The organism is Bordetella genomosp. 2 (genome assembly GCF_002261345.1).
In the GTDB taxonomy this organism is placed as follows: domain Bacteria; phylum Pseudomonadota; class Gammaproteobacteria; order Burkholderiales; family Burkholderiaceae_B; genus Bordetella_A.
Genome location: NZ_NEVT01000006.1, coordinates 1,007,880 through 1,378,715 on the forward strand (window position 1 = coordinate 1,007,880; position 370,836 = coordinate 1,378,715).

General features: G+C 68.5%; 343 protein-coding genes, 8 tRNA genes, 3 rRNA genes and 6 pseudogenes (1 of these 360 cut by a window edge). 148 read left to right on the forward strand and 212 right to left on the reverse strand.

The annotated features are described in order from the left end of the window. Nucleotides 1–598, reverse strand: the 5' portion of a protein-coding gene (locus CAL24_RS14930) for a Bug family tripartite tricarboxylate transporter substrate binding protein (RefSeq protein WP_051439378.1). It extends 443 nt beyond the left edge of the window; the window shows 598 of its 1,041 coding nt (coding positions 1–598); its start codon is at nt 596–598; its stop codon lies beyond the left edge, outside the window. A gap of 141 nt (nt 599–739) precedes the next feature. On the opposite strand from CAL24_RS14930, the gene CAL24_RS14935 reads away from it, so the two are divergent. After that, entirely contained in the window at nt 740–1,633 is an 894-nt protein-coding gene (locus tag CAL24_RS14935) for a LysR substrate-binding domain-containing protein (RefSeq protein ID WP_094807084.1), read from the forward strand. 150 nt (nt 1,634–1,783) lie between these two features. Here CAL24_RS14935 and CAL24_RS14940 read toward each other — a convergent pair whose 3' ends face one another. The 3 genes from CAL24_RS14940 to CAL24_RS14950 all read right to left on the reverse strand — a co-directional run bounded on the left by CAL24_RS14940 (nt 1,784) and on the right by CAL24_RS14950 (nt 4,176). Beyond that, nucleotides 1,784–2,938 carry a thiolase family protein gene (locus CAL24_RS14940; protein WP_212591737.1) on the reverse strand — a complete coding sequence of 385 codons (1,155 nt, stop codon included), beginning with the start codon at nt 2,936–2,938 and terminating at the stop codon, nt 1,784–1,786. Then, entirely contained in the window at nt 2,938–3,369 is a 432-nt protein-coding gene (locus CAL24_RS14945) for a Zn-ribbon domain-containing OB-fold protein (protein ID WP_170947088.1), read from the reverse strand. Before CAL24_RS14945 ends, CAL24_RS14940 begins: the two co-directional genes overlap by 1 nt. Before the next feature lie 63 nt (nt 3,370–3,432). Then, the gene (locus CAL24_RS14950; RefSeq protein WP_094807086.1) at nt 3,433–4,176 is read right to left on the reverse strand and encodes a GntR family transcriptional regulator; all 744 of its coding nucleotides are present in this window, start codon (nt 4,174–4,176) and stop codon (nt 3,433–3,435) included. A 521-nt stretch (nt 4,177–4,697) separates the two neighbouring features. Here CAL24_RS14950 and CAL24_RS14955 point away from each other — a divergent pair. From CAL24_RS14955 to CAL24_RS14970, 4 genes are all read left to right on the forward strand, one after another. After that, a complete protein-coding gene (locus CAL24_RS14955; RefSeq protein WP_094807287.1) occupies nt 4,698–5,855 on the forward strand; it encodes a CaiB/BaiF CoA transferase family protein in 1,158 nt (385 codons plus the stop codon). A 75-nt stretch (nt 5,856–5,930) separates the two neighbouring features. Continuing rightward, nucleotides 5,931–6,956: a Bug family tripartite tricarboxylate transporter substrate binding protein gene (locus CAL24_RS14960; protein ID WP_094807087.1), complete on the forward strand. Its 1,026-nt coding sequence runs from the start codon at nt 5,931–5,933 to the stop codon at nt 6,954–6,956. 88 nt (nt 6,957–7,044) lie between these two features. After that, on the forward strand, nt 7,045–8,019 hold the full coding sequence (locus CAL24_RS14965) for a Bug family tripartite tricarboxylate transporter substrate binding protein (RefSeq protein WP_094807088.1): 975 nt from the start codon (nt 7,045–7,047) through the stop codon (nt 8,017–8,019). A 1-nt stretch (nt 8,020) separates the two neighbouring features. Next, a complete protein-coding gene (locus CAL24_RS14970; protein WP_094807089.1) occupies nt 8,021–9,415 on the forward strand; it encodes an MmgE/PrpD family protein in 1,395 nt (464 codons plus the stop codon). Between the two features lie 185 nt (nt 9,416–9,600). Here the strand turns inward: CAL24_RS14970 and iaaH are convergent. The 3 genes and pseudogenes from iaaH to CAL24_RS14985 form a co-directional block, all read right to left on the reverse strand. After that, nucleotides 9,601–11,046: pseudogene (iaaH, locus tag CAL24_RS14975) on the reverse strand (indoleacetamide hydrolase); the annotation flags it as partial. Nucleotides 11,047–11,128: 82 nt separating this feature from the next. Then, nucleotides 11,129–11,881, reverse strand: coding sequence for a helix-turn-helix transcriptional regulator (locus CAL24_RS14980; protein WP_094807090.1), 753 nt, complete (start codon nt 11,879–11,881; stop codon nt 11,129–11,131). Nucleotides 11,882–11,942: 61 nt separating this feature from the next. Next, nucleotides 11,943–12,926, reverse strand: a complete 984-nt coding sequence (locus CAL24_RS14985) for a GlxA family transcriptional regulator (protein WP_249278544.1) — start codon at nt 12,924–12,926, stop codon at nt 11,943–11,945. A gap of 109 nt (nt 12,927–13,035) precedes the next feature. Here CAL24_RS14985 and CAL24_RS14990 point away from each other — a divergent pair, with 109 nt between their 5' ends. From CAL24_RS14990 to trhA, 4 genes are all read left to right on the forward strand, one after another. Next, entirely contained in the window at nt 13,036–13,395 is a 360-nt protein-coding gene (locus CAL24_RS14990) for a DUF1428 domain-containing protein (protein WP_028354055.1), read from the forward strand. A 104-nt stretch (nt 13,396–13,499) separates the two neighbouring features. Next, nucleotides 13,500–13,991 carry a VOC family protein gene (locus CAL24_RS14995; RefSeq protein WP_028354056.1) on the forward strand — a complete coding sequence of 164 codons (492 nt, stop codon included), beginning with the start codon at nt 13,500–13,502 and terminating at the stop codon, nt 13,989–13,991. After that, a complete protein-coding gene (locus CAL24_RS15000; RefSeq protein ID WP_094807091.1) occupies nt 13,988–14,470 on the forward strand; it encodes a VOC family protein in 483 nt (160 codons plus the stop codon). The genes CAL24_RS14995 and CAL24_RS15000 overlap by 4 nt, the downstream gene beginning before the upstream one ends. A gap of 128 nt (nt 14,471–14,598) precedes the next feature. Beyond that, nucleotides 14,599–15,252, forward strand: a complete 654-nt coding sequence (trhA, locus tag CAL24_RS15005) for a PAQR family membrane homeostasis protein TrhA (RefSeq protein ID WP_094807289.1) — start codon at nt 14,599–14,601, stop codon at nt 15,250–15,252. 4 nt (nt 15,253–15,256) lie between these two features. Here the strand turns inward: trhA and CAL24_RS15010 are convergent, their stop codons facing one another. After that, a complete protein-coding gene (locus tag CAL24_RS15010) occupies nt 15,257–16,093 on the reverse strand; it encodes a class II glutamine amidotransferase (protein ID WP_028354058.1) in 837 nt (278 codons plus the stop codon). A gap of 207 nt (nt 16,094–16,300) precedes the next feature. On the opposite strand from CAL24_RS15010, the gene CAL24_RS15015 reads away from it, so the two are divergent. Together CAL24_RS15015 and CAL24_RS15020 are read left to right on the forward strand one after the other, a co-directional pair. Continuing rightward, nucleotides 16,301–17,530, forward strand: coding sequence for a sulfite oxidase (locus tag CAL24_RS15015; RefSeq protein ID WP_028354059.1), 1,230 nt, complete (start codon nt 16,301–16,303; stop codon nt 17,528–17,530). Between the two features lie 14 nt (nt 17,531–17,544). Then, on the forward strand, nt 17,545–17,913 hold the full coding sequence (locus CAL24_RS15020; protein ID WP_051439380.1) for a c-type cytochrome: 369 nt from the start codon (nt 17,545–17,547) through the stop codon (nt 17,911–17,913). A gap of 15 nt (nt 17,914–17,928) precedes the next feature. Here the strand turns inward: CAL24_RS15020 and CAL24_RS15025 are convergent, their stop codons facing one another. Both CAL24_RS15025 and CAL24_RS15030 read right to left on the reverse strand, forming a co-directional pair. Beyond that, complete coding sequence (locus CAL24_RS15025; RefSeq protein WP_028354061.1) at nt 17,929–18,351, reverse strand: VOC family protein; 423 nt, start codon at nt 18,349–18,351, stop codon at nt 17,929–17,931. Nucleotides 18,352–18,370: 19 nt separating this feature from the next. After that, nucleotides 18,371–19,174: an aminoglycoside phosphotransferase family protein gene (locus CAL24_RS15030; RefSeq protein WP_349290567.1), complete on the reverse strand. Its 804-nt coding sequence runs from the start codon at nt 19,172–19,174 to the stop codon at nt 18,371–18,373. 96 nt (nt 19,175–19,270) lie between these two features. Between CAL24_RS15030 and CAL24_RS15035 the strand changes: the two genes are divergently transcribed. Beyond that, the gene (locus tag CAL24_RS15035) at nt 19,271–20,317 is read left to right on the forward strand and encodes an NADP(H)-dependent aldo-keto reductase (RefSeq protein WP_094807092.1); all 1,047 of its coding nucleotides are present in this window, start codon (nt 19,271–19,273) and stop codon (nt 20,315–20,317) included. Between the two features lie 21 nt (nt 20,318–20,338). On the opposite strand, the gene CAL24_RS15040 is transcribed toward CAL24_RS15035, so the two are convergent. Then, on the reverse strand, nt 20,339–21,217 hold the full coding sequence (locus CAL24_RS15040) for a LysR substrate-binding domain-containing protein (RefSeq protein WP_028354064.1): 879 nt from the start codon (nt 21,215–21,217) through the stop codon (nt 20,339–20,341). A 141-nt stretch (nt 21,218–21,358) separates the two neighbouring features. Between CAL24_RS15040 and CAL24_RS15045 the strand changes: the two genes are divergently transcribed. From CAL24_RS15045 to CAL24_RS15055, 3 genes are read left to right on the forward strand one after another with little or no spacing between them, the layout of a single operon-like run. Continuing rightward, on the forward strand, nt 21,359–22,147 hold the full coding sequence (locus CAL24_RS15045; RefSeq protein ID WP_028354065.1) for a 3-hydroxybutyrate dehydrogenase: 789 nt from the start codon (nt 21,359–21,361) through the stop codon (nt 22,145–22,147). Between the two features lie 14 nt (nt 22,148–22,161). Then, nucleotides 22,162–23,475: a fumarylacetoacetase gene (gene fahA, locus CAL24_RS15050; RefSeq protein WP_028354066.1), complete on the forward strand. Its 1,314-nt coding sequence runs from the start codon at nt 22,162–22,164 to the stop codon at nt 23,473–23,475. A 35-nt stretch (nt 23,476–23,510) separates the two neighbouring features. After that, a complete protein-coding gene (locus CAL24_RS15055) occupies nt 23,511–24,473 on the forward strand; it encodes a tripartite tricarboxylate transporter substrate binding protein (protein ID WP_028354067.1) in 963 nt (320 codons plus the stop codon). A gap of 13 nt (nt 24,474–24,486) precedes the next feature. Here CAL24_RS15055 and CAL24_RS15060 read toward each other — a convergent pair whose 3' ends face one another. The 13 genes and pseudogenes from CAL24_RS15060 to aceA form a co-directional block, all read right to left on the reverse strand. After that, nucleotides 24,487–25,209 carry a haloacid dehalogenase type II gene (locus tag CAL24_RS15060; RefSeq protein ID WP_028354068.1) on the reverse strand — a complete coding sequence of 241 codons (723 nt, stop codon included), beginning with the start codon at nt 25,207–25,209 and terminating at the stop codon, nt 24,487–24,489. Nucleotides 25,210–25,227: 18 nt separating this feature from the next. After that, nucleotides 25,228–25,989, reverse strand: coding sequence for an ABC transporter permease (locus CAL24_RS15065; protein ID WP_028354069.1), 762 nt, complete (start codon nt 25,987–25,989; stop codon nt 25,228–25,230). Further along, nucleotides 25,986–26,912, reverse strand: a complete 927-nt coding sequence (locus CAL24_RS15070; RefSeq protein ID WP_028354070.1) for an ABC transporter ATP-binding protein — start codon at nt 26,910–26,912, stop codon at nt 25,986–25,988. The genes CAL24_RS15065 and CAL24_RS15070 overlap by 4 nt, the downstream gene beginning before the upstream one ends. 143 nt (nt 26,913–27,055) lie before the next feature. After that, the gene (locus CAL24_RS15075) at nt 27,056–27,304 is read right to left on the reverse strand and encodes a hypothetical protein (protein ID WP_094807093.1); all 249 of its coding nucleotides are present in this window, start codon (nt 27,302–27,304) and stop codon (nt 27,056–27,058) included. A 12-nt stretch (nt 27,305–27,316) separates the two neighbouring features. Further along, nucleotides 27,317–27,568 carry a FixH family protein gene (locus CAL24_RS15080; protein ID WP_170947089.1) on the reverse strand — a complete coding sequence of 84 codons (252 nt, stop codon included), beginning with the start codon at nt 27,566–27,568 and terminating at the stop codon, nt 27,317–27,319. A gap of 14 nt (nt 27,569–27,582) precedes the next feature. Then, nucleotides 27,583–28,983: pseudogene (gene ccoG / locus CAL24_RS15085) on the reverse strand (cytochrome c oxidase accessory protein CcoG); the annotation flags it as partial. 22 nt (nt 28,984–29,005) lie between these two features. Further along, nucleotides 29,006–29,968, reverse strand: coding sequence for a cytochrome-c oxidase, cbb3-type subunit III (gene ccoP, locus CAL24_RS15090; RefSeq protein WP_094807095.1), 963 nt, complete (start codon nt 29,966–29,968; stop codon nt 29,006–29,008). Continuing rightward, nucleotides 29,965–30,132: a cbb3-type cytochrome oxidase subunit 3 gene (locus CAL24_RS15095; protein WP_038853365.1), complete on the reverse strand. Its 168-nt coding sequence runs from the start codon at nt 30,130–30,132 to the stop codon at nt 29,965–29,967. The genes ccoP and CAL24_RS15095 overlap by 4 nt, the downstream gene beginning before the upstream one ends. 4 nt (nt 30,133–30,136) lie before the next feature. Beyond that, nucleotides 30,137–30,829, reverse strand: a complete 693-nt coding sequence (ccoO, locus tag CAL24_RS15100; RefSeq protein ID WP_094807096.1) for a cytochrome-c oxidase, cbb3-type subunit II — start codon at nt 30,827–30,829, stop codon at nt 30,137–30,139. A gap of 10 nt (nt 30,830–30,839) precedes the next feature. Further along, complete coding sequence (gene ccoN, locus CAL24_RS15105) at nt 30,840–32,315, reverse strand: cytochrome-c oxidase, cbb3-type subunit I (protein WP_028354076.1); 1,476 nt, start codon at nt 32,313–32,315, stop codon at nt 30,840–30,842. Nucleotides 32,316–32,432: 117 nt separating this feature from the next. Continuing rightward, nucleotides 32,433–32,585 (reverse strand): cbb3-type cytochrome oxidase assembly protein CcoS, encoded by a 153-nt coding sequence (gene ccoS / locus CAL24_RS15110; protein WP_028354077.1) that lies wholly within the window; start codon nt 32,583–32,585, stop codon nt 32,433–32,435. Then, the gene (locus CAL24_RS15115; protein WP_094807097.1) at nt 32,582–33,574 is read right to left on the reverse strand and encodes a hypothetical protein; all 993 of its coding nucleotides are present in this window, start codon (nt 33,572–33,574) and stop codon (nt 32,582–32,584) included. The genes ccoS and CAL24_RS15115 overlap by 4 nt, the downstream gene beginning before the upstream one ends. A 229-nt stretch (nt 33,575–33,803) precedes the next feature. Continuing rightward, the gene (gene aceA / locus CAL24_RS15120) at nt 33,804–35,126 is read right to left on the reverse strand and encodes an isocitrate lyase (protein ID WP_094807098.1); all 1,323 of its coding nucleotides are present in this window, start codon (nt 35,124–35,126) and stop codon (nt 33,804–33,806) included. Between the two features lie 312 nt (nt 35,127–35,438). Between aceA and queF the strand changes: the two genes are divergently transcribed. Further along, nucleotides 35,439–36,260, forward strand: a complete 822-nt coding sequence (gene queF / locus CAL24_RS15125) for an NADPH-dependent 7-cyano-7-deazaguanine reductase QueF (RefSeq protein ID WP_094807099.1) — start codon at nt 35,439–35,441, stop codon at nt 36,258–36,260. 6 nt (nt 36,261–36,266) lie between these two features. Here queF and CAL24_RS15130 read toward each other — a convergent pair whose 3' ends face one another. From CAL24_RS15130 to CAL24_RS15195, 14 genes are all read right to left on the reverse strand, one after another. Then, nucleotides 36,267–37,268, reverse strand: a complete 1,002-nt coding sequence (locus CAL24_RS15130) for a cytochrome-c peroxidase (protein ID WP_028354081.1) — start codon at nt 37,266–37,268, stop codon at nt 36,267–36,269. A gap of 126 nt (nt 37,269–37,394) precedes the next feature. Continuing rightward, nucleotides 37,395–38,606, reverse strand: coding sequence for a zinc-dependent alcohol dehydrogenase (locus CAL24_RS15135; protein WP_028354082.1), 1,212 nt, complete (start codon nt 38,604–38,606; stop codon nt 37,395–37,397). Nucleotides 38,607–38,764: 158 nt separating this feature from the next. Continuing rightward, nucleotides 38,765–40,069, reverse strand: coding sequence for an MFS transporter (locus tag CAL24_RS15140; protein ID WP_094807101.1), 1,305 nt, complete (start codon nt 40,067–40,069; stop codon nt 38,765–38,767). A 78-nt stretch (nt 40,070–40,147) separates the two neighbouring features. Next, complete coding sequence (pgsA, locus tag CAL24_RS15145; RefSeq protein ID WP_028354084.1) at nt 40,148–40,720, reverse strand: CDP-diacylglycerol--glycerol-3-phosphate 3-phosphatidyltransferase; 573 nt, start codon at nt 40,718–40,720, stop codon at nt 40,148–40,150. 38 nt (nt 40,721–40,758) lie between these two features. Beyond that, nucleotides 40,759–42,588, reverse strand: coding sequence for an excinuclease ABC subunit UvrC (gene uvrC, locus CAL24_RS15150; protein ID WP_094807102.1), 1,830 nt, complete (start codon nt 42,586–42,588; stop codon nt 40,759–40,761). Then, nucleotides 42,551–43,606 carry a beta-N-acetylhexosaminidase gene (gene nagZ, locus CAL24_RS15155; protein ID WP_094807103.1) on the reverse strand — a complete coding sequence of 352 codons (1,056 nt, stop codon included), beginning with the start codon at nt 43,604–43,606 and terminating at the stop codon, nt 42,551–42,553. The genes uvrC and nagZ overlap by 38 nt, the downstream gene beginning before the upstream one ends. A gap of 42 nt (nt 43,607–43,648) precedes the next feature. After that, a complete protein-coding gene (acpS, locus tag CAL24_RS15160; RefSeq protein WP_028354087.1) occupies nt 43,649–44,086 on the reverse strand; it encodes a holo-ACP synthase in 438 nt (145 codons plus the stop codon). An 85-nt stretch (nt 44,087–44,171) separates the two neighbouring features. Further along, nucleotides 44,172–44,912: a pyridoxine 5'-phosphate synthase gene (locus CAL24_RS15165; protein WP_028354088.1), complete on the reverse strand. Its 741-nt coding sequence runs from the start codon at nt 44,910–44,912 to the stop codon at nt 44,172–44,174. Then, the gene (locus tag CAL24_RS15170) at nt 44,909–46,411 is read right to left on the reverse strand and encodes an efflux transporter outer membrane subunit (RefSeq protein ID WP_094807104.1); all 1,503 of its coding nucleotides are present in this window, start codon (nt 46,409–46,411) and stop codon (nt 44,909–44,911) included. The genes CAL24_RS15165 and CAL24_RS15170 overlap by 4 nt, the downstream gene beginning before the upstream one ends. Continuing rightward, a complete protein-coding gene (locus CAL24_RS15175) occupies nt 46,408–49,647 on the reverse strand; it encodes an efflux RND transporter permease subunit (protein ID WP_094807105.1) in 3,240 nt (1,079 codons plus the stop codon). Before CAL24_RS15175 ends, CAL24_RS15170 begins: the two co-directional genes overlap by 4 nt. A gap of 61 nt (nt 49,648–49,708) precedes the next feature. Then, nucleotides 49,709–50,950, reverse strand: coding sequence for an efflux RND transporter periplasmic adaptor subunit (locus CAL24_RS15180; protein ID WP_094807106.1), 1,242 nt, complete (start codon nt 50,948–50,950; stop codon nt 49,709–49,711). Between the two features lie 157 nt (nt 50,951–51,107). Beyond that, nucleotides 51,108–51,488 carry a helix-turn-helix domain-containing protein gene (locus CAL24_RS15185; protein WP_038853367.1) on the reverse strand — a complete coding sequence of 127 codons (381 nt, stop codon included), beginning with the start codon at nt 51,486–51,488 and terminating at the stop codon, nt 51,108–51,110. A gap of 181 nt (nt 51,489–51,669) precedes the next feature. Beyond that, nucleotides 51,670–52,854: a DUF3734 domain-containing protein gene (locus CAL24_RS15190; RefSeq protein WP_094807107.1), complete on the reverse strand. Its 1,185-nt coding sequence runs from the start codon at nt 52,852–52,854 to the stop codon at nt 51,670–51,672. Then, a complete protein-coding gene (locus tag CAL24_RS15195; protein WP_094807108.1) occupies nt 52,851–53,438 on the reverse strand; it encodes a DUF4136 domain-containing protein in 588 nt (195 codons plus the stop codon). Before CAL24_RS15195 ends, CAL24_RS15190 begins: the two co-directional genes overlap by 4 nt. Nucleotides 53,439–53,574: 136 nt before the next feature. Here CAL24_RS15195 and CAL24_RS15200 point away from each other — a divergent pair, with 136 nt between their 5' ends. Next, nucleotides 53,575–54,381, forward strand: coding sequence for a TOBE domain-containing protein (locus CAL24_RS15200; RefSeq protein WP_094807109.1), 807 nt, complete (start codon nt 53,575–53,577; stop codon nt 54,379–54,381). Between the two features lie 30 nt (nt 54,382–54,411). Here CAL24_RS15200 and CAL24_RS15205 read toward each other — a convergent pair whose 3' ends face one another. From CAL24_RS15205 to CAL24_RS15270, 14 genes are all read right to left on the reverse strand, one after another. After that, nucleotides 54,412–55,206 carry an ABC transporter ATP-binding protein gene (locus CAL24_RS15205; RefSeq protein WP_028354096.1) on the reverse strand — a complete coding sequence of 265 codons (795 nt, stop codon included), beginning with the start codon at nt 55,204–55,206 and terminating at the stop codon, nt 54,412–54,414. Nucleotides 55,207–55,208: 2 nt separating this feature from the next. Next, nucleotides 55,209–56,099: an ABC transporter permease gene (locus CAL24_RS15210; RefSeq protein ID WP_094807110.1), complete on the reverse strand. Its 891-nt coding sequence runs from the start codon at nt 56,097–56,099 to the stop codon at nt 55,209–55,211. Between the two features lie 111 nt (nt 56,100–56,210). Further along, entirely contained in the window at nt 56,211–57,185 is a 975-nt protein-coding gene (locus tag CAL24_RS15215; protein ID WP_028354098.1) for an ABC transporter substrate-binding protein, read from the reverse strand. Between the two features lie 189 nt (nt 57,186–57,374). Next, nucleotides 57,375–58,358: a Bug family tripartite tricarboxylate transporter substrate binding protein gene (locus CAL24_RS15220; protein ID WP_094807111.1), complete on the reverse strand. Its 984-nt coding sequence runs from the start codon at nt 58,356–58,358 to the stop codon at nt 57,375–57,377. Nucleotides 58,359–58,533: 175 nt separating this feature from the next. Next, nucleotides 58,534–60,075 carry a malonate--CoA ligase gene (locus CAL24_RS15225; protein WP_094807112.1) on the reverse strand — a complete coding sequence of 514 codons (1,542 nt, stop codon included), beginning with the start codon at nt 60,073–60,075 and terminating at the stop codon, nt 58,534–58,536. Nucleotides 60,076–60,080: 5 nt separating this feature from the next. Further along, complete coding sequence (locus CAL24_RS15230; protein ID WP_028354103.1) at nt 60,081–60,875, reverse strand: enoyl-CoA hydratase/isomerase family protein; 795 nt, start codon at nt 60,873–60,875, stop codon at nt 60,081–60,083. A gap of 7 nt (nt 60,876–60,882) precedes the next feature. Next, complete coding sequence (locus CAL24_RS15235; protein ID WP_170947090.1) at nt 60,883–62,184, reverse strand: malonyl-CoA decarboxylase domain-containing protein; 1,302 nt, start codon at nt 62,182–62,184, stop codon at nt 60,883–60,885. After that, entirely contained in the window at nt 62,132–62,914 is a 783-nt protein-coding gene (locus CAL24_RS15240; protein WP_028354105.1) for a GntR family transcriptional regulator, read from the reverse strand. The genes CAL24_RS15235 and CAL24_RS15240 overlap by 53 nt, the downstream gene beginning before the upstream one ends. A gap of 113 nt (nt 62,915–63,027) precedes the next feature. Continuing rightward, nucleotides 63,028–63,804 carry a spermidine synthase gene (locus CAL24_RS15245; RefSeq protein ID WP_094807113.1) on the reverse strand — a complete coding sequence of 259 codons (777 nt, stop codon included), beginning with the start codon at nt 63,802–63,804 and terminating at the stop codon, nt 63,028–63,030. 44 nt (nt 63,805–63,848) lie between these two features. Next, nucleotides 63,849–64,913, reverse strand: a complete 1,065-nt coding sequence (locus tag CAL24_RS15250) for an acyl-CoA dehydrogenase (protein WP_094807114.1) — start codon at nt 64,911–64,913, stop codon at nt 63,849–63,851. Between the two features lie 5 nt (nt 64,914–64,918). Further along, nucleotides 64,919–66,100: an acyl-CoA dehydrogenase family protein gene (locus tag CAL24_RS15255; RefSeq protein ID WP_094807115.1), complete on the reverse strand. Its 1,182-nt coding sequence runs from the start codon at nt 66,098–66,100 to the stop codon at nt 64,919–64,921. 11 nt (nt 66,101–66,111) lie between these two features. After that, the gene (locus CAL24_RS15260; RefSeq protein WP_094807116.1) at nt 66,112–67,080 is read right to left on the reverse strand and encodes a tripartite tricarboxylate transporter substrate binding protein; all 969 of its coding nucleotides are present in this window, start codon (nt 67,078–67,080) and stop codon (nt 66,112–66,114) included. 27 nt (nt 67,081–67,107) lie between these two features. Then, entirely contained in the window at nt 67,108–69,186 is a 2,079-nt protein-coding gene (locus CAL24_RS15265; protein ID WP_094807117.1) for an acetate--CoA ligase family protein, read from the reverse strand. Further along, a complete protein-coding gene (locus CAL24_RS15270) occupies nt 69,183–69,986 on the reverse strand; it encodes an enoyl-CoA hydratase (RefSeq protein WP_094807118.1) in 804 nt (267 codons plus the stop codon). Before CAL24_RS15270 ends, CAL24_RS15265 begins: the two co-directional genes overlap by 4 nt. A gap of 93 nt (nt 69,987–70,079) precedes the next feature. Between CAL24_RS15270 and CAL24_RS15275 the strand changes: the two genes are divergently transcribed. Then, nucleotides 70,080–70,850, forward strand: a complete 771-nt coding sequence (locus CAL24_RS15275) for an IclR family transcriptional regulator (RefSeq protein WP_094807119.1) — start codon at nt 70,080–70,082, stop codon at nt 70,848–70,850. A gap of 66 nt (nt 70,851–70,916) precedes the next feature. On the opposite strand, the gene CAL24_RS15280 is transcribed toward CAL24_RS15275, so the two are convergent. From CAL24_RS15280 to CAL24_RS24490, 4 genes and pseudogenes are all read right to left on the reverse strand, one after another. Beyond that, nucleotides 70,917–72,098, reverse strand: coding sequence for an acetyl-CoA C-acyltransferase family protein (locus CAL24_RS15280; protein ID WP_028354113.1), 1,182 nt, complete (start codon nt 72,096–72,098; stop codon nt 70,917–70,919). Nucleotides 72,099–72,186: 88 nt separating this feature from the next. Further along, nucleotides 72,187–73,146: a Bug family tripartite tricarboxylate transporter substrate binding protein gene (locus tag CAL24_RS15285; protein ID WP_094807120.1), complete on the reverse strand. Its 960-nt coding sequence runs from the start codon at nt 73,144–73,146 to the stop codon at nt 72,187–72,189. A gap of 75 nt (nt 73,147–73,221) precedes the next feature. After that, a complete protein-coding gene (locus tag CAL24_RS15290; protein WP_249278545.1) occupies nt 73,222–74,007 on the reverse strand; it encodes a LysR family transcriptional regulator in 786 nt (261 codons plus the stop codon). Nucleotides 74,008–74,074: 67 nt separating this feature from the next. Further along, nucleotides 74,075–74,185, reverse strand: a pseudogene (locus CAL24_RS24490) (hypothetical protein); the annotation flags it as partial. Between the two features lie 37 nt (nt 74,186–74,222). Here CAL24_RS24490 and CAL24_RS15295 point away from each other — a divergent pair. The 3 genes from CAL24_RS15295 (at nt 74,223) to CAL24_RS15305 (ending at nt 76,989) form a co-directional block, all read left to right on the forward strand. Further along, nucleotides 74,223–75,470 (forward strand): CaiB/BaiF CoA transferase family protein, encoded by a 1,248-nt coding sequence (locus CAL24_RS15295; RefSeq protein WP_028354115.1) that lies wholly within the window; start codon nt 74,223–74,225, stop codon nt 75,468–75,470. Further along, nucleotides 75,467–75,937: a MaoC family dehydratase gene (locus tag CAL24_RS15300; protein WP_028354116.1), complete on the forward strand. Its 471-nt coding sequence runs from the start codon at nt 75,467–75,469 to the stop codon at nt 75,935–75,937. Before CAL24_RS15295 ends, CAL24_RS15300 begins: the two co-directional genes overlap by 4 nt. A gap of 80 nt (nt 75,938–76,017) precedes the next feature. Then, nucleotides 76,018–76,989 carry a Bug family tripartite tricarboxylate transporter substrate binding protein gene (locus CAL24_RS15305; protein ID WP_094807121.1) on the forward strand — a complete coding sequence of 324 codons (972 nt, stop codon included), beginning with the start codon at nt 76,018–76,020 and terminating at the stop codon, nt 76,987–76,989. 40 nt (nt 76,990–77,029) lie between these two features. On the opposite strand, the gene CAL24_RS15310 is transcribed toward CAL24_RS15305, so the two are convergent. From CAL24_RS15310 to CAL24_RS15330, 5 genes are all read right to left on the reverse strand, one after another. Continuing rightward, a complete protein-coding gene (locus tag CAL24_RS15310) occupies nt 77,030–77,404 on the reverse strand; it encodes a tautomerase family protein (RefSeq protein WP_028354118.1) in 375 nt (124 codons plus the stop codon). An 80-nt stretch (nt 77,405–77,484) separates the two neighbouring features. After that, complete coding sequence (locus CAL24_RS15315) at nt 77,485–78,720, reverse strand: quaternary amine ABC transporter ATP-binding protein (protein WP_094807122.1); 1,236 nt, start codon at nt 78,718–78,720, stop codon at nt 77,485–77,487. Then, nucleotides 78,717–79,574 carry an ABC transporter permease gene (locus CAL24_RS15320; protein WP_028354119.1) on the reverse strand — a complete coding sequence of 286 codons (858 nt, stop codon included), beginning with the start codon at nt 79,572–79,574 and terminating at the stop codon, nt 78,717–78,719. The genes CAL24_RS15315 and CAL24_RS15320 overlap by 4 nt, the downstream gene beginning before the upstream one ends. 165 nt (nt 79,575–79,739) lie before the next feature. Further along, on the reverse strand, nt 79,740–80,741 hold the full coding sequence (locus CAL24_RS15325; RefSeq protein ID WP_028354120.1) for an ABC transporter substrate-binding protein: 1,002 nt from the start codon (nt 80,739–80,741) through the stop codon (nt 79,740–79,742). A 479-nt stretch (nt 80,742–81,220) separates the two neighbouring features. After that, on the reverse strand, nt 81,221–82,480 hold the full coding sequence (locus tag CAL24_RS15330) for a class I SAM-dependent methyltransferase (protein ID WP_028354121.1): 1,260 nt from the start codon (nt 82,478–82,480) through the stop codon (nt 81,221–81,223). Nucleotides 82,481–82,618: 138 nt separating this feature from the next. Between CAL24_RS15330 and CAL24_RS15335 the strand changes: the two genes are divergently transcribed. The 6 genes from CAL24_RS15335 to CAL24_RS15360 all read left to right on the forward strand — a co-directional run bounded on the left by CAL24_RS15335 (nt 82,619) and on the right by CAL24_RS15360 (nt 88,406). Further along, on the forward strand, nt 82,619–83,824 hold the full coding sequence (locus CAL24_RS15335; protein WP_094807123.1) for a Bcr/CflA family multidrug efflux MFS transporter: 1,206 nt from the start codon (nt 82,619–82,621) through the stop codon (nt 83,822–83,824). A 202-nt stretch (nt 83,825–84,026) separates the two neighbouring features. Then, nucleotides 84,027–84,263, forward strand: a complete 237-nt coding sequence (rpmB, locus tag CAL24_RS15340) for a 50S ribosomal protein L28 (protein WP_028354123.1) — start codon at nt 84,027–84,029, stop codon at nt 84,261–84,263. 38 nt (nt 84,264–84,301) lie between these two features. Further along, complete coding sequence (gene rpmG, locus CAL24_RS15345; protein ID WP_003810296.1) at nt 84,302–84,469, forward strand: 50S ribosomal protein L33; 168 nt, start codon at nt 84,302–84,304, stop codon at nt 84,467–84,469. Between the two features lie 87 nt (nt 84,470–84,556). Beyond that, nucleotides 84,557–85,771, forward strand: a complete 1,215-nt coding sequence (locus CAL24_RS15350) for an ABC transporter substrate-binding protein (protein WP_094807124.1) — start codon at nt 84,557–84,559, stop codon at nt 85,769–85,771. After that, nucleotides 85,771–87,651 (forward strand): ABC transporter permease, encoded by a 1,881-nt coding sequence (locus CAL24_RS15355; protein WP_094807125.1) that lies wholly within the window; start codon nt 85,771–85,773, stop codon nt 87,649–87,651. The genes CAL24_RS15350 and CAL24_RS15355 overlap by 1 nt, the downstream gene beginning before the upstream one ends. Then, nucleotides 87,648–88,406, forward strand: coding sequence for an ABC transporter ATP-binding protein (locus tag CAL24_RS15360; RefSeq protein WP_094807126.1), 759 nt, complete (start codon nt 87,648–87,650; stop codon nt 88,404–88,406). Before CAL24_RS15355 ends, CAL24_RS15360 begins: the two co-directional genes overlap by 4 nt. Before the next feature lie 8 nt (nt 88,407–88,414). Here CAL24_RS15360 and CAL24_RS15365 read toward each other — a convergent pair whose 3' ends face one another. The 4 genes from CAL24_RS15365 to CAL24_RS15380 form a co-directional block, all read right to left on the reverse strand. After that, complete coding sequence (locus tag CAL24_RS15365) at nt 88,415–90,238, reverse strand: SulP family inorganic anion transporter (RefSeq protein ID WP_283162973.1); 1,824 nt, start codon at nt 90,236–90,238, stop codon at nt 88,415–88,417. Between the two features lie 93 nt (nt 90,239–90,331). Then, nucleotides 90,332–90,880: a hemerythrin domain-containing protein gene (locus CAL24_RS15370; RefSeq protein ID WP_094807127.1), complete on the reverse strand. Its 549-nt coding sequence runs from the start codon at nt 90,878–90,880 to the stop codon at nt 90,332–90,334. Nucleotides 90,881–90,906: 26 nt separating this feature from the next. Next, nucleotides 90,907–92,025: a D-alanyl-D-alanine carboxypeptidase family protein gene (locus CAL24_RS15375; RefSeq protein ID WP_170947109.1), complete on the reverse strand. Its 1,119-nt coding sequence runs from the start codon at nt 92,023–92,025 to the stop codon at nt 90,907–90,909. 44 nt (nt 92,026–92,069) lie between these two features. Beyond that, nucleotides 92,070–93,851, reverse strand: a complete 1,782-nt coding sequence (locus CAL24_RS15380) for a chloride channel protein (protein WP_249278546.1) — start codon at nt 93,849–93,851, stop codon at nt 92,070–92,072. A gap of 366 nt (nt 93,852–94,217) precedes the next feature. Between CAL24_RS15380 and CAL24_RS15385 the strand changes: the two genes are divergently transcribed. From CAL24_RS15385 to CAL24_RS15420, 8 genes are all read left to right on the forward strand, one after another. Beyond that, nucleotides 94,218–94,649, forward strand: coding sequence for an HU family DNA-binding protein (locus CAL24_RS15385; protein WP_028354130.1), 432 nt, complete (start codon nt 94,218–94,220; stop codon nt 94,647–94,649). Nucleotides 94,650–94,781: 132 nt separating this feature from the next. Then, nucleotides 94,782–95,309 (forward strand): MarR family winged helix-turn-helix transcriptional regulator, encoded by a 528-nt coding sequence (locus CAL24_RS15390; RefSeq protein WP_094807129.1) that lies wholly within the window; start codon nt 94,782–94,784, stop codon nt 95,307–95,309. Nucleotides 95,310–95,341: 32 nt separating this feature from the next. After that, complete coding sequence (locus tag CAL24_RS15395) at nt 95,342–96,556, forward strand: MFS transporter (protein WP_028354132.1); 1,215 nt, start codon at nt 95,342–95,344, stop codon at nt 96,554–96,556. Between the two features lie 93 nt (nt 96,557–96,649). Next, nucleotides 96,650–99,307: a leucine--tRNA ligase gene (leuS, locus tag CAL24_RS15400; RefSeq protein WP_094807130.1), complete on the forward strand. Its 2,658-nt coding sequence runs from the start codon at nt 96,650–96,652 to the stop codon at nt 99,305–99,307. A gap of 11 nt (nt 99,308–99,318) precedes the next feature. Beyond that, nucleotides 99,319–99,978, forward strand: coding sequence for an LPS assembly lipoprotein LptE (lptE, locus tag CAL24_RS15405; protein WP_094807131.1), 660 nt, complete (start codon nt 99,319–99,321; stop codon nt 99,976–99,978). A 3-nt stretch (nt 99,979–99,981) separates the two neighbouring features. Beyond that, on the forward strand, nt 99,982–101,034 hold the full coding sequence (gene holA / locus CAL24_RS15410; protein WP_094807132.1) for a DNA polymerase III subunit delta: 1,053 nt from the start codon (nt 99,982–99,984) through the stop codon (nt 101,032–101,034). 95 nt (nt 101,035–101,129) lie between these two features. Then, nucleotides 101,130–102,395, forward strand: a complete 1,266-nt coding sequence (locus tag CAL24_RS15415) for a glutamate-5-semialdehyde dehydrogenase (protein ID WP_249278547.1) — start codon at nt 101,130–101,132, stop codon at nt 102,393–102,395. Between the two features lie 32 nt (nt 102,396–102,427). Further along, nucleotides 102,428–102,805 (forward strand): hypothetical protein, encoded by a 378-nt coding sequence (locus CAL24_RS15420; RefSeq protein WP_028354137.1) that lies wholly within the window; start codon nt 102,428–102,430, stop codon nt 102,803–102,805. Nucleotides 102,806–102,811: 6 nt separating this feature from the next. Here CAL24_RS15420 and CAL24_RS15425 read toward each other — a convergent pair whose 3' ends face one another. Beyond that, nucleotides 102,812–103,681: a LysR family transcriptional regulator gene (locus CAL24_RS15425; protein WP_028354138.1), complete on the reverse strand. Its 870-nt coding sequence runs from the start codon at nt 103,679–103,681 to the stop codon at nt 102,812–102,814. A 156-nt stretch (nt 103,682–103,837) separates the two neighbouring features. Here CAL24_RS15425 and CAL24_RS15430 point away from each other — a divergent pair, with 156 nt between their 5' ends. Genes CAL24_RS15430 through CAL24_RS15440 form a run of 3 tightly spaced genes read left to right on the forward strand, consistent with a single transcriptional unit; the run spans nt 103,838 to nt 105,989 of the window. Further along, complete coding sequence (locus CAL24_RS15430) at nt 103,838–105,262, forward strand: MFS transporter (protein ID WP_094807134.1); 1,425 nt, start codon at nt 103,838–103,840, stop codon at nt 105,260–105,262. A 53-nt stretch (nt 105,263–105,315) separates the two neighbouring features. Beyond that, nucleotides 105,316–105,591: a GNAT family N-acetyltransferase gene (locus CAL24_RS15435; protein ID WP_094807135.1), complete on the forward strand. Its 276-nt coding sequence runs from the start codon at nt 105,316–105,318 to the stop codon at nt 105,589–105,591. Then, nucleotides 105,588–105,989 (forward strand): YchJ family protein, encoded by a 402-nt coding sequence (locus CAL24_RS15440; protein ID WP_094807136.1) that lies wholly within the window; start codon nt 105,588–105,590, stop codon nt 105,987–105,989. The genes CAL24_RS15435 and CAL24_RS15440 overlap by 4 nt, the downstream gene beginning before the upstream one ends. A gap of 138 nt (nt 105,990–106,127) precedes the next feature. On the opposite strand, the gene CAL24_RS15445 is transcribed toward CAL24_RS15440, so the two are convergent. Continuing rightward, entirely contained in the window at nt 106,128–107,012 is an 885-nt protein-coding gene (locus CAL24_RS15445; protein ID WP_170947091.1) for a LysR family transcriptional regulator, read from the reverse strand. Nucleotides 107,013–107,230: 218 nt separating this feature from the next. On the opposite strand from CAL24_RS15445, the gene CAL24_RS15450 reads away from it, so the two are divergent. The 3 genes and pseudogenes from CAL24_RS15450 (at nt 107,231) to CAL24_RS15460 (ending at nt 109,591) form a co-directional block, all read left to right on the forward strand. Next, nucleotides 107,231–108,199, forward strand: a complete 969-nt coding sequence (locus CAL24_RS15450; protein WP_094807138.1) for a Bug family tripartite tricarboxylate transporter substrate binding protein — start codon at nt 107,231–107,233, stop codon at nt 108,197–108,199. Nucleotides 108,200–108,203: 4 nt separating this feature from the next. Continuing rightward, nucleotides 108,204–108,590: pseudogene (locus tag CAL24_RS24525) on the forward strand (amidase family protein); the annotation flags it as partial. After that, complete coding sequence (locus CAL24_RS15460) at nt 108,536–109,591, forward strand: amidase family protein (RefSeq protein WP_094807294.1); 1,056 nt, start codon at nt 108,536–108,538, stop codon at nt 109,589–109,591. The pseudogene CAL24_RS24525 and the gene CAL24_RS15460, both read left to right, overlap by 55 nt. Nucleotides 109,592–109,733: 142 nt before the next feature. Here CAL24_RS15460 and rrf read toward each other — a convergent pair. The 6 genes from rrf to CAL24_RS15490 form a co-directional block, all read right to left on the reverse strand. Continuing rightward, nucleotides 109,734–109,846: ribosomal RNA gene (gene rrf, locus CAL24_RS15465) — 5S ribosomal RNA — on the reverse strand. Nucleotides 109,847–109,997: 151 nt separating this feature from the next. Further along, nucleotides 109,998–112,880 (reverse strand): 23S ribosomal RNA (locus CAL24_RS15470). Nucleotides 112,881–113,161: 281 nt separating this feature from the next. After that, nucleotides 113,162–113,237: transfer RNA gene (locus CAL24_RS15475), tRNA-Ala, on the reverse strand. A gap of 47 nt (nt 113,238–113,284) precedes the next feature. Further along, a tRNA-Ile gene (locus tag CAL24_RS15480) sits at nt 113,285–113,361 on the reverse strand. 138 nt (nt 113,362–113,499) lie between these two features. Further along, nucleotides 113,500–115,030: ribosomal RNA gene (locus CAL24_RS15485) — 16S ribosomal RNA — on the reverse strand. The 16S, 23S and 5S rRNA genes sit together here with 2 tRNA genes alongside, the layout of an rRNA operon. 427 nt (nt 115,031–115,457) lie before the next feature. Beyond that, nucleotides 115,458–115,715: a hypothetical protein gene (locus CAL24_RS15490; RefSeq protein ID WP_094807140.1), complete on the reverse strand. Its 258-nt coding sequence runs from the start codon at nt 115,713–115,715 to the stop codon at nt 115,458–115,460. A gap of 105 nt (nt 115,716–115,820) precedes the next feature. Here CAL24_RS15490 and CAL24_RS15495 point away from each other — a divergent pair, with 105 nt between their 5' ends. Continuing rightward, the gene (locus CAL24_RS15495) at nt 115,821–116,765 is read left to right on the forward strand and encodes a LysR substrate-binding domain-containing protein (RefSeq protein WP_094807141.1); all 945 of its coding nucleotides are present in this window, start codon (nt 115,821–115,823) and stop codon (nt 116,763–116,765) included. A gap of 112 nt (nt 116,766–116,877) precedes the next feature. Further along, nucleotides 116,878–119,319 carry a DUF3772 domain-containing protein gene (locus CAL24_RS15500; RefSeq protein WP_432759292.1) on the forward strand — a complete coding sequence of 814 codons (2,442 nt, stop codon included), beginning with the start codon at nt 116,878–116,880 and terminating at the stop codon, nt 119,317–119,319. Here CAL24_RS15500 and CAL24_RS15505 read toward each other — a convergent pair. Further along, nucleotides 119,294–120,664 (reverse strand): PLP-dependent aminotransferase family protein, encoded by a 1,371-nt coding sequence (locus CAL24_RS15505; protein WP_028354662.1) that lies wholly within the window; start codon nt 120,662–120,664, stop codon nt 119,294–119,296. The genes CAL24_RS15500 and CAL24_RS15505 overlap by 26 nt on opposite strands. Before the next feature lie 196 nt (nt 120,665–120,860). On the opposite strand from CAL24_RS15505, the gene dctP reads away from it, so the two are divergent. The 4 genes from dctP to CAL24_RS15525 all read left to right on the forward strand — a co-directional run bounded on the left by dctP (nt 120,861) and on the right by CAL24_RS15525 (nt 125,109). Beyond that, nucleotides 120,861–121,904 carry a TRAP transporter substrate-binding protein DctP gene (gene dctP, locus CAL24_RS15510; RefSeq protein WP_094807142.1) on the forward strand — a complete coding sequence of 348 codons (1,044 nt, stop codon included), beginning with the start codon at nt 120,861–120,863 and terminating at the stop codon, nt 121,902–121,904. Between the two features lie 61 nt (nt 121,905–121,965). Further along, nucleotides 121,966–122,484, forward strand: a complete 519-nt coding sequence (locus tag CAL24_RS15515) for a TRAP transporter small permease subunit (RefSeq protein ID WP_094807143.1) — start codon at nt 121,966–121,968, stop codon at nt 122,482–122,484. Further along, entirely contained in the window at nt 122,481–123,791 is a 1,311-nt protein-coding gene (locus tag CAL24_RS15520) for a TRAP transporter large permease (protein WP_028354665.1), read from the forward strand. The genes CAL24_RS15515 and CAL24_RS15520 overlap by 4 nt, the downstream gene beginning before the upstream one ends. A 31-nt stretch (nt 123,792–123,822) precedes the next feature. Continuing rightward, complete coding sequence (locus tag CAL24_RS15525) at nt 123,823–125,109, forward strand: hydroxymethylglutaryl-CoA reductase, degradative (RefSeq protein WP_028354666.1); 1,287 nt, start codon at nt 123,823–123,825, stop codon at nt 125,107–125,109. A gap of 140 nt (nt 125,110–125,249) precedes the next feature. Here the strand turns inward: CAL24_RS15525 and CAL24_RS15530 are convergent, their stop codons facing one another. From CAL24_RS15530 to CAL24_RS15540, 3 genes are all read right to left on the reverse strand, one after another. After that, complete coding sequence (locus tag CAL24_RS15530; protein ID WP_028354667.1) at nt 125,250–126,011, reverse strand: TSUP family transporter; 762 nt, start codon at nt 126,009–126,011, stop codon at nt 125,250–125,252. Nucleotides 126,012–126,061: 50 nt separating this feature from the next. Beyond that, a complete protein-coding gene (locus CAL24_RS15535; protein WP_028354668.1) occupies nt 126,062–126,943 on the reverse strand; it encodes an EamA family transporter in 882 nt (293 codons plus the stop codon). An 81-nt stretch (nt 126,944–127,024) separates the two neighbouring features. Next, nucleotides 127,025–127,324, reverse strand: coding sequence for a YciI-like protein (locus tag CAL24_RS15540; RefSeq protein WP_094807144.1), 300 nt, complete (start codon nt 127,322–127,324; stop codon nt 127,025–127,027). A 79-nt stretch (nt 127,325–127,403) separates the two neighbouring features. On the opposite strand from CAL24_RS15540, the gene CAL24_RS15545 reads away from it, so the two are divergent. Beyond that, nucleotides 127,404–127,694, forward strand: a complete 291-nt coding sequence (locus tag CAL24_RS15545) for an antibiotic biosynthesis monooxygenase family protein (protein ID WP_028354670.1) — start codon at nt 127,404–127,406, stop codon at nt 127,692–127,694. A 15-nt stretch (nt 127,695–127,709) separates the two neighbouring features. On the opposite strand, the gene CAL24_RS15550 is transcribed toward CAL24_RS15545, so the two are convergent. Beyond that, on the reverse strand, nt 127,710–128,342 hold the full coding sequence (locus CAL24_RS15550) for a homoserine/threonine efflux transporter (RefSeq protein ID WP_028354671.1): 633 nt from the start codon (nt 128,340–128,342) through the stop codon (nt 127,710–127,712). Between the two features lie 86 nt (nt 128,343–128,428). Continuing rightward, nucleotides 128,429–129,322, reverse strand: a complete 894-nt coding sequence (locus CAL24_RS15555; protein WP_028354672.1) for a LysR family transcriptional regulator — start codon at nt 129,320–129,322, stop codon at nt 128,429–128,431. Nucleotides 129,323–129,429: 107 nt separating this feature from the next. Between CAL24_RS15555 and CAL24_RS15560 the strand changes: the two genes are divergently transcribed. Together CAL24_RS15560 and CAL24_RS15565 are read left to right on the forward strand one after the other, a co-directional pair. Then, a complete protein-coding gene (locus tag CAL24_RS15560) occupies nt 129,430–130,566 on the forward strand; it encodes a muconate/chloromuconate family cycloisomerase (RefSeq protein WP_028354673.1) in 1,137 nt (378 codons plus the stop codon). Between the two features lie 53 nt (nt 130,567–130,619). Next, complete coding sequence (locus tag CAL24_RS15565) at nt 130,620–131,600, forward strand: tripartite tricarboxylate transporter substrate binding protein (protein ID WP_028354674.1); 981 nt, start codon at nt 130,620–130,622, stop codon at nt 131,598–131,600. A gap of 17 nt (nt 131,601–131,617) precedes the next feature. Here CAL24_RS15565 and CAL24_RS15570 read toward each other — a convergent pair whose 3' ends face one another. From CAL24_RS15570 to CAL24_RS15580, 3 genes are all read right to left on the reverse strand, one after another. Beyond that, nucleotides 131,618–132,985: a methyl-accepting chemotaxis protein gene (locus CAL24_RS15570; RefSeq protein WP_051439455.1), complete on the reverse strand. Its 1,368-nt coding sequence runs from the start codon at nt 132,983–132,985 to the stop codon at nt 131,618–131,620. A 195-nt stretch (nt 132,986–133,180) separates the two neighbouring features. Next, a complete protein-coding gene (locus CAL24_RS15575) occupies nt 133,181–133,891 on the reverse strand; it encodes a glutathione S-transferase (RefSeq protein ID WP_094807145.1) in 711 nt (236 codons plus the stop codon). An 88-nt stretch (nt 133,892–133,979) separates the two neighbouring features. Beyond that, nucleotides 133,980–134,645, reverse strand: a complete 666-nt coding sequence (locus tag CAL24_RS15580; RefSeq protein ID WP_028354676.1) for a 3'-5' exonuclease — start codon at nt 134,643–134,645, stop codon at nt 133,980–133,982. Between the two features lie 187 nt (nt 134,646–134,832). Between CAL24_RS15580 and acnB the strand changes: the two genes are divergently transcribed. Next, nucleotides 134,833–137,424, forward strand: coding sequence for a bifunctional aconitate hydratase 2/2-methylisocitrate dehydratase (gene acnB, locus CAL24_RS15585; RefSeq protein WP_028354677.1), 2,592 nt, complete (start codon nt 134,833–134,835; stop codon nt 137,422–137,424). Between the two features lie 123 nt (nt 137,425–137,547). Here the strand turns inward: acnB and CAL24_RS15590 are convergent, their stop codons facing one another. From CAL24_RS15590 to CAL24_RS15600, 3 genes are all read right to left on the reverse strand, one after another. Then, nucleotides 137,548–138,822 carry a M28 family peptidase gene (locus tag CAL24_RS15590; RefSeq protein ID WP_094807146.1) on the reverse strand — a complete coding sequence of 425 codons (1,275 nt, stop codon included), beginning with the start codon at nt 138,820–138,822 and terminating at the stop codon, nt 137,548–137,550. Nucleotides 138,823–138,867: 45 nt separating this feature from the next. Next, nucleotides 138,868–139,845, reverse strand: a complete 978-nt coding sequence (locus CAL24_RS15595) for a tripartite tricarboxylate transporter substrate binding protein (RefSeq protein ID WP_141218092.1) — start codon at nt 139,843–139,845, stop codon at nt 138,868–138,870. A gap of 108 nt (nt 139,846–139,953) precedes the next feature. After that, complete coding sequence (locus CAL24_RS15600; protein ID WP_051439456.1) at nt 139,954–140,874, reverse strand: LysR substrate-binding domain-containing protein; 921 nt, start codon at nt 140,872–140,874, stop codon at nt 139,954–139,956. 165 nt (nt 140,875–141,039) lie between these two features. On the opposite strand from CAL24_RS15600, the gene CAL24_RS15605 reads away from it, so the two are divergent. The 5 genes from CAL24_RS15605 to CAL24_RS15625 all read left to right on the forward strand — a co-directional run bounded on the left by CAL24_RS15605 (nt 141,040) and on the right by CAL24_RS15625 (nt 147,085). Further along, nucleotides 141,040–141,906 carry a LysR family transcriptional regulator gene (locus CAL24_RS15605; RefSeq protein ID WP_028354680.1) on the forward strand — a complete coding sequence of 289 codons (867 nt, stop codon included), beginning with the start codon at nt 141,040–141,042 and terminating at the stop codon, nt 141,904–141,906. Between the two features lie 142 nt (nt 141,907–142,048). Next, nucleotides 142,049–142,723, forward strand: coding sequence for an RraA family protein (locus CAL24_RS15610; RefSeq protein WP_094807148.1), 675 nt, complete (start codon nt 142,049–142,051; stop codon nt 142,721–142,723). A gap of 19 nt (nt 142,724–142,742) precedes the next feature. Next, nucleotides 142,743–143,768: a hydroxyacid dehydrogenase gene (locus tag CAL24_RS15615; RefSeq protein WP_094807149.1), complete on the forward strand. Its 1,026-nt coding sequence runs from the start codon at nt 142,743–142,745 to the stop codon at nt 143,766–143,768. Nucleotides 143,769–143,798: 30 nt separating this feature from the next. After that, nucleotides 143,799–144,791 carry a tripartite tricarboxylate transporter substrate binding protein gene (locus tag CAL24_RS15620; protein ID WP_170947093.1) on the forward strand — a complete coding sequence of 331 codons (993 nt, stop codon included), beginning with the start codon at nt 143,799–143,801 and terminating at the stop codon, nt 144,789–144,791. 98 nt (nt 144,792–144,889) lie between these two features. After that, a complete protein-coding gene (locus CAL24_RS15625; protein ID WP_094807150.1) occupies nt 144,890–147,085 on the forward strand; it encodes a TonB-dependent receptor in 2,196 nt (731 codons plus the stop codon). A 22-nt stretch (nt 147,086–147,107) separates the two neighbouring features. Here CAL24_RS15625 and CAL24_RS15630 read toward each other — a convergent pair whose 3' ends face one another. Genes CAL24_RS15630 through CAL24_RS15640 form a run of 3 tightly spaced genes read right to left on the reverse strand, consistent with a single transcriptional unit; the run spans nt 147,108 to nt 149,816 of the window. Then, nucleotides 147,108–148,037 (reverse strand): 3-keto-5-aminohexanoate cleavage protein, encoded by a 930-nt coding sequence (locus CAL24_RS15630; protein WP_038853605.1) that lies wholly within the window; start codon nt 148,035–148,037, stop codon nt 147,108–147,110. A 38-nt stretch (nt 148,038–148,075) separates the two neighbouring features. Next, on the reverse strand, nt 148,076–149,023 hold the full coding sequence (locus CAL24_RS15635; RefSeq protein WP_028354685.1) for a 3-hydroxyacyl-CoA dehydrogenase: 948 nt from the start codon (nt 149,021–149,023) through the stop codon (nt 148,076–148,078). A 10-nt stretch (nt 149,024–149,033) separates the two neighbouring features. After that, a complete protein-coding gene (locus CAL24_RS15640) occupies nt 149,034–149,816 on the reverse strand; it encodes an SDR family oxidoreductase (protein ID WP_028354686.1) in 783 nt (260 codons plus the stop codon). Nucleotides 149,817–149,954: 138 nt separating this feature from the next. Between CAL24_RS15640 and CAL24_RS15645 the strand changes: the two genes are divergently transcribed. The 3 genes from CAL24_RS15645 to CAL24_RS15655 all read left to right on the forward strand — a co-directional run bounded on the left by CAL24_RS15645 (nt 149,955) and on the right by CAL24_RS15655 (nt 155,007). Next, nucleotides 149,955–150,695, forward strand: coding sequence for a GntR family transcriptional regulator (locus CAL24_RS15645; RefSeq protein ID WP_081760426.1), 741 nt, complete (start codon nt 149,955–149,957; stop codon nt 150,693–150,695). A gap of 84 nt (nt 150,696–150,779) precedes the next feature. Next, complete coding sequence (locus tag CAL24_RS15650) at nt 150,780–151,385, forward strand: hypothetical protein (protein ID WP_028354688.1); 606 nt, start codon at nt 150,780–150,782, stop codon at nt 151,383–151,385. Between the two features lie 46 nt (nt 151,386–151,431). Further along, on the forward strand, nt 151,432–155,007 hold the full coding sequence (locus tag CAL24_RS15655; RefSeq protein ID WP_094807151.1) for an ABC transporter ATP-binding protein/permease: 3,576 nt from the start codon (nt 151,432–151,434) through the stop codon (nt 155,005–155,007). Nucleotides 155,008–155,041: 34 nt separating this feature from the next. Here the strand turns inward: CAL24_RS15655 and CAL24_RS15660 are convergent, their stop codons facing one another. After that, complete coding sequence (locus CAL24_RS15660; RefSeq protein WP_094807152.1) at nt 155,042–156,610, reverse strand: sulfatase-like hydrolase/transferase; 1,569 nt, start codon at nt 156,608–156,610, stop codon at nt 155,042–155,044. Between the two features lie 16 nt (nt 156,611–156,626). Then, a complete protein-coding gene (locus CAL24_RS15665) occupies nt 156,627–157,589 on the reverse strand; it encodes a Bug family tripartite tricarboxylate transporter substrate binding protein (RefSeq protein WP_094807153.1) in 963 nt (320 codons plus the stop codon). Between the two features lie 107 nt (nt 157,590–157,696). Between CAL24_RS15665 and CAL24_RS15670 the strand changes: the two genes are divergently transcribed. Both CAL24_RS15670 and CAL24_RS15675 read left to right on the forward strand, forming a co-directional pair. Next, nucleotides 157,697–158,239 carry a MarR family winged helix-turn-helix transcriptional regulator gene (locus CAL24_RS15670; RefSeq protein WP_038853607.1) on the forward strand — a complete coding sequence of 181 codons (543 nt, stop codon included), beginning with the start codon at nt 157,697–157,699 and terminating at the stop codon, nt 158,237–158,239. 214 nt (nt 158,240–158,453) lie between these two features. Next, the gene (locus tag CAL24_RS15675; RefSeq protein WP_094807297.1) at nt 158,454–160,508 is read left to right on the forward strand and encodes a TonB-dependent siderophore receptor; all 2,055 of its coding nucleotides are present in this window, start codon (nt 158,454–158,456) and stop codon (nt 160,506–160,508) included. A gap of 113 nt (nt 160,509–160,621) precedes the next feature. Here the strand turns inward: CAL24_RS15675 and CAL24_RS15680 are convergent, their stop codons facing one another. The 4 genes from CAL24_RS15680 to CAL24_RS15695 form a co-directional block, all read right to left on the reverse strand. Beyond that, nucleotides 160,622–161,941 carry an MFS transporter gene (locus CAL24_RS15680; RefSeq protein WP_028354693.1) on the reverse strand — a complete coding sequence of 440 codons (1,320 nt, stop codon included), beginning with the start codon at nt 161,939–161,941 and terminating at the stop codon, nt 160,622–160,624. 12 nt (nt 161,942–161,953) lie between these two features. After that, the gene (locus CAL24_RS15685; protein WP_170947110.1) at nt 161,954–163,435 is read right to left on the reverse strand and encodes an amidase; all 1,482 of its coding nucleotides are present in this window, start codon (nt 163,433–163,435) and stop codon (nt 161,954–161,956) included. A gap of 311 nt (nt 163,436–163,746) precedes the next feature. Next, a tRNA-Arg gene (locus tag CAL24_RS15690) sits at nt 163,747–163,823 on the reverse strand. 32 nt (nt 163,824–163,855) lie between these two features. Beyond that, nucleotides 163,856–165,127, reverse strand: a complete 1,272-nt coding sequence (locus CAL24_RS15695; RefSeq protein ID WP_094807155.1) for an MFS transporter — start codon at nt 165,125–165,127, stop codon at nt 163,856–163,858. 126 nt (nt 165,128–165,253) lie between these two features. Between CAL24_RS15695 and CAL24_RS15700 the strand changes: the two genes are divergently transcribed. The 4 genes from CAL24_RS15700 (at nt 165,254) to CAL24_RS15715 (ending at nt 168,740) form a co-directional block, all read left to right on the forward strand. After that, nucleotides 165,254–166,057 carry an AraC family transcriptional regulator gene (locus CAL24_RS15700; RefSeq protein WP_028354696.1) on the forward strand — a complete coding sequence of 268 codons (804 nt, stop codon included), beginning with the start codon at nt 165,254–165,256 and terminating at the stop codon, nt 166,055–166,057. 144 nt (nt 166,058–166,201) lie between these two features. After that, nucleotides 166,202–166,495, forward strand: coding sequence for an ArsR/SmtB family transcription factor (locus CAL24_RS15705; RefSeq protein WP_028354697.1), 294 nt, complete (start codon nt 166,202–166,204; stop codon nt 166,493–166,495). A 45-nt stretch (nt 166,496–166,540) separates the two neighbouring features. After that, nucleotides 166,541–167,653, forward strand: coding sequence for an alkene reductase (locus CAL24_RS15710; RefSeq protein ID WP_094807156.1), 1,113 nt, complete (start codon nt 166,541–166,543; stop codon nt 167,651–167,653). Between the two features lie 130 nt (nt 167,654–167,783). Next, nucleotides 167,784–168,740 carry an NAD(P)H-dependent flavin oxidoreductase gene (locus CAL24_RS15715; RefSeq protein WP_094807157.1) on the forward strand — a complete coding sequence of 319 codons (957 nt, stop codon included), beginning with the start codon at nt 167,784–167,786 and terminating at the stop codon, nt 168,738–168,740. A 44-nt stretch (nt 168,741–168,784) separates the two neighbouring features. On the opposite strand, the gene CAL24_RS15720 is transcribed toward CAL24_RS15715, so the two are convergent. The 7 genes from CAL24_RS15720 to CAL24_RS15750 all read right to left on the reverse strand — a co-directional run bounded on the left by CAL24_RS15720 (nt 168,785) and on the right by CAL24_RS15750 (nt 175,773). Continuing rightward, nucleotides 168,785–169,753, reverse strand: coding sequence for a tripartite tricarboxylate transporter substrate binding protein (locus tag CAL24_RS15720; RefSeq protein ID WP_094807158.1), 969 nt, complete (start codon nt 169,751–169,753; stop codon nt 168,785–168,787). Between the two features lie 42 nt (nt 169,754–169,795). Then, the gene (locus tag CAL24_RS15725) at nt 169,796–170,992 is read right to left on the reverse strand and encodes a CaiB/BaiF CoA transferase family protein (protein ID WP_094807159.1); all 1,197 of its coding nucleotides are present in this window, start codon (nt 170,990–170,992) and stop codon (nt 169,796–169,798) included. After that, complete coding sequence (locus tag CAL24_RS15730; RefSeq protein ID WP_028354702.1) at nt 170,989–171,723, reverse strand: enoyl-CoA hydratase/isomerase family protein; 735 nt, start codon at nt 171,721–171,723, stop codon at nt 170,989–170,991. Before CAL24_RS15730 ends, CAL24_RS15725 begins: the two co-directional genes overlap by 4 nt. Nucleotides 171,724–171,816: 93 nt before the next feature. Next, nucleotides 171,817–172,353: a MarR family winged helix-turn-helix transcriptional regulator gene (locus CAL24_RS15735; RefSeq protein WP_028354703.1), complete on the reverse strand. Its 537-nt coding sequence runs from the start codon at nt 172,351–172,353 to the stop codon at nt 171,817–171,819. An 84-nt stretch (nt 172,354–172,437) separates the two neighbouring features. Further along, nucleotides 172,438–173,394, reverse strand: a complete 957-nt coding sequence (locus CAL24_RS15740; protein ID WP_028354704.1) for a hydroxymethylglutaryl-CoA lyase — start codon at nt 173,392–173,394, stop codon at nt 172,438–172,440. After that, nucleotides 173,391–175,013 carry an AMP-binding protein gene (locus tag CAL24_RS15745; protein ID WP_028354705.1) on the reverse strand — a complete coding sequence of 541 codons (1,623 nt, stop codon included), beginning with the start codon at nt 175,011–175,013 and terminating at the stop codon, nt 173,391–173,393. Before CAL24_RS15745 ends, CAL24_RS15740 begins: the two co-directional genes overlap by 4 nt. Further along, a complete protein-coding gene (locus CAL24_RS15750; RefSeq protein ID WP_028354706.1) occupies nt 175,003–175,773 on the reverse strand; it encodes an enoyl-CoA hydratase/isomerase family protein in 771 nt (256 codons plus the stop codon). Before CAL24_RS15750 ends, CAL24_RS15745 begins: the two co-directional genes overlap by 11 nt. 167 nt (nt 175,774–175,940) lie before the next feature. On the opposite strand from CAL24_RS15750, the gene CAL24_RS15755 reads away from it, so the two are divergent. The 4 genes from CAL24_RS15755 (at nt 175,941) to CAL24_RS15770 (ending at nt 179,104) form a co-directional block, all read left to right on the forward strand. After that, nucleotides 175,941–176,912 carry a Bug family tripartite tricarboxylate transporter substrate binding protein gene (locus CAL24_RS15755; RefSeq protein WP_094807160.1) on the forward strand — a complete coding sequence of 324 codons (972 nt, stop codon included), beginning with the start codon at nt 175,941–175,943 and terminating at the stop codon, nt 176,910–176,912. Nucleotides 176,913–176,921: 9 nt separating this feature from the next. Then, nucleotides 176,922–178,145, forward strand: a complete 1,224-nt coding sequence (locus CAL24_RS15760; RefSeq protein WP_028354708.1) for a CaiB/BaiF CoA transferase family protein — start codon at nt 176,922–176,924, stop codon at nt 178,143–178,145. A gap of 110 nt (nt 178,146–178,255) precedes the next feature. Further along, nucleotides 178,256–178,630 (forward strand): DUF6152 family protein, encoded by a 375-nt coding sequence (locus CAL24_RS15765; protein ID WP_028354709.1) that lies wholly within the window; start codon nt 178,256–178,258, stop codon nt 178,628–178,630. A 6-nt stretch (nt 178,631–178,636) separates the two neighbouring features. Next, on the forward strand, nt 178,637–179,104 hold the full coding sequence (locus CAL24_RS15770; RefSeq protein ID WP_094807161.1) for a DUF2214 domain-containing protein: 468 nt from the start codon (nt 178,637–178,639) through the stop codon (nt 179,102–179,104). A 5-nt stretch (nt 179,105–179,109) separates the two neighbouring features. On the opposite strand, the gene CAL24_RS15775 is transcribed toward CAL24_RS15770, so the two are convergent. After that, nucleotides 179,110–179,550, reverse strand: coding sequence for a MarR family winged helix-turn-helix transcriptional regulator (locus CAL24_RS15775; RefSeq protein ID WP_094807162.1), 441 nt, complete (start codon nt 179,548–179,550; stop codon nt 179,110–179,112). Nucleotides 179,551–179,647: 97 nt separating this feature from the next. Here CAL24_RS15775 and CAL24_RS15780 point away from each other — a divergent pair, with 97 nt between their 5' ends. The 9 genes from CAL24_RS15780 (at nt 179,648) to CAL24_RS15820 (ending at nt 188,130) form a co-directional block, all read left to right on the forward strand. Next, on the forward strand, nt 179,648–180,001 hold the full coding sequence (locus CAL24_RS15780; RefSeq protein ID WP_028354712.1) for a DUF1428 domain-containing protein: 354 nt from the start codon (nt 179,648–179,650) through the stop codon (nt 179,999–180,001). Between the two features lie 14 nt (nt 180,002–180,015). Then, nucleotides 180,016–180,501 carry a GFA family protein gene (locus tag CAL24_RS15785; RefSeq protein WP_094807163.1) on the forward strand — a complete coding sequence of 162 codons (486 nt, stop codon included), beginning with the start codon at nt 180,016–180,018 and terminating at the stop codon, nt 180,499–180,501. 283 nt (nt 180,502–180,784) lie between these two features. Beyond that, nucleotides 180,785–181,669, forward strand: coding sequence for a nitrilase family protein (locus CAL24_RS15790; protein ID WP_028354714.1), 885 nt, complete (start codon nt 180,785–180,787; stop codon nt 181,667–181,669). A 34-nt stretch (nt 181,670–181,703) separates the two neighbouring features. Beyond that, nucleotides 181,704–182,870 (forward strand): substrate-binding protein, encoded by a 1,167-nt coding sequence (locus CAL24_RS15795; RefSeq protein WP_094807164.1) that lies wholly within the window; start codon nt 181,704–181,706, stop codon nt 182,868–182,870. Between the two features lie 46 nt (nt 182,871–182,916). After that, entirely contained in the window at nt 182,917–183,750 is an 834-nt protein-coding gene (locus CAL24_RS15800) for a branched-chain amino acid ABC transporter permease (protein WP_028354716.1), read from the forward strand. Beyond that, nucleotides 183,743–185,557, forward strand: a complete 1,815-nt coding sequence (locus CAL24_RS15805) for a branched-chain amino acid ABC transporter ATP-binding protein/permease (RefSeq protein WP_094807165.1) — start codon at nt 183,743–183,745, stop codon at nt 185,555–185,557. The genes CAL24_RS15800 and CAL24_RS15805 overlap by 8 nt, the downstream gene beginning before the upstream one ends. Continuing rightward, entirely contained in the window at nt 185,554–186,288 is a 735-nt protein-coding gene (locus CAL24_RS15810) for an ABC transporter ATP-binding protein (protein ID WP_249278548.1), read from the forward strand. The genes CAL24_RS15805 and CAL24_RS15810 overlap by 4 nt, the downstream gene beginning before the upstream one ends. Nucleotides 186,289–186,304: 16 nt before the next feature. Then, nucleotides 186,305–187,495: a transporter substrate-binding domain-containing protein gene (locus CAL24_RS15815; protein WP_028354719.1), complete on the forward strand. Its 1,191-nt coding sequence runs from the start codon at nt 186,305–186,307 to the stop codon at nt 187,493–187,495. Between the two features lie 8 nt (nt 187,496–187,503). Beyond that, nucleotides 187,504–188,130 (forward strand): ANTAR domain-containing response regulator, encoded by a 627-nt coding sequence (locus CAL24_RS15820; RefSeq protein ID WP_028354720.1) that lies wholly within the window; start codon nt 187,504–187,506, stop codon nt 188,128–188,130. Between the two features lie 4 nt (nt 188,131–188,134). Here CAL24_RS15820 and CAL24_RS15825 read toward each other — a convergent pair whose 3' ends face one another. Further along, entirely contained in the window at nt 188,135–188,752 is a 618-nt protein-coding gene (locus CAL24_RS15825) for a LysE family transporter (RefSeq protein ID WP_094807167.1), read from the reverse strand. Between the two features lie 66 nt (nt 188,753–188,818). Between CAL24_RS15825 and CAL24_RS15830 the strand changes: the two genes are divergently transcribed. Continuing rightward, nucleotides 188,819–189,742: a LysR family transcriptional regulator gene (locus tag CAL24_RS15830; protein ID WP_094807168.1), complete on the forward strand. Its 924-nt coding sequence runs from the start codon at nt 188,819–188,821 to the stop codon at nt 189,740–189,742. Between the two features lie 208 nt (nt 189,743–189,950). Here the strand turns inward: CAL24_RS15830 and CAL24_RS15835 are convergent, their stop codons facing one another. Next, nucleotides 189,951–191,132: an MFS transporter gene (locus CAL24_RS15835; protein WP_212591738.1), complete on the reverse strand. Its 1,182-nt coding sequence runs from the start codon at nt 191,130–191,132 to the stop codon at nt 189,951–189,953. Between the two features lie 141 nt (nt 191,133–191,273). Between CAL24_RS15835 and CAL24_RS15840 the strand changes: the two genes are divergently transcribed. Further along, a complete protein-coding gene (locus CAL24_RS15840; protein WP_081760428.1) occupies nt 191,274–192,161 on the forward strand; it encodes a LysR family transcriptional regulator in 888 nt (295 codons plus the stop codon). Nucleotides 192,162–192,215: 54 nt separating this feature from the next. Here CAL24_RS15840 and CAL24_RS15845 read toward each other — a convergent pair. The 4 genes and pseudogenes from CAL24_RS15845 to CAL24_RS15860 all read right to left on the reverse strand — a co-directional run. Further along, a pseudogene (locus CAL24_RS15845) lies at nt 192,216–192,488 on the reverse strand (integrase); the annotation flags it as partial. A 130-nt stretch (nt 192,489–192,618) separates the two neighbouring features. Beyond that, a tRNA-Arg gene (locus CAL24_RS15850) sits at nt 192,619–192,695 on the reverse strand. A gap of 14 nt (nt 192,696–192,709) precedes the next feature. Then, entirely contained in the window at nt 192,710–194,089 is a 1,380-nt protein-coding gene (locus tag CAL24_RS15855; protein WP_432759297.1) for an amidohydrolase, read from the reverse strand. Between the two features lie 194 nt (nt 194,090–194,283). Continuing rightward, on the reverse strand, nt 194,284–195,159 hold the full coding sequence (locus tag CAL24_RS15860; protein ID WP_051439458.1) for a LysR substrate-binding domain-containing protein: 876 nt from the start codon (nt 195,157–195,159) through the stop codon (nt 194,284–194,286). Nucleotides 195,160–195,272: 113 nt separating this feature from the next. On the opposite strand from CAL24_RS15860, the gene CAL24_RS15865 reads away from it, so the two are divergent. Next, nucleotides 195,273–195,944 carry an O-methyltransferase gene (locus CAL24_RS15865; RefSeq protein WP_094807170.1) on the forward strand — a complete coding sequence of 224 codons (672 nt, stop codon included), beginning with the start codon at nt 195,273–195,275 and terminating at the stop codon, nt 195,942–195,944. 17 nt (nt 195,945–195,961) lie between these two features. Here the strand turns inward: CAL24_RS15865 and CAL24_RS15870 are convergent, their stop codons facing one another. From CAL24_RS15870 to CAL24_RS15885, 4 genes are all read right to left on the reverse strand, one after another. Then, on the reverse strand, nt 195,962–196,534 hold the full coding sequence (locus tag CAL24_RS15870) for a GNAT family N-acetyltransferase (protein WP_094807171.1): 573 nt from the start codon (nt 196,532–196,534) through the stop codon (nt 195,962–195,964). 137 nt (nt 196,535–196,671) lie between these two features. Beyond that, a complete protein-coding gene (locus tag CAL24_RS15875) occupies nt 196,672–198,918 on the reverse strand; it encodes a phosphocholine-specific phospholipase C (RefSeq protein ID WP_094807299.1) in 2,247 nt (748 codons plus the stop codon). A gap of 147 nt (nt 198,919–199,065) precedes the next feature. Beyond that, on the reverse strand, nt 199,066–200,151 hold the full coding sequence (locus CAL24_RS15880) for a sensor histidine kinase (RefSeq protein WP_038853614.1): 1,086 nt from the start codon (nt 200,149–200,151) through the stop codon (nt 199,066–199,068). A gap of 175 nt (nt 200,152–200,326) precedes the next feature. Further along, complete coding sequence (locus tag CAL24_RS15885) at nt 200,327–200,887, reverse strand: TetR/AcrR family transcriptional regulator (protein ID WP_028354729.1); 561 nt, start codon at nt 200,885–200,887, stop codon at nt 200,327–200,329. 146 nt (nt 200,888–201,033) lie between these two features. On the opposite strand from CAL24_RS15885, the gene CAL24_RS15890 reads away from it, so the two are divergent. Beyond that, the gene (locus tag CAL24_RS15890; protein WP_094807172.1) at nt 201,034–202,251 is read left to right on the forward strand and encodes an MFS transporter; all 1,218 of its coding nucleotides are present in this window, start codon (nt 201,034–201,036) and stop codon (nt 202,249–202,251) included. A gap of 89 nt (nt 202,252–202,340) precedes the next feature. On the opposite strand, the gene CAL24_RS15895 is transcribed toward CAL24_RS15890, so the two are convergent. From CAL24_RS15895 to cysS, 6 genes are all read right to left on the reverse strand, one after another. After that, nucleotides 202,341–202,433, reverse strand: a tRNA-Ser gene (locus CAL24_RS15895). A 68-nt stretch (nt 202,434–202,501) separates the two neighbouring features. After that, on the reverse strand, nt 202,502–203,767 hold the full coding sequence (locus tag CAL24_RS15900; protein ID WP_028354730.1) for an aspartate kinase: 1,266 nt from the start codon (nt 203,765–203,767) through the stop codon (nt 202,502–202,504). Nucleotides 203,768–203,877: 110 nt separating this feature from the next. Next, nucleotides 203,878–204,864, reverse strand: a complete 987-nt coding sequence (tilS, locus tag CAL24_RS15905; protein WP_249278562.1) for a tRNA lysidine(34) synthetase TilS — start codon at nt 204,862–204,864, stop codon at nt 203,878–203,880. 133 nt (nt 204,865–204,997) lie between these two features. Beyond that, nucleotides 204,998–205,963 carry an acetyl-CoA carboxylase carboxyltransferase subunit alpha gene (locus tag CAL24_RS15910; RefSeq protein WP_028354732.1) on the reverse strand — a complete coding sequence of 322 codons (966 nt, stop codon included), beginning with the start codon at nt 205,961–205,963 and terminating at the stop codon, nt 204,998–205,000. A gap of 32 nt (nt 205,964–205,995) precedes the next feature. After that, the gene (locus CAL24_RS15915) at nt 205,996–206,640 is read right to left on the reverse strand and encodes a DNA-3-methyladenine glycosylase family protein (protein ID WP_028354733.1); all 645 of its coding nucleotides are present in this window, start codon (nt 206,638–206,640) and stop codon (nt 205,996–205,998) included. 13 nt (nt 206,641–206,653) lie between these two features. Continuing rightward, nucleotides 206,654–208,114 carry a cysteine--tRNA ligase gene (gene cysS / locus CAL24_RS15920; protein WP_028354734.1) on the reverse strand — a complete coding sequence of 487 codons (1,461 nt, stop codon included), beginning with the start codon at nt 208,112–208,114 and terminating at the stop codon, nt 206,654–206,656. Between the two features lie 271 nt (nt 208,115–208,385). Between cysS and CAL24_RS15925 the strand changes: the two genes are divergently transcribed. From CAL24_RS15925 to CAL24_RS15935, 3 genes are read left to right on the forward strand one after another with little or no spacing between them, the layout of a single operon-like run. Beyond that, nucleotides 208,386–209,072, forward strand: coding sequence for a tetratricopeptide repeat protein (locus CAL24_RS15925; RefSeq protein ID WP_028354735.1), 687 nt, complete (start codon nt 208,386–208,388; stop codon nt 209,070–209,072). Continuing rightward, on the forward strand, nt 209,069–209,716 hold the full coding sequence (locus tag CAL24_RS15930; RefSeq protein WP_170947094.1) for a peptidylprolyl isomerase: 648 nt from the start codon (nt 209,069–209,071) through the stop codon (nt 209,714–209,716). The genes CAL24_RS15925 and CAL24_RS15930 overlap by 4 nt, the downstream gene beginning before the upstream one ends. Beyond that, complete coding sequence (locus CAL24_RS15935; RefSeq protein WP_028354737.1) at nt 209,709–210,479, forward strand: UDP-2,3-diacylglucosamine diphosphatase; 771 nt, start codon at nt 209,709–209,711, stop codon at nt 210,477–210,479. Before CAL24_RS15930 ends, CAL24_RS15935 begins: the two co-directional genes overlap by 8 nt. Before the next feature lie 63 nt (nt 210,480–210,542). On the opposite strand, the gene CAL24_RS15940 is transcribed toward CAL24_RS15935, so the two are convergent. The 3 genes from CAL24_RS15940 to CAL24_RS15950 form a co-directional block, all read right to left on the reverse strand. Further along, complete coding sequence (locus CAL24_RS15940) at nt 210,543–211,406, reverse strand: undecaprenyl-diphosphate phosphatase (RefSeq protein WP_028354738.1); 864 nt, start codon at nt 211,404–211,406, stop codon at nt 210,543–210,545. Between the two features lie 21 nt (nt 211,407–211,427). Then, nucleotides 211,428–213,014: a TerC family protein gene (locus CAL24_RS15945; RefSeq protein WP_094807174.1), complete on the reverse strand. Its 1,587-nt coding sequence runs from the start codon at nt 213,012–213,014 to the stop codon at nt 211,428–211,430. 215 nt (nt 213,015–213,229) lie between these two features. Next, nucleotides 213,230–214,012, reverse strand: coding sequence for an inositol monophosphatase family protein (locus CAL24_RS15950; protein WP_028354740.1), 783 nt, complete (start codon nt 214,010–214,012; stop codon nt 213,230–213,232). A gap of 109 nt (nt 214,013–214,121) precedes the next feature. Between CAL24_RS15950 and CAL24_RS15955 the strand changes: the two genes are divergently transcribed. Continuing rightward, the gene (locus CAL24_RS15955; RefSeq protein ID WP_094807175.1) at nt 214,122–214,889 is read left to right on the forward strand and encodes an RNA methyltransferase; all 768 of its coding nucleotides are present in this window, start codon (nt 214,122–214,124) and stop codon (nt 214,887–214,889) included. Nucleotides 214,890–214,951: 62 nt separating this feature from the next. Here CAL24_RS15955 and CAL24_RS15960 read toward each other — a convergent pair whose 3' ends face one another. Further along, nucleotides 214,952–215,944 (reverse strand): Bug family tripartite tricarboxylate transporter substrate binding protein, encoded by a 993-nt coding sequence (locus CAL24_RS15960; protein WP_094807176.1) that lies wholly within the window; start codon nt 215,942–215,944, stop codon nt 214,952–214,954. Nucleotides 215,945–216,112: 168 nt separating this feature from the next. Between CAL24_RS15960 and CAL24_RS15965 the strand changes: the two genes are divergently transcribed. Then, nucleotides 216,113–216,871 carry an IclR family transcriptional regulator gene (locus tag CAL24_RS15965; RefSeq protein ID WP_028354743.1) on the forward strand — a complete coding sequence of 253 codons (759 nt, stop codon included), beginning with the start codon at nt 216,113–216,115 and terminating at the stop codon, nt 216,869–216,871. Here CAL24_RS15965 and CAL24_RS15970 read toward each other — a convergent pair whose 3' ends face one another. The 6 genes from CAL24_RS15970 to CAL24_RS15995 form a co-directional block, all read right to left on the reverse strand. Further along, nucleotides 216,872–217,711 carry a mechanosensitive ion channel family protein gene (locus tag CAL24_RS15970; RefSeq protein ID WP_028354744.1) on the reverse strand — a complete coding sequence of 280 codons (840 nt, stop codon included), beginning with the start codon at nt 217,709–217,711 and terminating at the stop codon, nt 216,872–216,874. A gap of 97 nt (nt 217,712–217,808) precedes the next feature. Further along, complete coding sequence (locus tag CAL24_RS15975) at nt 217,809–218,906, reverse strand: DUF1513 domain-containing protein (RefSeq protein ID WP_170947095.1); 1,098 nt, start codon at nt 218,904–218,906, stop codon at nt 217,809–217,811. Then, on the reverse strand, nt 218,896–219,969 hold the full coding sequence (locus CAL24_RS15980; protein WP_094807178.1) for an imelysin family protein: 1,074 nt from the start codon (nt 219,967–219,969) through the stop codon (nt 218,896–218,898). Before CAL24_RS15980 ends, CAL24_RS15975 begins: the two co-directional genes overlap by 11 nt. A gap of 20 nt (nt 219,970–219,989) precedes the next feature. Further along, the gene (locus CAL24_RS15985; RefSeq protein WP_094807300.1) at nt 219,990–221,489 is read right to left on the reverse strand and encodes a di-heme oxidoredictase family protein; all 1,500 of its coding nucleotides are present in this window, start codon (nt 221,487–221,489) and stop codon (nt 219,990–219,992) included. A gap of 5 nt (nt 221,490–221,494) precedes the next feature. Continuing rightward, nucleotides 221,495–222,793 carry an imelysin family protein gene (locus CAL24_RS15990; RefSeq protein WP_028354748.1) on the reverse strand — a complete coding sequence of 433 codons (1,299 nt, stop codon included), beginning with the start codon at nt 222,791–222,793 and terminating at the stop codon, nt 221,495–221,497. Between the two features lie 117 nt (nt 222,794–222,910). Beyond that, on the reverse strand, nt 222,911–223,456 hold the full coding sequence (locus CAL24_RS15995) for an antibiotic biosynthesis monooxygenase (protein WP_028354749.1): 546 nt from the start codon (nt 223,454–223,456) through the stop codon (nt 222,911–222,913). Between the two features lie 264 nt (nt 223,457–223,720). On the opposite strand from CAL24_RS15995, the gene CAL24_RS16000 reads away from it, so the two are divergent. Beyond that, nucleotides 223,721–224,275, forward strand: coding sequence for an NADPH-dependent FMN reductase (locus CAL24_RS16000; RefSeq protein WP_094807179.1), 555 nt, complete (start codon nt 223,721–223,723; stop codon nt 224,273–224,275). 275 nt (nt 224,276–224,550) lie between these two features. On the opposite strand, the gene CAL24_RS16005 is transcribed toward CAL24_RS16000, so the two are convergent. Continuing rightward, nucleotides 224,551–224,760: a dodecin gene (locus CAL24_RS16005; protein WP_028354751.1), complete on the reverse strand. Its 210-nt coding sequence runs from the start codon at nt 224,758–224,760 to the stop codon at nt 224,551–224,553. A 272-nt stretch (nt 224,761–225,032) separates the two neighbouring features. On the opposite strand from CAL24_RS16005, the gene CAL24_RS16010 reads away from it, so the two are divergent. Further along, complete coding sequence (locus CAL24_RS16010) at nt 225,033–226,886, forward strand: PhoX family protein (protein WP_094807180.1); 1,854 nt, start codon at nt 225,033–225,035, stop codon at nt 226,884–226,886. 102 nt (nt 226,887–226,988) lie between these two features. On the opposite strand, the gene CAL24_RS16015 is transcribed toward CAL24_RS16010, so the two are convergent. The 5 genes from CAL24_RS16015 to CAL24_RS16035 all read right to left on the reverse strand — a co-directional run bounded on the left by CAL24_RS16015 (nt 226,989) and on the right by CAL24_RS16035 (nt 231,779). Next, nucleotides 226,989–227,660, reverse strand: a complete 672-nt coding sequence (locus CAL24_RS16015) for a GntR family transcriptional regulator (RefSeq protein ID WP_028354753.1) — start codon at nt 227,658–227,660, stop codon at nt 226,989–226,991. Nucleotides 227,661–227,716: 56 nt separating this feature from the next. Then, nucleotides 227,717–228,715, reverse strand: coding sequence for a TRAP transporter substrate-binding protein (locus CAL24_RS16020; RefSeq protein WP_094807181.1), 999 nt, complete (start codon nt 228,713–228,715; stop codon nt 227,717–227,719). A gap of 61 nt (nt 228,716–228,776) precedes the next feature. Next, on the reverse strand, nt 228,777–230,042 hold the full coding sequence (locus CAL24_RS16025; protein WP_094807182.1) for a TRAP transporter large permease: 1,266 nt from the start codon (nt 230,040–230,042) through the stop codon (nt 228,777–228,779). A gap of 1 nt (nt 230,043) precedes the next feature. Further along, nucleotides 230,044–230,673: a TRAP transporter small permease gene (locus CAL24_RS16030; protein WP_094807183.1), complete on the reverse strand. Its 630-nt coding sequence runs from the start codon at nt 230,671–230,673 to the stop codon at nt 230,044–230,046. A gap of 191 nt (nt 230,674–230,864) precedes the next feature. Then, entirely contained in the window at nt 230,865–231,779 is a 915-nt protein-coding gene (locus CAL24_RS16035) for a dihydrodipicolinate synthase family protein (protein WP_028354757.1), read from the reverse strand. Between the two features lie 350 nt (nt 231,780–232,129). Here CAL24_RS16035 and mutS point away from each other — a divergent pair, with 350 nt between their 5' ends. The 3 genes from mutS (at nt 232,130) to CAL24_RS16050 (ending at nt 236,506) form a co-directional block, all read left to right on the forward strand. Then, nucleotides 232,130–234,787 carry a DNA mismatch repair protein MutS gene (gene mutS, locus CAL24_RS16040; RefSeq protein WP_249278549.1) on the forward strand — a complete coding sequence of 886 codons (2,658 nt, stop codon included), beginning with the start codon at nt 232,130–232,132 and terminating at the stop codon, nt 234,785–234,787. After that, nucleotides 234,784–235,983 (forward strand): cupin domain-containing protein, encoded by a 1,200-nt coding sequence (locus CAL24_RS16045; RefSeq protein WP_094807184.1) that lies wholly within the window; start codon nt 234,784–234,786, stop codon nt 235,981–235,983. Before mutS ends, CAL24_RS16045 begins: the two co-directional genes overlap by 4 nt. 292 nt (nt 235,984–236,275) lie before the next feature. Further along, complete coding sequence (locus tag CAL24_RS16050; protein ID WP_081760436.1) at nt 236,276–236,506, forward strand: endopeptidase; 231 nt, start codon at nt 236,276–236,278, stop codon at nt 236,504–236,506. 87 nt (nt 236,507–236,593) lie between these two features. On the opposite strand, the gene bamC is transcribed toward CAL24_RS16050, so the two are convergent. The 4 genes from bamC to CAL24_RS16070 form a co-directional block, all read right to left on the reverse strand. Next, the gene (gene bamC, locus CAL24_RS16055) at nt 236,594–237,724 is read right to left on the reverse strand and encodes an outer membrane protein assembly factor BamC (protein ID WP_094807185.1); all 1,131 of its coding nucleotides are present in this window, start codon (nt 237,722–237,724) and stop codon (nt 236,594–236,596) included. Nucleotides 237,725–237,735: 11 nt separating this feature from the next. Then, the gene (gene dapA, locus CAL24_RS16060; protein WP_028354805.1) at nt 237,736–238,641 is read right to left on the reverse strand and encodes a 4-hydroxy-tetrahydrodipicolinate synthase; all 906 of its coding nucleotides are present in this window, start codon (nt 238,639–238,641) and stop codon (nt 237,736–237,738) included. Nucleotides 238,642–238,730: 89 nt separating this feature from the next. Beyond that, complete coding sequence (locus CAL24_RS16065) at nt 238,731–239,378, reverse strand: site-2 protease family protein (protein ID WP_028354806.1); 648 nt, start codon at nt 239,376–239,378, stop codon at nt 238,731–238,733. Nucleotides 239,379–239,434: 56 nt separating this feature from the next. Continuing rightward, complete coding sequence (locus tag CAL24_RS16070; protein WP_028354807.1) at nt 239,435–240,061, reverse strand: L-threonylcarbamoyladenylate synthase; 627 nt, start codon at nt 240,059–240,061, stop codon at nt 239,435–239,437. 43 nt (nt 240,062–240,104) lie between these two features. On the opposite strand from CAL24_RS16070, the gene ypfJ reads away from it, so the two are divergent. The 3 genes from ypfJ (at nt 240,105) to CAL24_RS16085 (ending at nt 242,358) form a co-directional block, all read left to right on the forward strand. Beyond that, the gene (gene ypfJ / locus CAL24_RS16075; RefSeq protein ID WP_028354808.1) at nt 240,105–240,956 is read left to right on the forward strand and encodes a KPN_02809 family neutral zinc metallopeptidase; all 852 of its coding nucleotides are present in this window, start codon (nt 240,105–240,107) and stop codon (nt 240,954–240,956) included. A gap of 104 nt (nt 240,957–241,060) precedes the next feature. After that, nucleotides 241,061–241,597: a hypothetical protein gene (locus tag CAL24_RS16080; protein ID WP_028354809.1), complete on the forward strand. Its 537-nt coding sequence runs from the start codon at nt 241,061–241,063 to the stop codon at nt 241,595–241,597. Then, entirely contained in the window at nt 241,594–242,358 is a 765-nt protein-coding gene (locus tag CAL24_RS16085) for a DUF1828 domain-containing protein (RefSeq protein ID WP_028354810.1), read from the forward strand. The genes CAL24_RS16080 and CAL24_RS16085 overlap by 4 nt, the downstream gene beginning before the upstream one ends. Before the next feature lie 18 nt (nt 242,359–242,376). On the opposite strand, the gene CAL24_RS16090 is transcribed toward CAL24_RS16085, so the two are convergent. The 3 genes from CAL24_RS16090 to CAL24_RS16100 all read right to left on the reverse strand — a co-directional run bounded on the left by CAL24_RS16090 (nt 242,377) and on the right by CAL24_RS16100 (nt 243,657). After that, the gene (locus CAL24_RS16090) at nt 242,377–242,649 is read right to left on the reverse strand and encodes a hypothetical protein (RefSeq protein WP_028354811.1); all 273 of its coding nucleotides are present in this window, start codon (nt 242,647–242,649) and stop codon (nt 242,377–242,379) included. 139 nt (nt 242,650–242,788) lie between these two features. Then, entirely contained in the window at nt 242,789–242,950 is a 162-nt protein-coding gene (locus CAL24_RS16095; protein ID WP_038853631.1) for a hypothetical protein, read from the reverse strand. A gap of 32 nt (nt 242,951–242,982) precedes the next feature. Beyond that, nucleotides 242,983–243,657: an N-acetyltransferase gene (locus CAL24_RS16100; protein WP_249278550.1), complete on the reverse strand. Its 675-nt coding sequence runs from the start codon at nt 243,655–243,657 to the stop codon at nt 242,983–242,985. Nucleotides 243,658–244,047: 390 nt separating this feature from the next. Here CAL24_RS16100 and CAL24_RS16105 point away from each other — a divergent pair, with 390 nt between their 5' ends. The 10 genes from CAL24_RS16105 (at nt 244,048) to CAL24_RS16150 (ending at nt 256,789) form a co-directional block, all read left to right on the forward strand. Beyond that, nucleotides 244,048–245,313: a mechanosensitive ion channel gene (locus CAL24_RS16105; RefSeq protein ID WP_051439465.1), complete on the forward strand. Its 1,266-nt coding sequence runs from the start codon at nt 244,048–244,050 to the stop codon at nt 245,311–245,313. 165 nt (nt 245,314–245,478) lie between these two features. Beyond that, the gene (locus CAL24_RS16110; RefSeq protein ID WP_094807186.1) at nt 245,479–246,000 is read left to right on the forward strand and encodes a sigma-70 family RNA polymerase sigma factor; all 522 of its coding nucleotides are present in this window, start codon (nt 245,479–245,481) and stop codon (nt 245,998–246,000) included. Next, a complete protein-coding gene (locus CAL24_RS16115; protein WP_094807187.1) occupies nt 245,993–247,012 on the forward strand; it encodes a FecR domain-containing protein in 1,020 nt (339 codons plus the stop codon). The genes CAL24_RS16110 and CAL24_RS16115 overlap by 8 nt, the downstream gene beginning before the upstream one ends. A gap of 113 nt (nt 247,013–247,125) precedes the next feature. Next, complete coding sequence (locus CAL24_RS16120) at nt 247,126–249,609, forward strand: TonB-dependent siderophore receptor (RefSeq protein WP_094807188.1); 2,484 nt, start codon at nt 247,126–247,128, stop codon at nt 249,607–249,609. A gap of 74 nt (nt 249,610–249,683) precedes the next feature. Beyond that, on the forward strand, nt 249,684–251,012 hold the full coding sequence (locus CAL24_RS16125; protein ID WP_249278551.1) for a lysine N(6)-hydroxylase/L-ornithine N(5)-oxygenase family protein: 1,329 nt from the start codon (nt 249,684–249,686) through the stop codon (nt 251,010–251,012). Further along, complete coding sequence (locus tag CAL24_RS16130; protein WP_094807190.1) at nt 251,009–252,253, forward strand: MFS transporter; 1,245 nt, start codon at nt 251,009–251,011, stop codon at nt 252,251–252,253. Before CAL24_RS16125 ends, CAL24_RS16130 begins: the two co-directional genes overlap by 4 nt. Then, on the forward strand, nt 252,243–252,857 hold the full coding sequence (locus CAL24_RS16135; protein ID WP_094807191.1) for a GNAT family N-acetyltransferase: 615 nt from the start codon (nt 252,243–252,245) through the stop codon (nt 252,855–252,857). Before CAL24_RS16130 ends, CAL24_RS16135 begins: the two co-directional genes overlap by 11 nt. Beyond that, nucleotides 252,854–254,743, forward strand: a complete 1,890-nt coding sequence (locus CAL24_RS16140) for an IucA/IucC family protein (protein ID WP_283162974.1) — start codon at nt 252,854–252,856, stop codon at nt 254,741–254,743. Before CAL24_RS16135 ends, CAL24_RS16140 begins: the two co-directional genes overlap by 4 nt. Further along, nucleotides 254,743–255,537 carry a (2Fe-2S)-binding protein gene (locus CAL24_RS16145; protein WP_094807192.1) on the forward strand — a complete coding sequence of 265 codons (795 nt, stop codon included), beginning with the start codon at nt 254,743–254,745 and terminating at the stop codon, nt 255,535–255,537. Before CAL24_RS16140 ends, CAL24_RS16145 begins: the two co-directional genes overlap by 1 nt. A gap of 43 nt (nt 255,538–255,580) precedes the next feature. Further along, entirely contained in the window at nt 255,581–256,789 is a 1,209-nt protein-coding gene (locus CAL24_RS16150) for an aromatic ring-hydroxylating oxygenase subunit alpha (RefSeq protein WP_249278552.1), read from the forward strand. An 11-nt stretch (nt 256,790–256,800) separates the two neighbouring features. Here CAL24_RS16150 and CAL24_RS16155 read toward each other — a convergent pair whose 3' ends face one another. Both CAL24_RS16155 and CAL24_RS16160 read right to left on the reverse strand, forming a co-directional pair. Continuing rightward, on the reverse strand, nt 256,801–257,784 hold the full coding sequence (locus CAL24_RS16155) for a Bug family tripartite tricarboxylate transporter substrate binding protein (RefSeq protein ID WP_028353307.1): 984 nt from the start codon (nt 257,782–257,784) through the stop codon (nt 256,801–256,803). Between the two features lie 236 nt (nt 257,785–258,020). Continuing rightward, on the reverse strand, nt 258,021–258,866 hold the full coding sequence (locus CAL24_RS16160; protein WP_051439300.1) for an IclR family transcriptional regulator: 846 nt from the start codon (nt 258,864–258,866) through the stop codon (nt 258,021–258,023). Between the two features lie 214 nt (nt 258,867–259,080). Between CAL24_RS16160 and CAL24_RS16165 the strand changes: the two genes are divergently transcribed. The 9 genes from CAL24_RS16165 (at nt 259,081) to CAL24_RS16205 (ending at nt 266,344) form a co-directional block, all read left to right on the forward strand. Next, nucleotides 259,081–259,902 (forward strand): enoyl-CoA hydratase, encoded by an 822-nt coding sequence (locus CAL24_RS16165; protein WP_094807193.1) that lies wholly within the window; start codon nt 259,081–259,083, stop codon nt 259,900–259,902. Nucleotides 259,903–259,928: 26 nt separating this feature from the next. Beyond that, a complete protein-coding gene (locus tag CAL24_RS16170; protein ID WP_028353305.1) occupies nt 259,929–260,828 on the forward strand; it encodes an SDR family oxidoreductase in 900 nt (299 codons plus the stop codon). Nucleotides 260,829–260,842: 14 nt separating this feature from the next. Then, nucleotides 260,843–261,523, forward strand: a complete 681-nt coding sequence (locus tag CAL24_RS16175) for a 3-oxoacid CoA-transferase subunit A (protein WP_028353304.1) — start codon at nt 260,843–260,845, stop codon at nt 261,521–261,523. Then, nucleotides 261,507–262,178 carry a 3-oxoacid CoA-transferase subunit B gene (locus CAL24_RS16180; protein WP_094807194.1) on the forward strand — a complete coding sequence of 224 codons (672 nt, stop codon included), beginning with the start codon at nt 261,507–261,509 and terminating at the stop codon, nt 262,176–262,178. The genes CAL24_RS16175 and CAL24_RS16180 overlap by 17 nt, the downstream gene beginning before the upstream one ends. Before the next feature lie 9 nt (nt 262,179–262,187). Beyond that, nucleotides 262,188–263,153 carry an NAD(P)H-dependent flavin oxidoreductase gene (locus tag CAL24_RS16185; RefSeq protein WP_094807195.1) on the forward strand — a complete coding sequence of 322 codons (966 nt, stop codon included), beginning with the start codon at nt 262,188–262,190 and terminating at the stop codon, nt 263,151–263,153. Nucleotides 263,154–263,200: 47 nt separating this feature from the next. After that, the gene (locus CAL24_RS16190; RefSeq protein WP_028353301.1) at nt 263,201–263,665 is read left to right on the forward strand and encodes a MaoC family dehydratase; all 465 of its coding nucleotides are present in this window, start codon (nt 263,201–263,203) and stop codon (nt 263,663–263,665) included. Then, a complete protein-coding gene (locus CAL24_RS16195) occupies nt 263,665–264,069 on the forward strand; it encodes a Zn-ribbon domain-containing OB-fold protein (protein WP_094807196.1) in 405 nt (134 codons plus the stop codon). The genes CAL24_RS16190 and CAL24_RS16195 overlap by 1 nt, the downstream gene beginning before the upstream one ends. Beyond that, entirely contained in the window at nt 264,066–265,223 is a 1,158-nt protein-coding gene (locus tag CAL24_RS16200) for a thiolase (protein ID WP_094807197.1), read from the forward strand. Before CAL24_RS16195 ends, CAL24_RS16200 begins: the two co-directional genes overlap by 4 nt. A 92-nt stretch (nt 265,224–265,315) precedes the next feature. Then, nucleotides 265,316–266,344, forward strand: coding sequence for a MerR family transcriptional regulator (locus tag CAL24_RS16205; protein ID WP_094807305.1), 1,029 nt, complete (start codon nt 265,316–265,318; stop codon nt 266,342–266,344). 45 nt (nt 266,345–266,389) lie between these two features. Here CAL24_RS16205 and CAL24_RS16210 read toward each other — a convergent pair whose 3' ends face one another. The 10 genes from CAL24_RS16210 to CAL24_RS16255 all read right to left on the reverse strand — a co-directional run bounded on the left by CAL24_RS16210 (nt 266,390) and on the right by CAL24_RS16255 (nt 276,556). Then, nucleotides 266,390–266,983 carry a hypothetical protein gene (locus CAL24_RS16210; protein WP_094807198.1) on the reverse strand — a complete coding sequence of 198 codons (594 nt, stop codon included), beginning with the start codon at nt 266,981–266,983 and terminating at the stop codon, nt 266,390–266,392. Between the two features lie 47 nt (nt 266,984–267,030). Next, nucleotides 267,031–267,267 carry a putative hemolysin gene (locus CAL24_RS16215; RefSeq protein WP_028353297.1) on the reverse strand — a complete coding sequence of 79 codons (237 nt, stop codon included), beginning with the start codon at nt 267,265–267,267 and terminating at the stop codon, nt 267,031–267,033. 52 nt (nt 267,268–267,319) lie between these two features. Continuing rightward, complete coding sequence (locus CAL24_RS16220; RefSeq protein ID WP_094807199.1) at nt 267,320–268,039, reverse strand: EthD domain-containing protein; 720 nt, start codon at nt 268,037–268,039, stop codon at nt 267,320–267,322. A gap of 22 nt (nt 268,040–268,061) precedes the next feature. Further along, nucleotides 268,062–269,216 (reverse strand): NADH:flavin oxidoreductase/NADH oxidase, encoded by a 1,155-nt coding sequence (locus CAL24_RS16225; protein ID WP_094807200.1) that lies wholly within the window; start codon nt 269,214–269,216, stop codon nt 268,062–268,064. A gap of 12 nt (nt 269,217–269,228) precedes the next feature. Continuing rightward, on the reverse strand, nt 269,229–269,939 hold the full coding sequence (locus CAL24_RS16230) for an ABC transporter ATP-binding protein (RefSeq protein WP_028353295.1): 711 nt from the start codon (nt 269,937–269,939) through the stop codon (nt 269,229–269,231). Between the two features lie 11 nt (nt 269,940–269,950). Then, a complete protein-coding gene (locus CAL24_RS16235) occupies nt 269,951–271,750 on the reverse strand; it encodes a branched-chain amino acid ABC transporter ATP-binding protein/permease (protein WP_094807201.1) in 1,800 nt (599 codons plus the stop codon). After that, on the reverse strand, nt 271,747–272,670 hold the full coding sequence (locus tag CAL24_RS16240) for a branched-chain amino acid ABC transporter permease (protein ID WP_094807202.1): 924 nt from the start codon (nt 272,668–272,670) through the stop codon (nt 271,747–271,749). The genes CAL24_RS16235 and CAL24_RS16240 overlap by 4 nt, the downstream gene beginning before the upstream one ends. A 73-nt stretch (nt 272,671–272,743) precedes the next feature. Then, nucleotides 272,744–273,937, reverse strand: a complete 1,194-nt coding sequence (locus CAL24_RS16245) for an ABC transporter substrate-binding protein (RefSeq protein WP_094807203.1) — start codon at nt 273,935–273,937, stop codon at nt 272,744–272,746. Nucleotides 273,938–273,986: 49 nt separating this feature from the next. Further along, entirely contained in the window at nt 273,987–274,763 is a 777-nt protein-coding gene (locus CAL24_RS16250) for an SDR family NAD(P)-dependent oxidoreductase (protein WP_094807204.1), read from the reverse strand. 38 nt (nt 274,764–274,801) lie between these two features. After that, nucleotides 274,802–276,556: an FAD-dependent oxidoreductase gene (locus tag CAL24_RS16255; protein ID WP_094807205.1), complete on the reverse strand. Its 1,755-nt coding sequence runs from the start codon at nt 276,554–276,556 to the stop codon at nt 274,802–274,804. A 167-nt stretch (nt 276,557–276,723) separates the two neighbouring features. On the opposite strand from CAL24_RS16255, the gene CAL24_RS16260 reads away from it, so the two are divergent. Further along, nucleotides 276,724–277,503, forward strand: a complete 780-nt coding sequence (locus tag CAL24_RS16260; protein ID WP_028353290.1) for an IclR family transcriptional regulator — start codon at nt 276,724–276,726, stop codon at nt 277,501–277,503. A 24-nt stretch (nt 277,504–277,527) separates the two neighbouring features. Here the strand turns inward: CAL24_RS16260 and CAL24_RS16265 are convergent, their stop codons facing one another. Both CAL24_RS16265 and CAL24_RS16270 read right to left on the reverse strand, forming a co-directional pair. Then, on the reverse strand, nt 277,528–277,962 hold the full coding sequence (locus CAL24_RS16265; protein ID WP_094807306.1) for a bleomycin resistance protein: 435 nt from the start codon (nt 277,960–277,962) through the stop codon (nt 277,528–277,530). 81 nt (nt 277,963–278,043) lie between these two features. After that, nucleotides 278,044–279,516: an MFS transporter gene (locus tag CAL24_RS16270; RefSeq protein WP_094807307.1), complete on the reverse strand. Its 1,473-nt coding sequence runs from the start codon at nt 279,514–279,516 to the stop codon at nt 278,044–278,046. A 99-nt stretch (nt 279,517–279,615) separates the two neighbouring features. Here CAL24_RS16270 and CAL24_RS16275 point away from each other — a divergent pair, with 99 nt between their 5' ends. After that, nucleotides 279,616–280,464 (forward strand): helix-turn-helix transcriptional regulator, encoded by an 849-nt coding sequence (locus CAL24_RS16275; protein WP_094807206.1) that lies wholly within the window; start codon nt 279,616–279,618, stop codon nt 280,462–280,464. A 16-nt stretch (nt 280,465–280,480) separates the two neighbouring features. Here CAL24_RS16275 and CAL24_RS16280 read toward each other — a convergent pair. After that, nucleotides 280,481–280,556, reverse strand: a tRNA-His gene (locus CAL24_RS16280). 171 nt (nt 280,557–280,727) lie between these two features. On the opposite strand from CAL24_RS16280, the gene CAL24_RS16285 reads away from it, so the two are divergent. Next, nucleotides 280,728–282,182 carry a phospholipase D-like domain-containing protein gene (locus tag CAL24_RS16285; RefSeq protein WP_028353285.1) on the forward strand — a complete coding sequence of 485 codons (1,455 nt, stop codon included), beginning with the start codon at nt 280,728–280,730 and terminating at the stop codon, nt 282,180–282,182. Nucleotides 282,183–282,242: 60 nt separating this feature from the next. Here CAL24_RS16285 and CAL24_RS16290 read toward each other — a convergent pair whose 3' ends face one another. From CAL24_RS16290 to CAL24_RS16325, 8 genes are all read right to left on the reverse strand, one after another. After that, complete coding sequence (locus tag CAL24_RS16290) at nt 282,243–282,620, reverse strand: hypothetical protein (RefSeq protein WP_051439298.1); 378 nt, start codon at nt 282,618–282,620, stop codon at nt 282,243–282,245. 36 nt (nt 282,621–282,656) lie between these two features. Further along, nucleotides 282,657–282,733 (reverse strand) — tRNA-Arg (locus CAL24_RS16295). Between the two features lie 62 nt (nt 282,734–282,795). After that, entirely contained in the window at nt 282,796–283,380 is a 585-nt protein-coding gene (locus CAL24_RS16300) for a helix-turn-helix domain-containing protein (protein ID WP_028353283.1), read from the reverse strand. Between the two features lie 13 nt (nt 283,381–283,393). Beyond that, nucleotides 283,394–284,683 (reverse strand): NAD(P)/FAD-dependent oxidoreductase, encoded by a 1,290-nt coding sequence (locus CAL24_RS16305; protein WP_094807207.1) that lies wholly within the window; start codon nt 284,681–284,683, stop codon nt 283,394–283,396. Nucleotides 284,684–284,732: 49 nt separating this feature from the next. Beyond that, a complete protein-coding gene (locus CAL24_RS16310; protein WP_094807208.1) occupies nt 284,733–285,422 on the reverse strand; it encodes an amino acid ABC transporter permease in 690 nt (229 codons plus the stop codon). A gap of 3 nt (nt 285,423–285,425) precedes the next feature. Further along, complete coding sequence (locus CAL24_RS16315) at nt 285,426–286,118, reverse strand: amino acid ABC transporter permease (RefSeq protein WP_028353280.1); 693 nt, start codon at nt 286,116–286,118, stop codon at nt 285,426–285,428. A 47-nt stretch (nt 286,119–286,165) separates the two neighbouring features. After that, on the reverse strand, nt 286,166–286,957 hold the full coding sequence (locus tag CAL24_RS16320; protein WP_028353279.1) for an ABC transporter substrate-binding protein: 792 nt from the start codon (nt 286,955–286,957) through the stop codon (nt 286,166–286,168). 106 nt (nt 286,958–287,063) lie between these two features. Then, nucleotides 287,064–287,843 (reverse strand): amino acid ABC transporter ATP-binding protein, encoded by a 780-nt coding sequence (locus tag CAL24_RS16325; RefSeq protein WP_432759293.1) that lies wholly within the window; start codon nt 287,841–287,843, stop codon nt 287,064–287,066. An 87-nt stretch (nt 287,844–287,930) separates the two neighbouring features. Between CAL24_RS16325 and amaB the strand changes: the two genes are divergently transcribed. From amaB to CAL24_RS16345, 4 genes are all read left to right on the forward strand, one after another. Next, complete coding sequence (gene amaB / locus CAL24_RS16330) at nt 287,931–289,433, forward strand: L-piperidine-6-carboxylate dehydrogenase (protein ID WP_028353277.1); 1,503 nt, start codon at nt 287,931–287,933, stop codon at nt 289,431–289,433. 103 nt (nt 289,434–289,536) lie between these two features. After that, the gene (locus tag CAL24_RS16335) at nt 289,537–290,826 is read left to right on the forward strand and encodes a phospholipase A (RefSeq protein WP_038853047.1); all 1,290 of its coding nucleotides are present in this window, start codon (nt 289,537–289,539) and stop codon (nt 290,824–290,826) included. Nucleotides 290,827–290,839: 13 nt separating this feature from the next. Beyond that, nucleotides 290,840–291,481 (forward strand): flavin reductase family protein, encoded by a 642-nt coding sequence (locus tag CAL24_RS16340; RefSeq protein WP_028353275.1) that lies wholly within the window; start codon nt 290,840–290,842, stop codon nt 291,479–291,481. 17 nt (nt 291,482–291,498) lie between these two features. Beyond that, nucleotides 291,499–292,530, forward strand: a complete 1,032-nt coding sequence (locus tag CAL24_RS16345; RefSeq protein ID WP_094807209.1) for an asparaginase — start codon at nt 291,499–291,501, stop codon at nt 292,528–292,530. Nucleotides 292,531–292,537: 7 nt separating this feature from the next. On the opposite strand, the gene CAL24_RS16350 is transcribed toward CAL24_RS16345, so the two are convergent. After that, complete coding sequence (locus CAL24_RS16350; RefSeq protein WP_094807210.1) at nt 292,538–294,079, reverse strand: hypothetical protein; 1,542 nt, start codon at nt 294,077–294,079, stop codon at nt 292,538–292,540. A gap of 381 nt (nt 294,080–294,460) precedes the next feature. Between CAL24_RS16350 and CAL24_RS16355 the strand changes: the two genes are divergently transcribed. Both CAL24_RS16355 and CAL24_RS16360 read left to right on the forward strand, forming a co-directional pair. After that, nucleotides 294,461–294,706 (forward strand): hypothetical protein, encoded by a 246-nt coding sequence (locus CAL24_RS16355; protein WP_028353272.1) that lies wholly within the window; start codon nt 294,461–294,463, stop codon nt 294,704–294,706. 143 nt (nt 294,707–294,849) lie between these two features. Beyond that, nucleotides 294,850–295,521 carry a GntR family transcriptional regulator gene (locus CAL24_RS16360; RefSeq protein WP_038853044.1) on the forward strand — a complete coding sequence of 224 codons (672 nt, stop codon included), beginning with the start codon at nt 294,850–294,852 and terminating at the stop codon, nt 295,519–295,521. A 12-nt stretch (nt 295,522–295,533) separates the two neighbouring features. Here CAL24_RS16360 and CAL24_RS16365 read toward each other — a convergent pair whose 3' ends face one another. The 5 genes from CAL24_RS16365 to CAL24_RS16385 are packed head-to-tail and all read right to left on the reverse strand — an operon-like array spanning nt 295,534 to nt 298,184. Beyond that, entirely contained in the window at nt 295,534–296,460 is a 927-nt protein-coding gene (locus tag CAL24_RS16365) for an ornithine cyclodeaminase family protein (protein ID WP_094807211.1), read from the reverse strand. A 29-nt stretch (nt 296,461–296,489) separates the two neighbouring features. After that, nucleotides 296,490–297,251 (reverse strand): sulfite exporter TauE/SafE family protein, encoded by a 762-nt coding sequence (locus tag CAL24_RS16370; protein WP_028353269.1) that lies wholly within the window; start codon nt 297,249–297,251, stop codon nt 296,490–296,492. Nucleotides 297,252–297,257: 6 nt separating this feature from the next. After that, nucleotides 297,258–297,536 carry a 2Fe-2S iron-sulfur cluster-binding protein gene (locus CAL24_RS16375; protein WP_028353268.1) on the reverse strand — a complete coding sequence of 93 codons (279 nt, stop codon included), beginning with the start codon at nt 297,534–297,536 and terminating at the stop codon, nt 297,258–297,260. Between the two features lie 4 nt (nt 297,537–297,540). After that, nucleotides 297,541–297,870 (reverse strand): hypothetical protein, encoded by a 330-nt coding sequence (locus CAL24_RS16380; RefSeq protein ID WP_028353267.1) that lies wholly within the window; start codon nt 297,868–297,870, stop codon nt 297,541–297,543. A gap of 14 nt (nt 297,871–297,884) precedes the next feature. Then, complete coding sequence (locus CAL24_RS16385) at nt 297,885–298,184, reverse strand: 2Fe-2S iron-sulfur cluster-binding protein (RefSeq protein ID WP_028353266.1); 300 nt, start codon at nt 298,182–298,184, stop codon at nt 297,885–297,887. Nucleotides 298,185–298,459: 275 nt separating this feature from the next. Here CAL24_RS16385 and CAL24_RS16390 point away from each other — a divergent pair, with 275 nt between their 5' ends. From CAL24_RS16390 to CAL24_RS16415, 6 genes are all read left to right on the forward strand, one after another. Further along, nucleotides 298,460–299,188, forward strand: a complete 729-nt coding sequence (locus CAL24_RS16390) for a TenA family transcriptional regulator (RefSeq protein WP_028353265.1) — start codon at nt 298,460–298,462, stop codon at nt 299,186–299,188. Between the two features lie 61 nt (nt 299,189–299,249). Continuing rightward, nucleotides 299,250–300,707, forward strand: a complete 1,458-nt coding sequence (locus CAL24_RS16395) for an aldehyde dehydrogenase family protein (protein WP_094807212.1) — start codon at nt 299,250–299,252, stop codon at nt 300,705–300,707. 38 nt (nt 300,708–300,745) lie between these two features. Further along, entirely contained in the window at nt 300,746–301,222 is a 477-nt protein-coding gene (locus CAL24_RS16400) for a GlcG/HbpS family heme-binding protein (RefSeq protein WP_028353263.1), read from the forward strand. Between the two features lie 25 nt (nt 301,223–301,247). After that, nucleotides 301,248–302,243 (forward strand): 2Fe-2S iron-sulfur cluster-binding protein, encoded by a 996-nt coding sequence (locus tag CAL24_RS16405; protein WP_094807213.1) that lies wholly within the window; start codon nt 301,248–301,250, stop codon nt 302,241–302,243. 31 nt (nt 302,244–302,274) lie between these two features. Continuing rightward, nucleotides 302,275–303,054, forward strand: a complete 780-nt coding sequence (locus tag CAL24_RS16410; protein ID WP_094807214.1) for an SDR family oxidoreductase — start codon at nt 302,275–302,277, stop codon at nt 303,052–303,054. Nucleotides 303,055–303,202: 148 nt separating this feature from the next. Next, entirely contained in the window at nt 303,203–304,465 is a 1,263-nt protein-coding gene (locus tag CAL24_RS16415; protein ID WP_028353260.1) for an MFS transporter, read from the forward strand. Between the two features lie 18 nt (nt 304,466–304,483). Here the strand turns inward: CAL24_RS16415 and CAL24_RS16420 are convergent, their stop codons facing one another. The 3 genes from CAL24_RS16420 to CAL24_RS16430 form a co-directional block, all read right to left on the reverse strand. Further along, nucleotides 304,484–305,125, reverse strand: a complete 642-nt coding sequence (locus CAL24_RS16420) for a VOC family protein (protein WP_094807215.1) — start codon at nt 305,123–305,125, stop codon at nt 304,484–304,486. Between the two features lie 45 nt (nt 305,126–305,170). Beyond that, nucleotides 305,171–305,707 carry a cysteine hydrolase family protein gene (locus CAL24_RS16425; RefSeq protein WP_028353258.1) on the reverse strand — a complete coding sequence of 179 codons (537 nt, stop codon included), beginning with the start codon at nt 305,705–305,707 and terminating at the stop codon, nt 305,171–305,173. A gap of 80 nt (nt 305,708–305,787) precedes the next feature. Continuing rightward, nucleotides 305,788–307,344 carry an AMP-binding protein gene (locus tag CAL24_RS16430; RefSeq protein ID WP_028353257.1) on the reverse strand — a complete coding sequence of 519 codons (1,557 nt, stop codon included), beginning with the start codon at nt 307,342–307,344 and terminating at the stop codon, nt 305,788–305,790. Between the two features lie 218 nt (nt 307,345–307,562). Here CAL24_RS16430 and CAL24_RS16435 point away from each other — a divergent pair, with 218 nt between their 5' ends. Next, nucleotides 307,563–308,549, forward strand: coding sequence for a Bug family tripartite tricarboxylate transporter substrate binding protein (locus tag CAL24_RS16435; protein ID WP_170947096.1), 987 nt, complete (start codon nt 307,563–307,565; stop codon nt 308,547–308,549). 13 nt (nt 308,550–308,562) lie between these two features. Here the strand turns inward: CAL24_RS16435 and CAL24_RS16440 are convergent, their stop codons facing one another. Continuing rightward, a complete protein-coding gene (locus tag CAL24_RS16440) occupies nt 308,563–309,474 on the reverse strand; it encodes a LysR family transcriptional regulator (protein WP_094807217.1) in 912 nt (303 codons plus the stop codon). 92 nt (nt 309,475–309,566) lie between these two features. On the opposite strand from CAL24_RS16440, the gene CAL24_RS16445 reads away from it, so the two are divergent. After that, the gene (locus CAL24_RS16445; RefSeq protein ID WP_094807218.1) at nt 309,567–310,745 is read left to right on the forward strand and encodes an acyl-CoA dehydrogenase family protein; all 1,179 of its coding nucleotides are present in this window, start codon (nt 309,567–309,569) and stop codon (nt 310,743–310,745) included. Between the two features lie 14 nt (nt 310,746–310,759). Here the strand turns inward: CAL24_RS16445 and lpdA are convergent, their stop codons facing one another. From lpdA to CAL24_RS16465, 4 genes are read right to left on the reverse strand one after another with little or no spacing between them, the layout of a single operon-like run. After that, the gene (gene lpdA / locus CAL24_RS16450) at nt 310,760–312,157 is read right to left on the reverse strand and encodes a dihydrolipoyl dehydrogenase (protein ID WP_094807219.1); all 1,398 of its coding nucleotides are present in this window, start codon (nt 312,155–312,157) and stop codon (nt 310,760–310,762) included. Then, nucleotides 312,154–313,545: a dihydrolipoamide acetyltransferase family protein gene (locus CAL24_RS16455; protein ID WP_028353252.1), complete on the reverse strand. Its 1,392-nt coding sequence runs from the start codon at nt 313,543–313,545 to the stop codon at nt 312,154–312,156. The genes lpdA and CAL24_RS16455 overlap by 4 nt, the downstream gene beginning before the upstream one ends. 1 nt (nt 313,546) lies before the next feature. Next, complete coding sequence (locus CAL24_RS16460) at nt 313,547–314,590, reverse strand: alpha-ketoacid dehydrogenase subunit beta (RefSeq protein WP_028353251.1); 1,044 nt, start codon at nt 314,588–314,590, stop codon at nt 313,547–313,549. A gap of 2 nt (nt 314,591–314,592) precedes the next feature. Next, the gene (locus CAL24_RS16465) at nt 314,593–315,825 is read right to left on the reverse strand and encodes a 3-methyl-2-oxobutanoate dehydrogenase (2-methylpropanoyl-transferring) subunit alpha (RefSeq protein ID WP_028353250.1); all 1,233 of its coding nucleotides are present in this window, start codon (nt 315,823–315,825) and stop codon (nt 314,593–314,595) included. Between the two features lie 247 nt (nt 315,826–316,072). On the opposite strand from CAL24_RS16465, the gene CAL24_RS16470 reads away from it, so the two are divergent. Together CAL24_RS16470 and CAL24_RS16475 are read left to right on the forward strand one after the other, a co-directional pair. Further along, nucleotides 316,073–316,732, forward strand: coding sequence for a glutathione S-transferase family protein (locus CAL24_RS16470; RefSeq protein WP_028353249.1), 660 nt, complete (start codon nt 316,073–316,075; stop codon nt 316,730–316,732). 28 nt (nt 316,733–316,760) lie between these two features. Further along, nucleotides 316,761–317,144, forward strand: coding sequence for an RNA-binding S4 domain-containing protein (locus tag CAL24_RS16475; protein WP_028353248.1), 384 nt, complete (start codon nt 316,761–316,763; stop codon nt 317,142–317,144). A gap of 51 nt (nt 317,145–317,195) precedes the next feature. Here CAL24_RS16475 and CAL24_RS16480 read toward each other — a convergent pair whose 3' ends face one another. From CAL24_RS16480 to CAL24_RS16490, 3 genes are read right to left on the reverse strand one after another with little or no spacing between them, the layout of a single operon-like run. Beyond that, nucleotides 317,196–318,113 (reverse strand): pyridoxal-phosphate dependent enzyme, encoded by a 918-nt coding sequence (locus tag CAL24_RS16480; protein ID WP_028353247.1) that lies wholly within the window; start codon nt 318,111–318,113, stop codon nt 317,196–317,198. Between the two features lie 8 nt (nt 318,114–318,121). Then, the gene (locus tag CAL24_RS16485; protein WP_249278553.1) at nt 318,122–319,465 is read right to left on the reverse strand and encodes an MFS transporter; all 1,344 of its coding nucleotides are present in this window, start codon (nt 319,463–319,465) and stop codon (nt 318,122–318,124) included. Nucleotides 319,466–319,482: 17 nt separating this feature from the next. Beyond that, nucleotides 319,483–320,529 carry a succinylglutamate desuccinylase/aspartoacylase family protein gene (locus CAL24_RS16490; protein ID WP_231501676.1) on the reverse strand — a complete coding sequence of 349 codons (1,047 nt, stop codon included), beginning with the start codon at nt 320,527–320,529 and terminating at the stop codon, nt 319,483–319,485. Nucleotides 320,530–320,690: 161 nt separating this feature from the next. On the opposite strand from CAL24_RS16490, the gene CAL24_RS16495 reads away from it, so the two are divergent. After that, entirely contained in the window at nt 320,691–321,596 is a 906-nt protein-coding gene (locus CAL24_RS16495) for a LysR family transcriptional regulator (protein ID WP_170947097.1), read from the forward strand. Nucleotides 321,597–321,602: 6 nt separating this feature from the next. On the opposite strand, the gene CAL24_RS16500 is transcribed toward CAL24_RS16495, so the two are convergent. The 4 genes from CAL24_RS16500 to CAL24_RS16515 form a co-directional block, all read right to left on the reverse strand. After that, nucleotides 321,603–322,682 carry a permease gene (locus tag CAL24_RS16500; RefSeq protein ID WP_094807221.1) on the reverse strand — a complete coding sequence of 360 codons (1,080 nt, stop codon included), beginning with the start codon at nt 322,680–322,682 and terminating at the stop codon, nt 321,603–321,605. Nucleotides 322,683–322,746: 64 nt separating this feature from the next. Continuing rightward, the gene (locus tag CAL24_RS16505; RefSeq protein ID WP_094807222.1) at nt 322,747–324,039 is read right to left on the reverse strand and encodes an acyl-CoA thioesterase/bile acid-CoA:amino acid N-acyltransferase family protein; all 1,293 of its coding nucleotides are present in this window, start codon (nt 324,037–324,039) and stop codon (nt 322,747–322,749) included. A 13-nt stretch (nt 324,040–324,052) separates the two neighbouring features. Next, complete coding sequence (locus CAL24_RS16510) at nt 324,053–325,039, reverse strand: Bug family tripartite tricarboxylate transporter substrate binding protein (protein WP_028353241.1); 987 nt, start codon at nt 325,037–325,039, stop codon at nt 324,053–324,055. 241 nt (nt 325,040–325,280) lie between these two features. Continuing rightward, the gene (locus tag CAL24_RS16515; RefSeq protein WP_011805345.1) at nt 325,281–325,772 is read right to left on the reverse strand and encodes an MgtC/SapB family protein; all 492 of its coding nucleotides are present in this window, start codon (nt 325,770–325,772) and stop codon (nt 325,281–325,283) included. A gap of 166 nt (nt 325,773–325,938) precedes the next feature. Here CAL24_RS16515 and CAL24_RS16520 point away from each other — a divergent pair, with 166 nt between their 5' ends. Then, nucleotides 325,939–326,538: a nitroreductase family protein gene (locus tag CAL24_RS16520; protein ID WP_028353231.1), complete on the forward strand. Its 600-nt coding sequence runs from the start codon at nt 325,939–325,941 to the stop codon at nt 326,536–326,538. Nucleotides 326,539–326,592: 54 nt separating this feature from the next. Here CAL24_RS16520 and CAL24_RS16525 read toward each other — a convergent pair whose 3' ends face one another. Then, nucleotides 326,593–327,897 (reverse strand): MFS transporter, encoded by a 1,305-nt coding sequence (locus tag CAL24_RS16525; protein WP_094807223.1) that lies wholly within the window; start codon nt 327,895–327,897, stop codon nt 326,593–326,595. A 165-nt stretch (nt 327,898–328,062) separates the two neighbouring features. On the opposite strand from CAL24_RS16525, the gene cyoA reads away from it, so the two are divergent. The 7 genes from cyoA to CAL24_RS16560 all read left to right on the forward strand — a co-directional run bounded on the left by cyoA (nt 328,063) and on the right by CAL24_RS16560 (nt 333,909). Next, nucleotides 328,063–329,034: a ubiquinol oxidase subunit II gene (gene cyoA / locus CAL24_RS16530; protein WP_094807224.1), complete on the forward strand. Its 972-nt coding sequence runs from the start codon at nt 328,063–328,065 to the stop codon at nt 329,032–329,034. A 58-nt stretch (nt 329,035–329,092) separates the two neighbouring features. Beyond that, complete coding sequence (gene cyoB / locus CAL24_RS16535) at nt 329,093–331,096, forward strand: cytochrome o ubiquinol oxidase subunit I (RefSeq protein ID WP_028353228.1); 2,004 nt, start codon at nt 329,093–329,095, stop codon at nt 331,094–331,096. Beyond that, a complete protein-coding gene (gene cyoC, locus CAL24_RS16540) occupies nt 331,089–331,715 on the forward strand; it encodes a cytochrome o ubiquinol oxidase subunit III (protein ID WP_094807225.1) in 627 nt (208 codons plus the stop codon). The genes cyoB and cyoC overlap by 8 nt, the downstream gene beginning before the upstream one ends. Next, nucleotides 331,712–332,098, forward strand: a complete 387-nt coding sequence (cyoD, locus tag CAL24_RS16545) for a cytochrome o ubiquinol oxidase subunit IV (RefSeq protein ID WP_028353226.1) — start codon at nt 331,712–331,714, stop codon at nt 332,096–332,098. The genes cyoC and cyoD overlap by 4 nt, the downstream gene beginning before the upstream one ends. Continuing rightward, entirely contained in the window at nt 332,095–332,862 is a 768-nt protein-coding gene (locus tag CAL24_RS16550) for an SURF1 family protein (protein WP_249278554.1), read from the forward strand. Before cyoD ends, CAL24_RS16550 begins: the two co-directional genes overlap by 4 nt. An 88-nt stretch (nt 332,863–332,950) precedes the next feature. Next, nucleotides 332,951–333,027, forward strand: a tRNA-Pro gene (locus CAL24_RS16555). Between the two features lie 162 nt (nt 333,028–333,189). Beyond that, nucleotides 333,190–333,909 (forward strand): lipopolysaccharide kinase InaA family protein, encoded by a 720-nt coding sequence (locus CAL24_RS16560; RefSeq protein ID WP_170947098.1) that lies wholly within the window; start codon nt 333,190–333,192, stop codon nt 333,907–333,909. Nucleotides 333,910–333,931: 22 nt separating this feature from the next. Here CAL24_RS16560 and CAL24_RS16565 read toward each other — a convergent pair whose 3' ends face one another. After that, entirely contained in the window at nt 333,932–334,936 is a 1,005-nt protein-coding gene (locus CAL24_RS16565; protein WP_094807227.1) for a helix-turn-helix transcriptional regulator, read from the reverse strand. 174 nt (nt 334,937–335,110) lie between these two features. Between CAL24_RS16565 and CAL24_RS16570 the strand changes: the two genes are divergently transcribed. Both CAL24_RS16570 and CAL24_RS16575 read left to right on the forward strand, forming a co-directional pair. Next, nucleotides 335,111–337,330 (forward strand): TonB-dependent siderophore receptor, encoded by a 2,220-nt coding sequence (locus CAL24_RS16570; protein ID WP_028353223.1) that lies wholly within the window; start codon nt 335,111–335,113, stop codon nt 337,328–337,330. Then, nucleotides 337,330–338,250, forward strand: a complete 921-nt coding sequence (locus CAL24_RS16575) for an alpha/beta hydrolase (RefSeq protein WP_094807228.1) — start codon at nt 337,330–337,332, stop codon at nt 338,248–338,250. The genes CAL24_RS16570 and CAL24_RS16575 overlap by 1 nt, the downstream gene beginning before the upstream one ends. Nucleotides 338,251–338,586: 336 nt before the next feature. On the opposite strand, the gene pstB is transcribed toward CAL24_RS16575, so the two are convergent. The 5 genes from pstB to ppk1 form a co-directional block, all read right to left on the reverse strand. Further along, nucleotides 338,587–339,360: a phosphate ABC transporter ATP-binding protein PstB gene (gene pstB / locus CAL24_RS16580; protein WP_028353221.1), complete on the reverse strand. Its 774-nt coding sequence runs from the start codon at nt 339,358–339,360 to the stop codon at nt 338,587–338,589. Nucleotides 339,361–339,399: 39 nt separating this feature from the next. Then, a complete protein-coding gene (gene pstA / locus CAL24_RS16585; protein WP_094807229.1) occupies nt 339,400–340,257 on the reverse strand; it encodes a phosphate ABC transporter permease PstA in 858 nt (285 codons plus the stop codon). Nucleotides 340,258–340,276: 19 nt separating this feature from the next. Next, a complete protein-coding gene (pstC, locus tag CAL24_RS16590; RefSeq protein ID WP_028353219.1) occupies nt 340,277–341,293 on the reverse strand; it encodes a phosphate ABC transporter permease subunit PstC in 1,017 nt (338 codons plus the stop codon). Between the two features lie 102 nt (nt 341,294–341,395). Continuing rightward, nucleotides 341,396–342,436, reverse strand: a complete 1,041-nt coding sequence (gene pstS / locus CAL24_RS16595; protein ID WP_028353218.1) for a phosphate ABC transporter substrate-binding protein PstS — start codon at nt 342,434–342,436, stop codon at nt 341,396–341,398. Nucleotides 342,437–342,574: 138 nt separating this feature from the next. Next, on the reverse strand, nt 342,575–344,650 hold the full coding sequence (ppk1, locus tag CAL24_RS16600; protein WP_094807230.1) for a polyphosphate kinase 1: 2,076 nt from the start codon (nt 344,648–344,650) through the stop codon (nt 342,575–342,577). 185 nt (nt 344,651–344,835) lie between these two features. Here ppk1 and ppx point away from each other — a divergent pair, with 185 nt between their 5' ends. Next, nucleotides 344,836–346,323 carry an exopolyphosphatase gene (gene ppx / locus CAL24_RS16605; RefSeq protein WP_094807231.1) on the forward strand — a complete coding sequence of 496 codons (1,488 nt, stop codon included), beginning with the start codon at nt 344,836–344,838 and terminating at the stop codon, nt 346,321–346,323. 65 nt (nt 346,324–346,388) lie between these two features. Here ppx and CAL24_RS16610 read toward each other — a convergent pair whose 3' ends face one another. The 5 genes from CAL24_RS16610 to CAL24_RS16630 all read right to left on the reverse strand — a co-directional run bounded on the left by CAL24_RS16610 (nt 346,389) and on the right by CAL24_RS16630 (nt 352,352). Continuing rightward, entirely contained in the window at nt 346,389–347,189 is an 801-nt protein-coding gene (locus CAL24_RS16610; protein ID WP_094807232.1) for a GNAT family N-acetyltransferase, read from the reverse strand. Between the two features lie 211 nt (nt 347,190–347,400). Continuing rightward, nucleotides 347,401–348,744, reverse strand: coding sequence for a phosphoglucosamine mutase (glmM, locus tag CAL24_RS16615; RefSeq protein WP_028353214.1), 1,344 nt, complete (start codon nt 348,742–348,744; stop codon nt 347,401–347,403). After that, on the reverse strand, nt 348,741–349,583 hold the full coding sequence (gene folP / locus CAL24_RS16620; protein WP_094807233.1) for a dihydropteroate synthase: 843 nt from the start codon (nt 349,581–349,583) through the stop codon (nt 348,741–348,743). Before folP ends, glmM begins: the two co-directional genes overlap by 4 nt. A 19-nt stretch (nt 349,584–349,602) precedes the next feature. Then, a complete protein-coding gene (gene ftsH, locus CAL24_RS16625; RefSeq protein ID WP_028353212.1) occupies nt 349,603–351,492 on the reverse strand; it encodes an ATP-dependent zinc metalloprotease FtsH in 1,890 nt (629 codons plus the stop codon). A gap of 191 nt (nt 351,493–351,683) precedes the next feature. Next, nucleotides 351,684–352,352, reverse strand: coding sequence for an RlmE family RNA methyltransferase (locus tag CAL24_RS16630; RefSeq protein ID WP_028353211.1), 669 nt, complete (start codon nt 352,350–352,352; stop codon nt 351,684–351,686). Nucleotides 352,353–352,370: 18 nt separating this feature from the next. Here CAL24_RS16630 and CAL24_RS16635 point away from each other — a divergent pair, with 18 nt between their 5' ends. Then, a complete protein-coding gene (locus CAL24_RS16635) occupies nt 352,371–352,994 on the forward strand; it encodes a YhbY family RNA-binding protein (RefSeq protein WP_028353210.1) in 624 nt (207 codons plus the stop codon). Here the strand turns inward: CAL24_RS16635 and CAL24_RS16640 are convergent. The 3 genes from CAL24_RS16640 to CAL24_RS16650 all read right to left on the reverse strand — a co-directional run bounded on the left by CAL24_RS16640 (nt 352,943) and on the right by CAL24_RS16650 (nt 355,617). Then, complete coding sequence (locus CAL24_RS16640; RefSeq protein ID WP_028353209.1) at nt 352,943–353,380, reverse strand: DUF4149 domain-containing protein; 438 nt, start codon at nt 353,378–353,380, stop codon at nt 352,943–352,945. The genes CAL24_RS16635 and CAL24_RS16640 overlap by 52 nt on opposite strands. 31 nt (nt 353,381–353,411) lie before the next feature. Further along, entirely contained in the window at nt 353,412–353,888 is a 477-nt protein-coding gene (gene greA, locus CAL24_RS16645) for a transcription elongation factor GreA (protein WP_028353208.1), read from the reverse strand. 406 nt (nt 353,889–354,294) lie between these two features. Beyond that, entirely contained in the window at nt 354,295–355,617 is a 1,323-nt protein-coding gene (locus CAL24_RS16650; RefSeq protein WP_094807234.1) for a solute carrier family 23 protein, read from the reverse strand. A 134-nt stretch (nt 355,618–355,751) separates the two neighbouring features. On the opposite strand from CAL24_RS16650, the gene CAL24_RS16655 reads away from it, so the two are divergent. Further along, entirely contained in the window at nt 355,752–356,405 is a 654-nt protein-coding gene (locus tag CAL24_RS16655) for a histidine phosphatase family protein (protein WP_094807235.1), read from the forward strand. Between the two features lie 16 nt (nt 356,406–356,421). On the opposite strand, the gene CAL24_RS16660 is transcribed toward CAL24_RS16655, so the two are convergent. The 4 genes from CAL24_RS16660 to carA form a co-directional block, all read right to left on the reverse strand. Continuing rightward, the gene (locus CAL24_RS16660) at nt 356,422–357,756 is read right to left on the reverse strand and encodes a ferredoxin reductase family protein (RefSeq protein ID WP_094807236.1); all 1,335 of its coding nucleotides are present in this window, start codon (nt 357,754–357,756) and stop codon (nt 356,422–356,424) included. Between the two features lie 174 nt (nt 357,757–357,930). Then, nucleotides 357,931–358,689: an SDR family oxidoreductase gene (locus CAL24_RS16665; protein ID WP_028353204.1), complete on the reverse strand. Its 759-nt coding sequence runs from the start codon at nt 358,687–358,689 to the stop codon at nt 357,931–357,933. Between the two features lie 56 nt (nt 358,690–358,745). Continuing rightward, on the reverse strand, nt 358,746–361,991 hold the full coding sequence (carB, locus tag CAL24_RS16670) for a carbamoyl-phosphate synthase large subunit (RefSeq protein ID WP_094807237.1): 3,246 nt from the start codon (nt 361,989–361,991) through the stop codon (nt 358,746–358,748). A 10-nt stretch (nt 361,992–362,001) separates the two neighbouring features. Next, nucleotides 362,002–363,156: a glutamine-hydrolyzing carbamoyl-phosphate synthase small subunit gene (gene carA, locus CAL24_RS16675; RefSeq protein ID WP_038853035.1), complete on the reverse strand. Its 1,155-nt coding sequence runs from the start codon at nt 363,154–363,156 to the stop codon at nt 362,002–362,004. A gap of 177 nt (nt 363,157–363,333) precedes the next feature. Between carA and tal the strand changes: the two genes are divergently transcribed. Further along, on the forward strand, nt 363,334–364,287 hold the full coding sequence (gene tal / locus CAL24_RS16680) for a transaldolase (protein ID WP_094807238.1): 954 nt from the start codon (nt 363,334–363,336) through the stop codon (nt 364,285–364,287). A 106-nt stretch (nt 364,288–364,393) separates the two neighbouring features. On the opposite strand, the gene CAL24_RS16685 is transcribed toward tal, so the two are convergent. From CAL24_RS16685 to CAL24_RS16720, 8 genes and pseudogenes are all read right to left on the reverse strand, one after another. Then, on the reverse strand, nt 364,394–364,921 hold the full coding sequence (locus tag CAL24_RS16685; RefSeq protein ID WP_028353200.1) for a carboxymuconolactone decarboxylase family protein: 528 nt from the start codon (nt 364,919–364,921) through the stop codon (nt 364,394–364,396). A gap of 47 nt (nt 364,922–364,968) precedes the next feature. Further along, nucleotides 364,969–365,763, reverse strand: a complete 795-nt coding sequence (locus tag CAL24_RS16690) for an ABC transporter permease (RefSeq protein ID WP_028353199.1) — start codon at nt 365,761–365,763, stop codon at nt 364,969–364,971. Between the two features lies 1 nt (nt 365,764). Next, the gene (locus tag CAL24_RS16695; protein ID WP_094807239.1) at nt 365,765–366,574 is read right to left on the reverse strand and encodes an ABC transporter ATP-binding protein; all 810 of its coding nucleotides are present in this window, start codon (nt 366,572–366,574) and stop codon (nt 365,765–365,767) included. Further along, complete coding sequence (locus CAL24_RS16700; RefSeq protein WP_028353197.1) at nt 366,567–367,607, reverse strand: ABC transporter substrate-binding protein; 1,041 nt, start codon at nt 367,605–367,607, stop codon at nt 366,567–366,569. Before CAL24_RS16700 ends, CAL24_RS16695 begins: the two co-directional genes overlap by 8 nt. Nucleotides 367,608–367,697: 90 nt before the next feature. Continuing rightward, nucleotides 367,698–368,963 carry a CaiB/BaiF CoA transferase family protein gene (locus CAL24_RS16705; RefSeq protein WP_094807240.1) on the reverse strand — a complete coding sequence of 422 codons (1,266 nt, stop codon included), beginning with the start codon at nt 368,961–368,963 and terminating at the stop codon, nt 367,698–367,700. A gap of 51 nt (nt 368,964–369,014) precedes the next feature. Continuing rightward, nucleotides 369,015–369,623 carry a recombination mediator RecR gene (gene recR / locus CAL24_RS16710; RefSeq protein ID WP_028353195.1) on the reverse strand — a complete coding sequence of 203 codons (609 nt, stop codon included), beginning with the start codon at nt 369,621–369,623 and terminating at the stop codon, nt 369,015–369,017. Nucleotides 369,624–369,642: 19 nt separating this feature from the next. After that, the gene (locus tag CAL24_RS16715) at nt 369,643–369,969 is read right to left on the reverse strand and encodes a YbaB/EbfC family nucleoid-associated protein (RefSeq protein WP_028353194.1); all 327 of its coding nucleotides are present in this window, start codon (nt 369,967–369,969) and stop codon (nt 369,643–369,645) included. Between the two features lie 59 nt (nt 369,970–370,028). After that, nucleotides 370,029–370,836, reverse strand: a pseudogene (locus CAL24_RS16720) (DNA polymerase III subunit gamma/tau); the annotation flags it as partial.

Here is a 370,836-nt window from a genome sequence, read left to right on the forward strand (position 1 = left end):
TGGCCTCGCTCTTGAGCAGTTCGGTGGCCAGGTGGCTGGAACTGCCGTTGGCCGTGATGCCGTAGAAGTACTTGCCGGGATTGGCGCGCACAAGCGCGATCAGGTCCTGGAAGGTCTGTGCCTCGAAGTCGGGCCGCACCACCAGCACGTTGTTGTACTTGCACACCAGCGAGACCGGCGCGAAGTCCTTCTCGGGGTTGTACGGCAAGTCCGGATACAGGAACTGGTTGACGGTGTGCGTGCCAGTGATCGCGAACAGCAGCGTGTGGCCATCCGGATCGGCCCGGGCAACCGCCTGCGCGCCGATGATGCCGGCCGCCCCGGGCATGTTCTTGACCACGACGTTGTGGGCCAGGTGCTCGGCCAGCCCCTTGGCGGCCACCCGCGCCACCACGTCGGTGCCGGCGCCCGGCCCGCCTGGCACCACCAGCTCGATCGGCTTGGAGCCCGGATAGGCCGCGCCCTGGGCCTGCGCGCGCCCGGCGCCCAGGCCCGGCAGCAACAGCGCCGAACCGGCCGCCATGCCGCCCGCCAGCAGGCGGCGGCGCCTGGATGAAAAACCGGCCGCGGCCGTGTGCCTGTCGTACTGCGTCGACATTGTCTCCCCCTTGCCGCGCCAGCGCGGCGTCGATTTGTGGTCAGGAGACTTTGCAGGACTTCACTAGGAAAGTAAATCTAGAATAAATTTCTGCTGTATAAAGTATTTCTTTATAAAACACCGTGCGGCAAAGATCCGGCCATGAGCAGTATTCGCGTCCTGCGCAGCTTCATTGAAGTGGCCCGCTGCGGCTCGTTCGCGGCGGCGTCGGAACACGTGTCCCTGACGCCGGCCGCGGTCGGGCTGCAGATCCAGAGCCTGGAAAACGACCTGGGCTACCCCTTGTTCGATCGCGTCGGCAAGAGCATCACGCTGAACCAGCGCGGCCACCGGCTGGTGCCGCGCGTGCAGCAGCTGCTGATGCAGTACGACGCGCTGCGCCTGCAGGAGCCCGACCCCAAGGACCTGGCCGGCTCGATCAAGGTCGCGTCCATCGCCACGTCCATGAGCATGGTGGTCAAGGCCGTGTTGCGCATCCGCAAGCAGTATCCGCGCCTGGCGGTCGAACCCGGCATCAGCTATTCGGGCGACCTGGTCTCGCGCGTGAAGGAAGGCGAGCTGGACGCCGCCGTGTCGGTGAAGAACGCGCACAAGGTGCCGGCCGGCGTGCTGTGGACGCACTTGTACCGCGAGCCGCTGGTCTTCATCGCCAGCAAGCAGGCCGCCGCCCGCCCCGCCATCGAGGCCCTGCTGGCCAAACGTCTGTTCCTGCGCGTGTCGCGCAGCTCGAACACCGGCACGCTGATCGACGAATTCATGCGGCGCCGCCACCTGAAGGCCGGCGAGTTCCTGGAAATGAACGCCATGCGCACCATCGTCGACATGGTCAAGGAAGACATGGGCGTCACCATCCTGCCGCTGCCGCGCGGCACCGACTGGGACCGCGACCCGGACCTGCACGTGGTCCGCTTCGACGACCCCAGCGCGCATCGCAGCATCGGCCTGTTCGAGAACGAAAGCCGCAGTTTCCTGAGCAGCGTGCTGCGCCAATACCTGCTCGACGAGCTGGCCCGCGACGACGCGGGCCCGCCGTGAAGATCCAGATCGCCCACATCTCGGTGTCAGACACCCATGGGTGTCTGACACCTCCCGCCCCTCTCTAGGTGTCGGACACCCGTCGGGGGTCTGGCACCTGGCAATACCCGGCCCTCCGGAGAGCCTGTCGTCCGCGGCTGTCCAGTGGCGTCAACGCGCAAGAATCACCGTGGTGACCGAGCCGCCGTCGGTGCCCGCCACGGTGCCGCCCTTGCAGTACGCCAGGCCGGCTCGCGCGTCATCGACCTGTCGCGCGCCGGCTTGGCCGGTCAGTTGCCAGTAGAGCTCGCAGACTTGCGCCACACCCGTGGCGCCCACCGGGTGGCCGCGCGACAGCAACCCGCCGCTGGGATTGACCGGCAGCTTGCCGCCCACCGAGGTATGCCCGGCTTGCGTCCACTGCCCGCCCTCTCCCCTGGGAATCAGGCCGATGCCTTCCAGGCGTACGATCTCCGCGATGGTGAAGCAGTCATGCATCTCGACCAGGTCGATATCGCCCGGGCCTATGCCTGCCGCCTCGTACGCCTGGACGGCCGCGCGGCGCGATATGTCTTCTTCATTCAGATCGTATAGCCCTGTGCGTGCACGGCCGCTGGCCAGGCCGATCGCGCGGATATGCGGGCGGCCGTCGCGGTTCAACCGCAGCCGTTGCAAGCCGGTCGCGCTGCACAGGACGACTGCGGCCGCACCGTCGCTGATCGGGCTGCAGTCCAGCTTGCCCAGCGGGTCGGCGATCGCGCGCGCGCTCAGCACTTCCTCCAGGCTGATGGCGTGCTGATACTGGGCATAGGGGTTGTGCATGGAATGCCTGTGGTTCTTGACGGCGACCATTGCGATCTGTTCGCGCGTGGCGCCGTGGTCTGCCATATAGCGTTGGGCGCTCAACGCATGCCCGGCCGCCATGACATAGCCCTGCATGGCGTCCAGGTCGGACGGGTCGGGCGTCACGCCGCCCTTGATCCGGTCCGTCATTTTCTCCACCCCCACCACGAGGATGACGTCATGGGCCCCCGCCCGGATCGCCATCCAGGCTTCGCGCAATGCGGTCGCGCCGCTGGCGCAATAGTTCTCGTGGTTGCTGATCGGCAGCCCGTCCAGGCCCAATTCGACGGCCATGCGCTGGCCGGCCACCGGCCCGCCGAACACGTGCCCCACGTATACCGCCTCGATGTCCGAGCGGCGCGCGCCGGCGTCGTGCATGGCCGCGCGGGCGGCGGCGGCGCCGAGCTGTTCAAGACCGGTTTCCGGACCATACTTGCCAAAGCGCACCATGCCCGCGCCCGCGAAATAACTTGCCTGCATCATCACGCCCCCCGCGATTGGTCGACCAGTACGAAGGCATATCCGATCACCGGCTTGCCGTCCTCCGTGCCGGCCGCGCACAGCGCCAGCGCGACACGCTGCCCGATCCGGATATCGGTGTGCGGGGCATGGATCTGTGCCAGCACGCGCACTTCGTCATCCAGGTCCACGTAAGCCAGCACGTAAGGCGTCTTGCGTCCCGCCGGAGCCTGGTGAATGACGGTGTAGGCAAACACGACGCCCTCGGGGGACAAGGGCACCACGTGCGGCCGTTCGGCGCCGTCGCCGTCACATTGCGGGCAAAACCCCTTGGCGGGATAGACCTTGGTGCGGCAAGCCGGGCATTGCGAACCCAGCAGTCTGGGCGGGTCGATCTGGAACAACCCTTCCCGTATGGGTTTATATGGCTGGTCTGCTTCAATGGCGTTCAACATGAAATGCCTCCAGTGGGCTGGAATGTGTGGCGACGGCATGAAGCAGAACGGCCTGCGACTGGCTCAGCCGCCTCTGCCCTTGCGCTTGAGGTCCACCCGATAAGCGTACCGTCTGGGGTTGAAAAACGATTCCGTCAACTCAATAAAAGCGCCCGACGTGTCGTAGTAAAGACGCTCGATGAAAATCACCGCATCGCCCGGCGCGCAGCCGATATGCCGCGCGATGTCGGCATCGCAGTTCAGCGCCGTGATGTTCTGCTGCACCCCTGCGACGGGACGCTGCAAGTACGCTTCCGCCGCGCCGATAACCGTGCCGGGGCCGTTGGACGGGATGTCCTGCTCCTTCAGGATGCGGCCCAGCGCCGGCGACACATGGTGCCGCGTATACACAAAGGGCTGCCCATTGAACAAGCGCCTGACCTGCGCGGTCGCGACCTCGACATAATCCAGCTGCAGCCGCGATGCCACCGACGCATCCACGCGCACCGCGAACGGCTGCACCACGTCCATATCCGTGCCCGGCCACATCGTCAGGTCGTCCATCGAACCGATGGACCGCACATAGCGTTCATCGGTTTGCGGCCGGCCCCTGACGTACGTGCCGCTGCCTTGAATCTGGTCGATCAGCCCCTCGGCAACGAGTTGCTTGAGCGCCAGGCGGATCGTGTGCCGGCTCACCTCGTACTGGCGGCACAGTTCGACCTCTGTAGGCAGCCGTGTGCCGGGCGCAAAACTGCCCCCGTAGATCTGTTGCCGCAGTTGCTCAGTCAACGTGCGATATGCCGGTACTTCTACTGCTCGTTTCATACCTATCCACCCGTGCTTGGTTCGCTCGCGTTATTGCCGAAAGGTCGCGACATCGTATCAACAACCATGGCCGGCGGCCCGCAGACTCCAGGGCACGCAGCGTTGCGAAACAACCGGGGTGGATGCTCCTTGTCCGTTTGGGCATGCGGTGACGACGTTTGCCATGCCACCCACATGCGTTGGGTTGTCAGGATCATAATCATACGTACCAATTTGGTCAACAACTTCAGACTGAAACCAACAATTCCCAAAGACATTTAGCTGGCATGCCGCGACCCCCGGCGCTTTGACAGGCAGAATAAACCGTTGAAATTTCTCACTTTTTCATCCTTCAATCCGATTCCACCACGGAACCCTCTTCACGGATACGGGTTTTCGCTAAGTTTCAAATCAAATTGGTACGGATGTATTATGCAGACCAATTCGACATCGACCGCCACCGCCGCACCGGCCGGGCCCGCGCGGATCGATGGCAGCGCATCCAATGCGCGGCATACGCGCAGGTCACTCAGGAACCCGTCATGAAGCCATTGCAGGGCATTCGAATCGTTGAACTGGGGCAGTACATCTCTGCGCCCTATTGCGCCATGATGCTTGCCGATCAGGGCGCCGAAGTCATCAAGGTGGAACGCCCCCAGGGCGGCGATCCGCGGCGTGATTACGATCCCCTCGTGCGCGCGGGCTCGGGGCAGCTCAGCGGGGGCTTTCTCTCCTACAACCGCAACAAATCGTCCGTGACGCTGGATATGTCCCAGGCGCAGGACCGCCAGCGCTACGTCGCGCTGGTCCATACCGCGGATGTCGTGGTCGAGAACCTGCGTCCCGGCGCGGTCGACAAGCTGGGGGTGGGATACGAGGCCCTGGCGCCCCGTCATCCACGCCTGGTGTATGCGGCCATCAGCGGCTATGGCCGCTCGCCCCGGCGGCGCGGCCCGTACTCGGACCGGCCCGCCTTCGACACGGCCGTGCAGGCCATGGCGGGCATCATGGATGTGACCGGCGAGGTGGACGGCCCGCCCATCCCCACCGTTACCGGCTTCTGCGACATCTTCGCCGGCATTCACGCGGCGTTCGGCGTGCTCACGGCGCTGCGCGCGCGGGACGAGACGGGGCGCGGAACCTTTGTCGATATCAGCATGTACGACGCAGCCGCCTCGCTGATGGAGCGCGAGCTGATGCTGGCGGAATTCACGGGCGAGCAACGGCAGCGGGGCCTGGACGCCTACGCGCCGGTTGGCACCTTCAAGGCGGCGGACGGTTATGTCGCGTTGATTCTGCCCACCGATGAAATCTGGCGCCGCCTGTGCGTGGCCGTGTCCCGCGAAGACCTGTTGACCCGCGGCGAGCTGCTCACCGTGAAATCGCGATCCCTGCATTTCGGCGCCATCATCCGCCCGGAAATCAACCGCTGGACCGGCAGCAGGACCCGCCGGGAAATTGTCGAGCATTTCAGCGCGGCGGGCGTGCCGGCGGGCGAAGTGCAAAGCGTGCGCGAGGTGTACGACTGCCCGCACTTGCGCGCGCGCGGCATGTACGTGGAAATCGACGATCCCGTCGTCGGCAAGCGGCGCATGATCCGCACGCCGCTATGGCTCGACAACCACGATGACCTGACCTTCGACACGGCGCCCCGGCTGGGCGCGGACAATGATCTTGTACAGGCCCTGCAGTTGCCCTGAAAACCACCCCGCCAGGCATCTCTCGGAAGCCTGAATAATAGGCGGCTCGTCCGCCGCCACCACGAGGAGACAATCATGTGCCGGACACGATCAGGCCTGGGCAGTGCGCTGAAGGCGGCCATCGGCTGCATGGCGCTGTCCCTGCTGCCGCTGGGCAGCGCGGCGCACGCCGCCAACGGACAGGACTACCCCAATCGCGCGGTACAACTCATCGTGCCGTTCGGGCCCGGATCCACGGCGGACGTTGTCGCCCGCCTGTTCGGCCGATATGCGTCCGAACGCTTGGGCCAGCCCGTCATTGTGCAGAACCGTTCCGGCGCCGGCGGCACCATAGGCGTCGAGGCGGTGACCACCGCGGCTCCCGACGGCTACACCCTGCTGCTGACCACATCCTCGACGATCGTGATCAATCCCTCGCTCTACAAGAACCTGCGGTACGACGTCGAGCGCGACCTGCAGCCCATCGCCGAGCTAGGTGTGCTGCCCGCCTTGTTGATTGCCGCGCCCAGCCTGCCCGCGAACAACGTCAAGGAACTGGTGAACTATGTTCGCCAGAATCCCGGCAAACTGTCCTATGCCTCTAACGGCCTGGGCAGCTATGCGCACGTGCTGATGGAACTGCTGAAGACCTCGACCGGCATCGAGATGGTGCATATCCCCTATCGTGGCGGGAACCAGGCCGACGCCGACCTCATCGCCGGCAATGTGCACCTGATGTTCAACAGCCTCGCCGCCGCCGCGCCGCAGGTCGCCGCCGGCCGGCTCAAGGCCTTGGCCGTCAGCTCCGGCCAGCCGTCGCCGCTCATGCCCGGCGTGCCTGGCATGGGCAACTCGGGGGTACCCGAGCTGGATGACTACGACGTGAGCTATTGGGTCGGGCTGTTCGCGCCGGCGGGCACTCAACCAGCCATCGTGGAAAAGCTGGTCGCGCTCGCCAACGACTGGGTCGCCCAGCCCCAGACCCGGCAGGCGCTGTCCGGGCAGAAGATCCTCGCCTCGCCGCCCAAGACGCCCCAGGCCGTGCGCGCAACGATTCAATCCGAAACCAGGCAATGGGCCGAAGTGCTGAAAAACGCCAAAGTGGAGCCCCAGGCTTACTGAACGCGGCGGGCCAACACGCGCGAGCGCTGCAGATCGATACCCCGCGCCTCATTCCACGCCAATACTCGAAAAATCACAGGAGACACCGATGAAACCTGGCCTGCGCAGCCTATTGTGTACCGCGGCCCTGGCGCTGCTCGCTTCGGCCAGCCCCGCCCATGCCGTTTATCCGGCCAAGCCGATTCGACTGGTGGTCGGTTTCCCGCCCGGCCAGGCCACTGATATTGTCGCGCGGGTATTGGCCAGGCAATTGCAGGGCGCCCTGGGCCAACCGGCCATCGTCGACAACAAGGCAGGGGCGGCGGGCATCATCGGCGCCGAGGCAGTAGCCAAGGCCCCAGCCGATGGCTACACCTTGCTCGTCAGCTCGGGAGGCCCCATGGCGATCAATCCGAGCCTCTATTCGAATTTATCCTACGACCCGCTGCGGGATTTCGAGCCGGTCAGCCTCCTGGCGATCGTGCCGCAGTTCCTGGCAGTGAACGTGGATGTGCCGGCGCAGAATGCCGCGGACCTGGTCAAGCTGGCCAAGGCGGCTCCGGACACATTGAACTATGCTTCTACAGGCAACGGCGTCACCGGCCATTTGAGCATGGAGCTGTTCAAGCAGGCTCAGGGTATCCGCATGACCCATGTTCCCTACAAGGGAAGCGCGGCGGCAGTGACCGACCTGATGGCTGGCCGGGTCAGCGCGATGTTCGATACCGGCCCGGCGCTGCTGCCGCATATGCGTTCGGGAAAGCTGCGCATTCTGGCCGTGGCGACCACGCGTCGCAGCTCGGCGGCGCCCGATGTGCCGACCATCGCCGAAGCCGGCCTTGGCAACCTGGACACCCCTTCCTGGGTCGGTGTTCTCGCGCCGAAGGGCACTCCCAGGGAAGTTATCGATACGCTGCACAAGGCGCTCGCGACGTGGCTCGATACGCCCGAGGTCAAGAATCAGCTCACGGCCATCGGCGCCGAACCGGCGGTCATGAACGACGCCGAGTTCTCGACTTACCTGCGCGCTGAAATCGATAAGTGGGCTGTCGCGGTCAAGCTCTCCGGCGCCAGGGTCGATTGAAATGGCAACGCTTTCATCCGATCTGGCTGGCTTCGCCACTGACTTTCGCCTGGAAGACGTGCCGACAGAGGTCCGCGTCCGTGCGAAGCACTTGATCCTCGACGCGCTGGGCATCGCCATCGCCTGCACCCAATGGGATTTTGCCCGCGTGACCATGGCCGGCCTGCGTGAGTTGGCGGGCCCGGGCGGCGACATACCGGTGATCGGCTACGGGCAGTCGCTGCCCTTGCGCGATGCCGTGGTCATGAACGCGCTGTTGATACACGGCCTCGATTACGACGATACGCATCCGGCGGGAGTCCTGCACGCCACTACGTCGGTACTTCCCGCGATGCTTGGCCTCGCCACGCGCCTGAAGGGTGGCGGACACGACTTGCTGGCCGCCTATATCCTGGGCGTGGAAGCCACCACACGCCTCGGCGCGGCGGCCAAGGGCGGCTTCCACCAGGTCGGATTTCATCCCACCGGGCTCATCGGCGCCTTCGGGTGCGCCTTGGCTGCCGCGCGCTTGCTCGGGCTGGACGCTGAGCGGACCGTGCAGGCGCAAGGCATTGCGCTGTCCTTCGCGTCCGGCAGCCTGGAATTTCTCAGCGATGGGGCATGGAACAAGCGTTTGCATCCGGGGTGGGCTGGCACGGCCGGCATCACCGCGGCCACGTTGGCCAAGCATGGCTTCGTCGGCACCCGGGCGGTGTACGAGGGGCGTTTCGGCTTGTACAACAGCCACCTCGGACCATTGGCACACCAATGTGACCTGGCGCTCGCCACGAACGGCCTCGGGACAATCTGGGAAACCAGCCATGTGGCCGTCAAGCCAGTCCCGGCCTGCCATTTCGTTCATGCCTGCGCGGATGCGGCAAGCCAGTTACATCGCGCGTGGGACGGCGCCGCTGTCCGGCGCATTGTCGCCCGCGTGCCGGCCGGGGTGATGAAAACCGTGTGCGAGCCGATTCAAGGCAAGCGACGTCCGACAAATGTCTACGAGGCGCAGTTCAGCATTCCTTACGCGGTCGCCATTGGGTTGCGCTTTGGCCGCTTCACCCTGGACGCCCTTGATCCGGCCGCCTATCAGGACGCGGATACGCTTGCGCTCGCTTCGCTGGTGGAATGCGAGGCTGACCCCGCTGCGGATTTTCCGACTTACTACGGCGGCGAGGTCATCGTGATTCTGGCCGATGGCCGTGTCCTGAAGCACAGCGAACCGATCAACCGCGGTGCCGCGTCGCGCCCGATCAGCAACGCCGACGTCGTTGCCAAGTTTCATGACAACGCGGCTCGCGCGGTCGATCCGGTCCACGCCGGCCGTATCGTCGACGCCGTGCTGTCGCTGGAGCAGCGTAGCGCTTCGGACCTGATGCACCTGATAGGGGTTGGCGCTCGCACGCAGCGCCTGTAAGGTGTCAGACACCCGGTGGGTGTCTGACACCTCCCGTGACCTCCCGCGCTCTCCTCTTCTTCCATCGCGCCAGGTGTCAGACACCCTGCGGGTGACCTTCCGCGCTCTCCTCCTCTTCCATCGCCAGGTGTCAGACACCCTGCGGGTGTCTGACACCTTCCGGCCTCCGCCGCTAGACGGCCCCCCGGCGCGGGCAGCCGGCCCAGTACGCGCTCCAGCGTCATGCCGATGGCCAGCACGCGGCGGTCCGCGCCCGGCAGGCCATCGATTTCCAGCCCCACCGGCAGGCCGCCCGCGGACAGCCCGGCCGGCAGCGCCAGCCCCGGCAGTCCGGCATTGCTGCCGGGGTCGGTATTGCGGATCAGCCGCTCGAAATTGGCCGGGCTGCTGGCCTCGGGATTCGCCAGCATGGGCAGGATCGGCACCACCGGGAACAACAGCCCGTCCAGGTAATGCCGCTCGAAGGTCTCGCGATACGTATCGAGCAGCGCCGCGCGGCCGCCGGCCATGGCGGCGCGATACGCCGGCAGGACGTCGACCAGCGTGCCGTCCGGCGCCGGCAGCTTGCCCGGCGCCACCATCGTGCGGAAGATCGCCTGCACGTCCGGGCTGGAAATCTGCGCCAGCACGTCGTCGAACGACACGCCGGTGCCATGCTCGCGCAAGTAGCGGACCAGGTCGGTCCGCTGCTCGTGGATGGCCACCGGCATGCTCACCGCCGCATTGCGCCCGGCCAGCTCCGGCATCTGCACGTCGATCAGCTGCACCCCGGCATGGGCCAGCCGCGCCAGCGCCCGGCCCGCCACGGCGCCGACCTCCGCGTCCAGGTCGCGCCAGAAATAATCGGGCAGCCCCAGGCGGATCCGTGCCGCGGGCGGCGCTTCGCCGACCGGCGGCTCGCCGCTCAGCAGCGCGTCCAGCAGCACCAGGTCGGCCATGTCGTTGGCCATGGGGCCGGGGGTGTCGCGGGTATGGGAAATGGGCGTGATGCCGTCGCGCGGATAGCGGCCGATGGTGGGCCGCAAGCCCGTGCCGCCGTTGAAGGAGGCCGGCACCCGCACCGATGCCCCGGTGTCGGTGCCCAGCGCCGCCGGCACCAGGCGCGCGCCCACGGCCGCCCCGCTGCCGGCCGACGAGCCGCCTGCCACGCGGGCCGGGTCATAGGCATTGCGCACGCCCACTATGCCGGGCACATGGAACGCGGTGTTGTAGCCGGACGAGCCGAACGCCAGTTCGTGCATATTGGCTTTGCCGACGATGACCGCGCCGGCGTCGCGCAGGCGGCGCACCACCGGAGCGTCGGCGGCGGGCCGGAAATCGCGCAGCGCGGGCGTCCCGGCGGTGCTGGGCAGGCCCGCGACGTGGATGTTGTCCTTGATGGCAATGGGCACGCCGTCCAGCGGCGCACCGGCCTGGCCGGCGCGCCGGCGGCTGTCGCTGGCGCGCGCCTGGGCCAGCGCGCCCGCCTCGTCCACCGTGATGAAGGCGTTCAACGCCGCGTGCGCGCGTATCCGCTCTAGGTAGACGCGCGTCAGCGCCTCGCTGCTGGCGTCGCCCTGGCTGACCAGGCGCGCCGCCGCAACGGCGGTCAGAGTGTTCAGGTCGGGCAATGGACGATCGGCGTGGCGCATGGCGGTCTCCTGGCGGGCCGGCGCATGCGGGCCGCGCGCCGGCCCGGCCCATTCTAGGCACGCGGCGCGCCGGCCGGTATCCTCAATCCTGAGGAGGCCGGTGGCCCGCCAGCCAGCGCGCCGCCAGCGCCGTGCGGTTGGCGCACTCGAGTTTTTCCATGGCGTGCTTCAGGTGCGTGCGCACGGTGGTGAACGCCATGCCCAGTTCCCGGGCGATCTCGCGGTCGCCGCGGCCCTGCGCCACCAGGCGCGCCACCTGCTGTTCGCGCGGGCTCAGGCGGGCCGCCGCGCCGGCGCGCGCGGGCTCGTCGGCGGCCAGGGCCCGCGCGAAGTACGGCGCCAGCAAGTCCAGCAGCCGCAGGTCGCGCTCGCCGAAATCCGCCGCGCCCGCCGCGCGCCATAGCCGCAGGTCGCCGACGTCGCGTCCGCGCGCGTCGGCGAAATAGATGTTGACGCCATGGTGCAGGCCGTCGCGCGCCAGGAAATCGTTGTAAAACTCGGAATGCTCCAGTTCGCGCCGGCCCAGCGCCTCGTCGACCAGCGCGGCGCGGCGCAGCGGCCGCAGGCGGTGCGAGATCGGGTCGCGGAACTGGTGGCGCTCGTCGTAGGCACGCAGGTTGACGGGATTCATGTTGTAGCCGGCGCCGTCGACGAACCGCCGCGCCGCGGCGTCCCAGCGGTACGAGGCGCCGAACTGGCAACGCAGCAGGCGGGCCATGCCCGGCAGCACCTGGGCCCGCAGGCCGGCGCGCGCGTCGCCGCCGGCCAGGGTGTGGACAATGTCGGCCAATTGCGCCAGTTCGCTGGCGCTCATGTCGTAGATGGCGGAAGGCATGGCGGCTCCTGGCCGCGACAGCGCGCGGCCGCGCCAGTGTCACATGGCCGCGCCGGCGGCGCTATAAGTAGCGTTCCCGATACCCGACCGGCGACATCCCGCAGTATTTGTTGAATACATCGCGAAACGCCTTGGTATCGCTGTAGCCGACCTCGTACATGACCTCGGCCACACTCTTGCGGGAATTCTCCAACTGCTTCTTGGCGGCCTCGATGCGGATGCGCTGCAGGTATTCGACGATGCTGTTGCCGGTGGCCTGGCGAAAGCGCCGTTCCAGCGTGCGGCGGCCCAGCGCGAAGCGGCCGGCCAGGCCTTCGACGGTCAGGCGCTCGGCATAGCGGGCCTCGATATATTGCTGCACCGCCCGCACCACCTCGTCGGCATGCGCCTTGTGGCCGACGAACACCGAAAACGGCAGCTGGCTTTGGCGGCTCCAGTCCAGCTGGAAGAACTTGGCGCACCAGATGGCGGTCTCGCGGTCGGTGTATTTCTCGATCAGGTGCAGCACCAGGTGGGCGGCCGAGAACGCCCCGCCGCTGGTGTACAGGCCCTGCTCGGCCATGACGACCCGGTCGCTGACCCACTGCACCGCCGGGAACCATTGCGCGTACAGGCCCTGCGCCACCCAGTGCACCACCGCGCGGCGGCCGTCCAGCAGGCCGCCGGCCGCCGCCAGGGCCGCGCCCACGCACAGGCAGGCGACTTCGCCGCCGTTCTTGTAATGGCGCGTCAGCCAGTCGATCAGTTGCGGGTTGGCGGCCACCGCCTCGGGGCCCGGCGCCAGCAGCGGCGGCACCACGCAGATGTCCACCGGCCCGGCCTCGTCCAGCACCGCGTCGGCCTGCACGCTGATGCGGCCGTGGTCCAGCTGCACCCGCGGCGTGGCGGCCAGCAGCCGCACGTCGAAACAGGGCGGGCGGCCCTGCTCCTGCAGATACTGGTTGGCCACCAGGAAGCCGTGCCGGGCGGTCTCCAGCGAGGCGATATTGGCCCCCACGGGCAGCAGGAAGGCGACATTCTTCATGGCGCCAGCATAGCGCCACATGGCTGTCGCAATCCACCCGCAAGATTGTCGCAATTCCCCATCGGCAGCGAGGGGAATTCCCGATACAGTAGTCGTCCGGCCACCCGCCGGCCAACCCAGGAGCATCGCCATGGAACAGTACGTAGACGGCTTCCTGCTTGCCGTCCCCAAAGACAAGCTGGACGCCTACAAGGCGATGGCCACCCTCGCCGGCCAGGTCTGGAAAGAACACGGCGCGCTGGACTACCGCGAATGCGTCGGCGACGACCTGAACATGGACGCGGGCTGCGCCAGCTTCACCGCCGCCGCGGGCGCGCGCGACGACGAGGTGGTGATCTTCGCCTGGATTCTCTACCCCAGCAAGGCCGACCGCGACCGCATCAACGCCGCCGTCATGGCCGACCAGCGCCTGCACGAAGGGGCCGTGGAAGGCGTCTTCGAAATGCGGCGCATGGCCTGGGGCGGGTTCCGCACCCTGGTCGCGGCGTAGCGCCGCGGCAAAAAAAATCGCCGCCGCTGTCGATCCAGCGCCCGGCCGATCGTCGTACCCATACAGCGGCCTGCCATCCCGGCGCCGCCCTACTGGAGCCCATCATGGCCACCGTCAAACCCATTCCCGACGACATGCACTCGCTGACCCCGCACCTGACCTGCGACGGCGCGGCCGAGGCCATCAAGTTCTACGTCAAGGCATTCAACGCCGTCGAGCTGGCGTCCCTGCCGACCCCCGACGGCAAGATCGCGCACGCCGCGGTGCGCATCGGCGATTCCACCCTGATGCTGTGCGACGCCTTCCCCGAATGGGGCGCCTGCGATCCCAAGGCGCTGAAGGGCTCGCCGGTGGTCATCCACCTGTACGTCGAAGACGTGGACGCGGCCATGGCCCAGGCCCAGGCCGCCGGCGCCACCGTGACCATGCCCGCCACCGACATGTTCTGGGGCGACCGCTACGGCCAGCTGACCGACCCGTTCGGGCACCGCTGGTCGATCGCCACGCACAAGCAGGACCTCACGCCCGAGCAGATCCAGGAAGCCATGCGCAACGCGCCGCCGTGCCCCGACATGGCCGGCAAGGGCCAGTCATGAGCGGCGGCCAGGCGATCACCACGTTCCTGTGGTTCGACCACCAGGCCGAGGAGGCCGCCCGGTTCTATACCTCGGTCTTCAAGAACTCGCGGCTGGGCGATATCGTCCGCTACCCGGCGGGCACGCCCGGCCCCGAAGGCTCGGTCATGACGGTCACGTTCACCCTGAACGGCCAGGAATTCGTGGCGCTCAACGGCGGCCCGCACTTCAGCTTCACGCCGGCCATCTCGCTGGTGATCAACTGCCAGGACCAGGTCGAAGTCGATTACTACTGGGAACGCCTGTCCACCGGCGGGCCAGGCGAGCAATGCGGCTGGGTGCAGGACAAGTACGGCCTGTCGTGGCAGATCGTGCCGGTGGAGCTGACCAGCATGCTCAAGCGCGCCGATTCGGCCGCCGCGGCGCGCATCATGAAGGCCGTGCTGGGTATGCGCAAGCTGGACCTGGCGGCGATCCGGCGCGCCGGCCAGGCGGCGTAGCCGTCCGCTCGGCAGCCCGCATACGGGCCGGCTTGCGCGCGGGCAAGCCCGGCCCGGATGCGCGGCTTGAACCGGCGCCCATAAACACCTAAGGTGTGCTATTGCGCCACCACGACTCGACCGCCGCCATGTCCGCCTCCGACCGCCCCCAGACCCTCGGCGAAGAAATCGCCAACAGCATCAGCCATGGCCTGGGCGCGCTGGGCGCCGTGGCCGCGGCGCCGCTGCTGATCGTCGGCGCCACGCGCCGGGGCGATGCGGCCCTGATCGCCGGCGCGGCCGTCTTCGCGGCCAGCATGTGTTTGCTGTACCTGGCGTCCACCCTGTACCACGCCCTGCCGCGCGGGCGCGCCAAGCAAGTCTTCAACGTGCTGGACCACTCCGCCATCTATTTGCTCATCGCCGGCACCTATACGCCGTTCGCGCTCGGGCCGCTGCGCGGCCCATGGGGCTGGACCCTGCTCGGCCTGGTGTGGGGCCTGGCGGCGCTGGGCGTGGCGCTCAAGGCCATGCGGCGGCTCGACCGCCCGGCGGTCTCGCTGGCGCTGTACCTGGCCATGGGCTGGCTGGTGGCCATTGCCGTCGATCCGGTCGTCGAGCACGTGCCCGCCGGGGGGCTTTGGCTGCTGCTGGCCGGCGGCCTGGCCTATACCGGCGGCGTGCTGTTCTTCGTGTTCGACTCGCGCTGGCGCTACAGCCACTTCGTCTGGCACCTGTTCGTGCTGGCCGGCACGGCCTGCCACTTCTTCGCGGCCCTGTGGTACGCCGTGCCGCCCGCCTGACGCGTCAGCCGCCCGCAGGCGCGAAATCGTAGCGCCGCACCTGCCCCCCGCCCGCGATGATGGCGCAGGCCTCCGGCACTTCCTCCCAGGCGCCCGGCAGTTCGGTCAAGGGCTCCGACAGCAGCATGTAGGTGTCGTCGTCCAGCGCCGCAATGCGCGGCTCGTCGGGATACAACTGTTTCAGGTGGCGCACATCGGTATTGTGGAACAGCGAACGCGAATTCGCCTCGCTGGAATAGCGCACCGCGATCAGGCGCTGGCCGTCCAGCGCGCACACGGTCATGTTCAACGGGTGCGCCACGCCGTGGCGGTGGCCCACCTCCTCCACCAGTCCCGCCATGCGCTGCAGCGCCGGCAGCGGGTCCTTCTCCAGGCCGAAGCTCAGCGCCAGCAGGAACATCACCTCCGAATCGGTGGAGCCTTCCAGTGACGGAAAGTAGGACGGCGCGATGTGCAGCATCAGCTCGCGCCGCAACAGCGGGTATTCGCGGATCAGGCCGTTGTGCACGAACAGCCAGCGGCCATGCCGGAACGGATGGCAATTGGTCTCCTGGGCCGGCGTGTCGGTGGCCGCCCGGATATGGGCCACGAACAGCGACGCCTTGATGGCGCGCGCCGCCTCGCGCAGGTTGCGGTCGTTCCAGGCCGGGTGAATGCTGCGGTAGCGGAACGGCGCCTCGTCCGGATCGCGCCCATACCAGCCCACCCCGAAGCCGTCGCCGTTGGTGGTGGTGGCGCCCAGGCGCGCATGCAGGCTCTGGTCTATCAGGGAATGCCGGGCCTTGAAAATCACGGTCTCCAGCTTCAGCGGACTGCCGGTATAAGCCATCCAGCGGCACATGGTGTCTCTCCCGCTTATTGTTTACTTTGCGTTTATATATGGATTTCAATAATTGAACTTTGCGTCTTACAACCAATTGACATAAAGAACGGCATTGCCCATGATGACGGCAGCCGCCCCGACGGGCGACGGCCGCCGCACGGCGGCCCACCATAACCACAATACCGCGCCAGCCCGCACTGTGCGCGGCGATCACGGAGGCATGCCATGAACACCACTCCCCTCGACCCCGCGCGGCGGCGCTTGCTGGCCGGCGGTGCCGGCGCCCTGGCCGCCGCCGGGCTGGGCGCCGCCCCGGGCCTGGCGCGCGCCAGCGAAGCGGCCGCCAAGGAAGCCGCGCCGGCGGCCAAGCCGCTGCCGGCCTATGCCGCCTGGAAGGACGCCGACAGCGTCATCGTACACAGCGCCAACACCATCGAGACCCGGCGCGGCGCGTTCGGCGACGGGGTGATCACGCCGTCGCGGGAACTGTACGTGCGCAACAACCTGCCGCCGCCGGACGCCTCCATTCTCGACGACCGCGACGCCTGGACGGTCGAGATCCAGGGCGTGAAGAACCCGCGCAGCTTCACCCTGGCCGAACTCAAGACACTGGGCGTGGAGACGATGGCCACCGTGCTGCAATGCTCGGGCAACGGGCGCGGCTTCTTCCCGCACAAGCCCAGCGGCACGCAATGGCAGGTGGGCGCGGCCGGCTGCGTGCTGTGGACCGGCATCCCGGTGCGCGCGCTGGTCGAGCAACTGGGCGGCGTGGACGGCGACCTGAAGTACATGACCGGCACCGGCGGCGAGAAGCTGCCCGAAGGGCTGGATCCCAAGACCCTGATGGTGGAGCGCTCGGTGCCGCGCGAGGCCATGCAGGACGCGATGCTGGCGTGGGAGATGAACAACGAGCCGCTCAGCCTCGCGCACGGCGGGCCGCTGCGCCTGATCGTGCCGGGCTATACCGGCGTGAACAACGTCAAGTACATCAAGCGCCTGGCGTTCACCGCCGACCAGAGCCCGGTCAAGATCCAGCAGACCAGCTACCGGATCGCGCCGCTGGACGCCAAGCCCGGCCCCGAACACCCGTCGGCCTGGGCCATGACGCCCAAGTCGTGGATCACCGCGCCCGGCGCGGACGGCGAGCCGGTCAAGGCCGGCCGCGCGCTGGTGCGCGGCGTGGCGTTCGGCGGCATGCACGCCGTCAAGCGCGTGGATGTGTCGGTCGACGGCGGCAAGACCTGGAAGCAGGCCGCGCTGGTCGGCCCCGACCTGGGCAAGTACGCCTGGCGCCAGTTCGCGCTGGCCGTCGAGCTGCCCGCCGGCCAGCATACGCTAGCCAGCCGGGTCGAGGACAGCGAAGGCAACGTGCAGGTCGAGAACCGCGAAGAAAACGCGCGCGGCTACCTCAACAGCAGCTGGCGCGACCACGCGCTGCAGATCACGGTTTCATAGGAACGGCGGCATCGATGCACAATTCCCAGCAGCACTCCACCCGCCGCCGCGCCGCCGGCTGGCGGCGCATCCTGCCGGCCCTGGCGGCCGGCCTGTGCGCGGCAGCCGCCGCCGGCGCGGCCCACGCGGCCGACGCCGAGGCGGGCCGCGCGCTGTTCACCAAGGGCGCCACGCCGGCCTGTGCCGTCTGCCATACGCTGGCCGACGCCGGCGCGGCCGGCACCATCGGACCGGACCTGGACGAACTCAAGCCCGATGCCAAGCGCGTCGCCCTGGCGGTGCGCAACGGCATCGGCGTCATGCCGGCGTTCGAGGCGCTCAGCGATGCCGACGTGCAGGTCCTGGCCGACTACGTGGCCGCCGCCACCGGCGCGGCCCAGTAGCGGCGCCGCGCGGCGTCAGTCGCGCGGCAGCAGTTGCGGGTTCCAGGCCACTTCCCACAAGTGCCCTTCCGGGTCCTGGAAGTAGCCGGCATAGCCGCCCCAGAAGGTGTCGGCGGCCGGCTTGACCTCCGTCGCGCCGGCCGCGCGCGCCTGCCGCATGACGCTGTCGACCTCGGCGCGGTCCGACACATTGTGGGCCAGCGCGCAGTGCGTGGCGCTGGCCGGCCCCACCGGCAAGCCGCTGTCGTGCGCCAGGCTGGCGCGCGGCCACAGGGCCAGCTTCAAGCCGGGCTGCAGGTCGAAAAACGCCACGGCGCCGTGCTCGAACTCGGTGCCGACGATACCTTGCGTGGGCCAGCCCAGGCCGTCGCGGTAAAAGCGCACGGCCCGTTCCAGGTCGTCCACGCCCAGGGTGATCAGGGTGATGCGGGGTTTCATATCGGTCTCCTGAATGCGTTCAAACCGCCAGCGCCGCCGCGGCGCGCGCGGCGACCTGCAGCGTGCCGGCCGGGTCGGCGTCGTCCTGCAGCATCCACACGGCCGACAGCCCGGCCCAGGCCAGCACCCACTGCAGCAGGCGGCGAGGCTCGATGCCCGACGCGGCCGCGACGATGTCCAGACGCCGCTCGAAACGCCCGCGCGCCAGCGCCGTGCGGCGGCTGGGGTTGCAGAACAGGTTGGCATAGTCGAAGCCGCGTTCGCCGTGCAGGCCTTTCGGGTCGATCGCCAGCCAGCCGCGCGCGCCGAAATCCAGCACATTGCCGTGGTGGATATCGCCGTGCAATACGCCTGGCTGGCGCGGCTCGGCCAGCAAGGCGCGGGCGTGGCGCGCGCTGTCGCGCAACACCCCGCCATGCCGCTCGGCAGCCAGCCACAGGTCGCGGAACCAGTCGTCGAGCGGCACCAGGCCGGGCGGCGGCCGGCCGCGCCGCGCGTGCAGGCGCGCCACGGCGCCGCACAGGATGCGGGTCGCCTCCGGGTCGTCGGCGCCGCGGCGCGCCATGGCGGCCAGCGAGCCGGGGCCTTGCGCCCGCTCCATCAACAGCGCGTCGCCATCTTGGGCCAGCACGCGCGCGGCGCCCTCGCCCGCCCACCACGCCAGCACCCGCGCGCCCCGGCGCTCTTCCTCGACGCGGGCGATCTTCAGCATGGCCGCGGCGGCGCCCTGGCGCACCGGCAGCAGGCGGCTGGTGGCGGTGCGGATCGGCGCGCCGTCCGGCTCCAGGCCCCACTGCCGCAAATAGCGGTCGAATATCCTCAAGGCTAACCTCCACGGTATGGCCCAGCCATTAAATCATCCTCCAACCCGAGGGTAGTAACATCGGACGGCGTTTCCCACCCTATCCGGAGTTCAGCCTTGAAATACCGAAAACTCGGCCGTACCGATCTCGATGTCAGCCTGATCGGCCTGGGCACCATGACCTGGGGCGAGCAGAACAGCGAAGCCGAGGCCCACGAACAGCTCGACTACGCCCTGTCGCGCGGCATCAACCTGGTCGACACCGCCGAGATGTATCCGGTGCCGCCGAAGCCCGAGACACAGGGTCGCACCGAAACCTACATCGGCACCTGGCTGGCCAAGACGCGCCGCCGCCATGACATCGTGCTGGCCAGCAAGGCGGCCGGGCCGGTGCGCGACCCGAAGCGGCCTGGCCACATCCGCGACGGCAAGACCTTCCTCGACCGCAACAACCTCACCGCCGCGCTGGACGCCAGCCTCAAGCGCCTGCAGACCGACTACCTGGACCTGTACCAGCTGCACTGGCCCGACCGCAGCACCGCCACCTTCGGGCGCGCCTACCCGTGGATCGACGACGACTACACCGTGCCCATCCAGGAAACGCTCGAGGTGCTGCGGGACTTCGTGCGCGCCGGCAAGGTGCGGCACATCGGCGTGTCCAACGAAACGCCCTGGGGCGTGGCGCAATTCCTCAAGCACGCCGAAACCCAGGGGCTGCCCCGCATCGCCTCGATCCAGAATCCATACAGCCTGCTCAACCGCACCTACGAACAAGGCCTGGCGGAATTCAGCCATCTGGAACAGGTAAGCCTGCTGGCCTATTCACCGCTGGCCATGGGCGTGCTGTCCGGCAAATACCTGGATGGCGCCCGCCCCGAAGGCGCGCGCCTGACGCTGTACACGCGCTTCACGCGCTACAGCAACGCGCAGTCGGAGGCCGCCACGCGCGAATATGTGCAGCTGGCGCGCGCCCACGGCCTGTCGCCGACGCACCTGGCGCTGGCCTGGGTCAACCAGCGGCCGTTCGTGGCCAGCAACCTGATCGGCGCCACCACGCTGGAACAGCTGCGGGAGAACATCGACAGCGCAGAAGTAACGTTGTCGCCCGCCCTGCTGGAAGAAATCGAGCGCATCCACGCCCAGCAGCCCAACCCCGCGCCGTAGCGCAACGTCGCCCCGGCGCGGCTAGCCCTGGCCAAACAAGTCCAGCAGCCGGCCCAGCGCCGGATTGTGGTTGTCCTGCCGCCATGCCAGGCCGTGCTGGATGCGCCGGGCATGGCGCGGCAGAGGCCGGAACACCACCCCCTCGATATTCAGGGCCTCGATCTCGCGCGGGATCAGGCCTACCCCCACGCCGGCGGCAATCAGGCATAACAGCGTCTGTGACGCCTCCGACTCGCGCACCACGCGCGGCGCGAAGCCGGCATCGCGGCAGATGGCTTCCATGGCCTGCCGCAAATGAAAGCCCTGCCCCGCCGGGTACGCCACGAAGGGCTCGCCCTGCAATTGGCGCAACGCCAGCCTGCGAGGCCGGGCCATCGGATGCGATGCCGGCAGCGCCATGGCGAATTCGCTTTCCAGCGACACGCGCGCCTGCAGCCCCGGCCCTTCGATCGGCAAGAAGCACAACGCCGCGTCCAGTTCGTCTTGCAACAGCTTCAGCCGCAAGGCGCCGGTCGGCAGCGGCCCCTGGATATCCAGCATCACGTCGGGATAGGCTTGCCGCAACCTGCCCAGCAGACGCGGCAGTTGCGCCTGGCTGGCCCGGCCGGTGTAGCCCAGCCGGAGCTTGCCGGTCTCGCCGCGCTGGGCGCGCCGGCACGCCTGCACCGCTTCGTCGATCTGGCGCGGCAAGGCGCGCACGTGATCCAGGAACACCCGGCCGGCGCTGGTCAACGCGACCTTGCGCGTGCTGCGCTCGAACAGGCGCGCGCCCAGTTCGTCTTCCAACTCGCGGATGCGCTGGCTGAGCGGCGGCTGCGCAATGTGCAGGCGCAGCGCGGCGCGCGTAAAGCTCTGTTCTTCGGCGACGACGATGAAGCTGGTCAAGTGGCGTAATTCCATGGCGTTCCTGTAGCGCGGGCGCGCGGTGCGGAGCGTTTAATAATACTCATGGCATATAAATCGACCGGTAAATATGTATTAGACATCATAATCGCCCCGGCATACGCTGTGCCCGATACGTCGATTGATAGGGAGACTTGCATGGCATTGTTGAAGGGACGGGTAGCGCTCGTGACCGGGTCCACCAGCGGCATCGGGCTGGCGTTGGCGCGGCGCCTGGCGGATGCCGGCGCCCACCTGGTGCTCAATGGCCTGGCCAGCGCTGCCGAGGCCGAGGCGCTGTGCGACCATTTCGCGCAGCAGCACGGCGACCGCCCTGAATTCGCGCCTTGCGATTTGCGCGACTACCGGCAGATCGAGCAGATGATCGCCGGCCTGAATCGCCGCCACGGCGCACTGGACATATTGGTCAACAATGCCGGCATCCAGCACGTCAGCCCCATCGCCGAGTTCTCGCCGCAGATCTGGCAGGACATGCTGGCGGTGAACCTGTCGGCCAGCTTCCACACCATCCGCACCGCCCTGCCCGCGATGCGCGAACGCGGCTGGGGCCGCATCATCAACATGGCGTCGATCAGCGGCCTGCGTGGCCGCGCCGGCAAGGCAGGCTACAACGCCACCAAGCACGGCCTGATCGGCCTGACCAAGTCGGTGGCTCTGGAAACGGCGCCCACGGCCATCACCTGCAATGCCATCTGCCCCGGCTGGGTACACACCCCCCTGGTGCAAAAACAGATCGATGCCCTGGCCACCCGCGAAGGACTGGACAACGACGCCGCCACGCAGCGGCTGATCGGCCTGCGCCAGCCTTCCGGCCGCTTCGTGACGGTCGAGCAGATCGCCGAGCTGGCAGTCTTCTTCTGCTCGCCGGCGGCTGCCGAAGTGCGCGGCGTGGCCTGGGCCATGGACGGCGGCACCACCGCACAGTAGGTAGGGACGAGCCAATGATCGACCATACACACGACGCATCGCGCGCCAGCTGGGTGGCCAGCGCCAACGGCCATCCGCAGTTCCCGCTGCAGAACCTGCCCATGGGCGTGCTCGACGGCGCCGACGGGCGCATCGTGGTGGCCATCGGCGACTGCGTGCTGGACGCGCGGGCCGCCCTGGACGCGGGATTGCTCGACACCCTGGCCCCGCCCGCGCGGCAGGCGTTGCGCGCGCCCAGCCTGAATGCATGGATGGGCCTGCCGCCGCGCGAACGACGCGCCATCCGCCATGCCCTGTTCGAGCTGCTGGCCGACGGCCATCCTGCGGCCGTACAGGCCGACCGCCTGCTGCATGCCATGGCCGATTGCCGCCTGGCCTTGCCCGCGATCGTCGGCGGCTACACGGACTTCTATTGCGGCATCCACCATGCCGTGAAGGCCGGCACGCTGTTCCGTCCCGACAATCCCCTGCTGCCGAACTACAAGCACCTGCCCATCGCCTATCACGGCCGCCATTCGTCCATTACCGTATCGGGGGAAGCCGTGCGCCGCCCCTGGGGCCAGGTCGCCGGCGACGACGGGCCGCGCCTGCAGCCCAGCGCGCGGGTCGATTTCGAACTGGAGCTGGCCATCTGGGCCGGCCCCGGCAACGCGCTGGGCGAGCCCGTGCCCATCGCCGACGCCCCGGGGCACATCGCCGGCTATGGGCTGTTCAACGACTGGTCCGCGCGCGACATCCAGGCCTGGGAATACAAACCGCTGGGCCCGTTCCAGGGCAAGAACTTTGCGTCGACCGTCTCGCCGTGGGTCGTCACCTCCGAGGCGCTGGCGCCGTTCCGCCGTGCCGCCATGCCGCGCGACGCGTCCGACCCGCCCCTGCTCGATTATCTGCACGACACGCAAGACCAGCGGCTGGGCGGTCTCGACATCGAGCTGGAAGTCTGGATCTCCACCCCGGCCATGCGCACCCAGGGCCTGCCGCCGCATCGCCTGGCGCTGTCGCATGCGCAGCACCTGTACTGGACGCCAGCGCAGATGCTGGCCCAGCACACGCTGGGGGGCTGCAACCTGCGTCCCGGCGACCTGCTGGCCTCGGGCACCATCTCCACGCCCGACCATTCCGGAGACGGCAGCCTGCTGGAACGGACCTCCGGGGGCCGCAAGCCGGTCACGCTGCCGTCGGGCGAGCAACGCACCTTTCTGTGCGACGGCGATGAAATCACCCTGCGCGCGCACTGCGGCGGCGCGCAGGGCTACCGGATCGGGTTCGGAGATTGCCGGGCGCGCCTGGCGCCGGCGCACCCGTCGCCCTACAGCCGCGACCACTGATGCCTCATGCCTATAACCCACAGGAGACCACACCAATGAGAACGACCTTGATCGCCACGCTGTCCGCCGCTCTCGGGCTGGCATCGGCCGGCGCATACGCGCAGAGCGGCTATCCGAGCCAGCCCATCCGCCTGATCGTGCCCTACTCGGCCGGCGGCGTCACCGACCAGGTCGGCCGCGCGCTGGCCGAGCAAATGGGCCAGCGCCTCGGACAATCGGTGGTGGTCGAGAACAAGACCGGCGCCAACGGCACCATGGGCGCCATCCAGATGCTGCAGGCCAAGCCCGACGGCTACACCATCACCATGGTGCCTATCGGCATCTACCGCATGCCTCACATCACCGGCGCGCCGTACGATCCCGCCCGCGACTTCACCTACATTTCGCAAGTCGCCGGCTACGACTACTACCTGGCCGTCAAGGGCAATTCGCAGTGGCGAACGCTGGACGACCTGGCGTCCTACGCCAAGAGCCACGCCGACTCGATCTCATACGGCACGCCTGGCGCATACAGCAGCCAGCACATTGCCATGGTGCAGCTCAGCGAGGCGCTGCAGGTGCAGTGGACGCACATCCCGTTCAAGGGCGAATCGGACGCGCTGGCCGCGCTGATGGGCGGACATATCCAGACGCTGGTAGGCGCCAGCGGCATCCTGCCCTACATCCAGAACGGCGACGTGCGCGCGCTGGCCACGCTGGGCGAAAAACGTTCGGCCTCGCTGCCGGACGTGCCCACGCTGAAGGAAGCGGGCTACGACGTGGTGCACACTTCCGCCTTCGGCATCGCGGGCCCGAAGGGCATGCCCGCCGACGTCGTGGCCAAGATCGACGGCGCCATCGGCGCCGCCATGAAAGACCCGGCCTTCCAGCAGAAGCTGATCCAGCTTGGCGTGTCGCCGCTGTATCTGGACCACCAGGCCTATACCCGGGCGGCGCTGAAAAGCGTGGAAACCGAGAAGGAAACGATCCGCAAGCTGGGCAATATCACGGGCAAGTAGCGTGCGGGCAGGGTCAGCCCAACAGCTGATCCGCCAACTGGCCGAAATCGTCGGCCACCGCATCCCAATCCTGCGCGGGCTGCAGGTCGGAGGTCTGGCCGGGCCCGTGTTCGGTGGGCCGGCGCACGAAGGCGGTTTTCAGGCCGCACTGGCGCGCCGCCGCCAGGTCGCCATTGTGCGCGGCCACCATGCCGACCTCGGCCGGCGCCAGGCCCAGCACCTCGGCGGTGCGCAGGTAGGCTTCCGGCATCGGCTTGTAGGCCTGCGCCACCTCGGCGCCCAGGATGGCGTCCCACGGCAGGCCGGCGCGCTTGGCCATGTCCAGCATCAGGCGGATGTTGCCGTTGGACAGCGGCGCGATGATGTAGCGCGCCTTCAGCCGCGCCAGCCCTTCCAGCGCGTCGGGCCACGGGTCGAGCCGGTGCCAGGCCAGGTTCAACGCGTCCAGCTCGGCGGGCGGCAGCGCGGCCGGGTCCATGTCCACATCGCGCAGCGCGGCCTCCAGGTTCTCGCGGTGCAGCACGTCCAGCCGCACGAACGGCCGCAGCCCGCTGCGCACCGCCTCCATGGACGGCGAGTAATGGCTGCGCCACGCGTCGGCGAAGGCCGCCGGATCGATGTCGCGCCGGCCGTGCCGCGCCAGGAACGGCGCCGCCTCGCGCGCCACGCCGCTGCGCCAGTCGACCACCGTGCCGAACACGTCGAATACCAGCGCCTGTACCTTGTCCCACGCCATGTGTATGCTCCCTCGAAGCTAGGTCTTGAGGCGGTAGCCCGTCTTGAATATCCAGCGCACGCCCACCAGGCAGGCCGCCAAGAAGGCCAGCGTCATGCCCAGGCTGATGCCCACGCTGACGTCCGACACGCCGTAGAAGCTCCAGCGGAAGCCGCTGACCAGGTACACCACCGGGTTGAACAGCGTCACGGTCTGCCAGAACGGCGGCAGCATGTTGATGGAATAGAAAGTGCCGCCCAGGAACGTCAGCGGCGTGATGATCATCAGCGGAATGATCTGCAGCTTCTCGAAGCCGTCGGCCCACACCCCGATGATGAACCCGAACAGGCTGAAGGTCAGCGAGGTCAGCACCAGGAAGGCCACCATCCAGAACGGATGCGCGATGCCGAAGTCGACGAACAGGCGCGCGGTGGCCAGCGTGATCAGGCCCAGGATGATGGATTTGCTGGCGGCCGCGCCCACATAGCCGGTGACGATCTCCACGTACGAAATGGGCGCGGAATGGATCTCGTAGATGGTGCCGGTGAAGCGCGGCATGTAGATGCCGAACGAGGCGTTGGCCACGCTCTGTGTCAGCAGCGACAGCATGATCATGCCCGGCACGATGAAGGCGCCGTAGCTGACGCCCTCGATCTGCACCATGTGCGAACCGATGGCCGAGCCGAACACCACGAAGTACAGCGCCGTGGACACCACCGGCGAGGCCACGCTCTGCATCAGCGTGCGCCAGGCGCGGGCCATTTCGAACAGGTAGATGGCGCGGATGGCGTAGAAATTCATGATTGAGTACTCACCAGGCTGACGAAGATCTCCTCGAGCGAGCTCTCGGAGGAACTGAGGTCCGTGAACTCGATGCCCGCCTCGTCCAGTTGCCGCAGCAGGCGGGCGATCTCCGCGCCGCCCTGCTGGTTGTCGTAGGTGTACACCAGCTGGTGGCCCGCATCCGACAGCTCCAGCCCGTAGGCCGCCAGCACGGCCGGCACCTCGGCCAGCGGCTCTTTCAGGGTCAGCGCCACCTGCCGCTTGCCCAGCTTTTTCATCAGCGCGTGCTTCTCTTCGACCAGGATGATCTCGCCCTGACGGATCACCCCGATGCGGTCGGCCATTTCCTGGGCCTCTTCGATGTAGTGGGTCGTCAGGATGATGGTGACGCCGTTGTCGCGCAGGCGCCGCACCATGTCCCACATGCCGCGGCGCAGTTCGACGTCGACGCCGGCGGTCGGCTCGTCCAGGAACAGAATCTGCGGTTCGTGCGACAGCGCCTTGGCGATCATGACGCGGCGCTTCATGCCGCCGGACAGCGCCATGATGCGGGAATCCTTCTTGTCCCACAGCGACAGGTCGCGCAGCACCTTCTCGATATACGCGGGGTTGGCCGGCTTGCCGAACAACCCGCGGCTGAAGGTCACGGTGCTCCACACGCTCTCGAACGCGTCGGTGGAGATTTCCTGCGGCACCAGGCCGATGCGCGAGCGCGCCGCCCGGTAGTCGGCCACGATGTCATGGCCGTCGGCCAGCACCTTGCCCTCGCCGGGCGTGACGATGCCGCAGATGATGCTGATCAGGGTGGTCTTGCCGGCGCCGTTGGGGCCCAGCAGGGCGAAGATCTCGCCGCGATGGATGTCCAGATTGACGTTCTTCAAGGCCTGATGCCCGGACGCGTACGTCTTGGACAGGCCTTGCACGGAAATGACGGGCTGCACACGGACCTCGATATGTCGATGAACGCAATGATTCTACTTGCTCGACATCGACGCATCGTTCCACCAGCGCCACAACTCTATTCCGGCACGTAACCGGTTGTTTTTCCGGGCGTTTCCCGCCCCGCCCCGGCGCGCCCGGGCGGCTAGAAGGTGTCCGGGTCCGGCGCGCCGCGCCACACGCCCGGCGCCAGCCAGGCCGTCAGGGCGCTCGACATCCCGGCCATCAGCCACAGCACGAAGAACGACACGGTGTAGAACGCCATCCGGCCGGGCTGCCATTGGCCGAGCACGGCCACGTCCATGGGATCGATCAGCGCGAAAATCAGCGCGCTGCCCGCCACGGCCGCCAGGAAGGACGGCCAGAGTATCCAGATCAGCAGGCGCCAGCGCATGGCCTGCTCCGCTCAGGGACGGGTGGACGCCGGGCCGACGGCGGGCTCGCCCGCCGGCGCGCCGGCGGGCGGCGCGCCGCCTTCGACGCGCTCGACCACCAGGCCGCGCTTGACCGCCCCCGCGGTGATGGGCTGGTCGTCGAAGCGCGTCACGGCCAGGTAAATGGTGATGATGCACCCCAGCATGGCCAGCAGCGGCCCGGTCATCAGGAACCAGGGCCACGGCTCGCGATACCAGGCGTTGGATTGTTCGGGCGTATTCATGTGGGGCTCCGGACTCAATCGGGCATGTAGAAACTGGAAGGCTCGCTGCGTTCGACCAGGCGGCCGTCGGGCGTCTGCGCCCGCGCCTGGACCTGGATGGGGTGCGGGCCCGGCGCCGCGGCGCCGGCCGGCGCGCGGATCACCACTGGCACCAGCCGGTTGGCGTAGGGTTCCAGCAGGATGTCCGGGCCGGCCTGCCGCTCGGCGTGCACGGCCAGCCCGGGCAGCCCGCCGGCCGCCAAGTGCAGCCGCATGGGCGCGTCGGAGGTATTGATGAGCTGCAGGCGGTACACGTTCTCGACCATGCCGCCCGGCACTTCGCGCGCCAGCACGCCGCGGTCGCGGATCACATCGACCCGCAGCGGGCTGCGCAGCGCCAGCGACGCCACGAAAGCGGCCGACAACGCCAGGATGATCGCGGCGTAGATCAGCACGCGCGGCCGCAGCAGGCGGGCCCGCGCCTGGCGCGCCGACCAGCCTTCCTGCACGGCGCGCTGCGAGGTGTAGCGGATCAGGCCGGCCGGATACTGCATCTTGCCCATGACCTGGTCGCAGGCGTCCACGCAGGCGCCACAGCCGATGCACAGGTACTGCAGCCCGTCGCGGATGTCGATGCCAGTCGGGCAGACCTGCACGCACAGACTGCAATCCACGCAGTCGCCCAGGCCGGCGGCCCGGTGGTCGGCCTTGCGCGAGCGGCCGCCGCGCGGCTCGCCGCGCCCCTGGTCGTAAGTGACCACGAAGGTGTCCGGGTCGACCATCACGCTCTGGAAACGCGCGTAGGGACACATGTACTTGCACACCGCCTCGCGCATGAAGCCGGCGTTGCCCCAGGTGGCGAACCCGTAGAACAGCATCCAGAACCATTGCCACGGCCCCAGCTGCAGCGCCAGCAGCGCCGCGCCCAGGTCGCGGATCGGCGTGAAATAGCCGATGAAGGTGTAGCCCGTCCACCAGGCCACGACGATCCAGAGCGCGTGCTTGGCCAGCTTCAGGCGCAACTTGCGCAGGCTCCAGGGCGCGGCGTCCAGGCGGATGCGGGCCAGACGGTCGCCCTCGACCCTGCGCTCGATCCACATGAAGATCTCGGTGTAGACCGTCTGCGGGCAGGCATAACCGCAGAACAGCCGGCCGGCCACCGCCGTGAACAGGAACAGCGACAGCGCCGAAATGACCAGCAGCACCGCCAGGTAGACCACGTCCTGCGGCCACAGCACCAGGCCGAACAGGTAGAACTTGCGCGCGCCCAGGTCGAACAGCACGGCCTGGCGGCCGTTCCATTGCAGCCACGGCATGCCGTAGAACACCAGCTGCGTCAGGAAGACGAACACCACCCGCCAGCGCGCGAACACGCCGCTGACCGAGCGCGGGTGGATCTTGCCGCGCACCTCGTCGATCGTGTGTTCAAGCGTATCGGACTGCACCTCGCCTCCGCCGCTACTGCGATGCCGCCGGGCCCGCTTCCGGTGCGCCCGCGCCGCCGGACCCGTCGGACATGTTCGACAGCCCCCATACCCAGGCCGTCAGGATCTTGATCTGTTCGGGCGTCAGCACCGCGTCGTGCGCCGGCATGCGGTTGTCGCGCCCTTCCAGGATGGTCTGCACGATGGTGGCTTCCGAGCTGCCGTACAGCCAGGTGTCGTCGGTCAGGTTGGGCGCGCCCAGGGCCTGGTTGCCCTTGCCGTCCACGCCATGGCAGGCCACGCAGACATTGCCGAACTCGCGCTGACCGCGGAATACCTTGATCGGGTCGGCGGCCAGCCCCGACAGCGAGCGCACATAATGGGCGATGTCGCTGGCGGTGGCGGCGTCGATGCTGGCCTTCCAGGGTGGCATGATGCCGTGCCGGCCGTGGGTGATGGTCTGCTGGATGACTTCGGGCGTGCCGCCGTACAGCCAGTCGGCGTCCGTCAGGTTGGGGAAGCTGCGCCCGCCGCGCGCGTCGGAGCCATGGCATTGCGCGCAGGTGTTCAGGAACAGCCGCTCGCCGATCTGGCGCGCGGCCGGGTCGGCGGCGATCTGCGGCACCGTCATGGTTTCGAAGCGCGCGTACACCGGCTTGACCTGCTCGGCCAGCTGCGCCTGGTGGCGCCGCACCTCGTCGGCGGTGGTATAGCCCAGCATGCCCTGGAACGCGCCCAGGCCCGGCATCAGCAGCAGGTAGCCGAGCGCGAACAGGCACAACAGCAGGTACATCCAGGTCCACCAGCGCGGCACGGGGTTGTTCAGCTCGGTGAGGTCGCCGTCCCAGACATGGCCGGTGTCGTCGACCGGCCCCGCGGTCGGGCGCTTGCCCAGCCAGCGCCGCTGCGTGTACAGCAGCCACAGACACCAGGCGATGCCGCCCAGCGCGATGCAGGCAATGAAATAGCTCCAGAAGCCGTTGATGAAATCGCTCATGGCCGCTTTGCTCCTAGTTCGGGTCGGTCTTCATCGGGCAAGGCGAACGGCAGCAAGGCCGACTCGCGGTTGGCGCGCTGCCGGCCGCACGAGTACGCCCACCAGACGATCCCGGCAAAGGTCGCCATGGATACGACGGTCATGATTCCCACGATGTACACCATGATGTCAGTCCCCCTGCCCCGCGGCCGGCTGGGCCGCCTGCTGCCGGGCCTGTTCGGCCTCGGTCTGGCGCGCCTTGCGCAGCCCCACGCCCAGGCCCTGCAGGTAGGCCACCAGCGCGTCTTCCTCGGTCTTGCCGGCGATGGCCTGCGGCGCCGCCTCGATCTCGGCGTCGCTGTAGGGCACGCCCAGCTTGCGCAACGCCCGCATGCGGTCCTGGACATTCTGGCCGGTCAGCAGCGCGTGCTGCAGCCACGGATACGAGGGCATGTTGGACTCGGGCACCACCAGGCGCGGGTCGCGCAGGTGGATGCGGTGCCATTCGTCGGAATAGCGTTCGCCCACGCGCGCCAGGTCCGGGCCGGTGCGCTTGGAGCCCCACAGGAACGGATGGTCGAACACCGACTCGGCCGCTTCGGAATAGGCGCCGTAGCGCTGCACCTCGGCCTGCAGCATGCGCACCTGCTGCGAATGGCAGCCCACGCAGCCTTCGCGGATATATACGTCGCGCCCCATCAGGCGCAGGGCGTCGTAGGGCTCGACGCCGGCCACGGCCTGGGTGGTGGAATGCTGGAAGAACAGCGGGACGATCTGCACCAGCCCGGCGAACGACACCACCAGGATGCTGGCGACGATCATCAGGCCGATGTTCTTCTCGAGCGTCTGGTGCGAGAAAAAACCGTGTTGCTTGTTTGCCATGGGAACCTCGTCAGGCGGTGGCGGCAGCGGCGGCGGCGATGCGCTCGCGCGGCTCGGCGGGCGGAATGGCCGGGTTGGCGGCGCGCTGGCCGCGCACCGTCATCCAGACGTTCCAGGCCATGATGAACACGCCGGACAGATACATGGCGCCGCCCACGAACCGGATCAGGTAGTACGGCAGGCGCGTCTTGAGTTCCTCCACGAAGCTGTACACCAGCGTGCCGTCGGCGGCGGTGTTGCGCCACATCAGGCCCTGCTGCACGCCGGCGATCCACATGGAGGCGATGTACAGCACCACGCCCACGGTGGCCACCCAGAAGTGCAACTCGACGGCCTTGATGCTGTGCATGGCCGTGCGGCCGTACAGGCGCGGGATCAGGTAGTAGAGCGACCCGAAGGTGATCATGGCGACCCAGCCGAGCGCGCCCGAGTGCACGTGGCCGACCGTCCAGTCGGTGTAGTGCGACAGCGCATTGACCGTGCGGATCGACATCATCGAGCCTTCGAAGGTGGACATGCCGTAGAACGACAGCGCGGTGACCAGGAACTTCAGGATGGGGTCGGTGCGCAGGCGGTGCCAGGCGCCCTGCAGGGTCATGATGCCGTTGATCATGCCGCCCCACGACGGCGCCAGCAGGATCAGCGAGAACGTCATGCCGAGCGACTGGGTCCAGTCGGGCAGCGAGGTATACAGAAGGTGGTGGGGGCCGGCCCACATGTAGGTGAAGGCCAGCGCCCAGAAGTGCACGATGGACAGCCGGTACGAATAGATGGGCCGGCCGGCCTGCTTGGGCACGAAGTAGTACATCATGCCCAGGAAGCTGGTGGTGAGGAAGAAGCCGACCGCGTTGTGGCCGTACCACCACTGCACCATGGCGTCCTGCACGCCGCTGTAGGCCGAGTACGACTTCCACAGCGAGACGGGCAGCTCGATGTTGTTGAAGATGTGCAGGATGGCGATGGTCAGGATGTACGAGCCGAAGAACCAGTTGGCCACGTAGATGTGCTTGACCCGCCGCTTGGCGATGGTGCCGAAGAAGACGACGGCGTAGGCCACCCACACCAGCGTGATGAGGATGTCGATGGGCCATTCGAGTTCGGCGTATTCCTTGCTGCTGGTGTAGCCCAGCGGCAGCGTGATGGCGGCCGCGACGATCACCGCCTGCCAGCCCCAGAACGTGAAGGCCGCCAGCTTGTCGCTGAACAGGCGCGCCTGACAGGTGCGCTGCACCACGTAGTACGAGGTCGCGAACAGGCCGCTGCCGCCGAAGGCGAAGATGACCGCATTGGTGTGCAGCGGCCGCAACCGGCCATACGTGAGCCAGGGAATATCGAAGTTGAGTTGCGGCCAGATGAGCTGGGCCGCGATGAGGACGCCGACGGCCATGCCGACGATGCCCCACACCACCGTCATGATGGCGAATTGCCTGACGACCTTGTAGTTGAACGTTTCTGGTCGGCCGTCGCCTGTGCTGCGATCATTCATTCCTTATCCCCGACTGCTGCGGAGATGAAATGATGCGTCCCCCTGGAATTGTGCGTCTTGACCAAAGTCAAGACTAAGTTGAGCCGCGGGTAGGGGCTTTAGAAATAATCGGAGCATTTATGTTTCGCTGGCATCGCGATCGGACAGGATGGACGCCGCCGCGTCGTCGGGTTCGTCGAATTGCCCATTGAACACGGCCCAGCCGAGCGCCAGCCCGATGACCAGCACGAACAGCAGCGACAGCGGCAGCAACAGGTAGAGGATGGTCATGGCATGACCGGGGCGTCGGCGCCCGCCCGCGCGGCGGCCGGCGACGCCGGCGCCCGGTAGCGGCGATACAGGCGCCACGCGTGCCCCGCCACCGCCAGCGACGACAGCAGCATGGTGATGGCCGCCAGCCAGGGCGCCACCCACCCGGCCAGCGCCAGCGGGGTCATCAGCAGATGCCAGGCCAGCGAGCCGTAGAGGCTCTGGCGGGCAGTGCGGCGCGCCGCCGCGACCAGTTGACGGAACTGGCGGGCATCCAGCTCGGCGCGCCCGGCCGCGGCGTGGGCGGCGGCCAGCGCGGTGGGCACCGCCATGGCCATCGCGCATGGGCAGCTGATGACCAGCAGCGCCACCATGACCGGCACGGCATGCGGCGCGTCGAGCGCCGCCCAGGCCGCGCCGGCGGCCAGCGCCAGCGCGAGCTGGGCCGCCACGAAGCGGGCCGCCACGCGGTCCGCCGCGCGGCCCAATGCGCGGCGCCAGCGCTCCAGCCGGGCATGGCGGCGCGCCCGCGCGCCGCCTTCGCGCGGCGCGATGGACTGCCGCGCGCACAGCGCCAGGTAGCGGGCCGTGAGCAGGAAGGCCACGAACATGGTGACCGAATCGAAATAGACTTCGCCGTGGCGCAGCCAGGTGGCGTGCACGCTCGGCAGGAAGGCGGCGACGATGCCCAGGGCCACGGGCACGTCCATGCCGGCGCGGCCCTGCCGCAGGCTGCGCGCGGCGCCCTGCCAGATGGGCCAGGCCGAGTACAGCACCACGGGCACCGTCAGGACCAGGCTGGCCCAGTTCATCAGCACGATGGCCCAGTCCAGCGTGGCCAGGGCGTCGGGCGGGATGCCGGGATGGCGGACGTAGCCCGGCCAGGCGAACATCATTACCTGCATCATGGCCAGCCAGGCCCACCCCAGGCGCAGCAAGGCATGGCGCCGCGCCCGCCGGTCGCCGGCGGGCAGATCCGGCGGCACGGAGAAAATGGAACGTCCAGACATGTGCCCGATCGTAGCCACGGAGCCCGGCAGCCAATTTGATTGAAATCAAACTAGCTGCAAGAGCAGACTTTCTTACCACGCCGACCGCGCCGCGCGAGACATCCGCAACGCCCCGGGCTGCCCAGGATCAATACGGGCGCCCATCGGCGCCGCGATTCACCGCCGAAAAAAAGGGGTGCCCGAAGACACCCCGAATCCACCCTACAACAGCAACTGAAAATTCAAGGCCTTACGCCGCGGCCGTCTCCTGGTGGCCGTGCTCGAACTGGGCCTCCTCGGTCGAGCCGGTGAGCGCGGTGGTGGACGACTGGCCGCCCTCGATGGTCTGCGTGACGGCGTCGAAGTAGCCGGTGCCGACCTCGCGCTGGTGCTTGACGGCGGTGAAGCCCAGTTCGGCGGCGGCGAATTCCTTCTGCTGCAGCTCGACGAAAGCGCTCATCTGGCGGCGCGCATAGCCGTGCGCCAGTTCGAACATGCCGTAGTTCAGGGCATGGAAGCCGGCCAGCGTGATGAACTGGAACTTGTAGCCCATGGCGCCCAGCTCGCGCTGGAACTTGGCGACCGTGGCGTCGTCCAGGTTCTTTTTCCAGTTGAAGGACGGCGAGCAGTTGTAGGCCAGCAGCTTGCCGGGGAACTGGCGATGGATGGCCTCGGCGAACTTGCGGGCGTAGTCCAGGTTGGGCGTGGAGGTTTCGCACCAGATCAGGTCGGCGTACGGCGCATAGGCCAGGCCGCGCGAGATGGCCTGCTCGATGCCGGCCTTGGTGCGGAAGAAGCCTTCGACGGTGCGTTCGCCGGTGATGAAGGGACGGTCGTTCTCGTCGATGTCGCTGGTGACTAGGTCGGCGGCGTCGGCGTCGGTGCGCGCCAGCAGCACGGTGGGCGTGCCCATGACGTCGGCCGCCAGGCGCGCCGAGACCAGCTTGGAGACGGCCTCGCGGGTCGGCACCAGCACCTTGCCCCCCATGTGGCCGCACTTCTTCACCGAGGCGAGCTGGTCTTCGAAGTGCACGCCGGCGGCGCCGGCCTCGATCATGGCCTTCATGAGTTCGAACGCATTGAGCACGCCGCCGAAGCCGGCCTCGGCGTCGGCCACGATGGGCGCGTAGTAGTCGATGTAGCCTTCGTCGCCCGGGTTCTTGCCTTCCATCCACTGGATCTGGTCGCAGCGCGCCAGCGCGTTGTTGATGCGGCGGACCACCTGCGGCACGGAGTTGGCGGGGTACAGCGACTGGTCGGGGTACATCTCGCCGGCCAGGTTGGCGTCGCCCGCCACCTGCCAGCCCGACAGGTAGATGGCCTTCAGGCCGGCCTTGACCTGCTGCATGGCCTGGTTGCCGGTCAGCGCGCCGAGCGAATTGACGAACGGTTCGCTGTGCATCAGTTCCCACAGGCGGGTCGCGCCGCGACGGGCCAGGGTGTGCTCCGCGGCCACCGAACCGCGCAGCCGGATGACATCCTCGGCGCTATAGGCGCGCTTGATGCCCTGCCAGCGGGTGTTTTCGGCCCAGTCCTTCTGCAGGTTGCGGATTTCGGTTTCGCGATTGCTCATGAAGATGCTCCTCAGGTAAGGGAAAGACAGAGAATCCGGTGCCGCGCCAATAGCGCCGCGTTGGATAAAAGTCTATTCCTGTGCTGCAGGGCAATGTGGCCTTGTCTCTTATATAAGACCAAATTCTTTTTCTTTAAAAATCAATCAATTAGAAGATTGATTTCTTATTATGAAAACAAATTGTCCGCTGTGAAATGCGGTCGCGCTGCTTTGCAGCAGTCGCTTTCATATGGCGGCACGCTGATTTCACAATCCGGAAGCAACGCCCCCGGTGCCCTACAATGAGGGCTGTGTTTTTGTCCCGCCTTTCCCATGTCGCTGTCCAATGCCCCGCTGGGCCACAATGTCGCGTATCCCTCGCACTATGATCCCAGCCTGCTGTTTCCCATCGCGCGGGCGCACAACCGCGCCAGCCTGCAACTGACAGGCCGCCTGCCGTTTGCCGGCGCAGATATCTGGAATGCCTATGAACTGTCCTGGCTCGACGCCCGGGGCAAGCCGCGGGTCGCCATGGCGCGCTTCACGGTGCCGGCCGACAGCCCCAATATCATCGAATCCAAGTCGTTCAAGCTGTACTTGAATTCGTACAACCAGACGCGCCTGGACGGCGCCCGGGCGCTGCGCGACCGGCTGGCGGCCGATCTATCGGCGGCCGCCGGCAGCACGGTGGGGGTGGAACTGATCCTGCCGGAACGCTTCGGCGCACTGGCCATGGGGGAACTCGACGGGGACTATATCGACGACCTGGACGTGGAGATCGACACCTATACCCCCGACCCCGCCCTGCTGCGCTGCGCCGATGGCGCTGCCGTCGACGAGACGCTCGCCTCGCGCCTGCTGAAGTCGAACTGCCCGGTAACCGGCCAGCCGGACTGGGCCAGCGTGCAGATCCGCTACCGGGGCCGGCCGCTCGACCGGCCCGCGCTGCTGCGCTACCTGGTGTCGTTCCGCGACCATGCGGAATTCCACGAGCACTGCGTGGAGCGCATCTATATGGACATCATGGCGGCATGCCGGCCCGAACGGTTGACCGTGTATGCCCGCTATACGCGGCGCGGCGGGCTCGACATCAACCCATGGCGCAGCAATGCCGAGGCCGCGCCGCCCGCGGACATGCGCACGGCGCGGCAGTGAACCCCGCTAGGGCGTGAACGGCTGGGGCCGCGGGGTATCGTCCGCCGAGGGCGGCAGCGCCGGCAGCTGGATGACCGGCTGTTCCCCCGTGAGCGTCTTCAGGAACGCGACGATCTGGCTGTTTTCCTCGGGCGTGAAGGTGCGCCCCAGTTGCAGCCGGCCCATGACGTCGACGGCATCGGCCAGGGTGGCGGCCTCGCCGTCGTGGAAATACGGGTAGGTCAGCGCCACGTTGCGCAGCGTCGGCACCTTGAACATGAAGCGGTCGGCGTCCTGGCCGGTGACGCCCGCCCGGCCTTCGGCCGGATTGGCGGTCTGGTAGGGAGTGACCAGGCCCATCTTCTGGAACGAATTGCCGCCGGCCGCCGGGCCGTTGTGGCAGGCCACGCAGCCGCTGTTCTTGAACAGGTTGTAGCCGGCCAGCTCTTGCACGGTCAGGGCTTTTGCGTCGCCGCGCAGCCATTGGTCGAAGCGCGCGTTGGGCGTGACCAGCGTTTCCTCGAACGCGGCCAGCGCCTGGGTGACTGCGTCGATGGTGATGGCGTCGCTGCCGAAGGCCTGCTTGAATTCGGCGCGATAGCCCGGGATGGAGCTCAACACCTGGATGGCCAGTTCGTGCGACGAGGCCATTTCGGCCGGGTTGGCGATGGGCCCGCCGGCCTGCTCGCGCAGGTCCTTGGCGCGGCCGTCCCAGAACTGGGCGATATTGAGGCTGGCATTGAGCACCGTGGGCGAGTTGATGCCGCCCTGCTGCCAGTTGTGGCCGATGGAGGCTTTCAGGTTGTCCGAGCCGCCCATGCTGAGGTTGTGGCACGAATTGCACGAAATGGCGCCGGACTTGGACAGGCGGGGGTCGAAGAACAGCTTCTTGCCCAGTTCGACCTTGGCCGGCTCGGTGACGACGGCAGGCTCGATGGGCTGGATGGGCTCTTGTTGCTGCGCCGGCGCCGGGTGCGCCCATAATCCCGCGATGGCCGCGACGGCCCATAGCATGCGTGGTTTGCTCATATTGCTTTCCTGACAAATAACCATTTATTTGGCATGGTTATTACAGCGTAGCGCCGCGCAACCGACCTTGCGCGGCGTCAACGGCGACCCGCCGTCATGCAGAAAAGCGGCGCCCTGGCCGGCTGCTCAATGGCCGGCTGGCGCGAGTTCGACCTTGATCCAGCCGGGCTGCCGCGTGTCGAAGGCGCGGTAGGCGTCGATGGCGGACACCAGCGGCTCGCGCCGCGTCAGGATCGCCGCCGGGTCGATGGCCCCGGCCCGCACCAGGTCCACCAGCGCGGGAATGTACTTGCGGTGGTTGCAGTTGCCCATGCGGACCGTCAGGTTCTTGTTCATGGCCATGCCGATCGGGAAGATGCGGTCGGTGGGCGGATAGACCCCGATGATGGACAGCGTGCCCGCCTTGGCCAGCGCGCGCACCGACCAGTCCAGCGCCTGCGCCGGCGCGTCGCCGGGCTGCCACTGGCCCTTGCGGGGCTGGGCATGCGGCGCCAGTTCGCCGGCATCGCGCTCGTGGCCGGCGATGGCCGGGTCCGCCGCGGCCGGGCCGGCATGGGCATGCACGGCGTCCACCCCCACCGCGTCGATGGCGCAGTCCACACCGATGCCGCCGGTCAGCCGCTTGATGGTCTCGACCGGGTCTTCCGCATTGAAATCGACCGTTTCCGCGCCCTGGGCGCGCGCCATCTCCAGCCGGTCCGGCACCGCATCGACGGCAAAGATGCGGCCGGCCCGCAGCAGCTTGGCCGAGGCGATGGCGAACTGCCCGACCGGCCCGCAGCCGAACACGGCCACGGTGTGGCCAGGCTTGATATCCGCGAGGTCGGCGCCGAAGTAGCCGGTGGGGAAGATATCCGACAGCATGATGGCCTGCTCGTCGCTGACCTCGTCGGGGATGCGCACCAGGTTGACGTTGGCGTACGGCACGCGGGCTTTCTCCGCCTGCAGGCCGTCGAACGGGCCGGTCTGCCGGGGCCCGCCGTAGAAGGCCGTGCCGGCGTCCTTGCCGTTCGGATTGACAGTGTCGCACTGGGCGTAATAGCCGGCGCGGCAGTACGAGCAGAAGCCGCAGGCGATGGTCGACGGAATGATGACCCGGTCGCCGATATTGAAGTTGCGCACGCCCGCGCCCAGCCGCTCGATCACCCCGACCCCTTCGTGGCCCAGGATGGTGCCCGGCTTGACGCCCTCCATGGTGCCGCGGATGAAGTGCAGGTCGGTGCCGCAGATGGCGCTGGAAGTCAGGCGGACGATGGCATCGGTCTCGTCCTGCAGGGACGGCTCCGGCACGTCGTCCAGCCGGATATCGCCGATGCCGTGGAATACAACCGCTTTCATGACGCTCTCTCCTGTGGGAGTCCGGCCGGCGCGATCGCCTGGCGGCAATCGCGCAGTACGGCTGGACAGGCAATGGGAGCGTCGGTGGGCAGCAAGGTGCATGCCCGCCGGGATGGCGGCCGGGCCGCCGTGGCGGCTGGCGCGCGGCGCGCCGGCGATTATTTCTGGGGGCTGTAATGCTTGCCGGCCGGCGCGGCCGGGGCGGCGCGGCGCGCCTGCACCGCGATCCATTGCGCCAGCAGCGCCGCGGCCGCGAAGGCCAGCCCGGCGCCCACCCACGGGCCCTGGCTGAGCCCGGCGTCGAGCAGCAGGCCGAAGGCCAGCGGCCCCAGGGCCGAACCGACGTCCATGCCCGAATACACCAGCCCATAGACCGACCCGGTGGCGCCCTTGGGCGTGACGCGCCGCACCAGCATGTCGCGCGAGGGCGCGGCCACGCCGGAGCAGAAGCCGGCCACGCCCACCACGATGGCCGCCAGGCCGGCGGGCACCAGGCCGAGCGCCAGCACGACCAGTGTCAGGCCGGCCAGGATCAGCGCCACTGTCATGGTAAGTTCCGTGCGAGGGTTGGCCGACACCAGGAAGCCGCCGGCCGCCATGCCCAGCGCCGAAGCCACCATATAGCCCGACAACGCCGAGCTGGCGACCACCTTGGAGAGGTCGTACAGCTGGCCCAGCAGCGGGATGGTGTAGTTCTGCACCGAGGACAGCGCGATCGACGTGCAGGCGAAGAACAGGAAGGCTCCCCACAGCGCCGGCTTGGACAGCAAGGCGGCCAGCGTGGCCAGCACGCTTTCCTGGGACGCGGGGGCCGCCGGCGCCTTGGCCTGGGCGGCCCCGGGCGCCGCGGCCTCGGGCGCCGGGCCGCCCAACAGGTCGCGGCCCAGCACGGTCAGCAGCAGCACCAGCGCCACCAGCCCGGCGGCGCTGAAGGCCGCCACGCGCCAGTCGGCCAGCAGCGTGATGGATGTGATGAACACCGGCGTCAGGGCCCAGCCGAGATTGCCGGTCAGGCCATGCGTGCTGAAGGCATGGCCCAGGCGCGGCGCGCTGACGCGATGGTTCATGATGGAATAGTCGGCCGGATGGAACACCGAATTGCCGATGCCGCCGACCACGGCGGCGGCCATCAGCATCGCGTAGCCGTTGGCCGAGCCGATCAGCACGCCGGACAGGACGAAGCAGGCCAGGCCGAACCACAGCACCGGGCGCGCGCCGACGCGGTCGACCACGAAGCCCGAAGACGCCTGGCCGATGCCCGACACCACGTAGAACGCCGACACCAGCAGGCCCAGCCGGGCAAAGTCGAGATCGAACGCCGTGCCCAGCGACACATACAGGGACGGCAGCACCAATTGAAAGAAGTGCGACGAGGCGTGGGCAATGCCGATCAGCAGAATGGTGAGCCAGTCGCGGCGGCGCAGTTCGGGGGAATCGAGCGCGGCGGAATCTGCGGAATACATGTCTGCGACGGCCGACGGGCCGTGAAAGCGCGGGCGCCACCGGCCCGCTCGGTTGGACGGAAGGTCGGGACAGCCGGGTTACCGGGACTTCTCGCGGATGGCCGGCCAGGCGCGCTGCAGGTAATACAGCATCGACCAGACGGTCAGCACGGCCGCGATCAGGATCAGCACATCGCCCACCATCTTGCTGGACACGCCGAACAGCGGCTGGTTGTACAGCAGGCACGGAATGGCGACCATTTGCGCGGCGGTCTTGAACTTGCCGAGCCGGTGCACGGCCACGCTGGCGCTGGCGCCGATCTTGGCCATCCATTCGCGCAGGGCCGAAATGGTGATCTCGCGGCCGATGATGATCAGCGAGATGAAGGCGTCGACCCGCCCCAGGTCGAGCAGCACGATCAGGGCGGCGCACACCATGAGCTTGTCGGCCACCGGATCGAGGAAGGCGCCGAAGGCCGAGGTCTGGTTCCAGCGGCGCGCCAGCCAGCCGTCGAACCAGTCGGTCAGGGCCGCGATGATGAAGGCCCAGGCGGCCAGGGTATCCCGGGCGGGCTCGGCCATCCAGGTGTCGGGGATGTAGAACAACCCGACCACCAGGGGGATCATGGCGATACGCAGCCACGTCAGGATGATAGGCACGTTGATTGGCATAATGAGCGTATGCTACATCACTGGCGGAAAAATCTCCGTCATCCGCGCAGGGCCTCGTAGATGCGCTCGGCCAGCTCGTGGGAAATGCCGTCCACCGAGGCCAGGTCCTCGATGCTGGCCGAAGCCACTCCCGAGAACCCGCCGAAGCGCGCCAGCAGCCTCTGGCGCCGGCGCGCCCCGACCCCTTCGATTTCCTCCAGGCGCGACACATTGCGCGTCTTGGCGCGGCGCGCCCGCATGCCGGTGATGGCGAAGCGGTGCGCTTCGTCGCGCACCTGGGCGATCAGCATCAGCGCGGCCGACTCGCCGCCCAGCGCCACCGGCGGCCGCCCGTCGGCGAAGACCAGCGTTTCCAGGCCGACCTTGCGCCCTTCCCCCTTGGCCACGCCCACCAGGGTCTGGATGTCCAGGCCCAGTTCGGCGAACACTTGCCGCGCCACTTCCACCTGCCCCTTGCCGCCGTCGATCAGCACCAGCCCGGGCATGGGCGCCTCGCCGTCGGCCACCTTGCCGAAGCGGCGGGTCAGCACCTGGCGCATGGCGGCGTAATCGTCGCCCGGCGTGATACCGGCGATGTTGTAGCGCCGGTACAGCGAAGGCTGCATGTCGTGGTGCTGGAACACCACGCACGACGCCTGGGTGGCTTCGCCGGCCGTGTGGCTGATGTCGAAGCATTCGATGCGCAGCGCATCCAGCGCGGCCTCGTCGGTGTCCAGGTCGAGCGTCTCGGCCAGCGCCAGCGTGCGGGCCGCGCGCGCGCCGGATTCGGTCAGCGCCCGGGCCAGCGCCAGCTCGGCGTTCTTGGCCGCCTGCTCGAGCCAGGCGCGCCGCGCGCCCTGCGGCCGGGTCAGCACGCGCGCGGGACGCGTGCCGGACTGCTCGGCCAGCAGGCCCATCAGCCCGGCATCGGGCAACGCATGGGTACAGACCAGCACCGGCGGCAGGAGGTTGTCGGTGTAGTGCTGGGCGACGAAGGCCTCGAGCACCTGCGGCGCCTCCTGGCCGTCGACGTGCACCGGGAAGAACGGCTTGTCGCCCAGGTGGCGGCCGCCGCGCACCATGGCCAGGTTCACGCACACCTTGCCGCCGGCCGACGCCACCGCGATGACGTCGGTGTCCTCGCCGCTGGCTTCCTCCATGGTTTGCTGGTGCAGCACGCGCGCCAGCGACCCCATCTGGTCGCGCAATGCGGCGGCCTCTTCGAAGCGCAGCTCGCTGGAAGCCTGCAGCATGCGCTGCTCGATCTCGCCCATGACCTCGCGCGCCTCGCCGTTCAGGAAACGCGCCGCGCGCCCGACGTCGCTGGCATAGTCGGCGGCGCCGATGGCGCCCACGCAGGGGGCCGAACAGCGGCCGATCTGGTGCAGCAGGCAGGGCCGCGACCGGTTGGCGAACACCGTGTCCTCGCAAGTGCGCAGGCGGAATACTTTCTGCAGGATCTGGATCGTCTCGCGCACCGCCCATGCGTTGGGAAACGGGCCGAAGAACTGGCCGCGCTTGTTGGTGCTGCCGCGGTAGTAGGCGATGCGCGGCCATTCATGCCCGGTGATCAGCAGGTACGGATATGACTTGTCGTCGCGGAACAGGATGTTGTAGCGCGGCCGCAGGCTCTTGATGAGGTTGTTCTCGAGCAGCAGCGCCTCGGCCTCGGAGCGCGTCACCGTGACCTCGACGCGCGCCACCTTCGCCACCATCTGGGCGATGCGCGGGCTGGCGAGGTTCTTCTGGAAATACGACGAGACGCGCTTTTTGAGGTCGCGCGCCTTGCCTACATACATGACCTCGCCGTCGGCATCCAGGTGGCGATATACCCCCGGCAGGTGCGGCAGGTCAGCCAGGAACGATTTGAGATTGAATTCGTCGGGCATGCTGGTAGCGGCTCTCGGCCTGCAGGGTGTCCCAGTCGGGCGCGGCGAAGCGCGGCATCAGGCGGCGGATGCGCGCCACCGACTCGGCCGGATGGTCGACCTCCAGGCGGGACAGCAGGTCGTCGGCCAGGTCGGGCCGGTTGCACACCAGCACCATGTCGCAGCCCGCCCCCAGCGCGGCCTGGGCGCGCGCCAGGATGTCGCCGGCCACGGCGGCTCCTTCCATGGTGAGGTCGTCGGAGAACACCACGCCATCGTAGCCGAGGCGGCCGCGCAGGATCTCCTGGACCCAGCGCCGCGAGAACCCGGCGGGCTGCTTGTCGACCTTGGGATAAATGACATGCGCCGGCATCACCGCCGGCAGCACCGCGTCGCCCAGCCAGGCATAGGGCGCGGCGTCGTCCTTCAGGATGCGTTCGAGCGAGCGCGGATCGACCGGGATCTCGTGGTGCGAATCGGCGCCCACGAAACCGTGGCCGGGGAAATGCTTGCCGCAGGCGGCCATGCCGGCTTGCGCCAGGCCCTGCGCCAGGGCACGCGCCAGCATCGCCACCACGCGCGGATCACGGTGGAAGGCGCGGCTGCCGATCACCTGGCTGACGCCGTAGTCCAGGTCGAGCACCGGCGTGAAGCTGAGGTCGACGCCGCAGGCGCGCAGTTCGGCGGCCAGCACATAGCCGGCCTCGGTAGCCATGCGCATGGCGGCCAGCGGGTCGCGGTCCCAGACCTTGCCCAGCGCCTGCATGGCCGGCAGCGGGGTGAAGCCGTCGTCGCGGAAGCGCTGCACGCGGCCGCCCTCGTGGTCGACCGCGATCAGCAGCGGCTCGCCGCGGGCGCGGTGGATCTTGCGCGTGAGCTCGCACAGCTGGCGGCGGTTCTCGAAGTTGCGCGCGAACAGGATCACGCCGCCCACCAGCGGATGCCGCAGGCGCTGCTTTTCTTCCTTGGTGAGCCGGGTGCCGGCCACGTCGACCATGACCGGGCCCGGCGGCAGCGACGCTTTGTGTTTCTTGGCCATACGGATTTGTCCTTTGATGTCCGGAAAGACGCCCGGCCCGCTTCAGGGCTTGCGCTCGACCACCACATAGGCGGCCGCGAGGTCGGATTCGTCGGTGATGGAAACATGGGCGGCGCCGAAGCGCGGCGCATACCATTCGAGCAGGCTGGGCGCGATCACCAGCACCGGGCGCCCGCCCGGGGCATTGAGCGTCTGCACCCGGGTCCAGGTCATGGGCATGCGCATGCCCAGCCCGATGGCCTTGGAGAAGGCTTCCTTGGCGGCGAAGCGGGTGGCCAGGAAGCGCACCCCGCGCGCCGCGTCGCGCGCGCGCCGGGCGTGGAATTTCTGCAGTTCCTCGGGGCCGAGGATCTTCTCGGCGAAGCGGTCGCCGTGGCGCGCCAGGGCGCGCTCGACCCGGTCGATGCGCAGCAGGTCCATGCCGATGCCGGCGATGCCGCCGGCAGGCGTCGGGATCGGAGGGACGGAGGTATCGGACATCGGCAGTGGAGCGGGCGCGGCGTGGGGGTCGCGGGGCAACGGCGCCCCGTACCCGGAATGATACGCGACCGCGCGGACGGGCGTGTCAGCGGCCGCGCAGCGCCTGGCCGCGCGCCTGCACCATCAGCGCCTTCATGTCGCGCACGGCCTTTTCCCAGCCGTCGAACACGGCCTGGGCGACGATGGCATGGCCGATGTTGAGCTCGGCGATGCCGTCCAGCGCGGCGATCGGCGCCACGTTGCCGTAATGCAGGCCGTGGCCCGCATTGACGCGCATGCCGTGGCGCAGCCCTTCGGCCAGCGCCGCGCGCAGCCGGTCGAGCTCGCGCGCGACCTGCTCGCCTTCAGCCTCGGCATACGCCCCGGTGTGCAATTCGATGACGGGCGCGCCGGCCTGGGCGGCCGCCTGGATCTGGGCCGGCTCCGGGTCGATGAACAGCGACACCCGGATGCCGGCGTCGCGCAGCCGGGCCACCGCCGCGCTGACGTCCGGCAAGGCGCCGACCACGTCCAGCCCCCCTTCGGTGGTGAGCTCGGTGCGCTTCTCGGGCACCAGGCAGACATCGCTGGGCCGCACCGCGCAGGCAATGTCGAGCATTTCCGGGGTGATGGCGCATTCCAGGTTCATGCGGGTGCGCAGCACCGGGCGAATGGCATGCACGTCGGCATCCTGGATGTGCCGGCGATCCTCGCGCAGGTGCAGCGTGATCAGGTCCGCCCCGGCGTCTTCGGCGCGCAGCGCGGCGGCCACCGGATCGGGATAACTCGTGTGACGCTGCTGGCGCAGCGTCGCCACGTGGTCGATATTGACGCCCAGCTCAATCATGGTGCTTTTGCGGATGATACCTGCGTGACTTCGTTCCAGCCGCCGCCCAGGGCCTTGTACAGCTCCACGCGGTTGTTCAGTGCCTCCAGGCCCGCCTGCACCAGCGACAGCTGGGCGCTGAAGAAATCGACCTGCGCCGTCTGCACTTGCAGGAAGCTGTCGACGCCGCCCTGATAGCGCAGGGTGGACAGCTCCAGCGTGCGGGCGGTGGAGGTCTGCAGCGAACGCAGCGCATCGAGCTGCGCGCCGTAGGTGGCCTCGCCCGCCAGCGCGTCCGAGACTTCGCGGAAGGCCTGCTGGATAGTCTGCTCGTACTGCGCCACCGCGATGTTGTCGCGCGCCCTGGCCAGGTTCAGCCCCTCGCGGATGCTGCCGCCGGCGAAGATCGGCGTGGTGATCGACGGCGTGAAATTCCAGGCGCGCTGGCTGCCTTCGAACAGCGAGCCCAGCGAGGTGCTCGCCACGCCCAGCATGCCGGTCAGCGAGATGGTCGGGAAGAACGCCGCGCGCGCGGCGCCGATATTGGCATTGGCCGACTTGAGCTGGTTCTCGGCGGCCATGATGTCCGGACGGCGCTCGAGCAGGTCCGACGGCAGGCCGGCCGGCACCGAGGCCAGCAGCTGGTCGCGGCCGAACTCGGCGGGCGGCGGCAAGTCCGCCGGCAACGGCGCGCCCACCAGCACGGTCAGCGCATTGATGGACTGGGCGCGCACCCGCGCCAGTTGCGCCAGGTCGGCCGAGGCCGAGTCGAGCAGGCCCTTGGCCTGGTTCAGGTCGAGTTCCGACGCCACGCCGCCGTCGAAGCGGCGCTTGACCAGGTCGTAGGACTCCTGGCGCGAAGCCAGCGTCTTGCGGGTCAGGTCGAGCTGGACCTCGGCGGCGCGCTGCGTGAAGTAGGCCTGCGCCACCGCGCCCACCAGGGTGATGTGCACGCTGCGCTGCGATTGCTCGGTGGCCAGGTACTGCTGGTAGGCCGCCTCGGACAGGCTGCGCAGCCGGCCAAACAGGTCGATCTCGAAGGTGGTCAGGCCGATGCCGGCCTGGAACGTGTTGCCGACCGTATCCGAGCCTGTGGGGCTCATGTTAGCCGGCGTGCGCTGCCGCGTGCCGTCGATGCCCGCGCCGATGCTGGGCCACTGCGCGCCGCGCTGCACGCCGTACTGGGCGCGCGCCTCTTCGACGCGCTGCACGGCGATGCGCAGGTCGCGGTTGTTGACCAGCGCCAGTTCGATCAGCTTCTGCAGGCGCGGATCGCGGAAGAACTCGCGCCAGCCGATATCGGCCGCCGGCACCGCAGCCGCCGGCGCCACCGCGGCGGCAGGCTGTTCGGACAGCGAGGCCGGCGTGTCGTAGGCGCCGTACTGGACCTTCGGCTGGGCCGGCCAGTCGGCCGACACCGGCGCCTCGGGACGGTGGTAGTCCGGCGCCAGCGAGCAACCGGCCAGGGCCGTGGCCACGCACAGCGACAGCGCGGTTCGTTTGTACATCAGGGCGGTCATTCCTTGCCCTCCTGCCCAGGGGCGGATTGATCGGAAGCCTTGCCGGAGCCGTCGGCGGCATCGTCGGAGGCCGATTCGCGGGCGCGCTTGGCGGCCTGTTCGGCCTCGAACTGCTTCAGCTCGTTGCCGAGCAGGCGCGGCTTGGTCTTGAAGAGGCTCAGCACCACGACGAAGAAGGTCGGCACGAAGATGACCGCGAACGGCGTGGCCGCCAACATGCCGCCCAGCACCCCGATACCGACGGCGCGCTGGCTGGCGGCGCCGGCGCCCGTGGCGATGGCCAGCGGGATGACGCCCAGGATGAAGGCCAGCGAGGTCATCAGGATGGGACGGAAGCGCAGGCGCGCCGCCTCGACGGTGGCCTCGTACAGCCCCATGCCGCGCGCGTACTGGTCCTTGGCGAACTCGACGATCAGGATGGCGTTCTTGGCCGCCAGGCCGATCACGGTCACCATACCCACCTGGAAGTACACGTCGTTGGACATGCCCAGCACGGACACCAGCGCGACCGCGCCCAGCATGCCCAGCGGCACCACCAGCATCACCGACAGCGGGATGGCCCAGCTTTCATACAGCGCGGCCAGCACCAGGAACACGACCAGCAGCGACAGGCCCATCAGGATGGGCGCCTGGTTGCCCGCCTGACGTTCCTGGTAGGACAGGCCGTTCCATTCGTAGCCGAAGCCGGCCGGCAACTGCCCGACCAGGCGCTCCATCTCGGCCATGGCCTCGCCGGTACTGTAGCCGGGCGCGGCGTCGCCGCCGATCCGCATGGACTCGTAGCTGTTGTAGCGCACGACCTGCACCGGGCCTTCCGTCCATTTGGCCGTCACGAAGCTCGACAGGGGCACCATGCCGCCTTCGTTGTTGCGGACGTTCATCTTGAGGATGTCGTCGACCTGCATGCGATGGCGGGCCTCGGCCTGCACCCAGATGTTCTGCATGCGGCCCATGTTCGGGAACTTGTCGATGTAGGCCGAACCGAGCGCCGTGGAGATCAGCGTGGCGGCCGCGTCGAAGTCCACGCTCAGGGCGGCGGCCTTGTCGCGATCGATGGTCAGGTTCAGCTGCGGCCCGGCTCCCAGGCCGGTGATGCGCACCTGCGACAGCACCGGGCTCTTCATGGCTTCGCCCATCAGCTGGGCGGTGGCCTGCGCGAGCGCCTCGGTGCCCGCGTTGGCGCGGTCCTGCAGCCGGAAGTCGAAGCCGCTGGCATTGCCCAGCGAGGAAATCGCGGGCGGCACCAGCGTGAACACCTGGGCGTCATGGATGCCCATCAGCTGCTTCTGGAAGGCCGCGAAGGCGATCGCGCCGGCCGAGTCGCCAGGCCCCTTGCGTTCGGAGAAGTCCTTCAGCGTGGAGAAGGCGATGGCGGCGTTCAGGCCGTTGCCGTTGAAGCTGAAGCCCTGCACCGTGATGATGTTCTCGACCTGCGGCAGCCCCATGAAGTACTGCTCGACCTGCTCGATCACGTCGATGGTCCGGTTGGCGCTCGCGCCGGCCGGCAGCTCGATGTTGCTGACCACGTAGCCCTGGTCTTCCTCGGGCAGGAACGACGAGGGCAGGCGGAAATACAGCCAGCCCAGCAGCACCACCAGCAGCAGGAAGAACAGCATCATGCGCCCGCCCTTGTGCAGGATGCGCGAGACCCAGTTCTGGTAGCCGTGCGTGGTGGCGTCGAACTTGCGGTTGAACCAGCCGAAGAAGCCTTTCTTGTCGACGTGGTGGCCCTTGGGGATGGGCTTGAGAATGGTCGCGCACAGCGCCGGCGTGAAGGTCAGCGCCAGGAAGGCCGAGAAGAAGATCGACACGGCCATGGCCACCGAGAACTGGCGATAGATGACGCCCACCGAGCCGCTCATGAAGGCCAGCGGCAGGAACACCGTGACCAGCACCAGCGTGATGCCGACGATGGCGCCGCTGATCTGCGGCATGGCCTTCTTGGTGGCCTCCTTGGGCGGCAGGCCTTCGGTCGCCATGATGCGCTCGACGTTCTCGACCACCACGATGGCGTCGTCCACCAGGATGCCGATGGCCAGCACCATGGCGAACATGGTCAGCACGTTGATGGAGAAGCCCAGCGCCAGCATCACCGCGAACGCGCCCAGCATGGCCACCGGCACCACCAGGGCCGGGATGAGGGTGTAGCGGACGTTCTGCAGGAACAGGAACATCACCAGGAACACCAGCACCATGGCCTCGGCCAGCGTGTGCAGCACCTGCTCGATCGACACCTTCACGTACGGCGCCGTGTCGTACGGGATGTCGTACGTGATGTTGCCGGGGAAATACCGCGACAGCGATTCCATCTCGGCCCGCACGCCCTCGGCGGTGGCCAGCGCGTTGGCGTCGGGCGACAGCACGATGGCGAACGCGGCCGTGGGCTTGCCGTTCAGGCGCGCGCCGAACTGGTAGTTGTCCGCGCCCACCTCGATGCGCGCCACGTCGCGCAGCCGCACCGACGAGCCGTCGGTGTTGGCGCGCAGCACGATGTTGCCGAACGCCTCGACCGTGGAAAGCTGGCCGTTGACGATGACCGTGGCGGTGGAGCGCTGGCTGTCCGGGTTGGGCGGCGCGCCCATGCTGCCGGCCGAGATCAGCACGTTCTGCCGGCTGATGGCGGCGTTCACGTCGCTGGCGCTGAGGTTGTAGCCCACCAGCTTGTCCGGGTCGATCCAGATGCGCATGGCGCGCGGCGCCGCGAACAGCTGGAACTGCCCCACCCCCGGCACGCGCGAGACCGGGTTCTTGATATTGCGCGTGATGTAGTCGGCCAGCGCGGTCTGGTCGAGCGAGCCGTCGGTGGACGACAGGGTGACGATCAGCAGGAAGCCGGCGCTGGTCTGCTCGTACTGGATGCCCTGCTGCGTCACGGCGCCGGGCAACTGCGCCGACACGTTGGAGACGCGGTTCTGCACGTCCACCTGGGCCAGGCCCGGGTCGGTGCCCGGGGCGAAGGTGGCGGTGATCTGGGCCTGGCCGTACGAGTCACTGACGGACTCGTAGTACAGCAGGCCCTTGGCGCCGTTGAGCTCGTCCTCGATGATACTGGTGACCGACTCGGCCACTTCCTTGGCCGACGCGCCGGGATAGGTCGCGGTGATGGTGATCGCCGGCGGGGCCACGTCCGGGTACTGCGCCACCGGCATGTTGGGGATGGCCAACAGCCCGGCCAGCAGGATGAACAGGGAGACTACCCAGGCGAAAATCGGTCGATCGATAAAGAATTGCGGCATGTGGGCTGACTCTGAAAGTGCTCACGAAAACAGGCACGCGGCGCTGCGCGCCGCGTGCCGTTCAGGATTTCTGCCCCGCGGCCGGCTGCTGAGGCGCCGCCCCTTCGCCTGGGGGCTTGCCTGCGTCGGGGGGTTGGCCGCCGGCCGGCGGCGCGGCCTTGCCCGCCGCGCCGGGGTTCCATGGCGAAGCCTGCACCGGCGCGCCGGGCCGGATCTTCTGGAAGCCCTCGACCACGACCACATCGCCGGCCTTGAGGCCGCTGGTGATGAGCCACTGGTTGTCGATGACCGCGCCGGTCGTGACGGCAACCTGCTCGATCTTGTTGTCCTTGACCAGCATCAGGCTCTGCATGCCGTCGGCGGTACGCTGCAGCGCCTGCTGGGGCACCAGCAGGGCCTGCTTGTTGATGCCTTCGTCCACCCGCACGCGCACGTACATGCCCGGCAGCAGGATGTGGTCGGGGTTGGGCACCTCGGCGCGCAGGTTGACCTGGCCCGTGGTGGGATCGACCGTGATGCCGGTGAACAGCAGCTTGCCGTCATGCGGGTAGACCGAGCCGTCCTCGAGCAGCACGCTGACCTTGGCGGCATCCGGCCCCACGCGCTCCATCTGGCCGCTGGCGAAAGCCTGGCGCAGCTTGGCCAGGTCGCCGGTGCTTTGCGTGAAATCGACGTAGACCGGGTCGAGCTGCTGCACCAGCGCCATCTGCGTGGCCGAGGCGGCCTCGACCAGCGCGCCCTCGGTGACCAGCGGCTTGCCGATGCGCCCGTCGATGGGCGACGTGACGTCGGTATAGCCCAGGTTGATCGAGGCGTTGTCCAGGTTGGCCTTGGCCGCCGCCACGGCAGCCTCGGCCTGCCGGTAGCCCGCCACCGCGTTGTCGTATTCCTGCTTGCTCACCGCGTTGGCCTTGACCAGCGGCGCGTAGCGATCGGCCAGGGCCTTGGCGCTGTACAGGTCGGCCTGGGCCTGCTTGAGCTGGGCCGCGGCCTGATCGCGCGCGGCCTTGTAAGGCGCCGGATCGATCTTGAACAGCAGCTGGCCGTCCTTGACGTCGCCGCCCTGCTCGAATTCGATCTTCTGGACGATGCCGGTAACCCGCGCGCGGATCTGCGCGTCGCGCACGGCGTCGACGCGGCCGGGCAGTTCGGAAATGATCGACGCGGGCTTGGGCTCAACGGTAACGACGCTGACTTGCGGCATGCCGGGATTCATCTGCGGTTGTTCTTTGCAACCTGCCAGGACCAGGACGGCGAGCGCGACGGCGCCGAATCCCGAGACACGATGAGGCGAAAAACGCATGAAGTCCTCACGGAGTAGAACCGCGCCGCGAGAGTCCGCGCACACGGGGCCGAACGCGCCGGATAGGCGTTCGGGAAGCCCGTTACTGTACCGTATTTTTGTCTTAAAACGACAGCTTTTCGCGCATACTTACTGTATTGCGCACTGTATTCCTGCCTTACGACGAGCTCGACTCGGCCACCAGGTTGCCAAGGAATACGTACCCCATGCCGTGGACGGTGTGCAGCGGCAGCCGGGCGCCGGCGGCGCGCACCTTCTTGCGCAGGCGGCTGATCGAGACATTGATGGTGCGCAGGCTGGCCTGCGGCACCGCCTGCATCAGGGCCTGGCGGGTGAGCTCGCGCTGCGGGTTGGCCAGCAGGCAGAGGAAGCAGGCGCGTTCGGTGCTGGTGAGGCTGACGCGCTGGCCCGACGGCGTGACCAGCACCCAGCCCTGGTACAGCAGGCTCCACCAGCCATCACTGCCGCTGCGATGCGCGAACACCACGCGGGCAAGGGAATGATCGGAGGCGGGAGCGGGAGGCGGGGAAACGACCATGGTGGCATCAGGGGAATGACAGCGCGTTGCTGCGGCGCGACAGTGCGCCTACAGGACGGCACACCGGGTTGCCCGTCCATACGAAAGATTACCCGCGGGGCATCGGCCCGTCGCACGGACGGGTACAAAATAGGACTGTTCCGATACGCGGCGCCGCGACCGGCCGCCGGGGTGCCGCGCTTCAGCCGTGCGCGGGCCGGTGGACGTCGTGCGCGACGAAGCTCTGGTCGGCCGGCGGCCGTTCGAGCACGCGCGGGTCGGACAGGGTGCGCTGGATGTCGGACAGCCCGCTGTGCCAGTGCTCGCGCATGGCTTCGGTGCCGAACTCGTAGTCTTTCGAGTTGCGCTCGTAGTGCTTGGCCTCGTAGACGAGGTTGATCACGTTGACCGCCGGCGTGCAGGCCTGCTCGCGGATGTCGGCCAGCGCGGCGCTGTTGCGTTCGTGTTCGGGCAGGCGCTCGAGCAGGCGCTGCAGGCTGCGGCGCAGCTTGAGCACCCGCTGGAAATTGTTGGTCACCGTGCGGGTGCGGCTGGAATACTGGATGTCTTTCTGGCGCTCGGCCACTTCTTCGAGGTTGGTGGGCAGCGGCCCGCGCGCCGGCCAGAGGTCGACCTGGAAAGCCAGCGTGTCGGCCATGGGATGGACCGACAGCACGTGCGCCAGCGGCGTGTTCGAGACCACGCCGCCGTCCCAGTAGTAGTCGCCATCGATCTCCACGGCCGGAAAGCCCGGCGGCAGGGCCCCCGAGGCCATGATGTGCTCGACCCGCAGTTCGGTGCGCGTGCTGTCGAAATAGGCGAAGTTGCCGGTGCGCACGTTGACCGCCCCGAAGCTGGCGCGCACCCCGCCCTTGTTGAGGAGATCGAAATCGACGTAGCGGCGCAGGGTATCGGCCAGCGGCGTCGTGTCGTAGAAGCTGGTGGCGGCCGGCCCGCCTCCGTGCAGCCAGTATGGCGGCGGATAGCGCGGCTTGAAGAAGCCCGGCTGGCCCGACATGAGCGCATGGAAGGCGGCGAGCTGGCCATTCATGGCCGGCGAGCCGAAGCCGAACGGGATGCCCTGGAACATGCCGGCCAGCGCATCGCCCCAGGGCAGCGCCGAAAACCCGGTGGGCCGGCAGATGCTTTCCCAGAAGCCGCGCAGGCGCTCGACCCGTTCGTCGGGCGGCGAGCCGGCGATGATGGCGGCGTTGATGGCGCCGATGGAGATGCCGGCGAGCCAGTTGGGGCGGATGCCGGCCTCGTGCAGCCCCTGGTAGACCCCCGCCTGGTACGAACCCAGCGCCCCGCCGCCCTGCAGCACCAGCGCCACGGTATCGTAGGCCGGCGCCGCCGGGCGGCGCCGGGAGGTGGCCTTGCCGGTCATTTGGCCGGCAAGGGCTGCTGCGGCGCGGCGCTGCCGGCGCGGAACGGATAGCGGGCGAACACCTGCGCCACGCTGGCGTCGACGTTCTGCGCGGACGAGGCCTGGGTCGGGTCGTCGATGACGCCCACGCTCACGCCTTCCCAGACGAGCTGCTTGCGCCGGGCATCGACCAGGTCGATGTTGAGGGTGCCCTCGGTGTACTGGTAGACGTCGCTGCCCCAGCCGTAGCCGGGCCAGCCGCCGTAGAAGCCGGCCCGGTAGCCGTAGTACGGGCCGGGCGGCGCCGGCGTGACTTCGGTCTTCTGCTGCAATTTGGCGTTGAAATTGACCAGCAGGTCGGGCGACTGTTCCGCGTAGGTGTAGCCGCGCATTTCCATCTGCGCGCGGGTGGCGGACTTCAGGCGTTCGGTGAGCAGCGTGCTGTAGCCGGCCTTGTCGGTGCCCAGCGGCGACATGAAGCCAAAACTGCGGTAGCGACCGAAGTCGGCGCCGTGGTCGTAGTCGCTGCGCACGGTGGGACCGGAGGCGCAGGCCGACAGCAGGCCGGCGACGGCCAGGGCGGGAAATAACGCGGTGCTTTTCATGGTGGTCTCCGCAGGATGGGGGCTGATCGCGCAGGCATCATGCCACGAAGGCTACGAACTTGCAATACGATCTCATTTGCATCTTGCAGGCCCGCGCCCGGCCGCTACACTATGCCCTGCTTTCCTTTCCGGCGCCATGACCTATCCTCCCCTGGAACTCGACGGCTCGATCTGGCTGCGCGCGGGCGCCCAGACCTGGGGCGGCAAGAACCGCATCGACCTGCTGCTGCAGATCGACGCCACCGGCTCGATCAGCGCGGCGGCGCGCGCGGTGGGCATGAGCTACAAGGGCGCCTGGGACGCCATCGACACCATGAACAACCTGGCGGGCGAGCCGCTGGTGCTGCGCGCCACCGGCGGCAAGGGCGGCGGCGGCGCGCGGCTGACCGAGCGCGCCCGCAGGCTGGTGGCCACCTTCCAGGCGCTGGAAACCGAGCACCGGCGCGTCATGGCCCACCTGGCCCAGGCCGGCCTGGACGCCGCCGGCGATCTGAACCTGATGAGACGCATCATGCTCAAGACCAGCGCCCGCAACAAGCTGCTGGGCACCGTCAGCGCCATCCGCCCCGGCGCGGTCAACGATGAAATCGCGCTGCGCATTGCCGGCGGCCACGAAATCGTCGCGACCATCACCCACGAAAGCACCGCCGAACTGGCGCTGGCGGTCGGCGCCGAGGTGATCGCGCTGATCAAGGCGCCGTCGGTGATGATCGCCCTGCCCGGCGACGGCCTGAAGCTGTCGGCCCGCAACCAGTTGCGCGCGACCGTCGCCGCCGTACGCCCGGGCGCGGTCAACAGCGAGGTCATCCTCGACCTGCCGGGCGGCGGCACCCTCGTTGCCATCATCACCCAGGACAGCGCCGAAACCTTGAAACTGGCGCCGGGCGCGGCGGCGCTGGCGGTGTTCAATGCCTCCAGCGTGATCCTGGGCGTGGTGGCCTGAACCGGGCGCGCCGGGGCGGCGCCCGGCCGGTCATCCCAGCAGCAAGGCGTCGTCGGACAATTTCTCGCCCCGCACGCGCTCGAACATGGCGAGCAGGTCCGGCACGTCCATGCCCTTGCGCTCGTCGCCGGACACGTCCAGCACCACCTGGCCCTGGTGCAGCATCACGGTGCGGTCGCCCACGTCGAGCGCCTGGCGCATGCTGTGCGTGACCATCATGGTGGTCAGCTTGCTTTCGGCCACGATGCGCGCGGTCAGCTGCAGGACGAAATCGGCGGTGCGCGGGTCCAGCGCCGCGGTGTGTTCGTCGAGCAGCAGGATGCGCGACGGCTGCAGCGCGGCCATCAACAGGCTGACCGCCTGCCGCTGGCCGCCGGACAGTAGGCCGATGCGGTCGGTCAGGCGGTTCTCGAGGCCCAGGCCCAGCGTGGCCAGGCGCTCGCGGAAGCCTTCCCGCATGGACGCCTTGACGGCGCGGCCGAAGCCGCGCCGCGTGCCGCGCAGCTGGGCCAGGGCCATGTTTTCCTCGATGGTGAGGTCTTCGCAGGTGCCGGCCATCGGGTCCTGGAAGACGCGCGCCACCCGGCCGGAGCGTTCCCAGACCGGCTTGCGGGTGACGTCGGCGCCGTCGATCTCGATACGCCCCTCGTCAACCGGCAGGTCGCCCGAGACGGCATTGAGGAAGGTCGACTTGCCGGCCCCGTTGGAGCCGATGACGGTGACGAACTGGCCGCTGGGGATCTCCAGCGACAGCCCGCGCAACGCCCGCGTCTCGATGGGCGTGCCGGCGTTGAAGGTGATTTTCAGGTCTTGTGCGCGCAGCATGCTCAGGCTCCTTTCTTGCCGACCAGGCGGCGCTTGGCCATGGGAATGACCAGGGCGATGGTGACCAGCACCGCGGTGACCAGGTTCAGGTCCTGGGCCTTCAGGCCGATGAATTCGCTGTTGAGCGCCAGCGCGATGAAGAAGCGGTAGACGATGGCGCCCAGGATCACCGCCAGCGTGGCCAGCACCAGCTTGCGCGACGGCAGGATGCTTTCGCCGACGATGACGGCGGCCAGGCCGATGACGATGGTGCCGATGCCCATGGAGATGTCGGAGCCGCCCTGCGTCTGCGCGAACAGCGCGCCCGCCAGGCCGACCAGCGCATTCGACAGCGCCATGCCGGCCAGGATCATGCCGCCGGTATTGACGCCCTGCGAGCGCGCCATGCGGCCGTTGGAGCCGGTGGCGCGCATGGCCAGGCCGGTCTGGGTGGCCAGGAACCAGTCCAGCAGCAGCTTGACCGCCACCACCACGCCCACCAGGATGAGCGGGCGCGCGACGTAGTCGCTCAGCCATGCGGGCTGCAGGATGGTGAACACGGTGGGCTCGGTGATCAGCGGCACATTCGGCTTGCCCATGATGCGCAGGTTGACCGAGTACAGCGCGATCATCATCAGGATGCTGGCCAGCAGGTCCATGATGCGCAGCCGCACGTTGAGCCAGCCGGTGATCAGGCCCGCCACCGCGCCGGCCGCCGTGGCCGCGATGGTGGCCAAAAACGGGTCGACGCCGCCGGCGATGAGGGTGGCCGCCACGGCGCCGCCCAGCGGGAAACTGCCGTCGACGGTCAGGTCGGGAAAGCGCAGCAGGCGGAAGGATATGAATACGCCCAGCGCCACCAGGCTGAAAATCAAGCCGATTTCCAGGGCGCCGAGCAAGGAGAACAGGGACATGAATCGAGTCTGGCTGACCGGGTCTCGTGAACCCGGCCGGCACTGCCTTGGGTGTGTTCGGTGGGACAACCGGCGCCGCCGGCCCCAATGAGGGGGCCGGCCCGCGCCGCGTTACTTGATGACTTCGGCGGCCGACTTCAGCAGCGCGTCGGACAGGGTCACGCCCTGCTTGGCAGCGGCGCCCGGGTTGACGAACAGCTGCAGGTTGGAGCTGGTCTCGGACGGGATGGCGCCGGGCTTCTCGCCCTTCAGGATGCGCACCACGATCTTGCCGGTCTGCACGCCCAGGTCGCGATAGTCGATGCCCAGGGCGGCGATGGCGCCGCGCTTGACGCTGTCGGTGTCGGAGGCCACCAGCGGGATCTTGGCGTCGTTGCCGACCTTGACCAGCGATTCATACGCCGACACCACGTTGTTGTCGGTGTTGGTGTAGATGACGTCCACCTTGCCGATCAGGCTGCGCGCGGCCGAGGCCACGTCGACCGTGCGCGGCGCGGCGGCCTCGACCAGGGTCATGCCGGCCTTGGGCAGCAATTCCTGCAACTGCTTGACCACCACGACCGAGTTGGCTTCGCCGGGGTTGTACACCATGCCGACGCGCTTGGCGCCGGGCACGACCTTCTTGATGAGCTCGATCTGCTTGTCGAGCGCCAGCAGGTCGGACACACCGGTGACGTTGGTGCCGGAGGCTGCCATGCTGGGCACCAGTTGCGCCGCGACCGGATCGGTGACGGCGGAATACACCACCGGCACGTCCTTGGTGGCCGCCACGACCGACTGCGCGGACGGGGTGGCGATGGCGACGATGGCGTCGGGGCGGTCGCCCACGAACTTGCGGGCGATCTGGGCGGCCGTGCCGGTGTTGCCCTGGGCGCTCTGGTATTGCCATTTGAGGTTCTTGCCGGGCTCGTAGCCGGCCTGCTTCAGGGCGTCCTGCACGCCGTCGCGCACGGCGTCGAGCGCCGGGTGTTCCACGATGGCGGTCACGGCCACCGATTTTTGCTGCGCCGCAACAGGAGCGGCCTGGATAGCCAGCGCCGCCGCCACTGCGCCCACCGTCAGAAAATGTTTTTTTCCGATCAGCATAGGGTCAACTCCTTGCACCTTCTGGTGTTTGATTATTATCACGCCGGTACCGGCGGCTTCCCGCCGGCCTGCCCGGTCCGTGAAACCGCTAAGTCTAACGTGTCGCGGGGGGCTTTGCGGCGCGGGAAATCCCTAAAATGGTGCACGAACAAGCGCCCGGCCCGTCGCGGCGGGCCGGGCGGCACGGGGTCAATCCAGCGAAACGCCGGAGTCCTTGACCACCTTGGCCCAGCGGCCAATTTCACTGTCGACGAAAGCGCCGAAGCGCTCCCCCGTCAGGTCCGGAATGCCCGAACCGTTGCCCGCCCAGACCTCCTTAATCTTGGGCGTGTTCAGTGCCTTGGTGACTTCGGCGATCATCTTGTCGACCACCGGCTTGGGCGTGCCCGCGGGCGCCCACAGCGCATACCAGGTCGAGACCTCGTAGTTGGGAACGCCGGCCTGGGCCACTGTGGGCACGTCGGGGAACGACGGCGAGCGCTCGGCCGAGGCCACGGCCAGCGGCTTGATGCTGCCGGCGCGGATATGGCCCGCCGACGAACCCAGCCCGTCGAACGCCATGTCGACCTGCCCGCCGATCAGGGCCGACAGCATTGGCCCCGCCCCCTGGTACGGGACGTCCACCAGATCGATGCCGGTCTGCATGGCGAACAGCTCGCCGGCCAGGTGGTGCGTGCTGCCCTTGCCGGCCGTGCCGAAATTGATTTCGCCGGGGTGCTTGCGGGCATACTCGATGAACTCCTGCAGCGTGTTGACCGGCAACTTCGACGTGTTGATCACGACCACCTGCGGCGGCTGCGCCAGCAACGCGACGGGCACGAAATCCTTCTGGATGTCGTAGCTCAGGTTCTTGTAGAGCGACGGTGCCACGGCATGGTGGGCGCCGCCCATGAAGAATGTATAGCCGTCCGGCTTGGCCTTGGCCGCCACGCCGGCCCCCACCGTGCCGCCCGCCCCGCCCTTGTTGTCCACCACCACGGTCTGGCCGAGCTGGCCGCTGAGCTGCTGGGCCAGGGGCCGGGCGAAGGTGTCGGTGCCGCCGCCGGCGGGAAACGGCACGATCAGCGTGATGGAACGGTCCGGCCAGTCGGCGGCGGCCGCCGCCGGGGTCAAGGCAGTCGTGGCGCCCAGCAAGGCCGTGGCGGCCAGGGCGCGCAAAAGGGAATGATTCATTTCGTCTCCTCGATTGATACAGCTCGTCGGGCTGCTTGCTTGTCTTGTAGTTGTCGTCAGGGTGTTGCCTGGTATGCCTGTGCGGAAGTTCCTCCTCGCGGATCGGGTTGTCGAGGAGCGGCCGGCCTGCCGGCCGCTCTGTCTGCTATCTATATGTATATGGGCGGGGTGGGCGCTACGCCGCCTGGTACGACGCGCGCAGCACGTTCTTCTGCACCTTGCCCATGGTGTTGCGCGGCAGCTGGTCGACCAGGTGGATTTGCTTTGGCACCTTGAAATTGGCGATGCGCGCCTTCAGCTCGGCCTGCATGGCCGCCGTGTCGACGGCGGCGCCGGGGCGCGGCACGACCACGGCCACGACCGCCTCGCCGAAATCCGGGTGCGGCACGCCGATCACGGCCGACTCCGACACGCCCGGCATCTCGTCGATGATCAGTTCGATCTCCTTCGGGTAGACGTTGTAGCCGCCCGAGATGATCAGGTCCTTGCTGCGCCCCACGATGGACAGGTAGTCGTCCGGCACCGCGCGCCCGCCGGATTCGCCGCCCCAGCGGCCGACATCGCCGGTGCGGAACCAGCCATCCGCGGTGAATTCCTCGCGGGTCTTTTCCGGCATGCGCCAGTAGCCGGCGAACACATTGGGCCCGCGCACCTGCACGTTGCCGATCTCGCCAGCGCCGAGGGCGGCGCCGCCGTCGTCCACCACGCGCACCTGCACGCCGGGCAGCGCCTTGCCCACCGTGCCGCCCAGGCGCTCGCCGTCGGCGGGATCGTACGGGTTCGAGGTGAGCATGACGGTCTCGCTCATGCCGTAGCGTTCGAGAATGGTGTGGCCGGTGCGCTCGCGGAACTCGTTGAAGGTTTCCATCAGGAGCGGCGCCGAACCGGAAATGAACAGCCTCATGCCGGCGCAGGCCGCGCGCGTGAAGCGCGGATCGGCCAGCAGCCGCACGTAATAGGTCGGCACGCCCATCATGACAGTGCATCGCGGCAGGTAGCGCAGCGCCTGGTCCACGTCCAGCCTGGGCAACCAGATCATGCGCGCGCCGGCCAGCAGCGCGCCATGCGAGGCCACGAACAGGCCATGCACGTGGAAGATCGGCAGCATGTGCAGCAGCACGTCGTCGGCGCGCCAGCCCCAGTAGCGGTGCAGCACGCGGGCGTTGGAGGCCAGGTTGCCGTGCGACAGCATGGCGCCCTTGCTGCGGCCGGTGGTACCCGAGGTATACAGGATGGCGGCCAGGTCGTCCGCGCGGCGCGGCACCGTGGCGAACGACTGGCTCAGCCCGCCGGCCGCTTCCAGCAGGCTGCCGCTGCGGTCCTCATTCAGCGTATACAGGTGCGCGGTGCCGGCCTTGTCGGCCGCGCGCCGCATCCAATCCAGGTTCTTGCCGGCGCACACCACCACGGCCGGCTCGGCATCGCCCAGGAAGTACTCGACCTCGGCCTCGCGGTAGGCGGTGTTCAGCGGCAGATAGACATAGCCGGCGCGCAACGTGGCCAGGTACAGCAGCAGCGCCTCGGGCGACTTCTCGACCTGCACGGCCACGCGCGCGCCCTCGGGCAGGCCGAGCGAGGCCAGCAGATTGGCCAGGCAGGCGCTGGCATGGTCGATGTCGTCCCACGTGTAGCACAGCTCGGGCGTTTCCAGGGCAACCTGGCTGCGGTCGGCCGGGAAGCCGCTTTCCAGCACGGTGTACAGATTGGCGTTGCTCACCTTTTTTAGTCTCCAGTAAATACCGGCGGGCGGCCCGCCAGGAAGGCGTCGACGCCTTCGCTGTGGTCGCGGCTGCCGGCATAGGCAAAAAAATCCTGATAGTCGGCTTCGTCGAGCGGCGCGTCCTGCAGCAGGCGGCGCGCCTGGCGCTTGTTGATGCGCGCGGCCAGCGGTGCGCCGCGCATGATGCGGTCGGCGCTGGCGCGCGCCTGACCGGCCACGTCCGCATCGGGCACCACGCGCGTCAGCAGGCCCAGCGCCAGCGCTTCGTCGGCGCCGAACACGCGGCCCTCGAGCAGGATCGCCAGCGTCGCGGCCCGGCCGGCCAGCGCCAGCAGCCCGCGCATTTCATCGGGCGCCATGGGAAAGCCGAGCCGGTTGATCGGCACGCCGAAGCGCGCCGAGGCGCCCGCGATGCGCAGGTCGCACTGGCAGGCGATCTCCAGCCCGCCGCCGACGCATACGCCGTCGATCTGCGCCACCACCGGGTGCGGGCACTCGGCCACGGCGGCCAGCGCCGGCGCCAGGATGTGCTGGTGATAATGCCGCACCTGTGCCGGCGTGCCGCGCACGGCCGGGAACTCGCGGATGTCCGCGCCGGCGGCGAACTGGCCGTCGGCGCCGCGCACGATCACGCAGCGCACGCCATCGTCCGCCGCGAGCGTGCCGAACACCTCGCGCAGTTCGCCCCACATGGCCACCGTGATGGCGTTCAGGCGGCCCGGATGCGACAGCGTGACCCAGGCCAGCGGGCCTTCGCGCGCCAGCAGGACCCGCCCGGAAGTCGGCGTGGCAGACATGGCCGCCCTACCCGATGCGGGCAATGCCGCGGCTGATGCGCGGCTTGCCCTCGCCCAGCCGCACCAGGTTGTCGTCCAGGTCGTCCAGGTCGTAGAGATAGTTGACCATCATGCCGCAGGACTGGCCCAGGCCCTTGGCCGAGGTATCGGCGGCCCAGTTCAGCCGTTCGACGCGCGCGCCGTTGCCCAGGTGGAAGCGCGCCACCGGGTCCAGCGGCTGGCCGTTCTTCATGGCGAGCAGGTAGTGCGCGGCCAGCCGCAGGCCGGCGCGCTGCACCACTTCGGATGACTTGCCGGCGGCCGCCCGGGCCAGCCGCGCCACCCAGCGGGCGCCGTCGGGCGCGCCGGCGCGGGCGCGGTCCTTGTCGCGCACGATGGCTTCTACTTCCTGCGCGCTCTGGCGCGACAGCCAATCGACAAAACCCGGGATCGGCGACAAGGTGGCGAACGAGCGCAGCTTGGGCAGCTCTTCGAGCAGGCGTTCGATGACGCGCTTGAGCAGGAAGTTGCCGAAGCTGATGCCGCGCAGCCCGGGCTGGGTATTGGAGATGGAATAGAAAATGGCCCAGCGCGCCTTGTCCAGGTCTTGCGGCGGCGCGGCGGTATCCAGGAGGGACTGCACGTTGTCCGCCATCTGCGTGGCAAAAGCCACTTCGACGAAGATCAGCGGCACGTCGGGCATTTGCGGATGGAAATACGCATAGCAGCGACGGTCGGGCGCCACCCGGTGGCGCAGGTCGTCCCATGAGCGAATTTCATGCACGGCCTCGTAGATGATCAGCTTTTCCAGCAGCGAGGCGGGCGAGTCCCAGGTCAGGGGCCGCAGTTCCAGCAGGCCGACGTCGAACCAGGCCGCCAGCAGGCTTTCGAGGTCCTTGTCGAGCGCCTGCAGGCCGGCCACCTGCTTGCGCCAGCGCAGCATGTCGGCGCGCAGCGCCACCAGGAAGCGCAGGCCGTCCGGCAAGGCATTGAAGCGCTTGAACAGCTTGGTGCCGTGGTCGCCGCGCGGCTCCAGGTCGGCGCCCACCTGGGCCAGCCCGCCCAGCAGTTCGCGCCGCCGCTTGCCGTCGGCGGCGCTATAGGCCGCGCACCAGCTGCGCGCCAGCTTGTTGGCGGCCACGTCGGTCAGGCGCGCCTGGAACAGCGGCGCGATCTCGGCGGCGCCAGGCAGCCGTCCGCGGTCCCACAGGCGGCCCAGGCGGGCCATCAGGCCATTGCTTTCCGTGCCGCCGGCGTCTTCCGGGGCGGCGGAATCGCTATCCTGCGGCCGTGCGCCGCGAGCGAGCGGACTGGGATCTAGGGCGGGCATGGGCAGCCTCCTGTGGTGCGGATGAGGGATGCAAGGCCGGCGCGGCAGCGGCGTCGGCCTGGGGGATGGGGTCGGCGTCCTGGCGCGCCAACAGGCGCAGCGCGTCGAGCTGGCGCAGCAGGTGCTTGCGCGCCAGCGCTTCGGCCGCCTCCGGGTCGCGCGCCTTGAGCGCGGCGAAGATGGCCAGGTGCTCGGCGCATGACTCATTGATGCGCCCGGGCACGGACAGGCTCTTGTGGCGGAACAGGCTCAGCACCTTGCGCAGGTTGCCCACCATGTCGGACAACCAGCGATTGTTGGCCAGGCCTTGCACGGCCTCGTGGATGAGGAAGTTGGTGTCGTAGTAGGCGTCGACGCGGCCGGCGGCGGCATGCTCGCGCAGCGCCTGGTGCAGCGGCTCGAGCGCGGCCAGGTCGGCGTCGCTGGCCTTGAGCGCGGCCTCGTGGGCGCAGCGCCCTTCCAGCATGGCCATCAACGGGAAGATATCTTCCAGGTCCTGCAGCGACAGCTCATTGACGAAGCAGCCGCGGCGCGGCTCCAGCCGCACCAGCCCTTCGGTGGCCAGCACCTTCAACGCCTCGCGCAGCGGCGTGCGGGAAATGCCCAGCAGGCCGGTCAGGCGGGTTTCGTCGATCCATTCGCCGCTGGCCAGGGTGCGCGCGCGGATCATGCCCCGCAGCCGGTCGGCGACCTCCAGGTACAGCGCTTGCCGGACGATAGGAGCGGTCATGAGGGGCCCGCGCGGGCATCCTGTAATTCATAATTATGGAAAACCCATCATACCCGGTCCCGGGCTTGCGCGAAACCCCCGCCCCCATCGGGACAATCCCTTGGGCCCGAAAATCAGAAGTGCAGTACGCCCGCCACGGCGTGGCGCGCCAGGGAGCGGGCCCAGCGGCGCGCGGGCAGGCCGTAGCGGCTCTCCACCGTCTCGGCGCGCGCCAGCAACTGTGCCGGCGTGATGGCCAGCGGCGGGCCGGTAAACGCCAGCACGATCTGGTTGCCGGCGTCGATCTCGGGCAGCAGCACGATGCGATCGTCGAACGCCGCGCGCAAGTTGTCGATATTGCGGCCGAAGCTCTCGTGCCGGCCGAACAGGTTGACCGACAGCACCCCGACTTCGCCCAGCACCCGCCGGCAATCGCGGTAGAACGCCACCGAGTCGCGCACCGGCCCGCGCGCCGAGGCATCGTACAGGTCGACCATCAGCACCGGGCAGCGCCCGGCATTGCGCGCATCGGCGACCCAGGCCGCCGCGTCCTGGTGCTGTACCGCCAGGCGCGCGGTGGCCGGCAGCCGGAAGAACATCTGGCACACCGCCGTCACCTGGGGGTTCCATTCCACCGCCACCAGGGGGCTGCGGGTGTGCTTCAGGCAAAAGCGCGCCAACGACCCCGCGCCCAGGCCCAGCAGGCCGATCGACGCGTCGTCCTCCTGGGGCGGCTCGAGGAACAGCAGCCACGCCATCATCTGCGCGGTGTATTCCAGCACCAGCTCGGCCGGCGCCTTGATGCGCATGGCGCCCTGGATCCATTCGGTGCCGAAGTGCAAATAGCGGATGCCGTCGGCTTCGGAAAGCGTGGGCTGGTCGGACGGTGCGGGAGCGGTACGGGCGGGCATCGCGCGATTGTAGCGAGCGCGCGCCGTCTCCGCCCGCGCCGCGCTCACGCCGCCAGGGACGCGCGCGCGGCCGGATCCTCGCCGTCGGCGCGCCAGAGCAGGTCCAGCAGTTCGCCGCGCCGGCGGCCGCTGTCGAGCATGCCGGCGATATGCAGCACGCGCTTGAGGAACAGGTGCATATCGCATTCCCACGCAATGCCCAGCGCGCCATGCACCTGGATGGCGTTCTCGGCCGCGCGCCGGCCGGCCTCGACCGCCAGCAGTTCGGCCACGGCACAGGCGTGCGCCGCCTCCCCGGCCGGCGCGTCCCGGTCGAGCGCCTGCGCCGCCGCCCGGCCGGCCAGGCCGGCATCGTCCAGCGCCATCCAGTCGTCGGCCAGTTTGTGCTTGATCGCCTGATTGGCGCCGATCGGCCGGCCGAACTGCTGACGCTCGCGCGCGTGCGCGGCCGCCGCGTCCAGCGCGGCGCCGGCCGCGCCCAGCAGTTCGGCGCTACGCAGCAGGCGGTAGCCCTGGCACAGCCGGCTCCAGCCGGCCTCGTCGAGCGCCAGGGCGGCGCGGCGCACCGGCGCGCCACCCGGGATGCGGGCCGTGCCGATGGCGGGATCCAGGCCCGTGCCAATGACTGCGTCGGCCACCGTGTGGCATTCGATCTCGATGCGGTCGGGCGCCGGGCGGCGCAGCGCCAGCGCCAGCGTTCCCGGCGCGGCATACTCCACCAGCAGCGTCCCGTCCGCCTGCGCGGCGGCCGGCGCATAGTAAGCCTGGCCAGCCAACACCGGGGCCAGCCAGGCATCCAGCAGCGCCGCCTCGGGCCGGGCGGCGCGCAATCCGGGCAGCCATGCCAGGTTGGCGGCCAGCGGCACGCCCAGGAGATGACGCCCGGCCTCGCCGGCCAGCGTCCATGCCGCGGCCAGGCCCAGCCCCATGCCGCCGGCGGCTTCGGGCAACAGCAGCGCCGGCCATCCCATGGCCGCCAGTTCGCCCCACAGAGCCGCGCGGAATCCGGCGTCGGCGTCGCGCGCCCGCGCGGGCGGATGGCGCTCGTCCAGGAGCCGGCGGGCGGCATCCGCCAGCATGCTTTCGATCTCGTGCGCGTCGGTCGTCATGCGCGTCAGCCTTTGGGCAGGCCCAGCACCTGCTCCGCGATGATGTTGCGTTGAATCTCGGAAGTGCCCGCCAGAATGGTTTCGGCGCGCGACCAGAGATAGGTCCGCACCAGCCCCGCGTCTTGCGCGTCGCCGCCGGCCTGCGCCAGGCCGGCGCGCGGTCCCAGGATATCCATGGCCAGGCCGAGCAGGCGCTGATGCGCCTCGCTCCAATGGACCTTGGTCGACGACCCTTCCGGGCCGGGTGGGTCGCCGCGCAGCGCGGCCTGCAGGGCGCGTTGCGATTTCAGCGCCAGCACATGGCTGTCGGCCGACAGGCGCGCCCAGCGCCGCCGCAGCGCCACGTCGTCGGCCGGGCGATTGCCGGCCGCGTCGGTGCGCAGCGCCAAGGCGCGGACCTGCTGCAGCTCCTGGGCGAACCGCACCAGCCGCGGGATGAAGTAAGTGCCGCGCTCGAAGCTGGCCGCCGCCATGGCGATTCGCCAGCCCTGGTTCTCCTCGCCCAGCCGGCATTCGGCCGGCACGCGCACCTGCTCGAAGAACACTTCGCAGAATTCGGCCTCGCCGGTCAGCTGGCGGATGGGCTCGACCCGCACGCCCGGGTCGCGCATGTCCACCAGCAGGAAACTCAGGCCGCGATGGCGCGGCGCCTGCGGGTCGGTGCGCGCCAGCACGAAGCACCAGTGGGCGCGGTCGGCGAACGAGGTCCAGATTTTGTGGCCATTGAGCACATAGCCGCCGGCGCCGGGTTCGGCGCGCGTGCGCACGGCCGCCAGATCGGACCCGGCGCCCGGCTCGGAATAGCCCTGGCACCATACCTCGCGGTTGGACAGGATGCCGGGCAGGAACCGGCGCTTCTGCTCCTCCGTGCCGAAATGCAGCAAGGTCGGCGCCAGGATGCCATGGCCGATCAGGTTGACGCCCAGCGGCGCGCCGCAGCGCGCATGCTCTTCGTGAAAGATGGCCTGCCGGCGCAGCGGCAGCGCGCGGCCGCCATACTCGCGCGGCCAGCCGAGCCCGGCCCAGCCGGCCGCACACAGGGCGTCTTCCCAGGCCTGGCGGAAATCCAGGCTGGCCGGGTCGGCCCGGCCGGGCCAGCCGGCCACGAAACCGGCGTACGCGGCCGCCAGCCATTCGCGCAGGCCCAGGCGGAAAGCTTCATCGTCCTGCAGCGCGTCCAGTTCCATGCCGGCGCGCCTCATTGCAGGCGGATGCTGGAATCGCGCGCGACCTTGCCCCAGGTGGCGATGTCCTGCTGGATGAACGCCGCAAAGGCCTTGGGGTCGCTGCCGATGATATCCAGTCCCAGGTCGGCGAACTTGCGCTTGACATCGTCGCGCCGCAGCACCCGGGACACCGCCTGGTACAGCCTGTCGATCGCGGGGGCGGGCGTTCCCGCCGGCGCGACCAGCCCCAGCCACGGCATGGCCGAATACCCCGGCAGGCCGGACGCCGCCACGGTGGGCAGCTCGGGCACCGAGGCCGAGGGCTGCGCGGTGGTCACGGCCAGCGCGCGCAGCTTGCCTTCCTTGACGAACGGCCCGGACGACGCCCAGGCGTCGAACATGACTTGCAGGCGGCCGGCGACCAGGTCGGTCAGGGCCGGCGAACTGCCCTTGTAGGGGATGTGCTCCATCTCCACGCCGGCCATGTGCTTGAAGAGTTCCGCTTCCAGGTGCGTCGAGCTGCCCGTGCCCACCGACCCGTAGCTGAGCTTGCCGGGATTCGCCTTCAGGTAGGCGATCAGCTCGCTCACCGTCTTGGCCGGCACCGAGGGATGCACTTCGAGCACGTGCACCACCGAAGCGACCTGGCTGACCGGCGCGAAATCCTTCACGGGGTCGTAGTTGACCTTGGCATAAATGCTGGGTGCGATGCCCAGCGACGAGGCCGCCATCAACAAGGTGTAGCCGTCGGGCTTGGCGCGCGCCACATAGTCGGACGCGATCAGCGTGCCGCCCCCGGGCTTGTTCTCGACGATCACGGGCTGGCCCAGTTCGGCGCCGAGATGGTCGGCGACCAGGCGCGTCATGATGTCGGTCGCCCCGCCCGGCGAGAACGGCACGACGATGCGCACCGGCTGGGACGGGTAATTGTCCTGCGCCCAGGCCGCGTTGCCCGCGGCCGCCATGGCCAGTGCGATGCCGGCCAGCATTTTTTTCAACATGGGGTCTCCTCCTTGTGAAACGATGGATTACTGCGAATGCGGCAGGATCAGCGCGTCCAGCATCGCGACGCCCTGTCCCGCCTCCTTGACGAGCAGCGGATTCACTTCGATCTCCGCCGCGCCCGGCGATGCCAGCAGCGCATCGCCCACTGCCACGATCGCCCGGCAGGCCGCGGCCACATCGGCCCTGGGCTTGCCGCGATAACCGTCCAGCAACGGGAACACCTTCAGCTCGCGCAGCATGCGGCCGGCCTCCTCCAGGCCGATGGGCAGCACGCGATGGCTGGTGTCGCCATACAGCTCGGTCAGCACGCCGCCCAGGCCCACGGTCAGGACCGGGCCGAATACCGGGTCGCGCGTGGCGCCGACGATGAGCTCGGCCACGCCGCGCTCCATGCGCTGGACCAGCATCCCGTCCAGGCGCGCGCCCGGCGCATGGCGGGCGGCGGCGGCATGCAGGCGCGCGTGGGCGGCGCGCACCGCGGCCGCGTCGGCCAGGCCGAGGGCGACGCCGCCGGCTTCGGTCTTGTGCGCGATGTCGGCGCTGAGGATTTTCAACGCCACCGGGTAGCCCAGCTCGCCGGCCAGCGCCACCGCCTGGTCGGCGTCGCGCGCGACGCGGGCCGCATCGGCCAGGCCGAAGCGGCCCAGGTAAGCGCGCGCGGCCGCCTCGTTACAGGGCAGCGGCGGCAGGTCCGGCGCGATAGGCGCGGGCGCGCCGGCATCATGCGGGCGCTTGCGCGCCTCGCACCACGCCAGGAACGGCGCCAGCGCCGACACGGCCAGGCCCAGGTCGTCGAATACCGCCACGCCGGCCTCGCGCAACGCCTGCCGACACTGCGCCGCGCCGGTGTCGATGGCGGCGAACAGGCGCGGATGCGCGCGCGCCACGTCGGCCAGCGCCTCGGCCATGCGGTCCAGCATGTAGCCGGGCGCATACACCACCACGGCGTCGATCGCGTCGGAGGTGGCCAGGGCCTGCAGCGCGGCGCGCACGAAACCCGGGTTGTTGACCACATTGCCCGTGACGTCCACCGGGTTGCCCACCATGCCGTAATCGGGAATGCCGCCGCGCAGGGTAGCCTGCAGGTCCTGCGGCAGCTCCGGCAGGTCGAGGCCGGCCGCCACGAAACGATCCGCCAGGATCGCGCCGAGCGCGCCCGACATGGTCAGCACCGCGACCCGCCGGCCGGCGCTGCGATGCCGCAGCATGGCCAGCCCGGCCAGCTGCGCCATTTGCGCGAAGTCGCCGGCCTCGATCACGCCCAATTGCCGGAACGCCGCGCTATAGACACGCTGGTCCCCGGCCAGCGCCGAGGTGTGCGAGCGCACGGCCTGCGCGCCTTTGTCGGTGGCGCCCGCCTTCAACGCGATCAGGACCTTGCCGCGCCGCTCGAGCTCGCGGCAGGCGCGCACGAACCCGGGCCCGTCGCGCAACTGCTCCAGGTAGCCCAGCACGATCTCGGTATGCGGGTCTTGCGCCAGGTAGTCCAGGTAGGCCGAAAAATCGACGCAGGCCTCGTTGCCGGTGTTGATGAACTGCGAGAACGGCAGGTCCAGGCGGCGCGCGATCGCATACACCGCGGCGCAGACATTGCCGCTTTGCGTCAGCAGGCTGACCTTGCCCGGCTCCCGCTGCATGGGCGCGGTCTTGAAGACCGAGGCGAATGCCGTATGGGCTTGCGTATTCAGGTTGGCGAACCCCATGCAGTTGGGCCCGGCCACCACCATGCCGGACGCGGCCGCGAATTGTTCCAGCTCCTGCTGCAGGCGCGCGCCCGCGCCGCCGGCCTCGGCGAAGCCCGCCGCGTAGACGATGGCGGCGCGCACGCCGCGGGCGTGGCAGCGCTCGAGCATGGGCGTCACCTCGGCCGCGCCGATCGCCAGCACGGCCAGGTCCACCGGCTGCGGCACCGATTCGATGTCGGGCCAGCAGCGCAGGCCGAAGACTTCCTGGTACTTCGGATTGACGGGGAAGATCCGTCCGCCATAGCCGAAGCGGGTCAGCAGGTCCAGCGGCATGCCGCCGATACGGCCCGCGTCGCCGCTGGCGCCGATCAGCGCGATCGAGGCGGGGTTCAGCAAGGGTTCCAGGCGATGCGTCATGCGGCACCGCCCGATTTGTTGCGTTGGATGGCCTGCGCCAGGCCGCGCTCGCGCACCACGCGGTATTCCTCGGTCAGGTGCGACAGCTGGTGGGTGTCGAAATGCGCGGCCAGCGCGGTGCGGAAGCCCTGCGCGTCGGCGGTGCGGTTCAGCGAGCGCTTCACCAGCTTCAGGCCGAACGGCGGCGCCTGGGCGATGCGCTGCGCCAGGGCCAGCGTGGCCGCCTCGAGCTCGGCCAGCGGCACCACGCGATTGACCATGCCGATGCGCAACGCCTCTTCGGCGCCGACCTTCTCGCCGGTGTAGAGCATTTCCTTGGCCTTGCGCAGGCCCATCACCCACGGATGGATCAGCACCTCGGTGGCGGCCGCCGCCAGCGTATGGCCGACCGGGTCGGAAAAATAGGCGTCGTCGGCGCAGACCACCAGGTCGCACATGTTGGCGATCATGAAGCCGCCCGCCACGCAGGCGCCCTGCACCTCGGAGATGGTGGGCTTGGGGAAATCCCAGATGCGCAGGCAATAGCCGTAATAGCGCTGCGATTCATAGGCCCAGCGTTCCTCGACGGTGAAGTCGGCGCGCTTGGCCTGCGCTTCTTTCAGGTCGTGGCCCGCCGAGAAATGCGCGCCCTGCCCGGCCAGCACCACCACGCGTACGGCCGGGTCGTCGGCGGCGCGCGCCAGCGCCTGGTCCAGTTCATCCAGCATCTGCTGGCTTTGCGCATTGCGCGCAGCGGGGCGCGCCAGGCTGATGCGGCAGACCGCGCCGTGCTGTTGCACAGCGAGAGTGGCGTATTCCATGAAGTCTCCTCGTCCGTTGTCATGCTCGGCCGAATTGAATTTACGCCCTGCCATTCCTAGAATACAAAATATTCGTTTAATTTATCCCACAATATGAACACCTCTAAATCGACCGGCGGCACCCAGAGCATGCGGCGCGCGCTGGCCCTGCTGCGGGTGCTGGCCCAGCACCAGGAAGACGGCATCGACCTGCAAGGCGTCATGGCGCGCACCGGGCTGGAACGTTCCACCGCGCACCGCCTGCTGAGCTGCCTGCTGGAAGAACGTTTCGCCGAGCGCGATCCGGCCAGCCGCAAGTACCGGCTGGGGGTCGACTCGATGCAACTGGGCTTCGCCTCGCTGCGCCATACGCCGCTGCTGGACGCCTTGCGCCCGTTCGCGCAGAAGCTGGCGCGCCTGTCGGGCGACACGGTGTTCCTGGTGATCCGCCAGGGCGACTACGCGCTATGCCTGCTGCGCGAGGCCGGCAGCTTTCCGGTGAAGGTGTTCACCATCGACCAGGGCGAGCGCCGCCTGCTGGGCATCGGCGCGGGCGGACTGGCGCTGCTGGCCAGCCTGGACGACGACGAGATCGCGCTGCTGTACGAGCGGCACGCGCCGCTCTATGCGCAGGCGGGCTTTACGCGCACGGGGCTGGCCAAGATGGTGCGCCAGGCGCGCCAGGCGGGCTACGCCACGATCGTGGACACGATCACGCCGGGGGTGTCCGGCGTGGGCGTGGCCTTTCCGGTGTCGGCGCTGACCTGGGTGGCGGTGAGCTTCGGCGCGATCAGCAGCCGGCTGGACGCCAGCCGCCGGGTCGAGATGGGAGAACTGCTGCGCGCCGAGTGCCGCGCATGGAGCCGGGAATACGCCGGGCTGTAGCGACAGCGCCGGCGCCCGGGGGGGACAGGCGCCAGGCCCCAGGGGGGCGCGGCGCCTCGCGAGGCGCTAGACGCGCTCGAACACCGCCGCGATGCCCTGCCCGCCGCCGATGCACATGGTGACCAGGGCATAGCGGCCCTGCACGCGCTGCAGTTCGTAGAGCGCCTTCACGGTGATGATGGCGCCGGTCGCGCCGATGGGATGGCCCAGGCTGATGCCGCTGCCATTGGGGTTGACCTTGGCCGGGTCCAGGCCCAGTTCGCGCGACACCGCGCAAGCCTGCGCCGCGAAGGCTTCGTTGGCTTCGATCACGTCGAGCTGGTCCACGGTCAGGCCGGCGCGCTTGAGCACCGCCTGGGTGGCCGGCACCGGGCCGATGCCCATGATGGTGGGATCGACCCCCGCATGCGCGTAGGCGACCAGGCGCGCCAACGGCTTGACGCCGCGCCGCTCCGCCGCCGCGGCGCTCATCAGCACCACGGCGCCGGCGCCGTCGTTCAGGCCCGAGGCGTTGCCGGCGGTGACGGTGCCGTTCTCTTTCTGGAACACCGGCTTCAACGCCGCCAGGCCTTCCGCCGTGACGTCGCGCCGCACATGCTCGTCGGTGTCGAACGTGACCTCGCCCTTGCGCGTCTTGATGACGAACGGCACGATCTGCTCGCGGAACCGGCCGGCCTCGATGGCGGCCGCCGCGCGGCGGTGCGATTCGGCCGCCAGCGCGTCCTGGTCGGCGCGGCTGATGCCGAACTTGGCGGCCACGTTCTCGGCGGTGACGCCCATGTGCATGCGGCCGAACGGATCGGACAACGCGCCGGTCATCATGTCCAGCAGCGCCGCGTCGCCCATGCGCGCGCCCCAGCGCTGCGCCGGCGCGATGTACGGCGCGCGGCTCATGCTTTCGGCGCCGGCGCCCACGGCGATCTCGGCGTCGCCCAGCATGATGGTCTGCGCGGCCGACACGATGGCCTGCAGGCCCGACCCGCACAGGCGATTGACGTTGAACGCGGGCGTCTCCTTGCCGATGCCGGCGTTCATGGCGGCCACGCGCGACAAGTACATGTCGCGCGGCTCGGTGTTGATGACGTGGCCCACGGCGACGTGGCCGACCTCGTCGCCCCCGACCGCCGCGCGCGCCAGCGCTTCCTTGATGACGGCGGCGCCCAGGTCGATGGGCGGGACGTCCTTCAATGCGCCGCCGAAATCGCCGATGGCGGTGCGGGCGGCTGCGGCGACGATGACTTCATTCATGGTGTTCCTCCTGTGCGATCCCAAACGTGGATAGCCCCATCATACTGTGCGGTGCAACATGGCGTCCAAGCCCGTCCCCCAGGCGGCGCTATTGCTTGGGAATGCCGGCGCGCTCGGCCGCGTCGGCCCACTTGCGGATCTCCGCAAGCTGGAACTCGCCCAGCTCCGCGGCCCCGGCGGGGAAGGCTTCCCAGCTGGTGCGCGCCAGGAACGCTTCGGCGTCGGCGGTGCGGTAGATGTCCACCAGGGTGCGCGACAGTTTGTCGATCACGGCCGCCGGCGTGCCGGCCGGCGCGAAGGCGGCGGTCCAGTTCACCATGTAGTAGCCGTCGAAGCCGGACTCCTGCAGCGTCGGCACATCGGGCGCGCTGCGCAGGCGCTGGTGGCCCGTCACGGCCAGCAGCCGCATCTTGCCGGCCTGCACGAACGGGATCACCGCGCCGTAGTCGGCGAACACCAGGTCCACCTGCCCGCCGGCCAGGTCGGTCAGCGCCGGCGCGGCGCCTTTGTAAGGCACGTGCGTGGCCTCGATGCCGGCCATCGACAGGAACAGCTCGGTGGCGATCTGGTACGAGGCGCTGCCGCTGCCGTAATTCAGCTTGCCCGGCGCGCGGCGCGCCGCCTCGACCAGCTCGGCCACGCTCCGGTAAGGCGCGCCGGCCTGCACCGCCAGCGCCATCGCGCCGAAGCCCAGGCGAGCGACCGGCGCGAAGTCCTTGACGGGGTCGTACGGCAGTTGCTTGAACATGGCGGCGTTGGTGGCCACCGGCGAGTTGCTGGCCAGCAGCAGCGTGTAGCCGTCGGGCCGGGCCGTGGCGACCGCCTGCGCGGCAATGAAGCTGTTGCCGCCCGGCCGGTTCTCCACCGATACCGGCACGCCCAGCCGGACCTCCATCTGCTGCGCCACATAGCGGGCGTTGCTGTCGGTGCCGCTGCCCGGCGGAAACGACACGACCAGGCGGATGGGCTGCTCGGGGTATGCGGCACGCGCGGCCGGCGGCAGCAAGGCCGCGCACAACAGCGCGGCCAGCCGGAAAAAGCGGTTCATGGGTTGTCTCCTGGATTATCGGCGCGCACGGCCATGCGCGCGGACCCAAGGGTAGGCAACCGGCGGCGGACCCGTCTAATACTGATTCATTAGCTCGCCATAGCGATTCGGTATCGCCTGGGTGGCCAGCATCACGTCGCGCAGCTTCAGCACCGGCACGCACGACGTATCGCGATGCGCCACCAGCGACAGGGCCAGCGCGCCCTGCGCCTCGGCATCGACCAGGTCGACGAACGCCACGTGCGGCGTGGAATAGGCGCGCGTCACGCCCGGCACCAGCGCCACGCCCAGCCCGCTCGCCACCAGGCTGACCAGGGTCTGCACCTGGATGGCTTCCTGGCTGATGCGCGGCGAGAACCCCGCCTTGCGGCACAAGGCCTGCGCCACGCCGTGCAGGCCCGGCACCTTGGCCGGCGAATACATCACGAAGGGCTCCGACCGCACGTCCTGCAGCACCACCGGGCCGCTCGCCAGCGGATGGGCGGCCGGCAGCGCCAGGATCAGGCTGTCGCGCTCGACCACCCAGCTCGACAAGGACGGGTCTTCGGCCAGCGGGCCGCGCACCAGGCCGGCGTCGATCTCGTTGGCGCGCAGCATGCCGGCCAGCCGCACCGTGCTGTCCTCGCGCAGTTCGAGCTCGACGTCCGGATAGCGGCGCCGGAATACCGGCAGGCAGCGCGGCAGCAACATGTAGGTGGCCGAGCCCACGAAGCCCAGCCGCAGGCGGCCTTGTTCGCCCAGCGCCACGCGCCGCGCCGACTGCCGCGCCTGGTCGGCATGGAACAGGGCGCGCCGCGCATCGGCCATCAGGGCCGCGCCGGCCGGCGTCAGCGACACGCCCTTGGCGCCGCGCTCCAGCAACTGCGCCCCCCACGCCGTGCTCGAGCTTCTGGATCGACACCGACAGGGCCGGCTGGGCGATATGCAGGACTTCGGCGGCGCGACGGTAGCTGCCGAGTTCGGCGATGGTGACGAATTGGCGTAGTTGACGGAGGTCCATGGCCATAACGAATTCGATATCACGCAATACAAACACCATATTAGACGCTTATGCACTGCCTGGTTAGGATGCGCCCATGACGCTTCCCTCCGACCCCGAACGCAGCGCCCTGGCCGGCGTGCGCGTGCTGGACCTGACCTCGGTCGTGTTCGGCCCCTACGCCTCGCAGATCCTGGCCGACTATGGCGCCGACGTGATCAAGATCGAGTCCCCCGAGGGCGACTCCACCCGCCGCACCGGACCGCAGCAGGAAGACGGGCTGGCGGCGATTTTCCTCGGCATCAACCGCAACAAGCGCAGCGTGGTGCTGGACCTGAAACAGGCCGCCGCGCGCGAGGCCCTGCTGGCCCTGGTGGACGGCGCCGACGTGCTGATGCACAGCATGCGGCCGGCCAAGATGGCGCGGCTGGGCCTGGACCCCGACACCCTGTGCGCGCGCAACCCGCGCCTGGTCTACGCGGGCCTCTATGGTTTCGGCGAGGGCGGCGCCTACGCGGGCCTGCCCGCCTACGACGACATCGTGCAGGGGCTGTCCGGCGTGGCCGACATCACCCAGCGGCAAGGCGGCACGCCGCGCTACCTGCCCACCATCGCGGCCGACAAGACCTGCGGGCTGGTCGCCGCGCATGCGATCCTGGCGGCGCTGTTCCAGCGCGAACGCACCGGCCTGGGCCAGCGCCTGGAAGTGCCGATGTTCGAGTCGATGGCGTCCTACCTGCTGGTGGAACATCTGTACGGCCGGCACCTGCAGGATACGCCCGGCGCGGCCGGCTACCCGCGCGTGCTGGCGCCCTGGCGGCGCCCCTACCAGACCGCCGACGGCCATCTGTGCATGATGCCGTACACCGACGCCCACTGGCGGCGCTTCTTCACCGAGACCGGCCATGCGGACCTGGCCGGCGACGCCCGCTTCGCCGACATCTCGGCGCGCACCCGCCATATCGAGACGCTCTATGAACTGGTGGGCGGCATCGTCGCCGGCCGCGACACGGCGCACTGGCTGGCGCTGTGCCAGCGCCTGGAGATTCCCGCCGCGCCGGTCAACCGGCTGGAGGACCTGGAACACGACCCGCACCTGCGCAGCGTGGACTTCTTCGTGCCGCTGCAGAGCGCGGCGGGCAAGCGCTATCGCTTCGCCCGCAATCCGGTGCGGCTGCAGCGCTCGCAGGTCGCGCCAGCCATGCCGCCGCGCCTGGGCGAACACACGCGCCAGGTGCTGCGCCAGGCCGGGCTCGAGCCCGAGCGGGTCGAAGCGCTGCTGGCCAGCGGCGCGGCGCGCGAGCCGGCCGCCCCATCCCTTTCCACACAGGAGGACACGCCATGACCGATTCCCGCCCGGCTCCGCTGCTGGGGCACGGCTACTACTGGCAAGACCTGCAGGTCGGCCAGCGCTTCCGCACGTTCCGCCGGACCGTCACCGAAACCGACATCGTCAACTTCATCAGCGTCACTGGCATGCTGGAGACGATCTTCATCGACGCCACCTACGAGCATGGCGCGATCCGCGGCCGGCCGGCGCCGGGCGCGCTCACGTACGGGCTGATCGAAGGCCTGATCATGCAGGGCATGGTGCAGGGCACCGGGCTGGCGCTGCTGGAGGTGCACAAGAAAATGCTTGCGCCGGTCGTGGCCGGCGACACCGTCTGGGCCGAAATCGAAGTCACCGGCATCCGGCCCACCTCGCAGCACAACCGCGCCGTGGTCAGTTCGGCAATCGAAGTGCGCAACCAGCACGACCAAGCCGTGATGGCCTACACCGCCACGCGCATGCTGGCCGGCAGGCCGGCCTGAGTGTCGCGCGGCCGGACGGCCGCGTCCCCGGGCGGCGTGCGGCGCCGTCCCTACAAAACAAGCACAAGGAGACAAGCACGATGAGAACCCTCACCCAGACCGCCGCGGCCGCCCTGGCCATCCTCGTCCTGGCGGGGCCGGCCCCGGCGCGGGCCGCCTGGCCCGAGCGCCCGGTCACCATGGTGGTGCCCTTCCCGCCCGGCGGGCCCACCGACCTGGTGGCGCGCGTACTGGCCAAGCAACTGGCCGACCAGACCGGCCAGACCTTCGTCGTCGAGAACAAGGGCGGCGCCAATGGCAACATCGGCATGCAATATGCCGCGGCCGCCAAGCCGGACGGCTACACCGTGCTGTACAACACCTCGTCGATCGCCCTCAGTCCGAACTTGTACCGCAACCTGCCTTTCGATCCGGTCAAGGATTTCACCGCGGTGTCCTCGACCGCGGTGATCCCGCTGGTGCTGCTCACGCACCCGTCGGTGCCCGTCAATGACGTGCGGGAGTTCGTCGACTATGCCCGCGCCAATCCGGGCAAGCTGTCCTACGGCTCGGCGGGCGCCGGCAACGTGACCCACCTGGGCGCCCTGCTGTTCCTGCGTTCGGTCGGCATACAGGCGGTGCATGTGCCGTACCGTGGCAGCGCGCCGGCGATGACGGACCTGGTCGGCGGCCAGGTGCAGTTCATGACCAACACGCTGAACGATTCCCTGGGATTCGTGCGCGAAGGCAAACTGAAGGCGCTGGCGGTCAGCAGCAAGGCGCGCAGCCCCCAGCTGCCCGACACGCCGACGCTGGGCGAAACCGTGGTGCCCGATTTCGAAATGGGCGCCTGGCAAGGCATGGTGGTGCCGGCGGGCACGCCGCAGGCCGTGGTGGACGCGCTCAACGCGCAGATCCGCAAGGCGCTGCAGGCGCCGCCGGTGCTCAAGCAATTGGCCGCGCAGGGCGCGCAGCCGCTGGGATCGTCGCCCGCCGAGTACGGCGAATATATCCGGGCCGAGATCGACCGCTGGCACGAAGTCGTGCAGGCGGCCGATGTCCGGCTGGACTAGGGCCTGTCCACGCTAAAAGGAGGCCCGGCGGGCGCGGGACTCAGCGCCCCGCGGCCTTGGCACTGATGCCGCCGGCCACGCCCATGTCGGTCTTGGGCACGTCGGTGATGATGATGCGCACGTCCTCTTCCGAAATGCCGATGCTGTCGTGCACGGCCCGGCTCACGGCCGCCAGCATGGCGGCCTTTTTTTCCTCCGTGCGGCCCTCGATCAGCATGACGCGCAGCAAGGCCATGTCCTTGCCGAGCTCGCCGGCCACGATGACGTGCTCGGGGGGCACTTCCTGCAGCACGATGCGCACGCTGGCCAGCGGCGCCGCCAGGCTGTCGACGACAGCCTGCGACACGCGGGTCAGCAGTTCGGACTTCTGCTGGGCCGAGTGGCCCTGCATGATCTGGACATTCAGGATAGGCATGGGAGGGTTCCGCTGTAATGAGCCGTGGGAGAAGCGCTCATCATAGCGAAAGCCGCGGCGGGCCGCCCTCCCCGCCCCGCTCAATGCGGGGACTCGGCCTGCTGGGACGGGGCGGGCGCCGGGTCGGCCGGCGCGGGCTCCACGGATGCGGGCGTGACCAGGTCCACGACCTTCTTGCGCGACAACATGCCGATGAACTCGTCGTCCTCGCCGGTCACGGCCACCGGCTGGTCGCTGTGCACCAGGCGTGCCAGCACCTCGTCCAGTCCGGCGGTGGCCGGCACCGAGGCCAGGTCCTCGACGAATGCGGACACGTCGCGCGCGCCGGACTCGACCGCGCGCTGCGCCACCTCGGCCGTCAGCACGCCGGCCAGCCGCTTGCCGTCGAGCACCGGGGCATACTCGAAGTTGAGCGCCCGCATGCGGTCCAGCGCATGCGCCGGCCGCGACCGCATGGTCAGCGTCAGGCGCGGCGGGTTGACGGCATGGGCGGCGTTGAGCACCTTGGTGCGGTTGACGTCCTGCAAGAAGGCCTGCACATAGTCGTTGGCCGGGTTCAGCAGAATGTCCTCGGGCGTGCCCTCCTGCACCAGCTCGCCGTCCTTCAGGATGGCGATCCGGTTGCCCAGCCGCAGGGCCTCGTCGAGGTCGTGGGTAATGAACACGATGGTCTTGTTCAGGCGCGCCTGCAACTGCAGCAGGTGATCCTGCATCTCGCGGCGGATCAGCGGATCCAGCGCCGAGAACGCCTCGTCCATCAGCAGGATCTCGGCATCGGTCGCCAGCGCCCGCGCCAGCCCCACGCGCTGTTGCATGCCGCCGGACAGCTGGTGCGGATACTGCGCCTCGAAACCGTTCAGCCCCACCTGGTCGAGCCAGTGGCGCGCGCGCTGCTCGCGTTCGGCCTTGGGCATGCCCTGCACGGTCAGGCCGTAGGCCGCGTTCTCCAGCACCGTGCGGTGCGGGAACAGGCCGAAGCGCTGGAACACCATGCTCATCTTCTTCTGGCGGAAGGTCTCCAGTTCGCGCTTGCCGAGGCTGACGACGTCCACGCCATCGACCAGGATGTGGCCGGCGCTGGGCTCGATCAGCCGGTTGAAATGCCGGATCAGCGTCGACTTGCCCGAGCCGGACAAGCCCATGATGACGTAGATGCTGCCCTCCTCGATGGAGAGGCTGATGTCGCGCAGACCCAGCGTGTGGCCGCTCCTGGCCAGCAAGTCTTCCTTGCTCATGCCGTCCTGGGCGGCCTGCAGCCACTTGCCGGGGTGCGGACCGAAAATCTTGTAGATGTTCTTGACTTCGATCTTGCTCATCGATGGCCTCCTTTGCGTACACGCTGCCCGTAGGACTGCGTGATGCGATCGAACAGCACCGCCAGCACCACGATGCCCAGGCCGGCCAACAGGCCGCGCCCCACTTCCAGGCGGTTGATGCCCAGCAACACTTCATAGCCCAGCCCGCGCGCGCCGATCATCGAGGCGATGACCACCATCGACAGCGCCATCATCGTGGTCTGGTTGATGCCGGCCATGATGTTCGGCAGGGCCAGCGGCAGCTGCACGCCGAACAACTGCTGGCGCGGCGTGGCGCCGAACGCGCGCGAGGCTTCCAGCACCTCGCGGTCGACCAGGCGGATGCCCAGGTCGGTCAGGCGGATCAGCGGCGGCACCGCATAGATGACCGTGGCAATGATGGCCGGGATCTTGCCCAGGCCGAACAGCATCACCACCGGGATCAGGTAGACGAAGCTCGGCATGGTCTGCATGACGTCCAGCACCGGCAGCATGATCGAGCGCAGCCAGTTGGCGCGCGCCATCAGCACGCCCACCGGAATGCCGATGATGACCGACAGGCCGGCGGCCATGATCATCAGCGCCAGGGTCTGCATGCCGGCGTCCCACAGGCCCAGCAGGCCAATGACGCACAACAGCGCGCCCATGGCGACGCTCAGGCCGATACGGCGGCTCACGCCCCAGGCGATGGCGATGGTGGCCAGCACCACCACCCACCAGGGCGTGCTGCGCAGCAGGTGCTCGAGCCAGACCAGCACGTCCAGGAAGGGCCGCGACATTGCCTCGAGCGTGTCGGCATAGCGCGTGACCAGGTGATCGACGAAAGTGTCGATGGCGCCGCGCACGGCGCGCGGCGGGATGATTTCAGGAAACATAGGCAACTCCATACGGGCGTGCCGCAGGGTGATGCGGCCGGGCGCGAACGGCCAGCCGCATGGCCCTCGGCACGCGTTCCCGGCGCGGCGCGGCGGCCGCGCGCGGGGACAGGGCCGGGCAAGGCGGCGCCGCACCGCGCGGGGCGGCGCGACGCCAGGGCCGGATTACAGCGCGGCCTGGACGCGCGTCGCGACCTCGGCGGGCACCCATTTGGTCCAGACATCGGACTTGTTCTTCAGGAACCATTGGGCAACGGCGGCGGAATCATCGCCGGACTCTTCCATGTGCGCCAGGGTCTGGTCAACCTCGGGCAGCGGGATGGAAACCTTGGACAGGAACTCGGTCAGCTTCGGCGCCTTCTGCGAAAACTCGGTATTGACGGCGGTGAACACCGGGTTCTCGGGGTAGGCGCTGGGCTGCGGGTTGGCGCACTTGGGCGCGGTCAGGCACTTGTGCTTCTCGGCGTCATACGGGGGCAGCTCGAGCTTGACCAGGTCCAGCGCGCCCACCAGCGGCGTCGGATACCAGTAGTAGAACACCACGTTCTGCTTGCGCTTGTAGGCCGACATCAGGGCCGCCTTCTGCGCGGCGCCGGTGCCGGGCGAATACAGGGTGTAGGTGTCGTCGAGCTTCAGGGCGTGGAACAGATTGGTGCTGGTGACTTCGCAGCCCCACCCCGCCGGGCAGCCGTAGAAACGGCCCTTGGAGGGCTCTTCCGGATCCTGGAACTCATCCTTGAACTTCGGCAGGTCGGCCGCCGACTTCAGTTCGGGCAGGCGCTCGGCGGTGTACTTGGGAATGAACCAGGCCTCGCCGCCCATGTAGACGTCGCCGATGCGCTTGACCTTGCCGGTCTTCTGGGCCTTGTCCCAGGGGTCGGCCACACTGTTCAGCCAGATCTCGGTGTTGATGTCCAGGTCGCCGCGCTCCAGGGCAGCCAGGGCGGGCAGGGTTTCCGTGGGCAGGGTCTCGGTCTTGCAACCGTAGCCCTTTTCCATGATGAAACGCTCGATGTCGACCAGCACCAGGTTGGATTCCCAGTTCATGCCGCCGAACTTGACCGGGCGGTCCAGTTCGCACTGCGGCGCGTCAGCCGCATGGGCGGCGCCGGTAAACGCGAAAACCACCGCCGCGGCGGCCAGGGTCTTGACAGGGGTGAAACGCATTGGCTTTTGCCTCCATAGGTTCAGGGACACAACGCATGCCGGAGGGCTGCGGTATGCCGTGGAGCTAAGGGGGTTGTGCGGAAGACGGGCAGACCGTCAATACAAACCGACACTAGCAGCGAGGCGCGGCGCCGGGGTGGCGAACGGCCTCATCAGACAGCAGGTCCGGGACACGCCGCAATGGGCCGACACGGACTGCCAGTAAATTGAAAGAAACTAAATGAAGAAGGCAGCATCTTAGCCGATTTTGTTCCAGCGACCAACCGCGGTACAGAATCGTTTTGATACAAACAGCCAAAAAACGGCTAGGGAAAGCCCCAGGTAACGGGCCCGCAGCCCCCGGTATTGCTGATGCTGCGCCGCAGCATTCGCTTGAATAATTTAGTTTCTTTTTGTTGCTAACAGACCACTTCCACGCCCTGCCGGCAGCGGCGCCAGGCGCCCTCAGCGCCCGGCGCCGCCCCCGCGGCGATTAGCTATCAGCGATCCTCATACATATAGGTGCGCCGCCACGGGTAGGCCAGGTCCGCCGGGTTGTCGAGCTCGTCGGGCCGCCCGGTTGCCGGCGAAGTGGCCAGCACCTGGTGCAGGGCGATCCAGCCGTGCTGGAAGGCCATGGCGCAGCCGGCCAGGTACAGCCGGTACGCGCGCAACGAGCGCGCGCCCTGCTCGCCCTGCAGCACTTGCGTCGCCTCTTCCAGGCGCGCTTCCAGCGCGTCGCTCCAGGCCCACAGGGTCCGGGCATAGTGCGGGCGCAAGTTCTCGACATCCACGGCCTCGAGACCGCCGTTGGTCATGGCCTCCAGCACGCTGCTAATGTGGGTCAGTTCGCCGCCGGGGAAAATGTACTTTTCGATGAACTCGCCCATGCCGCTGCCCAGCTCGGCGTTATAGAGGCCGGCCGCGGTGATGCCGTGGTTCATGATGAGGCCGCCCGGCTTGACCAGCCGGCGCAGCTTGGCGAAATACCCGGGCAGCTGGGCGCGGCCCACGTGCTCGAACATGCCCACCGACGCGAGCTTGTCGTAGGGTTGCGACTCGTCCAGCTTGCGGTAGTCCAGCAGCTCCATGCGCACGCGCCCGGCCAGGCCTTTCTCCTGGATGAGCTTGTTGACGTACGCATGCTGGTTGCGCGACAGCGTGATGCCCGTGGCGTCCACGCCGTAGTGCTCGGCGGCCCACAGCAGCAGCCCGCCCCAGCCGGCGCCCACGTCCAGGAAGCGCTCGCCCTCGTGCAGGCGCAGCTTGCGGCAGATGTGGTCCAGCTTGGCTTCCTGCGCCTGCGCCAGATTCATGTCCGGCGTACGGTAGTACGCGCAGGAATAGACCCGGCGCGGGTCCAGCCACAAGGCATAGAAGTCGTCGGACAGGTCGTAATGGAACTCGATCTGCCGGGCGTCGCGCTCGACCGAGTGGCGCCACACCGAAATGACCTTGCGCACCAGCTCGGTCAGCCAGCCGCCCCGGGCGGCATCGACCGGCGAGCCCGGCAGCAGCGCCGAGGCGGCCGCCATGACGTCGCGCATATTGCCCTGGATGTCGATGCGGCCCTCGACGTAGTCCTGGCCCAGGACGCCGACGGCGCCTTCGGCCAGGTGGGCCAGGGCGGCCTTGTCGCGCGCCACGAAGCGGACTTGAGGATCGGCGGCGCCGATCACGGCGCCGTCGGGCAGTTGCATCTGCACGGTGACCGGCAGGCCCTGCAATTTGCGTTCTACAGCAGACAGCAAAGGATTCACAGCTTCTCCCCGTCATGAAAGAACCCGGCAACTTTATCGGAAAACGGTTGCAAGCTGTAAGCCAGGCAACCCGTGATACAGTCGTCGGCTTGCCCCCGATTGCATGGCAACCGGGAGCACGGACCATCCCCCAGATCGATGCTACCTCAATCCCTGTCCCGCACCCTGCCCGGCTGGCTCATCCTCATGGGCGTGCTGACCGCCATCGGTCCCTTTTCCATCGACATGTACCTGCCGGCCTTCCCGGCCATCGCCGACGGCCTGCGCGTGCCGCGCGGCGACGTCGAGCGCACGCTGGCCGCCTACCTGGTCGGCCTGGCCATGGCGCAGGTCGTCTACGGGCCGGTGGCCGATCGCTACGGGCGCAAGCTGCCGATGCTGACCGGGCTGGCGCTGTACGTGGCGGCCTCGCTGGGCTGCGCGCTGTCCGCCAACATCGAGATGCTGACCATCTGCCGGGTGCTGCAGGCGCTGGGCGGCGCGGCGGGCGTGGTGATCCCGCGCGCGGTCATCCGCGACCACTATGAAACGCAGGACGCGGCCCGCGCCATGTCGCTGCTCATGCTGATCATGGGCCTCGCCCCCATCCTGGCGCCGCTGGTCGGCGGCCAGTTGCTGGCCTTCATGGGCTGGCGCAGCCTGTTCTGGCTGATGGCCGCGGGCGCCCTGGCCATGCTGGGCGCCACCGCGCTGATCATGAAGGAGTCCCTGGCGCCGGAGCGGATGCAGCCGCTGAATGCGCGCTCCATCGCCGGCAATTACGCGGCGCTGGTGCGCCACCGGGGCTTCATGGCCCACAGCCTGGCCGGCGGGCTGGGCCAGGCCGGCATGTTCGCCTACATCATCAGCTCGCCGCGGCTTTTCATCGAGCTGTACGGGGTCGATCCCCAGCATTACGGGCTGTTGTTCGGCGCCAACGCCGCCGGCCTGATCATCGGCTCGCAGATCAGCGCCCGGCTGCTGCGCCGCCATACCCCGCTGCAGCTGCAGCGGCGCGCCCTGAATGCGCTGGCCGCGGCCAGCCTGGCGGCCCTGGCCCTGACGCTGGCGGGGCAGATGTCGCTGCCGCTGCTGATGGCGTGCCTGGTCGGCTACATGTTCAGCCAAGGCTTCGTCAACCCCAATTCAGCCGCGCTGGCGCTGGCCGAACAGGGCCGGCGCCTGGGCGCCGCCTCGGCCCTGCTGGGCACCCTGCAACTGTCATGCGGCGCCGTGGCCGGACTGGTGGTCAGCGTCTGGCAGGCCACCGGCCCCCTGCCCCTGGCCACGGTACTGGCCTGCTGCGCCTGCCTGTCGTGGCTGTCCGGATACATCGCACGCGGCGCGGGCGCCCGGACTGCTTGATTTTCCTGGCATTTTCGTATTAGAATGGCGAGCTTCACATGAAGTTTTCGTGAATCCCTGAGCTACCACTATGCTTTGTGGCAGCCACTTTTCATCCTCCACCCGTGTATAGGGCGGCGGCAAGCGGGTATAAGCACTGGGCCCAGCCCAACCACCTGTCTTTCCTTCCCCATGCGCGGCCAGAATACTTAGAGGTAAAACCATGGCACGCGTATGCCAAGTAACTGGCAAAGGCCCGATGACGGGCAACAACGTTTCGCACGCTAACAACAAGACCAAGCGTCGCTTCCTGCCCAACCTGCAATCGCGCCGGTTCTGGGTCGAAAGCGAAAACCGCTGGGTCCGCCTGCGTGTTTCCGCCAAGGCCATCCGCATCATCGACAAGAACGGCATCGACGCCGTGCTGGCCGATCTGCGCGCCCGCGGCGAAGTGGCCTGATCCCAGGCTCGCCCCCATAGGCCTCCCAGGAGCACGACATGGCCAAAGGTATCCGCGAAAAAATCAAGCTCGAGTCGACCGCCGGCACGGGCCACTTCTACACGACCACCAAGAACAAGCGCAACATGCCCGAGAAGATGCTGATCAAGAAATTCGATCCGGTCGCTCGCAAGCATGTCGACTACAAAGAAACCAAGCTGAAGTAATCCAGCTGGTTTTGGGTATAGTTATACGGCCCTGCGCATCGCGGGGCCGTTTTTTTTCGTCCATTGCCGCGTCACGCACCCATCGCCATGCTCCGAACCCTGACCTTGCTGCGCGCCGCCGCGTTCGCGGCAGTCCTGACCGCCCTGCCCACGGCCCACGCCAAGAACGATGCGCCCCCGATCCGCATCGGCGAGATCAACAGCTACAAGGCGATCCCGGCCTTTCTCGACCCCTACAAGAAGGGCTGGCAGCTGGCGCTGGAACAGGTCAACGCGCGGGGCGGCGTGCTGGGCCGCCCGCTGCAAGTGATCTGGCGCGACGACAACGGCAACCCGGGCGATTCCGTGCGCGCCGCCCAGGAACTGCTCACCCGCGAGAAAGTCGAGCTGCTGTTCGGCGGCTTCCTGTCGCACACCGGGCTGGCGCTGACCGACTTCGCCAAGCAGCGCAAGGTGTTCTTCCTGGCGGCCGAGCCGCTGACCGACAAGATCACCTGGCAGGACGGCAACCGCTACACCTACCGGCTGCGCCCCTCCACCTGGATGCACGTGGCGGCCCTGGCGCCCAAGGCCCTGGCGCTGCGCAAGAAGCGCTGGGCGCTGGTGTACCCCAACTATGAATACGGCCAGTCCGCCGTGGCCACCTTCAAGGCCATGATGACCTCGTTCCAGCCCGACATCGAATTCGTGGCGGAGCAGGCGGTGCCCCTCGGCAAGGTCGATGCCGGCGCGGTCGTGCAGGCGCTGGCCGATGCCCGGCCGGACGCCATCTTCAACGTGTTGTTCGCCGCCGACCTGACCCGCTTCGTGCGCGAGGGCAACACGCGCGGCCTGTTCGAAAATCGCTCGGTGGTGTCCGTCCTGACCGGCGAACCGGAATACCTCGAGCCGCTGGGCGCCGACGCCCCGGCCGGCTGGATCGTCACCGGCTACCCCTGGTACGCGATCGACACCCCCGCCCACCAGGCGTTTCTCGAAGCCTATCGCAAGCGCTACGACGAGACGCCCAAGGTCGGCTCGATCGTGGGCTACGCCTCGCTGATGTCGCTGGCGGCCGGCATCGAGCGCGCCGGCGGCGCCGACACGGAAAAGCTGGTCGAGGCATTCTCCGGCCTGGCGGTCGACACGCCGTTCGGCCCCATCACCTACCGCCCGCTCGATCACCAGTCGACCATGGGCGTGTACGTCGGCACTACCGCCGTGCAGGACGGCCGCGGCGTCATGACGGACTTCTCCTATATCGACGGCAGCCGCCTGCAGCCGCCCGACCAGACTGTCCGGCAGCTGCGCCCCGCACACTGATGAACCTGACCGGACTGCTGCTGCAGCTGCTGAACGGCCTGGCCGAGGCCAGCGCGCTGTTCCTGGTGGCGGCCGGGCTGTCGCTGATCTTCGGCGTGACCCGCATCGTGAATTTCGCGCACGGGTCGTTCTACATGCTGGGCGTCTACCTGGCCTGGACGCTCACCAACTGGCTGGGCGGCTCGGCGCTGGGCTATTGGGCGGCGCTGCCGCTGGCCGCGCTGGCGGTCGGGGCGCTGGGCGCGGCCATCGAAATGCTGGTGCTGCGCCGCATATACCAGGCGCCGGAACTGTTCCAGTTGCTGGCCACCTTCGCGCTGGTGCTGATCATCGGCGACGCGGCGCTGGCGGCCTGGGGGCCGACCGACCTGTTCGCCGCGCGCGCGCCCGGGCTGGACGGCGCGGTCGAGATCCTGGGCCGGCGCTTTCCCGCCTACGACTTGCTGCTGATCGCGCTGGGCCCGGTGGTGCTGGGCCTGTTGTGGCTATTGCTGATGCGCACCCGCTGGGGCAGGCTGCTGCGCGCCGCGGCCGAGAACCGCACCATGCTGGCCGCGCTGGGCGTCAACCAGGCCTGGCTGTTCACCTCGGCGTTCGCGCTGGGCGCCTTCCTGGCCGGGCTGGGCGGCGCCATGGCCGCGCCGCGCACGCCCGCCACCCTCGGGCTCGACCTGGAAATCATCGCCAGCGCCTTCGTGGTGGTCGTGGTCGGCGGGCTGGGATCGGTGCCGGGCGCCTTCCTGGCCGCGCTGATCATCTGCCTGGCCAAGGCGGTCTTCGTATTCGCGGGCCAGACGCAGATCGGCCCCTGGGGCTTCAACCTGTCCAAGCTGACCCTGGTCGCCGAATTCGCCGTCATGGCCATCGTGCTGGTGCTGCGGCCGTGGGGCCTGCTGGGCAAGCCGCCCGAGCCCGCCGGCGCGGCGGCCGCCGCCGCCCGGCCGGTGGCGCCGGCCTCGCGGCGCGTGCGCGCGGCCTATGCGGCGCTACTGGCGGCGCTGCTCGCCCTGCCGCTGGCCGATGCAATGTGGCCCTACCTCACGGTGCTGTTCACCGAGATCCTCATCGCCGCCCTGTTCGCCGCCAGCCTGCATTTCCTCATCGGACCGGCCGGCATGACGTCGTTCGGCCATGCCGCGTGGTTCGGGCTGGGCGCGTATGGGGCCGCCCTGCTGCTGAAGCTGGCGGCGCTGCCCATGGAGGCCGCCCTGCTGCTGGGGCCCCTCGCCGCGCTGCTGGGCGCCCTGCTGTTCGGCTGGTTCTGCGTGCGGCTGTCGGGCGTCTACCTGGCCATGCTGACGCTGGCTTGCGCGCAGATCCTCTGGGCGCTCGTCTACCAATGGGACGGCGTGACGGGCGGCAGCAACGGGCTGATCGGCCTGTGGCCGTCGGACTGGCTGGCCACCGGCCCCGCCTACTACTACGCCAGCCTGGCGCTGTGCGTGGCCGGCGTCGCCTGGCTGCGGCGCCTGGTGTTCGCGCCGCTGGGCTATGCGCTGCGCGGCGCGCGCGACTCGACCCTGCGTGCGCAGGCCATCGGCATGAACGTGCAGCGCGTCCAGTGGGCCGGCTTCATCGCCGCCTCGCTGGTCGCCGGCCTGGCCGGCTCGCTGTACGCCTTTTCCAAGGGCAGCATCGCGCCCGACGTGCTGGGCGTGGGCCGCTCGGTCGACGGACTGGTGATGGTGCTGCTGGGCGGCGTGCAGGCGCTGGCCGGCCCGCTGGTGGGCGCGGCCGCATACACCTGGCTGCAGGACAGCGCGGCGCGGTTGACGGAATATTGGCACGCGGTGCTGGGCGTGGCGGTATTGGCGCTGGTAATGGCGTTCCCGGGCGGCCTGGCCAGCCTGGCCGCCCGCGGCGCGGGAGCCCGTCCATGAACGCGCCGCTACTGCAAGTGCGCGGCCTGCGCAAATCCTTCGGCGGCATCCGCGCGCTCGACGACGTGTCGTTCGCGCTGGCCGCCGGCCAGATGCTGGCCCTCATCGGCCCCAACGGCGCGGGCAAGTCGACCTGCTTCAATGCGGTCAACGGCCAGGTGCGGCCGGATGCCGGGTCGGTGCAACTGGCCGGGCGCGAACTGGTCGGCCTGCCGCCCGAGCGGATCTGGCGCCAGGGCGTAGGCCGCACCTTCCAGACGGCGGCCACCTTCCGGTCGATGAGCGCGCTGGAAAATGTCCAGACCACTCTGCTGTCGCGCGACCGCCGCCTGTTCGACGGCTGGCGCCGCGCCGATCGCCATGGCCGGGACGAGGCGCTGGAACTGTTGTCGCAGGTCGGCATGGCCGACCAGGCGCAGCGCCCGTGCGGCGAATTGGCCTATGGCGACATCAAGCGGGTCGAACTGGCCATGGCGCTGGCGCACGGGCCGCGCCTGCTGCTGATGGACGAGCCGACCGCCGGCATGGCGGCCAGCGAGCGCCACGCGCTGATGCGCCTGGTCCGCGAACTGGCCGACACGCGCGACCTGGCCGTGCTGTTCACCGAGCACAGCCTGGATGTGGTCTTCCAGCACGCCGACCACATCGTGGTGCTGGTGCGCGGCCAGGTGCTGGCCCAAGGCAAACCGGCCGCCATCGCGGCCGACGCGCGCGTCAAGGCCGCCTACCTGGGCACGGACGACCCGCTGGCGTAGCAGCGCCTTCAGCCCGCCCGTGCGGCGTCGCCGCCGCTGTCCGCGGCACTGCCGCAGCGCGGCGATGGCTGCCCGGCAGTGCCGAGCGGGCCGCATTCGCGGAAGATGCGCGCCGTGCAGCCGGCGCAGATGCCCGGGTCCAGCCGCGCATAGATCTGCGCGATCGCCGTGTTCTTGTCGGGAAAGATGTGGTCCTCGCCCAGCCGCTCGACGAAGCCGGTGCGCCGCCACATCTGCGTGACGCCGGGCCGCGGCCGGTGAAAATACAAATCGCCGCCCATCTCGCGGCGCTTGCGCAGCTCGTCCTCCCAGAGCAGCGCGCCGGCCTGGTCGATGAAGTTCATGCTCTTGGCCATGATCAGCAGGTGCCTGGGCGCGTCCGGCCGGGCCCGCAGGGCTTGCAGCTGGTCCGCCACATGGGCCACCGCGCCGAAGTACACCGACCCCTCCATACGCAGCAGCTTGAGCTGCGGACATTCCGGCAGCGGACGCTGCGCCATCTCCAGCACCGCGAAATGGCGCTCGGGGTCGTCGGCGTCGAAGCCCATCGTGCGCATCGCCGGGTGCGAGGTGCGGTGCAGGTACACCATCAGCGACAGCAGGGTCCCCAGCAGGATGGCGATTTCCATGCGGATGGTGACCGTCGCCACCAGCGTGGCCAGGGCGATCAGGAACTCGCTGCGCTGGATGCGGGCCGCCTGGCGCCAGCGCGGCAGCTCCAGCAGGTTCCAGGCCACCAGCAGCAGCAGGCCGGCGATGGCGGCGTGCGGAATCATCGCCAGCAACGGCGCGCTGAGCATGACCAGCAGCACCAGCAGCACAGCCGCGAACACGGCCGCCAGCGGCGTGCGCGCGCCCGACTCGTAGTTCGGGATGGAGCGGTTCAGCGAACCGCACGACAAGTACGACGAGAAAAACCCGCCGACGATATTCGACAGCCCCTGGCCGATGAATTCGCGGTTCGCGTCGATGATCTGCCCCGAGCGCGAAGCGACCGCCTTGGCGATGGAAATCGACTGCGCCAGCGCGACGATGGACAGCGCGAAAGCCAGGCCGACCAGGTCCGGCAGCGTGGCCCAGTCAATGTCCGGCACGTGGAACGGCGGCCAGGGCTGCGCCAGTGCGCCCAGCACCGACACGGGCCGGCCGGCGGCGTCGAAGACCCAGGCATTCAGGCCCGCCGCCATGGCGGTGCCGGCCGCCAGGCCGATCAACATGTGCGGCTTGCGGCGGTCCCAGCGGCGCGCCAGCAGCGAGACGGCGACGGTCGTCGCGGCCACCAGCAGCGCGCCCCAATGCAGGTCGCCCAGGCCGCGCGCCACCCCGGCCAGCACCGCGCCGGCGCCATGCGCGCCGATTTCCAGCCCCAGCGCGTCGTTCAGCGCGTGGACCGCGATCAGCACGGCCGCCCCGCTGGTGAAGCCGAACAGCGCCGAAGGCGAAATGAAATTGGCCAGCGATCCCAGCCGCAGCACGCCCACCAGCCACTGCAGGATGCCGACCAGTATCGTCACGGCCAGCGCCATCTGTATATAGGCCGGGCTGCCCGCCGCCGCCAGCGGCGCCAGCACGGCATAGAGCGCCAGCGAATTCGCGTTGGTGGGGCCGGACATGACATGGCGGCTGGACCCGAACAGCGCCGCCACCACACAGGGCACGATGGCCGAATACAGCCCGAATTCGGGCGGCAATCCGGCCAGCGTGGCGAACGCCACCCCCTGCGGCAGCACCAGCAAGGCCCCCAGCAGGCCCGCCATGGCATCGGCGCGCAACGTGCCGGGCCCGATCTCGTCGACCCAGTTCCCGAATAGTCTGCGTGCCGCCTTGCCCACGTGCTGCGTCGTCCTCTTGTTGTCGGTATGCCCGCCAACCGGCGGCGGGGGTCTAGCGTAATCCCTCGTCACCCCGCGCGCAAACGCGCCGGCTCAGCTGGCGCCTCCGCCGCGCCGGGCGCGCATGGCGCGGCCGATGTCGGCCAGCGCCCGGTCATCGAGCAGGCGCGCCGCCATGGGCAGCAGTTCGTCTTCCTCGCGCTGGATGTGAGCGGCATAGAGGGCGCAGAACGCCTCGACCTCGGCGGCCTGCAGCAGGGCGGCGCGGCCGGCGGCCAGGTCCTCGAGCGCGCCGTGCAGGCGCCGCCAGGCAGCCTCGAGCTGGCGATGCTCCTGGGTCAGGCCATCGACCAGCGCGTGCAGGCAGACCGCGTCCGATCCCGCCATCGATTCCAGCAGCGCGGGGAACAAGTCTTCCTCTTCGTCGCGGTGATGCTGCACCGCCGCCGTGTCGAAATAGCGCAGCACGCTGGCCGCCGCGGTCCGGGCGGCGTCATCGGCGCCGTGCGCCGCCGCATGCGCGGCCAGGCGCCGCAGGGTGGCGCACTGCCGGCCCATGCGGTCATGACAGGCCGACAGCAGGTCGAGCGGCGCGTCCGGCCCGGCCGCCGGCGACGAAAAACCAGGAATCTCGACTGCCATGCCCGCCTCGCTGTCCGTTGTCTAATTCATCCCATCTGCTGTTGCCACCACAGGCGCAGCGTATCCCAGGCCCGGCCGGCCAGGCCGGCCTCGGGCACCGCGTCCAGCGTGACCAGCGGCCACTGCCGGCCCGGCTTGCCGTCGACCAGCACCTGCAGCGAGCCGACCTGGTCGGCCGCCGCGAGCGGCGCCACCAGCGGCTGGCGCTTGGCGATCACCGGCTCTACCTTGGCGCCCACCGGCACGGTGATGTATGCGTCGCTGGCCAGGCCGATGCGCACCGAATCGCGCGCGCCCTTCCAGACCTGGGGGGTGCCCAGCGCTTCGCCCTTAGCATACAGCCTGACCGTCTTGAAGCCCTGGAAGCCCCAGTTCAGCAGGACGCGGCTTTCCTCGGTGCGCAGTTTGTCCGAGGCCGTGCCCATCACCACCGAGATCAGGCGGCGGCGGTCCGGCCCGCTGGGCCGTTCGGCCGAGGCGATCAGGCAATAGCCCGCCGCCTCGGTATGGCCGGTCTTGAGCCCGTCGACGCTGGGGTCGACCCACAGCAGGCGGTTGCGGTTGGACTGCGTGATGTTGTTGTAGGTGAACGTGCGCGCCGAGTCGTAGGTCTTGTACAGCTCGGGATAATCGCGCACCAGGCGCGCCGCCAGGATGGAGAGATCGCGCGCGGTGGAATAGGTGCCGGGGTCGGGCAGGCCGTGCGGGCTGGCGAAATGGGTGCCGCGCAGGCCCATCTCGCCGGCCTTCTGATTCATGCGCAGCACAAACGCCTCGACCGAACCCGATACCGCCTCGGCCAGCGCAATCGCGGCGTCATTGCCGGACTGCACCAGCAAGCCGTACAGCAGGTCGTGCACCGAGACGCGCGTGCCGGGCTCGAGGAACATCTTCGAGCTGCCCGGCGCCACTTTCCAGGCCCGCGTCGACACGGCGACCTGCTGCGACGGCGCCAGGCGGCCCTGGCCCAGCGCCTCGAACACCAGGTACGCCGTCATGACCTTGGTCAGCGAGGCCGGCTCGATCCGGGCGTCGGCATTGTGCGAGGCGATCTCCTGCCCGCTGGTGGCATCGAGCAACAGCCAGGCGCGGGCGGTGAGCGGCGGCGCCGCCACCTGGGCATGCGCGCCCGCCAGGCAAGCCATGGCGGCCAGCAGGCCGGCACAGAATTTCTTGATCAAGGGAACTCCTACTTCGGTTGGGCCGGATGCTGGCGATGCGTCCGCCAGCGGAAATACGCGGTGCGCTCGCGCTCGTCGCGCAGCCGGCCGGCCCGCACGCGCAGCAGGTCTTTGCGGCCCACCAGCCCCGCCAGGCGGCCCGTATCGCGCTCGACGATGGGCACCCGCCCCACGCCGGTCAGCGCCATGCGGTCGGCCACCTGGCTGGCCAGTTCGTCCGGATAGCCGACGAAAAGTTCGCGGCCGGCCAGCATTTCGCCCAGCGAGCGCGCATTATCCTCGTCTTGCAGCGTCCACGCCAGGCTGTCGGCGCGCGTCATCTCGCCCACCACCACGCCGCACTGGTCGACCACCGGATAGGTGGTGTGGCGCCGCTCGGCGGTAGTGAAATGGGCCACCGCGTCGGCCACGCGCATGGTGGCCGGCAGGGTCTCGACCTGCGTGGTCATCACGGCCGACACCCGCACCAGGTCGAACGGGTCGACATGGTATTCGCGCGTCACATGGTGGCCGCGGCGGGCGATTTTCTCGGTCAGGATCGAGCGCTTGAGCAGCAGTACCGTCAGTCCGTAGGCAAACGCGCAGGCCGTCAGCACGGGCAGCAGCACGCTGAAGTTGCCGGTCAGCTCCACCGCGAACAGCGTCGCGGTCAGCGGCGCGCGCATGGTGCCGCCCATCATGGCCGCCATGCCCAGCAGCGCCCAGAAGCCCGGGGCGGCCGGCGGCAGCAGCGGCGTCGCCAGCGCGCCGAGCGCGCCGCCGAAGATCAGCAACGGGGCCAGCACGCCGCCGGAGGTGCCGGACCCCAGCGCGACCGACCAGATCACGACCTTCACCAGCAGCAACAGCAGCACGGCCTGCAGGGCGAGCCGGCCCGCCAGCAAGTCGGTGATGTTGTCGTAGCCCACGCCCAGCGCCGCCGGCTCGACCAGGCCGCCCAGGCCGATGACCAGGCCGCCGATGGCCGGCCACCACATCCAGTGCAGCGGCAGCTTCTCGAACAGGTCCTCGAACGCATACACCAGCGCCGTCAGCACGCCCGACCCCAACCCCGCCAGCACCCCGACGGCGGCCCAGGCGATCACATGCAGGAGCGACGGCTGGCCCATGCCCGCATACGGGAAGATCGGCGCGGCATCGAGCACCAGCCCGCGGGCGGCGGCGGCCACCACCGCCGCCACCGCGACCGGCAGGAAGCTGCGCGGTTTCCATTCGAACAGCAGCAGCTCCACCGCCAGCAGGATGGCGGCGACCGGGGTTCCGAACACGGCCGTCATGCCGGCCGCCGCGCCGGCCACCAGCAGCGTCTTGCGCTCGCTGGAACTCATGTGCACCATCTGCGCCAGCAGGGAGCCGATGGCCCCGCCGGTCATGATGATCGGGCCTTCGGCGCCGAACGGCCCGCCCGTGCCGATCGACACGGCCGACGACAGCGGCTTGAGCACGGCCACCCTCGGCTGGATGCGGCTCTTGCCGATCAGGATCGCTTCCATGGCTTCCGGAATGCCGTGGCCGCGGATTTTCTCGGAGCCGTAGCGCGCCATGAAACCGATGATGATGCAGCCCGCCACCGGCACCAGGACCACCGCCGCGCCCAGCGTATTGCCGGCGATCGGCAGGTCCTCGAGCGAGAAGCGGCCGTAATAGGCCAGGTTGGTGCACAGGGTGATCAGGCGCAGCAGCAGCCAGGCGGCGCCGACGCCGGCCAGGCCGACCAGCACGGCCATCGCCATCAGCAGCAGCACGCGGCGGTCGGTCGTGAAATCGCCCAGACGGGATGTGCCGGGCATGCGCACCGGAGCAAAAGGTGAAGGGGAAGCCATACGAAATCAGCGGACGAAAAGAAGCAGGACCGGCGCCATGCCGGTCCTGCGGAAAAAATATCGTAGCACGATATAAATTACATCCCGCTGACTGTCCATGCCGCGCGGCCATCATGCCGGCCGCGCCGGCATGAACGCTGCGGGCGCGCGCGCTTCGTTGCGCGGCAAGCCGCGTAAATCATGATGCTTTGTCCGGAAAACAACGCTTTGCGGCCGCCAGGGCCCTAAAAATGCGCGCGCCGGCGCGAAGTTCCGCTATCATCGGGCGCGAGGTGCCGAGTGCCGATGTTCGGTGCCGCGTTATCTCTATCCTCAAACATACGGATTTTGACCATGGCTACCAAAGCAAAAGCTCCTGCCAAGAAAGTCAGCAAGACCGCCGCCAAGGCTCCGGCCAAGAAGGCAACCGCCGCCAAGCCCGCCGTGAAGAAAACGGCTGCCGCCGCTCCCCGCGCCATCAAGCAGGCGCTGAACAAGTCGCAACTGGTTGCCCACCTGGTCGAACAGACCGGCGTGGAAGCCAAGTCGGTCAAGGCCGTGCTCGCCGGCCTGGAAAGCGCCGTGCTGGGCTCGATCGACAAGAAGGGCGCCGGCGAATTCACGCTGCCCGGCCTGTTCAAGGCGACCGTGCAGAAGGTCCCCGCCAAGCCCAAGCGCTTCGGCAAGGATCCGTTCACCGGCCAAGAGCGCTGGTTCCCGGCCAAGCCCGCTTCGGTCAAGGTCAAGGTCCGCGCGCTCAAGAAACTGAAAGACGCCGCGCAATAACCCGCGCCCGTCCGACAGTCTCATCGGCAAGGCCCGTCTCGCAAGAGGCGGGCCTTGCCGTTTCTGGCGGCGGGTTTGACACGGCGGGCCAGCGCATTTATCTTTACCTCAAAATATTTGATGTAAAGATAAATGCGCGACCATGTCGATTTCGTGCTGACGCAGTGGCACTACCAATGCCCTGGCCTGGACGTCTCGGCCATGGCGGTGTTCAGCCGCCTGTTCCGGCTGCACACGCTCGCCGCCCGCGAAGTCGACGCCGCCTTCCGCCGGCACGGCCTGCACCAGGGCGAATTCGATGTGCTGGCCACGCTCTACCGCGCCGGGCCGCCGCACACGCTCAACCCCCAGGCGCTGGTATCGGCGCTGCTGCTGTCGTCGGGCGCCATGACCAACCGGCTGGACCGCCTCGAGCAGGCCGGCCTGCTGGCGCGCCACCCCAACCCGGACGACCGCCGCGGCGTCATGGTGTCGCTGACGCCGCGCGGGCTGCGCGTCACCAAAGCGGTGCTCGGCGACTATCTGGATGAGCTCGAACGCCTGCTGGCGCCGCTGGCCGCGGCGGACCGCAAGCAGCTTGCAACCCTGCTGCGCCGGCTGCTGGCCGGGCACGACAGCCATGCCCCGGGCGCCATCGCTGCCGCCTCGCCCAAGTCCTGACCGCCCACCTCACTGGTTCCCCGCAGTTTTCCATGTCCAGCCCTTCGTCCAGCCCGCCCGCCCTCACCACCCCCATCATCCTGCTGATGTCGGCCGCCACCGGCCTGATCGTCGCCAGCAACTACTACATGCAGCCGCTGCTGCACACCATCAGCGAGCACTTCCGGCTGTCCGAGACCGCCGCCGGCGGCATCGTCACGACCGCGCAGCTCTCTTATGCGGCCGGCCTCATCCTGCTGGTGCCGCTGGGCGACATGATCGAACGCCGCGCCCTGATCACCGGCATGACGGCCCTGGCCGCGGCGGGCCTGCTGATCTCGGCCTGGGCGGGCAGCTTCGCGATGCTGCTGGCCGGCACCGCGCTGACGGGCTTCCTGTCGGTCGTCGCCCAGGTGCTGGTGCCGTTCGCCGCCACGCTCGCCTCGCCCCAGCAGCGCGGCAAGGCGGTCGGCACGGTCATGAGCGGCCTGCTCCTAGGCATCCTGCTGGCGCGCACCTTCGCCGGCGTGCTGGCCGGCCTGGGCAGCTGGCGCACGGTCTATTGGGTCGCGGCGCTGCTGATGCTGGCCATGGCGGGCGCGCTGTGGCGGGTGCTGCCGCGCTACAAGAGCCCGCTCGACCTGAGCTACGCAGGCCTGCTGGCCTCGATCTTCCACCTGTACGCGCGCGAACCGCTGTTCCGCGCCCGCTCGCTGCTGGGCGCGCTGATCTTCGCCTCGTTCAGCATGCTGTGGACGCCGCTCACCTTCCTGCTGGCCAACCCGCCCTACTCGTACGCCGACAGCACCATCGGCCTGTTCGGGCTGGCCGGGGCGGCTGGCGCCATCGCCGCCAACCGCTACGGCCGCCTCAGCGACCAAGGCCGCGGCAACCTGGCCACCCTGGGCGGGCTGGCGCTGCTGCTCGGCTCGTGGGGCCTGATCGCGCTCGGCGCGCATTCGCTGGCGGCCCTGCTGGCCGGCGTGCTGATCCTGGACATGGCCATCCAGGGCGTGCACGTCACCAACCAGAGCACCATCTACCGGCTGCGCCCGGACGCGCGCAGCCGGCTCACGGCCGGTTACATGACCTCCTATTTCATCGGCGGGGCGCTCGGCTCGCTGGCGTCGGCGGCGCTCTACGCCCACGCCGGCTGGCCCGGCGTGGCGGCCGGAGGGGCCGCGGTGAGCGCGGCGGCGCTGGCCTACGGCGCCTGGGCGCGCTCGGCGCGCATCCCGGAAAACCCGCCGGCGCCGGCCCGGACCTAGATCCCGTCTGGGTACTCCTATAATCAGGGGTTCGACCGCCGCCATGCCGCGCATGGCGGCGGCCCCATCCTTTTTTGAATCGCGCACGAGTCCATGCAGGAACGCTACAGCCCCACCGCCGTCGAAGCGGCCGCCCACCAGGATTGGCAGGCCCGCGACGCCTACCGTGTCACCGAACACGCCAAGAACGCCGACGGCAGCGAAAAGCCGAAGTTCTACGCGTGTTCCATGCTGCCGTATCCCAGCGGCAAGCTGCACATGGGCCACGTGCGCAACTACACCATCAACGACATGATGGCGCGGCAGTTGCGCATGCGCGGCTACAACGTGCTCATGCCCATGGGCTGGGACGCCTTCGGCATGCCGGCCGAGAACGCCGCCATCAAGTCCAAGGTGCCGCCGGCCAAATGGACCTACGACAACATCGCCTACATGAAGAAGCAGATGAAGGCGATGGGCCTGGCGATCGACTGGTCGCGCGAGATGTGCGCCTGCGATCCGCAGTACTACAAATGGAACCAGTGGCTGTTCCTGAAGATGCTCGAAAAGGGCATTGCCTACCGCAAGACCCAGGTAGTCAACTGGGACCCGGTCGACCAGACGGTGCTGGCCAACGAACAGGTCATCGACGGGCGCGGCTGGCGTTCCGGCGCGCTGGTCGAGAAGCGCGAGATCCCCGGCTACTACCTGCGCATCACCGATTACGCCGATGAGCTGCTCGACCAGGTCCGCGACGGCCTGCCCGGCTGGCCCGAGCGCGTGCGCGTCATGCAGGAAAACTGGATCGGCAAGTCCGAGGGCCTGCGCTTCGCCTTCACGCACGAGATCGCCGGCGCCGACGGCAAGCTCATCCAGGACGGCCGGCTCTACGTGTTCACCACGCGCGCCGACACCATCATGGGGGTCACGTTCTGCGCCGTGGCGCCCGAGCACCCGCTGGCCACGCATGCGGCGCAATCCGACCCCGCGCTGGCGGCGTTCATCGAACAATGCAAGCTGGGCGGCACCACCGAAGCCGAAATCGCCACGCGCGAGAAGGCCGGCATGCGCACCGGCCTGACCGTCACGCATCCGCTGACCGGCGCGCAGGTCGACGTCTGGGTCGGCAACTACGTGCTGATGAGCTACGGCGACGGCGCCGTCATGGGCGTGCCCGCCCACGACGAACGCGACTTCGCCTTCGCCGTCAAGTACGGCCTGCCCATCCGCCAGGTGGTGGCGGTCGAAGGCAAGGCCTACTCCACCGACGCCTGGCAGGAATGGTACGGCGACAAGCAAAGCGGCCGCACCGTCAACTCGGGCAAGTACGATGGCCTGTCCTACGGCGAAGCCGTCGACGCCATCGCCGCCGACCTGGCGGCGCGCGGCCTGGGCGAAAAACAGACCACCTGGCGCCTGCGCGACTGGGGTATCTCGCGCCAGCGCTACTGGGGCACGCCCATCCCCATCATCCACTGCCCCGACTGCGGCCCCGTTCCGGTCCCCGAACAGGACCTGCCGGTCGTGCTGCCCGAGAACCTGATCCCCGACGGCAGCGGCAACCCGCTGGCCAAGGACGAATCCTTCCTGTCCTGCACCTGCCCCAGCTGCGGCAAGCCGGCCCGCCGTGAAACCGACACCATGGACACCTTCGTCGACTCGTCCTGGTATTTCATGCGCTATACCTCGCCGGGCAACGACCAGGCCATGGTCGACGCGCGCAACGACTACTGGATGCCGATGGACCAGTACATCGGCGGCATCGAGCACGCCGTACTGCACCTGCTGTACGCGCGCTTCTGGACCCGCGTCATGCGCGACCTCGGCCTGCTGAAGTTCGACGAACCCTTCACCAAGCTGCTGTGCCAGGGCATGGTGCTCAACCATATCTATTCGCGCAAGAACGCCCAGGGCGGGGTCGAATATTTCTGGCCCGAGGAAGTCGAGAACATCTATGACGCCAAGGGCGCCATCAGCGGCGCCCGGCTGAAATCCGACGGCTCCGAAGTGAACTACGGCGGCGTGGGCACCATGTCCAAGTCGAAGAACAACGGCGTCGACCCGCAGGCCCTCATCGACACCCTCGGCGCCGATACCGCGCGCCTGTTCGTCATGTTCGCCAGCCCGCCCGAGCAGACCCTCGAATGGTCCGACTCCGGGGTGGAAGGCGCCAACCGCTTCTTGCGCCGCCTGTGGTCGCATTGCCATGCCCAGCGCGAGGCCGTGCAGCGCGGGCTGGCCGCCGGCGCCGACTGGAGCCAGGCCCCCGCCCCGGTGAAAGACCTGCGCCGCGAAGTCTACGGCCTGCTCAAGCAGGCTGACTACGATTACCAGCGCATCCAGTACAACACCGTGGTGTCGGCCTGCATGAAAATGCTCAATGCCATCGACGACGCCAAGCTGCCCGAGGGCGCGCACGCCGACGCCGCGCGCGCCGAAACCCTGGGCGTGCTGCTGCGCGTGCTGTACCCGGTGGTGCCGCACATCACCTGGCACTTGTGGCGCGACCTGGGCTACGCCGATTCCCTGGGCGACCTGCTCGACGCGCCCTGGCCGCACATCGACGAGGCCGCCCTGGTGGCCGACGAGATCGAACTCGTGCTGCAGGTCAACGGCAAGCTGCGCGGTGCGATCCGCGTCTCGGCGCAAGCCTCCAAGACGGACATCGAGCAGATCGCCGCCGCCCAGGAAGAAGTCGCGCGCTTCCTCGAAGGGCGTCCCCCCAAGCGCGTCATCGTCGTACCGGGCAAACTGGTCAACGTCGTAGGCTGAAGAGGTTCCGCATGCATTTCGCCTGGCATCGTCCGCAATTCCTCCGCCCGCGCTGGCTGCTGCGCGGCGCCAGCCTGGCGGCCGTCCTGCTGTTGGCGGCATGCGGCTTCGCGCTGCGCGGCGTCACGCCGCTGCCGTTCGACACCCTGTACATCGGCATCCCCGACAACACTCGCTTCGGCGCCGACGTGCGGCGCGCGCTGCGCGCAGCGTCGCCCAATACGCGGCTGGTCGACGAGGCCGGCGAGGCGCAGGCCGCCCTGCAAATGGTGCGCAACGAGCGCACCCTGCGCGAGGTGTCGCTCAACGCCCAGGGACGCGTCGAGGAATACGAGCTCGGCATCATCTTCACGTTCCGCCTGATCAGCAACCAGGGGGCGGCGATCCTGCCCGACACCACGCTGTCGGTCTATCGCGAAATGCCCTACGACGACCAGGTCGTGCAGGCCAAGCAGGGCCAGATCGAAAGCCTGTACCAGTCGATGCAGCAGTCGCTGGTCAGCCGGCTGGTGCGCCGCCTGACAGCCCCCGACGTGCGCGATGCCGCCGCGGCGGCGCAGCGCGGCGAGAGCAATCCCGACGCGCCGGTCTACGACCCCGCCCCGCCCGCCGCGCCGCGGCAACCCGAGGTATGGCAGACGCCCTCCTCGCCCGGCACCGGCAACTGGTAGACCATGGCCCAGGCGCTCGACGGAGACCGGCTGGCAGATCACCTGCAACGCGCGGGACAGCGCCTGGCGCCGTTGTACACGGTGTCCGGCGACGAGCCCCTGCTGGTCACCGAAGCCGTCGACGCCTTGCGCGCGGCGGCGCGCGCGGCCGGCTACACCGACCGCACCGCGATGGTCATGGATGCCCGCAGCGACTGGAGCGCCGTGACGGCCGCCACGCAGAGCGTGTCGCTGTTCGGCGACCGGCGCGTGCTCGAGATCAAGCTGCCGACCGGCAAGCCGGGCAAGACGGGCGCCGACACCCTGGCGCGCCTGGCCGCCCAGGCCGCGACGCAACCCGATCCCGACACGCTGGTCGTAGTGGCCCTGCCGCGGCTCGACAAGGCCACCCGCGACGCCAAGTGGGCGCAGGCCCTGGCGCAGGGCGGCGTGATGGTCGAACTGCCGTCCATCGAGCGCGGCCGCCTGCCGGCCTGGATCGGCGCGCGCCTGGCGCGCCAGAACCAGCGCGCCGACAGCGCCACGCTGCAATGGATGGCCGACAAGGTCGAAGGCAATCTGCTGGCTGCCCACCAGGAGATCCAGAAGCTGGCGCTGCTCTACCCCGAAGGCCAGTTGGCGGCCGAGGACGTCGAGCGCGCCGTCCTCAACGTGGCGCGCTACGACGTATTCGGGCTGCGCGACGCCATGCTGGCCGGCGACGCCCCGCGCACCGTGCGGATGATCGCCGGCCTGCGCGCCGAGGGCGAGGCCCTGCCGCTGGTGCTGTGGGCGGTGGGCGACGAAATCCGCCTGCTGGCCCGCGTCGCCGAGGCTCGCGCCAGCGGCCAGGACGCAGGCGCGCTGATGCGCCGGCTGCGCATCTTCGGCGCCCACGAACGGCTGGCGCTGCAGGCGCTCGGACGCGTGCCATCCCATGCCTGGCCGGCCGCCCTGCAACACGCCCACGACGTGGACCGTCTCATCAAGGGGTTGGCGGTATCCGGCCGCCTGTCCGACCCCTGGGAAGAAATGACCCGCCTGGCCTTGCGCGTGGCCGCTGCCGGGCGACCGTGACCCGCGCGCCGGGCGTCCACCCGCGCGCGCAGGATACACTTAGACTCTCAGCAGGCGCATGCCGCGCCGCGACCGGAATCATGCAAGACGCACTCATGTCCACTTCCGATATCGACACCGCCATGCTCGCCCTCGGCGAGAACGCCCGCCGCGCTTCGCGCGCCATGATGCGCGCCTCCGGCGCGGCCAAGAACCAGGCGCTGCTGGCCATGGCCGACGCTTTGCTGGCCAGCCGCGCGGAGCTCAAGGCCGCCAACGCGCAGGATCTCGACGCCGCGCGCGCCAATGGCCTGGAGCCAGCGCTGCTGGACCGCCTGACGCTGTCGGACAAGACCATCGAGCACATGGCCGAAGGCCTGCGCCAGGTGGCCGCCCTGCCCGACCCGATCGGCAGCACCACCGCCAGCGCGCTGCGCCCCAATGGCATGCGGGTGGCCCAGATGCGCGTGCCGCTGGGCGTCATCGGCATCATCTACGAGTCGCGCCCCAACGTGACCATCGACGCGGCCGCGCTCTGCCTGAAATCCGGCAACGCCACCATCCTGCGCGGCGGCAGCGAGGCCCTCCATTCCAACGTGGCGCTCGGCCGGATAGTGCAGGCCGGCCTGCAGGCGGCCGCCCTGCCCGCCGAGGCCGTGCAAGTCGTCGACACCACCGACCGCGCCGCCGTCGGCAAGCTCATCACCATGACGGAGCACATCGACGTCATCGTGCCGCGCGGCGGCAAGGGCCTCATTGCACGCCTGGCCCGCGAGGCCCGCGTGCCACTGATCAAGCACCTGGACGGCAACTGCCACGTCTACATCGACGCGGCGGCCGATCCGGAAAAAGCCCACACCATTGCCTTCAACGCCAAGACCTACCGCTACGGCATCTGCGGCGCCATGGAAACCCTGTTGATCGACGCCGGCGCCGCCGTGTCGATCCTGCCCCGCCTCGCGGCCGCCCTGGTCGCCCATGGCGTCGAACTGCGCGGCTGCCCGCGCACGCGCGAGATCGTGCCGGCCGCCAAGCCGGCCACCGACGAAGACTGGGCCACCGAATACCTCGGCCCCATCCTGGCCGTGCGCATCGTCGATTCGCTCGACCAGGCCATGGAGCACATTGCGCGCTGGGGCTCCGGCCACACCGATGCGATCGTCACCGAAGACCTGTCGGCGGCGCAGCGCTTCCAGCGCGAAGTCGACTCCAGCTCGGTCTACGTCAACCTGCCCACCTGCTTCGCCGACGGTTTCGAATATGGCCTGGGCGCCGAGATCGGCATTTCCACCAACCGGCTGCATGCGCGCGGCCCGGTCGGCCTGGAAGGCCTCACCACCCTGAAATGGGTCCTCTCCGGCGAGGGCCAGACCCGCGGCTGAACAGCCGCGCATTCCGCTATTCCCAAGTCTCCATGCCCACGCAAGTCCTCGCCTACGCCTTCAGCCTCGTCACCCTCTGCTTCATCGTCTGCTCGTTGTGCGGCATCCTGCTGTTCTTCGTGCGCACCGAGCATATCAACGCCACGCTCAAGCATCCATTGCTGAAGCATGGGCCATTTCGCCGCTTCCCGCTGGTGGTGAAGACCACGATCTTCCAGGACTACTTCTTCCGCCTGGCCTTTCCCGGCTTCAATTTCGGCCTGTTCGCGCACGCCAACAAGCAGCTCAGCCACGTCGACCCGCGCCGCGTCCCGCTGAGCGTCAAGATTCCCATCGTCGGGTTCTGGGCTTCATGCTGGGTCGGGCTGGCGGCCATGATCGCCGTGTGGATCATCCTGCTGCTGCACTGAGCCGCCTCAGTCCGTCTCCTCGAACACCTGCACGATGGCGTCGGCCAGCGCACGCACGCGCGCGCTGCGATTGAGGTCGCCGTGCATGACCAGCCACAAGTCGTAGAACTCCGAGCGCCGCGGCCATAGCCGCACCAGGCCGGGATACGCCCGGGCCATGGCAACCGGCAACTCGCCAATGCCCAGCCCGGCCGCCACCGCTTCCATCATCATCAGGCCCGAGTTCACTTCCAGCGCCACCTGGCCATTGTGCGTCGGCTCGCCGCAGAACGCGTCGAGCCGGCTGGGAATGGCGCTGCGCGCATAGCCGACCAGCCGATGACCGGCGAACGCCGTGCCGGGGCGCGGCTCGCCATTGGCCTGCACATAGGAAGTGGAGGCGTACAGGCCCATTTCGCGGCGCGCCAGGTGGCGATGGATCAGGTCGGGGTTGTCGGGCCGCACGTTGCGCACCGCCAGGTCGGCTTCGCGCCGCGTCAGGTTGGTGACCCGGGTCGAGGTGCTCAACAGCACGCGTATGCCGGGATGCGCGGCCTGCACGCGCCGCACCGCCTCCAGCAGGTAGTGGCGCGCCAGCGTATCGGATGTCGCCACCCGCACCATGCCGGACAGGCGCGTATCGAGCCCCTGCATCTGGCGCTCGAGCTGGTCGGCGGCCTGCTCCATGCGCTCGGCCGCCGCGAAGGCCAGCTCGCCCGCGGCCGTGGGCACATAGCCGCCCGGCGTGCGCAGGAACAGCCGCGCCTGCAACGAGGCTTCCATGGCCGCCAGGCGGCGGCCGGCCGTGGCCTGGTCCACCTGCAGCACCGCGGCCGCGCCGCGCAGCGTGCCGACCCGGTAGATAGCCAGGAAGATCCGCGCGTCGTCCCAATTCATTCGTCTGCCCTCGCCGCGTCGGCCTCGGCGTCTCGATGCGGCCGAAGCAAGCCCGGTGATGCAAATTTGCATCACAGAGAGGCAATTCTACTGGTTTTTTGCATTACTCGAAGCGCCTACGATGCGGTTCTCCACGATGCTTCGAGACCTTCCGTCATGTCCAGTCTCTGCCCCGCACCACATTCGCCGGCCATGCAGGCCACCCCGGCGCGCGCCGCCACGGCAGGCCTGCCGCCCCTGTTCGCCCTGGCCATCGGCTTCATCATGGCCATGCTCGATGTCACCATCGTCAACGTCGCGCTGCCCAGCATCGCGGCACAGTTCGGCACGCCGCTCAGCGGCCTGGTCTGGATCGTCGACGGCTACACCTTGACCTTCGCGGCCTTCCTGCTGGCGGCGGGCGCGCTGTCCGACCGCTACGGCGCCAAGGCCGTTTACCTGGCCGGACTGGCCCTTTTCACGGTGGCCTCGCTGTTGTGCGGCGCCGCGCCCGACACCGGGATGCTGGTCGCCGCGCGCCTGCTGCAAGGGGTGGGCGCCGCCCTGTTCATGCCCAGCTCGCTCAGCCTGCTCGCCCATGCCTACCAGGACGAGCACGAGCGCGGCCGCATGCTGGCGGCCTGGGCGGCCATCATCACCACGGCCGCCAGCGCGGGCCCGCTGGTGGGCGGCCTGCTGATCAGCCTGCTGGGCTGGCGCAGCATCTTCCTGCTCAACCTGCCGCTGGGGCTGCTGGGGCTATGGCTGGCGCACACACGCCTGGCCTCGCCCGCGCCGCGGCCGCGCCCGATCGACCCGGTGAGCCACCTGCTGGGCATCGCCACGCTGGGCAGCGCCTGTTTCGCGCTGGTCCAGGGCAATGTGTACGGCTGGGTTTCCGCCCGCATCCTGGCGGCCGCGGCGCTGGCGGTCCTGCTGGGCGCCGCGCTGGTCGTGCGCGAACGCCGGCATCCGCACCCCATCGTGCCGCGCGCCCTGCTTGCCACGCCCGGCTACCTGCCCGCCAACGCCTACGGGTTTCTCGCCAGCTTCACGGCATATGGCCTGATCTTCCTGCTGAGCCTGTACATGCAGCAGGCGCTGGGGGCCACGCCCCTGCAGGCCGGCCTGCGGTTGCTGCCCATGCTCGCCGCCCTGACGCTGGGCAACCTGGCCTCGGGCCGGCTGGCCGCCCGCTGGGGCGCGCCGGCCGTCATGATGGGCGGCGCGGCCCTCGGGGCGCTGTCGAGCATCGCGCTGTGCCTGGCCTACACGCCCGAGTCGCCGTACCTGCTGCTGCTGGCGCTGGTGGGTCTCGGCAACCTGGCCGCCGGCGCCGCCATTCCCGCCATGACCGGCCTGGCCATGCGGCTCGGCGGCCATGCGGGCGCCAACAGCGCCTCGGCGCTGCTCAATACCAACCGGCAGGCCGGCACGCTGGTGGGCGTGGCCGTCGTCGGCACTACCTTGCACGCGCTGCCCGACTGGCACGCCAGCCTGCCGGTCGCCCTGGGCCTGATGGGCATCGCCTATGTGGTCAACATGGCCATCGTGCTGCGCTACCTGCTGCTACGCGCCGGCCAGGCCGCCGCAACACCGTAAAATGGCTGGAATCGCGTCGCCTGTCCTGGGCGGCGCCGCCTCTCGACACTGCCATGCACCCTATCCAGCACCACGAACAACAAGGCCGCTTCGACACCCGGGTCGACGGCCAGCACTGCGTGCTCGACTACCAGTTGCGCGACGGCACCATGATCATCCAGCACACCGGCGTGCCCGCCGCCGTCGGCGGCCGCGGCATCGCCGCCGAGCTCACGCGCGCGGCGCTCGACACCGCGCGCCAGCGCGGCTGGCGCGTGCGGCCGGTCTGCTCGTACGCCGTGGCGTATTTCGAGCGCCACCCGGAATACCAGGATCTGCTCGGCCAGTGACTACGCCAACCGCCGTGCCGGCGGCCTGCCCTTGTGGCAGCGGCCAGGCCTACAGCCGCTGCTGCGAACCCTGGCATCGCGGCCCGCGCCGCCTGCAGGCGCCCTCCGCGGTCGCCTTGATGCGCTCGCGCTACAGCGCCTTCGTGCTCGACGAACTGCAGTACCTGCTCGACACCTGGCATCCCCATACGCGCCCGGCCCGGCTGGATCCGAACCCGCCCGACTTGAAATGGCTGGGCCTGCAGGTCAAGCAGCACGCTCAGCAAGACGCCGCTCACGCCACAGTCGAATTCGTTGCCCGCTATCGCCAGGGCGGGCGGGCGACCCGGTTGCATGAAACCAGCCGCTTCGTGCGCCACGATGGCCGCTGGCTCTATCTAGACGGCGTGCATCAGTAGCACCGGCCGGCCCGAGGCCTAGCTCGGCGCTCGAACGCACAGCACGTCGATGGCGGTGCAGACAAGCGATCGGCTCCCACGCCCATATTCCTTGCACATCGGCGAGGCAAAAACTGACGTTCTGCCGTGAATGCGCCGTTAACCCAGCAGCTCCTCTGCCAGTTGAGCTGCTTTCTGCTGCAGTGGCGTCAGATGTCTGAGCGTCGGCGTCACCAACGCCAGGTCCATGCTGGTGTCGGGAGAGGCGATACGCTGAACAGACAGCCCGTCTACCAAGTTAATACCGACAATCGCAGTATCTGTAGCAATGGTGCGCCCCACACCTTCAGAGACTAACTCGAAGATTGCATCCAATACGTCCACCTCAGAGCGGATATTCAAAGCGACACCGCAGCTCGCCGCTGCAACCTCTACAATCCGGCGGACTGCGTAAGCACGGGATGGCAGTATCAATGGGACATTGTTCAATTCTTCAAGGCGGCAGGTCGCCTTCCTGCTTTTTCCCAATGGCATCGGCCCTACTACATAGAGCTTCTGCCGACGTAGTAACCGAATATGCAGTCCAGACCTCGCACTCGAATCGTGGGTAACTACAAAGTCGAGCTTCCCGGCACTGATCTGATTGAGTAGGCTAATAGAAGCCTGGCTGGATACAGAAAGAGTCGCATGGGGGAGTTCTCTCCGGAAACGCCGGACATACTCAGCCACCACTTTGCGACCCACGCTAGGCGTCATGCCGCAAGCGACGTGACCGATAAAGCGTCTGTCCTCTTCTTGCAAGGCAAGCATGGCGGTATCCGCCGCGCGGATGACGCCATGGGCCTGTTCAAGAAAGCGTACCCCCATAGGGGTAAGTTCCACACCCCTGCCATTTCGATGCAGGAGGCTCGCACGTAACGATAGTTCCAACGCTTTCACCTGACGACTGAGCGTCGGTTGGGGCACATCGAGAACATCCGAAGCTTTGGCAAAGCTGCCAAGTTCGGCTACCTGCACAAAGTACTTCAGTTGCTTCAGGTCCATGGCTTCCTTTGCCACTTTTGACATTCGTTTTTTGCAAATCAGAAGCGGCAGATTTGTAATTGATGGCGGTATCTGGGATCCATACTATAGAGTAAATCGTCCAGGCAAGGGCGGCCTCATTTGAGGCTCGCCGGCCTGAGGACACCCAGAAAAAGTGATGGCCATACGCCAAGGCGGGACGCGCTATTGCCACGCACAACAACTGAAGGAGGAGACCGATGAAACAACTAGCGGCCGCAACCTTGGCAGTAATTGTTCTCTGCATCGGACTAACCGCGCGAGCGGCAAAATTTCCCGAGCGGCCGGTAACCATCGTAGTACCCACCACTCCGGGCGGCATAGCGGATACCACTGCGCGAATCCTGAGCGAGAAATTGACAGCGATCTGGGATGTTCCGGTGATAGTGGAGAACCGACCAGGAGTGGGCACGCTGCTCGGGGCTCAGCATGTACTGAAACAAGATCGCGAAGGGTACACATTACTTCTTGGCTTCACTGAGCTGACAACGTTACCCCTGCTGCAACCTCAATCCGGAATCGACGTACTGCGTGAATTTCAACCGGTCGTTGGCTTGATTTCGATGCCCGTCATTCTGCTGACACGGCCCGGCATTCAAGCTTCCGATCATCAGTCGCTCGTTAAACTGATGCAGTCGTCTCCGGGGAAGTACACATATGGATCCAACGGCCACGCGTCAATTGGACAGCTCCATACAGAGATGTACGCGCAATCCGTCGGCGTGAAGATGTTGCATGTGCCATATAGAGGCGCGTCAGAGTCTATCACTGCCCTGGTCGGCGGCGAAGTCGACGTCGTTCTGACTGTAGCAAGCCCGAACATAGTCAGGTACATCGAGGCCGGGCGCCTCAAGGTGTATGCAACGCTGGCTGAAAACAGGATACCGAAGCTCCCAGACGTGCCCACCATGGCGGAATTGGGTTATCCCGGCCTAAACGCCAGCGTCTGGTATGGGTTGCTAGCGCCGGCCGGGGTTCCTTCAGGAATCATCAACGAGATCAACGAAGGCGTCAGAGCGGCACTGGACCGGCCGGAAACCAAGCACAAATTGACAGCGATGGGGGCAAAGGTCACCGCGGATTCTGTCGCAAGCTTCCAGCTTTTTTTTAAAAAAGAGCATGACCAGTGGAATGCGCTGGCTGCCGATCTAGATTTGGTACGGAATTAATCAAATGACATACCACCCAGCCAGCTTCGCGGCGCTTTCCTTTCATGATGCCCGCGCCAGATTTTTCGTCGGAACAACTTCGCCAGCGGAGTATTTGGACGAGTGCCTCGGCAGAATTAGAGCCGACAAACAATCCGTACGCGCCTGGACGTCACTTCGGGCTGAACAGGCGAAGCGGGAAGCCCGCGAGTCGGAAGCCCGGTACAAAGCTGGCAAACCACTGTCTAGGATCGACGGGATGCCGGTTGGAGTCAAAGATCTTATTTCGACGTGGGATCTTCCCACAACGGAAGGAATAAGAGGAAATGAAGACAACTTCATTGACTTGGACGCCCCATGTATTCAAGCGTTGCGAGCAGCAGGTGCAATCATCGTCGGCAAGGTAACCACTACGGAACTGGGGGAGGCGACCCTTCTCCCACCCGAAATCCCTTCGACTTGGCCCGTACGCCTGGTGGATCATCGAGTGGCTCTGCCGCGGCGGTTGGCGCCAGAATGGTCCCGGTGGCCATAGGAACTCAGGTGGCCGGTTCGATACTTAGGCCCTCCGGGTATTGCGCAAACTATGCCATCAAGCCGTCCTTTGGAGCCATACATCGGGGCGATCGAGCAAGTTATAGCCAGAGCTGCATTGGAATACACGCAGGCGATCTTCACGATATGTGGAACACCTTATACGAAATCGCAATCAGAACAGGCGGCGACCCTGGCGCCCTCGGCCTCGTAGGCGAAGCTGAACTTACCGCATCCATTTATCCTTCGACCATCATCCGCATTGAAGGCTTGGGATGGAGAGCCACAGAGGGGTCAACGAAAGCGGCATTTCTTCAGGTTATCGAGCGGTTGAAACGACAGGGGGTGCGTATCCTGGATCGAACCGATTTTCCGGAAATCGAAGAGTTCGAGCAGAGTCTGACTGATGCCGCCGATACCATCACCACCTTGCTTGCCTACGAAAACAAGTGGTATCTCGAAAATCTGGCGCGTCGTGGATTGCCATTGTCCCAATACACGATGGGCACACTGAACAAAGGCCGCCAGCTTGGCATTGACGACTATCGGACAGCCCTTGCAAAGCGGCAGCGTATGGAAGCGGCTTTTATGCGGCTGAGGTCTCTTTCTGAGTTCTTCATTACCCCTACGAATACATCGCCCGCTCCTTTACTTGAGCACCCCCGTGCTACGAACGGAATCGCGAACGTAGGTACCGGTAACCCCGCATATAACCTGATACCGTCCTTGCTTCGCTGTCCGGCCATATCGCTTCCCCTGCTCGGAGTTCGGGATTTGCCAGTGGGCATACAGGTCTTCGCTCAGCGCGACAATGATTTTCGACTCTGCAAGGCGGGCAAGTGGATAAAGGAGAACATCACGCCCGTAGTTGTCGAATGAGCTGATATCAAGGTTGACGTACGCCTGAGGGCGAGCCGTAGAGATTCGAACTGAGCGCCGATCAGCCTTGGGGTGGCATTTTCCGTTTGTCCCAAAAGCAAAACCCCAGTGAGGGGAGCTCACTGGGGTTTTGGGGATAAGAGCCTGACGATGACCTACTTTCACACACGGATGTGCACTATCATCGGCGCGAAGGCGTTTCACTGTCCTGTTCGGGATGGGAAGGAGTGGGACCACCTTGCTATGGTCGTCAGGCGTAGCGGGTTGGGCGCAGGCCGAGTGTGGCCGGCGCCGCAATTCGGAAGAAGCACATCGCGCCCGGGATGGGGCGAGGGTTATGAAGTTTGTTTGAACGGCACTTGACTGCTACGCGCTCATACCAGGTCTATAAAACCCGCAGAGTTATAGGATCAAGCCGCACGGGCAATTAGTATCGGTTAGCTCAACGCATTACTGCGCTTCCACACCCGACCTATCAACGTTCTGGTCTCGAACGACCCTTCAGGGGGGTCAAGCCCCCGGGATACCTAATCTTCAGACGAGTTTCCCGCTTAGATGCCTTCAGCGGTTATCTCTTCCGTACTTAGCTACCCGGCAATGCCATTGGCATGACAACCGGTACACCAGAGGTACGTCCACTCCGGTCCTCTCGTACTAGGAGCAGGCTCCGTCAAGTATCCAACGCCCACGGCAGATAGGGACCAAACTGTCTCACGACGTTTTAAACCCAGCTCACGTACCTCTTTAAATGGCGAACAGCCATACCCTTGGGACCGGCTACAGCCCCAGGATGAGATGAGCCGACATCGAGGTGCCAAACACCGCCGTCGATATGAACTCTTGGGCGGTATCAGCCTGTTATCCCCAGAGTACCTTTTATCCGTTGAGCGATGGCCCTTCCATTCAGAACCACCGGATCACTATGTCCTGCTTTCGCACCTGTTCGACTTGTCAGTCTCACAGTCAAGCACGCTTATGCCATTGCACTATCAGCACGATTTCCGACCGTACCTAGCGTACCTTCGAACTCCTCCGTTACGCTTTGGGAGGAGACCGCCCCAGTCAAACTGCCTACCATGCACTGTCCCCGATCCGGATAACGGACCAAGGTTAGAACCGCAAACAAACCAGGGTGGTATTTCAAGGACGGCTCCACCGAATCTGGCGACTCGGTTTCTGCGCCTCCCACCTATCCTACACAGGCCGGTTCACAGTCCAATGCAAAGCTACAGTAAAGGTTCATGGGGTCTTCCCGTCTAGCCGCGGGTAGATTGCATCATCACAAACACTTCAACTTCGCTGAGTCTCAGGAGGAGACAGTGTGGCCATCGTTACGCCATTCGTGCAGGTCGGAACTTACCCGACAAGGAATTTCGCTACCTTAGGACCGTTATAGTTACGGCCGCCGTTTACCGGGGCTTCGATCAAGAGCTTGCACCCCATCACTTAACCTTCCGGCACCGGGCAGGCGTCACACCCTATACGTCGACTTTCGTCTTGGCAGAGTGCTGTGTTTTTAATAAACAGTCGCAGCCACCGATTCTCTGCGGCCCCATCGAGCTTGGCGCGCGGGCGCCTCACCCTACCGGGGCATACCTTCTCCCGAAGTTACGGTATCAATTTGCCGAGTTCCTTCTCCTGAGTTCTCTCAAGCGCCTTGGAATATTCATCCCGTCCACCTGTGTCGGTTTGCGGTACGGTCTCGTACAGCTGAAGCTTAGAGGCTTTTCTTGGAACCACTTCCAATCACTTCGCGAGACTTGCTCGCTCGTGCCACACCCTTGAATTACGCGCCCGGATTTGCCTAAAGCGCCTTCTCCAATGCAGCAACAGGGACATCCAACACCCTGATGACCTTCCGCGATCCGTCCCCCCATCGCACTGTACGACGGTGCGGGAATATTAACCCGCTTCCCATCAGCTACGCATCTCTGCCTCGCCTTAGGGGCCGACTCACCCTGCGCCGATGAACGTTGCGCAGGAAACCTTGGACTTACGGCGAGGGGGCTTTTCACCCCCTTTATCGCTACTCATGTCAGCATTCGCACTTCTGATACCTCCAGCAACCCTTACGAGTCACCTTCACAGGCTTACAGAACGCTCTCCTACCGCGTGTACAAAGTACACACCCGCAGCTTCGGTTTATCGCTTGAGCCCCGTTACATCTTCCGCGCAGGACGACTCGATCAGTGAGCTATTACGCTTTCTTTAAAGGATGGCTGCTTCTAAGCCAACCTCCTGACTGTCTATGCCTTCCCACTTCGTTTCCCACTTAGCGATAATTTGGGACCTTAGCTGGCGGTCTGGGTTGTTTCCCTCTTGAGTCCGGACGTTAGCACCCGGTGCTCTGTCTCCCAAGCTGGACTTGCGGGTATTCGGAGTTTGCCATGGTTTGGTAAGTCGCCATGACCCCCTAGCCATAACAGTGCTCTACCCCCCGCAGTCATACTTGAGGCACTACCTAAATAGTTTTCGGAGAGAACCAGCTATTTCCAGATTTGTTTAGCCTTTCACCCCTATCCACAGCTCATCCCCTAGTTTTTCAACACTAGTGGGTTCGGTCCTCCAGCACGTGTTACCGTGCCTTCAACCTGGCCATGGGTAGATCATCTGGTTTCGGGTCTACACCCAGCGACTGAATCGCCCTATTCGGACTCGCTTTCGCTACGCCTTCCCTATCCGGTTAAGCTCGCCACTGAATGTAAGTCGCTGACCCATTATACAAAAGGTACGCCGTCACCCCATTAAGAGGCTCCGACTGTTTGTATGCATACGGTTTCAGGATCTATTTCACTCCCCTTCCGGGGTTCTTTTCGCCTTTCCCTCACGGTACTGGTTCACTATCGGTCGATCACGAGTATTTAGCCTTGGAGGATGGTCCCCCCATCTTCAGACAGGATTTCACGTGTCCCGCCCTACTTCTCTTACGCCTAGTTCCACCAGCCAGATTTCGTCTACAGGGCTATCACCTGCTACGGCCGGGCTTTCCATCCCGTTCGACTATCTGATTGGCTAAATCGTAAAGGCTGCTCCGATTTCGCTCGCCACTACTTTCGGAATCTCGGTTGATGTCTGTTCCTCGAGCTACTGAGATGTTTCAGTTCACCCGGTTCGCCTCCACTGGCCTATGTATTCAGCCAGGGATACTGCTTGCGCAGTGGGTTTCCCCATTCGGACATCTGCGGATCAAAGCTTGTTTGCCAGCTCCCCGCAGCTTTTCGCAGGCTACCACGTCCTTCTTCGCCTGTGATCGCCAAGGCATCCACCATATGCACTTAGTCGCTTGATCCTATAACACTACCGTCTTATAGGACGCTGATATGTTTCGCGTTTGTGCCGTTCATAAGTTTCAAAGCCATCCCGATCCAACTGCGATCGGAATCTTGAGACTTGGAACTAAATCTATGCAATCACAACCCGTGCTCATTTTCATCGGCTCGCGCCGACTACTACATGAACACACTTTCGTTGTGCTTCTTCCTGATTGTTAAAGAACGATGTATAGCTCGCATTGGGCAAAACCCAACGCACAGGGCTGACTCGCAACCCTGGGCGTTGAACTCTGGCGCATGGTGGAGGTGAACGGGATCGAACCGATGACATCCTGCTTGCAAAGCAGGCGCTCTCCCAGCTGAGCTACACCCCCGTATCCCCTCATCCGCGGCCACTACCGGCCGCCGCCTCGGAAATACCTGGTGGGTCTGGTTGGATTCGAACCAACGACCCCCGCCTTATCAAGACGGTGCTCTAACCGACTGAGCTACAGACCCAAAAACCCTCTTCGGATCAGCAGTCAGGGTCGCGGCCCAGGGAGGACTCCCCCTCACCCAACGCCCGCAACCGATCCCGGCTACACATATAAACAACCGATAAGCGTGGACGCTTAATAGTCCGCACTTCAAGCTCTTAAAGGAGGTGATCCAGCCGCACCTTCCGATACGGCTACCTTGTTACGACTTCACCCCAGTCATGAATCCTACCGTGGTAATCGCCCCCCTTGCGGTTAGGCTAACTACTTCTGGTAAAACCCACTCCCATGGTGTGTCGGGCGGTGTGTACAAGACCCGGGAACGTATTCACCGCGACATGCTGATCCGCGATTACTAGCGATTCCGACTTCACGCAGTCGAGTTGCAGACTGCGATCCGGACTACGATCGGGTTTCTGGGATTGGCTCCCCCTCGCGGGTTGGCTGCCCTCTGTCCCGACCATTGTATGACGTGTGAAGCCCTACCCATAAGGGCCATGAGGACTTGACGTCATCCCCACCTTCCTCCGGTTTGTCACCGGCAGTCTCATTAGAGTGCCCTTTCGTAGCAACTAATGACAAGGGTTGCGCTCGTTGCGGGACTTAACCCAACATCTCACGACACGAGCTGACGACAGCCATGCAGCACCTGTGTTCCGGTTCTCTTGCGAGCACTGCCAAATCTCTTCGGCATTCCAGACATGTCAAGGGTAGGTAAGGTTTTTCGCGTTGCATCGAATTAATCCACATCATCCACCGCTTGTGCGGGTCCCCGTCAATTCCTTTGAGTTTTAATCTTGCGACCGTACTCCCCAGGCGGTCAACTTCACGCGTTAGCTGCGCTACCAAGGGCCGAAGCCCCCAACAGCTAGTTGACATCGTTTAGGGCGTGGACTACCAGGGTATCTAATCCTGTTTGCTCCCCACGCTTTCGTGCATGAGCGTCAGTGTTATCCCAGGAGGCTGCCTTCGCCATCGGTGTTCCTCCGCATCTCTACGCATTTCACTGCTACACGCGGAATTCCACCTCCCTCTGACACACTCTAGCCCGGTAGTTAAAAATGCAGTTCCAAGGTTAAGCCCTGGGATTTCACATCTTTCTTTCCGAACCGCCTGCGCACGCTTTACGCCCAGTAATTCCGATTAACGCTTGCACCCTACGTATTACCGCGGCTGCTGGCACGTAGTTAGCCGGTGCTTATTCTGCAGGTACCGTCAGTTGCCCCAGGTATTAACCAGGGCCGTTTCTTTCCTGCCAAAAGTGCTTTACAACCCGAAGGCCTTCATCGCACACGCGGGATGGCTGGATCAGGGTTGCCCCCATTGTCCAAAATTCCCCACTGCTGCCTCCCGTAGGAGTCTGGGCCGTGTCTCAGTCCCAGTGTGGCTGGTCGTCCTCTCAAACCAGCTACGGATCGTCGCCTTGGTAGGCCTTTACCCCACCAACTAGCTAATCCGATATCGGCCGCTCCAATAGTGCGAGGCCCGAAGGTCCCCCGCTTTCCCCCAAAGGGCGTATGCGGTATTAGCTACGCTTTCGCGTAGTTATCCCCCGCTACTGGGCACGTTCCGATACATTACTCACCCGTTCGCCACTCGCCGCCAGACCGAAGTCCGCGCTGCCGTTCGACTTGCATGTGTAAAGCATCCCGCTAGCGTTCAATCTGAGCCAGGATCAAACTCTTCAGTTCAATCTCTGTAGTTCGCGCACCGCTACCGAAGTAGCAGCACTTTGCTCAAAGGAAGTGAGGTTCGATGAATATCTTTGACATATTCAAGGTTCTTCACTTCGATGTGAGCACTTGGTTCTCTTTGGCCTGGCAAGCCCGGCTAAACCGGACCCGCCTCGCGCGGCCCACCAAGCGCCCACACTTATCGGTTGTTTCGTTGTTAAAGAACAGGTACCGCTTACTGCCCGCCAGCTGCTTCGCAACCGGCTTGCTGTCTCAGCAGCACAGAAACGAGATTATGAGGCCTTTTTTGAAACCTGTCAAATCGATCGGTGTCTGATTTGCCGCTTCCCGCTGCTCCGCCAAAACCACCGGCCGAACCGCGAAAAGGCGAGACTATACACGAATTTTTGCGGGGCTTCCAGGAGCGCAAAACGCGTGCCTTCGATCAGGTCCACAACCAGTGGGCCTGGCGCTGCAGGGCCAGTTGGCGCCGGGCCTCGGTTTCGAGCAGGAGCCAGTCCGGCGCGCCGATATCCCGCAACACGTGCTCATCCAGTTCATGCAGCGCCGTCGCGGTGCGCTGGCCGGCGCGGCGGGCCTGGACGGCCTGCCGCCAGGCCGTCCAGGCGGCGCGCCAGGGCGACGCATGCAGGGGGTTGCCGGCTCCGCCCGGGGCGGGGTCGAGTGTCCATTGCGATTCCATGATTGCTCTCCATTAAGGTGACCGCCTTACTGGTTAGCGTACGAGCACAGACCTGCCCTGTGAATCGCATTGTTCTGCACGATTTGGTCGGCTAAGCTTACCAACATGAGTCGCCTGCCCCTGAACACCCTGCCCACCTTCCGGGCCGTCGCCGAGCTGCAGAACCTGCGCGCCGCGGCGGACCGCCTGCACCTGACGCACAGCGCGGTCAGCCAGCAGATCCGCGGGCTGGAGGAACAGCTGGGCTTCGCGCTGTTCGACCGCCGCGGCCGCCGCGTGGTGCTGAATTCGGCCGGCGAGGCCCTGCTGCGCAGTGTGCAGTGCGCGCTGGGAGAACTGGACAACGGCGTGCGCCAGGCCGCGTCGCTGGCCCGCGGCGCCAGCCAGCGGCTGCGCGTATCGGTGCTGCCGTCGTTCGCGCAGCGCTGGCTGCTGCCGCGCATGGCGCGGTGGCGCGAGCGGCACCCCGACCTGACCCTGGAAATAGAAACCTCGCAACAACTGGCCGACCTGCAGCGCGAGGGCTTGCACGCGGCGCTGCGTTCCGGCCGCGGGCCGTGGCCCGGCGTCGTATCGGATCCGCTGTTCGACCTCCCCATGCCGCTGATCGTGCTGGCTTCGCCGGCCACCGCGCGCAAGCTGCCCGATAATACGCCGCAGACACTGGCGCGCCAGCCCCTGGTGGGCGACAAGGAACTCTGGCGCCAGTGGTTCGCCGCGGCCGGCCTGGCGGTCGACGTGACGCCGGTGGCCACCTTCAATGACGCAGGCCTGATGCTGCAGGCCGTGGAACAGAACCTGGGCCTGGCGCTGGGCCGCGAGTTGCTGGCCGCCGATGCGCTGTGCGAGGGCCGCCTGGTGAAGGTTTCCCCGGTCAGCGTGACTTTCGAGCCCGCCGATACTTATCATCTGGTGTATCCGCCGGGCCTGCGCGACTGGCCGCCGCTGCAGGCGCTGCGTCAATGGATACGCGACGAGCTCGAGCGCTCGCGCGCTAATCTGACCTCCTGCGACCCGGCGCCGGCCGGCGAAACTGAATCCAAACGTTGAGCGCGTAAACGCGTATGTCCCTGGGGCTTGCCGCACAGGTTTTGTTGCATCCGGGGGCCGGCAGGCTTGCTATGCTGCGCCGTCGGAAAGAGGAGCGCGAGGTTCTCCCATCATGATGCTGCTCCAGCGTGTACCACGCATTTCCTGGCTCCGCCTGCTGGCGGGTCTGGTGTTTCTTTGCCTGTGGATGAGCGCGGCCGCGCTGGCCGCCAACCAGGCCGAACGCCCGCCCGACGCGGCGGAGGCCGAGACCGCCCTGGCCGACGCCCGCAAGCAGATCGACGAGATCCGCGCGCGCCTTGAAGACGGCGGCGAAGACGCGCAACTGGTGCGCTGGCGCGCCGACGTGCTGGACATCCAGTCGCGCGCCGATGCCCTGGCCGAGGCGCTGGCGCCCCAGTTGGCCAGCGTGACGGCGCGGCTCACCGAGCTGGGCCAGCCGCAGCCCGATACGCGCGAGGCGCCCGATGTGGCGGCCCAGCGCGCCCAGCTGGAAAAAGACAGCCGCGCGCTCGATTCCCAGACCAAGCTGGCGCGGCTGCTGTCGGTGGAGGCGGCGCAGACCGCCGAACAGATATCCACCCTGCGCCGCAACCAGTTCCAGGCGCGCCTGGGCGAGCGGCGCGACTCGTTCCTCGGCACGCCGTTCTGGTCGGAGCTGCGCGGCGACCTGCCGCGCGACTTGCGACGCCTGGGCGACCAGGCCGCGGAACTGCGCGAGGCCGCCGGCGCCACCCCGACCGGCATCTGGCTCCTGCTGGCGCTGGCGATCGGCGGCGTGCTGCTGCTGCGTGCGGCCTGCAGCCGGCTGATGGTCAAGCTGACCGCCACGCGCGTGCCGCCCGGCCGCCTGCGCCGTTCGTTCCTGGCGGTGACGGTGGTGTTCCTGGCGGTCGCCACGCCGGGCCTGATTGCCGAACTGGTGCACATCGGCCTGATGTGGAACGGGATCCTGTCGGACGATACCGCCGACCTGCTGGGCAGCCTGGTGGCCGTGGTGTGTTTCGGCGGCTATGTGGCCGGCCTGGGCCATGCGCTGCTGTCGCCGGACCGCTCGACCTGGCGGCTGCCGGCCATCCACGACGATGTGGCGCAGGGCCTGCGCCGCCTGCCGCTGGCGCTGGGCCTGCTGGTGGTGCTGATCTGGCTGGGCGACCAGTTGCCGGTGCTGCTCAATGCCAGCCTGACCACCACCATCACGGTCACGTCACTGGCCGCGCTGCTGCTGGCCGTCACGCTGGCCTGGGGGCTGAAGCGCTGCACCCGCCTGCAGCAGCAGGTGCGCCAGGCCGACGAGGAAGGCCGCGTGCCGCCCCGCCCCTTCTGGCTGTCGGTGCTGGTGGCCGCCACCTGGGCGGTGCTGGTCACCAGCGTGATCAGCCTGCTGGCCGGCTATGTGGCATTCGGCAGCTTCATCGCCAAGCAACTGCTGTGGACACTGGCCATCCTGTGCACCGCCTATTTGCTCTCGGTGCTGATCGAGGACGGCTTCAGCACCCTGCTGGCCCCCGCGCAGGGCGACGAGGACAATGCCCGCAACCGGCTGCGCGCCCAGGCCGCGGTATTGCTGTCGGGCGCCGGCCGCGTCACCGTGGTGCTGCTCGCCGCCACGCTGCTGCTGGCGCCCTTCGGGGAAGGGCCGTCCGACCTGATGCACCGCATGAACCAGTTGCACAGCGGGCTGCAGATCGGCGAGGTGCATGTGCGGCCCGGCTCGGTGGTGCAGGCGCTGCTGGTGCTGGCCCTGTGCCTGCTGGGCGTGCGCCTGCTCAAGCGCTGGCTCGCCACCCGCTACCTGCCGACCACCGAGCTCGACCCGGGCATGCAGATCTCGGCGGCCACGCTGTTCGGCTACGGGGGTTTCGTCATGGCGGTGGCGCTGGCGCTTTCGGCGCTGGGCATCGGCCTGGAACGCGTGGCCTGGATCGCCAGCGCGCTGTCGGTGGGCATCGGCTTCGGCTTGCAGGAGGTCGTGCGCAACTTCGTCTCGGGCCTGATCCTGCTGGCGGAACGGCCGGTCAAGGTGGGCGACTGGGTATCGCTGAGCGGGGTGGAAGGCGATATCCGGCGCATCAACGTGCGCGCCACGGAAATCCAGATGGCCGACCGCTCGACCGTGATCGTGCCGAACTCCGAATTCGTCACCAAGACGGTGCGCAACGTCACGCACGCCAACCCGCTCGGGCTGGTGCAGGTCAAGGTCCCCATGCCGCTGGACGCCGAGCCGCGGCGGGCGCGCGAACTGATGCTGGCGGCCTTCGCCGCCCACGAGGGCATCCTGGAGTCCCCCGCGCCCGACGTGTTCCTGGAGGGCGTGGAGAACAACCACCTGATGTTCAACGCGCGCGGCTATGTCAGTTCGCCGCGCAACGCCTATGAAGTGCGCAGCGCCCTGTGGTTCGACATCCTGCAGCGCATGGCCGACGCGGGGCTGGCGCTGGCCTCGCCCTCGACGCTGGTGCTGGCCCGCCCACAGGGGCGCCAGGCCAGGCCGGATGGCGGCGGCGCCGAGCCCGCGCCGCCCGGCCCTAGCGCGCCAGGCGACGCTTCATGAACGCCAGGAAGCGCGCGTCGGTCGCATAGGCGATGTTGACGCGCAAGGCCGAGGTGGCCTGCCCCCGTTCGGGCATGAAGATAGCCCCCGGGGCCAGGAAGATGCTGGCGTCCGAGGCCTCGCTGGCCAGCGCCAGTTCGTCCTGCCCCGGCTTGAGCCGCGCCCATAGATAGAAGCCGCCGCCCGGCGCGTAGGGCAAGGCCAGCCCCACGCCCTTCAGGGCGGCGACGGCCTCGCGCGTGGCGCGCTCGACATGGGCCTTGAGCCGCCGCTGGTGCCTGAGATACTGGCCGCTGGCGATCAGGTTGAACACCACGCGCTCGACGTAATCGGAGGTGCTGACCAGGGTCAGCATCTTCAAGTCGCACAAGGCGTTGGCCAGCGCATTATTGGCCGCCAGGTAGCCGACCCGCAGGCTGGCCGACAGCGTCTTGGAAAACGTCCCCACGTAGATGACGCGCTCGAGCTGGTCGAGCGTGGCCAGGCGCGGGCTGGCGGCGGGCAGGATGTCGGCGAACGGGTCGTCCTCGACGATGTAGAAGCCGTACTGGGCAGCCGCCTGCAGTACGCGATGCGCGACCGGCAGGGTCAGCGAGCCGCCGGTCGGGTTGTGCGCCAGGGATTGGGTGAAGAACACCTTGGGCTTGAATGCCGCGGCCTTCTGCGCCAGGTCGTCCAGGTCGGGGCCGTCGGCGCCGCGCTGCACGCCGACCAGCTTCACGTTGGAGAACCGCAGCTTGCCGAACAACGGGTAATAGCCCGGACTGTCGACCAGCGCCACGTCGCCCGGCTCGAGCAGCTGGCGCGCCACCAGGTCCAGCGCATGGTTGGCCCCGTGGGTGAGCAGGACCTGCTCGGCCCCGGCCTGGATGCCGCGTTCCGCCAGCGCCAGGGCGATGCGCTCGCGCAGCGGCTTGTAGCCCCACGGATTGCCGTAGCCGTGGCCGATGTCCGTGTCGCGCAGGGCCTTGGCGCTGCCGCCGGAGCGGGCCAGGTCGAAGCGTTCCATCCACGACGGCGGCGGCCGGCCGTCGCCGACGCGCACTTCATAGTGCTGGACCAATTGTTCGCGCAGCAGCGAGACCGTATCGATGGCCTGGGCGACATGGCGCGAGCGCTGTTCCGACGAGAGCGGCCGGGTGGCCGCCACGTAATAGCCCGAGCCGGGGCGCGCCTGCAAATGGCCCATGGCGACCAGGCGGTCGTAGGCATCGGCCATGGTGTTCTTGGAAACGCCTTGCTCCAGCGCGCCGGCGCGCACTGATGGCAGGCGCTGGCCGGGCTTGAGCGCGCCGCGCGCGATGGCTGCGGCGATTTGTTCGACGATGGCGCCGACACGGCTCATGATCGCTCCCGCATGCGCATGGATCGTACCTATTTTGTGTCTGGGACAGTTTTCGAGGCAGCCCGATAACTGTACCTTGTATTGTCCTGGTTTAGCGCCGATTATCCCATCTGCCCCGCCCCGGGCCAATCCGGGCCGGTACGGCAGCGCCGCGCATCCAGCCGGCCCAGAACACAGAACGCATAAGGAGGAGCACATGAAGACCATCGATCGCCGCTCGGCCATCAAGACCCTGGGCCTGGGCGCGCTCGGCGCCGCGGGCCTGTCCGCGGCGCTGCCGGCCCGCGCCCAGGAAACGGTGAACTGGCGCATGCAGGCCTTGTGGGACGGCGGCACCACGCCGCAGAAATTCGAGGAGCGCTTCGTCGCGCGCGTGGCCGAGCTGACCGACGGCAAGTTCAAGATCGAGCTGTTCTCGGCCGGGCAACTGGTGCCCGCCAACCAGGCTTTCGACGCGGTGCGCGGCGGCGCCTTCCAGATGATGAAGACCTTCGACGGCTACGAGGCCGGCAAGATCCCCGGCCTGGCATTCACCAGCACCGTGCCGTTCGGCTTTCCGGAGCCGGACCAGTACGAAGCCTGGTTCTACGAGCTGGGCGGGCTGGAGCTCGCCCGCGAGGCCTACGCGCCGGCCGGGCTGTTCTATATCGCCCCGACGGTCTACGGCCCCGAGCCGATCCATTCCAAGGTGCCGATCAAGTCGATCGCCGACCTGCGCGGCAAGAAGGGCCGCTTCGTGGGACTGGCCTCGACCGTGATGGGCAGCCTGGGCGTGGCCGTGACGCCGCTGCCGACCAGCGAAGTCTATTCGGCGCTGGACAAGGGCGTGATCGACCTGGCCGACCGGGGCGACCTGACCGCCAATCTGGAGGCGGGGCTGGGCGAAGTGGCGAAGTACATCGTCATGCCCGGCCCGCACCAGCCCACCACCGCGACCAGCTACGTCGCCAACCGCGCCGCCTATGAACGCCTGCCGGCGCCGTACAAGGCGGCCCTGGCGGCGGCCGCGCGCGAGACCTCGGCCGCGCTGCGCCAGCATATCCTGGTGGCCGACGGCAAGGCGCTGGAAGCCTTCAAAGCCCAGGGCGTGACGGTGACGGCGCTCGACCCGCAGGAACTGGCGCAGGCCCGCGCGCAAGTCGTCGAGACCTGGAAAAAAGCGGCCGGCAATAACGCCAATGCGGTGAAGATTCTCGACAGCCAGGTGGCATTCCTGAAGCGCCTCGGCCTGCTCAGCTGAGCGCCGCGCTCCCGCCGCCCCGCCCGCGCCGCGGGGCTGTCACTTTCCCATCGAGGTGCTCATGCCACTAGCGATACGCTGGTACGTCACGCTGGTCACCGGCATCAACCGCGCGCTGTTCCTGGCGGCGACCGGCCTGATGCTGATCGTGGTCCCCGTCATGCTGTATGAAGTGGTGTCGCGCTATGTGTTCGGCACCCCCACCGTGTGGGGGATGGAACTGGCGACGATGCTGTTCGGCCCGTACTTCCTGCTGGGCGGCCCCTATCTGCTGCACTTGCGCGGCCACGTCAACCTGGACCTGGTGCGGCGCCGCCTGGACCCGCGGCGCATACGCCTGCTCGACCTGTTCAACCACCTGGTCATCATGGCGTTCTGCGCGATCCTGGCCAGCTATTCGCTGCCGCTGGCGATGCAGTCGCTGGCCTTCGGCGAGACCTCGTTCTCGGCCTGGAACCCGCCCGTCTGGCCGGTGAAATTCACGGTGCCGCTGGCGGTGATCCTGCTGGGCGCGCAGAGCCTGGCCGAGTTCCTGCGGCTGCTGCTGCGCGACCCGGGCGCGCTGGAGGGCCAGGCATGAGTCCCAACACCATACTGGCCATCATGTTCGGCGGCCTGACGCTGCTGATGCTGACCGGCCTGCCGATCGCCTTCGTGCTGGGCGGGCTGTCGCTGCTGCTGACCGTGACGCTGTGGAATGCCGACGCGGTCGTGCTGATGGTGCTGCAGGTCTTCGACACGATGCGCTCGGAAGCGCTGCTGGGCATCCCGTTGTACATCCTGATGGCCGGCATCCTGCAGCGCTCCGGCGTGATCGAGGACCTGTACCGCGCCATGGAATTGTGGTTCGGCCGGCTGCGCGGCGGGTTGGCGATCGGCACGGTGGTCATCTGCGTGATCATGGCCGCCATGACCGGCGTGGTGGGCGCGGCGGTGACCGCGATGGCCCTGCTGGCCATGCCCGAGATGCTGCGGCGCGGCTACGACCCGAGGCTGGTGACGGGCACTATCTGCGCCTCGGGCACGCTCGGCATCCTGATCCCGCCGTCGGTGCTGACCATCGTCTACGCGGTGACGGCGCAGGTCTCGATCGGCAAGATGCTGATCGCCGGCATCGTGCCGGGGTTGATCCTGGCGCTGCTGTATATCGGCTACATCCTGTTCGTGGCGTATTTCCGGCCGGGCCAGGTGCCGCCGCCGTCGGGCGAGCCGGTGCCGCTGCGCGCCAAGCTGCAAAGCCTGCGCGCGGTGATCCTGCCGATGCTGCTGATCGTGCTGATCCTGGGCTCGATCTTCTTCGGCATCGCCACGCCGACCGAGGCGGCCGCCGTGGGCGTGCTGGGCGCGCTGCTGGCCAGCGCGGCGCGGCGCCGGCTGAACCGGCGCGGCCTGCAGGAGGCCGCCGTCGAGACGCTCAAGGCGACCGCGATGATCCTGTGGATCACCATCGGGGCCAAGGCGTACGTGGCCATTTTCACCGGGCTGGGCGGCGCCAACACGCTGATGGAGTTCATCCGCCACCTGGACGTGCCGCCCTACGCCGTGCTGGCCGCCATGATGCTGATCCTGATCTTCCTCGGCACGGCGCTGGACGAGATCGGCATCATCCTGCTGACCGTGCCGGTGTTCCTGCCCATCGTGCGCCTGCTGGGCTTCGACGAGATCTGGTTCGGGGTGCTGTACGCGATCACGATCCAGACCGGCTACATCAGCCCGCCTTTCGGCTACACGCTGTTCTACATCAAGGGCCCGCTGCCGCCGCAGCTGGGCATGGGCACCGTGTACCGCGGCGTCACCCCCTTCATGCTGCTGCAGATAGTGGCGCTGCTGATCTGCGCGGCCTTCCCGGGCCTGGTCACCTGGCTGCCCCGGCTCATGGCCAATTGACTTCCCTTCACGCTGACGACTGGACACTACCGTGAATTCCCCTGCCAAGAACTCCCGCATTCCCGGCTTCCACAAGGACGACATCGCCACCCGCTTGGCGCGCGTGGCGCAATTCGCCGACCTGGATGAAGCGACCACGCGCCACCTGGCCGACATGGGCAACCTCGATCCGCACCTGGCCGACCACCTGATCGAGAACGTGATTGCCACGCTCAACGTGCCGATCGGCATCGCGACCAACATGAAGGTCGACGGCGCGGACGTGCTGATCCCCATGGCCACGGAAGAGTCGTCGGTGGTGGCCGCGGTATGCAACGCGGCGCGCCAGTGCTATGACCAGGGCGGCTTCACCACGTCGATGTCCGGCTCGCTGATGATTGCGCAGGTGCAGTTGGTGGGGGTGCCCGACGCGGCGCACAGCCGCATGCGCATCCTCGAGCACAAGGCCGATATCAAGGCCCTGTGCGACGACTGCGATCCCTTGCTGGTCAAGCTGGGCGGCGGTCTGCAGGACGTGGAGGTGCGCCTGGTGCAATCGGCCGGCGGCCCGATGGTGGTGACCCACCTGATCGTCGACACGCGCGACGCCATGGGCGCGAACGCCGTCAACAGCATGGCGGAGAAGCTGGCGCCGCACATCGAATCCTGGACCGGCGGGCGGGTCTACCTGCGCATCCTGTCGAACCTGGCCGACCGCCGGCTGGCGCGCGCCCGCGCCGTCTGGACCTGCGAGGCGATCGGCGGCGCGGCGGTGCGCGACGGCATCATCAGCGCCTACCAGTTCGCGGCAGCCGACCCCTATCGGGCCGCCACGCACAACAAGGGCATCATGAACGGCGTTTCGGCGGTCGTGCTGGCCACCGGCAACGACACGCGCGCGGTGGAAGCCGGCGCGCATGCCTATGCGGCGCGTAAGGGCTGGTACTCGAGCCTGACGGACTGGGAGGTGACCGCCGAGGGCCACCTGGCCGGCACGCTGGAAATGCCGATGGCGGTGGGCCTGGTGGGCGGCGCCACCAAGCTGCATCCCACCGCGCGGGCCTGCCTGAAGATCCTGGGCGCCACCTCGGCCGACCGGCTGGCGCGCCTGATCGCCGCCGTGGGACTGGCGCAGAATTTCTCGGCCCTGAAGGCCCTGGCCACCACCGGCATCCAGAAAGGCCACATGTCGCTGCATTCGCAGAACATCGCCATGATGGCCGGCGCGGTGGGCGAGGAGATCGACCAGGTGGCCCGGGCGCTGGTGGCGCAGGGCGCGGTGCGGGTCGATGTGGCCGAGCACGAACTGGCGAAATTGCGCGGCAAGGCAGGTGGCTGACACCGCAGGGGTGTCAGACACCTCAATGGCGAGACGCGATCCTGGGCAGTGTCTGACACCGCAAGGGTGTCAGACACCTCAATGGCGGACGATGCCGGACACCTCAGTGGCGGGGAATGCCGGACACTGCGGTCGTCATATCACGCGAGCAAGGCCCGCGTCGCCGGGATCAGCAGCCCCAGCCCGGCCAGGAGCAGCAGCACGAACACCATCCGCTTGACCGCCTGCACCGACTCCGCCGATGCGTAGCGGCGCACCAGCCAGGTAAGCCCCACCACCACCGGCAGGGCTTCCAGGCTGAGCCACAGCGCGGTGGACCCCAGGCTGCCGTGTCCCGCCACCAGCGACAGGCGCACCACGGCATTGGCCGAGAACAGCACCAGCAGGCTGTTGCGCACCAGCGGCAGCGGCAGGGGCTGGCGGTACAGGTGGTAGACCATGGGCGGCCCGGCGCTGGAGAACAGGCCGCCCAGCACCCCCGACAGGCCGCCGTACAAGATGAAGGACAGGCGCGACGAGACGCGGGCCAGCGGCCGCGTGCGCGCCACCAGCAGGATCGCGCACGCCAGGATGGTCAGGCCCAGCAGCCAGCGCAGCAACATGGCGGTGCTGCCGCTGATCCACTCCAGCGCCGCCACGCCGACGGCCACCCCCACCAGGCTGGCGGCCAGCGGCGGGCGGATGAGGGACCAACTGAGGTGCGAGCGCGCCCGGCCGAGCGCCACCAGCGCGTTGGCCAGTGTGAGCATGCTCACCACATTGGAGACTTCCGGCAGAGGCGCCAGCGAGAACAGCCCCGTCAGGCCCAGCAGCACCAGCCCGAATGCGAACCCCGTCATGGTCTGGGCATAGGTGGCCAGCGCCACGCAACCCAGGAACAACATATGATCGACCCACGTCATGCTACGACTACGACAACCGCCACGGGCGCGCGCCAGCGCGCCGCATACTGCTACCGCCTGCCTCCCCTGCGACTCGCATACACATTCAGCGACAGGCCGGCCAGCACCAGGCCGGCCGCGCCGAGCTTCCAGAACGGCAAGGGCTCGGCCAGCAGCACCGCCGACGCCAGGATGCCGAACACCGGCACCAGCAGGGCCAGCGGCGTGACCGTCACGGCCGGATGGCGCGCCAGCAGCCAGCCCCACACGCCGAACGCGAAAACCGTGTTGCCCAGCGCCTGCCAGGCCACCGCCAGCCATGCCGCCATGCTGGCATGCGCGACGGCATGCGCCATGCGCGCCGGCCCCTCGACCGCCAGGCTGATCAACGCCAGCGGCACGATGGCGAACAGGCTGCTCCAGGCGGTGAAGGCCACCATGTTCACCCGCCCCACGCCGCGCATCACCATATTGGCGCAGGCCCACGAGAAGCCGGCGGCGAGCACCAGGGCCAGGCCGAACAGCGTCACGGCGGCGCCCGGGTCGGTGGCGCCGTGCCATGCCACCACGCCGTACCCGGCCGTGGCCAGCGCCAGCGCCGCGGCCTGCAGCGGCCGCATGCGCTCGCCGCTCAGGATCATGGACATGAGAATGGTGAAGAACACCTGCGACTGGACCACCAGCGAGGCCACCCCCGGCGAGATGTCCTGGCGCATGGCCCAGTACAGCAGGCCGAATTGCCCGACGCCCAGCAGGATGCCGACGCGCGCCATGGCGCTCCAGGGCACCGCCGGCCGGCGGAACAGGAAGACCCAGGGCAGCGCCGACAACACGAAGCGCAGCGTGGCGAACAGGAAAGGCGGGAGCTCGGCCAGGCCCCACTTGATGACGACGAAATTCGTGCCCCAGATGAAGACGACGGACAGCGCCAGCAATAGGTGGGACAGCGGCATGGAGGTGTGGGGGCCGGGAGCGGAAGGCCGCATCATACCTCTGCCCCGCTGCCGGCGCCGAACCGCCGGCGCCGGGCCGGGTCAGGCCGGCACGGGATGTTCGGCCTGGTCGCCCACCACGGTGGTCCACTGGCGCACGCGCCACTGCGTGACCAGACCCGCGCGCACGTAGGGATCGGCCTCGGCGAAAGCCGCCGCCACGGCCGGCGAGTCGGCCTTGAACAACAGCACCGCCTGGTCGGCCGGCTCGGCCACGGCGCCGCCCAGCACCAGTTCGCCGCGCGCCGCGGCCGCGCGCGCCAGCGCAAGGTGCGCGTCGCGGAACTCGCCGCGGCGCTCGAGATAGTCGGGGACCAGGTCGTAGAACATCAGATAATGCATGGCGGCTCCTGCGCTAAATTCACGACGACGGCTCGATCATACTTGCCGTCTTGCCCACTCATCCACCAAAGGAATCCCGATGATCCAGGAAATCGCCAGCATTCTCGTCGCCGCCGGCCATGAAACCGAATTCGAGGCTGGCGTGGCCCAGGCCAAGCCGCTGTTCCTGCGCGCCCGCGGCTGCCACGGCGTCGCGCTGCACCGTTCTGTCGAGAACCCGCAGCAATACACGCTGGTGGTCGACTGGGAAACCGTCGACAACCACATGGTGGACTTCCGCGAGTCGGCCGATTTCCAGGAATGGCGCAAGCTGGTGGGGCCGCATTTCGCCGAGCCGCCCAAGGTGCACCACGAAACGCGGGTGCTGTAGGCGGGGCCGCGGCGCTCAGCGCCGCGACCAGCCCTCGTACACCAGGCGCAGGCCGAACGCGGCCAGCCCGGCGCCAGCCAGGCTTTCCAGCAGGCGCCGGCTGCGCGCATAGCCGCGCCGCATGGCGGCCCGCGAGAACAGCTGGCACAGCAGCACGCGCCACAACAGCGACGCGGCCACCAGACCAAGCCAGGCCGCCGCCTTGGCCCAGACAGGCGTATCGGGCCGCAGCGTCACGGAAAAGATGCTGGCGAAGAACAGCACGGTCTGCGGATTGGCCAGATCGGTGACCAGGCCGCGCCGGAAATGCCGCCAGGCGTCGGCGCGCCCTGGCGCGGGCGCCGCTTCCAGGTCCAGCGGACGGCTGGCGCGCAGCAGCTTCAGGCCATACCACACCAGGTATGCCCCGCCGAGGATCTGGATGATCGAAAACAGCAGGCCGCCGGCGGTGATCACGGTGGCCATGCCGAACAGCCCCAGGCCCGAATAGATGGCATCGCCGGTGGCCACGCCCAGCCCCGTCATGGCGCCGGCGGCGCGCCCCGACGCCAGGCTGGCCTGCACCACCACCAGCAAGTTCGGCCCCGGGCTCAGGAATGTGAAGGCGAACAGGCCGACGGTCAGCAATACGGTATGGAGTGGGTCCATGGCGTTCCTGGCGGGGAAGCGGCGCGGGCGCGCGACGCCACCTATTGTGCCAGCCCGCCCCCGCCCGACGGAACCGCCCGCCGGCGTCAGGCAGTCTTGGCGCCGGCCAGCTCCACGGCGAGCCGGATGGCGTCGGCCAGGAAGGGCGAACGGTCGTCCTTGCGATAGCTGAGGATGACCGGCGACACGAAGGATTCGGCATCGATGGCCACATGGGCGATATCCTGGCGATGCAGGCGCTGCACCGATGCCGGCACTACCGTGACGCCCAGGCCGGCCGCCACCAGCCCGATGGCGGTCTGCAGCTCGTTGGCCTCCTGGACCACGCGCGGCGCATGCCCGGCGGCGCGGAACAGGCCCAGTACGTGGTCGGCATAGTTGGGCCGCGGGCGGGCCGGATACAGCACGAAGGGCTGCGCGGCCAGCTGCGCGATGCCGATGCGGCGCCGGCGCGCCAGCGGGTGCCGCAGCGGCAGCGCCGCCACCAGCGGCTCGGCCATCAGCACCCGGCGCTCGATGGCGGGATCGTCGAACAGGATGCGGCCGATGCCCATGTCGATGCGGCCAGCCTTGAGCGCTTCGAGTTGCGGCAGCGTGGTCATTTCGGCCAGGCCGACTTCGACGCGCGGGTCGGCCTCGCGCAGGCGCCGGATCAGCTCGGGCACGAAGCCGTACAGCGACGACGGCACGAAGCCGATGCCGAACCAGCCGCGTTCGGTGTGGCCCAGGCGCCGGGTGCCCTGCACCACTTCGTCCAGGCGGGCGGTCAGCTGCAGCGATTGTTCGAGCAGGAAACGGCCGGCCTCGGTCAGCCTCAGGGCGCGCGTGCCGCGCTCGAGCAGCGTGACGCCCAGTTCGTCTTCCAGTTGGCGGATCTGCCGGCTGAGCGGCGGCTGGGCAATGTGCAGGCGCGCGGCGGCGCGCGTGAAGCTGCCCTCCTGCGCGACCGCCTGGAAATAACGCAAATGCCGGAGTTCCATGGCAACACCCATACCTAATAGGTATTGAAAGCAACCAATATAGTCTTGGACCCCGGAAAAATCGAGCGGCATACTAAGGCCCGTTTTGCCTATCATCTATTCAAGGTATGGAAGTCCGCATCGAAACCATCGAGGCCATCCTGGTCGACCTGCCCACCATACGCGCGCACCAGCTCGCCATGGCCGTCATGCAGCGCCAGACGCTGGTGATCGTGCGGCTGCGCTGCAGCGACGGCATCGAAGGCCTGGGCGAGGCCACCACGATCGGCGGCCTGGCATATGGCGAGGAAAGCCCCGAAGGCATCAAGCTGGCGATCGACACTTACCTGGCGCCGGCCCTGGCGGGGCAGGACGCCACCAACGTGCGCGCCGCGCTGGCGCGGCTGGACCAGGTGGCGCGCGGCAACCGGTTCGCCAAGTCGGCCCTGGAAACCGCCCTGCTCGACGCCCAGGGCAAGCGCCTGGGCGTGCCGGTCGCCACCCTGGTGGGCGGCGCGGTGCGCACCCGCCTGCCGGTGCTGTGGACGCTCGCCAGCGGCGACACGGCGCGCGACATCGACGAGGCCGAGGCCCTGCTGCAGGCACGCCGCCACAACACCTTCAAGCTGAAGATCGGCCGCCGCGAGATCGCCGCCGACGTGGCCCACGTGGCCCGCATCAAGCAGGCGCTGGGCGAGCGCGCGCGCGTCACGGTGGACGTCAACCAGGCCTGGAACGAGGCCGATGCGGCGGGCGCCATCGCACGGCTGGAGGCGGCCGGCGTGGACCTGATCGAACAGCCCATTCCGCGCGCCAACCTGGCGGGCATGGCCCGCCTGGCGGCGCGCTTCGTGGTGCCCATCATGGCCGACGAAGCGGTGTGCACGCCCGAAGACGCGCTGGACATCGCGCGCCTGGGCGCGGCCGATGTGCTGGCGCTGAAAATCGCCAAATCCGGCGGCATCCTGGAAATGACCCGCACGGCGGCGGTCGGCGACGCGGCCGGCATGGCGCTGTACGGCGGCACCATGCTGGAAGGCTCGATCGGCTCGATCGCGTCGGCCCACGGCTTCGCCGCCCTGCCGCGCCTGGGCTGGGGCACCGAGCTGTTCGGCCCGCTGCTGCTCAAGGACGACATCGTCGCCAACCCGCCGCGCTATGACGACTTCGCCCTGCAATTGCCGGCCGGCCCCGGCCTGGGGCTGACGCTGGACGAAGACAAACTCGAGTTCTACCGGCGCGACGGCGCGCCGGGCCCGCGCTGACGGCGCCCGCCGGACCGATTCGCGCGGCAAACACACACACAGGAGACCCGAACATGTACAAATCATTATGCAAGCCGCTGGCGGCGATGTGCGCCGCCGCCGCCCTGCTGGGCGCCGCGCCGGCGGCCGGGGCCGGCTATCCGGAACGCCCCGTCACCTGGGTGGTGCCCTTCCCGCCCGGCGGCGCCATGGACAACATCGCCCGCACCCTTGGCGAAGCCATGGGCCGGCAGCTCGGCACCTCGTTCGTGGTGGAGAACCGCGCCGGCGCCGGCGGCAACATCGGCGCGGCGGTCGTGGCGCGCGCCAAGCCCGACGGCTACACGATCCTGATCGTGGCCAACGGCATGGCCGTCAACCCCGCCCTGTATCCGAGCCTGAACTACGACCCGCAAGCGGATTTCGCGCCGATCTCGCTGCTGGCGGTAGTGCCCAATGTGCTGGTCACCAACCCGCAGCGCACCAGCGCTACCAGCGTCGCCGACGTCATCGCCAAGGCCCGCGCCAAGCCGGGCGCGTACACCTACGCTTCGGCGGGAGTGGGCACGTCGATCCACCTGGCGGGCGAACTGTTCGTTTCCATGGCGGACATCGATATGCTGCACGTGCCGTACAAGGGCAGCGGCCCGGCCGTCTCGGACCTGCTCGGCGGCCAGGTCGACTACATGTTCGACAGCATTACGTCGGCCAAGCCGCACATCCAGTCCGGCAAGCTGACGGCGCTAGCGGTGACCACGGCCAAGCGCTCGGCGGCTCTGCCCGACGTACCCACGGTGGCCGAGGCCGGCCTGCCCGGCTATGAGCTGACGCCCTGGTTCGCGGCCTTTGCGCCGGCCGGCACGCCGCCCGAGATCGTCGCCAAGCTGAATGCGGCGATGCGCCAGGCGCTGGCCGACCCGAAGGTCAAGGACACGCTGAACGCCATCGGCGCCGAGCCCATCGGCGGCTCCCCCGAGGAACTGCAGGGCTACCTGGCCAAGGAAACCGAGCAGGGCCGCAAGCTGGTCGAGGAACGCAACATCAAGCTGCAATAAGGCGGTGCGCCGCCGGCTCAGGCCGCGCGGCGCTCCAGCAGGCGCGGTGCGGCGCGCCGCGCCCCCGCGGCGGCGTTCATGTGCGTAATGTCTTCGGTGATTTCGCCGAGCGTGCCCGACTGCGCCAGCGAGACGTCCACCACCTCGGCCATGATGTCGGTGACCCGCCGCGACGAGGCGACGATGTCGCCCATGGTCGTTCCGGCCGACTGCACCAGTTCGGCGCCGCTGCGGATCTGCTCGACCGACGCCGTGATCAGGTCCTTGATTTCCTTGGCGGCCGCCGCGCTGTTCTGTGCCAGGCTGCGCACCTCGGCTGCCACCACGGCGAAACCCTTGCCATGGCTGCCCGCGCGGGCGGCCTCGACTGCCGCATTGAGCGCCAGGATGTTGGTCTGGAATGCAATGCCGTCCATCACGCCGATGATCTCGGAGATGCGCCGCGAGCTGGCGGTAATGGCGTTCATGGTGCGCACCACGTCCTGCACCGTCTGCCCGCCCTGCTCGGCCACCTGGCAGGCCGCGCGCGCCAGGTCATTGGCCTGCGCGGCCCGTTCGGCGTTCTCGGTCAGCCCCTGCACCGCGGTGCGCAGAGTTTGCGCGGCGGTGAACCGGCGCGTGATGTCGGTGGCGTATTTCACCACCTTGAACGGCCGGCCCTCGGCATCGAAGATCGGGTTGTAGCTGGCCTCGATCCATACCGGGCGCCCGTTCTTGCCCAGGCGCAGGTACTGGCCCGTATCGTGCTCGCCGCGTCCCAGCTTGTTCCAGAACTCGGCATAGGCCGCGCTGGCGCGCTCGGCCGGCTGCACGAACATGCTGTGATGGCGCCCGACGATTTCCTCGGCGCTGTAGCCCAGTGTGTGCAGGAACAGGTCGTTGGCGCGAATGATGGTGCCGTCGAGCTCGAACTCGATCACCGCCTGCACCTTGGAGATCGCCTCCAGTTGTCCGGCCACGTCGGCATTGCGGCGCTCCTGCTCGGTGACGTCGGTGGCGTACTTGACGATTTTCAGCGGCCGGCCGTGGCCGTCGAGGATGGGGTTGTAGCTGGCCTGCAGCCACACTTCGCGCCCGCCCTTGGCCAGGCGCCGATAACAGCCGGCTTCGTACTGGCCGGCGCCCAGCTTGCGCCAGAAATCGCGGTAGGCATCCGATTGGCGCTCGTCCGCATCGACGAACAGCGAATGATGGCGGCCGTCGACTTCGTCCCAGCGGTAGCCCATGGCGTCCAGGAAATTCTGGTTGGCCGCCAGCACCCGGCCCTGCAGGTCGAACTCGGCGACGGCCTGCGATCTATGAATGGCCGCGACCTGGCCCCATAGCTCGGCGCTGCGCCGCCTGCGATTGCCCGGAAACAGCCGATCCAGTCCCAGCCATGCCATATGCGTCCCCTTTGACAGCTACCGAATAGCGATAACAAATGATTCGAATCGAAATTTAATGTATCACTTTACGACGCATTTAAGCGGAGTTTTACAAATGTCTCAATACGCGCCCGCCACGCAGGGCAAATGTGTGGAAAATTCTCCACAGGCGCCCCCGGCAGTGAGGGCGTGCACAGGCTGTCCCGGTGCGGCTCAGTCGCCGTCCAGTTCGGGGTAATAGCGGAAGATGCCGTCGCCGAACGGCAGCCGCCGGCCGCTGGAAAAATACGGCTGTAGCGCGGGCAACCCGGCGACCCGGGCATGCAGAGCCATGACGCGCGGGAAGCGGCGCGATACCGTCGCCATGCGCTTCGGGAAGGCATACAGCAAGCCATCGACCAGGTGGAACAGCGACAGGTCGGCGTACGACCAGCGCCGGCCGCCCGCCAGCCAGTCGCCGCGCGCCTGCAGCACCCGCTCGAAATAGCCCAGGAATTTCGGGATGCGCTCGTTGCGGAAGCTGGCGGCACGACGGATCGCCTCGTCGCGCTGGTCCTCGTAGTATTCGCTGGCGGCGATGGGGTGGTGCGTGTCGTGGGCTTCGGCCACCATGTCGGCGATGGTCAGTTGCAACTGGTTGGTCCAGTAGCGGCCTTCCACCGTCGCCGGCGTCAGGCCGTGCTTGTCGCCCAGGTAGAGCAGGATGTTGGCCGTCTGGGCCAAGGTCAGCCGGCCGGCCACCAGGTACGGCGGCGCGAACGGAGGATGCTTGCGCGGCGACTGCATGTCGTCGACCAGCGCGCGCTCGGTGGCGCCCGGCTGCCGGGCGCATTCGCGATAGGCAATGCCGCCCGCTTCCAGGGCCAGGCGGACAAACTCGCCGCGGCCCGGAATGCCGTCCCAATACCACAGGTCATAGGTCATGGGTGCTCCTCGGGATGTGCGGGCGCGCCGGCTGCGCGCCGCGCCGGGTCTTTCACCTTACCATCCCGGAGCCCGGCGCGCCGCGCCCCTAGCCGCCGGCCAGCCGGCGGCGCGCCGCCAGCGCCACGGCGACCGTGCTGCGCACGTCGGCCAGGGCCCGGTGGGTCGGGTCGGCCGCGCCCACGTGGCGCGCCAGGATCTGCAGTTTGTGCGACGGCAGCTCGGGCCAGGCGTGGCGGGCAAGCTGCAGCGTGCAGTGCGTCGGATTGGCGAACGGCAGCCCGGTATGCGTGGCCGCGGCATCGAGAAAGCGCCGGTCGAACGAAGCGTTGTGGAAGAACACCGGCGTATCGGCCAGGAATGACCGGAAAGCCGCGAACGCCTCGGCCACCGGGATGCCATGGCGGTCGACTTCGGCCTGGGTGATGCCGGTCAGGCGCGTGATGAACGGCGGCACCGGTCCGCGCGTGCGCACCACCTGCGAGAACTCGCGCTCGATGGCGCCATCGGGCGCCACATGCACGGCGGCGAATTCGAGGATTTCGCACGTGGCGGTCGACAGGCCGGTGGTCTCCAGGTCGGCCACTGCGAAGGCGCCGTCCAGCGCCAGCAGCGCCGCGCGGTGCCGGGCCGCGCGCGGCGGCGCCGCCTGGGCGGGCCTGGGCGGCGCGAAGGGGTCGTGATCCAGGTACGGATTGGGCGTCGAATAGCGGCGGCGGAAATAGTGCATGGCGATGTCGGGCTGTGCGCGCATTGTATGCCTGCGTCGCGGGCGGCCTCAGCCGCCCGCGGGATGCGCCATGAAGGCCGGCACGGCGCGAAATGGCGGGGGGGGCCTGCAAGTCTTATATAAGATATAAGACACTTGCCCCCATCCCCCTCCTCCCTCTACAATCCCGGCCGACAACCCTTCTCGCAACCCGACTTTACGCAGGCCTGCCATGCTGGAAACGTATCGCCAACACGTCGCCGAGCGCGCCGCGCTGGGTATCCCCCCGCTGCCCCTCTCGGCCCAACAAACCGCCGATCTGATCGAACTGCTGAAAAACCCGCCCGAGGGCGAGGCGCAGTACCTGCTGGACCTGCTCACCCACCGCGTGCCCGCCGGCGTGGACGACGCCGCCAAGGTCAAGGCCTCGTACCTGGCCGCCGTGGCGCTGGGCAAGGAATCGTGTGCGCTGATCAGCCGGGCCAAGGCGACCGAACTGCTGGGCACCATGCTCGGCGGCTACAACATCGGCCCGCTGATCGAACTGCTGGACGACGCCGAGGTCGGCACCATCGCCGCCGACGGCCTGAAGAAAACCTTGCTGATGTTCGACGCCTTCCATGACGTGAAGGACAAGGCCGACAAGGGCAACGCCAACGCGCGCGCCGTGATGCAGAGCTGGGCCGAAGCCGAATGGTTCACCAGCCGCCCCGAGCTGCCCGAGAGCCTGACCATCACCGTGTTCAAGGTGCCGGGCGAAACCAACACCGACGACCTCTCGCCCGCGCCCGACGCCACCACGCGTCCCGACATCCCCATGCACGCGCTGGCCATGCTGAAGAACAAGCGCGAAGGCGCGGCGTTCCAGCCGGAAGAAGACGGCAAGCGCGGCCCGGTGAAGTTCATCGAATCGCTCAAGGAAAAAGGCCACCTGGTCGCCTACGTGGGCGACGTGGTGGGCACGGGCTCGTCGCGCAAGTCGGCCACCAATTCGGTGCTGTGGTTCACGGGCGAGGACATCCCGTTCGTGCCCAACAAGCGCTACGGCGGCGTCTGCCTGGGCGGCAAGATCGCCCCCATTTTCTACAACACCATGGAAGACGCGGGCGCCCTGCCCATCGAGCTGGACGTCTCCAAGATGGAAATGGGCGACGTGGTCGAGCTGCGCCCCTACGAAGGCAAGGCCCTGAAGAATGGCGAGGTCATCGCCGAATTCCAGGTCAAGTCCGACGTGCTGTTCGACGAAGTGCGCGCCGGCGGCCGCATTCCGCTGATCATCGGCCGCGGCCTGACCGCCAAGGCGCGCGAGGCCCTGGGCCTGCCGCCCTCGACGCTGTTCCGCCTGCCCAAGAACCCGGCCGATTCGGGCCGCGGCTACTCGCTGGCGCAGAAGATGGTCGGCCGCGCCTGCGGCCTGCCGGAGGGCCAGGGCGTGCGTCCGGGCACCTATTGCGAGCCGCGCATGACCTCCGTGGGCAGCCAGGACACCACCGGCCCCATGACCCGCGACGAGCTGAAGGACCTGGCCTGCCTGGGGTTCTCGGCCGACCTGGTCATGCAGTCGTTCTGCCACACCGCCGCCTACCCCAAGCCGGTGGACGTCAAGACCCACCACACCCTGCCGCAGTTCATCAGCACGCGCGGCGGCATCTCGCTGCGCCCGGGCGACGGCGTGATCCACTCGTGGCTGAACCGCATGCTGCTGCCCGACACCGTAGGCACCGGCGGCGACTCGCACACCCGCTTCCCCATCGGCATCTCGTTCCCGGCCGGCTCGGGCCTGGTGGCGTTCGCCGCCGCCACCGGCGTGATGCCGCTGGACATGCCCGAATCGGTGCTGGTGCGCTTCAAGGGCAAGATGCAGCCCGGCGTCACGCTGCGCGACCTGGTCAACGCCATTCCGCTGTACGCCATCAAGCAGGGCCTGCTGACCGTCGCCAAGCAGGGCAAGAAGAACGTCTTCTCGGGCCGCATCCTGGAAATCGAGGGCTTGCCCGACCTGAAGGTGGAACAGGCGTTCGAACTGTCCGACGCCTCGGCCGAGCGCTCGGCCGCCGGCTGCACGGTGCGCCTGAACAAGGAACCGATCATCGAGTACATCAACAGCAACATCGTGATGCTGAAGTGGATGATCGCCAACGGCTACGAAGACGAACGCTCGCTGGGCCGCCGCATCAAGGCCATGGAAGCCTGGCTGGCCGATCCCAAGCTGCTGGAGCCCGATGCCGACGCCGAATACGCCGCCGTGATCGAGATCGACCTGGCCGACATCCACGAGCCCATCGTGGCCTGCCCCAACGACCCGGACGACGTCAAGACGCTGTCCGACGTGGCCGGCGCCAAGATCGACGAAGTGTTCATCGGCAGCTGCATGACCAATATCGGCCACTTCCGCGCAGCCTCCAAGCTGCTGGAAGGCAAGCGCGACATCCCGGTCAAGCTGTGGGTGGCGCCGCCCACCAAGATGGACGCGCAGCAACTGACCGAGGAAGGCCACTACGGCGTGTTCGGCACCGCCGGCGCGCGCACCGAAATGCCGGGCTGCTCGCTGTGCATGGGCAACCAGGCGCAGGTGCGCGAAGGGGCCACGGTGATGTCGACCAGCACCCGCAACTTCCCCAACCGCCTGGGCAAGAACACCAACGTGTACCTGGGTTCGGCCGAGCTGGCCGCCATCTGCTCGCGCCTGGGCCGCATCCCGACCAAGGAAGAGTACATGGCCGACATGGGCGTCATCAACAAGAGCGGCGACCAGATCTACCAGTACCTGAACTTCGACAAGATCGCCGACTACAAGGACGTGGCCGACGTGATCGAGGTGTAAGCGCCGCTGGCACGATATTGCGGCGGCCATCGCGGCCCGCCGCAAGACAGAACGGCCCTGGACGTGTCCAGGGCCGTTCTGTTTTTTGCCGCCGGACCGCCTCGCCGGCCCGGTATCGACCCTTCAGTCGCGCACCGCCAGGGCATCCAGCTGCGCATCGTCCAGGGCCAGCGCCAGGGCGCCCATCGCGCACGTCACCGCCAGGGCGCGGCGCAGTTCGCTTGGGCGGATGATGTCCGGCGTATCCTCCGCCGACAGGATGCGATTGACGCGCGAATCGGGCCGGTCGAAGCCCGCCACCAGGCGCAGCGCCGGGATGCCATGGCGCGCGAAATTGGCGTGGTCCGAATTCGGCATCAGCGGCAGCCAGCTGGCGACCGGCACGCCGGCTGCCTGCGCGGCCCGCGCGACATAGCCGGCCAGCGCCGGGAAGTCGCTGATCAGCGCGGCCAGCGTATCGTCGCCGGCCACGGTGTCCAGGTTGATGTTCAATTTCAGGCTGGCCCGCTCGGCGGCAGGCAGGTCCGCCAGGTAGCGGGCGGAACCGGTCAAGGCCCATTCCTCGGCGCAGAACAGGCACACGCGCAAGCCGGGCGTGTGCGCCGACACCCTGGGCGCCAGCGCGCGCGCGGCCGCCAGGGCCACCGCCACGCCGGTGGCGTTGTCGAGCGCGCTCTGGCCCAGGTCATGGCCGTCCAGGTGGGCGCTGATGACGATGCGCGCGGCCCGGCCGCCCGGAATGTCCAGCACCGCCACGCCGGCGCGCGCGTCGGGCACCTCCTCGCCCTGGATCACCAGCCGGACCGGCCCGGCGGCATCGGCGAGCAGCCGCGCGCCGGCCGCGTCGATGTAGGCGGCCGGGATGCCGGCGGCATCGCGCGGGCGGCCCGACGAGCCCGACAACAGGCCGCCGTCCGGCCGCGGGTTGGCGATCAGGAAGCCGGCGGCGCCCGCCTGCACCGCCATGTCGTACTTGCGGCGGCGATGCACGTGCTGCGGCGTGAAGGGATACTCATGGCGCACCAGCACCAGCTTGCCGCGCACCTGCTCGCCGGCGCGCGCGAAATCGTCGGCCCGCCCCTGCCCCAGGTCCAGCACCGGCGCCACCAGGCCTTCCGGCGCGGTCGACGCCGAGCGCAGCAACGGCTTGCATGGCAAGGCGCACGCCCCGCCCGCGTCGTCGAGCAGTTCCAGGCTGCCCCGCAGGCAGCGCCAGCCGTCGTACGGCACCTCCAGGCGCCGGACCTGCCCGCCCGTCGCCCGCATGCGCTCCAGCGCCCAGTCCATCGCGCGCGCATCCTGGCCGCTGCCGGACAGGCGGCCGCCGAAGCCGCACAACGCTTGAAAATCCTCCATCAGCTGCGCGTCGCGCGCAGCCGCCTGCAACCACTCAGTCATGGGTTTCCTTCCAGATTCATGGCGCGCCCGGCCGGGCGCGCGGCCTTATTCCAGCTTGATGCCGGCCCGCCCGACCACGTCCTGCCAGCGGTCGAAGTCGGCCGACAGCAAGGACTGCAGGGCTTGCGCATCGGTTTGCCCGGGCACGTTGGCGCCGATGCCGGCATAGCGCTGCGCAATGGCGGGCGCCTGCATCACCTTGCCCATCGCCGCGCCGAGCCGGTCCAGCACGGCCTGCGGCGTGCCCGCCGGCGCCATCAGGCCCCACCAGCTTTGCACGGTGAGGTTGGGCAGCCCGCTCTCCTGGAACGTGGGCACGTCGGGCGTGGCGGGCTGGCGCTGCGGCGACGACACCGCCAGCGGCCGCACCTTGCCGGCCTGGAACAGCGCCGCGGCGCTGGGCATGCTGCTGAAGCTGATGTCGATCTGGCCGCCGGCCAGGTCGCTGACCGAGGCCGCGGCGCTCTTGTAGGGCACGTGCACCAGCCGGGTCTGGGTGTTGAGCATGAACAGTTCGGCCAGCAAATGGGTCAGCGAGCCGTTGCCGCCCGAGCCGATGGAAACCACGCCGGGACGGGCCCGGGCATCGGCCACCAGTTCGGCGACGCCCTTGCCGCCGTAGCCGGGGCCGGCGAACAAGTACATGGGCGACAGGCCCACCAGGGCGATCGGCGCGAAGGCGCGGCGGGCGTCATATTTGACGCGGTCGCCGTAAAGCGCCGGCACGATGGTGAACGGCACGTCGGCCAGCAACAGGGTATAGCCGTCGGGCGCTTCGGCCGACACGTAGGCCGTGCCTATCATCGAGCCCGCGCCGGCGCGGTTCTCGACCACGACCGGCTGGCCCAGCTCGGCGCCCAGCTGCTCGCCGATCGCCCGCGCGATCAAGTCGGAGCTGCCGCCGGCCGAATACGGCACGACGATCTTGACGGGCTTGTCGGGGTAGGCGCCGGCGGCCAGCGCGGGCACGGCGACCAGGGCGGCGGCCGCGATGCCGCGCCAGGCTTTTTTCCACTTGATCATGTTGTTGTGGGAAGCTGTTCTTGTTGGACGGAAAGGCATTCTGGGCCGGCCGCTCCCGCGCCGGCAAGGGACATATGCGCATGCGCCATTCCGTTGCGGAATAGCGGCTCAGCGCCCCAGGTAGTCGCGCACCTGCTGGTTCAGGGCGCCGGCCCGCTCCTGGACCCAGGCGCAGAACGCCTCGGTATAGGGGCCGCCCACATCCGGCCGCGGCTGCATCAGGTGGTAGCCGAACCGCCCCTCCACCACTTCGCCCAGCGGCCGGCACAGCGCGCCCTCGCGCAACGGCTGCAGGACCGTGCACAGCGGCACGATGGCCGCTCCCAGCCCGTGCAGCACCGCCGGCAGCAGCACCGAGAAGCCCTCGTATTCGGGCGCGGTAGCGGACGGCCCGGGCCACAGCGGCGCCACCTCGGCGCGCCACTCGTCCCAGCCGTAGCCGCGCTGGGCGCGCTTGAGCAGCGGCAGGCCGTCCAGGTCCTCGACCCTCCGCACCGGATGGCGCCGCAACAAGGCCGGCGCCATCACCAGGGTCATCTCGCGCCCGCACAGATAGCGCGCCGACATGCCGGACACGTAGCCCGCGTGCAGCTGGATCTCGGCGTCGAAGCGCTCCGCCTCGCCGCGGCCGTACAGCAGGCGCGGCCGGACGTTCACCCGGATGCCGGGATGGCGCTCGAAGAATTCGGCCAGGCCGGGCAGCAGGCAGAACTGCGCGAATGAAGGCGACACCGCCACGTTCAGGGCCACCCGCGACCCCGGCTGGGCCACCAGCGCGTCGGCCTCGTCGATCAGCCGCAGCGCGGCGCCGATGCGCTCGAAATACAGCGCGCCCGCGTAAGTCAGGCGCAGGCCGGTGGGCAGGCGCTGGAACAGCGCCACGCCCAGGCGAGCCTCGAGCGCGCTGATATGCTTGCTGACCGCGCTCTGGGTCAGGCTCAGCTCTTCCGCGCTGCGGCTGAAGTTCAGGCTGCGCGCGGCGGCCAGGAAGATGCGCAGCGACGTGACGGAGTTGCGGGAACCTTTCATGATGAACCTGGGACCTGGCGCCCCCGGGGCGCCGAGGCAGGACATTATCCGGCGCGCGCCGCGCGGCGCAATGCGGCACATCCCTATGGGCCGGCGCGCCGCCCGCCCGGCTTTTTCTTTTACGATGCTGTCATCATCGATTCCCGCACGACGGCCGGCTGGCGCATGAACACGGAATATCTCGAAAGCTTCGCGAAAGTGGTGGAATGCCGCTCGCTGGCCGAGGCGGCGCGCCGCCTGCATCTGACGCCGGGCGCGGTGGCGGCGCGCATCCGCATCCTGGAAGGCGAGCTGGCCACCGCCCTGGTGCAGCGTTCGGGCCACACCATCACGCCCACCGAGGCCGGCATGCGCATCTACGACCGGGCCCGGGAGCTGATCCAGTCGGCCCGCGACCTGCAGGCGATCGCCGGTTCCGGCTCGGTAGAGGGCGAGCTGCGGCTGGGCGTGTTTCCGTCCGCGCTGACCACGCACCTGCCGGTGCTGATGGAAGGCTTTTGCGCCAAGCACCCCGAATTATCGACCTACATCGCCTACGCCCCCTCGGCGGAACTGTGCCGCAGCGTGCACATGGGCCAGCTCGACATCGCCATCGCGATCGAGCCGGCCTTCGCCATCCATAAGAACTGCGGCTGGCAGACGCTGCAGGAAGAACCCCTGATCGTGATCGCGCCCGCCCACATGGCCGGGCGCGACGCGCACGACCTGCTGGTGCGCGAACCCTTCATCCGCTACGACCGCCTGGCGCACAGCGGCAAGCTGGTCGACCGCTACCTGAAAGACCACGCCATCGTGCCGCGCCAGCGCATCGAGGTGGACAGCCTGCTGACCATCGTCTCGCTGGTCGAGCGCGGGGTGGGCGTGTCGCTGGTGCCGGACTCGTTCTCCATCTGGTACAAGGCCGACGGCCTGGTGAAGATCGCCCTGCCGCAGCGCACGCCGATCCGCCGCATCGGCATGATCTGGGCCCGCCACGGCCCGCGCGCCAGCATTGCGCAGGCGCTGCTGGAGCACGCCCGGCAGACCTTCTGAACGAAGGCGCGCGCGGCCGGCCGCCCCGGGGCGCGGCATAAATCCTTTGCGTTGAAAACACAAAAAAATTGCGAATCCGGCCCGCGCCGGCCTCGTAGACTCTGGGTCCATCGACCAGGACCATTCCAAAGGAGACACGAGGATGATCGGATTCCGCATTGCCGAACTGCAGCGTCGCGTCGCGGCGCACTGGGTGGAGAAATTCCTCGCCATCCCGGTGGCCAATATCAGCGACGTCATGGCGCGGATGTCGGCCGGTGGCGCGGCGCTGCGCCCCATGCACGCCGGCGGCGCGCTGGCCGGACCGGCCTTCACGGTCAAGACGCGCCCCGGCGACAACCTGATGGTGCACAAGGCCATCGCCATGGCGCAGCCCGGCGACGTGATCGTGGTGGACGCCGGCGGCGACCTGACCAACGCCATCATCGGCGAAATCATGACCAGCACCGCCAAGCGGCGCGGCATCGCCGGTTTCGTCATCAATGGCGCCATCCGCGACCTGGGCACCATCTCGAAAGACAGCTTCCCCGTGTACGCGGCTGGCGTCACCCATCGCGGGCCGTACAAGGACGGCCCGGGCGAGATCAACGCGCCGGTCAGCCTGGGCGGCATGGTCGTGGCGCCGGGCGACCTGGTGCTGGGCGACGAGGACGGGCTGCTGAGCATCCCCTACGCCGAGGTCGAGGCTGTGCACGCGGCCGCCCAGGCCAAGAACGAACTGGAGGCGCGCATGCTGGCCGATATCGCCAATAGCGTGCTGGACACCGCGTGGATCGACCAGGCGCTGGCGCGCCTGCAGTGCGAATTCGTGAAATAGCCCCGGGACCGCCTGCATCATGACGTCTACCCCGAAGAAAGTCGTGCGGCTGAACCTGTGGACCGACCCCAGCTTCGACCGCATCCTGCGCGCCGATCCGAACATCGCGCTGACCGTGCTGGACCTGGCCGGCCCCGAGCAAGCCCTCTGGGACCAGCTGGGCCAGGCGGACGTCTATCACGTCTCGGCGGCCAAGGATGAAGTGCCGCCCCAGTGGCAGGTGACCCGCGCGCTGCTCGAACGCTGCCCGCGCCTGCTGTGCGCGTCGACCTCCGGCGCGGGCTACGACACCGTGGATGTGCAAGCCTGCACCGAGCGCGGCGTGCTGGTGGTCAACCAGGCCGGCGGCAACGCGGCATCCGTGGCCGAGCACGCTTTCGGCCTGATGCTGGCGGTCGCGCGCCGCATCGTCGAATCCGACCAGCGCCTGAAGGCCGGCGGCCGATTCTCGCGCGAGGACCTGATGGGCCACGAGCTCAACGGCCAGACTCTGGGCCTGGTCGGCATCGGCCACATCGGCCGGCGCGCGGCGCGGCTGGGACAGGCGTTCGGCATGCGCGTGCTGGCCCACGACCCATACCTGGACGACGCCGAGGTGCGCGCGCGCGGGGCGGAACCGGTGCCGCTGGATGAATTGCTGGCCAGCAGCGACGTCGTGTCGCTGCACTGCCCGCGCACCGCCCAGACCGAGGGCCTGTTCGACGCCGCGGCGTTCCGCGCCATGAAGCGCGGCGCCCTGTTCATTTCCACCGCGCGCGGCGGCATCCACGACGAGGCCGCGCTGCATGACGCGCTGGCGGCGGGCCACCTGGGCGGCGCGGGGCTGGACGTCTGGAAGGTCGAGCCGCCGCCGCCCTCGCACCCGCTGCTGGGCCTGTGGAACGTAGTGTCGACCTTCCACACCGGCGGCGTGACGCACGAAGGCCGCCGCAATGTGGCCACCATGGCGGCCGAGCAGATCCGCGCGCTGTGCGCCGGCGACCGGCCCGGCCGCATTGTCAACGACGCCGCCTGGCCAGCGTTCACGGCCCGGCTGCGCGCCTGATTTCCCACACACAACAAAGGAGACAAGACCATGCAACTGCAGCACAAACTCAAGCGCAAACTGGCCGTCCTGGCGGCGGCGGGCGCGGCGCTCGCGACCCTGCTGGCCGCGCCCGCGCGGGCGGAGTATCCCGAGCACCCGATCAACCTGATCGTCTCGTACGGCCCGGGCGGCGGCACCGACCTGACGGCCCGCGCGCTGGCGCCGTTCATCGAGAAATACCTGGGCAACGGCGCCCGCATCGTGGTGCTGAACCGGCCCGGCGCGGGCGGCGCCATCGGCTTCGCCGAGATCGCGCGCGCCAAGCCCGACGGCTACACCATCGGCTTCCTGAACACCCCCAATCTGATCACCATCCCGATCGAGCGCAAGGCCCAGTACCACTGGACCGACTTCGACCTGATCGGCAACCTGATCGACGACCCCGACAGCTTCGCCGTCAATACCAGCAGCAACATCAAGACCCTGGCGGACCTGGCCGCCTATGCCAAGGCCAACCCCGGCAAGGTCACGGTCGGCACCACCGGCATCGGCTCGGACGACCACCTGGCCATGCTGCTGTTCGAGAAATCGACCGGCACCAAGATGACCCACGTGCCCTACAAGGGCGCGGGCGAAGTGCGCAGCGCCATCTCCAGCGGCGAGATCTTCATGGCGGCGATGAACATCGGCGAAGCCTGGGCCTACATCCAGGCCGGCTCGCCGATGCGCGACCTGGGCGTCATGAGCCAGGAGCGCTCGGACATCGCCCCCGACCTGCCCACCTTCAAGGAACAGGGGCACGACATCACCATGTCGTCGCTGCGGGGCATCGGCGCCCCCAAGGGCTTGCCGCCGGAAATCAAGGACAAACTGGTCAAGGCCGTGCGGCAGGCGGTGGAAGACCCTGAATTCCGCGCCAAGGCCAAATCCATGTACGCGCCGCTGCGCTACCTGGCGCCCGCGGAATACCAGGCCGAGCTGCAGGCCAACGAAACCCTGTTCCGCGACTTCTGGAAAGCGACGCCCTGGGCCGAGCACTGAGCGCGCGGGCGGCGGCCGGCACGGAAAAAGATTGCGTCCCCCGGTCGCGGCCGGGATAATACGACAAATTCTTATTTCCAATCCGCATCCAACCCTCCATGCCTGCCGCCCCGTTCTCCCTGTCCACTCCCCGCCCCGCCGCCCTCAAACCCCTGACCCTGGCGCTGCATGCCGCCCTGTCGGCCGCGGCGCTGGCCGCCGCGCCGGCCTGGTCGCAGACCGTGCAGGGCTCGGTCACGACCCTGGAAGCCACCACGGTCACGGGCGAGGCCAGCGTCTCCAACCCCACCCCCATCGAGTATGCGGGCGGGCAAGTGGGGCGCGGCGGCCAGTTGGGCGTGCTGGGCAATATCGACAACATGGACGCGCCCTTCGTGGTGACCAGCTACACGTCCAAGCTGATCGAAGACCAGCAGGCCCGCACCCTGGGCGATGTCGTGAAGAACGACGCCTCGGTGCAGGTGGGCAACGGCTTCGGCAATTCGGCCGAAACCTTCTCGATCCGCGGTTTCGCCATGAATAACGACGACCTGTCGTTCAATGGCTTGTACGGCATCCTGCCGCGCCAGGTGCTGCCCACGCAGATGATCGAGCGGGTCGAGATCCTGAAGGGCGCCAACGCCTTCCTGAACGGCGCGGCGCCGGGCGGCTCGGGCCTGGGCGGCGCCATCAACATCCAGCCCAAGCGCGCCGGCGCCGATCCGCTGACCCGCGCCACGGTCGACTACACCAGCGATTCGCAGGTGGGCGGCAGCGTCGACATCGGGCGCCGCTGGGGCGACGCGCAACAGTTCGGCATCCGCGTCAACGCCGCGCATCGCGACGGCGACACGGCGGTGGACGACGCCGGCCAGCGCATGACCGTCGGCACCGTCGGGCTGGACTACCTGGGCGAGCAATTGCGCGTCTCGCTGGACGCCGGCTACCAGAAATACCGCTACTCGCATCCGCGGCCGACCATCGTGCCGATCGGCGACAGCGTGCCGTCGCCGCCGTCGAACGACATCAACTACGGGCAGCCCTGGACCTACAGCGAACTGGAAAGCACCTTCGGCGTGCTGCGCGCCGAGTACGACTTTTCGAGCAGCTGGATGGGCTATGCCGCCATCGGCACCAGCCACGACCGCGAGCACGGCGACTACGGCCAGCCCAGAAAAGTCGGCGGCGACGGCATCGGCACGGTGGCGCGCCTGACCGTGCCCTACACCCGCGACTCGCTCAGCGGCGAGATCGGCATGCGCGGCCGCTTCCAGACCGGCGCGGTGGGCCACCTGGTCAACGTCGGCGTGTCGCGCCTGCAGACCCGCGTCAGGCAGGCCTGGGAAATGAGCACCCCCAGCCCGATCGACATCTACGACCCGGTGTACTTCGACCGCCCGGATACCAGCCTGGTGGGCGGCGACCTGGACGACCCGCACATCAGCAGCCGCACGCACCTGACCAGTTTCGCGCTGTCGGACCAGTTGTCGTTCCTGGACGACCGCGTGCTGCTGACCCTCGGCGCGCGCCACCAGACCATCAAGGACAAGCTCTACGACAACGCGGGCGTGCACACCACCACCTACGACAAATCGGTGTGGACGCCCGCCTACGGCCTGGTGGTGCGGCCGTGGGAGCAGGTGTCGTTCTACGCCAACCATATCGAAGGCCTGAGCAAGGGCGGCACGGCCCCGCAGGGGACCAGCAATGAAGGCGAGAACCTGGCGCCCTACCGCACCAAGCAGACCGAACTGGGCGTCAAGCTGGACTTCGGCAACATCGGCGGCAACATCGGCGTGTTCCAAATCGAAAAACCGCAGGCCCACGTCAATGCCGATGACGTGTACGAGGAAGCCGGCTCGCAGCGCAACCGCGGCCTGGAAGTGAACGTCTACGGCGAGCCGGTGCGCGGCGTGCGCCTGCTGGGCGGCGTGACCTTCATGGATCCGGAGCTGCGCGGCACCGCGGGCGGCGCGCAGGACGGCAACGACGCCACCGGCGTGCCGCGCTACCAGGCGGTGCTGGGCGCCGAATGGGACGTGCCGGCGCTGACCGGCCTGACCCTGCAAGCCTATGTGCAGCGGCGCGGCTCGCAGTACGTGAACATCGACAACACCGCCAAGATCCCCGCCTGGACCCGCATCGACCTGGGCGCGCGCTACGCCGCCAAGATCGACGGCCGCAATGTGGTGTGGCGCGCCGGCGTCGACAACGTGACCGACAAGAAGTACTGGTCCACGGTGGGCAACGACTTCGGCCAGGTCACGCAGGGCATGGGCCGCGTGTACAAGCTGTCGATGTCGGTCGACTTCTGATCCGCGGCGGCGCGGCCGGCGGTCAGAACGCCACCTGGTCGCCGCCCTTGAGCTGCAGGATGCGGCGCGCGTCGTCCGGCGTGGCGACCTGCATGCCCAGCCCCTCGATCATCTGGCGCACCGAGCGCACCTGCTCGGCGTTGGACTGCGCCAGCCGGCCCTTGCCGGCCCACAGGCTGTCCTCCAGCCCTACCCGCACATTGCCGCCCATGGCCACCGACTGCGCGGCGATGCGGAACTGGCTGGCGCCGGCGCCCAGCACCGACCAGCGGTAGTCCGCGCCGAACAGCCGGTCGGCGGTGCGGCGCATGTGGATCACGTCCTCCGGGTGGGTGCCGATGCCGCCCAGCAGCCCGAACACCGACTGGACGAAGAACGGCGCCTTGACCAGGCCGCGGTCGGCGAAGTGCGCCAGGTTGTACAGGTGGGCGATGTCGTAGCACTCGAATTCGAAGCGCGTGCCGTTGTCGTAGCAGGTCGACAGGATGTATTCGATGTCCTTGAAGCTGTTGCGGAACACCAGGTCGCGCGTGGCCTCCAAGTGCTCGCGTTCCCAGTCGAACTGGAATTCCTTGTACTTGTTCAGCAGGTGGTACAGGCCGAAGTTGATCGAGCCCATGTTCAGCGAAGCCACCTCGGGCTTGAATTGGGCCGCCGGCCGGACGCGTTCCTCGACGCGCATGTAGGGGCTGCCGCCGGTGGTGATGTTGATCACCGCGCCGGTGCGCTGCTTGACCTCCGGCAGGAAGCGCGCAAACGCCTCGGGCGTCTGGTCGGGCTTGCCGTTCTGCGGGTCGCGCGCGTGCAGATGCAGGATGGCGGCGCCCGCCTCCGCCGCCGCCACTGCCTCGCGCGCGATGTGCTCGGGCGTGATGGGCAGGTGCGGCGACATGGAGGGCGTGTGGATCGCGCCGGTGATGGCGCAGGTGATGATGACTTTGTCCTGGGACATGCTGGGCTCCGTGGTGATAGGCGCGTCGGCGGGCGCGCTCAGGGGGTTTGGTCGTCGCGGCCGGCCTGCTTGTGCGCGGCCAGCGCCATCAGCCGGCGGTCGCGCCACAGCTGGCGCGCCGCCAGCGCGTCGGCGGGCAGCCGCGCGCGGCGCTCGGCCTCGACGCGGTCCATGGTTTCGCCGCTCCACGGCACGCGCCGCTGCATCTGCTCGAACAGGCCCGCGTACATGCTTTCGTAGCGCCCGGCGTAATCCCGCACGCCGCCCGGCGCGTTCAGGTCGATGGTCTCGAACGGGCCCATGAACGACCAGCGCAGGGCCAGGCCTTCGCGGATGCCGACATCCACGTCCTCGACGCCGGCATAGCCGTCCGCCACCAGCCGGAAGGCTTCCTGCAGCAGCGCGCCCTGCAGGCGGTTCATGACGAAGCCGTCGATCTCGCGGCGCATCATGATGGGCACTTGTCCGGCATCGGCCAGGATCTGGCGGGCCCGCGCCATGGTCTGCGGCGCGGTCCAGGGCGCCGGCACCAGTTCCACCGCCGGCACCAGGTAGGGCGGATTGATGGGATGCGCGACCAGGCAGCGCTCGCGGCCGGGCAGGTGGTCGGTGAAGCGCGACGGCAGCAGCGCCGACGTCGAGCTGGCCAGGATGGCCGCGGCCGGCGCCAGGCGGTCGAGCTCGGCGTATACCGCGCGCTTGCTGTCGAGCACTTCGGGCGTGTTCTCCTGCACATAATCGGCCTGCGCCAGGGCGGCGTCGAGCTCGGTTTCCACTTGCAGCCGGGCCTGCACCTCGGCCGGCCGCTGGCCGCGCAGCAGCCCGTGCCGATCCAGGTCCGGCAGTACGGTGGCGGCGAATTCCAGCGCGCGCTCGGCCTGGCCGGGCTGCTTGTCCCACAGCGCGACGCGATGGCCTCCGCGCGCGAACACAATGGCCCAGGCGCGGCCGATCAGGCCGGCGCCGACGATGGCGATGCGTAGCATGGCGGTCTCCTCACAATGTCTCGACGTTGCCGTCCACGCTCAGCGACTGGCCGGAAATATTGCGCCCCCCTTCCGACAGCAGGAAAGCCACCGACAGCGCGATGTCGTGCTGCGTCACCATGCGGCGCAGCGAGATGCGTTCCAGGTAGGTGGCTTCCATGCGCTCATAAGACACGCCCACCTGTTCGGCGCGCGCGCGGATCACGCCCTCCATGCGCGGGCCTTCGACAATGCCCGGCAGGATCGCGTTGACGCGGATGCCGGCCGGCCCCAGCTCCTTGGCCAGGCTCTGGGTGAAGCCGATGACGCCGAACTTGGCCGAGGAATACGGCGTGCGGAAGGCATAGCCGTGGCGGCCCGCCGCGGACGACATGTTGACGATGGCGCCCCCGCCGGCCGCCTTGAGCAGGGGCACCGCCAGGCGGGTGCAGAGAAACTGGCCGGTCAGGCAGATGTCCACGCAGCGGCGCCATTCCTGCGGGTCGAGGTCTTCCACCGCGCCGGTCGGGCCGGCGATGCCGGCATTGTTGATGAGCGCGTCGAGCCCGCCCAATTGCCGCTCGGCCGCCTCGAACAGGCGCGCCACGTCCGCCTCGCTGGAAACATCGGCGCGGATCGCCCCGACCTCGGGATGGCTTTGCGCCAGCTGCGCCAGCGCGGGTTCGGCGACATCGCAGGTGAACACCCGCGCGCCGCACGCGGCCAGATGCCGCACAATGGCCAGGCCGATGCCGCCCGCCCCCGCCGTGACCACGACCCGCAACCCCTCCAGCCCGTCCGCTTGCTTGCTCATTTGCTCCTCCTGCGGCGTACGCCGCGCATGGTTCGACCTGCCGCCGCGAGCCGCCGCGCCCGCGCGGACCGGATTCGGCTTATAATTCGTATCTGTGATCACAGATCATGACAGAATAGTACGATGGGAATCCCCGTGATGCAACCGCCCGCCCCGCCCGCCGCCGACGCCGCGGACCGCCTGCCGCCCGCCACCGAACTGGAAGGCAAGATGGAGAAGATCGTCCGGCATACGCTGTCCGACCGGGTGTACGCCGATTTGAAGGAACTGCTGCAATCGGGCGAGATGGAGCCAGGCCAGCGCTTCACGCTGCGCGGCCTGGCCGCCACGGTCGGCACCAGCGCCATGCCGGTGCGCGAGGCGGTCGGCCGCCTGTCGGCCGAACAGGCGCTCGAGGTCCTGCCCAACCGCGCCATCCGCGTGCCCATCATGACGCGTGAACGGTTCCTGGAACTGCGCACCCTGCGCATCCAACTCGAAGGCCTCGCCATCGAACAGGCGGCGCAGCATCGCAACGCCGCCGAACTGGCCGAAATCCGCCGCCACGAACAGGAGTTCCGCCAGGCGCGCGAACAGCCCGAGCCCGACGGGCGCCAGGCGGTGCGCGCCAACAAGAACCTGCATTTCGCCATCTATCGCGCCGCGCGCATGCCGGTGCTGCTGCAGATCGTCGAGAGCCTGTGGCTGCAGGTCGGCCCGGTGCTGAACTATGACCTGGCCAGCAGCCCGCGCCGCCTGACGCACGGCGAGGCGCACCGGCATCATGCCGACATGGTCGCGGCCATCGCGCGCCAGGATCCCGCGGCGGCCCGCGCGGCCCTGGTGGCCGACCTGATGAGCGCCAGCGAGTTCATCCTGGCGCGCGACGTGCTGCCCTGACAGCCGGCGCGCACGGGGCGGCGCGCTCCGTGACACGCGGAACCGCTTAGAATTGCCGCCATCCCCCGCACAAGGAATCCGGCAATGAGACGTGGGCCGCTGCTGCTGACCCTGCTGACGCTCTTGACAGGCTGCGCCACCACGCCGCCCTCCAACCCCGAGGATCTCTGCGCCATCTTCCGCGAGAAGCCGGACTGGCACGACGCCGCGCTGGACGTGCAGAAGAAATGGGGCGTGCCGGTGCAAGTGCCGTTCGCGATGATGTACCAGGAATCCAGCTTCCGCCACGACGCGCTGCCGCCGCGCTACTACTTCCTGGGCTTCATTCCCTGGGGCCGCGTCAGTTCGGCCTACGGCTATGCCCAGGCCAAGGACGAGACCTGGGCCGACTACAAGCGCGAGGCGGGCAGCTGGACGGCCAGCCGCGACGACCTGGCCGACGCGCTGGACTTCATGGGCTGGTACATGACCAAGACGCAGCGCCTGAACGGCGTATCCAAATGGGACGCCTACGGCCAGTACCTGAACTACCACGAAGGCTGGACCGGCTATCGCAACCGCAGCTATGACGGCAAGGCGTGGCTCAAGCGCGTGGCCCAGCAGGTGCAGGCGCGCGCCGAACGGTTCGGCGCGCAGTACCGCTCGTGCGAAAAGGACTTGAATCGCGGCGGCCTGTTCGGCCTGTTCTGACACCCTCCCGGCTGCGCTATCCTGTCGGCTACAGGAGAGGGGCAACATGTATTTCGACTCGACACTCTGGGCGATGACGCGCGGCGTGCGGCTGCGCATGCTGGGCTGCGCCCTGCTGGGGCTGCTGGGCCTGGCGGCCGGCATCGCCCGTTTCGTGCTGCTGGGCCAGTTCCTGGCGCGACTGTTCGCCGGTGCGGGCGGCGCGGCGCTGTGGTGGCCGCTGGCCGGCGCGGCCGCCGCCATCCTGCTGCGCGGCGCCTGCGAGCATGCGCTGAACCTGGTGGCCAACCGCAACGCGGCGCGCATCCAGGACAACCTGCGCGCGCAGCTCTACGACAAGATCGTCGAGCTGGGACCGGCCTGGTTCGGCGGGCAGCGCACCGGCGGCGTGATGCTGGCCGTCATCGACGGCGTCGAGCAGCTGCAGAGTTTCTTCGGCCGCTATCTGCCGCAGCTGTTCATCGCCGCCTGCGCGCCGATCGTGATCTTCGCCTTCATCGCCTGGTGGGACTGGCCGGTGGCCCTGGTGTTGCTCGCGGCGGCGCTGGTCACGCTGATCCTGCCGCTGGCGGCGCACGGCAGCCATCGCGATGCCTCGCGGCGCCGCGCCCAGGCGTTCAAGGCCTTCGGCGAGGAATTCCTGGACGCCATGCAGGGGCTGCCCACCCTCAAGGCGTTCGGCCAGAGCCGCGCCTGGGGCGACCGGCTGGCGGCGCGCGCGCGGGCGCTGTCGGACAACACCTTCAAGGTGCTGGGGCGCGAGGTCTCGGCGCGCTTCGCCACCGACATCGGCATCACCGTCGGCGCGGCCGCCGCGCTGGCGCTGGGCGCCTGGCGCGTGGCCCAGGGCGAGATGACGCTGGCCGCGCTGCTGGTGGTGCTGATGGCCGGCACGGAAATCTTCCGCCCCTTGCGCGACATGCGCGCCGTCCTGCACCAGGGGCTGATGGGACAATCGGCCGCCGCCAGCGTGCGCGCCCTGCTGGAAGCCACCAGCTCCGCGCCGTCGGGCGGCGCCGCCACGCTGCCCGATGGCGGCCGCGGCGGCCTGGCGATCGCCTTCCGCGATGTGGCGTTCTCTTATCCCGGCGGACGCAGCATCACGCACCAGGGCATGACGTTCGACGTGCGGCCCGGCGAGCGCGTGGGCATCGTCGGCCCGAGCGGCTCCGGCAAATCCACCCTGGTGCGCCTGCTGCTGCGCCTGCACGATCCCCAGGCGGGCGCCATCGAGCTGGGCGGCCAGGACCTGCGCAGCGTCGATCCCGAAGCCGTGCGCGCGCGCATCTCGCTGGTCGCCCAGGACAGCACGCTGTTCCACGGCACCGTGGAAGAAAACCTGCTGCTGGCGCGGCCCGACGCCACGCCGGAGCAATTGCGCGCCGCCGCCATGGCCGCCAACGCCCACACGTTCATCATGGCGCTGCCGCAGGGCTACCAGACCTTGCTGGGCGAGCGCGGGACCCAGCTTTCCGGCGGCCAGCGCCAGCGCCTGGCAATCGCCCGCGCCCTGTTGCGCGACACGCCGGTGCTGGTCCTGGACGAGGCGCTGTCGTCCGTGGATGCCGAGAACGAGGCCGAGATCCAGCAGGCGCTGGACCGGCTCAGCCGCGGCCGCACCACCCTGGTGCTGGCGCACCGGCTGTCCAGCGTGATCAATGCCGACCGCATCCTGGTGCTGGACGGCGGACGCATCGTCGAGACCGGCACGCACGCCACGCTGATGGCCGGCGACACGCTGTACCGGCGCCTGATGGGCGCGCAGCAGGGGCCGGCGGAAACGCTCGACCTGCCCGCCGTGCGCGCGTCCGGCGCGCCGGACGCCGACGGCCACGCCGCCGACCGCCCCGCCCCGCTGCCGCTCGAAGACGAGGCGCGCCACATCGGCACGCGCCAGGTGCTGGGCACCCTGCTGGACATCATTCGTCCCTGGAAGCGGCAGTTCGCCATCACGGTGGCCAGCGGCGTCGGACGGGTAGCGGCGTTCATCGGCGTGTCGGTGCTGGGCGCGCTGGTGATCGCCCGGCTCAAGAACGGCGAGCCGTTCGACGGCCTGCTGGCCGCACTGTTCGCGGCGGCGGTGGCGGCGGCCGCGCTGCACTGGATCGAGTCGTGGCTGGCGCATGCCATCGCCTACCAGTTGCTGGCCGAAATGCGCATCGCGCTGTATCGCAAGCTGGAGGCGCTGGCGCCGGCCTACCTGCTGCGGCGCCGCGCCGGCGACCTGGTCGGCCTGGCCACGCAGGATGTCGAAACGGTCGAATACTTCTTCGCCCACACGGTGGCGCCGGCCTTCGTGGCGGTGTTGGTGCCGGCCCTGGTGGTGGCGATTCTCGGCGCCACCGCCTGGCCGCTGATGGCAGCGCTGCTGCCGTTCCTGCTGTGGGCCGGGGCGTCTCCCTGGCTGAGCCGCGCCCGCGTGGATGCCGAAGGCAGCCGCGCGCGCCAGGCGCTGGGCCTGCTCAGCGCCCACCTGGCCGAAAGCATCCAGGGCCTGTCGGACCTGGTGGCCTTCTCGGCCACGGGACGGCGCCGCGCCGCCTTCCTGGCCATCGCCCGCGATTACCAGAAGGTCCGGCTGGCGCTGCTGGCCGACCTGTCGCGCCAGGGCGCCCTGCTCGAGATCGCCACCGGCCTGGGCGGGCTGGCGGTCGCCGCCACCGGCGCGTGGTGGGTGGCACGGGGCGAGCTGGCCGCCGGGCTGCTGCCGCTGCTGATCCTGCTGTCAGTGTCGGCTTTCCTGCCGGTCTCGGAGATCGCCCAGGTCAGCCGGCAACTGGCGGATACGCTGGCCTCGACTCGCCGCCTGCGCGCCATTCACGACGAGCCGGTGCGCATCGCCGACGGGCCGCTCGACCCGCCCATGGCCGCGGCCGGCCTGCCGCTGGCCTTCGAGGACGTGACATTCACCTATCCCGGCCGCGCCCGGCCCGCGCTGAGCGGCATCTCGCTGGACTTGCCGGCGGGCGCCACGCTGGCGCTGGTGGGCCCGTCCGGGGCGGGCAAGAGCACGCTGGCCAGCCTGCTGCTGCGCTTCTGGGATCCGCAGCGGGGCACCGTGCGCATCGGCGGCATCGGCCTGCCCGAATTGACGCTGGACGCGCTGTACCGCCGCATCGCGCTGGTGGCCCAGGACACCTGGCTGCTCAACGGCACGCTGGAAGACAACATCCGTCTGGCGCGGCCCGATGCCAGCGCGGCCGAGCTGGCCCTGGCCATCGAGCGCGCGGCGCTGGCGGACTTCGTGGCGGGGCTGCCCGACGGCCTGAACACGCGGGTGGGCGAGCGCGGCGTCGCGCTGTCCGGCGGACAGCGCCAGCGCATCGCCATCGCGCGCGCCTTCCTGCGCGACGCGCCGGTGCTGATCCTGGACGAGGCCACGTCGCACCTGGATGCGATCAGCGAGGCCCAGGTGCACCAGGCGCTGGCCGAGCTGATGCGCCACCGCACCACGCTGATCATCGCGCACCGGCTGTCGACCATCCGCCAGGCCGACACCATCGCGGTGGTGGACGGCGGCCGCATCGTCGAGGCGGGCACGCACGAAACCCTGTTGCGGCGCGGCGGCGCCTACGCGCACCTGGTGAACCGGCAGATGACGGCGGCGCGCCAGGTGGCGTGAAGCCGCGCCGGCGCCGGGCGGCGCGGGCTGCCGCCTACCACTGTCCGAAGAACACGCCCGCGCGCTTGTGGGCGTTGGTGGACTGCTCGACCGCGCCGTCGGACATGGTGGTGCGCCGCTTGGCGCGCAGCGACCATTCCAGCAGCCGCTGGCGCATCTCGGCGCGCACCCCGGCATGCGCGGCGCTGGCGCCCAGGTCTTCGAACTCGTCCGGGTCGGCCCGCAGGTCGTACAGTTGCTCGGCTTCGTCGAGCCAATATACATAGCGCCAGCGTTCGGTGCGCACCGACCAGGCGCGCGCCTGCTGCGGTGTCTTGCCCAGCGCCACGCGGGCCTGCCGGAAGCTGTAGTCGAGTTCCGACACGGCGGCGTCGCGCCATGGCTGGCCGTCGTCCATGCCATGCAGCAGCGGCTGCAGCGCGCGGCCTTCCAGCCGGTGCGCGGGCAGCGGCGCGTCGAGCGCGCGCAGGATGGTCGGCACCATGTCCACGCTTTCCACCAGCCGGCGCTCGACGCTCCCCCGCGTGGCGTCGGCCGCCCTGCCCGGGTCCATCACGATCAGCGGCACGCGCTGCACGGTGTCGTAGAACAGTTCCTTTTCGCCCAGCCAATGGTCGCCCAGGAAATCGCCATGGTCCGAGGTGAAGACGATCAGCGTGTTGCGCATCAGGCCGGCCCCTTCCATGTAGTCGAACAGGCGGCCCAGGTGCGTATCGAGCTGAGTGATCAGGCCCTGGTAGGCCGGCCGCACGGTGCGCACGCATTCGTCGCGCGCGAAGCTGCGGCTCTCCTCGTGCTGGCGGTACGCCTGCAGCACCGGGTGCGCGCCCGCCAGCTCGCGCTGGTTGCGCACCACCGGCAGGCATTGGTCGCTGCTGTACATGCGGTGATAGGGATCGGGCGCCATGTACGGCCAGTGCGGCTTGACGTAGCTCAGGTGCAGGGCCCAGGGCTGCGCGCCGCGCTGGCGCATGAACTGCAGCGCGCAGTCGGTGGTATAGGCCGTCTCGGAATGCGCCTCGCGCACGCGCGAGGGCAAGTGGGTATTGCGCATGTGCCAGCCGCTGACGACCTGGCCGTCGCCGTCCACCGCCGCGATGACGTAGTCCGTCCAGGGGTCGGCCGAATCATAGCCATGGCGGCGCAGGAAGGCGGGATAACCGCTCTCCTCGCCCGGCTCGTGGTGGCCGTCGTAGCGGTCGGCCTCGCGGAAGCTGCCGCGCGCCAGCAAGACGCCCAGCTCCGAGCCGCCGTCGATGGCCAGGCGCTCCATGCCGGCGCGATCGGGGATGACATGGCTCTTGCCGATCAGCACCAGGTCGCGCTCGCGGCCCGCCAGGTATTCGCCCAGCGTCACTTCGCCGACCGACAGCGGCACGCGATTCCACGTGACGCCATGGCTGGACGGGCAGCGGCCGGTGTAATAGCTCATGCGCGACGGGCCGCACACGCCGGCGTTGACGAACGCCCGCTCGAAACGCACGCCGCGCGCCGCCAGCGCATCCAGGTTCGGCGTGCGCAGATAGGGATGCCCATAGCAGCCCAGGTGATCGGCGCGCAGCTGGTCGGCCATGATGAACAGCACATTCTGGATATCGCTCATGAGATGCGCCCTCCCGCTATTGCGTGGCCTTGAAGCCGGAACGGCGCACCACCGGCTCCCATTGCTGCCGGTAGGCGCCCAGCTCCTGCGCCGTCTGCCGCGCATCGGCCGATACCGGCGCCAGGTTGGCCGCCCGCACCGCCTGCTGCATGGCCGGGTCGCGCATCACGGCGGCGATATCGCGCCCCAGGCGCTCGGCCTTTTCCTGCGGCATCGCGGCCGGCGCGAAGAAGGCGTTCCAGCCGTCGGCGGCCAGGTCGACCCCTGCCTCGCGGAAGGTGGGAACGTCCGGCAGGGCCGGATCGCGCTGGGCGCCCGAGGTCGCCAGGATGCGCACGCGGCCGCCCTGGTGCTGCGGCAGCAGCGTATCGAGCGTGTCGATGGCCTGCGGCAGGATGCCGCCGATCAATTCGCTGATCAGCGGCCCGGAACCGCGGTATCCCACCACTTCGGCCGCCAGGCCGATTTCGTCGCCCAGCATCAGCGCGAAAAAATGCGGCAGGCTGCCGGTCGCCGGCACGCCCACGGTGAAGCGCTCGGGGTTGGCCTTGAGCCACTGCCGCAGCGACGGCAGGTCGCGCATGGGGGAATCGGCCGATACCGCCAGCGCGAACTGGTAGCTGCTGACCAGCGACACCGGCCGGAAATCGCGCTGCGCGTCATAGCCCGGGTCTTGGTAGACCAGCGGCGCCACCACCATCACCGCCGGGTTGCCGAGCAGCAGCACATTCTGGCCGGCGTCGGCGTTGCGCAGCATTTGCGCGGCAATGCGGCCGCCCGCGCCGGTCTTGTTCTCGACGATGACCGCGACGCCGACGCGGTCCTTCAGCCGTTCGGCCACCAGGCGGGCAATGCGGTCGGAACTGCCGCCCGGCGGGTAGCCGACCACGATGGTCAAGGGCCCGTCCAGCGGCGCCGCCGCCCAGGCCGGCACGGCCAGCGCACAGGCCGCCAGCGCGGCCAGTATCCGTTTGAACATGTCTTCCTCCTGTATTTTTTATGTGCGCAAAGACTGTAGCAACGGAGCCGTTTCTTGATCTAATCCAATATCGGCATAACTACAAAACCGCCCCAGGAGAGCCTCGCATGCCCAGCGCGCCACCGCCGCCCGACCATCTGGCGGACATGCCCATGTATTGCCTGTACCAGGCCTGGTCGCAGGCCAGCCCGGTGTTCGTGCGCCTGTGCGAAGGACGCTTCGGCATCACCCGCCGCGAATGGCGGCTGCTGGCGGCGATCGTCGAATACGGCCCGCTGACCTCGGCGGAGCTGGCGGCCACTGCCCGCCTGGACCTGGTGCGCACCTCGCGGGCGCTGGGTTCGCTCAGCGAAAAAGGCTGGGTGGCGCGGGTGCGCGACGCGCGCGACCGGCGCGTCGCCAACGTCATGGCCACCGCGGCCGGCCAGGCTTTGTACCGGGCCATGCTGCCGGAGATCACGCGCCTGAACGAGCTGCTGATGGCCGACCTGTCGGCCGACGAAGCGCGCCAGTTGCTGCGCCTGCTGCAGATAGTGGCCGAACGCGGCGCGCGCATGGCCACCGAGAACGTGGTGGCCGACAAGGCCAGCCGCCGCCAGGGCGGCACGCGCCGCGCCGCCGCCCGGCGCGCCGGCCCCGCCGAGGACTAGGGCCCGCCCGCGCCGGAAAGGGTTTCGCGCCGGCCCGTCGCCTTTGCGCGGCGCCCGGCGAGCTTTGCGCAACGCCCGGAATCCTGCCTATAATTCCTTTCGGAATAGAAATCGTTATTATTCCTAGACAAGATACTTTTTCGATTGGGGATCCCCTTTGACAGTCCATACGCGAGCCCGCGTCGCCCGCCAGACGCCCGTATTCGCCCTGACCATGCTGGCCGCCTGCCTGGCGGCGTCCACCGCGCGGGCCCAGCAGGCCGAAGCCGGCGACGCCGCCACCCTGCCGGCCGTGCAAGTGACCGGCAGCCAGGAAACCGCCACCGGCCCGGTGATCGGCTATGCCGCCCGGCGCAGCGCCACCGGCACCAAGACCGACACCTCGTTGCGCGAAACCCCGCAAGCCATTACGGTGATCCCGCGCGACCAGATCGTCGACCAGGGCGCCCAGAACGTGCAGGACGCGCTGAATTATGCGGCCGGGGTGCGCCCCAACGCCTACGGCGTGGACAACCGGGCCGACTACGTGCGCGTGCGCGGGGTCGAGCCGGTGCAATACCTGGACGGCCTGCGCCAGTTCTTCAACTACAACAACCCGCGCACCGAGGTCTATGCGCTAGAACGCATCGAGCTGCTGCGCGGCCCGTCGTCCATGCTGTATGGCCAGGGCAGCACGGGCGGCGTGCTGAACCTGGTCAGCAAGCGCCCGCAACCCGAGGCCCAGCGCGAAATCGGCGTGGTGCTGGGCAACCACAACCGCAAGGAAGTGCAGGCCGACCTGACCGGCCCGCTGACCGAAGACGGCGAGTGGCTGTACCGCGTGGTGGCGGTGGCGCGCGACAGCGACACCCAGGTGCAGCACGCCACCGACGACCGCCTGATGCTGGCGCCGTCGTTGACCTGGCAGCCCAGCGCCGCCACCACGCTGACCCTGCAAGGCTATTTCCAGAAAGACAAGGCGGGCACCACCCAGTCGTTCCTGCCGTGGAAAGGCACGGTGCTGGACAACCCCAACGGCCGCATCCCGACGCGCCGCTTCGTCAGCGAGCCGGGGTTCGACGCCTACGACACCGAGCAGTTCAGTGTGGGCTGGCTGTTCGAGCACAAGTTCAACGACCGCTGGACGGTGCGCCAGAACTTCCGCAACACCATCAGCAAGGTCGACTACAAATCGCTGTACCCGGATGTCTACTCGAACCCGGACAACCCGTTCATCGACCCCGAGCAAAGCACGCTGAACCGGATCTTCTACATCAACAAGCCGCGCATGCGCACGCTGCTGGCCGACCAGCACCTGGAAGGCAAGCTGGACTGGGGCGCCACCGAGCACACCGTGCTGTTCGGCTTCGACTACAGCCGCTACCGCGAAACCGGGCAGACCGCCGGAGGCATGGGCAGCCCGCTGAACGTGTACCACCCCGTCTACGGCAACATCCCCGAATACGAGCTGACCGACACGCCCAAGACCAAGCAGCAGCAAATGGGCTTCTACGCCCAGGACCAGGTCCGCTACGGCAACTGGATATTCGTGGCGGGCCTGCGGCACGACCGTGCGCGCAGCGACGTGGAAGGCAGCGACCGCGAGACCGACAACGCCACCACCAAGCGGTTCGGCCTGTTGTATGCCTTCGACAACGGCGTGTCGCCCTACCTGAGCTACAGCGAGTCATTCACGCCCGTGGCCGGCACCGACTTCTACAACGACCGCTACAAGCCGATGCGCGGCAAGCAGTGGGAAGCCGGCCTGAAGTACATGCCGCCCGAGCAGGACCTGCAGGTCACCGCGGCGGTGTACGACCTGCGCGAAAAGAACCGCCAGGTGCCGGATCCCGCCAACCCCAACAACCAGATCCAGGCGGGCAAGACCAAGACGCGCGGCGTGGAACTGGAGTTCCGCGGCCGCGTGACCAAGCAGATGGATGTGATCGCCAACTACATCTACACCGACATCGACCCGGCCCTGGAAGGCGTGCCCAAGCACATGGCGTCGCTCTGGAGCAAGTACCGCTTCGCGGTGGCGGGCGTGTCCGGCTTCTCGGCGGGCGCCGGCGTGCGCTATCTGGGCGCCTTCACGACCGGCAGCGCGCCGGAGACCCCATCGGTGACGCTGTTCGACGCCATGCTGGCCTACGACAGCGGCTCCTGGCGCTACGCGCTGAACGTGAACAACATCGCCGACAAGAGCTATGAAGTCACCTGCCTGGAACGGGGCGACTGCTTCTACGGCCAGCGCCGCACCGTGACGCTGAGCGCGGCGTACAGGTTCTGAAGCCAAGCCGCCGGTGAAGGTGTGTGAAGGTGTCAGACATGCAAGGTGTCTGACGCCGCCCTCCCCCCTTGGAAAGGTGTCAGACACCTTGCGTGCCTGACACCGCAGCTTCGTCACCGCCCCGCCGCCGCCCCCGGTGTGCCCACCATCGCCGCCGCTTCCTCCGCGCCTTCTTCCGGCGCGGCATCCTCGATCTTGTTCAGGTCCAGGCCCTTGGTCTCGGGCAGCAGCAAGGCGGCCAGGATCACCATGCCGTAGCCGACGCCGGCCACGACCGCGATCGCCAGGCCGAGCCCCAGGCGGCCGGAGCTGAGCCAGCCGACCGTGAGCGGAAAGAACGAACCGATCACGCGGCCGACGTTGTACGACACGCCGTAGCCGGTCGCGCGCACGCTGCTGGGATAGGACTCCGAGATCGTCGCGCCGATGCCCGAGAACATGCCCTGCATCAGGATGCCGAGCGGGAAGCCCAGGAACAGCATCGAGGTGTTGGAAATCGGGATCATCATGTAGCACAGCGCCATGGCCAGCGCGCCGACGGCGAACAGCACATAGGTGGCGCGCCGGCCCAGCCGGTCGGTGGCGTAGGCGCCCGCCACGTAGCCGAGGAAGGATCCCAGGATCATCACCACCAGGTACGAGCTGGTGCCGAATACCGACAGCCCGCGCTCGGTCTTCAGGTAGGTGGGCAGCCAGGTGGCGATGGCATAGTAGCCACCCAGCATGCCGCCCGACAGCAGGCTGCACAGCACCGTCTTGCCCAGCAGCGGCAGCTTGAATACGCGCGCCAGGTTCTGCTTCGGCGGCACCGCCTGCGCCGTGGCGCGCGCCTTCACGTAGACTTCCGGCTCGACCAGGTTGCGGCGCAGGTAGATGACCACGAACGCCGGCAGCACGCCCAGGAAGAAGCAGACGCGCCACGCGTATTCGGGCGGCAGGATCGAGAACATCAGCGCATACGCCAGCGCCGCCGCGCCCCAGCCGAACGAATAGCTGCTGGCGGTGAAGCCCGAATACTTGCCGCGATGCGCCGGGTTGCGGATCATCTCGGTCACCAGCACCATGCACAGCGACGATTCGCCGCCGAAACCGAGGCCCTGGATCATCCGGAACACCATCAGTTGCTCGGGGCTGGTAGCCAGCCCGCACATGAAGCAGGCGAACGCGAACACCACGATGGTCCAGCGCAGCACCCGCACGCGGCCGTAGCGATCGGCCAGCATGCCGGCCACGATGGCGCCCACCAGCGACGACACCAGCGTATACGTCACGATGGCGCCGGCCTCGGACTTGCTCATGTCCCACTGCGCCAGCAGCGTGGAAATCAGGAACGAATAGATCATGAAGTCGAAGACATCGACCGCATGTCCCAGGAAGGCGCCGTAGAACCCCTTGCGCTCCATGTGCGTCAGGTCTTTGAACCAGCTGAACATCGGTATTCCCCCTCAGTTTCTTGCGGCATGGAAAATCGTGCGGGGCGGCCGGCCCCGCGGCGGCTCAAGCAGCGCGCGCCGGGGCGGGCGGTAGGCGTAGCCCCGCGCCTCCAGCCATTGCGCCACGCGCAGGGACGTCAGGTCATGCGAACGGCTGGCGACGATCTGCACGCCGACCGGCAGGCCGGCAGGGTCGCGGCCCGCCGGCGCCACGGTGGACGGCAGGCCGCACAGGCCCGAATACCCGGCCCAGAACAGCTGCGTGGTCATGGGCTGCGGCTGGCCATTCACCGTCAGCGTCCGCTGCCAGGGTTCGCCCGCCTCGTCGAGCGGGAAGGCGGCGGTGGCGGCGGCCGGGCACAACAGCACGTCGTGGCGCGCGAAGAAGGCATCCCAGGCGCGCGCGAAGCGCCGGCGCGCCTGGGCCAACTGCAGCCAGGCGCGGTGATCCAGGGCGGCGCCGCGGTATTGCAGCGCGGCGTAGCTGTCGTCGCGCGGATCGACCGCGCCCGCGCGGGCGCGCAACGCCTCATAGGCGGCGTCGTCCGCGTAGATCGACGTCGCGGCGCGCAGCATCAGCACATAGGTGCGCCATAGTTCGGCCGCGTCGATGTCCGGTACGGCATTCCAGGCCACCGAGGCGCCGACGCGCTCCAGGTCGCGCCCCAGCGCCTCGATGACGCTGGCCACGCCGCCGTCGACCGGCGCGAACGGGTGGGTCGGCAGCACCGCGACGCGGCAATCGGCCAGATGCGCGGGGCGTGGCGCAGCCAGCTGCGTCGCGTCGTCGGCCAGCACGCGCAGGATGATTTCCAGGTCGCGCGCCGAACGCGCCAGCGGGCCGGCCACGTTGATGTCGGGCGCGGGATCGTCGCTGGCGATGCCATGGCCGGCCAGCGACACCAGGCCATGCGTGCTCTTGTGCGAAAAAATGCCGCAATAGTGCGCCGGATTGCGCAGCGACGAGCCGATGTCGGATCCCACGTCGAATACGCTCATGCCGGTGCAGACCGCGGCCGCGCTGCCGCCCGACGAACCGCCCGGCGTGCGCGACAGGTCGTGGGGGTTGCGGGTGGTGCCGTGCAAGGCGTTATAGCTCTGCCAGTCGCGCAGGTGGCACGGCACATTGGACTTGCCCACCAGGATGCCGCCCGCCTGCCGCAGGCGGGCCGTCGCCGCCGCGTCGCGCGCCGCGATATTGCCAACATGCCTGGGGTCGCCGCAGGTGGTGGGCCAGCCCGCCACGTCGAACGACTCCTTGATCGAGAACGGAATGCCGTGCAGCGCGCCGGATGCGCGTCCGGCGCGGCGCTCGTCATCCGCGCGGCGGGCGGCCTGCCGCGCGGCATCGTAGTCGTGCAGCGCCAGCGCATTGACCGCGGCGTGGTCGCGCCGGAAGGCGGCCTCGCAATGGTGGACCAGGTCCAGCGCGCAGATTTCGCCGGCCTGCAGCGCCTCGCTCAGGCGCCACAGCGGCCAGTGGCAAAACGACAAGCCATCCGGAGCCGCCTGCTCGGCGGCATCGGCCAGGTATTCGACAGCCACGGGTTCCTCCCCTTGTTTTGTATACTATATACACAAAAACAGGCGAAACAAATGCCTTTCACTCCGTGATTCGGGTAAATCCGTATACCAAAGAGAAGGCGCGAGCAGCTTGGCCGGCCCGCGGCGGCCGGCTGCTGGCCATGCGGCCGCGGCGCGGCCGCCGCCGTGGCGTTCCCGCATGCCGGCCGGCGTGCGCCATGTGCGCAGCAAACAGGCAAAGAAAAAGGGCCTGCATGTGCTATGCAGACCCTTCTTGAATATGGCGCGCCCGGCAGGATTCGAACCCACGACCCCTTGGTTCGTAGCCAAGTACTCTATCCAACTGAGCTACGGGCGCTGGTAAAGAGGCGAAATTATAACGGAGATTTCCTATTTGTCCAGCGAAGTTGCGCCGCCGCCCATTTGCGGGCGCAGCGCCGGCCCCGCAGGCCTGGCCTTGCCGCGCTCGATATCCGGCAGCAGGAAGGCGACCAGGCCCAGCAGCGGCAGGTAGGCGCACACCTCGTACACGTAGCCGATGCTGGTCATGTCGGCCAGCTTGCCCAGCGCCGCGGCGCCCAGTCCGCCCATGCCGAAGGCAAAGCCGAAGAACAGGCCGGCGATCATGCCCACCTTGCCTGGCACCAGTTCCTGCGCGTACACCACGATGGCCGAGAAGGCCGAGGCCAGCACCACGCCGATCACCACCACCAGCACCCCGGTCCAGAACAGGTTGGCATGCGGCAGCATCAGGGTGAACGGCGCCACTCCCAGGATGGATACCCAGATCACGATCTTGCGCCCGATCCGGTCGCCCACCGGGCCGCCGGCCACCGTGCCGAAGGCCACCGCCGCCAGGAACAGGAACAGGTACAACTGCGCGGAGCGCACCGACAGGTCGAATTTGTCGATCAGGTAGAACGTGAAATAGCTGTTCAGGCTGGCCAGGTAGAAGTATTTGGAGAAGATCAGCACCCCCAGGATGGCCAGCGCCCACAGCACCTTGCCGCGGCTCAACGCTTCCACCTCGCCGGCCGCCCGGGCGCGCGGCTTGAGCAGCGCGCGGTTGGCGCCGTACCAGCGGCCGATGCCCACCAGCACGATCATGCCGAACAGCGCCGCCAGCGAGAACCAGGCCACGCTGGACTGCCCGTGCGGAATGATGAACAGGGCCGCCAGCAACGGGCCCAGCGCCGAGCCCACATTGCCGCCCACCTGGAACAGCGACTGCGCCAGGCCGTGCCGCCCGCCGGAAGCCATGCGCGCCACCCGTGAGGATTCCGGGTGGAACACCGACGAGCCCGTCCCGACCAGCGCGGCCGCCACCAGCAGGTACGGTAACGACGGGGCGAACGCCAGCAGCAGCAGTCCGACCAGGGTGAAGCCCATGCCCACCGGCAGCGAATAAGTGGTGGGCCGCTTGTCGGTATACAAGCCGATGCAGGGCTGCAGCAGCGACGCGGCGATCTGGTACGTGAGCGTGATCAGGCCGATCTGGGCGAAGCTGAGATTGAAGGAATCCTTCAGCATGGGATAGATGGCCAACAGGATCGACTGGATCATGTCGTTCATCATGTGCGCCACACTGATGGCGCCCAATACCTTGAAGGCGATCGACGGGGCGGGTGCCGGCGCGGACCCGGCAACTGGCGGGGGTGTCATGGTTCTCCGGATGCAAAAGCGGCGGCGCCGCAAAGGGCGGCGCGGCCGCGAACAAACAGTGTATAAAGTCCCGAATGCGCGGAAGTGCCAACTTTTGTCGCAAAAATGACAACCCCCTCCCCCGCCATGCCCCGCCGCCTCGCCCCGCCCCTGGACCCGACGCGCAGCCGCGTCGCCGACGATTATCAACACGTGCCGCGCCCGGTCACCGCCATGGCCAAGGATTTCGTGCCCAGCGCCACCACCGGCCCGCACACCCACCCGCGCGGCCAATTGATCTACGCCATCGAGGGCGTGATGCGGATCAGCACCCCCGGCGGTTTCTGGACGCTGCCGCCGCTGCGCGCGCTGTGGGTGCCGCCGGACACCCTGCACGGCGTCCAGATGGTCGACAAGGTGCTGATGCGCACGCTGTACGTGCACGCCGACGCGGCGCGCTCGCTATGGGACCGCTGCCAGGTGATCGAGGTATCGCCGCTGCTGCGCGAACTGGTGCTGGCGCTGGCCGCCGAACCCATCGAGTACGACCTGGCCGGACGCGGCGGCCAGATCGCCGCGCTGCTGCTGACCGAGCTGCGCGCCGCGCCGGTCATTCCCATCCAGATCCCCTGGCCGCAGGACCGGCGCCTGCAGACGGTCTGCCGGGCGATCCTGGCGCAGCCCGGCCTGACGCGCACGGTGCACGACTGGGGCGACGAGGTGGGCGCCAGCGGACGCACGCTGATCCGGCTGTTCCAGGCCGAACTGGGGCTGAACTACCGGCAATGGGTGCAGCAGGTGCGGCTGGCCGACGCGCTGCGCCGCCTGTCGCTGGGCCAGCCGGTGGCGCGGGTCGCGGCCGAACTGGGCTACCACAGCCCCAGCGCGTTCAGCGCCATGTTCCGCCGCGCGCTGGGCGCGCCGCCGCAGCACTATCTGCGCAATGAGTGATCCGGCCTTCCCATGGGGTGCGCGCGCCTCCTAGCCGCGCGACACCGGGCCGGGCCTGGCGCCAGCTTGTATATCGATAGATTTGAATATTCGAATCTATCGATTTATAATTCGAACAAATTCGATATCAACCCAGGCTCGCCCATGGACCTCGATCTCATCATCAAGGCGCTCGCCAACCCGGTGCGCCGCGACATCCTGCAGTGGCTCAAGGAACCGGAACGGCACTTCGCCGGCCAGGAGCACCCGCTCGAACTCGGCGTGTGCGCCGGGCAATTCGAGCGCTGCGGCCTGTCGCAGTCCACCATGTCGACCCACCTGGCCACCTTGCAGCGCGCCGGCCTGGTCACGACGCGGCGCGTCGGCCAATGGATTTTCTACAAGCGCAACGAGGACACCATCGCCGCGTTCCTGCGCGCGCTCGACCAGGAACTCTGAGGTCCGGTCCCGCCCGCCTCCACCTTCACCCGAACCGACATCATCATGCCCACACTTTTCGACCCCATCGCCGCCGGCGATCTGCAACTGGCCAACCGCGTCGTCATGGCGCCGCTGACGCGCAACCGCGCGCCCGGCGCCGTGCCCACCGAAATGATGGCCACGTACTACGCGCAGCGCGCCAGCGCCGGCCTGATCATCACCGAAGCCACCGCCATCTCGCACCAGGGCCAGGGCTACGCCCAGGTGCCCGGCCTCTACTCGGCCGAACAACTGGCCGGCTGGAAGCGCGTGGTCGACGCCGTGCACGCGGCGGGCGGCAAGATCGTCGTGCAGTTGTGGCACGTCGGCCGCATTTCGCACACTTCGCTGCAGCCGGGCAACGGCGCGCCGGTCGCGCCCTCGGCCATCCGCGCCAATGCCAAGACCTACCTGGTGCACGCCGACGGCACCGGCGAATTCGCCGCCACCTCGGAACCCCGCGCGCTGCGCCTGGACGAACTGCCCGGCATCGTCGAAGACTACCGCCGGGCCGCCCGCGCCGCCATCGAGATCGGCTTCGACGGCGTCGAAGTGCACGCCGCCAACGGCTACCTGCTGGACCAGTTCCTGCGCTCGGGCAGCAATCAGCGCACCGACGCGTACGGCGGCAGCATCGAGAATCGCGCGCGCCTGCTGCTGGAAGTGATGGACGCCATCACCGGCGAGATCGGCGCGGGCCGTACCGGCATCCGCCTTTCGCCGGTCACGCCGGCCAACGACGCCAGCGATCCCCGGCCGCAGCCGCTGTTCGACTACGTTGCGCGCAAGCTGGGCGCCTATGGCCTGGCCTACGTGCATGTCATCGAAGGCGCCACCGGCGGCCCGCGCGATTTCCAGCAAGGCGAACAGGCTTTCGACTACGCTGCGCTGCGCCAGGCGTATGAGGCGGCGGGCCGCCAAGGCGCATGGATGGCGAACAACAACTACGATCCGCAACTGGCGGAAAACGCCGTCGAATCGGGCCGGGCCGACCTGGTCGCCTTCGGCAAGCCGTTCATCGCCAACCCCGACCTGGTGCGCCGGCTGCGCGAACGGGCGCCGCTGAACGCGCCCGACAAGGCCACCTTCTATGGCGGCGGGGCGCAAGGCTATATCGACTATCCGGCGCTGGCCTGATCCAGCCGCGCGCCGGCGGCCGGGCGCCGGCGCGCGGTGTCCACGGCGCGGCCGGGGCCCGGCCATATAGTTGCTAAAATCAACGATATCGGCAAGAATGGCGGCCTGTCTTTTCACCAGACCCGACGCCATGCTCCAGACCCGCCTGACCCGCCTGCTCGGCATCCGCTACCCGATCATCCAGGGCGGCATGAGCTGGGCCTCTTCCAATGCGTCGCTGGCATTGGCCGTATCGCGCGCCGGCGGCCTGGGCACCATCGCCGCCGGGCCGATGTATCCGCACGACCTGCTGGCGGCCATCCAGGCGGTGCGGGCCGGCACGGATGCGCCGTTCGCGGTCAACATTCCGCTGTACAACAAGCGCGCGCAAGAACACATGGACATCGCAGTGGCCGAACGCGTGCCGGTCATCATCGCCTCGCAGGGCGGCCCGCAGAAACACCTGGCGCGCGCGCGCGCGGCCGGCATCAAGTGGCTGCAGGTGGCGGCCAGCCCCGTCCACGCGCACAAGGCGCAGGCGGCGGGCGTGGACGCGGTGATCGCGGTCGGGCTGGAAGCCGGCGGCCACCCCGGCCCCGATGAAATCGGCACGCTGGTGCTGGCGCGCGCCGTGGCGCGCGCCATCGAGATCCCGTTCGCGGTGGCCGGCGGCATCGCCGACGGCGCCGGCATCGCGGCGGCGCTCTGCCTGGGCGCCGACGGCGCGCAACTGGGCACGCGCTTCCTGCTCACGCCCGAATCGGGCCTGCATGCGGCCTACAAGCAGGCGGTGCTGGCCGCCGGCGTGGCCGACACCACCCTGGTGGGGCGCGGCCGCTCGCCGGTGCGCATGCTGCGCAATGCCTTCGCGCGCGAGTATGCGGCGGCCGAACGCGGCGGCGCCTCCGACGCCGAACTCGATGCCTTGTTCGGCGGCAGCACGCTGAAGCAATCCGCCAAAGACGGCGACGTGGACGGCGGCAAGGTCGAGGCCGGCCAGAGCGCCGGGCTGATCGACGCGCTGTGCCCGGCGGGCGACGTGGTGGCGGAATTGGTGCGCGAAACGCGCCAGGCCCTGGCGCGCGGCGGCGAGCTGCTGGCAGCCTGAGCGCGCGGGCCGGCGCACGGCCGGCCCGTCGACGCCCGGCCCGGCTACTGCTTGACCAGGCCGGCGCCGCGCACCAGGCCGGTCAGCACCTGCTGGTCGCGGTGCACGAAGGCCGCCGCCTCGGCGGGCGTCATGCTCCACAATTCGACCCCTTGCGCGCCCATCAGCTGGCGATAGGCCGGGTCCTGGTTCACCGCATTGACGGCCCGGTTGAGGCGCTCAATGACGGCATCGGGCGTGCCGGCGGGCGCGGCCAGGCTGTACCACGAAGCCGACTCGGCGTCGCGGATGCCGGCCTCCGCCAGGGTCGGCACCGCGGGCAGCAGCGGCGAGCGTTCCTTGGCGGCATAGGCCAGCGCCACCAGCCGGCCGTCCTTGATGAACGGCAGGCTGGCGGCCAGGTTCAGCACCGCCATGTCGACCTGCCCGCCCACCAGGTCGTTGATGGCGGGCGCCGCGCCCTTGTAGGGAATGTGCATCAGCTCGATGCCGGCGCGCTGGCGGAACAGTTCGGCCCCCAGGTGCGGCGAGCTGCCGGGCCCGGCCGACCCGTAATTGAGCTGGCCCGGCTCCTTGCGCGCCAGCGCGATCAGCTCGTCCACCGACTTCACGCCCAGCTTGGGATGGACCACCAGCATGTTGGGCTGGTTGCCCACGATGCCGATGAAGCGGAAGTCCTGGACGCCGTCATACGGCGTGTGCTGCATCAGCGGCGTGACGATGTGGGCCGCGGCGGTGCCCAGCAGCAGCGTATAGCCGTCCGGCGCGGCGCGCGCCACCACGCTGGCGCCGATCGACGCGCCGCCGCCGCCCTTGTTTTCCACCACCACCGGCTGGCCCAGCTGCTTCTCCAGTTCGCGTGCCAGCGCGCGGCCGAGCGTATCGGCCGGGCCGCCGGCGGCATAAGGGTTGACCAGGGTGATGGGCTTGGCCGGATATGGCTGCGCGGCCACGGCGGCCGCGCACAGGGCGGCGCCGGCCGCGCCGGCGATGAGTTTCCTGATGAGTTGCATGGCATGTCTCCTGATGGTGGCTTGTCTTCTGGTTGCTTGCCGCTAGATGGCGCCCTGCTCGCGCAGGGCGGCGATGGCCCGGTCGTCCAGCCCCAGGCGCTCGGCCAGCACCTGCCGCGTGTGCTCGCCCAGCAGCGGCGGACGCTCGAGGCCGGGATCGTCGTAGCCGTCGAACTTGAAGGGCACCGGCACCGCGCCGAAACGCCCCAGTTGCGGGTGCTCGTACTCGCGCACCATGCCGCGCGCCCGCACGTGCGGGTCGGCCATGATCTCGTCGACCGACAGGATCGGGCCGGCCGGCACGCCGGCGGCGTCGCAGCGCGCGCACAGTTCGTCGCGGTCGAGCGTGGCGATGGCGGCGGCCAGGCCGCGCATGACCTCGTCGCGCCGCACCACGCGCTCGGCGTTGCGCGCCAGCGCCGCATCGTCGCGCCAGGCCGCCAGGCCCAGCAGCTCGCACAGCGGCTTCCAGTGCTGGTCGCTGCCGGTGATCTGCACCCACTTGCCGTCGCGGCATTCGAAGGCCGCCGAAGGCACGCGGCCGGGATGCTCGGTGCCCATGCGCGGCGGCACTTCACCCAGGGCGAAATAGCGCGCGGCGGCCAGCGACAGCAGGCCGACCTGGCCGTCCAGCATGGAAAAATCCAGGTGGCAGCCCCGCCCGCTGCGTTCGCGTCCCGTCAGCGCCGCCAGGATGCCGATCGCCACCCACAGGCCGGAAGTCAGGTCGGCCACCGGCAGGCCGGGCTTGACCGGCCCGCCGCCGCGCTCGCCGGTCAGGCTCATGATGCCGCCCATCGCCTGGAAGACCGTGTCGTAGCCCTTGCGGCCCGCGTAGGGGCCGGTCATGCCGAAGCCGGTGCACGAGCAATACACCAGGTCCGGGTTGCCGGGCGCGATGTGGTCGCGGTCCAGGCCATACTTGGCCAGCGTGCCGACCGGGAAGTTCTCCACCACCACGTCGGCCTGCTCCGCCAGGCGGCGGATCAGCGCCTGGCCCTCGGGATGGCGGAAGTTCACGGTAATCGACTGCTTGCTGCGGTTGAACGCCAGGTAATAGGCCGACTCGGCGCCATGCGGCCCCTGCACGCGCGGCTCGAAGCCGCGCGTTTCGTCGCCGCCGCCGGGCTGCTCGACCTTGATCACGGTGGCGCCCAGCTCGGCCAGGATCATCGAGGCGAACGGGCACGCCAATACGCGCGAGAGATCCAGTATGGTGATGCCGTCGAGCGGTCTCATTGCCCGCCTCCCGCGCCGAAGCTGCGCATGATGGTATTGGCGTCGCGCCCTACCGCCAGCGCCTCGGCCAGCGCCAGGTCGGCGACGCGGTGGAAGGAGCGCTTGGTCAGCTTCATGGCGGCCGGCTCCCAGCCGGCCATGCGGCGCGCCAGTTCGAGCGCCGCGTCCAGCACCTGGCCGGCCGGCGCCACGCGGTTGGCCAGCCCCAGCGCCAGGGCGCGCGCGCCGTCGATGGGCTCGGCCAGCGCCACCAGCTCGAATGCCTGCTTGCGCCCCAACTGGCGGACCAGGTTGGCCATGACCACGGCGGCCACGATGCCGTGCCGCAGTTCCGGATAGCCGAAGCGCACATCGTCGGCCATCACCGCCAGGTCGCAGGCCAGCGCCAGCCCGGCGCCGCCGCCCAGCGCATTGCCATGCACCGCCGATACGACCGGCTTGCCGATGCGCGAGAACGCCAGGTGCAGCTCGGTGGTCAGCTCGGCGCGCCGGGTGACGGCGTCGGCGTGCGCCGCGGTCAGGCCGGCGAACTCTTTCGTGTCGGCGCCCGCGCAGAACGACTTGCCGTTGCCGGCCAGCACCACGGCGCGCACGCCGGCGCTGCGGTCGGCCTCATGCAGCGCGTCCAGCAGGGCCTGGGTCAGGGCCGAGTTCAGCGCGTTGTGCTTGTCGGGACGGTTCATGCGCAGTATGCGCACGCTGTCGCGGTCTTCGATCACTAGTTCATTCATGGCGCTTCCTTGTCAGGGGGCCCGCGATGCGGGCGCAAATAATTGTCTAAATCAACTATATAGGCGCGCCGGCGCGCGGCCGGCGCGCACCGCCTAGCGCGGGCCGGCGCTGCGGCCGCGCCGCGTCGGGATTTCCGCCCGGGCGTCGTGGAACATTTCCAGCGCGCGCGCCGTGAGCTTGTCCAGGGCGCGCTCCAGCACGTCGCGCTCGGTCGCGGTCAGCACTTGCAGCAGCGATTCGTTGCGCTCGACCGCCGCCGGGAACATTTCCTGGTACAGGCGCCGGCCGGCGGCGGTCAGGTCCAGGCTGATGCCGCGCCCGTCTTCCGCATCGGCGCTGCGGCGTATCAGTTTCTTGTCGATCAGCTCGGCCACCGTGCGGCTGGCCTGGCTCTTGTCGATGTTGGACTCGCGCGCCAGCGCATTCAGCGACATGGGCGCCGCGGCGCCCAGCAGGGCCACGATGCGCCATTCGCGCGGGCCCACGCCGTAGCGGCTTTCGTTGAGCCCGGCGGCGATGCGGCTGGAGACATGCGCCAGGCGGTTCAGCCGGTAGGAGAACAGGTCTTTCAGCACGGCGGGCGCGGCGCGCCCGGCGGTGGCGGTCTTGCGTACGGTACGAGTGGCCATGGTGTCAGTATCCGGGCAGGAAAGGCGCGCGCCCCGCGGGCGGCGCGCAAACGGGCACATGATAAACAACCACGGCGGGCCGGCTCATGCCGCGCCCGCGCCAGCCGCCGCGGGCGCGCCGATCAGGGGATTGAGCCCGCTGGCGGCCACGCGGCTGTACAGCGGACGGCCCAGGGTGTCCTCGCACAGCCGCGATACTGCCGGCAGCGCCGCCAGGTCCAGCCCGGTGCACACGCCCATGGATTCGAACAGGCTGACCAGATCTTCGGTGGCCACGTTGCCGGTGTGGCCGCCGCCGTACTTGACCTTGTCGGGATGCCCGCCGACGCCGCCGAACGCGCAATCGAAATAACGCACGTCCGCCTCCAGCGCGGCGACGCAATTGGCCAGCCCGGTGCCGCGCGTATCGTGGAAATGCGCCACCAGTGTCAGGTCCGGGAATTCCTGGCGCAGGCGCCGGCACAGCCCGCGCACGGCCGGCGGCGCGGCCATGCCGGTGGTGTCGCCCAGCGTCACCGCGTCCACGCCCAGTTCGGCGAAGCGCCGCGCGTCGTCCAGCACCCGCGCGGCATCGACGGCGCCTTCGAACGGACAGCCGAAGGCCACCGAAATGGTGCCCACCATGCGGAAGCGCCGCGCCGCGCAGCGGACCATGGCGGCGATGTTGTCCCACTGGTCCTGGCGGGACCGCTTGAGATTGCGCAGCGAATGGGATTCGCTGGCCGACACCAGCAGGCTGATCTCGTTGGCGCCCTGCCCGGCGTCGAGGTCGCGCAGGGCCCGTTCCACCGCCCGCACATTGGCGCAGGTGGCCTTGTACCAGACCCCCGCGCGCCGCGTCAGGGTGGCCAGCACGTCGCTGGCATCGGCGAACTGCGGCACCACCCGGGGATTGGAGTACGAGGTGGCCTCGACCCGCTCGAAACCGAGCGCGGCGAAGCGCTCGATGAGGCCGACCTTGGCGGGCGTGGCGATGAACCGGGACTCATGCTGCAGGCCGTCGCGCGCAAAGCATTCGCACAGGATCACGTCGCGCGTCATGGCTGCCGCTCCAGGCCGAAGCGCCGCAAGGCGTAGTCGCGCAGCTTGTTCTTCTGCACCTTCGAGCTGCCGGTCATGCCGATATGCTCGAACGACTCCACCACGTCCAGGTAGCGCGGCACCTTGTAGTTGGCGCAACGCTGCCGGCACCAGTCGATCAGCGTCTCGGGCGGCGCCGAGCGCCCCTCCTTGAGCAGCACGAAGGCGGCCGGCACTTCGCCGAGGCGGGCGTCGGGCACGCCGACCACCTGCGCCAGGCGCACCGCCGGATGCGCGTGCAGCACTTCCTCGACCTCGAGCGGCGCGACGTTCTCGCCGCCCACGCGGAACATGTCCTTCAGGCGGCCGACCATGCGCAGCCGGCCCTCGGCGTCCATCTCGCCGAGGTCGCCGGTGCTGAGCCAGCCGTCCGGGCTGAGCGCCCGGGCGGTCGCTTCCGGCATGTTGTAGTAGCCCTTCATGACGCTCCAGCCCCGGACCTGGATCTCGCCGCGCGCGCCGGCCGGCAGCGGCGCGCCGCCGGCATCGACCACCCGCACCTCCATGCCCGGATGCGGCCGGGCCCAGCCCATGGCGCGCAGCGCGAAATCGTCGTCGTGGGCCGACATGATGACGTTGGGCGAGGCCTCCGACTGGCCGTAGGCGTTGCAGATGGCCGGCACGCCCATCACGTCGCGGATCTTCTGCATGACCTCGGGGCCGGCGGCCGCCCAGCCGCCGCGCAGGTGCAGGCGCGCCGGGTCGAAATCGGGGTGGCCCATCAGCATGAGGAAAATCGTGTCGTTGCCCGAGGTGAGCGTGCAGCGCTCCTCATCGAGGATGCGCAGCGCCTGCGCCACGTCGAAGCGCGGCAGGGTCAGCAGGCAGCAGCCGGCGACCAGGCTCACCAGTATCGACAGCGTGGTGCCGGCCACGTGGAAATACGGCCGGATGCTGAAATAGCGGTCCTGCGGCGTGACGCCCATGCGCTGCGCGGCGGCCCAGGCATTGGTCAGCATGTTGGCGTGGGTCAGCATCACGCCCTTGGGGAACGAGGTGGTGCCCGAGGTGTACTGGATCAACAATACGTCGTCGGGCGCCACCTGCCCGGCGCGCCGGTCCAGTTCGGCCGCCGCCACCGCCGTGCCGGCCTGGATGAATGCCCGGTAGCCGGTCGCGCCGGCCGGCACGCCGGCGCCGACCACCACCACCTGGCGCAGCAGCGGCAGTTCCTGGCCCGGCAGCGCGCTATCCACGGCCGGCTCGACCTGGCGCAGCAGGTCGATGAAATCGATGCCCAGGAACTCGTCGGCCATGACCAGCAGGCGGATGTCCGCCTGTTTCAGGCAGAAGCGCAGCTCTTCGCTCTTGAAGCGGGTATTGACCGGCACGGTCACCGCCCCCAGGCTGGCGCAGGCATAGAAGACCTGGATCCACAGGGCGCTGTTGCCCAGCATGACCCCGACGTGGTCGCCATGGCGCACGCCGCTGGCATGCAGGGCCGCCGCGATGGCGCGCGCGCCGTCGGCCAGTTCCTGCCAGCGATAGCGGCCATCCGGCCCCACGAAGGCCTCCTGCGCGCCGCGCTCGGCCACCGTGCGCGCCAGGCGGCGCGCCAGCGTCGTCGGTTCAGCGAGCATCGGCCGCTCCCTGGGCGCCAAAGCCCGCCAGCGCGCCCTTCCAGTCCGTGCCGCGCAGGTTCTCGTCGATGGCCAGCAATTCGACGGCCATGGCGCCTTCGCGGGTGGTGGCCAGGCCCTGGTCGACGCTGCGCTTGGTCAGGCGTACCGTCAAGGGCGTGGCGCGCGCAATAGCCGCCGCCATCTCGGCGGCGCGGCCTGGCAGTTCGGCGGCCGGATAGACATGGTTGACCAGGCCGATCTCGCGCGCCTCCGCGGCATCGAACTTGCGCCCGGTGAACAGCAACTCCTTGGCCATGCGCCGGCCGACCGCCCGGGGCAGCCGCTGGGTGGCGCCGACGGTGCCCCAGCCGACTTCGGGATAGCAGAACTGGGTGCCCTCGGCGGCCAGGATGAAGTCGCAGGCGGCGGCGATTTCGCAGCCCGAGCCGAACGCCGCGCCGTGCACCACGGCGATGGCGGGCTGCGGCAGCCGCTCGATGGCGGCATAGGCGGCGAAGCCCGCCACGCGGCGCGCGGTCATGTCCTGGTCGGTCATGGTCTTGCGCTCCTTCAGGTCGGCGCCGGCGCAGAACACCGGGCCCGCGCCGCGCACCACCACCACATGCACGCGCTCATCGCCGGCCACGGCGGCAAGCGCGGCCACCAGTTCATGGCACATGCGCAGGCTCAGCGCGTTGCGGCTGTCGGGCCGGTTCAGGGTCAAGGTCGCGACATGCGCGGCAACGTCCAGCGCGAGGGTTTCATACGTGGCGCTCATTCAGACTCCTGCATAGATGGGATCGCTGGCTGGAACTATACGGCAATTAGTTGATTAAATCTACTATATCTGCCTGGCAGCACGACGCCAATATGTTGTATAAATCAACTTATATAGTTGACAATATCAATCAATAAACTTGTCCGGCCAACCCGGACGGAGACACCATGAGACTGCTGCGCCGACTCGCCCTCGTCCTGTGCGTCCAGGCCGCCATCGCGCCCCACGCAGCGGCGCAGGACTATCCCGACCGGCCGGTGCGGCTGGTGGTGGGGTTCTCGCCCGGCGGCGGCAGCGACCTGGTGGCGCGCATCCTGGCCAAGGCGCTGGGCAAGACCCTGGGGCAGGCGGTGGTCGTGGAAAACCGTCCCGGCGCGGGCGGCATGATCGCCACCCGCGCGGTGGCGGCCGAGAAGCCCGACGGCTACACCCTGCTGCTGGGCAGCGCGGCGGCCTTCGTCATCAATCCGTACCTGCGCGACGATGTCGGCTACGACCCGGTCCACGACTTCACGCCGGTCGGCGCGGTATCGCGATTCGATTATGTCCTGCTGGGCCGCCCGGGCCTGCCCGCCGCCACGCTGGCGGACTTGCTCGCCCATGCCAGGGCGCACCCCGGCGAGCTGACCATCGGCTCGGCCGGCGTGGGATCCAACACCCACCTGGTGGCGCTGGCGTTCCTGGCGCGCGGCGGCATCGAACTGCGCCACGTACCGTACAAGGGCACCGCCGGGGCGCTGAACGACCTGCTGGGCGGCAACATCGACCTGCTGTTCGATTCGGTGCCTACCGTCATGCAGCAGGTCAAGGCGCGCGCGGCCGTCAGCTTCGCCACCACGGGCGCGGCGCGCGAAGCGACGCTGCCGGCCGTGCCCACCTTCGCCCAGGCCGGCATGGACGGCTTCGAGGCCAGCAACTGGTTAGCCGTGTTCGGCCCGCGCGGCCTGCCGGCCGCCGTGGTCGAACGGTTGAACGCCGGCATGGCGCGCGCACTGCGCGATCCGGAGCTGCTGGCCAGCTTCGAGCAGAGCGGCAACATCGCCCTGGGCGGCTCGCCGGCCGACCTGGCGGCCCTGGTGGCCCGCGAAACCCGGCAATACAAAACCCTGATCAACGCGACCGGCGTCCGTCTCGACTGACTCAACGCCATGCCTGCCGCCATCGCCCCCGCCGCAGACCTGCCGCTGGCCGGCTGCCGCATCCTCGACCTGAGTTCGGCCGTGGTCGGCCCGTACGCCACGCAGGTGCTGGCCGACTACGGCGCCGAAGTCATCAAGCTGGAGCAGCCGTCCGGCGACATCATCCGCTGGATCTCGGGCCGCTCGCCCACGCCCGGCATGTCGGGCAAGTTCATGCACATGAACCGCAACAAGCGCAGCATCGCGCTCGACCTCAAGACGGCCGCAGGACGCCAGGCGGCCCTGCGGCTGGCGGGCAGCTGCGATGTGTTCGTGCACAACATGCGGTCCGCGGCCATCGGCAAGCTCGGCCTGGCCTTCGGCGACCTGCGCGCAGTCAGGCCGGACATCGTCTACTGCAACATCGTCGGCTTCGGCTCGACCGGCCCGTATGCCGACCGCCCGGCCTACGATTCCATCCTGCAGGGCGGCACCGGCCTGGCCAGCCTGTTCGCGGCCACGCAGGGCGAGCCGCGCTATGTGCCGTATGTGGTGGTCGACCGCAGCGCCGCGCTGATGGTCGCCAACGCCATCCTGGTCGCCCTGCTGGCCCAGGAACGGGCGCGCCAGGCGCGCGAGATCGAGGTGCCCATGTTCGAGAGCTACGCGGCCCTGCTGCTCAGCGAGCACCTGTACGGCGCCACCTTCGAACCACCCATCGGCGGCAGCGGCGACCGCCGCCTGCTCGACCCGAACGCCCGGCCCGTCAAGACCCGCGATGGCCATATCTGCATCACCACCAACACCGATGCCCAGGTGATGGCCTTGTTCGACGCCATGGGCCGCCCCGACCTGAAGGCCGATCCGCGCTTTCGCACCGCCGTCGAACGCATCGACCACATCGCCGAGTTCTTCCAGATCCGCGCCGACGAGATCGGCCGGCGCGACACCGCGCATTGGCAGCGGGTGCTGGCCGAGCACGACATCCCGGCCATGCCCTGCCACACCATCGACAGCCTGCTCGCCGATCCGCACATCGGCGCGGTGGGGCTGATCGAGCGCGTCCATCACCCGACCCAGGGCACGGTGAAGAACCTGCGGGTGCCGGTCAAGATGACCGGCTACGCGCCGTCGCTGCGCCACCATGCCCCGCTGATCGGCGAGCAGACCGGCGAGATCCTGCGCGAGATCGGCTATGACGACGCGCGCATCCAGGCCATGCTGGCGCGCGGCGAGGCGCACCAGCCCGGCTGATCCGCCACTATGCCGCGGCGCGCCACAACGTTATAGTGGCCGGGAGGCCGCGCCAGCCGCCACCGTGGCCGGGCGGCCCCTCATGATCACACCACGCGGGAGGTGTCACCATGTCTCATCGATTCCTGGCTGCCGGCCTGCTGGCCGCCACCGGCCTGCTCATGTCCGGCGCCTGGGCGCACCACGGCTGGTCGTGGGCGGATGCCGAGCAGATCCAGCTGCAAGGCACCGTGAAAAAAGTGCAGATCGCGCCGCCCCACCCCTGGCTGGACGTGCAGACCGAAGACGGCCTGTGGCGGGTCGAGCTGGGCAACCCGGCGCAGACCCGGCGCTCCGGCTTCGCCGAGGGCTCGGCCAAGGAAGGCGACAGCATCGTCGCCACCGGCAACCGGGCCCAGGATCACGCCGAGAAGCGCATGAAGGCGGTGCAGATCACCGTGGGCGGCAAGACCTACGACATCTACCCCGACCGCATCAAGAAATAGCCCGCCATGGCGCTGGAATGGCTGTCCGCCCTGCCCCACGCCACGCTGCTGCGCCAGTCGGACATCGCCTACCTGCTCGTCAATGCGGCCCACATCGGCGCCATCGGCCTGCTGTTCGGCGCCATCGCCGCGCTGGACCTGCGCCTGCTCGGGGCGGCGCGGGCCGTGCCGCTGGCCGCCGCCGGCCCTTACCTGGCGCGCCTGGCGGCCGGCGGGCTGTTGCTGGCGCTGTTGAGCGGCCTGTGGCTGTTCTCGGTGCAGCCCGGCGAATATCTGAGCAACCGCGCCTTCCTCGCCAAGCTGGGGCTGGTGGCCCTGGGCGTGGCCAATGCCGCATGGCTGCATGCCGGCCCCTACTGGCGCCGGACGCTGGCGGGCGGGCCGGTGCCGGGCGGCGCGCAGCTGCATGCCGCGCTATCGCTGGGACTATGGGCCGGCGCCATCGTGGCGGGCCGCTGGATCGGATTCCTGTAGCGCCGTCACGTGAGCGCGCCCAGGGCGTCCCGCAACGCGCGGGCGCCCGGCTCCGGCAGGGCGGCCTCGAGTTCGGCGTGCGTGGCGCGCCAGATCGGCAACGCCGCCGCCAGCACCTGGTGGCCGCGCGCCGTGAGCGCCAGGCGGCGGCCGCGCCGGTCGTCCGGATCGACGGCGACCCGCACCAGGCCGTCGCGCTCGAGCGGCTTGAGCGCCGCCGTCAGGGTCGTGCGGTCCATGGCCAGCAGGCGCGCCACCGGCGCCAGCGCCGGCGGGCGCGGCTGGTTCACGGCCATCAATAGCGAGAACTGGCCATTGGTCAACCCCACCGGCCGCAGCGCGTCGTCGAAGCGCCGCGCCAGCACGCGCGCGGCGCGCTGCACATGCAGGCACAGGCAGGTATCGCGCACTTCGAGCGTGGTCTCGAGCGAAATTTTCTTTGACATGCCGGAATTATTATGTTGATATCAACTTTAGTCAAACCCGCTACACCACTTTGGCGGCCGCGCGCCGTCCCAACCCCCCCCCAGGGAGATCACGATGATGAAGTACGTAGAAGGTTTTGTCGTGGCCGTGCCGGCCGCCAACAAAGAGGCTTATATCAAGCACGCCACCGAAGCGGCGCCGTTGTTCAAAGAGTTCGGCGTGACGCGCATGGTCGAATGCTGGGGCGACGACGTGCCGGACGGCAAGGTCACCGACTTCCGCGGCGCGGTCAAGGCCAAGGACGACGAGGTGGTGGTGTTCTCGTGGTTTGAATACCCGTCCAAGGAAGCGCGCGACGCGGCCAACCAGAAAATGATGACCGATCCGCGCATGCAGGCCATGGGCGAAAGCATGCCGTTCGACGGCAAGCGCATGATCTTCGGCGGCTTCGTGCCCGTCGTCGACGTCTGATACGCGGCCCGGCCATGGAACAGACGGAATCGCCCCTGGAAGGCGGCTGCGCCTGCGCACGCGTGCGCTACCGCCTGGCGCGCGCGCCCATCGCGGTGCACGCCTGCCATTGCCGCTATTGCCAGCGCATGAGCGGCTCGGGCTACGGCTGGAACGCCATGCTGGAAACCCGCCACGTAGAACTCGACGGCGCCGCCCGGCCAGTCGCCGTGCATACGCCCTCCACCCGGCCCGAGGGGCAGATCGTCATGCGCTGCCCGGATTGCCTGGTGGCCCTGTGGACTCACCACCCGCTGCTGGGTCCCAACATGGCGATGGTGCTGGTGGGCACGCTGGACCAGCCCGAACGCCTGCCGCCCACCGTGCACTGCTTCACCGCCACCCGGCAGTCCTGGGTGCGCATCCCCGCCGACATCCCCGCCTACGAGGGCGATTACGATCCGGATGTGGTGTGGGGCCCGCACGGCCAGGCGCGGGTCGCGGCGGCCCTGGCGGGCTGAGCGTCCCGGAGCGGCCACCGGGCGCGGCGACGCGGCCGGCGGCGTCCCCCTGGCCGTGTGCGGGAAATCTCTTATTGCCGCCCGCCGCCGCGCATCCCTATCATGCGGCAAAGGTCGACTGTGACCGCCCCGCCGACGGCGTGCCATCCAGCCCCGCGGCGTCCGCAGCAATGATTGCTGCCTGAAAACTCCCTTCTGGCTATGAAAGCCCCCGATATGCGCGCGTCGCGCGGTCGGGGGCTTTTTGTTTTTTCACTGTCGCGTCCGGTATCGAGGAGATCGCATGCAACACCCCGCCCCGTCCCTTCCGCCCGCCGCCGAAATGCGGGTGGCCTGCGTGCAGATGGCCCCGCTGATGGGCGACGTCGCCGCCAACGTGGCCCGATCCGTCGCCCTGGCCGAACAGGCTGCCGCCCAGGGCGCGCGGCTGGTGGTGCTGCCGGAACTGGCCAACACGGGCTACATGTTCGGCAGCCGGGAAGAAGCCTTTGCGCTGGCCGAGCCGGTGCCCGCGGGGCCGACTTCGTGCGCCTGGATCGCGCTGGCGCGGCGCCTGGGCATCTACCTGGTTGCCGGCATCGCCGAACGCGACGGCAACCGGCTCTACAACTCGGCGCTGGTGGCGGGCCCGCAAGGCTATGTCGGCACCTACCGCAAGCTGCACCTGTGGGGCGACGAGAACCTGTACTTCGAGCCGGGCGACCTGGGCCTGCCCGTCTTCCATACCGAGCTGGGCCGCGTCGGCGTGGCGATCTGCTACGACGGCTGGTTTCCCGAAGTCTACCGGCTGCTGGCGATGCGCGGCGCGGACATCGTGGCCGTGCCCACGAACTGGGTGCCCATGCCGGGCCAGACGCCCGAGGGGCCCGCCATGGCGCATGCGCTGGCCATTGCCGGCGCGCACAGCAATGGCCTGACCGTGGCCTGCGCCGACCGCGTGGGCACCGAGCGCGGACAGCCCTTCGTCGGCCGCAGCCTGATCGTCGGCGCGCAGGGCTGGACAGTCGCGGGGCCGGCCAGCGCGGATCAAGAGGAAATCCTGATCGCCGCCGTCGACCTGAAGGCGACGCGCCGCGCGCGCCAGCTCAACACTTTCAACCACGTGCTGCGCGACCGCCGGCACGACGTCTACGACGAAATGCTGGGCGCCGGACAGGCGACGCACTGAACGGCCAGCCATCGCGACCCCCAAGGAGAAAACCATGAAAATCCGGTATCGCAGCCTCTTCCTTCGCCTGTCGGCGCTGGCCATGCTGGGCATGGCAGCAAGCGGCCAGGCCGCAGAACCCGTGCGCATCGGCGTGGCGGTGGGCCTGTCCGGCGCCAATAGCGTGGTGGCGCCGGCCGTGGTGCAATCATCGCAGCTGGCCATCGAGCAGATCAATGCCGCCGGCGGCATACTCGGCCGCCAGGTAGTGCTGGAGATCGCCGACGACGCCTCTTCGGCGGTGGGCGCGCAGAAGGCCTATGACACGCTGGTATTCCAGAAGAAGGTCGACGCCATCATCGCCATGGAGACCAGCGCGGCGCGCAATGCGGCGCTGCCCATCATCAACCGCGGCAAAGTGCCGTACATCTATACCTCCTTCTATGAGGGCCGCTCGTGCAACCGCTGGATGCACGTCAACGGCTGGGTGCCGGAACAGCAGGTGGCGCCCATCGTCGACCATTTCACGCAGGAGCGCGGCGCCAAGACATTCTTCCTGGTGGGCAGCGACTATGCCTTCGGCCGCGGCATGCTGAAGTTCACCCGCGAGTACATCGAGAAACAGGGCGGCAAGGTGGTGGGCGAAGAGTACCTGCCGATCGACGGCACCGACTGGACGCCGATCGTCTCCAAGATCCGCTCCGCGCAGCCCGATGCGCTGATCAGCTCCACCGCGGGCGGCAGCCCCAATGTGGGCCTGGCCAAGCAGATCCGCGCCGCGGGCCTGTCCATGCTGTACGGCAACCTGGCCATTGACGAGGGCACCGCCAAGACCATGGGCGATACCGCGGTAGGCATGTACATGTCGGCCTCCTACCTGACCGGCATCGACAACGAGCAGAACCGCAAATTCCTGGCTGCGTTGCAAGCGAAGTTCGGCGACCAGGCCAAGACCGCCAACGACCTGTCGGAGCCCCAGTACGAGGCGTTCTTCCTGTACAAGGCGGCGGTCGAGCAAGCCGGCGGTACCGACCCCCAGAAGGTGGTGGCGGCGCTCAGCCAGGTATCGTTCGACGGCCCGCGCGGCATGGTGAAAATGGACCGCCAACGCCACGCGGCCCTGACCATGCGGCTGGGCCAGGTGCAGCCGGACCATTCGATCAAGATCCTGCAGACCTTCGACAACGTGGACCCGGGCCAGCAGTGCCCCAACCTGAAGTAACGCGTGCGCCGGCCGCCCGCGCGCCGGGCGGCCGCCGGAGAAGACGATGGGCTTGCTACTGGACATCCTGAGTACGGCGGCCATGCTGTTCATCGTGACCGCCGGATTGATGATCATTTTCGGCGTCATGAAGATCGTGAATTTCGCGCATGGCGCGATCATCACGCTGGGCTGCTACGCCAGCCTGGTGGTGACCCAGCTGGGACTCAACCCCTGGCTGGCGCTGCCCGCCGCGCTGGCGGCCGGCACGGCGACCGGCATGGTGGTCGAGCGGCTGATCGTGCAGCCGCTCTACCGGCGGCCGCTGGACGCCATCCTCGCCACCTGGGGCCTGGGCATCGTGATCGGCCAGCTGATCACCATGGCCTTCGGCCGCGAAGTGCAGTTCGTGGACTCGCCGCTGCAGGGCGCGGCCGACATCCTGGGAACGGAGTACTCCGCCTATCGCCTGTTCCTCATCCCGGCGGCGCTGCTGCTCTATGCCGTGCTGAGCGCGCTGCTGAACCGCACCCGCTTCGGCGTGCGCACGCGCGCCGTCATCATGAACGAGAACCTGGCGCGCGGCCTGGGAATCCGCGCCGAGCGCATCCGCTTCGTCACCTTCGGCCTGGGCGCGGGACTTGGCGCGCTGGCCGGCGCGCTCATTACGCCGCTCTCCAGCGTCGACCCCAACATGGGCCTGCCATGGCTGGTCAGCGCGTTCATGCTGGTCATGGTGGCCGGCCATTCGATCGGCGCGCTGCTGCTGACCTGCGTGCTCTATGGCGCGTGCCAGGTGCTGGTCAGCGTCTACGTCAGCCCGATTCTGGGCGGCGTCACCATCGCGGTGCTGGCGGCCCTGACGCTGCGCCTGCGTCCCCAAGGATTCGCCCATGACTGAGACTCTGCTTGCCCGACGGGCGGCCGCGGCGCCCTCCGATACCGCGCGCCGCGGCCGCCACGGCCGCGACCTGGCCTGGCTGGCGGCGCTGTGCCTGGCGCTGACCGTGGCGGGCCCGTGGCTGTTCGACACCTATCTGCTGAACGTGCTGATCAAGGCGCTGTTCTTCGCCATCGCGGCGGTCACGGTGGATGTACTCTGGGGCTACACCGGCTACCTGACCTTCGGCCAGTCGGCATTCTTCGGCGTGGGCGCCTACGCGGCCGGGCTGGCATTCACACACTTCGGCTTTTCTCCCGCAGTGGCGGCGCTGGCGGTGCTGGCCGCGGCGGGCGGCGCGGCGCTGCTGGCGCTCGCGGCGGGCTGGCTATCGTTCTATCGCGGCGCCTCGCCGTTCTTCGCCACCGTCATCTCGCTGGTGCTGCCGATCGTGCTGACGCAGGTCGCGCTGGCCGGCGGCACCTACACCGGGTCGTCCTCCGGACTGACCGGCTTCGAGACTTTCGACCTGTCGCTCGAGGCCTGGTACATGGTGGCCGCGGCGTCGCTGTCCGCCGTGACCTTGCTGGCCTGGACTGTCACGCGCAGCGACGCCGGCCGCATCCTGGCCGCGCTGCGCGACAACGAGACGCGCTGCGGCTATCTGGGCCTGCATACCGCGCACTGGCGCATCGCCCTGCTGGTGGTGTGCGCCGTCGTGGCCGGCCTGGCGGGCTTCGGCTATGGCGCCTTCAGCGGCGTGGTGGCGCCGGAGCTGGGCGGCTTCGTCTTCGGCACCGAGCTGATCATCTGGGTCGCGCTGGGCGGGCGCGGCACCATCTGGGGCCCGGTCCTGGGAGCCGTATTGATCAACGTGGCCGCCTCGTATCTGAGCGGCTACATGCCTTTCGTATGGCAGTTGCTGCTGGGCGTGACGTTCATCGTGGTCATCCTGCTGCTGCCGCGCGGGCTGCTGCCGCTGGTGACCGCGCGGCGCCGCGCCACGACGCCGCCCGCGCCGCGCTTGGTCGCCCGCCCGGGCGCCGGCACGCGGGCGCCCGGCCAGCCGGCGCTGCGGCTGGCGGGCGTGGCCAAGCGCTTCGGCAGCCTGCAGGTGCTGCAGGGCATCGATCTGCAGGCCGACGATGGCGAGCTGCTCGGCCTGATCGGCCCCAACGGCGCCGGCAAGACCACGCTGATGCGCTGCATCGCCGACGGCGCCGAGCGCTCGGCCGGCGAGGTGGCGCTATGCGGCCGGGCAATACACCGGCAAGGGCCGGCGCATTGCGTGCGCGCCGGGCTGGGACGCAAGTTCCAGAATGCCAACATCTTCGACAGCATGACCGTGGCCGAGAGCCTGCGCATCGCCACGGCGCTGCGCGAACGTCCTTCGTGGCTGAGCCGCGCGCCGGAACTGGCGTTGCCGCCCTACGCGCTGGAAGTGCTGCGCATGACCGAACTGGACCAATGCCTGGAGCGGTCCGTGCGCGACCTCTCTCACGGCCAGCAACAGGCCCTGGAACTGGCCATGGTGCTGGCGCTGGAGCCGCGCGTGGTGCTGCTGGACGAACCCACCGCCGGGCTGAGCAAGACCGAGCGCGCCCGCATCGGCGCAGTGCTGTCGTCGCTGGCGCATACTTATGGCCTGTGCTGCCTGCTGGTCGAGCACGACCTCGACTTCGTCGCCGAGGTGGCCACCCGCATCGTGGTGCTGCACCAGGGGCGCATCGTCATGGACGGCAGTTTCCGCGACGTGACCGAATCCGAGCTGGTGCGCACCATCTACGCGGGCAGCGCGCAGGCCGTGACCGGGGAGACGCGGCCATGAGCGCGACGATGGGGCCGGCGGCGCAGGCGGCGCCCGCCCTGGCCATGGAAGAAGTGTCCAGCGGCTACCAGTCCGCCCTGGTGCTGCGCGAGGTGTCGCTGGCCGTCGCGCCGGGCGCCTGCGTGGCGCTGCTGGGCAAGAACGGCATGGGCAAGTCCACTTTGCTCAAGACGGTCATGGGCTACCTGCCCAAGGCGCGCGGCCGGGTGCGGCTGGGCGGCACGGACGCCACCCGCATGCGGCCGCAGGATATCGCCCGGCGCGGCGTGGCCTACGCGGCGCAGGAACAGGCGCTGTTTCCCGACCTCAATATTCGCGACAACCTGCGCCTGGGCCTGCCGTCCGACCGCCTGTTCGACGCACGCTTCGCCGAAATCGCCGACTTGTTCCCGGTGTTCGCCAGCCGGCTGCGCCAGCATGCCGGCACGCTGTCGGGCGGCGAGCAGAAAATGCTGCTGGTGGCGCGCGCGCTGATGCAACGGCCGGCCCTGCTGCTGCTCGACGAGATCACCGAGGGCCTGCAGCCGTCGGTGATCGAGCGGCTGGCCCGCGCGCTGGCCTGGGAGCGCCGGCAGCGCGGCACCAGCATGTTCATCGTCGAGCAGAATGTGGCGTTCGCCCTGGAGGTGGCCGACCGCTACCTGATCCTCAAGCACGGCGCGATCGTGGACCAGGGCGAGACTGGCGCGGCGGCCGCGGCGAGCCATATCATTGACCACCTGAAGGTATGAAGCAGGATCCGACGCCATGACGCAGACTCCCGCCGGCGACGCCGCGGCCCCCTCACCCGCCACCCCGCCGGCCGCCTCGCAGGGCCAGGCCGGCTGGCGCATCGGCGTGCTGTACTCGCGCAGCGGCGTGACGGCCACCACCGAGTCCCAGCATTTCTTCGGCACGGTGCTGGCGGTGGAAGAAATCAATGCCCTGGGCGGCGTGCTGGGGCGGCCGCTGGAGCCGGTCGTGTACGACCCGCGCAGCGACAGCGAAGAATACCGCCGGCTGGCCGCGCGGCTGCTGCTGGACGACGAGGTCGGCGTGATCTTCGGCGGCTGCACCTCGCATTGCCGCAAGGCCATGCTGCCCGTGGTGGAGCGCAGCAATTCGCTGCTGTGGTACGCCTCCGTCTACGAGGGTTTCGAGTATTCGCCCAACGTCATCTACACGGGCGCCGCGCCCAACCAGGGCAGCATGCAGCTGGCGGCCTACCTGATCCAGCACTGCGGCTCGCGCATCTTCCTGGTGGGCGCCGACTACATCTACCCGCGCGAAACCAACCGCATCATGCGCGAGACGGTCGAGCAGCGCGGCGGCGAGATCCTGGACGAGACCTACCTGCGCCTGGGCTGCGACCAGGCCGAGATCGCCGACGTGGTGGACGACATCCGGCGCATCCAGCCGGACGTGGTGTTCTCCACCCTGATCGGCTCGGACGCCGAACGCTTTTACCGCTGCTATCACGAAGCCGGGCTCTCGGCGGAACGCATTCCCATCGCCAGCCTCACCCTGACCGAGGCCGAGGTGGCCCAGATCGGCCCGGCGCTGTGCGCCGGCCACATCACGGCGGCCACCTATTTCAATTCCGTCGACACGCCCGCCAATGCGCCGTTCCTGGAGCGCTGGCGCGCGCGCTTCGGGGCGCGGCCCGCCAGCGTGTATTCCGAGGCGTCCTACAGCCAGATGCACTTGTTCGCACGCGCGTTGCAGCGCGTGGGCGGCATGGACACGCGCAGGCTGGTGCAGGCCGTGCACCAAGTGGCGTTCGACGCGCCCGGCGGCCGGCTGGCGGTGCTGTCCGAGAACAACCATTGCGTGCTCACGCCGCGCATCGGCATCTGCCGGGATGACGGCGCCTTCGACGTAGTCTGGCAAAGCCCCGAGGCGGTCAGGCCGGACCCGTACCTGACGGCGCTGGGGCTGGACGCGCTCTGGCTGGGCTGAGGGCAGTCATGGACCATAGCCTCCGCCGCCTCTACGAAGACTTGCGCAGCGTGGCCGTGGCGGTGGTCTACCCGCCCGGCGAAGACCGCGACCTGCTGGTCGAGCAGCTCAAGCGCATCGGCTGCCGCATCCACCTGCACTGGCCATTCCCCGAGCGCCCGCCGGGCGGCGCCGACGTCATCTTTTTCCAGGCGTCGCAATGCGGCCAGAACATCGCCGCCTGGTCCGCCAGCGAAGTCGAGGCCGCCTTGATCGCGCTGTCGGAATACGAGACTCCCACCACGCTGAAACAACTGCTGAAGATCAACGCCCACGGCGTGCTGACCGGGCCGTTCCGTTCGGCCGGCATTCTCAGCACGCTGGTGCTGGCGCGCTCGGCCAAGCTGTACCAGAACCGCCTGCAGAACAAGATCGACAAGCTCGAAGGCACCATCAAGTCGCGCCGCGTGATCGAGAAGGCGATCCGGGCCCTGATGGACAACCAGCGCGTGGACGAGCGCGAAGCCTACGAGCACATGCGCTCGCGCGCCACCCGGCTGCGGGTCAGCGTGGCCGAAGTGGCCGCGATGATCGTCGAGGCGAGCGAGGCGATGGAAAAGCTGGGCCTGGGCGCCGTGCACGGGCGGAAGCAATGAGCGGTCAGCGCGATCCGCGCGCCACCGCCAGCAAGACGCCGAGGCCGACCAACAGCCCGCCGAAGGCGCGGTCGATCCAGTGGCGCACGGCCAACAGCCGGTCGCGCACGGCGCCGGCCGAGAAGCACAAGGCCACCAGGGCGAACCAGGCCATGTGCGCCACCGAGATGAACGCGCCATAGCCGATCTGCACCGCCAGCGGCGTGTCGGGACGCACCACCTGCATGAACAGGCTGACGATGAATACCGTGGTCTTCGGGTTCAGCGCATTGGTCAGGAAGCCGGTACGCAAGGCCGCCATGTCCGACAGTGGCGCCACGGCACTGTCGGCCAGCGCGCCTGCGGGCTTGGCCCGCAGCATCTTCACGCCGAGATAAACCAGATAGGCGGCACCAACCAGCTTGATGGCGTTGAACAGCCAGAGCGATTGCTGGATCAGCAGGCCCACGCCGACCAGCGTGTAGGTGACATGCACCAGCACGCCCAGGCCGATGCCCAGGGCCGTCAGCACACCCGCGCGGCGCGACAGCATCAGGCTGTTGCGCGTGACCATCGCGAAGTCCGGCCCAGGGCTGATGACGGCCAGCAAGGTGATGGTGATGACAGCTATCAGTTCGGTCATGGCGTATCCTGTCGGGAAGCAGCGTATCAAGGCGATGCTACCGACAATATTTGCCAATGAATAACGATGATTTCTGACAAGAATGGTGATCCTGACTCACCATCGAGCGATGCGCGCCTGCCTTCGCTGCTGGCGCTGCGCTGCTTCGAGGCCGCCGCCCGGCTGGAGAATTTCAGTCGCGCGGCGAGCGAACTGCACCTGACCCACGGCGCCGTCAGCCGCGCCGTGCGCCTGCTCGAAGACGAGCTGGGCGTGGCGTTGTTCGAGCGGCGCAGCCGGCGTGTGTTCCTGACCGATGCTGGCCGCACGCTGGCGCGGGCCGTGGGCAATGGCATGGATCTGATGCGCCAGGCCGTCGCCGAGCTGCGCGCCAGCGCCCGCCAGGGGCGGCGCTGGGTGCTGTCGTGCGAGCCGACGCTGTTGATGCGCTGGCTGATCCCGCGCTGGCCGGACTTCCAGGCCCGGCATCCGGGGATCGACGTCCATCTGGTGGCGGGCGGTGGACCGTTCTCCTTCGCCAGCGGCATCGACCTCGCGATCCGCCGGGACGACTTCCCCTGGCCCATGGGCTACCACGTCGAGCCCTTGTTCGCGGAAAAGGTCGGCCCGGTCTGCCGCCCCGACAAGGCGGCAACCTGGTTCAGCACGAAGAAGGCCGACGCCGCGCTCAAGCCCGGCGCACCGCACCTGCACACGCGCACGCGGCCGGGTGCGTGGCAGGAATGGGCGACGGCCGCAGGCCAGCCCGCGCCGGACGCGCCGGGGCAGAGCTTCGAGCATTTCTATTTCAGCTTGCAGGCCGCCGTGGCCGGCCTGGGTGTGGCGATCGGCCCGTGGCATCTGGTGCGCGACGACCTGGACAGCGGCGTGCTGGCCGCGCCACTGGGGTTCGTCGAGGACGGCTCGCGCTACTGCCTGTTGTCGCCGCAGCCCTTGCAACCCGATAGCCCGCAGGCCGATTTGCTGGCGTGGTTGCGGGCATTGGCATAGTCGGCATCGGGCGCAGCAAAAAGGGGCCGAAGCCCCTTTGGCCAGATCAAGCTGCGTTCGGCGAAGGACAGCCGGCCAGCTTGGCAGGCAGGTACTCCTTGACCGCTGCCGGTGAAGTGAACGAAAAGCTGGTCAAGTACTCGGCAACGTGGCTGACGGCCATCACAGCGAACAGCGTGATTGAACACATCAGCCTAAAACTCCAGCGTCAGTTCCGATTTGTCAGCGCTCTATTCATGGCAAACACCGTCCCCAGCAGCGAGATGGCAAGAGTGCCGATGACGACCCAGGCAAACGATGCGACGCCAGTGCGCTCAAGCAGAAGCCCTCCAACTACGCCGCCACCGGCAACAGCCGTATTCCATCCCGTCGTATATGCGGACTGCGCAACATCAACCGAGTCACCCGCGAAACGAGACAATGCCGTCTGGGTAATCGTGGCGAATCCGCCGAAGGAAAATCCCCAAGCCATGATGGATAGATAAACCATCTGCGGGCTATCGCCCCAAAGGCCGAGCAACAGAGAAGCGAAGGCGAAGACAGTAATGCTTGCCACGGCAAGCCGTTGCAACTGGCGATCGACCCGCGCACCGACACACCAGAGGCCAACGATCGACCCCGCCCCAAATACAAACAGCACGATATCTACCTTGCTGGACAAGCCCGAGGGTGCCAGGAAAGGCTCGATGTAGATGTAGAGAATGTTGTGGGCGACGACAAAGGTAAAGACCACCAACAACACGGAACGTATGCCGGTTTTCAGGAAAACACTGGAGAGTGCCTGGCGCTTTTCCTTCACCTGACCAGGAAAATCTGGAACGATTGCAACGATCCAGGCCATAAGCAGTAGGGCCAGTGCTGTCATCAATCCAAAGGCGCCTTGCCAACCGATGAGCCGGCCTAACCAAGTGCCGAGTGGAACACCGAGCACCAATGCGATGGTCGCGCCAGCGCCAGAAATTGCGATTGCTCGACCGCTGAGGTGAGCCGGTGACATGCGCACAGCGTAGCCAGCCAGCAAAGACCAGACGATGCCGCCAAAGACACCCGCGAAAAACCGCGCCATGAGGGAAACGCCATAACTTTCGGACAGCGCAGTGACAAGATTGACAACTGCGAACCCGAGGATCGCGATCAGAAGCAGTGGACGCCTACGCACGCCTTGCGTCAGCGTCGTGACGGGGATCGCGGCGACCAATGCGCCCACTGCATAGGCACTGATGAACTGTCCGGCAAGACTTTCTGAGACGTTCAGCCCCTGAGCGATGGAGGACAGGAGCCCCGCCGGCATGATCTCGGTAAGCAAGGTGATGAAGGCCGCCATCGCCAATGCCAGCAAGGCGCCTAACGGCAGTCTTTCCGCATTTCCAAGCGCGGTACTCGTTGTCATTTAAAGCCCTTCCTTCTCTATTTCTGCGCAACCGATTGCCACGCCAGAGTGCTCCCCAACAGTGTCGTGCAACGTGGATAAATGAAAAATAGGCTACAGTTCACAATACTTGTGACTTATATGTCATTAATTGGAGGGTGCATGGAAAACTTGGGTGCGCTGAATGTGTTTGTTCGCGCAGGTGAAGCGCTCAGCTTCACCGCCGCAGGCCGGCAACTCGGAATTTCAGCATCGGCCGTCAGCAAGGCGATCGTGCGACTGGAAGAACGTCTGGGTGTGAGGTTGTTCCATCGTTCCACCCGCACCATCAACCTGACCCCGGAAGGCGCGATATTCCTGGAGCGCTGCCGCCGTATCCTTTGCGAAGTGGAGTCGGCAGAAGCAGAACTTCTACAGACTCAAAGCGCTCCGAAAGGAAAGCTGCGCATTAGCCTGCCGTCGGTCGGTACGCTTTTTATGCCGAAGCTCGCTACGTTCAAGCGGCTCTACCCAGACATTGAGCTGGACTTCGACTATTCAGATCGCTTGGTAGACGTCATTGAAGAGGGCTTCGACGCGGTGATTCGCACCGGTGAGCCTAGTGATTCCCGATTGATGTCGCGGCGTCTTGGCTCCTGCCGCAGAGTGATCGTCGGCGCACCGAGCTATTTCAGTCAGGCCGGTGTTCCGCACGAGCCTGCCGATCTGACCAGTCACGCCTGCTTGCTGTATCGCTTCCCAAGCACGGGAAAATTGGACACGTGGCCTGTCACACGCACTACTGATATGCCGGCGATTGAATTGCCGATCAGCATGGTGACCAACACACTCGATCCTCAGGTATGTTTTGCCGAGCAGGGGTTGGGCATCGCTTGCCTTCCAGAGATTGCAGTGCGACAGCAATTGCAAGACGGCAAGCTAATTACCGTGCTCGACGAGTACAACCACGAAAGCATGGTCTTCCATGTGCTGTGGCCTTCAAGCCGTCACCTCTCTCCGAAAATCAGAGCATTTGTGGACTTCATTGCTGAGAACTTGTTTCCTTTCTGACTGGGCTTGCCAATCGGTGCTGGGCACAACGTCCTGGATGATCTGATTGGTGCCGTCCGGGCGCTTCACGTCCTGCACCTTCATCCGGCCCAGGATCGGGATGATGCAGCGGTCGATGACGCCCTGATAGCCGCGCTGCGTGCCGGGCTTGTTACGCTGCTTGGAGTAGTCCTCCATGAAGGTGTGGCAATATTCCTTCATGGTCTGTGCCTTGCTGGCGGTGATCTTGCACAGGAAGCCGGGCAGCACGGTGTCCCGCAGTTCGAAGGCCTGCGCCTGGGGCTTGGCGGCATCGACGGCGGACTTGGTGAGTTTGATTCTTGCCATGATGACTCCTCGGATAAACCTGCTATAGCGGGCTGGGGCGTAGCCCAGCGAAATGCCGGGCTGGAGTCATCGCCGAACAAAAAAAGGGCTTGCCGCATCAGCGGCAAGCCCTTGGCTTTCCAGCATATTCTGGCGCGCCCGGCAGGATTCGAACCCACGACCCCTTGGTTCGTAGCCAAGTACTCTATCCAACTGAGCTACGGGCGCTGTAAAGACAGAAACTATAGCACCTTTTCCTGGCCTTCAGCAAATCGCAACGCCATGCCCGCCTGGCGCCCCGCCATCGCCATGTAGTCCACCGCCAGGTTCGACAGTGCCCGCACGCCGTTCACCAGGCCGGATTCGTCCACGTAGAAGCGCGGCGAATGGTTGGGCGCGGCCTGCTGCGGGTCGGTACCCTTGGGCGTGACGCCCAGGTAGAAGAACAGGCCCGGCACTTTCTCCTGGTAGAACGAGAAATCTTCCGAGGCGGTGGCCTTGGGCTGCAGGCCGTAGTTGCCCTCGCCCGCCACGCGCCGCAGCGTCGGCGCCATCTGCTCGGTCAAGGCCGGCGGGTTGACGGTCGCGTTGTACAGCTCGACGATCTTGACGTCGGCCCGGGCGCCGGCGCTTTGCGCGATCGACGTCGCGGTGCGCTCCAGCCGCTGGTGGATGTCCTTCTTCATGCCTTCGTCGTAGGTGCGGATGGTGCCGGTCATGTGCACCTTCTCCGGCACGATGTTCATGCGGTTGCCGCCGTTGAACACGCCTACCGTCACCACGGCCGGCTCCAGCATGCTGTTGATCTGGCGGCTGGGGATGGTCTGGATGCCCATCACGATCTGCGACCCCACCACGATCGGGTCGATGCCCGACCAGGGGCGCGCGCCGTGGGTCTGCTTGCCGGTGACGTCGATCCAGAACTGGTCCGCGGCGGCCATGGCGGGGCCGCTGCGCCAGGCCAGCCAGCCGGCGGGATAACTGCTCGACACGTGCAGCCCGAAAATCGCGTCCACCTTCGGATTGTCCAGCACCCCTTCCTGCACCATCATCTTGGCGCCCCAGGTCTTGACGCCGTCGGGCTCGAAGTCGGCCGGGCTCTCCTCGGCCGGCTGGAAGATGAATTTCACGCTGCCGGGCAGTTGCTCCTTCATGCCGGCCAGCACTTCGGCGGTCGCCATCAGGATGGCCGTATGGGTGTCGTGCCCGCAGGCGTGCATGACATCGACCTCCTTGCCCAGGTAGCTGCCCTTGGCCTTGGAGGCAAACGGCACATCCACCGCTTCCTTGACCGGCAAGGCGTCCATGTCGGCCCGCAGGGCCACCACCGGGCCCGGCTTGCCGCCGCGCAGCACCGCCACCACGCCGGTGCGGGCCACGCCGGTCTGCACCTCCATGCCGAGCGCGCGCAGGTGGTCGGCGACCAGCTTGGCGGTGCGGGTTTCCTGGTTGCCCAGCTCCGGATGCTGGTGGATGTCGCGGCGCCAGGCGATCAGCTTGTCCTCGATCTTGCGCGCCGCCTCGTCGATCTGCGCCGCCAATTGCGGCATGGGCGCGGCCGGGGCGGCCTGGGCGGGGCCGGCGGCCGGCGGCTGCGCCGCGGCGGGCGCGCCCAGTGCCATTTGCACGGCGAGCGCGGCCGCGGTCAGAGAGATAGCGCCCGGCAACCGGGCAACGCGGTAATGCGGGAATTTCATGCATGTCTCCATCGGATGAGTCTGGCCCTGTCCGGCTGAGCCGACGGCTCGACGCGCATGAGAGCCGGCCAGGCCATGCATGATGGTACGCCGCTCCGCGCCGCCACGGCGCGACCGCCTCAGGCCGTCGCGTCGGCGCCGCTGCCCAGCGCCTCGCGCAGCCAGCCGATGAAGGCGCGCACCTGCGCATCGGCGTCCCGCCCGGCGCCCGGCAGGGCCATCAGGCCGCCGGGAAACTGCACGAAGCCGTGCGGCGCCACCAGGGTCCCGTCGTCCAGCTCCTTGCGCACCAGGCGCTGCTCGACCAGCGCCACGCCGAGGCCGGCGGCGGCGGCCTCGATGCACAGGTGGGTATGCGGGAAGGTGATCTCGGGCCCCAGCTCCAGGTCGATGCCGGACAAAGCCTGCCATTGCGTCCAGGCGCTGGTGGTGAAGTCATGGGCGATGCGCGCCGGCGTCGCGCCGGCGCGCGGATAGCCGGGGGCCGCGACCGGGCCGAAGGCGACCGGCGCCAGCGCGATCGCCGCCGCGCGGTCGGCTTGCGGATAAGTGGCCAGGTCCCAGGCGATCAGCAAGTCGGCGCCTTCGCCGCGCAGCTCGCGCGCCGAGGTCATGGACAGGCGGATCCGGATGTCGGGCCGCTTGCGGTAGAAATCGCCCAGGTGCGGCACCAGCCAGCGCATGGCGAAGGTGGCGCTGCATGCGACGTGCAGGCCCGGATGGCGGGCGCGCCGCACAATGCCCGCGTAGCCGGCCTCCAGCCGGTCGAACAGCGGCTGCACCAGCGCATATAGCGCCGCGCCATGCTCGTTGAGCCGCAAGCCGTTGCCCTGCTTGTCGAACAGGGCGATGCCGGCGTGCTCCTGCAGCAACTGCAACTGCCGGCTGACCGCGCCGTGGGTGCGGTGCAGTTCTTGCGCCGCCGCGGTCACCGACCCGGTGCGGGCGATGGCCTCGAAGACCTTCAACGCGGACAGCGGCGGGAGCGAGCGCATGTGAACCCATTGTGAAAAAAACTGACGCAGCCGCCAGATTAACTCGATATCCGGAAACGCGGCGGCTGCGTACCATCGATGCCATCACAAACTCTGCTTTGATCAGGCACGCCATGGACCAGAACCAGTGGAACAACGTAGACGACTACTTCGAGACCGCCCTGCACCTGAGCGATCCGGTGCTGGAACAGGCGCTGGCGCGCGCCCGCGCGGCCGGCCTGCCGCCTCACGAAGTGGCGCCCAACCAGGGCCGGCTGCTGCAGATTTTTGCACAGATGGCGCGGGCCCGGCGGATCCTGGAGATCGGTACGCTGGGCGGCTACAGCACCATCTGGCTGGCGCGCGCCCTGCCGCCCGGCGGACAACTCGTCACGCTGGAACGCGACCCCGTGCGCGCGCGCATCGCGCGCGCCAACGTGGCCAGCGCCGGCCTGGCGGCCTGCGTCGACGTGATCGAGGACGATGCGCGCGATGCCTTGCGGCGCATGGTGGCCGAGCATGCGCCGCCCTTCGACCTGATCTTCCTGGATGCCGACAAGGCCGACAACCCGGCCTACCTGGCGGCGGCGCTGGCCCTGGCGCGCGACGGCACGGTCATTGTCGGCGACAACATCATCCGCGGCGGACGCATCGCCGACCCGGCCGCCGCGGACCAGCCGGACGTGCGCGGCGCGCGGCGCTTCCTGGAAGAACTGGGCCGCGACCTGCGACTGACCGCCACGGCCATCCAGACCGTCGGCGGCAAAGGCTGGGACGGCTTCGCGCTGGCGCTGGTGTCGCGCTGAACGGCGGCCCGCCTGCGCTAGGCAGCGCCTCCCGCGGACGAACCCCGGCCGGCGGCAATGAGCGACGCCATCGGCTTGCTCATGATCACGCTGCGGTAGTTCGCATGCTGCCAGGTGACGTGCTCGATGAACCGGTAGCCGCGCCGGGCATACCACTGCACCAGGTGGGTGGCGGGCTCGGCGGTATCGAGCGCGATCTCGGCCGCGCCGGTCTGCGCCGCGCGCCGCTCGACCAGGTCCATCAGGCGCGTGCCCAGGCCGACCGCTTGCCATGCCGGGTCGACGCCGAACTGCGCCAGCATGGCGATGTCCGGCCGGTCCAGCCATGCCGAGCCGGCCGCCCGTTCCTTCGGCTTGAAAACAATGGTGCCCACCAATGCGCCCGCGTGCACGGCCACATAGCATTCGCCCTGGGCGATGCGCTGGCGCGTCACGGCTTCGGACTGATAGGTCGCCTTGTACCGCAGCCCCATGTCCGCCAGCCGCGCGTAAGCCCGGTGCAGCAAGCCGGTCAGTTCGGCCACCGAATCGTGTTCCGCGACCGGCCGCAACTCGACGTCGGCCGGGTTGCGCTGCGCGCGCGTGGTCATGTGCTGCGTCTCCCGGGATACGGCGGCGCGCGGGCTGCACTGCCCGCGCCGGGCCTGGACCCGCTGCCGCCATGAAAGGCGGCAGCCCGCTCATGCTGGAGCGGCAAGCATAACGCAGCCGGCGGGCCGCGCGCCCGTCAGGCCTGGCCGGCCGGCAAGCCCATGGCCGGATCGCTCACCGAGTGCCTGCCGGTTTCGACCCGGCCGGCGAAGCGGCGATAGTAGGCGGGGTCGCTGTCGCAGGTCACGGCGAAGTCGTACCATTGGCCGCTGTCCTGCAGCGACCAATGCAGGCGGGCCTGCGCGCCGGGCTCCACGCGCGCCGGCCACGGGCCGTCGGTCCGGTAGGCCTGCGCCGCGACGGTGAACGTGCACGGCTGCTTGCCGCCGTTCATCAGCTCGACGTAGACGTCGCCGTTGGCAATGTCATAGCACACCCGGACCTCCGGCTGCGCCTGCGCATCGGCGATGCGCCCGGTATCGCCCTGGAAATGGCGATGGTAGCCGTTCGGCCCCAGCACCCAGAGATCGTAGCGGCCCTGGTTGTCCTGGAACGCATTCCAGACGTCGGCCAGCTGCTTGCCGGGCTGCACCATGTAGCGGCGCGGCAGGCGGTCCAGCTTGAGCCGGTCGTAGACATGGAAAACCGCGGCCTGCGCGCCGGTGTTGGCGAACACCAGCTCCACCTGGCCGTCGGCGCCGCACCGCGCGCTGGTATGCAGCTCGTACGGCAGCGCGCGCGACGGGCGCGTGCCGCTGGCCTGCAGCGGCAGTTGCATGTCGGCGGGCAGCGGCACGGCAGGCAGCACCTCCTGCGCGTCGCGCAGCCCGTCGGCCGCGTCGCGCGTGGTGCGGCCGGCCAGCGTGGGCAGCGCCTCGGTGTTAGGCGTGGCGAAGTTGAAGGCGCTGGTCAGGTCGCCGCAGACCGCGCGGCGGAACGGGCTGATGTGCGGCTCCTGCACGCCGAACCGCGCTTCCAGGAAGCGCAATACCGAGGTGTGATCGAACACCTCCGAATTGACCCAGCCGCCGCGGCTCCAGGGCGAGATCACGTACATCGGCACGCGCGGGCCGGGACCGTACACGCGGCCATCGGCGGCCGGCTGGCTGGTGCTGCCCGCGGGCGCCGGCTGGGTGAAGTACTCCACCCGCAGCTCCTCGTCGGACAGCGTCGTCTTGCCGGCGGGCGTGCCGTCCGGATTCAGCGACGGCGCCGAGGGCGACGGCACATGGTCGAAATAGCCGTCGTTCTCGTCGAAGTTGACCAGCAGCACAGTCTTGCTCCAGACCTCGGGCACGGCGGTCAGGGCATCCAGCACCTCCTGGAGGAACCAGGCGCCCTGCACCGGGCTGGACGGGCCGGGATGCTCGCAATAGATCGACGGCGCGTTCATCCACGCGACCTGCGGCAGCCGTCCTTCGCGGATGTCGCGCCGGAACGCGTCCAGGTACTGGTCCGGCCGCGTGCCGGGCAGCGTGTTGGCCACGCCCTTGTACAGCGGATTGCCGGCGTTGTCGGTGGCCGGGTCGTAGGCATGGTAAGGGAGCGGCTGCCCGGTATCGGCGTAGGGCGAATTGGGCGCGCCGCCGCTCGAGACCGGGTAGCCGGACGCGATGTTGGCGCGGCGAAACTGCCGGAACGCGCCCAGCATATTGTCGCCCCACTCGTCCGGCATGTTCTGGTAGCAGATCCAGCTCACCCCGGCCTCTTCCAGGCGTTCGGCATAAGTCTTCCAGGTATAGCCGGTATTCACCGATTCCGGCCGGCCGTCGATCCAGTCCCATTCGTTGTTCACGAAGGCCACGCCCTGCGCGGTCGGGCCGTTGGTGCCGGTCAGGTGGAAGGCGCGGTTGGCGTCCGTGCCGGTGTGCATGGAACAGTGGTACGCGTCGCACAGCGTGAAGGCATTGGCCAGCGCGAACTGGAACGGGATCTCCTGCTCCTTGAAGTACCCCATCGAGGTATCGGTCTTGTGCGCCGCCCAGCGCGCCATGCGGCCGCCGTCCCAGGCGTCCTGACTGTCGCCCCAGGAATGCGGCGTGCCGTCGGCGCGCTGCGCATTGTTGGCGGTGCCGTCCAGGTGATAGGGCGTCAATATGCCGCCGTTGGCGCGCTGCTGCTGCCACACGCTGCGGCCGTTCGGCAGCGGGATCGTGAAGCGGTCGCCGAAGCCGCGCACGCCCTTGAGCGTGCCGAAGTAATGATTGAAGGAGCGGTTCTCCTGCATCAGGATCACCACGTGCTCCACGTCCTTGATGGTGCCGGTGGCGTTATTGGCGGGAATGGCCAGGGCGCGGCGGATGCTGGGTGGAAACGCGGCCAGCGCGGCGGCGGCGAAGCCGGAGCCGGCCGCCGTCTGCAGGAATCTGCGGCGAGTCGTCATGTCGTGCGGCATGTCCCAAAGAGAAAGCGGCCATGCCTTGCTTCGGCGGCCGCGACGCAGCGAGTCTATAAAGACGAGGTGACATGGGCGTGACTGGGCTTGCCCGCGCTGGACAACGCCGTGCGCCGGCCGGGTACCGGCCGGCGATTACAGCGCCAGCGGCTCGCCGCGCAGCCGGATCTCGGCGACCGTCCGGTCGCCGCGCTGGCTCAGGGAAAACGCGTGCCGCTCGGGATAACGCAGCGCCAGGCGGCGGCACAGATTGCCCAGCCCGCCGCCGCCTTGCGCCAGGTCGTAGGGGGCCTGCAGTTCGCCCGGGTTGTCCACTTCGACGATCAGCTCGTCGCCGTGGCGGCGCGTGCGGATGCTGATCATGAAACTGCCCTGGTCGGCCCGCATGCCGTGCTTGATGGCGTTTTCCACCAGGCCCTGCAGCGTCATGTGCGGCATGTTCATGTCCAGCGTGGCCGGATCGATCTCGCACTGGTACTGGAACTGCGTGTCAAAGCGCAGCGCCTGGATGCGCATGTAGGTCTCGGCCGCCTCGATCTCCTCTTCCAGCGTGCACATGCCGAGCCCGCGCCGGTCCAGCGAATAGCGCAGGTAGTTCGCCAGGCGGCGCGTCATTTCCTCGGCCACGGCCGGGCGCTCGGCGATTTCCGCCATGATGGTGTTGAGCGCGTTGAACAGGAAATGCGGCTCGATCTGCTGCTGCAAGTGCTCGAGCTCCAGCCGCAGCGCGCGGGTCTCGGCCCGCATCTTGGACATGCGCTCGGTGCGCGCCGCCAGTTCGGCGCCGACGCCGAAATAGACCAGCGTCCAGATCGACAAGATGCCCATGTAATACAGGAAGCCGAGCCGGTACTGGTTGCCCGGCAGTATCCGGATCGATTCGGACGGAAACAGCTGGTGGATGCCGTAGGCAATGGACGCCAGCAGCGCCGACGCCGCCACGCACAACAGCACCGCGCAGGCGATCACCAGGATGGGCGCGGTGTGGCGGGCCGGACGGCGCCCATGGAACACGGCGGCGGCGCTGGTCAGCGCGAAAGCCAGCGGCTCCAGGCCCAGCGTCAGCCAGAATGCCGCCGAGGCATTGCCGAACACCGCCAGCCGGATGCCGAAGCCGATGATCGCCAGGAAAACCCAGCCCACCACCTGGGCACGCCAGAAACCCTGGGACGAATCGTCGCGGCCAAGCTCCTGACTGATGGGCGAGAAGATCGTGAACATGTCGCGGCCAATAGAAAATGAGGCGCGGCGCATGGGCCGCCAATGGACGGTACGCTACGCCAATTGCGGCGGCCATGCCGGAGTTTTTCGACGAACACGCCCGTATCTTCGACGAAACCGCTATTTGGCACCGGCGCGGCGCCCGGCAGGCCCGGCCGCGCGCCGCCGGGACGATCTAGCCGGGCTTGCCGGCCGCCTCGTCGAACAGCCGCGCCAGCATGTCCGGGCGCGGCGCCTCGCTGGAAAACAGCAGGCAGTACATCATCGGCGCGACCACGCGCTCGATGATGCGGTCCGCCGCCAGCGGCGCCTCGCCCCGCGCCACGGCGCGGGCGCGGATGGCCTCGATCTGCTGGCAGGTGAACGCCGCGCACTTGCCGGCATTCTCGTGGCCCGGGGTGCCCAGCACATCGCCCAGCATGGCGCGGCCCGGGGTCGACGACATTTCCTCGAAATACTGCTCCAGCCAGGCCAGCAGGTCGCCGCGGAACGAGCCGGTATCGCGCGGCGGCTCGTCCGGCCGCATCTGCTCGACCGCCACATCGGACAGCAACTGCGCCAGGTCGCCCCAGCGGCGGTAGATGGTCGAGGGGGTCACGCCGGCGCGCGCCGCCACGGCCGGCACCGTGAGCTCGTCGCGGCCCAGCTCCTGCTGCAGTTCCCGCACCGCCCGGTGCACCGCCGCCTGCACGCGGGCGCTGCGGCCGCCGGGGCGTAGTCCTGGGGTGTTGGTCATGTCCTGTTCCTGTTGCCGCCATGGTAGCCGTCCCACGGAATAAGCTTCCAGCCTGGCGGTATTAACGCAAATTATTTGCTTTAACGCATAAAGCGGCGTAGCATCGTTAAAGCTCAATATTTGCTTTTATTGTACGAGATTCCCGCATGACCACCCTCGACCCCGCCCTGGCGCCGCCGGCACGTTGCGCCGCGCCGCGCCGCGGCGCCCTCGCCATCCATACCGCGATCCTGGTCGCCTTCCTGGCCGCCTCCAGCACGCCCACGCCCTTGTACCGGCTGTACCAGCAGGCGTGGGGCTTCAGCTCCACCACGCTGACCATCATCTTCGCCGCCTATGCGCTGGCGCTGCTGTGCACGCTGCTGCTGGCCGGCTCGCTGTCGGACTACATCGGCCGGCGGCCGGTGATCGCCCTGGCGCTGCTGCTGGAAATGGCGGCCATGACCGTTTTCCTGTTGGCGGGCGGCCCGGCCTGGCTGATCGCCGCGCGCGTCGTCCAGGGCATCGCCACCGGCCTGGCCGCGGCGGCGGTGGGCGCCGCGCTGCTCGACCTGAACCGCGAGCGCGGCCCCCTGATCAACAGCATCGCGCCCATGATCGGCATGGCCATCGGCGCGCTGGGCAGCACCGGGGTGCTGGTCCACGCCGCCACGCCGCTGCGCACCAGCTACCTCATCCTGCTGGCCGTGTTCGCGGCGGCGCTGGCCGCCCTGCGGCTGACGCCCGAGACCGCCGCCCGGCGGCCCGGCGCCTGGGCCAGCCTGAAACCCAGCATGCACGTGCCGCGCCAGGCGCGCGCCGCGTTCTGGTCAGTCACGCCGGTCAACGTATCGGTGTGGATGCTGGGCGGGCTTTATCTTTCGCAGATGCCTTCGCTGATCGCCCAGACCACGCACTCCACCTCGCCGTGGCTGGGCGGCCTGGCGGTGGCGGCGCTGACGCTCAGCGGCGCGGTGGCGGTGCTGGCCGCGCAGCGCGCGGCGGCCTTCTCGACCCTGGTGGGCGGCGCCGCCGCGCTCACGCTCGGGCTGCTGCTGATCCTGGCCGGCGCGAACACCGGGTCGGGCATGTGGCTGCTGGGCGGCTCCCTGGTGGCGGGCGCGGGTTTCGGCACGGCGTTCCTGGGCGCGGTGCGCACGGTGCTGCCGCTGGCCGGCCCGTCGCAGCGCGCCAGCCTGATGGCGACCTTCTATGTGGAGAGCTACCTGGCCCACAGCGTGCCGGCGATCGCCGCGGGCTATTTCGCGCAGCGCCACGGCCTGCTGGCCACCGCCAATTTCTATGGCGTCACCGTGGCGCTACTGGCGCTGGCCGCCATCGCGCTGGCCCTGGCGCGCAGCCGCGGGCAACGGCAAACGGCCTGAGGACGCACGCCGCGCGCCCAACAAAAAACCCCGCAGGCGCTTGCGCTACGGGGTTCTTGTCGGCCGCGGGGATGCCCGCGGGGCCTACTTGGCGGAGACGGTGGGATTCGAACCCACGATGCAGTTTTTGGCCACATACTCCCTTAGCAGGGGAGCCCCTTCAGCCTCTCGGGCACGTCTCCGCAGAACTTGCGATTCTAGCATGATTTTCCCGGCCTGCGCTCACCGCGCCGGCCGGGAAAGGCTGGCGTCAGGCCTTCTCGCCAGGCGCCTGGTCCAGGCCGAACGCCTTGTGCAGGGCGCGCACGGCCAGTTCCATGTACTTGTCGTCGATGATCACCGAGGTCTTGATCTCGCTGGTGCTGATCATCTGGATGTTGATGCCTTCCTGCGACAGGGTCTGGAACATCAGGCTGGCCACGCCCACGTGCGAACGCATGCCGATGCCGACGATCGAGACCTTGGCGACCTTGTCGTCGGTGACCAGCTCGCGCGCCTGCACGGCCGGCACGACCTCGCGCTTGAGCAGCTCGATGGTGCGCTGGAATTCGTTGCGGTTGACCGTGAAGGAGAAGTCGGTGGTGCCGGCCACGGACTGGTTCTGCACGATCATGTCGACGTCGATATTGGCGGCGGCGACCGGGCCCAGGATCGACGAGGCGATGCCGGGTTTGTCGGGCACGGCCAGCAAGGTGATCTTGGCTTCGTCGCGGCTGAAGGCGATGCCGGAGACAACGGCGGCTTCCATTTTTTCGTCTTCCTCAAAAGTGATCAGCGTGCCCGAAGTCATTTCTTCTTCGAGCGGAATGAGCGGGTCGGTCAGCGACGACAGCACGCGCACGGGAACCCGGTACTTGCCGGCGAACTCGACCGAGCGGATCTGCAGCACCTTGGAGCCCAGCGAGGCCATTTCGAGCATTTCCTCGAACGACACCACCGCCATGCGGCGCGCCTCGGGCACCACCCGCGGGTCGGTGGTGTAGACGCCGTCGACGTCGGTGTAGATCAGGCATTCGTGGGCGCCCAGCGCGGCCGCCACGGCCACCGCGGAGGTATCCGAGCCGCCGCGGCCCAGCGTGGTGATGTGGCCGTCCGGGTCGATGCCCTGGAAGCCCGTGACGATGACCACGCGGCCGGCGTCCAGGTCGGCGCGGATGCGGGTGTCGTCGATGGACGAGATGCGCGCCTTGGTGAAGGCGGAGTCGGTGCGCACCGGCACCTGCCAGCCCGCGTAGCTGCGCGCGGCCACGCCCTCGGCTTGCAGCGCCACGGCCAGCAGGCCGCTGCTGGCCTGCTCGCCGGTGGCGGCGATCATGTCGAGCTCGCGCGGATCGGGCTGGGGGAAAATTTCGCGGGCCAGGCCCAGCAGGCGATTGGTTTCGCCCGCCATGGCCGAAGGCACCACCACGACCTGGTGGCCGGCGGCGTGCCACTTGGCGACGCGGCGCGCCACGTTGCGGATGCGCTCGACCGAGCCCATCGAAGTACCGCCATATTTGTGAACGATCAGGGACATCTCGTGCTCTGGCTGGAAACCCGCCTGCGGGGCGGGCAAAGCTCAGTATTGTAACGCGTGGTGAAACTTTGCGCAGGCGGGGCGGCCTCGCAGCGCCCGGCGCAGCCACATCACGCCGGGTCGCGCGGCTCCAGCCACACCCTGCCCCGCTCGCAGCGCACCACGTGGCGGGCGTGGACCACGCGCATCTGGCGGTCGTGGCCCAGGCTGTGCAGTTGCCGCAGCTGGCGCAGCAGGTCCGCCAGGCGGGCTTCGGTGGGCATGGCGGCGCCCTGGCTGCGCAGCCAGTGGCGCAGCACGTGTGCCTGCCGGGCCGGCGGCAGCGCCCGCCAGGGGGCCAGCGCAAAACTGCGCAGGTCGGCGGACGGCTCCAGCGCGGCCAGGTCGGCGCGCGCCACCTCGTCCAGGATGCTGGCGGCTTCGCTCATGTGGCGCGCATGGCTGGCCAGCCGCGCGCGCCAGCCCGGCCAGCGCGCGTCGAGCACGGGCGCCAGCAATTCACGCACGGCGGCGCGCGTGTAGCGCGGATCGGCGTTGGTGGGGTCCTGCACCGGCCGCCAGTCGTGCCGGGCGGCGAATGCCGCGGCGGCGGCCAGGATGGCGGCGCGCTCCTGGGCCAGCCAGGGACGCAGGTAGACGATGCCGTCGCGCGGCATGCGCGGGGCCATGGCGGCCATGCCTTCCAGCCCCGTGCCGCGCAGCAGGCGCAGCAGCACGGTCTCGGCCTGGTCGCCCTGGTGGTGGGCCAGCAGGATGCAGCCGACGCCATGCCGGGCGGCCAGCTCCACCAGCGCGGCGTAGCGGGCGTCGCGGGCGGCGGCCTCGATGCCCAGGCCGCTGGCGGTCTCGACCCGCGCCTGCGCGGTATGCACGGGCACGCCCAGGATGCGGCCCAGCGCCTGCACGTGGTCGGCCCAGCCGTCGGCGGCGGCCTGCAGGCCGTGGTGCACATGGAACAGCAGCAGTTCGATGCCGAGCTCGCGCGCCAGAGGCGCGGCGTGGGCGGCCAGCATGGCCGAATCGGCGCCCCCGCTGACCGCCACCGCCGCGCGGGCGCCGGCGTCCCCGGCCAGGGCGGCGCGCAAGGCGGCGGACAGTCCGGCCGCGGGAAACCCGCCGGATGGCGGAGCGCCCGCCGCGACGGCGGAGGACGGCGGCGGTTCGGCGCGGGTCATGGCGGACGCAAGGGACGCGGCGCCGCGGAGCCGGGCGCGCGGCCCGGCCGCCGCGTCAGGCGCGCACTTCCTGGAACTTGCCGTAGGACAGCAGGCGCTGCATGCGCTGCTCGATGAGCTGGTCCGGGGTCATGCCGCGGAACTGGCGCAGCGCGTCGCCCAGGGCGCGGCGCAGCAGGCGCGCCATGACGCGCGGGTCGCGGTGCGCGCCGCCGACCGGCTCGTTGACGACGCGGTCGATCAGGCCCAGGTCTTTCAGGCGCGGCGCGGTGATGGCCAGCGCCTCGGCCGCGTCGGCGGCCTTGTCGGCGCTGCGCCAGAGGATCGATGCGCAGCCTTCGGGCGAGATCACCGAGTACGTGGCGTACTGCAGCATCAGCACGGCATTGCCGACGGCGATGGCCAGCGCCCCGCCCGAGCCGCCCTCGCCGATGATGGTGGAGATGATGGGTACCTTGAGCTCGGCCATGGCGTAGAGGTTGTGGCCGATGGCTTCCGACTGGCCGCGTTCCTCGGCGCCGACGCCGGGATAGGCGCCCGGGGTGTCGACGAAGGTGAAGACCGGCAGGTTGAATTTCTCGGCCAGGCGCATCAGGCGCAGGGCCTTGCGGTAGCCTTCGGGACGCGGCATGCCGAAGTTGCGCGCGGCGCGCTCCTTGGTGTCGCGCCCCTTCTGGTGGCCGATGACCATGCACGACGCGCCGTTGAAGCGCGCCAGGCCGCCCACGATGGACTGGTCGTCGGCGTACATGCGGTCGCCGTGCAGCTCGTGGAAGTCGGTGAACATCTCGCGCACGTAGTCGAGCGTGTAGGGCCGCTGCGGGTGGCGCGCCACCAGGGCGGTCTGCCAGGGGGTGAGCTTGCCGTAGATTTCCTTGGCCAGGGTCTGGCTCTTCTGCTGCAGGCGGCTGATCTCGTCGGAGATGTCCACCGCAGAGTCGGCCTGTACATAGCGCAGCTGCTCGATCTTGTTTTCAAGCTCGGCGAGCGGTTGTTCGAATTCCAGGAATGTATTGCGCATGAAGGTTGGTTCCGTTGTTGGGCACCCGGCGATCAGTTCAGAACCGGCTTGGATTCCAGACTGCGCCACAAATACCAGGTCGCCACGGTACGCCAGGGCTGCCATGCCGACGAGACCTCGCGGGCCTCGAAGCGCGAGACAGGCTCTCCGCTGAAGTAGTGTAACGAGATTGCCTTGAGCAACCCCAGGTCGTCCAGCGGCAGGACGTCCGGCCGCTGCAGATTGAATATCAGGAACATCTCGGCCGTCCAGCGGCCGATGCCGCGGATGGCCAGCAATTCGGACACGACGCTCTCGTCGTCCATGACCGCCCATTTTTCCGGGCGTACGCGGCGTTCGCCGAAATGCAGGGCCAGGTCCTGCACGTACTCGGCCTTGCGCTGCGACAGGCCCGCCTGGCGCAGCGCGGCGGTGCCGGCCTCGAGCACGGCCGCGGGCGTGGGCCGCCGGCCGACCGTCTCGGTGAAGCGCAGCCACAGCGCGTCGGCGGCCTTGGCGGAGATCTGCTGGCCGACGATGGCCTGCGCCAGGGTGACGAACGGCGTGCCGCGCGAGGTGAGCCAGGCTTCGGCATGCTGGGGGATGAGCTTCTTGAGGATGCGGTCGCGCCGCATCAGGTGGGCGACGGCTTCTTCCCAATAGTGGGGCTTGGCGACGGCGGAGTCGACGGCGGGCATGGTCGCGGCTTCCTCAGGCGCGGCGCCATTGCGTCTGGCCGCCCGGCTTGTCGTCGAGCTCGATGCCGGCCTCGCGCAACCGGGCGCGGATGCGGTCGGCCTCGGCGTAGTCGCGCGCCTGCTTGGCGGCCGCGCGCGCGGCGATGAGGGCTTCGATCTGGGCGGTGTCGAGCGCGGGCGCCGCCGCGCCGGCCTGCGCCAGTCCGGCCGCCGAATAGCGGGTGGCGCACTGGAAATAGCGGGCCGGGTCCTGCTGCAACAGCCCCAGCACCCCGCCCAGCGCCTTGAGCTGGCCGGCGCTGCGCGCGCTGCGGGTACGGTTGGCCTCGGAGGCCAGTTCGAACAGCGCGGCCACCGCGCCCGAGGTGTTGAAGTCGTCGTCCATGGCGGCCTTGAAGGCCTGGGCCTGGGGTTCGGTCCAGTCGACCGCGCCGCCGTCGGCGGGAACGTTCTGCAGCGCCTGGTAGAGGCGGTCGAGCGCGTTCTGTGCGTCGACCAGGTTGTCGGGCGTGTAGTTCTGCGGGCTGCGGTAGTGGTTGCGCACGATGAAGAAGCGCAGCATCTCGGCTTCGCGCGGATTGACCGTGTATTCGGCCTGGCCGTCGGGCGCTTCGCCCTGCGCGATGGTCTGGCGGATGGTGCGGAAATTGCCCAGCGACTTGGACATCTTGTCGGCGTCGACCATCAGCGGGCCGCAGTGCATCCAGATGTTGGCCAGCGTGCCGCCGAACGCGCCCTCGGTCTGGGCGATCTCGTTTTCGTGGTGCGGGAATTTCAGGTCGGGGCCGCCGCCGTGGATATCCAGCGGCAGGCCCAGCAGCGTGCGGCTCATGGCCGAGCACTCGATGTGCCAGCCCGGCCGGCCCAGGCCGTAGGGGGATTCCCACTTGGTGTCGGCGGGCTCGTCGGGCTTGGCGGCCTTCCAGAGCACGAAATCGAGCGGGTCGCGCTTGCCCGAGCCGACCGCGACGCGTTCGCCGGCCCGCAGGTCGTCGAGCGCCTTGCCCGACAGCTTGCCGTAGCCGGCGAACCCGCGCACCGCGTAGTTGACGTCGCCGTCCTCGGCCCGGTAGGCCAGGCCGTTCTGTTCGAGGCGGCCGATGATGTCGAGCATGTCGCCCACGTACTGCGTGGCGCGCGGCTCGCGGTCGGGCGGCTGCACCCCCAGCGCGCGTTCGTCGGCGTGCATGGCGGCGATGTAGTATTCGGTGACCTCGCCGATGCGGCGGTTGGTCTCGACCGCGCGGCGGATGATCTTGTCGTCGATGTCGGTGATGTTGCGCACGTAGTCGACCGCCAGGCCGCTGGCGCGCAGCCAGCGCTGCACCACGTCGAACGCCACCAGCATGCGGGCATGGCCCAGGTGGCAGTAGTCGTAGACGGTCATGCCGCACACGTACATGCGCACCTGGCCGGGCCGGGCCGGCTCGAAGGGTTCTTTGGTACGCGACAACGTGTTGTAGATGTGCAGCATGGCGCTATGGCTGGCCTTGAGATGTTCCGTGAGAAAGTGCCGCAGGGCGGCCCGCGTGCCGACCCGGCGGCCGCTTCGGCGCCCGGCCCGGTCGGACGCCGCGGCCATGGAACGCAACACATGGGCCGCGGCGGCGGGGTTGCATCAAGCCCGCGACATCGGGCCGATGAGCCGCAAACACAACCGGGGCTAAAATGGCGGTCGTCAAGTATAGCAAGCGGCCTCGTCGCGCCGAGCGCGGCCGGCCGATTTTTTAACGGATGCCCTCGCAATGATCAACCGGCTCACCCGTGTCACACTGCTGATATTGGCGCTGGCCGCCCTGCCGGCCGGCGGCGCCATGGCCCAGGCCATGGGCGGCGGCGGCACCCTGCCCGATACCGGCATCGACACCCGCACCAAGCTCGACCCGCCGCCGCCCGAAGGCGGCTGGAAAGCCCTGGCGAACCTGCTCGAGGCGCTCAAGCCCGGCGTCGATACCCGCCTGGATCCGACCCCTTCCCAGATCACCGACCACATCGAGCGCCTGCTCAACAGCGGGCGCAACCAGGAAGCCCTGGAACTGATCGAGAAACGCATTGCCGAAACCCAGGGGCAGCGCGGCACCGACGTGCAGCTGATGTTCCAGCACGCGCGGGCGCTCGCCGCGCTGGGCCGCACGGCCGAGGCGATCGACCTGTACACCGAGATGACCGTGCGCTTCCCCGAATTGCCCGAGCCCTGGAACAACCTGGCCGCGCTGCATGCGCAGCAGGGCGACCTGGACCGGGCGCACGACGCTTTGCAGATGGCGCTGCGCGCCAACCCGGACTACCCGGCGGCACGCGCCAACATGGCCGATATCCAGCTCATGATGGCGCTGCGCACCTATCGCAAGGCTGCGAACGAGGGCGTGCCCGGCATGGATGCCAAGGCACGCGAAATCGAGAAACTGCTGAAGGAAAGCCAACATCCATGATTTCGCGCTACTCTCCGCTTCATCTGCTGCGCCTGATGGCGTGCACGTTCGCGCTGGCCGCCGTGGCGCCGGCGAGCGCCGGCGCCCAGCCGGCCGACCAACCCACCTCCACCACCTCAGAAGGCACGAAACCCATGAGCACCCAACCCCGCGTCAAACTGCAAACCAACCAGGGCGAGATCGTCATCACCCTGGATGCGGAAAAGGCGCCCAAGACCGTGGAGAACTTCCTCGGCTACGTCAAGAGCGGCTTCTATGACGGCACCGTCTTCCATCGCGTGATCGACGGCTTCATGATCCAGGGCGGCGGCTTCGAGCCCGGCCTGAAGCAGAAGCCCACCCAGGCCCCCATCGAGAACGAGGCCAACAACGGCCTGAAGAACGACAAGTACACCCTGGCCATGGCCCGCACCAGCGACCCGCACTCGGCCACCGCCCAGTTCTTCATCAACGTGGCCGACAACGATTTCCTGAATTTCACCGCGCCCACGCCGAACGGCTGGGGCTATGCCGTGTTCGGCAAGGTCACCGAGGGCACCGAGGTGGTCGACAAGATCAAGGGCGTCAAGACCGGCAACAGCGGGTTCCACCAGAACGTGCCGGTCGAGGACGTGGTCATCGAGAAGGCCCTGGTCCTTGAATAAGATCGTGCTGCAGGGCCCGGTCTGGCTGGCCTCGGACATGCACCTGGGGCCGGCCGCGCCGGCCACCGGGGAAGCGTTCCTGGGCTTGCTGGAAGCGGCGGCCGGCGAGGCCGCCGCCCTGCTTCTGCCGGGCGATATCTTCGACGCCTGGATCGGCGACGACGTGATCGGCGCCGCCCCGCCCTGGCTGGCGGCCGTGCTGCAGGGCCTGCAGCGCACGGCGGCGCGCATCCCGGTCTGGCTGGGACGCGGCAACCGCGACTTCCTCATGGGCGCCGGCCTGGCCGATGCCCTGAACGCCCGCTTGCTGCCCGAACCCGCGCTGCTGGAAACCGACTACGGCCGCGTGCTGCTGACCCACGGCGACGAATACTGCATCGACGACGCCGCCTACCAGCAGTTCCGCGCCATGGTGCGCAACCCGCAATGGCAGGAACAGTTCCTGGCCAAGAGCGTCCCGGAACGCCTGGCGCTGGCCCAGCAGGCGCGCGGCGAGAGCCAGGCGGCCAACCAGATGAAGTCCGCCGAGATCATGGACGTCAATGCGCAGGCAATCGAAGACGCCTTCCGCGCGGCCGACGTCGACATCATCGTGCACGGCCATACGCACCGGCCCGGACGCCACGTGCTGCAAGTGGACGGCCGCCGGCGCGAGCGCTGGGTGCTGCCCGATTGGGACTGCGACCACGCCGACCCGCCGCGCGGCGGCTGGCTGGTCATCGACCGCGACGGCCTCGAGCTGTACGACCTCGACACCGCCTGACACCTCGCAGCGCAAAAAAAAACCGGGCCACGGCCCGGTTTTTTTTGCGCCACGGACGCCGGCTCAATGCGTCGCCAGCCAGATGGCCACCACGATGCCGAGCGCGATGCGGTACCAGGCGAAGCCCCGGTACGTGTGGTTGGCCACGAAGCGCAGCACGGCCCGCACCACCACCAGGGCGCTGAGGAACGCGGCCACGAAGCCGACGGCGATGCCGGAGATATCCTGGCGGCTGAGCAGGTCGATGTTGCGGTACATGTCGTACGTGGCCGCGCCCAGCATGGTCGGCATGGCCAGGAAGAACGAGAACTCGGTGGCCGTCTTGCGCTGGATGCCGGCGATCATGCCGCCGATGATGGTGGCGCCGGACCGCGAGGTGCCCGGGATCATCGCCACGCATTGCGCCACGCCCACGCCCAGCGCCTGCTTCCAGGTGATCTGCTCCAGCGTGTGGGCGGAGGCGCGCTCGTCGGATGCGGTGTCGTCGGCCGCGCCCGGCGCGTCGCCCGGCGTATGGTGCGTGCGGCGCTCCACCCATAGCATGATCAGCCCGCCCAGCACCAGCGTCACGGCCACCACGCCCGGGTGATAGAACACCTGCTTGATGGTCTTGATGAAGATCGCGCCGATCACCGCCGCCGGCAGGAAGGCCAGCAGCAGGTTGCGCGTGAAGGCCACTTCGGCGGGCACGCCGGTGAGCGTGCCGTGGATGAGCTGCCACAGCCGCGCGCGGAAGATCCACATCACCGCCAGGATCGAGCCGAACTGGATCACCACCTCGAACACCTTGCCCGAGCTGGAGGCGAAGTCGATCCAGTTGCCGAACAGGATCAGGTGCCCGGTGCTGGAGACCGGAATGAACTCGGTCAGGCCTTCGATGATGCCGAGGAAGAATGCTTTGATCAGGTAGATGGTGCTGTCGGTCACGGTGCGTGGCAGGTGAAAGGGTTATTGGCTGTCGTCGGCGGCGGCGCCTTCGGAGGGGTCGAGCGGCAGGCGCTCGACCCGTACCGAGGCGATGCGCCGGCCGTCCAGTTCCAGCACTTCGAAGCGGAAGCGGTGGTGCGGCCCGTCGTACTCGCAGCTGTCGCCCGGCTGGGGCAGGTGCCCGAAGCGCGCCAGCAGGTAGCCCGCCAGGGTGGAGTAATCCTGCGAGTCGTCGATGAGCCCTTCGGTTTCCAGGACCTGCTCGACGTGGTGCAGGTCGGCCGCGCCGTCGATCTTCCAGACATCGTCTTCGACCGCGGTGATGTCGGGCAGTTCATCCTCGTCGGGGAATTCGCCGGCGATGGCCTCGAACACGTCGATGGGCGTCACCAGGCCTTCGATGGCGCCGAATTCGTCGGCCACCAGCACCAGTTGGCCGCGCGACCGCTTGAGCGTGTCCATCAGGCGCAGGATGCCGATCGACTCGTGCACGATGATGGGGTCGCGCAGGCGGTTGCGGCGCACCCGGCCGTCGGTGATCAGGTCGGCCACCAGGTCCTTGGCGCGGCCGATGCCGATCACTTCGTCCAGCGAGCCGCGGCACACCGGGAAAAAGCTGTGCGGGGCCTCGGTGATCTGCCGCTGGATGGTCTGCGCGTCGTCGTCGATGTTGACCCACGACACCTCGGTGCGCGGCGTCATGATGGACCGGATGGAGCGCTCGGCCAGGGTCAGCACGCCGCTGACCATGTTGCGCTCTTCCACGCCGAAGGCCGGCACGGCGGGCACGGCGGCATTGGCCACCACCGTCTCCTCGCCGTCGGGCGGGCGCTTGCCCAGCATGCGCAGCACGGCGCTGGCGGTGCGCTCGCGCATGGGGCGCGAGGCGTCCAGGCGCAGCAGGTTGCGGCGCGCCACCTGGTTCAGGGCCTCGATGGCGACCGAGAAGCCGATGGCGGCGTACAGGTAGCCCTTGGGCACCTTGAAACCGAAGCTCTCGGCCAGCAGCGAGAAGCCGATCATGAGCAGGAAGCCCAGGCACAGCACCACCACGGTGGGGTGGGCGTTGACGAAGCGGGTGAGCGGCTTGGACGCCAGCAGCATGATGCCGATGGCGACGGTGACCGCGATCATCATGATGGCCAGGTGATCGACCATGCCCACGGCGGTGATGACCGAGTCCAGCGAGAACACCGCGTCGAGCACGACGATCTGCGTCACGATGACCCAGAAGCTGGCGTAGACGCGCGGGCCCGAGGCGTGGACGCTCTGGCTGCCCTCGAGCCGCTCGTGCAGTTCGAGCGTGCCCTTGAAGAGCAGGAACAGGCCGCCCGCCAGGAGGATCAGGTCGCGGCCCGAGAACGACATGGGGCCGATGGAGAACAAGGGAGCGGTCAGGGTGACCAGCCAGGACATCACCGACAGCAGGCCCAGCCGCATCAGGAGGGCCAGGGACAGGCCCACGATACGCGCGCGGTCGCGCTGCGCGGGGGGCAGCTTGTCGGCCAGGATGGCGATGAAGATGAGGTTGTCGATCCCGAGGACGATTTCAAGGACGACCAGGGTAAGCAGGCCGACCCACGCGGCGGGGTCAAGCAGCCACTCCATCAAGTGCTCCAGAAGTTGCGGAACCGCCAATCGTACCTGGAAATCGCCTCACTTGCCGGCGAGATGGCTGCGGATGCGCCGGGAAACATGCTGTTTCGCGGGGGCCGCGCCAGTGTCGGGGCAGGCTGCCGCGCGGGGTGTCAGACACCTACGGGCGCCAGGCGCCTGCGACCGCTGCGGCAGCGGCGCGGGCGCCGGGCGCCCGTCGCGTGGGATCAGCCCTGCTTGGGCTGCAGCGCGGCCAGCATCTGGGCGAAGATCTTGGGGCTGCCGGCCAGCACGTTGCCGGAATCCATCCAGCCCTGCTCGCCGTCGAAGTCGGCCACCAGGCCGCCAGCCTCTTGCACCAGCAGGCTGCCGGCGGCGAGGTCCCAGGCCTTGAGCTTGACGCCGCAGAAGCCGTCCAGGCGGCCGGCGGCCACGTAGGCCAGGTCCAGCACGGTGGACCCGAGGCGGCGCACGCCGGTGCTGCCTTCGGACATCTGGCGGAAACGCCCGCCCCCGGCGTCGATGTCGCCCGACTTGGGCCAGTGCGCCCCCAGCAGCGCCTCGCTGTAGCGGGTGCGGCCCGAGACGCGCACGCGGCGGTCGTTCAGGAAGGTGCCGCTGCCGCGGCTGGCGGTGAACAGCTCGTTGCGCGAGGGATCGTAGACCACCGCCTGCGTGACCTGGCCGCGCTGCGTCAGCGCGATGGACACGGCATAGTTGGGCAGCCCGTGGATGAAATTGGTGGTGCCGTCGAGCGGATCGATGATCCACTGGAACTCGGCCTGTTCCGGGCCTTGCAGGCCGAATTCCTCGCCCAGGACCGCGTGGTCGGGATAGGCGGCCTGCAGGGTCTCGACGATGGAGGCCTCGGAAGCGCGGTCGACTTCCGTGACATAATCGCGCGGCCCCTTGCGAGCCACGCTGAGGCGTTCCAAATCGAGGCTGGCACGATTGATGATGGTGCCGGCACGCCGGGCCGCCTTGATGGCGGTATTGAGCATCGGGTGCATAAAATTCCGTACGAATGCGGTGAGGGCTGCCACCCGGGCGGCCTTGCCGGAAAACCGCGGCAACGACCCCAAAAACCAGGAAGGCGCTGAGCCAAACTTGGCATTTTAAATGACTCAAGCATTTTCACGTGTTCAGTTCATCATGGTGCAGCCCAGCCACCCCGGAAACGTGGGTTCGGCGGCGCGCGCCATCAAGACCATGGGCTTTGCCGACCTGATCCTGGTCGAGCCGCGCCAGCCGGACATCGCGTCGCAGCCCGAAGCCCTGGCGCTGGCCAGCGGCGCCGTGGACGTGCTCGAGCGCGCCCGGGTCTGCGCCACCCTCGAAGAAGCCCTGGCGCCGGTCACCCTGGCGTTCGCCCTGACGGCCCGGGTGCGCGACCTGGGCCCGCCGCCCTGCGACATCCGCCAGGCCGCCGAACTGGCCCGGGACCACCTGTCGGCCGACGGCCAGGCGCGCGCCGCGGTGGTGCTGGGCACGGAGCGGTCCGGCCTCACCAACGCGCAGATCGCCCTGTGCCACCGCATCTGCCACATCCCGGCCAACCCCGAGTACAGCTCGCTGAACGTCGCGCAGGCCCTGCAGCTGGCCGCCTGGGAGATGCGCTACGCCCTGCTGGCCGGCGCGGGCGCTGCACTGCTGCCGGCCTCGGCGGCGCACGAGCCCGACCCGGGCGCGGCGCCCGCCACCGGACAGGCCGTGCAGGCCTTCCTGGCGCACTGGGAAGAGGCGCTGGTCCACGTGCAGTTCCTCGACCCGGCCCACCCCAAGAAGCTGATGCCGCGCATGCGGCACCTTTTCAGCCGCTGCGACCTGAGCCGCGACGAGGTGGACATGCTGCGCGGCGTGTGCACGGCCATGCTGCGCAAAAAATAAGGCGGGCCGTCGGCCCGCCTTTGGTCGATGGCGGCGCCGGCCCGGCCGGCGCGCGCCAAAGCTCAGTCTACGCGCGCGCCCGAGGCCTTGACCACGGGAGCCCAGTTTTCGACTTCCGACTTGATGAAAGCGCCGAATTCGACCGGCGTGGTCTTCTCGCCCACGGCGCCCAGGCCCGCGAAGGCCTTCTGCACTTCGGGATTGTCCTGCGCCTTGACCATGGCGGCGTTCAGTTTCTCGATCACTTCGGGCGGCGTGCCGGCCGGTGCGATCAGGCCGAACCACGACGACACGTCGAACTTGTCGAAGCCGGATTCCTGCATGGTGGGCAGGTCCGGGGCGGTGGGCGAGCGCTTGGCGGTGGTGACGGCCAGCGCCTTCAGCTTGCCGCCCTGCACGTGCGGCCACGAGGACGGCATGTTGTCGAACATGAACTGCACCTGGCCGCCGATCAGGTCGGTGACGGCCGGGGCGCTGCCCTTGTACGGGACGTGCAGGACGTCCAGGCCGGCGCGCATCTTGAAGAGCTCGCCCGCCATGTGGATGGAGGTGCCGCTGCCCGACGAGGCGAACGCCAGCTTGCCGGGGTTGGCCTTGGCGTAGTCGACCAGTTCCTGCACCGACTTGACCGGCACCTTCGGGTTGACCACCAGGATGTTCGGCACCTTGGCGCCCAGCGCCACCGGGGTGAAGTCCTTGGTCAGGTCGAAGGACACGTTCTTGTAGAGCGTCTGGTTGATGGCGCTGGTGACCGCGACGAACAGCAGCGTGTAGCCGTCCGGCTTGGCGCGCGCCACGTAGTCGGTGGCGATGTTGCTGCCGGCGCCCGGCTTGTTCTCGACCACGAACGACTGGCCCAGCTCCTGGGTGAGTTCCTTGGCCATGATGCGCGCGATCACGTCGGTGGTGCCGCCGGCGGAAAAGCCGACCACGATGTGGACGGGCTTGTCGGGGTAGGCGGCATGGGCGCTGGCGCCCACGGCGAGCGCGCCCAGGGCGCTGGCCAGCAGCGTGGCGGCGTGGCGGAGGAAGCGGGGTTTCTGACCTTTGGTCATGTAGGTGTCTCCTGTGACTCGTCCGTAGAGCGGACGCTATGGACGTAGAGGGCCCGATTTTCCACTAGCCACGGCCGCTTGGGCAAGGTAGAGTCCACGCCACGGACAGTGGGTTTCCCTATAGTCCTAGTCCTACGCATATACGACAGGTTGTTACCAGAGGATTGCATGCCGAGTTCAGAGCATTCCGCCGGTCCGCGCACCCTGCGCCGCGGGCTGGCGGTGCTGGCCACGTTGCGCGACCATGGCGCGGCCGGGCTGAGCGTGACCGACATCGCGCGGTTGACCGCCATCCAGCGGCCCACCATCTACCGCCTGCTGGCGGCCCTGCTGGATGCCGGCTTGGTGCTGCCGGTGCCGGGCACCAAGAAATACCGCGCCCAGTGGGCCACCTGTACCGACCCTTCCACGCCCGACCCGCGCGTCAGCCAGACCCTGCCGATCCTGCGGCGGCTGGCCGAGCGCACCGGCGACGCGGTATTCCTGGTGGTGCGCGAAGGCGACGAATCGGTCAGCCTGCATCGCGAGATCGGCGGCTATCCGGTGCAGATACTGGCCACCTACGCCGGCAAGCGCCAGCCGCTGGGGGTGGGCTCGGGCGGCATGGCGCTGCTGGCAGCCCTGCCCGACCACGTGGCCCATGGCATTGTCGAGCGCAATTCCGGCTACCTGGACGAATACGGCGGCATGACGCCGCATGAAATGCGGCGGCTGATCGAGAACACACGCGCGCGCGGCTATGCGGTGGTGGGCAACCACGCGGTGCGCGGCGCGCTCGGGGTGGGCTGCGCCCTGCTCGACCCGCAGGGCGCGCCGATCCTGGCGATCAGCGTCACGGCGATCATCGACCGCATGCCGGCGCCGCGCCAGCGCGAGATCGCCGGCTGGATCCACGCCGAACTGGCGCGGCTGGCGCTGCGCGGCTGATCAGGCGGCCGCCGCGCCGCCCTCCTTGGGCCCCTGGATCTCGCGCACGGGGATGGGCGGCTTGAAGCCCGCCGAGCCGAGCGTCTGGCGGATCTGGTGGAACAGGTCCCAGCGCAGGTCCCAATACTGCGCGGAAGCGCACCACACCCGCACGTTGATCACGGTGCCGTTGTCCTTGTACTCGCTGACCTTGATCAGCGGCGCCGGGTCCTTCTGCACCATGGGGTGATCGGCCACCAGCGCGGCCAGGCGGTCCAGCGCCACGTTCAGGTCGTCGCCATAATGGACCGTGACGGGGATGTCGAGGCGGCGCGTCACGTTGCGGCTGTAGTTGGTGATGGTGGCGTTCCACACCACGCTGTTGGGCAGCGAGACATGGATGCCGTCGACCTGCACCAGCCGGCACAGGAACAGCCCGACCTCTTCGACCGTGCCCTCGGTGCCGGTGCTGAGGGCCACGTACTCGCCGGCGCGCAGCGGCCGTAGGATCAGCAGCATGATGCCGGCCGCGATGTTCTGCAGGGTGTTCTGTAGCGCCAGGCCGACCGCCAGGCCGGCGGCGCCCAGCACCGCGATCAGGCTGGCGGTCTGCACGCCGAAGCGCGCCAGCACGGCGATCACGGTGAAAATGCGCACGGCCCACACCACCACGCTGTAGAACATGGGCACGATGGTGGGATCGATGCGCGGCGAGCGTTGCGCGGCGCGGCGCACCCAGCGGCCCAGCAGCGACGATATCCACCAGCCGATGATCAGTATCACCAGGGCCATGACGATATTGATGGCCCCGTCGGCCAGACGCGGCATCAGCGTTTCCAGGCTTGTCAGATATTCGTTCATGCGTGCTCCCATGATGCGGCGCGCGCGAGGCGGCCGCGCGCGTGTTTGAACAGCCAGAGACTGTATCAGATGCGCATGGCGCCGCCAGCGGCCGGCCTTACAGCCTGCGGAAGTGGTTGTCCCAGGAAAGCCCGGCCGCGGGCGCCAGCACCGGCTGCGGCGCCAGTCCGGGGCCGGCGCGCACCATCGCGCCCAGGCCGCTGCTGACCAGGAAGCGGTCGGGCGCCAACGGCGCCACGCCGCAACCGTCGGACAGCCGCGTCAGGCCCAGGCAGCGGCCGCTGGCGGTGTCCCAGTAGGCCACCTGTCCGCCGACCGGGCTGCTGGTGGCGATCACGCCGCCGGTGGGGTCGGCCGCCACCGAGCCGACGTAATTGCGGAACCCGCGCAGCACGTCGTCGGGGCCCGCGTACAGTTCCGGCTGGCGGCCGCGCCGGTGGCGCCCCACCAGCGGCGGGCGCTCGCCCGCCGGACCGGTGTGCTGGCAGCCGAACCAGACCGCGCCATCGGCCGCCAGCGCCAGGTGGCGGATCGACAAGCGGTGGTACTGCGGCGGCAGCTCGACCTGTTCGAGCAGGCGTCCGTCGGCCGCATCCAGGTAGGCCAGCGATGGCCGCATGGTGTCGAGGTTCAGTTCCAGCTTGCCGTAGTCCGGATGCGTCAGGATGCCGCCATTGGCCACGCAGAGCGTCTTGCCGTCGGGCATGAGCACCACTTCGTGCGGACCGATGCCCGCGGTCGCGAATTCGCCGATGCGCCGGTAGCCGCCGCCTTCGGAGGCATCGTAGACGCCCAGCACGCCATGGCCCGCCTCGTAGTCGTTCTCGGTCGCCAGCATGCGCCGGCCGTCGGGCAGGAAGACGCCGTGGCCGAAGAAATGGCGCCCTTCGGCGGCCTGCAGCGCCACCGGCGGCTGCGCGCCGTCGATGCGGAACGCGACCGCGAAGAAACCCGGCTGGCGGCCGAACACCACGGCGCGGCCGCGCGCCGGGTCCAGCGCGAAACTGTGGCCGCGCGCGGGCATGGGCACGACCTGCCGGTCGCGCCCTTGCGTGTCCAGCACCACGGCCTCATAGCGCCCGCCGGCGCGCCGCGCCGCCAGGTAGAGCGGCGCGTCGGCGGCGGCCCGCAGCGTGGCGGGCGCCAGTCCGGCCGCGGCGGCCAGGGCGAGGAAGCGGCGGCGGTCAATCTCCATCGAGCGCATTGAATCCGATCATGACGCCCAGCGCCGGCGCCAGGTTCTGGTCGACGATGTCCTTGGCGTTTTTCAGGATCATGCCCGCCAGCGCCAGGCGCTGCCAGCTGGCGGGTTGGGCGACCGCCTGCTCGAGCGGCGCATCGACGGCTGCGAGCGCGGCGGCGGCGCGGTCCAGTTCGCCGCGCACGGCCTGGTCGATCCAGGCCTCGCCGTCCGGGTAGCGGTAGCCGCCCGCGTCGTAGAAAGCGCGCATGCCGCGCACGCTGGCCGCCAGCGCCGGCAGGCTGAGGTCGCTGCGCCACAGCGCGGCGCGCTTGAAGCGCGCGGCCTCGGCCGAATCGCCCAGCACCGGCGCCAGCTTGACGTCGCGGGCGAATTGCAGCCCCGTCGACAAGGCCTTGACGGCCTCGGCCGCGACTTCCTGCTGGTCGCGGTACAGATCGTTGGCGGGCGCCGGCGCCGTGAACTGGCGGCCGTAGTCGCCCTGCGGGCTCCAGGCCTGCTTCAGCTCGTCGGACACGGCGGCGACATTGGCCGCCACCGCCACGGCGTAGCGGCAGGCATAGCCGGCCTCGGCCTGGCCGCCCCGCTCCAGCAGCCCGGGCTCGCCGTACAGCACGTACTCCAGCGCCGGCAGGCCTTGCAGCGCCACGCTGCGCGCGGCCAGCGCGCCCGGCGCCAGCGCCTGCGGATCGGCTTCGGCCAGCAGGGCGCGCACTTGGCGCTGCATCACGCCGCGCGTGTCCGGCCAGAATGCCAGGCGCTCATAACGATTGCCCTGCACCAGCGGGCCGAAGCGCAGGAACTCCACGCCCGACCAGGCCAGCACCGTATCGCGGAAGGCCTGGCGCACCGGCTCGGCCCGGGCGGCTTGCGGACTCTGGCACCAGGCCGCCAGCGCGTCTGCCAGGCCATGCGCGCGTTCGGCCAGCGCGGCCACGGCGGGACGCGCATAGCCGTCGGCCAGCCGCGCCCCCAGGTCGGCCGGCACCGCCGCCACGGCCGGCGCGCCGGCCACGGCCAGGCAGGCGCCCGCCAGCCACTTCTTGTACTTCAGCATGCTCTCACTCCTTGCGCCGCTCACAGCGACTCCAGGAAACGGATCAGGTCGGCGCGCTCCTGCGGGGTCATCGCGACCACGCGGTCGCGGGCCGCCTGGGCCTCGCCGCCATGCCACAGGATCGCCTCGAGCAAGGTGCGCGCCCGGCCATCGTGCAGCCAGGTGGCGTTCGGATTGACGGTGCGCGTCAGGCCAATGCCCCACAGCGGCGGAGTGCGCCATTCGCTGCCGCCGGCCTTGCCTTCGGATACCCCGTCGGCCAGGCCTTCGCCCATATCGTGCAACAGCAAATCGGTATAGGGCCAGATGAGCTGGAAGCGATGCTCCGGGCGTTCGGCGTCGCGCCGCGTCACGTACTTGGGCACGTGGCAGGCCACGCAATTGGCCTGGTAGAACAGCTTCTTGCCCGCCAGCACGCGCGCGTCGTCGACATCGCGGCGCTGCGGCACGGCCAGGTTGACCGAATAGGTGGTGACGAAGTCCATCAGCTCGCCGGGCACCTCGTGTTCGCCCAGCCGTGGCTGCGCGCCGTGCGGCATGTCGAAGCAGGCGGCCTGCGCGGCGGTGCATTCCCCATAGTGGCTGGGGAACATCGGCGTGGACAGGCCCATGTCATTGGAGAACGCCACCGCGCTCTGCTGTTCCACCGTGGGCTGGCTGGCCTTCCAGTTGAAGCGCCCCAGCTCCATCTTGCCGGTACGCGCATCGCGCACCCAGTTGGGCCGGCCGCTGATGCCGTCGCCATGGTCGGCCGCGGCATTGGCCAGGATATCGGCGGGATGAACGGCCTCCAGCAGCCCCAGCCCGATCATCGGCGGCGCCAGCCGCGGCGAGATCTGCAGGTCGGCGCTCAGCGGCCCGTAGCCCGGGTCCTCGATGCGATAGGCGGGTTTCATCAGCGTGGCGGTCTCGCCGCCATTGAGCGCCACGGTGATCGGCTCGTAGTCGATCTCCAGCCGCCCCTCGGCCGGCAAGCCGGCCACCGCGAAATTCTGCAGCTGCGACCCATAGACCGGGTCGGGCACGAAGTGCCATTCGCCGGAAGCCAGCTTGCGATGATGTTCGTCGGTGCTCGGCGGCACCGACAGCCGCAGCAGCAGCGCCACCGCGTCCGAGCGCTCCATCGGATCGAAGCCCGGCACCGTGCCGCGGCCGTCCTTGGTGTGACAGGCCTGGCAGGACCGCGCATTGAACAGCGGCCCCAGGCCGTCCGAGGCCTGGGTGGACGACGGCGCCGACACCCAGTCCTTGCGGAACAGGCCGTTGCCGACCTGGAATTCCTGCCGGCCCTCGAAAGTCAGGTTGGCGGACGGGTGCGAGAAGATGTCCGCGTTGATCAGCTTGCGAGTCGTGGTGGCGCCGCCCGGCAACGTCTCGAACGTCTCGGCGCGCGAGAAATCGCGGGTCGGCGCGGTGACCTCGGCAACCCGCGCGCGGTCCTTGTCGTCCAGGTCGTCGCGTCCGCCGGAAGCGGCTGCGGCGCTGGCTGCCGCCAGCGCCGCCAGTACTGCAACTGCGATCTTGCTCACTGGAATACAGCTTCCGGCTTGTCCAGGCTATCGGAGCCTTCCAGCGCCACCTCGCCCAGTTCCAGCACGGCGATGACGCGCTCCAGGCTGCGGGTCTGGTCGATCAGGGCGTCGATGGCCTTCTGCACCACCGCATTGCCCTCGGCATTGCCGCCGGCGATCATCTGGTCGTACGTCTCGACTTTCTCGGCGCGATCGCGCATGGCCTGCATGGCGGCCACCGTGGCATCCAGCTTGGCGCGCATCTCGGCGTCCAGCTTGGGATCGCGCGCCTTCACCAGGTCCGACACGCTGGCGCCGGCAACGGCCTTGCCGTCGACGCGCTCATACGAACCCAGGTACACGTTGCGGATGCCGATCTGGTTGTAATAGTGCGAGTTATGCGTGTTGTCCGAGAAGCAGTCGTGCTCTTCTTCCGGATCGTGCAGCATCAGGCCGAGTTTCATGCGCTCGCCGGCCAGCTCGCCGTACGACAGGCTGCCCAGGCCGGTCATCATGGCCACCAGCCCCGCCTTGGGATCCTGCCCGACCGCCTTGCGGGCCGCGCCGTCCTGCTGCCAGTTGCCGACCATCTCTTCCAGGTCGGCCACCAGCAGGTCGGTCACCGCGCGCAGGTATTCGACACGGCGCTCGCAATGGCCGCCGGTGCACTGGGCCGGATCGAAATCGGTATGCGGGCGGTTGCCGGAATGGCGCTCCTGCGGCGTGCCCTGGCGATCGGCCGGCGCGGGGCCGGTGCCGTTCAGGTCCTGGCCCCACAACAGGAATTCGATGGCATGGTAGCCGGTCGCGACGTTGGCCTCGATGCCGTCGGCCTCGTGCAGCGTCTCGGACAGCAGTTCGGGCGTGATCTTGCTGGCGTCGATGGTCTTGCCGCCCACCGAGATCTTCGAATTCGCAATGATGTTGACCGCATAAAATGCGTTCTGGTCGCTCTCGGTGCCGTAGGCGGCGTCGACGTAGTCGATCAGGCCTTCGTCCAGCGGCCAGGCGTTGACCCGGCCTTCCCAGTCGTCCACGATGGGGTTGCCGAAGCGGAACGCTTCGGTCTGCTGGTACGGCACGCGAGCGGCCAGCCAGGCGGCGCGCGCGGCCTGCAGGGTAGCCGCGCTGGGCTTGTCGATCAGCGCGTCGATCGCGGTGCGCAAGGCCTTGGCGGTGGCCAGGGAATCCTCGTAGCCGGCCAGCGCGATATCGGAATACGTCTGCAGCACCGCCTTGGGTTCGGCGGCCGCCTGGGCCGCGCCACCGGTCAGGGCGGCCAGCAGCACCGCGCCGTAGAGCAACTTGCGCATCGAATGATCTCCTGTGTTGGCGATGCGCGCCCCGCGTGGCCGCGCATCATTGAAATCGATGACGCAAGTGTAAACAATTTTCGTTCAATGTTCAGTGGAATGTCAGTCAGTTGACTGTCAACCGCGGGCGGCGGGCTGCAGCCAGCCGCGCAACAGGCGGGTAATCAGGGGGATGCAGACGAACGACAGCACCGGCGTCATGCAGGCAGTGGTCACCAGCACCCGCCAGAACAGCGGCATCGCGCTCAGCTGTTCGTTGAGCAGCGTGCTGAACAGCAGCAGCATGGGGAAATAAGCCAGCCAGATGCTCACGGCCTGCTTCCAGCGGGGCGGCGCGCTGCGCGGCGGGCCGAACCAGCTGTCCATGCCGCTGACCCGGTGCGTGCGGCTGGCCCGCACCAGGCCGGCGCCGCGCTCCAGCCACATGCGGCGCGGCAGCGAATTCTCCCAGCGCGCCAGGTTGGCGGCGCCGTCGAAGCGCAGCACGATCTGGTATTGGTCGCCGCCCTCGGGCGGCTGCAGCACGCCTGAACCAAGAAAACCCGGGAAACCGGCGGCCAGGATCTCGCCCTGGCGCAGCCAGGCCAGGAAATCGCCATAGCGGTCGGGGGGAATCTGGCGCGTGACGAGCATCGTCACGGGTGCGGGACAACGAGCGGACATGCGGGACTCCTATGCTGCGCGCGGGCCGGTCCGGACGGCGCCCGGCCCCTCGGTATTTACCCTAGCAAGACCTGTGCCAATTCGCGGCCGCCCGGCCGCCCCACGGGGCGCCGCCGGATCCTGCGGCGCGGCCGCCGCGGCTGCACCGCGCGGCTCACCGCGATGGGGAGCGCGCCGCCCCCGCGCACCGCCATGGTGCGTGTTGAGCGCGTCAAGTCACGGGTCTACACTGGGCCATTCCCCAACCCGTGGAGCACGTGCATCATGAGCACCTACAAGATTGCAGTATTCGTCGGCAGCCTGCGCGCCGCGTCCTTCAATCTGCGGCTGGCCCGCGCGCTCGAAAAGCTGGCGCCCGATACCATCGAGTTCGAGTACGCCAGTCTCGGCGACGTGCCGCTGTACAACCAGGACAACGAAATGTCCATGCCGCCGCAGGCGGCCAAAGTGAAGGACCTGATCGCCCGCGCCGACGGCCTGCTGTTCGTGACGCCCGAGCACAACCGCTCCGTCCCGGCCGCCCTGAAGAACGCCATCGACTGGGGCTCGCGCCCATGGGGCAAGAACTCGTGGATGGGCAAGACCGCCGGCATCGTGGGCACCTCGCCCAGCGCGGCGGGCACGGCCATGGCGCAACAGCACCTGCGCAACATCCTGGCGGCCGAGGGCGTCAATGTGCTGACCACGCCGGAAGTCTTCCTGCAGTACACGGAAGGCCTCATCGACGACCAATACACCATCACCAACGAAGGCACCCGCAAGTTCCTGCAGGGCTGGCTGGACCGCTACCTGGCCTGGGTGGCCAAGCTGGCCGCCTGACGCGCCGCGCCGGCCGCCGCATCCCGCGCGGCGGCCGGCGGCTTATCCCCGCCGAATGTGGATAAACCCCTGAACAGGTTTCGGACAAGCGCAAAAAGTGCCTGCGCCACAATGACTTGCGAGGCGCGATCAAGGAATGCGCAGGGGCCTGCGGCGCCGTTTATCCACGCGCGATGTGGATAAACCCTTGAACAGTTTTCGGACAATCGAAAAAAAGGCTGGCGCCGCAATGACTTGCGACGCGAGCTCAAGAAATGCGCAAGGGCGCGGATGGACTATTCGAGCCGCATGCCGATCTTCAGCCCGACCTGCCAGTGGGCCACCTTGCCATCCTTGATGTGGCCGCGCACTTCCGTGACTTCGAACCAGTCCAGGTTGCGCAGGGTCTCGGATGCGCGGGCGATGGCCTGAGCAATGGCGTCATCGGATGACGTGGTGGACGACCCCACCAGTTCGATCTGCTTGTAGACATGGCTGTTGGACATGGCTGTTCTCCCGCAAGAATGTGGCGACATGCCAGGGCGCAGAATCGCCAGCCCGGCGCGGCCGGGTCGAGTCCATTGTGGCACGATAGCCGGCGCCTGCCTACGCGGCGGCGGCGTTTCCGGCCGGCCGGCGCGCATTGGCCATCGAGCTTCCGGACGCGCCAGCGGCGTCGCGCCGGCGCCCGCAATGACCGCGTCATACAGGCCACGTAACCTCTGCCCGTTTTGCTGGATGGCAGCTTAACGACCGACCAAAATTCCAAGAGGTTCACATGTCCTACTTGACAGATAAATTGCGCGCTCCCCGCCGTGAAGCACAGGGAGAAGTCACGGTCCCCGGGCAGATGTTCGACGACATCGTCGCCGCGAACCCGGCCCGCCGCACCATTTTGAGAAACAGCCTCGGCCTGTCGATTCTGTCTGTCTTTGGCGCCACGCTGGCCGGCTGTGGCAGCAGCAGCGACGACGATGACGACAGCCCCGCCCCCGGCGACGGCGATGGCGATGGCGGCGACAATGGCGGCACCGACCCCACCGGCCCCGATTACTCGGTCAATTTCGAGCCGCTGGGCGACAAGATCATGGCCGACACCGTGACTGTGCCCAAGGGCTACGTGGCCGAAGTGCTGTATTCGGCGGGCGACAAGTGCATGATCGGCTCGCTCGGCTATACCGGCATCCCGCAGGCCTACCCCGCCACCGAGACCCAGGCCGGCGGCCAGCACGACGGCATGCACTTCTACCCGCTGGAAGGCGTGGATCCCAACAAGGGCGGCCTGCTGGTCCTGAACCACGAGAACGTCGACGACGCCACGCTCGACCTGGCCGCCGACGCCACCCGCACCAACCTGTCGAACGTGGGCGTCTCGGTGATCGAGATCGCCCGCACCGACGACGGCAAGTGGTCGGTCAACACCAATTCGCGCTACAACAAGCGCTACACCGGCAATACCGTCTACAACGTCGGCGGTCCCGCCGCCGCGGCCGTGGGCGCCACCGTGGTCGGCACGCTGAACAACTGTGCCAGCGGCCCCACGCCCTGGGGCACCTACCTGACCTGCGAAGAAACCACCGACAACTACTGGGACCCGACCCAGCCCGAGGAAGGCTACGGCTGGGTGGTGGAGATCGACCCCTACGACCCGAACTCCACCGCCGTCAAGCGTACCGCCATGGGCCGCTTCGACCACGAGAACACCGCCTACATGCTCGACGAGAACAACCGCGTCGCCTTCTACATGGGCGACGACGGCACGCCGGGCTGCATCTACAAGTTCATCCCCAGCAAGCCCTACGACCCGGCCAACCGCGTCAACAACCTGGGCCTGCTGGACGAAGGCACGCTGTACGCCGCCCGCTTCAATGACGACGGCACCGGCAACTGGGTCGAGCTGACCGTCGGCAAGAACAACCTGACGGCCGGCGCCGTCGACCCGGGCAACTACACCCAGGTCCCCCCCGGCACCCTGCCGCCGACCTCGCTGATCGACTTCAACAGCCAGGCCGACGTGCTGATCAACACCAAGGCCGCCGCGCGCGTGGCCGGCGCCACCCTGATGGACCGGCCGGAATGGATCACCGTGGGCGTGGACAAGACCATCTACTGCACGCTGACCAACAACAGCCGCCGCCAGCGCACCAGCGCCGCCAACCCGCGCGTCAACAACGCGCACGGCCACATCGTGCGCTGGAAGGAACGCGGCGACTCGCCGCTGGCCACCACCTTCGAATGGGACCTGCTGCTGCTGGCCGGCCACAACCCGGCTGACGGCGCGGCGGAGAACGTCACCGGCAACATCAACGGCGACGATTTCTCCAGCCCCGACGGCATCCGCGTCGACCCGCAAGGCCGCCTCTGGGTGCAGACCGACTCGGGCGCGATCGACGAGTTCGGCCACAATGCGATGTACTACATCGACCAGAAGACCGGCGAATCGAAGCGCTTCCTGGTGGGCCCGACCGGCTGCGAAATCACCGGCATCGCCTACACGCCGGACCTGACCACGTTCTTCATCAACATCCAGCATCCGGATGGCGCCTGGAACACGGTGCGCGCGGGCGGCGGCGACGCGCGCTCGGCCACGGTGGTGGTGCGCCGCGAAGACGGCAAGCCGGTCGGCGCCTGATCGCCGCGCGGGCCGCCTGTTCACGGCGGGCGGCCCGCCAGGCGGCGCGGCCGGCCCGCCGCCCCGATGTTGCGCATCGGGACGGGCCGGCGGCGCGGCGCTTCAGGTATCGATGACGCGCCGCGTGAACAATTCCAGATAATCCATCAGCCGGTTGGCGCCCACCACCGCCTCGGCGGCCTTGCCGCTGGCGATGGCCTCGGCCATGGCCAGGTGCGCGGCCGCGCCTTCGGCGATCTCGCCTTCGTGCTGGTAGGCATACCAGAAGCGCCGGCACTGCACCACCAGCGGCACCACCGCCTTGACCGCCGACTGGTTGCGACAGGCTTCGTGGTTGACGTGATCCAGTTCCTGGTCGGCCGTCATGTAGTCGTCCAGGTTGCCGCGCTCGGCGGCGCGGGTCATCTTGCGGGCACAGGCCAGCAGCGCCTTGCGCTGGACGTCGGTGGCGCGCCGCGCCGCGCTGGTGGCGATCAGTTGCTCCAGCACGCGCCGCGTGGCCAGTACGTCCAGGTGTTCCATCACGTCGATGGTGGAGACCCGCAAGCCGCGCCGCGGCTGCTGCACGATCAGGCCGATGGAAACCATGCGCATCAGCGCCTCGCGCACGGGTGTGCGCCCCAGCCCCGTCATCTCGGCCAGCTCGGCCTCGATGACGGGGCTGCCCGGCGCGATCTCCAGCTTGGAGATCAGGGTCTCGATCTTGTCGTACGCAAGGTCGGCGGCCCGCCGCTTGGGCAGGCGGGCCGGCGCGGATGCTTGAGTCTTGTTCATGGACGGTAGCGTACCGGAATGCCGCCGGGCCTGCGCGGCCCGGCGTGCGCCCGAATTTACAAGGTGGCGCCGACCTTGCGCAAATCGGCGATCTGCGGGGCTTTGGGCAGCCACACCTGGTCGAAGGCGGCGATGGCCGGCTGCGGATCGTAGCCCGCGTCGCTCTTGAACGTGATCGGCGTCTGCTTGAGCTTCTCGATCAGGCCCTGTTCGGTGGTGACGATGCTGTCGATCTGCGCGTCCAGGGCCTGGCCGACCAGGCCGCGGATCAGCTCCTTGTCCTTGGCGTCCAGGCCCTTCCAGACGCGGCCCGACACCAGCGGCGCGAACGGCATGAACAACGCGTTCATGGGCAGCAGGGTCTTCGAGACTTTATCGAAGCGCTGGTTCCACGAAAACTCGATATCGGCCTCCAGGCCGTCCACCTGGCCGTTGGTCATGGCGTCGAACACCGCCGGCGTGGGAATGGGCGTGGGCGCGGCGCCGAAGAACTGGTAGAAATCGCGGTAGACCGGCGTCGGGTTGATGCGCAGCTTGAGCCCCTTCAAGTCGTCCGGCGTATTGATGTCGCGGGTGGCGAACACCACCCGCATGCCGGTAATGCCCCAGCCCAGGCCGACGGTGCCGGTCTCGCGCGGCAGCGCGTCCAGCAGCTTGAGCGCCTGGGGCGTGCGCACCAGCTTGGCGACGCTGGCGGTCGAGCGCACCAGGTACGGGGCGTTGATGGCGGCCACGCTGTTCACGCGCGAGCCCAGCTCGGCCGCCTGGATCCAGCCCATGTCCAGCGCGCCGGTCTGCAATTGCTGCATCATGGCCGGCTCGTTGCCGAGCTGGCCGGAGTGGAACACCGTGACGCTCAGGCGGCCGCCGGTTTCTTTTTTCAAGGCCTCGCCGAACGCCAGCGCGGCGTTGTTCCATGAATGCCCGGCGGGCGTGATGACGCCCAGACGGAACTCGCGCGCCGACGCGGCGCGTGCCCGGCTGGTCAAGATCAATGGGGCGGCCGTGGCGGCCAGGGCGGTCTGCATGAAGCGGCGGCGGGAACAATTGGTCATGACGCGATCCTGTGGTCGAGTGTTATGTAGGGAACAACAGACAGCGTGAAAGGGCCCCCGCCTACTGCAGCAAGGCCAGCGACAGGGACGGGAAGAACGACAGCACCACCAGCGCGACGCAGCAGACGATGAAGAACGGCAGCGTCACGAGGAACATCTTGCCGGGCTTGGCGCCCGTGACCGCCGCGGCGACGAAGAAACACAGCCCCACCGGCGGCGACATCAGGCCCAGCACCAGGTTGATCACCACCACCACGCCGAAGTGGATCGGGTCGATGCCGTAGATTCCCGTGGCCACCGGCAGCAGGATGGGCACCGTCATGATCAGGCCCGGAATGCCGTCGATGACCGTGCCGATCACCAGCAGAATCAGGTTGGCGATCAGCAGGAAAGCCAGCGGCGTGTCCGCCACGGTCTGGATCCAGGCGGCCACCATCTGCGGCACCTTGCCGTAGATCAGCAGCCAGGAAAATACCGCCGCGGCGGCCACCAGGAACAGCACGATCGCGGCGTAGATGGCCGAGCGCAGCATGATGTCGGGCAGCATGCGCCAGTGGAACTCGCGGGTGATGTAGCGGCCCACCAGCGCCGCGGCCAGGGCGCCCACGCCGGCCGCCTCGGTCGGATTGGCCAGCCCGGAGGCGATCGAGCCGACGATGATCACCGGGATCGACAGCGCGGGGCTGGCGCGCAGCACGATGAGGGCCCGCTCGCGCAGCGTCTTGCCGGCGCTGCGCGGATACTTGTAGACCACGCCCAGCGCCGCGATGATGACGAAGAACAGCGCCGTCAGCAGCAGGCCGGGCAGGATGCCGGCGATCAGCATGTCGCCCACCGCCACCTGCGCCAGTACGCTGTAGACCACGAACATCACCGACGGCGGAATGATCGAGCCCAGCATGCCGCCGTAGACGGTCAGGCCGGCGGCGAAAGTCTTGTCGTAGCCCTGGCGCTCCATCTCGGGCACCATGGTCTGCGACATGACCGCCACCTGCGCGGTGGCCGAGCCGATGATCGACGATACCAGCGCATTCGCCAGCACGTTCACGTAGGCCAGCCCGCCCTTGACCGAACCGATGAAGGCCATGGCCAGCTCCACCAGGCGCCGGGTGATGCCGCCATTGTTCATGATCTCGCCGATCAGGATGAACAACGGAATGGCGATCAGCCCGTAGCTGTCGACGCCGGCGAACATCTGCATGGGGAACGACTGCAGCAGCACGGTGTTGCCGGTGCCGAAGATGTAGACCAGCCCGGCCAGGCACAGGCACACGCCGATCGGCACGCCCACCAGCAGCACGGCCAGGAAGAAGATCGAGGTCAGCATGTCAGTTCACCATGTCCGGGCTGGCCACCGGGAAATCCTTGCGCGACTGGCGCGGCACCCAGGCCAGGTCCTCGAAAAGATTGCTGAGGGCATGCAGCGTCAGGCACACGGCGAACAGCGGCAACACCAGGCGCAGCACCCAGGTCGGCCAGTTCAGCGTCTGCGTGCGCTCGGTGTAGAGGAAATTGAACGAGTCGGCCGCATAGGCCTGCGCGTCGAAGCCATGGCGGGCGATGCCCGCCGGATCCATCCAGGCCCAGCACATCCACACCAGCGCCAGGCCGAAGCACAACACGCACGCAGTAGCCACGATGCGCGCGGCCCGCATGCCGCGCGGGCCAAGCTGGTCGGTCAGCATGCCGACCGAGAAATCGAGGCGCAGCCGCGTCATGATCGATGCGCCGATGAAGGTCAGCCACACCATGGCGTACACCGAGGCCTCGTCGATCCAGTAGATCGGCACGCCGGCATAGCGCGTGGCCACATTGACCAGCACCAGCCCCACCAGCAGCGCCATGAAGCCGCTGAGCAGCCGGCGCTCGACGCGCAGCACGAATTCAGATGCATTGACGATCCAGCGCACCGGCGCGGCGATGGTGGCATGGGGCGGGTCGTTATCCGGGAAAGACATCGGGCTGCACTCTGTGGTGAGGCGGCCCGCCGCGCACCTGGGCGACGGACCGGCGATGGAAGGGACCAGTCAGGTATCTTGATCAGATATTTGAAATATATTTAATTCTGTCGCAAGGGTCGGACCGGCGGCATTGGTTATTTCCCTTAGTCGGCGGTCCCGTCCCTGCCCGGCCCCAGGGCGCGCGCGGGCTACATGACCGAGCGATACTGCTCGGGACGCTCGGCCAGCGCGCGCCTGACCACGGCCTCGACGTAGGCGCGCTCTTCGCCCACCAGCGGCAGGCGGGGACGGCGCATGTGCTCGCTGCCCACCCCCACCAGCGCGTCGATCAGCTTGAGGTTCTGCACCAGCTTGGTGGAGACATCCAGGTGCAGCAGCGGCGTCATCCAACGATAGAGAGCCAACGCCTCGGCAAACCGGCCGGCTTTCATCAGGTCGTACAGCGCCACCGTCTCGCGCGGGAAGGCGCAGCCCACGCCGGCCAGCAGGCCGTCGCAGCCCAGCGCCAGGCCTTCGTAGGCCAGGTCGTCCACGCCCATGAAGATCTGGTAGCGATCGCCCAGCGCATTGCGCAGGTCGGTCACGCGGCGCACGTCGCCGGTGCTTTCCTTGATGGCCTCGACCCATTTGCAGTCGGCCAGCTCGACCATGTGCTCGGGCTTGAGGTCGACCCGATAGGCCACCGGGTTGTTGTAGACCATCACCGGCTGCTGGGCCGCCTCGGCCAGGGTGCGGACGTTCTGCATGGCTTCGCGCGCATCGGCCACGTAGACCACCGAAGGCATCACCATGAACCCGGCCACGCCCAGCTTGTTGGCCCCTTCGATGTACCGCAGCGCTTCGCGCGTGCTGGTCTCGGACACGTTGGCCAGCACCGGGATGCGGCCGTCGGCGGCCTCCAGCGCGATGCGGGCCACCTCCAGCTTCTCTTCCAGCGTCAGGGTGCTGGCTTCGCCCAGCGAGCCGCAGGTGACCAGGCCATGGATGCCGTTGCGGATCTGGAAATCGATGTGCTTGATGGTGCCCGCCGCGTCGATGCGCTCGTCGGCGTGGAACTTGGTGGTGATGGCCGGGAAAATGCCGGTCCAGCGGGTGGCGTTCATGCGCGCTCCTTATGCACGGGGGTTGAACCAGGCGGCTCGCCTGTTGATATCCTACAAATATATTTAAGATATCTTAGGCTACCAGGAAACGCGCCGCGCGCGATTGAGGGTTTTCCATGAGCGGGCGGCGCGGCGGGCCGCCAGGCGGATGCAGCAGGCGCGGCTGTCGCAGGTGTCTGACACCTGGACGGGGGTTCTCCATAAGCAGCAGGTGCCCGACACCCCGCGATAACCATGGCCGGCAGCCGAGCCGCCCCCGGGGTGTCAGACACCTTTTCCCATGAGAAAGCCATTGCGGCCTCCCCGGTACGGCCTCGCGGCGGCCTGCCCGCCCGATACAATCCTGGCCTATGAGTTCCAAGACAGCATCCGCATCCGCCGCCGACGCCTACGCCGGCCACACTCCCATGATGCAGCAGTACCTGCGCCTGAAGGCCGAGGCCGGGCCGCTGCTGCTGTTCTATCGCATGGGCGACTTCTATGAAATGTTCTACGAAGACGCCGAGCGCGGCGCCCGCCTGCTGGGCCTGACGCTGACCAAGCGCGGCGCCTCCAACGGCACGCCGATCCCGATGGCCGGCGTGCCCGTGCACGCCATGGAGCAGTACCTGGCGCGCCTGGTCGGGCAAGGCGAATCGGTCGCCATCTGCGAACAGATCGGCGACCCGGCCGCCGCCAAGGGTCCGGTGGAACGCCGCATCGTGCGCATCGTCACTCCCGGCACCTTGACCGACGAGGCCCTGCTGCCGGCCAAGGCGGACCGCGCCCTGGCGGCGGTCTGCCTGGGCGGCAAGGCGCGCGACCCGCGCGCCGGCCTGGCCTGGCTGAACCTGGCCAGCGGCGAGTTCCGCGTCACCGAATGCGCGCCGGCCCAGATCGAGTCCGAACTGCACCGCATCGCGCCCGCCGAACTGGTGTGCGCCGACAGCGCCGACCTGGCGCTGGCGTTCGAGGGCGCGCGCACCCGGGTGCCCGACTGGCACTTCGAGAGCGACGGCGCGCGCGCGCACCTGCTGGCGCACTTCAAGACCGACACCCTGGCCGGCTTCGACGTCGATGACATGCCGGCCGCCATCTGCGCCGCCGGCGCCCTGTTGCGCTACGCCGCCCGCACCCAGTCGCAGGCGCTGGCGCATGTGCAGGGCATCGCGGTCGAGCGGCCCGGCCAGTATGTGCTGATGGATCCGGTCACGCGCCGCAACCTGGAGCTGACCCAGACGCTCAGCGGCGAGGACGCCCCCACCCTGTTCTCGCTGCTGGACGGCTGCCGCACGCCGATGGGCAGTCGCCTGCTGCGGCGCTGGCTGCATCACCCGCTGCGCGACAACGCCCCGGCGCTGGCGCGCCAGCAGGCCATCTCGGCACTGCTGGCCGGCCGCATGGATGTGGCGCAGACCTTCGGCGCCGCCAATCTGCTGGACAGCCTGCGCGACGCCCTTGACGCCTTCCCCGACGTGGAACGGATCGCCTCGCGCCTGGCGCTGCGCTCGGTACGGCCGCGCGAACTGGCCAGCCTGCGCGACGCGCTGGCCGCCCTGCCCGCCCTGCGCGCCCTGGTGGCCCCGCTGGAAACCTCGCCCCGCCTGGCCGAGCTGGCCGCCCATCTGGCGCCCGACCCGGCCGTCGCCGACCTGCTGGGCCGCGCCATCGCCCAGGAGCCGGCGGTGGCGATCCGCGACGGCGGCGTGATCGCCAGCGGCTTCGATGCCGAGCTCGACGAACTGCGCGCCCTGGCCGCCGACGGCGGCGATTTCCTGGTGCAGCTCGAGGCGCGCGAGCGCGAGCGCACCGGCATCGGCAACCTGCGGGTCGAATTCAACCGCGTGCACGGCTTCTATATCGAAGTCACCAAGGGCCAGACCGACAAGGTGCCGGAAGACTACCGCCGGCGCCAGACCTTGAAGAACGCCGAGCGCTACATCACGCCCGAGCTCAAGACCTGGGAAGACAAGGTGCTGTCGGCGCAGGACCGTTCCCTGGCGCGCGAGAAATGGCTGTACGAGCAGGTGCTGGATGCGCTGGCCGAGCACGTGCGGCCGCTGTCCGACTGCGCCGGCGCGCTCGCGGAGCTGGACACCCTGGCCGCGCTGGCAGACCATGCGCGCCGCCACGACTGGACCGCGCCGGAGCTCACCGAGCAGGCCGAGATCGACATCGAAGCCGGCCGCCATCCGGTCGTCGAGCGCGCCATCGAGCGTTTCACGCCCAACGGCTGCCGTCTCGACGCCACCCGCCGCATGCTGCTGATCACCGGCCCCAACATGGGCGGTAAATCGACCTACATGCGGCAGGTCGCACTGATCGCCCTGCTGGCGCGCACCGGCAGTTTCGTGCCGGCGCAGCGCGCCGCGGTGGGCAAGCTGGACCGCATCTTCACCCGCATCGGCGCCGCCGACGACCTGGCCGGCGGGCGCTCGACCTTCATGATGGAAATGACCGAGGCGGCCGCCATCCTGGCGGCCAGCACGCCGCACAGCCTGGTGCTGATGGACGAGATCGGCCGCGGCACCTCGACCTACGACGGCCTGGCGCTGGCCTGGGCCATCGCCCAGCGGCTGGTCACCCACAACCGCGCCCTGACGCTGTTCGCCACCCATTACTTCGAACTGACGCGGCTGCCCGCCGAGCAGCCGACGGCGGCCAATGTGCACCTGGCGGCGGCCGAATCGGCCGGCGGCATCGTATTCCTGCACGAAGTGCGCGACGGCCCGGCCAGCCGCAGCTACGGCATCCAGGTCGCCCAGCGCGCCGGCGTGCCGGCCGCGGTGATCCGCCAGGCCTCGCGCGAGCTCGAGCGCCTCGAAGCGCAGGGCGCGCCCACCCCGCAACTGGGCCTGTTCGCCGCGGCCATCGAGGCCGACGCGCAGGCCGGCGCGGCCACCGACCAGTCCGACGAACTCGCCGCGCTGCACGCGCTGCGCGACGAGCTGGCGGAAATCGACCCGGACAGCCTCACCCCGCGCGAGGCCCTGGATGCGCTGTATCGCCTGAAGGCCTGCCTGCCATGAAGACCGACCTGCCCCTGGCCCTGCTGGGCGGCCACAGCCCGGCGCAGTTCATGCGCCGCTATTGGCAGCGCCGGCCACTCTTGATCCCGCAGGCCATTCCGGGCTTCAGGCCGCCGCTGACCATCGCCGCCATCAAGCAGCTGGCGCGCCGCGACGACGTCGAGTCGCGCCTGATCTGGCGCGAGGGCGAGGCGTGGCACATGGAACACGGGCCGTTCGCCCGCCTGCCGAAGGCCAGCGAACCGGGCTGGACCCTGCTGGTGCAGGGTGTCGACATCCACAGCGATGCCGCCAGCGCCTTGATGCAGCAGTTCCGCTTCATTCCGGACGCCCGGCTCGACGACATCATGATCAGCGTAGCCTCGGACGGCGGCGGCGTCGGCCCGCACTTCGACAGCTACGACGTGTTCCTGCTGCAGGCGGCCGGACGCCGCCGCTGGCGGTACGGGCGCCAGCAGGACCTCTCGCTGCAGCCCGGCTTGCCGCTCAAGATACTGGAGCGCTTCACGCCGGAATACGATGCCGTGCTGGAACCGGGCGACATGCTGTACCTGCCGCCGCAGGCCGCCCACGACGGCGTGGCCGAGGGCGCCGACTGCATGACGATTTCCATCGGCTTCCGCGCCCCCAGCCAGGCGATGCTGGCGCGCGGGTTGCTGGAAGCCGCCGCCGACCAGGCCATGGCGCGCGCCGGGCTGGCCGGCGGCGGCCCGTACGGCGAACCCGCCCTGCCGGGCCCGCGCCTCGACGCGCTGTACCGCGACCCCGGCCAGCCGGCCGTGGCCACGCCGGCCGCCCTGCCCGACGGCCTGGTGCAAGCCACCCTCGATACCCTGGCCAGGATGCGCTTTGACGACGCCCTCGCCGCGCGCTTCCTCGGCTGCTGGCTGACCGAGCCCAACAACCTGAGCGTGTTCGACCCGCCGGCCGACTTGGACATCGACCTGGCGACCGACTGGCCGCAGGCTGGCAGCTTGGCGCTGGACCGCCGCAGCCGCATGCTGTACCGGGGCCGCCAGTTGTTCATCAACGGCGAGACGGCGCCGGTGCCGGCCGTCGCGGCGCTGCGCGCCCTGGCCGATGCGCGACAGCTGGACTGCGCCGACCCGCGCTGCCGGCGTCTGGACACGGCGGCGCGCGCCTGCCTGGCCGACTGGCTCGACGCCGGCTGGCTGCACTACCGCGCCCCGATGTGACGGATTCGCCACACCGGGCGGCCCGCGGCGGCCCGGAAAAGGCCGGTTCTGTACGATCCGGACACCTAAACGTGTCCATCCCACACAGAACGCTAAGGTCTCTGCCCGGGTAGAAACATAAAGAAATGTCCAACACGTATAAGAAAAGATTGTTACGTCCTGGATGCCACCGCTTTAATTTCTACACGCCAGCGCCTGCTTGATTCCTGTAGCCTGACTACTGGTTTCCCCTAACGGGATTCTGGTTTTCCCCTAACGGGCCGCATGATCGTCACCTAACAGGAGTCTCAACATGATCAGCAAAACCTTGATTCTTGCTTCGGTAGTTGCCGTCGCGCTGACCGCTTGCGACAAGAAAGAAGACACCGCGAGCCCTGGCGGCTCCGAGCCCTCTACCACGATGCCGGCGCCCTCGAGCCCCGCGCCCAGCACGCCGGCTCCCACCACCCCGGCTCCGGACAGCTCCACCACCCCCGGCGGCGGCACCGGCGGCACCAGCGGCAGCACCACGCCTTCGTCGTAATCCGGCGACTGCCACCCCGGCCCGCCAAGCAAAAAAGGCCGCGACAGCAATGTCGCGGCCTTTTTCGCGGGCGCGGCCCGCGGAAGTTCAGATCATCTTGTCCTTCAGGACGCTCAGCAGGCGCTGGGCCGTGGCGCTGCTGTCGCGCTGGCCGTCGCTGTCGAGCACCGTGACCTGGGTCTGCGCGCCGCTTTCCGCCAGGTGGATGCGGTACTGCGTGGCCTGGGCCCGCTTGTCGCCCGAGAACAGGCGGCTGAAGAAGCCGGGCTGGTCCTGCTGCGCGCCGGTGTCGGTATCGACATAGCGGACGAAGTACTCGCCGGCCGAGCGGTCGCGGTCGTCGACCGCGAAGCCGCCGGAATCGAGCGCCACGCCGACGCGGCGCCAGGCGCGGTCGAAGGACTCGTCGACCACCAGCATGGCGCCGTTGGCGCGCACGTCCTGCACCGCCGGCGCCTGCGGCGAGGCCTCGGCCTGCGCCACCAGCCGGCGGGCGTTGTCGACGTCGGTGCCCAGGTAGACCATCAGCCGCGCCAGCATGGCGGCGTTCAGGCCGGGATCTTCCTTGCCGTGCTCCCAGTGGACCTGGGCTTCGTCGGGACCGGAACGCTGTTCGATCATCTGCTGGTGCGAGATGTAGATCTCGGTATGGCCGTCGACGCGTTCCAGGCGGGTGCGGAATTTCTCGCGCTCGCCGCTATCCCAGACGGTGTCCAGGACCGACCCGAGCGCCTGGCGCAGCCAGCTTTCGGGGATCTTGGCGCGGTTTTCCGCCCAATCGGTTTCGATCAGGCCGGCCTGGGGACTGTTGGTGCTGACGGTGAAACCGGTGTCGGTCCAGAAGTCGACCACCTTGGGGAAGACCTCTTCGGGCGGACGCTGCACGACCAGCCAGCGCAGGTCGCCGTCGCGCTCGACCCGCATGTCGTCGCGCTGCGGCAGCACGTTGCTGTTATGCGCGACGCTGGCCACTTGCTGCTGCTGGCCCTGCTGCTGGTATTGCGAATAAGTGGTGCTGCCCGACGCGGGCGCGCGGTAGCGCGGATCGCTGGAGGCCTGGGTCAGGTCGGGCGGGATACTGAGCGGATCGCCGCGCCGCGTGCTTTTGTAGTCGACCGAATCTTCGTTGCCGAGCAATTCGTTGACATCGCTGCAGCCCGCCAGCAACGCCAGGGCCATCAATGCCGACGCCGCGGCATGACGTTGGTTCATACGCATCCTCACTATATTTAGAGCAGGCCCGTTTCCTGGAGCGCGCGGCGTACCGTATCGTGGTGCTGCGAGCCCAGCTCCACCAGCGGCAGCCGGTAGCCCAGCGCGGTACGGCCCATCTGGGCCAGCGCCCATTTCACAGGAATGGGATTGGCCTCGACGAACAAGGCCTTGTTTAGACGCGCCAAGCGCGCATTAAGTTCGCGCGCCTTGGAGACGTCGCCCGCCAACGCGGCGGCACAGAGCTCGTGCATGAGCCGCGGCGCCACATTGGCCGTGACGGAGATGTTGCCCCGCGCGCCCAGCAGGATGAGCGCGGTGGCGGTGGGATCGTCGCCGCTGAACACCTGGAAGCCGGCCGGCGCCTCGCGCATCAGCAGCGCGCCGCGGCCGATGTCGCCGGTGGCGTCCTTGATGCCGATGATGCCCGGCACCTGGGCCAGGCGCAGCACGGTTTCGTTGGACATGTCCGCCACGGTGCGGCCGGGCACGTTGTACAGCACGGTCGGCAGGTCGACCGCCTCGGCGATAGCGCGGAAGTGCCGGTACAGGCCTTCCTGGGACGGCTTGTTGTAGTACGGCACGACCGACAGGCCGGCTTGCGCGCCGACCGCCTTGGCATGGCGCGCCAGGTGGATGGCCTCGTCGGTGGAGTTGGCGCCCACCCCGGCAATGACGGGGATGCGGCCGGCGGCGTGCTCGACGGCCACGCGGATCAGTTCGGCGTGCTCTTCCATCGAGACGGTGGGCGATTCGCCCGTGGTGCCGACCACCACCAGCGCGTCGGTGCCTTCGGCGATGTGCCAGTCGATCAGCGACCGGTAGGCAGCGTAATCGAGGCTGCCGTCGGGTTGCATGGGGGTGACCAGCGCCACCATGCTGCCCTGAAAAGTAGGTGTTGCGGCGGAATCGGGGGATGCCATGAAAATGGGCTCCGGACCAGGGCGGGACGCCCTGGGCGATATATCTGAGTCAGTCGAATCGCCGAGTTTAACGGATATTCCGCCGACGCCTACAAGAACCAGGTAACGATGGTTGTCCCTAATTCCATGACCGGCCGCATCAGCACCCACAGCACGTCGGTCACCAGCAGCAGCAGCACGATCACCAGGCCGTAGGGCTCGATGCGCGAGTACTGCCACGCCATGCGGTTGGGCAGCAGGCTGAAGACCACGCGCCCGCCGTCCAGCGGCGGGATCGGCAGCAGGTTCAGGGCCATCAGGACCAGGTTGACGTTGATGCCGGCCATGGCCATCTGGTACCAGTAGCCTTCGGTGACGCCGCCGGCCAGGTACAGCCGCATGGAGATCACCCACAGGATGGCCATGACCAGGTTGGCCGCCGGCCCGGCCAGCGCCACCCACAGCATGTCCTTCTTGGGACGGCGCAGCCGGCCGAAATCGACCGGCACCGGCTTGGCCCAGCCGAACAGCATGCCGGGCCCGCCCATCAGCTTGGACATCAGCAGGATGGCGACCGGCACCAGCAGGGTGCCGACCGGATCGATGTGGCGCATGGGATTCAGGCTGATGCGCCCGGCCTGCTCGGCGGTGGGGTCGCCCAGCATGCGCGCCACGTAGCCGTGCGCCGCCTCGTGCAGCGTGATGGCGAAGATGACGGGGATCGCGTAGATCGCGATGGTCTGGATGAGTTCGGACATGGCCTGCGGGATTGTACCTGCGGATCACGCCGGCCACGCCGGCCGGCGGCCGGTGGTCAGGCCAGGCCGAGCGTCGCCGGATCGCCCCGCCCGAGCCGCAGCACCGCCGGCTCGCCGCCGGTGAGGTCGATCACCGTGGTGGGCGACTGCGGGCAGGCGCCCGCGTCGATGATGGCGGCGAGGTCGTGCGCATAGCGCTCGCGGATTTCCTCGGCGTCGTTCAGGGCGGTGTCTTCGCCCTTGGGAATCAGCGTGGTCGACAACAGCGGCGCGCCGACCTGCTCGAGCAGCGCCAGCGTGACCGCATGCTGCGGCACCCGGATGCCGATGGTCTTGCGCGACGGGTGCGAGACCCGGCGCGGGACTTCGCGCGTGGCTTCGAGGATGAAAGTCCAAGGCCCGGGCGTGGCGGCCTTGAGCAGCCGGTACTGGCGGTTGTCGACCCGCGCGAAATGGCCGATTTCGGCCAGGTCGCGGCACAACAGGGTCAGGTGATGGCGCTCGTCCAGGCCGCGCAGGCGGCGCAGGGCGTCGGCGGCGGCCTTGTCGTCCAGGTGGGCGGCGACGGCATAGCTGGAATCGGTGGGCACCGCGACCAGGCCGCCGTCATCGAGCCACTGCGCGGCCTGCTTGAGCAGCCGCGGCTGGGGATTATCGGGATGGATGGAGAAAAAGAGGGCCATGGGTTTATCCTAGCATCCTCGGCGCCAGCTCAGGAGAAACTACATGCGCATGGATGATTCGCGGGAAAGCCAGAACATCGAAGACCGCCGCTCGCGCGGCCCCCGCCTGGGCAGGCGCGGGTCGGTGGGCATCGGCACCATCGTGCTGGCGCTGGTCGCCATCTATTTCGGCGTCGACCCCTCGGTGGTCCTGCAGATGGCCGAAGGCCCCGCCCCCATGGAGCAGCAGGCTCCCGCGCAGCCGCCCGCCGACGACCCGCAGGCGCGCTTCGTGGCCAAGGTGCTGGGCGAAACCGAAGACACCTGGAGCGCCATTTTCCAGCAGAACCTGAACCGCCAGTACGCGCCACCCAAGCTGGTGCTGTTCCGCGGCGCCACGCCCACCGCCTGCGGCACCGGCCAGGCCGCCATGGGCCCGTTCTACTGCCCCGCCGACAGCAAGGTCTATATCGACCTGAGCTTCTTCGACGAAATGGAGCGGCGCCTGAACGCGCCGGGCGACTTCGCGCAGGCCTACGTCATTGCGCATGAGGTCGGACACCATGTGCAGCACCTGTTGGGCATCTCCGAGCAGGTCGACCGCCTGCGCCAGCGCAACCCCGGCCAGGCCAATGCGCTGTCGGTGCGCATGGAGCTGCAGGCCGACTGCTTCGCCGGCCTGTGGGCGCGCCAGGCCGACCAGGCGCGCAATATCCTCGAGGCCGGCGACGTCGAGGAAGGCCTGAACGCGGCCACCGCCATCGGCGACGACACGCTGCAGAAGCAGAGCCAGGGCTACGTGGTGCCGGACGCCTTCACGCACGGCTCGTCGGCGCAGCGGGTGCGCTGGTTCAAGCGCGGCCTGGACAGCGGCGACCTGCGCCAGTGCGACACGTTCGGCACCGACACGCTTTGATACCGCGGGCCGGCGCAAGCGCGCCGCCTTCTTGTAAGATTACGCCCCCTCGCGCCGGCCCCCTGGCCGGCGCATCGCATCATACGAGACCACATCAGCGGCCCATGGCCAATACGCAAGCTCCTCTCATCACCGCGGCGGAAGTCCGCGACATCCTGGCCGAAGCCAAGGAGACCGTCAAACCAGTGGCCTGGACGGCCCGGCCCTCCGCCGGCCAGGTCCAGTGGATGGAATTCGCCTCGGCCTGCCGGCTGCGCGGCGAAGCGCGCGACGACATCATTTTCCGCGCGGTCTACCGGCCGGCCCGCACCGCCGTGCACGGGCAGGCCGTCATCGCCATGCGCGAAGCCTGTTCGGCCAGCCTGTTCATCGGCCCGCACCGCGTGCTGGGCGTGGACACCGGCGAGGCCTTCCACACCAGCCTGGCCGGCACCGGCCGGCCGCACTACCGGCAGACGCTGACCGAGCGTACCCACCGGCACCTGTGGCACGAGGAAGGCGAAGGCTATGCCGAGCCCGTGGAGCCGGCGCTGCACGACATTGCCGCCCTGATCCCGTATTTCCTGCAATGCGCCAACCTGACCCTGGCCGGTGGCTTCGCGCACCCGCTCAAGGGCCGCCAGATCGAATTGCTGCTATGACCTCGTTCCTGCAAGCCGCCGGCTGGACCGTCCTGCCGGCCGGCGAACATGCCGTGCGCGCCGTCACGCCCGTGGCCATGGGCCTCGATGGCCAGCACGCCGCTTTCTTCATCGCCCGACCCGACGAGGATTCGTTCTACCTGACCGACGCCGGCGAAGCCGCCATGCATGCGGCCGCCTACGGCGTGGACATGAATCCCAAGCGCCTGGAACTGCTGAACCTGACGCCCGGCGTCTGCCTGGCGCGCTTCGACAAGACGGGCGCCATCGTCGCCTCCGGCCAGGCCGGCCAATTGCAGGAGGCCCTGTGGGACGCCGTCAGGCTGGTGACGGCACTGTCGTTCCAGTGCGGCCAGTGGATGCCGAAATTCAGCCGGCTGCGCTTTCGCGCCGAGGTGGGTCGCGTGCTGGGCGAAGCGTTGGGCCGCGAGCGCCTGCTGCAGGGCGCCAAGGCCCAGGGCAGCAGCGGCACCACCGCCGACTTCGCCTACGCGGTGCGCAGCGCCAGCGGCGCCTGGCTGACCTACATCGAACCCATCGCCCTCAAGGCCGGCAAGAAAATGGACTGGACGCAGGTCTACCAGACCCACGGCAAGATGGCCGACATAAAGATGGCGGACGCGCGCAGCGGCCGCATGGTCATCCTGGAGGATGGCGCGTCGGCCGAGGAATACGCCAAGGCAGTATCCATACTGGAGCAGTCCGCCGTCGTGCGCCCGCTGGGCAAGACCCGCAACTGGGGCGAGATCTTCGCCGACTGAAGCGGCGGGGAAGCCGGGCTAGTTGACCACCCCGGTCAGGGCGTCGACGATGGCGCAGCCATGGCTGATGGCTTCATGCACCGCTTCGCGCGGGCTGTAGACGAAGTTGCCGCCGGCGAAGCTCGGCACGGTGTATTCGTCGCCGTCTTCCTGGACCGCATCGGCCTGCACCACGAGCACCGATGCGGTAAAGACAGGGGAGCCCGACTCTGCGGCCATGTTGGCGGGGACGCCGCGGGCGACCTTGGCGGTCAGGCGGTATCCCTTGTAGATCAAGTTGTTTTGATGCACTAGAAGGCCCTCACTAGGGCCAGCATACCGCGCATTTCGTCACACGCTTGATAAGTTTTGTAACGAGCGGGCGCCACCAACAGCCAGAATGGAGAAAGGCCCGCCGGGCGGGCCTTTCCGTCGCGCGGCAGGGGCCGGATCAGCAATTGCCTTTCTTGGCCTGCCCCGGCGGACAGAAACCGCCGCCGCCATGGTAGTAGCCGTCGCCGTGCGGGTCGACCACGACCGAGCCGGACGGGGTATAGACCGCGCAACCGGTCAGCATCGCGACCAGCGCCAGGCCGGCCATCAAGATCTTCATGGGAATACCTCCTGGATCAATCCCGGCGGATTCTAGAGCGGAACGTCATGACCGGATTGCTCATGAGGTAACAAAGTCGCGGCCGGCGCGCGCATGCCGGCGCGGTCCGCCAGCGCGTCCCAGGTCCAGCCCCGCCCCAGCAGGACCATGCGCGTGTGCAGGTCGTGCAGGACGCGTTCGGCCACCTGCGGCCCGAGATAGGTCAGCGTCTTGCGGCGCACATCCACATAGCCGGACTCGTAATGCCGCGCCAGCGACTGCCATAGCGCGCGCGCCGCGCCCGACTGCCGCGCGCCGGTGATCAGGCATTGCCCCGCGTCCAGCGCCCACCGGTACACCGCGGCCGCCAGGCCGCGGCGCTGGTAGGGCTGGTCGTATTTGGAATGAGGCGCCCGCAGGTAGGGATCGGCGCGCCGCCCGACCTCGACGAGGCGATTGAATACCGTATAGCCGGCCAGCCTGCCGCGCGCCCGATCCACCAGATACACATAAAACTCGCCATCCGCCTCGCGGTAGCGGAGCACCAGCCCAGGGATTTCGGTCTTGACCTCCGGCATGTCGTGCAGGCGGTCACCCGGGCGGGTGATGCGGGAATACAGGGAATCCAGTTCGTTATCCAGTTTCCAGGAACCTGGGTCAACGTCGATGCGCAATTCCATGATGCGGGTCAGCCACCCGGGAACAGCGCCCAGCGCCAGCGTAGGCACGGCAATCTCCTATAGTGAGTCGGTCAGGGGTCGTCGAAAATGGCCGCCGGATTGAGCCGGACAGCCGGGGAAAGCGGGTTCATGCGCGCACTCCGTCGTGCAGAAAAACGAAAACGCAAAAAAACGTGCGGCCCCTCGATCGAGGGGCCGCAGGGTTGGGGCCGCGTCTTGGCGGCAATTTCGCGGCATCCTAACTTCTTATCCGCTTTTCAACAACTCGCCGTCCCCTACTCCCCCGGAAGCCCACGGCGGGCCAAACATCAAGAACTGTCATTTCGACGCCGCGAGCTTTCAAGAACCCCATGATTCGTGTTGCAATAATTTCACGCATGCTGAAATGCTGGGATATTTCCATGCGCCACTGACAAGCAACCAGAAGGGAGAAGCAACATGATGCAGGGCAATAACCGACTGGCATATCTGAGCGATCAGATCACGATTTGGGGCCCCAGAGTCCTCGTCGCGATCCTGATCTTGATCGTGACGCACTTTGTCGCCCGCGCGGTGCGATGGGGGCTGATCAGGCTGATGGACAAGATCCCGTTGCTTAAAAAAGGCCCGCAAGCGCAGGATGGCAGCCTGGCTGCCTCGATGGGCACGCTGGGCTATTGGTTGGTATGGCTGGTCGGATTGCTGGTGGCACTACAGCCGCTCGGGCTGGACCAGGCGATGGCGCCGATCAATGCCCTGACCCAGGAAGTATTCACATACCTGCCGCGCATCATCGGCGCAGCCGTGATCTTCTTCGTCGGCGTGCTGATCGCCCGGATCGTGCGCACGATTGTCGAAACCGCGCTGGGCGCGGTGAACTGGAGCAAGATATGCGCCCGCCTCGGCAAGACCGCCGACGTCTCCGCGCCGGCGCAATCGGCCGAACCCGCCGGGGAGCGCTGCGGCGCCATGGTGCGGGCGGCCGGCATGCTGGCCTTCACAATCATCATCATCCCGGTGGCGATCTCCGCGCTCCAAACTCTCGGCATCTCGTCGATTGTCGAACCCACGGTGTTCGTCCTGCAGACCATCCTGGACGCCATTCCCCGCATCTTCGCCGCCGCGCTGCTCTTGGCCATCGCGTATTTCATCGCGCAATGGGTGCGCGGGCTCATCGAGCAATTGCTGGCGTCGACCGGCTTTGACCGCGCCCTCACCGGCTTCGGCGGCTTGCCATCCAATGCCCGGCCTTCGTACATCGCCGGCTGGATCGCCCTGGTGACGATCATGCTTTTCGCGGCTATAGAAGCGGCCGGCCTGTTGAAGTTCGAACTGGTGGCCGTCATGCTGGGAGAAGTCACCGAACTGGGCGGGCAAGTGGTATTCGGCAGCGTGATCGTGCTGGTCGGCGTCATCATGGCGCGCCTGGTGGCGAAGCTGGTCGGCGACTCGGTGGGCGAAAGCGGTCTGCCCTCCATCCTGAAATACGCCATCATCGCTCTGGCCATCGCAATGGGCCTGCGCTTCATGGGGCTGGCCAACGAGATCGTCAACCTGGCATTCGGGCTGATCCTCGGCTCGGCGGCGGTGGCTTGCGCCCTGGCGTTCGGATTGGGGGGGCGGGAGACTGCCCATCAAGTGCTGCAGCGCTGGCTCAGCGAACGCGGAACCCGGCTGCCGGCGCGCGACACGGCGCCACCGCCGGACAAGGAAATGCGCGACTAAGCGGGGATTCCCCCCGGACCGCAAGGCCCGCCACGCTCCGCGAGGCGGGCCTTGTGTTGTCTTGCGACCGCGCGCGTCGAAGTAAAAAGTTGCCACTCCGACATGGCGATAAAGTCGATTAGAATTGATAATGGTTTTCATTTATGACTTTTGTCGGAGGTCCGGATGCCCACAGCCACACACCACGCCGAAGCCGCTCACCGCCAGAATGTCCACAATCTGTACCGCGACCACCATGGCTGGCTGGAAGCCGTGCTGCGACGCAAATTGGGCAACCGCGATGATGCCGCCGACCTGGCCCAGGATACGTTCGAGCGGGTCATGAAAACCCCCGGGCGCGACGAGCTGCGCGAACCCCGCAGCTACCTGAGCGCCATCGCCAACAACCTGATGCGCAACCGGTTCCGGCGCGCCGCGCTGGAACGCGCGTACCTGGAGGCATTGGCCGCCCGCCCCGAACTGACCGCCCCCTCCCCTGAAACCCAACGACTGTTGATCGAGGCGCTGGAGGCCGTCTATGCCGTGCTGGACGGCCTGCCCGCGCGCACCCGCCGCATCTTCCTGATGGCGCAGTTGGAGGACATGCCATACAAGGACATCGCCGCGCAGTTGCAAGTCAGTGTCAACGTGGTGCAAAAGGCGGTGATCAGCGGGCTGCAGCATTGCTACATTGCCGTCTATGCCTGACCAGGCCGGCCCGTCCACCCTGTTCGCGCCGCTGGGCGGCGTGGCCCGCAAACTGCCGCGGCCAGTGGTGCTGCAGGCAGCCCAGTGGATGGCCCGGCTGCAGTGCGACGACACCGTCGCGGCGCGGCAGGCGTGCGACCGGTGGCGCGCGGCCGACCCGGACCACGAATGCGCCTGGCAGCGCATGAACGCCCTGGCGCGCGACCTGGCCACCACGCGCGCCTATACCGATCCGCGCATCGCCAGCACCGCCCTGGACCAGGCCGCCGCGCGCGACAGCCGGCGCAATGCCATCAAGCTGGCGCTGCTCGCCGGCGGCCTGGCCACCGTGGGCTGGCGCGCGGCGGGCACGGCGGCGGCGCCCTGGCTGGCCGCCCATCGCACCGGCACGGGCGAGCGGCTGGCGCTCACGCTGGCCGACGGCACCCGGGTCGTGCTGAATACGCGCAGCGCGATCGACGTCGACATGACGGAGACCGTGCGGCAGATCTGGTTGCGCCAGGGCGAAATCCTGGTGACGACCGCCCGCGACGAACACCGACCGCTGTTGGTGCGCACCGCGAGCGGCAGCCTGCGGCCCATCGGCACGCAGTTCACCGCGCGCCAGTTCGACGACGACGCGGGCAGCGTGCGCGTCGCGGTCCTGGAAGGCGCGGTACAGGTCGTGCCCAGCGCCAGTCCTGGCATTGGCGCGATGGTCCATGCCGGCGAATCCCTGTGTTTCGACGCGCGCCACATACAGCCAGCGCGCGCGCTGGCGGCGCCGGCAGCCGAGGCGGCCTGGGACCGCGGCATGATGGTGGCCAGCCGCATGCCGCTGGCGCGCTTCGCGGCGGAACTCCAGCGCTATCGAGCCGGCCTGGTGCGCTGCGAGCCGGCGGCCGCGAGGCTGGCCGTGACCGGCGCTTTTCCCGTGGACGACACCGACGCGGCGCTGCGCATGCTGGAAGAAGTGCTGCCGGTGCGGGTGGTCTATCGCACCCGCTACTGGGCCAGCATCCAAGCGGCATGACTTCCCCCAAGAAAATTGTAACGGCCGGGCAGATTCCGGGTTCTGGCGTGTCCTGTGTGTGAAGGCACCGCGATGCGCGGCGCTCCCTTAATAAATCACACAGGAAAACAAATATGGCACCAGGCCATCGATGGCACGCGGCCGGCCGGATCCGGCCGCGCGCCCAGGAGACGACCAGGGTTCCCTTGACGCCGTGCGCGCGGCGACACCCGGCGCTGGCGACGCTGCGGCTGCTGTGCGGCGCCGCCATACTGGCGTGCGCCGCCCCGCAGGCCGCCGCGCAGGCCACGCAGGCGACAGCGGCACAACAACAGCAATACGCCATTCCGGCGGGCCCGCTCGACAATGCGCTGAGCGCGCTGGGCGCGACGGCGGGGGTCATGGTGGCGGCGGACCCGGCCCTGACGGCCGGACTGCGCACGCCGGGACTGAATGGCCGCTATAGCGTGTCCGAAGGCCTGGCGCGGCTGCTGGCGGGCACGCCGCTCGAAGCGGTGCCGGCGCGCAACGGCGGCTACGTGCTGCGCCGCCGCCCGGCCGCCTCCGGCCCGGTGACCACGCTGGACGCGGTGACCGTCTCGGCCAGCGCGCAGACCGCCTTGAGCGCCGGCGACAGCCTGGTGGCCACCCGCAGCGCCGCGGGCACCAAGACCGACACGCCGCTGATCGAGACGCCGCAATCGATCTCGGTGATCACGCGCAAGCAGCTCGACGACCAGAAGCCGCGCAGCGTGTCCGAAGCGCTGAACTACACCCCCGGCGCGTTCACCGCCCTGGTCGGCGCGACCAACCGCTATGACTACGTGGCCCTGCGCGGCTTCAATGACAATAGTGTCGACAACACCCTGCTGGACGGGCTGCGCACGCTCAGCGACCAGGGCAGCTACACCGCCACGCAAGTCGACCCGTACTTCCTGGAACGCGCCGACGTGCTGCGCGGCCCCGCCTCCGTGCTGTATGGCCGCTCCTCGCCCGGCGGCGTGGTGGCGCTGACCAGCAAGCGGCCGCTCTACGAGCCCTACCGCCAAGTGGAAGTCAGCGCGGGCAACCGCGACCGCTACGAAGCCGGCGTGGACCTGGCCGGCCCGGTCGACGAAGACGGCAAGGTGGCCTACCGCCTGACGGCCATGGGGCGCAAGCTGGACACTCAGTTCGACCATGTGAAGGAGGAACGCTATGGCGTGGCGCCGTCGCTGCATATCAATTTCTCGGACCGCACGCGGCTGCTGTTGCAGGCCTACCTGCAGCACGATCCGGAAGGCAGCTACCACGGCGCGGTGCCGGCCGACGCCAGCGTCACCAACGACCACAACGGCCAGCGCGTGCCGCGCAGCTTCTTCGACGGCGACCCCAGCGCGAATAAATACGAACGCACGCAGCGCATGCTGGGCTATCAGTTCGAGCACGATTTCAACGACCGGCTGACATTCCGGCAGAATTTCCGCCACCTGTGGACCGACGTGAAACTGGAGCAGGTGTACGGCTACGGCTGGGCCGGCCCGGACAGCCTGACGCGCTACTACGCCGGAGCGCACGAGCAGATGCGCGCCTACACCGTCGACAACCAGTTCGAGGGGCGCTTCGAGACCGGCGCGCTCAAGCACACGCTGCTGGGCGGGCTGGACTACCAGCGCCGCAAGCTCGACGGCTACTGGGAGTCCGGCGGCGCCGATCCCATCAACGTGCTCGACCCGCAATACGGGCAGCCCAACCTGGTCGGGCTGGTCAAGGACCCGGTGGACCGCCGCCTGGAACAGACCGGCGTGTACCTGCAGGACCAGATCGCCTGGGACAAGTGGCGCTTCACCCTGGGCCTGCGCCAGGACCATGCGCGCGTCACCAACGAGTACGCCGGCGCGGCGGCCAGCTGGAAGGGCTCGAAATTCACCAAGCGGGCGGGCGCGGTCTACCTGTTCGACAACGGCATCGCGCCGTACGTGAGCTACGCCGACGGCTTCAACCCCAGCATCCGCACCGACCAGCAGGGCCAGCTGCTCGAGCCGACCACCAGCGAGCAGTACGAGGCCGGCATCCGCTACCAGCCGCCCGGCAGCGAGAGCTACATCTCGGCCGCGGTGTACCAGCTGACGCAGGACAACGTGGCGTCGCGCGCGCCCACCCAGTCGTTCTACGAGCCCACCGGCAAGGTCCGCTCGCGCGGCCTGGAACTGGAGGTCCGCTCCCAGCTCACCGACAACCTGGCGCTGCTGGCGAGCTACACGCTCAACAACATGACCATCCGGGAATCGGCCGACGGCTACGAGGGCAATACGCCGTACCAGGCGCCCCGGCACATGGCCTCGGCCTGGATGGACTGGCAGTTCACCCCCGGCGTCACCCTGGGCGCCGGCGTGCGCTACGTGGGGACCACCTGGGTGGACAACGCCAATTCGCTCAAGGTCGATCCGTACACGCTGGTCGACATGATGGTGCACGTGGACCTCGGCCGCTTCGCGCCCGCCCTCAAGGGCAGCAGCCTGCGCGTGGCCGCCACCAACCTGTTCGACAAGACCTACGTTGCCTCGTGCATCAGCGTGGAGAACTGCTATTGGGGCGAGGCCCGCAATGTAATGGCCACGCTCTCTTATCAGTGGTAGACGCGCGCGCGGCGCGCCTGGAACCGCCGGCCGGGGGAGGTCCTCCGACGGGCATGAGCATTTGGAGACCCGAAGTGAGAAACGAGGATGCTTACGACTTCATTGCCATCGGCCTGGGGCCATTCAATCTCAGCCTGGCCTGCCTGGCCGAGCCCATAGCGGGATTGCGGGGCGTCTTCCTGGAACGCAACGCCTCGTTCGACTGGCACCCCGGCATGCTGATCGACAACACGACGCTGCAGAACCCGTTCCTGGCCGACCTGGTCAGCCTGGCGGACCCGCAGAGCCCGTTCAGCTTCCTGAACTACTGCAAGCAGGAAGGCAAGATCTACTCGTACTACATCCGCGAGAACTTCTACCTGACCCGCGCCGAGTACAACCGCTATTGCAAATGGGCCATCGCCCGGCTCGGCAACATCCGCTTCGGCCACGAAGTGCAGGACGTCAGCCACGACGCCCAGCGCGGGCATTATGTCGTCACCGGCGTCCAGGGCCCCGGCCGCGAAGCGTTCGTCTATCGATGCCGCAAGCTGGTGCTGGGCGTCGGGTCGGTGCCGGCCTTCCCGCCCTGCTGCCGCGACGCAGGCCACCGCTACCTGCATTCGGCCGACTACATCGCGCACAAGCACCTGCTGCAACAGCGCAGGTCGATCACCATCGTGGGCAGCGGCCAGAGCGCCGCGGAAATCTACTACGACCTGCTGAAATCCGCCGGCGAGCACGATTACACGCTGACCTGGATCACCCGCTCGCCGCGCTTTTTCCAGATGGAGAACACCAAGCTCACGCTGGAGATGATCTCGCCCGACTACATCGATTATTTCTACAACCTGCCGGACGCCACCAAGACCGAGATCATCGGCAAGCAGGACAGCCTGTACAAGGGGGTCAACGCCAGCCTGATCAACCAGATCTACGACCTGCTGGACGACCGCCGCCGCCAGGGCGCCCTGCGCACCCACCTCATCACCAACTGCGAAGTCCAGGCCTGCCGCTACGACGCCGCGCGCGACGGCTACGAACTGGATTTCGAGCAGGTCGACTACCGCGCCCGCTACACGCACCGCACCGATACGGTGCTGTTCGCCACCGGCTACAACCAGAACATCCCGCCGTTCGTGTCCGGCATCCGCGACCGCATACGCTGGGACAGCCACGGCCGCTACCGGCTGTCGCGCAATTACGCGGCCGACCTGAACGGCAACGAGATATTCGTGCAGAACGCGGGCATGCATACACACGGGCTGACCAATCCCGACCTGGGCATGAGCTGCTACCGCAACTCGTGCATCATCCGCGAGCTGACCGGGGTGGAGCACTACAAGATCGAGCAGCGCATCGCGCTGCAGGATTTCGCCGTGCCCGTCGACGAACAGTTCGTTCCCATCCCGGAGCACGCATGACACTGAAGGCGCACATCATCATCATGACCGCGTTCGCGGTCGTGAGCGACGCGATCCTCATTCCCTTCTACCCGCAGTTCTTCCAGCTGCGCTACGGCATGGACAGCTCGGTGCATGTCGGCGCGTACGTGGCGGCGATCTCCATCGCGGTCATGTGCACCCTGCCGCTGTGGGCGCGCGTGGCGCGCCGCGTCGAACCGCTGCACCTGCTGGTATGGACCCAGCTGGCCGCCGGCGCGTTCAGCGTCCTGAGCAACTGGGCGCCCGACGTGGCCTGGTACTGGGCGCTGTCCCTGCTGATGTTCATGTGCAAGAGCAGCTACCTGCTCATGTATCCCTACCTGATGCGGCTCGCCCCCAAGGAAACCCATGCGGGCGTGGTCGGCATCCTGTCGGTGGTGGTGCATTTCGGGGCGATCTTCGGCGCGGTGGTGGGTGGCTTCGTGCTGCAGACCTGGGGGCCGACCGGCAGCATCATGGCCATGGCGGCGGGCGATTTCTTCCAGATGGCGGTATGCGCGCACCTGATCCGCAGCGGCAAGATCGTGCGGGTCAGCGGGCAGGCCGACGGCGCCGGCGCGCCGGCCGCCCCGGCGCCGCTGCGGGCCGCGTGGCGGGCCCGCCTGCCGATCCTGCGGCTGGCCGTGGTCATGCTGGTGTTCGACTTCGGCTGCTTCGTCATCCGGCCATTCTTCTCGGTGCGCTGGCAATCCATCAGCGACCACGCCTCGGAGCTGGCCTCCGGCATGGTATTCGCCATCCCCGGCGTGCTGGCCATCATCGCGCTGCGCGTGCACGCCCGCATACGCCGGCGCGCCGGCAAGCTGCCCGACCATACCCTGGGCAACCTGGCGCTGGGCATCGCCGGCCTGCTGATGCAGGCGGCGCCGGACCCGGCCCTGGTGGTGGTCGGCCGCTGCATCTATGGCTGGGCCATCTTCCAGATCATCGTCAAGCTGGAAGTCAACCTGTTCCGGCTGAGCACGCCCGACCGCTACGCGCAGGACTATGCCGTGACCAATTTCTTCCAGAATCTGGGCGTGCTGCTGTCCTCGTTCGCCGCCGGCGCCATTGTCAGCCGCTACGGCCTGCACATGCCCTTCCTGGCCGGCGCCGCGGCCTTCGTCCTGGCCGCCGTGCTGGACCGGCTGATCCTGAAAGTCCCCAGCGCCGCGCACCAGGACGAAGCCGACCGCCCGGCCTCAACCAGCAAGCTGGAGGCGCCCGCCCATGCCAGTTGAACTGCCCGCATCCACCGCCCACCGCCGGGGCGACGGCAACCTGCCCTACCTGGACGAGGAAGGCTTCGTCCTGCGCATGCTGCGCATCCCGGCAGACATCCCCGTGCTGCACGACTGGTTCACGCGCGACTACGCCACGTTCTGGCTGATGCAGGACAAGACGGCGGACGAGATCCAGGCGATCTACCAGGCCCTGATGGACTCGGGCCACGCCACCGCGTACCTGGGATTGCGCGACGGCCGGCCGGCCTTCATGGCCGAATGCTACGACCCTTTCCACGACCGCATCCGCCAGCACTATGCGCCGCAGCCCGGCGACCTGGGCATGCACTTCTTCGTCGGGCCGGCCGCGCGCCCGGTGGCGGGCTACACCCGCTCGGTGTTCCGCGCGCTGATGCGCTTCATGTTCCTGCACCTGGGCGCGCGCCGCATCGTGGTCGAGCCCGACGCCAACAACCGCAAGATCCATGTCCTGAACCGGGCCATGGGATTCGTCTATGACCGCAACGTGCCCTTCGAAGAGAAGATCGCCAGCCTAGCCTTCTGCACGCGCGCGCAGTTCGAGCATGCCGTGCAGGCCGCCCCGGAGGAAGTCCACTCATGAATTCCGCAACCCTGACCCAGATGTCGCAGCAACCCGGCCTGGCCGCCACGCACCTGACGCCCGAGCTGTGGGCCGCCAGCAACCGCCGGCTGGTGCGCAAGGCCCTGTCGGAGTATTCGCATGAACTGATCCTGGAGCCCGTGCTGCAGGGACCGGCCGGCGACGGCCTGGACCGCTACCAGGTGCGCAGCGACGACGAGCGCACCACGTACAGCTTCTCGGCCCGCGTGCTGGCCCTGCGCCACTGGCATATCGCGGCGGACTCGATCGTCCGCGAACGCGACGGCCAGGCGCTGCCCCTGGACGCCCTGCAGTTCATCATCGACGTGCGCAAGCGGCTGGCCATCAAGGAGGAGCTGCTGCCGATCTACCTGGACGAGATCAGCAGCACCCTGTACGGCGCCGCCTACAAGCTGGCCAAGCCCGATGCGCCCGACGTCGCCGAACTGGCCCGGACCGACGATTTCCAGCGCATCGAGGTCGCCATGAGCGAAGGCCATCCCGGCTTCGTGGCCAACAACGGCCGCCTGGGCTTCAATGCCGTCGACTACCAGGCCTATGCGCCGGAGGCGGGCGCGCCGGTGCGGGTGGTCTGGCTGGCCGTGCACAAGGACAATGCGACCTTCGCCAGCCTGCCCGGCCTGGACTACCAGCGCCTGATGCAGGAAGAACTGGGCGCCGCCACCGTGGCGCGCTTCACGGCCATGGTGCGCGACCTGCAATGCGATCCGGACGACTACTACTTCATGCCCGCGCATCCATGGCAGTGGTACAACAAGCTGTCGATCGCGTTCGCCTCGTACGTGGCCGCGCGCAAGATCATCTGCCTGGACTACGGCCAGGACGAGTACCTGGCCCAGCAGTCGATCCGCACCTTCTTCAACACCAGCGACCGCGGCAAGCGCTATGTGAAGACCTCGCTGTCCATCCTCAACATGGGCTTCATGCGCGGCTTGTCGCCCTACTACATGTCCGGCACGCCGGCCATCAACCACTACATCACGGGACTGATCGACGGCGACGACTACCTGCGCGCCAACGGTTTCAGCACCCTGCAGGAAGTCGCCTCGCTGGGCTTCCGCAACTATTACTACGAAGACGCGATCGCGATGGACACGCCCTACAAGAAAATGTTCTCCGCGCTGTGGCGCGAGAACCCGCTGGCGCGCCTGCGCGCCGGCGAGAAGCTGATGACCATGGCCGCGCTGCTGCACACCGACCAGCGCGGCGCCGCGCTGCTGCCGGAGCTGATCCGGCGTTCCGGGCTGACCACGCAGGCGTGGCTGCGCCATTATCTGCAGGCTTACCTGGCGCCGCTGCTGCACTGCTTCTACCGGCACGACCTGGTCTTCATGCCGCATGGCGAGAACCTGATCCTGGTGATGGACGGCTGCGTCCCGGTGCGCGCCATCATGAAGGACATCGCGGAAGAATCGGCCGTGCTGGACATCGGCGCGCGCGAGCGCATGCCCGACATCGTCAAGCGGCTGGCGGTGGACGTGCCGGACAACGTCAAGCTGCTGGCCATCTTCATCGACGTGTTCGACGGCGTGCTGCGCTACGTCAACCAGATCCTGGTGGAAAACCGCTGCTGCGACGAAGACGCCTTCTGGCAGGCGGTCGCGGATTGCGTGTCCGACTACCAGGAAGCCCACCCGGACAACGCCGCCAAGTATGCCGCGTACGACATGTTCGCGCCCGAGTTCCTGCATTCTTGCCTGAACCGCCTGCAGCTCGGCAACAACCTGCAGATGGTCAACCTGGCCGACCCCGCCGCCAACCTGAAAATGGCGGGCAACCTGCAGAACCCCATCGCCCGCTTCCGCCGCCGGCCCGCCGCCGCGGCGCAGCCGGACCGCGTGGACGCGATCGGCGAGCCGGCCTGATGCTGCAGACCGCGCAGCGCGGCGAGGCGGCGGCCGCCCGGCCGGCGGCGCACGATCCGGAGGCGCTGGAGAGCCTGCTCGCGCGGGCGGACCAGGCGCTGCCCGGCCTGCGCTGCCGCGCGGCGGCGGCCGGCGGACCGGTGGTGACGGCCGAGCCGGGCCACCCCGGCCTGCCCGCCTTGCGCGATTTCTGGGCGCGGGCCTATCCGGAAGCCGGCCCGCATTACCTGTCCATGCGCTGCTGGGGCCTGGCCATCTGGCAGCCCATCTACCTGTGCGTGCTGGCCGCGCACCTGGACAGCCGCGTGCCGCGGCTGGACGGCGCGCGCCAACCCTGGTCCGCGCAGGACGGCTTCACCCATGGCGTGTGGCTGCCGCCGCATGCCCCCGGCGGCGGCGCGCTGGACCAGCGCATCGCGCACGGGGCGGCCGAGATCGCGCGCTTCTGCGCCCGGATGCGCGCCGCGATGCAGCCGGTGCTGGCGGTGCCGCGCAAGTCCGCCGACGCCACCGTGGCTGAATGCGTGCTGGCCGCCGTACTGCTGGCGGCGCGCCACGCCCGGACCGATGTGGCGCCGACCCGCGCCTGGGCCGATTGCTGGCTGTCCGGCATCGGCGTGAGCGGCGGCTGCGGTCTGCTGGCCTACCAGAATGCCCGGGGCGACCCGGCCCTGATGCTGGACCGGAAGATCTGTTGCCACCACTTCCGTCGCCGCGACGGCGACAAATGCGCGAGCTGCCCCAAGCTCACCGAAGACGAGCGCATCCACCGCACGCAGGCCGACGCCCACTGACCGCGCCCGCCTGCCCGGCCGGCCCGTTCCGCAGGAGAGGTACATGACCGATATCGCCAGCGCCCGGCATATAGCCCCCGCGCAGACCCAGCTACCCGTCAGCGCCTATTTTGACGAAGCCCGCTTCGCGCGCGAGCAAGAACTCATCTTCAAGCAATCCTCTTTGTACGTCGGCCACCAGAAGCTGGTGCCCGAGGTCGGCGATTGGCGCACCCTGCCCCAGGAAGACGGCGGGCGCGTGCTCGTGCGCAACCCCCAGGGCGTCGAGCTCATCTCCAACGTCTGCCGCCACCGCCAGGCCCTCATGCTCGGCGGTCACGCCGGCAACGTCGCCAGCCCCGCCCACGGACACGGCAACCTCAAGGACTCCGGCGGCAACATCGTCTGCCCCCTGCACCGCTGGACCTACAACAACCGCGGCGAACTGCTCGGCGCGCCACAGTTCGACAGCACCCCCTGCATGAACCTGCAGCGCTTTCGCCTGCGCGATTGCCACGGCCTGCTCTTCGAGGGCCCGCGCGACCCCGCCGCCGATCTCGCCCCCCTGTTCGCCCGCCCCGAGTTCGACTTCGGCGACTACGTCCTCGACCACGTCGAGGTCCACCACTGCAACTACAACTGGAAGACCTTCATCGAGGTCTACCTCGAGGACTACCACGTCGGCCCCTTCCACCCGGGCCTGGGCCGCTTCGTCACCTGCGACGACCTCACCTGGGAATTCGCCGACTGGTACAGCCTGCAGCGCGTCGGCGTGCACAAGGCCCTCGCGCAGCCCGGCTCCGACGTCTACAAACAGTGGCACGACCGCGTGCTCGACTATCGCGCCGGCGACGCCCCCGACTTCGGCGCCGTGTGGGTCACCTACTTCCCCACCCACATGATCGAGCTCTACCCCCACGTCCTGGTGCTCTCCACCCTCTACCCCAAGAGCCCCCAGGAAACCCTCAACGTGGTCGAGTTCTACTACCCCGAGGAAATCGTCGCCTTCGAGCGCGACTTCGTCCAGGCACAGCGCGCCGCCTACATGGAGACCGCCGTCGAGGACGACGAGATCGCCGAGCGCATGGATGCCGGCCGCAAGGCCCTCATGGCCCGCGGCGTCAACCAGGCCGGCCCTTACCAGTCGCCCATGGAAGACGGCATGCAGCACTTCCACGAATGGTATCGGCGCATCATGCAGGAACCGGCCGCCCCGCCGGACCAGGCGGTCGGCCTGCTGGCGGCGCGGCCGCACCGCGCCACCAGCCTGTAGCGCGGCGCGGATCAGTCGATCGAGAGCTGCAGCTTGTGGATCAGGTCGCCGAAGCGCTTGATTTCCGACTGGTAGAAGGCCTCCAGTTGCTGCGGCGTGCGATAGGTGCCTTCCGCGGCCTGGGCATCCAGGCTTTCCTGCACCGCCGGCAGCGCCAGGGCCGCCTTGTTGGCCTGGTTCAGTTTCTCGACCACGGGTGCGGGAGTGCCGGCCGGCGCGAACAACGCATACCATTGCGAGAATTCCAGGCCCGGGAAACCGGCCTCGGCCATGGTGGGCACGTCCGGCAAGGCGCGCGTGCGGGTCGGATGGGCCACCGCCAGGATCTTGATCTTGCCCGACGCCTGCTGGGCGATGGCGGACGCGGTGCCCACGAAGGCCAGGTCTACCTGGCCGCCCATGGCGTCGGTCACGGCCGGGCTGTCGCCCTTGTACGGGACATGGATCATGTCCAGGCCGGTCGCCGCCTTGAAGGCTTCGCCGGTCAGGTGGCCGGTGCCGCCGACGCCGCTGCTGCCGAACGACAGCCGATGCCGCTTGCCGTACTCCAGCAGTTCCGCGACGCTGTCGACGCCCAGGCCGGCATTGACCGCCATCACAATGGGCACCGATGCCACCATGGCCACCGGCGTGAAATCCCTGGCCGCGTCGTACGGCTGCTTCTTGTACAGCGTGGGGTTGGTGCCGTGCGTGGCGCTGTTGCCCATCAGCAGGGTGTAGCCGTCCGGCGCGGCCTTGGCCACCGCGGCCGCGCCGATCATGCCGTTGGCGCCGCTCTTGTTGTCGACCACGATGTTGGCCTGCATTTCCTGGCCCATGTAGCGGGCCATCAGGCGCGTCAGGTAGTCGTTGGCGCCGCCCGCGGCGTAGGGCGAAACGAACTGCACGGGCCGGTCGGGGTACTGGGCCAGAGCCGGCGCGGCAAAGGCCGTCACCGCCAGCGCCGCGGCGATGCGGCCGACCACTCGGGTTGCAGCGAAATGCAGGTTCAACATGGACGTGTCTCCTCAAACTGTACGGTCATTCACTGCGAGTCCGGGACACCGCCCCGGCTCGAGTTGTCCGCAGTCTAAGCGCGCCCATCGGCCCGGCTGCCGCGGCGCCGGCGCGCGACGCAGATTCAGGTCCACGCTATGGAATTCCCGCGCCGACCGCGCTGTCGCGCATGGCGCGGCGCCCCGGCCATGGGGGCTGCCGTCCGCATCCCGGACGTTGGGCGGCAAGCGCCTGCTCAGGAAACCAGCGCCAGCGTAGGCATGGCGTACGGCACGCGGTCGCGGTCGACCTGGTTGCGCAACTCGGCCTCGATGGACGCCACCGCGTCGCTCAAGCAGCGCACCACCATCTCGAGGCGGTTCTGCGCCAGGCGCGAAGCCAGCGTGGATACGCTGACGCCGGCCGCCGGCGTGCCATCGGGCGACCGGATCACCATGCCGACCGAATGCACCGGCGGCTCGTCCATCACCTTGTTGGTGGCGTATCCGCGGCGCCGCGTGCTTTCTATGCTGGCGCGCAGGGCGGCCTCGGTGAAGCGCGGGTTCTTGCGGCGCGTGCGCTCGACATTGATACGGCAGATGCGGTCGATTTCCTCGTCGGGCAAGGCGCTCATCAAGGCCAGCCCGCTGGCGCCCACATTCAGCGGGCGATGCCGGCCGACGTCGTGGACGAACATCTTGATCGGAAACGAGCCATCGGCGCGCGCCACGCAGATCCCGTCGAACCCGGAGCGGACCGTCAGGAACACCGTGTCGCCCGTGTGCTCGGCGATGGCATCCAGGTACGGCAGGCAGATGTCGCGCAGCGCAACCTTCGGCGCGGCGGCCAGGCCCAGTTCGTAGGCCAGGCTGCCCAGGTAATACCGCTTGGACGCCGAGTCCTGGCGGACCAGCTTTTCCGCGACCATGCCCTGCAGCAGCCGGTGCACCGTCGGGCGCTCCAGGCCGGTGCGCCGGTACAGCTCGACCAGTCGGCTGCCGCTGCGGTTGTTCACGGCAATGATGCGCAACAACGCAATGGCGCGCTGCAGCGACTGGGTGCCGGGGGCCGCCTTGGCGGCGGCCGGGGTGGGTGCGGTCATCGATGTCTCCTCGGTGGCGCGCGATCGGCACGCGACGCCCTGACGTCTGCATATTGGACGCTTGTATTGGTCGAATTGTGTCCAGTTCCCATCGAAAGCGAAAGCCGGAGTTCATAGTATGGACTGGTTTTCACGCCCGGTCGGCCGCCGGGCGCCATCGCGCCGGCCAAAAGCCCGCAATATACGAACCCTCCCGGCCCGCAATGGAAAGGACATGCAGCAGGAACTGATCACCAGGACGGAGGCTGGCGTGCTGTGGCTCACGCTCAACCGTCCCGAACGCCGCAACGCGCTCAGCCCGGACTTGTACGCCGCGTTGCTGCGGGCCCTGGAGGCCGCCGGACGCGACGATGCGGTCGGCGCCGTCGTGCTGGCCGGCGCCGGCCCGGCGTTTTGCGCCGGCGGCGACGTGGCCCGCATGAACCGGCAGTCCGGCGAACCGCCGGCCCCGCGGCCGGAACGGATCGCCGCATTGCGGGCGCGCACCCGCGTCGTCGAACACTTGCATTGCATGCCCAAGCCCACCATTGCGATGATTCGCGGCGCGGCGGTGGGCGCCGGGCTGTCGCTGGCGCTGGCCTGCGACCTGCGCTATGGCGACCCCACCGCGAAATTGCGCACCGGTTTCGCGAACGTGGGCGCCTCCGGCGACTTCGGCGGCCATTACTTCCTGCCCCGCATCGTCGGGCCGGCCCGGGCGCGCGAGCTCTACCTGCGCTCGCCGATGGTGCCGGCCGGCCAGGCGCTGGCGCTGGGCCTGCTGCACGAGCTGTTCAGCGCCGACCGCCTCGAAACCGAGGTGGCCGCCATCGCGCGCGCGCTCGCCAATGGCCCGCAGCCGGCGCTGGGCCATATCAAGGCGAACCTGAACGACGGCCTGGCGCTCGGCCTGGCCGAGGTGCTGGAGCGGGAATGCGCCCGCCATGTCGATTGCGTCGACAGCGCCGACCACAAGGAAGCCGTGCGCGCCTTCGTGGAAAAGCGCCCTCCCGTATTCCAGCGTTCGGGCGCGGCCGGCGGCCGCGACCCGAACTGACCGCCATCCATTTCCAAGGAGACATCATGCCCAGACTATGTGAAGACCGCGTGGTCATCGTGACCGGCGCCGGCCGCGGCATCGGCCGCGAGTACGCGCTGCAACTGGCCGCGCAAGGCGCTCGCGTGGTCGTCAACGACCTGAGCGTATCGCGCTCGGGCGAGGACACTGGCGAGAGCACCGCCGAGGCGGTGGCGCGCGAGATCGTCGCCGCGGGCGGCCAGGCCATCGCCAACCACGAGAACGTGGCCGACTTTGCCGGCGCGGCGCGCATGGTGCAAGCGGCGATCGAGCATTTCGGCGCCCTGCACGCGCTGGTCAACAACGCCGGCATCCTGCGCGACCGCACGCTCTGCAACATGAGCGAGCAGGAATGGGACGCCGTCATCAACGTGCACCTGAAAGGCACTTTCGCCCCCAGCCGCCACGCCGCCGCCTATTGGCGCGACCTCTACAAGCAGACTGGCGAGCCGGTCAACGCCCGCATCATCAATACGTCCTCGTCATCCGGGCTGTACGGCAATATCGGCCAGATCAACTATGGCGCGGCCAAAGCCGGCATCGCCGCCATGACCATCATCGCGGCCCGTGAACTGAAGCGCTACGGCGTCACCGTCAACGCAATCAATCCGCATGCCCAGACGCGCATGACGGAGGGCATCCGCGAACGCTCCGCCGAGGAAATCGCCGCGCGCCACCCGCGCTGGATCGCGCCCGGCGTCGTCTGGCTGGCCAGCGCCGACAGCCAGGACGTCACCGGCCGGATCTTCGAGCTGGGCGGCGGCCACCTGGCGGCGATGGAAGGCTGGCGCCGCGGTCCGGCCGCGGACCCGATCGACGATGTGTCGCGCATCGGCCCGGTCATGCGCGACCTGGCCCACCGGGCCCGGCGCAACGTCGACATGAAAGGCCATGACCTCGACTGACCCCGGAGCCAGCCGTGATTGACAAGCGTGTAAGTTCATTGGCCGAAGCGGTGGCCGGCATCAAGGACGACTCCGTCATCCTGGTCGGCGGCTTCGGCTCGTCCGGCCGCCCGGCCGACCTCATGGAGGCGCTGCTCGATTCCGGCGTCCGGGGCCTGACCGTCGTCGCCAACAATGCCACCGTGGGCGACGACATCGTCGCCGAACTGATGAGCGCCGGCCGCATCCGCAAAGTGGTGTGCTCCTTTCCGCGCGGCCTGAAAGGCCGCACGATCTTCGACGAGCTCTACGGCGCGGGCAAGATCGAGCTCGAACTGGTGCCGCAGGGCACGCTGGCCGAACGCATCCGCGCCGGCGCGGCGGGCATCGGCGGCTTCTACACCCGCACGGCCGCCGGCACCCGCCTGGCCGAAGGCAAGGAGACCCGGGTCATCGACGGGCAGACCTACGTCCTGGAAGCGCCCATCAAGGGCGACGTCGCCTTGCTCAAGGGGCTGCGCGGCGACCGCTGGGGCAACCTGGTGTATCACCGCGGCGCCCGCATCAACAACCCCGTGATGGCCGGCGCGGCCAGGCTGGTGGTCGCGCAGGTGCGCGAGATCGTGCCGCTGGGCGCGCTCGACCCGGAACACATCATCACCCCGGGAGTATTCGTGGATCGTTTAGTGGAGGTGCCCCATGAGCGCCAAGCTTAGCCGCCAGGACATCGCCCGCGTCGCCGCCCATGACATCCCGGACGGCGCCTGCGTGAACCTCGGCATCGGCCTGCCCACGCTGATCGCCGACTACGTGCCGGCCGGCCGCGAGCTGATGCTGCACAGCGAACAAGGCCTGCTGGGCCTGGGCCCGGCGCCCGCGCCGGGCGAAGAAGACTATGACGTCATCAACGCCGGCAAATCCCCCGTCACGCTGCTGCCTGGCGCCTCGGTATTCAGCCACAGCGAATCGTTCCTGATGATCCGCGGCGGACACATCCAGATTGCCTGCCTGGGCGCCTTCCAGGTAGCGGCCAACGGCGACCTGGCCAACTGGACGGTCGACGCGCCGAACCAGATTCCCGGCGTGGGCGGCGCCATGGACCTGGCCGCCGGCGCCGAGCAAGTGTGGGTGCTGATGGAACACTGCACCAAGGACGGCCAGCCGCGCATCCTGCAGCAATGCGCCTACCCCCTGACCGCGCCGGGCTGCGTCGACCGCGTCTACACCGACCTTGCCGTCATCGACATTACCGCCGCCGGACTGGTCGTGCGGCGCATGGCCGAAGGATGGACCCTGCCGGACCTGCAGGCGGTCACCGGCGCCCCGCTGACCCTGGCCACCGACTGGTCGGTGTACCGCCCCCCGTCCTAGGAGAATAAGTTGCAAACCGCAGTTACCCGCCTGCTCGGCATCGAGCACCCCATCGTGCAGGGCGGCATGCAATGGGTCGCCCGCGCCGAACTGGTCGCGGCCGTCTCCAACGCCGGCGCCCTCGGCATCCTGACGGCGCTGACGCAGCCCAGCCCGGAGGCGCTGCAGCGCGAAATCGCCCGCGTGCGCGACATGACGGACCGGCCGTTCGGCGTGAACCTCACGTTCCTGCCCACCCTCAAGCCGGTTCCCTACGCCGAGTACCGCGACGCCATCATCGATGCCGGCATCAAGATCGTCGAGACCGCCGGCAACAACCCGCGCGAGCACCTGCCGGCCCTGAAGGCGGCCGGCGTGCGCGTGATCCACAAGTGCACCACGCCGCGCCATGCCCGCAAGGCCCAGGAGATCGGCGTGGACATCGTCTCCATCGACGGCTTCGAATGCGCCGGCCATGTCGGCGAGAACGACATCCCCGGCCTGATCCTGATTCCCGCCACCGTGGCGCAGGTGGACATCCCCGTGATCGCCTCGGGCGGCTTCGGCGATGCCCGCGGCCTCGTCGCGGCGCTGGCGCTGGGCGCCGAGGGCATCAACATGGGCACGCGCTTCATGTGCACCCAGGAATCGCCGGTGCATCCCGCCATCAAGGAGGCCATCACGCGCTCCAGCGAGACCGACACCCGGCTCATCCTGCGCAGCCTGCGCAATACCAGCCGCGTCTGGCGCAACGCCCTGTCCGGCCAGGTCGTCGAGCTGGAAGCGGCGGGCGCCGGCATCGACCGCATCGGTCCGCTGGTGGCCGGCGCCAAGGGCCGCGGCGTGTATGAAAGCGGCGACGTCGAAGGCGGCATCTGGACCGTCGGCATGATCCAGGGCCTGATCGACGACGTGCCCACCTGCGGCGAACTGGTGCGCCGCATGATCGACCAGGCGCATGCGCTGGTCGCCGGACGCCTGGCGTCCGTCCTGTAACCCGGCGCGTCCCGTCCAGGGGACGCCCTCTTCTGCAAGGCAAGCCGATGCTGACTCTCGACACCCCCTACGACCTGGAAGCCCATGTGGGCAAGATCCTGGGCCGGACCGACTGGGTGGAAATCACCCAGGAAATGATCGACGACTTCGCCCGCATCTCGGGCGACCGCAACTGGATCCATGTGGACGTGGCGCGCGCGCGGCGCGAGCTGCCCGACGGCAAGACCATCGCCCACGGCATGCTGACGTTCTCGCTCATGTCCGGCATGGGCGGCGAGATCGTGCAGGTGCGCGAGCGCGGCCGCGGCATCAACTACGGCTCGAACAAGGTGCGCTTCACCGCGCCGGTGCAAGTGGGCGCGCGCATCCGGCTGGAGCGCAGCCTGGTGGCGTTCGAGCGCATGGAGGGCGGCGTGCGCCTGACCTACGGCAACACCATGTACCGCGAGGGCCAGGAACGTCCCGTGATGGTCGCCGAAACCCTCAACCTGATGTATGAAAAGGGCAAGTGATGCACGCACGACCCGATGATGCCCCGGGCGGCGACGCGCCCTATGCGCGCTACGTGCGCCACCTGCGGGCCGGCCAGCTGGCCTATCAGTTCAGCCCGGCGGCCGGGCGCGCGGTGTTCTTCCCGCGCGTGCGCTGCCCCTATTCCGGCCAGGACTGCCTGGAATGGCGCATCAGCGCCGGCCTCGGCACCGTGTACAGCACGTCCGTGGTGTACACGCGCAAGGGCGACCCCTACAACGTGGCGCTGATCGACCTGGACGAGGGCTTCCGCATGATGAGCCGCGTCATCCTCGCCGACCCCGCGCGCGTGGCCATCGGCCAGCGCGTGCGCTTCCAGGCCATTGCCGAGGAAGGGCTGGACGATCCGATCCCCGTGTTCACGCTGCTGGAGCCCGCGCAATGAGTGCTGATTTCAAACCCGGCCGCGCCGTCGTGGCGGGCGCCGCCGAATCCGACCTGGGCGCCGTCGGCGACGCCTGGTCCGCCATCGACCTGATGGCGCAGGGCGTCTACCGCGCCCTCGACGACTGCGGCCTGTCCATCCGCGACGTGGACGGCCTGTTCTGCGCCACCAGCCAGAGCCGCCTGGCGGGCCTGGCGCTGGCCGAGTACCTGGCCCTGCCCGAGGCCTACATCGACTCGACCTCGACGGGCGGATCGTCGTTCATGGGCCACCTGGCGCGGGCCGAGGCCGCGATCGCCGCCGGCCTGTGCGAAGTCGCCGTGGTCGCTTACGGCAGCACCCAGCGCTCGCTGGGCCGCAAGAACACCAGCCGCGCCGAATGGAACCCCTACGAATCGCCGTTCAAGCCGTTCCTGCCGCCCACCGCCTACGCCCTGGCGGCCGCCCGCCACATGCACGAGTTCGGCACCACCCGCGAGCAGCTGGCCGAGGTCGCCGTGGCCGCGCGCCAATGGGCGCTGCTGAACCCCGCCGCCTGGGAAAAAACGCCGCTGACGGTCGAAGAGGTGTTGGCCTCGCGCATGGTCAGCCACCCGTTGACGATCCGCGACTGCTGCCTGGTGTCCGACGGCGGCGGCGCCGTGGTGCTGACCACCCCGGCGCGCGCGCGGGCGCTCGCGCAGCCGCCGGTCTATCTGCTGGGCGCGGGCCACTGCACCACGCACCAGACCATCTCCAACATGCCGGACCTGGTCAATACCGGCGCGCGCGTATCCGGTTCGCTGGCCTACGCGCAGGCCGGCCTGACCTCGTCCGATATCGATGTGGTCGGGCTGTACGACGCCTTCACGATCAACACGATCCTGTTCCTGGAAGACCTGGGCTTTTGCGCCAAGGGGGAAGGCGGCGCGTTCGTCGGCAACGGCCGCATCGCGCCGGGCGGCGCCTTGCCGGTCAACACCAATGGCGGCGGCCTGTCGTACTGCCATCCCGGCATGTACGGCATTTTCCTGTTGATCGAGGCGGTCCGCCAACTGCGCGGCCAGTGCGGCCAGCGCCAGGTCCAGGGCGCGGAAGTCGCGCTGGCGCACGGCAATGGCGGGGTGCTGTCGTCGCAGTACACGGTGATCCTGGGCGGGCCGTCGACCATCTGAGGCGGCCGCTGCCGGCGCCGCGGTTGCCGGCTGCTTGACCCTCACGTAACGTTACGCCTCACACTTCGGAGTGCGCAATGAACGGAGGCACCATGCAACTGAAAGTAGGAGAACTGGCCAAGCGTAGCGGACTCACCGTCCGCACGCTGCACCACTATCATGCGATCGGCCTGCTGACGCCCTCGGCGCGCGCCGGGAACGGCTATCGGCTGTATGGTCGCGACGACATCGCACGGCTCCACCGGATCCAGGCGCTGCGCCGCTTCGGGCTGTCGCTGGCCGAGATCGGCGCTTACCTGGACGGCCCGAGTCCTCCGCTGGCCGATATCGTCGCCAGGCAGATCAGCATGCTCGACCGGCAGATCGGGCAGGCCGCGAGGCTGCGCGCGCGCCTTGCCCAACTGCACGGCCAACTGGTCGAAGGCGCGGAACCGGACTTGGGCGACTGGCTCACCACACTGGAGTTGATGACCGTGTACGACAAGTATTTTTCCCCCGACGAACTCACGCGCCTGCCCATGTATCGCAACAGCCCGACAGGCGACGCCGCCTGGATGGCGCTGGCCGGCGAGGCGCGCGAGCTGATGCAGGCCGGCACCGCGCCCGAGGCCGCGCCGGCGCGCGACCTGGCGGTGCGCTGGATGACGCAGCTGGTGCGCGACACCGATGGCGACCCGCGCCTGCTCGTCAAGCTGAACCAGATGCACGAGCGCGAGCCGTCGCTGCAGGCCCACCTGGGCATTTCACCCGCCATGCGCGACTATGTGCTGCAAGCCTTCTCGGAGAGCAAGCTGCGCATCTACGAGCAATACCTGACGCCGGAAGAGTCCCGCTACATGCGCGCCCATTACGGGCAGCGGGCGGCGGAATGGCCGCAACTGATGGCCGACGTGCGCGACGCGCTCGAGGCGGGCACGCCGCCCGGCTCGCCCGAGGGCCGGGCGCTGGCGCGGCGCTGGCTGGACTTGTTCAAGAGCTATGCCGGCGCAGACCCGGCCACGCACGCCAAGTTCCGCCAGGCGCTGGCGAACGAGCCGGAGCTGATGGCCGGCACCTGGGCCAGCGACAGCCTGCTGGGTTTCGTGCGGGCGGCAATGGCCGGGCTGGCGCCGGCGCACTGAAATGGCGCCAGGCGGCGGGCCCGCGGCCATGCGGCCCGCCGCCTGTCAGGGCAGCTTGCGCGAGCCGTCGGGATAGTACTCGACGGTCGCCGCGGCTGCGCCGCCGTCGAAGGTCTTGCTGGAACGCTGCACGCCGTCGGGCCCGTAGGTGACCTCGCGCGCCAGCTTGCCCGCCTCGTCGTAGTACCGGTGCACCCCGACGTGACGGAATTGCCCCTGGAACACGCCCGCCGACTGCAGCACGCCCATGTCCGAAAACCGTTCCACGTAGGTGCCCGGCGTGCCGCGCGGCGCATGGATGGATTGGTCGACCCGCTTTTCCTTGACCTTGCCGTTCATGTACCACAGGGTGCCGCGCATTTCCCGGCCCCCCAGGAACTCCTGCTCGCGCACCGGCGTGCCGTTGTCCTGCCACTCGCGCTCGATGGCCTGGATCATCTTGGTCCCGTCGCGCCGCACCTCGCGCTCGATCACCTCGTAGATCAGGGTGCCGTTGCGCGCGTATTCGCGCGTCTGCTGGCCGCCGTCGATCTCGCGGGTCACGCTCTGGCCCGCCAGGGCCGGATCGGACTCCGCGTGCGCCAACGCCGGCAACGCGGCGATGGCGAGCGCCAGCAGGCAGGACAACATGCGCATCATGGTCGGTCTCTCCTCATCGGGCCGGGCCGGCGCGGCCGGCGCGGCGGTTATTTGGCGGGATGATCGCGGCGATACAGTTCCCATTCCTCGATCCGCGTGCCGTCGGGCAGCGTGCAGATGCCCACCTGGCCGGCCGGACGGTCCTCGATGGTCAGCTTGCCGCCGCGCTCGACACAATAGGCCGAAGCCGGATTGGGCATGCCGACGGGTCCGGGGGAATCCCCCGCGGAACTCGCGCATCCCGTGGCCAACAGCGCCGTGGCGGCGATAGCGATCTTGTTCATAGGCCCTCCGTGCTGGTGAGAAGCCCAGTTTACCTGCCTTGCCGGGGCGCGCTCAGGCCGAGGCGGCGCGCGGCCCGGCGGCGCCGGCCAGCACATCGCGTTCGCGCACGGCGAAAACCGTGATTTCGGCCAGGAAGGTCCTGGCATGCGCCATGGTGCGCCGGCCCCTGTCGCTGCGGAACGCCGCTTCGAGCCTGGCCGCGTCTTCGAACCACAACTCGACGATGCCGTCGATCGGCAGGCCGGCATAGTCGCATGCCTGGCCCTTGACCCGTTCGCGCGCCAGCACGACGTTCTGCCGATAACCCGCCACGCCCGGCATTTCGCATACATGTTCCGCGTGCGCGCGCCATTCGCGCCGGAAGGCGGCTTCGTCCATGTCGTCGCGCCGGCGCAGCAGCGACATCCGCTTCAGCAGGCCGGCGCGCGCGGGCGCGGACGGCGGCGCGACCACTTCGGTCGGCTCCACGGTGACGATATGCAGGCCGCCCAGGAAATACCGTTCGTCGGCCGCCAGCGCGCGGGCCGGCGCGTCGTCGGACAAGGCCGTCCCGCCGCCTTCGAAGCGCAGTTGCGAAAAACCGTCGAAGTCCCAGGCGCCGCGCGCGTAGTCGATGCCGCGCTGCGCGCGCTCGGTGACCACGTTCTGCCAATAGGAACACAGGCCGGGCAAGGCGCGGGCCAGCGGCCCGTGCACGTCGCGCCAATGCCGCTCGAACGCCGCCTGCGTCCAATCGGGCCGCTTGCGGATCAAGCCCATCCGGAAAGCCATCGCCAATCTCCTCGTCGATGAATCACGCGCCAGTGGCCGGGGACCGCGCCTGCGCCAGGGCTGGCGCGCGCTTGCGCAGCCAGATGCCATGGCGCACGGGCCACAGCCGGAAATCCGGGTCCACGCCCAGCGCCTGGGCGGCGTGGCGCGGCCAGTAGGGGTCGAACAAGGCCTCGCGGCCGATCGCCACCAGATCGGCGCGCCCTTGCGCGACGATGTCCTCGGCTTGCGCGGCGTCGACGATCATGCCCACGGCCTGGGTCATGACGCCGGCCTGCGCGCGGATATATTCGGCGAACGGCACCTGGAACCCCAGCCCGCGCGGCACCGGCAGCGCCCGGGTTTCCTCGGTCAGGCCGCCCGAAGAACAATCGACGACATCGACTCCCCGCGCGGCCAGCTCGCGCGCCAGCAGCACGGAGTCGTCCAGGCCCCATCCTCCCACGCTGCCGTCCACGGCGGACAGCCGGGCGAACAGCGGCTTGCCGGCCGGCCAGACGGCGCGCACCCGCGCGGCGATAGCCAGCGCCAGGCGCATGCGGTTCTGGATCGAGCCGCCCCAGCGGTCCGCGCGCCGGTTGGCGTGCGGCGACAGGAAGGCCGCCACCAGGTAGCCATGCCCGAAATGCAGCTCGATCACGTCCACGCCAGCGCGCTCGGCGCGCGCCGCGGCAGCGGCAAAGGCCTCGATGACGGCCTCGATGCCGGCCTCGTCGAGCGCGTCGGGCACCGACCAGCCCGGCCCGGCGGCGCGGGCGCTCGGCCCCAGCCGCCGCCAGGGCAGGCCGTCGCGCGCCATCTCTTGCGGGGTCAGCGCCGCGCCGCCCTCCCACAGCGGCTGGCTGCCCGCCTTGCGGCCGGCATGCGCCAACTGCACGCCGAACGCGCTGCCCTGCTCGTGCACGAACTCCACCACGGGCCGCAGCGCCTCCGCCTGGCTGTCTTGCCACAAGCCCAGGTCGGCGCTGCCGATGCGCCCGCGCGGATCGACCGCGGTGCTTTCGGTCAGGACGAGGCCCGCGCCGCCCAGCGCGAACTTGCCCAGGTGCACCAGGTGCCAGGAAGCGGCGTGCCCGTTGCGGGCGGCGTGCTGGCACATCGGCGCGATCACGATGCGGTTGGGCAGTTCCAGGTCGCGGATGCGCAACGGGGAGAACAGGCGGGAAGCGGCGGTCATCGGCGCCCTCCTTCAGTGCGCGCCAAGATAGGCGGCCTTGACCTTGGGATCGTCCAGGAGCTGGCGGCCCGGCCCGGCCAGGGTGATCAGGCCGGTTTCCAGCACATAGGCGCGATCGGCCACGCCCAGCGCCTGCTTGGCCATCTGCTCCACCAGCAGGATGGTCAGGCCGCTTTCGCGCAACTGCCTGATGGCGGCGAAGATGTCCTTGATGACCAGCGGCGCCAGGCCCAGCGACGGCTCGTCCAGCAGCAGCATGCGCGGCTCGCTCATCAGCGCCCGCGAGATGGCGAGCATCTGCTGCTCGCCGCCCGACAGCGTGCCGGCCAGTTGATCCCGCCGTTCGCGCAGGCGCGGGAAACGCGCGAACTCGCGCTCGATCGCCGCGGCCACCGCCTGCTTGCGGTCGCGCAGGCCATAGGCCCCGAGCATGAGGTTTTCCAGTACGGTCTGGTCGGCGAATACTCCGCGCCCTTCGGGCGACATGGCGATCCCCAGCGCGACGCGCTTGTGCGGCGCCAGGCGGGTGCAGTCGCGGTCCTGGAACAGCACGCGCCCGCCGGCCAGCGGCTCCAGGCCGCAGATCGCTTTCAACAGCGTGCTCTTGCCGGCGCCGTTGGCGCCGATGATGGTCACCACCTCGCCCGCGCGCACTTCCAGGTCCACGCCCTTGACGGCCTCGATGGCGCCATAGCGCACCCGGACGGATTCAAGTTTCAGCATCGTCGTCTCCATCAGGCGGGCGCGCCGGCCGGCAGTGGCGCGCCGCCGGCGGGGTCGGCCTCGTCGTCCACGCCCAGATATGCCGTGACCACGCGCGGGTCCGCCTGCACCTGGGCCGGCTTGCCTTCGGCGATCTTCACGCCGTAGTCCAGCACGATCACATGGTCCGACACCGACATCACCAGGTCCATATGGTGCTCGACCATGAGGATGGTCACGCCGCAACGGCAGATGCGGGTGAGCAGTTCGCCCAGCTCCGCGGTTTCCTGGGGGTTCAGCCCGGCCGCCGGCTCGTCCAGCAGCAACAGGTGCGGCTCGGTGGCGAGCGCGCGCGCCAGCTCCACGCGGCGTTGCAGGCCATATGGCAGGCTGCCGGCCGGCTGCCCGGCCAGCTCCGCCAGGCCGACGAAGCGCAGCAGCTGGTACGCGCGCCGGCGCGTCGCCTCCTCCTGGCGGCGGGCGCCGGGCAAGGCCGCCAGCGAGCTGAAGAAACCATTGCGCATGCGGCTGTGGCGTCCCAGCATGACGTTGTCCAGCACCGACAGCTCGCCGAACAGCCGCAGGTTCTGGAAGGTCCGCCCCATGCCGAGCTGGCAGATGCGGTGCACCGGCAGCCCGGCCACCTCGCGCCCCATGAACTGGATCGACCCCTGGTCGGGCACGACCACGCCGCTGAGCATGTTGATCATCGTGCTCTTGCCGGCGCCGTTGGGGCCGATGAGCGCATGGATGTGGCCGCGCTGCAGCTGGAACGACACCTGGTTGGCGGGCTTGACGCCGCCATAGGCCTTGCTGATCTCCGTGACGGTGAGCAACGGCCCGGCGCCCGGCTCGCGCAGGGGCGGCGCGGCATCCACCTGCGGCGCGGCGTCGGCGCGCGCGCGGCGCGGACGCCAGCGCGCCGCCACGCCGACCACGCCGCCCGGCATCACATACAAGGCGAACAGCAACAGGAAGCCATAGACGAAATGCTGCACCGAGGGCCAGCGCGCCAGCATCGCATCGACCACCGTCAGGATCACCGCGCCCACCAGCGGCCCGGCCTGCGTGCCCGAGCCGCCGAACAGCACCAGCAGCAGGATGAAGATCGACAGGTGGAAGGTGATGAAATCGGAATTGATGTACTGGTTCTGCTGCGCCACCATGGCGCCCGCGACGCCGCAGGTGACCGCCGCGATGACGAAGGCGATGACCTTGGCCCGGTACACGCGCACGCCGACCGAAGCCGCGGCGATTTCGTCGGCCTGCAGCGAGTGCAGCGCGCGCCCGAAGCGCCCGCACAGCAGGTTGCGCAGCAGCAGGTGCGTCGCGGCGCACATCACGATGCCGAACCAGACCCACTGCCGCATGTCGAACGGCTCACCGTTCCAGGTCAGCGGCTGGATGCCGTAGATGCCCTGCGCGCCGCCGAAGACGTCGGTCCACTCCGCCACCAGCTTCTCGACCACGATGCCGAAGGCGAGCGTCACCATGGCGAGATAAGGCCCCTTCACCCGCAGCGAGGGCAGCGCGACCAGCACGCCGCACAGGCCGGCCACCACCGCCGCCAGCGCCAGCGCCAGCCAGGGATCGAGCTCGTACCAGGTAGTCAGCAGCGCCACGGCATAGGCGCCGGCCGCGAACAGCCCGGCCTGGCCCAGCGATTTCTGCCCGGCGTAGCCCACCAGCACATTCATCCCCGCCGCGCACAGGTAGTACACGCAGATCATGAAGGCGATCCGCAGGTAATAGTCGTTGGCCAGCAGCGCGGCCCCCCCGATCAACGCGGCGGCGGCGGCCGTCACCCCGGCCAGATGGCGTCCTCGCGTCATACTTTCTCCACCAGCTTGCGGCCGAACAGACCCGTGGGACGGAAGGCCAGCACCAGGATCACCAGCGCGAACACCGCCACCTCGCGCCATTGCGCCTGCCACAGGTTCACCAGCGACTCGAACACGCCCAGCACGAACCCGCCGATCACGCAGCCGCGCGGGTTGCCCAGCCCGCCGATCATGGCGCCCGAGAAGCCCTTCAGGCCCACCGCCAGTCCCATGAAGAGCGAAGCCTGCGCAATCGGCGCGAGCAGGAAGCCCGACAGGCCGGCCAGGGCCGAGCTGACCACGAAGGCGCCTATCATCATGGCCTGGGTATTGATGCCCATGAGACTGGCGACATTGCCGTTGGCCGCCACCGCGCGCATCGCCTTGCCCACCATGGTGTGGTTCATGACCCGCTCGAAGACGATCATCACCGCGATCGCCACGCCCAGCGTCAGCAATTCCTGCGGCCGCACGCCCACGCCCAGGTAGCGGATGACCGCGTCGCCGACCGGCGAAGGCACCACCACGGGCTTCGGCCCCCAGATCGCCAGGCCGATGCTCTGCAGGACGACGCCGAATCCCAGCGTGCTCATCACCCAGGCCATGCCCGGCCGGCCCGCGAACGGCCGTACCCCGACGATGTAGAGCAACCAGCCCAGCACGCCCATCGCCGCCAGCACGCCGGCCAGCGCCAGCAACTGCGACGTGGCCGACGGCAGCGCGCCGCCGAAACTGGTGGCCGTGACCGGGATGCCCAATATCAGGAACAGCGCGCTCATGCCGACAAAGGCGCCGGCCGAGACGAACTCGCCGTGCGAAAAATTGAGGGTCTTGGTAGTGGTGAAGGTGATGCTGAAGCCCAGCGCCACCAGGGCGTAGGCGCCGCCCACGGCCAGGCCGCTGATGATCGCCTGCAAGAGCGCTTCTGCCATAGATGATGTCTCCGCTCGCGGCGCGCCCCCGGTCGGGCGGCGCCGCGGTTATCGTGTCGTGCGCCGCGCCGGCCTATTGCTTGAAATCGGCCGGGGTCAGCGATTCGGTCAGCGCGTCGCTATAGCGCGCCAGCTTGCCGTCCTTCCAGCGGATCCAGACCAGGTCCTTGGCGGTGAGCGCCTCGTGATTGGTCTGGCTGAACGGCTTGTCGTAGTTCTTGAGCAGCCCGTCGACCGGCTCCTTGAGGTCCTCCAGGGCCATGCGCACCGCCGGGCCGTCGGTACTGCCGGCCTGCCGGATGGCGGCGGCCACCAGCAGCACCGAGTCATAACCGTGCAGCGCGAACGAGAACGAGCTGGGCGCGCGCAGCTTGGCGCCGATGCGGTCATAGAGCTGCTGCTGCTCCGCCGTGCGCTGGTCGCTCACGGTGCGCATGAAGATCGGCTTCTCCGACAATTCCTTGCCGGCGGCGTCGTAGAAAGTGATGTTGTCCGACGCCCAGGAGGTCAGCGTGAGCGGGAAATAGTTGATCTTCTCCATGCTGCGGATGAGCTGGGCGTTGGGCGTGCCCTGCGCCCACACCACCAGCGTATCCACCCCGGCGGCCTTCATCTTGTTCAGCTGCGAAGTCATGTCGGTGTCGCCCACGCCGAAATGCTCGGTCGCCGCGATCTCGATCCCTTGCAGCTTGGCGATCTCCTGCATGTCCTTCATGCCGCCCTGGCCATAGCCGGTCGTCTCGGCCATCAGGCCCACCACTTTGGATTTCTCGCCGTTCTTCTTCACGTAGGCCATCAGCGCGGCCACCTGTTCCCGGTCCACCATGGAAACGCGGAACATGTAGTTGTCGGCGTTCGGGCGCATCGGCTTGGTAATGTCGGTGCCCGACCCCACGTTGCCCATGACCGGAATCTTCTTGCGGTTGGCGATATGCTTCCAGGCCATGGCATTGCCCGAGTTGGTCGGGCCGAATACCGCCACGACGCCCTCGTTGTCGATCAGGTCGCTCATGTTCTGGATGGACTTCGGCGGCGCCGAGACATCGTCGCGCGTGACCAGCGTGATCTTGCGGCCCAGCAAGCCGCCGGCGGCGTTGATGTCCTCGATGGCGGCCGCCATGCCCAGCACGGCGGCCTGGCCGCTCTGCGCGGACGGCGACGCCGACAGGTCGCCGTTGTAGCCGAACTTGATGTCCTGGGCGCAGGCCGCGGTACCGGCCAGCGCCGCCGTGGCCGCGAAGGCCAGGTATAAGTGTTTCAGCCTCATGTTGTCTCCTCGATGATTATGACTATGCGGACAGTTGCGGGCGGGCGGCTCAGACCGCCAGGAAACCTCCGTCCACCGGCAGCGTCACGCCCGTGACATAACGCGCCATGTCGGAGGCAAGGAATATCACCGGCCCGACCAGGTCGTCGGTCTCGCCGACCCGACCCATCGGAATGCGCGTCATGAACGCCGCCAGCCGGTCCGGGTCTTCGCGCGTGGCCGCCGTCATGGGCGTGGCGATCACGCCCGGCGCCAGCGCATTGACCCGCACCCCGTGCGGCGCCAGTTCAGCGGCCAGCGACTGCGTGAACATCTTGATCGCGCCCTTCGAAGGCGAGTAGCCCAGGCTGCCCGCCTGTCCCGCAAAGGCCGCGATCGACGCCAGGTTGACGATGCAGCCGCGCGTGGCGCGTAGCGCGGGCAGCCACGCATGGGTCACGTTGAAGGTGCCGTGCACGTTCACGTCCAGTGTCGCCTTCCAGTTGGCCTCGGCCCTGGGGCTGCCGGTGTTCTCGCGAATGATGATGCCGGCGTTGTTGACCAGCAGGTCCACCGCGCCGATCTCGGCGCCCACCCGCGCGGCGAGCGTGCGGCAGGCGTCGGCCGAAGTCACGTCCAGGGGGAAGGCCCAGGCCGTGCCATCCCCGGCGCGCACCTGCGCGGCGGTTTCTTCCACGGCGGCGGCATTGATATCGGTCACGATGACGCGGGCGCCGGCTTGCGCCAGCCCCAGGGCAATGGCGCGACCATTGCCCTGGCCCGCGCCGGTCACCAGGGCCAGCCTGCCCGGCAAGAGCGGCGGCGCGATGGTGTCGGGATAATGCATGCAGTCCTCCTGGTGATGTTCGCGTCTGGCAGCGGTATTCAGGCCATTGCGGCCGCGGTCGCGGCCATCGCGGGCTCGCCCTGCGCGGCGCGCCCGCGGGCGGCGGCCGCCAGCTGCATGCCGGCGATATAGCCGAAGGTCAGCGCCGGCCCCAGCGTGATGCCCGCGCCCGGATAATTGCCGCCCATCACGCTGGCGGCATCGTTGCCCACCGCGTGCAGCCCGGCGATCGGCTGGCGCTGCGCGTCGAGCACGCGCGTGCGCGCATCGGTCACCAGGCCGGCGAAGGTGCCGATGTCGCCCACCACCAGCTTGATCGCGTAGTAGGGGCCGTGCTCCAGCGGCGCCAGGCAGGGATTGGGCGTCACGCTGGCGTCGCCCTGGTATCGGTTGTAGGCCTTGCTGCCCTTGCCGAAAGCCGGGTCCTCGCCGCGCCGGGCGCCTTCGTTGAATTCCTCGATGGTGGCCTGCAGGGTCGCGGGGTCCACGCCGATCTTGCCCGCCAGCTCCGCCACGCTGGCGCCACGCTTCAGATAGCCGGACTTCAGGTGGCGGCCGATCGGCATCGGGAAAGGCGCCACGCAGCCGAGGCCGTAGTTGCGCAGGGCCCTGTGGTCGCACAGCAGCCAGGCCGAGACCTGCGGCTTGCCGCGGCAGGCGGCGACCATGGCCTGCACGAAGTCGTGATAAGAGTTGCCTTCGTTGGTGAAGCGGCGCCCCTCGGTCGTGACGGCGATGACGCCGGGCTTGGCGCGGTCGATGAAATGCGGCATGACACCCTGGCTGCCGTCCGGGCGCGTGGTCACGGAAGTGGGAACCCAGGCCGCGGCATGCGGGATGGTGCCGTCCACCACGCCGCCGACCGACTCCGCCAGGCGCAAGCCGTCGCCGGTGTTGGTCGAAGGCGAAGGCGAGAAGTGCTCCTGGCCGGTAGGCGCATGCGGGAACAGCGCGCGGCGCCGTTCGATGTCGTAGGGAAAACCGCCGCAGGCCAGCACCACGCCGGCCGAGGCGCGCACCCGCAGCTCGCGGCCCTCGCGCCGCACGATGGCGCCGGTCACGCGGCAGTCCTCGAACAGCAGGCGCGTGACCGGCGCGGACAGCCATACCGGAATATTCAAGTCCATGCCGGCCTTGGCCAGGCGGCCCGCCAGCGCATTGCCATTGGTCAGCGTCATGCCACGGCCATGGCGCAGCACGTCCAGGAAGTGCCGCGCCAGGCGCCTGGCCACATAAGCAAACGACGCCGGCGACTTGAAGGCCCGCATGAAGTGCTTGATCTCGGCCCCCGAGCCCAGCATCATGCCGAACACCGTCAGTTCCGGCAGCGCCGGCGCCAGCTGCTTGACGCGCGTCCCGAGTTCGCGCCCGTCGAACGGGCGCGTCACCATCGACCGCCCGCCCGGCTGCCCGCCCACCGCTTCGGCGTGATAGTCGGGAAACACCGCCGGCATGTCGAATTGCACGCAGGTGTTGCGCGTGAAGAACTCGATGGCCTTGGGCCCGTTCTCCAGGAAGGCGTCGACCCGCGCCTCGTCGAAATGCGTGGTCGCCTCGTGCCGCAGATATTCCTTGGCCGCGCCGGCGGGCTCGCGAATACCCTGCTCTGTCGCCAGGTGCGTGCCGGGCACCCACAGCCATCCGCCCGAGCGCGCCGTCGTCCCGCCGTAGCGGCTCTCCTTTTCCACCACCAGCACCTTCAGCCCCTGCGAGGCCGCGGTGATCGCCGCCGCCATGCCGGATGCGCCGGTGCCCACCACCAGCACGTCTACCGCAACGTCCTCTTGCGCCATGCCATGTCTCCGCTTTTCTTGATGTGCCCGGCCATTCTGTACCGCTCATCTGATAATTGTCAATGCGTATGATAGTATCGAATAGTACGTATTAGACGAACGCATCCGTTAATGTCGTGGTTTACCCTATGCCGATGATTCTTGAAAAACAGGCTGCAGATCTGCCCATGGAAAAAAACCGGCGCGGCATCCAATCCGTAGAAATAGGCAGCGCGCTGCTGCTCCAGCTGGCGCGCCATGTGCGACCCATCGCGCTGAAAGACCTGGCCCGCGCCGCCGGCATGACAACCGGCAAGGCCCACCCCTACATGGTGAGCTTCCTGAAGGTGGGGTTTGTCACGCAGAACGATGCCGGGCACTACGAGCTCGGGCCGCTCGCCCTGCAGCTGGGCTTCGCGCGCCTGCAGCGCCTGGATCCGGTCAAGGAAGCCACGCAGTTCATCGAGCCCCTGGCCGCCGAGACCCGCCAGAGCGTGGCGCTGGCCGTCTGGGGCAACCTGGGCCCCACCATCGTGCGGCTGGAAGAACCGATCGAACCCATGCACGTGAACCTGCGCACGGGCACCGTGATGGCATTGACGACGACGGCGACCGGACGGCTGTTCGCGGCGTACCTGCCGCACAAGATCGTCGAGCGCGCCCTGCAGGAAGACCGCGCCTATCCCGGCGCGCGCAGCGGCGCGCGGGTGAGCATCACCACCGAGGCCTTCGAGACCGCCCTGGCGGAAACGCGCCGCCACGGCATGTCGCGCTCGTTGAGCCAGCCCATCCCCGGCATCGACGCCCTGTGCGCGCCGGTGTTCGACTCGGCCGGCCACCTGGCGCTGGGCATTCTCGTCATGGGGCCGTCGGTGACCTTCGACAGCGACTTCGATGGCGCCGTGGCGCGGCCGCTGCGCGCCTGCGCGCTGGAAGTCTCGCGCCGGCTGGGGTATCGGGGGGAGTGAGGCGGCCCGGGCCTGGCGCGCCGGCTATCGGCCCGGGCAGGGCCGCGTACCGATCCGGGCGGAAAATCGCAGCAAATAGCCGTCCGGGTCCTGGACAAGAAACTGCCGCACGCCGATCTCGACATCGTTGCTGCGGTACCACTGCTCCTCCAGCCCTTGATACAACGGCCAGCCTCCGGCCTCGAAGCCGGCGATGAGCGGTTCTACGGCGGCCACCTTGATTTCCAGATTGAGCCCCCTGCCGAATGGCCTGTCCAGGGGTCCGGTAACCCAGCGGCCGTTGCCGCGCAATTCATCGAGCATCACCTGCGCCCCGTCCAGGTCCAGGAAGGCAAAGCGTTCCTCCTCGCGCTGGTACAAAATGGAGAACCCGCAGAGATCGACCCAGAACTTCAGGCTGGCCGACAGGTCGGTGACAAGCAGTTCGGGCACTAGCCGGGCCAGGCGATCTTCCCGCATGATGGAGGTCCTTTGATATCGAAGGGGCGCCGAGGGTTCGTACATATCGTCGAACACGCCCGACGGCGAGGTGCGCACAGTCTACCGGACCGAACCCGCTTCATGACATAGCCGCGGCGTTCTCGCCAGCGTGATCAGCAACACGCAAACCAGCAGGGCCGCGCCCAGGTTGTACAGCATCCCCGCGACGAAGGCCGAGGCATATCGGCCGGCCTGCGCCGCCCCCGCGTCGCTTGCCGCAAGCGCGCCGGCGAACAGCATCCCGACCACCGCCACGCCCAGCGCCGCGCCGACCTGCTGGACGGTCGAAATCACTCCCGACGCCATGCCGGCATGAGTCTCTTCGACAAGCCCCAGCACCAGGTTCAACAGCGGCGTCATGATAAGGCCCTGACCGGCCCCGACCACGACCAGGACGGGGATCAGCCGTGCCGGCGCGAGCGTCGCGCCCGCCGTCTGCACCTGCGCGACCAGCACCCCGATCGAAGCCGCGTAGACCAACGCCCCCGCGACGATGGCCTTGACGCCCCATCGCCCCGCCAGCCGCGGCGCGGCTAGCGACGCCAGCACGAAGCCCACGCTGCACGGCGCGAAAATGCTGCCCGCGGCAAAGGCATCCAGCCCCAGCCCGGTCTGCGTCAACAAGGCGAAACACAAGAAGAAGGAGCTGGACGTGGAATAGACCAGCAGCACCAGCAAGGCTCCCAGCGCGAAACGGCGTTGCCCGAGCAGGCGCATGTCCACCAGCGGCAACTGGCCGCTCGTGCGCCGGCGCTCTTGCTGCCGACAGAACAGCCCGAGCAGCGCCACCGCCGCGGCCAGCGACGCGATGCTCCAGGCCGGCCAATTCTGGCCAGGCCCTTCGATCAGCGGAACCAGCAAGAGCGCCAGCCCCGCGCTGACCAGCGCCACGCCCGGCCAGTCCAGGCCGGGGCGGAACGGCGCACGGGTTTCCGGAATGCCGCGCGCGGCGGCCAATGCGAACAGGCCGATGGGTACGTTGATGAGGAAGATGCTGCGCCAGCCCAACCCCGACAAGTCGGCATGCACCAGCCAGCCGCCCAGCACCTGGCCCGCGATGGCAGCCAGGCCCAGCGTCATCCCCAGCAGCCCGAAAGCGCGGCGGCGGTCGTCGCCCTCGAAGTTGACCCTGATCGAAGCATAGACCTGCGGAAACAGCAAGGCCGCAGCCCACCCCTGCAATACCCGCGCGCCGACCAGAAACCCGGCGCTGGGCGCCAGACCGCACAATAGCGAGGCCAGCGTAAAGCCCGCCATGCCCGCGACGAACAGGCGGCGGCGTCCGAACCGATCGCCCAACCGCCCGCCGGTAATCAGCAGCACGCCAAAAGCCAGCTCGTAGCCGGCCACGATGAACCCTATCTGCGACAAGCTCGCGCCCAGCCCGGCCTGCATGCTGGGAATGGCCACATTGACCACGAACAAGTCGAAGATCGTCACGAACCCGCCCAGCAGCAACACGGACAGCCCCAGCCAGGAGGACCGCGGGGAAGCGTGGGCGGGCAAGTCGGAAAGCGGAAATTTGGTGCACATCTTGCTGATCCAGGGAAGTGAGGCCAGCATTCTCAACGCCCTTTTAAGCAATTACAATTTAGCCATTTATGCTATTACCAAAGGCAATGGAATAGGCTCATGCGAACCCTGGAACGCACGCGCCACGACCTCGCCGCCTTCCTGCGGGCGCGCCGCGAGCGCCTGTCGCCGGCCGATGTAGGCTTGCCCAGCGGCAGGCGCCGTCGCACGCCCGGGCTGCGGCGCGAAGAAGTCGCCGCCCTCGCCGGCGTCGGCCTTACCTGGTACACATGGCTGGAACAGGGACGCGCCATCGGCGTGTCGGCCACCTTCCTGGACAACCTGGCGCGGGTGCTGAAGCTGGACGCCGCCGAACGGCGGCACCTATTCCTGCTGGCCCATGAACGGCCGCCCGCCGAACCGGGCAAGACATGGTGCGTGGTGCCGCCGCTCGTGCTGCGGCTGATGCAAGACCTGGCGCCGCATCCGGCTTATGTGCTGAATCTGCGCTGGGATGTGCTGGCATTCAACACGCCCGCCGATCGGCTTTTTTCCTTCGGGGCGCACCCACCCGAACGCCGCAACCTGCTGTGGCTGCTATTCACCGACCCCGGCCTGCGCGAGCGCGTGGACGCCTGGGAGGAGCAGGCGCCGCTGATGCTGTCGAGCTTTCGCCGCGACTTTGCCCGCGCCACCCAGCAGACCGATATCCACGAACTGGCGGACGAGCTGAAACAAGTGTCGCCGGAATTCAAGGCATGGTGGGACAAGCATGATGTCCACGCCCCTTGCAATGGCGTGCGCAACCTGATCGTTGACGGCAAGGCCGAACCGTTCGAGCACACCTCGCTGATCATCGACGAGGACCGGCACCTGCGGCTGGTGGTTTATGCGCGACGGGAAGGCGGCGCGGCGCCGGCGGCCGCGACAAACGAAAACGCCGCTCGAGGGAGCGGCGTAACGTCTTGATCTCACGGCAGTTTATTGGGGTGGCTGATGGGACTCGAACCCACGACAACCGGAATCACAATCCGGGACTCTACCAACTGAGCTACAGCCACCGTTGCTACTGCAAAGAGGCCGCATTCTAGCATATTTTTTCCGGCCTGCAGTCTTGCCTGGCCGCCGCGGGGAACCGTTCCCCAGCGGGCCGCGCCTTGCTATCCTGGCGCATCCGCCGCCGCGTGCTGGGGCGCGGCCGGCGTGACTCATTCGGGCTTCTATAAGTAGATATGGATCGCTTCCACGAGCTTCTGAACGAATATTGGCCGCACCTGGTCTTCGGCGTCAGCGTGGTGGCCGGCACCGGCGCGGCGGTGCATGCGGCGATGACCAAGCAGGATGTGCGCGCCGCCATCGGCTGGGTAGGGGTGGCGCTGTTCTCGCCGCTGTTCGGCGCCCTGTTCTATTTCGTGGCGGGCGTGAACCGCATCCACCACACCCGCGTATCGCAGCAGCGCGACGAGGCCATGCTGACCTACGCCGGCCATGCGCAGGCGCCGGTCGACGACGTGGTGCCCTATTCCGCCGTCCAGTTTGCCTCGCTGAAGACGCTGGGCGACCGGGTCAGCCGTTTTCCGCTGCTGGGCGGCAACATCGTGCGGCCGCTTTCCGGCGGGGACGAGACCTACCCGGCCATGCTGCAGGCCATCCGCGCGGCGCGCCATTGCATCGCCATGCAAAGCTACATCTTCGACAGCGACGCCATCGGCCGCGAAGTGGCGCAGGCGCTGATCGAGGCGCACGAACGCGGGGTCCAGGTGCGCGTGCTGATCGACGCCATCGGCAGCAAGTACTCGCGCCCTCCCATCATCCGCCGGCTGCAGCGCGGCGGCGTGCGCACGGCACGCTTCATGACCAACCCGCTGGGCATCATGCGCATGCCGTACGCCAACCTGCGCAGCCACCGCAAGATCCTGGTGGTGGACGGCCGCATCGGCTTTACCGGCGGCATGAACGTGCGCGCGGCCTTCGTGCGCGCGCTGGCCGGCGACGACACCAATAGCGATGTCCATTTCCAGCTCGAAGGCCCGATCGTGGCGCAGCTGATGTCGGTGTTCGCGCACGACTGGAATTTCACTACGCACGAGACCCTGGACGGCGCGCTGTGGTTCCCCCCGCCGGTGCCGGCGCCCGGCACCGTCCCGATGCGCTGCGTGCCCTCCGGCCCCGACCGGGCCGTGGTCAGCACCCGCAACATGCTGCTGGGCGCGCTGGCCGTGGCGCAGCGCCACGTGCGCATCCAGTCGCCCTACTTCCTGCCCGACCAGCCGCTGATCGGCGCGCTGGCGACGGCGGCGCGCCGCGGCATCACGGTGGACATCGTGATCCCGGGCCGCAACAACCTGCGGCTGGTCAACTACGCCATGAACGCGCAGCTGGACCAGATCGTCCGCACGGGCTGCCGCGTCTGGCGGGCGTCCGGCCCGTTCGACCATTCCAAGCTGATGACCATCGACGGGGCCTGGTCGTACGTCGGCTCGTCGAACCTGGACCCGCGCAGCCTGCGGCTGAATTTCGAGCTGGACACGGAGGTCTACGACCGCGCGCTGGCCGACTGGATCGCGGCGCGCATCGACGGGCACATCGCCAACGCGCGGCTGGTGACGCTGGAGCACCTGTACAGCCAGCCGTTCGCCAAGCGCCTGCGCAACAAGATCATCTGGCTGGCGTCGCCGTATCTCTAGGCGGCAGCCGCATCCACCAGCCCGGCCCACGTCCGGCCAGCCGGGCGGCCGCGCCGGCCGTCAATTATGGCTGGCCTTCCACTGCCCCGAAGGCTGCCGGCAGAACAGGAACGACCAGTCTTCCGAGCCGGCGCCGCTGCTGACCAGGGCGTCGAGCTGGCGGCATTTGCTGGCCTTCTGGGTCTCGACGGTGTGGTCGACGGTCATTTTCACGCTGACCGGCTGGCCGCGCCGCGGCGCGGAGCTGGTCCAGGTGGAACTGGCGCCATCGGGCTGGCTTTCCAGCACATCGTGGACCGTGGCGCGAAAATCGGCGAGGTCCTGCTTGGGGATGCTGGTCAGGATGGTGTGGTTCATGAAGGCCATGCTGGCCGCCTGCGCCGAGACGGAACATGCCAGGAGCACGCCGCCAGCCAATAACGCACTTTGCTTTCTCATGGTTCTCGCCTCCTGGGGGACCGGAATCCGCGGGGGTGGCCCGCCCTACACGATTCGAACGTGTGACCGCTCGCTTAGAAGGCGAGTGCTCTATCCAACTGAGCTAAGGGCGGGTTGCTGGCCTGCGCGTATGATAACGCGCGGCAATTGTACCGTGCCGGCTATCCCGCTTGCCTCACTCGCCGTCCAGTTCGGCGGCGGTCGACACCCACAGCACCATGGCGTCTTCCGCGCCGACGCTGATCACCCGGTGCCCCATGCGGCTGTCTATATAGAAGCTCTCTCCGGCCGCCAGGCGGGCCGGCTGGTAGTACTCGGTGTACAGCTCGATCTCGCCGCTCAGCACGTAGACGAATTCCTCGCCGCGGTGCCGGCTCCAGTCCTGGAATTCGCCGAACGAGCGCGCCTTGACCCGCGTATAGAACGGCATCATGCGCTTGTGCGACAGCGCGTTGCACAGCAGCCGGTGGTCGTAGTACGGCGTTTCGTAGGAGCGCCCCTCGCCGCGCAGGCTGATGGAGCGGCGGCCGGTCCCCATGTGCTCGTGCGACGGCATGAACAGCTCGGCCACGTCCAGCTCCAGCCCGGCGGCGATCTTCAGCAGGTTGTCGTAGGTGGGCGACAGCAGGCCGTTCTCGATCTTGGACAGCGTCGAGGCGGCGACGCCGGTGGCCTGGGCAGCCTGCTTCAGGGTCCAGTCGCGCGCCTTGCGCAGGTCGCGCAGCCGTTGCGCCAGGGCGCCTTGCTTGGTGCCTTGCATGGGCGTTCCCCTTTCATGCGCGTGAGCGGCGTTCGCGCAGCCAGTCGCGGGCCTGGTACGACCAGTACGTCATCTGCACCGCCGCGGTGCCCAGCGGGCCGCCGTTCCAGTCCAGCCCGAACGGCGCGAACTGGCGATAGCGCTCGCTCTCGCCGCAGATGCCTTCCGCCACCACCCGGCCGCCGATGGCCGTGGTGTTCATGCCGTGTCCGCCGAACGCGGTGCAATACCAGACGCCGGGCTGCAGCCTGCCGATCTGCGGCATCAGGTGCCGCGCATAGGACATGCGGCCCGACCAGGCGACTTCGACGCGCACCCCGGCCAGCTGCGGGTACACCGACAACAGCTCGGCGCGCAGCGACTCGGCCAGGTCGGGCGGGTCGTCGATCCGCGTGGTGATGTGGCTGCCCCAACTGATGCGCCCGCCTTCCACGACCCGGTAGTAATTGCCGGCGCGGCGCGTGTCGCCGATGGCCGCATCGGTGCAGATGGCCTCGCGCACCCGTTCGCCCAGCGGCTCGGTCAGCATGATGTAGGTGGCGATGGGCAACATGGCGCGCCGCAGCGCCGGGACCAGCCCGTCGGTATAGCCCCCCGTGGCGATCAGTACCGTCTGCGCTTCGATGGTGGCCTCGGGCGTGGCCAGGCGCTTGACCGCGCCCGCCAGGTCGGCCGAGCGCACCGGGGAATCCTCGTGGATGCGCACGCCGAGGCGCACGCATTCGCGCGCCAGCGCGCGCGCATAGTTGAGCGGATGAAAATGGAACGAGGCCGGGTCGTAGATGCCCTGGAAATAGGCCTCGGACCGCAGCAGTTCGCGCACCTCGTCGCGCGCCAGCAGTTGCACGTCGCGCCCGAACTGGCGCTGCTCATCGCAATAGCGGCGCAGCGCATCGGTGTCGTCGTAGCGCAGCACGCGCAGCCGGCCGTCGACCTTGCGGGCGTCGTCGATGGCCAAGTCGCGGATGTTGGCCCGGATGATTTCCACGCCTTCGATGGACAAGCGGTACAACGCCTCGTAGCCGCGCTGGCCGACGCGCTTGCGGATCAGGTCGGCGCCGGCCGAAAACGCCGGCGATACCGACCCGCCATTGCGGCCGGAGGCGCCCCACCCGACGCGGCGCGCCTCCAGCAAGGTCACCTGCCGGCCGCGGCGCGCCAGTTCCAGCGCGGCGGTCAGGCCGGCCAGGCCGCCGCCCACGACGCAGACCTCGGTGTCGGCCAGCCCGGCCAGCGCGTCGTAGCGCGTGTGCGCATCGCCCAGCGTGCGCTTGTAGAAGGTGTCGATGTAGTCGGAAACCATGGTGGCTCGGCGTGCAGACCGGCTTGGGATACTGGCGTCGGCGTGCGGCTCAGGCCAGCGAGGCCGGCGCCAGCGACCCGGCGACCCGCTTTTCGACCCAGTTGGCCAGGCGCAGCAAGGGATAGCAGTATATGAAATAGATCAGCGCGATCAGGGCGTAGATGAACAGCGATTTGCTGGGGTAGGTAATCATGAAGACCTCGCCCTGGCGCGTCAGTTCGGTAATGCCGACCACCGACAGGATGGCGGTGCTCTTGATCAGCATGACGTATACCCCGCTCATCGGCTGCACGATCAGCCGCATGGCCTGCGGCAGCACCACCAGCCGCAGGATCTGCAGAGGCTTGAGCCCCAGCGTCATGGCGCCTTCGGTCTGGCCGCGCGGCACCGCCTGGATGGCGCCCATGACGATCTCGGCCACGTAGCTGGACGTGTACACCGACAGCGACACGAAGGCCGCCGTGTCGGAATCCCATTCCAGCCAGGCCACGCCGCTGCTGGGCAGCACGAAATAGAACACGTACAGCTGCACCAGGAACGGCGTGCCGCGCAGCACGTGGATATACAGGCCCAGCAGTTGGTGCAGCACCCGGATGCGGTAGCTGCGCAGCACGCCGATGACGAACCCCAGCGCCGAGCCGGCGATGATGGCCACGAACGACACCTTCAGCGTTTCCAGGAAGCCCTTGAGCAGGAAGGGCATCACGGTCACGGCGGTCGACAGGTATTCTTGCAGCATGCGTTACCTCGCGTTCCAGGCGGGACCGGCCAGCCACAGGCCGACCAGCCGCGACAGCCCCAGCATGAAGGCGTAGATCAACAGGTATCCGGCCGCGATAGTCAGGAAACTCTCGTTCGGCACGATGCGCTCGCTGTTCATCAGCACGCCGGCGGCCACCAGCTCGAACACCGCGATCAGCGACAGCAGCGAGGTGTCCTTGATGAGCACGGCGGTCTGGCCGAGCAGCGGCGGCAGGGTATTGGCGAACGCCTGGGGCAGCACCACGTAGCGCAGGCGCTGGCCGAAATTCATGCCGACCGCCTTGGCGCCCTCGATCTGGCCGCGCGGCACCGACTGGATGCCGACGCGCACGATCTCGCTCATGTAGGCCGTATGGTGCAGCGTGAGCGCGACGATGCCGAGGATCATCTCGCTCCAGCCCTTGGCGGCGGGTATGAAAGCCGGCAGCGCGTAATACACCAGGTAGATCTGCACCAGCAGCGGCGTGGCGCGGATGAACTGGATATACCCGGCCGCCGGGCGCCAGACCAGGCCCCGGTGCGCCATGCGCGCCAGCGCCACCGGCACGCCCAGCGCCACCGCGAGCACCAGGCTGGCGCCCGCCGCGATCAGCGTGTTGGCCAGTCCGGCGATGAACTGGTCGGTGTACTGGCCGACGATGCGCCAGTTGTAGTAGTCGATCAGCCAGTTCATGGGCTATGACCTGTCGGCACGCCAGCGGACCATGCGCCGGACCGCCATCAATGTTCCTTCTTCCAGTCGGTGGAATACCAGTACTTGACCGCGTCCGGCAGCGAGTTGTCGGCGGTGCGCAGTTCGCGCCAGTTGTCCAGCCAGAACTTCAGGCGATAGGCGTCGGGCGCCACCGCGAACGCCAGGGGCTCGCGCACCATGACACCATCCAGCACGCGCAGGTTCTTGAAGTCGGCCACGAACTGGTTGGCGGTGCTGAGCGCCATCACGCCGGCGTCGAGGCGGTTGCTCGACAGGGCCTGGCCCACCGGCGCGCTGCCGCCGGAGAACTCCTTGAGCTTGGCCTGCGGCAGCAGCTTGCGGGTGGCTTCCGCATAGGTGCTGGCGCCCAGCGCGCCGATGGTGACGTCCGCCTTGTTGAGCTCGTTGAAATGCTTGTACGGTGAGTCGGCCGGCACCACGGCGACCGTCTCGGCATAGAACATCGGCGCCGAGAAGAGGATCTGCGCGGCGCGCTGCGGCGTCGGCGTCATGTCGGCGGCGATCATGTCGGCCTTGCCGGCCAGCAGCGCGGGGATCAGGCCCTTCCATTCGTAGTCCTGCAGCACCAGCTTGACGCCCAGGTCGTCGGCCATGCGGCGCGCCAGCTCGACCGCCAGGCCGGTGCGCTTGCCGGATTTGTCCATGAAGCTCATCAGCGGGCCGGACGTCTGGACCGCCACGCGGAATTCGCCGCGCTTGAGGATGTCGTCCAGCGCATCGGCGCGCGCCGCGGAGGCGGCGCAGGCCGCGGTCACGGCCAGTGTCGCGATGCCCAGCCATTGTTTGATTTTCTGCATATCAAGACCCTCTCTGGTGGTATGGGCCGCCGGGTGCGGAACACGCCGGGCGGTACTGCAGTGGTTGCCGCGCCGGCCGCGCGCCCTGCGGCGGCCGGCGCGGGTGCTACAGAATCTTGTCCAGGAACGCCCGCGTGCGCGGATGCCGCGGCGCGCGGAACAGCATCTCGGGCGCGCCCTCTTCGACGATGCGGCCGCCGTCCATGAACAGCGCGCGGTCGGCCACGTCGCGGGCGAAGCCCATCTCGTGGGTGACCACGGCCATGGTCATGCCGTCGCGGGCCAGCTCGCGCATCAGGTCGAGAATGCCGCCGACGGTCTCGGGATCGAGCGCCGAGGTCGCCTCGTCGAACAGCATCAGCTTCGGGTCCATCGCCAGCGCCCGGGCGATCGCCACCCGCTGCTGCTGTCCGCCGGATAGCTGGCTGGGATAGCGGGCACCGAACTCGGCCATGCCGACCCGCTCCAGCAGCCCGCGCGCATAGCGCTCGGCCTCGGCGCGGCTGCGCTTGCGCACCACGCATTGCGGCAGTGCGACGTTGTCCAGGGCGGTGCGATGCTGGAACAGGTTGAAATGCTGGAACACCATGCCCACTTCGGTGCGCCAGCGGTTCAGGTCGGTGGCGGCGTCCGAGATCGACACGCCGTCGATGCGGATATCGCCCGCGTCGATCGACTCCAGCCCATTGAGCGTGCGCAGCAAGGTGCTCTTGCCCGAGCCCGACGGCCCGACCACCACCAGCACTTCGCCGCGCTCGATGCGGCAGTGGATGTCGGTGAGCGCCGCATGCGGCGGCTGCCCTTCGCGATGAAAGGTCTTGTGTACTGCTTCGACCACGACCAATGGATCCGGCACGGGCTGCCATCCCAAAAAAAGGTTTCGCATTCGACGTCAGAGTTTCGTATAGTAAATTTTTCTGCCGCGATTCCACTTAGGCATTTCCCTAACGCTGCCGCCCCAAGGAGACCACCGATGACCACGCCCCAAGAGATCCTGCGCGCCCTCGGCCTGAACGACACCGTCCTGCAGGGCGGCACGCTGGCGGCGCACAGCCCCATCGACGGCGCGCGCCTGGCGCAAGTGCACGAACACACGGTGGCGCAGGCCCACGCGGCCATCACGCGGGCGCGCCAGGCCAGCCAGGCGTGGCGCTTGGTGCCGGCGCCGCGCCGCGGCGAGCTGGTGCGGCTGTTCGGCGAGGTGCTGCGCCGCCACAAGCGCGACCTGGGCCGGCTGGTGTCGCTGGAGGCGGGCAAGATCCTGGCCGAGGGCGAAGGCGAGGTCCAGGAAATGATCGACATCTGCGATTTCGCGCTGGGCCTGTCGCGACAACTGTACGGCCTGACCATCGCCTCCGAACGCCCCGGCCACCGCATGATGGAAACCTGGCATCCGCTCGGCGTGGTCGGCGTGATCAGCGCCTTCAATTTCCCGGTCGCGGTGTGGTCGTGGAATACCGCGCTGGCGCTGGTATGCGGCAACGCCGTGGTATGGAAGCCGTCCGAAAAAACGCCGCTGACCGCCCTGGCCTGCCAGGCGCTGTTCGCGCAGGCGCTGCAGCAGTTCGGCGACGCGCCGGCGGGCCTGCTGGAAGTGCTGATCGGCGGTCGCCAGGTGGGCGAGACGCTGGTCGACTCGCACGACGTGGCGCTGGTGTCGGCCACCGGCTCCACGCGCATGGGGCGCCAGGTGGCGCCGCGCGTGGCGCAGCGCTTCGGCCGGGTGCTGCTGGAGCTGGGCGGCAACAACGCGATCATCGTGGCGCCGTCGGCCGACCTCGACATGGCGGCGCGCGGCATCGTGTTCGGCGCCATCGGCACGGCCGGGCAGCGCTGCACCACCACCCGCCGCCTGATCGTGCACGAGAGCATCGCCGACGACCTGCTGGCGCGCCTGCGCGCCGCGTATGCCAGCGCGCCGATCGGCAATCCGCTCGACGCCGGCACCCTGGTGGGGCCGCTGATCGACCGCGCCGCCTTCGACGCCATGCAGCAGGCCCTGGTGGCCGCGCGCGAACAGGGCGGCGCCGTGACCGGCGGCGAACGCGTGCTGGCCGACACCTATCCGGACGCCTGGTACGTGCGGCCGGCCATCGTCGAGATGCCGGGGCAGACCGACGTGGTATGCCACGAGACTTTCGCGCCGATCCTGTACGTGATGCGCTACAGCGCCTTCGACGAGGCGCTGGCCATGCATAACGGCGTGCCGCAGGGCCTGTCGTCGGCGATCTTCACCAACGACCTGCGCGAAGCCGAGACCTTCCTGTCGGCCGCCGGCTCGGACTGCGGCATCGCCAACGTCAACATCGGCACCTCGGGCGCCGAGATCGGCGGCGCGTTCGGCGGCGAGAAAGAAACCGGCGGCGGCCGCGAGTCCGGCTCGGATGCCTGGAAGAACTACATGCGGCGCGCCACCAACACCATCAATTATTCGCGCGAACTGCCGCTCGCGCAGGGCATCAAGTTCGGCGCATAGCGGGCCTCGCGCGGGGCCCGCGCAATCGTTTGCTTACATGCGGTTGCAGGAGCCCCCTGATGCGGTGCTACAGTGCGTCGTCATCTAATTTCCCTGCTTCATCATGTTTTCGGACACTGCTATCCCCTCCCCGCTGCGCGCGCCGGTCCTGGCGGCGCTGCTGGGGCTCGCGACGCCGGCCACGGCCGGCATCACCTACCAGCTCGAACGCCCGGCCGCCTCGCCCGGCGAGACGGTGCAGATCCAGGCCGTTTATTTCAACGACGGCGAAACCGGCGCGCAATGGCAGCCGCCGGCGCAACTGGTGGTGCAATGGCGCGGCGCCGACGGCGCCATTGTGCGCAGCATGGCATCGCTGGCCAGCCCGCAGGCGCCGCTGAACATCCCGGTGAACAATTTCGCCCGCGTGGCCTGGAGCACGGTGGTGCCCCGCCAGGCGCAGGGCCTGCAGGCCCTGTCGATCGAGGGCGAGCCCACCATGATGGCGCTGGACGTGTCGGGCCGCGAAAGCGGCACGCTGGCCAGCGCGCCGGCCCAGGGGCCGGTGGTCGACGCCAGCACCGGCGCGCCCGTGCCGGTGGCCGCCGTCACCGCCGCCGGCGCCCAGCCGGACGCCGGGCCGGCGCCCGCCGACGCGGCGCGCAGCCAGTTCCACGCCCAGCCCACCGCGTTCGACGCCTTCCGGGGGGCGATCTCCGAATACCAACCCATGTACTTCGACATCGGCACGCGCGGCCGCACCACCGCGCGCTTCCAGATCAGCGCCAAGTACCGGCTGTTCACCCCGCCCGGCGGCCGCCCGGCCACCTTCGGCGAGAATTTCTACCTGGGCTACACGCAGACTTCGCTGTGGGACCTGCAGGGCGATTCGATGCCGTTCATCGACACGACCTTCAACCCCAGCGTGTTCTGGCTGTCCGACAACCTATGGACCTCGCCCACTCAGCACTGGCGGCTGGGCCTGAACACCGGTATCGAGCACATGTCCAACGGCAAGAGCGGCGACGACTCGCGCTCGCTCAACGACGCCTATGTGCAGCCGGCGATCAACTACCGTTTCGACGGCGGCAGCACCCTGACCTTCGCGCCCAAGATCAAGGCCTATGTCGGCGTGGCGGACGAGAATTCCGATTACCGCGACTACGCCGGCTTCGTCGACTGGAACCTGCGCTGGGCCCAGGACAACGGCGCCGTCATTTCGGCCATGTACCGCCAGGGCGCCAGCCGCCATCGCACCACCCAGCTCGATTTCGCCTGGCCGCTGCGCCGTACCTGGCTCGACATGAACGGCTACCTGCACCTGCAGTATTTCAACGGCTACGGCGAAACGCTGCTGGGCTACGACCAGCGCAACAAATCGCAGTTCCGCATCGGCCTGTCCATCGTGCCGTAGGAGACCCCACGCCATGTATTTCGACCTGTCCGCCATCGACCGCCGCAATGCCTACAAGCTGATGACCTCGACGATCGTGCCGCGCCCGATCGCCTGGGTGGTCAGCCAGGACGAGCAGGGGCGCAACAACGCCGCGCCGTTCTCGTTCTTCGGCGCCATGTCGGGCGACCCGCCGATTGTCTGCATCGGCGTGGGCTCGCGGCCGGACGGCCCCAAGGACACGGGCGCCAACCTGCGCGTCGATTCGGGTTTCGTGGTCAACATGGTGTCCGCGGCCCTGCTCAAGCGCATGAACGTCACGGCCATCGACTTCGCTCCCGGCGTCGACGAGCTGCAGGCCGCCGGCCTGGCGATCGCCGCCTCGCACAAGGTGGCGCCGCCGCGCATCGCCGACAGCCCGGTCGCCATGGAATGCGTGGTGCGCCAGATCCTGGACATGGGCCCCGAGCGGCGCATCGTCGTGGCCGAGATCCTGGCCTTCCATGTGCGCGACGACGCGGTGCTGGACGCGGACCGCTGCTACATCGACACCCCGAACCTCGACCTGGTGGGCCGCATGCATGGCGGCGGCTGGTACACCTACCAGGGCGAACTGGTCGAAGTGCCGCGCTGGAGCGAGGCCGACTGGCGCGCCAGCGGCGAGCCGCGCGACTGACGCCGCCAGGCCGCCACATGCCCGCGCATACGCTGCTCATCGAACGCACGCGCGGCGGCCCCGACGCCGCCGGCGACACCGTGGAATGCCAGCACTACGGCTCGATTGCCGTGGTGGACGCCGACGGCCGCCTGGTGGCCAGCGCCGGCGACCCCGACGCCCTGACTTTCGCGCGTTCCGCGCTCAAGCCATTCCAGGCGCTGCCCTTCGTACGGGCCGGCGGCGCGCAGCATTTCGGCCTGCCATCCCGGCACCTGGCGCTGCTGTGCGCCAGCCACTCCGGCGAGGACGAGCACGTGGCGGGCGTTTCCGCCATCCTGGAGCGCGCCGGCTGCGCGCCCGTCGAATTGCAGTGCGGCTGCCATGTGCCGATTGCCTTCGAGATGCCCGGCGCGAGCGCGCCGGCCGGTTTCCAGCCGACCCCGCTGCACCACAATTGCTCGGGCAAGCATGCCGGGTTCCTGGCGTATTGTGCGCAGCACCGGCTGGGGCGGCACGATTACCTGGCGGCCGGCCACCCTCTGCAGGCCGCGGTGCGCGGCGCCATCGCGCGGGCGTGCGGCACGCCGGCCGAGGCGTTGCGCATCGGGACGGACGGCTGTTCGGCGCCCACCTACGCGCTGCCCCTGTCCGCGCTGGCGCGCGGCTATGCCGGCCTGGCCGCGTCGGGCGCCCGGCGCGGCGACATGGCGGCGGCGCTGCGCCTGCTGTACGACGCCATGGTGAGCCACCCTTTCCTGGTGTCCGGCTCACGGCGCTCGGACCTGGCGTTCATGAGCGCGGCGCCGGGCGACTGGGTCGCCAAGGTCGGGGCCGACGGCGTGCAGGGCCTCGGGCTGCGCAGCGAGGGGCTGGGCATCGCGGTGAAAGTCTCCGACGGCAACATGGCCGCCGTCTATGCCGCCGCTATCGAGGCGCTCCGGCAGCTCGGCCTGGCCGCCGGCGCGCCCGGCTCGGCCCTGCACGCGCTGGCGCGGCCCGAACTGCGCAACGCGGCCGGGCTGCGCACCGGACAGGTGCGCCCGGCGTTCACGCTGCGCCGCCACTGACGCGGCATCACGCCACGCCCCACAGCAGCACCGCCGCCACGGTGGCCAGCACCAGTCCGCACACCACCGGAATCAACAGGGCGCGCGCCACTTCCAGCACCGGCACGCGGGCGAACCCCGCCACCGCGATCAGCGACGACCAGGCGATCAGCGTGCCGCCCCCGGTCCAGACCGCCCCCATCTGGCCGATGGCGGCCAGCGCGGCGGGCTCGACGCCGGCCGCGGGCCCGAGCGCGCCCGCCACCGTGCCCGTCAGCGGCAAGCCCGAGAAGCCGGAGCCGTCGATGCCGGTGATCATGCCCATCGCCAGCACGCCCAGGCCCACCAGCAGCTGGCTGTCCGGGATCAGGTGCTGGCCCGCCTGCACCAGTTCGAACAGCAGGTTGGGCACGTGCTGGCCGGCCGGAATGCCCAGGATGCTGCCCGCCGTGCTGTCCGAGCCGATGAAGAAAAAGCCGGCGATCGGCAGCACCGACCCCATGGCCTTGAAGGCGAACACGAAGCCGTCGGTCAGGTGGTCCGCGGCCAGGTCGAGCATCTTGCGACAGCCCTCGGCCGCCATGGTGGCCCATATCATCAGCAGCGCCGCGACGCCGCCGATCAGCATGGCGGCTTCGCCGCCCTTCAGCTCGGGCGCGCCGTTGACGAACTTGGGCGCGATCATCACCAGCACCACCAGCAGGAAGGCCAGCGGCGTGATGATGGCGAACATGCGCGAGGCCCCGGCGTGATCGTCGCGCCGCAGTTCGGCTTCGATTTCGGCGTCCGTGGCCAGATCGTGCTCGTGCGCCGTGCCGCGCGCGATCTCGGCCTTGTCGTAGGGCCCCGCGCCCTGCACGGGCTGCAGGCCCAGGCCGGTAGGCGTGAGCTCCCAGCGTTCCAGCAAGGCATTGCTGCCCGGCTGGATGAACTTGCGGATCTTCCAGTACGACAGCGACAGCGCCACTGCGCCGACGATCAGCGACAACACCAGCGCGCGGTCGCCCACCAGCGCCGCGCTGATGCCGCCGGCCGCCTTGGCGCTGATGCCCGGCGCGACTCCGATGACGTAGTCGGACGACAGCGCCATGCCCTGCCCGGCGATGGCGATCGCCATCGCGCCCGCCAGCGGCGGCAGGCCCGCGGCGATGGCGGCCGGCAGCAGTACCGCGGCCACCAGCGGCACCGCCGGCGTGGGCCAGAAGAACAGCGAGATCAGATAAGTGACCAGGGCCAGGATGAAAAATGCGGTGTGCCCGTTGGTCATCACGGCGCGAAAGGGCCGCACCATGCGTATGTCCGAGCCAATGTGCTTGAGCGAGTTCAGCAGCGCCGTCATCAGGGCGATGATCAGGAAGATGTTGAACAGCTCCCGGGCGGCGGTCATGCTGGCGCTGAAGATGCTGCCGATGCCGGTGACCAGGCTGCCGGACCAGGCGAACGCCACGACGGCGGTGGCGATGATCGACGGCACGACCACGTTCGCGCGGAATGCCATCGTGACGATGATCACCAGCACGCCGGCCAGATAGGCCCAGTGGGCTGGCCCGATGGCCAACGAAGTGTCCATGGCTGCTTCTCCCCAATGTTCAAGTAAAGAAAGCTACTCCGTATACAATATACATATACGACGGCAAAATCCCCTAGTGTTTACCCGGAAAATCACCCGTTGCAGACGCCATTCCAGCTGATTTCTATGCCAATCCCCGGCAAAGATTACGGAACGGTATACAAATATGCACCGCAATGGTGCAAAGCGCTTCGGATGCGCCGCCCTGGACCACGCGGGCGCCCCGGGCGGGTGCGCACGGCCCGGCGGAATCGTCGTTTTTGTGCCGCCGCGGGCCTTAGTGAATACGATATCCGTAGAAACCCTTATAATGGAGGGACTCGCTCCACCGGCGGCGCGGCCATCCGTCGCGGTCCGCCATTTCAGGCAACAGGTCTTACCATGACTGACTCCGTATTCGAATTCACCGACCAACCCCAGGAACCCGCCCGCCTCACCACCGGCTGGAACACCCTGCGCGGCGCCCGCCGCCCCAGCCTCGCGGCCCGCATCGAACGGGCCTTCGTGGCCTGGCAGGCGGCGCGTCTGCGCACCCTCTCGCCCGAGCGCCTGTGGGCGCCCGCCATGCAGGACCCCCGTTCCTTCGCCGAGATCCGCCGCGCCCGGCGCGAGGCCGCGCAACGCTGACATTGCGCAATGACAATCGTGACGGCGAGGCGGTATCGGCTCGACACACGAATCCATCTCCGTATACATTAGCCAGGCATCATGCTGGCTTGCGAGCGCCCGCGCCATCGCCCACGCGCACGCACGATAGATGGAATAAACGGATGGACACAATGCAGACCCCGGCCCCCGCCAACGGAGACAACCGCATCGGGCTCAATCACTCTCCGCTGACGCAATTGGTCGTCGACGCGCTGCGGGAAAAGATCCTCAGCGGCGCCATCGCCCCCGGCGAACGCCTGGTCGAAGGCCGCTTGTCGGAAGAATTCTCGGTGTCGCGCATGCCCGTGCGCGAAGCGCTGCGGCAACTGGCCGCGTGCGGGCTGGTGACCATCGAGCCGCGACGCGGCGCCTCGGTCACCCAGTTCGAACGCGGCCAGCTGCGCGAGCTGGTCGAGGTGCGCGCCACGCTCGAGGCCCTCAACGCCAAGCTGGCGGCGCAACGCCACGACCCGGCCCAGATCGCCGACCTCGAAGCCTTGCTGGCCGAAGGCACGCGCCTGGCCGCCGACGCCGACCTGGACACGCTCACCCAGCTGAACCGGCGCTTTCACGGGGCGCTGGGCCGCGTGGCCGCCAATTCCGTGCTGCAGGAAGTCATGCTGTCGCTGCGCGACCGCACCGCGGTGCTGTTCGCGCCCTTCAGCAGCGCGCGGGCACAGCAGAACTGGGAAGAACACGCCGCGATCCTGCGCGCGGTGATCAAGGGCGACGCCGAGCTGGCCAGCCTGCTGGCCGCCCGCCACGTCTACAACGCCGCCCAGATGGAGCCCTGACGCCGCCGCCCGTCAGGCGCCGGCGCTGTCTCCGCGCAGGCGCTGGTAGGCCAGGCCCGCCAGCGCCACGTCTTCCAGCCCCACCCCCACCGCCTTGTACAAGGTGATTTCGCTCGCCTGCCGCCGCCCCGGATGGGCGCCGGTGACCAGCGCGCCGAGCTCGACCAGGCGCCCGCCCAGGTCGAGCGCCGGATCGGCCAGCACCAGGTCGCCCGCCTCCCGCCGGCTCTGCGGCAGCCATTCCACCGCGATCAGCCCGGCGCGCGCCAGCGCGCGGTCGTCCAGCTCGCGCGTGTCCGGCAGGCTGGAGCCGATGGCGGCCACGAAGGTGCCGGGCGCGAGGCGGGCGCCGTCGAACAGCGGCTGCCGCGCCCGCGTCGCGGTCACCACGATGTCGGACTCCTCGACCGGCGCGCGCGCCGGGCTGCGCCGCACCTCCACCTGGCAATCGTCTTCCATGGCGCGCAACAGCTCGTCGCTGGCGCCCGGGTCGGACACGATGATGCGTTCCAGGGGATAGGCGCGCGCCAACTGGCGCGCATGCGCCTGACCCTGCACGCCGGCGCCGTACAGCATCATGCGGCGGCAATCCGGGCGCGCCAGGTGCGCGGCCGCCACCACGGTGCTGGCGGCGGTGCGCAGGCGCGTGATGGCGTTGGCCTCGAGCGTGGCCAGCGGCCGGCCGTCGACGGTGGAAAACAGCAGGATGACGAAGTCGAAGCGGCCGGCGATGGTGGTGTAGACCTTGGCGCCGGCCACTTGCTGGCCGGGAATGACCGCGCCCAGCGTCGACAGCTTCACGCCGCCGGCCTCGGTGCGCTCGCGCTGCTGCATGGCGGCCTCGCCCCGCCCGAAGTGCGCGAAGGCGTCCCGCACCACCTGCTGGGCGGCCGCGGCGTCGACCAGCTCGTCGACCATGGCATCGTTGATATGTAGCATCGTGTCTCCAGTGAGCAAGCGGACGCGGATCAGCCACCCAGCGCCACGCGGGCCAGCACGCCGGCCGCGCCCAGCGTGGCGACCGCCAGCAGGTAGCGGCGGATCTTCTGCTGGGAAAAGCGCCGCGCCATGGGCGTGGACAGCCAGAACCCGGCGCACATCCAGGGCAGCAGGGCCGCGCTGATCCACCATTGGGCGGCATTCATGCGTCCCGCCCAGCTCAACGCCGCCAGCGAGACGATCGTGCCGACCAGGAACACCATGCCCAGCGTGGCGCGCACGGTGGCGGGACGCAAGCTCTGCATGGCCACCGCGTAGGGCGGCCCGCCGGCGGCGGTGATGGTGCCCATCAGCCCCGACGCCACGCCGGCCGCGGCCAGGTTCGGCAGGCTGGGGCGCGCCCGCCAGCCGATGAGGCTGAGCGCCACGCCCGCCAGGATCAGCAGCGCGAACAGCAGCGACAACGTGCGGGCGCTGAACCACACCAGGAAAACCGCCGCCAGCATGGTGCCGGCCACGCGGCCCGCCACCGTCGCGCCGGCCACCCGCCAGTCCATCGCCGGACGCTCGCGCAGGTATGCCAGCAGCGCCAGCGGCCCGCCGATGGCCAGCAGCGGGCCGGGCACCAGCACGGGGAAAAGCAGCGCCGCGATGGGTGCGCAGAACATGGCGTAGCCCAGGCCGCCGATGCCCTGCAGCCAGGCTCCCGCCGCCACCATCACGCCCATGCCCAGGTACGCCGGCCAGCTCAGGTCCGAGCCGAACTGCATGAGGCTCTGCGCGAATGCCATGGGGCGCTACCAGGACACGGAAATGTCGCCGTGCACGAATGTCTGGCACGCCAGGCGGCGGCCCTGCGCCAGCTGTTCCTCGGTCAGGTGCTTGCGTTCCTTGGGTTTGATCTCGTCGACGTTTTCGCGGCCGCTCTCGATCGTGCACTTGCAGGTGCCGCACAGCCCCCCGCCGCACTTGAACGGAATGCCGCCCTGCGCGCGCAGCGAGGCGCGCAGCAAGTTGGTCTTCTCGGCGATCTCGGCGGTCTTGCCTTGGTTGGTGATGAAAGTGATGCGGATCATGAGTCTAGGGCCGGTTGATATCGGAAGGCGCCGCCGCGAGGTCGGCGGCCTGCAGGCGGGCATCCAGCCCGCCAAACGCGCACAGCTGGTCCAGCTCGCGGCGCGCCGCGTCATAACTGTCGAAGCGTTCCAGGAATTTCGACGGCACCCAGTTGACCGTGCCGCTGCCGTCCTCTTCGACGACCCGCACGCGCGTCTCCCGGTGCAGGCGCCCGATCTCGAAATGCGCGCGCACGCGCCCGCACAGGATGTAGTCCCACGCCTCCAGCAGCGCGATATCGGCGCCCGCCTCGGTGCGATACTGGCCGGGCTTGGAAGTCAGGATGACGTACATGTGAGTCCGCTCCTTCAGGCCGCCGCTTCCTGGCGCAGTTCGATGTCGTGCTCCAGCCAGAGCTGGCAGACCAGCCGGTAGCCCTGCTCCAGGCGCTCGCCCAGCTGCTTCTTTTCCTTCCAGTTGGGCGGCGGCAGGTGCTCGGCCCCCGCCACGACTTTGCAGGCGCAGCGCGCGCACTTGCCCATGCCGCACTCATAGCTCAGGTGCGGGAACGGGAACTGCTTGATCCCGGCCCGCACGACCAGGTTCGAGCCCGCCTTGACCTCATCCGTATAGGTCTGGCCGTTCTTGTGGAATATGACTCGGGGCATGACACATCTCCTGCGCGGCGTGTTGGCGCGATATAAGTATACTGTATACGATTATCAAAGCAGCCGCCAATAAGCGTAAATCCCTATCCGCCGGCGCGCGGCCCGCTTCATAGAGAGAACCACGCCATTCCTCCGGGGACACGGGCATCGGTTACGGGTTATCCCTGATGCGAATGCATTGACTTGCGCCCTGTCTGGTATACAGTATTCTACATCGTCGCATTCCAGCATGACCCGAGACTTGCGGCGGCCCATCCACTACCGAGGTAATAGCCATGACTGAACTGATGAATCGCGACGACTTCCGCTCCGCGCTCGAGAACGCCATCAAGGGCAAGAGCGCCAACAAGGCACCCTTCAGCGTCGCCTGGGCCGAAGGCAAGCTCAGCCGCGCCCACCTGGCGCGCTGGGCGGAAAACCACTATCACTATGTCGGACCGTTCGCCGACTACCTCGGCTACTTGTATGCGCGCACGCCCGACCACATGACCGAGGCGAAGGACTTCCTGCTGGCCAATATGTACGAGGAAGAGATCGGCGGCGACCGCCATACCGATCTGCTGATCCGCTTCGCCGAAGCCTGCGGCACGACGCGCGAGCGCGTGGTCGACCCCGACAACATGTCGCCCACCACGCGCGGCCTGCAGGCCTGGTGCTACACCGTCGCCATGCGCGAGGACCCGGTGGTCGCGGTGGCGGGCCTGGTGGTCGGCCTGGAATCGCAGGTGCCTTCCATCTACCGCAAGCAGACGCCCACGCTGCGCGAGAAGTACGGCTTCACCGACGAGGAAGTGGAGTTCTTCGACCTGCACATCGTGTCCGACGAAATCCACGGCGAGCGCGGCTACCAGATCGTGCTGGAGCATGCCAACACACCGGAGCTGCAGGCCAAGTGCCTGCGCATCTGCGAAATCGGCGCGCAGATGCGGCTGCTGTACACCACCGCGCTGTACTACGACTACGTGGCCAACGACGTGCCGCGCGAGGAGCTCGCGCTGGCCTGAGCCGCCGGGGCGCCGCCGCGCGGCGCCCCGCCCATCACCGAACCATCACCCGAGCAGCGGCATGACCGACTCCATCACGCATTACCAGAACTACATCGACGGCCAGTGGCAGCCCTGCCAGTCCGGCCGGACGTTCGACAACATCAACCCGGCGGACACCGGAATGGTGGTCGGGCGCTTCCAGGCGTCCGGCGCGGCCGATGCCGAAGCCGCGGTGGCCGCCGCGACCCGCGCGTTCCATGCCTGGCGCGCCACGCCCATCGGCAAGCGCGCCAAGATCCTGAACGAGGCCGCCAGTTACCTGGAGGCCAATGCGGCCCGTTTCGCCGAGGACCTGACCCTGGAGGAAGGCAAGGCGCTGGCGCAGGCGCGCGACGAGATCCTGCGCAGCGCGCAGACCCTGCGCTTCTACGCGGTGGAAGGCCAGACCTTCGGCGGCGAGACCTACCCGCAGGATGACCCGCTGCAGTACGTATACAGCCATCGCGAGCCGCTCGGCGTGGTCACCGTCATCTCGCCGTGGAATTTCCCGGCTTCCATACCGGCGCGCAAGCTGGCGCCCGCGCTGATCACCGGCAACACCGTGGTGTTCAAGCCGTCGTCGGACGCGCCGCTGAGCGGCCTGCACCTGGTCGAGGCGCTGGCCCATGCCGGCATACCCGCCGGGGTGGTCAACTGCGTCACCGGGCGCGCCGCCGACGTGGGCCCGGTCATCACCACTTCGCGCGCCGTGCGGGCCATTTCGTTCACCGGCTCGACCCAGGCCGGCGCCCACATCCACCGCAGCGTGCACCTGACGACCCGGCTGCAAATGGAGCTGGGCGGCAAGAACCCGCTGATCGTCATGGAAGACGCCGACCTGGACGCCGCCGTCGACCTCGCCATCAAGGGCGGCTTCTCGCTGACCGGGCAGGCCTGCACGGGCACCAGCCGCATCGTGGCCGTCGCCGAGATCAAGCAGCGCTTCACCGAGAAGCTGCTGGCGCGCATCCGCACCCTGAAGATCGGCCCCGGCATGGCGGCCGGCATGGACCTGGGGCCGCTGGCCACCGCCAAGCAGCTCGACACGGTCCTGCAGTACATCGAGATCGGCCGCGCCGAGGCTACCCACCTGTGCGGCGGCGAACGCCTCAGCGGCGGCGACTACGAGCGCGGCTACTACGTGGCGCCCGCCGTGTTCACCGACGTGACGCAGGACATGCGCATCGCGCGCGAGGAAATTTTCGGACCGGTGCTGGCCATCATCGAGGCGCGCGACTTCCAGGACGCCCTGGCCAAGGCCAACGACACCGAATACGGGCTGTCGGCCGCCATCGCCACGCGCAACCCGCACTACATGCACGTGTTCGCGCACGACATCGAGGCGGGAACCGTGAAGATCAACCGCACCACCACCGGCAACCTGGTCAACGCGCCGTTCGGCGGGCTGAAGCACTCCAGCACGTCGACCTTCCGCGAGTCGGGCCGGGCCGGCCTGGACTTCTTCACCCAGATCAAGACGATCTACCGCGGCATCTGAGCCGCCGCCATGCCCATTCACTGACTACGGATCGAACCATGAAGAACGCATTGAAACTTGAATTGACCGAAGCCCGCGCCATGGCCGCCGCGGCGCTGGAAAAGGCGCGCGAGATCGGCGTGACCGAGACCGTCTGCATCACCGACGAGGGCGGCTTCCCGATCGTCATGGAGCGCATGGACGGCGCGCGCGTCACCGGTCCGCAGATCGCCTGGAACAAGGCATTCACCGCCGCCGGGCACAAGCGCTCCACGCACTTGTTCAATACGCCCCCCAATGGCCCCGCCCTGCCGGGCAACGAAGCATTCGGCATCCAGTGGAGCTTCGACGGCAAGTTCGCGGTGTTCGTGGGCGGATACCCCATCGTGGTCAACGGCGAGGTCATCGGCGGCGTCGGGCTGTCCGGCGGCAACGGCGAACAGGACACGGCCTGCGGCGTCGCCGCGCTGCAGGCGCTGCGCGACCTGCTGCAGGGCAAGGCCGAAGTCGTGGTCCAGGCCGACATCAAGAAATAACGCCGCAGCGCGACAGGAAACCGACATGGCACACCGCGTCCTGTGGCTGCAAAGCCAGCAACAATTCGACGTCGCCGACGGCGAGACCATCCTGGCGGCGGCCAGCCGCCAGGGCGTCGAGCTGCCGCACGAATGCACCTTCGGCGGCTGCGGCACCTGCCGCATCCAGGTGCTGCAAGGCCGGGTCGACTACGAGGAACTGCCCCTGGCCCTGAGCGAAGAGGAACATGCGCAGGGCCAGGGGCTGGCCTGCCAGGCGCGCGCCCTGTCGGACCTGGTCATCAGCGTGGAACGGCCGGCCGGCTATTCCGAGCCGACGCTGGTCGATGCCGAGGTCGCCGAGCTGCGCCTGCTGAGCCCCGACATCTATCACCTGCAGCTGCAGTTGCCGGCCGATCACGGCATCGTCTACCGCCCCGGGCAATACCTGAACATCCACCTGGACGACGCCGGCCATCGCAGTTTCTCGATGGCCAATCCGCCCGACGCCGGCCGGGTGGACCTGCAGATCCGCCGCATTGCCGGCGGCTACTTCACCGACCGCCTGCTGGGCGGCATGCGGGTCGGCCAGCGCCTGCGCGTCGAGATGCCGCACGGCGCCTTCCACTATCACGCGCAGGACTACCGGCCGATGGTGTTCGCCGCCACGGGCACCGGCATTGCGCCCATCAAGGCGATCCTGGAGTCGCTGCTGGACGACGACGATTGCCCGCCCGTGAGCTTGTACTGGGGCATGCGCGGCGAGCAGGACCTGTACCTGGCCGAGCAGATCGCCAGCTGGCGTGACCGGCTCTACGAGTTCGACTTCGTGCCGGTGCTGTCGCGCCCCTCTGGCGCCTGGCGCGGCCGCGCCGGCTACGTGCAGGACGCCATCCTGCAGGACCTGCCCGACCTGTCCGAGCACTCGCTGTACTTGTGCGGCTCGCCCGCCATGATCCAGGACGCCAAGGCCCGCTTCGCCCGCGCCGGCGCCGACGCGGCGCATTTGTACGCCGACAGCTTCGTGTTCCAATCGCACTGATTCTTCACAACCCTCGACAGCAGGAACAGCCATGGAACTCGGAATCAGCGGACGCTCGGCACTGGTCTTCGGCGGCAGCCAGGGCATGGGGCGCGCCACCGCCCGCCGCCTGGCCCAGGAAGGCGCGCGGGTGGTGATCGCCGCCCGCACACTGCAAACCCTGCGGGCCGCGGCCGAGGAACTGTCCGCCGAAACCGGCCAGCGCGTCGACTACGTGGTGGCCGACATCACCACCGCCACCGGCCACGACGCCGCCCTGGCCGCCTGCCCGGCGCCCGACATCCTGGTGACCAACGCCGACGGCTTTCCGCCGGGCGACTTCCGCGACTGGGACAAGGCCACCTGGCACGCCGCGCTGGACGCCATGATGCTCGGCCCCATCGAGCTGATCCGCCGCGTGGTGGACGACATGCAGCAACGCGGCTACGGCCGCATCGTCAATATCGTGTCGCGCAGCGTCAAGGCGCCGCACGCCGAACTGGGGCTGTCGAACGGCGCGCGCGCCGGCCTGATCGGCTTCGTGGGCGGCCTGGCGCGCCAGACCATCCGCAACAATGTCACCATCAACAATGTGCTGCCGGGCGCCTTCGACACCGGCGCGCAGCAGCGCCACATCGAAAAGCTGTCCCAGACCTCCGGGCGCCCGTACGAGGAAATCCGCCAGGCCCGCATGGCGGCCAACCCCGCCGGCCGTTTCGGCCGCGCCGACGAAGTCGGCGCGCTGGTCGCATACCTGGCCTCCGACCTGGCCGGCTACATTACCGGCCAGAGCTGGCTGATCGACGGCGGCGAATACCCCGGCACCTACTGAATCCGGCCGCCGGACGCGTCCTTTCGCTCCCCCCCGCCGAAAGTTCGCTGACCGAACGCCGCGCCAGCGCGGCCGCCCAAAAAGGCGCACAATCGCGCCTGGGCCGCCACGCAACGGCGGCCACGCTAACAAGATTCAGGAGACCAAGGTGGCTGGGACACGTATCGGCGGCTGGTATTTCGGGTGGAACATCGTGGCGGCGGCCACCCTCCTCACTCTGCTGACCGTGGGCATGCGCATGGGCGTCGGCCCGTTCTTCCTGCCCATGGCGCAGGACCTCGGCTTCAGCCGCAGCCTGCTGTCGAGCATCGTGGCCATCGGCATGCTCTGCTATGGCCTGGGCATGCCGCTGGCCGGCGTGCTGGTGGCGCGCCACGGCACGCGTTTCGTGCTGCTGCTGGGCACCGTCATCGTCGCGGCTTCCATCGTCTGGACGGTCAAGGCGCGCGACCCGTTCAGCTTTTTCCTCGCGTTCGGGGTGCTGATGTCGCTGGGCCTGGCCTTCACCAGCCCGGTGGCGCTCACGCCGGTGCTGACCCGCTGGTTCACGCGGCGACGCGGCATGGCGCTGTTCTTCCTGTCCACCGGCTCGATGGCCGGCATCGCCATCATGACGCCCGCCCTCACCTACGCCGTCGAGTCCACCAGCTGGCAAACCGCGCTGCTGGGCTTCGCCGCGGTGTTCACCGTGCTGACCGTGCCGATGGCGCTGTTCGTGATCCGCGACCATGCGCCGCCGCACGCCGACCTGACACCCGAGCAGGTCGCCGCCCGGCCCGCCGGCACGGGCGCGGCCCTGCCGGAAAGCCTGAAATTCCGCGAGGCCACGCGCACCGCGCCGTTCTGGACGATCACCCTGGGCCTGTTCGCCTGTGGCTTCAGCATGAACCTGCTGGGCACGCACGGCATCCCCATGCTGATGGACCACGGCTTCGACGCCACCACCAGCTCGCTGGGCATCGGCCTGATCGGCCTGGTGGCCATCTTCAGCACCCTGGTGCTGGGCCGCGTTTCCGACGCCCTGCCGCGCCGCAAGATCCTCGCCACCATCTACCTGGTCCGCGGCCTGGGCTTCTTCGCGCTGATGATCGTGGGCACGCACTGGGAACTGTACGTGGCGGCCGCCATCGGCGGCGTGGTGTGGTCGGGCAGCATCGCCATGTCGTCGGCCATCCTGGCCGACATATACGGTGTGCGTCTGGTCGGCGTGCTGTACGGCTGTGCCTACCTGGGGCACCAGGTGGGCGCGATGATCAGCTCCTGGCTGGGCGGCTGGGGCTACGAGACCTTCGGCACCCACTGGGTGGCGTTCGGCAGCGCGGGCGCCCTGCTGCTTGCCGCCGCGCTCATCGCGCTGCGCCTGCCGGCGCAGGGCTACACCCTGATGGCGGCGCCGCGCATGGCGCACTGAGGCGCGCTGCCCGGCTCGTCACCAGGCCCCCAGCGTCCGCACGCCGCCGGCGGTGCGGATGCGCGCCCGCAGCTGCGGCGCGGCGCCGGCCGGCAGGCCGCGCACCGCCACGTCGCCGGCAAACGCCACCGCGTCGAGCATGGCGCGCACGCGCGCCGGGTCGGGGTGCCAGACCTCCAGCGCCTCCAGCGCGCAGCCCGCGTCGGGCAGCGCGCTGGCCGGATGCGGCTCGGCATCCCATTGGATCAGCGTGGGCGCGGCGCCCTGGCACGGCAGGCTGCCATCGGCCGGAATGGTGATGCGCCAGGACAACGCGCCGCGCGTCATCGGCTCGATCTCGCCCACTTCCGCGCCGCAGGCCGCGCGCGCCGCGCCGATGTCATCGGTGCGCGCCACCCAGGTCGCCAGCCGCGCGGGCGCGCCCGCGCCGAGCCGGTCCAGCTCGAACCAGCGCGGCCGCGCCGGCCGCGGCGCGGCCGGGTCCGGCGCGATGACCTCCAGGTAGACGTCGTCGCCCAGCCGCAGCAGCAGGTTGTGCGTGCCCATGCGCGGATGCGCGCCGCCCGGCCCGGGCCGCACGCCCAGCGCGCGTTCGACGAAATCGGCGCCGGTGGCCAGGTCGGGGGCCGCCACGGCGATGTGGTCCAGCAAGGTTTGCATGCGAACTCCTGGTGGGTCGAGCGGCGGCGCGCGGCCGCCCGCTGATTACGCGAATGCCACCTGCGCCGCCGGCACCGCGACGATGCGCGGGCCGAAACTCGAAATGGCCGGCAGCGTCATGTTGTGATGCAGGCGTATCGCCGCGGCGTCGGCGTGCGGCTTGTCGTGCGTGGTATGCGCGTCGGCCGCCAGCACCACCTCGTACCCGCGCGCGGCCGCCTGGCGCACCGTGGTGTCGACACAGAATTCGGAGGCATAGCCGCACACCACCAGGCGCGCCACGGCATGCTGCTGCAGCAGGGCCGCCAGCCCGGTGCGCAGGAAGGCGTCGGCCGTGGTCTTGCCCACGACCCGGTCGTCCGGCTGCCGGTCCAGTTCGCGCAACAACTGCCAGCCGGCCGAGCCGTGCGCCAGGCTGGCGTCGGCAGACTCATGCTGGATGTAGATCACCGGCGCGCCCTGCCGGCGGGCGCGCGCGGCCAGCTCGTTGATGCGCGCCACGGTGGCATCCGCGTCGCCCGGACGCGGCGCGGGGCGGAACAGGCCTTCTTGGACGTCGATGACCAGCAAAGCGCACGACATGGCGGGCTCCAGGCGGAAAGCGGCCAGTCTACCGCGCCGCGCCGGCCGCGCAAACCGGCGCCGGCCCGCGCCAGCGGGCCCTAGCCGACCTTGCGCTCGTGGCCCTGCCAGTAGGCGTCGCGCAGCGGCTTGCGCGCCAGCTTGCCGTTGGCGTTCTTCGGCAGCTCGGCCACGATGTCGATGCTGCGCGGCTTCTTGAAGTCGGCCAGGTGCGCGCGGCAATGCGCCATCAGCGCCGCCTCGTCCGCCTGCGCCCCGGGCTTGAGCACCAGCACGGCCTTGACCGCCTCGCCCCATTTGTCGTCCGGAATGCCGAACACGCAGGCCTCGTACACCTCGGGATGCTGGTAGAGCGCCTGTTCCACTTCGGTGGGATACACGTTGAAGCCGCCGGTGATGATCATGTCCTTCTTGCGGTCGACGATGTAGACGAAGCCTTCGTCATCCATGCGGGCCAGGTCGCCGGTATGCAGCCAGCCGTCGCGCAGGGCCTGCGCCGACAGCTCGGGTTCGCCCCAGTACCCGGCGAACACGTCGGGCCCGCGCACGGTGATTTCGCCCACTTCGCCGCAGCCCACCGGCTGGCCCTGCTCGTCGACCAGGCGCAGCTCGCCTTCGCCGAACAGGCGGCCGCAGGAGGACAGCCGCTCGGGACGCGCGGCCAGCGCATGCGCATGGTCGGCAGTGCTCAGCAGGGCCAGGCCGCCGGTGGTCTCGCCCGTGCCATAGCCCTGGCTGAGCTTGGGCCCCAGGGCTTCCCAGGCCTCGCGCACGCGCGCCGGCGCCATGGGCGCGCCGCCATAGGAAATCTGCCGCAACGCGCCGAGGTCGCGGCGCCGCAGGCTGGGCTCGGCGATCAGCATGTTGATCATGGTCGGCACCATGAAGCTGAACGCCGCGCGGTGGCGCTCGGCCGATGCGAGGAAGGCCTCCGGGTCGAAGCGGTCGTGCAGCAGGATGGTGCCGCCCTGGAACAGGAACGGCTGCATGAACATGCCGCTGGCATGCGTGATGGGCCCGGCCAGCGCCAGCACCTCGCCGGGGTTGGCCCGCATGCGGCCCATCACCACCTTGCGCAGCGAGGCCATGCGATTGCCTACTGTCTGCATGGCGGCCTTCAGCTTGCCGGTGGACCCCGAGGTGAAATGCAGCACCGCCAGGTCGCTCTCGGCCATCTCCACATCCGGATTGCGGTCCGCGCCCGCCGCGATGAAGGACTCATAGGGCCGCCAGCCGGCCACGCTGTCGACGCCGGTGACGATCATGTGCCGGACGCTGTCCAGCTCCTGCCGCACGGCGGCCACCTCCTCGCTATGGGCAGGGTCGACGATGAACACGCTGGCCTGCGCGTTGTTCACCGTGTCGACCACTTCGCGGCTGGACAGGCGCGCGTTCAGCGCCACCTTGACCAGCCCCGCCTTGTACAGGGCGCACTCCAGCTCGATGATCTCCGGACAGTTCCAGGCCTGCACGGCCACCCGGTCGCCCTTGGCGAGCCCGAGCCCCAGCAAGGCGTTGGCGAGCCGGTTCGAGCGCGTATCCAGCTCACCGAAGCTGACCGTGCGGTCGCCGAAGATGATGGCGGGACGGTCGCGCCAGTAAGCCGCGTTGCGGCTGGTATATCGTCCTTGGTTCATGCGGATGCCTCCATCGTTTCCGTAGCGCGATGGTGGCGGCTGCGCGGCGCCCGCCGGATAACCCCGCCGCGAATCTCCATGCCGCCGCGTTATCGGGGCGCGCCATACCGGACGGTTATCGAGATCGACGCGCGCGGCATCGCTGCATGCCGCGCGACGGGTTAAATCTAGCCGGCAGCATGCTCGCAAGCCTGCTTATCAATATCCAGGAGACATTCGTGCAACTATCCAACTTCCGCCCCTGGCTGGCCGTGGCCGCCCTGGCCGGCAGCCTGGCGGCCCTGCTGCCGGGCGGCGCGCAAGCCGGCGCCTACCCCGACCGTCCGATCCGCCTGGTGGTGCCGTTCACCGCCGGCGGCCAGTTCGACTATATTGCCCGCCTGGTGGCCGAGCCGCTGGGCCGCGAGCTGGGCCAGAACATCATCGTCGAGAATGTCGGCGGCGGCGGCGGCAGCATCGGCGGCGCCAAGGTGGCGAATGCGCCGCCGGACGGCTACACCCTGCTGGAGTACGGCGGCAATTTCGCCATCGCCAAGCACCTGTCGCCCAAGCTGACCTTCGATCCCATCGCCGACCTGGTCCCGGTGGCCGGCATCAGCCTGTCGCCGCACGTCATCCTGGTCAACAGCAGCCTGCCCATCCATAGCCTGGCGGACCTGGCGGCATACGCCAAGGCGCATCCCGGCCAGCTCAGCTACGGCAGCCCCGGCGTGGGCTCGTCCATGCACCTCACCTTCGAGGCGGTCAAGCAGCATTTCGGCATCGACGCCCTGCACGTGCCCTATCGCGGCGGCAGCAATATGATCAACGACCTGGCGGGCGGCCAGGTCGGCGTCGGCATCATCGCGGTCGCGCCGGCCATGCCGTTCATCGAGGGCGGCAAGGTGCGGCCCATCGCCGTCACCAGCCGCGAGCGCGCCGGCTCCCTGCCCGACGTGCCCACGGTTGCGGAAGCCGGCTACGACGACTTCGAAAGCGGCAGCTGGGGCGGCATCGCCGTGCCCAAGGGCACCCCGCAGGCGATCGTGGACCGGCTCAACCAGGCCCTGGTGAAGGCGGTCGCGCAGCCGGACGTCCAGCGGGCGCTGGAATCCCAGTCGTTCAAGCCGATCGCGGGATCGCAGCAGCAGTTCCGCGAGCTGATCGCGGCCGAGGCGGACCGCTACGGCCCGCTCATCGAGCGGCTCGGCCTGCGCAACCAATAGCCGCCGCCAGGCTTCAGCCGCGCGGCTGGGCGGCGCCGGCGCGCTCGCGCAGGATCTCGATCAGCCGTTGCGCCAGCGGCGATTGATAGCCGCCGCGGCGCGTCATGATGCCGACCTCGCGGTGCCAGGTAACGTCGTCCAGCGGCACCGCCGCCAGGCCCTGGCCGGCTTCCGAGCGCAGCGTGATCTCGCTGATGACGGTCAGCAGGTCGGTGTTGTGCAGGATGCTGACCAGGCTCGCCACCGAGGAATTCGACTCGATGACGATCTCGGGCCGGGGCGCGCCGCGCTGCTCGAAGCGCGTTTCGAGCCAGCGGCGCGAGGCGACCTGCAGGCCGGGCAGCATCCAGCCATGGCCGGCCAGGTGTTCGAAGCGGATCCTGGCCCGGTCGAACAAGGGGTGCCCGCGGCGCGCCGCCACGAACAGGCGGTCGCGGAACAGCGGGATGCGGTCGAACTCGGCCGGCGCGGCCGAGTCGTGCAGCGAGCTGATGGAGAAATCCAGTTCGCCCTGGCGCAGCGCCGGGATCAGCGCATCGTTGAGCGACACCATCACGTTGACCTTGGCGGCCGGCCGCTGGGCCAGTAGCTCGACACAGGCCCCGTTGAAGACCGGCTCGACCAGCAGCGGCGTGACGCCCACCCGCACCAGCCCGATGCTGCCGCGATGCAGGTCGCCCGCCTCGCGCAGCGCCTCGTCCAGTTCGCGGCGCGCCTGCATGCTGCGCTGGTAGAACGCCTTGCCCGGCATGGTCAGCTCCATGCCCTTGGGCGTGCGCACGAACAGCTGCAGCTTGAGCTCTTCTTCGAGGCGGCGTATGCCCTTGGTCAGGGCCGGCTGGCTGATGCCCATGCCGTCGGCCGCGCGTCCTACGTGCCCGGCGCGGGCCACCGCCAGGAAATAGTCCAGATCTTCGAGTCGCACGATTCCGCCTGGTTATCAAGAACAGGAAAAAGATAATCGCGAACCAGCACGGGACTGTCAAGCTGCGTGGACATCCGAAGGAGACACGCACCATGGCACAGGACACCCCGACACTGGCGGATTTGCGCGAGCGCCTGCACCGCTATCTGCACGACGAGCTGCTTCCCATGGAACGCTCGCAAGGCCTGGGCTACGAAGACGAATTCCCGCGCGCGCTGGTCCGCTCGATCTGGCAGCGCTCGCGCGCCCTCGGCCTGTACGGCCTGCAATTGCCCCGCGAGCTGGGCGGCCAGGGGCTGTCCTACCGCGACTTGTGCGTGCTGAAGGACGATGCGGCGGCCTCGGGCGCCATTCTGTTTCCGCATGTGCTGGGCGACTGGGGCGGCCCGTCGCGCGTGGGCAACCTGGTGCGCTACGCCACGCCCTACCAGCTCGAGCGCTACATCATGCCGGTGATCAACGCGGAACGCGGCGCCTGTTTCGCCATGACCGAGCCGCAATCGGGCTCGGACGCCACCAGCCTGCGCACCCTGGCGGTGGCGGACGGCGACGACTACATCGTGACCGGCGTGAAGCATTTCATCACGGCGTCGATGTTCGCCGACTTCGCCGTGACGATGTGCGTGACCGACCCGGACAAGGGCGTGGACGGCATCTCGGCCATCTTGATCGACCTGGACCAGCCCGGCGTGCGGCTGGTGCACGACTGCGTGCCGATGACCGGCCAGTATGTGGATGCCGATATCGTGCTGGAGCAGGTGCGCGTGCCGAAGAAGAACCTGATCGGCCAGCCCGGCGCGGGTTTTCGCATTGCCATGAACCGCGTCAGCGTCAACCGGCTGCTGCACTGCCCCACCATGATCGGCCTGGCGCGCCAGGCCTTCCGGATGGCGGTGGACTACGCCCGCACGCGCCAGCAATTCGGCGGCCCCATCAGCCGCTTCCAGGCCATCCAGCACATGCTGGCCGACATGGCCACGGCCCTGTATGCGTGCGAACAAATGGTGCTGGCGGCCGCCGAACGCGCCGACGCCGGCGAGGACGTGCGCGAACTGGCCGCCATGTGCAAGCTGTTCGTGTCCGAGCGCTGCTTCGAGATCGCCGACAAGGCCATGCAGATCCACGGCAACGTCGGCGTGACCAAGAACCACCCGGTCGAATTCATCTTCCGCCGGCTGCGGCTGTACCGCATCGTCACGGGCACCAGCGAGATCCAGCGCAACACCATCGCCAAGGGACTACTGGCGGCGGCCGAACGCCAGCCGGGCTGACGCCCGGCCGGCGCTCAGATGTGCAGCGCGTGTCCCAGCGCCCGCAGGGCCGCCTCCTGCACCGCCTCGCCCAGCGTGGGGTGCGCATGGATGGTGCCCGCCACATCCTCCAGCCGCGCGCCCATTTCCAGGGACTGCGAGAACGCCGCGGCCAGCTCGGACACTCCGCGCCCCACCGCCTGCCAGCCGACGATCAGGTGATTGTCGCGCCGCGCCACCACGCGCACGAAGCCGTCGGTGGCGTCGAGCGTCATGGCCCGCCCATTGGCGGCGAACGGGAATGCCGCCGCCAGGCAGTCGAGCCCGGCGGCCTGGGCCTGCGACGGCGCCAGGCCGGCCGTGATGATTTCCGGATCCGTGAAGCAGACCGCGGGAATCGCCGCGGGCGCGAAGCGGCGCCGCTGGCCGGCCACCAGTTCGGCCACCATCTCGCCCTGCGCCATGGCGCGATGCGCCAGCATGGGCTCGCCGGCGATATCGCCGATGGCCCACACATTGCGCATCGAAGTGCGGCACTGGTCGTCGATGCGCAGCGCATTGCCGGCGCGGTCCAGCTGCAGCGCCTCGAGCCCCCAGCCCTGGGTGCGGGGCCGCCGCCCGATGGCCAGCAATACCTGGTCGGCCGGCAACGCGGTTTCGACGCCGGAAGCGTCCTGCACCCGCACGGCGTCGCCCGCCGCATTCATGCCCAGCACCTTGCGCCCCAGGCACAACTGCACGCCCATGCGCGCCAGGGCGGCCGCCACCGGCTTGGTCAGCTCGGCGTCGTAGGTGGGCAGGATGCGGTCCTGCGCCTCCACCACGGTCACTTCGGCGCCCAGCTTGCGATACACCGTGCCCAGCTCCAGGCCGATATAGCCGCCGCCCACCACCACCAGGCGTCCCGGTATGGCCGTGGGCGACAGGGCCTCGGTCGAGGAAATGACCTTGCCGCCGAACGGCATCGAGGGCAGCGGCATGGGCTCGGAGCCGGCCGCCAGCAACAGGTGTTCGCACTGGATGCGTTGCGCGCCCTGGCCGGTATCGACCTCGACGGTCTTGCCGTCGAGCACGCGCGCCCAGCCGCGCACCAGTTGCACGCCGTTCTTCTTCAGCAGCGCCTCGACGCCGCCGGTCAGGCGGCTGACGATGCCGTCTTTCCAGGCCACCGTGCGGGCGATGTCGATGACGGGCGCCTGCACCGAGATGCCCAGCGGCGACGCGCCGGCATATTCGCGCGCCCGCTCATACTCCTGGGCCGCGTGGATCAGCGCCTTGGACGGAATGCAGCCGATGTTCAGGCAGGTGCCGCCGGGTTGCCGGCCTTCCACCACGATGGTGGGCACGCCCAGCTGCCCGGCGCGGATGGCCGCCACATAGCCGCCGGGTCCGCCGCCGATCACCAGCAGGGTTGTGGTCCGGGTCTCGCTCATGACGCCTCCACGAAAAGCAGCGCGGGCTGTTCCAGCAGCGCGCGCACCGCCTGGATGAATTGCGCCGCGTCCATGCCGTCGACCACGCGATGGTCGAACGACGAGGACAGGTTCATCAATTTGCGCGCCACGACCGCGCCCTGCCGGATCACCGGCCGTTCGACGATGCGGTTGACCCCGACGATGCCGACTTCGGGATGATTGATCACCGGCGTGCTGACGATGCCGCCCAGCGCGCCCAGGCTGGTGAGCGTGATGGTGGAGCCCGTCAGCGCGTCGCGCTCGGCCTTGCCGCTGCGCACGGCTTGCGCCAGCCGGGCGATTTCCTCGCCCAGCGACCAGATGTCGCGCGCCTCGGCATGGCGCAGTACCGGCACGATCAGGCCGCCGTCGGTCTGCGTGGCCACGCCCAGGTGCACCGCGCCGTAGCGCGTGACCACGCCGGCCTCGTCGTCATAGCGGGCGTTGATCTGCGGAAAATCGCGCAGCGCGATCACCATGGCGCGCGCCAGCAGCGGCAGCAGCGTCAGCTTGCCGCGCGACTCGCCATACTTGCGGTTCAACTGCGCACGCAGGTCTTCCAGCTCGGTGACGTCGATTTCCTCGACATAGCTGAAGTGCGGAATGCGGCGTTTCGACTCCTGCATCTTCTGGGCGATCTTGCGGCGCAGGCCGACTACCGGCACCTGCTGCTCGTCGTGCCGCTCGGCATAGCCGGAACGGGCGGCCGGCGCGGCCGCCCGCTGTCCTTGCAGGTAGGCGTCCAGGTCTTCGTGCAGGATGCGCCCGGCCGGGCCGGAGCCGTGCACGAAGCGCAGTTCGATGCCCATGTCCCAGGCGCGCTTGCGCACCGCGGGCGAGGCCAACGGCCGCTCGCCCGGCTGGCGGGCCGGCGCGGACGGCTGGGCCGCCCTGGCCGGCGCCTTATCCGCCGGCAGCGCCGCCCCCGGGGCGGCGGGCGCGCCGCTGGCCATGTCCGCGGCGATCCTCCCGGCGATCCCGCCGGGCGGCCGCGCCGGCGCTTGCGCGGCGGCCTGGCCGGGCGCGTCGGCAGCGCGCGCGGCCGTCGGCGCGTCGGCCGCCTCGACCGGGGCCGGCGGTTGCGCCGGACCGGCCGGCGCGGCCTCGGCCCGGGCATTGCCGGCGCCCTCGACTTCCAGGCGGATCAATTCGCTGCCCACCGCCATGGTGTCGCCGACCGTGCCGCCCAGCGCCACCACCTTGCCCACCACGGGCGACGGAATCTCGACGGTGGCCTTGTCGGTCATGACGTCGGCCAGCGGCTGGTCCTCGGCGACGGTGTCGCCCACGGTGACGTGCCAGCCCACCAGTTCCACTTCGGCGATGCCTTCGCCGATGTCGGGCATCTTGATGATGTGAATTCCCATGTCAGGCCTCCATCACGCGTTGCAGCGCCGCGCCCACGCGGGCCGGCCCGGGGAAATACGCCCATTCCTGCGCATGCGGGTAAGGCGTGTCCCAGCCGGTGACGCGTTCGATAGGCGCTTCCAGGTGGTGGAAGCAATGTTCCTGCACCAGCGACACCAGCTCGGCGCCAAAGCCGCAAGTGCGGGTGGCCTCGTGCACCACCACGCAGCGGCCGGTCTTGCGCACCGACTCGACAATGGTGTCCAGGTCCAGCGGCCACAGGCTGCGCAGGTCGATGATCTCGGCATCCAGGCCGGTCTCCTCGGCGGCGGCCAGCGATACGTGCACGGTGGTGCCGTAGGTCAGCACCGTCAGTTCGCTGCCCGGCCGCACAATGGCGGCCGATTCCAGCGGCACGGTGTAGTAGCCGGTCGGCACCTGGCTGGCGGGATGCTTGCTCCACGGCGTGACCGGCTGGTCGTGGTGGCCATCGAACGGGCCGTTGTACAAGCGCTTGGGCTCCAGGAAGATCACCGGGTCGTCGCTCTCGATGGCGGCGATCAGCAGGCCCTTGGCGTCGTACGGGTTGGACGGCAGCACGGTGCGCAGGCCGCACACCTGCGTGAACATGGCTTCGGGACTCTGGCTGTGCGTCTGCCCGCCGTAGATGCCGCCGCCGCACGGCATGCGGATGGTCATGGGCGCGATGAATTCGCCGGCCGAGCGGTAACGCAGCCGCGCGGCTTCCGACACGATCTGGTCGGAGGCCGGATAGAAATAATCCGCGAACTGGATCTCGCACACCGGCCGCAGGCCGTAGGCGCCCATGCCCACCGCCACGCCGACGATGCCGCCCTCGGAAATGGGCGCGTCGAACACGCGCGAGGTGCCGTACTTGGCCTGCAGGCCCTCGGTGCAGCGGAACACGCCGCCGAAATAGCCGACGTCCTGGCCGAACACCACCACGTTGCTGTCGCGTTCCAGCATGACATCCATGGCCGAACGCAAAGCCTGGATCATGGTCATCGACGTGGTCGCCGGACCCATATTCTTGTCGCTCGCCATGATCAGACTCCCAGCTCTTGGCGCTGCCGGCGCAGATGCTCCGGCATGTCCTTGTACACGTCCTCGAAAATGCTGGCGGCGCTGGGCACGTGCCCGTCCACCAGCGTGCCGTAGCTCTCGGCCTCTTTCTGGGCGGCCAGGATCTCGGCCTCGAGCTCGGCCTTGAGCTCGTCGTGCTGGCGGTCCGACCAGATCCCCAGGCCGACCAGGTGCTGCTTGAAGCGCGCGATCGGGTCGCCCAGCGGGAAGTGGCTCCAGTCGTCGCCGGGACGGTACTTGGACGGGTCGTCGGAAGTGGAATGCGGGCCGGCCCGGTAGGTGACCCATTCGATCAGCGTCGGGCCCAGGTTGCGGCGGGCGCGCTCGGCGGCCCACTGCGAGGCGGCGTACACCGCCAGGAAGTCATTGCCGTCCACCCGCAGCGACGCGATGCCGCAGCCCACGCCGCGGCCGGCAAAGGTCGTGCCTTCGCCGCCGGCGATGGCCTGGAAGGTGGAGATGGCCCACTGGTTGTTGACCACGTTCAGAATGACCGGCGCGCGGTACACGTGCGCGAAGGTCAGCGCGGTGTGGAAATCGGCCTCGGCCGTGGCGCCGTCGCCGATCCAGGCCGACGCGATGCGGGTGTCGCCCTTGATGGCCGAGGCCATGCCCCAGCCCACCGCCTGGATGAACTGGGTGGCCAGGTTGCCCGAGATGGTGAAGAACCCCGCTTCGCGCTTCGAATACATGACCGGCAGCTGGCGGCCCTTGAGCGGGTCGCGCTCGTTGGACATGAGCTGGCACATCATTTCGACCAGCGACACATCGCGGGTCAGCAGGATGCTCTGCTGCCGGTACGTGGGAAAGCACATGTCGCCCGGCTCCAGCGCCAGCGCGTGGGCCGAGCCGATCGCCTCCTCGCCCAGGCTCTGCATATAGAATGAGATCTTCTTCTGGCGCTGCGCGGTGAGCATGCGCGCGTCGAAGATGCGGGTCTTGAGCATGGCGCGCATGCCGGCCCGCAGCACCTCGGGCGCCAGGTCCGGCGCCCAGGGGCCGACCGCGCGGCCATCGTCGTCCAGCACGCGCACCAGCCGATAGGCCAGCTCGCCGGTGTCGACCGCGGCAACGTCAATGGGGGGCTTGGGAATCTCGCCGGCCGGCGAGAGGCGCAGATAAGAGAAATCGGTCTTGCAACCCGGCCGTCCGGTGGGCTCGGGGACGTGCAATTTCAATGGCCCGTATTGGCTCATGTATTGTCTCCACGCTTGATTGTGTCATGCGTTGTCTGGTGCAAAGGCCGGCTGCTGGAGGTAACCGCGCAGTCGGCCGCAGCCGGATCGCGAGCGGGGTAAACGCGGCGCGTCCGGCATGAAACAGATTAGCACAAGCCCGGGGCGGCGAACGGGCGGCCGCCCCGGCCAGGATGTCGATTCCGGGCCGCGCCGTTCGTCGTCTGTCAGGACGAACCCGTCCCGTCCCAACCAGGAGACTGCGAACATGGCTCTGCAACTGTTTTTCCACCCCTTTTCCTCGTATTGCCAGAAGGCGCTCATCGCGTTCTATGAAAACGCCATCCCGTTCGAGCCGCAGTTGCTCGAAGGCCCCGACAGCCCGGCCATGCGGCGGCTGGCCGAACTGTGGCCGATGAAGCGCTTTCCGCTGCTGGTGGACGGCGCGCACACCGTCATGGAGGCGACCTGCATCATCGAGCACCTGGCGGTGCACCACCCCGGCCCGTTGCGGCTGATCCCGGCCGACCCGGCCGCCGCCCTGCAAGTGCGCATGCTGGACCGGTTCTTCGACAACTACGTCGCCACGCCGCAGCAGAAGGTCGTGTTCGACGCCCTGCGCCCGCCCGAGGCGCGCGACCCCCATGGCGTGCGGCAGGCGCGCGACATGCTGGAAACTTCCTATGCCTGGCTGGAGCGCATGCTGCCAGGCCGGACCTGGGCCGCCGGGCCGGATTTCACCCTGGCCGACTGCGCCGCCGCGCCCTTCCTGTTCTACGCCGACTGGACCCACCCCATCGGCGACGCCTACCCCAACGTCGCCGCCTACCGCCGCCGGCTGCTGCAGCGGCCGTCGTTCGCGCGAGCGGTCGACGAGGCGCGGCCGTACCGGGCATTCTTCCCGCTGGGCGCGCCGGACCGCGATTGAGCGGCGGCCGGCCGCTAGAATGACGCCTATGGCAGACAAAATGCGACTCGACAAATGGCTGTGGGCGGCCCGCTTCTACAAGACCCGCAGCCTGGCCGCGCAGGAAATCGGCAAGGGGCGGGTGCTGGTCAACGACCAGCCCGCCAAGCCCGCGCGCGAAATCGCCGTCGGCGACCTGGTCAGCGTGCGCAAGGAAGACCCCGCCATCCAGGCGCGGGTGCGCGCGCTGAGCGCCGTGCGCGGCCCGGCGCCGGTGGCGCGCCAACTGTATGAAGAAACGCCCGGCAGCATTGCCGCGCGCGAACGGGCCGCGGAACTGCGGCGCCTGGCCCCGGAACCCGCCCACGGCATCGCCGCGGGGCGGCCGACCAAGCGCGACCGCCGCCTGATCGACCTGATGCGGGGCAAGTGACCGCGCCGCGCGTCGCCGCATTCGGCGGCGGCGCGCGGCCCGCCCGGCCGGTCAGGTCGCGGCCAGCCAGCGGTTCAGCTGCTCGCGGGTCACGCCCACGCCGCCGCACACCACGACAACCGCGCTGCGCGCCTCCGGATACTGCGTGCGCACGGCCTGCAGGCCGGCAATCGAGGCGCCGCAGGCCGGTTCGGTCAGCAAGCGATGCGCATCCAGCAGGTCCGCGCTGCCGCGTATGGCCGCCGCGTCGCCGACCACGTGGCTCTTGACGGTCAATTCCTCCGCCAGCGCCAGCGCCTGCGAGCACACGCGCCGGGCTCCCAGCGATGTAGCCACCGTGCTGATCGCATCGATTTCCACTGGCCGGCCGGCAGCCAGGGCAGCGGCATACGAGGCGGCGCCGGCCGTTTCCACGGCCAGGATCCCCGTTGCGTCCCAGCCGTTGCGCCGCAGGCCGGCCGCCACGCCTGCCAGCAGGCCGCCGCCGCCCACCGAGCAGATGATCACGTCCGGCCGGTCCATTTGCGCGGCCAGCTCGTCAACCAGGGTGCCGTGCCCTTCCCAGAGCAGCGGATCGTCGAATGGGTGGATGAAGGCCGAATCCGGCGTCAGCAGGGACAGCGCGTGTTCGTTGGCTTCCTGCCAGCTACGGCCATGCACGATGACGTGCGCGCCTTCCTGGCCGATCAGGCTCTTGGCGCGCTCCGAAGTCGTGGCGGGCACCACGACGACGACCTCGGCCCCCAGCCGCCGGCCGGCATAGGCGACGGCATAGCCGGCGTTGCCGCCGGACGAGGATATGAAACGTCGCGCGCCGTCCGCCATCTTGCGCGCGCAGGCATGGCCCACGCCGCGTATTTTGAACGAACCGCTGGGCTGGACGCATTCCAGTTTCAGCGAGACATCGAGCCCGACGGCCGCGCCGAGTTCGATCGAATGCAGGACAGGAGTCAGGACATGTAATGACATGGGCATACCTATTGCCGGCCACGGCCGGCATGCTCAGGGAAAATCGCCGCGCCCGCCACGGCGGCCGCGGCCGCGAACCCGACATACCAGACCGGCGCAAGCGAGCTGCCTGTCACGCCGATCAGCCAGGTGGCGATGAAGGACGCGAATCCGCCAAACAGCGTAACCGCGAAGTTATAGGCGATGGAGACACCGGTCGAACGGACATCGGCCGGAAACAACGCGGCGATCGCGCCGCTGGCGGGTCCGGTGAAGGCCGCCAGAATGACCGCGAAGATACATTGCACCGCAACCAGGACCATCGTCCCCGGCGCGGCCGCAAGCCATGCCATCAGGGGATAGCACAGCGCCATCATCGCCAGCGCCGCAGCCAGCAGGATCGGACGCGGCCCCCAGCGGTCCGCGGCGATGGCGAAGAGGGGCAGGAAAAATGCGGCCGTCAGCAGCGCGGCCGAATTGCTCAACAACGAGACGGTCGCCGGCAAATGCAGCTCGCGCACCGCGTAGGTCGGCATGTACACCAGGAAAAAATACGTGCCCACCGTCCACAGGATCGTGATGCAGAAACCTGCCAGGGTCTCGCGCGGATAACGTCGGACCGCGCTCCAGGGAGAGGCGGCCGCCTCGGAGCCCTGCTCCCGGCGCCGGGCCAGGACCTGCGCGAACTCCCGCGGTTCCTCGGTATGCCGGCGGATATACCAGCCGACCGGCCCGATCACCAGCCCCAGCGCGAACGGCAGGCGCCAGCCCCAGGACTCCAGGTCGGCGGGCGACATCCAGCCGTTGACCGCGGCGCCGACCAGCGACCCCAGCAACAAGGCGAGCAACTGCGTCAATTGCTGGAAACTGGCATAGAGCATGCGGCGCTGGCGGGGCGCGTGCTCGATCAGGAAAGCCACGGCCGTACCCATCTCGCCGCCGGCCGAGAAACCCTGGATCAGGCGCGCCACGACGATGAGGGCCGGCGCCCACAAGCCGATGGTTGCGTAGGCCGGCGTGAACGTGATGATGGCAGTGCCCAGCACCATGGTGGAGATCGCCCAGTTCAGCGCCACCCGGCGGCCCAGCCGGTCGGCCACCGTGCCCAGCACCAGGGCGCCGACCGGGCGCATCGCGAATCCGACGCCGAACGTGGCGACGGCCAGCAGCAGCGAGACCCATTCTGATTCGGCGGGAAAGAACAGCCGCGACAACAGCACGGAAAAGTAGCCGTACAGCGCGAAGTCATACCATTCGAGCATGCAGCCGACCGTGGCCGCGACGACCGCCTTGCGGTCCACGCGTTCGGCGGCAGGCATGGCCGCGCAGTTGGCGGCGCCGGAGGGCAGCCTGTGCCCGGCGGACAAACTCATCGCTGATCTCCCAGGCCTCAAGCGGTTTTGGCGGCCTTCTCACCGGCGACCACCATGCAGGTGTTGCCGGGCTGTACACGGCCGAATTGCCGGATCGCGTACACGACGCCGGAATCGCGGAACAGCAACTCGGCCGGCGCTTTATGCGGTGCGGTGAGGAAGTGGATCCGCCCGGCCAGGTCGCCGGCCCGGACCGCCTGGCCCAGGCGGGCGGCGGGCTCGAAGATTCCCTGCTCCGAGGCGATCACGTAGGCCTGCGCGCCGCTGATCTCGCTGTAGGCCCGCTCCGGGGCAGCCGCGGGCGCCTGGCGCGCATCCGCCAGCACGCCCCACAGGTCCAGCACCCGCCGCGTCCCGGCCCGGCACAATTCGGCGGCCTCCGGGTTGACCAGGCCGCCGCCCGCCATCTCGGTGCTGACGCAGGTCAGCCCCGCCGCCATGGCCGCGGTCACGCACAGCCGCCGGTCGCCCAGGTTGTCCATCACCACGCACATCGGCGCCCCGAACGCCGCCGCGGCATCCAGGCAGCGCCGGAACTGGGCCGGGTCGCCGCTGGGCATGACGATCGTGCTGGGAACGATGTTCAAGGAGGATCCGCCCGAGTGCAGGCTGAGAAACGCGTCCGCGCGCGGAATCAGCTCGTCGTTGACGAACGCGGCAATCTGGTCGGTCAGGGTGCCTGCGTGGTCGCCGGGGAAGACCCGGTTCATGTTCTTGTCGTCGACCGGCGAAGTGCGCCGGCCAGCATCGACCGCGGGAGCATTGATGGCCGGAATGATGATCAGGCGGCCCCGCACCTGGTCCGCCCGCAGCGTCCGGATGAGCTCGCCGAGCACGATCGGCCCTTCATATTCATCGCCATGGTTGCCGCCCTCGAGCAGCACGGTCGGGCCGGACCCGTTGGACAGCACGGCGATCGGCACCCGCACCGTACCCCACGCATCGTCGTGCGGCGAATGCGGAAAGTACACATAGCCGGCCTGCTTTCCCGGCCGGTCCAGCTCGACGTCGCTGAAGTACGTGGCCAGCTCCCGATTCGCGGCTGGCCTATGCTGGCCCGACATAGAGCGGAGTTCGTGAGACGCAGCGGCCTGGCCATTCATCGTCATACCCCTTGGATTTTGTGGTGATATGGATGATGCTAGGACCTGCGCAAGCGAAGCCGCAAATGCTACTTCGCTATAGAGCCTATACTTTTTCGGCATACGCCAGCACGGGGGCGGACGTGGAACTCAAGCAGCTACGGTACTTTCTGCAAGTATGCGACTCGGGCAGCATTGCCGCGGCCGCGCGCAACCTGCACATCGCCCAACCCGCCCTGTCTCGCCACATCGCCTCGCTGGAACACCAGCTCGGCACCAGGCTGCTGGTGCGCCTGCCCGGCGGCGTCGTACCGACCCGGCCCGGGCAGGAACTGCAAACGCTCGCGCGCGACATACTGTCGCGCACGCTGGCGCTCGGCGAACAGCTCAAGATTGCCTCGCACGGCATGACCGGCCGCATCCGCCTCGGCATCATGCCTGGATACAGCGCCATGCCGCAGCTCGCCGCCGCCATCGGGACGCTGCGCCAACAGGCGCCGGAACTGGAAATCCACGTCGAGGCGTTCCGGTCCAGTGAGCTGCTGAACCTGCTCAAGCAGCGCAAGATCGATGTCTGCCTGGCTGCCTGGCGCTCGCCGTTCGACGCAAGTTTCCTGGGCACCGGCGTATGCGAGGAAACGATGGGCATCGCCCTGCCGGGCCATTGGCCGCAAGCGCGGCAGCGCAAGGGGCTGACGATGGGCGACCTGGCTGGCTTGCCCATGATCATGTTCCCCCGCGAAGCCTCGCCCGTCCATTACGACAAAGTCGTCGACGCCTGCCTGTCCGCCGGTTTCGACCCGCGCCATTGCCGCATCTCGGCGGCCGACATCCAGGCCATGCTGGGCATGGTATGCGCGGGGCTGGGTTATGCCATCGCGCCGATGTCATTCAGCCCGCAATGGGGCCCGGGCGTGGTCTTTCGCGCCGCCGGCGACCTGAAGATCAGCTTCACGCTGGAACTGGTGCGCATCGCCGACGACAGCGATCCGCTGATCGACCGCTTCCTGGCCGCCTGGGGCCTGCCACGTCGGCCCGCCGATGCCTGAGCTGCGCTAGAACCCCAGCACGATCGCCGCCCCGGCCGCCGCCAGGCCCATCGCCACCACGCCCAGCACCAGCGCCACCAGCTCCGCCGCGCGGAACGAGCGCGCCACCATGGCCAGCGACGGCAGGCTGACGGGCGGCAGCGTCATCAGCAGCGCGGCCGCCGGGCCGGCGGCCATGCCCAGCGACAGCATGGCCTGGACGATCGGCACTTCGCCGGCGGTGGGAATGACGAATAGCGCGCCGGCCACCGCCAGCCCGAGTATCCACAGGATGTGGTTGTCCACGTCCGGCCCGATCTGCGGAAACAGCCAGGCGCGGGCCGCGCCCAGCAGCAGCACCAGCACGATGTACTCGGGCACCAGCCGCAGCGCCATGCGCGCGCACAGCGACAGCCAGCGCCTGAAGGGATTGGGGTCGTCGAGCCCGGCGGCCTGCGCCTGGGCCTGCAGGACCGCCATCTGCCCGGCGTCGAAGCCGCGCTGGCCGCCGCGGCTCATGCGGTTGAGCAGCCAGCCCAGGCCGAATACCAGCACCACGCCCAGCGCCAGGCGCAGCCCCATCCAGTGCCAGCCCAGCACGAACCCCATGAAGACCAGCGTGGCGGGATTGAGCATGGTGTTGCCGAGCCAGAACGCCACCGCGCTGCCCGGCGCCGCCTGGCATTTGCGCAGCCCGGCAACCACCGGCGCGGCGCAGCAGGTGCACATCATGGCCGGCACGGACAACAGGCCGCCGGCCACCACGCTGCCCAGGCCCGTGCCGCCCAGCGCGCGCACGATCCAGCGGCGCGGCAGCAGCGCCTGCACCGCCGAACCCAGCAGCAGGCCCAGCACCATGGCCTGCCAGATCGCCTTGCCATAGGCCAGCGCATACTGCAGCGCCGCGTCCAGCGAGGCCGCCGGCGGCTGCGCCGCGGCGCCCGTCAGGATCGACGAACCGATGGAATGGGTTTCGGCGGCCACGAAGGCGCGGTGATAATACGGCGACCACTTCACGTAGTAGAGGCCGATGGCGGCGAGCGCCAGGAAAACGGCGATGCCCAGCGCAGGATGCGCCAGGCGCCGCGGCTCGGAAGCTGAGGTCATGGATATGCGCGGGAAAACAAGCGGGCGTCGGGATTGTAGACCCGGCCCGCCCCGCTTGCCGCCCTCAGGCGGCCGGCTGGCGCGCCGCCGCCAGGAACGCCAGCGCGGCGCGATAGGACCCGGCGTTGCCCGCGGCATTGGCCGCCGGGGTGCCGCCGGCGTCCAGCAGCAGCCCCGACATGGCGTGCGGCTTGCTGATCAAGGTAGCCGGCAGGTGCGGATAGTGCACATGATGCCCGGCCCCGGCGCAGACGAAATGCTCGGTGGGCAGGCCGGCGGCCTGGCGCCGCCGCATGACCAGTTCCGCGTAGGCGGTGCTGGGCCAGAAGCCGTCGTCGGACGCGCTGACCAGCAGCATGGGGCCGCCGAACCGCTCGACCGGGATGCGCGCGCGCTCGAACGCCGCCCGGTCGAGCGTGGCCGACAGGAACGCGCGGCTCTGCCGGTACGGCGGGTCGCACGCATAGGCGGCGTCCCAATCGCCCAGCGCGTTGTCCTGCCACAGGTGCGGCAGGGGCTCGCCCCGCAGCGTCCAGACCTGGGCGTTGCGCCCGCTGCCCGGCTCGCCCGCGCTGACCACGCCATGCATGACCGGCGACGGCACATAGGCCAGCACCGCGGAGACCAGTTCCGGATACTGCGAGGCCACCAGCAGCGTGGCCTCGCCGCCGCGGCTGATGCCCGACAGCGCCACGAAGCCGTCGCGCGGACGCAGTTGTTCGCGGCTCCATAGCAGCGCCTGCTCGAAGTACTCCAATGGCATGCGGTTGAGATACCGGGGCCGCCCTTCGTAATTGAAAATGGCCAGCGCCAGGCACTGATAGCCGTGCGCGGCGAACAGCGCGGCGCGCGGCGCATTGACGCCGCCGGAAGAGCCGTTCATGTAGATCACCAGGGGATGCGGGCCGGCCCCGGCGGGGGTGTACAGCTCGCCAGACAGGGACATGCCGCCCCGTTGCGCGCGCACGGCCTCGTGCCGCACGCCGGGCGCGAGGAATTCCTGCACCAGAGTCGCCCCCGCCCGGCGCTCGCCATCGCTGGCCTCGATGTGGACCTCCAGCGCATCGGTGCGATCGGGTGGGAACACCACGCGATTCACGTCGTCGCAGCGCATGGACCAGACGATGCCCATGGCCGAGGGCTCGGCATAATCGCCCTCGACCGGGCTGGCGTGGCGCAGGTCCAGGCTGCCGTCATGGTCGGCCAGGAACACGGCGCGCGAACGCCATGCCATGCCGCACATCTGCATCCCGGCCGTCACCGTCACCAGGCTGTGCGCCGCAAACCCCGTGATGCGGATATCGCGTTCGACGTCGATCAGCGCCCGCGCGGGCGCCACGCTTATGCTCGGCGGCATGGACTCATCCTCCTCAACTCTTCAGGTCGACCCTGGGCAGCTTGTTGGCCTCGATGACCTTGGCCCACATGGCCGATTCCTGCGCGATCACCTTGTCCAGTTCCGCCCCGGGCGTATACACCACCGTCACGCCCTGTTCGGCGAACTGGCGAACCAGGCCGGGATCGCGCGTCCCTTCGCCAACCGCCTTTTCCAGGATGCGCACGACGTCGTCGGGCATGCCGGCAGGGCCGGAGATCATCATGCGCGTATACAGCTCGAAGTCATCCAGCCCGGCTTCCCGCATGGTCGGCACATCCGGCAGGCTGCTCAGCCGCTGGTCGGCCGTCACGGCCAATGCCTTCAGCTTGCCGGCGCGAATATGCGCCAGCGCCGAGGTCGGGAAATCGAACGTGCTTTGCACCGTGCCCGCCATCAGGTCCAGCAGGGCCGGCCCGCTGCCCTTGTAGGGCACGTCCTGGAATTGCGTGCCGGTGCGCGACTGGAAGTGCAGCAGCGCCAGGTGGTTGATGATGCCGCGCCCGGCATGGGCGCAGGTGATCGCGCCGGGCTTTTGCCTGGCCAGCGCGATGAATTGCTGGACATCGTTCACGCCCAGATCGGGATGGACGATCAGCAGCATCGGCGACCGGCCCATCGACCCCAGTTGGCGGAAATCGGCCTGCCGGTACGGCAGGTTGTTGTACAGCAGGGGGTTGAGGATCATGCCGTTGGTGCCGGCGAAAGCCAGTGTGTAGCCGTCGGGGGCGGCGCGCGCCACCGCGACGGTCGCGATGATGGCTTGCCCGCCCGGCCGGTTCTCAACCACCACCGGGTTGTCCAGCGCCTTTGCCATGCGTTCGGCGAGGGCGCGGGCGGCGGTATCGGTCAGGCCGCCCGGCGCGAAGCCCACGACCAGCCGTACCGGACGCGACGGAAAATCGGTTTGCGCGCGGGCCGGACGCGCCAGGAGGGGCAGCGCGGCAAAAGCGCCGAGCAAGCGACGGCGAGAGCAGGACATGGCTTCTCCAGACTGGATATCGCGCCTGCGCGATCCCGCAGGCAGGAACTGCCTTGCAATAAATGCACTACGTTCAGCGACGGTCGACTGCGCATGCCGTGCGAAATTGGCTTGTATTCTATATACGATTCTTGCCCAAAAGCCTAGTGATTACCCTTGCTTGTCCTGCACAAAGCAGGGCCTCACGATTTTCGGTATACGAAGAGGGCTGATGCTGGCGGCCCACTTCCTGCAGCCACCCTCACCCCGCTTCTTTTTCTTCGATCCGCTTCTCGACCCGGCGCAGCACCGCCAGCACGAACAGCGCGATCAGGGTGCTGACCACCGCCGTGGCTTCCCGCCCCATCCCGGCGGCCACGCCGATGGCCGCCGTCATCCAGATGCTGGCCGAGGTGGTCAGGCCGCGGATCTCGCGTTCGCCGCCGAGCTTGATGATGGCTCCCGCCCCCAGGAACCCGATGCCGGCGATCACGCCCTGCAGCACGCGGCTCAGGTCGCCCACCTGCATGCCGGCCTGCAGCGGCACCAGCACGAACAGGGCCGCGCCCAGCGCCACCAGCATGTGGGTGCGCAGGCCCGCGGCCTTGCCGCTGCGCTCGCGCTCGTAGCCCAGCAGCCCGCCCAGCACGAAGGCCATGCCCAGGCGCAGCACGATGCGGGTGGCCTCGCCGACGTCGGGAATGTCGCTGAACTCGGCGTAGACCGTGGCCCAGATCTCCTGCCAGATCGTCATGGTCGCGTCTCCTGTTGCGCTCGTGGTCCGGGCGGCCCGCCCGCGGACCGCCAGCTTGATTCGTACCATATAAGGAACAGTTTGTTCCAGGGAAAGCCGGTTACCGGACCAGGATGCGACAGTTAGAATGCCTGCACCTGTCTATCTACCAGTTGGAAGATTACCCATGAACAATGCTTACCTGGACGCGCTGAAGAAGCGCCGCACCCAATACGCCCTGGGCCGCAACCTGTCCGCCTCCAAGGAGGAACTGCTGGCCCTGATCCAGGACGCGATCAAGCACAGCCCGTCGTCCTTCAATTCGCAGAGCTCGCGCGCGCTGGTGCTGTTCGGCGCGGAAAGCGAAAAGCTGTGGGACATCGCCATCGAGGAAGTCCGCAAGGTCGCGCCGGCCGAAGGCTTCGACAAGACCGAGGCCAAGCTCAAGAGCTTCGCGGCCGGCGTGGGCACGGTGCTGTTCTTCGAAGACCAGGACGTGGTGCGCAGCCTGCAGGAGAAATTCGCCCTCTACGCCGACAACTTCCCGGTCTGGTCCGAGCAGGCGGGCGGCATGGCCCAGCTGTCGGTGTGGTCTGCCCTGGCCAACGCCGACGTGGGCGCCAGCCTGCAGCACTACAACCCGCTGATCGACGCCGCCGTGGCGCGCGCATGGAACATTCCCGCCTCGTGGAAGCTGCGCGCGCAGATGCCGTTCGGCTCCAACGAAGCCGGCTTCGGCGAAAAAGCATTCATGGACGACGCCGAGCGCTTCCGCGTCGCGGGCTGAGCCACTGGCCGTGCCGCCGCGCGCGCAAGGCGCCGGGGCGGCACGGCCCGGCATTCAGTGGGTTTCGACCAACCGGTTGATCTTCAAGGCCACCAGCGTGCAGACCGCGCCGGAAATCAGGTAGGTGCTGGCCGCGATCAGGCCGAATTCGGTCGACAGCCCCAGCGCCACCAGCGGCGCGAACGCGGCGCCGAACAGCCAGGCCATGTCGGCGGTGAGCGCCGCGCCGGTATAACGGAAATGCATCGAGAAATTCGACGTCACGGTGCCCGAGGCCTGGCCATACGACAGCCCCAGCAGGGCGAACCCGCACAGGATGAAGATATTCTCGCCCGCCGCGCCGCCGCCCAGCAGCCACGGCACGGACAGCGCGAACAGGCCGATCAGCACCGCCAGCGTGCCCAGCGTCTTGCGGCGGCCGGCGCGGTCGGCCATCCAGCCGGAAACGAGGGTGCCGACGAAGCTGATGGCGGCGCCGACGATCTGCACGCTCAGCACGCTGGCCAGCGACCGTTCGCCGCGCAGGCTGATCCATGACAGCGGGAAAATCGTCACCAGGTGGAACAAGGCGTAGCTCGCCAGGGCCGCGAAGGCGCCGATGAAGACGTTGTAGGCCTGCTCGTCGATGACCTCGGACACCCGGATCGGCGACAGCTCGCGCTCTTCGAGCAGGCGCGTGTACTCTTCGGTGAGCACCAGCCGCAGCCGCGCGAACAGCGCCACCACGTTGATCGCGAACGCCACGAAGAACGGGTAGCGCCAGCCCCAGTCGACCAGGTCCTGGCGGCTGAGCGTGCTGAACAGGTACAGGAAAATCGCGCCGGCCAGCATGAAGCCCACCGGGGCGCCGAGCTGGCCGATCATCGCGTACCAGCCGCGCCGGTCGGGCGGCGCGTTCAGCGCCAGCAGCGACGGCAGGCCGTCCCACGAGCCGCCCAGCGCGATGCCCTGCAGGCAGCGGAAAATCGCCAGCAGGGCGATCGCCATCGGCCCGAGCGTCTCGTAGCCGGGCAGGAACGCCATGCCCGCCGTGGCCGTGCCCAGCATGAACAGCGCCAGCGTCAATTTCGGGCCGCGCCCCCAGCGGCGCTGCACCGCCATGAAGATGGCGGTGCCGAACGGCCGGCAGATGAACGCGAACGAAAAGATCACGAACGACCACAGCGTGCCGTACAGCGGGGTTTCGAAGGGGAAGAAAATCTGTGGGAAGACGGCAACACAGGCGATGCCGAACACGAAGAAATCGAAGTATTCGGATGCCCGGCCGATGACCACGCCGACCGCGATTTCCCCGGGCGCGACATTGGAATGGCCGGCTTCGTGGGCGCCCGCCGGGTACTGCGACACGGTGCTGGACATACGTTGGCTCGCTCCGTCTGAGGTGGAAAACAGCCTTGTCGCCCGCGCGAACGCCGGCGCCCTGCAAACCGGTGCCTTCCTTTTTACTCTAGATTTTTCACATCTTCCAGAGTAGGGTTGCGAATATCCGTCGTCCGGGCTGAGCTTATCTCTCAGGGGGGCTGCATGTTCGTGCCGTTCTTCAGAAAGCTGCGATGCGCACTGATCCTTGCCGTGGCCGGCGCCCTCGGCGGCTGCAGCAAGGCCGTGCTGCTGTCACCATCCGGCGACGTGGCGTGGCAGCTGCGCGACATCATCCTGGTGTCCACCGGCCTGATGCTGCTGATCATCGTGCCGGTCATCGCGGCCACGCTGTGGTTCGCCTGGCGCTACCGCGAAAGCAATACCGACGCCCCCTACTCGCCCGACTGGGACCACTCCACCATCCTGGAACTGCTCATCTGGGCGGCGCCGCTGCTGATCATCATCGCGCTGAGCGCGCTGACCTGGGTCAGCACCCACCAGCTCGACCCCTACCGGCCGCTGGCGCGCCTGGATGCCCAGCGCCCCATCCCGGCCGACACCCGGCCGCTCGAAGTGCAGGTGGTGGCGCTCGACTGGAAATGGCTGTTCCTCTACCCCGAGCAGGGCATCGCCACCGTCAACGAGCTGGCCGCCCCGGTCGACCGCCCCATCGAGTTCAAGATCACCTCGTCGACGGTGATGAACTCGTTCTTCATCCCCGCGCTGGCCGGCCAGATCTACGCCATGCCGGGCATGCAGACGCGCCTGCACGCGGTCATCAACCATCCCGGCGTCTACGACGGCTTCTCGGCCAACTACAGCGGCGCCGGCTTCTCGCAGATGCGCTTCAAGTTCCATGGCCTGTCGCAGGCGGAATTCGACCAGTGGGGGCAGGCCGGCAAGGCGTCCGGCAACACCCTCGACCGCGCCGCCTACCTGCGCCTCGAGCAGCCCAGCGTGGCCGCGCCGGTGCAGCGCTACGGCGCGGTCGACCCCGACCTGTACGGCGCCATCGTGGACCGCTGCGTGGAGCCTGGCAGCCGCTGCATGCGCGACATCGCCGAGGCGATCTGCCGCGCGCCCAGGCAGGCCGCGCTGGAAGCGCCGCCGCCCGGGCCCGCGCGCCCCATGTAAGGCCGGCCGCGCGCTCGCCCAGTTGATGTTCGATGAACGAACCTTGCGGGAACACCAAATGTCCGATCATCCAGCCACCGAGAGCCTCTTGTTCGGGCGCCTGACCTGGGAAGCGATCCCGTTCCACGAGCCGATCCTGCTGGTGACCTTCGTGGTCGTCGCGCTGGGGGCCATCGCCATCCTCGGCGCCATCACCTATTACCGCCTGTGGGGCTACCTGTGGCGGGAATGGTTCACCAGCATCGACCACAAGAAAATCGGCATCATGTACGTGGTGCTGGGCCTGGTCATGCTGCTGCGCGGCTTTGCCGACGCCCTGATGATGCGGGCGCAGCAAGCCATCGCGTTCGGCGACAACCTGGGCTACCTGCCGCCGCACCACTACGACCAGATCTTCACCGCCCATGGCGTGATCATGATCTTTTTCGTAGCCATGCCGCTGGTGACCGGCCTGATGAACTACATCGTGCCGCTGCAGATCGGCGCGCGCGACGTGGCCTTTCCGTTCCTCAACAATTTCAGCTTCTGGATGACCGTCACCGGCGCCGTGCTGGTCATGATGTCCCTGTTCGTGGGCGAGTTCGCGCGCACCGGCTGGCTGGCCTATCCACCGCTGTCGGGCATCCTGCACAGTCCGGACGTGGGCGTCGACTACTACATCTGGGCATTGCAGATAGCCGGGGTGGGCACGCTGCTATCGGGGGTCAACCTGCTGGTGACCATCGTCAAGATGCGCGCGCCGGGCATGAACATGATGCGCATGCCGATCTTCACCTGGACCTCGCTGTGCACCAATATCCTGATCGTCGCCGCCTTCCCGGTGCTGACGGCGGTGCTGGCCCTGCTGGCCCTGGACCGCTATGTCGGCACCAATTTCTTCACGGCCGACGGCGGCGGCAACGCCATGATGTACGTGAACCTGGTCTGGATCTGGGGCCATCCCGAGGTGTACATCCTGATCCTGCCGGCCTTCGGCATCTTCTCGGAAGTCGTGCCCACCTTCTGCCGCAAGCGGCTGTTCGGCTACGCCTCGATGGTCTACGCCACGGTCGTCATCACCGTGCTGTCCTACTTGGTCTGGCTGCACCACTTCTTCACCATGGGGTCGGGCGCGAGCGTCAACTCGTTCTTCGGCATCACGACCATGATCATCTCGATTCCCACCGGGGCGAAGGTGTTCAACTGGCTGTTCACCATGTACCGCGGCCGCATCCGCTTCGAGGTGCCGATGCTGTGGACCGTCGGCTTCATGGTCACCTTCGTGATCGGCGGCATGACCGGCGTGCTGCTGGCGGTGCCGCCGGCGGATTTCGCCCTGCACAACAGCCTGTTCCTGATCGCGCACTTTCACAACGTGATCATCGGCGGCGTGCTGTTCGGCCTGCTGGCCGGCATCACCTACTGGTTCCCCAAGGCCTTCGGCTACCGCCTCGATCCGTACTGGGGCAAGTGGTCGTTCTGGCTCTGGCTGGTGGGCTTCTACCTGGCCTTCATGCCGCTGTACGTGCTCGGCCTGCTGGGCGTCACGCGCCGCATGAGCCATTTCGAGGACGCCTCGCTGCAGATCTGGTTCCAGCTGGCCGCGCTGGGCGCGCTGCTGATCGCCGGCGGCATCGCCTGCTTCATCATCCAGCTGGTGGTCAGCTTCCGGCGCCGCGAGGCCCTGCGCGACCACACCGGCGACCCCTGGGACGGCCGCACCCTGGAATGGTCCACCGCCTCGCCGCCGCCGGTCTACAACTTCGCCTTCACGCCGCTGGTGCACGACCGCGACGCCTGGTGGCAGATGAAGCAGCTGGGCTACGCGCGGCCGGTGGACGGCTTCATCCCCATCCACATGCCGGCCAACACCTGGGCCGGCATCGTGCTGGCCGGGCTCTCGCTGGTGCTGGGCTTCGCGCTGATCTGGCACATGTGGCCGGTCGCGGTCCTGGCCTTCGCGGCGCTGGTCGGCGTCACGGTGTTCCATACCTTCAACTACAACCGCGATTACTACGTGCCGGCCGACTACGTCGCCCGCTGCGAGGACGATCGCACCCGCTTGCTGGCTGCCCATGTCTGAACTCTCCGCTTCCATACAGGCCGACTCCGGCCGGCAGTTCCACCTGAAGGGCGAGCACCATGTGAAGAACGGCACCCTGCTGGGCTTCTGGGTGTACCTGATGAGCGACTGCCTCATCTTCGCCTGCCTGTTCGCCACCTACGGGGTGCTGGGCCGCAACTATGACGGCGGTCCGACCGGCGCCGACCTGTTCGACCTGCCGCTGGTGGCGATCAACACCGCGCTGCTGCTGTTCTCCTCCATCACCTACGGTTTTGCGCTGCTGCAGGGCCGCAAGGGCCGGGTCGGCTCGCTGCTCGGCTGGCTGGGCGTCACCGGGCTGCTCGGCGCCGGCTTCCTGGGCCTGGAGCTCTACGAATTCTCCCACCTCATCCACATCGGCGCCGGCCCGCAGCGCAGCGCCTTCCTGTCGTCGTTCTTCACCCTGGTCGGCACGCACGGGCTGCACGTCACCTTCGGCATCATCTGGCTGGTGGTGCTGATGGCGCAGATCCGCATGCACGGCCTGACCATCCCCAACAAGCGCCGCCTGATGTGCCTGTCGATGTTCTGGCACTTTCTCGACGTGATCTGGATCGGCGTCTTCACCGTGGTCTACCTGATGGGAGTACTGCCATGAGCGCCCCGACGACTTCCGGCCATCAACCCCACCACGAAGAAGAAGACCCGCTGGCCCATGCCTCGCTGCACGGCTACCTGCTGGGCTTCGCGCTGGCCGCGATCCTGACCGCCATTCCGTTCTTCATCGTCATGGGCGGGCTGTTCTCCAGCTCGCGGGTGACCAGCATCGTGATCCTGGCCATCGCCGCGGTCCAGGTCGTGGTGCATGTCATATACTTCCTGCACGTAGACTTCCAGGCCGAAGGCGGCTGGAACATGCTTTCCATCGTCTTCACGCTGGTGCTGCTGGTCATCACCCTCAGCGGCTCGATCTGGATCATGTACCACCTTGACCACAACATGATGCCCATGTCGCCGCAAGACATGCGAAAAATTCCTTGAACGCCCCCGACCCGACGCATTCCCCCGGCCGGCCGCGCCGCGCGGCCAAACTGATTTTTCTGGTCCTGCTGGCCGCCATCCTGTTCGTCGGGTTCTGCTCGCTGGGCGTCTGGCAGGTGCAGCGCCGCGCCTGGAAAATGGAACTGATCTCGCAGGTCGAGCAGCGCGCCCACCTGCCCGCCGTCGAGGCGCCCGGGCCGGCGCAATGGCCCGCCCTGAGCCGCGGCGGCGACGAATACCGCCCCGTCCGCGCCACCGGCACGCTGCGCCACGACCGCGAGACCCTGGTCCAGGCCACCACCGACTACGGCAGCGGCTACTGGGTCATGACGCCGATGGAACTGCGCGGCGGCGGCACGGTGCTGGTCAACCGCGGCTTCGTGCTGCCGGCCTGGCGCAAGCGGCCGGCCGCGGCGGCGCCGACCGGCGAAACCCAGGTGACCGGGCTGCTGCGCATGTCCGAGCCCGATTTCCCGTTCCTGCGCCACAACGACCCGGCCCAGGACCTCTGGTATTCGCGCGATACCCAGGCCATCGCCGCGGCGCGCGGCCTGGGCCAGGCGGCGCCCTACTTCATCGATGCCGCCAGAGGGCCGCAGCCGGCGCCCGACCCGGCCGTGGCGCCGGTGCCGGGCCTGACCGTGCTGCACTTCCGCAACCACCACCTGTCGTATGCCATTACCTGGTTCGCCCTGGCGGCCATGGTGATCGTCGGCGCCGTCATCGTCGTACGGGTCGAGCGCCGCTCCCGCTCCGGGGCGTAGCGGGCGGGCTTGCGCACTCTCGGGTACAATCCACCCCCGTCGCCGGTGCGGAAAGGCAGTCATCCCGCCCGGCAAGCAGCAGTTCCGTCGGGGCGTAGCGCAGCCTGGTAGCGCATCTGCTTTGGGAGCAGAGGGTCGCGAGTTCGAATCCCGCCGCCCCGACCAATCAATTCAATGGATCACGCCGTCTTGCGCAGTCGTTCGATATTGCGCAAGACGGCCTGCCGCCTTGCGCCGTCGTGCCGCGCGCCGATACGTCCGACATTACCAAAACTTCACTGTTTATAGCGGCGCGCCCTCACTATCATCCCGCGTATGTTGACGAGTATGACAGCGCGGGAAGCGGCGAGCGCCGCCTCCTTCTGGTGGAACGCCCAAGGCTCATGGGTGGAGCCGGCCAACCGGCGGCGTGGCGGTGAAAGCGGCGTGCAGCGCCTCGAACTCGATTCCGGCGCCTACTACATCAAGCGTCAGACGAATCATCTGTTCCGGTCGTTGCGCTACCCGGGCGGGCGCCCCACCCTGCTGCGCGAATGGCACAACCTGCGGATCTGCAAGCGCCTGGGCATTCCCACCCCGGCCGTGGTCTGCTTCGACATGCGGCGCTCGCACGCGGCCTGGCAGGCGCTGCTCGTCACCAAGGCCCTGGACGGCTACGTGAGCCTGCAAAGCGGCTTGGCCGCCGGATACTGGAGCCGCGCGGACCTGGCCCGGATACTCGGCAGGATCGTCAGCGCCATTGCGCCCCTGCACCTGGCGCGCCGCAAGCATGGCCACCTGTATCCCAAAGAGGTCTTCGTCCTCCCGCACGCATCCCGCGAACAGGTCGCGTTCGTCGACCTGGAAGTCAGCCGCCGCGTAGCCACCCGCCGGCACGCGGCGTGGGCGGATATGCGGCGGCTTTGCCGGTCGCTGCTGGAACTCGGGCTCGATGAAAGCCTGCTGTGGTCCGCGCTGGAACAATACCGCGCCCACGGCATCGACCTCCCGCGGGACCGGCTCATCAGCCCGCCGGCCTTGCCCCGCCTGTCGCTGAACCGGCGCTAGCGGCCCGGCGCGCCGGTGGCGGCTAGCGCAGCCGCCCTACCCGCCCTGGCGGCACGCCGTAGCGCCGGCGAAATGCCGTGGCGAAGTTCTCCGGGCTGGAATAGCCGGCGATCCACGCGGCCTGGGCCACGCTGACCGCCTCGCGCTCCAGCGCCAGCCGGGCGCGCGCCAGGCGCGCGTCGCGCAGGTAGGCGAACACGGTCGTGCCCCAGGCCGCGCGGAAATGCCGCTGCAGCGTGTTGACGCTGACGCAGGCATGGCGCGCGATCTGCTCCAGCGTGAAATCGTCGGCCTGGCCGCTGTCGAGCAGTTCACGCACCTGCTCCATGCGGGCGCGCTCGCGCCGGCCCAGCCCGGCGCCCATGCGCACGGGCGCGCCGCCGCCCAGGCAGGCGAAGGCCTCGACCGCCAGGTCGAGCGCGCGCGACTCCTGGTATAGCCGCCACAGCGCCGGATCGAGGTCGGGCGGCGCCAGCATCTGCTCGACCAGCGCGACCGCCTGCGCCGAAGCCTGCCACGGGCAGAGCGCCAGGTGTCGGCCGGCGAACGCCAGGCAGGGGTGCCCGGCGTCATCGCCGAAACGGCGCCGCAGCCAGTCCGCGCCGAAGGTCAGGCTGACGGTGCGTTCGATGTCGCCGCGCCGCGACTGGCGCACGAAGGCGGTGGGCTCGACGACCGCCACCAGCGCGCCGCTGGCGCCGCCGCCGGGCCGCGGCCCCAGCAGCAGACGATGTCTTCCGAAACTGACATCGGCTTTGCCGCCAATGGTCAGCGCCACCCGCAGGCCCGGCCGCAGGACGGCATGCACGGCCACCCCCTGCAGGTCGCGCGCGTCGACCCGGTGCAGGATCAGGCCATCGGCCAGCGGCACGGTATGGACCAGGCCCTCGAACACCGGCCGCTGCGTGCCGGGCGCGACGACCGCGTACTGCGCCGTGCCGTGGCGCGCCTGTTCGCGCAAGGCCGGCACATACAGCTGGGCTGCGCGCCGCGGGGAAGAACCGATCTCGGGGAACGCTGATGTCATGGCAAATGAGGATCAGGCAAAGCTTTCTGGCGGCCCGACAAAGCCCGCCATGATGCTTGCCTGACATAATGTTGAACGTCAAATGATATTAGAAATCATTACCGATTAAACCATATCGGGCGCGTCGCCGGGCAACCGGGGCGCGCCGCTTATTGCGCACTCGGAGAATCCGGCATGTCCACGCCCCCTTACACGCGCCCTTGCGTCGGCGCCGTCGTCAGCTTCGCCTTGTCCGGCGCCGCCCTGGCCCAGCATGCGGCCCCGGCGCAAGACCCCGCCCAGGTCCAGGAAATGGCCGCCGTGCAAGTGCTGGGCACGGCCGAGGAAGAAATCAAGGAATCGCTGGGGGTATCGGTCATCACGGCCGACGAAATCGAGCGCCGCCCGCCCACCAACGACCTGTCGGACCTGATCCGCCGCGAGCCGGGCGTCAACTTGACCGGCAACAGCGCCAGCGGGGCGCGCGGCAACAGCCGCCAGATCGATATCCGCGGCATGGGCCCGGAGAACACCCTGATCCTGATCGACGGCAAGCCGGTCAACTCGCGCAATGCGGTGCGCTATGGCTGGAGCGGCGACCGCGACACGCGCGGCGACAGCAACTGGGTGCCGGCCGAGGAAGTGGAGCGCATCGAAGTGATCCGCGGCCCGGCCGCGGCGCGCTACGGCTCCGGCGCCATGGGCGGGGTGGTGAACATCATCACCAAGCAGCCCAGCGACAAGCCCACGGCGTCCGCCACGTATTACCTGAACCAGCCGGAAGACAGCGACGAGGGCAACACCAACCGCATCAACATGCGGCTGTCCAGCCCGATCAGCGAGACGCTGAGCATGCGGATCTACGGCAACTACAACAAGACCAACCCGGACTCGCGCGATATCAACGCCGGCCACGCGGCGACGTCCGACAACGGCAACCCGGAGACCTCGGGCCGCGAAGGCGTGATCAACCAGGACCTGAACGCACTGTTCTCGTGGCGCCCGGACACCCGCAACACGGTCGACCTGGAGATGGGGTTCAGCCGCCAGGGCAACCTGTTCGCCGGCGACACCATGAACAACGCCAACAGCGATTTCTCGGACAGCCTGTACGGCGAAGAAACCAACGCCATGTACCGCGAGAACTTCGGCTTGACGCACCGCGGCGACTACGACTGGGGCACCTCGCGCGCGTCGCTGTCGTACGACTACACGCGCAACGCGCGCCAGATGGAAGGCCTGGCGGGCGGCCCCGAGGGCGCCCCGGTGGACCAGGGCCGCGACACCGCGCGCCTGAAGAACCTGCGCGCGGCCGGCGAGGTCAGCGTGCCGTTCCGGCTCGGCTGGCAGCAGGTGGCCACGATCGGCGTGGAATACCTGCGCGAATCGCTCGATGACCCGGCGGCCATGCGCCAGACTTACTCGGGCACGGGCGGCACCATCGGCAACACGGCCGGCAGCGACCGCCCCACCAAGACCAAGCAGAACAGCTACGCCCTGTTCGTCGAAGACAACATCGAGGCGGGCTTGCGCACCACGCTGACGCCGGGCCTGCGCTTCGACCACAACAGCGAGTTCGGCAGCAACTGGAGCCCCAGCCTGAACGCCTCGTACGCGGCCACCGACGCGTTCCGCATCAAGGGCGGCATCGCGCGCGCCTACAAGGCGCCCAACCTGTACCAGTCCAACCCCAACTACCTGCTCTACAGCCGGGGCAACGGCTGCCTGCAATCGGAGACCAATTCGGGCGGGTGCTACCTGGTGGGCAACGAGAACCTCAAGCCCGAGATCAGCGTCAACAAGGAGATCGGCTTCGAGTACGACCCCGGCACGTGGCGCACCAGCGCGGCGTACTTCCGCAACGACTACAAGAACAAGATCGTGGCGGATACGGAATTCATGTACCGGCTGCCCAATGGCGCGCGCGTGCTGCAGTGGACCAACAGCGGCAAGGCGGTGGTGGAAGGCCTGGAAGGCAACCTGTTCATTCCGCTCACGCCGGCCCTGGACTGGAACACCAACTTCACCTACATGCTGCAGTCGAAGAACAAGGATACCGGCGAACCGCTCAGCGTGATCCCGGAATACACCATCAACAGCACGCTGGACTGGTACTACACCTCGCAATGGTCGTTCCAGGCCAACCTGACCTACTATGGCAAGCAGAAGGGCCCGAAGACCAACCTGCGCACCGGCGAGAACCTGGAGGACAGCGGCTTGCAGACCATCAGCCCCTACGCCCTGGTGGGCCTGAGCGTGGGCTACGTGCCCAACAAGAACCTGCGGTTCCGCGTCGGGGTCAGCAACCTGTTCGACAAGCAGCTCTACCGCGAAGGCAATGCCTCGTCGGCCGGCGCCGCCACGTACAACGAACCGGGCCGCGCCTATTACGCCACCATGACGGTGACCTACTAATGCGGCCGCGCAGCCATCGCCGGCGCTGCGCCCTGGCGGCGCTGTGCGGCGCGCTGCTGGGCGGCGCGCCGGCCGCGGCGCAGCCGGTGCTGGACGACGGCATGACGCCGGCCCAGGCGCGCGCCCGCCTGGGGCTGCTGGGCCTGGCGCAGCAGCATGTGCTGCCGCGCGGCGACGGCCAGCGCGCGGTGCGCCTGCAGATCGTCGTGCCGCCCGGCCCCGCGCCCGCCGGCGGCTGGCCGGTGCTATACCTGCTGGATGGCAATGCCACCCTGCAAGTGCTGGCCGCCGCCGGCCGCGCGCCAGGGGCGGTGCTGGTGGGCATCGGCTACGACGTCGATGCGCGCCTGGACGTGCACGCGCGCGCCTGGGACTACACGCCCCGGCTGCCCGACGCGCCCGCGCAGGGCAGCCCCGATCCGCGCCAGCCCGGCCGCCGCAACGGCGGCGCCGACGCCTGGCTGGAGCTGATCGAGCAGCGCGTCAAGCCGCTGGCGCGGGCGGCCGCCCGCCTCGACGAGACGCGCCAGACGCTGTACGGCCACTCGTACGGCGGCCTGTTCGTGCTGCACGCGCTGCGGACCCGCCCCCAGGCCTTCCAGCGCTATGTGGCGGCCAGTCCGTCGCTGTGGTGGCATGCGCCTTACATGACGGAACGCCTGCGCACGCTCGACACCGCCGGCTGCTGCGGCGCCGCGCCGCGCCAGCTGTACCTGTGGGTCGGCGAAGAAGAGCGTTCGCGGGCCGGGCGCGCGACGTCCCGCCCCGCCGGCGCCACCGCCAATGCCCGCGCCCTGGCAGCCGAACTGGCCGACACGCCGGGGCTGGCGGTGTATTACCGTTCCTTCCCCGGCCTGGGCCATGGCGCCATGCTGGACGCATCGGCCCGCGAAGCGGCCCGCATCGCCGCCCTCCCCTGAGCCACCTGGAGCGCGGCGGCGGGGAGCAGGCGTCCTGGCGTGCATGCAGACGCCCCGGGGCGGCATGAGGTGTCTGACACCCCAGGAGACACCCACGGCATGCCGCCGCCGCGGCCGGGGTGTCAGACACCTTCGGAGCGAGGCACCTTCCAACGCGGCATGAGGTGTCTGACACCCCAGGAGACACCCACGACATGCCGCCGCCGCAGCCGGGTGTCAGACACCTTCGGAGCGAGGCACCTTCCAGGCCTTCGGCGCGGCGCATCGGCTGCCGACGCAAAAAGGGCCCGGCTCCCCTGCGGGAACCAGACCCCCTTGGACCACCGGTCCGGCGGTTCAGCCGAAACGGCCGGTAATGTAGTCTTCGGTTTCCTTGCGGGCCGGCTTGACGAAGATCTGGTCGGTCTCGCCGAATTCCATCAGTTCGCCCAGGTACATGTAGGCGGTGTAGTCCGAGCAGCGCGCCGCCTGCTGCATGTTGTGGGTAACGATGACCACCGTGTAGTCATTCTTCAGCTCGGCGATCAGCTCCTCGATCTTGGCGGTCGAAATGGGGTCCAGCGCCGAGCACGGTTCGTCCAGCAGCAGCACTTCGGGCTTGATGGCCACGCCGCGGGCGATGCACAGGCGCTGCTGCTGCCCGCCCGACAGGCTGTTGCCGCTCTGGTGCAGCTTGTCCTTGACTTCGTTCCACAGCGCCGCCTTGGACAGCGCCCATTCGACGCGCTCGTCCATCTCGCCCTTGGACATGCGCTCGAACAGGCGCACGCCGAAGGCGATGTTGTCGTAGATGCTCATGGGGAACGGCGTCGGCTTCTGGAACACCATGCCGACCTTGGCGCGGATCAGCGAAATGTCGGTCCTGGAAGTCAGCAGGTTCTCGCCGTCGAGCACGATCTCGCCTTCGGCGCGCTGGCCGGGGTACAGCTCGAACATGCGGTTGAAGGTGCGCAGCAGCGTCGACTTGCCGCAGCCCGAGGGGCCGATGAAAGCCGTGACCTTGTTTTCGCGGATCGACATGTTCACGTTGCGGATCGCATGGAACTTGCCATAGTAGAAGTTCAAGTTCTTGACTTCGATCTTGGCTTTGGCGGAGGCGGTGTTTTCCATAAGTCTTCCTGAAGCCGGCGCGGCGCGCCGGCGTGGCGATCACGATTTGCGGAACAGGTTGCGAGCCAGGATGTTGATGCCCAGCACCAGCAGGGTAATCAGGGTGGCGCCGGCCCAGGCCAGCTCGTTCCAGTCCTGGAACGGGCTGGCCGCGTACTGGTAGATGACGACCGGCAGGTTGGCCATGGGCTGGTTCATGTTCAGCGACATGAACTGGTTGGACAGCGCGGTGAACAAGAGCGGCGCGGTCTCGCCCGAGATGCGGGCGATGGCCAGCAGGATGCCGGTGATGATGCCGGTCTTGGCGGCGCGATAGCACACCATGGTGATCATGCGCCACTTGGGGCAGCCCAGCGCCGCCGTGGCTTCGCGCAGGCTGTTGGGCACCAGCATCAGCATGTTGTCGGTGGTGCGCACCACCACCGGGATCACCAGGATGGACAGCGCCAGGGCCCCGGCCCAGCCCGAATAGTGGCCCACTTGCGCCACGTACACGGCATAGATGAACAGGCCGATGATGATCGACGGCGCCGACAGCAGCACATCGTTGAGGAACCGGGTGGCGGGCGCCAGCCAGCCGCGCTGGCCATACTCGGCCAGGTAGGTGCCGGCCAGGATGCCGACCGGCGTGCCGATCAGCGTGCCCACCCCGGCCATCAGCAAGCTGCCGGCGATGGCGTTGATCAGGCCGCCCTGCTGTCCGGGCGGCGGCGTGATCTCGGTGAACAGCGTCAGCGACAGCGCGGGCGCCCCCTTGAACAGCAGCGTCAAGATGATCCAGAACAGCCAGAACAGCCCGAACAGCAGCGTGGCCAGCGAGATGGTCAACATGACCTTGTTGACCATGTGGCGCCGGCGGTAGATGCCGTTCTTCATGTTGAGTACGGATTCAGCCATATTTTTTCCCGGTGCGTGCTCAGGTCTTCTTGCCTTCCGCCGCCGACAGGCGCAGCAGCAGGACCTTGGAGAGCGCCAGCACCACAGTGGTGATCAGGAACAGGATCAGGCCCAGCTCCAGCAGCGCGGATTTCTGCAGCCCGCCGGCCTCGTTGAACTCGTTGGCCAGCGCCGAGGCGATGGAGTTGCCCGGCGAGAACAGCGAATCGGGCCAGCGGAATGCGTTGCCGATGACGAACGTGACCGCCATGGTCTCGCCCAGCGCGCGGCCCAGGCCGAGCATGATGCCGCCGATGACGCCCGACTTGGTGTACGGCAGCACCACGCGCCACATCACTTCCCAGGTGGTGCTGCCCAGGCCGTAGGCCGATTCCTTCAGCATGGGCGGAACCAGTTCGAACACGTCGCGCATCACGGCGGCGATGAACGGGATGATCATGATGGACAGGATCAGCCCCGCCGTGAAGATGCCGATGCCGAACGGCGGGCCGGCGAAGATGCCGCCGATGACCGGCAGGCCGCCCAGCGCGGCGATCAGCCCGGGCTGCACATACTGCTGGAAGATCGGCACGAAGATGAACAGGCCCCACATGCCGTAGATGATCGACGGGATGGCGGCCAGCATCTCGATGGCGGTGCCCAGCGGACGGCGCAGCCAGGAGGGCGACAGTTCGGTCAGGAAGATGGCGATGCCGAACGACACCGGGACCGCGATGATCAGCGCGATGGCCGAAGTGAGCAGCGTGCCGATGATGGGCACCACCGCCCCGTAGTTCTGCTGGACCGGGTCCCAGTCGTTCAGCCACAGGAACGACAGGCCATACTTGGCCAGCGATTCGCGGCTGCCGTAGATCAGCGAGATCATGATCGCCGCCAGCAGGATGAACACCAGGAAGGCGAACAGGCGGGTCAGGTTCTTGAACAGCGCATCCATTAGCGCGTTGTTGTTTGGCTTCATAGGCGGGGGCGTGCCGGTGGTGACGGAGTCCGTCCCGCGGGACGGTAGCGACACGCTATTATCCAATACCGCGCTCATGGATGGGCTTTCCTTGGTTTCGCTGCGGGGGCGTGCAGAGGGGCACAGTCTGGCGCGCGGGCCGGCAGGGCCCGCGCGCCGTGTTACTACTGCAGGCGGCAGTTACTGCCAGACCGCCTTGCCGTCGGCGCTCTTGATCTGGCCCCAGGCGGCGCGGATCTCATCCGTGACGTTGTCGGGCAGCGGCACGTAGTCCAGCTCGGCGGCAGCCTTGTCGCCGTTCTTGAAGGCCCAGTCGAAGAACTCGAGCACGGCGCGGCCTTGCTCGGGCTTGTCCTGCACCTTGTGCACCAGGATGAACGTGGCGGCGGTCACGGGCCACGACTCGGCGCCCGGCTCGTTGGTCAGCACCACGCCCATGCCGGGCGCGCTCTTCCAGTCGGCGTTGGCGGCCGCGGCGGCGAAGGCCGACTGCTCGGGCTGCACGAACTTGCCATCCTTGTTCTGCAGTTGCGTCCAGGACAGCTTGTTCTGCTTGGCGTAGGCGTATTCGACGTAGCCGATCGAGTTCTTCAGCTGGCCCACGTACGCGGCCACGCCTTCGTTACCCTTGCCGCCCTGGCCGGTGGGCCACTTCACGGCCTTGCCCTCGCCCACTTTCTCTTTCCACTCGGGCGACACTTTCGACAGGTAGTTGGTCCAGCCGAAGGTGGTGCCGGAACCGTCCGAACGGTGCACCACCACGATGTCGTTGGAAGGCAGCTTCAGGTCGGGGTTCAGCGCCTTGATGGCGGCGTCGTCCCACTTCTTGATCTTGCCCAGGAAGATGTCGGCCAGCACCGGGCCCGACAGCTTCAGTTCACCGGGCTTGACGCCGTCGACGTTGACCACCGGCACCGTGCCGCCGATCACGGCCGGGAACTGCAGCAGGCCGTTCTTCTCCAGGTCGTCGGCCTTGAGGGGATCGTCCGAGGCGCCGAAATCGACCGTCTTGGCCTTGATCTGCTGCTGGCCGCCGCCCGAGCCGATCGACTGGTAGTTGACGGCATTGTCGGTCGCGGCCTTGTAGTCGGAGGCCCACTTGGCATACACCGGGTACGGGAACGACGCGCCGGCGCCGGTGATGTTGGCGGCCTGCACGGCGAAAACGGCGCCGCTCAGGGCGACACCGATGGTGATTTGCTTGAAGACACGGTTGAACATTAGGGTTCCTTCTGTGCTCGTTGAGGGAGTCGCGGCGGGCTGACTGCGCCCGTCTCATCAATCGACGGGTCAAATGTTAAAAGCGCAACATGACAAGACCGTGACAGTCACATACGCGAAATTTGCGCCGCCGCCGGGTCACTTATCGAGCCGCTCCACCAGGAAATCGTGCAGGTTGAAGGCCGGGCGGCGATTGCGCACCCGGGTGTACGAGCCGTCGGGCTGCTGCTGCCAGGCGAGCTGGTTGTCGCGCAGCGCGAAGGTGAACGATTCATCGATGACCCGCTTCTTGAGCGCCTTGTCGTACACCGGGAAGGCGACCTCGACGCGCCGGAAGAAATTGCGGTCCATCCAGTCGGCCGAGGACAGGTAGACGGTTTCCTCGCCGTCCGCATAGAAATAAAAGACCCGCGAGTGCTCCAGGAAGCGCCCAACGATGGAGCGCACCCGGATGTTGTCAGACAACCCGGGCACCCCGGCGCGCAGGGCGCAGACGCCGCGCACCACCAGGTCGATCTTCACGCCGGCCTGGCTCGCCTTGTACAGCTCGGCGATGATCTGCTCCTCCAGCAGCGAGTTCATCTTGGCCATGATGCGGGCCCGCCGGCCGGCCTTGGCGGCCCGGATTTCGGCCCGGATCAGCGCCATCATGGATTCGTGCAGGGTGAACGGCGATTGCAGCAGGGACTTCAGCGTACGCCGGGCCCCCAGCCCGGTAAGCTGGGTGAACACCTTGTCCATGTCCTCGCACAGCCTCGGATCGGCCGTCAGCAGGCCGAAATCGGTGTACAGGCGGGCGGTGCGCGGGTGGTAGTTGCCGGTGCCCAGGTGGGCATAGCGGCGCAGGCGGCCTTTTTCGCGGCGCAGCACCAGCGCCATCTTGGCGTGGGTCTTGTGGGCCACCACCCCGTACACCACGTGCGCCCCCACCTCCTCGAGGCGGGCGGCCCAGTTGATGTTGGTCTGCTCGTCGAAGCGGGCCATCAGCTCCACCACCACGGTCACTTCCTTGCCCGCGCGCGCCGCCGCCAGCAGGATCTGCATCAGTTCGGAGTCTTCCCCGGTGCGGTAGATGGTCTGCTTGATAGCCATCACGTCCGGGTCGAGCGCCGCCGCCGTCAGGAAGTCGATGACAGGCTGGAACGACTGGTACGGGTGGTGCAGCAGGCGGTCCGCCTGGGCGACGGCGGCGAACAATTCGGCCGGCTTGTCGGCCACGCGGTCGAACGGGGTGGGCACGCTGGCATGATGCGCCGGGAACAGCAGGTCCGGCCGGGTGTTGGTGTTGCACAACTGCATCAGCCGCGACAGGTTCACCGGCCCGTTGACGCGGTAGGTATCCTCGGCCGTCAGCGAGAACTCCCGCTGCAGATACGCCTCCAGGTCGGGCGGCGTCAGACGGTCGATCTCCAGCCGCACCGCGGCGCCGAAGTTGCGCTGCGACAATTCCCCCTGCAGGGCGTGGCGCAGGTTGGTGACTTCTTCCTCGTCGACGAACAGGTCGCTGTTGCGGGTGACGCGCCACTGGTAGCAGCCCAGCATCTCCAGGCCGGGGAACAGCTCGCCCACGAAGGCGCGCAGCAGCGAGGTCAGCAGCACGTAGCCGTCGGGCTGGCCCGACACCTCGGGCGGCATCTTGATCAGCCGCGGCAGCGCCCGGGGCGCCTGGACCACGGCGATCGACGCCTGGCGGCCGAAGGCATCGGCGCCCGACAGCGCCACGATGAAGTTCAGGCTCTTGTTGTAGACGCGCGGGAACGGGTGGGCCGGGTCGAGCCCGATCGGCGTCAGCAGCGGCATGACGTCGCGATTGAAGACGTTGCGGGCCCATTCCTGCTGCTCGGCGTTCCATTCCGAGGCATGGTGCAGCGCAATACCCTCGGCATCCAGGCGCGGCAGGATCGCGTCGTTCAGCAAGGCGTACTGCCGGTCCACCAGCGTATGCACCGCCTGCTGCACCCGCTCGAAAGCCTCGGCCGGCGTCAGGCCGTCCGGCCCGGTCATGGCGGGGTTCTGGCGCTGCTGCTCTTTCAGGCTGGAAATGCGGATTTCGAAGAATTCGTCCAGGTTGGAACTGACGATACAGACATAGCGCAGGCGCTCGAGCAGGGGCACCTGGGGGTTTTCCGCCATGGCCAGGACCCGTTCGTTGAACTTCAACAGCGACAGCTCGCGATTCAGAAACGGGGGCTCAGCGGCCTGACGAGTCGACATACCGGGTTTCCAATCTAGGGGTTGCGGGGGGCAAGGCACTGGTTTTACTGCAGTTATGTGACGGTTCCATGACATGGCGCACGGCCTGCTAGCGTACGCCAAAAAGGGACGCTTGGCCGCGGCGGCGGGCGCTGTCATATCGGTTCTCTATAATCGCGGCACTGACAGCCTCACCGACACGCCGCATGGATCACCTTCTGGCCGCCGTAGACCTCGGCTCCAACAGTTTTCGCCTTTCGATCGGGCGAGTCGTCCAGCAGGAAGGGGGGCCGCAGATCTACCAGATCGACCGCCTGAAGGAAACGGTGCGCCTGGCCGCCGGCCTGGACCACGACAAGCGGCTGGACGAGCCGGCCGTGGCGCGCGCGGTCGCGGTGCTGGAGCGCTTTGGCGAACGCCTGCGCAGCTTCCATCCCAGCCGGGTGCGGGCGGTGGCCACCAATACGTTCCGGGTGGCGCGCAACACGCCCGAATTCCTGCCGCGCGCCGAAGCGGCCCTGGGCTTTCCCATCGAAGTCATTGCCGGGCGCGAAGAGGCCCGGCTGATTTTTTCCGGGGTGGTCCATACCCTGCCCCTGTCGCCCAACAAGCGGCTGGTCATCGACATCGGCGGCGGCTCGACCGAGGTCATCATCGGCAAGGGCTTCGAACCGGGGCTGATGTCGTCGCTGTACATGGGCTGCGTCAGCTACAGCCGGCAGTTCTTCCCCGACGGGGCGATCGACGCCCACCAGATGAAGCAGGCCGAACTGGCCGCGCGGCGCGAAATCGAGGTCATCGCCAAGCAGTACCGCAAAACCGGCTGGAAGGAAGCCTACGGCTCGTCGGGCACGGCCAAGGCGTTGTATGCCATCCTGACCGAGTGCGGCTTCTCGGACCGCGGCATCACCCGCGCCGGCCTGAACCGCCTGAAAGACCGCATCATCCGTTCCGGCCGGGTCATCCCCCAGGAGCTGCCGGGCATCAAGCTCGAGCGCGCCGACGTGCTGCCGGGCGGGCTGGCCATCATGAGCGCCCTGTTCGACGAACTGGGCATCGAGGTCATGCACACCGGCGACGGGGCCTTGCGGCTGGGCGTGCTGTACGACCTGCTGGGCCGCGACGCGGCCCACGACAAGCGCGACGAATCGGTGCAGCAGTTCATGAAGCGCTACCACATCGATGCCAGCCAGGCGCAGCGGGTGCGCCAGGCCGCGCTGTCGTTCTTCGACTCCATCTACGACGCCGACGACCGCCGCGCGGAACTGCGGCTGGCGCTGGGATGGGCCGCGGACCTGCACGAAGTGGGCCTGTCGATCGCCCACAACGCTTACCACAAGCACACGGCCTATGTGCTGGGCAACGCCGACATGCCGGGGTTCTCGCGGGCCGACCAGCAATTGCTGGCGCTGCTGGCGCTGGGCCACCAGGGCAAGCTGGGCAAGCTGGAATCGCTGGTGCGCGAACGCAGCCAGTGGGTGGCCATCCTGTGCCTGCGTCTGGCGGTGCTGCTGCTGCGCCGCCGCGCCGACATCGCGCAACTGCCCCTGACCGTGTCGGTCAAGGGCGAATCCATCGTCGTGAAGGTGGACCGGGCCTGGCTCGCCAAGCATCCTCTCAGCGACTTCACGCTGCGCACCGAGGAATCAGAATGGCGAAAAGTCGGTTTCTCGTTCGAGCTGCTTGAGTTCTAGCCGCAACGGCCGGGTGGCCCGGCAAATGAGCCGGATGCGCAGTCTCCTGAGCAGCCGGCGCATGGTCAGCGCACCTCGTGGGGAGTGGCGTCCAGCCCGAAATGACGCCGATAGCGCTCGTCCATGCGGACCATGTCGAGCAGCACGGGGAAATCGGCCGCGTTGAAATCCGGGTCCCATGCGGGCTCGCCGCAAATGCGGGCGCCCAGCTTCAAATAACCCTTGATGAGCGGCGGCACGCGCGCGGGCAGCGTGCTGTTCAGGCGCTCCACGGGATAGCGGTGCAGCGGCTTGACCCGCGGCAGGCTGTCGTCCTTGAGATGATCGGCCACGTTGCGCCACACCTCGGCGGCGGTTACGCCGTCATCGCGCAGGCTGACGCTGGCGCAGCCCAGCATGTAGCGGTAGGCGCCGCGACGCATGAATTCGGCCAGGCCGGACCACAGCAGCATGATGGCGGCGCCGCTGCGGTGGTCGGCATGCGTGCAGGAACGCCCCACTTCCACCAACTGGCTGCGCAGCGCCTCCAGGCCGGACAGGTCGAATTCCGATTCGGAATAGTAGCCGCCTGCCTCGCGGGCCTTCTCGGGCGTCAGGATCCGATACGTCCCCACTACGCGGCCGGTATCGAGCTCGCGCACCATGAGATGCTCGCACCACTGGTCGAACCGGTCCTGTTCGATGCCGTCATGGGCATCGGGAAAGACCGCGCCCATGTCTTCGGTGAAGACGTCGTACCGCAGCCGTTGAATCTGCTCGACCTCGTCGGCGGTGCGCGCCAACCCCACGACGAGGATGCGCGCGGGGGCGTCCTCCCAGGGTTCAGCGGCGTTACGCCGCGCATCGATGCGTGCTAATTCGAGCATTGCGCAGGACTCCTAGAAGTGTCCGGACAGTGTGGAGGCCCGATATGTCAGGCTTCTGACAAAGATGTGACATGACTATGAAGTTTACGCCGAAGCCGGCTTACTTCCAGTTGATGCAAAATTATTCAAAATACGACAACCGAAGAAGCGCATCCGGCGCAAAAAAAGCCGGACCCGCGAACGGCTCCGGCCCTGTTTTCATGGGGAACCGTCAGGCCAGGCTGGCCGCCAGCTTCTCCGCGCATGCGGTGGCCAGGCCGGCATCCTCGGCCTCGACCATCAGGCGCAGCTTGGGCTCGGTGCCGGACGCGCGGATCAGCACGCGGCCGCGGCCGGCCAGCTCGGCCTCGACGCCGCGCCGGGCCTCGGCCAGCCCCGCATGGGTCTTCCAGTCGGTGCCCGGCTTGAGCGGCACGTTGATCATTTTCTGGGGGTACATCTGCAAGTCGCCCAGCCATTCGGCCAGGGTCTGCTTGCTGCGGCACAGGGCGGTGAGGACCTGCAGGGCGGCAATGATGCCGTCGCCCGTGGTGTGGCGGTCCAGGCAGATCAGGTGGCCCGAGCTCTCGCCCCCGTACAGCCAGCCGCGCGCCTGCATCTGCTCCATGACGTAGCGGTCGCCCACATTGGCGCGCTCGAAGCCGATGCCCAACTGCTGCATCTGCAGTTCGAAGCCGTAGTTGGTCATCAGGGTGCCCACCACCCCGGCCACCGGGCCATGCACCATGCGTTCGCGCACGATGGCATAGAGCAATTCGTCGCCGTTGTAGATGCGGCCCGCGCTGTCGACCATCTGCAGGCGGTCCGCGTCGCCGTCGAGGGCGATGCCCAGGTGCGCGCCGTGCTCGCGCACGGCCTTGGCCAGCGGCTCGGGATGCAGCGCACCGACGCCCTCGTTGATGTTCAGGCCGTTGGGCGAGACGCCGATGGCATGGACTTCGGCGCCCAGCTCGCGGAACACGTGCGGGGCGATGTTGTAGGCCGCGCCATGGGCGGCATCCACGACGATCTTGACGCCGTTGAGGTCGAGGTCGTTGGGAAACGTGCTCTTGCAGAATTCGATGTAGCGGCCCTGCGAGTCCGGCATGCGGCGCGCCCGGCCCAGCTTCTCGGAGGCCACGCAGCCCAGCGGCTCGTCCAGGGCGGCCTCGATCTCGGCCTCGGTTTCGTCGGGCAGCTTCATGCCCTGGGCCGAGAAGAACTTAATGCCGTTGTCCTGGTACGGGTTGTGCGAGGCGCTGATGACGATGCCCGCCACCTGGCGCAGCGCGCGCGTCAGGTAGGCCACCGCCGGCGTGGGCACGGGCCCCGCCAGCTGCACGTCGATACCGGCGGCCGACAGGCCCGCCTCCAGCGCGGATTCGAGCATGTAGCCGGAGGTGCGCGTGTCCTTGCCGATGATCACCTGGGGCCGGCTGCCGCCGCGGCCGGCATGGTGGCGGGCCAGCACGCGGCCGGCCGCATAGCCCAGGCGCAGCGCGAAGCCGGCATTGATGACCTCGCCGCCGACCTCGCCTCGCACGCCGTCGGTTCCGAAATATTTGCGTTGACTCATGGGCGTATGGCTCCTTGTTCGACCGCTTGCCAGACTTTCAGGGCGTCGACGGTGGCGGCCACGTCGTGCACGCGCACGATCGAGGCGCCCCGCGCCACGCAAGCCAACGCGCCGGCGATGCTGCCGGCCAGGCGGTCGGCCACCGGCTTGCCGGTGGCGTCGCCGATCATGGTCTTGCGTGAAAGTCCGGTCAGTAGCGGATAGCTGGATACGCGCAGGCTGGACAGCCGGCGCAACAATTGATAGTTGTGGTCGGCGGTCTTGCCGAAGCCGAAACCGGGATCGAGCACGATACGGCGCGGATCCACCCAGGCGGCGCGCAGGCGTTGCGCCCGGGCGCCCAGGAAGACGCCGATCTCGCCAAGCAGGTCGCTGTATTCGGGCGCCTGCTGCATGGTGCCCGGCTCGCCTTTCATGTGCATCACGCACAACCCGCAGCGCGATTGCGCCACGGCCTCGATGGCGCCGGGCTGCCGGAAACCGTAGATGTCGTTGATCATGTCCGCGCCGGCGTCGAGCACGGCGCGCATCACATCGGGCTTGAAGGTGTCGACCGACAGCGGCACGCCGCAATCGCGCAGGGCCTCGATCACCGGCAGCAGCCGGGCCAGCTCGTCCTGGGCCGCGACCGGCGTGGCGCCCGGCCGCGTGGATTCGCCGCCCAGGTCGAGGATGTGCGCGCCTTCGTCGATCAGGCGGCGCGCGTGCCGCACGGCGGATTCGGTGTCGTCATGCTGCCCGCCGTCGGAGAACGAGTCGGGCGTGATGTTGACGATGCCCATCACCAACGGGCGCTCAAGATCGAACTCGAAGCGCCCGCACAGGAAGGTATTGGCCATAGACCGAGCCGGTGTGTCCTCAGACGGCGGCCGGCGTGCTGCTGCCGCCGGTCGCCAGACCGGTGGGCGGCGTGTCGGCGTTGTCCGACGGACCCTGCGGCGTCTTGGGCGGACGCGGCGGGCGGCCCGAAGTGATGTCGTTGATCTGGTCGGCGTCGATGGTTTCCCATTCGAGCAGCGCGCGGGTCATGGACTCGACCATCTCGCGGTTGTCTTCCAGGATCTTGCGCGCCACGCCGTATTGCTCGTCGATGATGCGGCGGATCTCGGCGTCCACCTTCTGCATGGTGGCCTCGGACATGTGGGTGGTCTTGGTGACGCTGCGGCCGAGGAAGACCTCGCCCTCGTTCTCGGCGTACACCATGGGGCCCAGCTCGCTGGTCATGCCGTAGCGAGTGACGATGTCGCGCGCGATGGCGGTGGCCCGCTCGAAGTCGTTCGAGGCGCCGGTCGTCATCTGGTTCATGAAGATCTCTTCGGCGATGCGGCCGCCGAACAGCACCGCGATGGTGTTCAGCAGGCGCTCCTTGTCCATGCTGTAGCGGTCGTTCTCGGGCAGCTGCATGGTCACGCCCAGCGCGCGGCCGCGCGGGATGATGGTGACCTTGTGCACCGGGTCGGTCTTGGGCAGCATCTTGGCGACGATGGCATGGCCGGACTCGTGGTAGGCGGTGTTCTTGCGCTCTTCCTCGGGCATGACGATGGAGCGGCGCTCCGCGCCCATGATGATCTTGTCCTTGGCCTTTTCGAAGTCGGACATGTCGACGGTGCGGCCATTGCGGCGCGCCGCGAACAGGGCCGCCTCGTTGACCAGGTTGGCCAGGTCCGCGCCCGAGAAGCCGGGCGTGCCGCGGGCCAGGATGGTGGCGTCGACGTTGGGCGACAGCGGCACCTTGCGCATGTGCACCTTCAGGATCTGCTCGCGGCCGCGGATGTCGGGCAGCGGCACCACGACCTGGCGGTCGAAGCGCCCGGGGCGCAGCAGCGCCGGGTCGAGCACGTCGGGCCGGTTGGTGGCGGCGATGACGATGACGCCCTGGCCGGATTCGAAGCCGTCCATCTCGACCAGCATCTGGTTGAGGGTCTGCTCGCGCTCGTCGTTGCCGCCGCCCAGGCCGGCGCCCCGCTGGCGGCCGACCGCGTCGATTTCATCGATGAAGATGATGCACGGGGCGTGCTTCTTGGCGTTCTCGAACATGTCGCGCACGCGCGCCGCGCCCACGCCGACGAACATCTCGACGAAGTCGGAGCCCGAGATGCTGAAGAACGGCACCTTGGCCTCGCCGGCGATGGCCTTGGCCAGCAGCGTCTTGCCGGTGCCGGGCGAGCCGACCATCAGCACGCCGCGCGGGATGCGGCCGCCCAGCTTCTGGAACTTGCTGGGGTCGCGCAGGAAGTCGACCAGTTCCTGGACGTCTTCCTTGGCCTCGTCGCAGCCGGCGACGTCGGCGAAGGTGATCTGGTTGGTGTTCTCGTCGAGCATGCGCGCGCGCGATTTGCCGAAGCTGAATGCGCCGCCGCGCCCGCCGCCCTGCATCTGCCGCATGAAGAACACCCACACGCCGATCAGCAGCAGCATGGGGAACCACGACACGAAGATGCTCATGAGCAGCGACGGTTCCTCGCGGGCCTTGCCGGAGACCTCGACACCGTACTTGAGCAGGTCGGACACCATCCAGAGGTCGCCCGGCGACGTCAGGGTGTAGGCGCGGCCGGTGTCGGGCGTGACGTACAGCACGTCGCCCTGCACGTCGACCTTGCGGATACGGCCCGACTTGGCGTCTTCCATGAACTGGGTGTAGCTGACGCCGTCCTGCGTCTGCGCACGCCCATCGAATTGTTTGAATACCGTGAACAGGACCAGTGCGATCACCATCCAGACCGCAACTTTAGAAAATGAATTGTTCAAGGTCGATCTCCTGCTTTCGATTCCGACCGGCAACCGCGCACCCGCGTATATGGCACAGTCACAAGTATGTCAATAGCTCATTCTACCCTGCCGAGGCAGATTCCGTCTGGACGCCCCCTGGGCGCCTGATACATATTCGAACTGGGAAGTGGCTGGGCCTCGACAGGAAGGGGTTGAAGGTGCGGCGGATGTCAGGCGCCACGGGGGTCGGCCGACGCCGGTTTTGCTTGCTTCAGATCGCGCGCCACCAGGAAGGTTTCCGAGGACTTGTCCCGCGAAGCCTTGGGCTTGCGCTCCACCACCCGCTTGAAGCGCTGCTTGAAGGTCTGCACGATCTGCGAAAAACCGCTGCCGTGGAAAGCCTTGACGATCAGCGCGCCATCGGGCTTGAGGTGGGCGCAGGCGAATTCCAGGGCCAGCTCGCAGACATGCTGGATACGCGCGGAATCAGCGACACCGACTCCCGACAAGTTGGGGGCCATGTCGGAAATTACAAGATCCACCGGCTGGCCGCCCACCATTTCTTGCAACTGTTGCAAAACGGCGTCGTCGCGGAAGTCGCCCTGGATGAATTCCACCCCGGCGACCGGCTCCATGGGCAGCAGGTCGAGCGCGATGATGCGCCCGTCGACCACGCCGCCCGGGCCGGCCAGGCGCTCGCGGGCGACCTGCGACCAGCTGCCGGGCGCCGAGCCGAGGTCCACGACCACGTCGCCGCGGCGCATGAGCTTTTCGGTGTCGAGGATCTCGATCAGCTTGAAGGCGGCGCGCGCCCGGTACCCTTTCTGTTGCGCCAGCTTCACATAAGGGTCGTTGATGTGCTGGTGAATCCAGTCTTTAGAGAATTTCTTCTTGGCCATTACCGTACAATTCCACGCATGCCTATATTAGAACTCACCTCTCGCGAGCGCAGCGACTTGCGCTCGGCCGCCCATCCGTTGCGCCCGGTCGTCCTGATCGGCGACAACGGGCTGACCGACGCGGTCCTGAAAGAAATCGACCGCGCCCTGGCTTCCCATGGGCTGATCAAAGTGCGCGCCGGCGGCAGCGACCGCGACGAGCGCGAGGCCATGCTGGCCACCATCTGCGATACCCTGTCCTGCGCACCCGTCCATCACCTGGGCAAGACGCTGATACTGTTCCGCCCGCTGCCCGGCAACGTCGCCGCGGAACCGGCCGAACCTTCCCGCGCGCGGCGCAAGCCTTCCGAACCCTACACGCCCAAGAAGCTGGCCGCCCAGGGCAAGACCGTATCCAAGCGCGCCGCCCCGCCCCGCAAGGCCAAGGCGGACCCGGCCGAACCGGCCAAGCCGGCCGCGCGCGGCCTCCTGAACAAGGCCGGCCGCCCCGTGCGCCCTACCACCAAGAAAACCGCGTCCGCATCGCCGCATGGTATTCCGCGCCGCGCCGGCAGCGCGCTGAGCCTGCGCGCCGGAGCGCGCGGCGGCCTTCAGCGCGCCACGGCCACCAGCCGCAGGGCCGCCAAGGCCACCAAGAAGTAAATACCGCCGGACACGTTGTGCAGCAGGCCGGGGTCGGCCCACGCCGGCACCGCCTGCCCGGCCGCAGCGAGCGCGCGGCCATGGTCCATGAGGGTGTTCAACCCGAAATACCCGATGCCTGTGCCCACCGCCATCAGCAGGACGGTGCGGCGCCCGGGGCCTTGCAACGCCTGGCCATGCGCCAGGCGGTCGAGAATCAGCATAATTACCGCGCCCCCCAGCCCGCCCATGGCGAGCACCTGGAACATTCGGGCGACGACCTCGGCCGCGACGGCGGCATCCAGCATGGAAAACGAGGTGGGCGCGACCAGCGCGCCGATGCACCACAACGCGCCGCACCACAGTGCCGCGATCAGGCGGACCAGGATACGTGCAAGGTTGGGCATCGTCTGTGTTCCCAGGGGGCGGCGGCGTCGGTCAGATGTAACGGACGCTGAGCACTTCGTACTCGCGCACGCCCGACGGCGCCTTGACTTCGACCACGTCGCCCTCGGACTTGCCGATCAGGGCGCGCGCCACCGGGCTGGACACCGAGATCAGGTTGGATTTGATATCAGCTTCCACGTCGCCGACGATCTGGTACGACACGCGGTCGCCGGAGTCCAGGTCTTCGATGTCGACCGTGGCTCCGAACACGGCGCGGCCGTCGGCGTCGAGCGAGGCGGGATCGATGATGTGGGCATTGGAAAGCGTGCCTTCGAGTTCGGCGATACGGCCTTCGATGAAGCCCTGGCGTTCGCGGGCGGCGTCGTACTCGGCGTTTTCCGACAGATCACCCTGGGCCCGGGCCTCGGCAATGGCGTTGATCACCGCAGGTCGTTCGATGGTTTTCAGCCGGTGCAGCTCGGCTTGCAAGCGCTCGGCCCCGCGCGCGGTCAAAGGAATGGCAGACATGTCGTTTCCCAAACAAAAGTAGAAAACGCCCCGAATGGAGCGTTTCGGTGAAAGGCCGCAGCCAGGCTTGTGGCCTGCGCCGCTGGTGCGGGGACAAGCCGCAGGAATACGCGGCAGGGGCGAACAGGGCGGGAGCATGGTCGAACCCGATGACTACTGGCTCCGGACCATCCGCGCTGATCGGCCTGCCTGTTTCCGACGACAAGGCTGCGACCAAAACAAAACCCCGGCTCGGGTCGGAACCGGGGCAAGCAAGACCCCATTGTGGTCAAAATCCAGAGGAATTGCAAGCCATCTGTAAGGCCCGCATTTCGGTGCATTTCGCCGCAGTAGCAAGCAACATGCCGGAACTTCAAAAATAGGGGCGGATCTGGGCGCGACCGGCGCCGCGGCCCGCCCTGCCCGCCTACACCACCTGGCGGCCGCTGCGGCGCAGCAAGGCGTAGAGAATGATGGCCCCGAAGGTGGCCGTGCCGATGCCGCCCAGCGTGAACGCGCCCAGCTTGATGGTGAAATCGCCGGCGCCCATCACCAGGGTGACGGCCGCGACGATCAGGTTGCGGTTGTCGCTGAAGTCCACCTGGTTCACCACCCAGATGCGCGCGCCGGCCACCGCGATCAGGCCGAACACCACCACCGACATGCCGCCCAGCACCGGCGCGGGAATGGTCTGGATCAAGGCGCCGAACTTGGGCGAGAAGCCCAGCAGGATGGCGATGCAGGCCGCCACCACGAACACCAGGGTGGAATAGATGCGCGTGACCGCCATCACGCCGATGTTCTCGGCATAGGTGGTGACGCCGGTGCCCCCCACCGCGCCGGACACCATGGTGGCCACGCCGTCGCCCACGAAGGCCCGGCCGAGGTAGCGGTCGAGGTTCTGCCCCGTCATGGCGCTCACCGCCTTGATGTGGCCCAGGTTCTCGGCCACCAGGATGATGGCCACCGGCACGATCAGGCCCATCGCGTCGACCCGGAAGACCGGCGCGGCAAAGTGCGGCAGGCCGATCCAGGCGGCCGCCGCCACGCCGGAAAAGTCGATCGGCTTGCCCAGGCCCAGGCCATTGGCGCAGATGGCGTAGATGACACAGGCCAGCAGCAGGCCGACCAGGATCAGCAGGCGCTGCACCGTGCCGCGCGTGTAGACCGCGATGCCACCGACGCACAGGATGGTGACGATCGCCATGGCGGCGTCGAAGCCCGAGGCGCCCATGGCCCCCTTGGCGGCGATGGGCGCCAGGTTCAGGCCGATGACGGCCACCACGGCGCCGGTGACCACCGGCGGCATCAGCGCCTCGATCCAGCCGGCGCCGCCGCCGGCGCGGGCATTGGCCACCCACACCACCAGCCCGATCAGGGCGTAGGCCAGGCCGCAGGCGATGATCGCCCCGAGCGCCACGCCGATGTTGGCGTTGGGCCCCGCGCCGGCGTAGCCGGTGACCGCGACCACCCCGCCAATGAAGGCGAAGCTGGAGCCGAGATAGCTGGGCACGCGCCCGCCGACGAAGAGGAAGAAGATCAGCGTGCCGATGCCGGACATCAGGATGGCGACATTCGGGTCGAAACCCATGATGAGCGGCGCCAGCACGGTCGAGCCGAACATGGCGACCACGTGCTGGGCCCCCATGGCGATGTTCTTGGGCCAGGAAAGGCGTTCTTCAGGCGCGATGATGGCGCCGGGCAGCGTTTCGTCGGCCAGCTTCCAGCGTGGGAAATAGGAATTGGACATGGGTTCCCCGGAGTCGGATGGGAATTATTGGATGGGCGGGCGCAAGTGTAGGGGCGGCCGGCCCTGCCGGCAATACGGTGCAGCCCGCGGACGGCGGCTGGTAAGCTCCTGCCTGCGACATTACGGGAAAGCGCATGACTGAGATCTGGTTCATCCGCCACGGCGAAACCTCGTGGAACCTGGAACGCCGCCTGCAGGGGTGGCAGGACATCGCCCTGAACGACACCGGCCGCCAGCAGGCTGCCCTGCTGGCCGCGCGCGTGCGCGAAGAGGCCGGCGCACGGCCCTTCGCGGCGCTCTACAGCAGCGACTTGCAACGCGCCCATGCGACCGCCCTGCCCATCGCCGCCGAGACGGGCCTGCGCGTGCGCCCCGAACCCGGCCTGCGCGAACGCGGCTTCGGAGTGCTGGAGGGCCTGGCCATCGACCGTATCGATGCCGAGGCGCCGGCGGCCGCGGCGGCGTGGAAAAGCCGCGACCCGCTGCGCCAGGTGGAAGGCGGCGAGACGCTGGGGCAACTCCAGGCCCGCGTGCTCGCCACCATCGAGGACCTGGCCGAGCGCCATGCCGGCGAGCGCATCCTGGCCGTCACCCATGGCGGCGTGCTGGATATCGTCTGGCGCCATGCCTCCGGCGTCGCGCTGGACGTGCCGCGCCACGCCGCGCTGCTGAACGCCAGCATCAACCGCGTGGCCGCCGAGCGGCGCCAGTGGCGGGTGCTGGACTGGGGCGACGTGGCGCACATCGCCGCCGAGGCGGGCGACGACGTGGTGCCCTGGGCGCCCTGATCGCGGCGGCAGCCGCTCAGCGCATTTCGAACAGTTCCTGGTGGAAATCGGCCGGCGCCAGGCCGTGCGCCACCAGGTCGCGCCGCAACGCGGCGCCGAACGCCACCGGACCGCAGAACCAGACGCTGGCCTGGCGCCAGTCGGGCACGGCGCCGCGCAGGCGCGCGCCGTCCAGGCGTCCGTCGGTCTCGTCCAGCATCAGGTGCAGTGCGACCCCGGCCGCCCGGGCATCGGCGGCCAGGTTGTCGACGGCGGCATGGGACCGGGTCGATGAAGGGTGGACCAGGTCGATGGCTTGCCTCTGGCCGGGATGGTTCGCCAGGTACTGCATGCGCGCGATGAAAGGCGTGATGCCGATGCCGGCGCCGATCCAGATCTGCCGCGGCTTGCGGTCATCGAAGGTGAAACAGCCGTAGGGGCCCTCGACCAGGACCGGCTGGCCGGGCGTGAGCGTCTCGTACAGCCGGGCGGTGTGGTCGCCCAGCACCTTGATGAGAAAGCTGACCTCGCGCTCGCGCGCGTGCCATGCCGAGGCGATGGTATACGGATGCGCGCCCTCGCGGCGGTCGAAGGTCACGAAGGCGAACTGGCCCGGCCGGTGCCCGGGCCAGGGGCCGCGCAGTTCGATGGCGGCCTGCACCACGCGCGTCTCGGGAAAGGCGGCCACGCGCGTAACCCGGCCCGCGACCGTGCTGCGCGCCCCGACCCGCTTGCACAGCACCAGCAGCGCCGACACGGCGCCCGCGGCCAGCAGCACGGCCATGACGACGCCCAGCGGCTGGGTCCAGTAGGCGAATTCGAGCAGGATGATGGCGTGGAACACCAGCACCAGGTAGATGACGGCCAGAATGGTGTGGGTCTTGGCGAAGGGCCGGTACGGGAAGCGCTTGACCAGCGCCAGGACGATCAGCAGCGCGGCGGGATAGAAGGCCGCCCACTCGCCGAGGGTTTCGGCCAGGCCCCGCTGGCTGCGCAGCATTTGCTCCAGGGCGCCGAAATCCGGCGCGCCCTTGCCTGCCGGCTTGACCAGCCAGCCCCAGCCGACCGCCCATTTGGTGCCCTGGGCCCACAGCCAGTGCACCGTGCCGACCGCCAGGGCGGCGATGCCGAGCCACTTGTGCAGCCGGTACATCTTGTCCAGCCCGCCGAGCCAGGGCTCCAGCCAGCGCGGCCGGGTGGCGAGGATCATGGCGAGGCTCATCGCCCCCATGGCCAGCACCCCGGTGTACTGGACCATGGCGCGGCGCAGCGGGAAATAGCCGAAGGGCTGGGGGAAGAACGTGTCGGCCAGCAGCCAGAGCGCGGTCAACGCGACGAACAGGATAACGAAGCCAAGCTTGATTCTCTTCATGGGACGCCACACTGCTGCGGGGCGTCCGCGGCGCGGGATCGCGCCTGGTCATGAAGAACGCCTGCTGCGCAGCGTCCCGACTGTATCGCAGCGCCGCCGGCCAGGATGCCGGCCGCGGCTGTTATCGCGCCCGCCATTGACGCGTGTCAAGCCGCCGTGCCGCCTGCCATCCGGTCAGCGGCGCGGCTTGCGCGGCGCATTGCGCGCGGCGCGGTCATACAGCGCATTGGGCAGCAGGCGCAGCAACTTGGCGACGACGCCCATCTGCCAGGGAATGACGGTATAGGAGGCGCCACGGGCGATGGCCGCCTGCGCGCGCGCCGCGAAGGCATCGGCCTCCATCAGGAACGGCATCGCATAGGGGTTGTGCGCGGTCATGGCGGTCTTGATATAGCCGGGCGCGATGGTGACCACGCCGATGCCATGGCGCGCCAGCTCGACCCGCAGGCTTTCGCAATAGCTGATGACGGCGGCCTTCGATGCGCTGTAGGCCCCGGCGCCGGGCAGGCCGCGGATGCCCGCCACGCTGGCGATGCCCACCAGCCGCCCTGCCCCGGCCTCGCGCATCGGCGCGATGAAGGGCTCGAAGGTGGCGACCGTCGCCAGCAGGTTGGTGGCCACGATGGCCTGGAAAACGTCGAAGTCCTCGCTGTGCTCGGTAAGCGTGCCGGCGCTGATGCCGGCGCTGGCGATCACCACGTCGACCCGGCCGTCGCAGGCGCCGATGAAGTCGTGCGCGGCGGCGTGCAGGGCCGCGCGGTCGCGCACATCGAGCGCATAGCAGTGGTGCCGGCCCGGCAGGGAGTCGGCCAGCTCGCGCAGGACGTCGCCGCGCCGCGCCACCAGCCCCAGCCGCGCGCCTGCCTGCGCGTAGCGCCGCGCCAGCGCGCGGCCCAGGCCACTGCTGGCGCCGGTAATGAAGACGTTCTGCATGAGTAGGGTCCGGGAAACCGGCCGCGAAGCGCGGCCGGTCCGGCAACGGTAGACCGTTAAGCGGCGGGCTGCAATCCCGCGTGCAGTTCCTGCAGCGGATACACCTGCAGGCCGAGCCCCTGGCGCAGGTACTGCATGCCTTCGACCGCCGCGCGCGCGCCGGCGATGGTGGTGAAGAACGTGACGCGCGCCGCCAGGGCCTGGGTACGGATGGTGCGCGAATCGGCGATGGCGTTGCGGCGTTCCTCGACGGTATTGATGACCAGCGAGATTTCGCCGTTCTTGACCATGTCGACGATGTGCGGACGGCCCTCGGTGACCTTGTTGACCACCTGCACCGGGATGCCCGAGGCCTCGATCTGGGCGGCGGTGCCGCGCGTGGCCACCAGCTTGAAGCCCAGGTTGTGCAGGCCGCGCGCCACTTCGACGGCGCGGGGCTTGTCCTGGTCCTTGACGCTGATGAAGGCCGTGCCGTTCTCGGGCAGGCGCACGCCGGCGGCCAGTTGCGACTTGACGAAGGCCTCGCCGAAGCTGGTGCCCACGCCCATGACCTCGCCGGTGGATTTCATCTCGGGCCCGAGGATGGTGTCGACGCCGGGGAATTTCACGAACGGGAAGACCGCTTCCTTCACCGAGAAGTAAGGCGGCACGACCTCGCGGGTGATGCCCTGGGCGGCCAGGGTGCGGCCGGCCATGGCGCGCGCGGCGATCTTGGCCAGCTGCAGGCCGGTGGCCTTGGAGACGTACGGCACCGTGCGCGAGGCGCGCGGGTTGACTTCCAGCACGTAGACGTCGCCGCCCTGGATGGCGAACTGCACGTTCATCAGGCCGTTGACGTTCAGGGCGCGCGCCATCATGGTGGTCTGGCGCTTGATCTCGGCGATGACCTCGGCCGACAGCGAATACGGCGGCAGGCTGCAGGCCGAATCGCCGGAGTGCACGCCGGCCTGCTCGATGTGCTCCATGACGCCGCCGATGAAGACGGTCTCGCCGTCGGACAGGCAGTCGACGTCGACTTCGGTGGCGTTGTTGAGGAAGCGGTCGAGCAGCACGGGAGAATCGTTGCTGACCTTGACCGCTTCGCGCATGTAGCGTTCGAGGTCCTGCTGCTCATGGACGATTTCCATGGCGCGGCCGCCCAGCACGTAGCTGGGGCGCACCACCAGCGGGTAGCCGATGTCGGCGGCGTGCGCCAGGGCCTCGCCCTCGGTGCGCGCCGTGCGGTTGGGCGGCTGGCGCAGGCCGAGCTTGTTGAGCAGCTTCTGGAAGCGCTCGCGGTCCTCGGCCACGTCGATGGACTCCGGGCTGGTGCCGATGATGGGCACGCCGTTGGCTTCCAGGGCACGCGCCAGCTTCAGCGGCGTCTGGCCGCCGTACTGGACGATCATGCCCACCGGGTTTTCCTTGTGGACGATTTCCAGCACGTCTTCGAGCGTCAGGGGCTCGAAGTACAGGCGGTCGGAGGTGTCGTAGTCGGTGGAGACGGTTTCCGGGTTGCAGTTGACCATGATGGTCTCGTAGCCGTCTTCGCGCAGCGCCAGCGCCGCGTGCACGCAGCAGTAGTCGAACTCGATGCCCTGCCCGATGCGGTTGGGCCCGCCCCCCAGCACGATGATCTTCTTGCGGTCGGTGGGTTGCGCCTCGCATTCGTCCTCGTACGTGGAGTACATGTAGGCGGTGCGGGTGGCGAACTCGGCGGCGCAGGTGTCGACGCGCTTGTACACTGGGCGCACGTTCAGCTGGTGGCGCAGCTTGCGGATCTCGGACTCGGACGAGTCCAGCAGGAAGGCCAGGCGGCGGTCGGAGAAGCCCATGCGCTTGAGCTGCCACAGCGTGGCGTAGTCGAGGTCGGCCAGGGTCTTCTGCTCGAGCGCCAGCTCGATGTCGACGATTTCCTTGATTTGCGCCAGGAACCACGGGTCGATGCGCGTGATGTTGTGCACTTCGTCCAGCGTGAAGCCTTGCGCGAAGGCGTCGCCCACGTACCAAATGCGCTCGGGGCCGGGCTCGCCCAGCTCGACCTGCAGCTTCTCGCGGTCGGTGGTTTTCTGGTTCAGGCCGTCCACGCCGACTTCCAGGCCGCGCAGGGCCTTCTGGAACGATTCCTTGAAGGTGCGGCCGATGGCCATGACCTCGCCGACCGACTTCATCTGCGTGGTCAGGCGGGCGTCGGCCTGCGGGAATTTCTCGAACGCGAAACGCGGCACCTTGGTGACCACGTAGTCGATGGAAGGCTCGAACGAGGCCGGCGTGGCGCCGCCGGTGATCTCGTTGCGCAGCTCGTCGAGGGTGTAGCCCACCGCCAGGCGCGCGGCGACCTTGGCGATGGGGAACCCGGTGGCCTTGGAAGCCAGGGCCGACGAGCGCGACACGCGCGGGTTCATCTCGATGACGATCATGCGGCCGTTGTTCGGATTGACCGCGAACTGCACGTTGGAACCGCCCGTGTCGACGCCGATCTCGCGCAGCACCGCAATGGATGCGTTGCGCATGATCTGGTATTCCTTGTCGGTGAGCGTCTGGGCCGGGGCGACGGTGATGGAGTCGCCGGTGTGCACGCCCATCGGGTCGAGGTTCTCGATGGAGCAGACGATGATGCAGTTGTCGGCCTTGTCGCGCACGACTTCCATCTCGAATTCCTTCCAGCCCAACAGCGACTCTTCGATCAGCAGTTCGCTGGTGGGAGAGGCCTCGAGGCCGCGCCGGCAGATGGTTTCGAATTCCTCGGCGTTGTAGGCGATGCCGCCGCCCGAGCCGCCCATGGTGAAGCTGGGGCGGATGACTGCCGGGAAGCCCGAGGTGCCGGTCTCGGCCGCGATGCGGCGCTGCACTTCCCAGGCCTCGTCCATGCTGTGGGCGATGCCCGACTTGGCCGACTCCAGGCCGATGGCGGTCATGGCCTGCTTGAACTTCTGGCGGTCCTCGGCTTTTTCGATGGCCTGCTCGTTGGCGCCGATGAGTTCGACGTTGTGCTTCTCGAGCACGCCGTGGCGGGCCAGGTCGAGCGCGCAGTTCAGCGCCGTCTGCCCGCCCATGGTGGGCAGCAGGGCATCGGGCTTCTCGCGCTCGATGATTTTCTCGACCGCCTGCCACGTGATGGGCTCGATGTAGGTGACATCGGCCGTTTCCGGGTCGGTCATGATGGTGGCGGGGTTGCTGTTCACCAGGATGGTGCGGTAGCCCTCCGCCTTGAGCGCCTTGCACGCCTGCGCGCCGGAATAGTCGAACTCGCAGGCCTGCCCGATGATGATGGGGCCGGCACCGATGATGAGGATGCTTTTTAGATCTGTACGCTTGGGCATGATGCGATGATTATTTCTGGCCGGCCATCAGGCTGATGAATTTGTCGAACAGCACGATGATGTCGTGCGGGCCCGGGCTGGCCTCGGGGTGGCCCTGGAAACAGAACGCGGGGCGGTCGGTGAGCTCGAAACCCTGCAGCGTGCCGTCGAACAGCGACACGTGGGTGACGCGGGCATTGGCCGGCAGCGTGGCGGCGTCGACGTTGAAGCCGTGGTTCTGGCTGGTGATGAAGACGCGCTTGGAATCCAGGTCCTGCACCGGGTGGTTGGCGCCGTGGTGGCCGGTTTTCATTTTCACGGTCTTGCCGCCGACGGCCAGGCCCATGATCTGGTGGCCCAGGCAGATGCCGAAGACCGGCAGCTTGCGCTCCAGGAAGACGCGGGTGGCGGCGATGGCGTAGTCGCAGGGCTCCGGGTCGCCCGGGCCGTTGGCCAGGAAGACGCCGTCCGGCTCGAGCTTGAGGACGTCCTCGGCGGAGGTCTGGGCCGGCACCAGCGTGATGCGGCAGCCGCGGTCGGCCATCAGGCGCAGGATGTTGTACTTGACGCCGAAGTCGTAGGCGACCACGTGGAAGCGGTCCTGCGCGGGCGCGCCGAAGCTTTCGCCCAGGCGCCAGGTGCCCTGCTTCCAGTCCTGGCTTTCCTTGATGGACACGACCTTGGCGAGGTCTTGCCCGGCCATGCCGGGGAAGCCGCGCGCCAGTTCGACGGCGCGTTCGGCGTCGTCGCCCACCAGGATGCAGGCGCCCTGGGCGCCGCCGTCGCGCAGGATGCGCGTGAGCTTGCGGGTGTCGACCCCGGAAATGGCGACCACGCCCTGCGCGGCCAGGTATTCGGGCAGGGACTGGGTGGCGCGGAAGTTGGATACCCGCGCGGGGCAGTCGCGCACCACCAGGCCGGAGGCCAGCACGCGCGAGGTCTCGACGTCTTCGGGATTGACGCCGGTATTGCCGATGTGCGGATAGGTGAGCGTGACGATCTGGCCGTTATAGCTGGGATCGGTGAGGATTTCCTGGTAGCCGGTCATGGCGGTGTTGAACACCACTTCGGCCACCGTATGCCCTGGCGCGCCGATGGATACGCCCCGGAAAATGGTACCGTCCGCCAAAGCCAGAATTGCAGGAGGGAAACGATCGGCACCCTCGGGAAAAAGTTGCGGCAGCACAGTAAACCCCGGTTTAAGAATCAGTAATCAAACCTTGGAATTATACCCTGGAAGGGCTATTTTCCCGGGGAACCGCGCCGAATAAAGCTCCGGGCCGGGGTTTTCGTGTCAAAACCGGCCCCGGCCTAGTGATACCCTACCCCTATCGACAACCTTTGCCTTTGTTGATCTGTCCCCATGTCCAGCCAACTAGAAGCCCTGCGCCGCCACACCACCGTCGTTGCCGATACCGGCGATTTCGCAGCCATGCGGACGCTGCGCCCGACCGACGCCACCACCAATCCGTCGCTGATCCTCAAGGCGGTCCAGAAAGACGCCTACCGCCCGCTGCTGGAGCAAGTGGCGCGCGACCATCGCGGCGCCCCGCTGCCCGAGCTGACCGACCGGCTGCTGGTGGCGTTCGGGCGCGAGATCCTCAACATCGTGCCGGGCCGGGTGTCCACCGAAGTCGACGCGCGCCTGTCGTTCGATACCCGCGCCACGGTGGAGCGCGCGCGCGGCCTGATCGCGCTGTACGAGGCGGCCGGCATCGCGCGCGAGCGCGTGCTGATCAAGATGGCATCGACCTGGGAGGGCATCCAGGCGGCGCGCGTGCTGCAGGCCGACGGCATCCGCTGCAACCTGACGCTGCTGTTCTCGCCGCCCCAGGCTGTCGCCTGCGCCGATGCCGGCGTGCAGCTGATCTCGCCGTTCGTGGGCCGCATCTACGACTGGTACAAGAAGGCCGCCGGCGCCGACTGGGTGGAAACCGCCAACGCCGGCGCGGACGACCCCGGCGTGCAGTCGGTGACCGAGATCTACCGCTATTACAAGCACCACGGCATCGCCACCGAGATCATGGGCGCGAGCTTCCGCAACACCGGCCAGATCCTGGCGCTGGCGGGCTGCGACCTGCTGACCATCAGCCCCGAGCTGCTGCAGGAACTCGACAGCACGCCCGGCGACGCGCCGGCCCGCCTGGTGCGCGACATGGACGCCGACGGCGTGCCCGCGCGCCGCATGGCCGACGAAGTGTGGTTCCGCACCGAACTGAACGCCAACGCCATGGCCACGGAGAAACTTGCCGAGGGCATCCGGCTGTTCTCCGCCGACGCGGTCAAGCTGGATGCCTTGCTGAGCGCGAGCCAGTGACCATGGCGGTGTCTGACACACAAGGTGTCAGACACCTGGTATTGGCTGTGGCGCTCATCGGGCGGTGTCTGACACCATAGGTGTCAGACACCTGCGCCGCACGCGGTCAGCGCTGGTCGTGCGAGTGCACCTGCAGCGCTTCCAGGAAGCGCGACACCATGTTGTAGGCGGCCACGGTGGCGGTCAGCTCGACCATCAGCTTGTCGCTGCCCACGGCCTCGCGCGCCGCGTCGAATACGGCTTGCGGCACCTGGACCTGGCGCGTCATGGCGTCGGTATAGGCCAGCACGGCGCGCTCGCGCGCCGCGAACAGGTCCGAGGCCTCCCATTGGTCGAGCGCGTCCAGCTGGGCCTGGCTGATGCCCTCGCGCAAGGCGATGGGCGCGTGCTGGTCGGCCTCGTAGGGCGCCCCGTTGAGCACCGCCACCCGCATGATGACCAGTTCGCGCAGATCGCCCGGCAGGCTGCTGAGCTGGCGGATCGAGGTCAGGTAGTTCAGCCAGCCGCTGGCCACGGCGGGGCTGTGCAGCAGCATCTGGTACAGGTGCAGCACACTGCCGCGCTCGGCGACGATGCGCTCGACCAGCGGCTGGGCTTCGGGATGGGACAGATCGGCGTAGGAAAGACGCGCCATGCGGGAAACTCCGGAAAGACGGCGGCCCCCGGCGGGGCCGCGCGGGTTCAGATTTTTTCGGTCTCGCCCGTCTTGGGCTGCCATTTCATCAGGCGCCGCTCGCCCAGCCCGACGATGTAGTCGAGCACCAGCGCAAAGGCGGTCAGCACCACGATGCCGGCGAACACGGTGTTGACGTCGAAGGTGCCCTCGGCCTGCAGGATCAGGTAGCCCACGCCGCTGGCCGAGCCCAGGTACTCGCCCACGACCGCGCCCACGAAGGCCAGGCCCACCGAGGTGTGCAGGCTGGAGAACACCCAGCTGGTGGCCGACGGCAGGTACACGTGGCGCAGCAGCTGGCGGCGCCCGGCGCCCAGCATGCGGGCGTTGTCGAGCAAGGTGGGGCTGACTTCGCGCACACCCTGGTAGACGTTGAAGAACACGATGAAGAACACCAGCGTCACGGCCAGCGCCACCTTGGACCAGATGCCCAGGCCGAACCACATGCCGAAGATGGGCGCCAGGATGACGCGCGGCATGGAGTTGGCCGCCTTGATGTAGGGGTCGAGGATGGCGCTGGCGGTGCTGGACAGCCCCAGCCACAGGCCGAAACCCATGCCGAACACCGTGCCAATGAAGAAGGCCAGCACGGTCTCGGCCAGCGTAACCCACAAGTGGCGGTAGATATCGCCGTTGGTGACGAACCACGCCCAGATGCGCCCCCATACTTCCAGCGGCTGGCCGAAGAAGAATGCGACCTTGGGGTCGAGCGTCGCGAAATGCCAGGCCAGCAGAATGGCCACCAGCAACAACAGTTGCCAGACGCGCAGGCTGGCCGAACCCGGTTTGATCAATCTGGACATCTCAAGCTCGCTTTTGCTGGGCATAGCCCTTCAGGACTTCCTCGCGCAGCACGCCCCAGATGGCCGCGTGCAGCTCGACGAAACGCGGGTGCGTGCGCACTTCCGCCACGTCGCGCGGACGCGGCAGGTCGATGGCGAATTCGCCGATGGGATGGGTGCCGGGACCGGCCGACAGCACCACCACGCGGTCGCTCATGGCAATGGCCTCGTCCAGGTCGTGCGTGATGAACAGCACGGCCTTGCGCTTGGCCATCCACAGCTCGAGGACTTCGTTCTCCATCAGCTGGCGCGTCTGGATGTCGAGCGCCGAAAAGGGCTCGTCCATGAGGATGATGTCGGGATCGCGGATCAGCGTCTGGGCCAGCATGGCGCGCTTGCGCATGCCGCCCGACATCTGGTGCGGATAGCGTTCCTCGAAGCCGCCCAGGCCGACGCGGCGCAGCCAGTCGCGGCCGCGCTCGAGCGCCTCGGCGCGCGCCACGCCGGCGAACTCCAGGCCGGCGATGACGTTCTCCAGGGCGCTGCGCCAGGGCAGCAGCGCCTCGCCCTGGAACATGTAGCCGGCCCGCCGGTTGATGCCCTGCAGGGGCTGGCCGAACACCTTCACCTGCCCCGACGACGGCGCCAGCAAGCCGGCGCCGACGTTCAGCAGCGTGGACTTGCCGCAGCCCGTGGGGCCCACGACCGAGACGAACTCGCCGGGGGCGATGGCCAGGCTGGTGTCCTGCACGGCGGTATAGCGCTTGCCCCCGCCCTCGCGCGACACGAAGGTGCAGGTGATGCGCTCGAGCGAAAGTGCTGCATCAGCCATTGGGATACTTCTCGTTGGCGCGGCGGGTGAACTCGTTGGTCCAGGCCTTGGCGGGGTCGATCTTGGCCGCGTCGAAGCCCTTCACGTAGGCGGCCAGGGCCTTGGTCGCGGTGGCCGCGCCGTCCTCGGGAATGACGCCGTCGGGCGACAGGCCCTCCATGCTTTTCTCGATGGCGGCCTTGTAGACGGCCGGATCGCCCAGCAGGTACTGGGTCGGCACGGTCTTGGCGATTTCTTCGGCGCCGGCCTTCTGGATCCACTTGTCGGCGCGCACGATGGCGTTGGTGAGCGCCTGCACCGTATTGGGGTTGGCGTCGATGAAGGCCTGGGGCGCGTACAGGCTGCCGGCAGGCATGTTGCCGCCGAAGATCTCCTGCGTGTCCTTGAGGGTGCGGGTGTCGACGATGATCTCGATGTCGCCGGGCATGGCCAGCATCGACACCACCGGGTCGGTGTTGGAAATGGCGTCGATCTGGCCGCTGCGCAGCGCGGTCACCGCGCCGGCGCCGGCGCCCACGCCGATGATGGAGACGTCGCTGTCGCGCAGGCCGTGCTTGGCCAGGAAGAAGCTCACCACCATGTTGGTGGACGAACCGGGCGCGGTGACGCCGATCTTCTTGCCCTTGAGGTCGGCCGGGCCTTTGTAGTCGGGCATGTTCTTCTTGGACACGCCGACCCCGATCATGGGCGCGCGGCCTTGCTGCACGAAGGCCCGGTAGAACTGGCCCTTGGACTGCATGTGCAGGGTGTGCTCGAAGGCGCCCGACACGACGTCGGCGCTGCCGCCTACCACGGCCTGCAGGGCCTTGGAACCGCCGGCGAAGTCGGCGATATTGACGTCCAGCCCCTCGTCCTTGAAGTAGCCCTTGACCTCGGCGATGGTCAGCGGCAGGTAATAGATGAGCGCCTTGCCGCCGACCGCGATCTGCACGCTCTGCTTTTCGAGCTTCTGCGCGCGCACGATGGCCGGCGCCATGCCCACGGCGCCGGCCGCGCCGGCCAGCTTGAGCACATCACGACGAGTGATTGACATTAGGGTCTCCTTTGCCGCTGGGCGGCCTGTGTCTGCGTTGCGGCCTGGGTGGCCGTCGTCTTGGCATTCCGGAAGCGCCGGGCGGGCATGTCACGCGGCCCGCGGCGGCATGCCGACTGCGCCGCTGGCGGCCAGCTCGGCGATCGCCGCTGCATCATACCCCAGCGATTTCAGGACATCTTCGGTATGTTCCCCTAGGCGCGGGCCCAGCCAGCGCGTGCCGCCCGGCGTCTCGGACAGGCGCGGCACCACGGCAGGCAGCTTGACCGGGCTGCCGTCGGGGAAGCGGTGCTGTTCGATCATGCCGCGCGCGAGGAACTGCGGATCGGCGAACATGTCGGCCACGCTGTAGATCTTGCCTACCGGCACATCGGCGCCGCGCAGGATCTCCAGCGCCTGGTCGATGGTGCGCGTGTCGCACCAGCGCTGGATGGCGCCGTCGATTTCCTCGGCGCGGCGGGCGCGCCCGTCGTTGCGGGCCAGTTGCGGGTCCTCGGCCAGGTCGTCGCGCCCGATGGCGCGCATCAGCCGGTTGAAGATGGCGTCGCCGTTGCCCGCGATCACCACGTTCTGGCCGTCGCGGGTCGTATAGGTATTGGAAGGCACAATGCCCGGCAGGGCCCCGCCAGTGCGCTCGCGCACCACGCCGGCCACGTCGTACTCGGGCACCAGGCTTTCCATCAGGTTGAAGACCGACTCGTACAGGGCCACGTCGACCATCTGCCCCTGCCCCGCCACGCAATCGGCGCCTTCCTTGCCGTTCCAGCGGCCGCCGGTGGCGTCGCGATGGCGCAATGCCATCAGGGCGCCTATCACCGCGTGCAGCGCGGCGATCGAATCGCCCACCGAAATCCCCACGCGCACCGGCGGGCGGTCGGGGTGGCCCGACACGTAGCGCAGGCCGCCCATCGACTCGGCGATGGCGCCGAAGCCGGGCGCATCGCGCATCGGACCGGTCTGGCCGTACCCGGACAGCCGCACCATGACCAGCGCCGGATTCACCGCGCGCAGCTGCTCGTAGCCCAGCCCCCATTTCTCGAGCACGCCGGGGCGGTAGTTCTCGACCACGATATCGGCATCCAGCGCCAGGCGGCGGGCGATGTCGCGGCCGCGCGGGTCCTTGAGGTTGAGGGCGATCGATTGCTTGTTGCGGGCCTGCACCGTCCACCACAGCGAATTGCCTTCGTGCAGGTGCCGCCAGCTGCGGATGGGATCGCCGCCGCCGGTGCCGTCGGGCCCGTGCGGGGTCTCCACCTTGATGACGCTGGCGCCGAACTCGCCCAGCATGCGGGCGGCGAACGGGCCGGCGATCAGCGTGCCCAGCTCGAGGACCTTGACGCCCTTCAGCGCGGACATGGGGTGTCTCCTTCGTTGCGGCGGCGGCGCCCCGGCACGCCGGCCGTATTGCTATGCGGACTTGCGCTCCATCAGGGCCCAGGCGATGGTGCCGGCGTCGACGTATTCGAGTTCGCTGCCGGCCGGCACGCCGCGCGCCAGGCGCGTTACCTTCAAGCCCTTCCCGGCCAGCACTTCGCCCAGGAAATGCGCGGTGGTCTCGCCCTCGGCCGTGAAATTGGTGGCCAGGATGACCTCCTGCACCACGCCGTCGGAGGCGCGTTCGAGCAGCCGCTGGAAATCCAGCTCGCGCGGGCCGATGCCCTCGAGCGGCGCCACCCGGCCCATCAGCACGTAGTACAGGCCGCGATAGCCGTGGCTGGCCTCGATCATGTTCTGGTCGGCCGGCGTCTCGACGATGCACAGCAGCGACGGATCGCGCTTGGGATTGGCGCAGGTGGCGCAGATCTCGTCTTCGGTAAAACTGTTGCAGCGCGCGCAATGGCGCAGGTTCTGCACCGCGCCGGCCAGCGCCCGGCCGAGCATGTCGGCCCCCTGCAGGTCGTGCTGCAGCAGGTGGTAGGCCATGCGGCGGGCCGAGCGCACGCCCACGCCCGGCAGGCGCCGCAACGCCTCGATCAGCGAGACCAGCGGCTCGGGTTCGGGAAGCTGGGAATCCATCGCGCCGGATAGTGCGGGTTCAGAACGGCAGCTTCATGCCCGGCGGCAGCGGCATGCCGGCCGTGACGCTGGCCATTTTCTCCTGGGCCGTGCTCTCGGCCTTGCGCAGCGCGTCGTTGAACGCCGCGGCCACCAGGTCCTCGAGCATGTCCTTGTCGTCGGCCAGCAGGCTGGGATCGATGGCCACGCGCTTGACGTCGTGGCGGCAGGTCATGGTCACCTTGACCAGGCCGCCGCCGGACTCGCCCTCGACGATGATCTCGGCCAGCGCGTCCTGGGCCTTCTTCATGTTTTCCTGCATCTGCTGGGCCTGGCGCATCAGGCCGGCCAGTTGTCCTTTCATCATGATGGAAGCTTCCTTGAATGAGAGTGGAATGCGCGGGTCGCCCCGGTATCAGGGGCCATTCACGCGGACGGGTCGACGGCCCGCACCGAACCGGGCACGACGCGGCCGCCGAAATCGGCGACCAGCGCCTGCACGAAGGGATCGACGGCGACGGCATCTTCGGCGGCCTGCTGGCGGGCCGCGCGCTCGAGCTGCGCGACCGCGTGCGCCGTACCGTCGCCGGTGGCGCCGACTTCGATTTCCAGGCGCAGGCCCTGTCCGAAATGTTCGCACAGGACGGTCTGCAGCCGGACGCGGCTTTCGCTTTCCGCCAGGGTCTTGACGGCGACGCGCAACACCACGGCGTCGCCCTGCACGCCGGCCCACTCGCTCTGGCGCGCCAGTTCGGCGGCCAGCCCGGTGACCGGCAGGCGCGCGGCCAGGCCGGGCCATTCGGTGGCGGACATGGCGTCCAGGCGCGGACCGGACTGCTTGGCGCGGCGCGGCGCCGGCCGGGCGCGGGGCGCGGGCGCCCTGGCCTCGGCCGGCGCGGCGGTGGCCAGGGTTTCGAATTCGTCTTCCGGATCGGCCGTGAACTCGGCGGCGGGCAGGTAGCCCCCCTCGGCCTCGTCGGGGATGTCTTCATCCACCCAGGCCGGCGGCTCGTCGGCGGCGGGCGGCGGCGCCTTGGCCTGCGCGGCCGGCGGCGTGACCGCCAGCGCGGCGGCGGGCGGAGCCTTGGCGGACGGGGCCGGTTGGCCCGCCGAAGCGGCGGACGGCGCCTCTTCCCAGGGCGGGATGTCGGCAGCCGCCGGCTCGGCCGGCGGCTCGGGCGCGGCCTCGGCCGCCGCGACCGGCGCAGGGGCCGGCGGGGCCGCTGGCGCCGCG

Bases quoted from the DNA above. Each gene is read 5' to 3' on its own strand.
- CAL24_RS14935 (WP_094807084.1), top strand. From the start codon at position 740: ATGAGCAGTATTCGCGTCCTGCGCAGCTTCATTGAAGTGGCCCGCTGC.
- CAL24_RS14940 (WP_212591737.1), bottom strand. From the start codon at position 2,938: ATGATGCAGGCAAGTTATTTCGCGGGCGCGGGCATGGTGCGCTTTGGC.
- CAL24_RS14945 (WP_170947088.1), bottom strand. From the start codon at position 3,369: ATGTTGAACGCCATTGAAGCAGACCAGCCATATAAACCCATACGGGAA.
- CAL24_RS14950 (WP_094807086.1), bottom strand. From the start codon at position 4,176: ATGAAACGAGCAGTAGAAGTACCGGCATATCGCACGTTGACTGAGCAA.
- CAL24_RS14955 (WP_094807287.1), top strand. From the start codon at position 4,698: ATGAAGCCATTGCAGGGCATTCGAATCGTTGAACTGGGGCAGTACATC.
- CAL24_RS14960 (WP_094807087.1), top strand. From the start codon at position 5,931: ATGTGCCGGACACGATCAGGCCTGGGCAGTGCGCTGAAGGCGGCCATC.
- CAL24_RS14965 (WP_094807088.1), top strand. From the start codon at position 7,045: ATGAAACCTGGCCTGCGCAGCCTATTGTGTACCGCGGCCCTGGCGCTG.
- CAL24_RS14970 (WP_094807089.1), top strand. From the start codon at position 8,021: ATGGCAACGCTTTCATCCGATCTGGCTGGCTTCGCCACTGACTTTCGC.
- CAL24_RS14980 (WP_094807090.1), bottom strand. From the start codon at position 11,881: ATGCCTTCCGCCATCTACGACATGAGCGCCAGCGAACTGGCGCAATTG.
- CAL24_RS14985 (WP_249278544.1), bottom strand. From the start codon at position 12,926: ATGTGGCGCTATGCTGGCGCCATGAAGAATGTCGCCTTCCTGCTGCCC.
- CAL24_RS14990 (WP_028354055.1), top strand. From the start codon at position 13,036: ATGGAACAGTACGTAGACGGCTTCCTGCTTGCCGTCCCCAAAGACAAG.
- CAL24_RS14995 (WP_028354056.1), top strand. From the start codon at position 13,500: ATGGCCACCGTCAAACCCATTCCCGACGACATGCACTCGCTGACCCCG.
- CAL24_RS15000 (WP_094807091.1), top strand. From the start codon at position 13,988: ATGAGCGGCGGCCAGGCGATCACCACGTTCCTGTGGTTCGACCACCAG.
- trhA (WP_094807289.1), top strand. From the start codon at position 14,599: ATGTCCGCCTCCGACCGCCCCCAGACCCTCGGCGAAGAAATCGCCAAC.
- CAL24_RS15010 (WP_028354058.1), bottom strand. From the start codon at position 16,093: ATGTGCCGCTGGATGGCTTATACCGGCAGTCCGCTGAAGCTGGAGACC.
- CAL24_RS15015 (WP_028354059.1), top strand. From the start codon at position 16,301: ATGAACACCACTCCCCTCGACCCCGCGCGGCGGCGCTTGCTGGCCGGC.
- CAL24_RS15020 (WP_051439380.1), top strand. From the start codon at position 17,545: ATGCACAATTCCCAGCAGCACTCCACCCGCCGCCGCGCCGCCGGCTGG.
- CAL24_RS15025 (WP_028354061.1), bottom strand. From the start codon at position 18,351: ATGAAACCCCGCATCACCCTGATCACCCTGGGCGTGGACGACCTGGAA.
- CAL24_RS15040 (WP_028354064.1), bottom strand. From the start codon at position 21,217: ATGGAATTACGCCACTTGACCAGCTTCATCGTCGTCGCCGAAGAACAG.
- CAL24_RS15045 (WP_028354065.1), top strand. From the start codon at position 21,359: ATGGCATTGTTGAAGGGACGGGTAGCGCTCGTGACCGGGTCCACCAGC.
- fahA (WP_028354066.1), top strand. From the start codon at position 22,162: ATGATCGACCATACACACGACGCATCGCGCGCCAGCTGGGTGGCCAGC.
- CAL24_RS15055 (WP_028354067.1), top strand. From the start codon at position 23,511: ATGAGAACGACCTTGATCGCCACGCTGTCCGCCGCTCTCGGGCTGGCA.
- CAL24_RS15060 (WP_028354068.1), bottom strand. From the start codon at position 25,209: ATGGCGTGGGACAAGGTACAGGCGCTGGTATTCGACGTGTTCGGCACG.
- CAL24_RS15065 (WP_028354069.1), bottom strand. From the start codon at position 25,989: ATGAATTTCTACGCCATCCGCGCCATCTACCTGTTCGAAATGGCCCGC.
- CAL24_RS15075 (WP_094807093.1), bottom strand. From the start codon at position 27,304: ATGCGCTGGCGCCTGCTGATCTGGATACTCTGGCCGTCCTTCCTGGCG.
- CAL24_RS15080 (WP_170947089.1), bottom strand. From the start codon at position 27,568: ATGAATACGCCCGAACAATCCAACGCCTGGTATCGCGAGCCGTGGCCC.
- ccoP (WP_094807095.1), bottom strand. From the start codon at position 29,968: ATGAGCGATTTCATCAACGGCTTCTGGAGCTATTTCATTGCCTGCATC.
- CAL24_RS15095 (WP_038853365.1), bottom strand. From the start codon at position 30,132: ATGGTGTACATCGTGGGAATCATGACCGTCGTATCCATGGCGACCTTT.
- ccoO (WP_094807096.1), bottom strand. From the start codon at position 30,829: ATGGCAAACAAGCAACACGGTTTTTTCTCGCACCAGACGCTCGAGAAG.
- ccoN (WP_028354076.1), bottom strand. From the start codon at position 32,315: ATGAATGATCGCAGCACAGGCGACGGCCGACCAGAAACGTTCAACTAC.
- ccoS (WP_028354077.1), bottom strand. From the start codon at position 32,585: ATGACCATCCTCTACCTGTTGCTGCCGCTGTCGCTGCTGTTCGTGCTG.
- CAL24_RS15115 (WP_094807097.1), bottom strand. From the start codon at position 33,574: ATGTCTGGACGTTCCATTTTCTCCGTGCCGCCGGATCTGCCCGCCGGC.
- aceA (WP_094807098.1), bottom strand. From the start codon at position 35,126: ATGAGCAATCGCGAAACCGAAATCCGCAACCTGCAGAAGGACTGGGCC.
- queF (WP_094807099.1), top strand. From the start codon at position 35,439: ATGTCGCTGTCCAATGCCCCGCTGGGCCACAATGTCGCGTATCCCTCG.
- CAL24_RS15130 (WP_028354081.1), bottom strand. From the start codon at position 37,268: ATGAGCAAACCACGCATGCTATGGGCCGTCGCGGCCATCGCGGGATTA.
- CAL24_RS15135 (WP_028354082.1), bottom strand. From the start codon at position 38,606: ATGAAAGCGGTTGTATTCCACGGCATCGGCGATATCCGGCTGGACGAC.
- CAL24_RS15140 (WP_094807101.1), bottom strand. From the start codon at position 40,069: ATGTATTCCGCAGATTCCGCCGCGCTCGATTCCCCCGAACTGCGCCGC.
- pgsA (WP_028354084.1), bottom strand. From the start codon at position 40,720: ATGCCAATCAACGTGCCTATCATCCTGACGTGGCTGCGTATCGCCATG.
- uvrC (WP_094807102.1), bottom strand. From the start codon at position 42,588: ATGCCCGACGAATTCAATCTCAAATCGTTCCTGGCTGACCTGCCGCAC.
- nagZ (WP_094807103.1), bottom strand. From the start codon at position 43,606: ATGGCCAAGAAACACAAAGCGTCGCTGCCGCCGGGCCCGGTCATGGTC.
- acpS (WP_028354087.1), bottom strand. From the start codon at position 44,086: ATGTCCGATACCTCCGTCCCTCCGATCCCGACGCCTGCCGGCGGCATC.
- CAL24_RS15165 (WP_028354088.1), bottom strand. From the start codon at position 44,912: ATGATTGAGCTGGGCGTCAATATCGACCACGTGGCGACGCTGCGCCAG.
- CAL24_RS15170 (WP_094807104.1), bottom strand. From the start codon at position 46,411: ATGACCGCCCTGATGTACAAACGAACCGCGCTGTCGCTGTGCGTGGCC.
- CAL24_RS15175 (WP_094807105.1), bottom strand. From the start codon at position 49,647: ATGCCGCAATTCTTTATCGATCGACCGATTTTCGCCTGGGTAGTCTCC.
- CAL24_RS15180 (WP_094807106.1), bottom strand. From the start codon at position 50,950: ATGCGTTTTTCGCCTCATCGTGTCTCGGGATTCGGCGCCGTCGCGCTC.
- CAL24_RS15185 (WP_038853367.1), bottom strand. From the start codon at position 51,488: ATGGTCGTTTCCCCGCCTCCCGCTCCCGCCTCCGATCATTCCCTTGCC.
- CAL24_RS15190 (WP_094807107.1), bottom strand. From the start codon at position 52,854: ATGACCGGCAAGGCCACCTCCCGGCGCCGCCCGGCGGCGCCGGCCTAC.
- CAL24_RS15195 (WP_094807108.1), bottom strand. From the start codon at position 53,438: ATGAAAAGCACCGCGTTATTTCCCGCCCTGGCCGTCGCCGGCCTGCTG.
- CAL24_RS15200 (WP_094807109.1), top strand. From the start codon at position 53,575: ATGACCTATCCTCCCCTGGAACTCGACGGCTCGATCTGGCTGCGCGCG.
- CAL24_RS15205 (WP_028354096.1), bottom strand. From the start codon at position 55,206: ATGCTGCGCGCACAAGACCTGAAAATCACCTTCAACGCCGGCACGCCC.
- CAL24_RS15210 (WP_094807110.1), bottom strand. From the start codon at position 56,099: ATGTCCCTGTTCTCCTTGCTCGGCGCCCTGGAAATCGGCTTGATTTTC.
- CAL24_RS15215 (WP_028354098.1), bottom strand. From the start codon at position 57,185: ATGCTGATCGGAAAAAAACATTTTCTGACGGTGGGCGCAGTGGCGGCG.
- CAL24_RS15220 (WP_094807111.1), bottom strand. From the start codon at position 58,358: ATGAATCATTCCCTTTTGCGCGCCCTGGCCGCCACGGCCTTGCTGGGC.
- CAL24_RS15230 (WP_028354103.1), bottom strand. From the start codon at position 60,875: ATGTCTGCCACGCCGACTTCCGGGCGGGTCCTGCTGGCGCGCGAAGGC.
- CAL24_RS15235 (WP_170947090.1), bottom strand. From the start codon at position 62,184: ATGCCCGCCCTAGATCCCAGTCCGCTCGCTCGCGGCGCACGGCCGCAG.
- CAL24_RS15240 (WP_028354105.1), bottom strand. From the start codon at position 62,914: ATGACCGCTCCTATCGTCCGGCAAGCGCTGTACCTGGAGGTCGCCGAC.
- CAL24_RS15245 (WP_094807113.1), bottom strand. From the start codon at position 63,804: ATGCCCGCCCGTACCGCTCCCGCACCGTCCGACCAGCCCACGCTTTCC.
- CAL24_RS15250 (WP_094807114.1), bottom strand. From the start codon at position 64,913: ATGACGACCGACGCGCACGAGATCGAAAGCATGCTGGCGGATGCCGCC.
- CAL24_RS15255 (WP_094807115.1), bottom strand. From the start codon at position 66,100: ATGGAACTGGACGCGCTGCAGGACGATGAAGCTTTCCGCCTGGGCCTG.
- CAL24_RS15260 (WP_094807116.1), bottom strand. From the start codon at position 67,080: ATGTTGAAAAAAATGCTGGCCGGCATCGCACTGGCCATGGCGGCCGCG.
- CAL24_RS15265 (WP_094807117.1), bottom strand. From the start codon at position 69,186: ATGACGCATCGCCTGGAACCCTTGCTGAACCCCGCCTCGATCGCGCTG.
- CAL24_RS15270 (WP_094807118.1), bottom strand. From the start codon at position 69,986: ATGGAATACGCCACTCTCGCTGTGCAACAGCACGGCGCGGTCTGCCGC.
- CAL24_RS15275 (WP_094807119.1), top strand. From the start codon at position 70,080: ATGAACACCTCTAAATCGACCGGCGGCACCCAGAGCATGCGGCGCGCG.
- CAL24_RS15280 (WP_028354113.1), bottom strand. From the start codon at position 72,098: ATGAATGAAGTCATCGTCGCCGCAGCCGCCCGCACCGCCATCGGCGAT.
- CAL24_RS15285 (WP_094807120.1), bottom strand. From the start codon at position 73,146: ATGAACCGCTTTTTCCGGCTGGCCGCGCTGTTGTGCGCGGCCTTGCTG.
- CAL24_RS15295 (WP_028354115.1), top strand. From the start codon at position 74,223: ATGACGCTTCCCTCCGACCCCGAACGCAGCGCCCTGGCCGGCGTGCGC.
- CAL24_RS15300 (WP_028354116.1), top strand. From the start codon at position 75,467: ATGACCGATTCCCGCCCGGCTCCGCTGCTGGGGCACGGCTACTACTGG.
- CAL24_RS15305 (WP_094807121.1), top strand. From the start codon at position 76,018: ATGAGAACCCTCACCCAGACCGCCGCGGCCGCCCTGGCCATCCTCGTC.
- CAL24_RS15310 (WP_028354118.1), bottom strand. From the start codon at position 77,404: ATGCCTATCCTGAATGTCCAGATCATGCAGGGCCACTCGGCCCAGCAG.
- CAL24_RS15315 (WP_094807122.1), bottom strand. From the start codon at position 78,720: ATGAGCAAGATCGAAGTCAAGAACATCTACAAGATTTTCGGTCCGCAC.
- CAL24_RS15320 (WP_028354119.1), bottom strand. From the start codon at position 79,574: ATGTTTCCTGAAATCATCCCGCCGCGCGCCGTGCGCGGCGCCATCGAC.
- CAL24_RS15325 (WP_028354120.1), bottom strand. From the start codon at position 80,741: ATGCGTTTCACCCCTGTCAAGACCCTGGCCGCCGCGGCGGTGGTTTTC.
- CAL24_RS15335 (WP_094807123.1), top strand. From the start codon at position 82,619: ATGCTACCTCAATCCCTGTCCCGCACCCTGCCCGGCTGGCTCATCCTC.
- rpmB (WP_028354123.1), top strand. From the start codon at position 84,027: ATGGCACGCGTATGCCAAGTAACTGGCAAAGGCCCGATGACGGGCAAC.
- rpmG (WP_003810296.1), top strand. From the start codon at position 84,302: ATGGCCAAAGGTATCCGCGAAAAAATCAAGCTCGAGTCGACCGCCGGC.
- CAL24_RS15350 (WP_094807124.1), top strand. From the start codon at position 84,557: ATGCTCCGAACCCTGACCTTGCTGCGCGCCGCCGCGTTCGCGGCAGTC.
- CAL24_RS15355 (WP_094807125.1), top strand. From the start codon at position 85,771: ATGAACCTGACCGGACTGCTGCTGCAGCTGCTGAACGGCCTGGCCGAG.
- CAL24_RS15360 (WP_094807126.1), top strand. From the start codon at position 87,648: ATGAACGCGCCGCTACTGCAAGTGCGCGGCCTGCGCAAATCCTTCGGC.
- CAL24_RS15370 (WP_094807127.1), bottom strand. From the start codon at position 90,880: ATGGCAGTCGAGATTCCTGGTTTTTCGTCGCCGGCGGCCGGGCCGGAC.
- CAL24_RS15375 (WP_170947109.1), bottom strand. From the start codon at position 92,025: ATGGCTTGCCTGGCGGGCGCGCATGCCCAGGTGGCGGCGCCGCCGCTC.
- CAL24_RS15380 (WP_249278546.1), bottom strand. From the start codon at position 93,851: ATGCCCGGCACATCCCGTCTGGGCGATTTCACGACCGACCGCCGCGTG.
- CAL24_RS15385 (WP_028354130.1), top strand. From the start codon at position 94,218: ATGGCTACCAAAGCAAAAGCTCCTGCCAAGAAAGTCAGCAAGACCGCC.
- CAL24_RS15390 (WP_094807129.1), top strand. From the start codon at position 94,782: ATGCGCGACCATGTCGATTTCGTGCTGACGCAGTGGCACTACCAATGC.
- CAL24_RS15395 (WP_028354132.1), top strand. From the start codon at position 95,342: ATGTCCAGCCCTTCGTCCAGCCCGCCCGCCCTCACCACCCCCATCATC.
- leuS (WP_094807130.1), top strand. From the start codon at position 96,650: ATGCAGGAACGCTACAGCCCCACCGCCGTCGAAGCGGCCGCCCACCAG.
- lptE (WP_094807131.1), top strand. From the start codon at position 99,319: ATGCATTTCGCCTGGCATCGTCCGCAATTCCTCCGCCCGCGCTGGCTG.
- holA (WP_094807132.1), top strand. From the start codon at position 99,982: ATGGCCCAGGCGCTCGACGGAGACCGGCTGGCAGATCACCTGCAACGC.
- CAL24_RS15415 (WP_249278547.1), top strand. From the start codon at position 101,130: ATGTCCACTTCCGATATCGACACCGCCATGCTCGCCCTCGGCGAGAAC.
- CAL24_RS15420 (WP_028354137.1), top strand. From the start codon at position 102,428: ATGCCCACGCAAGTCCTCGCCTACGCCTTCAGCCTCGTCACCCTCTGC.
- CAL24_RS15425 (WP_028354138.1), bottom strand. From the start codon at position 103,681: ATGAATTGGGACGACGCGCGGATCTTCCTGGCTATCTACCGGGTCGGC.
- CAL24_RS15430 (WP_094807134.1), top strand. From the start codon at position 103,838: ATGTCCAGTCTCTGCCCCGCACCACATTCGCCGGCCATGCAGGCCACC.
- CAL24_RS15435 (WP_094807135.1), top strand. From the start codon at position 105,316: ATGCACCCTATCCAGCACCACGAACAACAAGGCCGCTTCGACACCCGG.
- CAL24_RS15445 (WP_170947091.1), bottom strand. From the start codon at position 107,012: ATGGACCTGAAGCAACTGAAGTACTTTGTGCAGGTAGCCGAACTTGGC.
- CAL24_RS15450 (WP_094807138.1), top strand. From the start codon at position 107,231: ATGAAACAACTAGCGGCCGCAACCTTGGCAGTAATTGTTCTCTGCATC.
- CAL24_RS15460 (WP_094807294.1), top strand. From the start codon at position 108,536: ATGTATTCAAGCGTTGCGAGCAGCAGGTGCAATCATCGTCGGCAAGGT.
- CAL24_RS15490 (WP_094807140.1), bottom strand. From the start codon at position 115,715: ATGGAATCGCAATGGACACTCGACCCCGCCCCGGGCGGAGCCGGCAAC.
- CAL24_RS15495 (WP_094807141.1), top strand. From the start codon at position 115,821: ATGAGTCGCCTGCCCCTGAACACCCTGCCCACCTTCCGGGCCGTCGCC.
- CAL24_RS15500 (WP_432759292.1), top strand. From the start codon at position 116,878: ATGATGCTGCTCCAGCGTGTACCACGCATTTCCTGGCTCCGCCTGCTG.
- CAL24_RS15505 (WP_028354662.1), bottom strand. From the start codon at position 120,664: ATGAGCCGTGTCGGCGCCATCGTCGAACAAATCGCCGCAGCCATCGCG.
- dctP (WP_094807142.1), top strand. From the start codon at position 120,861: ATGAAGACCATCGATCGCCGCTCGGCCATCAAGACCCTGGGCCTGGGC.
- CAL24_RS15515 (WP_094807143.1), top strand. From the start codon at position 121,966: ATGCCACTAGCGATACGCTGGTACGTCACGCTGGTCACCGGCATCAAC.
- CAL24_RS15520 (WP_028354665.1), top strand. From the start codon at position 122,481: ATGAGTCCCAACACCATACTGGCCATCATGTTCGGCGGCCTGACGCTG.
- CAL24_RS15530 (WP_028354667.1), bottom strand. From the start codon at position 126,011: ATGACGTGGGTCGATCATATGTTGTTCCTGGGTTGCGTGGCGCTGGCC.
- CAL24_RS15535 (WP_028354668.1), bottom strand. From the start codon at position 126,943: ATGCCGCTGTCCCACCTATTGCTGGCGCTGTCCGTCGTCTTCATCTGG.
- CAL24_RS15540 (WP_094807144.1), bottom strand. From the start codon at position 127,324: ATGCATTATCTGATGTTCTACGACCTGGTCCCCGACTATCTCGAGCGC.
- CAL24_RS15545 (WP_028354670.1), top strand. From the start codon at position 127,404: ATGATCCAGGAAATCGCCAGCATTCTCGTCGCCGCCGGCCATGAAACC.
- CAL24_RS15550 (WP_028354671.1), bottom strand. From the start codon at position 128,342: ATGGACCCACTCCATACCGTATTGCTGACCGTCGGCCTGTTCGCCTTC.
- CAL24_RS15555 (WP_028354672.1), bottom strand. From the start codon at position 129,322: ATGGAACTCCGGCATTTGCGTTATTTCCAGGCGGTCGCGCAGGAGGGC.
- CAL24_RS15560 (WP_028354673.1), top strand. From the start codon at position 129,430: ATGGAAGTCCGCATCGAAACCATCGAGGCCATCCTGGTCGACCTGCCC.
- CAL24_RS15565 (WP_028354674.1), top strand. From the start codon at position 130,620: ATGTACAAATCATTATGCAAGCCGCTGGCGGCGATGTGCGCCGCCGCC.
- CAL24_RS15570 (WP_051439455.1), bottom strand. From the start codon at position 132,985: ATGGCATGGCTGGGACTGGATCGGCTGTTTCCGGGCAATCGCAGGCGG.
- CAL24_RS15575 (WP_094807145.1), bottom strand. From the start codon at position 133,891: ATGACCTATGACCTGTGGTATTGGGACGGCATTCCGGGCCGCGGCGAG.
- CAL24_RS15580 (WP_028354676.1), bottom strand. From the start codon at position 134,645: ATGCGCGCACAGCCCGACATCGCCATGCACTATTTCCGCCGCCGCTAT.
- acnB (WP_028354677.1), top strand. From the start codon at position 134,833: ATGCTGGAAACGTATCGCCAACACGTCGCCGAGCGCGCCGCGCTGGGT.
- CAL24_RS15590 (WP_094807146.1), bottom strand. From the start codon at position 138,822: ATGACTGAGTGGTTGCAGGCGGCTGCGCGCGACGCGCAGCTGATGGAG.
- CAL24_RS15595 (WP_141218092.1), bottom strand. From the start codon at position 139,845: ATGATCAAGTGGAAAAAAGCCTGGCGCGGCATCGCGGCCGCCGCCCTG.
- CAL24_RS15600 (WP_051439456.1), bottom strand. From the start codon at position 140,874: ATGAAAGGTTCCCGCAACTCCGTCACGTCGCTGCGCATCTTCCTGGCC.
- CAL24_RS15605 (WP_028354680.1), top strand. From the start codon at position 141,040: ATGAACACGGAATATCTCGAAAGCTTCGCGAAAGTGGTGGAATGCCGC.
- CAL24_RS15610 (WP_094807148.1), top strand. From the start codon at position 142,049: ATGATCGGATTCCGCATTGCCGAACTGCAGCGTCGCGTCGCGGCGCAC.
- CAL24_RS15615 (WP_094807149.1), top strand. From the start codon at position 142,743: ATGACGTCTACCCCGAAGAAAGTCGTGCGGCTGAACCTGTGGACCGAC.
- CAL24_RS15620 (WP_170947093.1), top strand. From the start codon at position 143,799: ATGCAACTGCAGCACAAACTCAAGCGCAAACTGGCCGTCCTGGCGGCG.
- CAL24_RS15625 (WP_094807150.1), top strand. From the start codon at position 144,890: ATGCCTGCCGCCCCGTTCTCCCTGTCCACTCCCCGCCCCGCCGCCCTC.
- CAL24_RS15630 (WP_038853605.1), bottom strand. From the start codon at position 148,037: ATGTCCCAGGACAAAGTCATCATCACCTGCGCCATCACCGGCGCGATC.
- CAL24_RS15635 (WP_028354685.1), bottom strand. From the start codon at position 149,023: ATGCTACGCATCGCCATCGTCGGCGCCGGCCTGATCGGCCGCGCCTGG.
- CAL24_RS15640 (WP_028354686.1), bottom strand. From the start codon at position 149,816: ATGAGCAAGCAAGCGGACGGGCTGGAGGGGTTGCGGGTCGTGGTCACG.
- CAL24_RS15645 (WP_081760426.1), top strand. From the start codon at position 149,955: ATGCAACCGCCCGCCCCGCCCGCCGCCGACGCCGCGGACCGCCTGCCG.
- CAL24_RS15650 (WP_028354688.1), top strand. From the start codon at position 150,780: ATGAGACGTGGGCCGCTGCTGCTGACCCTGCTGACGCTCTTGACAGGC.
- CAL24_RS15655 (WP_094807151.1), top strand. From the start codon at position 151,432: ATGTATTTCGACTCGACACTCTGGGCGATGACGCGCGGCGTGCGGCTG.
- CAL24_RS15660 (WP_094807152.1), bottom strand. From the start codon at position 156,610: ATGAGCGATATCCAGAATGTGCTGTTCATCATGGCCGACCAGCTGCGC.
- CAL24_RS15665 (WP_094807153.1), bottom strand. From the start codon at position 157,589: ATGTTCAAACGGATACTGGCCGCGCTGGCGGCCTGTGCGCTGGCCGTG.
- CAL24_RS15670 (WP_038853607.1), top strand. From the start codon at position 157,697: ATGCCCAGCGCGCCACCGCCGCCCGACCATCTGGCGGACATGCCCATG.
- CAL24_RS15675 (WP_094807297.1), top strand. From the start codon at position 158,454: ATGCTGGCCGCCTGCCTGGCGGCGTCCACCGCGCGGGCCCAGCAGGCC.
- CAL24_RS15680 (WP_028354693.1), bottom strand. From the start codon at position 161,941: ATGTTCAGCTGGTTCAAAGACCTGACGCACATGGAGCGCAAGGGGTTC.
- CAL24_RS15695 (WP_094807155.1), bottom strand. From the start codon at position 165,127: ATGACACCCCCGCCAGTTGCCGGGTCCGCGCCGGCACCCGCCCCGTCG.
- CAL24_RS15700 (WP_028354696.1), top strand. From the start codon at position 165,254: ATGCCCCGCCGCCTCGCCCCGCCCCTGGACCCGACGCGCAGCCGCGTC.
- CAL24_RS15705 (WP_028354697.1), top strand. From the start codon at position 166,202: ATGGACCTCGATCTCATCATCAAGGCGCTCGCCAACCCGGTGCGCCGC.
- CAL24_RS15710 (WP_094807156.1), top strand. From the start codon at position 166,541: ATGCCCACACTTTTCGACCCCATCGCCGCCGGCGATCTGCAACTGGCC.
- CAL24_RS15715 (WP_094807157.1), top strand. From the start codon at position 167,784: ATGCTCCAGACCCGCCTGACCCGCCTGCTCGGCATCCGCTACCCGATC.
- CAL24_RS15720 (WP_094807158.1), bottom strand. From the start codon at position 169,753: ATGCAACTCATCAGGAAACTCATCGCCGGCGCGGCCGGCGCCGCCCTG.
- CAL24_RS15725 (WP_094807159.1), bottom strand. From the start codon at position 170,992: ATGAGACCGCTCGACGGCATCACCATACTGGATCTCTCGCGCGTATTG.
- CAL24_RS15730 (WP_028354702.1), bottom strand. From the start codon at position 171,723: ATGAATGAACTAGTGATCGAAGACCGCGACAGCGTGCGCATACTGCGC.
- CAL24_RS15735 (WP_028354703.1), bottom strand. From the start codon at position 172,353: ATGGCCACTCGTACCGTACGCAAGACCGCCACCGCCGGGCGCGCCGCG.
- CAL24_RS15740 (WP_028354704.1), bottom strand. From the start codon at position 173,394: ATGACGCGCGACGTGATCCTGTGCGAATGCTTTGCGCGCGACGGCCTG.
- CAL24_RS15745 (WP_028354705.1), bottom strand. From the start codon at position 175,013: ATGCTCGCTGAACCGACGACGCTGGCGCGCCGCCTGGCGCGCACGGTG.
- CAL24_RS15750 (WP_028354706.1), bottom strand. From the start codon at position 175,773: ATGAGCGCCACGTATGAAACCCTCGCGCTGGACGTTGCCGCGCATGTC.
- CAL24_RS15755 (WP_094807160.1), top strand. From the start codon at position 175,941: ATGAGACTGCTGCGCCGACTCGCCCTCGTCCTGTGCGTCCAGGCCGCC.
- CAL24_RS15760 (WP_028354708.1), top strand. From the start codon at position 176,922: ATGCCTGCCGCCATCGCCCCCGCCGCAGACCTGCCGCTGGCCGGCTGC.
- CAL24_RS15765 (WP_028354709.1), top strand. From the start codon at position 178,256: ATGTCTCATCGATTCCTGGCTGCCGGCCTGCTGGCCGCCACCGGCCTG.
- CAL24_RS15770 (WP_094807161.1), top strand. From the start codon at position 178,637: ATGGCGCTGGAATGGCTGTCCGCCCTGCCCCACGCCACGCTGCTGCGC.
- CAL24_RS15775 (WP_094807162.1), bottom strand. From the start codon at position 179,550: ATGTCAAAGAAAATTTCGCTCGAGACCACGCTCGAAGTGCGCGATACC.
- CAL24_RS15780 (WP_028354712.1), top strand. From the start codon at position 179,648: ATGAAGTACGTAGAAGGTTTTGTCGTGGCCGTGCCGGCCGCCAACAAA.
- CAL24_RS15785 (WP_094807163.1), top strand. From the start codon at position 180,016: ATGGAACAGACGGAATCGCCCCTGGAAGGCGGCTGCGCCTGCGCACGC.
- CAL24_RS15790 (WP_028354714.1), top strand. From the start codon at position 180,785: ATGCAACACCCCGCCCCGTCCCTTCCGCCCGCCGCCGAAATGCGGGTG.
- CAL24_RS15795 (WP_094807164.1), top strand. From the start codon at position 181,704: ATGAAAATCCGGTATCGCAGCCTCTTCCTTCGCCTGTCGGCGCTGGCC.
- CAL24_RS15800 (WP_028354716.1), top strand. From the start codon at position 182,917: ATGGGCTTGCTACTGGACATCCTGAGTACGGCGGCCATGCTGTTCATC.
- CAL24_RS15805 (WP_094807165.1), top strand. From the start codon at position 183,743: ATGACTGAGACTCTGCTTGCCCGACGGGCGGCCGCGGCGCCCTCCGAT.
- CAL24_RS15810 (WP_249278548.1), top strand. From the start codon at position 185,554: ATGAGCGCGACGATGGGGCCGGCGGCGCAGGCGGCGCCCGCCCTGGCC.
- CAL24_RS15815 (WP_028354719.1), top strand. From the start codon at position 186,305: ATGACGCAGACTCCCGCCGGCGACGCCGCGGCCCCCTCACCCGCCACC.
- CAL24_RS15820 (WP_028354720.1), top strand. From the start codon at position 187,504: ATGGACCATAGCCTCCGCCGCCTCTACGAAGACTTGCGCAGCGTGGCC.
- CAL24_RS15825 (WP_094807167.1), bottom strand. From the start codon at position 188,752: ATGACCGAACTGATAGCTGTCATCACCATCACCTTGCTGGCCGTCATC.
- CAL24_RS15830 (WP_094807168.1), top strand. From the start codon at position 188,819: ATGATTTCTGACAAGAATGGTGATCCTGACTCACCATCGAGCGATGCG.
- CAL24_RS15835 (WP_212591738.1), bottom strand. From the start codon at position 191,132: ATGACAACGAGTACCGCGCTTGGAAATGCGGAAAGACTGCCGTTAGGC.
- CAL24_RS15840 (WP_081760428.1), top strand. From the start codon at position 191,274: ATGGAAAACTTGGGTGCGCTGAATGTGTTTGTTCGCGCAGGTGAAGCG.
- CAL24_RS15855 (WP_432759297.1), bottom strand. From the start codon at position 194,089: ATGGCACTGGGCGCGCCCGCCGCGGCGCAGCCGCCGGCCGCCGGCCCC.
- CAL24_RS15860 (WP_051439458.1), bottom strand. From the start codon at position 195,159: ATGCGCTCGCTCCCGCCGCTGTCCGCGTTGAAGGTCTTCGAGGCCATC.
- CAL24_RS15865 (WP_094807170.1), top strand. From the start codon at position 195,273: ATGGACCAGAACCAGTGGAACAACGTAGACGACTACTTCGAGACCGCC.
- CAL24_RS15870 (WP_094807171.1), bottom strand. From the start codon at position 196,534: ATGACCACGCGCGCGCAGCGCAACCCGGCCGACGTCGAGTTGCGGCCG.
- CAL24_RS15875 (WP_094807299.1), bottom strand. From the start codon at position 198,918: ATGACGACTCGCCGCAGATTCCTGCAGACGGCGGCCGGCTCCGGCTTC.
- CAL24_RS15880 (WP_038853614.1), bottom strand. From the start codon at position 200,151: ATGTTCACGATCTTCTCGCCCATCAGTCAGGAGCTTGGCCGCGACGAT.
- CAL24_RS15885 (WP_028354729.1), bottom strand. From the start codon at position 200,887: ATGACCAACACCCCAGGACTACGCCCCGGCGGCCGCAGCGCCCGCGTG.
- CAL24_RS15890 (WP_094807172.1), top strand. From the start codon at position 201,034: ATGACCACCCTCGACCCCGCCCTGGCGCCGCCGGCACGTTGCGCCGCG.
- CAL24_RS15900 (WP_028354730.1), bottom strand. From the start codon at position 203,767: ATGTCCCTGATCGTTCACAAATATGGCGGTACTTCGATGGGCTCGGTC.
- CAL24_RS15910 (WP_028354732.1), bottom strand. From the start codon at position 205,963: ATGCGCAATACATTCCTGGAATTCGAACAACCGCTCGCCGAGCTTGAA.
- CAL24_RS15915 (WP_028354733.1), bottom strand. From the start codon at position 206,640: ATGCCCGCCGTCGACTCCGCCGTCGCCAAGCCCCACTATTGGGAAGAA.
- cysS (WP_028354734.1), bottom strand. From the start codon at position 208,114: ATGCTGCACATCTACAACACGTTGTCGCGTACCAAAGAACCCTTCGAG.
- CAL24_RS15925 (WP_028354735.1), top strand. From the start codon at position 208,386: ATGATCAACCGGCTCACCCGTGTCACACTGCTGATATTGGCGCTGGCC.
- CAL24_RS15930 (WP_170947094.1), top strand. From the start codon at position 209,069: ATGATTTCGCGCTACTCTCCGCTTCATCTGCTGCGCCTGATGGCGTGC.
- CAL24_RS15945 (WP_094807174.1), bottom strand. From the start codon at position 213,014: ATGGAGTGGCTGCTTGACCCCGCCGCGTGGGTCGGCCTGCTTACCCTG.
- CAL24_RS15950 (WP_028354740.1), bottom strand. From the start codon at position 214,012: ATGCACCCGATGCTCAATACCGCCATCAAGGCGGCCCGGCGTGCCGGC.
- CAL24_RS15955 (WP_094807175.1), top strand. From the start codon at position 214,122: ATGACTCAAGCATTTTCACGTGTTCAGTTCATCATGGTGCAGCCCAGC.
- CAL24_RS15960 (WP_094807176.1), bottom strand. From the start codon at position 215,944: ATGACCAAAGGTCAGAAACCCCGCTTCCTCCGCCACGCCGCCACGCTG.
- CAL24_RS15965 (WP_028354743.1), top strand. From the start codon at position 216,113: ATGCCGAGTTCAGAGCATTCCGCCGGTCCGCGCACCCTGCGCCGCGGG.
- CAL24_RS15970 (WP_028354744.1), bottom strand. From the start codon at position 217,711: ATGAACGAATATCTGACAAGCCTGGAAACGCTGATGCCGCGTCTGGCC.
- CAL24_RS15975 (WP_170947095.1), bottom strand. From the start codon at position 218,906: ATGGAGATTGACCGCCGCCGCTTCCTCGCCCTGGCCGCCGCGGCCGGA.
- CAL24_RS15980 (WP_094807178.1), bottom strand. From the start codon at position 219,969: ATGCTGAAGTACAAGAAGTGGCTGGCGGGCGCCTGCCTGGCCGTGGCC.
- CAL24_RS15990 (WP_028354748.1), bottom strand. From the start codon at position 222,793: ATGCGCAAGTTGCTCTACGGCGCGGTGCTGCTGGCCGCCCTGACCGGT.
- CAL24_RS15995 (WP_028354749.1), bottom strand. From the start codon at position 223,456: ATGTCCGCTCGTTGTCCCGCACCCGTGACGATGCTCGTCACGCGCCAG.
- CAL24_RS16000 (WP_094807179.1), top strand. From the start codon at position 223,721: ATGAGCACCTACAAGATTGCAGTATTCGTCGGCAGCCTGCGCGCCGCG.
- CAL24_RS16005 (WP_028354751.1), bottom strand. From the start codon at position 224,760: ATGTCCAACAGCCATGTCTACAAGCAGATCGAACTGGTGGGGTCGTCC.
- CAL24_RS16010 (WP_094807180.1), top strand. From the start codon at position 225,033: ATGTCCTACTTGACAGATAAATTGCGCGCTCCCCGCCGTGAAGCACAG.
- CAL24_RS16015 (WP_028354753.1), bottom strand. From the start codon at position 227,660: ATGAACAAGACTCAAGCATCCGCGCCGGCCCGCCTGCCCAAGCGGCGG.
- CAL24_RS16020 (WP_094807181.1), bottom strand. From the start codon at position 228,715: ATGACCAATTGTTCCCGCCGCCGCTTCATGCAGACCGCCCTGGCCGCC.
- CAL24_RS16025 (WP_094807182.1), bottom strand. From the start codon at position 230,042: ATGCTGACCTCGATCTTCTTCCTGGCCGTGCTGCTGGTGGGCGTGCCG.
- CAL24_RS16030 (WP_094807183.1), bottom strand. From the start codon at position 230,673: ATGTCTTTCCCGGATAACGACCCGCCCCATGCCACCATCGCCGCGCCG.
- CAL24_RS16035 (WP_028354757.1), bottom strand. From the start codon at position 231,779: ATGAACGCCACCCGCTGGACCGGCATTTTCCCGGCCATCACCACCAAG.
- mutS (WP_249278549.1), top strand. From the start codon at position 232,130: ATGAGTTCCAAGACAGCATCCGCATCCGCCGCCGACGCCTACGCCGGC.
- CAL24_RS16045 (WP_094807184.1), top strand. From the start codon at position 234,784: ATGAAGACCGACCTGCCCCTGGCCCTGCTGGGCGGCCACAGCCCGGCG.
- CAL24_RS16050 (WP_081760436.1), top strand. From the start codon at position 236,276: ATGATCAGCAAAACCTTGATTCTTGCTTCGGTAGTTGCCGTCGCGCTG.
- bamC (WP_094807185.1), bottom strand. From the start codon at position 237,724: ATGCGTATGAACCAACGTCATGCCGCGGCGTCGGCATTGATGGCCCTG.
- dapA (WP_028354805.1), bottom strand. From the start codon at position 238,641: ATGGCATCCCCCGATTCCGCCGCAACACCTACTTTTCAGGGCAGCATG.
- CAL24_RS16065 (WP_028354806.1), bottom strand. From the start codon at position 239,378: ATGTCCGAACTCATCCAGACCATCGCGATCTACGCGATCCCCGTCATC.
- CAL24_RS16070 (WP_028354807.1), bottom strand. From the start codon at position 240,061: ATGGCCCTCTTTTTCTCCATCCATCCCGATAATCCCCAGCCGCGGCTG.
- ypfJ (WP_028354808.1), top strand. From the start codon at position 240,105: ATGCGCATGGATGATTCGCGGGAAAGCCAGAACATCGAAGACCGCCGC.
- CAL24_RS16080 (WP_028354809.1), top strand. From the start codon at position 241,061: ATGGCCAATACGCAAGCTCCTCTCATCACCGCGGCGGAAGTCCGCGAC.
- CAL24_RS16085 (WP_028354810.1), top strand. From the start codon at position 241,594: ATGACCTCGTTCCTGCAAGCCGCCGGCTGGACCGTCCTGCCGGCCGGC.
- CAL24_RS16095 (WP_038853631.1), bottom strand. From the start codon at position 242,950: ATGAAGATCTTGATGGCCGGCCTGGCGCTGGTCGCGATGCTGACCGGT.
- CAL24_RS16105 (WP_051439465.1), top strand. From the start codon at position 244,048: ATGATGCAGGGCAATAACCGACTGGCATATCTGAGCGATCAGATCACG.
- CAL24_RS16110 (WP_094807186.1), top strand. From the start codon at position 245,479: ATGCCCACAGCCACACACCACGCCGAAGCCGCTCACCGCCAGAATGTC.
- CAL24_RS16115 (WP_094807187.1), top strand. From the start codon at position 245,993: ATGCCTGACCAGGCCGGCCCGTCCACCCTGTTCGCGCCGCTGGGCGGC.
- CAL24_RS16120 (WP_094807188.1), top strand. From the start codon at position 247,126: ATGGCACCAGGCCATCGATGGCACGCGGCCGGCCGGATCCGGCCGCGC.
- CAL24_RS16130 (WP_094807190.1), top strand. From the start codon at position 251,009: ATGACACTGAAGGCGCACATCATCATCATGACCGCGTTCGCGGTCGTG.
- CAL24_RS16135 (WP_094807191.1), top strand. From the start codon at position 252,243: ATGCCAGTTGAACTGCCCGCATCCACCGCCCACCGCCGGGGCGACGGC.
- CAL24_RS16140 (WP_283162974.1), top strand. From the start codon at position 252,854: ATGAATTCCGCAACCCTGACCCAGATGTCGCAGCAACCCGGCCTGGCC.
- CAL24_RS16145 (WP_094807192.1), top strand. From the start codon at position 254,743: ATGCTGCAGACCGCGCAGCGCGGCGAGGCGGCGGCCGCCCGGCCGGCG.
- CAL24_RS16150 (WP_249278552.1), top strand. From the start codon at position 255,581: ATGACCGATATCGCCAGCGCCCGGCATATAGCCCCCGCGCAGACCCAG.
- CAL24_RS16155 (WP_028353307.1), bottom strand. From the start codon at position 257,784: ATGTTGAACCTGCATTTCGCTGCAACCCGAGTGGTCGGCCGCATCGCC.
- CAL24_RS16160 (WP_051439300.1), bottom strand. From the start codon at position 258,866: ATGACCGCACCCACCCCGGCCGCCGCCAAGGCGGCCCCCGGCACCCAG.
- CAL24_RS16165 (WP_094807193.1), top strand. From the start codon at position 259,081: ATGCAGCAGGAACTGATCACCAGGACGGAGGCTGGCGTGCTGTGGCTC.
- CAL24_RS16170 (WP_028353305.1), top strand. From the start codon at position 259,929: ATGCCCAGACTATGTGAAGACCGCGTGGTCATCGTGACCGGCGCCGGC.
- CAL24_RS16180 (WP_094807194.1), top strand. From the start codon at position 261,507: ATGAGCGCCAAGCTTAGCCGCCAGGACATCGCCCGCGTCGCCGCCCAT.
- CAL24_RS16190 (WP_028353301.1), top strand. From the start codon at position 263,201: ATGCTGACTCTCGACACCCCCTACGACCTGGAAGCCCATGTGGGCAAG.
- CAL24_RS16195 (WP_094807196.1), top strand. From the start codon at position 263,665: ATGCACGCACGACCCGATGATGCCCCGGGCGGCGACGCGCCCTATGCG.
- CAL24_RS16200 (WP_094807197.1), top strand. From the start codon at position 264,066: ATGAGTGCTGATTTCAAACCCGGCCGCGCCGTCGTGGCGGGCGCCGCC.
- CAL24_RS16205 (WP_094807305.1), top strand. From the start codon at position 265,316: ATGCAACTGAAAGTAGGAGAACTGGCCAAGCGTAGCGGACTCACCGTC.
- CAL24_RS16210 (WP_094807198.1), bottom strand. From the start codon at position 266,983: ATGATGCGCATGTTGTCCTGCCTGCTGGCGCTCGCCATCGCCGCGTTG.
- CAL24_RS16215 (WP_028353297.1), bottom strand. From the start codon at position 267,267: ATGAACAAGATCGCTATCGCCGCCACGGCGCTGTTGGCCACGGGATGC.
- CAL24_RS16220 (WP_094807199.1), bottom strand. From the start codon at position 268,039: ATGGCTTTCCGGATGGGCTTGATCCGCAAGCGGCCCGATTGGACGCAG.
- CAL24_RS16225 (WP_094807200.1), bottom strand. From the start codon at position 269,216: ATGACCGCCGCTTCCCGCCTGTTCTCCCCGTTGCGCATCCGCGACCTG.
- CAL24_RS16230 (WP_028353295.1), bottom strand. From the start codon at position 269,939: ATGCTGAAACTTGAATCCGTCCGGGTGCGCTATGGCGCCATCGAGGCC.
- CAL24_RS16235 (WP_094807201.1), bottom strand. From the start codon at position 271,750: ATGACGCGAGGACGCCATCTGGCCGGGGTGACGGCCGCCGCCGCCGCG.
- CAL24_RS16240 (WP_094807202.1), bottom strand. From the start codon at position 272,670: ATGGCAGAAGCGCTCTTGCAGGCGATCATCAGCGGCCTGGCCGTGGGC.
- CAL24_RS16245 (WP_094807203.1), bottom strand. From the start codon at position 273,937: ATGAGGCTGAAACACTTATACCTGGCCTTCGCGGCCACGGCGGCGCTG.
- CAL24_RS16250 (WP_094807204.1), bottom strand. From the start codon at position 274,763: ATGCATTATCCCGACACCATCGCGCCGCCGCTCTTGCCGGGCAGGCTG.
- CAL24_RS16255 (WP_094807205.1), bottom strand. From the start codon at position 276,556: ATGGCGCAAGAGGACGTTGCGGTAGACGTGCTGGTGGTGGGCACCGGC.
- CAL24_RS16260 (WP_028353290.1), top strand. From the start codon at position 276,724: ATGGAAAAAAACCGGCGCGGCATCCAATCCGTAGAAATAGGCAGCGCG.
- CAL24_RS16265 (WP_094807306.1), bottom strand. From the start codon at position 277,962: ATGCGGGAAGATCGCCTGGCCCGGCTAGTGCCCGAACTGCTTGTCACC.
- CAL24_RS16270 (WP_094807307.1), bottom strand. From the start codon at position 279,516: ATGTGCACCAAATTTCCGCTTTCCGACTTGCCCGCCCACGCTTCCCCG.
- CAL24_RS16275 (WP_094807206.1), top strand. From the start codon at position 279,616: ATGCGAACCCTGGAACGCACGCGCCACGACCTCGCCGCCTTCCTGCGG.
- CAL24_RS16285 (WP_028353285.1), top strand. From the start codon at position 280,728: ATGGATCGCTTCCACGAGCTTCTGAACGAATATTGGCCGCACCTGGTC.
- CAL24_RS16290 (WP_051439298.1), bottom strand. From the start codon at position 282,620: ATGAGAAAGCAAAGTGCGTTATTGGCTGGCGGCGTGCTCCTGGCATGT.
- CAL24_RS16300 (WP_028353283.1), bottom strand. From the start codon at position 283,380: ATGCAAGGCACCAAGCAAGGCGCCCTGGCGCAACGGCTGCGCGACCTG.
- CAL24_RS16305 (WP_094807207.1), bottom strand. From the start codon at position 284,683: ATGGTTTCCGACTACATCGACACCTTCTACAAGCGCACGCTGGGCGAT.
- CAL24_RS16310 (WP_094807208.1), bottom strand. From the start codon at position 285,422: ATGCTGCAAGAATACCTGTCGACCGCCGTGACCGTGATGCCCTTCCTG.
- CAL24_RS16315 (WP_028353280.1), bottom strand. From the start codon at position 286,118: ATGAACTGGCTGATCGACTACTACAACTGGCGCATCGTCGGCCAGTAC.
- CAL24_RS16320 (WP_028353279.1), bottom strand. From the start codon at position 286,957: ATGCAGAAAATCAAACAATGGCTGGGCATCGCGACACTGGCCGTGACC.
- CAL24_RS16325 (WP_432759293.1), bottom strand. From the start codon at position 287,843: ATGCGAAACCTTTTTTTGGGATGGCAGCCCGTGCCGGATCCATTGGTC.
- amaB (WP_028353277.1), top strand. From the start codon at position 287,931: ATGACCACGCCCCAAGAGATCCTGCGCGCCCTCGGCCTGAACGACACC.
- CAL24_RS16335 (WP_038853047.1), top strand. From the start codon at position 289,537: ATGTTTTCGGACACTGCTATCCCCTCCCCGCTGCGCGCGCCGGTCCTG.
- CAL24_RS16340 (WP_028353275.1), top strand. From the start codon at position 290,840: ATGTATTTCGACCTGTCCGCCATCGACCGCCGCAATGCCTACAAGCTG.
- CAL24_RS16345 (WP_094807209.1), top strand. From the start codon at position 291,499: ATGCCCGCGCATACGCTGCTCATCGAACGCACGCGCGGCGGCCCCGAC.
- CAL24_RS16350 (WP_094807210.1), bottom strand. From the start codon at position 294,079: ATGGACACTTCGTTGGCCATCGGGCCAGCCCACTGGGCCTATCTGGCC.
- CAL24_RS16355 (WP_028353272.1), top strand. From the start codon at position 294,461: ATGACTGACTCCGTATTCGAATTCACCGACCAACCCCAGGAACCCGCC.
- CAL24_RS16360 (WP_038853044.1), top strand. From the start codon at position 294,850: ATGGACACAATGCAGACCCCGGCCCCCGCCAACGGAGACAACCGCATC.
- CAL24_RS16365 (WP_094807211.1), bottom strand. From the start codon at position 296,460: ATGCTACATATCAACGATGCCATGGTCGACGAGCTGGTCGACGCCGCG.
- CAL24_RS16370 (WP_028353269.1), bottom strand. From the start codon at position 297,251: ATGGCATTCGCGCAGAGCCTCATGCAGTTCGGCTCGGACCTGAGCTGG.
- CAL24_RS16375 (WP_028353268.1), bottom strand. From the start codon at position 297,536: ATGATCCGCATCACTTTCATCACCAACCAAGGCAAGACCGCCGAGATC.
- CAL24_RS16380 (WP_028353267.1), bottom strand. From the start codon at position 297,870: ATGTACGTCATCCTGACTTCCAAGCCCGGCCAGTATCGCACCGAGGCG.
- CAL24_RS16385 (WP_028353266.1), bottom strand. From the start codon at position 298,184: ATGCCCCGAGTCATATTCCACAAGAACGGCCAGACCTATACGGATGAG.
- CAL24_RS16390 (WP_028353265.1), top strand. From the start codon at position 298,460: ATGACTGAACTGATGAATCGCGACGACTTCCGCTCCGCGCTCGAGAAC.
- CAL24_RS16395 (WP_094807212.1), top strand. From the start codon at position 299,250: ATGACCGACTCCATCACGCATTACCAGAACTACATCGACGGCCAGTGG.
- CAL24_RS16400 (WP_028353263.1), top strand. From the start codon at position 300,746: ATGAAGAACGCATTGAAACTTGAATTGACCGAAGCCCGCGCCATGGCC.
- CAL24_RS16405 (WP_094807213.1), top strand. From the start codon at position 301,248: ATGGCACACCGCGTCCTGTGGCTGCAAAGCCAGCAACAATTCGACGTC.
- CAL24_RS16410 (WP_094807214.1), top strand. From the start codon at position 302,275: ATGGAACTCGGAATCAGCGGACGCTCGGCACTGGTCTTCGGCGGCAGC.
- CAL24_RS16420 (WP_094807215.1), bottom strand. From the start codon at position 305,125: ATGCAAACCTTGCTGGACCACATCGCCGTGGCGGCCCCCGACCTGGCC.
- CAL24_RS16425 (WP_028353258.1), bottom strand. From the start codon at position 305,707: ATGTCGTGCGCTTTGCTGGTCATCGACGTCCAAGAAGGCCTGTTCCGC.
- CAL24_RS16430 (WP_028353257.1), bottom strand. From the start codon at position 307,344: ATGAACCAAGGACGATATACCAGCCGCAACGCGGCTTACTGGCGCGAC.
- CAL24_RS16445 (WP_094807218.1), top strand. From the start codon at position 309,567: ATGGCACAGGACACCCCGACACTGGCGGATTTGCGCGAGCGCCTGCAC.
- lpdA (WP_094807219.1), bottom strand. From the start codon at position 312,157: ATGAGCGAGACCCGGACCACAACCCTGCTGGTGATCGGCGGCGGACCC.
- CAL24_RS16455 (WP_028353252.1), bottom strand. From the start codon at position 313,545: ATGGGAATTCACATCATCAAGATGCCCGACATCGGCGAAGGCATCGCC.
- CAL24_RS16460 (WP_028353251.1), bottom strand. From the start codon at position 314,590: ATGGCGAGCGACAAGAATATGGGTCCGGCGACCACGTCGATGACCATG.
- CAL24_RS16465 (WP_028353250.1), bottom strand. From the start codon at position 315,825: ATGAGCCAATACGGGCCATTGAAATTGCACGTCCCCGAGCCCACCGGA.
- CAL24_RS16470 (WP_028353249.1), top strand. From the start codon at position 316,073: ATGGCTCTGCAACTGTTTTTCCACCCCTTTTCCTCGTATTGCCAGAAG.
- CAL24_RS16475 (WP_028353248.1), top strand. From the start codon at position 316,761: ATGGCAGACAAAATGCGACTCGACAAATGGCTGTGGGCGGCCCGCTTC.
- CAL24_RS16480 (WP_028353247.1), bottom strand. From the start codon at position 318,113: ATGTCATTACATGTCCTGACTCCTGTCCTGCATTCGATCGAACTCGGC.
- CAL24_RS16485 (WP_249278553.1), bottom strand. From the start codon at position 319,465: ATGAGTTTGTCCGCCGGGCACAGGCTGCCCTCCGGCGCCGCCAACTGC.
- CAL24_RS16490 (WP_231501676.1), bottom strand. From the start codon at position 320,529: ATGTCGGGCCAGCATAGGCCAGCCGCGAATCGGGAGCTGGCCACGTAC.
- CAL24_RS16500 (WP_094807221.1), bottom strand. From the start codon at position 322,682: ATGACCTCAGCTTCCGAGCCGCGGCGCCTGGCGCATCCTGCGCTGGGC.
- CAL24_RS16505 (WP_094807222.1), bottom strand. From the start codon at position 324,039: ATGCCGCCGAGCATAAGCGTGGCGCCCGCGCGGGCGCTGATCGACGTC.
- CAL24_RS16510 (WP_028353241.1), bottom strand. From the start codon at position 325,039: ATGTCCTGCTCTCGCCGTCGCTTGCTCGGCGCTTTTGCCGCGCTGCCC.
- CAL24_RS16515 (WP_011805345.1), bottom strand. From the start codon at position 325,772: ATGACGATCTGGCAGGAGATCTGGGCCACGGTCTACGCCGAGTTCAGC.
- CAL24_RS16520 (WP_028353231.1), top strand. From the start codon at position 325,939: ATGAACAATGCTTACCTGGACGCGCTGAAGAAGCGCCGCACCCAATAC.
- CAL24_RS16525 (WP_094807223.1), bottom strand. From the start codon at position 327,897: ATGTCCAGCACCGTGTCGCAGTACCCGGCGGGCGCCCACGAAGCCGGC.
- cyoA (WP_094807224.1), top strand. From the start codon at position 328,063: ATGTTCGTGCCGTTCTTCAGAAAGCTGCGATGCGCACTGATCCTTGCC.
- cyoB (WP_028353228.1), top strand. From the start codon at position 329,093: ATGTCCGATCATCCAGCCACCGAGAGCCTCTTGTTCGGGCGCCTGACC.
- cyoC (WP_094807225.1), top strand. From the start codon at position 331,089: ATGTCTGAACTCTCCGCTTCCATACAGGCCGACTCCGGCCGGCAGTTC.
- cyoD (WP_028353226.1), top strand. From the start codon at position 331,712: ATGAGCGCCCCGACGACTTCCGGCCATCAACCCCACCACGAAGAAGAA.
- CAL24_RS16560 (WP_170947098.1), top strand. From the start codon at position 333,190: ATGACAGCGCGGGAAGCGGCGAGCGCCGCCTCCTTCTGGTGGAACGCC.
- CAL24_RS16565 (WP_094807227.1), bottom strand. From the start codon at position 334,936: ATGACATCAGCGTTCCCCGAGATCGGTTCTTCCCCGCGGCGCGCAGCC.
- CAL24_RS16570 (WP_028353223.1), top strand. From the start codon at position 335,111: ATGTCCACGCCCCCTTACACGCGCCCTTGCGTCGGCGCCGTCGTCAGC.
- CAL24_RS16575 (WP_094807228.1), top strand. From the start codon at position 337,330: ATGCGGCCGCGCAGCCATCGCCGGCGCTGCGCCCTGGCGGCGCTGTGC.
- pstB (WP_028353221.1), bottom strand. From the start codon at position 339,360: ATGGAAAACACCGCCTCCGCCAAAGCCAAGATCGAAGTCAAGAACTTG.
- pstA (WP_094807229.1), bottom strand. From the start codon at position 340,257: ATGGCTGAATCCGTACTCAACATGAAGAACGGCATCTACCGCCGGCGC.
- pstC (WP_028353219.1), bottom strand. From the start codon at position 341,293: ATGAGCGCGGTATTGGATAATAGCGTGTCGCTACCGTCCCGCGGGACG.
- pstS (WP_028353218.1), bottom strand. From the start codon at position 342,436: ATGTTCAACCGTGTCTTCAAGCAAATCACCATCGGTGTCGCCCTGAGC.
- ppk1 (WP_094807230.1), bottom strand. From the start codon at position 344,650: ATGTCGACTCGTCAGGCCGCTGAGCCCCCGTTTCTGAATCGCGAGCTG.
- ppx (WP_094807231.1), top strand. From the start codon at position 344,836: ATGGATCACCTTCTGGCCGCCGTAGACCTCGGCTCCAACAGTTTTCGC.
- CAL24_RS16610 (WP_094807232.1), bottom strand. From the start codon at position 347,189: ATGCTCGAATTAGCACGCATCGATGCGCGGCGTAACGCCGCTGAACCC.
- glmM (WP_028353214.1), bottom strand. From the start codon at position 348,744: ATGAGTCAACGCAAATATTTCGGAACCGACGGCGTGCGAGGCGAGGTC.
- folP (WP_094807233.1), bottom strand. From the start codon at position 349,583: ATGGCCAATACCTTCCTGTGCGGGCGCTTCGAGTTCGATCTTGAGCGC.
- CAL24_RS16630 (WP_028353211.1), bottom strand. From the start codon at position 352,352: ATGGCCAAGAAGAAATTCTCTAAAGACTGGATTCACCAGCACATCAAC.
- CAL24_RS16635 (WP_028353210.1), top strand. From the start codon at position 352,371: ATGCCTATATTAGAACTCACCTCTCGCGAGCGCAGCGACTTGCGCTCG.
- CAL24_RS16640 (WP_028353209.1), bottom strand. From the start codon at position 353,380: ATGCCCAACCTTGCACGTATCCTGGTCCGCCTGATCGCGGCACTGTGG.
- greA (WP_028353208.1), bottom strand. From the start codon at position 353,888: ATGTCTGCCATTCCTTTGACCGCGCGCGGGGCCGAGCGCTTGCAAGCC.
- CAL24_RS16650 (WP_094807234.1), bottom strand. From the start codon at position 355,617: ATGTCCAATTCCTATTTCCCACGCTGGAAGCTGGCCGACGAAACGCTG.
- CAL24_RS16655 (WP_094807235.1), top strand. From the start codon at position 355,752: ATGACTGAGATCTGGTTCATCCGCCACGGCGAAACCTCGTGGAACCTG.
- CAL24_RS16660 (WP_094807236.1), bottom strand. From the start codon at position 357,756: ATGAAGAGAATCAAGCTTGGCTTCGTTATCCTGTTCGTCGCGTTGACC.
- CAL24_RS16665 (WP_028353204.1), bottom strand. From the start codon at position 358,689: ATGCAGAACGTCTTCATTACCGGCGCCAGCAGTGGCCTGGGCCGCGCG.
- carB (WP_094807237.1), bottom strand. From the start codon at position 361,991: ATGCCCAAGCGTACAGATCTAAAAAGCATCCTCATCATCGGTGCCGGC.
- tal (WP_094807238.1), top strand. From the start codon at position 363,334: ATGTCCAGCCAACTAGAAGCCCTGCGCCGCCACACCACCGTCGTTGCC.
- CAL24_RS16685 (WP_028353200.1), bottom strand. From the start codon at position 364,921: ATGGCGCGTCTTTCCTACGCCGATCTGTCCCATCCCGAAGCCCAGCCG.
- CAL24_RS16690 (WP_028353199.1), bottom strand. From the start codon at position 365,763: ATGTCCAGATTGATCAAACCGGGTTCGGCCAGCCTGCGCGTCTGGCAA.
- CAL24_RS16695 (WP_094807239.1), bottom strand. From the start codon at position 366,574: ATGGCTGATGCAGCACTTTCGCTCGAGCGCATCACCTGCACCTTCGTG.
- CAL24_RS16700 (WP_028353197.1), bottom strand. From the start codon at position 367,607: ATGTCAATCACTCGTCGTGATGTGCTCAAGCTGGCCGGCGCGGCCGGC.
- CAL24_RS16705 (WP_094807240.1), bottom strand. From the start codon at position 368,963: ATGTCCGCGCTGAAGGGCGTCAAGGTCCTCGAGCTGGGCACGCTGATC.
- recR (WP_028353195.1), bottom strand. From the start codon at position 369,623: ATGGATTCCCAGCTTCCCGAACCCGAGCCGCTGGTCTCGCTGATCGAG.
- CAL24_RS16715 (WP_028353194.1), bottom strand. From the start codon at position 369,969: ATGATGAAAGGACAACTGGCCGGCCTGATGCGCCAGGCCCAGCAGATG.